Annotated in this window: 394 protein-coding genes, 1 tRNA gene, 3 rRNA genes, 2 pseudogenes and 1 riboswitch (2 of these 401 running past the window's edge); of the genes and pseudogenes, 233 read left to right on the top strand and 167 right to left on the bottom strand. The window is 71.9% G+C overall.

Annotated features, from left to right (window positions below):
• Positions 1 to 424, top strand: partial view of a DoxX family protein gene (locus K8F61_RS14735; protein WP_219086106.1) — the 3' portion only. The gene continues 8 nt to the left of window position 1, outside the view; 424 of the gene's 432 nt are visible here — the last part of the coding sequence; its start codon lies beyond the left edge, outside the window; its stop codon occupies positions 422 to 424.
• A 268-nt stretch (positions 425 to 692) separates the two neighbouring features.
• Here K8F61_RS14735 and K8F61_RS14740 read toward each other — a convergent pair whose 3' ends face one another.
• On the bottom strand, positions 693 to 2228 hold the full coding sequence (locus tag K8F61_RS14740) for a DUF4185 domain-containing protein (protein ID WP_231819651.1): 1536 nt from the start codon (positions 2226 to 2228) through the stop codon (positions 693 to 695).
• Positions 2229 to 2286: 58 nt separating this feature from the next.
• Positions 2287 to 3420 (bottom strand): glycoside hydrolase family 172 protein, encoded by a 1134-nt coding sequence (locus K8F61_RS14745; protein ID WP_231819652.1) that lies wholly within the window; start codon positions 3418 to 3420, stop codon positions 2287 to 2289.
• 122 nt (positions 3421 to 3542) lie between these two features.
• Between K8F61_RS14745 and K8F61_RS14750 the strand changes: the two genes are divergently transcribed.
• Positions 3543 to 4523, top strand: coding sequence for a LacI family DNA-binding transcriptional regulator (locus tag K8F61_RS14750; RefSeq protein WP_231819653.1), 981 nt, complete (start codon positions 3543 to 3545; stop codon positions 4521 to 4523).
• 36 nt (positions 4524 to 4559) lie between these two features.
• On the opposite strand, the gene K8F61_RS14755 is transcribed toward K8F61_RS14750, so the two are convergent.
• The gene (locus K8F61_RS14755) at positions 4560 to 4850 is read right to left on the bottom strand and encodes a hypothetical protein (RefSeq protein ID WP_231819654.1); all 291 of its coding nucleotides are present in this window, start codon (positions 4848 to 4850) and stop codon (positions 4560 to 4562) included.
• A 189-nt stretch (positions 4851 to 5039) separates the two neighbouring features.
• Here K8F61_RS14755 and K8F61_RS14760 point away from each other — a divergent pair, with 189 nt between their 5' ends.
• The 3 genes from K8F61_RS14760 to K8F61_RS14770 are packed head-to-tail and all read left to right on the top strand — an operon-like array spanning position 5040 to position 10821.
• Complete coding sequence (locus tag K8F61_RS14760) at positions 5040 to 6560, top strand: FGGY-family carbohydrate kinase (RefSeq protein WP_231819655.1); 1521 nt, start codon at positions 5040 to 5042, stop codon at positions 6558 to 6560.
• Positions 6557 to 9193: a GH116 family glycosyl hydrolase gene (locus tag K8F61_RS14765; protein WP_231819656.1), complete on the top strand. Its 2637-nt coding sequence runs from the start codon at positions 6557 to 6559 to the stop codon at positions 9191 to 9193. Before K8F61_RS14760 ends, K8F61_RS14765 begins: the two co-directional genes overlap by 4 nt.
• The gene (locus tag K8F61_RS14770) at positions 9190 to 10821 is read left to right on the top strand and encodes a fucose isomerase (RefSeq protein ID WP_231819657.1); all 1632 of its coding nucleotides are present in this window, start codon (positions 9190 to 9192) and stop codon (positions 10819 to 10821) included. The genes K8F61_RS14765 and K8F61_RS14770 overlap by 4 nt, the downstream gene beginning before the upstream one ends.
• An 82-nt stretch (positions 10822 to 10903) precedes the next feature.
• On the opposite strand, the gene K8F61_RS14775 is transcribed toward K8F61_RS14770, so the two are convergent.
• Positions 10904 to 11248, bottom strand: coding sequence for a hypothetical protein (locus K8F61_RS14775; protein WP_231819658.1), 345 nt, complete (start codon positions 11246 to 11248; stop codon positions 10904 to 10906).
• 183 nt (positions 11249 to 11431) lie between these two features.
• On the opposite strand from K8F61_RS14775, the gene K8F61_RS14780 reads away from it, so the two are divergent.
• The 3 genes from K8F61_RS14780 (at position 11432) to K8F61_RS14790 (ending at position 15104) form a co-directional block, all read left to right on the top strand.
• Positions 11432 to 12883 (top strand): flavin monoamine oxidase family protein, encoded by a 1452-nt coding sequence (locus K8F61_RS14780; RefSeq protein WP_231819659.1) that lies wholly within the window; start codon positions 11432 to 11434, stop codon positions 12881 to 12883.
• A gap of 95 nt (positions 12884 to 12978) precedes the next feature.
• Positions 12979 to 14061 carry a LacI family DNA-binding transcriptional regulator gene (locus K8F61_RS14785; RefSeq protein WP_231819660.1) on the top strand — a complete coding sequence of 361 codons (1083 nt, stop codon included), beginning with the start codon at positions 12979 to 12981 and terminating at the stop codon, positions 14059 to 14061.
• Positions 14058 to 15104, top strand: coding sequence for a ribokinase (locus K8F61_RS14790; RefSeq protein ID WP_231819661.1), 1047 nt, complete (start codon positions 14058 to 14060; stop codon positions 15102 to 15104). Before K8F61_RS14785 ends, K8F61_RS14790 begins: the two co-directional genes overlap by 4 nt.
• A 19-nt stretch (positions 15105 to 15123) precedes the next feature.
• Here the strand turns inward: K8F61_RS14790 and K8F61_RS14795 are convergent, their stop codons facing one another.
• The 3 genes from K8F61_RS14795 to K8F61_RS14805 all read right to left on the bottom strand — a co-directional run bounded on the left by K8F61_RS14795 (position 15124) and on the right by K8F61_RS14805 (position 16882).
• The gene (locus K8F61_RS14795; RefSeq protein WP_231819662.1) at positions 15124 to 15411 is read right to left on the bottom strand and encodes a hypothetical protein; all 288 of its coding nucleotides are present in this window, start codon (positions 15409 to 15411) and stop codon (positions 15124 to 15126) included.
• A gap of 124 nt (positions 15412 to 15535) precedes the next feature.
• Positions 15536 to 16186 carry a Pr6Pr family membrane protein gene (locus K8F61_RS14800; RefSeq protein ID WP_231819663.1) on the bottom strand — a complete coding sequence of 217 codons (651 nt, stop codon included), beginning with the start codon at positions 16184 to 16186 and terminating at the stop codon, positions 15536 to 15538.
• Positions 16187 to 16309: 123 nt separating this feature from the next.
• A complete protein-coding gene (locus tag K8F61_RS14805; protein ID WP_231819664.1) occupies positions 16310 to 16882 on the bottom strand; it encodes a TetR/AcrR family transcriptional regulator in 573 nt (190 codons plus the stop codon).
• Between the two features lie 71 nt (positions 16883 to 16953).
• Between K8F61_RS14805 and K8F61_RS14810 the strand changes: the two genes are divergently transcribed.
• Positions 16954 to 17532, top strand: coding sequence for a dihydrofolate reductase family protein (locus K8F61_RS14810; RefSeq protein ID WP_231819665.1), 579 nt, complete (start codon positions 16954 to 16956; stop codon positions 17530 to 17532).
• A 6-nt stretch (positions 17533 to 17538) separates the two neighbouring features.
• Here the strand turns inward: K8F61_RS14810 and K8F61_RS14815 are convergent, their stop codons facing one another.
• A complete protein-coding gene (locus K8F61_RS14815) occupies positions 17539 to 18129 on the bottom strand; it encodes a hypothetical protein (RefSeq protein ID WP_067248407.1) in 591 nt (196 codons plus the stop codon).
• Positions 18130 to 18265: 136 nt separating this feature from the next.
• Between K8F61_RS14815 and K8F61_RS14820 the strand changes: the two genes are divergently transcribed.
• The 3 genes from K8F61_RS14820 to K8F61_RS14830 all read left to right on the top strand — a co-directional run bounded on the left by K8F61_RS14820 (position 18266) and on the right by K8F61_RS14830 (position 21669).
• Positions 18266 to 19012 (top strand): alpha/beta fold hydrolase, encoded by a 747-nt coding sequence (locus K8F61_RS14820; protein ID WP_231819666.1) that lies wholly within the window; start codon positions 18266 to 18268, stop codon positions 19010 to 19012.
• A gap of 151 nt (positions 19013 to 19163) precedes the next feature.
• A complete protein-coding gene (locus K8F61_RS14825; protein ID WP_067248410.1) occupies positions 19164 to 20402 on the top strand; it encodes a glycosyltransferase in 1239 nt (412 codons plus the stop codon).
• A gap of 13 nt (positions 20403 to 20415) precedes the next feature.
• Positions 20416 to 21669: a glycosyltransferase family 4 protein gene (locus tag K8F61_RS14830; protein ID WP_231819667.1), complete on the top strand. Its 1254-nt coding sequence runs from the start codon at positions 20416 to 20418 to the stop codon at positions 21667 to 21669.
• A gap of 113 nt (positions 21670 to 21782) precedes the next feature.
• Here K8F61_RS14830 and K8F61_RS14835 read toward each other — a convergent pair whose 3' ends face one another.
• The gene (locus K8F61_RS14835) at positions 21783 to 22286 is read right to left on the bottom strand and encodes a hypothetical protein (RefSeq protein ID WP_231819668.1); all 504 of its coding nucleotides are present in this window, start codon (positions 22284 to 22286) and stop codon (positions 21783 to 21785) included.
• A gap of 241 nt (positions 22287 to 22527) precedes the next feature.
• On the bottom strand, positions 22528 to 22689 hold the full coding sequence (locus K8F61_RS14840) for a hypothetical protein (protein WP_219086119.1): 162 nt from the start codon (positions 22687 to 22689) through the stop codon (positions 22528 to 22530).
• 120 nt (positions 22690 to 22809) lie between these two features.
• Between K8F61_RS14840 and K8F61_RS14845 the strand changes: the two genes are divergently transcribed.
• On the top strand, positions 22810 to 23814 hold the full coding sequence (locus K8F61_RS14845) for a GlxA family transcriptional regulator (protein ID WP_067248420.1): 1005 nt from the start codon (positions 22810 to 22812) through the stop codon (positions 23812 to 23814).
• A gap of 157 nt (positions 23815 to 23971) precedes the next feature.
• Here the strand turns inward: K8F61_RS14845 and K8F61_RS14850 are convergent, their stop codons facing one another.
• Positions 23972 to 24685 carry an NRDE family protein gene (locus K8F61_RS14850; RefSeq protein ID WP_231819669.1) on the bottom strand — a complete coding sequence of 238 codons (714 nt, stop codon included), beginning with the start codon at positions 24683 to 24685 and terminating at the stop codon, positions 23972 to 23974.
• 370 nt (positions 24686 to 25055) lie between these two features.
• On the opposite strand from K8F61_RS14850, the gene coaBC reads away from it, so the two are divergent.
• Together coaBC and K8F61_RS14860 are read left to right on the top strand one after the other, a co-directional pair.
• Positions 25056 to 26273, top strand: coding sequence for a bifunctional phosphopantothenoylcysteine decarboxylase/phosphopantothenate--cysteine ligase CoaBC (gene coaBC / locus K8F61_RS14855; RefSeq protein WP_219086122.1), 1218 nt, complete (start codon positions 25056 to 25058; stop codon positions 26271 to 26273).
• A gap of 211 nt (positions 26274 to 26484) precedes the next feature.
• Entirely contained in the window at positions 26485 to 27522 is a 1038-nt protein-coding gene (locus K8F61_RS14860) for a hypothetical protein (protein WP_231819670.1), read from the top strand.
• Between the two features lie 96 nt (positions 27523 to 27618).
• Here K8F61_RS14860 and K8F61_RS14865 read toward each other — a convergent pair whose 3' ends face one another.
• Entirely contained in the window at positions 27619 to 28182 is a 564-nt protein-coding gene (locus tag K8F61_RS14865; RefSeq protein ID WP_231819671.1) for a TetR family transcriptional regulator C-terminal domain-containing protein, read from the bottom strand.
• A gap of 9 nt (positions 28183 to 28191) precedes the next feature.
• On the bottom strand, positions 28192 to 28938 hold the full coding sequence (locus K8F61_RS14870; RefSeq protein WP_231819672.1) for a hypothetical protein: 747 nt from the start codon (positions 28936 to 28938) through the stop codon (positions 28192 to 28194).
• Between the two features lie 176 nt (positions 28939 to 29114).
• On the opposite strand from K8F61_RS14870, the gene K8F61_RS14875 reads away from it, so the two are divergent.
• On the top strand, positions 29115 to 31307 hold the full coding sequence (locus K8F61_RS14875) for an ATP-dependent Clp protease ATP-binding subunit (RefSeq protein ID WP_231819673.1): 2193 nt from the start codon (positions 29115 to 29117) through the stop codon (positions 31305 to 31307).
• A 40-nt stretch (positions 31308 to 31347) separates the two neighbouring features.
• Here the strand turns inward: K8F61_RS14875 and K8F61_RS14880 are convergent, their stop codons facing one another.
• Together K8F61_RS14880 and K8F61_RS14885 are read right to left on the bottom strand one after the other, a co-directional pair.
• The gene (locus K8F61_RS14880) at positions 31348 to 32460 is read right to left on the bottom strand and encodes an alpha/beta hydrolase (RefSeq protein ID WP_231819674.1); all 1113 of its coding nucleotides are present in this window, start codon (positions 32458 to 32460) and stop codon (positions 31348 to 31350) included.
• Positions 32454 to 33914, bottom strand: a complete 1461-nt coding sequence (locus tag K8F61_RS14885; protein ID WP_231819675.1) for a M28 family peptidase — start codon at positions 33912 to 33914, stop codon at positions 32454 to 32456. The genes K8F61_RS14880 and K8F61_RS14885 overlap by 7 nt, the downstream gene beginning before the upstream one ends.
• Positions 33915 to 34001: 87 nt before the next feature.
• On the opposite strand from K8F61_RS14885, the gene K8F61_RS14890 reads away from it, so the two are divergent.
• Positions 34002 to 35000 carry an AsnC family transcriptional regulator gene (locus tag K8F61_RS14890; protein WP_231819676.1) on the top strand — a complete coding sequence of 333 codons (999 nt, stop codon included), beginning with the start codon at positions 34002 to 34004 and terminating at the stop codon, positions 34998 to 35000.
• A gap of 58 nt (positions 35001 to 35058) precedes the next feature.
• Here K8F61_RS14890 and K8F61_RS14895 read toward each other — a convergent pair whose 3' ends face one another.
• Positions 35059 to 36384 (bottom strand): MFS transporter, encoded by a 1326-nt coding sequence (locus tag K8F61_RS14895; protein ID WP_231819677.1) that lies wholly within the window; start codon positions 36382 to 36384, stop codon positions 35059 to 35061.
• Positions 36385 to 36840: 456 nt separating this feature from the next.
• Between K8F61_RS14895 and K8F61_RS14900 the strand changes: the two genes are divergently transcribed.
• Positions 36841 to 38181, top strand: a complete 1341-nt coding sequence (locus K8F61_RS14900; protein ID WP_418888090.1) for an 8-oxoguanine deaminase — start codon at positions 36841 to 36843, stop codon at positions 38179 to 38181.
• Between the two features lie 149 nt (positions 38182 to 38330).
• Here the strand turns inward: K8F61_RS14900 and K8F61_RS14905 are convergent, their stop codons facing one another.
• The 7 genes from K8F61_RS14905 to K8F61_RS14935 all read right to left on the bottom strand — a co-directional run bounded on the left by K8F61_RS14905 (position 38331) and on the right by K8F61_RS14935 (position 46349).
• Positions 38331 to 39242 carry a hypothetical protein gene (locus tag K8F61_RS14905; RefSeq protein ID WP_067250121.1) on the bottom strand — a complete coding sequence of 304 codons (912 nt, stop codon included), beginning with the start codon at positions 39240 to 39242 and terminating at the stop codon, positions 38331 to 38333.
• A 280-nt stretch (positions 39243 to 39522) separates the two neighbouring features.
• Positions 39523 to 40110, bottom strand: a complete 588-nt coding sequence (locus K8F61_RS14910) for a nitroreductase family protein (RefSeq protein ID WP_231819679.1) — start codon at positions 40108 to 40110, stop codon at positions 39523 to 39525.
• Between the two features lie 155 nt (positions 40111 to 40265).
• Positions 40266 to 41396: an ABC transporter permease gene (locus K8F61_RS14915; protein WP_231819680.1), complete on the bottom strand. Its 1131-nt coding sequence runs from the start codon at positions 41394 to 41396 to the stop codon at positions 40266 to 40268.
• Positions 41393 to 42307 (bottom strand): ABC transporter ATP-binding protein, encoded by a 915-nt coding sequence (locus K8F61_RS14920; RefSeq protein ID WP_067250128.1) that lies wholly within the window; start codon positions 42305 to 42307, stop codon positions 41393 to 41395. Before K8F61_RS14920 ends, K8F61_RS14915 begins: the two co-directional genes overlap by 4 nt.
• An 85-nt stretch (positions 42308 to 42392) precedes the next feature.
• Positions 42393 to 44285, bottom strand: a complete 1893-nt coding sequence (locus tag K8F61_RS14925) for an endonuclease/exonuclease/phosphatase family protein (protein ID WP_231819681.1) — start codon at positions 44283 to 44285, stop codon at positions 42393 to 42395.
• 85 nt (positions 44286 to 44370) lie between these two features.
• Positions 44371 to 45030 (bottom strand): response regulator, encoded by a 660-nt coding sequence (locus tag K8F61_RS14930; RefSeq protein ID WP_067250579.1) that lies wholly within the window; start codon positions 45028 to 45030, stop codon positions 44371 to 44373.
• A gap of 44 nt (positions 45031 to 45074) precedes the next feature.
• Positions 45075 to 46349, bottom strand: coding sequence for a sensor histidine kinase (locus K8F61_RS14935; protein WP_231819682.1), 1275 nt, complete (start codon positions 46347 to 46349; stop codon positions 45075 to 45077).
• A 327-nt stretch (positions 46350 to 46676) separates the two neighbouring features.
• On the opposite strand from K8F61_RS14935, the gene K8F61_RS14940 reads away from it, so the two are divergent.
• From K8F61_RS14940 to K8F61_RS14950, 3 genes are read left to right on the top strand one after another with little or no spacing between them, the layout of a single operon-like run.
• Positions 46677 to 47126 carry a VOC family protein gene (locus K8F61_RS14940; protein ID WP_231819683.1) on the top strand — a complete coding sequence of 150 codons (450 nt, stop codon included), beginning with the start codon at positions 46677 to 46679 and terminating at the stop codon, positions 47124 to 47126.
• 1 nt (position 47127) lies between these two features.
• A complete protein-coding gene (locus K8F61_RS14945) occupies positions 47128 to 47859 on the top strand; it encodes a winged helix-turn-helix transcriptional regulator (RefSeq protein WP_231819684.1) in 732 nt (243 codons plus the stop codon).
• Positions 47856 to 48482: a dihydrofolate reductase family protein gene (locus K8F61_RS14950; RefSeq protein WP_067250524.1), complete on the top strand. Its 627-nt coding sequence runs from the start codon at positions 47856 to 47858 to the stop codon at positions 48480 to 48482. The genes K8F61_RS14945 and K8F61_RS14950 overlap by 4 nt, the downstream gene beginning before the upstream one ends.
• A 144-nt stretch (positions 48483 to 48626) precedes the next feature.
• Here K8F61_RS14950 and K8F61_RS14955 read toward each other — a convergent pair whose 3' ends face one another.
• The 5 genes from K8F61_RS14955 to K8F61_RS14975 all read right to left on the bottom strand — a co-directional run bounded on the left by K8F61_RS14955 (position 48627) and on the right by K8F61_RS14975 (position 53658).
• Positions 48627 to 49469 carry an HAD family hydrolase gene (locus K8F61_RS14955; protein WP_231821568.1) on the bottom strand — a complete coding sequence of 281 codons (843 nt, stop codon included), beginning with the start codon at positions 49467 to 49469 and terminating at the stop codon, positions 48627 to 48629.
• A 5-nt stretch (positions 49470 to 49474) separates the two neighbouring features.
• Positions 49475 to 50323: an exodeoxyribonuclease III gene (locus K8F61_RS14960; protein WP_231819685.1), complete on the bottom strand. Its 849-nt coding sequence runs from the start codon at positions 50321 to 50323 to the stop codon at positions 49475 to 49477.
• Positions 50324 to 50375: 52 nt separating this feature from the next.
• Positions 50376 to 52550 (bottom strand): malate synthase G, encoded by a 2175-nt coding sequence (locus K8F61_RS14965; RefSeq protein WP_231819686.1) that lies wholly within the window; start codon positions 52548 to 52550, stop codon positions 50376 to 50378.
• The gene (locus tag K8F61_RS14970; protein ID WP_067243890.1) at positions 52547 to 52978 is read right to left on the bottom strand and encodes a GlcG/HbpS family heme-binding protein; all 432 of its coding nucleotides are present in this window, start codon (positions 52976 to 52978) and stop codon (positions 52547 to 52549) included. Before K8F61_RS14970 ends, K8F61_RS14965 begins: the two co-directional genes overlap by 4 nt.
• Positions 52979 to 53115: 137 nt before the next feature.
• Entirely contained in the window at positions 53116 to 53658 is a 543-nt protein-coding gene (locus K8F61_RS14975; protein WP_067243892.1) for a YbhB/YbcL family Raf kinase inhibitor-like protein, read from the bottom strand.
• A 201-nt stretch (positions 53659 to 53859) separates the two neighbouring features.
• On the opposite strand from K8F61_RS14975, the gene pyrE reads away from it, so the two are divergent.
• The 3 genes from pyrE to K8F61_RS14990 are packed head-to-tail and all read left to right on the top strand — an operon-like array spanning position 53860 to position 56538.
• A complete protein-coding gene (pyrE, locus tag K8F61_RS14980; RefSeq protein ID WP_067243894.1) occupies positions 53860 to 54438 on the top strand; it encodes an orotate phosphoribosyltransferase in 579 nt (192 codons plus the stop codon).
• The gene (locus K8F61_RS14985; protein ID WP_231819688.1) at positions 54435 to 55358 is read left to right on the top strand and encodes an ROK family protein; all 924 of its coding nucleotides are present in this window, start codon (positions 54435 to 54437) and stop codon (positions 55356 to 55358) included. The genes pyrE and K8F61_RS14985 overlap by 4 nt, the downstream gene beginning before the upstream one ends.
• 19 nt (positions 55359 to 55377) lie before the next feature.
• Positions 55378 to 56538, top strand: coding sequence for an anhydro-N-acetylmuramic acid kinase (locus K8F61_RS14990; protein WP_231819689.1), 1161 nt, complete (start codon positions 55378 to 55380; stop codon positions 56536 to 56538).
• Positions 56539 to 56577: 39 nt separating this feature from the next.
• Here K8F61_RS14990 and K8F61_RS14995 read toward each other — a convergent pair whose 3' ends face one another.
• The 5 genes from K8F61_RS14995 to K8F61_RS15015 form a co-directional block, all read right to left on the bottom strand.
• Positions 56578 to 56961 carry an apolipoprotein A1/A4/E family protein gene (locus tag K8F61_RS14995; protein WP_231819690.1) on the bottom strand — a complete coding sequence of 128 codons (384 nt, stop codon included), beginning with the start codon at positions 56959 to 56961 and terminating at the stop codon, positions 56578 to 56580.
• A gap of 147 nt (positions 56962 to 57108) precedes the next feature.
• Positions 57109 to 57261 carry a hypothetical protein gene (locus tag K8F61_RS15000; protein WP_169797653.1) on the bottom strand — a complete coding sequence of 51 codons (153 nt, stop codon included), beginning with the start codon at positions 57259 to 57261 and terminating at the stop codon, positions 57109 to 57111.
• Between the two features lie 3 nt (positions 57262 to 57264).
• Entirely contained in the window at positions 57265 to 58086 is an 822-nt protein-coding gene (locus K8F61_RS15005; RefSeq protein WP_219086289.1) for an HAD-IIA family hydrolase, read from the bottom strand.
• 48 nt (positions 58087 to 58134) lie between these two features.
• Positions 58135 to 58761 carry a metal-dependent transcriptional regulator gene (locus K8F61_RS15010; RefSeq protein ID WP_231819691.1) on the bottom strand — a complete coding sequence of 209 codons (627 nt, stop codon included), beginning with the start codon at positions 58759 to 58761 and terminating at the stop codon, positions 58135 to 58137.
• Between the two features lie 38 nt (positions 58762 to 58799).
• On the bottom strand, positions 58800 to 59120 hold the full coding sequence (locus K8F61_RS15015) for a hypothetical protein (protein ID WP_231819692.1): 321 nt from the start codon (positions 59118 to 59120) through the stop codon (positions 58800 to 58802).
• Positions 59121 to 59200: 80 nt separating this feature from the next.
• On the opposite strand from K8F61_RS15015, the gene K8F61_RS15020 reads away from it, so the two are divergent.
• From K8F61_RS15020 to K8F61_RS15035, 4 genes are read left to right on the top strand one after another with little or no spacing between them, the layout of a single operon-like run.
• Positions 59201 to 59830 carry a TrmH family RNA methyltransferase gene (locus K8F61_RS15020; protein ID WP_067243903.1) on the top strand — a complete coding sequence of 210 codons (630 nt, stop codon included), beginning with the start codon at positions 59201 to 59203 and terminating at the stop codon, positions 59828 to 59830.
• Positions 59831 to 59878: 48 nt separating this feature from the next.
• On the top strand, positions 59879 to 61099 hold the full coding sequence (locus K8F61_RS15025; RefSeq protein WP_231819693.1) for a sensor histidine kinase: 1221 nt from the start codon (positions 59879 to 59881) through the stop codon (positions 61097 to 61099).
• On the top strand, positions 61096 to 61779 hold the full coding sequence (locus K8F61_RS15030; protein WP_231819694.1) for a response regulator transcription factor: 684 nt from the start codon (positions 61096 to 61098) through the stop codon (positions 61777 to 61779). Before K8F61_RS15025 ends, K8F61_RS15030 begins: the two co-directional genes overlap by 4 nt.
• Before the next feature lie 57 nt (positions 61780 to 61836).
• Positions 61837 to 63048 carry a hypothetical protein gene (locus tag K8F61_RS15035; RefSeq protein WP_231819695.1) on the top strand — a complete coding sequence of 404 codons (1212 nt, stop codon included), beginning with the start codon at positions 61837 to 61839 and terminating at the stop codon, positions 63046 to 63048.
• A gap of 18 nt (positions 63049 to 63066) precedes the next feature.
• Here K8F61_RS15035 and K8F61_RS15040 read toward each other — a convergent pair whose 3' ends face one another.
• Positions 63067 to 63270, bottom strand: a complete 204-nt coding sequence (locus K8F61_RS15040) for a hypothetical protein (protein WP_231819696.1) — start codon at positions 63268 to 63270, stop codon at positions 63067 to 63069.
• A 142-nt stretch (positions 63271 to 63412) separates the two neighbouring features.
• A complete protein-coding gene (locus K8F61_RS15045; RefSeq protein ID WP_231819697.1) occupies positions 63413 to 64732 on the bottom strand; it encodes an MATE family efflux transporter in 1320 nt (439 codons plus the stop codon).
• 109 nt (positions 64733 to 64841) lie between these two features.
• On the opposite strand from K8F61_RS15045, the gene K8F61_RS15050 reads away from it, so the two are divergent.
• Positions 64842 to 65399, top strand: a complete 558-nt coding sequence (locus K8F61_RS15050; protein WP_231819698.1) for a DnaJ family domain-containing protein — start codon at positions 64842 to 64844, stop codon at positions 65397 to 65399.
• A gap of 6 nt (positions 65400 to 65405) precedes the next feature.
• Here the strand turns inward: K8F61_RS15050 and K8F61_RS15055 are convergent, their stop codons facing one another.
• On the bottom strand, positions 65406 to 66671 hold the full coding sequence (locus K8F61_RS15055) for a heparan-alpha-glucosaminide N-acetyltransferase domain-containing protein (RefSeq protein ID WP_231819699.1): 1266 nt from the start codon (positions 66669 to 66671) through the stop codon (positions 65406 to 65408).
• A gap of 49 nt (positions 66672 to 66720) precedes the next feature.
• On the opposite strand from K8F61_RS15055, the gene K8F61_RS15060 reads away from it, so the two are divergent.
• Both K8F61_RS15060 and K8F61_RS15065 read left to right on the top strand, forming a co-directional pair.
• Positions 66721 to 68685, top strand: a complete 1965-nt coding sequence (locus K8F61_RS15060; RefSeq protein ID WP_231819700.1) for a M13 family metallopeptidase — start codon at positions 66721 to 66723, stop codon at positions 68683 to 68685.
• Between the two features lie 149 nt (positions 68686 to 68834).
• Positions 68835 to 69752, top strand: coding sequence for a serine hydrolase (locus tag K8F61_RS15065; protein WP_231819701.1), 918 nt, complete (start codon positions 68835 to 68837; stop codon positions 69750 to 69752).
• Positions 69753 to 69758: 6 nt separating this feature from the next.
• Here the strand turns inward: K8F61_RS15065 and K8F61_RS15070 are convergent, their stop codons facing one another.
• Complete coding sequence (locus K8F61_RS15070; RefSeq protein ID WP_231819702.1) at positions 69759 to 71228, bottom strand: peptide MFS transporter; 1470 nt, start codon at positions 71226 to 71228, stop codon at positions 69759 to 69761.
• A gap of 90 nt (positions 71229 to 71318) precedes the next feature.
• Here K8F61_RS15070 and K8F61_RS15075 point away from each other — a divergent pair, with 90 nt between their 5' ends.
• The 3 genes from K8F61_RS15075 to K8F61_RS15085 all read left to right on the top strand — a co-directional run bounded on the left by K8F61_RS15075 (position 71319) and on the right by K8F61_RS15085 (position 72812).
• Positions 71319 to 71582, top strand: coding sequence for a ribbon-helix-helix domain-containing protein (locus K8F61_RS15075; protein WP_219085381.1), 264 nt, complete (start codon positions 71319 to 71321; stop codon positions 71580 to 71582).
• The gene (locus tag K8F61_RS15080) at positions 71579 to 71998 is read left to right on the top strand and encodes a type II toxin-antitoxin system VapC family toxin (RefSeq protein ID WP_231819703.1); all 420 of its coding nucleotides are present in this window, start codon (positions 71579 to 71581) and stop codon (positions 71996 to 71998) included. The genes K8F61_RS15075 and K8F61_RS15080 overlap by 4 nt, the downstream gene beginning before the upstream one ends.
• A 124-nt stretch (positions 71999 to 72122) precedes the next feature.
• Complete coding sequence (locus tag K8F61_RS15085; protein ID WP_067243952.1) at positions 72123 to 72812, top strand: GNAT family N-acetyltransferase; 690 nt, start codon at positions 72123 to 72125, stop codon at positions 72810 to 72812.
• 30 nt (positions 72813 to 72842) lie between these two features.
• Here the strand turns inward: K8F61_RS15085 and K8F61_RS15090 are convergent, their stop codons facing one another.
• Complete coding sequence (locus K8F61_RS15090) at positions 72843 to 73256, bottom strand: VOC family protein (protein WP_231819704.1); 414 nt, start codon at positions 73254 to 73256, stop codon at positions 72843 to 72845.
• A 62-nt stretch (positions 73257 to 73318) separates the two neighbouring features.
• Here K8F61_RS15090 and K8F61_RS15095 point away from each other — a divergent pair, with 62 nt between their 5' ends.
• From K8F61_RS15095 to K8F61_RS15110, 4 genes are all read left to right on the top strand, one after another.
• Positions 73319 to 74044: a YdeI/OmpD-associated family protein gene (locus K8F61_RS15095; RefSeq protein ID WP_231819705.1), complete on the top strand. Its 726-nt coding sequence runs from the start codon at positions 73319 to 73321 to the stop codon at positions 74042 to 74044.
• 56 nt (positions 74045 to 74100) lie between these two features.
• A complete protein-coding gene (locus tag K8F61_RS15100) occupies positions 74101 to 75486 on the top strand; it encodes a glycine--tRNA ligase (RefSeq protein WP_231819706.1) in 1386 nt (461 codons plus the stop codon).
• 82 nt (positions 75487 to 75568) lie between these two features.
• Positions 75569 to 76384, top strand: coding sequence for a serine hydrolase domain-containing protein (locus tag K8F61_RS15105; RefSeq protein WP_231819707.1), 816 nt, complete (start codon positions 75569 to 75571; stop codon positions 76382 to 76384).
• Between the two features lie 31 nt (positions 76385 to 76415).
• Entirely contained in the window at positions 76416 to 77036 is a 621-nt protein-coding gene (locus K8F61_RS15110) for a hypothetical protein (RefSeq protein ID WP_231819708.1), read from the top strand.
• A gap of 139 nt (positions 77037 to 77175) precedes the next feature.
• On the opposite strand, the gene K8F61_RS15115 is transcribed toward K8F61_RS15110, so the two are convergent.
• On the bottom strand, positions 77176 to 80190 hold the full coding sequence (locus tag K8F61_RS15115; RefSeq protein ID WP_231819709.1) for an alpha-mannosidase: 3015 nt from the start codon (positions 80188 to 80190) through the stop codon (positions 77176 to 77178).
• A 106-nt stretch (positions 80191 to 80296) separates the two neighbouring features.
• Between K8F61_RS15115 and K8F61_RS15120 the strand changes: the two genes are divergently transcribed.
• Positions 80297 to 81319, top strand: a complete 1023-nt coding sequence (locus K8F61_RS15120; protein ID WP_067243968.1) for a LacI family DNA-binding transcriptional regulator — start codon at positions 80297 to 80299, stop codon at positions 81317 to 81319.
• Between the two features lie 320 nt (positions 81320 to 81639).
• Here K8F61_RS15120 and K8F61_RS15125 read toward each other — a convergent pair whose 3' ends face one another.
• On the bottom strand, positions 81640 to 82938 hold the full coding sequence (locus K8F61_RS15125; RefSeq protein ID WP_231819710.1) for a glycoside hydrolase 5 family protein: 1299 nt from the start codon (positions 82936 to 82938) through the stop codon (positions 81640 to 81642).
• 197 nt (positions 82939 to 83135) lie between these two features.
• Here K8F61_RS15125 and K8F61_RS15130 point away from each other — a divergent pair, with 197 nt between their 5' ends.
• The 4 genes from K8F61_RS15130 to K8F61_RS15145 are packed head-to-tail and all read left to right on the top strand — an operon-like array spanning position 83136 to position 87900.
• Positions 83136 to 84425, top strand: a complete 1290-nt coding sequence (locus K8F61_RS15130) for an extracellular solute-binding protein (RefSeq protein WP_067243973.1) — start codon at positions 83136 to 83138, stop codon at positions 84423 to 84425.
• A 30-nt stretch (positions 84426 to 84455) separates the two neighbouring features.
• Complete coding sequence (locus K8F61_RS15135) at positions 84456 to 85439, top strand: carbohydrate ABC transporter permease (protein WP_067243975.1); 984 nt, start codon at positions 84456 to 84458, stop codon at positions 85437 to 85439.
• Positions 85436 to 86353 (top strand): carbohydrate ABC transporter permease, encoded by a 918-nt coding sequence (locus K8F61_RS15140; RefSeq protein WP_219085389.1) that lies wholly within the window; start codon positions 85436 to 85438, stop codon positions 86351 to 86353. Before K8F61_RS15135 ends, K8F61_RS15140 begins: the two co-directional genes overlap by 4 nt.
• The gene (locus tag K8F61_RS15145; protein ID WP_231819711.1) at positions 86350 to 87900 is read left to right on the top strand and encodes a family 20 glycosylhydrolase; all 1551 of its coding nucleotides are present in this window, start codon (positions 86350 to 86352) and stop codon (positions 87898 to 87900) included. Before K8F61_RS15140 ends, K8F61_RS15145 begins: the two co-directional genes overlap by 4 nt.
• Here K8F61_RS15145 and K8F61_RS15150 read toward each other — a convergent pair.
• Positions 87864 to 88805: an Lrp/AsnC family transcriptional regulator gene (locus K8F61_RS15150; RefSeq protein ID WP_219085391.1), complete on the bottom strand. Its 942-nt coding sequence runs from the start codon at positions 88803 to 88805 to the stop codon at positions 87864 to 87866. The two genes, K8F61_RS15145 and K8F61_RS15150, sit on opposite strands and share 37 nt — an antisense overlap.
• A 244-nt stretch (positions 88806 to 89049) precedes the next feature.
• On the opposite strand from K8F61_RS15150, the gene K8F61_RS15155 reads away from it, so the two are divergent.
• From K8F61_RS15155 to K8F61_RS15180, 6 genes are all read left to right on the top strand, one after another.
• Entirely contained in the window at positions 89050 to 90405 is a 1356-nt protein-coding gene (locus K8F61_RS15155; RefSeq protein ID WP_231819712.1) for an MFS transporter, read from the top strand.
• 1 nt (position 90406) lies between these two features.
• Positions 90407 to 92080 carry an amidohydrolase gene (locus K8F61_RS15160; RefSeq protein WP_231819713.1) on the top strand — a complete coding sequence of 558 codons (1674 nt, stop codon included), beginning with the start codon at positions 90407 to 90409 and terminating at the stop codon, positions 92078 to 92080.
• Between the two features lie 5 nt (positions 92081 to 92085).
• Positions 92086 to 93696, top strand: coding sequence for a thiamine pyrophosphate-binding protein (locus K8F61_RS15165; RefSeq protein WP_418888051.1), 1611 nt, complete (start codon positions 92086 to 92088; stop codon positions 93694 to 93696).
• 14 nt (positions 93697 to 93710) lie between these two features.
• The gene (gene speB / locus K8F61_RS15170) at positions 93711 to 94673 is read left to right on the top strand and encodes an agmatinase (protein WP_231819715.1); all 963 of its coding nucleotides are present in this window, start codon (positions 93711 to 93713) and stop codon (positions 94671 to 94673) included.
• Positions 94674 to 94689: 16 nt separating this feature from the next.
• Positions 94690 to 95673, top strand: coding sequence for a C-terminal binding protein (locus tag K8F61_RS15175; protein ID WP_067243992.1), 984 nt, complete (start codon positions 94690 to 94692; stop codon positions 95671 to 95673).
• Positions 95674 to 95784: 111 nt separating this feature from the next.
• Entirely contained in the window at positions 95785 to 97350 is a 1566-nt protein-coding gene (locus K8F61_RS15180) for a zinc-binding metallopeptidase family protein (RefSeq protein ID WP_231819716.1), read from the top strand.
• A gap of 6 nt (positions 97351 to 97356) precedes the next feature.
• On the opposite strand, the gene K8F61_RS15185 is transcribed toward K8F61_RS15180, so the two are convergent.
• The 3 genes from K8F61_RS15185 to K8F61_RS15195 all read right to left on the bottom strand — a co-directional run bounded on the left by K8F61_RS15185 (position 97357) and on the right by K8F61_RS15195 (position 100120).
• A complete protein-coding gene (locus K8F61_RS15185) occupies positions 97357 to 97779 on the bottom strand; it encodes a DUF1801 domain-containing protein (RefSeq protein WP_231819717.1) in 423 nt (140 codons plus the stop codon).
• Between the two features lie 61 nt (positions 97780 to 97840).
• Complete coding sequence (locus K8F61_RS15190; RefSeq protein WP_067244000.1) at positions 97841 to 98422, bottom strand: HhH-GPD-type base excision DNA repair protein; 582 nt, start codon at positions 98420 to 98422, stop codon at positions 97841 to 97843.
• 378 nt (positions 98423 to 98800) lie between these two features.
• A complete protein-coding gene (locus K8F61_RS15195) occupies positions 98801 to 100120 on the bottom strand; it encodes a glutamyl-tRNA reductase (RefSeq protein ID WP_067244002.1) in 1320 nt (439 codons plus the stop codon).
• Positions 100121 to 100462: 342 nt separating this feature from the next.
• On the opposite strand from K8F61_RS15195, the gene hemE reads away from it, so the two are divergent.
• From hemE to K8F61_RS15250, 11 genes are all read left to right on the top strand, one after another.
• Positions 100463 to 101533, top strand: a complete 1071-nt coding sequence (gene hemE, locus K8F61_RS15200) for a uroporphyrinogen decarboxylase (RefSeq protein ID WP_231819718.1) — start codon at positions 100463 to 100465, stop codon at positions 101531 to 101533.
• Positions 101530 to 103080, top strand: a complete 1551-nt coding sequence (locus tag K8F61_RS15205; protein ID WP_231819719.1) for a protoporphyrinogen/coproporphyrinogen oxidase — start codon at positions 101530 to 101532, stop codon at positions 103078 to 103080. Before hemE ends, K8F61_RS15205 begins: the two co-directional genes overlap by 4 nt.
• A 179-nt stretch (positions 103081 to 103259) precedes the next feature.
• Positions 103260 to 103715, top strand: a complete 456-nt coding sequence (locus K8F61_RS15210; protein ID WP_231819720.1) for a hypothetical protein — start codon at positions 103260 to 103262, stop codon at positions 103713 to 103715.
• 1 nt (position 103716) lies between these two features.
• Positions 103717 to 104124, top strand: a complete 408-nt coding sequence (locus K8F61_RS15215; protein WP_231819721.1) for a phage holin family protein — start codon at positions 103717 to 103719, stop codon at positions 104122 to 104124.
• Positions 104111 to 104395, top strand: coding sequence for a hypothetical protein (locus tag K8F61_RS15220; RefSeq protein WP_231819722.1), 285 nt, complete (start codon positions 104111 to 104113; stop codon positions 104393 to 104395). The genes K8F61_RS15215 and K8F61_RS15220 overlap by 14 nt, the downstream gene beginning before the upstream one ends.
• Before the next feature lie 88 nt (positions 104396 to 104483).
• On the top strand, positions 104484 to 105194 hold the full coding sequence (gene hemQ, locus K8F61_RS15225; protein ID WP_067250404.1) for a hydrogen peroxide-dependent heme synthase: 711 nt from the start codon (positions 104484 to 104486) through the stop codon (positions 105192 to 105194).
• 7 nt (positions 105195 to 105201) lie between these two features.
• Positions 105202 to 106221, top strand: a complete 1020-nt coding sequence (gene hemC, locus K8F61_RS15230; RefSeq protein ID WP_231819723.1) for a hydroxymethylbilane synthase — start codon at positions 105202 to 105204, stop codon at positions 106219 to 106221.
• Positions 106222 to 106223: 2 nt separating this feature from the next.
• Positions 106224 to 107015, top strand: a complete 792-nt coding sequence (locus K8F61_RS15235) for a uroporphyrinogen-III synthase (RefSeq protein WP_372449942.1) — start codon at positions 106224 to 106226, stop codon at positions 107013 to 107015.
• Positions 107012 to 108004, top strand: a complete 993-nt coding sequence (gene hemB, locus K8F61_RS15240) for a porphobilinogen synthase (RefSeq protein WP_067250413.1) — start codon at positions 107012 to 107014, stop codon at positions 108002 to 108004. Before K8F61_RS15235 ends, hemB begins: the two co-directional genes overlap by 4 nt.
• A 69-nt stretch (positions 108005 to 108073) precedes the next feature.
• On the top strand, positions 108074 to 109396 hold the full coding sequence (gene hemL / locus K8F61_RS15245) for a glutamate-1-semialdehyde 2,1-aminomutase (protein ID WP_231819724.1): 1323 nt from the start codon (positions 108074 to 108076) through the stop codon (positions 109394 to 109396).
• A gap of 268 nt (positions 109397 to 109664) precedes the next feature.
• A complete protein-coding gene (locus tag K8F61_RS15250; RefSeq protein WP_067250842.1) occupies positions 109665 to 110117 on the top strand; it encodes a hypothetical protein in 453 nt (150 codons plus the stop codon).
• Positions 110118 to 110219: 102 nt separating this feature from the next.
• Here K8F61_RS15250 and K8F61_RS15255 read toward each other — a convergent pair whose 3' ends face one another.
• Positions 110220 to 112772 carry an ATP-binding cassette domain-containing protein gene (locus K8F61_RS15255; RefSeq protein ID WP_231819725.1) on the bottom strand — a complete coding sequence of 851 codons (2553 nt, stop codon included), beginning with the start codon at positions 112770 to 112772 and terminating at the stop codon, positions 110220 to 110222.
• A 143-nt stretch (positions 112773 to 112915) separates the two neighbouring features.
• On the opposite strand from K8F61_RS15255, the gene K8F61_RS15260 reads away from it, so the two are divergent.
• From K8F61_RS15260 to K8F61_RS15275, 4 genes are all read left to right on the top strand, one after another.
• Positions 112916 to 114004 (top strand): enoyl-CoA hydratase/isomerase family protein, encoded by a 1089-nt coding sequence (locus K8F61_RS15260; protein ID WP_231821569.1) that lies wholly within the window; start codon positions 112916 to 112918, stop codon positions 114002 to 114004.
• A 323-nt stretch (positions 114005 to 114327) separates the two neighbouring features.
• Positions 114328 to 114891: a kinetochore Spc7 family protein gene (locus K8F61_RS15265; protein WP_231819726.1), complete on the top strand. Its 564-nt coding sequence runs from the start codon at positions 114328 to 114330 to the stop codon at positions 114889 to 114891.
• A gap of 205 nt (positions 114892 to 115096) precedes the next feature.
• Positions 115097 to 116824: an ABC transporter ATP-binding protein gene (locus tag K8F61_RS15270; RefSeq protein WP_231819727.1), complete on the top strand. Its 1728-nt coding sequence runs from the start codon at positions 115097 to 115099 to the stop codon at positions 116822 to 116824.
• On the top strand, positions 116821 to 119118 hold the full coding sequence (locus K8F61_RS15275) for an ABC transporter ATP-binding protein (RefSeq protein WP_219085402.1): 2298 nt from the start codon (positions 116821 to 116823) through the stop codon (positions 119116 to 119118). The genes K8F61_RS15270 and K8F61_RS15275 overlap by 4 nt, the downstream gene beginning before the upstream one ends.
• Positions 119119 to 119356: 238 nt before the next feature.
• Here K8F61_RS15275 and K8F61_RS15280 read toward each other — a convergent pair whose 3' ends face one another.
• Together K8F61_RS15280 and K8F61_RS15285 are read right to left on the bottom strand one after the other, a co-directional pair.
• Entirely contained in the window at positions 119357 to 119836 is a 480-nt protein-coding gene (locus K8F61_RS15280) for a hypothetical protein (protein ID WP_231819728.1), read from the bottom strand.
• A 68-nt stretch (positions 119837 to 119904) separates the two neighbouring features.
• Positions 119905 to 121449, bottom strand: coding sequence for a D-alanyl-D-alanine carboxypeptidase family protein (locus K8F61_RS15285; protein ID WP_231819729.1), 1545 nt, complete (start codon positions 121447 to 121449; stop codon positions 119905 to 119907).
• Positions 121450 to 121586: 137 nt separating this feature from the next.
• Positions 121587 to 121696, top strand: a riboswitch (TPP riboswitch).
• Here K8F61_RS15285 and K8F61_RS15290 point away from each other — a divergent pair.
• The 3 genes from K8F61_RS15290 to K8F61_RS15300 all read left to right on the top strand — a co-directional run bounded on the left by K8F61_RS15290 (position 121689) and on the right by K8F61_RS15300 (position 124616).
• Entirely contained in the window at positions 121689 to 122321 is a 633-nt protein-coding gene (locus K8F61_RS15290) for an ECF transporter S component (protein WP_067245240.1), read from the top strand. It overlaps the preceding riboswitch by 8 nt.
• Position 122322: 1 nt before the next feature.
• The gene (locus K8F61_RS15295) at positions 122323 to 123795 is read left to right on the top strand and encodes an ABC transporter ATP-binding protein (RefSeq protein ID WP_231819730.1); all 1473 of its coding nucleotides are present in this window, start codon (positions 122323 to 122325) and stop codon (positions 123793 to 123795) included.
• Positions 123792 to 124616, top strand: coding sequence for an energy-coupling factor transporter transmembrane component T family protein (locus K8F61_RS15300; RefSeq protein ID WP_219085405.1), 825 nt, complete (start codon positions 123792 to 123794; stop codon positions 124614 to 124616). Before K8F61_RS15295 ends, K8F61_RS15300 begins: the two co-directional genes overlap by 4 nt.
• Positions 124617 to 124634: 18 nt before the next feature.
• Here K8F61_RS15300 and K8F61_RS15305 read toward each other — a convergent pair whose 3' ends face one another.
• A complete protein-coding gene (locus tag K8F61_RS15305) occupies positions 124635 to 125249 on the bottom strand; it encodes a TetR/AcrR family transcriptional regulator (RefSeq protein ID WP_067245238.1) in 615 nt (204 codons plus the stop codon).
• Positions 125250 to 125470: 221 nt separating this feature from the next.
• On the opposite strand from K8F61_RS15305, the gene K8F61_RS15310 reads away from it, so the two are divergent.
• Positions 125471 to 126781 (top strand): MFS transporter, encoded by a 1311-nt coding sequence (locus K8F61_RS15310; RefSeq protein WP_067245236.1) that lies wholly within the window; start codon positions 125471 to 125473, stop codon positions 126779 to 126781.
• 28 nt (positions 126782 to 126809) lie between these two features.
• The gene (locus K8F61_RS15315) at positions 126810 to 128570 is read left to right on the top strand and encodes a glycoside hydrolase family 3 protein (RefSeq protein WP_231819731.1); all 1761 of its coding nucleotides are present in this window, start codon (positions 126810 to 126812) and stop codon (positions 128568 to 128570) included.
• Positions 128571 to 128669: 99 nt separating this feature from the next.
• Here K8F61_RS15315 and K8F61_RS15320 read toward each other — a convergent pair.
• A pseudogene (locus K8F61_RS15320) lies at positions 128670 to 129317 on the bottom strand (phosphotransferase); the annotation flags it as partial.
• Between the two features lie 184 nt (positions 129318 to 129501).
• On the opposite strand from K8F61_RS15320, the gene K8F61_RS15325 reads away from it, so the two are divergent.
• Entirely contained in the window at positions 129502 to 130263 is a 762-nt protein-coding gene (locus K8F61_RS15325; protein ID WP_231819732.1) for an SDR family NAD(P)-dependent oxidoreductase, read from the top strand.
• Positions 130264 to 130350: 87 nt separating this feature from the next.
• The gene (locus tag K8F61_RS15330) at positions 130351 to 131193 is read left to right on the top strand and encodes an SDR family oxidoreductase (protein WP_231819733.1); all 843 of its coding nucleotides are present in this window, start codon (positions 130351 to 130353) and stop codon (positions 131191 to 131193) included.
• A gap of 81 nt (positions 131194 to 131274) precedes the next feature.
• On the opposite strand, the gene K8F61_RS15335 is transcribed toward K8F61_RS15330, so the two are convergent.
• From K8F61_RS15335 to K8F61_RS15350, 4 genes are all read right to left on the bottom strand, one after another.
• Positions 131275 to 132063, bottom strand: a complete 789-nt coding sequence (locus K8F61_RS15335; protein WP_231819734.1) for an ankyrin repeat domain-containing protein — start codon at positions 132061 to 132063, stop codon at positions 131275 to 131277.
• 106 nt (positions 132064 to 132169) lie between these two features.
• Positions 132170 to 132808: a bifunctional 4-hydroxy-2-oxoglutarate aldolase/2-dehydro-3-deoxy-phosphogluconate aldolase gene (locus K8F61_RS15340; protein ID WP_231819735.1), complete on the bottom strand. Its 639-nt coding sequence runs from the start codon at positions 132806 to 132808 to the stop codon at positions 132170 to 132172.
• Between the two features lie 47 nt (positions 132809 to 132855).
• Positions 132856 to 133341 carry a ribosomal L7/L12 family protein gene (locus K8F61_RS15345; protein ID WP_067245223.1) on the bottom strand — a complete coding sequence of 162 codons (486 nt, stop codon included), beginning with the start codon at positions 133339 to 133341 and terminating at the stop codon, positions 132856 to 132858.
• Positions 133342 to 133530: 189 nt separating this feature from the next.
• The gene (locus tag K8F61_RS15350) at positions 133531 to 134292 is read right to left on the bottom strand and encodes a GntR family transcriptional regulator (RefSeq protein WP_067245220.1); all 762 of its coding nucleotides are present in this window, start codon (positions 134290 to 134292) and stop codon (positions 133531 to 133533) included.
• A gap of 270 nt (positions 134293 to 134562) precedes the next feature.
• On the opposite strand from K8F61_RS15350, the gene K8F61_RS15355 reads away from it, so the two are divergent.
• The 13 genes from K8F61_RS15355 (at position 134563) to iolD (ending at position 151345) form a co-directional block, all read left to right on the top strand.
• Entirely contained in the window at positions 134563 to 135471 is a 909-nt protein-coding gene (locus K8F61_RS15355) for a sugar phosphate isomerase/epimerase family protein (RefSeq protein ID WP_231819736.1), read from the top strand.
• Positions 135468 to 136637, top strand: coding sequence for a Gfo/Idh/MocA family protein (locus K8F61_RS15360; RefSeq protein WP_231819737.1), 1170 nt, complete (start codon positions 135468 to 135470; stop codon positions 136635 to 136637). The genes K8F61_RS15355 and K8F61_RS15360 overlap by 4 nt, the downstream gene beginning before the upstream one ends.
• Before the next feature lie 65 nt (positions 136638 to 136702).
• A complete protein-coding gene (locus K8F61_RS15365) occupies positions 136703 to 138127 on the top strand; it encodes an extracellular solute-binding protein (protein ID WP_067245214.1) in 1425 nt (474 codons plus the stop codon).
• Positions 138124 to 139101 (top strand): carbohydrate ABC transporter permease, encoded by a 978-nt coding sequence (locus tag K8F61_RS15370; RefSeq protein ID WP_231819738.1) that lies wholly within the window; start codon positions 138124 to 138126, stop codon positions 139099 to 139101. The genes K8F61_RS15365 and K8F61_RS15370 overlap by 4 nt, the downstream gene beginning before the upstream one ends.
• Complete coding sequence (locus K8F61_RS15375) at positions 139098 to 139952, top strand: carbohydrate ABC transporter permease (protein ID WP_217996208.1); 855 nt, start codon at positions 139098 to 139100, stop codon at positions 139950 to 139952. Before K8F61_RS15370 ends, K8F61_RS15375 begins: the two co-directional genes overlap by 4 nt.
• Entirely contained in the window at positions 139952 to 141025 is a 1074-nt protein-coding gene (locus K8F61_RS15380) for an ABC transporter ATP-binding protein (RefSeq protein ID WP_231819739.1), read from the top strand. Before K8F61_RS15375 ends, K8F61_RS15380 begins: the two co-directional genes overlap by 1 nt.
• Entirely contained in the window at positions 141025 to 142281 is a 1257-nt protein-coding gene (locus K8F61_RS15385) for a CehA/McbA family metallohydrolase (RefSeq protein WP_231819740.1), read from the top strand. The genes K8F61_RS15380 and K8F61_RS15385 overlap by 1 nt, the downstream gene beginning before the upstream one ends.
• A 52-nt stretch (positions 142282 to 142333) precedes the next feature.
• Complete coding sequence (locus K8F61_RS15390; protein WP_231819741.1) at positions 142334 to 145033, top strand: glycoside hydrolase family 38 N-terminal domain-containing protein; 2700 nt, start codon at positions 142334 to 142336, stop codon at positions 145031 to 145033.
• Positions 145034 to 145073: 40 nt separating this feature from the next.
• A complete protein-coding gene (iolC, locus tag K8F61_RS15395; RefSeq protein ID WP_231819742.1) occupies positions 145074 to 146030 on the top strand; it encodes a 5-dehydro-2-deoxygluconokinase in 957 nt (318 codons plus the stop codon).
• A complete protein-coding gene (locus tag K8F61_RS15400; protein WP_067245205.1) occupies positions 146030 to 146935 on the top strand; it encodes a Cgl0159 family (beta/alpha)8-fold protein in 906 nt (301 codons plus the stop codon). The genes iolC and K8F61_RS15400 overlap by 1 nt, the downstream gene beginning before the upstream one ends.
• A gap of 46 nt (positions 146936 to 146981) precedes the next feature.
• Positions 146982 to 148505, top strand: a complete 1524-nt coding sequence (locus tag K8F61_RS15405; RefSeq protein ID WP_067245203.1) for a CoA-acylating methylmalonate-semialdehyde dehydrogenase — start codon at positions 146982 to 146984, stop codon at positions 148503 to 148505.
• Between the two features lie 18 nt (positions 148506 to 148523).
• A complete protein-coding gene (gene iolB, locus K8F61_RS15410; protein WP_231819743.1) occupies positions 148524 to 149435 on the top strand; it encodes a 5-deoxy-glucuronate isomerase in 912 nt (303 codons plus the stop codon).
• Complete coding sequence (gene iolD / locus K8F61_RS15415; RefSeq protein WP_231819744.1) at positions 149435 to 151345, top strand: 3D-(3,5/4)-trihydroxycyclohexane-1,2-dione acylhydrolase (decyclizing); 1911 nt, start codon at positions 149435 to 149437, stop codon at positions 151343 to 151345. The genes iolB and iolD overlap by 1 nt, the downstream gene beginning before the upstream one ends.
• 278 nt (positions 151346 to 151623) lie before the next feature.
• On the opposite strand, the gene K8F61_RS15420 is transcribed toward iolD, so the two are convergent.
• Both K8F61_RS15420 and K8F61_RS15425 read right to left on the bottom strand, forming a co-directional pair.
• On the bottom strand, positions 151624 to 152955 hold the full coding sequence (locus K8F61_RS15420; RefSeq protein WP_067245194.1) for a 6-phospho-beta-glucosidase: 1332 nt from the start codon (positions 152953 to 152955) through the stop codon (positions 151624 to 151626).
• A complete protein-coding gene (locus K8F61_RS15425) occupies positions 152952 to 153701 on the bottom strand; it encodes a DeoR/GlpR family DNA-binding transcription regulator (RefSeq protein WP_067245192.1) in 750 nt (249 codons plus the stop codon). Before K8F61_RS15425 ends, K8F61_RS15420 begins: the two co-directional genes overlap by 4 nt.
• Positions 153702 to 153804: 103 nt before the next feature.
• Here K8F61_RS15425 and K8F61_RS15430 point away from each other — a divergent pair, with 103 nt between their 5' ends.
• The 18 genes from K8F61_RS15430 to K8F61_RS15515 all read left to right on the top strand — a co-directional run bounded on the left by K8F61_RS15430 (position 153805) and on the right by K8F61_RS15515 (position 176300).
• Positions 153805 to 154842, top strand: coding sequence for a carbohydrate kinase family protein (locus K8F61_RS15430; protein ID WP_231819745.1), 1038 nt, complete (start codon positions 153805 to 153807; stop codon positions 154840 to 154842).
• 41 nt (positions 154843 to 154883) lie between these two features.
• On the top strand, positions 154884 to 156242 hold the full coding sequence (locus tag K8F61_RS15435) for an ABC transporter substrate-binding protein (protein ID WP_231819746.1): 1359 nt from the start codon (positions 154884 to 154886) through the stop codon (positions 156240 to 156242).
• Positions 156235 to 157152: a carbohydrate ABC transporter permease gene (locus K8F61_RS15440; protein ID WP_231819747.1), complete on the top strand. Its 918-nt coding sequence runs from the start codon at positions 156235 to 156237 to the stop codon at positions 157150 to 157152. Before K8F61_RS15435 ends, K8F61_RS15440 begins: the two co-directional genes overlap by 8 nt.
• Complete coding sequence (locus K8F61_RS15445) at positions 157149 to 157967, top strand: carbohydrate ABC transporter permease (RefSeq protein ID WP_067245186.1); 819 nt, start codon at positions 157149 to 157151, stop codon at positions 157965 to 157967. Before K8F61_RS15440 ends, K8F61_RS15445 begins: the two co-directional genes overlap by 4 nt.
• Positions 157968 to 158141: 174 nt before the next feature.
• Positions 158142 to 161426: a sugar-binding protein gene (locus K8F61_RS15450; protein WP_231819748.1), complete on the top strand. Its 3285-nt coding sequence runs from the start codon at positions 158142 to 158144 to the stop codon at positions 161424 to 161426.
• 237 nt (positions 161427 to 161663) lie between these two features.
• A complete protein-coding gene (gene rlmN / locus K8F61_RS15455; protein ID WP_231819749.1) occupies positions 161664 to 162914 on the top strand; it encodes a dual-specificity RNA methyltransferase RlmN in 1251 nt (416 codons plus the stop codon).
• Positions 162915 to 163249: 335 nt separating this feature from the next.
• Positions 163250 to 164944 (top strand): DUF4407 domain-containing protein, encoded by a 1695-nt coding sequence (locus K8F61_RS15460; RefSeq protein ID WP_231819750.1) that lies wholly within the window; start codon positions 163250 to 163252, stop codon positions 164942 to 164944.
• A gap of 31 nt (positions 164945 to 164975) precedes the next feature.
• The gene (locus tag K8F61_RS15465) at positions 164976 to 165467 is read left to right on the top strand and encodes a hypothetical protein (protein ID WP_231819751.1); all 492 of its coding nucleotides are present in this window, start codon (positions 164976 to 164978) and stop codon (positions 165465 to 165467) included.
• Positions 165468 to 165517: 50 nt separating this feature from the next.
• The gene (locus tag K8F61_RS15470) at positions 165518 to 166531 is read left to right on the top strand and encodes an aldo/keto reductase family protein (protein WP_231819752.1); all 1014 of its coding nucleotides are present in this window, start codon (positions 165518 to 165520) and stop codon (positions 166529 to 166531) included.
• 587 nt (positions 166532 to 167118) lie between these two features.
• The gene (locus tag K8F61_RS15475; RefSeq protein WP_067242622.1) at positions 167119 to 167931 is read left to right on the top strand and encodes a GntR family transcriptional regulator; all 813 of its coding nucleotides are present in this window, start codon (positions 167119 to 167121) and stop codon (positions 167929 to 167931) included.
• Positions 167932 to 167965: 34 nt separating this feature from the next.
• On the top strand, positions 167966 to 168988 hold the full coding sequence (locus tag K8F61_RS15480) for an NAD(P)-dependent oxidoreductase (protein WP_231819753.1): 1023 nt from the start codon (positions 167966 to 167968) through the stop codon (positions 168986 to 168988).
• Entirely contained in the window at positions 168985 to 170559 is a 1575-nt protein-coding gene (locus K8F61_RS15485; RefSeq protein ID WP_231819754.1) for an FGGY family carbohydrate kinase, read from the top strand. The genes K8F61_RS15480 and K8F61_RS15485 overlap by 4 nt, the downstream gene beginning before the upstream one ends.
• Before the next feature lie 25 nt (positions 170560 to 170584).
• Positions 170585 to 171475, top strand: a complete 891-nt coding sequence (gene lsrF / locus K8F61_RS15490; protein WP_231819755.1) for a 3-hydroxy-5-phosphonooxypentane-2,4-dione thiolase — start codon at positions 170585 to 170587, stop codon at positions 171473 to 171475.
• Positions 171472 to 171843, top strand: coding sequence for a cupin domain-containing protein (locus K8F61_RS15495; protein ID WP_067242614.1), 372 nt, complete (start codon positions 171472 to 171474; stop codon positions 171841 to 171843). Before lsrF ends, K8F61_RS15495 begins: the two co-directional genes overlap by 4 nt.
• Positions 171840 to 172850 carry an ABC transporter permease gene (locus tag K8F61_RS15500; protein ID WP_219086718.1) on the top strand — a complete coding sequence of 337 codons (1011 nt, stop codon included), beginning with the start codon at positions 171840 to 171842 and terminating at the stop codon, positions 172848 to 172850. The genes K8F61_RS15495 and K8F61_RS15500 overlap by 4 nt, the downstream gene beginning before the upstream one ends.
• A 57-nt stretch (positions 172851 to 172907) precedes the next feature.
• On the top strand, positions 172908 to 174209 hold the full coding sequence (locus tag K8F61_RS15505) for a sugar ABC transporter substrate-binding protein (RefSeq protein WP_067242610.1): 1302 nt from the start codon (positions 172908 to 172910) through the stop codon (positions 174207 to 174209).
• Positions 174210 to 174219: 10 nt separating this feature from the next.
• The gene (locus K8F61_RS15510; protein ID WP_067242608.1) at positions 174220 to 175755 is read left to right on the top strand and encodes a sugar ABC transporter ATP-binding protein; all 1536 of its coding nucleotides are present in this window, start codon (positions 174220 to 174222) and stop codon (positions 175753 to 175755) included.
• A gap of 50 nt (positions 175756 to 175805) precedes the next feature.
• Positions 175806 to 176300, top strand: coding sequence for a VOC family protein (locus K8F61_RS15515; RefSeq protein ID WP_231819756.1), 495 nt, complete (start codon positions 175806 to 175808; stop codon positions 176298 to 176300).
• Positions 176301 to 176617: 317 nt separating this feature from the next.
• On the opposite strand, the gene K8F61_RS15520 is transcribed toward K8F61_RS15515, so the two are convergent.
• The 5 genes from K8F61_RS15520 to K8F61_RS15540 all read right to left on the bottom strand — a co-directional run bounded on the left by K8F61_RS15520 (position 176618) and on the right by K8F61_RS15540 (position 180456).
• Positions 176618 to 177127: a glycine cleavage system transcriptional repressor gene (locus K8F61_RS15520; RefSeq protein WP_231819757.1), complete on the bottom strand. Its 510-nt coding sequence runs from the start codon at positions 177125 to 177127 to the stop codon at positions 176618 to 176620.
• A gap of 71 nt (positions 177128 to 177198) precedes the next feature.
• Positions 177199 to 178263, bottom strand: a complete 1065-nt coding sequence (cds1, locus tag K8F61_RS15525; protein WP_231819758.1) for an L-cysteine desulfhydrase Cds1 — start codon at positions 178261 to 178263, stop codon at positions 177199 to 177201.
• 185 nt (positions 178264 to 178448) lie between these two features.
• On the bottom strand, positions 178449 to 178991 hold the full coding sequence (locus K8F61_RS15530) for a hypothetical protein (RefSeq protein WP_231819759.1): 543 nt from the start codon (positions 178989 to 178991) through the stop codon (positions 178449 to 178451).
• Positions 178988 to 179449, bottom strand: coding sequence for a hypothetical protein (locus K8F61_RS15535; protein ID WP_231819760.1), 462 nt, complete (start codon positions 179447 to 179449; stop codon positions 178988 to 178990). The genes K8F61_RS15530 and K8F61_RS15535 overlap by 4 nt, the downstream gene beginning before the upstream one ends.
• A 107-nt stretch (positions 179450 to 179556) precedes the next feature.
• On the bottom strand, positions 179557 to 180456 hold the full coding sequence (locus K8F61_RS15540; protein WP_231819761.1) for an amidohydrolase family protein: 900 nt from the start codon (positions 180454 to 180456) through the stop codon (positions 179557 to 179559).
• 69 nt (positions 180457 to 180525) lie between these two features.
• Between K8F61_RS15540 and K8F61_RS15545 the strand changes: the two genes are divergently transcribed.
• Complete coding sequence (locus K8F61_RS15545) at positions 180526 to 181203, top strand: FadR/GntR family transcriptional regulator (protein WP_231819762.1); 678 nt, start codon at positions 180526 to 180528, stop codon at positions 181201 to 181203.
• 154 nt (positions 181204 to 181357) lie between these two features.
• Here the strand turns inward: K8F61_RS15545 and K8F61_RS15550 are convergent, their stop codons facing one another.
• Positions 181358 to 182125 carry an SDR family NAD(P)-dependent oxidoreductase gene (locus K8F61_RS15550; RefSeq protein WP_231819763.1) on the bottom strand — a complete coding sequence of 256 codons (768 nt, stop codon included), beginning with the start codon at positions 182123 to 182125 and terminating at the stop codon, positions 181358 to 181360.
• On the bottom strand, positions 182107 to 182967 hold the full coding sequence (locus K8F61_RS15555) for a fumarylacetoacetate hydrolase family protein (protein WP_231819764.1): 861 nt from the start codon (positions 182965 to 182967) through the stop codon (positions 182107 to 182109). The genes K8F61_RS15550 and K8F61_RS15555 overlap by 19 nt, the downstream gene beginning before the upstream one ends.
• Before the next feature lie 141 nt (positions 182968 to 183108).
• Here K8F61_RS15555 and K8F61_RS15560 point away from each other — a divergent pair, with 141 nt between their 5' ends.
• The 4 genes from K8F61_RS15560 to K8F61_RS15575 all read left to right on the top strand — a co-directional run bounded on the left by K8F61_RS15560 (position 183109) and on the right by K8F61_RS15575 (position 186291).
• Positions 183109 to 184437: an L-fuconate dehydratase gene (locus tag K8F61_RS15560; RefSeq protein WP_231819765.1), complete on the top strand. Its 1329-nt coding sequence runs from the start codon at positions 183109 to 183111 to the stop codon at positions 184435 to 184437.
• Positions 184424 to 185404 (top strand): aldo/keto reductase, encoded by a 981-nt coding sequence (locus K8F61_RS15565; protein WP_231819766.1) that lies wholly within the window; start codon positions 184424 to 184426, stop codon positions 185402 to 185404. The genes K8F61_RS15560 and K8F61_RS15565 overlap by 14 nt, the downstream gene beginning before the upstream one ends.
• Before the next feature lie 25 nt (positions 185405 to 185429).
• Positions 185430 to 185849 carry an RbsD/FucU family protein gene (locus K8F61_RS15570; RefSeq protein ID WP_231819767.1) on the top strand — a complete coding sequence of 140 codons (420 nt, stop codon included), beginning with the start codon at positions 185430 to 185432 and terminating at the stop codon, positions 185847 to 185849.
• Between the two features lie 79 nt (positions 185850 to 185928).
• A complete protein-coding gene (locus K8F61_RS15575) occupies positions 185929 to 186291 on the top strand; it encodes a VOC family protein (RefSeq protein WP_219086734.1) in 363 nt (120 codons plus the stop codon).
• Between the two features lie 18 nt (positions 186292 to 186309).
• Here K8F61_RS15575 and K8F61_RS15580 read toward each other — a convergent pair whose 3' ends face one another.
• Positions 186310 to 186846: a CGNR zinc finger domain-containing protein gene (locus K8F61_RS15580; RefSeq protein WP_219086736.1), complete on the bottom strand. Its 537-nt coding sequence runs from the start codon at positions 186844 to 186846 to the stop codon at positions 186310 to 186312.
• 60 nt (positions 186847 to 186906) lie between these two features.
• Between K8F61_RS15580 and K8F61_RS15585 the strand changes: the two genes are divergently transcribed.
• Entirely contained in the window at positions 186907 to 187878 is a 972-nt protein-coding gene (locus tag K8F61_RS15585; RefSeq protein ID WP_231819768.1) for an EamA family transporter, read from the top strand.
• Between the two features lie 192 nt (positions 187879 to 188070).
• Here K8F61_RS15585 and K8F61_RS15590 read toward each other — a convergent pair whose 3' ends face one another.
• The 3 genes from K8F61_RS15590 to K8F61_RS15600 form a co-directional block, all read right to left on the bottom strand.
• The gene (locus K8F61_RS15590) at positions 188071 to 188538 is read right to left on the bottom strand and encodes a hypothetical protein (protein ID WP_231819769.1); all 468 of its coding nucleotides are present in this window, start codon (positions 188536 to 188538) and stop codon (positions 188071 to 188073) included.
• Between the two features lie 64 nt (positions 188539 to 188602).
• Positions 188603 to 189190 (bottom strand): hypothetical protein, encoded by a 588-nt coding sequence (locus K8F61_RS15595; protein ID WP_231819770.1) that lies wholly within the window; start codon positions 189188 to 189190, stop codon positions 188603 to 188605.
• 444 nt (positions 189191 to 189634) lie between these two features.
• Complete coding sequence (locus tag K8F61_RS15600; protein ID WP_231819771.1) at positions 189635 to 190609, bottom strand: acetylxylan esterase; 975 nt, start codon at positions 190607 to 190609, stop codon at positions 189635 to 189637.
• Positions 190610 to 190716: 107 nt separating this feature from the next.
• On the opposite strand from K8F61_RS15600, the gene K8F61_RS15605 reads away from it, so the two are divergent.
• A complete protein-coding gene (locus K8F61_RS15605) occupies positions 190717 to 191526 on the top strand; it encodes a DeoR/GlpR family DNA-binding transcription regulator (protein ID WP_231819772.1) in 810 nt (269 codons plus the stop codon).
• 11 nt (positions 191527 to 191537) lie between these two features.
• On the opposite strand, the gene K8F61_RS15610 is transcribed toward K8F61_RS15605, so the two are convergent.
• The 6 genes from K8F61_RS15610 to K8F61_RS15635 form a co-directional block, all read right to left on the bottom strand.
• A complete protein-coding gene (locus K8F61_RS15610; protein ID WP_231819773.1) occupies positions 191538 to 192425 on the bottom strand; it encodes a LacI family DNA-binding transcriptional regulator in 888 nt (295 codons plus the stop codon).
• Positions 192426 to 192493: 68 nt separating this feature from the next.
• Positions 192494 to 194755: an FAD-dependent oxidoreductase gene (locus K8F61_RS15615; RefSeq protein ID WP_231819774.1), complete on the bottom strand. Its 2262-nt coding sequence runs from the start codon at positions 194753 to 194755 to the stop codon at positions 192494 to 192496.
• Between the two features lie 36 nt (positions 194756 to 194791).
• Positions 194792 to 196288 (bottom strand): BNR-4 repeat-containing protein, encoded by a 1497-nt coding sequence (locus K8F61_RS15620; protein ID WP_231819775.1) that lies wholly within the window; start codon positions 196286 to 196288, stop codon positions 194792 to 194794.
• Positions 196289 to 196299: 11 nt separating this feature from the next.
• Positions 196300 to 197625 (bottom strand): extracellular solute-binding protein, encoded by a 1326-nt coding sequence (locus K8F61_RS15625; protein ID WP_231819776.1) that lies wholly within the window; start codon positions 197623 to 197625, stop codon positions 196300 to 196302.
• A gap of 48 nt (positions 197626 to 197673) precedes the next feature.
• Positions 197674 to 198579 (bottom strand): carbohydrate ABC transporter permease, encoded by a 906-nt coding sequence (locus tag K8F61_RS15630; RefSeq protein WP_231819777.1) that lies wholly within the window; start codon positions 198577 to 198579, stop codon positions 197674 to 197676.
• Positions 198576 to 199430 carry a carbohydrate ABC transporter permease gene (locus K8F61_RS15635; protein WP_231819778.1) on the bottom strand — a complete coding sequence of 285 codons (855 nt, stop codon included), beginning with the start codon at positions 199428 to 199430 and terminating at the stop codon, positions 198576 to 198578. Before K8F61_RS15635 ends, K8F61_RS15630 begins: the two co-directional genes overlap by 4 nt.
• Before the next feature lie 330 nt (positions 199431 to 199760).
• Here K8F61_RS15635 and K8F61_RS15640 point away from each other — a divergent pair, with 330 nt between their 5' ends.
• The 3 genes from K8F61_RS15640 to K8F61_RS15650 are packed head-to-tail and all read left to right on the top strand — an operon-like array spanning position 199761 to position 205112.
• Positions 199761 to 203837, top strand: coding sequence for an Ig-like domain-containing protein (locus K8F61_RS15640; protein ID WP_231819779.1), 4077 nt, complete (start codon positions 199761 to 199763; stop codon positions 203835 to 203837).
• A complete protein-coding gene (locus K8F61_RS15645; protein ID WP_231819780.1) occupies positions 203828 to 204433 on the top strand; it encodes an SGNH/GDSL hydrolase family protein in 606 nt (201 codons plus the stop codon). Before K8F61_RS15640 ends, K8F61_RS15645 begins: the two co-directional genes overlap by 10 nt.
• A gap of 19 nt (positions 204434 to 204452) precedes the next feature.
• Positions 204453 to 205112 (top strand): GntR family transcriptional regulator, encoded by a 660-nt coding sequence (locus tag K8F61_RS15650; RefSeq protein ID WP_219086500.1) that lies wholly within the window; start codon positions 204453 to 204455, stop codon positions 205110 to 205112.
• 19 nt (positions 205113 to 205131) lie between these two features.
• Here K8F61_RS15650 and K8F61_RS15655 read toward each other — a convergent pair whose 3' ends face one another.
• From K8F61_RS15655 to K8F61_RS15685, 7 genes are all read right to left on the bottom strand, one after another.
• On the bottom strand, positions 205132 to 205941 hold the full coding sequence (locus tag K8F61_RS15655) for an amidohydrolase family protein (RefSeq protein ID WP_231819781.1): 810 nt from the start codon (positions 205939 to 205941) through the stop codon (positions 205132 to 205134).
• A gap of 21 nt (positions 205942 to 205962) precedes the next feature.
• On the bottom strand, positions 205963 to 206907 hold the full coding sequence (locus K8F61_RS15660; protein WP_231819782.1) for an aldo/keto reductase: 945 nt from the start codon (positions 206905 to 206907) through the stop codon (positions 205963 to 205965).
• Positions 206877 to 207659, bottom strand: a complete 783-nt coding sequence (locus K8F61_RS15665) for an RraA family protein (RefSeq protein ID WP_067242557.1) — start codon at positions 207657 to 207659, stop codon at positions 206877 to 206879. The genes K8F61_RS15660 and K8F61_RS15665 overlap by 31 nt, the downstream gene beginning before the upstream one ends.
• A complete protein-coding gene (locus tag K8F61_RS15670; protein WP_231819783.1) occupies positions 207656 to 209572 on the bottom strand; it encodes a DUF8034 domain-containing protein in 1917 nt (638 codons plus the stop codon). The genes K8F61_RS15665 and K8F61_RS15670 overlap by 4 nt, the downstream gene beginning before the upstream one ends.
• Entirely contained in the window at positions 209569 to 210423 is an 855-nt protein-coding gene (locus K8F61_RS15675; protein ID WP_231819784.1) for a carbohydrate ABC transporter permease, read from the bottom strand. The genes K8F61_RS15670 and K8F61_RS15675 overlap by 4 nt, the downstream gene beginning before the upstream one ends.
• The gene (locus tag K8F61_RS15680; RefSeq protein WP_231819785.1) at positions 210423 to 211406 is read right to left on the bottom strand and encodes a carbohydrate ABC transporter permease; all 984 of its coding nucleotides are present in this window, start codon (positions 211404 to 211406) and stop codon (positions 210423 to 210425) included. The genes K8F61_RS15675 and K8F61_RS15680 overlap by 1 nt, the downstream gene beginning before the upstream one ends.
• A 97-nt stretch (positions 211407 to 211503) precedes the next feature.
• Positions 211504 to 212763, bottom strand: a complete 1260-nt coding sequence (locus K8F61_RS15685; protein WP_231819786.1) for an ABC transporter substrate-binding protein — start codon at positions 212761 to 212763, stop codon at positions 211504 to 211506.
• 238 nt (positions 212764 to 213001) lie between these two features.
• On the opposite strand from K8F61_RS15685, the gene K8F61_RS15690 reads away from it, so the two are divergent.
• From K8F61_RS15690 to K8F61_RS15705, 4 genes are all read left to right on the top strand, one after another.
• Positions 213002 to 213727, top strand: coding sequence for a GntR family transcriptional regulator (locus K8F61_RS15690; protein ID WP_231819787.1), 726 nt, complete (start codon positions 213002 to 213004; stop codon positions 213725 to 213727).
• 2 nt (positions 213728 to 213729) lie between these two features.
• Positions 213730 to 215256 (top strand): MmgE/PrpD family protein, encoded by a 1527-nt coding sequence (locus K8F61_RS15695; RefSeq protein ID WP_231819788.1) that lies wholly within the window; start codon positions 213730 to 213732, stop codon positions 215254 to 215256.
• Positions 215256 to 216161: a methylisocitrate lyase gene (prpB, locus tag K8F61_RS15700; protein ID WP_231819789.1), complete on the top strand. Its 906-nt coding sequence runs from the start codon at positions 215256 to 215258 to the stop codon at positions 216159 to 216161. The genes K8F61_RS15695 and prpB overlap by 1 nt, the downstream gene beginning before the upstream one ends.
• Positions 216162 to 216294: 133 nt before the next feature.
• The gene (locus tag K8F61_RS15705) at positions 216295 to 217434 is read left to right on the top strand and encodes a bifunctional 2-methylcitrate synthase/citrate synthase (RefSeq protein WP_231819790.1); all 1140 of its coding nucleotides are present in this window, start codon (positions 216295 to 216297) and stop codon (positions 217432 to 217434) included.
• 373 nt (positions 217435 to 217807) lie between these two features.
• On the opposite strand, the gene K8F61_RS15710 is transcribed toward K8F61_RS15705, so the two are convergent.
• Positions 217808 to 218398: an antibiotic biosynthesis monooxygenase gene (locus K8F61_RS15710; RefSeq protein WP_231819791.1), complete on the bottom strand. Its 591-nt coding sequence runs from the start codon at positions 218396 to 218398 to the stop codon at positions 217808 to 217810.
• A 108-nt stretch (positions 218399 to 218506) separates the two neighbouring features.
• Between K8F61_RS15710 and K8F61_RS15715 the strand changes: the two genes are divergently transcribed.
• From K8F61_RS15715 to K8F61_RS15740, 6 genes are all read left to right on the top strand, one after another.
• The gene (locus tag K8F61_RS15715) at positions 218507 to 219685 is read left to right on the top strand and encodes a thiolase family protein (protein ID WP_231819792.1); all 1179 of its coding nucleotides are present in this window, start codon (positions 218507 to 218509) and stop codon (positions 219683 to 219685) included.
• A 562-nt stretch (positions 219686 to 220247) separates the two neighbouring features.
• On the top strand, positions 220248 to 221750 hold the full coding sequence (locus K8F61_RS15720; protein WP_231819793.1) for a CoA-acylating methylmalonate-semialdehyde dehydrogenase: 1503 nt from the start codon (positions 220248 to 220250) through the stop codon (positions 221748 to 221750).
• Between the two features lie 45 nt (positions 221751 to 221795).
• On the top strand, positions 221796 to 222947 hold the full coding sequence (locus K8F61_RS15725; RefSeq protein ID WP_231819794.1) for an acyl-CoA dehydrogenase family protein: 1152 nt from the start codon (positions 221796 to 221798) through the stop codon (positions 222945 to 222947).
• Between the two features lie 32 nt (positions 222948 to 222979).
• The gene (mmsB, locus tag K8F61_RS15730) at positions 222980 to 223882 is read left to right on the top strand and encodes a 3-hydroxyisobutyrate dehydrogenase (protein WP_231819795.1); all 903 of its coding nucleotides are present in this window, start codon (positions 222980 to 222982) and stop codon (positions 223880 to 223882) included.
• Positions 223883 to 224242: 360 nt separating this feature from the next.
• Positions 224243 to 225019, top strand: coding sequence for an enoyl-CoA hydratase-related protein (locus K8F61_RS15735; protein WP_231819796.1), 777 nt, complete (start codon positions 224243 to 224245; stop codon positions 225017 to 225019).
• Positions 225016 to 225525, top strand: coding sequence for a putative immunity protein (locus tag K8F61_RS15740; RefSeq protein WP_067242513.1), 510 nt, complete (start codon positions 225016 to 225018; stop codon positions 225523 to 225525). The genes K8F61_RS15735 and K8F61_RS15740 overlap by 4 nt, the downstream gene beginning before the upstream one ends.
• 45 nt (positions 225526 to 225570) lie before the next feature.
• Here the strand turns inward: K8F61_RS15740 and K8F61_RS15745 are convergent, their stop codons facing one another.
• Genes K8F61_RS15745 through K8F61_RS15760 form a run of 4 tightly spaced genes read right to left on the bottom strand, consistent with a single transcriptional unit; the run spans position 225571 to position 228445 of the window.
• A complete protein-coding gene (locus K8F61_RS15745; RefSeq protein WP_231819797.1) occupies positions 225571 to 226014 on the bottom strand; it encodes a YdeI/OmpD-associated family protein in 444 nt (147 codons plus the stop codon).
• A 10-nt stretch (positions 226015 to 226024) separates the two neighbouring features.
• Positions 226025 to 226498: an SRPBCC family protein gene (locus tag K8F61_RS15750; RefSeq protein ID WP_067242506.1), complete on the bottom strand. Its 474-nt coding sequence runs from the start codon at positions 226496 to 226498 to the stop codon at positions 226025 to 226027.
• Entirely contained in the window at positions 226498 to 227031 is a 534-nt protein-coding gene (locus K8F61_RS15755) for a MarR family winged helix-turn-helix transcriptional regulator (RefSeq protein ID WP_067242503.1), read from the bottom strand. The genes K8F61_RS15750 and K8F61_RS15755 overlap by 1 nt, the downstream gene beginning before the upstream one ends.
• Positions 227032 to 227041: 10 nt before the next feature.
• Entirely contained in the window at positions 227042 to 228445 is a 1404-nt protein-coding gene (locus K8F61_RS15760; protein ID WP_067242500.1) for an MFS transporter, read from the bottom strand.
• 73 nt (positions 228446 to 228518) lie between these two features.
• On the opposite strand from K8F61_RS15760, the gene K8F61_RS15765 reads away from it, so the two are divergent.
• The gene (locus K8F61_RS15765) at positions 228519 to 229583 is read left to right on the top strand and encodes an MBL fold metallo-hydrolase (RefSeq protein WP_231819798.1); all 1065 of its coding nucleotides are present in this window, start codon (positions 228519 to 228521) and stop codon (positions 229581 to 229583) included.
• Here K8F61_RS15765 and K8F61_RS15770 read toward each other — a convergent pair.
• From K8F61_RS15770 to K8F61_RS15790, 5 genes are all read right to left on the bottom strand, one after another.
• A complete protein-coding gene (locus K8F61_RS15770; RefSeq protein WP_157517845.1) occupies positions 229567 to 230010 on the bottom strand; it encodes a nuclear transport factor 2 family protein in 444 nt (147 codons plus the stop codon). The two genes, K8F61_RS15765 and K8F61_RS15770, sit on opposite strands and share 17 nt — an antisense overlap.
• On the bottom strand, positions 230007 to 230471 hold the full coding sequence (locus K8F61_RS15775; protein ID WP_231819799.1) for an acyl-CoA thioesterase: 465 nt from the start codon (positions 230469 to 230471) through the stop codon (positions 230007 to 230009). The genes K8F61_RS15770 and K8F61_RS15775 overlap by 4 nt, the downstream gene beginning before the upstream one ends.
• Positions 230468 to 231217, bottom strand: a complete 750-nt coding sequence (locus K8F61_RS15780; protein WP_231819800.1) for an SDR family NAD(P)-dependent oxidoreductase — start codon at positions 231215 to 231217, stop codon at positions 230468 to 230470. Before K8F61_RS15780 ends, K8F61_RS15775 begins: the two co-directional genes overlap by 4 nt.
• Before the next feature lie 81 nt (positions 231218 to 231298).
• The gene (locus K8F61_RS15785; protein ID WP_231819801.1) at positions 231299 to 232897 is read right to left on the bottom strand and encodes a flavin-containing monooxygenase; all 1599 of its coding nucleotides are present in this window, start codon (positions 232895 to 232897) and stop codon (positions 231299 to 231301) included.
• Positions 232894 to 233847 carry an alpha/beta hydrolase gene (locus tag K8F61_RS15790; protein ID WP_231819802.1) on the bottom strand — a complete coding sequence of 318 codons (954 nt, stop codon included), beginning with the start codon at positions 233845 to 233847 and terminating at the stop codon, positions 232894 to 232896. The genes K8F61_RS15785 and K8F61_RS15790 overlap by 4 nt, the downstream gene beginning before the upstream one ends.
• Positions 233848 to 233945: 98 nt before the next feature.
• Between K8F61_RS15790 and K8F61_RS15795 the strand changes: the two genes are divergently transcribed.
• Complete coding sequence (locus tag K8F61_RS15795) at positions 233946 to 234509, top strand: PadR family transcriptional regulator (protein WP_219086952.1); 564 nt, start codon at positions 233946 to 233948, stop codon at positions 234507 to 234509.
• A gap of 139 nt (positions 234510 to 234648) precedes the next feature.
• Here the strand turns inward: K8F61_RS15795 and K8F61_RS15800 are convergent, their stop codons facing one another.
• Positions 234649 to 235425: an SDR family NAD(P)-dependent oxidoreductase gene (locus K8F61_RS15800; protein WP_219086953.1), complete on the bottom strand. Its 777-nt coding sequence runs from the start codon at positions 235423 to 235425 to the stop codon at positions 234649 to 234651.
• A gap of 137 nt (positions 235426 to 235562) precedes the next feature.
• On the opposite strand from K8F61_RS15800, the gene K8F61_RS15805 reads away from it, so the two are divergent.
• The 4 genes from K8F61_RS15805 (at position 235563) to K8F61_RS15820 (ending at position 240265) form a co-directional block, all read left to right on the top strand.
• Positions 235563 to 236777, top strand: a complete 1215-nt coding sequence (locus K8F61_RS15805) for an ABC transporter substrate-binding protein (protein ID WP_231819803.1) — start codon at positions 235563 to 235565, stop codon at positions 236775 to 236777.
• A gap of 90 nt (positions 236778 to 236867) precedes the next feature.
• Entirely contained in the window at positions 236868 to 237725 is an 858-nt protein-coding gene (locus K8F61_RS15810; RefSeq protein ID WP_219086954.1) for a branched-chain amino acid ABC transporter permease, read from the top strand.
• A 1-nt stretch (position 237726) separates the two neighbouring features.
• Positions 237727 to 239550, top strand: coding sequence for a branched-chain amino acid ABC transporter ATP-binding protein/permease (locus K8F61_RS15815; RefSeq protein ID WP_231819804.1), 1824 nt, complete (start codon positions 237727 to 237729; stop codon positions 239548 to 239550).
• Positions 239543 to 240265 (top strand): ABC transporter ATP-binding protein, encoded by a 723-nt coding sequence (locus tag K8F61_RS15820; RefSeq protein WP_231819805.1) that lies wholly within the window; start codon positions 239543 to 239545, stop codon positions 240263 to 240265. Before K8F61_RS15815 ends, K8F61_RS15820 begins: the two co-directional genes overlap by 8 nt.
• 182 nt (positions 240266 to 240447) lie before the next feature.
• Here the strand turns inward: K8F61_RS15820 and K8F61_RS15825 are convergent, their stop codons facing one another.
• From K8F61_RS15825 to K8F61_RS15865, 9 genes are all read right to left on the bottom strand, one after another.
• On the bottom strand, positions 240448 to 241311 hold the full coding sequence (locus K8F61_RS15825) for an SMP-30/gluconolactonase/LRE family protein (protein WP_219086406.1): 864 nt from the start codon (positions 241309 to 241311) through the stop codon (positions 240448 to 240450).
• Positions 241308 to 242969 carry a class I adenylate-forming enzyme family protein gene (locus tag K8F61_RS15830; RefSeq protein WP_231819806.1) on the bottom strand — a complete coding sequence of 554 codons (1662 nt, stop codon included), beginning with the start codon at positions 242967 to 242969 and terminating at the stop codon, positions 241308 to 241310. The genes K8F61_RS15825 and K8F61_RS15830 overlap by 4 nt, the downstream gene beginning before the upstream one ends.
• Complete coding sequence (locus K8F61_RS15835) at positions 242966 to 243685, bottom strand: ATP-binding cassette domain-containing protein (protein WP_231819807.1); 720 nt, start codon at positions 243683 to 243685, stop codon at positions 242966 to 242968. The genes K8F61_RS15830 and K8F61_RS15835 overlap by 4 nt, the downstream gene beginning before the upstream one ends.
• Positions 243682 to 244461 (bottom strand): ABC transporter ATP-binding protein, encoded by a 780-nt coding sequence (locus K8F61_RS15840; RefSeq protein ID WP_231819808.1) that lies wholly within the window; start codon positions 244459 to 244461, stop codon positions 243682 to 243684. Before K8F61_RS15840 ends, K8F61_RS15835 begins: the two co-directional genes overlap by 4 nt.
• Complete coding sequence (locus K8F61_RS15845) at positions 244451 to 245482, bottom strand: branched-chain amino acid ABC transporter permease (protein WP_084344255.1); 1032 nt, start codon at positions 245480 to 245482, stop codon at positions 244451 to 244453. Before K8F61_RS15845 ends, K8F61_RS15840 begins: the two co-directional genes overlap by 11 nt.
• Complete coding sequence (locus K8F61_RS15850; protein WP_231819809.1) at positions 245479 to 246354, bottom strand: branched-chain amino acid ABC transporter permease; 876 nt, start codon at positions 246352 to 246354, stop codon at positions 245479 to 245481. The genes K8F61_RS15845 and K8F61_RS15850 overlap by 4 nt, the downstream gene beginning before the upstream one ends.
• Positions 246355 to 246364: 10 nt before the next feature.
• Complete coding sequence (locus K8F61_RS15855; protein WP_231819810.1) at positions 246365 to 247579, bottom strand: ABC transporter substrate-binding protein; 1215 nt, start codon at positions 247577 to 247579, stop codon at positions 246365 to 246367.
• 115 nt (positions 247580 to 247694) lie between these two features.
• Entirely contained in the window at positions 247695 to 248237 is a 543-nt protein-coding gene (locus K8F61_RS15860) for a nuclear transport factor 2 family protein (RefSeq protein ID WP_231819811.1), read from the bottom strand.
• The gene (locus K8F61_RS15865) at positions 248237 to 249058 is read right to left on the bottom strand and encodes an SDR family NAD(P)-dependent oxidoreductase (RefSeq protein ID WP_231819812.1); all 822 of its coding nucleotides are present in this window, start codon (positions 249056 to 249058) and stop codon (positions 248237 to 248239) included. The genes K8F61_RS15860 and K8F61_RS15865 overlap by 1 nt, the downstream gene beginning before the upstream one ends.
• An 83-nt stretch (positions 249059 to 249141) precedes the next feature.
• Between K8F61_RS15865 and K8F61_RS15870 the strand changes: the two genes are divergently transcribed.
• From K8F61_RS15870 to K8F61_RS15880, 3 genes are all read left to right on the top strand, one after another.
• On the top strand, positions 249142 to 249927 hold the full coding sequence (locus K8F61_RS15870) for an SDR family oxidoreductase (RefSeq protein WP_067242438.1): 786 nt from the start codon (positions 249142 to 249144) through the stop codon (positions 249925 to 249927).
• A gap of 75 nt (positions 249928 to 250002) precedes the next feature.
• Entirely contained in the window at positions 250003 to 251223 is a 1221-nt protein-coding gene (locus K8F61_RS15875; RefSeq protein WP_231819813.1) for an acetyl-CoA C-acetyltransferase, read from the top strand.
• Complete coding sequence (locus K8F61_RS15880; RefSeq protein ID WP_231819814.1) at positions 251223 to 252077, top strand: SDR family NAD(P)-dependent oxidoreductase; 855 nt, start codon at positions 251223 to 251225, stop codon at positions 252075 to 252077. Before K8F61_RS15875 ends, K8F61_RS15880 begins: the two co-directional genes overlap by 1 nt.
• A gap of 18 nt (positions 252078 to 252095) precedes the next feature.
• Here the strand turns inward: K8F61_RS15880 and K8F61_RS15885 are convergent, their stop codons facing one another.
• Positions 252096 to 253709 (bottom strand): AMP-binding protein, encoded by a 1614-nt coding sequence (locus K8F61_RS15885; protein WP_231819815.1) that lies wholly within the window; start codon positions 253707 to 253709, stop codon positions 252096 to 252098.
• Between the two features lie 121 nt (positions 253710 to 253830).
• Between K8F61_RS15885 and K8F61_RS15890 the strand changes: the two genes are divergently transcribed.
• Positions 253831 to 254442 carry a TetR/AcrR family transcriptional regulator gene (locus K8F61_RS15890; RefSeq protein ID WP_157517844.1) on the top strand — a complete coding sequence of 204 codons (612 nt, stop codon included), beginning with the start codon at positions 253831 to 253833 and terminating at the stop codon, positions 254440 to 254442.
• 38 nt (positions 254443 to 254480) lie between these two features.
• On the opposite strand, the gene K8F61_RS15895 is transcribed toward K8F61_RS15890, so the two are convergent.
• Positions 254481 to 255233, bottom strand: a complete 753-nt coding sequence (locus K8F61_RS15895) for a CoA-transferase subunit beta (RefSeq protein ID WP_067242426.1) — start codon at positions 255231 to 255233, stop codon at positions 254481 to 254483.
• Positions 255230 to 256096 (bottom strand): CoA transferase subunit A, encoded by an 867-nt coding sequence (locus K8F61_RS15900; protein WP_231819816.1) that lies wholly within the window; start codon positions 256094 to 256096, stop codon positions 255230 to 255232. Before K8F61_RS15900 ends, K8F61_RS15895 begins: the two co-directional genes overlap by 4 nt.
• Before the next feature lie 98 nt (positions 256097 to 256194).
• Here K8F61_RS15900 and K8F61_RS15905 point away from each other — a divergent pair, with 98 nt between their 5' ends.
• On the top strand, positions 256195 to 256917 hold the full coding sequence (locus K8F61_RS15905) for an SDR family NAD(P)-dependent oxidoreductase (protein WP_231819817.1): 723 nt from the start codon (positions 256195 to 256197) through the stop codon (positions 256915 to 256917).
• Entirely contained in the window at positions 256914 to 257792 is an 879-nt protein-coding gene (locus K8F61_RS15910) for an aldo/keto reductase (protein WP_231819818.1), read from the top strand. The genes K8F61_RS15905 and K8F61_RS15910 overlap by 4 nt, the downstream gene beginning before the upstream one ends.
• On the opposite strand, the gene K8F61_RS15915 is transcribed toward K8F61_RS15910, so the two are convergent.
• Positions 257786 to 258226, bottom strand: a complete 441-nt coding sequence (locus tag K8F61_RS15915; protein ID WP_067242420.1) for a VOC family protein — start codon at positions 258224 to 258226, stop codon at positions 257786 to 257788. The genes K8F61_RS15910 and K8F61_RS15915 overlap by 7 nt on opposite strands.
• Before the next feature lie 62 nt (positions 258227 to 258288).
• On the opposite strand from K8F61_RS15915, the gene K8F61_RS15920 reads away from it, so the two are divergent.
• A complete protein-coding gene (locus K8F61_RS15920; RefSeq protein WP_067242417.1) occupies positions 258289 to 259032 on the top strand; it encodes an SDR family NAD(P)-dependent oxidoreductase in 744 nt (247 codons plus the stop codon).
• A 17-nt stretch (positions 259033 to 259049) separates the two neighbouring features.
• Here the strand turns inward: K8F61_RS15920 and K8F61_RS15925 are convergent, their stop codons facing one another.
• The 4 genes from K8F61_RS15925 to K8F61_RS15940 are packed head-to-tail and all read right to left on the bottom strand — an operon-like array spanning position 259050 to position 263168.
• Positions 259050 to 260159 carry an acyl-CoA dehydrogenase family protein gene (locus K8F61_RS15925; protein ID WP_231819819.1) on the bottom strand — a complete coding sequence of 370 codons (1110 nt, stop codon included), beginning with the start codon at positions 260157 to 260159 and terminating at the stop codon, positions 259050 to 259052.
• Positions 260156 to 261139, bottom strand: coding sequence for an acyl-CoA dehydrogenase (locus tag K8F61_RS15930; protein WP_231819820.1), 984 nt, complete (start codon positions 261137 to 261139; stop codon positions 260156 to 260158). Before K8F61_RS15930 ends, K8F61_RS15925 begins: the two co-directional genes overlap by 4 nt.
• Complete coding sequence (locus K8F61_RS15935) at positions 261139 to 262317, bottom strand: acyl-CoA dehydrogenase family protein (protein WP_231819821.1); 1179 nt, start codon at positions 262315 to 262317, stop codon at positions 261139 to 261141. The genes K8F61_RS15930 and K8F61_RS15935 overlap by 1 nt, the downstream gene beginning before the upstream one ends.
• Positions 262314 to 263168: an enoyl-CoA hydratase gene (locus tag K8F61_RS15940; protein ID WP_231819822.1), complete on the bottom strand. Its 855-nt coding sequence runs from the start codon at positions 263166 to 263168 to the stop codon at positions 262314 to 262316. Before K8F61_RS15940 ends, K8F61_RS15935 begins: the two co-directional genes overlap by 4 nt.
• A 133-nt stretch (positions 263169 to 263301) precedes the next feature.
• On the opposite strand from K8F61_RS15940, the gene K8F61_RS15945 reads away from it, so the two are divergent.
• Genes K8F61_RS15945 through K8F61_RS15955 form a run of 3 tightly spaced genes read left to right on the top strand, consistent with a single transcriptional unit; the run spans position 263302 to position 266466 of the window.
• Positions 263302 to 264471 (top strand): acyl-CoA dehydrogenase family protein, encoded by a 1170-nt coding sequence (locus K8F61_RS15945; protein WP_067242400.1) that lies wholly within the window; start codon positions 263302 to 263304, stop codon positions 264469 to 264471.
• The gene (locus K8F61_RS15950; protein ID WP_067242397.1) at positions 264468 to 265277 is read left to right on the top strand and encodes an SDR family oxidoreductase; all 810 of its coding nucleotides are present in this window, start codon (positions 264468 to 264470) and stop codon (positions 265275 to 265277) included. Before K8F61_RS15945 ends, K8F61_RS15950 begins: the two co-directional genes overlap by 4 nt.
• A gap of 37 nt (positions 265278 to 265314) precedes the next feature.
• The gene (locus K8F61_RS15955) at positions 265315 to 266466 is read left to right on the top strand and encodes an acetyl-CoA C-acetyltransferase (protein ID WP_231819823.1); all 1152 of its coding nucleotides are present in this window, start codon (positions 265315 to 265317) and stop codon (positions 266464 to 266466) included.
• A gap of 65 nt (positions 266467 to 266531) precedes the next feature.
• On the opposite strand, the gene K8F61_RS15960 is transcribed toward K8F61_RS15955, so the two are convergent.
• Genes K8F61_RS15960 through K8F61_RS15975 form a run of 4 tightly spaced genes read right to left on the bottom strand, consistent with a single transcriptional unit; the run spans position 266532 to position 269963 of the window.
• Positions 266532 to 267602: an NAD(P)H-dependent flavin oxidoreductase gene (locus K8F61_RS15960; protein WP_231819824.1), complete on the bottom strand. Its 1071-nt coding sequence runs from the start codon at positions 267600 to 267602 to the stop codon at positions 266532 to 266534.
• Complete coding sequence (locus tag K8F61_RS15965; protein ID WP_231819825.1) at positions 267599 to 268348, bottom strand: CoA-transferase; 750 nt, start codon at positions 268346 to 268348, stop codon at positions 267599 to 267601. The genes K8F61_RS15960 and K8F61_RS15965 overlap by 4 nt, the downstream gene beginning before the upstream one ends.
• Complete coding sequence (locus K8F61_RS15970; RefSeq protein WP_231819826.1) at positions 268345 to 269208, bottom strand: CoA transferase subunit A; 864 nt, start codon at positions 269206 to 269208, stop codon at positions 268345 to 268347. The genes K8F61_RS15965 and K8F61_RS15970 overlap by 4 nt, the downstream gene beginning before the upstream one ends.
• Positions 269205 to 269963 (bottom strand): enoyl-CoA hydratase family protein, encoded by a 759-nt coding sequence (locus K8F61_RS15975; RefSeq protein ID WP_067242386.1) that lies wholly within the window; start codon positions 269961 to 269963, stop codon positions 269205 to 269207. Before K8F61_RS15975 ends, K8F61_RS15970 begins: the two co-directional genes overlap by 4 nt.
• Before the next feature lie 119 nt (positions 269964 to 270082).
• On the opposite strand from K8F61_RS15975, the gene K8F61_RS15980 reads away from it, so the two are divergent.
• From K8F61_RS15980 to pntB, 8 genes are all read left to right on the top strand, one after another.
• The gene (locus tag K8F61_RS15980) at positions 270083 to 270985 is read left to right on the top strand and encodes an SDR family oxidoreductase (RefSeq protein ID WP_231819827.1); all 903 of its coding nucleotides are present in this window, start codon (positions 270083 to 270085) and stop codon (positions 270983 to 270985) included.
• Complete coding sequence (locus K8F61_RS15985) at positions 270982 to 271803, top strand: MaoC/PaaZ C-terminal domain-containing protein (RefSeq protein WP_231819828.1); 822 nt, start codon at positions 270982 to 270984, stop codon at positions 271801 to 271803. Before K8F61_RS15980 ends, K8F61_RS15985 begins: the two co-directional genes overlap by 4 nt.
• Positions 271800 to 272765 carry an NAD-dependent epimerase/dehydratase family protein gene (locus K8F61_RS15990; RefSeq protein ID WP_231819829.1) on the top strand — a complete coding sequence of 322 codons (966 nt, stop codon included), beginning with the start codon at positions 271800 to 271802 and terminating at the stop codon, positions 272763 to 272765. Before K8F61_RS15985 ends, K8F61_RS15990 begins: the two co-directional genes overlap by 4 nt.
• Positions 272766 to 272775: 10 nt before the next feature.
• Positions 272776 to 273552: an electron transfer flavoprotein subunit beta/FixA family protein gene (locus K8F61_RS15995; protein ID WP_231819830.1), complete on the top strand. Its 777-nt coding sequence runs from the start codon at positions 272776 to 272778 to the stop codon at positions 273550 to 273552.
• Position 273553: 1 nt separating this feature from the next.
• On the top strand, positions 273554 to 274528 hold the full coding sequence (locus K8F61_RS16000; protein ID WP_219087104.1) for an electron transfer flavoprotein subunit alpha/FixB family protein: 975 nt from the start codon (positions 273554 to 273556) through the stop codon (positions 274526 to 274528).
• 6 nt (positions 274529 to 274534) lie between these two features.
• Positions 274535 to 276178, top strand: coding sequence for a cytochrome b/b6 domain-containing protein (locus K8F61_RS16005; protein ID WP_231819831.1), 1644 nt, complete (start codon positions 274535 to 274537; stop codon positions 276176 to 276178).
• A gap of 271 nt (positions 276179 to 276449) precedes the next feature.
• Complete coding sequence (locus tag K8F61_RS16010; RefSeq protein ID WP_231819832.1) at positions 276450 to 277991, top strand: Re/Si-specific NAD(P)(+) transhydrogenase subunit alpha; 1542 nt, start codon at positions 276450 to 276452, stop codon at positions 277989 to 277991.
• Positions 277988 to 279388: a Re/Si-specific NAD(P)(+) transhydrogenase subunit beta gene (gene pntB, locus K8F61_RS16015; protein ID WP_231819833.1), complete on the top strand. Its 1401-nt coding sequence runs from the start codon at positions 277988 to 277990 to the stop codon at positions 279386 to 279388. Before K8F61_RS16010 ends, pntB begins: the two co-directional genes overlap by 4 nt.
• Positions 279389 to 279497: 109 nt before the next feature.
• On the opposite strand, the gene K8F61_RS16020 is transcribed toward pntB, so the two are convergent.
• Together K8F61_RS16020 and K8F61_RS16025 are read right to left on the bottom strand one after the other, a co-directional pair.
• Positions 279498 to 280004 carry a GNAT family N-acetyltransferase gene (locus K8F61_RS16020; protein ID WP_219085770.1) on the bottom strand — a complete coding sequence of 169 codons (507 nt, stop codon included), beginning with the start codon at positions 280002 to 280004 and terminating at the stop codon, positions 279498 to 279500.
• A gap of 91 nt (positions 280005 to 280095) precedes the next feature.
• Positions 280096 to 281001 (bottom strand): LysR family transcriptional regulator, encoded by a 906-nt coding sequence (locus K8F61_RS16025; protein WP_067248837.1) that lies wholly within the window; start codon positions 280999 to 281001, stop codon positions 280096 to 280098.
• 112 nt (positions 281002 to 281113) lie between these two features.
• On the opposite strand from K8F61_RS16025, the gene K8F61_RS16030 reads away from it, so the two are divergent.
• The 9 genes from K8F61_RS16030 to K8F61_RS16070 all read left to right on the top strand — a co-directional run bounded on the left by K8F61_RS16030 (position 281114) and on the right by K8F61_RS16070 (position 289675).
• Positions 281114 to 282457, top strand: a complete 1344-nt coding sequence (locus K8F61_RS16030; protein WP_217996237.1) for an MFS transporter — start codon at positions 281114 to 281116, stop codon at positions 282455 to 282457.
• 88 nt (positions 282458 to 282545) lie between these two features.
• Complete coding sequence (locus K8F61_RS16035; RefSeq protein WP_067248841.1) at positions 282546 to 283466, top strand: carbon-nitrogen hydrolase family protein; 921 nt, start codon at positions 282546 to 282548, stop codon at positions 283464 to 283466.
• A gap of 28 nt (positions 283467 to 283494) precedes the next feature.
• A complete protein-coding gene (locus K8F61_RS16040; RefSeq protein WP_231819834.1) occupies positions 283495 to 284394 on the top strand; it encodes an NAD(P)-dependent oxidoreductase in 900 nt (299 codons plus the stop codon).
• A complete protein-coding gene (locus K8F61_RS16045) occupies positions 284391 to 284843 on the top strand; it encodes a carboxymuconolactone decarboxylase family protein (protein WP_231819835.1) in 453 nt (150 codons plus the stop codon). Before K8F61_RS16040 ends, K8F61_RS16045 begins: the two co-directional genes overlap by 4 nt.
• Before the next feature lie 29 nt (positions 284844 to 284872).
• Positions 284873 to 285673, top strand: a complete 801-nt coding sequence (locus K8F61_RS16050) for an N-acyl homoserine lactonase family protein (protein WP_231819836.1) — start codon at positions 284873 to 284875, stop codon at positions 285671 to 285673.
• Positions 285670 to 286914, top strand: coding sequence for an alpha/beta fold hydrolase (locus K8F61_RS16055; protein ID WP_231819837.1), 1245 nt, complete (start codon positions 285670 to 285672; stop codon positions 286912 to 286914). The genes K8F61_RS16050 and K8F61_RS16055 overlap by 4 nt, the downstream gene beginning before the upstream one ends.
• Positions 286915 to 287006: 92 nt before the next feature.
• A complete protein-coding gene (locus tag K8F61_RS16060) occupies positions 287007 to 287570 on the top strand; it encodes an acyl-CoA thioesterase (RefSeq protein WP_067248862.1) in 564 nt (187 codons plus the stop codon).
• Positions 287571 to 287683: 113 nt separating this feature from the next.
• On the top strand, positions 287684 to 288229 hold the full coding sequence (locus K8F61_RS16065) for a DUF4190 domain-containing protein (RefSeq protein ID WP_231821599.1): 546 nt from the start codon (positions 287684 to 287686) through the stop codon (positions 288227 to 288229).
• Positions 288230 to 288289: 60 nt separating this feature from the next.
• Positions 288290 to 289675 (top strand): hypothetical protein, encoded by a 1386-nt coding sequence (locus K8F61_RS16070; RefSeq protein WP_231819838.1) that lies wholly within the window; start codon positions 288290 to 288292, stop codon positions 289673 to 289675.
• Here K8F61_RS16070 and K8F61_RS16075 read toward each other — a convergent pair.
• Genes K8F61_RS16075 through K8F61_RS16085 form a run of 3 tightly spaced genes read right to left on the bottom strand, consistent with a single transcriptional unit; the run spans position 289639 to position 291448 of the window.
• Complete coding sequence (locus K8F61_RS16075) at positions 289639 to 290205, bottom strand: hypothetical protein (protein ID WP_219085763.1); 567 nt, start codon at positions 290203 to 290205, stop codon at positions 289639 to 289641. The genes K8F61_RS16070 and K8F61_RS16075 overlap by 37 nt on opposite strands.
• The gene (locus tag K8F61_RS16080; RefSeq protein WP_231819839.1) at positions 290202 to 290801 is read right to left on the bottom strand and encodes a hypothetical protein; all 600 of its coding nucleotides are present in this window, start codon (positions 290799 to 290801) and stop codon (positions 290202 to 290204) included. Before K8F61_RS16080 ends, K8F61_RS16075 begins: the two co-directional genes overlap by 4 nt.
• A complete protein-coding gene (locus K8F61_RS16085; protein ID WP_231819840.1) occupies positions 290798 to 291448 on the bottom strand; it encodes a hypothetical protein in 651 nt (216 codons plus the stop codon). Before K8F61_RS16085 ends, K8F61_RS16080 begins: the two co-directional genes overlap by 4 nt.
• Positions 291449 to 291629: 181 nt before the next feature.
• On the opposite strand from K8F61_RS16085, the gene K8F61_RS16090 reads away from it, so the two are divergent.
• From K8F61_RS16090 to rocD, 7 genes are all read left to right on the top strand, one after another.
• Complete coding sequence (locus K8F61_RS16090) at positions 291630 to 295481, top strand: proline dehydrogenase family protein (protein ID WP_231819841.1); 3852 nt, start codon at positions 291630 to 291632, stop codon at positions 295479 to 295481.
• Between the two features lie 81 nt (positions 295482 to 295562).
• Complete coding sequence (locus tag K8F61_RS16095; protein ID WP_231819842.1) at positions 295563 to 295994, top strand: hypothetical protein; 432 nt, start codon at positions 295563 to 295565, stop codon at positions 295992 to 295994.
• A complete protein-coding gene (locus K8F61_RS16100) occupies positions 295994 to 296221 on the top strand; it encodes a helix-turn-helix transcriptional regulator (RefSeq protein ID WP_231819843.1) in 228 nt (75 codons plus the stop codon). Before K8F61_RS16095 ends, K8F61_RS16100 begins: the two co-directional genes overlap by 1 nt.
• Before the next feature lie 19 nt (positions 296222 to 296240).
• Positions 296241 to 297350: an NAD(P)-dependent alcohol dehydrogenase gene (locus tag K8F61_RS16105; protein ID WP_231819844.1), complete on the top strand. Its 1110-nt coding sequence runs from the start codon at positions 296241 to 296243 to the stop codon at positions 297348 to 297350.
• A 147-nt stretch (positions 297351 to 297497) separates the two neighbouring features.
• On the top strand, positions 297498 to 298778 hold the full coding sequence (locus tag K8F61_RS16110; RefSeq protein ID WP_231819845.1) for an EndoS/ChiA family endoglycosidase: 1281 nt from the start codon (positions 297498 to 297500) through the stop codon (positions 298776 to 298778).
• 452 nt (positions 298779 to 299230) lie between these two features.
• Positions 299231 to 300124: a dimethylargininase gene (ddaH, locus tag K8F61_RS16115; RefSeq protein ID WP_231819846.1), complete on the top strand. Its 894-nt coding sequence runs from the start codon at positions 299231 to 299233 to the stop codon at positions 300122 to 300124.
• Positions 300124 to 301344, top strand: coding sequence for an ornithine--oxo-acid transaminase (rocD, locus tag K8F61_RS16120; protein ID WP_231819847.1), 1221 nt, complete (start codon positions 300124 to 300126; stop codon positions 301342 to 301344). The genes ddaH and rocD overlap by 1 nt, the downstream gene beginning before the upstream one ends.
• A 132-nt stretch (positions 301345 to 301476) precedes the next feature.
• Here rocD and K8F61_RS16125 read toward each other — a convergent pair whose 3' ends face one another.
• From K8F61_RS16125 to K8F61_RS16155, 7 genes are all read right to left on the bottom strand, one after another.
• Complete coding sequence (locus K8F61_RS16125) at positions 301477 to 301866, bottom strand: hypothetical protein (protein WP_231819848.1); 390 nt, start codon at positions 301864 to 301866, stop codon at positions 301477 to 301479.
• A gap of 203 nt (positions 301867 to 302069) precedes the next feature.
• Positions 302070 to 302579 (bottom strand): GbsR/MarR family transcriptional regulator, encoded by a 510-nt coding sequence (locus K8F61_RS16130; protein WP_231819849.1) that lies wholly within the window; start codon positions 302577 to 302579, stop codon positions 302070 to 302072.
• Between the two features lie 69 nt (positions 302580 to 302648).
• Positions 302649 to 304262 (bottom strand): ABC transporter permease, encoded by a 1614-nt coding sequence (locus tag K8F61_RS16135; protein WP_231819850.1) that lies wholly within the window; start codon positions 304260 to 304262, stop codon positions 302649 to 302651.
• On the bottom strand, positions 304259 to 305239 hold the full coding sequence (locus tag K8F61_RS16140) for an ABC transporter ATP-binding protein (protein ID WP_231819851.1): 981 nt from the start codon (positions 305237 to 305239) through the stop codon (positions 304259 to 304261). Before K8F61_RS16140 ends, K8F61_RS16135 begins: the two co-directional genes overlap by 4 nt.
• Positions 305240 to 305321: 82 nt before the next feature.
• Entirely contained in the window at positions 305322 to 306989 is a 1668-nt protein-coding gene (locus tag K8F61_RS16145) for a molybdopterin-dependent oxidoreductase (protein ID WP_231819852.1), read from the bottom strand.
• Between the two features lie 159 nt (positions 306990 to 307148).
• On the bottom strand, positions 307149 to 308513 hold the full coding sequence (locus K8F61_RS16150; RefSeq protein ID WP_067250750.1) for an MFS transporter: 1365 nt from the start codon (positions 308511 to 308513) through the stop codon (positions 307149 to 307151).
• Positions 308514 to 308518: 5 nt separating this feature from the next.
• Positions 308519 to 308959 carry a MarR family winged helix-turn-helix transcriptional regulator gene (locus tag K8F61_RS16155; protein WP_067250753.1) on the bottom strand — a complete coding sequence of 147 codons (441 nt, stop codon included), beginning with the start codon at positions 308957 to 308959 and terminating at the stop codon, positions 308519 to 308521.
• A gap of 183 nt (positions 308960 to 309142) precedes the next feature.
• Here K8F61_RS16155 and K8F61_RS16160 point away from each other — a divergent pair, with 183 nt between their 5' ends.
• From K8F61_RS16160 to K8F61_RS16175, 4 genes are all read left to right on the top strand, one after another.
• Entirely contained in the window at positions 309143 to 309874 is a 732-nt protein-coding gene (locus K8F61_RS16160; RefSeq protein WP_231819853.1) for a copper homeostasis protein CutC, read from the top strand.
• A 160-nt stretch (positions 309875 to 310034) separates the two neighbouring features.
• Entirely contained in the window at positions 310035 to 310910 is an 876-nt protein-coding gene (locus K8F61_RS16165; protein ID WP_231819854.1) for an alpha/beta fold hydrolase, read from the top strand.
• 61 nt (positions 310911 to 310971) lie between these two features.
• Positions 310972 to 312021 (top strand): lipoate--protein ligase family protein, encoded by a 1050-nt coding sequence (locus K8F61_RS16170; RefSeq protein WP_067249652.1) that lies wholly within the window; start codon positions 310972 to 310974, stop codon positions 312019 to 312021.
• The gene (locus tag K8F61_RS16175) at positions 312018 to 313043 is read left to right on the top strand and encodes a DNA-methyltransferase (RefSeq protein ID WP_231819855.1); all 1026 of its coding nucleotides are present in this window, start codon (positions 312018 to 312020) and stop codon (positions 313041 to 313043) included. The genes K8F61_RS16170 and K8F61_RS16175 overlap by 4 nt, the downstream gene beginning before the upstream one ends.
• 25 nt (positions 313044 to 313068) lie before the next feature.
• Here K8F61_RS16175 and K8F61_RS16180 read toward each other — a convergent pair whose 3' ends face one another.
• Positions 313069 to 313737, bottom strand: a complete 669-nt coding sequence (locus tag K8F61_RS16180) for a TetR/AcrR family transcriptional regulator (RefSeq protein ID WP_067249655.1) — start codon at positions 313735 to 313737, stop codon at positions 313069 to 313071.
• Positions 313738 to 313940: 203 nt separating this feature from the next.
• Here K8F61_RS16180 and K8F61_RS16185 point away from each other — a divergent pair, with 203 nt between their 5' ends.
• Genes K8F61_RS16185 through K8F61_RS16210 form a run of 6 tightly spaced genes read left to right on the top strand, consistent with a single transcriptional unit; the run spans position 313941 to position 321762 of the window.
• Positions 313941 to 315473 carry an ABC transporter substrate-binding protein gene (locus K8F61_RS16185; RefSeq protein ID WP_231819856.1) on the top strand — a complete coding sequence of 511 codons (1533 nt, stop codon included), beginning with the start codon at positions 313941 to 313943 and terminating at the stop codon, positions 315471 to 315473.
• A 56-nt stretch (positions 315474 to 315529) separates the two neighbouring features.
• Entirely contained in the window at positions 315530 to 316471 is a 942-nt protein-coding gene (locus K8F61_RS16190) for an ABC transporter permease (RefSeq protein ID WP_231819857.1), read from the top strand.
• On the top strand, positions 316468 to 318300 hold the full coding sequence (locus K8F61_RS16195; protein ID WP_231819858.1) for a dipeptide/oligopeptide/nickel ABC transporter permease/ATP-binding protein: 1833 nt from the start codon (positions 316468 to 316470) through the stop codon (positions 318298 to 318300). The genes K8F61_RS16190 and K8F61_RS16195 overlap by 4 nt, the downstream gene beginning before the upstream one ends.
• Positions 318297 to 319151 (top strand): ATP-binding cassette domain-containing protein, encoded by an 855-nt coding sequence (locus K8F61_RS16200; RefSeq protein ID WP_219085748.1) that lies wholly within the window; start codon positions 318297 to 318299, stop codon positions 319149 to 319151. The genes K8F61_RS16195 and K8F61_RS16200 overlap by 4 nt, the downstream gene beginning before the upstream one ends.
• Before the next feature lie 22 nt (positions 319152 to 319173).
• Positions 319174 to 319920: an MgtC/SapB family protein gene (locus K8F61_RS16205; RefSeq protein ID WP_217996243.1), complete on the top strand. Its 747-nt coding sequence runs from the start codon at positions 319174 to 319176 to the stop codon at positions 319918 to 319920.
• A 60-nt stretch (positions 319921 to 319980) separates the two neighbouring features.
• Positions 319981 to 321762 (top strand): sulfatase, encoded by a 1782-nt coding sequence (locus K8F61_RS16210; RefSeq protein WP_231819859.1) that lies wholly within the window; start codon positions 319981 to 319983, stop codon positions 321760 to 321762.
• Positions 321763 to 321870: 108 nt separating this feature from the next.
• On the opposite strand, the gene K8F61_RS16215 is transcribed toward K8F61_RS16210, so the two are convergent.
• The gene (locus K8F61_RS16215; RefSeq protein WP_231819860.1) at positions 321871 to 322758 is read right to left on the bottom strand and encodes a LysR family transcriptional regulator; all 888 of its coding nucleotides are present in this window, start codon (positions 322756 to 322758) and stop codon (positions 321871 to 321873) included.
• Positions 322759 to 323043: 285 nt separating this feature from the next.
• Between K8F61_RS16215 and K8F61_RS16220 the strand changes: the two genes are divergently transcribed.
• A complete protein-coding gene (locus tag K8F61_RS16220; protein ID WP_231819861.1) occupies positions 323044 to 326526 on the top strand; it encodes a bifunctional proline dehydrogenase/L-glutamate gamma-semialdehyde dehydrogenase in 3483 nt (1160 codons plus the stop codon).
• A 306-nt stretch (positions 326527 to 326832) separates the two neighbouring features.
• Here the strand turns inward: K8F61_RS16220 and K8F61_RS16225 are convergent, their stop codons facing one another.
• Together K8F61_RS16225 and K8F61_RS16230 are read right to left on the bottom strand one after the other, a co-directional pair.
• Positions 326833 to 328407, bottom strand: coding sequence for a carboxylesterase/lipase family protein (locus K8F61_RS16225; RefSeq protein ID WP_231819862.1), 1575 nt, complete (start codon positions 328405 to 328407; stop codon positions 326833 to 326835).
• Positions 328404 to 329021, bottom strand: a complete 618-nt coding sequence (locus tag K8F61_RS16230) for a TetR/AcrR family transcriptional regulator (RefSeq protein ID WP_231819863.1) — start codon at positions 329019 to 329021, stop codon at positions 328404 to 328406. The genes K8F61_RS16225 and K8F61_RS16230 overlap by 4 nt, the downstream gene beginning before the upstream one ends.
• Positions 329022 to 329173: 152 nt before the next feature.
• On the opposite strand from K8F61_RS16230, the gene K8F61_RS19080 reads away from it, so the two are divergent.
• On the top strand, positions 329174 to 329296 hold the full coding sequence (locus tag K8F61_RS19080; RefSeq protein ID WP_269456628.1) for a hypothetical protein: 123 nt from the start codon (positions 329174 to 329176) through the stop codon (positions 329294 to 329296).
• Between the two features lie 38 nt (positions 329297 to 329334).
• Positions 329335 to 330885 carry a carboxylesterase/lipase family protein gene (locus K8F61_RS16235; RefSeq protein WP_231819864.1) on the top strand — a complete coding sequence of 517 codons (1551 nt, stop codon included), beginning with the start codon at positions 329335 to 329337 and terminating at the stop codon, positions 330883 to 330885.
• Here the strand turns inward: K8F61_RS16235 and K8F61_RS16240 are convergent.
• A complete protein-coding gene (locus K8F61_RS16240) occupies positions 330855 to 331604 on the bottom strand; it encodes a TetR/AcrR family transcriptional regulator (RefSeq protein ID WP_336246425.1) in 750 nt (249 codons plus the stop codon). The two genes, K8F61_RS16235 and K8F61_RS16240, sit on opposite strands and share 31 nt — an antisense overlap.
• Positions 331605 to 331713: 109 nt before the next feature.
• Here K8F61_RS16240 and K8F61_RS16245 point away from each other — a divergent pair, with 109 nt between their 5' ends.
• Positions 331714 to 333996 (top strand): glycoside hydrolase family 3 C-terminal domain-containing protein, encoded by a 2283-nt coding sequence (locus K8F61_RS16245; RefSeq protein WP_231819865.1) that lies wholly within the window; start codon positions 331714 to 331716, stop codon positions 333994 to 333996.
• 256 nt (positions 333997 to 334252) lie between these two features.
• On the opposite strand, the gene K8F61_RS16250 is transcribed toward K8F61_RS16245, so the two are convergent.
• On the bottom strand, positions 334253 to 335638 hold the full coding sequence (locus K8F61_RS16250; protein ID WP_231819866.1) for an aspartate aminotransferase family protein: 1386 nt from the start codon (positions 335636 to 335638) through the stop codon (positions 334253 to 334255).
• An 11-nt stretch (positions 335639 to 335649) separates the two neighbouring features.
• Positions 335650 to 337182, bottom strand: coding sequence for a CoA-acylating methylmalonate-semialdehyde dehydrogenase (locus K8F61_RS16255; RefSeq protein WP_418888052.1), 1533 nt, complete (start codon positions 337180 to 337182; stop codon positions 335650 to 335652).
• A 241-nt stretch (positions 337183 to 337423) separates the two neighbouring features.
• Between K8F61_RS16255 and K8F61_RS16260 the strand changes: the two genes are divergently transcribed.
• Positions 337424 to 338983 carry a PucR family transcriptional regulator gene (locus K8F61_RS16260; RefSeq protein WP_231819867.1) on the top strand — a complete coding sequence of 520 codons (1560 nt, stop codon included), beginning with the start codon at positions 337424 to 337426 and terminating at the stop codon, positions 338981 to 338983.
• Between the two features lie 218 nt (positions 338984 to 339201).
• Here the strand turns inward: K8F61_RS16260 and K8F61_RS16265 are convergent, their stop codons facing one another.
• From K8F61_RS16265 to K8F61_RS16275, 3 genes are read right to left on the bottom strand one after another with little or no spacing between them, the layout of a single operon-like run.
• Positions 339202 to 339549: a cupin domain-containing protein gene (locus K8F61_RS16265; protein ID WP_231819868.1), complete on the bottom strand. Its 348-nt coding sequence runs from the start codon at positions 339547 to 339549 to the stop codon at positions 339202 to 339204.
• On the bottom strand, positions 339546 to 340949 hold the full coding sequence (locus K8F61_RS16270) for an NAD(P)/FAD-dependent oxidoreductase (RefSeq protein ID WP_231819869.1): 1404 nt from the start codon (positions 340947 to 340949) through the stop codon (positions 339546 to 339548). Before K8F61_RS16270 ends, K8F61_RS16265 begins: the two co-directional genes overlap by 4 nt.
• Positions 340950 to 340969: 20 nt before the next feature.
• A complete protein-coding gene (locus K8F61_RS16275) occupies positions 340970 to 341437 on the bottom strand; it encodes an Lrp/AsnC family transcriptional regulator (protein WP_067247957.1) in 468 nt (155 codons plus the stop codon).
• A gap of 123 nt (positions 341438 to 341560) precedes the next feature.
• Between K8F61_RS16275 and K8F61_RS16280 the strand changes: the two genes are divergently transcribed.
• Positions 341561 to 342994, top strand: a complete 1434-nt coding sequence (locus K8F61_RS16280; protein WP_231819870.1) for a gamma-aminobutyraldehyde dehydrogenase — start codon at positions 341561 to 341563, stop codon at positions 342992 to 342994.
• Between the two features lie 30 nt (positions 342995 to 343024).
• Here the strand turns inward: K8F61_RS16280 and K8F61_RS16285 are convergent, their stop codons facing one another.
• The 4 genes from K8F61_RS16285 to K8F61_RS16300 form a co-directional block, all read right to left on the bottom strand.
• Positions 343025 to 343522 (bottom strand): GNAT family N-acetyltransferase, encoded by a 498-nt coding sequence (locus K8F61_RS16285; RefSeq protein ID WP_231819871.1) that lies wholly within the window; start codon positions 343520 to 343522, stop codon positions 343025 to 343027.
• A 299-nt stretch (positions 343523 to 343821) separates the two neighbouring features.
• The gene (galE, locus tag K8F61_RS16290) at positions 343822 to 344799 is read right to left on the bottom strand and encodes a UDP-glucose 4-epimerase GalE (RefSeq protein WP_219086923.1); all 978 of its coding nucleotides are present in this window, start codon (positions 344797 to 344799) and stop codon (positions 343822 to 343824) included.
• 76 nt (positions 344800 to 344875) lie between these two features.
• Positions 344876 to 346093: a galactokinase gene (galK, locus tag K8F61_RS16295; protein WP_231819872.1), complete on the bottom strand. Its 1218-nt coding sequence runs from the start codon at positions 346091 to 346093 to the stop codon at positions 344876 to 344878.
• Entirely contained in the window at positions 346090 to 347346 is a 1257-nt protein-coding gene (locus tag K8F61_RS16300; RefSeq protein WP_231821571.1) for a galactose-1-phosphate uridylyltransferase, read from the bottom strand. The genes galK and K8F61_RS16300 overlap by 4 nt, the downstream gene beginning before the upstream one ends.
• A gap of 82 nt (positions 347347 to 347428) precedes the next feature.
• On the opposite strand from K8F61_RS16300, the gene K8F61_RS16305 reads away from it, so the two are divergent.
• Positions 347429 to 348556: a LacI family DNA-binding transcriptional regulator gene (locus tag K8F61_RS16305; RefSeq protein WP_231819873.1), complete on the top strand. Its 1128-nt coding sequence runs from the start codon at positions 347429 to 347431 to the stop codon at positions 348554 to 348556.
• 211 nt (positions 348557 to 348767) lie between these two features.
• Here the strand turns inward: K8F61_RS16305 and K8F61_RS16310 are convergent, their stop codons facing one another.
• The 5 genes from K8F61_RS16310 to K8F61_RS16330 form a co-directional block, all read right to left on the bottom strand.
• Complete coding sequence (locus K8F61_RS16310) at positions 348768 to 349769, bottom strand: hydroxyacid dehydrogenase (protein WP_231819874.1); 1002 nt, start codon at positions 349767 to 349769, stop codon at positions 348768 to 348770.
• Positions 349766 to 350680, bottom strand: coding sequence for a carbohydrate ABC transporter permease (locus tag K8F61_RS16315; RefSeq protein ID WP_231819875.1), 915 nt, complete (start codon positions 350678 to 350680; stop codon positions 349766 to 349768). The genes K8F61_RS16310 and K8F61_RS16315 overlap by 4 nt, the downstream gene beginning before the upstream one ends.
• Positions 350677 to 351603: a carbohydrate ABC transporter permease gene (locus tag K8F61_RS16320; protein ID WP_231819876.1), complete on the bottom strand. Its 927-nt coding sequence runs from the start codon at positions 351601 to 351603 to the stop codon at positions 350677 to 350679. The genes K8F61_RS16315 and K8F61_RS16320 overlap by 4 nt, the downstream gene beginning before the upstream one ends.
• A 93-nt stretch (positions 351604 to 351696) precedes the next feature.
• Positions 351697 to 353022, bottom strand: coding sequence for an ABC transporter substrate-binding protein (locus K8F61_RS16325; RefSeq protein ID WP_219087118.1), 1326 nt, complete (start codon positions 353020 to 353022; stop codon positions 351697 to 351699).
• Positions 353023 to 353133: 111 nt separating this feature from the next.
• Complete coding sequence (locus K8F61_RS16330; RefSeq protein ID WP_067250063.1) at positions 353134 to 354231, bottom strand: substrate-binding domain-containing protein; 1098 nt, start codon at positions 354229 to 354231, stop codon at positions 353134 to 353136.
• Between the two features lie 129 nt (positions 354232 to 354360).
• On the opposite strand from K8F61_RS16330, the gene K8F61_RS16335 reads away from it, so the two are divergent.
• The 10 genes from K8F61_RS16335 (at position 354361) to K8F61_RS16380 (ending at position 366126) form a co-directional block, all read left to right on the top strand.
• Positions 354361 to 356217 carry a DUF2264 domain-containing protein gene (locus tag K8F61_RS16335; protein ID WP_231819877.1) on the top strand — a complete coding sequence of 619 codons (1857 nt, stop codon included), beginning with the start codon at positions 354361 to 354363 and terminating at the stop codon, positions 356215 to 356217.
• A gap of 340 nt (positions 356218 to 356557) precedes the next feature.
• A complete protein-coding gene (locus K8F61_RS16340; RefSeq protein ID WP_231819878.1) occupies positions 356558 to 357721 on the top strand; it encodes a Gfo/Idh/MocA family protein in 1164 nt (387 codons plus the stop codon).
• Between the two features lie 28 nt (positions 357722 to 357749).
• A complete protein-coding gene (locus K8F61_RS16345) occupies positions 357750 to 359027 on the top strand; it encodes a dihydrodipicolinate synthase family protein (RefSeq protein ID WP_231819879.1) in 1278 nt (425 codons plus the stop codon).
• Positions 359024 to 359890 carry a sugar phosphate isomerase/epimerase family protein gene (locus K8F61_RS16350; RefSeq protein WP_231819881.1) on the top strand — a complete coding sequence of 289 codons (867 nt, stop codon included), beginning with the start codon at positions 359024 to 359026 and terminating at the stop codon, positions 359888 to 359890. The genes K8F61_RS16345 and K8F61_RS16350 overlap by 4 nt, the downstream gene beginning before the upstream one ends.
• A 58-nt stretch (positions 359891 to 359948) precedes the next feature.
• On the top strand, positions 359949 to 360734 hold the full coding sequence (locus K8F61_RS16355; RefSeq protein ID WP_231819883.1) for a sugar phosphate isomerase/epimerase family protein: 786 nt from the start codon (positions 359949 to 359951) through the stop codon (positions 360732 to 360734).
• Positions 360735 to 360744: 10 nt separating this feature from the next.
• Entirely contained in the window at positions 360745 to 361842 is a 1098-nt protein-coding gene (locus K8F61_RS16360; RefSeq protein ID WP_084344953.1) for a LacI family DNA-binding transcriptional regulator, read from the top strand.
• Between the two features lie 145 nt (positions 361843 to 361987).
• Positions 361988 to 363088: a glycerate kinase gene (locus K8F61_RS16365; RefSeq protein WP_231819885.1), complete on the top strand. Its 1101-nt coding sequence runs from the start codon at positions 361988 to 361990 to the stop codon at positions 363086 to 363088.
• Between the two features lie 239 nt (positions 363089 to 363327).
• Positions 363328 to 364179, top strand: coding sequence for an ABC transporter permease (locus K8F61_RS16370; RefSeq protein ID WP_084344837.1), 852 nt, complete (start codon positions 363328 to 363330; stop codon positions 364177 to 364179).
• Between the two features lie 26 nt (positions 364180 to 364205).
• Positions 364206 to 365252, top strand: coding sequence for an ABC transporter substrate-binding protein (locus tag K8F61_RS16375; RefSeq protein WP_067249558.1), 1047 nt, complete (start codon positions 364206 to 364208; stop codon positions 365250 to 365252).
• A 10-nt stretch (positions 365253 to 365262) separates the two neighbouring features.
• Positions 365263 to 366126 (top strand): ABC transporter ATP-binding protein, encoded by an 864-nt coding sequence (locus tag K8F61_RS16380; protein ID WP_231819886.1) that lies wholly within the window; start codon positions 365263 to 365265, stop codon positions 366124 to 366126.
• A gap of 111 nt (positions 366127 to 366237) precedes the next feature.
• Here the strand turns inward: K8F61_RS16380 and pgm are convergent, their stop codons facing one another.
• The gene (gene pgm, locus K8F61_RS16385; RefSeq protein ID WP_231819887.1) at positions 366238 to 367881 is read right to left on the bottom strand and encodes a phosphoglucomutase (alpha-D-glucose-1,6-bisphosphate-dependent); all 1644 of its coding nucleotides are present in this window, start codon (positions 367879 to 367881) and stop codon (positions 366238 to 366240) included.
• A gap of 150 nt (positions 367882 to 368031) precedes the next feature.
• Between pgm and pheA the strand changes: the two genes are divergently transcribed.
• From pheA to K8F61_RS16400, 3 genes are all read left to right on the top strand, one after another.
• Positions 368032 to 368985, top strand: coding sequence for a prephenate dehydratase (gene pheA / locus K8F61_RS16390; protein WP_231819889.1), 954 nt, complete (start codon positions 368032 to 368034; stop codon positions 368983 to 368985).
• A 196-nt stretch (positions 368986 to 369181) separates the two neighbouring features.
• Complete coding sequence (locus K8F61_RS16395; RefSeq protein WP_231819890.1) at positions 369182 to 369484, top strand: hypothetical protein; 303 nt, start codon at positions 369182 to 369184, stop codon at positions 369482 to 369484.
• Entirely contained in the window at positions 369454 to 369981 is a 528-nt protein-coding gene (locus K8F61_RS16400) for a hypothetical protein (protein WP_231819892.1), read from the top strand. The genes K8F61_RS16395 and K8F61_RS16400 overlap by 31 nt, the downstream gene beginning before the upstream one ends.
• A gap of 83 nt (positions 369982 to 370064) precedes the next feature.
• Here the strand turns inward: K8F61_RS16400 and K8F61_RS16405 are convergent, their stop codons facing one another.
• A complete protein-coding gene (locus K8F61_RS16405) occupies positions 370065 to 371114 on the bottom strand; it encodes an LLM class flavin-dependent oxidoreductase (RefSeq protein WP_231819893.1) in 1050 nt (349 codons plus the stop codon).
• Between the two features lie 96 nt (positions 371115 to 371210).
• Between K8F61_RS16405 and K8F61_RS16410 the strand changes: the two genes are divergently transcribed.
• Positions 371211 to 372941 (top strand): cation:proton antiporter, encoded by a 1731-nt coding sequence (locus K8F61_RS16410; protein ID WP_067249574.1) that lies wholly within the window; start codon positions 371211 to 371213, stop codon positions 372939 to 372941.
• A gap of 136 nt (positions 372942 to 373077) precedes the next feature.
• On the opposite strand, the gene K8F61_RS16415 is transcribed toward K8F61_RS16410, so the two are convergent.
• Positions 373078 to 374532 (bottom strand): dicarboxylate/amino acid:cation symporter, encoded by a 1455-nt coding sequence (locus K8F61_RS16415; RefSeq protein WP_067249578.1) that lies wholly within the window; start codon positions 374530 to 374532, stop codon positions 373078 to 373080.
• Between the two features lie 165 nt (positions 374533 to 374697).
• Between K8F61_RS16415 and K8F61_RS16420 the strand changes: the two genes are divergently transcribed.
• Positions 374698 to 375141: a YbjQ family protein gene (locus K8F61_RS16420; RefSeq protein ID WP_231819894.1), complete on the top strand. Its 444-nt coding sequence runs from the start codon at positions 374698 to 374700 to the stop codon at positions 375139 to 375141.
• Here K8F61_RS16420 and K8F61_RS16425 read toward each other — a convergent pair.
• On the bottom strand, positions 375138 to 375374 hold the full coding sequence (locus K8F61_RS16425) for a helix-turn-helix domain-containing protein (RefSeq protein WP_231819895.1): 237 nt from the start codon (positions 375372 to 375374) through the stop codon (positions 375138 to 375140). The genes K8F61_RS16420 and K8F61_RS16425 overlap by 4 nt on opposite strands.
• The gene (locus K8F61_RS16430; protein WP_231819897.1) at positions 375371 to 375997 is read right to left on the bottom strand and encodes a hypothetical protein; all 627 of its coding nucleotides are present in this window, start codon (positions 375995 to 375997) and stop codon (positions 375371 to 375373) included. The genes K8F61_RS16425 and K8F61_RS16430 overlap by 4 nt, the downstream gene beginning before the upstream one ends.
• 430 nt (positions 375998 to 376427) lie before the next feature.
• Here K8F61_RS16430 and K8F61_RS16435 point away from each other — a divergent pair, with 430 nt between their 5' ends.
• The 4 genes from K8F61_RS16435 (at position 376428) to K8F61_RS16450 (ending at position 381041) form a co-directional block, all read left to right on the top strand.
• Positions 376428 to 378956, top strand: a complete 2529-nt coding sequence (locus K8F61_RS16435; protein ID WP_067249982.1) for an ATP-dependent Clp protease ATP-binding subunit — start codon at positions 376428 to 376430, stop codon at positions 378954 to 378956.
• A 239-nt stretch (positions 378957 to 379195) separates the two neighbouring features.
• The gene (locus K8F61_RS16440) at positions 379196 to 379693 is read left to right on the top strand and encodes an amino-acid N-acetyltransferase (RefSeq protein ID WP_231819899.1); all 498 of its coding nucleotides are present in this window, start codon (positions 379196 to 379198) and stop codon (positions 379691 to 379693) included.
• 49 nt (positions 379694 to 379742) lie between these two features.
• Positions 379743 to 380426 carry a hypothetical protein gene (locus tag K8F61_RS16445; RefSeq protein WP_231819901.1) on the top strand — a complete coding sequence of 228 codons (684 nt, stop codon included), beginning with the start codon at positions 379743 to 379745 and terminating at the stop codon, positions 380424 to 380426.
• 204 nt (positions 380427 to 380630) lie between these two features.
• Positions 380631 to 381041, top strand: a complete 411-nt coding sequence (locus tag K8F61_RS16450) for a dehydrogenase (protein WP_231819902.1) — start codon at positions 380631 to 380633, stop codon at positions 381039 to 381041.
• A gap of 57 nt (positions 381042 to 381098) precedes the next feature.
• On the opposite strand, the gene radA is transcribed toward K8F61_RS16450, so the two are convergent.
• Entirely contained in the window at positions 381099 to 382463 is a 1365-nt protein-coding gene (gene radA / locus K8F61_RS16455) for a DNA repair protein RadA (RefSeq protein WP_219086176.1), read from the bottom strand.
• Between the two features lie 327 nt (positions 382464 to 382790).
• On the opposite strand from radA, the gene K8F61_RS16460 reads away from it, so the two are divergent.
• Positions 382791 to 384026 (top strand): molybdopterin molybdotransferase MoeA, encoded by a 1236-nt coding sequence (locus tag K8F61_RS16460; protein WP_231819903.1) that lies wholly within the window; start codon positions 382791 to 382793, stop codon positions 384024 to 384026.
• Between the two features lie 418 nt (positions 384027 to 384444).
• On the opposite strand, the pseudogene K8F61_RS16465 reads toward K8F61_RS16460, so the two are convergent.
• Positions 384445 to 384939 (bottom strand): annotated as a pseudogene (locus K8F61_RS16465) (MogA/MoaB family molybdenum cofactor biosynthesis protein); the annotation flags it as partial.
• Between the two features lie 445 nt (positions 384940 to 385384).
• On the opposite strand from K8F61_RS16465, the gene K8F61_RS16470 reads away from it, so the two are divergent.
• From K8F61_RS16470 to cydD, 4 genes are all read left to right on the top strand, one after another.
• A complete protein-coding gene (locus K8F61_RS16470) occupies positions 385385 to 386020 on the top strand; it encodes a helix-turn-helix transcriptional regulator (protein WP_067250628.1) in 636 nt (211 codons plus the stop codon).
• Between the two features lie 21 nt (positions 386021 to 386041).
• Positions 386042 to 387472, top strand: coding sequence for a cytochrome ubiquinol oxidase subunit I (locus tag K8F61_RS16475; RefSeq protein ID WP_231819905.1), 1431 nt, complete (start codon positions 386042 to 386044; stop codon positions 387470 to 387472).
• Positions 387473 to 387483: 11 nt separating this feature from the next.
• Positions 387484 to 388509 (top strand): cytochrome d ubiquinol oxidase subunit II, encoded by a 1026-nt coding sequence (gene cydB / locus K8F61_RS16480; RefSeq protein ID WP_067250622.1) that lies wholly within the window; start codon positions 387484 to 387486, stop codon positions 388507 to 388509.
• A gap of 172 nt (positions 388510 to 388681) precedes the next feature.
• Complete coding sequence (gene cydD, locus K8F61_RS16485; RefSeq protein ID WP_231819906.1) at positions 388682 to 392266, top strand: thiol reductant ABC exporter subunit CydD; 3585 nt, start codon at positions 388682 to 388684, stop codon at positions 392264 to 392266.
• A gap of 53 nt (positions 392267 to 392319) precedes the next feature.
• Here cydD and K8F61_RS16490 read toward each other — a convergent pair whose 3' ends face one another.
• Entirely contained in the window at positions 392320 to 393096 is a 777-nt protein-coding gene (locus K8F61_RS16490) for a hypothetical protein (RefSeq protein WP_067248362.1), read from the bottom strand.
• Between the two features lie 127 nt (positions 393097 to 393223).
• Here K8F61_RS16490 and K8F61_RS16495 point away from each other — a divergent pair, with 127 nt between their 5' ends.
• Positions 393224 to 394276, top strand: a complete 1053-nt coding sequence (locus K8F61_RS16495) for a hypothetical protein (protein ID WP_231819908.1) — start codon at positions 393224 to 393226, stop codon at positions 394274 to 394276.
• A 43-nt stretch (positions 394277 to 394319) separates the two neighbouring features.
• Positions 394320 to 394410: transfer RNA gene (locus K8F61_RS16500), tRNA-Ser, on the top strand.
• 115 nt (positions 394411 to 394525) lie between these two features.
• Here the strand turns inward: K8F61_RS16500 and K8F61_RS16505 are convergent.
• A complete protein-coding gene (locus tag K8F61_RS16505) occupies positions 394526 to 395323 on the bottom strand; it encodes an aminoglycoside adenylyltransferase domain-containing protein (RefSeq protein WP_231819910.1) in 798 nt (265 codons plus the stop codon).
• A gap of 116 nt (positions 395324 to 395439) precedes the next feature.
• Between K8F61_RS16505 and K8F61_RS16510 the strand changes: the two genes are divergently transcribed.
• The 11 genes from K8F61_RS16510 to K8F61_RS16560 all read left to right on the top strand — a co-directional run bounded on the left by K8F61_RS16510 (position 395440) and on the right by K8F61_RS16560 (position 416594).
• Positions 395440 to 395958 carry a hypothetical protein gene (locus K8F61_RS16510; protein ID WP_231819912.1) on the top strand — a complete coding sequence of 173 codons (519 nt, stop codon included), beginning with the start codon at positions 395440 to 395442 and terminating at the stop codon, positions 395956 to 395958.
• 234 nt (positions 395959 to 396192) lie between these two features.
• Positions 396193 to 403413, top strand: a complete 7221-nt coding sequence (locus K8F61_RS16515; RefSeq protein ID WP_231819913.1) for a DUF11 domain-containing protein — start codon at positions 396193 to 396195, stop codon at positions 403411 to 403413.
• Between the two features lie 158 nt (positions 403414 to 403571).
• Positions 403572 to 405236, top strand: coding sequence for a CocE/NonD family hydrolase (locus K8F61_RS16520; protein ID WP_231819914.1), 1665 nt, complete (start codon positions 403572 to 403574; stop codon positions 405234 to 405236).
• 10 nt (positions 405237 to 405246) lie between these two features.
• Positions 405247 to 406278, top strand: a complete 1032-nt coding sequence (locus tag K8F61_RS16525; RefSeq protein WP_231819915.1) for a hypothetical protein — start codon at positions 405247 to 405249, stop codon at positions 406276 to 406278.
• Positions 406279 to 406346: 68 nt separating this feature from the next.
• The gene (locus K8F61_RS16530; RefSeq protein WP_219086188.1) at positions 406347 to 406994 is read left to right on the top strand and encodes a SatD family protein; all 648 of its coding nucleotides are present in this window, start codon (positions 406347 to 406349) and stop codon (positions 406992 to 406994) included.
• Entirely contained in the window at positions 406991 to 407794 is an 804-nt protein-coding gene (locus K8F61_RS16535) for a hypothetical protein (RefSeq protein ID WP_231819917.1), read from the top strand. Before K8F61_RS16530 ends, K8F61_RS16535 begins: the two co-directional genes overlap by 4 nt.
• Before the next feature lie 155 nt (positions 407795 to 407949).
• Positions 407950 to 409254: a tyrosine--tRNA ligase gene (gene tyrS / locus K8F61_RS16540; RefSeq protein WP_231819919.1), complete on the top strand. Its 1305-nt coding sequence runs from the start codon at positions 407950 to 407952 to the stop codon at positions 409252 to 409254.
• A 276-nt stretch (positions 409255 to 409530) separates the two neighbouring features.
• The gene (locus tag K8F61_RS16545; RefSeq protein ID WP_231819920.1) at positions 409531 to 412023 is read left to right on the top strand and encodes an alkaline phosphatase family protein; all 2493 of its coding nucleotides are present in this window, start codon (positions 409531 to 409533) and stop codon (positions 412021 to 412023) included.
• 372 nt (positions 412024 to 412395) lie between these two features.
• Entirely contained in the window at positions 412396 to 413841 is a 1446-nt protein-coding gene (locus K8F61_RS16550; RefSeq protein WP_067250767.1) for an MFS transporter, read from the top strand.
• A 36-nt stretch (positions 413842 to 413877) separates the two neighbouring features.
• Complete coding sequence (locus tag K8F61_RS16555) at positions 413878 to 415770, top strand: glycerophosphodiester phosphodiesterase (protein ID WP_231819922.1); 1893 nt, start codon at positions 413878 to 413880, stop codon at positions 415768 to 415770.
• Positions 415771 to 415799: 29 nt separating this feature from the next.
• Positions 415800 to 416594 (top strand): DUF4184 family protein, encoded by a 795-nt coding sequence (locus K8F61_RS16560; protein WP_231819923.1) that lies wholly within the window; start codon positions 415800 to 415802, stop codon positions 416592 to 416594.
• Here the strand turns inward: K8F61_RS16560 and K8F61_RS16565 are convergent, their stop codons facing one another.
• On the bottom strand, positions 416595 to 417926 hold the full coding sequence (locus K8F61_RS16565; RefSeq protein WP_231819925.1) for a CoA transferase: 1332 nt from the start codon (positions 417924 to 417926) through the stop codon (positions 416595 to 416597).
• Between the two features lie 638 nt (positions 417927 to 418564).
• On the opposite strand from K8F61_RS16565, the gene K8F61_RS16570 reads away from it, so the two are divergent.
• The 4 genes from K8F61_RS16570 (at position 418565) to K8F61_RS16585 (ending at position 424440) form a co-directional block, all read left to right on the top strand.
• Positions 418565 to 420089, top strand: a 16S ribosomal RNA gene (locus K8F61_RS16570).
• Positions 420090 to 420466: 377 nt separating this feature from the next.
• Positions 420467 to 423569: ribosomal RNA gene (locus K8F61_RS16575) — 23S ribosomal RNA — on the top strand.
• 108 nt (positions 423570 to 423677) lie between these two features.
• Positions 423678 to 423794, top strand: a 5S ribosomal RNA gene (gene rrf / locus K8F61_RS16580).
• The 16S, 23S and 5S rRNA genes sit together here, the layout of an rRNA operon.
• 256 nt (positions 423795 to 424050) lie before the next feature.
• Positions 424051 to 424440 carry a four-helix bundle copper-binding protein gene (locus tag K8F61_RS16585; protein ID WP_231819926.1) on the top strand — a complete coding sequence of 130 codons (390 nt, stop codon included), beginning with the start codon at positions 424051 to 424053 and terminating at the stop codon, positions 424438 to 424440.
• A gap of 38 nt (positions 424441 to 424478) precedes the next feature.
• Here the strand turns inward: K8F61_RS16585 and K8F61_RS16590 are convergent, their stop codons facing one another.
• The 5 genes from K8F61_RS16590 to K8F61_RS16610 all read right to left on the bottom strand — a co-directional run bounded on the left by K8F61_RS16590 (position 424479) and on the right by K8F61_RS16610 (position 428217).
• Positions 424479 to 424805, bottom strand: coding sequence for a hypothetical protein (locus K8F61_RS16590; RefSeq protein WP_231819927.1), 327 nt, complete (start codon positions 424803 to 424805; stop codon positions 424479 to 424481).
• Positions 424806 to 424988: 183 nt separating this feature from the next.
• Positions 424989 to 425432: a hypothetical protein gene (locus tag K8F61_RS16595; RefSeq protein ID WP_231819928.1), complete on the bottom strand. Its 444-nt coding sequence runs from the start codon at positions 425430 to 425432 to the stop codon at positions 424989 to 424991.
• Positions 425416 to 426234: a prolipoprotein diacylglyceryl transferase gene (locus K8F61_RS16600; RefSeq protein ID WP_231819929.1), complete on the bottom strand. Its 819-nt coding sequence runs from the start codon at positions 426232 to 426234 to the stop codon at positions 425416 to 425418. The genes K8F61_RS16595 and K8F61_RS16600 overlap by 17 nt, the downstream gene beginning before the upstream one ends.
• A gap of 4 nt (positions 426235 to 426238) precedes the next feature.
• Positions 426239 to 426562: a hypothetical protein gene (locus K8F61_RS16605; RefSeq protein ID WP_231819931.1), complete on the bottom strand. Its 324-nt coding sequence runs from the start codon at positions 426560 to 426562 to the stop codon at positions 426239 to 426241.
• A complete protein-coding gene (locus tag K8F61_RS16610; RefSeq protein ID WP_231819933.1) occupies positions 426559 to 428217 on the bottom strand; it encodes a radical SAM protein in 1659 nt (552 codons plus the stop codon). The genes K8F61_RS16605 and K8F61_RS16610 overlap by 4 nt, the downstream gene beginning before the upstream one ends.
• Positions 428218 to 428620: 403 nt before the next feature.
• On the opposite strand from K8F61_RS16610, the gene K8F61_RS16615 reads away from it, so the two are divergent.
• A complete protein-coding gene (locus K8F61_RS16615; RefSeq protein ID WP_231819934.1) occupies positions 428621 to 429106 on the top strand; it encodes an FBP domain-containing protein in 486 nt (161 codons plus the stop codon).
• A gap of 162 nt (positions 429107 to 429268) precedes the next feature.
• On the opposite strand, the gene K8F61_RS16620 is transcribed toward K8F61_RS16615, so the two are convergent.
• Positions 429269 to 429625: a hypothetical protein gene (locus K8F61_RS16620; RefSeq protein WP_067247276.1), complete on the bottom strand. Its 357-nt coding sequence runs from the start codon at positions 429623 to 429625 to the stop codon at positions 429269 to 429271.
• A 292-nt stretch (positions 429626 to 429917) separates the two neighbouring features.
• Here K8F61_RS16620 and K8F61_RS16625 point away from each other — a divergent pair, with 292 nt between their 5' ends.
• The 4 genes from K8F61_RS16625 to K8F61_RS16640 all read left to right on the top strand — a co-directional run bounded on the left by K8F61_RS16625 (position 429918) and on the right by K8F61_RS16640 (position 434443).
• Positions 429918 to 430349, top strand: a complete 432-nt coding sequence (locus K8F61_RS16625; protein WP_231819936.1) for a peptidase inhibitor family I36 protein — start codon at positions 429918 to 429920, stop codon at positions 430347 to 430349.
• Between the two features lie 107 nt (positions 430350 to 430456).
• Positions 430457 to 431257 (top strand): hypothetical protein, encoded by an 801-nt coding sequence (locus K8F61_RS16630; RefSeq protein ID WP_231819937.1) that lies wholly within the window; start codon positions 430457 to 430459, stop codon positions 431255 to 431257.
• Between the two features lie 212 nt (positions 431258 to 431469).
• Positions 431470 to 432531 carry a peptidoglycan-binding domain-containing protein gene (locus tag K8F61_RS16635; protein ID WP_231819938.1) on the top strand — a complete coding sequence of 354 codons (1062 nt, stop codon included), beginning with the start codon at positions 431470 to 431472 and terminating at the stop codon, positions 432529 to 432531.
• Positions 432521 to 434443, top strand: coding sequence for an ABC transporter ATP-binding protein/permease (locus tag K8F61_RS16640; protein WP_231819940.1), 1923 nt, complete (start codon positions 432521 to 432523; stop codon positions 434441 to 434443). The genes K8F61_RS16635 and K8F61_RS16640 overlap by 11 nt, the downstream gene beginning before the upstream one ends.
• 8 nt (positions 434444 to 434451) lie before the next feature.
• Here K8F61_RS16640 and K8F61_RS16645 read toward each other — a convergent pair whose 3' ends face one another.
• From K8F61_RS16645 to K8F61_RS16660, 4 genes are all read right to left on the bottom strand, one after another.
• Positions 434452 to 435474 carry an alpha/beta hydrolase gene (locus tag K8F61_RS16645; protein WP_231819942.1) on the bottom strand — a complete coding sequence of 341 codons (1023 nt, stop codon included), beginning with the start codon at positions 435472 to 435474 and terminating at the stop codon, positions 434452 to 434454.
• Entirely contained in the window at positions 435471 to 436091 is a 621-nt protein-coding gene (locus tag K8F61_RS16650) for a cysteine hydrolase family protein (protein WP_067247295.1), read from the bottom strand. Before K8F61_RS16650 ends, K8F61_RS16645 begins: the two co-directional genes overlap by 4 nt.
• Positions 436088 to 437551: a purine-cytosine permease family protein gene (locus tag K8F61_RS16655; RefSeq protein WP_231819943.1), complete on the bottom strand. Its 1464-nt coding sequence runs from the start codon at positions 437549 to 437551 to the stop codon at positions 436088 to 436090. Before K8F61_RS16655 ends, K8F61_RS16650 begins: the two co-directional genes overlap by 4 nt.
• A 169-nt stretch (positions 437552 to 437720) precedes the next feature.
• Positions 437721 to 439013 carry a M18 family aminopeptidase gene (locus K8F61_RS16660; protein ID WP_231819945.1) on the bottom strand — a complete coding sequence of 431 codons (1293 nt, stop codon included), beginning with the start codon at positions 439011 to 439013 and terminating at the stop codon, positions 437721 to 437723.
• Between the two features lie 440 nt (positions 439014 to 439453).
• Between K8F61_RS16660 and helR the strand changes: the two genes are divergently transcribed.
• Together helR and K8F61_RS16670 are read left to right on the top strand one after the other, a co-directional pair.
• Positions 439454 to 441634, top strand: coding sequence for an RNA polymerase recycling motor ATPase HelR (gene helR, locus K8F61_RS16665; protein WP_231821572.1), 2181 nt, complete (start codon positions 439454 to 439456; stop codon positions 441632 to 441634).
• 790 nt (positions 441635 to 442424) lie between these two features.
• Positions 442425 to 449426, top strand: coding sequence for a DUF7507 domain-containing protein (locus K8F61_RS16670; RefSeq protein ID WP_231819946.1), 7002 nt, complete (start codon positions 442425 to 442427; stop codon positions 449424 to 449426).
• 98 nt (positions 449427 to 449524) lie between these two features.
• On the opposite strand, the gene K8F61_RS16675 is transcribed toward K8F61_RS16670, so the two are convergent.
• The 4 genes from K8F61_RS16675 to K8F61_RS16690 are packed head-to-tail and all read right to left on the bottom strand — an operon-like array spanning position 449525 to position 453613.
• The gene (locus tag K8F61_RS16675; protein WP_231819948.1) at positions 449525 to 450445 is read right to left on the bottom strand and encodes a PaaX family transcriptional regulator; all 921 of its coding nucleotides are present in this window, start codon (positions 450443 to 450445) and stop codon (positions 449525 to 449527) included.
• Positions 450442 to 451683: a kynureninase gene (locus K8F61_RS16680; protein ID WP_219087017.1), complete on the bottom strand. Its 1242-nt coding sequence runs from the start codon at positions 451681 to 451683 to the stop codon at positions 450442 to 450444. The genes K8F61_RS16675 and K8F61_RS16680 overlap by 4 nt, the downstream gene beginning before the upstream one ends.
• Complete coding sequence (locus tag K8F61_RS16685) at positions 451680 to 452762, bottom strand: amidohydrolase family protein (RefSeq protein ID WP_231819950.1); 1083 nt, start codon at positions 452760 to 452762, stop codon at positions 451680 to 451682. Before K8F61_RS16685 ends, K8F61_RS16680 begins: the two co-directional genes overlap by 4 nt.
• Positions 452759 to 453613 carry a tryptophan 2,3-dioxygenase gene (locus tag K8F61_RS16690; RefSeq protein WP_231819951.1) on the bottom strand — a complete coding sequence of 285 codons (855 nt, stop codon included), beginning with the start codon at positions 453611 to 453613 and terminating at the stop codon, positions 452759 to 452761. Before K8F61_RS16690 ends, K8F61_RS16685 begins: the two co-directional genes overlap by 4 nt.
• A 475-nt stretch (positions 453614 to 454088) precedes the next feature.
• Here K8F61_RS16690 and K8F61_RS16695 point away from each other — a divergent pair, with 475 nt between their 5' ends.
• The gene (locus tag K8F61_RS16695) at positions 454089 to 455090 is read left to right on the top strand and encodes a magnesium and cobalt transport protein CorA (protein ID WP_067247313.1); all 1002 of its coding nucleotides are present in this window, start codon (positions 454089 to 454091) and stop codon (positions 455088 to 455090) included.
• A gap of 229 nt (positions 455091 to 455319) precedes the next feature.
• Positions 455320 to 456192 carry an EamA family transporter gene (locus tag K8F61_RS16700; protein ID WP_231819952.1) on the top strand — a complete coding sequence of 291 codons (873 nt, stop codon included), beginning with the start codon at positions 455320 to 455322 and terminating at the stop codon, positions 456190 to 456192.
• A 6-nt stretch (positions 456193 to 456198) separates the two neighbouring features.
• Here K8F61_RS16700 and K8F61_RS16705 read toward each other — a convergent pair whose 3' ends face one another.
• Positions 456199 to 456945: a GntR family transcriptional regulator gene (locus K8F61_RS16705; protein WP_067247320.1), complete on the bottom strand. Its 747-nt coding sequence runs from the start codon at positions 456943 to 456945 to the stop codon at positions 456199 to 456201.
• Between the two features lie 172 nt (positions 456946 to 457117).
• On the opposite strand from K8F61_RS16705, the gene K8F61_RS16710 reads away from it, so the two are divergent.
• From K8F61_RS16710 to K8F61_RS16725, 4 genes are all read left to right on the top strand, one after another.
• Complete coding sequence (locus K8F61_RS16710) at positions 457118 to 458050, top strand: phosphate/phosphite/phosphonate ABC transporter substrate-binding protein (protein WP_219085568.1); 933 nt, start codon at positions 457118 to 457120, stop codon at positions 458048 to 458050.
• 85 nt (positions 458051 to 458135) lie between these two features.
• Complete coding sequence (gene phnC / locus K8F61_RS16715) at positions 458136 to 459005, top strand: phosphonate ABC transporter ATP-binding protein (RefSeq protein WP_067247327.1); 870 nt, start codon at positions 458136 to 458138, stop codon at positions 459003 to 459005.
• Positions 459002 to 460741, top strand: a complete 1740-nt coding sequence (phnE, locus tag K8F61_RS16720; protein ID WP_231819954.1) for a phosphonate ABC transporter, permease protein PhnE — start codon at positions 459002 to 459004, stop codon at positions 460739 to 460741. The genes phnC and phnE overlap by 4 nt, the downstream gene beginning before the upstream one ends.
• Positions 460738 to 461373, top strand: partial view of a TIGR03364 family FAD-dependent oxidoreductase gene (locus K8F61_RS16725; RefSeq protein WP_231819956.1) — the 5' portion only. 570 nt of this gene lie beyond the right edge of the window; only the first 636 of its 1206 coding nucleotides appear in the window; the start codon lies at positions 460738 to 460740; its stop codon lies beyond the right edge, outside the window. Before phnE ends, K8F61_RS16725 begins: the two co-directional genes overlap by 4 nt.

Consider the following 461373-nt stretch of genomic DNA (forward strand, 5'->3'; position numbering starts at 1 on the left):
CACCAGCAAGCCCGCAGCCTCGATCGGTCTGCTCATCCTCCGCGTCGTGGTCGGCGCGATCTTCGCCGTCCACGGCGCGCAGAAGGTCTTCGAGTTCACGCTCCCGGGCACCGCCCAGGCGTTCGCCGGGATGGGCGCACCACTGCCGGAGTTCACCGGCCCCGCCATTGCACTGATCGAGCTCGTCGGCGGGATCCTGCTCATCCTCGGGGTGCTCACCCGCCCGGCCGCCGTCCTCCTCGCGGCGGACATGGTCGGCGCGATCTTCCTCGTCCACCTTCCCGCCGGTTTCTGGGTGAGCGAGGGCGGCTACGAGTTCGTCGCCGTGCTGGGGGCGGCCGCGCTCGCCCTGGCGTTCACCGGCGCCGGTCGCATCTCCCTGGATCGCGTCGTCATGCGCGGTCCCGCCCGCGCCCTGGCCTGACTCTCCCCCTCCTGTCCTCGCGCGTTCGTCCGACCGCGCCGGGTCAGGCAGACGCGCGGGATCAGGCGGTGATTGCGGTTGTTCGCCTGTTCTCACGCGTTGGCCTGATCTCGCGTTGGCGCCCTTGTATCGCGCGACGACGTGCCGCCGCGCCGGATCAGGTAGACGCGCGGGATCAGGCAGTGAGAGCGGGAGTTGGCCTGTTCTCGCGCGTCTGCCTGTTCTCGGGTGACGGCGGCGCGCGGCGGAGCGGGACCGGGCTCCGGGCTCAGCCGGGAACGCGGGTCAGAGCGACGTCGTCGAGCTGGAGCCAGATGTCGCCGCTGTTCGTCCACACACCGCCGAACAGCTGCACGCGGTCGAGGTCGCCGCTGTCGAACTCCACGGTGAGACGCGTCCACGCTCCGACCGAGACGAAACGCGCCTCGGCGATCACCGTCCGCTCGTCCGGCGTCCGAGCGCCGAAGTAGCCGTTGTCGCTGTTCACCGAGGTGCGGACGAACCCGGTGAGCCGGTACCTCGTCCCCGGCGCGACGGCCACGTCCTGCCAGATGTCACGCCATCCGTCGTTGAACCGGACGAAAGCGTTGCGGTCGCCCGTGAACCCGCCGGCCGGCGCCGTGTCGATGCCGCAGTTGGGGGCGCAGGCCCACGGGCCGTCCGCGGTGATCGTGCCGGAGCGCTCGAAGCTGGGGTCCGCGACGAGGTTCGGATCGACGATGTTCCCATCGCGATCGATCCGCAGGTGCATGAGATACACGTTGTACGGGTTCCACTGCGACATCGTGAAGTAGATCTCGCCGTCCGCGTTCCACGGATGGAAGTAGCCGCCGTAGAGGGCCGGATAGTCCGCCGAGCTCGCGACGGTCTGAGCGGGGGACCACGGCCCCTCCGGCGCCGTCGCCGTGCGCAGCACGATGTCCTCGCCGGACAGGGTCATCATGAGGTATCGCCCGCTGTGCTCGTCGTACTGGACCGACATCTCGCTCATCGGGGCGTCCATCACCGCGACCGCCGCCGTCTCGTCCTTGCTCCACTGCCTCCCGTCCCAGTACCGGTACGCGGCCGGATCGAGGAGCTTCGCCGCCGGGACCCGGGCGACCGACGCGGGGCCGTTGCGTCCGTTCTGCGTGCCGAAGACGTAGATCGTCCCGCCCTTCTGCACCCACGCCTGCATCTGGAACGGGTCATCGCCGTCCGGGTTGTCCCAGCGGACGTTGGAGACGGTCCAGTTCTCCCCGCCGTCATCGGAGTAGGCGATCCCGGCGTGATTCGTGTCCCACATCCCGGGCGGGCCCCAGTGGCGCACCGACATGAACCCCAGATACTGGCGACCGCCCACCGAGATCCCCGTGGTGGGGATGACGGTGATCTCGTCGCCGTCGATCTTCTTCGAGGGGATGACCTCCCGCGCGATCCCCTGCGGGCCCTGCACGGCGTGGTCGAGGAGCATGCCGTCCGACAGATCGGTGTCGCTGGAGCGCGTGAGGACGTTGCTGCGCCAGTTGCCGTTCGGCGGCGCTCCGCCCCCGGGGCCGGTCCAGGCGTTGCCGAACGTGTCTCCGAACGCGGTGAGCACGTGCCCCTCGCCGTCGTCCCACATGATGCCGAGGTCGGTGCCGGTGATGTCCCAGCGCCCGCCCGTGTTGTTGGGCGAACCGGGGCCGGTGAGCTTCTCGACCACCGTGGCGGGTGTGCTCGCGGTGGTGGCCCGCGCCGGGGCGGTCGCCGTGCCCACGCCGATGCCGGCGATGAGGAGCGAGGCCGCAGCGGCGCCGGCGGCGAGTCGGGTCGAGGGCTTCATCGCCGTCTCCTTGTCATGACGTCCCCGCGTCGTGCGGGGGATCCGGCGCCCTGCCGGATCAGCTCCGCGGGTCGCGCGGCGGGGTCGCCCCGATGTCCGGCACCGGGGCGGTTCCTAGGTGCACCTCCAGGTCGTCCGCCGACGGGCTCTTCGGGCGGCGCGCCGTGGGGCGGTCGAGGTAGAACATCGCGGTGGACGCGATGTCGTCGCGCAACGGCAGGTATCGCCAGCCGCTGCGCCAGCCGAGCGCCTGGATGTCCACCTTCGGCAGACCCGTGGAGAAGTGGATCGGGTCGAGCAGATGCCACCGGTACATCCCGAAGCGCTGCTGGGAGAGGTAGAGGCCGTCGGGACGGATGACCTGAGGCATCCCCAGATACGGCGTGGAGAAGGCGGTGTAGCCCTGACCGGGCACGTCGAAGTTCCATGCCCCGCCGAAGTAGTCCTCGGTCCCGGTTCCGCAGATGGTCGGGTAGTCGGTGTCGTCGTCGAGGTAGAACTTGATCTCGCCCTCGCCCCACCAGCCGTTGGAGTTCACGCCCCAGGCGATGTAGGTGCCGACGTACTGCCCCTGCCCCTCGATCCCCTTGAGGATCGTGTGCGGGACGAGCTCGTCCAGCGGATTCGAGCGGCGCCACTGCGCGTGGAAGTAGCCGTCGCCGGAGTAGTCGCCGCCGGTCTCGTAGGTGATCTGGTAGTAGACGCGCACGTCGAGCACCGAGGTGTTCTCGATGGTCAGCCGAGCGCCGTCGCGGAACGGCATCGGCCAGTAGGAGTTGAAGCCGCCGTGGGGGTTCGCGGCGATGGCCTGCGAGTTGACCTGCGCGAACACGCCCCAGCCGTTGCAGAAGAAGTCGCCGTACGGCACCTCGACCGCGGGCTCCTCGGCGCCGTCCCAGTAGGCGCGCAGCAGGAGCGTGCGCCAGTTGTCGGTGTGGGTCGTGATCCAGATGTGCGTGATCTTGCCGGCGCCGTGGATCGAGGCCAGCTCGAAGGTCTCGCCGGCCTTGATGTCGACGCTCGGAGAGATCTTCCACCCCGGGCCGAGGTCCCGCGCGCAGTCGGCGCCGGTCCCCTCGGTCGCTCGCCCGCCGCCGCCGGCCGCGCCGTCGAAGTTCTCCGGCGAGATCGATCGGGTCTGCACGGGGCGCAGGGCGGAGAGGGACGAGAGGTCGGAAGGGCGGGGGCTCATGCGGGCACATCCTCGTGTCGGGGGATCCTGCCGACACGGTACCTCGGCGGCCCCTCTTTTGCAATCGATTTCAACGCGATAGGGTGGCGACACGGCGCCGACCGCGGTGCCAGGGGAGCGAAATGGCCACGATCTACGACGTCGCCCAGCTGGCCGGGGTCTCGCCGGCGACCGTGTCGCGCGTCTTCAACGGCGTCGGCGTCTCGGACGAGAAGGTCGCCGCGGTGCGTCAGGCCGCCGAGCAGCTGCGTTTCACCCCGAACCGCACGGCCCGGACGCTGCGCCGTCAGAGCTCCGAGGTGATCGCGCTGGTCATCCCGGACATCGAGAACCCCTACTTCACGGAGATGGCGCGCGGGGTCGAGGACGTGGCCTCCGAGGCCGGCTACTCCGTCGTGCTCTGCAACTCCGACGCGCAGGTGGAGAAGGAGTCCACGTACCTCGGGATCGCGATCGCCGAGCACATGTCCGGCGTCATCATCGCCGCGGCGTCGGAGCGGACCGATCTGACCGCCATCCGCGCGGCGGGGCGCCCGGTCGTCGCGGTGGACCGCGGCGTCGGCAGTGACGTCGACGAGGTCGTCATGGCCAACCGCGATGCCGGCCGAGCCGCGGCGGAGAGCCTGATCGAGGCCGGGTATCGGCGCATCGCGCACATCGCGGGTCCCGAGAACATCGAGACGGCCACCGAGCGTGCGGAGGGCTGGCGCCGGGCGCTCCAGGCGCACGGGGCGGAGGCCGATCCGGAGCTGCTGCGCTTCTCGTCGTTCCGGGTGGACGGCGGGCGGGAGGCGATGGAGGCGCTGCTGGCGCTGCCCGAGCCGCCGGACGCGGTCGTCGCGGGCAACAACCTCATCGGCGTCGGGGCGATCCAGGTGCTGACCGAACGCGGTCTGACGCCGCCGCGGCTCGGGGTCGCGGTGGTGGGCTCGCTGCCGTTCACCACGCTGTCGCCGACCGCCGTGACCCTCGTTCGCCTGCCCGCACGGCATATGGGCGTCACGGCCGCGCGCATGCTCCTGGAACGGATCGCCGGCGACGCGCAGCCCACGCGCACCGTCGTGCTCCGCGGAGAGCTGCAGCCGGCCAGCGTCCTGCGCTGACGCCGCCCGCCCGCGCGCCTGCCGCGTGCGGGCGTGTCAGTCCGGGGCGCCCCAGACGCGCTTCGCGAGGCGCGTCACCTCGTCGTCCAGGTCCTCCAGCGCGGTCTCCACCCGATCCAGGCGGCGCTCGACCGTGTCGAAGCGGGTGTTGACGGCCTCGAACCGTCCGTTCATCTCACCGCGCAGGCCGTTGATCTCACCGCGCAGGCCGCTGATCTCGGCGTGGATGACCCGGCTGACGTGTGTGCTGACGAGGGTCATGCCGCCCAAGATCGCAGCGGTGAAAACACCGATGAGAACCCAAATCTGAGGATCGTTCATGCCCATCCCTCCATGATGCCCCGGTTGGGTGATCGTGTCACCGAACAGCGGGGCGAAATAACGGGGGTTCCGGATCGGTGGACAACTCGTCTTCGACCGCGTCGGGGGAGGAGGACGAGAGGATCCGTTGCCCTTGAAATCGATTTCGTGTAGCGTGATCGCCGTCCGCGGAGCAGCGGACAGCGATCGAGGAGGATGCGCGTGCAGTGCACCATCGGCGTCGACGTCGGCACGTCGAGCAGCAAGGGCGTGCTCGTCGCGGAGGATGGACGGATCCTCGCCCAGGCAACGCGCGCGCACGAGGTGAGCCGCCCGCACACCGGCTGGGTCGAGATGGACGGCGAGGTGTGGTGGGACGAGTTCGTCTCCCTCTCCCGAGAGCTCGTCGGAGCGGCGTCCGCACTCGACGACGAGGGTCCGGCCGAGATCGTCGGCGTCGGGGTCAGCGGCATGGGCCCCTGCGTCCTGCTCGCCGACGAGGACGACCGCCCCGTCCGCCCGGCGATCCTCTACGGCGTCGACACGCGCACGGGCGCACAGATCGCTCGCATGGACGCGGAGCTCGGGGAGGACGAGATCACCCGCGTCGGCGGCTCCGTCCTCACGTCCCAGGCCGGAGGCCCCAAGCTCGTCTGGGTCCGGGATGAGGAGCCCGATCTCTGGGCGCGCGCACGACGGCTGTACATGCCGGCCTCCTGGCTGGCGCGGCGCCTCACCGGCGCCTACGTGCTGGATCACCAGTCCGCGAGCCAGATGTCCCCGCTGTACGACATCGAGGCCGAGGCCTGGCACCGCCCGTGGTGGGACCGCTACGCCGCGCCGATCGAGCCGCCCGCTCTGGCCTGGGCCGGCGAGGCCGCCGGAACGGTCACTGCGCCGGCGGCGGAGACGACCGGACTTCCCGAGGGGATTCCCGTGATCGTCGGCACGATCGACGCGTGGACGGAGGCGGTGAGCGTGGGCGCCCACGGTGTGGGCGATCTCATGCTCATGTACGGCACCACGATGTTCCTCGTCGCGACCGGGTCCGAGACCGTCCGCACGCCGTCGATGTGGACGACCGTCGGGGCGTTTCCCGGCACGCGGAACCTCGCGGGCGGGCTCGCGACGTCCGGGGCGCTGACCGCGTGGCTCGCGGAGCTGACCGACGCCGGCTACCCGGAGCTGCTCGCCGAAGCGGAGGCGTCCGGTCCGGGTGCGCGCGGGCTCGTGATGCTCCCGTACTTCGCGGGCGAGCGCACCCCTATCCAGGACCCCGACGCCCGAGGGGTGATCGCGGGGCTCACCCTGGAGCACGGTCGTGGCGACCTCTACCGCGCGGCCCTGGAGGCCACCGCCCTCGGGGTGCGGCACAACGTCGAGACCATGCGGGCCGCGGGCGCCGCGATCGACCGGATCGTCGCGGTCGGCGGCGGCACCCAGGGCAGGCTCTGGATGCAGATCGTCTCCGACGCGACCGGGCTCGTGCAGGAGGTGCCGCGCCACACGATCGGTGCGAGCTACGGCGCGGCGTTCCTCGCGACCGCCGCCGCGGCCGCGGGATCCGGGGCGCCGGCGCCGCTCATTGCGGACTGGAACCCGATCGTCGACCGGATCCTTCCGGACCCGGACCGTGCCGCAGTCTACGACGCGCTCTTCGACCGCTACGTGCGGCTCTACGAGGTCACGAAGGGCGTCGTGCATGAGCTGGCCGTCGAGCAGCGGGGGCGCGCGTGACCGGCGGCGCGCCGCGCCGCGCCCGGCCCATCCCGCACACTGCCGAGGCGGTGGCGTTCCCGCTCGGCGGGATCGGCACCGGGAACGTCTCGATCGGGGCCCGGGGCGAGCTGCGCGACTGGGAGCTGGAGAACGGACCGGACAAGGGGCGGGCCAACCCGCACTCGTTCTTCGCGATCCATGCCGCGCCGGAGGGCGCTCAGGCGGTGACCCGCGTGCTGGAGGCCCGCCCGCAGGGGCGGCGCGACCGCGACGCCGGCTTCCCCTTCGACGAGCTCGCCGGACTCCCGCGCCTGGACGCGGCGCGGCTGCACGGTGAGTACCCCGTCGTCGACGTGGATTTCGAGGACGAGACGCTGCCCGTCGTCGTCTCCTTGCGCGCGTTCACCCCGCTCGTCCCCCTCGACGCGGACGCCTCCGGCATGCCCGCCGCGGTGCTCCGCTACCGGGTCACCAATCCGACCGGGCGGGCCGTGCGGGTCACCGTCGTGGGGAGCGTCTCGCACACGGCGGGACGGGGCGTGCCCGGGCCGGACGCCCCGTGGGGGATGCGTGCGACGCAGCGCGTGCGCTGGCGCGAGGAGGGGGACGTCCGCGGACTCGACTTCGACGTGGACCTGCCCCAGGACGACCCGGGCTACGGGACGCTCAGCCTGACCACGACCGATCCGTCCACGACCGCCAAGCCGCAGTGGGTGACGGGGTACTGGCCGGACGGGGCGCGGCTGTTCTGGAACGACCTCGTCGGCGACGGCCTCCTCGAGCCCGAGCCCCGCCTCACCCTGGAGGACCGTCCTCGCGGACTGTTCGCCGAGCTCGACGAGAGCGGGGCGGCCGCGCACGCCCCGGCGCTCACCGAGGACGAGATGCTCGCGAAGCTCCCGCGCATCCGCACCGGGTCGCTCGGGATCGTGCACACGCTGGGCCCGGGGGCATCGGAGGACTTCACGTTCGTGCTGTCCTGGAGCTTCCCGAACCGGCGTCGCGGCTGGCACGGGCACATCGTGTTCGACGACGCGCCGGACCCGGCGGACCCGGCCTCCGCCGACCTCGGTCCGATCGTCCGGAACCACTATGCGACCCTGTGGCCGGACGCCTGGGCCGCGGCCGTCGATCTGCACCGGACCCTCCCCGAGCGGGAACGGGCCACCGTGGCTTTCGTCGACGCGCTGTACGGAGGCGCGCTGGATCCGGTCGTCGCGGACGCCGTCGGTGCGAACATCGCGGCCCTGCGCTCCACCACCTGCTTCGTCCTCGACACGCCGAACCCGGCGCTCGGCGACGGCCCCGTCTTCGCCGCATGGGAGGGATCCTTCGACCACGGAGGGTCCTGCGAGGGCACCTGCACGCACGTCTGGTCGTACGCGCAGACGGCGGCCTGGCTGTTCCCCTCCCTGGAGCGGAGCGCCCGGCGCGTCGAGTTCCTGTTGGAGACGGATGCGTCCGGCGCGCAGAAGTTCCGCGGCAACCGGGTGTTCGGATCCCGGCCGTGGTTCATGGGCCCCGCCGTCGACGGTCAGCTCGGAACCTTCCTCCGCCTTCACCGCGAATGGCGCTTCAGCGGCGACGACGCGTTCCTGCGGGAGCTCTGGCCCGCAGCGGTGCGCAGTCTCGACCACGCGACGCGGGAATGGGACCGCGACGGGGACGGGCTGCTGGACGGCGAGCTGCACAACACCTACGACATCGAGTTCCACGGGATCGACCCGCTCGCGAACGGCATGTACCTCGCGGCCCTCCGCGCCGGCGCGCGCATGGCCGCGCACCTCGGCGAGCCCGAGCGGGCCGAGGCCTGGACCCGGCGGGCGGACGAGGTCGCGGCGGCGATGGACGCCGTGCTCTGGAACGGCGAGTACTACCGGCAGGTGATCGACGACGTCGACGCGCACCGGTACCAGTACGGCGACGGGGTGCTGTCGGATCAGCTCCTCGGGCAGTTCCACGCGTACCTGGGGGGCCTCGGGCCCCTGCTCCCCGAGGACCGCATCGACGCCGCGCTCGGGGCGATCGTGTCCCACAACCACCGCCCGGATCTCACGGCCCACGAGAGCACGCAGCGCGTGTACGCGATGGGGGAGGAGGGCGGGCTGCTGCTCGCGTCCTGGCCCCGCGGCGGACGGCCCGCGATCCCGTTCGTCTACTCCGACGAGGTGTGGACCGGGATCGAGCACCAGGTCGCGACGACGCTGATGTTCGCGGGGCGGGTCGAGGACGCGCTCCGGGTGGAGCGGGCGCTGCGGAGCCGGTACGACGGCACGCACCGCAATCCGTGGAACGAGATCGAGTGCGGCAACCACTATGCGCGCTCGCTCGCCTCCTGGGGGCTGCTCATCGCGGCGACCGGTGCGCAGTGGGACGGGCCCGCACGCACCCTGACCTTCGCCCCGGCGTCCGGCGCCGAGCCGCTGCGCGCCCTGTTCACCACCGCGGCGGGCTGGGGGCGGGTCGAGATCGACGCCGACCGGCTCGCCCTCCACCTCGACGGCGGGTCCCTGGACCTCGCCGAACTGCGACTGCGCCGATCCGGGACCGACCGGCTGCTCGCGCGGGACGTCCGGCTGGTCGCGGGCTCCTCGTTCACCGCCGTCATCCCCGACCGCCCGACCGACCCCGACACCACGGAGAGACCATGACCTACGCACTCCCGACCCCCACTGCGCGGCCGGCGGCCGAGCCGAACACCGTGTACCTCATCACCTCGGGCGACCTGCGCGAGTCGGCCAACGTCGCCGGGTGGCCCGTCCAGGCCGCCGCGGAGGCCGCGGTCACCGCGGTGTTCGAGGAGCTCGGATGGACCGTGATCCGCCCGTTCGGTGTGGACCCGGAGACCGGGCACGGCTACATCTCCAGCCAGCGGATGGGGATGGAGGTGTTCACACGGATCCCGGAGGACGCCCCGCTCGCCGTGGTCACCGCGAACTGGCAGTACTCCCACCACGTCCTGCCGGGCCTGCGCACGCACCGCGGACCGATCCTCACCGTGGCCAACTTCGCCCCGGACTGGCCCGGCCTCGTCGGGCTCCTGGGCCTGAACGCCGGCCTCACCAAGATGCAGAAGCCGTACTCCACGCTGTGGTCCGTCGACTTCACGGACCAGGAGTTCCGCGAGGGGCTGCGGTCCTGGACCGAGACCGGCCGCGTGGCGCACGACGCCTCGCATGTGCGTGCGCTCGCCGCGCTGCCGGACGGGCCGGAGAAGGAGCTCGGTCAGGCTCTCGCCGCTCAGCTGCGCCGAGACAAGGCGATCATCGGCGTCTTCGACGAGGGCTGCATGGGCATGTACAACGCGATCTTCGACGACGAGCTGCTCAATCCCACCGGCATCTACAAGGAGCGCCTGTCGCAGTCGGCTCTGTACGCCGAGATGCGCACGGTCGCCGACGCCGAGGCCGACGCCGCCTACGACTGGCTGATCGAACACGGCATGACGTTCCACTACGGCGAGGACCCGGCCACCGAGCTCACCCGGGATCAGGTGCAGTGGCAGCTGAAGATGTACATCGCCGCCCTCCGGATCGCCGACGACTTCGGGCTGGACGCGGTCGGCATCCAGTACCAGCAGGGACTCAAGGACCTCGTGCCGGCCTCCGATCTCGCCGAGGGGATCCTGAACTCGACCGAGCGTCCGCCGGTGACCTCGCGCGACGGCTCCCGGGTGCTGCACGAGGGGCGCGCCTTCCCGCATTTCAACGAGGCCGATGAGGGCGTCGCGGTGGACGCGCTCGTGACCGACCGCGTGTGGCGGGCCATGGGGCTCGTGCCGGACAACACCCTGCACGACGTGCGCTGGGGCGAGGAGTACGACGGGGACTTCGTCTGGGTCTACGAGATCTCCGGGTCCGTGCCCGCCTCGCACCTCGGCGGCTGGCACAACGCCGAGGGGTGGCGGCAGGGGCACGTCTTCTTCCCCGCCGGCGGCGCCACGATCAACGGCGTCTCGATCCCCGGCGAGGTCGTCCTCTCCCGGATCTACATCGCCGAGGGGGTGCTGCAGGCCGACCTCTTCCGCGGGTCGGTGGTCGAGCTGCCCGCCGACGAGACCCGCCGCCGCAAGGAGGCGACGAACCCGGAGTGGCCGATCGCGCACGTCGTGCTGCACGGGCAGAGCAGGGATCAGTTCATGGCCAGGCACAAGGCCAACCACGTCCAGGTCGTCTACGCGCCGGACGCGGAGACCGCCGACAAGGCGCTGATCGCCAAGGCCGCGATGCTCGACGGCATGGGGATCCGCGTGCACCTCGTCGGGGACGTCACCGTCTGACCGCGGACGGGCGCGCGCCGGTGGGGACCGGGGCGCGCCCGTCCGCGGCCGTCCGATCGGACGTCGCGCCGTCGCCGGCGGGTCAGGACGAGCCCCAGAAACGCCTGGCCAGGTGGGCGACCTCCCCGTCCAGATCGTCGAGACGCCGCTCGATCGAGTCGAGCCGGACGTCCATGGTCGTGAACCGGGCGTCGATCGCCTCCAACCGGGCGTCGATCGCCTCGAACCGGGCGTCGACCGCCTCGAACCGGGCGTCCATCGCCTCGAACCGGGCGTCCATCCGCCCTTCGAGCCCGTCGAAGCGCGCGGTGAGCTCGGACCGCAGCGACGCGATGATCCGCTCGTTCTGCCTCAGCAGCAGCGTGAGCCCGCCCGCCATCACCGCGGCGAACACGCCGATGAGCGTCCAGATCTGTGGATCGTTCATCACCATCCCTTCATTCTGTCCTCTGTGCGGGATCCTGTCACGCCCCGCAGGCGGGATCGCACGCCAGATCGGGACGTGTGGAAAGGCGGCGGCATCCGTCTGCTGTGGAGGGGCAGGCGCGGGCCGGTCGTCGATCGCAGGCGGCGAACGGCGAAGGGGGAATAGGCTGGCGGCACGATGAGGATGACGCGTCGAACTCTGCTCGTCGGCACCGGATTGGGGGCCGTCACCCTGCTCCTCGCGTCCTGCGTGCCGGAGCCCGAGCCCACGCGGACGCCCACGCGGAGCCCGATGCCCCGGCCCACTCCGACGACCGGCCTGCCCGCCCCGACCGACGTCCGGCGGAGCGCCTGGTCCGCCGACCCGTTCTCCCGCGGTGCGGCGAGCATCACCCCCGTCGGCGCGCAGCCGGGACAGCGCGAGCTCCTGACCGAATCTGTGCAGGACCGGCTCTTCCTCGCCGGGGAGGCGACGGACGCGGAGGCTCCGGGCACCATGCGCGGCGCCGTCGCATCGGGGGAGCGCGCGGCGCGGGCGGTGGCGGACGTGATGGACGACGGCGAGCGGATCGCCGTGATCGGCGCCGGGCTCGCCGGGTCCGCCGCCGCGCGGATCCTCGCGGACGCGGGCGCCCACGTGACCGTCCTCGAGGCCCGCGACCGCGTCGGCGGCCGGATGCATGCCGAGACCGACGACGCCTGGCCGACCGGCGTCCAGCTCGGCGGATGGATCCTCGGCGCCGACGACGAGGACCTCCGCAGCCGCATCGACGACATCGCGGTGGTCACTGCGGACGTCGCCGGGCCGCAGTGGCTCGGGACCGCGGGTGCGGTGGACGCCCCCTCGGAGGAGCCGCTGACCGCCGCCGTCGAGCGCGCTGGGCAGCAGCCGGCCGACCTCTCTCTCGTCCAGGCGCTCGCGGAGAACGGCGCCGATCCGGCCGATCCCGGGCTCGTCGCCGTCCTCGCGGCGCTCGCCGCGGCGACGGGCGCCGATCCCGCCACGGCCTCGTCGTGGTTCCCGCCGACCCCCCGGGGCGGGGGGCTCGTCGTCCCGCTCGGTGACACCACGGCGCTGTTCGACCGGTTGCTCGACGGGGTCCAGGTCTCGCTCTCCTCGCCGGTCAGCCGCATCGCCTACGACGACGCCGGGCTGAGCGTCCGGCTGGGGACCGGCGAGGCGCTGTCGTTCGACCGCGTCGTGCTGACGGTCCCGCTGGGAGTGCTGCAGGAGCAGGGGATCGAGTTCGCGCCGCCCCTTCCGTTCGGGATCCGTGGTGCCGTGTCCGCCCTCGCCATGGGGGCGATCGAGACGATCTGGCTGCTCTTCGACGAGCCGTTCCCGCGCCCGGGCGAGGAGGCGGGAGGCGGGGCCGGGCCGGAGCCGACGGCGACGGTCACCCCCGACGCCGACGCGCCGGAGGCCTCGGCCGTCGCGGTCTCGCTCTGGCAGCTCGTGGACGGCTCGGCCGTCTTCCGGACGTGGCTGGAGCTGCGCACCGACGACGACCGCACGGTGCTCGTCGGCGTGGTCGGGGGAGACCCGGCCGTCGAGTTCGCCGACCTCGACGATGAGGCGGCGCTCGCCGTCGCGCTGGAGTCGCTGTCCCGCTTCGCCCCCGACCCGATCGAGTAGCCGCGTCCCGCGGCGGGCGTGTTGACACCGTACGCGCTCCCTCCTAAGCTCCCATGGAATCGAATCCATGGAATCGAATCCATGGATTCGATTCCATGAGCGATCGGGCGAAGGGGTCGATGAACGTCGTCACCATCAAGGACGTGGCCGCGCGCGCCGGAGTGTCCCCGGCGACCGCCTCCCGCGTGCTGTCGGGCCACCCGGCGACCTCGCCCGGATCCCGGGAGCGCGTCGAGCAGGCGGCGCGCGAGCTCGACTTCCACCCCAACGCGCAGGCCAGGGCATTGCGCTCCACGCGCTCGGACACGATCGGCCTGCTCGTCTCCGACGTCCGCAACCCCTTCTTCGCGGATCTCGCGCACACCATCGAGCAGGAGCTGCTCGCCTGCGGCTACACCACGCTGCTGGGCAACGCCAACGAGGACCCCGCACAGCAGGACCGCTATCTGGACACGCTCATCTCTCGGCGGGCGGACGGCGTCATCGTCGCTCCTCAGGGGGGTGGTGATCCGGGTGCGATCCAGGCCCTGCTCGCCCGGGGCGTCCCCCTCGTCTTCGTGGACCGGGTGCTCCCGGGCATCCCCGTTCCGAGCGTCACCACCGATCCCGTGCCCGGGATCCGCCAGGCGGCCGTGCACCTGCGTGACCGGGGGCACCGGCGGGTCGGCTACATCGCCGGACCGCAGACGGCGTCGACCGGCCGGGACCGGCTCGCCGCCTGGGCGGACGCCGCCGCCGACGCGGGCCTGGACGCGGACCCGGCGCTGATCCACCACGGCGACTTCCAGGCGGAGAGCGGATCCGCGGCCGTCCATCGCCTCTTCCGGCTCCCCGACCCGCCCACGGCGCTGCTCGCCGCGGACAGCCTCATGACCGTCGGGGCCCTGGCCATGCTGCAGCGCCTCGGGCACCGGATCGGCGAGGACGTCGCGCTGATCGCCTTCGACGACATCGAGTGGTTCTCGCTGCTGAACCCTCCGCTCAGCGTGATCGCGCACAGCGTCGAGGAGATGGGGCGGCACGCGGTCCGCCTTCTCCGCGAGGTCATCGCCGGAGGCGCCCCGGACTCGATCCTCCTGTCGAGCGAGCTGATCGTGCGGGCCTCCTCCTCGTGGCCCGCTCCCGCGCCCGCGGCGCCCGTCCGTCCGTCCCCGCCCTTGTCGAAGGAGCCCTCATGAGTGCACAGGCACAGCCGACCGTCGTCCCCCGCGCGATCGCCGACGGAACCGTCGTCGTCGCCGGGTCCATCAACATCGACCAGCGGGTGACCGCCGCACGGCTTCCCCGTCCGGGCGAGACCCTCATCGGAACATCGGCGAGCCTCGCTCCCGGGGGCAAGGGGGCGAACCAGGCCGTCGCGGCGGCGCGCCGCGGCGCACCGACCGTCATGGTCGGCGCCGTGGGCGACGACGGGCGGGAGGCCGAGGCGGTCGGCGTCATGGCAGCGGCGGGCGTCGACCTCGGCCGGGTCGCCACCGTCCCCGGTCCCACGGGGCTCGCCCTCGTGAGCGTGGGCGAGGACGACGCGGAGAACACGATCATCGTCGTGCCCGGTGCCAACGGCCTCGTGGACGCCGCGGCGATCGAGGCGCACGCCGACGTCGTCGAAGCGGCCGCCGTGCTCGTCCTGCAGGGGGAGATCCCCGTGGAGGGGATCGACCGCGCTGCCGCACTCGCGGGCGGCCGGGTGCTGCTGAACCTCGCTCCCGTCTGCGCGGTCGCGGACGAGACGCTCCGTCGCGCGGACCCGCTGGTCGTCAACGAGCACGAGGCGCTCGTGCTGCTGGACCAGCTCGCCGCGGGCGCCGGGGCCGGTGGCGAGAGCGCCGCCCGCGAGGCGCCCGCCCGCCGGTCCGACGCCGCCCTCGCCCAGGCGCTGCGTTCCGCCGGAGCCCGGTCGATCGTGCTCACCCTCGGCGCCGGCGGGGCCGTGGTCGCCGAGGGGGCGCGGCTCGTGCACGTGGCCTCCCCGCGCGTGGACGCGGTGGACACGTCCGGCGCCGGGGACGCCTTCGTCGGATCGCTGGCCGCCTCGCTCGCGGCGGGGTCCTCGCTCATCGACGCGGTGCGTCTCGCCGTCCGGGTCGGGGCGTTCGCGGTGACCCGGGAGGGGACGCAGTCCTCCTCGCCGACGTCGGACGACGTGCTCCCGGGCGGGGACGAGGCCGTCACGGAGCTCGACGCCGGGGCGACGGAAGACGCGGAGGGATCGCGCCGCTGACGCGCATCGCCGCCGTCGTTCAGGACGAGCGCCAGAACCTCGTGGCGAGGTTGGCGACCTCCTTGTCGAGGTCGTCGACCTTGTCCTCGACGCGGATGAGCCGGTCGTCGATGGCGTCGAGCCGGGTGCCCATCGCCGCGAACTGACCGTTCACCTCTCCGCGGAGTCCGTCGATCTTCGCGTCCAGCCGAGCGCCCTCCGATCGCAGGACGCGGCTGAACTGGGCCGTCATGACGGACATGCCGCCGAGCACCGCGGCGGCGAACACGCCGATGAGCGTCCACACCTGCGGATCGGTCATCTGCATCCCCCCATTCTCCTCGGGAGGCTCCAGGTTGTCACCCGCGGAGGCGCCGCCGGGGTCACGGACGGGAGCCGTGGAGAACCCCGCCGGATCCGCCGCGGGGGAGGACGACCATCGGACGCGCGGTCTACGATCCGGGTCCGGGACGCGACCACCGCACCCCGGGGAGCCGGCTGGTGAGCACCAGCACGGAGGAGACGGCCGCGAAGATCGCCAACGCGACGGCGGAGGTGCCGAGGAACTCCGCGGGTCCGCTCACCTGGCGGGGATCCAGGAAGTAGTACGGGTACCACCCGATGATCGGCCCCCGCCACATCGTGAACCCTCCCCAGACGAGCGGGAAGGCGAGGGAGGCGGGGACGATCGTCCAGGGAACCGGCCGTCGGGCGGGCGTGACGAGCCAGGCCGTCGCGGAGAACGCCGGCAGCCAGTAGTGGATCAGCTGATCGGACCACGGCACCGTCATCGGGATGCCCCGGAGATGGGCCTGCCAGACGATGAGACCGAACGCGAGTCCGGCGGTGAGCGTCCACGTGAGAACGAGGGCATAGGCGGCGGAGAGCCAGAGCGGATCCTCGGCGCGGCGCAGGGCCAGTGCCGCCGCCACGACCAGCAGCAGCATCAGGGCGATGTTCGACTGCACCGTGAGATAGGCGAAGAAGTTCTCCCCCGCGGCGGTCCGCGAGCTCAGGCCCCAGAACAGGCGGTGGACGAGCGCGACGAGGCACACCGCCGCCGTGGCCACGCGCACGAGGGCGACCACGGTCCGAGCCCTCACCGTCCCGTCATCTCCTGTCCGGGGGCGATCGGGTGCGCCCCCGGCCCGAGTCTACGGACCCGGCCTCCGCGCCGGCCGGGGGAGACCCGCAGAGAACGACCCCGCATCGGCAGGGCGGCGGAGTCAGGACTCGGGGAGGAGCCCGTCCACGAGCGCGTCGACGACGTCGTCGACCGGCAGGTCCGGGTCGATCGGCGTGGTCAGGCGGTCCAGCAGCAGGCCGTCGATCGCGTAGTGGAAGAGCACGATCTCCCGGCGGCCGCCGGGAAGACCCGCCGTCTCGTTGAACGCGACATCCCCCTCGAACCCGGCGCGCAGCCACGGGGCGAGCACCGCGGACAGCTCGGGGCGACGCGCCGACTCCAGACGCAGTTCGAACAGAGCGAGGGTGACCTCCCGGTCGGCGCAGAGGCGGCGGACGATGTCGCGAAGGTAGTCGGCGAAGAGCGCGCGGCTCGGCCGCTGCCCGGCGCGGAGCGCCAGATCCTCCGGCGTGGGTGCGAGACGGGCGCCGATCCGTTCGAACAGGCCCGCCATGAGCGCGTCCCGGCTGCGGAAGTAGTTCGAGGTCGTGCCCGTGGGCACCCCCGCCGCCTCGTCCACGGCGCGGTGGGTGAGTCCGCGGGATCCCTCGCGGGCGAGCACCGCGAGCCCGGCATCGGCCAGCGCGGCGCGGCGCGCATCGTTCTTCGCCATGCAACGAGACTAGCGCAACCACTGCACCTGTTGTAGTCTCCAATCACTGCACCTGTAGTTATTGGAGAACGATGCGACAACTCACCTACTACGTCGCCGTCAGCCTCGACGGATACATCGCGGGGCCGGGCGGCGAGTTCGACGCCTTCCTCGCGGAGGGCGATCACATGGCGCCCATCTGGGCCCGGTACCGCGGCACGGCGCCGACGGTCCTCGCCGCTCATGCCGGCCTCTCCGTCGAGGACGGTCCGTTCGACACCGTCCTCATGGGATGGAACACGTACGCGGTCGGCCTCCCCGACCACCACCTGGCGGATCCGTACACGCACCTGAGGCAGATCGTCTTCACGCGCACCCATCAGGGCCCGGAGGGAAGCGGCGGCGTCGAGTTCACCGCCGCCGATCCGGTCGACACGGTCCGGGCGCTGAAGGAGGAGGACGGCGCGGGGATCTGGCTCTGCGGGGGTGGAGCGCTCGCCGCTCACCTGGCCGACGAGATCGACCGGCTGGCCCTCAAGATCAACCCCGTGCTCCTCGGGGGCGGGATCCCGCTGTTCGGCCCTCGCGGCTACGCACCGACGACGTTCGAACGCGTGGACACGACGGCGTTCGACTCCGGCGTCGTGCTCGCCGAGTACGTGCGCCGCTGAGGCGGGTCAGGCCGGGTCGAGACGCAGCACGGGGCCCGACTCGCCCACGGCGAGGTCGTCGGCGCTGCGGAGCGTGCGCGCGAGGTCGTCGACCGCGCCCAGCACGGTCCCGAACCGCTCGCGGTCCCCGCACACCGCCTGGAGGGTGATCAGGTGCGTCCCGGTGTCCCACGTGTAGGTGGCGAACGGCGGAGTGGACGGGTTCGGCGGAAGGGGGACGACGAGCTTCTCGCCGATCCCGAGATACGGATTGCGGAACTCCTCCGTGTCGTCGTACTCCATCGGCATCATGGCGCGGGCGGTCCGCAGCTGCGGCGTGAGCTCCTGCGCACTGGCCATCGCGACGATCAGCTCGGGCTCCTGCTTCCAGGTCCACACCAGGACCCGGCCGTCCGCCTTGCGCATCAGCAGCGGGGCGGCCTGGCTCATGGCCCAGGCGGCGAAGCCGGAGCCCGGGCGGGGCGTGGCTCCGGCGGCGGCGTTCGCCTGACCCAGCAGCATGCGGATCGCGGCCTTGCGATGACGGCGTCCCTTGAAGCCGAGGGATCCGGTCACGGGGATCCAGCGGGCGGGGTCGGCGTCGGCGAGCAGGCGCATGTCGTCACGCTATCGCGCGCACCTATCGGGCGGGTGTGGATCCGGATCGGCCCGCGGGGACCCGGGCCGCGTCGCGCGGGAGCCGCCCCGGAGGCCGCTCCCCGTCGCTAGGCTCCGAGGAGGGCCGCGCGAGCCCGTGACCGGAGGGAGCCACGTGCACGTCGAGATGCGGGGACCCGAGACGGCGACGCCCCTGCTCCTGCTGCACGGCGGCGGCGTGGGCGGGTGGATGTGGGGTCCCGTGCGCGCGCGTCTGCGTGCCCCGTGGCGCATGATCGTGCCGGATCTGCCCGGACATGACCGCAGCGCCGGCAGCCCGTACACCTCCCACGAGGCGGTGATCGCCGAGCTCGTGGCGCTCCTGGAGCGGACGGGGAGACCGGCCGTCGCGGCCGGCTTCTCCCTCGGCGCCCAGCTCGCGGTGCTCCTGGCCTCGGAGCGGCCCGATCTCGTGGAACGCGTCGTGGCGGTCAGCGCACAGGCCGTTCCCGCCCCGGCGACCGGCCCGACACTGGCGCTGCTGTCCGCCACGGCGGGTCTCGCGAGGAACCCGGCGTTCGCCCGGGCGCAGGCCAGGGAGCTGTTCGTCCCGGATGCGCTGCTGCCCGACTACCTCCGCACCTCCGCCGCGATGTCGCGCGCGACGCTCGTCGCCGCGGTCGGGGCGAACCTGCGGTTCCGGATCCCGGCGGGCTGGTCCCGGTTCCCCGGGAGCGCCCGGATCCTCGTCGGCGAGCGGGAGCGCCGGCTGATGCACCGCTCCGCGGCGGCGCTGCACGACGCCCTCCCGAGCGCCGTGCGCGAGGAGGTACCGGGGTGCGGGCACGGGATCCCCCTGCAGCGGCCGGACCTGCTCGCGCGCATCCTCGACGAGTCCGACTGACGCCCCGCCGGACCGTGGGGCGGCGGTCCCCGCACGTCTGCGCGGCGGCGCGCACAGCGGATCCCCGGCGGTCCCAGAGCCCTCGGGTAGAGTGTCGAGCGCCCGATCCCGGGCGGAATCCCTTGTCCGCGGCCCAGAATAGGCAGCCCCCGTGACCTCTCCCGACGACCGCCCGACCTCGGCTGATCCCGAGACCCCGGCCGTCCCGAATCGCTCCGGCGACGGCCCGTTGACCATCCTGATCGGATGCGACACGTTCTCCCCCGACATCAACGGGGCCGCGCGCTTCGCCGAGCGCCTCGCCGCCGGCCTCGTCCAGCGCGGCCACGACGTGCATGTCGTGGCTCCCAACCAGGCGTACCGGCGAACCAAGCCCCGCACCGAGGTGATCGAGGGCGAGCCGATGACCCTGCACCGTCTGCCCTCGGTGCGCTGGGCCCCGCACGACTGGCTGCGCTTCGTCTGGCCGTGGCGATCCAAGCACTACGCCCGCGTCGTGCTCGACGAGGTCAAGCCGGACGTCGTCCACATCCAGTCGCACATCGTGATCGGCCGCGGGCTGTCCCGCATCGCCCACCGTCGAGGCATCCCGGTCGTGGCGACCAACCACGTGATGGCCGAGAACATCCTCGACCACACCACGATGCCGAAGTTCATCGACGACATCGTGTTGAAGCTCGCCTGGGCCGACGCCGCCCGCACCTTCGCGCTGACCCGGGCGGTCACCACGCCCACGCGGCGCGCCGCGGACTTCCTGGAGCGGACGATCGACGTCGGCGACGTGATCCCCGTGAGCTGCGGCATCGACCGCTCGAACTACGATCCGGTGATCGGCCCGCGTGAGCGCAACCGCATCATCTTCGTCGGCCGGCTGACCGCCGAGAAGCAGATCGACGTCATCCTGCGGGCGCTCACGAAGCTCGACCCCGCGCTGGACGTCGCGTTCGACATCGTCGGCGGCGGCGACCAGCGGAAGGCCTTGGAGAACCTCACGCAGGAGCTGGGGCTGGGCGACCGCGTCACGTTCCACGGCCGCATCTCCGACGAGAAGCTGCGCTCCCTCTACTCGCGGGCGTCGGTGTTCGCGATCGCCTCGATCGCCGAGCTGCAGTCCATCGCGACGATGGAGGCGATGGCCTCGGCGCTCCCGGTGGTCGCCGCCGACGCCGTCGCCCTTCCGCACCTCGTCCACGACGGCGAGAACGGCTATCTGTTCGAGCCGGGCAACGTGGACGAGCTCGCCGCGCGCCTGACCGACGTGCTGACCGCGTCGCCGGCCGAGTACGAGCGGATGCAGCAGGCCTCCCTCGACGGCGTCGCGATCCATGACATCAACCGCACTCTCGACACGTTCGAGGCGCTCTACCGCGGCGCTCCGCTGCCCGAGTGACGGCCGCGCCCCCGTGCACGTCGTCTTCTTCAGCGACCAGCACCTGGAGTCCCTCGGCGGCGCCCAGGTCTCGATGCGGCTGCAGCGACGATACCTGGAGCGTGCCGGGCACACGGTGACCGTGGTCGCCCCGAGGATGCACGGCCCGCGCGCGCAGGGCATCGATCCCGACGCCGCGACCGGCTACGTCGACCTCCCCTCGATGCCGATCACTCCGGACCGGGAGTACTCCCTGACATGGCCGGGGCGGCGCACCGACCGCGCGCTGGACCGGGCGATGGCGTCGCGGCCGCCGGCAGACCTCGTGCACGTGCAGGCGGACTTCTGGGGCGCGTTCATCGGCCACCGGTACGCGCATCGGCACGGGATCCCCGTCGTCCACACGATGCACAACCGGGTCGACGTCGGACTCGCCGCCGTGACGCCGCTGCACCGGCCGGTCCTCGTCGCACTGAACGCCTGGCGGCGCCGGGCGCTGCGCGGCGTCGGCGTGCAGCCCCGCGGGCGAGACGGGTGGGCGTACCTGCGCGGCATCGCCGCCGAGTCGCGGGCCGTGACCGCTCCGTCCGGGCACTTCGCGCGCCGCCTGGAGCGGCACGGCGTCTTCGATCCCGTGGATGTCGTGTGGAACGGCATCGACGAGGACGTGCTCGAGGCCGTGCGGTCCGCGGCGCCGTCGATCCGGCGTCCGGGACCCGCCCGCTTCGTGTGGCTGGGGCGGATGAGCCCGGAGAAGCGGCTGCTGCCCTTCGTCGAGGCCGTGGTGGCCTCGGACGTGGACGCGGAGATCGAGATCATCGGCGGCGGCGGGCAGCGTCGGGCGGCCGAGCGGATCGCGGCGCGGGCCGGGCGACCGCGGATCCGGTTCGCCGGCCGGTTGTCCTACCCGGAGGTGCTCGCCCGCATCGCCGATGCCGACGCGGTCGTGCAGACCTCGATCGGCTTCGAGACGCAGGGGATGACGCCGTTCGAGGCGGCGACCCTGGGAACGCCGACGGTGGTGAGCGACCCCGATATCGCCGCGGAGCTGCGCGGCGGGCTGTGGGCCGTGCCGGAGACTGCGGTCCCCGGGGCGGGTGGTCGCCGAGGGGCGCGTGCGCGGGAGGAGCGCCGGATCGCCGCCCTCGCGCGGACGCTGCGCGGTGCCGCGGCGGACATCGACGCCGGCCGAGCGCCGCGTCCGGATCCGGAGGTGGCCGAGGCGTTCCGCCAGTCGTCGCGGACGGCCGCGATGATCCGGATCTACGAGCGCGTCCTCGAGGGCTGACCGGCCCCGGTCGCCCCGGTGTCGGTCGTTGAGCGAGCGGAGCGAGACGAAACGCGGTGTGCTCGGTCGTCCGGTGTCGGTCGTTGAGCGAGCGCAGCGAGTCGAAACGCAGGTCAGGCCCCGGCGAGGAGGGGTGCGATCAACGACATCAGCCAGGACGACGCGACCCCGACGAGCCCGGCCCCGCCGACCCCGATCGCGATCCCGGCGAGCACCTTGCCTCGGGCGGCGCGGGCGCCGATGATCCCGAAGATGAGAGAGAGGGCGTAGCCGACGAGCAGCACGAACGACTGCACCGCGGCGAGCAGTCCGTAGAGGGCGAACCGATCGGCGCCGGCTGCCGCGCCGGAATAGATGAGCGTCTGCAGCCCGATCGTCCCGACGAGGGCGAGCAGGACGGTGATCAGGGCGATGATGAAGGCGGTCTTGCCCGCTCCGCCGGACCCTCCCTGTGTCACGGGGGCCGGTTGACCGGGGTAGCCGCCGGCGGGTGCACCGGTGGCCGCGGCGGCGCTCGGTCCGGGGTTGAGCACCGCACCGGGAGGCGGTGCGGCAGGGGACGAGCCCGCGTGCGACGGGTCTGAGGCGTACGGCGGCGTGGGCTGCGGGTCGCTCATGCGGTCGAGCATAGATGAGAGCGTCCGTGCTGTGGGGTGCCCCGTCGGTGTGGCCGGTCGCGCCCGGCTCCACCCCGCCTTCCCGTCCCGATCTGCACACGTGGTTCCGATCTGCGCAGGATCTGCCGCAGGAACTGTGCGGATCGGGCCCGGATGTGCAGATCGGGGACCGGTGCCGGATGCGGGGAGCGGCGCCCCGATCAACCGAGGTGCGGGCCGCCGGATCCGAGCCCGGGCGCGGTCAGGGCGTCCTCCGGACGATCCCTCTGCGGGAGGAGCGGAGATCGACCGGGACCCGGGACCAGTCCGTCGGCATCCGTCGGACTCGGGTGCGGCGGAGCTCCACGGTCGTTGCGACGATGCCCCAGACACCGAGGGCGAGGAGAATCAGCACGATGATCATGGCAGAGAATCTACGATTGACGTGATCCTGCCACGAGTGGCAGGATGGCCATAGTCCGCAGGAAAACCGCCATCGTGCGAGGGAGACGCCGCCGAGGCGTATGACGAGGAGGAGCGCGGGATGAAGACCGTCGCGTGCATCGTGCAGCCGGGGTTCTCGCCGTTCGAGTTCGGGATCGCCTGCGAGGTGTTCGGACTCGACCGTTCGGACGACGGCGTGCCTAACTTCGACTTCCGCGTCGTGGCCGCCGATCCGGGGGAGGTGCCCTCCAAGCTGGCCTTCTCGCTCAGCGGCGTCGCCGATCTGTCCTTCGCGTACGAGGCGGACGTGGTGGTGGTCTGCCCGTTCCCGCGAGAGCGCTGGAGGGATGTGGATCCGCGTGTGCTCGACGTGATCCGCTCCGCGGTGGACCGCGGCGCCTGGCTGATCAGCGAGTGCAGCGGGGTGTTCGCGCTCGCGGCGGCGGGGGTGCTCGACGGGCGCCGGGCGACGACGCACTGGATGTACGCCGACGAGCTGGCACGCATGTTCCCGCAGATCTCCGTGGATCCGGATGTGCTGTTCGTCCACGACGGCCGGATCATCACCAGCGCGGGCACCGCGGCCGGGATCGACGCCTGCCTCTCGCTCCTGCGGCTCGAGCTCGGCGCGGAGATGACCAATCGGATCGCCCGGCGGATGGTCGTGCCTCCGCAGCGTGACGGCGGCCAGGCGCAGTTCATCGATCGTCCGATTCCCGTGGATCCGGGCTCCTCCCTTGCCGAGCTCGCCGACTGGGCGCTGGCGAATCTCCGCGGGGACCTGTCGGTGGAGCGCCTGGCCGCGCACGCCCACATGTCGGAGCGCACCTTCGCGCGGAGGTTCAAGGCCGAGCACGGGATCACGCCCGCCGCGTGGCTCACCCGGCAGCGCGTCCTCCAGGCGCAGCGGCTGCTGGAGCGCACGGACCTCGGAATCGATCGGATCGCCCAGGAGTGCGGGTTCGGCTCCGCGGCGGTGCTGCGGCAGAACTTCGCACGGGTGCTCGGCACGAACCCCACCGCGTACCGGGCGACGTTCGGCGCCTCCTCCCTGCCGAGCGAGATTCCCGCGGGGCTCCCCGCCGAGGAGCCCGCGCTCGTCTGAGTTCCCTCCCCCGTCCGCGGCGCGGCGGGATGCTCTTGCCGGACGGGCCACGCGGGTCAGGCGTTCGCGCGGGCTCAGGCGTTCGGGCGCGCGTTTCGCCTGTTCTCGCGTGTCTGCCTGATCTCGCGCGGCGGATAGGGGGAGTGGAGTCGGGGGATCAGGCGAGCCAGTGTCCGGGCGTCGGCAAGGCGCGGTCGTGGATCTCCACGCCGTCCGCGGTGACCTCGGCGGTGCAGAACAGCAGCGACAGGGTCGGGTAGCCGTGCACGCGATTGTCGCGGATGATCGCCCGGTCGTCCTCCGGATCGAGCCGCGTCGTGTGGGCGAGCTGGTCGATCCACAGGGCCGCCCACTCGCGCGGATCCCCGCCGTCCGCGATCGCCGCGCGCTCCCGGAACGAGGGCAGCCAGTGCGCGATGCGGGGCGTGGTGGGGTCGTCGAGATCGTCGTGCGCGATCATGTGGACGCCCGGCGGCACCGGCGTGTCCCGAAGCGTCACGCCGTCCCAGGAGAGGACGCGGGCGCCTTCCGGGGCGACCTCGAGCAGGTTGAAGCCGTGGTGGCGCAGCCGTGTGCCCGGGAGGGGGGACTGTCCGGCGACGGACCGGAGGGTCAGGCTTCCGCGGGAGAGCGCCTGATCCTCGGGGAGATCCAGGACGTCCGCGCGGTTCAGCAGGACCGCCAGCCGACGCGACTCGGGATCCACTGCGAGCCAGGCGCCGCCGGCGCGCCGATCGCGGATCCCGATCACGCCCGGGTGCTCCTCGGGCCACCACGCGCCGAGGGCGTCCCACTCGCGCTGCGGATCCTCGTCGCGCACCGCGAGCAGTCGCGATCCCCGCTCATCGACCTCGATCACGACCGTGCACACGCGCCTCAGTCTAGGAGTCCCCCGGGCGCTCGGATCCGTGACTCCACGGTAGAGGCGCCCCAGGGAGGGGGCGCGTTGCACGGAGCGGTGGATCGGGGAACGGCGCTTGGCGCGGAGGATCTTGTGGATGCCGTCCGCCGGAACGGGGGTTGTCCGTCGGGGCGGGTTTTGAGATCGGTGGGAGCCGCAAGCTGCGGGGGCGGCGAACTGCTCATGTCGCGGAGGACCTTGCGGATCCCGTCCGCGCGAGCGAGGGTTCTCCATGGGAGGGGCAGCGCTGGTGCGGCGGATCTCGCGGATTCTGTCCGCGGGAGCGGGGGATCTCCGCGCGAACGGAGCGCCCGGGGAGAGGGTCGGGCAGAATCGAGGCGTGGACATCGTGGTGGGGGTCTCGGGCGGCATCGCCGCGTACAAGTCGGTCGCGCTGGTGCGACTCCTGATCAAGGCCGGCCATGAGGTGACCGTCGTGCCGACGGAGGACGCGCTGCGCTTCGTGGGCGCGCCGACCTGGGAGGCGATCAGCCGCAACCCGGTCACCACGAGCGTGCACGACGACGTCGCCCGGGTCCGGCATGTCGCCCTGGGGCAGGGTGCGGATCTCGTCGTGGTGGCGCCGGCCACGGCGAACACCATCGCGCGGATGGCGGCCGGGATCGCCGACAACCTCCTCGGCACGACGCTGCTGGCCACCACGGCGCCGGTGGTCGTCGCCCCGGCCATGCACGCCGAGATGTGGCAGCACCCGGCGACGCAGGCGAACATCCGCACGCTCCGCGAGCGCGGCGTGAGGATCGTCGGTCCCGCGGACGGGGAGCTCGCCGGCGGGGACAGCGGCCCCGGACGCATGAGCGAACCGGAGGAGATCGCCGAGGCGGCGCTCGCCGCGCTCGCTCCTCAGGATCTCGCCGGCCTGACGGCGGCGGTGTCCGCGGGCGGGACGCGCGAGCCCATCGACCCCGTCCGCTTTCTCGGCAACCGTTCCAGCGGACGCCAGGGGGTCGCGATCGCCCGAGAGGCCGCGGATCGCGGGGCGGAGGTCACGCTCGTCGCGGCGAACATCGGAGCCGACGTCCTCGCTGACGCCGCGCATCCCCGGATCCGGGTCGTCCCTGCGGCGACCGCGGCGGACGTGGCGGAGGCCATGGGGACGGCGGCGCGGACGGCGGATGTGATCGTGATGGCCGCCGCGGTGGCCGACTACCGCCCGGCGACGGCCGCGGCTCAGAAGCTCACGAAGGAGGGCGGGGCGCTGGAGCGGATCGAGCTCGTCGAGAACGAGGACGTGGTGGCGGGACTCGCCGCCGTGCGCTCGTCCGGCGGCGCGCCCGCCGGGCAGACGATCGTCGCTTTCGCCGCCGAGACGCTGCCGGATCCCGCCGAACGACTCGCCCGGGCCCGGCGCAAGCGCGAGCGCAAGGGCGTCGACCTGCTCGCCGTCAACCACGCCGATGCCGACCACGGCTTCGAGCGGGCGGACAACGCCGTGGAGATCGTCGGCGCGGACGGCGCGGTCGTCGCCTCCGCCGCGGGATCCAAGCGGGACGTGGCGGCCGCCCTGTGGGACGCGATCCTCGCCGCACGTCCCTGATCCGCTCGCGTCCGGGGCGCATTCCCGGGGATCGGGGCGCATTCCGGCGCCGATTCGCCCCACACCGCGCCCCGGAGCCCCACGCTGCGCCCCAAAGCGGGAACGCATTCGTGCCTCCGTGGTTTCCACATTCCGCCGGTCGCGCGTGCGTCGCCGTGTTCCCGGTGCGGCAGGGTGGTGCGTGCCGGAGAAGTGAAGAGAAGAGGGCGGAATGACGGACGAGACGGACGCCGAGACGTCGGAGGACACCCAGGGGGCGGTGATCTGGATGGGGCTTCTGCTGATCGGGACCTTCATGCTCCTGCCGTTCATCCCGGTGATGCTCCTGGCAGGGCCCGGCCTGGAGCACTTCGGGGACGCCGTGGCCATCGTGGCGGAGTGGTGCGCCCCGTTGCTGGAGGACTTCCTTTCTCTCGCCGCCGTGGTCGCCACCCTCCTGGTCGCTCTGGCCGCCGCGACGAACTTCGGGCAGGGGAATCGCGTGTTCGACGCTCGCGCGAGGGCAGGCATCGGCGCGCTGGTCATGATCGGGGTGTTCACCGTGGCGGTCGTCGCCGCGGGGACCGTGATCGTGGCGGTGGCCGATCCCCGCCAGTTCGCCCGAGTGATGCCGGCGATCGCGGTGGCGTGGGCGTGCATCCTGCTCGGGCAGCTCGTGGGCGACGGAGCGACGCGCAAGGCGCGGGAGTCCCAGGCGAAGGAGCTGTGGGCGGCGAGGCTCGCGCGGGCGGAGGACGCGGGCGTCGATCCGGACGAGGTCCTCCCGTCCCCGGGCAAGCGGCTCCGAACAGAGGCCGTCGTCTGGGTCGTGCCGTTCGTGGCCTGGGCCGGGCTGGTGGCACTGGTGGTCCTGGCGGGGCCGGCGTGGATGCGGACGGCTCCGGTGATCCTCATCGCCCTCTTCCTGCACACGGCGAGCTACTTCCTCACGGCGGCGTGGCGCTCGACAGCGGATCTCTCCACGACGGCTCGTGGTCGACGGATCCAGGCGATCGCGTTCCGGGCGACCGGTATCGCGATGGCCGTCGCGCTGAGCATCCCGTTGTTCGCCGTCTCCCGGCTCGGAGTCATCGCCGTGCTGTTCCTCCTCTTCACGGGTGTTCAGGCAGTGGTTCTCGGCGTCCCGCGGATCCGATCCCGCTTCCGTGCGATCACGAGCATCGAACGCTGGGCGACGATCTCGTCGCTGCGGCGCTCGCGGCGCTGGGCGCAGAGGCTCTCCCGGGAACGGGTCTCGGCCGACGGCTGAGCTCATCTGCATTCGGGGCGCGTTCCGGGGGATCGGGGCGCGCCCCGGTGGCGTCCGGCCCCAGGGTGCGCTCCACACCGAGGCCAGGCGAGGGCGTCAGGCGAGGGCGGCGAGGAGTTCGTCCGTGCGGCGCCGGGCCAGGGCGGCGGCCCGGTCCGGCGGCATCCGGGACGGCTCGGCGATCACGGCCACGGCGAGGCCGTCGGTGAGGGCGACGAGCTCCGCGGCGGCCTCGTCGATCGCCGCGGCGGATGCGGACGGGCGGGCCGCGGCGAGGAGCCCGGCCAGCCCGCGGTGGACCCCGGCCCAGAGCTGCGCGTAGCGCACCTGCACGTCCGGATCCGCCACGGTGTGGGCCGCGAACGCCAGCCACACCCGGCTGACCGGGCTCTGCGGCGTGGACGGGACGAGCAGGCGGATCGTGCCGTGCAGCTCGGCGACCGGGTCTCCGGGCGTGCGGACGGCCGCTCCCGCCGCCTCGGCGATCCCGCCGATCCGGTCCATCGCCGCCAGGAGCATCGCACTCTTGGTCGGGAACCAGTGCTGCACCGTGCCGATCGCGACGCCCGCGCGCGCGGCCACGGCGCGGACGCTGAGCCCGCTCATGCCCTCCTCGGCGATCACGTCGACGACGTGGTCGAGGAGGCTGTCCCGGGTCATGAGTCGATGCTAGCGGCGGTCGCGACGCCCGCCGGAGTCCGCACCTTCGGTCCGGTCCGTCGGATCCGCCGCGGCGTCCCCGGTCGCGTCAGACCCCGGCGCCTCCTCCGTGAGGGCGCTCCAGACGGCCCGCAGCGTCGATCCGGTGCCGGCCGATCCGGTGCCCGGCGATCCGGTCCGCCCGGGCGCCTCGCCGCCTCCGTTCCGCACGGCCCGGATGATCCGGCCGCCCGCACGCAGCGCGTGGGCCAGCGGCTCCGGTCCTTCGTCGCGGCCGCTGACCACGGCGAGCGCGAGGAGGAGGATCCCGGCGCCGAGGAGGCCGAACTGCAGGGTCTCGAGCCCCATCGTCACCACGAAGCGGAGGAACCCGTGCAGGTCCTCGACGCCGACGGGCGCGAACGGCACGAGGACGCCGAGCCCCGCGGCGACGAGGCCGCCGACGGCCAGCGGGATCCTCGGGACGGCACGGCCGCGGCCGACGAGCGCGGCGGTCAGGAGGATCGCCACTCCGGCACCGACGAGCCCGAGACGGAGCATCCCCCACCCTTCCAGCTGCTCGAGCATCTCCTCGGAGTCACCGCCGAACCAGACGGTGCGGGATCCGATGACGTCGGCGACCGAGCCGACGGCGGCGATCGCGGCCCCGATCATCCCGATGCCCGCGGGCCCCGGGGCACGACGTCGGTGGAGGAACAGCAGGGCCATCGCGGCGAACGGCGCGAGCAGCCCGATGAGCTCGATGAGCTTCGTCATGATCATCTCCCATACGATCGTATGAGTGAGAGCATACGACCGTATGGCCACGGAGGGAAGAGGTCTGGTGGGCTCCTGGGCGGGGTGCTAAACTTGAGTCACATCAACTCAAGTTTGCGCGACGCCTCTCGCATCGCGATCCGCAGAAGCAGCAGAAGGAGAACCCAGGAGGACGGATGACCACCCCCGCACAGCCCCAAGAAGAGCAGCAGAGCGCGCTCGAGCAGTTCGGCATCAACCTGACCGACCGTGCGCGGCAGGGAAAGCTCGACCCGGTGATCGGGCGAGACAGCGAGATCCGGCGGGTGAGCCAGGTGCTCACGCGGCGCACGAAGAACAACCCGGTGCTGATCGGCGAGCCCGGCGTCGGCAAGACGGCCGTCGTGGAAGGGCTCGCGCAGCGCATCGTCGCCGGTGACGTGGCGGAGTCGCTGAAGGGCAAGGAGCTCGTCGCGCTCGACATCTCCGCGCTCGTCGCCGGAGCCATGTACCGCGGGCAGTTCGAGGAGCGCCTGAAGAGCGTGCTCAAGGAGATCACCGAGTCCGAGGGGCGTGTCATCACCTTCATCGACGAGCTGCACGTGCTCATGGGCGCGGGCGGCGGCGAGGGGTCGGTGGCGGCGTCCAACATGCTCAAGCCCATGCTCGCGCGCGGGGAGCTGCGGATGATCGGGGCCACGACGCTCAACGAGTACCGCGAGTTCATCGAGAAGGACGCCGCGCTGGAGCGCCGGTTCCAGCAGGTGTACGTCGGCGAGCCGAGCGTCGAGGACACGATCGCGATCCTCCGCGGGCTCAAGGAGCGCTACGAGGCGCACCACAAGGTGGCGATCTCGGATGGCTCGCTCGTCGCCGCGGCGGCACTGTCGCACCGGTACCTCCCGAGCCGGCAGCTCCCGGACAAGGCGATCGACCTGATCGACGAGGCCGCGTCCCGGTTGAGGATGGAGATCGACTCCGCGCCGCTGGAGATCGACGAGCTGCGTCGGCACGTGGATCGGCTGGGGCTGGAGGAGCTCGCTCTGAAGAAGGAGAAGGATCCGGCATCGAAGGAGCGCCTCGCGAAGCTCCGCGACGACCTCGCCGCGGAGAAGGCGCGGCTGGAGGAGCTGCAGGGGATCTGGGAGCAGGAGCGCGCCACGCTCAACCGCGTCGGCGATCTGAAGACGCGCCTGGACGCGGCCCGGATCGAGGCCGAGCGGGCCCAGCGCGAGGGGAACCTGGAGAAGGCCTCGCGCCTGCTCTACGCCGAGATCCCCGGGCTGGAGCGGGAGCTCATGGCCGCGGACCAGGCGGCGGACTCCGAGTCGCGGATGGTCGGCGACCAGGTCACCGAGGAGGACATCGCCAACGTCATCTCCGCATGGACCGGGATCCCCGTGGGCCGGCTCATGCAGGGCGAGAGCGAGAAGCTGCTGCACCTGGAGCGCGAGCTCGGCAAGCGCCTGATCGGGCAGAAGGAGGCCGTGAAGGCGGTCTCCGACGCCGTCCGCCGCTCGCGCGCGGGCATCAGCGACCCCGGACGCCCGACGGGTTCGTTCCTGTTCCTCGGCCCGACCGGCGTCGGCAAGACCGAGCTCGCCAAGGCGCTCGCGGAGTTCCTCTTCGACGACGAGCACGCCATGGTGCGCATCGACATGTCCGAGTACGGCGAGAAGCACTCCGTCTCCCGCCTCGTCGGCGCCCCTCCCGGCTACGTCGGCTACGAGCAGGGCGGCCAGCTCACCGAGGCGGTGCGGCGGCGTCCGTACAGCGTCGTGCTGCTGGACGAGGTCGAGAAGGCGCACCCCGAGGTGTTCGACGTGCTGCTGCAGGTGCTCGACGACGGGCGTCTCACGGACGGCCAGGGGCGGACGGTCGACTTCTCGAACGTCATCCTCGTCCTCACCAGCAACATCGGCTCTCCGATCCTCATCGATCCGACGATGTCGATGGAGGACAAGCGGGATGCGGTGATGGCGCTCGTGCGGCAGTCGTTCCGCCCGGAGTTCCTCAACCGGCTCGACGACATCGTGATGTTCCTGGCGCTGAGCGAGGACGACCTCGCGCAGATCGTCGAGCTCGCGGTCGACCAGCTCCAGAAGCGGCTGTCGGACCGTCGGCTCACGCTCGCCGTCACGCCGGACGCCCGGTCCTGGCTCGCCGAGCGCGGCTACGACCCGGTGTTCGGCGCCCGGCCGCTGCGCCGCCTCATCCAGACCGAGATCCAGAACCGGCTCGCGACGGCGCTGCTGTCCGGCGGCGTGCGCGACGGCGACGTCGTCCGGGTGGACGTGGCCGCCGACGGATCCGGGCTGGTGCTCACGAGCGAGGGCCCGGCGCCGGTCCCCGGCGACGACGACGTGATCGAGGCCGAGCTCCTCGACTGACGCCGCATCGAGTGGTCAGTTTCTGCGGGTTCGAGCCGCCTCAACCCACAGAAACTGACCACTCGGCGTCCGGGGCGGGGCCGAAGCCGGCGGCGGCGAAGCGGGCGGCGATCCACTCCGCCACGGCGGGCGGGGCGTGCGACGCCCGCATCGTCCCCGAGTGGTGGGACGGCCACCACCGGTGCGTGAGCTCCACGCCGGCGGCGCGGTAGGTGCGCAGCAGCGCCGCGGACAGCGGGGCCGGGGCGACCTCGTCGAAGCGGGCGGCGTCGATGCGGACGGGCGCCCGGAAGCCGCGCAGGTCTGCGACCTCGTTGGCGCGGAACGAGGCGAAGAGCCGACGGAAGAGCTCCCGCCGGTCGGGCCCGCCGATGCGTCCCGGCGCGACGCTTCCCCAGGATGCGGCGCTCGCGAGCTCGGTCAGCGTGAGCTCGTCCAGATCGCGCCACCGGGCTCGTGCGCCCGCGCTCAACCCGCCCCCCTCCAGGAGCGCGCGCATCCGGTCGTCCTCCGTGGCCGCGCCCCGCAGCATCAGCGCGACGAGGGCCGAGACGACGCCGGATCCCGGCACGATCCCGGGCAGCGCCGCCGATGCCCGGATGCTGAGGTCCATCCGGGTCACCGGCGTGATCGCGGCCGTGCCGCACAGGCGCGTGCGGGCGTCCGGCTCTGCCGCCGTCGACGCGAACAGGGCGGCGACGGCGCCTTCCGAGTGCCCCGCAGCGACCCAGGCGTCGCCGAGCCGCGGATCCAGGTCCCGGCGGGCACGGAGGATCGCACGGAGCGAGTCGGCGAGCGGGCGCCCGAGGAGGTAGGGATGCACGCCCTCCCCGCCGATGCCCGGATAGTCCGGGCGGAGGACGGCGATGCCGCGTCGCAGCAGGTGGTCGCACAGGGCGTCGCCCTGGGACATCCGGCGCCATTCGGGATGCCCGGGGTGCCCGCCGCTCGGTGCCGACCGTGGGGAACCGCCGGTGGTCATGTGGCCGAACACCACGACGGGGAACCCCGACGCCGGCGGCTCGGCGTGGGGGAGGTGCATCAGCCCCGTCTCCGTGAGCCCGCCGGTGCCCGGGAACGAGACGAGCGCGGTGGATCCGTGCGGCAGCGCCGTGCCGACGGGGCCGGCGTGCACCGCGGCGCCGGTCACCATCGTCCCCGCGGCAGCAGGCGTCGAAGCGCCGCGGGCATCGTGCCGAGGAGCGATCCCCGGTGACGGTCGGCGTCGTCCACGAGGTCGATGAAGAAGCGCGCGACGGGCTCGAGCTGTGACGCGTCGATCCGGTCGACGGTGTCCGCGTCGTCGTAGAGGTACAGAGGGCCGGAGATGAGACTGGCCGTCGGCACGCCGCACACCAGCGTGAAGGAGGCGTCCGTGGGGATCCCCCCGGCGAAGAACTCCAGCGCCCCCGCGCCGAGGATGCTGGTGGCGTGCAGCCGGTGCCGGCGGATCGCCCGGGCCACGCGCACGGTGAAGGCCGGATTGACGTTGAGGAAGATCCCGCGGGGCTCGGTCTCCCCGGTCGGCGCGAACCCGCCGTCGGGGCCCTCGACCGCGCGCAGGCCGATGTGCTCGATCGTCGCGTTGAACACGATCCGCCACGGCGAGTCCGGGGACAGGACGTAGCGGCGGGCGAACTCCCGGTGGGCCTGGTAGCCGGTGAAGTGCGTGTCGAAGGTCGTGAACAGCAGGGTCTTGCGGGGGCGTCGTCCGGCCAGGGCTTCCCGCCCGTAGTGCTCGGCCAGTGCGATGACCTCGGCCGTCCCGGAGGCGTCCTCGACGGCGCCGGGGCCGACCGAGTCGTGGTGCGACTGGATCATGATGGCCTCGGCGGGGCCGGGGCCTGTGCCCTCCGAGCGCCCGGGGAGGACGCCGATCACGGACCGGGAGGTCACCTCGTCGCGCGTCACCGAGAGGGAGAGCACGGCGCGCGGGGTGCGTGCGAGCCGCCGGCGCAGCTCGACGCCGCTCTGCCGCGTCACCCAGAGCCCCGGCAGGGTGAAGAGCGTCCGGCGATAGTACTCGTTGTGGTAGCGCAGCGAATCCGGATAGTCCCGCAGCACGCCGATCACCCCGACGGCGCCGCCCGCGGCTGCCTCCGTCATGGTCCGCCCCAGCGACGTGACGTACGGATTGCGGCTGGAGAGCACCTCCCGCCGCAGCACCCGGCGCCCGGGGTCGTGCAGGAAGAGCGTCAGCGGCAGCGTGTGCGCGAGCGTCATGTCGAAGGTCAGGTCGAACAGGACGATCGCCCCGCGCACGTCGTGGTCGCGGACGCGCCCGGCTCCGACGTCCACGACCCGGGCCTCGATCCGGTGCGGCGCCTCGCCGGTCCACTCGTGGGAGGGGAGCGCGGAGTGGAGGACGGGTGCGCAGGGGATGGGGGCGCCCTCCGCGCCGTCGTCGTCGGGCACGGTCAGCGCGCTGTCGGCCGCCCGCCAGGAGTACGACGGCACCTCGAGCAGCTGCACGTCCAGACCGGCCCGACGGAAGCGCTCCGAGACGTAGGCGGCGGCCGCCGCGCCGCCGGGAGTCCCGGTCGCGCGCGGCGCGAGGCCCACGAGATCCTCGATCGTGGCGAGGATCCCCTCCGTCGTCATGCTCATGCGACGAGAGTAGATTTCCCTCCGCTATGCCGATGATCCTGCGCCGAAACCGTCATCATTGGCGGAAGCATGCGTAATCTTCGTCACATGGTTGACGACGATGACGATGCTCCCCCGGCCCTCGGCGAGATCGACCTCGCCCTGATCCACGCCCTCCAGGTCGACGCACGGGCGCCCTGGACGCGCATCGCGGCCGCCATCGGCGTCGACGCGGCCACGGCGGTGCGGCACTGGAACGCCCTGCGTGCGGAGGGGCTCGCGTGGCTCACGGCGTGGCCGACGCCCCAGCGCTGGGCGTCGACGACCGACCTGGCCTTCGTGTTGCTCCGCCCCGGGACCGAGCCGGGTGCGCTCGCGGCGGTCGTCGGCCGGCCGTGGGTGCTGAGCGTCGACGAGACCTCCGCGGGGCCCCTCGTGCTGGTGGCGTCCTCCGCGGGGCTTCCGCAGCTCGGCGAACGGGTGCGACTGCTGGAGGAGGACGGCGGGGTCGTGCTGCGGATGGACGTCGTCGCGGCGATCACCGCAGAGGACTCGACCTGGCGGCTGCCGGTCCTCTCCGCCGCCCAGCAGCGGGCGATCCGGCCTCCGGCGCGGTCGGTCGCCGACACCGCCCGCGTGCCGAGAGCGCAGACGATCGCGGAGCTCGCGGAGGCGTTGGACGAGGATCCGCGCATGTCGGCGGCGGCGCTGGGGGATCGGCTCGGGGTGTCGGAGGCGACCGCGCGCCGTGCCGTCGAGCGGGCGAGCGCGGCCGGGCTGCTGAGGTTCGGGTGCGACCTCGCGATGCCCGCGGCAGGGTTCCGGCGAGGCGCCGTGCTGTGGGCGCGCGGCACGGATCCGGCCGCCGCCGCGGGCCGGGCCGCACGGCTGCCGGAAGCGCATCGCGCCGGGGTCGTGGTGGGCCCGGCGCCCCTGTTCGCGTGCGTGCGCGCCCGGACTCTCACGGCTCTCCCCGGCATCGAGCGGGCGTGGGGGGACGAGGCGGAGATCGTCGATCGGTGGACGGTGCTCCGCAGCATCAAGCGCAACGGGCACGAGCTCGATCCGCAGGGACGCTCGCGCCGCCGCATCCCCCTCCGCTGGTGACGTGGGGCGCCGGTGAGGCCGGGCGCCGGTGTCGCGGGGTGCTGGTGACGCGGGGGCCTCAGTCGGTCGCGAGGGCGGCGGCACGCAGGCGGTCGTCGAGGCGGTAGCACGAGAGCGGGACGAGGCTCAGCACGCAGAGGGCCGCGGGAATCACCGAGACGCCCAGCACGATGGCCCACTGTGCGGAGTCCGGCTGGGGGGTCGCCTCGCCGGTGGAGGCGCGGTACCCGCCGACGGCCAGCACCAGGCCCAGCAAGGCGGGGCCCAGGGCGTAGCCGAGCAGCTCGAACCCGGACCAGACGCCGGAGATCATGCCGATCCGGTTCACGCCGCTGCGCCGGGCGTCCTCGGCGGCGAGGTCGGGCAGCATCGCGAGCGGGAAGAGCTGGGCGCCCGCGTACCCGATGCCGACGACGGCCGCGGCCGAGAGCATCGGCGCCGGCTCGCCCGTACGTGCCAGCAGGAGCGCCAGCAGCCCCAGCGACATGGTGACGGTGGCGACGGCGAAGCCGCGGCGCTTGCCGATCCGGCGAGCGAGGCGGGACCACGCGGGCGTCAGCACGATGGCCGGTCCGACGAAGCACACGAACGCGAGGGTGGCGACGCCCGGATCGTGCAGGACATGCCGGGCGACGTAGACCACGCCGCCGAGCACCATCCCGATCGCCACGGCCTGGAGCACGAAGGCGGTCACGAGCACCCGCGCGTCCCGGTCGCGCAGCACGATCGCGAGCTGGGCGAACAGGCGGCCGCCGGCGTCCTCGCCCCGCGTGAGCGGCACCGCCCGCGTTCCCCACCACACGCCGATCGTCCCGACGAGGATGAGGACCGCCATGGCGATCGCCATGATCCGGTATCCGGTGACGCCCCCGAACGCGTCGACCAGCGCCGGGGCGGCGGCGCCGGAGACGAGGATCGCGAGGGTGAACACGATCACCCGCCACGTGACGAGCCGGGTGCGCTCGGTGTAGTCGTCGGTGATCTCCGCGGACATCGCGAGGTAGGGGACCTGGAAGAAGGCGTAGACCGTGGCCGATGCCAGGAACGCGACGAGCACCCAGAGCGCCGCGGCGACGGGAGGTGCCGTGGGACCCAAGAACATCGCCGTGAACGCGAGGGCGAGCAGGATCCCGGCCCGCAGGATGAAGGGGCGTCGACGGTCGCGGGGGTTGCCGGACCGGTCGCTCAGACGCCCCGCGACGGGGTTGAGGAAGAAGTCCCACGCCTTGGGGGCGAACACGATCATCCCGGCGATCGCCGCCGGGACGCCCAGCAGGTCCGTGAGGTACGGCATGAGGATGAGGCCGGGAACGGTGCCGTACGTCCCCGACGCGATGCCGCCGAGGGCGTAGCCCAGGCGGGTGCGGCGGGGGAGTGCGGTCATGCGCCGATCGTAGGGTTCGCCGCGCATCCGGCGGGGTGCGGTGGATCCGATCCGTCATTCCTCGCCTCGCGATCCCCCCGATCCGTCGTCCCGGTCCCCGCCCGCGTCGTCCCGTTCCCGTTCCCGTGCCCGTCGCCGCCCGCGTCGTCCCCGTCGTCGAGTGGTCAGTTTCTGTGGGTTCACGGCGATCCAAGCCACAGAAACTGACCACTCGATGAGCGGGACGGGCGAGGCGGGCCGTTGACGGAGCGCGGCGGGGCGTGTTAGGTCTGGAGGGTCCCTCCGAGGACTCCTGGATCAGCAGACAGGGAAAAACTGAGCTGACCCCGCGTGGGGTCGCTCCCGGCTCCACGACCGCCGCCCGATCGGGCGCTCATGGATGGAGTCCCCTTGTCGCACCACGAATCGTCGCACCACGAACCCCGCCCCGTCTCGCCGTCGGACCGCCGCGTCTGGCTGAAGGACCCCCTCGGCATCCACACCGGCGCCGACGACGACGCCAGGGGAGGTGTGGTGGTCGCGGGCTCTCGGATCGTCGAGACCGTGCCGGCGGGCGCCGACCCGACGGACCCCGTGGACGAGGTCTTCGACGCGTCACGGCACGTCGTCATCCCCGGCCTCGTCAACACGCACCACCACTTCTACCAGACGCTCACGCGGGCCTGGCGGCCCGTGGTCAGCGCGGAGCTGTTCCCCTGGCTCAAAGGGCTCTACGGCGTCTGGGCGGGGATCACGCCCCGCGACCTGGAGCTCGCGACGACCGCCGCGCTCGCCGAGCTCCTCCTCTCCGGCTGCACGACCGCGGCCGATCACCACTATCTGTTCCCGGACGGGCTGGAGAACGGGATCGACGTCCAGGTCGAGGCGGTTCGCCGTCTCGGCATGCGCGCGACCCTGACGCGCGGGTCGATGTCGCTGGGCGAGGACGACGGCGGCCTCCCGCCCCAGCGCACCGTGCAGAACGCGGACACGATCCTCGCCGACAGCGAACGGCTCGTGCGGACGTATCACGAGCGCGGGGAGGGCGCCCGGGTGCAGATCGGGCTCGCGCCGTGCTCGCCGTTCTCCGTCACGACCGGGGTGATGCGGGACACCGCGACCCTCGCGGAGTCCCTGGACGTGCGGATGCACACGCACCTCGCCGAGACGATCGACGAGGAGGACTTCTGCCGAGAGACGTTCGGGCTGCGGACGGTCGACTACCTGGAGAGCGTGGGGTGGCTCGGCGACCGGACGTGGCTGGCCCACGGCATCCACTTCGACGACGCCGAGATCGCCCGCCTCGGCGCCGCGGGAACGGCGGTCGCCCACTGCGCCACCTCGAACATGCGCCTCGCCTCGGGGATCGCCCGCGCGGTCGAGCTCGAGGAGGCCGGGTCCCCGGTCGGGCTGGGCGTCGACGGGTCGGCGTCCAACGACGGATCCAACATGATCCAGGAGGTCCGCCAGGCGCTGTACCTGCAGCGGCTCCGCTACGGCGCGGCCGCGGTGACCCCGGAGCGCGCACTGGACTGGGCGACCGCCGGGTCGGCGCGCGCGCTCGGACGGACGGACATCGGCGTCCTCGCCCCGGGGAAGCAGGCGGACCTGGCGATGTTCACGCTCGACGAACTGCGCTTCTCCGGAAGCCACGACCCGGTCGCGGCGTTGCTGCTGTGCGGGGCGGAGCGGGCGGACCGGGTGATGGTCGGCGGCGAGTGGCGCGTCGTGGACGGGCGGATCGTCGACCTGGACGTGCCGGAGCTCATCGCGCACCACAGCGAGGCCGCGCGGCGTCTCCTCGCCCGCCACGCCTGACCCTCCCCGTTCCGCCCCACGCGTGCGCGCCGTCCCGCGCCACGGGTCGAGTGGTCAGTTTCTGTGGGCAAAACGGCCGTGAACCCACAGAAACTGACCACTCGAACGGAGCGGCGGCGAACCGAGCGGCGGTGGGAGAGGGGGAGGGGTCAGGGGGCGTCGCCGAAGCCCCAGGACAGGGCGAGGAGCCCGGGGCCGAAGCGCCGGCGGACCTGATGGATCGCCGTGCCCGTCGTGAGCGCGATCGGGCGGCGCGTCGTCGACTCCGGCGTCTCCTCGTGCTCCTCGAGCCAGTCCGGCACCGCGTCGGGATGGAAGCGGGTCCACAGCAGCACGTCGCGGCTCTGGCGGGCGACGCCGTGCCCGGTCTCGCGGATGCCGGACGGCCGGTCCGGGGGATAGGAGAGCTCCCACTCGATGAGCGCCGTCTCCGCCGGGCCGATCGGACGGTCCAGCTCGAACACGACGCCGTGCACCTCCCCGTCGGGGTGCGAGACGCGGTGGCCGACCCGGGCCCCGGCGACGGCGCGGAACACGGGCGGCTCGATCGGCATCCCCGGCGAGAGCTCGACGTACGGGAAGGCGGTGAGGATCCCGGTCGTGGACTGGATGAGGCTGCGCATCGAGCGTCGGAGGACGTCGCCGTGATCCCCCACCTCGGTCACCACGTGCGTGGACACGTCACGGACGATCGGTGCGTTTCCCATGCCGAGCGCCGTCATCACCTCCGCGGTGGCGTCCTCCAGGTTGCGCTCGGCGAGGGGATGGGCCAGGCCTCCGATCGGTCCGGTCCGGTGCGTCGGGCCGATGAGCTCGCGCAGCGATCCGTGTACGAGGCCGAGGATCCGCTCCAGCTCGTCCACGGCGGCGAGGGACTGGGGCCCCTCCGGGCGCCGGCTCCCGGAGCGCCAGTAGCTGAGCGTGGTGACGGACACCGGGTTCCCCCGCGCGCGGAGCTGATCGCGCAGCCTCGCGAGGCTGATGCCGTGCGCGGCGATGGCCCGGCGCAGCTCGCGGGAGAAGGCGGTGTCGGCCGGTGGTGCGGTGGTGCCGTGGTCCATCACAGATGCTCCGACGTATGTGAAGGGCGGGTCCCTAGAGTGAAGCCTACGACCCGAATGCCGGCATGCTGGGGATGCGCGGCGCGGGCGGCGATCGAGCGCGACGCGACGCGCGAAACGATCGCGGGGCGACGGCGCCTGCCCCGAGGCGCCGAGCCGTCCGGGCGAGTCCGACGTGCGGCTGGGGCGCACGTCGGACCGCCACCGGATGACGACGGCGACGGATACGACGAAGCCCCCGGGGCGGATCGGGTTCCGCACCGGGGGCGTACAGCCGGGCTCAGGCCTCGGCGACGACGGTCTCGACGAGCGGACGGCGCACGCGCGGAGCCACCTCGCGCTCCTGGAGCGGGTCCGGAAGGGCGTCGATGTCGCCGAGCTCGCCCAGCGCGATGACGGTGGTCGGGGCGAAGCGCTCCTCCAGGTCGACGAGCTCGCGGATCGCCTCGGGCACGAAGCCGCTCATCTGGTGGACGACCAGGCCGTCGTGGTGCGCCTGCACCGACAGGTGCGCGACCGCCTGGCCCAGGTCGTAGATCGCGTGGGTGTAGGGCGCGCCCTCGGCGTTCGCCGTCTCGGCGATCGCGACGATGAGGACGGCGGCGTTGCCCGCCCACACCTGGTTGAAGCCCATGAGCGCCGACTGGATGCCCTCGTGCAGCTCGGTCCCCCGGCGGGCCACGATGAAGCGCCAGGGCTGCGAGTTGTTCGCCGACGGCGACCAGCGCGCCGCCTCCAGCGCGGAGGCGAGCTTGGCCTCGTCGATCGGGGTCGAGGCGTCGTAGGCCCGGGGGCTCCAGCGGTCCGCGAGCACGTCGAGGACGGGGTGCTCGGTGGGGGCGGTGCGGTCGAGGGTGGGCGTGCTCATTCCAGTGCGGCCTTTCGGATCGGTTCACGTTCTCCGGACTCCGTCGTCCGCATCGTCGGGTCCAACTTATGCATGCGCATGAATATTCCCGATCCGATGATCCGCCCCTTCCGCGTGAGAACGCGGAAGGGGCGGATCGGAGAAGCCGGCCGTGCTCAGCCCCGGAGCGCCTCGCTCAGCTTCACGCGCGCCCCCATGCGCAGCAGCGAGTTCTCGTAGATCTTCGCGCCCAGGGCCACGACCAGCAGGCAGGTCGCGAGCAGCACCGCCAGGGCGGCGATCGGCTCCCACCACTGGGCCTCGCCGAAGAACAGGCGCACCGGCATCGCGACCGGCGCCGAGAACGGGACGTAGGACATGATCGTCATGACCAGGGGGTTGGTCCCGAGGAAGACGACGAGGAAGTACGGGATCATCGTCAGGTACATGACCGGGGTCAGCGTCGCTCCGGCGTCCTCCTGGCGGGACACGAGCGATCCGGCGGCGGCGAACATCGCCGCGAGCAGGATGAAGCCGAACAGGAAGAACACCGCGAACCAGAGCATCGGCGCGCCAAACCCCTGCAGCAGCGTCGTCTGGCCCGTCACGATCAGGCCGACCACCCCCACGGCGATCAGCAGCAGGATCTGGGCCATCGCGAGGATCGTGTTCCCGAGCACCTTGCCGGCGAGCAGGGATCGGGCGGGGATCGCGGACAGGAGGATCTCCACGATCCGCGTCTGCTTCTCCTCGACGATGCTCGTCGTCACGGGGGTGCCGAAGGACAGGGCCGCCATCATGAACACGATGCCGAACACCATGCCGAGGGCCATGCGCAGCCCGGGATGCGGCGCGTCGGGATGCAGCAGCTCCACCGCGGGGGAGACCGACATCAGCGCGACGAGCTCGTCCGGCGCGGACTCGCCGGCGAGGATCGACAGCCCGGTCGGGGAGGAGCCGTCGACGAGGACGGCGGCGTCCACGTCACCGTCCTCGACGAGGGCCTGGGCCGCCGCGCGGTCGGTGACCTCGGTGACCTCGAGGGTGTCGCTCTCGGGCAGCAGAGCGGCGGACTGGCTGGTCGCGGCGACGGCGACCGTGCTCGGCGTGCCCCCGGCGATCCCCATCCAGATGATGCCGCCGAGGGCGACGAGCAGGAGGATCCCGGTGGAGATCAGGAACGCCTTGCTGCGCAGGCGCGTGCCGATCTCGCGCTCGGCGACGAGCCAGGCGCCCTGGGCGGCGGTGATGCCGGTCAGCGGGCCGGACGACGGTGCGGTCGGACGGGACGTGGCGAGGGCGTTCACTGGATGACCTCCTTGAAGATCTGCGCGAGAGTCGGCTGCTGCGGGGCGAATCGGAGGACCTCGCCGCCGTCCATCGCACGGCGCAGCACGCGCTGGGCGGTGTCGGAGGCGTCCACGTCGAAGACCGCGTTCCCGCCCTCGAAGTCGTGGACCGTCACGCCGGGCTCGGTGCGGAGCCAGCCGACGTCCCCGGTGGAGGACAGCTCCCAGCGCGGCGCGGAGTGCTGCTCGCGCAGCGCGTCGCGCGTCCCCGCCGCACGGATCGTGCCTCCGGCGATGATGACGAGGTCGTCGCACAGGCGCTCGACGACGTCGAGCTGATGCGAGGAGAACAGGATCGAAGCCCCCTGGGCGGCCCGGGCCTGCAGCACGCCGGCGACGACGTCGACCGCGAGGGGATCGAGGCCGGAGAACGGCTCGTCGAGGATGAGGACCTCCGGCTCGTGGACGAGCGCTGCGGCGACCTGGGCACGCTGCTGGTTGCCCAGGGACAACGCCTCGATCTTGTCGTCGAGCCGCTCGCCGAGGCCGAGCTCGGTCAGCAGGTCCGTGGCCCGGCGGGTCGCCTCGGCCTTGTCGTAGCCATGGAGGCGCGCGAAGTAGACGATCTGCTCGCGGACCTTCATCTTCGGGTACAGCCCGCGCTCCTCGGGCATGTAGCCGAACCGGCGCCGGTCCGCGGCGGACACCGGGCGCCCGCCGAGCGAGACGGAGCCGTCGTCGGAGGACAGGACGCCGAGGATGATCCGCATCGTGGTCGTCTTGCCGGCGCCGTTGCCGCCGACGAACCCGGTCAGCCGGCCGGGCGCGACCTGAAAGGAGACGTCGTCGAGCACGCGCCGCGAGCCGTAGCTCTTCGTGATGCCGCGCAGGTCGACGAGTCCCTCGGTGAGGACGGGTGCTGTGGTCATGCCTCCACGCTAGGAAGGCGTCGGTCCGGCGGCATCCCCCGCAGGACGGACGCGTGCCCTCCTCCGCGGGACGGAGACCGCGGGATCAGCGGAAGGCGGCGACGATCATCCGGTGATCCGACAGGGTCGAGGCGACCACCTCGGCGCGCACCGCGACCATCCCGCGGGCGAGGAGATGGTCGATCTCCTCGGCGGGGTCGTCGGCGGGCGAGGTGGCTGCGGGGCGGACGTCCTCCAGCGCGTCCTCGGCGCCCGAAGCGAGCAGGGTCCGCCACGCGTCCGATCCCGGCGTCGTGTTGAGGTCGCCGCCGCCGATCACCGCGCCGGGCGCGTCCCGGATCGCGTCCGCGAGGATCGCCGCCTGCCGTCCGGTGGCGTCGAGCTCGTTCGCATCGGGCTGGAGGTGTGTCGAGAGGATCCGCACGGGCTCTCCCCGCCACGTCACGGTCGCCGCGGTGAGACCCGCGCCGGTGAGCGCATCGAACAGCGGGTACTTCGTGGACGACGGATCGGACAGGGGCAGTGACGTGAGGATCGCGTCACCCCAGACCTGGTCGGCGGCCGGTCCGAAGACGGCCTGCATGCCGAGCATCCGCGCGAGGATCATCAGCTCGTCCTGCCCGCCGTTGAGGAGCCATCCCCGGTCCACCTCGCTGAGGAGGACGACCTGTGCGCCGCTGCGGCGGATCTGGGCGGCCACGTCGCCGGGGCGGAAGACGCCGTCGATCCCGTACCCCATGCGGAGGTTGTAGGCGGCGACGACGAGCTCGTCCGAGGCGGTGGCCTCGCGCGCGACCGGCAGCGTGGGGAGCGTGAGGGGCGGGCCGGCGAGCGCGATCACGGCGGCCACGACGGTCGCCGCCCCGACCCCGGCGACGGCCCGGGCGCCCGAGTCGTCGATCCGGCGTTCCGAGGCACGGACGTCCTCGTCGTCGGCGGCTCCGCCGGACCGGTACGCGACGCACCAGAGCGCGAAGACGGCTGCGGCGGCCACGAGCACGAGATCGGCGCGATAACCGAGGTCGTACCCGGCGTAGTAGGCGAAGAACAGGGCGGTCCAGACGATCGCGCCCGTTCCGGCCGCGAGGGCGGTGCGACGGGGAGACCGGCCGTGGCCCGCGAAGAGCAGCAGGCGCGCGGCGGCCGCCGGTCCCACGACGACGGCGGCGAGGGACCATATCGGCAGCGCCCCGTCCGCGCCGTCGCGGACGACCTCGGGCAGCAGCGACAGCGCGACGGCTCCGGGAAGGAGCACCGCTGCCGCCCACGGGCGCCGACGCGGGGCGGGCAGGAGCGCCGCGACCGCCGCGGCGCCGCTCCCGATCACCGCGGCGACCGGGCCCCACAGCGGATCGGCGACCGAGGCGCGTCCGACGTTCGCGAGGGCGAGGAGGACCAGCAGGAGCATCGGGAGCAGGAGGAGGGCGCTGCGCGCGGCGACCGCCGGATCCCCGGGCTCCTCCGTGACCCGGCCGGACGCGCGTACGGCGAACGCGACCACGGCCGCCTGGAGGACGAGGACCGCGTACGCGGCGGCGTCGTCCCGCCATACCGCGCCGAAGCTTCCCAGAGCGGCATGCACCGTCGTGGCGACCGCGATGCCGAGGAGGACGCTCGGGATCAGCCGGCGCCCGAGGGCCCCGGCCGCCAGGCACAGCGCGGCGACGGCGAGGGCGACGCCCAGGGAGCTGCCGTAGAGCTGCACGTCCCCGCCGCCCGGGACGATCTGCACCCCGATGCGGACGACGAGCGCGGCGACGAGGAGCCCCGCCGCGAGCCGGAGCGCGGGACCGCGGACGACGGCGACCAGCACGAGCGGCGCCGCCATCACCGCCAGGGCGTAGGCGCCCATGATCTCCGGCGGCGTCTCCGCCGCCCGGCCGAACAGGGTGATGAGCGAGGGCGTCCACACCCGCCAGAGGTCGGTGAGGAGCCAGGCCGCGGCGAGGCCGATCGTGCTGAGCGACGTCCTTGTCATGCCGCCGATTCTGGCCCGCCCCGCCGACCGGGTCCAGAGGGCAGACCGCCGGTGCCCGGTGACGCGTGCGCCTTCCGGCGCCCGGTCAGGCGAGGCCGAGACGGTGCGCGATGACCACGGCCTGCACGCGGTCGCGGGCGCCGAGCTTCTGCAGGATCCGGGACACGTGGGTCTTCACGGTGGCCTCGCCGATGAAGAGCTCGGCGGCGATCTCCGCGTTGCTCCAGGCCTCGGCGACCAGCCGCAGCACGTCGGCCTCGCGGTCGGTCAGCGGGTCGGCGATCGTCGCCGCGGGCAGCGCCGGCGTCGGATTCGTGCCCGGGGCCGCGTACGGGGGGAGCGCAGGCTCTGCCGAGCTCCCGGCGAAGCGGCGGAGCACCCGCCGGGTCACCTCCGGGGCGAGCATGCCGTCCCCCGCCGCCAGGGCGCGGACGGCGGCCAGCAGCTCCTCGGGCCCGGCGTTCTTCAGGAGGAATCCGCTCGCACCGGCCTCCAGCGCCGTGAAGAGGTAGTCGTCGCGGTCGAAGGTCGTCACGATGGCGATGGCGGCGCGGATCTCGGGATCCGCGACGATGCGTCGGGTCGCCTCCAGCCCGTCCATGTCGGGCATCTGCACGTCCATGCAGATCACGTCGGGTCGCAGCGCCGAGGCCTGCGCGACCGCCTCGGCCCCCGTCGACGCCTCGCCGACCACGGTGATGTCCGGCTGCAGATCCAGAATGGTGCGGAAGCCCGCGCGGAGCATCGCGTGGTCGTCCACGAGCAGGACGCGGGAGGGGGCGGGATCGGTCACGAGGCGTCTCCGGTCATCGCGGCGGTCGGGGCGGACGTGGACAGGGGCACGGTCGCGCGGACCCGGAAGCCCCCGTTCGTCCGGGGCGTGAGCTCGATCGAGCCGCCCGAGGCCAGCGCGCGCTCGCGCATGCCGAGCTGGCCGAGGCCGGGACGCAGGCCCGTCACCACGCGGCCCGTGTTGACGACCTCGAGCTCCACGGCGGTCCCGGTGTAGCGGATCCGCACGTCGGCGCGCGCGTCGGGCCCCGCATGGCGGCGGGCGTTCGTGAGGGACTCCTGGGCGATGCGGTAGAGGTTGACCGCGGTGACGGACGGCACGGGCGCCGGCTCGCCGATCACCGAGTAGTCGGTGGGAAGCCCCGATCCGGTCGAGCGGGCGGCGAGGTCGGCGATGTCGTCGAGCGTCACCGTGGACGGCGGCTCCTCCGTGTCCCCGGGCGCACGCAGCGTCTCCAGGAGCTGGCGGAAGTCGCGGATCGCGTCCCGCGCCGAGGACTCGATCCCGCCCAGGATCTGCCGTGCCCGTGCGGGGTCCTGATCGATCACCATCCGGGCCGCCCCCGCCTGCACGCCCATGACCGACACGTGGTGTGCGACGACGTCGTGCAGCTCGCGGGCGATCCGGACCCGGTCCAGGGCCACCGCCTGGGCAGCCGTGACCTCTCGCTCGCGCTCCAGCTCCCTGGTGCGCTGCTCCAGCGCGGCGCGCTGGGCGGCCGCCGACCAGGAGCGCTCGCCGAAGTAGTAGGCGCCGCCGAAGTACAGCGCGTTGAGCAGGATCTGCAGCATCATGAACGCCAGGTACGGGGAGAGGAACCCGGCGACGACCTCCGCTTCCTCCGCCTGCGTGATGGCGTCCCGATACATGACGATGAGCAGCCACACGGCCATCCCGAAGATGATCGTCGCGCGCACGAGGAAGGCCGCCCGGCGGGCGTTCATCCAAGCTCCGACCGTGTAGATGGCGATGAACATCGCGATGTTGCCGACGTAGACCTCGGGGACGCGGAAGGTCACCGCCACGAAGTACGCGACGGACACGATCACGGCCACGGCGGCGGGCCAGCGGCGGCGGACGGCGAGCGGCGCGGTGATCGTGAGGACGTACGGCAGTGCGGTCCACGGCTCGCCCTGTTCGTCGCCGTACACCTGCGCGATGGTCGACAGGCCGGCGCTGATGATCCCGCCCACGAACATGATCCCGGCGAGCAGGATGTCGCCGCGGAGCTCGCGCTCCGTGGGGGTGCGGGTGAAGCCGGCCTCGACCATCCCTCCACCGTAGGACGCCGCGCCCGCACCGGCATCCCCCGCGCGACGGACCCGAGGACGCGCCGCCGCACCGCCGCGCGCGTCGGCAGTGCGAGGTCAGGCGTACGCGCGGAATCAGGCAGGAGCGGGCGCTCGCCGCCTGATCCTGCGCGTTCGCCTGATCCCGCGTTCGCCTGACCCCGCGTTCGCCGGCTCCCGCGCGTGCCCGCTCGACGATGTCCCGCCCCTGCGCTGGCGGAGGGCTCTTGACAGCCGCACTTGTTTTTTTGCAAGTATGGCCGGCGCGGGGCGGATCGCCTCGCACCTCACCGCACAAAGGAGTCGGTCGTGACCAAGATCTTCGTCAACCTGCCCACGTCGGATCTCGAGCGCAGCAAGGCGTTCTACACCGCGCTCGGATGCGAGATCAATCCACTGTTCACGGATGAGAACGCGGCCTGCGTCGTCTGGAGCGACGACGTGTTCTTCATGGTGCTCACCCGCGAGTACTTCGCGACCTTCACCGACAAGCCCGTGCTCGATCCCCGCGAGGGGGCGCAGGTGCTCATCGCGTTGAGCCGTGACTCCCGCGAAGAGGTGGACGAGACCATCGCCCGTGGCGTGGCCGCGGGCGGCAGCGAGCCGAACGAGGCGAAGGACTACGGCTTCATGTACTCGCGCGACCTCGAGGATCCCGACGGCAACGGCATGGAGTTCGTCTACATGGCCCCCGAGGCCGCCGAGCAGGGGCCGGACGCGTTCCTCGCCGAACAGGACGGCGCTGCCGCGTCGGCCTGACATGGCGGCGCGGAGCTACGGCCAGTACTGCGGGGTGACGACGGCCGTCGAACTGATCGGGGAACGGTGGGCGCTGCTCATCGTCCGCGATCTGCTGGTCGGCCCCCGGCGCTACACGGACCTCAAGCAGGGGCTGCCGCGCATCCCCACCAACATCCTGTCCACGCGGCTCAAGGATCTGCAGGAGGGCGGCGTCGTGCGTCGGGTACCGCTGCGCAATTGCGGGCTGGTGTACGAGCTGACCCCCTACGGCCGCGAGCTGGAACCGGTGATCCTCGCCCTCGGAAGGTGGGGGTTCCAGGCGATGGGGGATCCGCAGGAGGGCGACGTCGTGACCCCCGACTCCCTGACGATGGCCCTGCGCACCGCGTTCCGCCGCGACGAGGCCGTCGACGGGGACTACGAGTTGCACGTCGGCGACGTCGCTCTCCGTGTGCGGGTGCACGCGGGCACGCTGTCGGTCGTGCAGCTGGCCCCGCCGGCGCCGCCCGTGGGCGGGGCGCTTCCCGACGGCGAGGCCGACGCGCTGATCGTCGCCGGTCCCGGCATCCGCCGGCTGATCGCGCGGGAGGTCACTCCCGCCGAGGCGATCGACCAGGATCTCCTGGCCGTCGTCCGCGGCGACGTCTCCGCGCTCGCTGACTTCGCCCGGACCTTCCACATCCCGCCGATCCCCGCCCGGAGTGCGGGGGCCGGCTCGTCCGAACCAGAGCTGCAAGGGAGCACATCATGACCGGACGCATCATCATCGACCTGTTCACCACCCTCGACGGCGTCGCCCAGGCCCCGGGCGGGCCCGAGGAGGATCCGACCGACGGGTTCCGGTTCGGGGGCTGGCAGGCGGGAGTCCCCAGCGAAGCGGTCGGCCGGAGCGTGATGAAGGGCATGGAGACCCTCGACGCCCTGCTGCTGGGGCGACGCACGTACGACATCTTCGCCGGCTACTGGCCGCACCACACCACCGGCCCGGAGGGGGCGATCGGGCAGCTCTTCGATCGGGTGCCGAAGTACGTCGCCTCCCGCGACGCGGACATCGCCCTGGACTGGCAGGGAAGCTCCCGCGTGGGCGCGGACCTGGCCGCCGAGCTGGCGGCGCTGCGCGAACGGCACCAGGACGTGCACGTGATCGGCAGCATCGACTTCGCGCAGACGCTCCTCGCCGAGCGCCTCTACGACGAACTGCAGCTGTGGGTCTATCCCATCGTCCTGGGTCAGGGGAAGAAGGTGTTCCCCGAAGGCGCCGCCCCGGCGAACCTGCGCCTGCTGCACGCGGAGAGCGGCGACAACGGCACGCTCTCGCTCCGGTACGCGCCCGGCGCCCCCGGCGAGCCGGAGACGGGCGTCATGGGGGAGTGACCCGCGTCGTCCGGGCGTGCCCGCGCACGCCGGCCCATCGCGCGAGCTCAGGCCATCGCGCGGCATCAGGCGGAAAACGCGGCCCCGCGCCTGAACCCGCGCGATCGCCTGACGCGGGGGGGGGGTGCCGCGTGGAGCCGCGGGTCAGGCGACGAGGCGCTCGATCACGCGGGCGACACCGTCGTCGTCGTTGCCGGGGGCGACCTCGTCGGCCGCGTCGCGCAGGACGTCGATCGCATTGGCGACGGCCACCCCGTGCCCGGCCCACTCCAGCATCTCCAGGTCGTTGAGGCCGTCGCCGAAGGCCACGACCTCCTCCCGCGCGATGCCGAGACGCGTGCACAGCTGGGCGAGGCCCGTGGCCTTGGTGACGCCCTCCGCCATGACCTCCACGAAGGGCGCACCGGACAACGTCGCCTCGAAGCCCGACAGGCCGAGGCCGCGCAGGGTGGCGAAGATCTCCGCGATCGGCACCTCGGGATGCCGGATCACGAGTTTCAGGCTCGGTGCCGACAGCACGTCCGCGAGGGGGACCCCGACCATGTCCCGCGGATCGCGCTTGTGGTCGCTCAGGCGCGCGAGCGCGGCGTAGCCCTCCTGCGTGACGAAGCCCTCGCCGGCCTCACGGACGCTGGCGAACAGGAGCCCGGGGATCGCCTGCGACAGCGCGTCGGCGAGCTCCTGCTGCACCGCGGCCGGGATCTCCTGGGCGAACAGGACCTCGCCGGTCACGAGGTGGATGCCGTACGCGCCGTTGCCGCACAGCGCCCACGCGTCGAAGGCGGCGTCCGCGGCGAGCTGGCGCAGGCCGATCGGCTGACGGGCCGTGACGGGGACGACGTGCACGCCGGCGGCGCGGGCCCGGTCGAGCGCCGCACGCGTGCGCCGGGTGACGGTGCCCGCCGCGTCCAGAAGCGTGCCGTCCAGGTCCGTCGCGATCAGGCGGACGGGCGCGGTGCGCGGCGCCGCGGAGGGCGAGGCAGGCATCGTCGTCACGCGAAGATCATCGGCAGGTCGTCGTCCGCGTCCGCCGTCGTGCCGAGGTCGAGGTCGACGACCACGGGCACGTGGTCGCTCGGCTGCTCGCCCTTGCGCTCGTCGCGGTGGATCGACGCGCCGGTGACCGCGTCGGCGAACGGCTGCGAGCCGAGGACGAAGTCGATCCGGATGCCCTCGTTGCGGGGGAACTTCAGTCGCTGGTAGTCCCAGTACGTGTACCCGGTCGGGAGGAGGGGGCGGACGACATCCTGCACCCCGGCGGTCTCCAGGGCGAAGAAGGCGGCGCGCTCCTCCGGCGAGACGTGCGTCGAGCGCCCGACCACGATGTCGGGATCGCCGTTGTCGTCGTCGAAGGGGATGATGTTGAAGTCGCCCACCAGCGCCAGGGGCTGTGCCGGGTTCGCGGCGATCTCGGCGGCGGTCGCCTGGCGCAGCGCCTCCAGCCAGTGCAGCTTGTAGGTGAGGTGCGGGTCGCCGAGAGAGCGGCCGTTGGGCACGTACAGGCTCCACACGCGCACGCCGCCGACGGTCGCCCCGAGCGCCCGCGCCTCCAGCGGAGCGTCCGGGCCGTCATGCCCCTTCGCGAACCCGGGCATGCCGGCGAACGCGGTCGAGACGTCCGTGATCGGCTCGCGGCTGACGATCGCGACGCCGTTCCACTGGTTCAGCCCGTGCGCCTCGACGTGGTAGCCCGCGTCCTCGAACGGGCCGTAGGGGAACTGCTCCGGCGTGCACTTGATCTCCTGCAGCGCGAGCACGTCGATGTCCTCACGGACGACGAAGTCGACGGCGCGGGCCACGCGCGTGCGGATCGAGTTGATGTTCCAGGTCGCCAGACGCATGCGTCCAGCCTAGTTTCGGTTGCGGACATCCCCGGACCGGCGGCGGATGCGGTCAGCGCTGCTGCTGCGCCTTCTTCTCCCGCCGCAGACCGTGCAGCAGCGGCTCGGTGTAGCCGCTCGGCTGGTCCGCCCCCTCCAGGATCAGGCGGCGAGCCGCGGTGTACGCGATGCCCGGCTCCGCGCCGTCCGGGAAAGCGAGCGGCTCGTAGGCGGGGTCGCCGGCGTTCTGCTCGTCGACCACCTCCGCCAGCCGGCGCAGGCTCTCATCCACCTGTTCCGGCGTGATGACGCCGTGCAGGAGCCAGTTGGCCAGCAGCTGGCTGGAGATGCGCAGGGTCGCGCGGTCCTCCATCAGGCCGGTGCCGTGGATGTCGGGGACCTTGGAGACGCCGATCCCCTGGTCGATCCAGCGCACGACGTATCCGAGGATCGACTGCACGTTGTTGTCGAGCTCCTCCGCCACCACGTCCGCGGTGAGCACGCCCTCTCCCGCGAGCGGCGGGACGAGGAGCCGGTCCAGGGCGTCCTCGCCGACCGGCGGAAGCGTCGCGCGCACGGCGAACGGATCCACCTGGTGATAGTGCAGGGCGTGCAAGGTGGCCGCGGTGGGAGACGGCACCCACGCGGTGGACGCCCCCGACAGCGGATGGGCGATCTTCTTCTCCAGCATCGCGCGCATGAGGTCCGGCTCCGCCCACATGCCCTTGCCGATCTGCGCGTGCCCGTCCAGTCCCGAGGCGACGCCGATCGCGACGTTGCGATCCTCGTACGCCTGCATGAACGGCTGCGCCTTGATCGCGGCCTTGGGGAGGAACGGGCCGGCGTGCAGGGAGGTGTGGATCTCGTCCCCGGTGCGGTCGAGGAAGCCGGTGTTGATGAAGACCACCCGGTCGGACGCGGCGGCGATCGCGGCGGCGAGGTTCGCCGACGTGCGCCGTTCCTCGTCCATGATCCCGATCTTCAGGGTGCGTGCCCGCAGCCCCAGCAGCTCCTCGACGCGGCCGAACAGCTCGACGGCGAACGCGACCTCCTCGGGGCCGTGCATCTTCGGCTTCACGATGTACATCGATCCGGTCCGGGAGTTGCGCCCGGCGTCCGGTCCCTCCAGATCCGGCAGGGCGCCCAGCGCGGTCATCACCGCGTCGAGGATCCCCTCGAACACCGGCTCGCCGTCCCGGTCGAGCACGGCGTCGGTGCGCATCAGGTGGCCGACGTTGCGGATGAACAGCACCGCCCGGCCGGGGAGGGTGACCTCGTCGCCCGCCGCCGTGCGGTACGTGCGGTCCGCGGCCAGGGCGCGGGTGAAGGTGCGGCCGTCCTTGGTCACCGTCTCGGTGAGCGTGCCGTCCATGAAGCCGCGCCAGTTGCGGTACCCGAGCGCCTTGTCCTCGGCGTCCACCGCGGCGACGGAGTCCTCCAGGTCGAGGATGGTGGTGATCGCCGACTCCAGCAGGATGTCCTGGACGCCCGCGGGATCGGTGCGCCCGATCGACCCGTTCCTGTCGACGTCGATCTCGGCGTGTAGGCCGTGGTGGCGCAGCAGCACCGCGCGGGGCTCCTCGGGATCGCCGGCGAAGCCGACGAAGGCCGTGGCGTCGGCGAGACGGCGCACGCCGTCGGCGGTCCGCACGGCCAGCCCCTCGTCGTCGACGGCGTAGCCGGTGGCGTCGCGGTGCGAGCCGCCGGCGAGGGGCGCGATCGCGTCCAGCAGCTCCCGACCCCGCGCGACCACCGCGGCCGCGCGGGCGGGGGTGAAGGCGCGGCCGGGGGCGAGGTCGCCGGTCCGGTCGATCGCGTCCGTCCCGTAGAGGGCGTCGTAGAGGGAGCCCCAGCGGGCGTTGGCGGCGTTCAGGGCGAAGCGCGCGTTGAGGAGGGGCACCACGAGCTGCGGGCCGGCGAGGGTCGCGATCTCCGGATCCACGTCCTCGGTCGTCACGGCGACCGCGCCGGGGTCCGCCGCCAGGTAGCCGATGTCGGTGAGCAGGGCGCGGTAGGCGTCGCGGTCCGGGACGCCCGGGCGCGTGCGGTGGAAGTCGTCGATACGGCGCTGCAGCTCGTCCCGGGTCCGCAGCAGGGCGGCGTTGCGGGGGCCGAGGTCGTGGACGATCGCGCTGACGCCGGCCCAGAAGGCCTCGGGGTCCCGTCCCGACGCGGTCAGCGACTCCTCGGCGAAGGCGGCGATCGGTGCGGCCACCGACAGGTCGGCGCGGGAGAGATACGAGGTCATGGTTCCGTTCCTTCCACCTGTGCGCCGAGACGGTGCAGGGTCTCGAGCGCGATCGCGGCGTCCTGCGCCGGGGTCCCCCCGGCGACGCCGAGTCCGCCGACGTGGTCGTCGCCGAAGACGATCGGCACTCCTCCGTCGATCGTAGTCAGGGCCCCGCCCGTGCCCAGCGGCAGGGCGACGGACAGGGCCTCAGGGATCTGCGCGGTGCGACGCCGGATCGAGGCCGCGGTCACGGCCTTGCGGCGACTGGTCTCGGCGCTGTGCGGGGTGGCGCCGTCGGCCATGCCGTAGGCGACGACGGTCATCGAGGGGTCGGCGACCGCGACGACCGCGCGCACCCCGTGGTCCGCGCCGATCTCCATGGCGAGCGAGACGGCGCGGGCAGCGGTCTCGTAGGTGATCGCGGCGATCTGACGGTGGGTGGACATGGCGTCTCCTCGGGTCGGTCCGGGCGGATCGGGTCAGCTTCCTGCAGATATCCACATAGTGAAGAAAAACTTTCGCAATATGAAATGATGCAGCAAACCGCGCCATCCGTCCAGAGCAGGGGAGGCGAGGTGACGCGTCAGCGGTCCGCGGGGTCGCCCGTCCCGGTGAGGATGCCGCGTGCCAGCGTGTGGAAGTGGCGGTTGAACCCGAGGTACGCGGGCGTCTCGTCTCCCGTGAGCTCGATCGCCTCGACGTCCAGGGCGTCGACCACGAAGACGTAGCGGTGGACGCCGGTCCCCGCCGGCGGAGCCGCGCCGATGTAGCGGGGCAGGCGCGCCTCGTTGGGGAGCGTCACCGCGCCGGCGGGAAGCGAGCCCGGCTCGCCGTCGCCCGCTCCCGCGGCGAGGGAGCGCAGATCGGCGGGGAGGTTCGCGACCGCCCAGTGCCAGTACCCGGTGCCGGTCGGGGCGTCCGGATCGAGGCAGGAGACCGCGAAGCTCTTCGTGCCGGCGGGCGGCTCGCCCCAGCTCAGCGCGGGCGACCGGTCCTCTCCTCCGCGGGAGGCCGACCAGGCACTGACCGGGAGCGGCGCGCCGTCGGCGAAGTCGGGGCTGGTCAGCTCCAGCGGTGCGAACTCGCGCAGGCGAGCGAGGGCGGCATAGGGATCGACGTCGAGCACGGCTGCTCCTCCTTCTGTGGCGTACGCGGGCCACGATAGGCGCTGGGCGGACGGCACGCCAGGCGGGCGGCGGCGGCGCGCGGCGCGGATGCACGATCCCGACACGGGAGCACGGCGGATCCGCGGGAGCGATCCTGCATGCGTACCCGGATCGTGCAGCACTCCCGGCACCCAGGGCGTCCGGGAGGCCGCCGTAGACTGATGCCCGTGACGCTCAGCACCCCGGAACTCGAGGCCGACCGCCAGGCCCTGATCGCCCTGATCACGGCTGAGGCCGTCTTCCACGGCGACTTCACGCTCTCCAGCGGCAAGAAGGCGACCTACTACGTCGACATGCGTCGTCTCACGCTGGATCACCGCGCGGCGCCCGCGATCGGTCGGATCATGCGCGATCTCATCGCCGACCTCGACGTGGTCGCGGTGGGCGGGCTCACGCTCGGCGCGGATCCGATCGCCAACGCCGTCCTGCACGCCGCCGCCGACAGCGACCGTCCGCTGGACGCCTTCGTCGTGCGCAAGGAGCCCAAGGACCACGGGCGCGGACGCCAGATCGAGGGCGCCGAGGTGGCGGGACGCCGCGTGGTCGTGCTGGAGGACACCTCCACCACCGGCCAGTCCGCGCTCAAAGCGGTCGAGGTGCTGCGTCGCGAGGGCGCCGAGGTGGTGGCGGTCGCGGTGATCGTCGACCGCAAGACCGGCGCCCAGGCAGCGATCGAGGCCGCCGGGCTGGAGTGGCGCGCGGCCATCGACCTCGACGACCTCGGGCTCGACCCGCAGTGACCGCCTACGCCCTGGCCGTCGACGTCGGCGGCACCAAGCTCGAGGCGGCGCTCGTCGCCGCGGACGGCACCGTCGTCGACGCGACGCGCACCCGCCGCCCGACCGGTCCGGACGCCACGCCCGACTCGCTCCGCGAGGCGCTCGACGCCGTCATCTCCGCGGCGCTCGCCGGACTCTCGTCGGGGGACGAGCTGCTCGGGGCCGGCGTGGGGAGCGCCGGGCCGATCGATCGCGAGCGCGGTCTGATCCACCCGGTGAACATGCCGCGAGCCCGGGGCTTCGATCTCGCCGGCGCCGTGCGCGACTCCGCCTCCGCCGTCCGCGGGGCACCGGTCCGCACGGCGTTCGGGCACGACGGCGGGTGCCTCGCGCTCGCCGAGTCCTGGCTCGGCGCGACCCAGGGGGCGGCCTCGTCGCTGTCGATCGTCGTGTCCACCGGCGTGGGCGGCGGCTTCGTGATGGGCGGGCGGTACCTGCCGGGCGCCACGGGCAACGCCGGTCACCTCGGGCAGGTGCACGCCGAGGGGCCGCTGACCCTGGAGGAGGTGGCCTCGGGGCCTGCGAGCGTGGCCTGGGCGCGTGCGCAGGGGTGGACGGGCGAACGCGGCGAGGACCTGGCGCGCGACGCCGCAGCCGGTGACCGGATCGCCCGGGCGGCGATCGAGCGTTCCGCCGCAGCGGTGGGAGCGGCGCTCGCCGACGCCTCGACGCTCGTCGACCTGGAGGTCGTCGCGATCGGCGGCGGGTTCTCCCGCGTGTCGGCGGACTACATCGACCTCGTCCAGCGGGCTGTCGTCGACACGGCGGCGCACGACTACTCGCGGCGCACCCGGGTCGTCCGATCGGGTCTCGAGGACGAGGGCCCGCTCATCGGTGCGGCCGCGCTGATCCTCCGCACCGCCTCGGACGACGACCGATGAGGGCCGCAGGGATGAGCCGGTGAGGGTCCTCGGGCTGCAGTCGGGCACGTCCCACGACGGGATCGACGCGGCCGTGGTCGCGTTCGAGCGGGACGGGACGCTCCTGCGCGGACGCGTGCTGCACACGACCGAGATCCCCTACGACCCGGTGCTGCGGCGGCGACTGATCGCCGCCCTGCCGCCGAACTCCACCACGCTCGCCGAGATCGCCGAGCTCGACACCCTCATCGGGCAGGCCTTCGCCGAGGTCGCCGCGGCGGCCGCGCAGGCCGTCGGGGGCGTGGACGCCGTCTGCTCGCACGGGCAGACCGTCTACCACTGGGTGGAGGGCAACGCCGCGCGGGGAACGCTGCAGGTCGGCCAGCCGGCGTGGATCGCCGAGCGTCTGGGCGTGCCCGTCGTGTCCGACGTGCGCATCCGCGACATCACCGCCGGCGGCAACGGCGCCCCGCTCGTGCCGTTCCTCGACGACCTGCTGCTGCGCGGACGGATCCGGCCCGCCGCCGCGCTCAACCTCGGCGGGATCGCGAACGTCACGATCGTCGGCGGAGAGGGCGACGTGCGCGGATACGACATCGGCCCGGCCAACGCCCTCATCGACGCGGTGATCGTCGCCGAGGGGCTGAACGATCGCGGCTACGACGAGGACGGCCGGATCGCCGCCGCCGGACACGTCGACGAGCGGCTGCTGGAGGCGCTGCTGGCGGATCCGTACTACGGCCTGCCGGCGCCGAAGAGCACGGGCAAGGAGCACTTCCACCTCGACTACGTGCGTCAGCACCTCGCGGCGCAGGAGCGTCCGATCCCCGTCGCCGACGTCGTCCGGACGCTCACCGAGCTCACGGTGCGCACCGTGGCCGCCGACATCCGCGAGGCCGGGGTGCGCTTCCTCGCGGTCTCCGGCGGCGGCTGCCGCAATCCGCAGGTCATGGACGGGCTGCGGGCCGCGCTGCCGGGGGCGGACGTGGTGCTCGCGGACGAGCTGGGCGCACCCGCCGACGCCAAGGAGGCGATCCTGTTCGCCCTCATCGGGTGGTGCACCATGAACGGCGTTCCCGCTGTGCTGCCCGAGGCGACGGGCGCCGCGGCCGCGCGGATCCTCGGCACGATCACGCCCGGCGACGGACCGCTCCGGATGCCGGAGCCTGCGGAGCCGGTGTCGGGCCTGACGCTGACCTGACGCCGGCCCGCCGAGGCCCATCGGGTTCGGTCCGACGACTCAGTGCGTCGTCAGCAGTCGCCGCGGCGTGCCCTCGATCCGTGCGATCGCCACCCTGAGGTCCGTGGTCTCCGTCGTGAGCCGGTTCTCCAGGGCGTCGATGCGGGCGGTGAGCTTCTCTTCGACGGCGTCGATGCGGGCAGTGAGTCTCTCGTCGACGGCGTCGATGCGGGCGGTGAGCTTCTCTTCGACGGCGTCGATCCGGGCGGTGAGTCTCTCGTCGAGCGCGTCGATGCGCGCGTCCACCCGGTGCTCGAGGCGGGCGACGGCGGCGTCGATGCGTCGCACGCACCAGCCGAAGCCCGCGACCATGGCGACCCCGAACGTCACGACGACGCCGACGGCGCTCAGGACGACCGCGAAGATCTCCGGTGACACGTACACCCCTCCATTGTCGCTCGGTGGAAACTCGGTTCACCAGAGACCGTAGAGGCTCGTCGGACGGGGGCGGCGTGCCCTTCGCGCGGACCGTGGACAAGTCCGCAGCGGGCCGCCCTGGGGAGGACGAGCGCGACGCGGATCAGCTCGTCGTCAGCGCTTCTCGTCCTCGTCCCAGGGACCCTCCCACCACCCGCGCTGCGGCCCGGAGCCGCGGCGCGACCGCACGAACTGGACGATCAGGACGACGAGCGTCGTCAGGCCGATCACCAGCCCGACGAGGAGCAGGAGCGTGTGCTGCGACACGGGTCAGCCCTCCGAGGCCTCGTCCGCGGGACTCGCCGGGGCGTCGCCCGGAGCGGGGAGGAGATCGATGACGCCGCCCACGACCTCGTCCGGTCGGAACGGGTAGCGCTCGATCTCGCGGCGGTCGCTGATGCCCGTGAGGACCAGGACCGTGTGCAGGCCGGCCTCGATCCCGGCGACGATGTCGGTGTCCATCCGGTCGCCGATCATGCCGGTGACCTTGGAGTGCGCGCCGATCTTGTTCAGCGCCGAGCGGAACATCATCGGGTTGGGCTTTCCGACGACGTACGGCTCGCGCCCGGTCGCCTTCGTGATGAGCGCCGCGATCGCCCCGGTCGCCGGCAGCGGCCCGTCGGCGCTCGGGCCCGTCGCGTCGGGATTGGTGACGATGAAGCGCGCGCCGCGCTCGATGAGCCGGATGGCCTTGGTGATCGCCTCGAACGAGTAGTTGCGGGTCTCGCCGACCACGACGAAGTCCGGGTTCGTCTCGGTCATGATGAACCCGGCCTCGTGCAGCGCCGTCAGGATGCCGGCCTCTCCGATCACGAACGCCGAGCCGCCGGGCTGCTGCTGCTTGAGGAAGTCCGCCGTGGCGAGCGCGGAGGTCCAGATCCGCTCCTCCGGCACGTGCAGTCCGCTGGCGCGCAGGCGCGCGGACAGGTCGCGCGCGGTGAAGATCGAGTTGTTCGTCAGGACGAGGTACGGGATCCCGTCGCGCTCCCATCCGGCGAGGAGGTCGGCGGCCCCGGGCAGCGCGTCGTTCTCATGGACGAGCACGCCGTCCATGTCGGTGAGCCAGCATTCGATCTCGGCGCGTTCGGACATGGGATCAGCCTAGAGCCGGCGGCTGGGCGCGTGCGATCCGCGTCGCCCTCAGGCGGTGAGCCAGACGATCGCCGCGCTGCCGTCCGGAAGCGCAGCCCCCTCCACGCGGGGGCCGTCGGGCGTGACCGCGACGGTGACGCCGACCGACACCCCGGCGTTCTCCAGCGCGCGCAGCAGCTCGGGATCGCGGTCGTCCACGCGCAGCACCCGGCCGACGTGACCGATGGCGGCGTCGGCGAGCAGGACGAACGGCGCGCGGTCGACGGTCCCCGCCGCGTCCGGGATCGCATCCCCGTGCGGATCGAACCGGGGTCGGCCGAGCCGCTCGTCGATGCCTTCGAGCAGGCGGTCGCTGATGGTGTGCTCCAGCACCTCGGCCTCGTCGTGGACCTCGTCCCAGGCGTAGCCGAACTCGCGGACGAGCCAGGTCTCGATGAGGCGGTGGCGCCGCAGCATCGCCAGCGCACGCTGCTCGCCCTCAGGGGTGAGGCGCACGGCGCCGTAGGGGACGTGGGAGACGAGTCCGGCCGCGGCCAGCTTCTTGACCATCTCCGTGACGCTCGACGGCGCGATCCCCAGCTTGAGCGCGAGCTGCGAGGGGGTGATCGGGGCGGCCTGCCACTCCGTGTGCGCGTACACGGTCTTCAGGTAGTCGTCGAACGCGGGGGAGGCCACGGATCCAGCCTACCGGCGGGCCGGTCCCGGCTTCCCGGTCAGCCGCCGAGGCTCGAGAGCGTCGCGAAGGCGACCTGTCCGGCGAAGAAGATGATCGCGAAACCGGCGATCGCCGCCAGCAGCCCCAGTCGGCCGTCGAAGTCGTTCACACCGCGCATCCCGATCGCCCGCGCGCGGAACGCGAGGAAGAGCGTGATCGCCCCGAGCGCCAGCTGCACCCACGGACCGCCGACGGGCAGCAACGACGGCACGGCGACGAGCAGCACCCCGAGAGCCGCCGTCCCGATCCCCGCCCACGTGCAGATCGCCACGGCGCGGCGAGCCGCGGAGTCGTCGGGGCGACGGGAGTCGGAGGGCATGGGACGAGCCTACCCGCGTCGGTGCGGCCGGCCGGCGCGGGCCGGAGCCGCGGCCGGCGACCGGTGAATAGGCTGAGCGAGTGAGCACCGAGACGCCCGAACGCAGCACGCACGGCGTGGGGCCGTGGCCCGGCGGCCCGGAGAGCTGGCCGGGGGACGCGCACTTCGACCCGGAGCTGCTCGCCCACGGCGACACCCGCAACGTGATCGACCGCTACCGCTACTGGCGCATGGAGGCGATCGTCGCCGACCTGGACGCCCGCCGCCACCCGTTCCACGTCGCGATCGAGAACTGGCAGCATGACATGAACATCGGCTCGATCGTGCGCAGCGCCAATGCCTTCCTCGCCGACACCGTGCACATCATCGGTCGGCGCCGGTGGAACCGCCGCGGGGCGATGGTGACCGATCGCTACCAGCATGTCGTGCATCACGAGGACGTCGCGGCCTTCGCCGCGTGGGCGCGGGACGAACGCATCCCGATCATCGCGGTGGACAACGTCGAGGGCGCCCTCCCGGTGCAGGAGGCGGACCTGCCCGCGCGCTGCGTCCTGCTCTTCGGGCAGGAGGGGCCCGGGCTGAGCGCGGAGGCGATCGCGGCGGCGAGCGGGCACGTGGAGATCACGCAGTACGGATCGACGCGGTCGATCAACGCCAGTGCGGCAGCGGCCGTCATCATGTACGAGTGGTGCCGGCGGCACGCCGGATGACGACCGGCGGACCGCCGCGGACCGGACCCGGGATGGGAGCATGAGGGGGTGAGAGCACAGGGCAGGGCCGCGTCGCGCGCATCCGCGCGAACGGCCTCGCCGCGGTTCTGGCTCCGGATCGACGTCATCGCGACCGCCGCGGCCACGGTCGTCCTCCTGCCGGCCACGATCGTGTCCCTCGTCCAGGCGGACGGCCCCCCGCTCGTCGTCGTCGCGGCCATCGCCCTGTTCGTCGGGCTCCACGCCGCCTCGTTCGTCGCCGTCCGGCATCCGCGACCCGCCTTCGTCGCCGCGGCCCTGGTGATGCTCGCGCTCGCCCTGCTCCCGGCGTACGGCGTCGTGGCGGCCGCACTGTATCCGTCCGCGGCGGCGTTCCTGCTCTGCCTCGGCCAGGTCGCGGTCCAGTGCACGACGCGACTGAGCCTCGCGGCGCTGGGCGTCGGCGTCATGGGCGCCGGCATCGTGTCGGCGCTCGCCACGGACCTTCCCGATCCGCTCCTGCGTCTCGGCTCGTTCGTCGGTCTCGCGGCCGTCAACGCCGCAGCGTGGGCGTTCGGCGCACTGGAGCGCTCGCGCCGGATCCGGGTCGAGGACGCCGCGCGCATGCGCGCCGAGCAGGCCGTGATCGCCGAGCGGGGCCGGATCAGCCGGGATCTCCACGACGTCGTGGCCCATGCGCTGACGGTGATGATCGCCCAGGCGGAGGTCGCGCGGACGCTCCTGCGCGAAGACCCGCCGACGAGCGAGCGCGCCCTCGACGTCGTCACCCGGACCGGCCGGGAGGCGCTGCGGGGCATACGCGGCGTCGTCGCCGACGAGGCGTCTCGCTCGCCGGCGCCGGATCTGGCGGCGGTGCGCGCGCTCGTCGAGGACGCCCGCAGCCCCCGCGTCGACATCGAGCTGGACGAGAGCGGCGTGCCCGTCGCACTGGGGCCGGGCGCCATGCTCGCGCTCCACCACGTCGTGCGCGAGGCGCTGACGAATGCGATCCGGCACACGAGGCCGCCCGTGCGGGTGACGGTCGCACTGCGATGGGAACGGAGCGCCCTGGAGGCCGTCGTCGAGGACGACGGCGGTGCCGGACGCCGGGACTTCGGGCTCGGCAGCGGCACCGGCCTGGTCGGCCTCGCCGAGCGGGTGCGGCTCGCGGGCGGCGTCCTGACCGCCGGGCCGAGCACGGCAGGCCGTGACCGGGCGTGGACGGTGCGGGCGGTGTTCCCGTACGGGGATGGCGGTGCGGCCCGAGGCGCGACGGAGGGACGAGGATGACGGTCCGAGTGCTGCTGGCCGACGACCAGGACCTGCTCCGGGAGGCGCTCGCGCTGATGCTGGCGCGGGACGAGCGGATCGAGATCGTGGGCTCGGTGCGGTCCGGGGACGAGGCGATCGCTCTCGCGGACGAGCGGGAGGTCGACGTGGTGCTGATGGACGTGCGGATGCCCGGCACCGACGGCATCGCCGCGACGGCGGAGGTGCGCCGTCGTCATCCCGGCGTGCGCGTGCTGGTCCTCACGACGTTCGATCTGGACGAGTACGCGGTGGGGGCGATCCGCGCGGGCGCGAGCGGATTCCTGACCAAGGACGCGGCGCCGCAGGCGGTCGCGGACGCGGTCGTGGCGGTCGCGGCGGGCGAGCGCGTGGTCGGGGGGCGGGCCCTGGAGGCGCTCGTGGGATTCGTGCGGAGCGCCGTGGCGCCGCGGGATCCGGACGCGTCCGCGGCGCTGACCATGCTCACCCCGCGGGAGCAGGAGGTCGTGCGGCTGCTGGCCGCCGGGCTCTCCAATGACGAGATCGCCCAGCGCCTCTTCCTGTCGCCCAATACCGTCAAGACCCATGTGAAGGCCGTGCTCGCCAAGCTCGCCCTGCCCGACCGGATCCACGTGGTCATCTGGGCGTATGAGAACGGAGTGCTGCGGCCGGCGACGGAGCAGGATCACCCGCGCGGGTGATCCGATCCACCCCGGAGGGCGATGCGGGGATGCCGCGCCGCTTCCTAGCGTCGAGGCATGCACGCACGAACCAGGCTCCTGTTCCCCCTGCTGTCGGTCGCCGCGTCCTCGATCGTCACGGCGCTCGCGCTTCTGCGGCTCACCGTCCCGAGCGTCGCCGGATGGTTCGCCGAGGTGCCGCCGGGCCTGCTCGACCGGTGGATCGCGCCCGTCCCGTCCGCGGTGCTGAGCCTGCTGCTGGGCCTCGCCGGGATCGTGACGGGACTGCGGGCCCTCGTCGTCGAGCGTTCCGCGTCACGCCGACCCGCAGGAATCCGGATCGCGGCTGCCGCTCTGGCCGCGGGCGTCGTCCTCCTCTCCCCCGGCGGTGTCATACCGGTGGCCGGCTACACGTTCGCGCTCGTCGCGGTGGGTCTGGTCGTCGCGGCGATCGTGCTGCTGACGCTCCGGCACCCGGTGGCGGGCCTGGTCGCGATCGCCGGCCTGGGTGCGGCGGGATTCGTCGCCGTCCGGCTCCTCGACGCCGGTGACCTCCTCATGCGTCTCCTCCCCGCCTTCGCACGGCAGCTGCCGTTCGCAGGGACGACCGCCGTCTACCTCGTCGTGTCGACGGCGCTCGGGCTCTGGGCCATCGGCGATGCGCGCCCGCCCTACGGCCGCGTCGCCGCAGGCGTCCTTCGCCATCGCCGCACGATCACGATCGTCGCCGCCGCGTGCGCCCTGCCCTACGCCCTCGCGCGCGCGTCGTGGCTGACGCCGTGGCCGCAGTTCGGCGGGGACGCTGAGCTCTTCGCGCGCGAGCCCGCGATGCTGCTCACCGGACTCCTCCTCGGCGCCGGGATGCTCACCGGCGGAGTGCTCACGCTCGGGCTCATCCGCCCGTGGGGAGAGCGGTTCTCGTCGCGGTTCGCCCTGCTCGGGGATCGCCCGGTGCCGGTCGGTCTCGCCGTGATCCCCGCGGTCGCGGTCGCGGTGCTGTTCCTCACCGGAGGACTCGACTTCCTCCTCCTGGCGGCGGAGGGCGGACTGCCGGCGGGCGGCGCCCTGTTCGAGGCCGCCGTGCTGTTCCCGTTCTGGCTGTGGGGTCCGCTGCTCGCGCTCGCCGCGTGGGGGTACGCGATGCACCGCGCCTCCGAGCCGCTCGGACCGGTCCGCCCGCGCGGGCGGGAGGCCCGGCGAGCCGCCAAGGACGAGGAGCGACGGAACCGCGAGCGCGCCCTGGCGCATCTGGAGGCGCTCGAGGACCGGGATCCGGAGCCGTCGCGCTGAGAACGCCGCCTCTCGATCTCAGTCGCGGTCGATGCCGAGGACGTGTCGGTACAGCGCCGACACATCGCGATCGAGCGCGCGGATCTCGCCGATGAGCTCCGCGCGTAGCCCCCCGATCTCCGACTTGATGACGTGGATGAACATCGTCGACACGACCGTGATCATGCCGAACATGGCTGCGGCGAGGACGCCGATCAGCACCCAGACCTGAGGTTCGGACATCGACAGCACCCTTCGAGTATGGCGGATTGCATGCCAGAGTGCCAGGGTTCTGAGCGGTCGATGAGTCGCGGCGCGGACACGGGGGGGAAGGCGAGATTCTCGTCCGCGGTGGAGGACGAGGGATCCCGTCACGTGCCGTGCGTCATACCGCGACGCGCAGCCAGCGGCCGGTGCGTACGCGCAGGCCGAGGGTCGCGAGGCGCACCAGCAGGTACACGCCGAAGAACGCCACGGCGATCCAGATGAGCCCCGCGACCCCGTCCACGCCGGTCGCGGCGACGACGGCGAGGGCGGGAAGGAAGACGAGGAGGTTGATGCCGCCCGCCAGCGCGAGGTAGCGGGCGTCCCCGGCGCCCATGAGCACTCCGTCGAGGACGAACACGACGCCCGCGACGGGCTGCGCGACGGCCAGCACGATCAGGGCGGGCTGGATGAGGGCGGCGAGGTCCGGGTCGCCGGTGAAGACCAGGCCGATCACACCGGAGAGCGCTCCGATCGCGAGGCCCACGACCACGCCGAACCACGTCCCCCAGGCCACCGTCCTCGCCAGCACCTGCCGGGCGGCCTGCTCGTCCTTCGCCCCCAGGTTCTTGCCGATCAGCGCCTGCGCCGCGATCGCGAGGGCGTCGAGGGCGAAGGCCGCCGCGGAGAACACCGTGTAGACGACCTGCCACCCGGCGAGCTCGGTCGTCCCGATGCCCGTGGCGACGCCCACGGTCGCCAGCAGCGCGACGCGCAGCGACACGGTGCGCAGGAACAGCCAGCCCCCCGACCGCGCCGAGCCTCGGATGCCGGACAGCTCCGCCCGGATCGACGCATCGTGCCGCCGCGCGAGGCGTCCCACGACGACGACGTACGCGCCCACCATGCCCCATTGGGCGACCACCGTGCCGAGCGCGGAGCCCGCGATGCCCCAGCCGAGCCCGTAGATGAACAGCGCGTTCAGCGCGGCGTTGGCGGCGAAGCCGCTGCCCGCGATCCACAGCGGGGTCATCGTGTCCTGCATCCCGCGCAGGAGTCCCGTCGCCGCGAACACCACGAGCATGGCCGGAAGGCCCCACATCGAGATGACGAGGTAGGTGTCGGCCTGCTGGGCGACCGCCTCCGAGGCCCCGAACAGACCGACCAGCCACGGCGACGACCACGCGCCGGCGACCGCCAGCACCGCACCGAGCCCGAGAGCGAGCCACATCCCGTCGATCCCGACGGAGACGGCGTCGCCGGGATCCCCGGCCCCGAACCTGCGCGCCACGGCGGGCGTGGTGGAGTACGCGAGGAACACCATCAGGCCGACGAAGGTCTGCAGCACCGCCGAGGCGATGCCGAGGCCCGCCAGCGGTGTCGTGCCCAGGTGCCCCACCAGCGCCGCGTCCACGATCAGGAACGCCGGCTCGGCGATCAACGCGCCCAGTGCGGGGATCGCCAGGCGCAGGATCTCGCGGTTGAGGGAGGAGCGGGCCACCCACCGAGCCTAGGCCGTGGCGCCGACGTCCCCGGCGCGTGGTCCCGGACCGGCCCGCGGCGGACCGTCGTAGGCTGGAGGAGGACGCCGACACCGCAGGGGGTGCACGATGACCGGGACGAGAGACGCTGAGGATCGCTACCGCGCCGCCGTCGAACGGAACCGAGGCCGCACGGAGCCCGCGCCGTCACCCGCCGTCCTGAACGCCGAGACCATGCCGGCGATCGTCGAGACCGCGATCCAGGTCGCGATCCGTCGCGGCGAGTTCGACGACCTTCCCGGCGCAGGCAAGCCCCTGGAGGGACTGGCCGCGTCGTCGGATCCCGACTGGTGGATCCGGCGGAAGATCGAGCGCGAGGGACTGACCGGCCTCGGCCCGCCCGCCCTTCTCCTGCGCGTGGAGGACCGCGGGATGGAGGAGACGCTCGACGCCCTCGGGCGTGAAGAGGATGTCCGCGCCCTGATCGAGGACTTCAACCGTCGGGTGGTCGAGGCCCGGCGGCAGCTGCAGGGCGGCCCGCCGGTCGTCACGCGGACGCGCGACGCCGACGCCGAGGTCGCGGCGTGGCGGCAGCGGCGAGAGGCGCGACACGAAGCCCCGACCGCCGAACCGGACGAGCAGCGTCCGCGCCGGCGGTGGTTCTCCGCGCGGCGCGCCCGCGACTGAGCGGGATCAGGCCCGCGGGGTCCGGGAGAACAGCCGCCCCGACCACGAGACGAACGTCTCCAACGGCCCGCGGCGGTCGAGCAGCAGCAGGACGAGGCCGACCAGCACCGCGCCGGCGACGTGCAGCGCCCACATCCCCGGGCTGGACACGTACCACGCGACGCCCCACGGGGCCCCGTCGTCGGACTCCCGCACGAGCCCGGTCACCGCGGTCGCGAGGACGTGGAGCGTGTAGATCGTGAGCGGAGCGGCGCCCGCCCGCCGCACCGGTTCCACCAGCCGCGCGCCGATCCCGTGCAGCGCAGCCCCGGCCGCCAGGCACAGGGCGATCACCACCAGCGCGACGCCCGTGGTGATCGCGAGGTCGAACGGCGTCCCCGTGTGCGGCGCGGGAGAGGCGAGCCACCAGAGGCTCCCGGGCGGCGGCGTGCCGTACCCGGACGCGTAGAACGCGCCCTCGACATCCCTGCCGAGCCAGGCGGGCTCCGCCTCCAGCGCCGCCAGGGTGCCGAACGGTCCCGCGAGCAGGGCGCTGAGCCCCCAGCCGCCGAGCGCGGCGACGGCGCCCACGACCGCCAGTCGCCGGGCCGCACGTGCCCGGGATCCTGCATCGGACGCCCGGAGGAGGACGCGGCCGACCAGCATCCCGACCATGGCGTAGACGATCCAGGTCAGCACCGGGTAGGCGCCGGTCAGCAGGACGTCCTGCAGGAGAGCGAGCGGATCCCGCAGGCTCGGCCAGGACGGCGTGCTCGCGCCCGCCGGGGGTCCGAAGAGCTGCGCGAGCGCCGCGCGCAGCAGGGCGGTGGCGACCGGCCCGATCAGGCCGAGGGCCGCGGCGCCGATCACGAGCGCACGGTCCGACCAGCGCACCAGGAGCATCGCCACCCAGAACAGGACGCCGTAGAAGACCAGGATCACGAGCACGCCGGACGGCGCCAGGCCCAGCGTGAGGCCGATGATCACGAGGGCGAGGCCGCGCCCGAAGAGATTGCGTCGGGCGGCGCCGACGCGTCCGGCGGCGAGATCGCGCCGCGAGGTCAGGGCGATCCCGGCGCCGGCGAGCACCGCGAACAGCCCCGCCGCCTTTCCCGACACCGCGGCGGCCGCGAGGGACTCCTCCCCGGACGGGGTCACGGTCCACACGTGCGCCGCCATCATCCCGGCCACGGCGACGAAGCGGGCCAGGTCCAGGCCGGCGATCCGCGCGGGCGACGCCGCCGGGGACGCGGGACCGGCGGCGGCGGCCGACGCGGCGGGTGTGCGTGCCATGGGAACACGATAGGACGCGGTGTCGCCGCCCGCGCATAGGGTGGGATCCATGACCGACGTGCTGCCCTCCGGCCTCGCCACCGGCGAGTTCGATCCCGCGATCCGCCCCCAGGACGACCTCTACCGTCACGTGAACCACACGTTCCTCGAGAACACCGAGATCCCCGCCGACAAGGCGCGCTGGGGCTCGTTCCACCTGCTCGCGGAGCAGGCCGAGAAGGACGTGCGGGCGATCATCGAGGAGGCGCAGGACGCGGAACCGGGAACCGAGGCGCGCAAGATCGGCGACCTGTTCGCGAGCTTCATGGACACGGAGCGGATCGCGGCCGCCGGCATCGAGCCGCTGCGCGAGCCGCTCGCGACCGTCGACGCGATCTCCTCGATCCCCGAGCTCCTCGCGGCCGCCGGCGAGTTCGACCGCCGCGGCGTCGCCGCGCTGATCGGCCTCTACGTCGAGCCCGATCCCGGGAACCCGGAGCGCTACGTGCCGTTCGTCGTTCAGGCGGGGCTGTCCCTCCCCGACGAGAGCTACTACCGTCTCGACACCTTCGCGGACACGCGTGCCGCGTACCGGGCGCACGTCGAGCGCCTGCTCGGGCTCGCCGGGATCGCCGATCCGGCCGGGGACGCGGAGCGCTCCTTCGCGCTGGAGCACGAGATCGCGGCCCACCACTGGGACAACGTGGCGAGCCGCGACGCCGTGAAGACGTACAACCTCCGCACCTGGGCCGAGTTCCAGGAGCTCGTCGGCGTCGACCTCGCCCCGTGGCGGGAGACGGTCGCGCCCGCCAACCCCGGGGCGTTCGACGAGGTCGTCGTCTACCAGCCGAGCTTCTTCGAGGGCCTGGGCTCGCTGCTGGTCCCGGGGCGTCTGGACGACTGGAAGGCGTGGCTGCGCGCGAAGGTCGTGCACGGCCTGGCCGGGTTCCTCACGGATGAGATCGTCGCCGAGAACTTCTCCTTCTACGGCACCGAGCTCACCGGCGTCCCCACCATCCGCGAGCGCTGGAAGCGGGGCGTCTCCCTCGTGGAGGGCTCGCTCGGCGACGCGGTCGGCAAGGTGTACGTGGAGCGCCACTTCCCCCCGGCCGCCAAGGAGGCGATGGACGAGCTCATCGCGAACCTCATCGAGGCCTATCGGCAGAGCATCTCCGAGCTGGAGTGGATGAGCCCGGAGACCCGCGAGCGGGCGCTCGCCAAGCTCGCGACCTTCACCCCGAAGATCGGCCACCCCCAGACCTGGCGCGACTACTCCGCCGTCGAGATCTCGGCGGACGACCTCGTCGGCAACGCCGGACGCGCCGCCGCGTTCGAGCACGACCGCACCGTGGGCAAGGTCGGCAAGCCCATCGACCGCGACGAGTGGTTCATGCCGCCGCAGATGGTCAACGCGTACTACAACCCGCTGATGAACGAGATCGTGTTCCCCGCGGCGATCCTGCAGTACCCGTTCTTCGACGCCGCCCGCGACAGCGCCGCCAACTACGGCGGCATCGGCGCGGTCATCGGGCACGAGATCGGGCACGGATTCGACGACCAGGGCAGCCGTTACGACGGCGACGGCCGGCTCCAGGACTGGTGGACGGACGCCGACCGCGCCGCGTTCGAGGAGCGCACCGGGTCGCTCATCGCCCAGTACGACGCCCTCGTGCCGGAGGGGTTGAGCGGCGACCACCACGTCAACGGCGCCCTGACGATCGGCGAGAACATCGGGGACCTCGGCGGTCTCGGCATCGCGCTGAAGGCCTACGAGCTCTCCCTCCGGGGCGAGGCCGCGCCGGAGATCGACGGTCTCACGGGCGTCCAGCGCCTGTTCCTGTCGTGGGCGCAGACCTGGCAGCAGAAGAGCCGCGAGGCGGAGACCATTCGCCTGCTCACCGTCGATCCCCACTCGCCGAACGAGTTCCGCTGCAACCAGATCGTTCGCAACATCGACGCCTTCTACGAGGCGTTCGGCGTCGCGGAAGGCGACCGGCTGTGGCTCGATCCGGCACAGCGCGTCACCATCTGGTGACGCCGATGCGGTCGCCGACGAACCCTGTCGGCGGCCGCATGCGCGGGTTACGATAGCCCTGGCGCGGGGGGACGTGGGACGTGCGGGCAGCCGTGCGACCGACGTCCTCGTGCGCCGACCTCCCCCTCTCCTTCTCGGAAGGAATCCGCGTGGGCACCTCCCCCGAGCCTTCGCCGTCCACGGCCCTGCGCCGATCGCAGCGGTCGTCCCGACGACTTCCGCGTCGCGCCGCGATCGGCCGCCGCTCCTTCGACGCGACCCTTCGTGCCCTGGAAGGGCTGGTCGAGTCCGGGGCGCAGGTCGCCGTGCACGTCGTCGACCTGGACCACGGCGAACGCGTGCTCGCCGGCGACGACCACGTGACGCTGCCGATCGGGGGCCTCGGGGTCGTGCCGCTGCTCGTGGAGGCCGCGGCCGCCTTCGAGACCGGCCGCATCGACCCGCTGGAGGTCGTGGAGCGGGCGGAGCTCGAGCAGGTCGCGATCGGCGGGGTGTGGCAGCATCTGCGGGCACCGGCGCTCCCGCTCACGGATCTCGCGACTCTCGCGGCGGCGGTGGGGGATCCGATCGCCGTCAACGCCCTGCTCGACCACGTGGGCCTGGACCGGGTCCGGGCGCGGATCGAGGAGCTCGGACTGGAGCGCCTGGCGCTGCTCGACCGCACACGAGACCGGCGGGGGCCCGATGACGCTCCGCACCTCGCCGTCGGCACCGCGGGGGAGCTGGCGCGCCTGTTCGCCGACCTGGTGAACTCGCGGGTCGTCGATGCGGCGGTCAGCGCGCAGGTGTCCGAGTGGCTGAGCCTGAACCACGATCTGAGCCTCGTGGCCGCCGCGACCGGTCTGGACCCGTTCGCGCACGAGAACGACTCCCACGGGATCCTGTTCGTCAACAAGACCGGTCGGGAGGACGGGGTCCGCGTCGAGGCCGGGGTGCTCGCAGGGCCGCGCGCGGGAGTCGCCTACGCGCTGATCGTGTGCTTCGACGACCTGTCGATCATGCACCGTCTCCGTGCCCACGACGCCTTCCGGATCCTGGGCGTGGAGCTCATGGAGTACGCGTTCTGACCGGACTCAGCGCACGCCCTTCATCAGGGCGAGCACCGGCTTGGCGCTGATCCACAGCCCGAGGCCCACGACGATCGCGATGCCGCCGAGGATCGAGAAGTACGGCACCTCGTTCGTCGGGTCGTAGAACTGCACGAGCCAGCCCGAGATCGCGGTGCCGAGCGCCACGGACAGGAAGAACAGCGCGACCATCTGCGTGTGGAAGGCGGCCGGGGCGAGCTTCGTGGCGGCGGACAGGCCGATGGGCGACAGGAGCAGTTCGGCGATCGTGAAGACGAGCAGGATGCCCACGATCGCGAGCAGCGGCGTGGAGTTGTCCGCGCCGCCCGCGAACGGCAGGAACAGCAGGAACGCCGCGCCCATGATGATCGCTCCGAGGGCGAACTTGACCGGGGTCGTCGGCTGGCGGGCGCCGAGCTTCGTCCACAGGGCCGCGAAGACGCCGGAGAGCACGATGATGAAGACCGGGTTGATCGACTGCACCCACGACACCGGCATCTCCCAGCCGAACAGGTCACGGTTCAGGCGGGCGTCGGAGTAGACGGTGAGGACCGTGAACTGCTGCTGGTACAGCGACCAGAACGCCACGCTGGTGATGAACAGCGGCAGGAACGCCCAGACCCGCGAGCGTTCGGTCGCGTCGATGCGACGGCTCCCGAGGATCACGGCGAAGTAGGCCACCGTCGCCGCGAGCGTGCCGATGATCACGATGGTGGACAGGTTGTCGGCGCGGATGACCCCCGCGAGCACGAGGGCGACCACGAGGAGGACCGCGGCCGCCGCGATGATCCCGACGAGCGGGTAGCGACGGGCGGGAAGCGGGTTGGCGACCCGGCGCGCGGCCTCGGGGAGCGAGCGCCGGCCGAACGAGTACTGGAGGAGACCTGCGGCCATGCCCACGGCCGCGATGCCGAAGCCGAAGTGGAAGCCGAGCGTGGACTGCATGAGGCCGGTGAGGATGGGGCCGAGGAATCCGCCCAGGTTGATCCCGAGGTAGAAGAGGGAGAAGCCGGCGTCGCGGCGGGTGTCCTTCTCCGAGTACAGTGTGCCCACGACGGCGGTCGCGTTCGCCTTGAGCCCGCCGGAGCCGATGGCGACCAGCACGAGGCCGACGCCGACGCCGACCACGCCGGGGAGGAAGGCCAGGGCGAGGTGTCCGGCCATGATGACGATCGCGCTGAGGAACAGCGTCCGCTCGGATCCGAGAAGGCGGTCCGCGACCCACGCGCCGAGGATCGTGGACAGGTACACGGATCCGCCGTAGGCACCGACGATCCCGCCGGCGATGCCCTGCGGGATGCCGAGACCGCCGTCGGTGACCGAGTAGTACAGGTAGATCAGCAGGATGCCCTGCATGCCGTAGAAGCTGAAGCGCTCCCACATCTCCACGCCGAACACGTGCGCGAGCGCCCACGGCTGTCCGAAGAACCGGGTGTCGCGATCGCCGGATTCACGGGTCTTCTGCGGGGTGCTCATCATTCCAGAATATGTTGCGCGCGGATCCGGGATCGGGCGAGCCGGGCCGCGAAGTGGTACCACTCGACGCCCTGAGTGGTACCATCACGTATGGCTATGAACCTGAGGTTGGGTGCCGAAGCCGCAGCGGCACTCAAGACCGAATCAGCTCGGACCGGCATCAGTCAGCAGGAGATCGTCCGCCGGGCGGTCGCGGAGCACCTCGGGTTCGGTGGGGGCACGCGTCAGCCCTTCTATCCGGACTGGGCGCATCCGCCGGTGGAGCCCTTTCGCGATGTGCGGGCGTCCCTGTCATTGCCGGACGGGGTCACGATCCAGAGCGTCCTCGACGATCTGCGCGAGGAGCGTGCGTGAGGATCCTCTACATCGACACGAGCGCGCTGATGAAGCGCGTCGTCGCCGAGGACGAATCCGACTCCCTGGCGGATGCGCTGCGCCTCGCCGTCGATGACGCCGCGACGCTCATGACCTCCCGACTGGCGGAGGTCGAGGTCTCGCGCGCGTTGCGATCTCGATTCGCCGGGGACGCCGCAGACCACGCGGTGCCGGACGCGCTGAGCGGAGTCGGCGTTGCGCCGATCACGGATGTGGTGCTCGCCTTCGCGCGAACCCTCGAGCCGCCGGTGGTGCGAACACTTGATGCGATTCACCTCGCCACCGCCATCGCGCTCGGCGCCCATGAGGTCTGGACCTATGACGACAGGTTCGCGGAGGGAGCCCGGCGGGCGGGCATCGCGGTGCAGATGCACGGTCGGCGTCGGCACGAATGACGAGGCGCGGTCGCCGATGATGCGGGGCGCTGGCCCTGTCTGGAAGGGAGGGGCGGGCCGACCGTGAAACAGGCGCGCAGGGCGCGCGTTTCGTCCTGGGGGCGGGGAGGGGCAGACTGGGGGCGTGCGAACCGTGCGTGATCTTGACACCGTCGAACTGATCCTGGATGCGCAGGGCCTGCTGGACTCGATCCGCGGACCCGAGCGCGTCATCGACGCCGGCACCCTGCGGGCGCTGCAGCAGTCGGGCAACTACGTCGTGGGGCTGTTCGACAGCGACGGCGGCGAGGAGCGCATGGTCGGCGCGTCGATCGCGTTCTTCGGGGAGCCCGGGCGGCGCACGATGCACTCGCACATCACCGCCCTGCTGCCGGAGTATCGGGGACGCGGCTGGGGTCGCGAGCTCAAGGAGCACCAGCGCCAGTGGGCCTTCTCCCGCGAGGTCGGGCGGATCACGTGGACCTTCGATCCGCTCGTCGCCCGCAACGCGCACTTCTTCCTCACCGTGCTGGGGGCGCGCGTGACCGGCTACTCGGTCAACCGTTACGGGATCTTCGGCGGCGGGGACGCGGGGGACGAGAGCGACCGCCTGGACGTGGAATGGGCGCTCGCCGACATCGCCAAGCCCCCGGCCGAGGACACCGTCGTCGAGACCGTGGAGATCCCGGCGGACATCGAGGCGATGCGCACGTCGGATCCGGAGGCCGCGCACGAGTGGCGGATGCGTTTGCGCACCCGGATGGAGGAGACCCTTGGCCGTGGTCTGCGGATCGTGGGCTTCGACGTCGAGCGGGGCTACCTGTTCGCGCAGTGACAGCGGGCGACCTCGCCCTGCCCCGCCGCGTCACGGACGGGGAAGCACGAACGCGCCGGTCTCCCCGGGGTTGACCGCGACCTCCCAACGGAAGCCGTCGGGGTCGGCGAAGTATCCGGAGTACCCGCCCCACTCACGACGCACGGCGGGACGGACGTCGGCACCGAGCGCCGCCGCCTCGGCGAGCACGGCGTCCGCCTCGGCCTCGCTCGCGACGTTGTGCGCCAGCGTGACCGGAGCCAGCCCCGGAGCCGGGGCCTCCCCGATCTCCTCCGTGAACCCCGCGACCGACCACAGCGAGAGGATCACACGGTCCGCGACCGGGAGCATGAGGACGTCGTCCGCCTCGAAGATCGGCCGCCACCCCAGACCCTCGACGTAGAAGGCGCGACTGCGGGCGACATCGGCGACAGCCAGGGTCAGGAAGCTCACTCGTTGTTCCATGCCGCGATCCTGCCACCGGCATCGGACACCGCGATGTCGGGGGCTCGTGGCATCCTGGCGGGATGAACGACAGCGACGCCCGCCCGGTGCCTGCGGGGCGGCCGGGCGGCAGCGCCGACCGGCCGGCGGTCTTCTTCGCCGATGCCGCCGAGTTCCGGGCGTGGCTGGAGCAGAACCACGAGACGGCCGGCGAGCTGTGGATGGAGCTGCGCAAGGCCCACGTCCCCGAGGCGGAACGCGGCCTCTCCTGGGCCGACGCCGTCCTCGAGGCGCTGTGCTTCGGGTGGATCGACTCGGTCTCCCAGCGTGTGGACGACGACCGCCGCCGGCAGCGGTGGTCGCCGCGGCGCCCGGGGAGCACGTGGTCCGAGGTCAACGTCGCCCACGTCGAGCGGCTGCGCGCCGAGGGCCGGATGACGCCGGCGGGCCTCGCCGCGTTCGAGGCGCGACGGGCGGATCGCACCGGCACGTACTCGCACGAGAACGCCGAGGCCGAGCTGGAGCCGGAGGTGCAGCGGATCATCGACGCGTCCCCGGCGACGGTCGCCTTCCTCGCCGCGTCCACCCCCGGGTACCGCAAGGTCGTGCGCCACTGGATCGCGACCGCGAAGCAGCCCGCGACCCGCGTGCGCCGGGCGGAGCAGCTCGTCGCCGACAGCTCCGCGGGGCTGCTCATCCCGCTGGCTCGCCCGGGAACGACGCCCGCCTGGCTGCAGCGCGCCGCAGCCGCCGCCCGCGCGGCGCAGGCGGGCAGGGGAGCGCCGGAGGGGGAGGCGCCCCGCGGATAGGATTGGCATCACCGGCATCGCCGGACGATCCTCCGCTCACGACCATTGGAGCCGCCATGGCCGAACAGTCCCGCCTCGACAAGGTCATCAGCCTCGCCCGCCACCGTGGGTTCGTCTTCCAAGCGGGGGAGATCTACGGAGGATCCCGGAGCGCGTGGGACTACGGCCCCCTCGGCACGGAGCTGAAGGAGAACATCCGGCGCCAGTGGTGGCAGACGTTCGTCCGCGGCCGCGGCGACATGGTGGGCCTGGACTCCAGCATCATCCTCCCGAAGCGCGTGTGGGAGGCCTCCGGACACGTCGAGACGTTCACCGACCCGCTCGTGGAGTGTCTCCACTGCCACAAGCGCTTCCGCGCGGACAACCTCGTCGAGGACTTCGAGGCCCGTAAGGGCCGCCCCGCCGAGGGCGGACTGGCCGAGGTGCCGTGCCCGAACTGCGGGACCAAGGGGCAGTACACCGAGCCCAAGGCGTTCTCCGGCCTCGTCAAGACCTACCTCGGCGTCGTGGACGACGAGTCCGGCATGTACTACCTGCGCCCGGAGACCGCGCAGGGCATCTTCGTGAACTTCGCCAACGTGCTGACCGCCAGCCGCAAGAAGCCGCCGTTCGGCATCGGGCAGGTCGGCAAGGCGTTCCGCAACGAGATCACCCCCGGCAACTTCATCTTCCGCACGCGCGAGTTCGAGCAGATGGAGATCGAGTACTTCACCCCTCCGGCCGAGGCGCAGGAGTGGTTCGAGCACTGGGTGGAGAAGTGCTGGGACTGGTTCGTCGACCTCGGCGTGGATCCCGACAACATGCGCCGCTATGACGTCCCGGAGGAGGACAGGGCGCACTACTCGGCCGGCACGATCGACGTCGAGTACCGCTTCGGGTTCCCGGGCAAGGAGTGGGGCGAGCTCATGGGCGTCGCCAACCGGACCGACTATGACCTCAACCGTCACTCCGAGGTGTCCGGCCAGAGCCTGACGTACTTCGACCAGGCCTCCGGCGAGCGGTACACCCCGTACGTGATCGAGCCGTCCTTCGGCCTCACCCGCGCGATGATGGCGTTCCTCGTGGACGCCTACCGCGAGGAGGAGGTTCCGAACGCGAAGGGCGGGACGGACGTGCGGACGGTGCTGAAGCTCGACCCGCGGCTGGCGCCCATCAAGGTCGCCGTTCTTCCGCTGTCGCGCAACGAGAAGCTCTCGCCGCTGGCGCGCGAGGTCGCCGACGACCTGCGGGGGCACTGGGTGATCGACTTCGACGACGCCGGGGCGATCGGCCGTCGCTACCGTCGCCAGGACGAGATCGGGACGCCGTACTGCGTCACCATCGACTTCGACTCGCTGGAGGACCGCGCGGTCACCGTGCGCGACCGCGACACGATGGCGCAGGAGCGCGTGGCGCTGGACCAGCTCGATGCCTACCTCGCGGAGCGCCTGCGCGGCGCCTGATCCCCTTCGCAGAGCCCCGGTCCAGACGTCTGGACCGGGGCTCCGCGGTCTCCGCCGCGCCGCCGCATGGGACGATGGCTGCGTGGAGACGACGACCTTCGCCGCGACCGACGGCTTCCCGCACCCGGCCCTGATCGGTGTCACGGACGCCGATCGAACCCTCGCGATCCAGGGCGACCCGCACCAGGTGCTCCCGCTGGCCTCGGTGACCAAGCCGCTCACGGCCTGGGGAGCACTCGTGGCGATCGACCACGGCCTCCTGGACTTCGACGACCCGGCCGGGCCCGAGGGATCGACGGTGCTCCATCTGCTCGATCACACCAGCGGCCTGCCGTTCGAGGGGGAGGATCCGCAGCGCGCACCGGGGGAGCGCCGCATCTACTCCAACGCGGGATTCGACCTCCTGGCGGGCGTCGTCGCCGAGGCTGCGGGCATGCCCTTCGCCGAGTGGATGGCCCGCGAGGTGGTCGCGCCGCTCGGGATGACGGAGACGGACGTGACCGGTCGCCCCTCCGCCGGGGCGCGTTCCTCCGTCACGGATCTGCTCGTCTTCGGCCGCGAGGTGCTGCGCCCCACGCTCATCCCGGCCGAGCTCCGCGACTTGGCGCTGCGGGTCTCGCGCCAGGGGCTGCCCGGGCTCGTCCCCGGGTACGGCACCTATCCGGACAACCAGTGGGGTCTCGGGTTCGAGCGCAAGGGCGCGAAGTCCCCGCACTGGCTTGCCGACTCCTTCCCGCCGGAGACCGCCGGCCACTTCGGGGCCCAGGGGAGCTTCCTCTTCATCGACCGGTCCCGGGACCTGGCTGCAGCGTTCCTGTCCGGCGTGCCGTTCGGCGAGGACCACAAGCGGATCTGGCCCGCCCTCACCGAGGAGATCGCCGCCCGCTACGGCGGGTGATGTCGTGGGCGACGACGACGGACGAGGGACGATGACGAACGAGGATCCGGACGCCCGTTCCCGGCGCCGCACCTGGGTGGCCGGCGGCCTGCTTCTCGTCCTGTCCGCGGTCGTGGCCCTGGTCGCGCGCGGTCCTCTCGCCGGGATCCACCTCGCGAAGGACGCGCTGTGGGCGCTCGGAGTCCTGGTCCTGGTCATCGGCCTGGGTCGGGCGGGAAGCCTCACGGCGCGCCGGCCGGTCGCGACCGTCCTGGTGATCCTTCAGGTCGTGCTCGCGAGCCCCTGGGCGGCTCGCTTCGTCTCCGGGTTCGTTCTCGACGATCCCGCCAACCCCCACGCCGAGGAATCCTCGTGGAAGAGCATCGTCTTCCCGTATCAGGTGGTGCTGGCCGTGCTGACGGTCGTCGCGGTCGTGTTGATCGGCATCATCCGGGCGTGGCCGCGCTTCTGGAGTTGGGCACCGGCCGGTGGTCTGGTCGTCTGGGCCGTCGTTCTCGCCGCCGGATTCCTGTCTCCGGTGACGGACTCCGGGCTGCTCGGGTTCGCCCTCGTCTTCCTCCCGCCGGTTTTGACGGCGCTGCTCGGGGGGATCGCGATCGTGCTCGGGCTGCGTGCCGCTCCCGCGTCGCGCCCGCGTGTTCTCGACGCCTGACACGTCGGACGCATTCCCACCCGCGCCGAGACCCCCTCTGCGCGCCGAAACCCCTCCTGAAACGCGCGATTCCGAGGGGGTCTCGGCGGCCAGGAGGGGTTTCGACGGAAGTGCGACGGGAACCGCGGACGGTGAGCCGTCAGGCGCGGGAGATGCGGAGCGTCCTGACCTCGAACGGGCGAAGGCTCAGCGCGCCGCCGGTGCGGGGCTCGTCGAGCTCGTCCTCGATCAGGGTCACCTCACGGATCCCGTCGTGGGGGAAGCCGACCTCGACCTCGCCGGTCGTGCGTCGTCCGAGCGACTCGTACACGCGGACGATCACGTCCCCGGAGCGGTCGTCCGCGAGCTTGACGCTCGAGACGACGATCCCCGGGCCGGTCACCCGGACGAGGGGCTCGACCTCGTCCGCTCCGCGCACCTCGGTGGGCAGCGCGTTCATCCGGATGCCCTCGGCGGTGGCGATCGCCGCGTCGGCGCCGACGACCAGGCCGACCTCGATCTCGTGGGACCCGTGGTCGGTCTCGGGATCGGGGAAACGCGGGGCGCGCAGCAGCGACAGGCGGACCGTCGTGGTGACGTCGTCGCCCTCGACCTCGCGGCTCGTGTCGTAGCCGTAGATCGAGTCGTTCACGAGCGCGACGCCGAAGTCCTCCTCCTGCGCCAGCACGAAGCGGTGCATGGACGTCTCGAACTTCGCCGCCTCCCAGCTCGTGTTCACATGCGTGGCCCGGCGCTGAAACCCGAACTGCGTCTCCGCCAGCGTCTCGCGCGCGAACACGTCCAGCGGGAACGCGAGCTTCAGGAGCTTCTCGGTCTCGTGCCAGTCGATGTCGTTGCGCAGCAGGACGGTCCGCGATCCCGGCTGCAGCACGATCGTCTGGGTCAGCCGCGACTCCGAGAACGCCCGCTCCACGACCACCACGGCGGCGCCGCCCTCCACCGAGGCGGAGATCGAGGACACCCCGGTGAGGTCCTCGACGCGGTTGCGGTAGTACCGGTCGATGTCCCACGCGTCCCACATGTTCGGGAAGTCCTGGTGGAGCTGGAACAGGTTCGCCGGTCGGCCCGCGGGGATCGCGTCGCGCCCGCTCGCGCGGTCCACCGCGGAGGTGATGAGCCCCTCGGCGGACACGAGGATCGACACCAGCTCGTTCTCCAGGCGGAAACCGCCGTCCTCCTCGGTCAGCGTGGCCGCCGCATCCGACGCATCGACGGCGGCGGCGCCGAGCGCCACGGCTCCGGCGCCGAGACCGACCGAGGTCGGCGTGAAGCGAATGCGCCGATCGCCCTCGCCGGCGAGAGCACGCCGGGCGGCGTCGGAGATCCCGCGGGCATCGTCCAGCACGCCGCCGAGCACCTCGACGGCCTCGCGGTGCACCCAGGCGATGGAGGTGCCGGGGAGGATGTCGTGGAACTCGTGCAGCAGGACCAGCTGCCACAGCCGGTCAAGTTCGTCGTGGGGGTAGGGCGTCCCGCGGCGCACGGCGGCGGTCGCCGCCCACAGCTCCGCCTCGATCAGGCCCTGCTCCGCCCAGCGGTGCAGGGCCTTCGTCGCGTGCTGGCTGGTGAGGGTGCCGCGATGCAGCTCCAGGTACAGCTCCCCGACCCAGACGGCGGGATCCGGCAGCTCGGCCTTGGCGTCATCGAAGAAGTCGTCCGGGTGCTTCCACTCCACCCGCGCGGCGCCCTCCAGGGACCCCATGCGCGCGGCCTTGCCGGTCATCTCGCGGGTCGTGCCCCCGCCGCCGTCGCCCCAGCCGACCGGGGCGATCGACATGGTCGCGACGCGGTTCTCCTTGAACTGGCGCGACGCCTTGGCGACCTCCATCCCGCTCAGCTGCGAGTTGTAGGTGTCCATCGGCGGGAAGTGCGTGAAGATGCGGGACCCGTCGATGCCCTCCCAGTCGAACGTGTGGTGCGGGAAGACGTTGCGCTGGTTCCAGGAGATCTTCTGCGTGAAGAACCACTCGAAGCCGGCCCGGCGCATGAGCTGCGGGAGGGCGGGGGAGTAGCCGAAGCTGTCCGGGAGCCAGACTCCGCGCGAGCGGATCCCGAACTCGCGCTCGAAGAAGCGCTGCCCGTGGGAGAACTGGCGCACGAGCGACTCGCCCGTGGGCATCACGGTGTCCGACTCCACCCACATGCCGCCCAGCGGCAGGAAGCGTCCCTCGGCCACGGCGTCCTTGATCCGGGCGAAGACCTCGGGCCGGTGCTCCTTGACCCAGGCGTACTGCTGCGCGCTGGACATCCCGTAGCGGAACTCCGGCTCCTCCTCCAGGAGCGTTGTCATGGAGGAGGTGGTGCGGGCGACCTTGCGGATGGTCTCGCGAACGGGCCACAGCCACGCCGAGTCGATGTGCGCGTGCCCGACGGCGGCGATCCGGTGCGCGCTGGCGTCGGCCGGCGACTCCAGCGCCGGGGCCAACCGCTCCCGGGCGTCCGCGGCGGTGTCGGTGATCCGCTGCAGGTCCAGGACGTCCAGGGCGTCGTCGAGGGCCTGGAGGATCCGCATGCGCCGCGGCGAGGTCTCCGGAAGCTCCGCCTGCAGCTCCAGCAGGACCTCCACGTCGAGCGCGAGCTCGAACACCTCGGACTCGAAGACGGCGAGATCCATGTGGCGGATCCGGTACAGCGGCTCCGGCGAGGAGGTGCGGATGTCGCCCTCCTGGGTGGGGAGGAAGGGGTGGTAGTCGAGGAGCACGGGGTTCGACGCCCCCTCCAGGAACAGCTCGACCGACTCGCCGCCCTCTGCGACGGGGACCACCGGCACCCACTGGTTGCGGGGGTTGAGGCTCTTGACCGGTACCGGCTCGCCGTCCGCGCCTCGCCGGTAGACGAGCGCCTCGCACTGGAAGCCGGTCATGTTCACGTCGAAGCCGAGGTCGATCACGGCCTCGACCCGCCGACCGGCCCATGCGGCGGGGACCTCGCCGCGGACGCGGAACCAGGTGGTGCCCCACGCGGGTCCCCACTGCTGTCCCGCCGCGAACGGCTCGTAGTCCAGCCCGAGACCGTCGGCCGGCGCGATCGGCTCGCCGGGGAGGGCATGGGCGGAGATCTCGAGCGGCACCCGCGCGGAGTGGATCGCCGGGCGGATGCGCTCCGTCAGGACGCGGTTCGCGCGGCCGACGGTCAGCGAGGTCTCTTCGTGCATGGAGGCGCTCCTTCGCGGTGCCAGAATGTGGGGAACGTCCGGACATCGTATTCCGTCCGGCCGGGGAGTTCCGAGAGGAACTAAAACGATCTAGTACGGTGAGTCTATGTCACGGGCGAAGCGCGTCACCATCGCGGACATCGCGCGCCTGGCGGGAGTGTCCCCCGGCGCGGTGTCCTTCGCGCTCAACGGGCGCCCGGGCGTGAGCGAGCAGACGCGCCAGCGGATCCTCGACATCGCCGAGGCGCACCAGTGGCAGCCCAGCTCCGCGGCGCGGGCCCTCGTCGGCTCGCGCGCCGGGGTCGTCGGGTTCGCGGTCAACCGCCCGGCCCGCACGCTCGGCACGGAGGCGTTCTTCACCGACCTCATCGCCGGCGTCCAGTCGGCGCTGGGCGCGCGGCGGATGTCGATGCAGATGGTCCTCGTGTCCTCGATTGAGGAGGAGATGGCGACCTACCGGCGCTGGCGCAGCGCGAACCAGGTCGACGGGGTCATCGTGATCGACCCGCACGACGACGATCCGCGACTGACGCTGCTGACGGAGCTCCCGCTCCCCGCGGTCGTGATCGGATCCCGTCCGTCGGCGGCGGACGAGCCCGCGGCCATCTGGCTCGACGACCGCCGCGCCGCGCACAGCCTGTTCGACTACCTCGCCGCGCTCGGGCACTCCCGCATCGCGTACGTGTCGGGCCCGGGGGAGTTCCAGCACACGCGGATGCGCGCCGAGGTGCTCGGCGAGCTGTCCGCGCGCGGGGTGGCGGGCGAGACGCTGGTGACGGACTTCTCGCCGGCGGCGGCCACCTCGGCGACCCGGGCGCTGCTGAGCCGCGCCGAGCGGCCGACCGCGATCGTGTACGACAACGACGTGATGGCGATCGCCGGCCTTCGCGTCGCGCAGGAGATGGACGTCGCGGTGCCGAGCGTCCTGTCCCTGGCGTCCTTCGACGACTCGGTGGTGACGGGGCTCGTGCACCCGTCGATCACCTGCCTGACCCGCGACACCTTCGCGCTCGGGGAAGGCGCGGCGGAGTTCCTGCTGGAGCAGATCGAGACGCCTGAGGTCCTTCCCGCGCGCTCGGGCCCCCTTCCGGAGCTCACGATCCGCGAGAGCACCGCCGCCCCCCGCTGATCCCGGTCCGCCCCTTCGTGCGGAGGATCGCTCTTCGTGCGGAGGCTCGCGCTTCGTGCGGAGGAGCGCGCCTCGTGCGGACGGATCCTGCGCCGTTCTCCGCGGGAAGCGTGCATCTCCGCATCAGGCGTCCGGTGTACCGCCCGTCGCGCGGAGAACCACCGTTGGTTCGGCGTACCGCCCGTCGCGCGGAGGACCGCGCTTCGCGCGGACGGATCCTGCGCCGTTCTCCGCGGGAGGCGCGGATCTCCGCCCGAAGCGCGGATCTCCGCCACGGCGCGCGACGCGTGCCGGCGCGCGACGCGGCCGGGGGCGCAGGATCAGACGACGGTGTTCTGGGATGCGTAGTCGACGGCGCCGCGGAGGTCTGGACGGATCAGCTCCGTGATGCCGCGCGCGGCGAGGGCGGCCGGATCGGCGGCGGTGCGCGAGGTGACGAAGGCGGGGTCCGCGCCGTCCGTGCACGCGTCCACCCAGGCCTGGAAGACGGGGCCGCCGGGGCCGAGGGCGCCGCGGCTGAGGGGAGTGTCGTCGTCATCGACCTCGACGACGATCCCGAGCGTGCGGGCCGGAGCGGGGCGGCGCTCGCGCAGCTCGGGGATGATCTCCGCGAAGCGGCGCCCGATGGGCTTGGCCGCGCCGTCCTGTCCGACGAGCCCGAGTGTGTACTCGAGCTCCGGGAAGTCCGCGAGCTCCCGGCTCACGTCGTGCGAGCACCACCAGGTGATCCCCCACAGGTCGTCCGTGCGGACGGCCGCGCGGACCGTCGCCTCCAGGAATCCCGGCATCTCGTCGGGGGTGAGGCAGTTGGAGGGCGCGCCGACCTCCTGCAGCCAGATCGGGCGGCGGGGGTCCGTCGCGAAGGCGCGCGAGAGCTCGATCATGTACTCGGCGTGCCGGTCGGAGGCGACGGACCGGCCGCCGTAGCGCTGGGCGGTGCCGTTGAAGATCCAGGAGTGCACGGTGGTCATGGCGCCCAGTCGCGAGGCCAGCGCGGGCGTGAACCCGTGCCCGTCCATGTACCAGGCGGCGTCGTACTCGCTGTGCACGTGCTGCTGCGCCGGGGCCGAGCGGTCGGCGGCGTCCAGGAGCGCGGTGATCCATGCCGCGGCCTCGGACTCCGTGACCGGCCACGGAGAGGGGTGGGTCTTCGCCGAGAACTGGTTGGTCTCGTTGCCCGTGGTGAATCCGAGGAAGTTCCCGGCGTCGCCGAGCGCAGCGCCCAGCCGCTCGACCAGGGCCACCTGCCCGGACACCGCGTCGGGATGGGTGAACATGTTCTTGTCGTGCCAGGTGAACAGCCAGGACGGGATGAAGTCGAAGCTGGAGAGGTGTCCCTGGATCACGTCCACGCTCACGTCGAGCCCGAGCTCGCCGGCCGCGTCGACGACCGCACGGACGTCGTCGACGGCGCGCTCGCGGATGAGCGTCCGGTTCGGCTGCAGCACCGTCCACAGCGGGAAGATGCGGACGTGGTCGAGCCCGAGCTCGGCGAGTCCGGCGAAGTCGCGGCGCACGGCGTCGAGGTCCAGCGACATCCAGGCGTGCATCCACTCGGTCGAGGGGGTGTAGTTCGCGCCGAAGCGCAGGGGGGCGTCGGCCGGGAGGTGCGCGGTCATCGCGGTCCTTTCACGGGATCGAGGCTCGGAGAGCGGGTCGTGGTGGCTGAAGGGCTTAAGGGGTCGTGCCTCTCGCGCCGGAATCCACAGTGGACGGGTCATCGTCCTTGTGGCATGCTATGGTCACTATATCGTTTTAGTGACGGGACGCCACCCCATCCGATGGCGCCCCTGGGCCACTTCGAAGGAGAACGTCCATGAAGATCCGAGCGACTCTCGCCGTGGGTATCGCCGCAACGGCCGCGCTGGCGCTCAGCGCGTGCACCGGCGGAGGCACGGCGACCGGGGGAGGGGGAGCCGACGGTGAGGTCACCGGCGAGGTCACCTTCCAGACCTGGTCCCTGAAGAACGACAAGTTCACCCCGTACTTCGACGGCGTCGTCAAGGCGTTCGAGAAGGAGAACCCCGGCGTGAAGGTGAAATGGATCGACCAGCCCGCGGACGGCTACGAGGACAAGGTCCTGCAGCAGGCCGAGTCCGGCGAGCTGCCCGACGTCGTGAACCTCCCGCCGGAGTACGCGTACTCGCTCGCCTCGGCCGGTCAGCTCATGGACCTGAAGACGGAGTCGTCCGTGCTCGGCGACTACGTCGAGGGCGGCGTCGACGCCTACACCTACGACGGGATCGAGGGCTCGTTCGGATTCCCCTGGTACCTCGGCACCGAGCTGAACTACTGGAACACCGAGCTGCTCGGCAAGGGCGGCGTCACCGCCCCGCCGGAGACGCTGCAGGCGACCCTCGACGCGGCGGAGAAGCTCGCCGCGGCGGGCGTCCAGACCATCTCCGACGTCCCGAGCCCGAAGTCGCTGCAGATCATGGTGTCCGACGGCGGCGGCACGCTCGACATCGTCAAGGACGGGAAGTTTGTCTTCAACACTCCCGAGGCCGAGGCGATCGTCCAGCGCTACGCGGACCTCTACAAGGCAGGCGCGATCACGCCTGAGGCGCTGCAGAACGCCGGCACCGCCAACGCCAACATCAACAACTTCAACAAGGGCACGGTGGCCTGGGCCACGGCCGGCCCGAACTACATCGACAAGGACATCGCGGTCAACGCCCCGACGCTCCTGCCGAACGTGGCCGTCACCAGCGGGTTCGGCAACCCGCCGCTGTTCGTCCAGGGCATCAGCGTCTCCGCGAACGCCAAGAACCCGGCGGCCGCCCTCGCCTTCGCCGAGTACCTGACGAACACCGCGAACCAGATCGAGTTCGTCAAGCTCGCCGTCGGGTTCTTCCCCGGCACCGTCGAGGCCAACGCCGATCCGTCCGTGTTCGCGGAGACCGCGCAGAACGAGCAGCAGGGCGTCGCGACCGATCTCGCCGCCGCCCAGATGGACAAGGCGAAGATGCTCGGAGCCCCGCAGTTCACCGAGGCGATGGAGACCTACGCGAAGCAGCAGATCGCGCTCGCGGTCAAGGGCGACATCACCCCGAAGGAAGCGCTGGACAAGGCGGTCGAGTACGCCCAGCAGAACCTCGTGGACTGATCGGACGATGCGGAGGGGGCGGGGACGCTCATGAGAAGACAGCGCTGGTACACGCCGTACCTGCTGGTGCTGCCCGGTGTGATCTGGGTGTTCGTGTTCGCCCTGTGGCCGTTCCTGAACACCATCGGTCTCGCCTTCACGGACGCCCGCCCCCTCCGCCCGGCCGAGTTCGTCGGCCTCGAGAACTTCGCGAAGCTCTTCACCGACGACCGCTTCGGTTACGCGCTGACGACGTCGCTCGTCTACGTCGTCGTCTGCGTGCCGCTGCTCACGTTCCTGCCGCTGCTGCTGGCGCTGCTCGTGCACAGCAAGATCCCCGCGATCGGGTTCTTCCGCACGACCTTCTACTTCCCGGTGATCGCGTCGGCCGTCGTCGTCGCGATCGTGTGGGAGTTCCTCTTCTCCGGCAACGGCACGATCAACGAGGCGCTGAAGTTCTTCGGCCTCATCGACCGGCCGATCGAGTTCCTCTCCGATCGGTGGCTGCTGATCGGCTGCGCGATCGGCCTGACCGTGTGGAAGGGACTCGGCTACTACATGGTCGTCTACCTGGCCGCACTCGGGAACGTCGGCCGCGAGCTGCACGAGGCGGCCGCGATGGACGGCGCCGGCGTCTGGCGGCGCTTCTGGTCCGTCACCGTCCCCGGCGTCCGCGGGCCGATGATGCTCGTGTCCGTGCTCATCTGCGTCGGTGCGATGCGGGTGTTCACCGAGCTCTACATCCTCTCCAACGGCTCCGGCGGGCCCGGCGGCCGCGCCATGAGCCTCGTCATGCTCATCCAGTCGATGGGCAAGGGGCTGAACGGGCAGATCGGCTACGCCTCCGCGATCTCCCTCGTCCTGTTCCTGCTCACGCTCGTGCCCCTGGCGGTGGTGGGCATCGCGAACAACGGCGACATGATCCGTGAGGCCCTGCAGAACCGGCGCACCCGACGGGACCAGCGGGCCATGCAGCGCGCCGACCGCGCCGACCGCCGTGCCGCCGCGCGCACCCCCGAGGAGGTGTCGGCATGACCGCCGTCGAGACCCGCCCGCGCTCCGCCGCCGCGGAGAAGCCGCGCCGCGACCGCCCGTACCGCGTGCGGGGATCCGCGGACATCATGAAGCCCTCGCTCGCGGGGCTCATCGGCAAGTATGCGCTGCTCGTCGTGATCCTCGGGATCATGGTCTTCCCGTTCCTCTGGCAGCTGTCGACCTCGTTCAAGGGGCCGGCCGAGAACATCTACGACTTCCCGCCCCAGCTGATCCCGAGCGAGCCCACACTCGACAACTTCGCCGAGGTGTTCCGCACGATCCCGGTGCTCGACTATGCATGGCACTCGCTGCTCGTGGGCGTCGGGACCGTGCTGACCAACATCGTGTTCGCGACGCTCGGCGGCTACGCCCTCGGATGCCTGAAGTTCCGCGGCAAGGGGATCGTCATGGCGATCTTCTTCTCCACGCTGCTGCTCCCGGGCGAGGTGACCTTGACGAGCCAGTACCTGACCGTGAAGTCGCTGGGTCTCGCGAACACGCTGTGGGGCGTCTTCCTCCCCGGTGCCATCGCTGCGATCAACGTCCTGCTGATGACGGCGGCCTGCCGGATGATCCCGGCCGACACGCTCGACGCCGCGACGATCGACGGCGCCAACACCATGCAGCGCCTGCGCCACATCGTGTGGCCGAACATCCGCGGCATGGTCTCCGTCGTCGCGCTGTTCGCGTTCATCGGCGCGTGGGACGACTTCCTCTGGCCCCTCGTCGTGCTCTCGGACCCGGCGAACTACACGCTGACGGTCGGCATGCAGTACCTCAGCTCGAACTTCTCCGCCAACCCGCGCGTGATCGCGGCGGGCACCATGATCGCGCTGGTGCCGATCATCCTGCTCTTCGCCGTCCTGCAGAAGCAGTTCTTCAAGGGCGTCGAGGAGGGGAGCGTCAAGGGATGACCGCGCCGCTCTGGCACGCGCTGCCCCAGCCGGCCGCGTTCACGCCGAGCGGCGGGACATGGCGGCCGAGCGGCGTCAGGGTCGTCGCCGACGATCCGCGTCTGGGACGCGAGGCCGAGCGCCTCCGCGCCGACCTGCGCGCGCAGGGGATGCTCGAAGGATCCGCATCGCTCGTGCGGCTGCGGATCGATCCGGCGCTCGCCGCGGGCGCGGAGCGGGGAGCGGAGGCGTACCTCGTCGAGGTCGGCGACGACGTCGTGGTCCGGGGCGCCTCACCGAGCGGCGTGTTCCGCGGCACCCGTCAGCTCCTGCACAACCTGCGAGCCCGGGGCGGGGTGCCGCGGGGGCGCGCGCACGGCACCCCGGCGGTGGCGGAACGCGGTCTCCACCTCGACGCGGGGCGCAAGCACTTCGGGGTGGAGGGCGTCCTCGCGCTGCTCCACGACGCGGCGGACGTCGGCATCAACGTCCTGCAGTGGCATTTCTCCGAGAACGAGGGGTTCCGGCTGGAGTCCGCGGCGTTCCCCGAGATCGTGTCGGCGGAGCACGTCACCCGGGCCGAAGCAGCACGGATCCTCGCGGTCGCGGCGGACCTGCACGTGGAGATCGTCCCCTCGCTGGACATGCCCGGCCATCTCCGCCAGGTCCTCTCCGCCCATCCGGAGCTGCGCCTGCCGCCGGGGATCGACGGGTACGGCCCGGACGTGCCCCCTCCCGCGATCACGGGCACGGACCACGCGCTCGACATCGCCCGTCCCGAGACCTGGGACTTCGCGCGACGCCTGATCGACGACATGCTGCCGGTGTTCCCCGACGCCCGGCGGTGGAACCTCGGCGGGGACGAGTTCGTCGACTTCGCCCGCATCGACGACCATCCCGGCCTCGCCGCGGCCGCGCGGGAGCGGTTCGGGCCGGACGCCACCGGATTCGACCTGCTGACCGCCTTCGTGAACCACATCGCCGCGCACCTGCGGTCGCGGGGGCTCGAGCCCCGTGCCTGGAACGACGGCATGCTGCGCGGCGCCGTGGTGTCGCTGGATCCGTCCGTCGTGCTGACCTGGTGGACGAACTGGAACGCCGGGATGCGCCCGCTCGCCGATGCGGTCGCCGCCGGCCACGGGATCGTGAACGTCAACGACGCGCTGTTCTATTACGTGCTGGGCGAGAACGCGGGGTACCGATACCCCACCGCGGCGCGGATCTGGGAGGCCGACTGGCACCCGGGCCTGTTCCCCGATCTGCCCGCGGCCGTCGGCGAGGAGCGGCGCCAGGAGCTCGCCGCGCCCTATCCGCCCCTCCTGCGCGGCGTCTCGTTCGCGATCTGGTCGGATCGTCCGGACGCGCAGACCGTCGACGAGGTGACCGCGGGGATCCGTTCGCCGCTGCGGGCGATGGCCGAACGGGCCTGGAACGGCGGGAGCCGACTGTCCCTGACCGAGTTCATCGCCCTCGACGCGGCGATCGGCGAAGCGAGGGCGTCGTCCGAGGAGGCGGCGGCCGGACGCGGGGATCAGGCCGACACGACGCGGCCCAGCGACCGCGCGTAGTCCTCCTTGACGACGTCGAGGTGCGTCCACGTCTCCAGGCCCCCGACCTGCGGGAGCGTGCGGATCTCCTCCAGCACCCCGAGCACCCCCGCCGTCGACGAGCCGCCGATCGTGGCGATGAAGTCGTAGCTGCCGTGCGATCGCGCGGCGAAGTCGATCGTCCGCGATCCGAGGATGTACTGCCGTACCGGGTCGGCGTCGCCGTTCACCGTGATGCCCACCCCCACCGCCACACGATTGCGAGAGAGCCCTCCCGAGGGGATCGCGGCGATGCGGATCACACCGGCGTCGATGAGGCGCTTCACCCGGGAGCGGACCGACGACGGCGAGAGGTGGACCGCGTCGGCGAGCGCCCGGTAGCTCACCCGACCGTCGTGCTGCAGCTCGGCGACCAGGCGGTGGTCGAGCTCGTCGAGGACGATCTCGGTGCGCGAGTCCGCCACGAAGAACCCCTTGAGCACTTCGGCGTAGGTGGTGACCCTGACCCGGTGCACCGACCGGATGCGCCGCACCCGGTCGAGCATCTCGTGCAGTCGCCCGTCGTCGCCGTGGCGGGATTCGAACACGAGCGGATACGCCCCGCTCACCATCGACACGAACACCGCGTCGTCGAGACGGGCGATCTCCTCGGCGACGGGTCGGGCCGGACCGGTGATGCTCACCATCGCGTGGACGAGCACGTGGTGGCCCGCGAAGCCGGGATCGAGGGCGGCGACCACGCGCAGCCCGCCGCGCTCGGTCAGCAGGCGCAGGCGCTGCGAGACGACGTCGCGCGGGCGGTCGAGCAGGTGCGCGAGCTCCTGGATGCTGGCGCGGCCGTTCTCCTGCAGAGCGTGGATGAGCCTCCCGTCGAGATCGTCCGTGTCGCGATCCGGTCTGCGCGACGGGACGCCTGCTGCGCTCATGGGAACCCCCGGATGTGCCGCTCGCACGAGATGGCTGAAGAAGCCGGATCTGCCACGGGCTCGTCGCAGATCGGCGGTGATCAACAGGATTCTATCCGCGAACAGCGTTCGTCCGCCCCGAGTGATGGGCAGAACAGCGGTCAGCCGCCTCGTTCCAGCGAGCATCTGTCTCCGCACGCGCCTATAGTCGGCTCAGCTCGAAGGACATTCGACCGCCTCACCCGACAGAGCAAGGGAGCCCTGTATGTCCACCTCTACCGCCCACCCGCCGGTGCATTCGCACCGCCGGGCCCTCCGCGCCGGCTTCGCCGCGATGGCGGGCACCTCCATCGAGTGGTACGACTTCTACGTGTATGCGACCGCCGCGGCGATCGTCTTCCCCCAGGTGTTCTTCCCCGAGGTCGACCGGGCTCTGGGCACGCTCGCCTCGTTCGGCACCTACGCCGTCGCGTTCTTCATGCGCCCGCTCGGCGGCATCATCTTCGGCCACATCGGCGACAAGCTCGGGCGCAAGCCCGCCCTCACCATCACCCTGTTGGTGATGGGCGTCGCGACCGTGCTCGTCGGCTGCCTGCCGGGCTACGCGAGCATCGGCATCACCGCCCCGATCCTGCTGATCGTCCTGCGCATGGCACAGGGCCTCGCCGTCGGCGGCGAGTGGGGCGGCGCGAGCCTGATGTCGGTGGAGAGCGCGCCGCCGAAGTTCAAGGTGTTCTACGGCGGATTCACGCAGCTCGGCAACCCGCTCGGCGCCCTGATGGCCTCCGGCGCGTTCTGGATCCTCGCCGCGATGGGCGACGACGCCCTCGTGGAGTGGGGATGGCGGGTGCCGTTCCTGTTCAGCATCGTGCTGATCGGCGTCGGGCTCTGGGTGCGCTACCGCGTCGAGGAGACGCCGGTCTTCGAGGAGAAGATCGAAGGGCACAAGCAGTCCACGCCGCTGCTGTTCGCCGTCAAGAACAACTGGTGGCCGATGCTGCTGGGCTTCTGCATCATCGCCATGTCGTCGGGCGGATACGTGATCGCCACGACCTTCGTGCAGAACTTTGCGACGAGCCCCGAGGTGGGCATCAGCGCCTCCGTCATCCTGGGGGCGATGACCATCGCCTCGCTGGTCGAGACGATCGTCACCCTGCCGCTCGCCTGGCTGGGCGACAAATGGGGCGGCAAGTCGATCATCTACCTCGGCGTCATCCTGTCGTTCGTCGTGTTCATCCCGCTGGTCCTGGTGATCCAGAACCACCAGATCGCCCTGATCTTCATCCTGGTGTCGGTGCTTCGCCTGACCCTCAGCGGGGCGTGGGCGTCGCTCTCGACGGTGATGGCGCAGATGTTCCGCCCGCAGGCGCGGTACACGTCGATGTCGCTGTCCTACGGCATCGGCGCCGCGGTGTGGGGAGGGCTGTCGCCGGCGATCGCGACCGCCCTGCTGGCGGCGACAGGCAACTTCTGGTCGGTGGTCGGATTCTTCGGTGTGCTCTGCCTGGTCGCCCTCTTCGGCACCTTCTTCGCGCCGCAGCACTCCGACACGGCGCCGGTGACCCAGTCGCTGCGCGCCCGCACCGACACCACCGCCATCCGGAACATCGAGAAGGGCTGACATGCGCAGACTGGCCACCTACGACGCCCGTGACGCGGCGGCGACGATCATCACCGCGAAGACCATCCGCACCGTCGACGAGCAGCGCCCGCAGGCCGAGGCGATGCTCACGGCCGGCGGCCGGATCCTCGCCGTGGGGACGATCGCCGAGGTCGAGTCGGCTGCCGAGGCGGCCGGTCTGCAGCCCGTGCGCGTCGACCGGCCGGGGGCGACGATCGTTCCCGGGTTCGTCGACGCGCACGCGCACCCCCTGATGTACGGGCAGATGCTCACCTGGGTCGACATCGGCCCGGACAAGGCCGGCTCCATCCCCGAGATCGTCGCGCTCATGACCGCGCGGGCCGCGACGCTGCCGGAGGGGGCGCCGCTGCGCGGCTACGGCTACGAGCAGCGCAACCTCGCCGAGCGCCGGCACCCCACCCGGCACGAGCTCGACCAGGTCGCCACCGACCGCGAGGTGTACATCATGAACGCCTCCGGCCACGGCGGCGTGGTGAACAGCTTCACGCTGGAGAAGTACGGCATCACCCGGGACACCCCCAACCCCGAGGGCGGCGAGTTCTTCCGCGACGCGGACGGCGAGCTGACCGGCGAGCTGTCGGACGCCGCGTGCAACGTGCTCACCGGGCTGCACGGCGTGAAGGTCGGGCACCACGGCCCGAACTTCCATCTCGGTGATGAGCCCGCCGAACACCAGCGCCAGCTCGACGCCGTGCAGCGGGAGTTCCTCGCCGGCGGCGTCACGACGATCGGCGACGCCCAGGTCTCGCAGCGCGAGTTCGCCGCCTACCTGGCGCTCGCCGATCGCGGCGCCCTGCACCTGCGGGTCTCGATGTACTTCCTCTCGCATCTGCTCGATCAGGTGATCGATCTGGGCCTCACCGGTCCGTTCGGCAACGCCTTCCTCTCCGCGGCGGGCATCAAGCTCTACGCCGACGGCACGCTGGGCGGCTGGACCGCCTACTTCCCCGAGGGATACGTCGGCGATCCGTGCCGCACCGGGCAGCTGTACCACCAGCCGGAGGAGTACTCCGGCTTGGTGAAGAAGGCGCACCTCGCCGGTCTGCAGACCGCCACGCACGCGCAGTCGCCCACCGCGATCAGGATGGTCGTGGACGCGCTGGAGCAGGCGCTCGCGGCTCGCCCCGACACCGACGCGCGGCACCGCATCGAGCACTGCGGCCTGCCGGACCCCGCCGACATCCCGCGCATGGCGCGACTCGGCATCCGCCCGGTGAACCAGACCCAGCACTACTACAACTGGGGCGAGGGCGTGGAGCAGGCCATCGGCACCCCCGGTGAGCGGTTCAACCCGCTGGGCGAGTTCCTCGCGGCGGGCGTGCCCGTCACGATCTCCTCGGATGCCCCGGTCGCCGAGCCCCGTCCGCTCGAGGCCATCCAGGCAGCGGTGACCCGCGTCACCCGTCGCGGCCACAAGCTGGGGCCGGATTCCCTGCGGATCAGCGCCGAGCAAGCCCTGCGCGGGCACACGCTCGAGGGCGCCGCCTCGCTCGGCCGCGACGACGAGCTGGGGTCGCTGACGCCGGGCAAGCGCGCCGACTTTGTCGTGCTCGGCGGCGATCCGCTCGAGACCGACGGGGAGGAGATCGCCGCCATCCCGGTGCTCGAGACCTGGGTCGACGGCATCGTGAAGCATCAGGCCCAGGAAGGATGAGCGGCATGGAGACCGTCGTGAAGCGCACCACCGGCTGGGTGGTCATGGAGGTCCTGCGGGGCTACGGCATCGATACCGTGTTCGGCATCCCCGGCACCCACAACCTGGAGTTCTACCGGCCGCTGCCGGCCCTCGGCATCCGCCCGGTGACGACCCGGCACGAGCAGGGCGCCGGCTACGGCGCGGACGGCTGGTCGCTGCAGACCGGGATGCCGGGGGTCGTCGTCACCACGAGCGGCCCCGGCCTGCTGAACGCCCTCTCGGCGGCGGGCACCGCGTACTGCGAGTCGCGGCCGATGATCATCCTGTCGCCCGGCCCCGCCCGCGGCAGCGAGTTCGCCGACGTCGGCACGCTGCACGAGACCAAGGACCAGCTGGCCGCGGCCTCCGCCGTCGTGGAGTGGGGGCGCCGCGTGTCCAGCGCCGCCGAGGCCGTGGCGACGGTGCACGACGCCTTCGCGCTGTTCGCCACCGGGCGGCCGCGCCCGGTGTACATCGAGGTCCCGCTCGACCTGCTCGAGGAGGAGGCCGAGGGGATCACTCCCGACGACATCGCCGCCCGGGCGTTCCCGCCCCCGCCCGCGCCATCCGACGACGCCGTCACCGAGGCGGCCCGGCTGCTGAACGCCGCCACCGACCCCGTCATCCTCGCCGGCGGCGGATCGCGCCGCGCCGGCGCGGCCCTGCGGGCGGTGGCCGAGCGCCTGGGCGCCCCGGTCGTGACCACCGCGAACGCGAAGGGTGTGCTCGACGAGCACCACCCGCTCTCGCTCGGTGCCAACCTGCGCCTGGCCGCAGCCCGCGACCGCGCCCGCGACGCCGACGTGCTGCTCGTGGTCGGGTCCAAGCTCGGCGAGGCGGAGCTGTGGGTCGACAAGCTCGACGCCCGCGGCACGGTCATCCGCATCGACCTGCTCGCCTCGCAGATCGACAAGAACCAGAAGGCCGATGTGGGCATCGTGGGCGATGCCGCGGCATCCCTCTCCGCGCTGCTGACCGAACTCGGCGACGGAGCTCCGCGCACAGGCGGTCGCGTCCCCGAGACCCTCGAGGCCGTGCGCGCCGAGGTGCACGAGCTGTCTCCCGTGAACGCGGCGCTCGGCGAGGCGATCGCCGCCGCCCTGCCCGCGGACGCGATCGTCACCACCGATTCGTCGCAGATCGCGTACTGGGGCCTGATGAACGTGCTGCGCGTGCCCAGGCCGAACTCGATGCCGTACATGGCGACGTACGCCACCCTCGGTTACGCCCTGCCTGCGGCGCTCGGGTCCCGGCTCGCGGACCCCGGCCGCCCCACGTTCGCGGTGACCGGCGACGGCGCCCTGATGTTCTCGCTGCAGGAGATGATCACCGTCGTCGAGCAGCGCCTGGACGTCACCGTGATCGTCGTCGACAACGGCGGCTACGCCGAGATCCGGCAGAACGAGGCGGATGCCGGGATCTCCCCGATCGGTGTCGACCTCGTGCAGCCCGACTGGGTCGCGCTCGGCACCGCATTCGGCGGCACCGGGCGTCACGTCGCCTCCGCCGCAGAGCTCGCCGATGCCGTGCGGCAGGCGCAGGCCGACGGCGGCTTGCAGGTCATCCACCTCGACCAGTCGACGTTCGCCCTCTGAGACAGGAGCCCTTCATGAGCAGCACACCGATCGGCCCCGCGGACGCCTCGAAGACCCCGCGCTACGCGGGCCTGTCCACCTTCGCCCGCCTGCCCCGCATCGAGGACGTGGGCGAGACCGACATCGCCGTCGTCGGCATCCCCTTCGACAGCGGCGTCAGCTTCCGCCCCGGTGCCCGGTTCGGCCCGGAGCACGTGCGCGCGTCCAGCCGCCTGCTGCGGCCGTACAACCCCGCGCAGGACTTCTCCGGCTGGGAGGCCGTGCAGATGGCGGATGCCGGCGACATCGCGGCCAACCCGTTCCACATCCACACCGCGGTCGAGCAGATCGCCGAGGCCGCGACGGAGCTCGGCGAGCACGTCGACCGGATCCTCACGATCGGCGGCGACCACACGATCGCCTACCCGCTGCTCAAGGCGATCAGCGCCAAGCACGGTCCGGTCGCCGTGGTGCACTTCGACGCGCACCTGGACACCTGGGACACCTACTTCGACGAGCCGATCACGCACGGCACGCCGTTCCGCCGGGCGTCGGAGGACGGCTTCATCGACCGCACGGCGTCGATGCACGTCGGCACCCGCGGCCCGCTGTACGGCAAGGGCGACCTCGAGGACGACGAGCGCCTGGGCTTCTCGATCATCACGAGCGAGTACGTGGAGGAGCACGGCGTGCCCGCGGCGATGGAGCGGCTGCGGCAGCGCATCGGAGACCGGCCCCTCTATGTGTCGGTGGACATCGACGTGCTCGACCCCGCGCACGCGCCGGGCACCGGCACCCCCGAGGCGGGCGGGCTCACCAGCAGGGAGCTGCTGCGCATCATCCGGGGCCTGGCCGATCTGAACATCGTCGGAGCCGACGTGGTCGAGGTGGCCCCGGCCTACGACCACGCTCAGATCACGGGCATCGCCGCCAGCCACGTGGCGTACGAGATCCTCACCGCGATGGCGCGCGCGATCGTGCGCGGACGCGGCGAGTGAGGGGACGGAGAACGAGATGACCGACGAACGGCCGCTCGCCGTCTACACCGACGTCGAGGACACCGATCCGGCACCCGGCATCGCCCTGCTGGAGGCGCACGGGTTCGAGGTGCGGGTGCTCGGCACCCGAGACCCGCAGCGGATCATCGACGGCGCGCGCGACGCGGTCGCCCTGCTGCCGGGCTACGCCTCGGTCACCCGCGAGATGATCGAGGCGATGCCTAACCTCGAGATCATCGCGCTGATGTCGATGGGCTTCGATTACGTCGACCTCGATGCCGCCACCGAGCACGGGGTCTGGGTCACGAACGTGCCGGGCGCGGCGACCGAGGAGGTCGCCACGCACGCGCTCGCGATCATGCTGCACAGCCTGCGGCAGCTGCGGTTCTACCTGGCCAGTGCGAACCCCGCGGACTGGAACGAACGGGCGTCCTGGGCGCCGCCGCGCCTCAGCGAGCGGACCCTCGGCGTCATCGGGCTCGGCAGGATCGGCCGTGAGCTCGTCCGCCAGGCGGGTCCCCTGTTCGGACGCGTGCTCGGCTACGACCCGCTGATGCCCGACACTCCGGAGGTGCGCGCCGATCTCGACGCCCTCGGTGTCACGCGCACCGGACTCGACGAAGTGCGCGGGGCCTCCGACGTCCTGTCCCTGCACCTGCCGCTCACGCCCGAGACCGCGCACATGGTCGACGCGGAGTTCCTCGCCGGGATGCCGCAGGGGGCGCTGCTGGTGAACGTCTCGCGCGGTGCGCTCATCGACGAGGAGGCGCTCGCCGCATCGCTCGACGCCGGGCACCTCGGCGGCGCCGCCCTGGACGTGCTCGCCTCCGAGCCTCCGCAGCCGGGGCATCCGCTGGTCGGCCGCGACGACGTCGTGCTCACGCCGCACATCGCCTACTTCTCGGAGCGCACGGAGATCGAGTACGTGCGCATCCAGGCGCAGAACGCGGTGACGCTGCACGAGACCGGCGCCCCGGATTCGCCGGTCAACCGCCCCTGAAGCCGTCCCATCCCCAGCCCGGCCGCCCGGGTCGCGCTTCCCGTCGCCGGAGCTCCCTCCGACGCGACCGAAGCGTCACCGGAACGGCTCTCCGACCGAGAGGAAACCGTCATGCCGCACCTGATCGACGAGGCGAAGCAGTGCGCCCGCGCCTGGATCGACGAGCATCTGCCCCGCCTCACCGAATGGCACACCCACATCTGGGAGCTCGCCGAGCCGGCCTGGCGCGAGTACCGCTCGCAGGCGTGGTACGTCGAGCTCCTGCGCGCCGAGGGCTTCGAGGTCGAGGACGGCTCCGCCGGGATGCCCACAGCCTTCAGCGCGACGTGGCGCAACGGCGACGGCCCGACGCTGCTCACGTACGCCGAATACGACGCCGTTCCCGGCAACAGTCAGGCGGCGACCACGACGGAGACCCCGCGGGACGGCCTCAGCCGCTTCGCGCCGGGGCACACCGACCCGCACTCCGTGCTGGGGATCTCGACGCTGGCCGGTCTGCTCGCGACCAAGCACGCCATGACGCAGCACGGCATCGGAGGCACGTTGAGGTACACCGGGGAACCGGCGGAGAAGATGCACGGATCGAAGGTCGTGCACGGTCTGCGCGGCTACTACGACGACGTGGACGCGATCGTGTCCTTCCACCCGTTCTACATGCTGCCGCTGTGCAACACCGCACGCTGGGACACCCAGTGCGGCGCGTACTACAGCAAGGTCTACACCTTCGTCTGCGACCGCCCCGAGACGTGGCAGCTCTCCAGCGCCGACCCGAACTCGCCGATCCCGGCATCCCACTCCGCGGCCAGGGCGCCGGGCGCGAACGTCGCGCTGACCCAGATGTACACCGCATCCCGGACGATGCTCGACTCCATGCTGCCCGCGACCGGGGGCTGGAGCTTCTCCGACGCGATCCTCAGCGACGGGCAGGCGACGGCCGACAATCTGCCGCACCGGGTGGCGCGGCTGCAGTTCTCCTGGCGCACACCGGATGTCGAGATGGCCGAACACATCCTCGCCGTGCTCGACCGCAACGCGGCCGCTGCCGCGACGATGGCGCACTGCGAGCTGGAGGAGCGCTGGATCGCGCGTAGCCGCCCGGGCCGCACGAACCACGTGATGGCCCAGACGCTCTACGCCAACCTCGAAGCCGTCGGGGCGCCGGTGTACGGGCCGGAGGCGGTCGCCGTCGCTCAGGACATCCAGCGGGCGCTCGGGCAGGAGCCGAGCGATCATCCCTTCCTTGCGGAGACCGAACAGCTGATCGCTCCGCAGGAGGCCGAGCGGATCCTGCGTGAGCACATGCCGGCCTGGCAGCGGAACTGGACCAGCGACGACTACGTGGAGATGTCGCACTACGCACCCCTAGTGCGGTTCTACGTGTCGAGGCCGGCCCTGCGGCCGGTGGCCGGAGCGGGACCCTACCCGGCGTGGGTGATGAACGCGCTGGGCGGCATCCCCGAGACGATCGCGCCCACGATCGTGACCGCGGGGAAGACGATCGCCGGCACGTTCCTCGACCTGTTCCTGTCGGCGGAGACGCTGGAGGCGGCGAAGGCGGAGTTCCGTCGCCGCACGGAGGCGGACCCGATGCCGGCTCTGCTGCCCGCCGACTTCGAGGCGCCGATCGACCTGCCCTGGCCGGACTACTCCGGAGCGGGCGAGCACCGGCACTGGTGAACGTGCTCAGCCGGTGACGGTGAGCGCCGTGTGCTCGTCGCCGCCGTTCTCGGCCCACCGCAGCGATGCGGACAGGATGCCCCGCAGAACGTCCAGGTCCACCTGCTCGAGATCCTTGATGTAGAGGCACCCGACGCCGGTGGTGTGCGGGCCGAGACGAGCGAGGTCGTCCGCACGCGCGGCGGTCGACGCCAGGTACACGGCCGAGGCGGCCTTGCGGGGCGCGAACGCGAGCAGCGGCATGTCGCCCTCGGTGCCGGTGGGGTAGCGGTAGTGGCAGCTGCCGAACCCCACGATGGTGCCCCACAGACGCGGCCCGCGGCCGGAGACCTCCTGCAGCAGGGCGGTCAGGGTCTCGGCGTCGCGCCTGCGCCGGGCAGGTGTGACGCCGGCCAGGAAGTCCTCGACGCTGCCGCCGGTCGGCTTCACGTCCCGGCCTTCGTCCTGGGCTTCGGCTCGCTGCGCTCGCTCACCCCTGAGCTCGCCCGCATCAACGCTCCTTCGTCGCATTGCTCCGGGCGGCCTTCATCGCCTTCTTGTGCTCGCGGACCTTGGCGAGGGACTCGGGGGAGACGATGTCGGCGACGGATCGGAAGGACCCGTCCTCGCCGTACGGCGCCGAGGCCTCGCGCCAGCCGGCCCCCGTGAAGCCGTACTGCTTGCCGAGGAGCGCGAGGAAGATCTTCGCCTTCTGCTCGCCGAAGCCGGGGAGCGCCTTCAGCCGCCGCAGCACCTCTGCGCCGTCGGGGTCGCCCTCGGTCCACAGCGCCGCGGCGTCCCCGCCCCAGTCGTCGACGATCGTCTGGCAGAGGGTCTGCACGCGCGTCGCCATGGATCCGGGGAAACGGTGCACGGACGGGGTCTGCCGGAAAGCCTCCAGGAAGGCGTCCGGATCCATGCCCGCGATCGCGGCGGCGTCGGCCGCGCCGGTGCGCTGCTCGATCTTCAACGGCCCTGCGAACGCGGTCTCCATGGGCACCTGCTGATCCAGGAGCATGCCCACGAGCAGCGCGAGCGGGTTGTTCGTGAGCAGGTCGTCGGCGGCGGTGTCTCCGGTGATGTGAAGGGCCATGCGTCCAGTGTGGCATCCCCCCTCGCCGAGAGCCGTGCCTTCTTCCCCCTGCTCCCGCAGTTGGTCATCGGGCACCACCCGCGGTTGCGACCATGACTGCCGTCGCCGAAGAGACCGCCGCAGTCCGGCCCCAGACGGCCTTCTCCTCTTCGCGCGGACGTATCCGCACCATCTATCCGCGTGACCGGTGGTTCTCCGCATGAACGATGGTTTCCGCGCGAGCGGCGGTTCTCCGCGCGAAGGGGATTTCGGGAGGGAACACCATCGCGCGGGATCAGGCACACGCGCGGGATCAGGCGCTCCGGGCGCACAGGTGCCTGATCCGGCGCGTTCGCCTGACGTCGCGTGGAAAGGTCGGGGCGTGACGCGGGGCTCGGATCAGGCGGTCTCGGCGGAGCGGGCGTCCTCGTCGGGGGTGAGGCCGAAGAGGGTCTCCAGCGCCGCGGAGAACTCCGCGCCTCGACCGGCGGCGGCGAGCTCGTGTGCCCGCGAGGTGGGGGTGTGCAGGAGCACCCCGGCGAGGTGGCGCATGGCCTGCTCCACCCGGCCGTCCTCATCCCCGCGGCGGCGCGCGCGCTCGATCTCCGCCTCGAGCAGGCCGAAGATGTGCGAGCGGAGGGACACGACCGCGGGCGTGACGCTCTGCCGCTCGCCGACGACGTGGAACGTCTCGGCCGCCTCGCGGACGATGGAACGGGCGGCGTCCGTCGCCTGCAGCTCCTCCAGCGGGGCGTGCAGGCGGATGGTCTCCAGATCCAGCAGCGAGACGCCCTCGATGCCCGCCACGTCGGGGGAGACGTTGCGCGGCATCCCGAGGTCGATGACCAACTGGGTCGGCGTCGACGAGGATACGGCGTGCACCGGGCAGCCGGGCGCCGCGGAGGACGCCGGCAGGTCGCGACCCGCGCGCAGCACCTCGGCATCCAGCACCGCGTGCTCTGCCGTGGTGCAGGTGATGATCAGGGAGGCCGAGGCCGCCGCGCGGGCGTACTCGGTCGCGGGCAGGGCGCGGATCCCGTGCTTCGCGGCGAAGGCCTCGGCGCGGCCGGACGGCGAGTGGACGGCGATGTCGACGGCGCCGCGCTCGCGGAGGGTGGCGAGGGTGACGGCGGCGTACGCGCCCGTGCCGATGAGGAGCACGCGCTCCGCGGACCAGTCGGCGATGCGGCTGTCGGCCAGCTCCAGGGCGAGGCGGACCAGCGAGCGCCCCGCGCGGCCGAGCGCCGTGACGTTCTTGACCTTGCGCTGCGCCTGGCTCGCCCGCTGGAACAGACGCTCGAGCTCGGGGGAGGTGGTGCCCTCGGCGCGCGCGGTGGTGAGCGCGCGGCGCACCTGACCGGCGATCTCGCCCTCGCCGGAGACCACGGACTCGAGGCCGGACGCGACGGCGAAGAGGTGCTCGGCGACGCGCCGGCCGCTGTGCACGACGTAGGCGCCCTCGAGGTCCGCGGGGGTGACGCCCGTGCTGGCCTGGACGGCCTCGAGCACCGCCTCGACGCCGATGGCACCGGCCGCGGTCACGGGCTCGTCCATCTCGACGTACGCCTCGAAGCGGTTGCACGTCGCCAGCACCACGGCCCCCTGGACGCACTCGGCCGTCTCGGTCAGGCCGGTCGCGATGCCTTCGGGGGTGCGGCTGAGGCGTTCGAGCAGATCGAAGGAGGCGGTCTTGTGACTCGCCGTCACGCACAGGAGCACCCTCCGAGTCTACGGCGCGGATCCTTTCCGCGGCCTGGACGCCGTCATCCCGCCGGCGCGGGGCCCGCTATCCGCCCCCGGTCTCCGCCGTTCTCGTCTCCGCCCGCCACGGTCCCGATCTGCACATCCGGTCCCGATCTGCACAGCGATCGGGGCAGAGCGCGTGCGGATCGGAGCGATGTGTGCAGATCGGACCGGGCGGATCGAGACGGGACGGACGGATCGGACGGGACGGATCCGACGGGACGGATCGGACGGGACGGGAAGCCCCACGGATCGGGACCGAGCAGTCGCAGCAGAACACCGAGGAGTCGCATAAGAACGGGGTGCGAGGATGGACGCATGGCCCTCCCGGATGCCCCGCTGCTGCGCGCCCTCGCGGGCGATCGACCCGACCGCACCCCCGTCTGGTTCATGCGCCAGGCCGGGCGTTCCCTGCCGGAGTACCGGGAGCTGCGGGTCGGGACGCGGATGCTCGACGCGTGCCTGACGCCCGAGCTGGCCGCGGAGATCACGCTCCAGCCCGTGCGCCGTCACGGCGTGGACGCGGGCATCTTCTTCAGCGACATCGTCGTGCCGCTCCGTCTCGCCGGCGTGGAGGTCGAGATCGAGCCGGGCCGGGGGCCCGTCTTCGCGGACCCGGTCCGCACCGCCGACGACGTCGCGCGCCTCACCGCGATCGATCCCGAGGCGCTCGACACGCCCGCCATCGCGGAGGCGGTCCGGATCGTGACGGCGGAGCTCGGTGAGACGCCGCTGATCGGATTCGCCGGTGCCCCCTTCACGCTGGCCGCCTACCTGGTCGAGGGCGGCCCGTCGAAGGAGCACCTGCGCGCGCGGGCGATGATGCACGCGGACCCGGAGTCCTGGAACCGGCTGGCCGGATGGCTCGCGCGGCTCTCGCGCACGTTCCTCTCGGCGCAGCGCGACGCCGGCGCTGCGGCCGTGCAGCTGTTCGATTCCTGGGCGGGATCCCTCGCGCCCGAGGACTACCGCACCTTCGTCGCCCCGCACTCCGCCGCCGCGGTACGCGGGATCGGTGCGCCGGTGATCCACTTCGGTGTCGGCACGGGGCCCTTCCTCGGCGACATGCGCCTCATCGGCGCCGACGGCGCACCCGCGGCCGACGCGGTCGGCGTCGACTGGCGGATGCCCCTGGACACCGCCGCGGGGATCCTCGGCCCCGATGTCACCGTGCAGGGCAACATCGATCCCGCCCTCCTCACCGCGCCGTGGCCTGTACTCGAGGAGCAGGTGCGCGAGGTCCTGCGCCGAGGCCGCAGCGCCCGCGCACACATCCTCAACCTCGGACACGGGGTGCCGCCGGAGACCGACCCGGCGGTGCTGACCAGGATCGTCGAGCTGGCGCGGACCGTGGACGCCGAGAACGCCGCGGAGGCGGAGCGCTCATGACCGCGCTCCCCGGTGACGTCCCGGAGCTCGCCGAGCGGGCGGCGGCCGTGCGCGTCGCCGTCGTCGGCGGCGGGGTCGCCGGGCTCGTCGCGGCCACCGAGATCGCGGCCGTCGGCATGCACGCCACCGTGTTCGAGGCGGCGCCGGTCGCCGGAGGCGTGGTCCGCCGCGGAGAGGCGGACGGGATCGCGTTCGACGCGGGGGCGGAGAGCTTCGCCACGCGCGGCGGGCACGTGCAGGCGCTGCTGGAGGATCTCGGTCTCGCGGAGCGCATCGTGGACCCGGCCCCCGGCGGCGCCTGGCTCGCGGGGATCCCGGGGGTCGGTGCGGCGCCGCTGCCGCGCGGCGGGATCCTCGGGATCCCGGAGAACCCGTTCGCCGAGGACGTGCGGCGGATCATCGGATGGCGCGGCGCGTGGCGCGCGTACGTCGACCGGCTGCGTCCTCCGCTGACCATCGGCCACGACCGGAGCCTCGGGCATCTCGTCCGCTCGCGCATGGGCGCGCGGGTCCTCGACTGCCTGGTCGCCCCCGTCACGACGGGCGTGCATTCCGCCCATCCGGACACGATCGACACCGAGGTGGCCGCCCCGGGACTCAACGCGGCGCTGACCCGGGCCGGGTCGTTGTCCGGGGCTGTGGCGAGCCTGCGCGCGGACGCGGCCCGGAAGACCGCCGCGCCCCGGAGCGGAGCCGAGCCGGCGCGCGCTCCTGGCGCGGCCGTGCGCGGGATCGACGGCGGCATGGCCGTGCTCGTGGACGCCCTCGTCGCCCGGCTCGGCGGGCTCGGATCCGAGGTCCGCACCGGCTCCTCCGTCGTCGGGCTCGCGCGGGACGCCGACGCCTGGGTCGTGCGGTTCGAGGCGCCCGATCCCCGACCCCGCCCCGCGGACGCGGACATTGACGCATCGACGGAGGGGGGAGACGCCCTTGTGGCGAAGGAGCGGTTCGACGCCGTGATCCTCGCCGCGGACGAGGCGACGACGCGTCGCCTGCTGTCGCCGCACGTCTCGGCCCTCGATGCGATCCCCGCCGGCGACGCCCCGCACATCGAGATCATCACCCTGGTCCTGGACGCTCCGGCTCTCGACGCGTCGCCGCGCGGATCCGGCGTCCTCACGGTCCCCGGCAGCCACACCGCCAAGGCCCTCACACACGCCACGGCCAAGTGGCCGTGGCTGCGCACCGCCGCAGGGGACCGACACGTGGTGCGGGTGTCGTTCGGCTCCCAGGGGGAGGAGCCGACGACGTCGGGGCTGGACGACGACGCCGCCGCCCGGCTGGCGATGGCCGAGGCCGCGGCGATGCTCGGCGTCGCCCTGCCGGCGAGCGCGCTACGCGGATCGTTCCGCGCGCGGTTCACCCAGTCCCAGCCGACGGCGGCGATCGGCGCGGCCGACCGGCGGGCCGCCGCTGCCCGGGTGATCGCCGCGGGCCACCGGCTCGCCGCCACAGGCGCCTGGCTCTCCGGGACGGGGCTCGCCCAGGTCGTGCCCCACGCGCGGGCCGAGGCCGAGCGCCTTCGCCACGCGCTCCTCTGGGGCTGACGCCGAGACCGTCCCGCCGGATCAGGCGGACGCGCGAGATCAGGCGCCGAGGCACGATGACCGCCTGATCCTGCGCGATCGCCTGTTCCCGCGCGCTCGTCACGGACGATAGATGCCGAAATCGGAATACGGGGTTACGCTGGTAGTCCGCAAGGCCGACCACATCGTGAGGAGACCCTATGAAGGGGAAGATCGGACTCGTCGTCGGACTCGGAGTGGGGTACGTGCTGGGCACGCGCGCCGGTCGCGAACGCTACGAGCAGATCAAGACGCAGTGGCTGAAGGTCTGGCACCTCGACCCCGTGCAGGCACAGGTGGGCAAGGTCCGCGAGTTCGCGAAGAGCCAGGCCGCCGCCGTCCCGCAGGCGCTGTGGAACGGCGCCGTCAAGGTCGTCAAGGCGGTCAACGCCGACGGGACGCCGGGCCAGAAGGTCGACTCGGCCCTGTCCAGCGGCAAGGGCGCGGTCGAGGACCTCAAGCGCGCGGTGGAGGACACCGTCGACGCGGCGGAGGACAGCGAACTCGATCGGCCGGCCAAGACCTCGTCCGCGAAGAAGACGACCGCATCCGCGACGAAGAAGAGCACGGGATCGACCCGGTCGGCCAAGGGCTCCGGATCGTCGCGAGGCGCGTGACATGGTCCGCGGATACCGGGATCGTGCCGACGACAGCCTGCTGACGCTGCTCGGCGACCTGCCGGACCTCGTCAGCAACCTCGTCAAGGCGGAGATCGACGCCGCCAAGACCTGGATCGCCCGCACGTCCAAGGACGCGGGGATCGGGAGCGTCTGGTTCCTCGTCGCCCTGTTCTTCCTGTTCTGGGCGGTGCCGGTGCTGCTCGTGTTCGCGATCGCGGGGATCGCGTCGTGGCTGCCGGTGTGGCTGTCGGCCATCATCGTGTTCGTCGTGCTGCTGCTGACCGTCGCGCTGTTCGCCCTGCTGGGCATCCTGAAGTTCCGGAAGGTGCTGGCCAGGGAGAACCCCGCGCAGGCCGTCGCCGAGGACATCCGCATCGTGAAGGAGGCCGGCGATGACGTCCGCTGAGCAGACCACCCCCGCCGTGCCGCGGACGGCGGTGCCGCACGGGATCGTCGACCCGGTCGCGTCCGCGCGCGCCGAGCTGAAGGCCGCGCTGGCCGCCATCGAGGTCAAGGGGAACCTGCCCCGCCGGATGGAGAAGGCGATCACCCGCGAGAGCGCGCGTCTGCGGCAGGAGGCCCGGACGAACCCGGTCAAGGTCACGCTGATCGTGGTCGGTGCGGCCATCGCCGTCGGCGGCGTCGTCTGGGGCGTGGCCCGGCTCCTCTCCCGCTGAGACGGGCCCGCTCCGCAGGCTCCCGCGCGCACCGGCCGAAAGCGCCCCGCAGTTCGCGACCCGCCGCGGGAAGGGGCAGACTGGGACCATGTCCGAACCCGTCGTCCCCACCCCGTCCGAGTCCGTCGACAGCGCCGAGGCATCGCCCTCAGGCTTCACCCTGTGGGCGGTGTGGCGCCGGAACCCCGACGCCCCGGTGACGGAGACCGACGCCACGGAGCTGGAGGACATCGTCTCCCACATCGAGGCCGGGGGCGTCAGCGTCCGCGGCTTCTACGACGTCTCCGGGCTCAAGGCCGACGCGGACCTCATGGTCTGGCTGCACGGCGCCACCGCCGAGGAGCTCCAGCGGGATCTGCGGCGGCTCCGTCGGACCGAGCTCCTGCGCTCCCTGCTGCCGGTGTGGAACGTGATGGGGGTGCACCGCGACGCAGAGTTCAACCGCGCGCACGTCCCCGGGTTCCTTCGCGGCGTCGAGCCGAAGGGATGGCTCTGCCTGTACCCGTTCGTGCGCACGCCGGAGTGGTACCTCATCGAAGAGGACGAGCGCCGGCAGATGCTGGCCGACCACGGACGCCGCGGCGCCGCCTTCCGTGGCGTCATCGCGAACACCGTGGCCGCCTTCGCGCTCGGCGACTACGAGTGGCTGCTGCCGCTGGAGGCCGACGACCCCACGGAGCTCGTGGACCTGATGCGCGACCTCCGCTACACCGACGCGCGTCGTTACGTGAAGGAGGAGGTGCCGTTCTACACCGGACGACGCCTGCGTCTGGACGAGATCGCGGACGTGCTGCAGTAGGCGCGACATGTCCGTCACGTCGAACGCCCAGACCCCGATCCGACTCGGCACCCGCCGCAGCGCACTGGCGCGCGCCCAGTCCGGTCACGTCGCCGCCGCGCTGAGCGAGGTCGCCGGCCGCCCGGTCGAGCTCGTCCCGATCGTCTCCGAAGGGGACACGAACCGCGCCTCGCTCTCCGAGATCGGCGGGATGGGCGTGTTCGCGACCGCCCTGCGGGAGGCGCTCCTGCGCGGTGAGTGCGATCTCCTCGTGCACTCGCTGAAGGACCTTCCCACCGCCGTGCCCGATGCGCTGCGGATCGCCGCGATCCCGCCGCGCGCCGACGCCCGGGACGTCGCGGTGACCCGGGACGGACGCCCGCTGCACGAGCTCCCCGCCGGCGCGACGGTCGGGACGGGCTCGCCGCGGCGGATCTCCCAAGTCCGGATCCGCGCCCCGCACGCCCGGGCGATCGACATCCGCGGCAACGTCGACTCCCGCCTCGCCCGGGTCTCGTCGGGGGAGCTCGACGCCGTGATCCTCGCCGCCGCCGGGCTCTCGCGGCTGGACGGCGATCCGCTCGGTCCTCTGCATGCGGAGCCGCTGGGCCTGGCCGAGTGGCCGACGGCACCGGGACAGGGGGCGCTCGCGGTCGAGACGGTGGCCGACGCTCCCGAGGACCTGCTCGCGGCGCTCGCCGCGCTCGACGACGAGGCGACGCGGATCGCGGTCACGGCGGAGCGCGCGACCCTCGCCGGACTGGAGGCGGGGTGCCAGGCGCCGATGGCCGTGCACGCGCAGGTGGAGGGCGAAGCGCTGCGGGTGCGCGCCGTCGTGTACGCGCCCGCCGACGGCTGGCGGATCGGGGTGGACGTCACCGAACCCCTGAACGGGGGGTATATTCATCAGAACGGCAGTGGCAATGGTGCGGACGCTGCCGGCGGCGCAGACCCGATCGCCGCGGCTCGCACGATCGGGTTGTCTGTTGCCCGTCGGTTGCTCGAACGTGGGGCGGCCGACCTCATTCCGCGAGACCATTCCCGATGATCATGACTGAATCGAACCAAGCCAAGCCGCTGACCGGCTGGCGCGTGCTGGTGCCGCGCGGCGGTCCCTGGGGTGACGGCGTCGCCGCATCCCTGCGCGCCCAGGGCGCCGTCCCCGTCGTCGCCCCGCTCATCAACTTCGGTCCGACCACGGACCAGGAGACGCTGGACCGGGCCCTCGTCGACCTCGCGGAGGGTGCCTTCGACTGGCTGACCGTGACGAGCGCGACCACGGTCGACGTCCTCTTCGCGCACCGTGCGGTCATCCCCCCGGAGACGAAGGTCGCCGCGGTCGGCGAGACCACCGCGGCGGCGCTGCAGGCGGTCGGGTACAAGGTGGACCTCGTCCCCGAGAACGACAACTCCGCGGAGGGCATGGCGCAGCAGCTCATCGCCCTGGAGACCGAGCCGCGGCGGATCCTGACCCTGCGCAGCGAGATCGCGAAGCCGGTCCTCACGCGGTTGCTGATCAAGGCCGGGCACGACGTCTCCAGCGTCGTCGCCTACCGCACGGTCGGGGTCCCGGTCACCGAGCGGATCCTCCGGGACGTCGAGAACGGCCGGATCAACGCCATCCTGATCACCAGCGGCTCCGTCGCCGAGCAGGTGCGGGAGCAGTTCCCGAACATCCCGGAGACCACGCTGCTGGCGGCGATCGGACCCCGCACCGCCAAGGACGCCAAGCGCGCCGGGCTGCCGGTCTCCGTCGTCGCGGACCGGCAGACCGTGGACGCCCTCATCGAGGCGGTCTCGCACTTCACCCTCCCGCACGCGGCCGACGAGTTCGCGCCGTGACCGGTGCATCGTTCCCGCAGACGCGCCCGCGGCGGCTGCGGCAGACGCCCGCGCTGCGCGGGCTCGCCCGGGAGACCGATCTGCTCCCGCGGCACCTCGTGCTCCCTGCCTTCGTCCGTGAGGGGATCGCCGAGCCGGCGCCCATCTCCTCGATGCCCGGTGTCGTGCAGCACACGATCGAGTCGCTCCGCCGGACCGCGGCGACGGCGGCGGAGGCCGGCGTCTCCGGACTCATGCTCTTCGGCGTCCCCGCCGTGCGCGACGCCGTCGGCTCGGGCGCGGACGACCCGGACGGGATCCTGAACGTCGCGACGGCCGCCGTGGCCGCCGAGGTCGGCGACGCCCTCGTGGTGCAGACGGATCTGTGCCTGGACGAGTTCACCGACCACGGGCACTGCGGGGTCCTCGACGCCCGCGGCGCCATCGACAACGACGCGACGCTCGAGCGGTACACAGCGATGGCGCTCGCGCAGGCGCGTGCCGGCTCCGCCCTGCTCGGGCTGTCCGGGATGATGGACGGCCAGGTCGACGCGATCCGCCGAGCGCTCGACGCCGAGGGCTTCACCGACGTGCTGCTTCTGGGGTACGCGGCCAAGTACGCCAGCGCCTTCTACGGTCCCTTCCGGGAAGCCGTGGACTCGCAGCTCCAGGGCGACCGCCGCACGTACCAGCTGGACCCCGGGAACCGCCGCGAGGGCGTCCGCGAGGCCGTGATCGACGAGGCCGAAGGCGCCGACGTCGTGATGGTGAAGCCCGCCATGGCGTTCCTGGACGTGCTGCGCGAGGTCCGCGACGCCGTCTCGGTGCCCGTGTGGGCCTACCAGGTGTCCGGCGAGTACGCGATGATCGAGGCCGCGGCCGGCCACGGCTGGATCGACCGCCGCGCGGCGATCCTCGAGTCGCTGCTGTCGATCCGGCGGGCGGGGGCGGACGCCGTGCTCACGTACGCGGCGATCGAGGCGGCCGGCTGGATCCGCGCCGGCCGGTGACCCGGGGCGCTGCACCGAGGCCGCACCTCCCTGGACGCCTCGCATAGCCGCCCGCGGGAGGATGGACGCATGACCGATCGCAACGACGACCTCTTCGACGCCGCCCGTGCCGTCATCCCCGGCGGGGTCAACTCGCCCGTTCGCGCCTACGGCTCGGTCGGCGGGACACCCCGGTTCCTCGCGAGCGCCGAGGGAGCGACCGTGACGGACGCCGCGGGGCGCCGTTACGTGGATCTGGTCGCGTCGTGGGGGCCCGCCCTCCTCGGGCACGCGCATCCGGAGGTCGTCGCGGCGGTGCAGGAGGCCGCCGCGCGCGGGCTGTCGTTCGGCGCCCCCACCGAGGGGGAGGTGGAGCTCGCCACGCTGATCGCGGAGCGGGTCCGCGTCGGGGAGTCCCGGCCGGTGGAACGGGTCCGGCTCGTGTCGACCGGCACCGAGGCGACCATGACCGCGATCCGGCTCGCGCGCGGCGCCACCGGCCGTGATCTGCTGGTGAAGTTCGCGGGCCACTACCACGGTCACTCGGACGGGCTGCTCGCCGCGGCGGGATCCGGCGTCGCCACGCTCGCTCTCCCCGGATCGGCGGGCGTTCCGGCCCCCGTCGCCGCGCAGACCCTCGTGATCGACTACAACGACCCCGACGCCCTGGCCGCCGTCTTCGCCGAGCACGGGGAGCGGATCGCCGCCGTGATCGTCGAGGCCTCCGCCGCCAACATGGGCGTGGTCCCGCCCCTTCCGGGCTTCAACCGCCTGCTCGCCGAGACGGCTCACGCGCACGGCGCCCTGCTCATCCTCGACGAGGTGCTCACGGGGTTCCGCGTGCACCCGGCCGGCTTCTGGGGCCTGCAGCAGGAGGCAGGCGAACAGTATCTGCCGGACATCCTCACCTTCGGCAAGGTCGTCGGCGGCGGGATGCCGCTGGCCGCGCTCGGCGGGCGCGCAGAGGTCATGGATCTGCTGGCGCCGACCGGTCCGGTCTACCAGGCCGGGACGCTCTCCGGGAACCCCCTCTCGGTCGCGGCCGGGCTCGCGACGCTGCGCCTGGCGACCCCCGAGGCCTACGCGCGGGTGGACGCCGCCGCGGATCGGGTCGCGACGGCACTCGACCGCGCGCTCACGGCGGCGGGCGTCGTGCACGCGGTGCCTCGCGCCGGCAACCTGTTCGGCGTGGCGTTCGCCGCCGAGGGCCCCCGGGACTACGCGCAGGCGCAGGCCCAGGAGAGCCACCGCTACGCCCCGTTCTTCCATGCCATGCGCGAGCACGGGGTCGCGCTGCCGCCGAGCGTGTTCGAGGCCTGGTTCCTGACCGCGGCCCACGGCGAGCAGGAGCTCGCGGCGATCGAGGCGGCCCTTCCCGCCGCCGCCGAGGCCGCCGCGCGCGCCGCGGCCTGATCCGCACCGGCACGGGACCGGCACGGGATCCCGGCGGCGCCCGCCGTGCAGGCCGTTCCCGTTCTCGGCCGCCGCATCCGTCCCGATCCGCACATCTTGTCCCGATCCGCACAGGGTGCAGGCCTGCTCGTGTGCGGATCGGGACGGCGTGTGCAGATCGGGACGGAGTGCGCATGGCGGAGGAGAGGGCAGGACGCCGGACGGGATCGTTGTGGTCCTGTGAGCTTGTCTCCGAGACGCGTGGGGCTCGTTTTGGCAGACTTGAGCCATGGTGACGCTGCTGCTGGACCGGACCCGGCTCGAGGTGGAGCTCTCGCCCATCGAGCGCGCGGTCACGTTCCAGCGCGGGAACCTGCACATCGAGCGCTCCGCGATCACGAAGGTGCAGCTCACGGATGACGCGTGGACGTGGTTGCGCGGCATCCGCGCTCCCGGCACGCACATCCCCGGCGTCCTGGCCGCGGGAACGTGGCAGTCCGCGTCGGGCAAGGACTTCGTGCTGATCCGTCGTCGCCGCCCGAGCGTGGTCATCGACCTGGTCGGCGCGGAGTACGAGCGCCTGATCCTCACGACCCGTCATGGGCTGGCCCTCGCTCAGGCGCTGCGCCTGGACGTGTCGGAGGAGCTCGCCGAGGTCACCGAGATCGCCGCGACCGGTCCGGTCCGCGTGCCCGGGAAGGGCCGCGCGGGCAAGCCTGCCATCCGCCCCGCCGGCGCGTGAGAGGCTCGCGCGCTCCCGGGATCTCTCCCGCCGCCGCGTGAGAGGACGAAGAACGCGGCGACCCGACCGGAGTCGGATCGCCGCGTTCGCGCGTCGCGGAGGTCAGTCTCGGGGACGCTCGCCGTCCTCGGAGCCATCGTGGCTTCCCTCGCCCTCGCCACCGTCCTGTGCGTCGGCCGCGTCGTCCGGCGTCGCGTCCGAGTGCTGTTCCTCGGACGACTCTGCCTCGCCGGCGCCGGCGCCGGCGCCGGAGGCCTCGCCGGTGGCCGGGGCGTCATCGGCGTCGGAGGGGTGCTCGCCCTCCTCCGCGGTCGGAACCGTGTCGATCACGCCCGTGCTGGCGATCCGCCACGTGCGGCGTTCCTCGTCCGGCTCGGCGTCGCCGGGCGTGTAGGACGGGGCGTCCTCGGAGTAGTAGGCGCGGGCGGCGGCCGCGAGCGAGGCGCTGACCGCGGCGGCGCGCGGATCCTCGTCCTTGGTCACGTCGTCGGCGTCCTCGGGCTCGGATCCGTGCGATGCGTCCAGGACGACGGGGATCGCCTGGGTCTGGCCCTCGGTGAGCGAGCTGAAGATCTCGATGCCCGTGATCCCCGACGTCTCCGTCGGCGGCTCTTCGGCCGAGGTCTCGTCCTCGGCCGAGGCCTCGTCGCGGGACGTCTCCTCCTCGTCCTCGGAAGGGGCCTCGGGCGCGTCCTCGGCGGCGTCCGCCTCCGCGGCTGCGCGTCCATCCGCGCCGTCCTCCTCGGTCGCCCTCTCTTCCGCGTCGTCCGGGGCGTCGGCCCCGGCATCCGCCGGCGCGTCGACCTCGGCCTCGGGCGCGTCCTCCGCCGCCGGACCGTCGGCCTCCGACGATTCGGCGGGCACGGGAAGCGCGGTCGTGGGCGCCTCATCGGCCGACGCCGCGTCGTCCTGCGCCGAAGCGGGGACTCCGGAGATGAGCTCGTCGAACGTCGGCTCCGGTGCGGCGTCGGGAACCGAGATCGCCGCCGTCGCGAAGGGCAGCGGCCCGACGGTGCGGTCGTCGTCCTGCTCGGACGGCGTCGTGATGTCGGCTCCGTCATCGGCGGACGTGGCGGTCACGCCGAAGTCCGTGTCGGTGTCGATCGGTGCCGTCAGGGCGACGCCCGCGGCCACGGCGGAGTCCTCCGCGGTGTCACTCGCCGACGCGTCGCCCTCTGCCGTCGAGGCGTCGGCTGCCGTCTCCTCGGCGACGTCGTTCTCGGCGCCCCCGGGAGCGCTGGGCTCCGCGTCCTCCGGGGACGCGGCGGTCTCGTCGTCTGTCGACTCGTCCGCGACGACGTCGCCCGGCTCGTCCGCGGCGTCCTTCGACTCGTCCGAGGCGGAGTCGCCCGTCGTCTCGCCGTCGGAGGCCGGCGCCTCCCCCTCGGCGAGGGGAGCCGCGAACGTCTCGTCCGGTGTCTCGCCCTCGGCGGCCGAGGCGTCGGCGTCGGCATCGGCGGGCTCGTCGCCCGCGTCCGCGTCCTCCGCCTGGGTGCGCGCGGCGCGACGGGTGCTCGGCTCGGAACCACCCTCCGTCCCCCGCAGGCCGCCCGCGACGACCGCCCCGGCGACGGCCGCCCCGGCTCCGATCGCTGCGCCCGCCGAGACCGGGGACTCCGCGTCGCCGACGACGGGCAGCGCGGTCGTGGCGTCCGCCTCCCCGGCCGGGGCCGCCTCAGGAGCATCGTCGGGTGCGCCGGTGGCGCTCGACCCTGCAGCGGCGGCGGCGGCGCTTGCCCGCGTCCCCCCGGCGACGGGGTCGCGGCGTCCGTGGACGAGGTCGAGGAAGACCTCCTCCAGCGTCGGGCCGCGCTGCTGCAGCGTGGTGAGGGCCAGGCCGGCCGACGCGGCTACGGCTCCCACCGTGGCGGCGTCGGTGTCATGCACCGTCAGGCCCGAGCGAAGCACGTCGTGCGACAGCCCGGACGCGCTCAGAGCGGCCGCCAGCGCGTCCCGGTCCTCGGCATCCACGACCACGGATCCCGTGGTCGGGTCCGAGAGCTTGCTCATGCTGTCCGCGTAGACGAGTCGACCCTTCGAGAGCACGAGGACGTCGTCCGCGATCTGCTCGATCTCGCTCAGGACATGAGAGGAGACGAGCACGGTGCGACCCTCGTCGGCGAGGCGGCGGATCAGCAGGCGCATCCAGCGGATGCCCTCGGGGTCGAGCCCGTTGGCGGGCTCGTCGAGAACGAGGGCGCCCGGGTCGCCGAGCAGCGCGTGCGCCACGCTGAGGCGCTGGCGCATGCCGAGGGAGTAGGCGCCGATGCGGGTCTCGGTCTCGTTCTGCAGCCCGACGAGCGCCAGGACCTCCGCCACTCTCGAGAGCGGGATGCCGTTGGCCTTCGCCGCGATGGTGAGCTGGCGGGTCGCCGTGCGCCGGGGCCGGTACGCCGTGTCCTCCATGACCGCGCCGACGGTGCGCAGCGGATGACGAAGCTCCGAGTACGCCTTGCCGCCGATGGTCGCGGTGCCGCTGGTGGCGCGGACCTGACCGAGGAGGATGCGCAGGGAGGTGGTCTTGCCCGCGCCGTTGGGCCCGAGGAACCCGGTGACGGTGCCGGGCGCGATCTGCGCGGACAGGTCGTCCACGGCTGTCAGCGCGCCGAAACGCTTCGTCACCCGGGAGAACTCGAGCAGCTGTCCGTCGGTCATCTGCGACCTCTCGTCGTCAGGGGCATTACCTCATCTATCTTGTCGGAAAGCACCTGGAAATGCTCATCGACCACGGGATATACCGCGCGCGCCGACGGTTCGCCGCTCTCCGGCGCCCGGGGTAACGTGGCAGCGTGACCGCCATCGCCGACGCCTCCCCGTCCGCCGCCGCGCCCCCGCGGGTGATCGCGCGCACCGAAGGGGCCCTCGGGCGCCTCACCCTGAACCGTCCCGAGGCGCTCAACGCCCTCGACATCGGGATGATCCGGGAGATGCGCCGGACGCTGGACGCCTGGCGCGAGGACAGCGACGTGCAGATCGTGCTCATCGACGGGGCCGGGGAGCGCGGCCTCTGCGCGGGCGGCGACGTCCGCGCCCTCTACGACTTCCTCACGACCGATCGCTTCGAGGACACGGTGGCGTTCTTCCGCGAGGAGTACGCGCTCGACGCCGAGATCGCCGAGTACCCGAAGCCGGTGGTCGCCATCGCCGACGGCATCACGATGGGCGGCGGCATCGGTATCGCCGGGCACGCGGCGATCCGCGTCGTCACGGAGCGCTCGAAGCTGGCGATGCCGGAGACCCGGATCGGGTTCACGCCCGATGTCGGCGGCACGCTGCTGCTCGGACGCGCCCCGGGCCGGCTGGGAGAGTACCTCGGGCTGACCGGCAGCACGATGAGCGGCGCAGACGCGCTGTACGCGGGCTTCGCGGATCACTACGTGCCCTCGGACCGGCTCGACGCGCTGCGCGAGGCGCTGGCGTTCCGTGCGGACCCGACCGGTCCGAGCGAGATCGTCCTGCTGTTCGACGAGACGCCGGACCCGTCGCCGCTGTCCGCGGCCAGGGGGTGGATCGACGAGGTGTTCGCCGGGGACTCCGTCGTGGAGATCCTCGCGCGGCTGCGCGCGACGCGCCAGGCCGAAGAAGGGCCGGATCCCGCGGGGGTCGCCGATCTGCTCGGAGAGCTGTCGCCGACGGCGCTCGCCGTCACGCTGGAGGCCGTCAGGGAGTCCCGCGCGATGGACGACCTCCGCCCGGCGCTCGAGGGGGAGTACCGGCGTGTGCTGTGGTTCGCCGCACATCATCCCGATCTCGTCGAGGGGATCCGGGCGCAGCTGGTCGACAAGGACCGGAACCCGTCGTGGAATCCGGCGACGATCGGCGACCTCGGCGCCGACGCCGCCGTGCCCGCCCGCTCCCACGTGCCGCCGACGCCGCTCTGGGACTGACGCCCGTCGTCCTCCACCGCCGAGTCGTCGGGACCGGCTGCCCACAGATCCTGACGACGACGGCCGCCGATCCGGTGCAGCGGGCGAGACTCCTTCTGGCGGGCCATCGGGCGGTCCGGCAGAGTGAGGAGGTGTTCGTGTCGGCAGAGCTCTTCGGCGTGGTCCTCACCGGGCTAGCCGTCGTCGTGTCGATCGGCGCCGCGATGTTCGCGGGTTTCGCGTGGATGATCCGGCGGATGGACGACTCGGCGTCGGGCATCCGCTCCGAGATGGGGGCCGGCTTCGCCGCCGTGCGTTCCGAGATGAGCACCGGTTTCGCCGAGGTGCGTTCCGAGATCGCTGTCGTCCGCGACGATGTGGCGGTCCTGAAGACGGATGTCGCGGGTCTGAAGACGGATGTTGCGGTCCTGAAGGACGATGTCGCGGTCCTGAAGGCCGACGTGGAGGGTCTCAAGGAGGACGTGGCGGTCCTGAAGACGGACGTGGCGGGTCTGAAGACGGACGTGGCGGTCCTAAAGGACGACGTTGCGGTCCTGAAGACGGATGTTGCGGTCTTGAAGGAGGACGTGGCGGTCCTGAAGGACGACGTGGCGGTCCTGAAGGACGACGTGGCGGGTCTGAAGGAGGACGTGGCGGGTCTGAAGACGGATGTTGCGGTCCTGAAGACGGATGTTGCGGTCCTGAAGGACGATGTTGCGGTCCTGAAGGACGATGTCGCGGTCCTGAAGGACGACGTGGCGGGTCTGAAGACAGATGGCGCGATTCTGAAGACGGACGTCGAGGTCCTGAGGATCGACGTGCGAGGCGTGAAGGACGAGCTCACCGAGGTGAAGATCTCGATCGCGCGCATCGAGGGACCGCGACCTCATCTCGTCGTCGCTCGCTGAGGCCGCCCCGCGTTCTTCGATCGGGGCCAGAAATAGCGCCTGACCGCGGGATCGTTTCGCTGACAGCGAAGGGATCCGGCGAAGGGGTGTGTTTGTCCGACCCCCGTGGCACTCTATTGCCTGGCCTCTTCTCGCCCACTGGGGTGGCGAGGGCGGCCCTATCCCCCTTCCGTCAGGAAATCCGCTCCCACAAGGAAGTCCGCCTGTGCTCGGAAAACTCCTCGTCCGATATCTGTCCCGATACCGATGGCTGCTGCTCGGCGTGCTGGTGTTCCAGTTCGCGAGCGCGCTCGCCATGCTCTACCTTCCCTCGCTGAACGCCGACATCATCAACGAGGGCGTCGCCAAGGCCGACACCGGATTCATCTGGTCGCACGGTGTCTTCATGCTGGCCGTGTCGCTCGGCCAGATCGTCTCCTCGATCATCGCCACCTACTTCGCCGCCCGCGCGGCCATGGGACTGGGCCGGGACATCCGCGCCGACGTCTTCGCCCGCGTGAGCGGCTTCTCCGAGCGCGAGGTCTCGCGCTTCGGCGCAGGCTCCCTCATCACCCGCAACACGAACGACGTGCAGCAGGTGCAGATGCTCGCGATGATGGGCGCGACGATGTTCGTCACCGCGCCGCTGCTGGCCATCGGCGGCATCATCATGGCCGTGCGCCAGGACGTCGGCCTGAGCTGGCTGATCGCGGTCGCCGTGCCGGTGCTGCTGGTGCTCGCCGTGCTCGTGATCGGCCGGATGGTCCCGCTGTTCCGCAGCTACCAGAGCAAGCTCGACACCGTGAACCGCGTGATGCGGGAGCAGCTCACCGGCGTCCGCGTCGTGCGCGCCTTCGTGCGCGAGCGGATCGAGGAGGAGCGGTTCCGCGGAGCGAACACCGACATCATGGTCGTCGGCCGCAAGGTCGGCTCGCTGTTCGTGCTGCTCTTCCCGCTGTTCATGCTGATCCTGAACGTGACCGTGGTCGGCGTCATCTGGTTCGGCGGCATCGAGGTCAACGCGGGCAACGTCGAGGTCGGCACCCTCTTCGCCTTCATGCAGTACGTCGGCCAGATCATGGGCGGCGTCATCATGTCGAGCTTCATGGCGATGATGATCCCGCGCGCCGCGGTCTCGGCCGAGCGCGTGGGCGAGGTCCTGGACGCCGAGACGAGCATGACCCGCCCGGTCGGCGGCGTGACGGAGTTCGCCGCCCCCGGTTCCGTGGCCTTCGACGGCGTCGAGTTCACCTACCCGGGTGCGGAGGCGCCGGTGCTCACCGGCATCAGCTTCGCGGCCGAGCCCGGCGACACGGTCGCGATCGTGGGGTCGACCGGTGCGGGAAAGACGACGCTCGTCTCGCTCATCCCGCGACTGTTCGACGTCACCGGAGGCAGCGTCTCCGTCGGCGGGACCGACGTCCGCGAGGCGGACGTCGACGCCCTCTGGGAGAGCATCGGACTCGTGCCGCAGCGCCCGTTCCTGTTCACCGGGACGATCGCGTCGAACCTGCGCTTCGGCCGGGAGGACGCCACCGATGAGGAGCTGTGGAAGGCGCTGGAGATCGCGCAGGCGAAGGACTTCGTCTCCGAGATGCCGGACGGCCTGAACTCCCGCATCGCGCAGGGCGGCACGAACGTCTCCGGCGGGCAGCGCCAGCGGCTCGCGATCGCCCGCGCGATCGTGCACCGCCCGCGCGTGCTCGTCTTCGACGACTCCTTCTCGGCGCTGGATCTCACGACGGACGCCCGGCTGCGTCAGGCGCTGTGGCGCGAGCTGCCGGACGTCACGAAGATCGTGGTCGCCCAGCGCGTGTCCACCATCACCGACGCGGACCGGATCGTCGTCCTGGAGGGCGGCACCATGGTCGGCGTCGGCACGCACGAGGAACTGCTCGAAACCAATGACACCTATCGCGAGATCGTCGAGTCGCAGCTGGGGGTGGACGCATGAGCGCTGAGAACCAGGACAAGCCCATGAGCCGCCGCGAGCGCATCGCGGCCGCCCGGGCCGCGCGCACGGCCGGAGCCACGGCCACGGCGGAACGCGAGCTCACCGACGAGGAGAAGTACGAGGAGGAGCTCGCCGAGAAGGCGCGCCTGGACGGCGGGGGCATGTTCGACGGCCCGGCTCCAGGCAAGGCCGAGCGGTTCGGCCCGAACTTCGCTCGGATGCTCGGCCTGCTCAAGCCCTCCGCGGTCTGGCTGGTGATCGTCTCGATCCTCGGCGCCGTCGGCGTGGTCCTCATGGTGGCCGCCCCGAAGGTGCTCGGCGAGGCGACCAACCTCGTCTTCGAGGGCTTCGTCTCGAAGACCATGGGAGACAACGGTGTGCCCGCCGACCTGTCTCAGGACCAGGTCGTCGAGCTGCTGCGATCGCAGGGCCAGAACGAGTTCGCCAACATGGTCGCGGCCATGAAGGACTTCCAGGTCGGGGCGGGGATCGACTTCGATCGCCTGCGCTGGATCATCACCGCGGTGCTGGCGATCTACGTCGGCTCTGCGCTGCTGAGCTGGCTGCAGGGCTACGTCATCAACGTCATCATGGTGCGCACCATGTGGCGCCTGCGCGAGGACGTCGAGGCGAAGATCAACCGCCTGCCGCTGTCGTACTTCGACAAGGTGCAGCGCGGCGAGCTGATCTCGCGCGTCACGAACGACATCGACAACATCACCCAGACGATGCAGCAGTCCTTGTCGGGAGCGCTGACCTCGATCCTGACGGTCGTGGGCGTACTCGTGATGATGTTCTCCATCTCGTGGCAGCTCGCTCTCGTCACCCTCATCGCCCTGCCGCTGATGGGCATCATCTTCGGCGTGATCGGCCCCCGGTCGCAGAAGGCGTTCAGCGCGCAGTGGAAGAAGGTCGGCCGTCTCAACGCCCGCGTCGAGGAGGCCTTCTCCGGTCACGCGCTCGTCAAGGTCTACGGACGCGAGAAGGACGCGCTGGCGAAGTTCCAGGAGGAGAACGAGGAGCTGTACGAGTCGGCGTTCAAGGCGCAGTTCCTCTCCGGCATCATCATGCCGGCGATGCAGTTCGTCGGGAGCCTGACCTACGTCGGCATCGCGGTGCTCGGCGGGCTCATGGTCGCCAGCGGGCAGATCCGTCTCGGCGACGTGCAGGCGTTCATCCAGTACGAGCAGCAGTTCACCCAGCCGCTGTCGGAGCTGGGCGGCATGGCCGCGGTCGTGCAGTCCGGAACCGCCTCCGCGGAGCGTGTGTTCCAGCTGCTGGACGCGGACGAGCAGGACCCGGACGAGGAGGACGCGCCGACCGTCACCGGCGGCAAGGGCGTCATCGAGTTCGAGCACGTCGCGTTCTCGTACTCGCCGGACCGTCCGCTGATCACGGACCTGTCTTTCCGGGTGGAGCCGGGGCAGACCGTCGCGATCGTCGGGCCGACCGGCGCCGGGAAGACGACGCTGGTGAACCTCATCATGCGGTTCTACGAGCTCGACTCGGGCCGGATCCTGCTCGACGGGCAGGACATCGCCGAGCTGACGAGGGACGACCTGCGCTCGCGCACCGGCATGGTGCTGCAGGACCCGTGGCTGTTCGCGGGGACCATCCAGGAGAACATCCGCTACGGCAAGGCCACGGCGAGCGATGACGAGATCCTCGCGGCGGCGAAGGCGACGTACGTCGACCGGTTCGTGCACGCTCTCCCGGAGGGCTACGACACCGTCCTCGATGAGGACGCGTCGAACGTGTCCGCCGGCGAGCGCCAGCTGATCACGATCGCGCGCGCCTTCGTGGCCCAGCCGTCGATCCTGATCCTGGACGAGGCGACGAGCGCGGTCGACACCCGCACCGAGCTGCTGCTGCAGCACGCCATGGCGGCGTTGCGGCAGGGGCGCACCTCGTTCGTGATCGCGCACCGACTCTCGACGATCCGCGATGCCGACCTCATCCTCGTGATGGAGCACGGCGACATCGTCGAGCAGGGAACCCACGACGAGCTGATCGCGGCCGAGGGCGCGTACTGGCGGCTCTACCAGTCGCAGTTCGAGCAGGCGGCGACCGATGTCGACGCCGAGGCCGCGCTCACCGCGTCGGTGCCGGTCGTGGTGACCGGCGAGGCGGCGGCGGAGGAGGCCACGGCGGCCGCGGACGCGGTGGCGGGCATCCCGGCGGCGGGCATGGCCTCCGCACGGGCCGGCCTCTCCGCGCAGGAGGGCGTCCGCCCGGATGGGGCGACGCCCGACGGCCCGGAGCGCTCCGGGGATCAGGACGGCACGTCCGCCTGACCCGTCTCATCGCACGAAGGCCCGCACCGAGAGGTGCGGGCCTTCGTCGTCGATCCGCCTTGCCCAAGCGATGCGAACGGTTGACATCTCAGCGCAGACTGGTGTGCAATGCAGGCCTCGCGCGAGTCAAAGGGGATTCCACCCTCGGGCCTGGATGGGCCAAGGTCGAGGCTGTCAGCAGCGTGACATTGGAGAACGGCGATCAGTGCTTCTCGATGGCGCCTGAAACCACATTCGACTAGTCCGAAGTGGGTCCGTCTGCTCCTCCGACACTCGCGGAGGAGCAGACGAGTGTGAGCATCAAGGATCCGAGGAAGTCTGGGTCCTGGATGGCATCCAGATGCTCCAGGGCCCTCCTCAATCGTTCCTGTTCTGCGTCGAGGTCTTGTCTCGTTCGAAGCCCTTCACTGAGGAGGGGCAGCGAGAATTTCAGCGCCGTCGCTGACGTGTCGAGACATGCGCTTTCCAGCGAACTGGGCAGTGGCGTCCCGGAGCCGTATCCGCGCTGACGTAGCCCTTCGAGGGTGCCCGAATAGGTTCCAGAGACAAAGAAGAATCCCACATATCTGTCCACGGCCGCCGACCATAACTGTCGAGGGATAAGCTCGTCCATCTCAAAGATGCTCGCGTCTTGGGCGAGAGTCGCTTGCAAAGCGAGCTTGTATGCGTCGACGAACGGCTCGCCGGAGTACCCCTCATTCAGCTCCTGGTGTGCCATACCTCACCACACTGACGCATCGCAGCGCGGACCGCAAGGCGGCGAGTCGATGCCGCCGCGGCGGCGGATCAGTCGGCCGGGGCGAGACCGAACAGCTCGACGGGGTGCGTGAGGCGCCAGAGGAAGCCCGGGCCGGCGAGGTCCTCGCCGAGCTCCACGGGAACCTCCACCGTGTTCAACGGGCCCTTCAGGGCGAGCGATCCAGCCTCGCCTCCGGCGTCCCAGTCGTCGCCGAGCGCGAGACGGCTGGTCGCCGACGCGAGGGCGCCGTTCCACAGGACCACGCGGCCGTCCTCGGCGGCGACGAGCGGGGCCGTGGCCCCCCACCGGGTCTCGACCGTGCCGAGGACCGTGCCCCGGGTGACGGTCGGGGCCTGCGCGGACAGGGCCGCCTCGAGCTCGGAGTACAGCGTGCGGCTCACGTCGTAGCGGGAGTCGTCGTCGGGCTGGCCGAGCACCGAGGCGTACGCGCGGACCGTGGTGTCTCCGACGGGGATGTCCTTGGCGGTCAGGACGTTGTACAGGGTGTCGTCGCCGTCGCCGATGGTGCCCGTCTTCACCCCGACGACACCGGCGTCGGTGAGCAGCTTGTTCGAGTTCTGCACCAGGCCCGCTCCGGGGATCTCCGCGGCCGGCGTCGCGACGATCTCCGCCACGACGGGGTGGCTCAGCGCCTGGCGTCCGAGGTCGATGAGGGCCCGCGGCGTGGACTCGTTGCCGAACCCGAACCCCGAGGGATTCTGCAGGGAGATGCCGGAGATGTCGTGCACACGAAGCCACTGTTCGCCCGCGGCGACGAAGTCGGCGTCGGATCCCCAGATCTCGCGCGCCAGCCGGTCCGCATAGTTGTTCGCCGAGCCCAGCAGAATGCCCTGGAGCAGCTGGTACTCGGTGAGCGAGCCGTCCACGGGGACGTCGAGCGAGGACTGATCGGACTCGCGGTATCGCCAGTACTCCGCGCTGTCCTCCGCGGTGAAGGCGAACGACGGACCCTGCTCGCCCGGCGCGAGGGGCAGCGCGTCCAGGGCGGCGAGCACCGTGACGAGCTTGGTGATGCTCGCCATGGGCACCTGCTCCTCGTCCGACGCCGCGGTGCCGATCCCGTCCACGGCGAGGGCGGCGCTTCCGAAGACGGGCCAGGTGAGGGCAGCCGGATCGGCGGGGGCCGGCTCGAACGCGGCGGAGGAGACGGTCGGCGCGATCGCGGTCAGCGGCCACAGGGCGGTGGTCCCGGCATACGCCGCGCCGAGGGCGACGAGGATTCCGAGCGGTGCCAGGACGGCGGCGCGGCGAGCCGGACGCTGCGGTGCGCCGCTGAGCAGGTCGCCTCGCGCTCCGGCCGTGGCCGAGGATCCTGTCGCCGTCGAGGAGGCGAGACGCTCGATGTCGACCCACGACAGGGCGTCCGTCTCGGGCTCCGGGCCGTCGGCGAACGCGTCCGCCGGCGGGGCGGCGCTTTCAGAAGCGGGCGCGGCGAGGGCCACGGGCGCGGGGGCGTGGTCCGGCGTCGGGTCCGTCGCGCCGGCGCCCTCCGGGGTCACGGCGACCGCGGACGCCTCCTCGGGCGCCTCGGCGGGCGCGTTCGGGGTCGATCCGTGGTCGTCGTTCGTCACGGCATCTACCGTACCGGCCGGGCCCTGCGCGACCGCCGCGACGAGGGTGGGGCGTTTCGTCTCGCGGAGAGCTGCACTGAGCGAGCGAAGCGAGTCGAAGTGTCGCTCAACGACCGGGGGCGTCGCGGTAGGATGGGCGGACACACCACGGGAGTCCGGCGAGCCGGGCTGAGAGGAAGCGATCCGCGCTTCGACCGTCGAACCTGATCCGGATCATGCCGGCGCAGGGAGGAGTCTCTATGAACACGTCCGCATCCGCCGTCGTCACTGCCACGGGGACGAGGAACCTGCGCTGGCGGGTCGTCGACATCGTCGTCGCCGCCGTGCTCGGCGTCGCCCTCGGCCTCGTCTTCTGGGTCTGGAACACCGTCGGCTACGCCTGGTTCACCGCCGCTGACGGCCTCACGCCCGGTCTCGGCGGCATCGCCGTGGGGATCTGGCTGATCGGCGGCGTCGTCGGCGGCCTCGTGATCCGCAAGCCCGGCGCGGCGCTCGTCGTGGAGCTGGTGGCGGCCATCGTCTCGATGATGATCGGCAACGTCTGGGGTGTCTCCACGGTCCTGTCCGGACTCGTGCAGGGCCTCGGCGCCGAGCTCGTCTTCGCGCTCTTCCTCTACCGCCGCTTCACGCTGCCGGTCGCCGCACTCGCGGGCATCGGCGCGGGCGCCGCGGCGTGGGTCTTCGAGCTCTTCTACGGCAGCTCGCCCAACATCCTGAAGTCGGTCGAGTTCAACGCGATCTACCTGGGCTGCGTGGTCGTGTCCGGAGCGCTGCTGGCGGGGCTCGTCGGCTGGCTGCTGGTGCGCGCGCTGGCCGCGACGGGAGCGCTCAGCCGCTTCGCCGCGGGGCGCGAGCGGCGCCGCGAGGTCTGACGTGACGACGCCCGTACGGGTCGTCGCCGACGGCTGGGGGTGGCGCTACGCCGGACGACGCCTGCCCGCGGTCCGCGACGTCTCGTTCACGATCGAGCCGGGCGAGCGCGTCCTGCTCCTCGGTGCCTCCGGGGCGGGCAAGTCGACGCTGCTCGCCGGGATGGCGGGGCTGCTCGGTGACGCCGACGAGGGCGAGCGCGCCGGTCTGCTGCACGTCGACGGCGCCGACCCGGAGCAGCGCCGCGGCCGCATCGGCCTGGTGCTCCAGGACCCGGACGCGGGCGTGGTCCTGTCGAAGGTCGGCGACGATGTCGCGTTCGGCTGCGAGAACCTGGGCGTTCCCGCCGCGAGCATCCCCGCCCGGGTGGCGCAGGCGCTCGACGCGGTCGGGCTCGACGTCCCGCTCGAGCGACCGACGGCGGCCCTCTCCGGCGGGCAGAAGCAGCGGCTGGCCCTGGCCGGCGCGCTCGCGATGCGCCCGGGACTGCTCCTGCTGGACGAGCCGACGGCCAACCTCGACCCGGACGGCGTCACCGGGATCCGTGCCAGCGTGGAAAGGGTCCTCGCCGAGACGGGGGCGACGGCCGTCATCGTGGAGCACCGCACGCCGGTGTGGGCGGACCTGATGACCCGCGTGATCGTGCTCGCCGCCGACGGGGGGCTGCTCGCCGACGGCCCACCCGCGGAGGTGTTCGCCCGCCACGGCGACGCGCTCGCGGCTGCGGGCGTCTGGATCCCGGGCCGTCCGACCGGCCTTGCGGCCCTGCCCGCCGCGGGTGAGGCGGACCCGGCGATCCTCAGGACCGTCGATCTCGCGGTGAGCAGGGACGGGCGTCGCCCGGTGCGGACCGGACTCGACCTCGTCCTCCCGGCCGGGGCGGCCACGGTGGTGACCGGCCCCAACGGGGCAGGCAAATCGACCCTCGCGCTCACCCTCGCCGGGCTCCTGCGCCCGCTCGCCGGCGAGGTCCTCGCGGACGAGGCACTGCGCGGACGCAAGGGACTGCAGCCGATCTCCTGGTCGTCGCGCGAACTGCTGACCCGGATCGGGACGGTCTTCCAGGAGCCCGAGCACCAGTTCCTCACACAGACCGTGCGCGACGAGCTCGCCGTCGGGCCGAAGGCGCTCGGCTGGGACGCCGCTCGGATCGACGCGGTGGTCGGCGAGCTCCTCGAGCGGCTGCACCTCGCCCCGCTCGCCGCCGCCAACCCGTTCACCCTGTCCGGCGGTCAGAAGCGCCGGCTCTCGGTGGCGACCGCGCTCGCGGCGTCGCCCTCGGTCATCGTCCTCGACGAACCCACGTTCGGGCAGGACCGGCGGGGATGGATCGAGCTCGTCCGGCTCCTGCAGGAGCAGATCGCGCGGGGCACGTCGATCGTCGCGGTCACCCACGACGAGGCCGTGATCGATCTGCTCGGCGGTCGCCGCGTCGACCTCGCCCGTGCCGATACGGGGCTCGGGAGGGCGGCATGACGGCACCGGTCCGCTCGCCGCGTGACGTCGCGCTCCCGGTGCCGACGCCGGGGGAGGAGGCCCCGCGCGGCTGGATCTCCGGGGTCAACCCCGTCACCCGGATCCTCCTGGCCCTGGTGCTGTCGATCCCGCTGTTCGCGTCGATCGACGTCGTGAGCGGTCTCGTCGCGATCGGACTGCAGCTGCTGTGCGTCCCCCTGACCGGGCTCTCCTATCGGACGGTGCTGACGCGGCTGTCGCTGCTCCTGCTCGTCGCCCCCGTCGCCGGCGTGAGCATGCTCCTCTACGCCGAGCCCGAGGGCCGGGTGTTCTGGACGTTCGGCGTCGCGGCGATCAGCGAGGGGTCGATCCAGCTCGCGGTCGCGGTGAGCATCCGGGTGATCGCGCTCGGGCTGCCCACGATCCTGCTGTTCGGCCGGGCCGATCCCACGGAACTGGCGGACGCGCTCGCGCAGGTCGCGCGCCTGCCCAGCCGGTTCGTGCTGGGCGTCCTCGCCGGGACCCGCATGCTCGGCCTGTTCGTGGACGACTGGCGGACCATGTCCCTGGCCCGGCGCGCCCGCGGCGTGGGGGACCGGGGGGTGATCCGCCGGGTCGCGTCGATGGCGTTCGTGCTGCTCGTGTTCGCGGTGCGCCGGGGCACCAAGCTGGCGATGGCGATGGAGGCGCGCGGGTTCGGATCCGGGATCCCGCGGACCTGGTCGCGTCCGTCCCGCCTGTCCCCTCGCGATGCCGTCGCCCTCCTCGGCGGTCTCGCCATCATGGCGGCCGCTCTGGCCGCCGCGGTCGCGGCGGGGACGTTCCGCTTCATCTGGTCCTGACCGCGCCGGGTCCCGTCGTCAGGCGGGCGGGTCGAGGGGGACCGTCAGCAGCTCCTCGATCCGGCGGCGGACGGCGGCGGCCATGTCGACGGAGTCGGGATCCAGCAGCCACTGCAGCTGCAGCCCGTCCATGATCGCGGTGAGCTCCGCGGCGGCCTGATCCTCGTCCACGTGGGCGGCGAGGAACCCGGCGTCCCGAGCGCGGCGGAGAGCCGTCGCAGTGCCCTCGCGGATCCGCGCGTAGCGGCGGACGAAGTAGTCGTGAGCAGGGTGGTCGGGAGCGGCCGCTTCCGCGGACAATACCGCGTAGAGCCCGATGATGCCGGGGACCTGGGTGTTGTGGCGCGCGAGATCCACCATGCCCCGCAGCACGCCCAGGCCGTCGGAGCCGCGCGAGCCGTTACGGCGGAACCGCTCGCGGTCCTCGACGTCCCGGGTCTCCAGCACCGCCTCCATCAGCGACTCCTTGGTGGGGAAGTGGTGCGACAGGCCCGCGCGGGTGATGTCGCAGGCCTCGGCGATCTCCCGCATCGTGGCGCTGTTGAAGCCGACGCGACCGAACAGCTCGGTGGCGACGGCGATGATCTGCGCGCGGCGGGCGCGCCCCGTCGTGTATCCGCGTGTGGTGGTCATCCGCTCCCTCGTCATCGGCTCTCCGGTCCCCGGAACACTGCAGCGGGCGCATCGATCCGTCGCGCGCGGATCGGGGAGATCCGTCGCCGAGCGTACCCGTCCTCAAAAACCTACACATGTGCAGGTATTCGTGCTAGCGTGCCTATCGCCGCGAGGACGCGGCGGACCCTCGGCGCTCCCGGACACCCGGCCGGCAGCGCCCCCGACCCGAAGGACGGACGATGTCGTCGATCCCCTCCGACGCACCCGATGAGGTGCGTGCGCCCCTGACCGAGACGACCTTCGTCGCGACCGCGTCCGGCGAGGACGACCCGCCCCCGCCCGTGCGCGGCCTGCCGCGTCTGCTCGGATGGATCCTGCCGGCGAACTTCGCGATCTTCGTGATCTGGGGTGCGGTGCCCGGCATCCTGCTGCCGCACCAGATCGAACTGCTCTACCCGGACGAGAAGCAGAAGGTCGCCTACTTCGCGATCGTCGCCACGATCGGCGCGCTCTGCGCCATGATCGCGCAGCCGGCCGCAGGCCAGATCTCCGACCGCACACGGTCCAAGTACGGCCGGCGCGCACCCTGGATCCTCCTCGGGGCGCTGGCGGGCGGGCTGTCGCTCGTCGGTCTCGCGTTCGCGAACTCGCTCGTCGGGATCGTGATCGGATGGTGCCTGGTCCAGGTGTTCTACAACGTCGCGCAGGGACCGCTGTCGGCCGTCCTCCCGGACCGGGTGCCCGTCTCGCGTCGGGGGACGTTCGCCACGCTGTTCGGCATCGGGCTGATGGCGGGCGCTCTCGGGGGCCAGATCGTCGGCGCCATGCTGTTCGACAACCTCGTCATGGGGTACGTCTTCTTCGCCGCGTTCGCGCTCCTCGTGCTCACCCTCTTCGTCGTCTTCAACCCCGACCACCCCAGCACGAACTTCGCCCGGGAGCCGTTCCGCCTCGGCGACTTCCTGCGCACGTTCTGGGTGAACCCGGTCAAGCACCCGGACTTCTTCTGGGCCTTCACCGGCCGGCTGCTGCTCTACACCGGCTACTTCGGCGTCACCGGCTACCAGCTCTACATCCTCGGCGACTACCTGGGCGTCGAGAACCCGAACACCGTGATCCCGGTCCTCGGCATGGTCGGCCTCGTCGGCACGATCGTCGCCACCATCATCTCCGGCCCGCTGTCGGACCGGATCGGGCGTCGCAAGCCCTTCGTGTTCGGCTCGTCCGTCGTCATGGGCGTCGCGCTCGCGCTGCCGTGGATCTGGCCGACCTACACGTCGTGGCTCGTGATGACGGCGATCATCGGGTTCGGGTTCGGGATGTTCCAGGCCGTGGACACGGCGCTCATCAGCCAGGTGCTGCCGTCGGCGAAGTCCTTCGCGAAGGACCTCGGGGTCGTCAACATCGCCGCCACGCTGCCGCAGACCTTCGCTCCCGGCGTCGCCGGTGCGATCGTGCTCGTGTTCGGGTACGCCGGGCTGTTCCCGGTCGGGATCGTGCTGAGCATCCTGGGCGCGTTCTGCGTCTGGTTCATCAAGTCCGCGCGCTGACCGCAGCGATCGAGTGAGGAGAGTTGGAATGACACAGGACGAGGTGCGCTTCCCGTACCAGGATGCGGCGCTGCCGGTCGAGCAGCGGGTGGAGGACGTGTTGTCGCGCATGGACGCCGCCGACAAGGCGGGCATGCTCTTCCACACCATGGTCGCGTTCGGCGACCCGTCCGTCGGCAACCCGACGTTCGGGATCCCGTCGGCGGAGTCGATGGTGCGAAAGCGCCGGATGAACCACTTCAACATCCTCGGCGCCGCCCCGGACGGACGGGAGTTCGCCGCCTGGCACAACGCGCTGCAGCGCGTGGCGCGGGAGGACGGCCTCGGCATCCCCCTCACGTTCTCGACGGATCCGCGCCACGCGTTCAGCGACAACCCCCTCACCTCGATCCTTGCGGGGCCCTTCTCCCAGTGGCCGGAGACGCTGGGCTTCGCCGCGCTGCGCTCGCCGGAGCGGCTGCAGCGCTTCGGCGACATCGCGCGGCAGGAGTACCTCGCCGTCGGGCTGCGGGTGGCGCTGCACCCGCAGATCGACCTCGCCACGGAGCCGCGCTGGTCGCGCATCAACGGCACGTTCGGCGAGGACGCGGACCTCACCTCCGCGCTCGTCGTCGGCTACATCCGCGGCTTCCAGGGCGAAGAGCTCGGACCGGACTCCGTGGCGACCATGGTCAAGCACTTCCCCGGAGGCGGGCCGCAGCTCGACGGCGAGGATCCGCACTTCGAGTGGGGCAAGGAGCAGGTGTATCCGGGAGGAGCGCAGGAGTACCACCTCCGGCCGTTCATCGCCGCGATCGGCGCCGGCGCCACGCAGATGATGCCCTACTACGGCAAGCCCGTCGGCACCGATTGGGAGGAGGTCGGGTTCGGCTTCAACAAGGATGTCCTGACCGATCTGCTGCGCGACCGGCTCGGCTTCGAAGGCATCGTCTGCACGGACTGGGGCCTGCTCACCGACGCCGAGATCCTCGGCACGCCGATGCCGGCGCGGGCGTGGGGGCTGGAGCACCTGACCCGCCCGGAACGGATGGTGAAGGCGCTCGACGCCGGCGTCGACCAGTTCGGCGGCGAGCTGTGCACCGACGTCCTCCTGGACCTCCTCGGGAGCGGTGCGGTCTCCGAGGAGCGTCTCGACGTCTCGGTCCGGCGGCTGCTGCGCGAGAAGTTCCGCCTCGGGCTCTTCGACGACCCGTTCGTGGACGAGGACCGCGCCGAGGCCGTGGTCGGCCGCGCGGACTTCGTCGAGGAGGGGCTCGCCGCGCAGAGCGACTCCCTCACGCTCCTGACGAACACCGACGCGATCCTGCCGTTGTCGCGGGGCGTCTCGGTCTACGCCGAGGGCGTGGACGCCGAGGTGCTCGGCGGGTTCGCCACGGTCGTGGCCACGCCCGAGGAGGCGGACGTCGCGATCCTGCGCATCAAGGCGCCGTTCGAGGACCGGGACCGCGGCGGGTTCTCCGCGATGTTCCACTCCGGGTCGTTGGAATTCCCGGTCGAGGAGCACGCGCGCCTCACCCGGATCGCCGAGACCGTGCCGACCGTGATCGACGTCTACCTCGACCGCCCCGCCGTGCTCGGCGGCCTGGAGGAGTCCGCCCGCGCCGTGCTCGCCGACTACGGCGCGTCCGACCAGGCCGTGCTCGCGGTGCTGTTCGGCGACCGCGGTCCTCAGGGGGCGCTGCCGTTCGACCTGCCGAGGTCCGACGCCGCCGTCATCGCGAGTCGCTCCGACGTGGCGTTCGACACCGAGGACCCGACCTTCCGGTTCGGGCACGGCCTGCGTTACTGAGCCGGCGCGATCGGTGGCGTTCCACAGATCGCGGTAGTACGCGAGCCGTTCCCGATCGGGCTCTGCGCCGTACGCCTCGATGAGCACGTCGTCCCACCCGGGGCCGTAGTTCCACTCCGTGCTCATCGAGGCGACCGCGATGTCGGCCCAGCGATCGGCCGCCCCGAGCGCGGCGAGGTCAACGTGCGCGGCCGGGCGTCCGTCCGGACCGATCAGCGTGTTCGGCATGCAGGCGTCCCCGTGGCAGACCACGAGCCGGTCGACGGCGGGCGGGGTCCGCAGCGCCTCGGGGACCACGAGCCCGCGCGCCGCCGCGTTCGCGATGCGGGCGGGGACCGTCCACTCCCAGGGGCATTCCGCGACGGGCAGCGCGTCGTGCATCGTGCGCAGCGCCTCCCCGACGGCGCGCACCGCGGTCTCGGGTTCGTCGGCCCAGCGCGGATCCACCGCGCTCAGCCCCTCGACCGCCGTCGTCACGAGCCACTCGTGCGTGTCGTCCTCGCCGTGCGCGAGGACGCGGGGGACCCGGATCCACGATCCCGCCCAGCGCATCCGCTCGGCCTCGTCGCGCATGGAGGACTCGGCGTTGCGTGGTCCCCACTTGACGTAGAAGGCCTCGCCGCCCGTCGGAGTCGCACGGAACGTGAGCCCGCCATAGTCGTTGCTCCACACGCAGACGAGCTCGGCGTCGCCGCCGAGGTCCCGGACGCGGTCGGGGATCGTGACGGGCTCGGACGGGATGGTCATGCCTCCATCCTGCCCGGTGGCCGCCGACGCGGCGCCGCCGTGGCCGGGCTCCCCGCCAGACGCGCGCTGACGTAGGCTCGCACGCGAGACCCGCCCGCGCCGGGCCCGCTCCGGCGATGACCGCGGTGGGACTCAGGACCGCCTAGGCTGGGACTCGGGCTCACCCGTTCGAAGGAGAACACGAATGCAGATCCACGGATCAGGCGCTCTCGTCACCGGAGGCGCCAGCGGACTCGGACTCGCCACGGCCCGTCGTCTGGCGGAGGCCGGCGCGGTCGTCACGATCGTCGACCTGCCCGGGTCCGACGGCGCTGCGGTCGCCGAGGAGCACGGCTTCGCCTTCGCTCCGGCCGACGTCACGGTCGTCGACCAGGTGCGCGCGGCGGTCGAGCGCGCCTCCGAGAAGGCGCCGCTGCGGATCGTCGTGAACTGCGCCGGCATCGCGCCCCCGGCGAAGGTGCTGGACCGCGACGGCAATCCGACGGACGTGTCCGGCTTCGAGCGGATCATCCGCATCAACCTCGTGGGCACCTACACCGTGATCTCGCATGCCTCCGCGGCGATCGCCCGCACCGAGCCGACCGAGGGCGGGGATCGCGGCGTCGTCGTCAACACAGCGAGCGTCGCCGCCTTCGACGGGCAGATTGGACAGCCCGCCTACGCCGCGTCGAAGGGCGGCGTGCATGCCATGACCCTGCCGATCGCGCGGGAGCTGGCCCGTTACGGGATCCGCGTGTGCACGATCGCCCCCGGGATCATGGAGACGCCCATGCTCGCGGGACTCCCCGAGGCGGCGCAGGCCTCGCTCGGCCAGCAGGTGCCGTATCCGCAGCGGCTCGGGCGTCCCGACGAGTACGCCGCGCTCGTCCAGCACATCGTCGAGAACGGCTACCTCAACGGCGAGACGATCCGCCTCGACGGCGCGATCCGCATGGCGCCGAAGTAGGCCGCCCGCTCTCGCGCCGCGATCCGTCGCTCCGGTCCACCGGAGCGGATGGCGGCGCATCACCCCGACACGACCCCGAGGAGCACCATGACCGACACCAAGCCGCTGGCCGGCAAGACCATCCTCATGTCCGGCGGAAGCCGCGGCATCGGCCTCGCGATCGCCCTGCGCGCGGCGGCGGACGGCGCGAACGTCGCGCTGCTGGCGAAGACGGACACGCCGCATCCGAAGCTCGAGGGCACGATCCACACCGCGGCGGAGCAGATCCGCGCGGCCGGCGGCCGAGCGCTCCCGATCGTCGGAGACGTGCGGGAGGACGACGACATCACCGAGGCGGTGCTGAAGACCCAGGGCGAGTTCGGCGGGATCGACGCCGTGATCAACAACGCGAGCGTGATCGACCTGTCCGGATCGCTGGACCTCCCGGCCAAGAAGTACGACCTGATGCAGGACGTGAACGTGCGCGGGACGTTCCTCCTGTCTCGCGCGGCGATCCCGATCCTCAAGGACTCGCCGAACCCGCACATCCTGTCGCTGTCGCCGCCGCTGAACCCGACGCCGCGGTGGCTCGGCGCGCACACCGGGTACTCGCTGGCGAAGTTCGGCATGACGATGGTGACACTGGGGCTCGCCGCGGAGTTCGCCGAGGCCGGGATCGCTGCGAACACCCTGTGGCCGAGAACGACGATCGCGACGGCCGCCGTGCAGAACCTCCTCGGCGGCGATCGGGTGATGGCCGCGAGCCGCACGCCCGAGATCTATGCGGACGCGGCGTACGCCGTGCTGACCAAGCCCGCGCTCGAGTACACCGGGCAGTCCCTCATCGTGGAGGACGTGCTCGAGGCGGACGGCGTCACGGACTTCTCCGCGTACGCGGCCGTTCCCGGGACGCCGGACGACCGGCTGTACCCCGACATCTTCCTCGACTGACGCCGACGACGGCCCCCGTCTCTCGAGTGGTCAGTTTCTGCGGGTTCGCGGCGTCTCAACCCACAGAAACTGACCACTCGGCTACCGGGGACGGGCGTTGTCGAGCTCGGCGACGATGGCGTCGTAGCCCTGCTGCCGCGCGAGGTCGCGAGGCGCGGTGCCGTTGCCGTCGGGGATCGTCGGATCCGCACCGCCGTCGAGGAGAGCGCGCACGGCGAGCACATAGCGCTCGGAGCCGTCGCCCAGCACGATCGCCTCGTGCAGGGCCGTCCAGCCGAGGTCGTTCACGTGGTCCGGGTCGACCCTGGCCTCCAGCAGGATCCCGATCGTGGAGAGCAGGCCACGCTCGGAGGCGGGGATCAGCGCGGTGCCGCCGAAGCGGTTCGTGCTCGCGAGATCCGCGCCATGCGCCAGGGTGAGGCGCAGGATCTCGTCGTGCCCGCGCGCGCCGGCATAGAGGTACGCGGAGTCCTGGATGTCGTCCTTGGCGTTCACGTCCGCCCCGGCCTCGATCAGCGCGCGGGCGGCCTCGACGTGGTTCTCCTTGGTCGCGGCGACGAGCGGCGTCATGCCGGCCTCTCCTCGTGTCTCGAGGTTCGCGCCGCCCTCGATCGCGGTGCGGACCGCCGCCGCGTCACCGGTGGCGGCGGCGGAATACAGGGCGGAGTCCATCGCGGCCATCTCGGTCTCCGTTCGGGGGGTCGTCGGGGAAGGGGCGGTCATGCTCGGCGCGGGGGTGCGGGAGGCCGGCGGGGCCGGTGACCCGTCCTCGGCTGCTGGAGCGCAGCCGGTCACCAGCAGGGTCGCCGTCGCGGCCAGGACCGCGGCGGCGACGGCGCCGGGGAGGCGGGGTGCGCGGAAGAGCGTCATGCAATTGGTATACCAAATGCGGCTGTGCGGGAGCCGAGTGGTTCGGGACCCGTGCCTCGACGGGCGGGAAGCGCTCCGGTGTGCGGGACGCCGGTGCGTGCGCGTGTCAGCGGCGAACGGCGGCGAGGGCGGCGGCGAAGCGCACGGCGCGCTGCTCGATGTCCGCCCAGTCTCCCGCGGCGATCGATGCGCCCCGCGCCAGGTCGCCCCCGGCGCCCACGGCGACGGCCCCCGCGGCGAACCACTCCGCGAGGTTGTCGGGGGTGACGCCGCCGGTCGGCATGAGTGGGGCGTCCGGGAACGGGCCGCGCAGCGCGCTGAGGTAGGAGGGGCCGCCGAGGGAGGCGGGGAAGATCTTCACCACGTCAACGCCGAGCTCCCGCGCCTCCATGATCTCCGACGGGGTGAGCGCCCCGGTCATGACCACGGTGCCCGTCTCGATCATCGCCCGGGTCAGATCGGGGCGGGTGCCCGGCGAGACCAGGAACTCCGCCCCGGCTTCCGCGGCGGCGGCGGCCTCGGCGGGGGTCGTCACGGTCCCGGCCCCGACGTATGCGTCCGCGCCGTGACGGGAGATGAGCTCTCGGATGACGGCCGGGGCGTCCGGGGTGGAGTAGGTCACCTCGATGCCGCTGATGCCGCCGCGGATCAGGGCTTCGGCCGTGTCGAGCGCGGACTCGGGCGACGGGGCGCGGAGCACGGCGAGCACTCCGGCGGAACGGGCGCGGGCGAGTCGATCGGTCATGCGGGTCTCCTTCGGGTCGGGTCCATCCTCTCAGCGGGGAGAGGTCGTCAGCGCCACGAGTCGATGACGCCCTTCGACTCCTTCAGTCCGAGGCCGGTCGCCTCCCGGAGGATCTTGATCGCCGCGATCGGCTGTCCGGCGGCGACGAGCCGGTCGATCTCCGCGCGGGTCGTCGGCGGCAGGGAGTCGGCGGAGAAGCCGCGCGGCGCGGCCGACGCGGGCTGAGGCGCCGAGCCGGGGATCCAGACGTCGATCCGGTCCTTCGCCTCCTGCAGGGAGAGGGGCTGGTGATCGCGGAGCACCTTGATCGCGGCGATCTTCTGGTCCGTCGCGACGAGCCGGTCGATCTCGGCCACCACGGCGGGATCCATCGTGCCGTCCGCGCGCGCGATCGGAATGGCGGTCGTCGCCGGCGCCGCGGAGGCGGTCGCCGGGCTCAGCGGCTCCGGGCGCTTCGGGCTCAGCGACCGCACCAGGACCCCCGCGATCACGAGCAGCACGACGACGGCGACGATCCACATCCACGGTTCCATGCCCTCCAGTCTGCCGGAGGGCGTCGGCGTTTCGTCTCGCTGCGCTCGCTCAACGACCGGTGGGGGCGTGTCGGTCGTTGAGCGAGGAGCGCAGCGACGAGACGAAACGTGGTGACGCGCGGCTGGGGCGTTTCGTCTCGCTGCGCTCGCTCAACGACCCTCGCTGGGGCCGGTGAGCGACCGGGCGGGCTACTTCGCCACGAGGGTCGTCTCGAAGCTGTACATGTCCGGGCGGTAGCAGTGGATGCCGAACTCGACGGCCGCGCCGGACTGGTCGAACGACACGCGCTCCATCGTGAGCACGGGGCCGCCCTCGTCGATCCCCAGCAGCTCGTCCTCGTCGTCCTCGGCCCGTCGCGCGCCGATCGTCTGCTTGGCGACCCGGATGGCCACTCCCCGGGCGCGCAGGATCTGGTAGAGGCCGCGGGCCTCGAGCTGCTCCGCGGTCACGACGGCGAACTCGGCGGGCAGGTAGTTCTCCAGGACCGCGACGGGGACGCCGTCCGTGCTGCGCCGGCGGCGCAGGTGCAGCACCTCGGTCCCCGGCTCGCAGCCCAGGGCGGCCGCGACCTGGTCGTCCGCGGGGACGACCTCGTGCACCAGCACCTCGGTGCCGGGCTCGTGGTGCGCGCTCTGCAGATCCTCGTAGAGGCTGGTGAGCTCCACCTGCCGGGTGACCGAGCCCTGCACCACCTGGGTGCCGATGCCCCGGCGACGCACGAGCAGGCCTTTGTCCACGAGCTCCTGGATCGCCCGCCGGATGGTCGGGCGCGAGACGCCCAGCTGCTCCGCGATGGAGATCTCGTTCTCCAGGCGGGCCCCGGCCGGGATCGTCCCCGAGCGGATCGCCTGCTGGAGCCGCGTGGACACCTGGAAGTAGAGGGGGACGGGGCCGGTCCGGTCGATGTCGGCGAACAGCTCGTTCGGCCAGTGGACGGTGTCGTCGGCCATCGATCCCCGCTTTCTGCGACGCCGCGCCGAAGCGACGCGGTCATATTGTAGCGACAATCGGACGATTGGCCTCGGGAACGCCCCGGAAGCCGTGGTCTCGCGCTGCGAGCGTCGTTTCCCCGGGCGTCTCCTCCCCGTCCGCGAGAGGTCTCCGAGCGTTCATCAGGACACCCATTGATGCATATGTCGTTACTTGCTAACATTTCGGCGGACCCGGGCTCCACACCCTTCCGAGCGGGGTCTGCTCCTTCGATGAGGAAAGGAACACGCGTGATCCGCATCGCGAACGCGCCGGTGAGCTACGGGGTCTTCGAGCTCGCCCGGCCCGATCTCGTCGCCCTGCCCGACGGGGAGGAGCTCGCCGCCTGGATCGGCGAGGCCGGATACCAGGGCATCGACCTCGGGCCGGTGGGACTCCTCGGGCGCGGGGAGGAGCTCGTGGACCGCCTCCGCCGCCACGGGCTGGAGCTGGCCGGGGGTTGGGTCGATCTGCCGTTCACCGCCGATCAGGAGACGTTCGACGCCGCGTTGGCGGGACTCGACGACACGCTCGACGTGTTCGTGGCCGCCGCGGAGGCGGGGCCCGCGCTCGCTCCGCTGCCGACCCTGGCCGACGCGGGCAGCGCCGAGCGTCGGGCGCGTCCGGGCGGTGCACCCGAGCTGATGCTCCAGGGCGCGGACTGGGACCGCTTCGCCGCGCGGGTGGGGATCGCGGCACAGCGCGTGCGCGCCCGCGGGCTCGAGCCCACCTTCCACCACCACGCGTGCACCCACGTGGAGACGCCCGCCGAGGTCGACGCGTTCCTCGCCTCCACCGACGTGGGCCTCACCTTCGACTCCGGCCACCTGCTCATCGGCGGCGGGGACCCGCTCGCGGACTACCGCCGCTGGAAGGACCGCATCAACCACCTCCACCTCAAGGACGCCCGCACCCGGGTGCTGGCGGAGGCGATGGAGGCCGACGACCCGATGCGCTCGGTCTGGGAGAAGCGCGTGTTCGTCGCGCTCGGCGAAGGGGATCTGGACATGGATGCGCTGGTGCAGGAGATCGTGGACGACGGGTACTCCGGCTGGCTCGTCGTGGAGCAGGACGTCGTCCCGCGCTCGATCGAGGAGATCGACCGCGCACGGACCGATCAGGTCGCGAACCGCGAGGCGCTGCGGCGGTGGTTCGCATGACCAGGACGCGGGTGGCCGTCATCGGCCTGGGGGCGATCAGCCAGAGCGTGCACCTGCCGCTGCTGCGCCGCAACGCCGAGGACTTCGAGATCGCGGCGCTGGTGGACCTCTCCGCGGAGCGGGTCGCGGACATGGCGGCGCGGTACGGCGTCGCGGACGAGGGCCGGTTCGCCTCGGTGGAGGCCCTGGCGGACGCGGTCGAAAGCGGTGAGTCCCGTGTCGACGCGGCGATCCTCGCCACCACGGGATCGCACGCGGGCGACGTGCTCCGGCTCGTCCGCGCCGGGATCCGGGTCCTCGCCGAGAAGCCGCTGTCCTACTCGCTCGCCGAGCTCGACGCCCTGCGCACGTACGCGGACGGGGCGGGCGTCGACCTGCGCGACTGGGTGCGGGTCGGCTACATGAAGGAGTACGACCACGCCTCCCGGCGCGCCGCCGAGCTCCTCGCCGACGTCACGCTGCGTGCGGTCAGCGTGCAGGTCCTGCACCCGCTCGACGGGTCGCAGCTCGCCTATGCGCGCCTGGCCGCGCCGACCGGGGACGTGACCCCGGAGATGCTCGCGCCGATCCTGTCCGCGACCTCCGACGTCGTGGACACGGCCGTGGGCGCCTCGCTGCCCGTCGATCTGCGGACCCTCTACACGAACGTGGTGCTCGGGTCGATCATCCACGACGTCGGCCTGCTGCGGATGCTCGTGGGCGGACTCGGCGAGGTCCACCACGCCGAGCACTGGGGCCCGAAGATGCCCGGATCCGTCCATGCGCGTGGCACGCTCGCCCGGGACGAGACGCCGTGGACCATCGACTGGCACTACATCGACGGCTACCCGGACTACCGCGAGACCGTCGCCTTCCACCACGAGGGCGGCACGATCGAGCTCGTCTTCGGGGTGCCGTACGTGACCAACCTCCCGACCGTCCTGCGCGTGACGCAGGGGGATCCGGAGCTGGGCATCAGCGTGACCGAGTCGCGCTGGATGCAGCAGGAGGCCTTCGAGAACGAGCTGTCCGCGCTGGCGGCGCTGGTCCGCGGCGAGCGTCCCGACGGGGCGGGCGTCGAGGAGTCGGTCGACGACGTGCGCGTCGGGCAGCGGATCATCCGTGCGCTCGCGGTCTCGAAGGGCCTCGCGCTCGATCCGGGCGTCGAGGCCGCATCGGAGCAGTAGTCCCGTCCCGCAACACCTCAGCACGGCCGGGCGCGCACACCGGTCGTCACACAGAAAGGTCGACAATGATCACGAACGGAAAGCGCCGGCTTCTGACGGCGTTCGCGCTCACGGCCGCCGGTGCGGTCGTGCTGGCCGGCTGCTCGGGCGGCGCCTCGAACGGCGACGCGGGCGGGGAATCCGGTGGCGGAGAATCCGGCCCGGTCACGCTCACCCTGACCGCCAACTCGATCACCGGGGGCAAGAACGCAGCGGAGGCGGACTGGATCGCCGACTACGTCGTCCCGGAGTTCGAGAAGGCGATGAAGGCCGACGGCAAGGACGTCACCGTCGAGTTCCAGCCGCAGGGCGTGGACGACGAGGACTACAAGACGAAGATCGCCCTGGACCTGCAGTCCGGCAAGGGCGCCGACATCATCGGCATGGACGGCATCTGGGTGGGGGAGTTCGCCGAGGCCGGGTACATCAAGCCGCTCGCCGACGTGGCCGCGTCCTCCGACGACTGGGACGGCTGGGCGCAGATCCCCGAGGCCGTGCAGAACGCGCTGTCGTTCGACGGCGACCGGTACGGCGTCCCGCAGGGCGCCGACGGCCGCGTCCTGTACTACAACAAGACGCTCTTCGCCGAGGCGGGACTGCCTGAGGACTGGCAGCCCACGAGCTGGGACGAGATCATCGAGGCGTCGAAGGCGCTCAAGAAGGTCGAGGGCGTGACGCCGATCCAGCTCAACGCGGGCACCGCGATGGGCGAGGCGACGACCATGCAGGGTCTGCTCCCGCTCATCGTCGGCACCGGCGAGGAGGTCTACGAGGACGGGAAGTGGATTGGGGCGAGCGACGGCCTGAAGGAGGCGCTCGACCTCTACAAGACGATCTACGTCGACGAGGGACTGGGCGACCCGGTGCTGCAGCAGGAGGCCTCCGGACGCGACACGTCGTTCCAGCTCTTCGCCGAGGGCAAGATCGGCATCCTCCTCGAGGGCGACTACTTCTGGCGATCGGTGATCAACCCCGCCGAGGGCGTCGGAACCGCTCCGATGGCCGATCGCGACGAGGTCGTGGGCTACGCGAAGATCCCGGCCGTGAAGCCGGGCAAGGGCATCAACGGCCAGGACTTCGTCTCGATGTCGGGCGGGACCGGTCGCGTGCTCAACCCGAACTCGAAGAACCCTGAGCTCGCGTGGGAGCTGCTGGCGTTCATGAACTCGCCGGAGGCGTTCGAGGCGCGCGTCGCGGGCACCATCTCGATCACGCCGCGCACCGACGTGAACGAGAAGATCCTCGCGAGCGACAAGATGCTCACGTTCGTCAACGACGAGGTGCTCCCGATCACCGCCTACCGTCCCGGCCTCGCGGCCTACCCGCAGGTGTCGGTGCTGCTCCAGCAGGCCACGCTCGACGTCGCCACGGGCACCTCGGTCGACGACGCGTTGAAGACGTACGTCGGCGGTCTCGAAGGGGTCGTGGGCGAGGACGCGATCTCGAAGTGACCGCGAACGCGACCATGCCGGCGGGGGGCGTCCGCGCCCCCCGCCGGCGCCGGGCGGAGGACGTGGCGGGGCTGGGCCGCGTCCGGGCGACGCTGTTCGCCGCTCCCGGCCTGATCCTCATCGGTCTGTTCCTGCTCTTCCCCGCGCTGTGGACGGTCTACCTGGGGATGACCGACTACCGGCTCACGGGCCTCGCCGCGGCGAACCCGCAGTTCGTGGGGCTGGACAACTTCTCCCAGGCGCTCGCCGACCCGAAGTTCTGGAACTCGCTCTGGCTGACGCTCGTCTTCGTCCTCGTGTCGGGCATCATCGGCCAGACCGTGCTGGGCTTCGCGCTGGCGTGGATGCTGCGCAACGTCCGCGGCTGGGTGAAGACGACCGTGGAGACGCTCGTGCTCGCCGCCTGGGTGATCCCGGCCTCGGTCGCATCGTTCCTGTGGCTCGCGCTCCTGGACCGCCGCAGCGGCACCCTCAACGCGCTTCTCGGCACGGAAGGGGCGGCCTGGCTGATCCAGCACCCCATGGAGTGCATCATCATCTTCAACGTCTGGGTCGGGACGGCGTTCTCGATGCAGCTGTTCTCCTCCGCCATCAGCGCCGTGCCACCGTCGCAGCTGGAGAGCGCGCGGATGGTCGGCGCGAACACCTGGCAGCAGCTCCGCGACGTGATCCTGCCGAACATCAAGGGCCACCTGCTGACGAACACGCTCCTGATCACGCTGTGGACGTTCAACACGTTCACGCCCTACCTGCTCACGGCAGGAGGGCCCAACGGAGCCACCGACATCCTCTCCGTGTACATCTACCGCACGGCGATCCCGGGCGGTCAGCTGGGGCTCGGGGCGGCGATCTCGCTCATCATGCTCCTCATCAACCTCGTCATCGCCCTGATGTACATGCGCGTCTCCCGGGGCCGGAGCGGGAAGAGCGGACGGAAGACCGGATCGAAGAGCGCGAAGGAGGCCCGCGCATGATGTCCGCCGTGAAGACCGTCGCCCGCGACCGGTCCGTCATCCACTTCGTCTCGCGCGTGCTCTTCGTGCTCGTGCTCGTCGTCGTGTCGCTGTTCTTCGCGCTGCCGATGGTCTGGCTCGTGCTCGCTCCCTTCGACGCGACGCCGTCGCTGACGGTGTCGTGGCCGGACTGGACCCTGGACAGCTTCGCGCGCCTGGCGGAGAACCCCTACGCGCTGCGATCGATCGGGAACTCGCTCCTGCTCGGGATCGGCACGATGGTCGTCGTCATCGTGCTCGGGGCGCTCGCGTCCTACGCGATGAGCCGGATCAACATCCCCGGGCGCGACGCGATCCTGTACGCGCTGCTGCTGCTGTCCTCGATCGTCACGGGCACCGCCGCCATGGTCCCGACGTTCCAGCTCATCACCCAGCTGCAGCTCATCAACACCCACGTCGGCGTGATCCTGGTGCTCGCGGGAGGGATCCTCCCGACGGTCATCTTCATCCTCAAGGACTTCATGGACTCGATCCCGAAGTCCTACGAGGAGTCCGCGCGGCTGTACGGCGCGGGCCCGTTCCGGATCCTGAAGGACGTCGTCGTGCCGATCGCCCGGCCCGGCCTCGCGTTCATCGCGATCTGGACCATCGTGCAGGTGTGGGGCAACTTCCTCGTCCCGTTCCTCCTGCTGCGCACGCCCGACATGCAGCCGGCCGCCGTGCTGATGTACACCTTCTACACCGAGAGCGGACAGGCGGATCTGCGCCTGATCTCCGCGTTCTCGCTGGTGTTCTCGGTGCCGGTCCTCCTCATCTACTTCTTCGTCAACCGACGTTACGGTTTCCGCTTCCACGGAGGAATCAAGTCCTGATGGCCAGAATCTCAGCCCACGAGCTCGTCAAGGAGTACCCCGGCGGGGTGCGCGGCGTCGACAGCATCGACGTGGAGATCGCCGACGGCGAGTTCTTCGCGCTCCTCGGCCCCTCCGGATGCGGGAAGACCACGCTGCTGCGCTCGATCGCGGGCCTGGAGAGCATCACCTCCGGCCGCCTGACGATCGGCGACAAGGACGTGACCAACGCCGAGCCGGGGGAGCGCGGCGTCGCCATGGTCTTCCAGGACTACGCCCTGTTCCCGCACATGGACGTCGGCGACAACATCGCCTACCCCCTGCGCATCCGGCGGGTCGCGAAGGGGGAGCGCCGCGCGACGGCGGAGTCGGTCGCGAACGGGCTGTCCCTGGACGGCCTGATCGAGCGTCGCCCCGGGCAGCTCTCCGGCGGACAGCAGCAGCGTGTCGCGCTCGCCCGTGCCGTGGCCACCCGGCCCGACGTCCTGCTGCTCGACGAGCCCCTGTCGAACCTGGATGCGCGGCTGCGTCTGGAGGCGCGCACCTTCCTCAAGGAGCTGCAGCGCGACCTGGGCGTCACGACGGTGTTCGTGACGCACGACCAGGCCGAGGCGCTCGCGCTCGCCGACCGGATCGCCGTCATGAAGGCCGGGAAGCTCCAGCAGATCGGCTCGCCGCGGGAGATCTTCCACCGTCCGAACAACACGTTCGTGGCCGGGTTCATCGGATCCATGCCGATGAACCTGATCCCCACCGCCGTGTCCGCGGGGACCGTGCGGATCGGCGAGACCGCGGTGCCGCTGCCCGCCGAGACCGCGGCGCTGGTCGCGGAGGGGCAGCGGGTCGTGTTCGGGATCCGGCCGGAGTACGTCACCTGGTCGACCGAGCCCGCGGCCGGAGGGATCCCCGCTGAGGTGATCGTGACCGAGACGCTGGGGGCGAGCACCCTCGTCCTCGTCGGCGCCGGTGAGCACAAGCTGCAGGTGGTCGTCCCCGAGGAGCATGAGCCGGAGCCGGGCGCGCGAGGCTGGGTGGTCCCCCACCTCTCGCGAGCGCTGCTGTTCGACGAGGAGAGCACGGAGCGCATCGGCTGATGGCCATCGACCGCACCGCGCTGCACCTCACGCACGAGATCCAGAACGAGGACCGCTACGTGCGGGTGCCGTTCGAGGTCCCCACGGGGACCGACTCGATCGAGGTCCGCATCGCCTACGACGCGGCCGCGGCGGTGATCGACCTCGGGTGCGAGGGGGCGGCGGGCTGGCGCGGATGGTCCGGCGGAGCGCGGACGTCGTACGTCATCCGGGCGGACGACGCCACGCCCGGCTACCTCCCCGGGCCCCTCGAAGAGGGCGAATGGACCGTGATCCTGGGCGTGCACCGGCTGGCGCCGGGCGGCGCGGACGTGGTCGTGGAGGTCCGGACGCCGGCGGAGTCGGGCATCGACCACGGTCCGGAGGCCGCCCCGGTGCGCAGCGTGCCGCGCGGGAGCGCGCGAGGGCTGCCCGCTCCCGCCGGGATGCGCTGGTACGCCGGCGACTTCCACGGGCACACTCTCCACTCGGACGGCCAGGAGAGCATCTCCGGCCTGGCGGCGCTCGGCGCCGCAGCCGGCCTGGACTTCCTCTCCGTCACCGATCACAACACCACCAGCCATCACGCGCACCTCCCCTCGGTCGGCGCACGGCAGGGGATCACGCTGCTGCCGGGGCAGGAGGTCACCACCCACCGGGGCCACGCCAACGCCTTCGGCGACATCGGCTGGATCGACTTCCGCCGACCGGCTCAGGAATGGGTCGACGAGGTCGATCGCCGCGGCGGGGTGCTGAGCGTGAACCATCCGCTCGGCGGGGACTGCTCGTGGCTGCACCCGCTGGAACGGCTGCCGCGCGCGCTGGAGCTGTGGCACTCGGAGTGGTACCGGGAGCTCATCGCGACGTCACCGCTCGCGTTCTTCGCGAGGTGGGGCACCGGGGTCACCCTCCTGGGCGGGTCCGACTTCCACATGCGCGGTCAGCGCGTAGGGCCCGGGACCCCCACGACCTGGGTCGCGGCCGAGGAGCCCAGCGCCGAGGCGATCCTCGCCGGCGTCGCCGCCGGGCGCACGGCGATCATGGGCGGCGTCACGGAACGGGACGGCCTGACCGTCCCGGACGTCCTCACCGCGCCCGTCCTGCTGCGCCTGGACGGCGCGCTCGTCGCGATCGACGCGGACGGGCTCATCCTCGTCGACGGTCTCGGCGGCCGACGCACCGTCCACGGAGCCCGTGCGGAGTTCGACGCGGATCCCGCCGCCGGCCCGTACTCCTTGCTGCACCCCGACCGGCGGATCCTGGCGCTCAGCGCCTGAACCGTCGCCCTGCCCCCACCGAACCGCCCCCGAGAGAACCGGAGCCCCGTCCGTGAGCAGTGAGATCGTCGTCGTCCCGCACACCCACTGGGATCGGGAGTGGTACGAGCCGCACGACGTGTTCCGGCTGCGGCTGGTGCACATGCTGGACCGGCTGCTCGTGCTGCTGGAGGAGGAGCCCGCCTATCGGTTCACGCTCGACGGGCAGGCGGCCGCGATCGAGGACTATCTGGAGATGCGGCCGGAGAACCGCGACCGGGTCGTCGCCCTGGTCGAGGAGGGGCGCCTGAGCCTCGGACCCTTCCTCATCCTGCTCGACGAGTTCGCGTGCGACGGGGAGACCATCGTGCGCAACCTCGAGCTCGGCCGTGCCGCCAGCGCGCGGCTCGGCGGGGTCATGCCCGTCGGGTATCTCCCCGACATGTTCGGGCACGCGGCGCAGATGCCCCAGATCCTGCGCGGCTTCGGGATCCGCCACGGCGCCCTCTGGCGCGGCGCGCCGGCCGCCGTGCGGGAGCACGCGTTCGCCTGGACCGCGCCGAACGGCGACGCCGTGCGCTGCGAGTACCTGTTCGACGGGTACGGGAACGGTCTGGACATGTTCGCGCTCGCGGGGCAGCTCGCCGACCTCGCCCCGGACTACGCGGCGCGCACCGCCTCCTGGTACGGGGACGACCCGGTCCTCGCCATGCTGGGGACCGACCACTCCGCTCCGCCCGAGGACCTCGCCGAGGTCGTCGCCGCCTACGACGCGCTCGGCGGCGCACCGCGCATGTCGATCGCGACGCTCGACGAGCACCTGGCCCGATACGGCACCGACGACGCCGCACTCGAGCGGCTTCCCTCGGTCCGCGGCGAGCTGCGCTCGCATGCGCGCGGCAACCTCCTCCCGGGAGTGTTCTCGATCCGCACCAACCTGAAGGCCGAGATGGGGCGGACCGAGCGCGCGCTCGCCGCCGCGGAACGACTGGACCTCGTCTTCGGCTCGCGCGACCACCGCCGGTTCTTCGACACCGCGTGGTATCGCCTCGTGGAGAGCACCGCGCACGACTCGGTGACCGGCTGCGGCGTCGACGCGACGGCCGAGCAGGTGGGCACGCGCATCCACACGGCCGGGCACATCGCACGCGGCGTGATCGACAGCGTGATGCGCGACCTCGCGCGGGGCGTCACCCCGGCGCAGCACCTCGTGTTCAACCCGGCGGGAGCCGCGCGGCGCACCCAGGTCGAGGTGACGCTGCACGACGCGGAGGCGCGGGAGCTCTCCGCCGGCGTGCAGCTGCTCGACCCCCTCCCCACCGTCCTCGGCGACGAGCGCCTGCGGACGGCCGACCTGCCGAAGATCCTCCGCCGCATCCACGGCCGGGAGCTGTTCGGACAGCAGATCAACGGCTACGCGTGGGGTGCGTCGTCCCTGCGGTTCCGGGTGGCGGAGAGCCCGGAGGGCGTGTGGGACCTCGCGGCCTTCACCGCGGAGCTCGAGGAGCGCGTGGCGGCGGACCCCGAGGGGGAGGCGGTCTGGCATGTCGAGACCATCGCGGATCCTCGTCGGCGCGCCCTGCTCGCGGCCGATGTGCCCGGGCTCGGACTGGCGGCCGTGTCCGAGACCGCAGCGCCCGCCCCGACCGACCCCGTGCGGGTGACCGCGCGCAGCCTCGCCAACGCCGCGCTGACCGCGACCGTGGCGGACGACGGGACGGTGCGGATCGAGGCCGCGGACGGGACCGTCCTCGACGGCGCTCTGACGATCGTCGACGACGGCGACCGCGGCGACTCCTACAATTACGGACCGGTCGCGGACGAGGGCGGCGTCTCCTCGTCCGTGACGACGCCCCGGTCGGTGGAGATCGTCGTCCAGGAGGAGGGGCCGCTGCGGGGGCGCCTCCTCATCCGCCGTGCCTACGACGTTCCCGAGGGCCTCGACGAAAGCCGTCGCCGTTCCTCCGCGACCGTGCCGCTGGTCGTGGAGACGACGGTCGAGCTCCGCGAGGGCGAGCCGTTCCTGCGGGTCGGCGTCGACCACGTCAACACCGCCTCCGACCACCGCCTGAGGGTTCTCGTGCCGGTCGGCGGTGTGGACCTGGACGCCTCACGCAGCGCCGGGCAGTACGGCATCACCGTGCGCGGACGCGAGGCCGAGGGCGGATGGGGCGAGTACCCGCTGCCGACCTACCCGGCCTACCGCTTCGCCGCGGCGGGCCGTGCGGCCGTGCTCGTCCGCAAGCTCACGGAGTACGAACTGGTGTCCGCCCCGGGCGGCGACGACGCGCTGGCGCTCACCCTCTCCCGTTCCGTGGGGATGATGAGCGTCAACCTCCATCCGCTCCGCGACGAGCCGGCCGGGTCCGAGATCCCGGTCCCGGGCGCGCAGTACCTCGGTGTGGCCGTCCACACGGACCTCGCGATCCTGCCCTCGTCCGATGACGCCGCGATCGTCCGCGCCTCGGATCTGTTCCGGCACGACCCGATCGTCGTGCGGGGGACGGGCGAACGGGATCTGCCGCTTCCCGCGCCCGCCGTGGCGGGGGTGCTCGACGGCGACGTCGTGCTGGAGTCGGCGCGCCGCGTCGACGATCAGGCGGAGCTCCGGTTCGTGAACTACCTCGACGAGGAACGTGTCCTGGGCTTCGCCGCGCCGGGGGCATGGACGCGGACGGATCTGGACGGCCGGCCGGAGGGCGCGGCGGATCCGGGATCGCTGTCCGTGCCGGGCGGTCAGGTCGTCACGATCCGTCGCCGTCTCGACACCTAAGTGATAATGTAAGGACATATAGGCCGAGGAGAGGGGCGAGATGGCGCAGGACCGATCGATACCGGAGATCCTCACGATCGGACGCCTCGGCGTCGACCTGTACCCGCTGCAGGACGGCGTGGGACTGGCCGAGGTGACGAGCTTCGGGAAGTACCTCGGGGGAAGCGCCGCCAACGTCTCGGTCGCCGCCGCCCGGTACGGCCACGACGTCGCCCTGCTCTCCCGGGTGGGCGACGACCCCTTCGGCCGTTACCTCCAGGACGAGCTGGCGCGGCTCGGCGTGCGCAATGCGTTCGTGCCGACGGACCCGACGTACAAGACCCCGATCACCTTCTGTGAGATCTTCCCCCCGGACGACTTCCCGTTGTACTTCTACCGGGAGCCCACGGCGCCCGACCTGCAGATCGTTCCGGCCGACGTCGACCCGGAGGCCGTGCGCGGGGCGGCGCTGATGTGGTTCACGGCGACGGGACTCAGCGAGGAGCCGAGCAGGCAGACGCACATCGACCTGCTCGCACTGCGGGAGCGTCGCCGCCACACCGTCTTCGACCTCGACTACCGGCCCATGTTCTGGGCCGACGTGCAGGCGGCGCGGACCGAGATCCAGCGTGCGCTCGCCTTCGCCACCGTCGCGGTCGGCAACCGCGAGGAGTGCGAGGTCGCCGTCGGCGAGACGGAGCCCGAGCGGGCCGCGGACGCGCTGTTGGATCGCGGCGTGGAGCTCGCGATCGTCAAGCAGGGGCCGAAGGGCGTCCTCGCCAAGACCCGGACCGAGCGGATCGAGGTCCCGGCGACCGTCGTGGACGTCGTGAACGGACTCGGGGCGGGGGATGCCTTCGGCGGCGCGCTCTGCCATGGTCTGCTCGCCGGGTGGGACCTGGAGCGCACGCTCACGTACGCCAACGTCGCGGGCGGGATCGTGGCCGGGCGGCGGGAGTGCTCGACGGCCATGCCCACCGAGGACGAGGTCGCCCGCATCGTGGAGGGGGAGCGCTGATGTCCGTGCTGACCGAGGAGGACTTCGCGCGGCTGCGGACCGTGCGCGCCGAGAGCCCGGGGGAGATCCCCGCGATCCTCGCTCGGCGCCGGCGGCGCGACGTCATCCGCGACGACGGACGGCTGTTCATCATCGCGGCCGACCATCCGGCGCGCGGCGCCCTCGCGGTCGGCTCCTCCCCGTACGCCATGGCGGACCGGTACGAGCTCCTCGAGCGTCTCGCGATCGCGCTCCGCCACCCCGGCGTGGACGGCGTGCTCGGGACCCCCGACGTCCTGGAGGACCTCGCCGTCCTCGGGCTGCTGGACGACAAGATCCTCGTCGGCTCGATGAACCGCGGCGGGCTCCGCGGCGCCTCCTTCGAGATGGACGACCGCTACACGGGATACGACGTCCCCGCGATGGTCGAGTCCGGCGTGGACTTCGCGAAGGCCCTGGTGCGCGTGGACCTGGACGATGCGGGCACCGCCGCCACCCTCGAGGCGACCGCCGCCGCGGTCTCCGCCGCCGCCCGCGCGGAGCTGCCGATCATGCTCGAGCCGTTCCTCAGCCGCCGCGTCGACGGGAGGGTGGCCAACGACCTCAGCCCCGAGGGGGTGATCCTCTCGATCGCCATCGCCTCGGGGCTCGGCGCGAGCAGCGCGCGGACGTGGATGAAGCTCCCCGTCGTCGAGGACATGGAACGGGTCGTCGCCGCGACCACGATGCCGGTGCTGCTGCTCGGCGGGGATGCGGGCGCGGATCCCGACGACACGTTCTCCTCGTGGGAGGACGCCCTCTCGCTCCCGGGTGTGCGCGGCCTGACCGTCGGACGCACCCTGCTGTACTCCGCCGACATCGACGTCGCGGCCGCGATCGACATCGCCGCCTCCCTCGTCCACCCCGGCCTCACCTCCGCGTCCTGACGACGGGACTCCCGCCGGACGCCCGACCCCCAGACAAGGACCATCGATGACCACCGACACCGCCGCGCCCCTGATCCCGCACTGGATCGACGGCGCGCCCCACGCCCCTGAGAACGGCCGCACCGCTCCCGTGCACAACCCCGCGACCGGAGCGGTGTCGGGCCGCGTCGCGCTGGCCGGGGAAGACGAGATCGCCGCCGCGATCGCCTCCGCCGAGCGCGGGTTCGCCGAGTGGAGCGGGTATTCGATCGCCAAACGGCAGACGGTGATGTTCGCGTTCCGCGAGCTGCTGAACGCGCGCCGCGACGAGCTGGCCGCGCTCATCACCGCCGAGCACGGCAAGGTGCGCTCGGATGCGATGGGCGAGATCCTGCGCGGTCAGGAGGTGGTGGAGCTCGCCTGCGGGTTCCCGCACCTCACGAAGGGCGCCTACTCCGAGAACGCCTCCACCGGGGTCGACGTCTACACGCTACGGCAGCCGCTCGGCGTCGTGGGCATCATCTCCCCGTTCAACTTCCCGGCCATGGTCCCGATGTGGTTCTTCCCCATCGCGATCGCCGCGGGTAACGCCGTCGTCCTGAAGCCCAGCGAGAAGGACCCCTCCGCCGCGCTGTGGCTGGCGGAGCTCTGGGCCGAGGCGGGGCTCCCGGCCGGGGTCTTCACCGTCCTCCAGGGCGACAAGGCCGCCGTGGACGGGCTGCTCACGAGCCCGGCCGTCGCGTCGATCTCGTTCGTCGGGTCCACCCCGATCGCCCAGTACATCTACGAGACCGCGTCCCGGCACGGCAAGCGCGTCCAGGCGCTCGGCGGCGCGAAGAACCACATGCTCGTACTCCCCGACGCCGACCTCGACCTCGTCGCCGACCAGGCGGTGAACGCCGGATACGGCGCCGCGGGGGAGCGGTGCATGGCGATCTCCGTCGTGCTCGCCGTCGAGCCGGTCGCGGACGCGCTCATCGACCGGATCGCGGAGCGGATCGCCACCCTGCGCGTCGGGGACGGCGCCGGAGGCCCCGACGGCGAGCCCGACATGGGGCCGCTGATCACGCGCGAGCACCGGGACCGCGTGGCGTCCTTCGTCGACATCGCCGAGCAGGACGGCGCGCGGATCGTCGTGGACGGGCGGGACCTCCGCATCGACGGACGTGAGGACGGGTTCTGGTTCGGCCCCACCCTCATCGACGACCTCCCGACCACCTCCCGCGCCTACCAGGAGGAGATCTTCGGCCCGGTCCTCCAGGTCGTCCGCGTCGCCTCGTACCAGGAGGGCGTCGACCTCATCAACTCCGGGCGCTTCGGCAACGGCACCGCGATCTTCACCAACGACGGCGGCGCGGCCCGGCGGTTCCAGCACGAGGTCCAGGTGGGGATGATCGGGATCAACGTCCCGATCCCGGTCCCCGTGGCCTACCATTCCTTCGGCGGGTGGAAGGCGTCGCTGTTCGGCGACGCCAAGGCGTACGGCGTGCACGGGTTCGACTTCTTCACGCGGGAGAAGGCGATCACCAGCCGCTGGCTCGACCCCGCGACGCACGGCGGCATCGACCTCGGCTTCCCGCAGAACGGCTGAGCGAGTCAGGAGCACCGGATGAGCACGACCGACCCGCAGTGGGTCCACCCGCGCGGCACGCTGTCCCGGGACGGCTGGGAGAGCGTCGTCGACGAGACGCTCCCCGGATGGGAGCACACCGGTCTGCGCATCGGCGTGCTCGGCGGCGGCGGGCGGCTGACGCTCGGGGAGACGGGGGTCGAACGCCTGGTCGTGCCGCTCGCCGGTTCCTTCACCGTGGTGCATACGGAGGAGGGGCGCACCTCCGAGACGGCCCTCGACGGGCGGGCCTCCGTGTTCGACGGCCCCACCGACGTGCTCTACCTCTCGGCCGCGGCCACCGCGGAGATCACGGGAGCGGGCCGCGTGGCCGTGGCGTCGTCCCGGACGGAGGCGATCCATCCGACCCGCCGGATCGCGGCCGCGGACACCCCCGTCGAGCTGCGCGGTGCCGGCGCGTCCAGCCGTCAGGTGCACAACTTCGGGACGCCCCAGGCGCTGGAGGCCGAACGGCTCATCGTGTGCGAGGTGATCACCCCGGCCGGCAACTGGTCCTCGTATCCGCCGCACAAGCACGACGAGCACGTCCCCGGCCACGAGACGCGGCTGGAGGAGATCTACTACTTCGAGTCCGCGCCCGAGCGGGGCACCGTGCCGCGCCCCGCGGCCGACGCGTTCGGGACCTTCGCCACGTCCTCGTCCCCGGCGGGCGAGATCGAGGTGGACGCGCGCGTGCGCACGGGCGATGTGGTCCTCGTCCCCTACGGCTACCACGGCCCGGCCGCCGCCGCGCCGGGCTACGACCTCTACTACCTCAACGTGATGGCGGGGCCGGACCCGGACAGGGCGTGGCTCATCGCGGACGACCCGGCGCACGCCTGGGTGCGGGAGCAGTGGCAGGAGCAGGACGTGGATCCGCGCCTGCCCTACACGGACGAAGGAGCACGCTGATGCAGACGAGGCGGATGACGGTCGCGCAGGCCCTGGTCGAGTTCCTGGCCCGCCAGTGGACCGTGGACGGGACGATCCGGGAGCGCACGATCCCCGGCGTCTTCGGCATCTTCGGCCATGGCAACGTCGCCGGGCTGGGACAGGCGCTGCACCAGGCGAACCTCGCCGAGCCCGACCTCATGCCGTACTACCAGGCCCGCAACGAGCAGGCCATGGTGCATCAGTCCGTCGGCTTCGCGCGCATGCACCGGCGGCGGGCCACGTTCGCGTCCGCCGCCTCGGTCGGCCCCGGCGCCACCAACATGCTCACCGGCGCGGCGTTGGCCACGACGAACCGGCTCCCCGCCCTGCTCCTGCCCAGCGACACCTTCGCCACCCGCGTCGCCGACCCGGTGCTGCAGCAGCTGGAGGTGCCGCGGGACACCGGGCTGACGGTCAACGACGCGTTCCGCCCGCTGTCGGTGTTCTTCGACCGGGTGCAGCGTCCGGAGCAGCTGTTCTCCATCGCGCTCGCCGCGATGCGCACGCTCACCGACCCCGCCGAGACCGGGGCGGTGACCATCGCGCTCCCGGAGGACGTGCAGGCAGAGGCGCTGGACGTGCCCGAGGAGTTCCTCGCCGAGCGCGAGTGGCACCTGCGTCGCCCGCTTCCCGAAAAGGGTCCGCTGGAGCGTGCGGTCGCCGCGATCCGCTCCGCCCGGCGTCCGTTCGTGGTCGCGGGCGGCGGCGTGCTCTACTCCGGCGCCGAGGAGGCGCTGCGCGCCTTCGCCGAGGCCACGGGGATCCCGGTCGGCACGACGCAGGCGGGCGGCGGATCCCTGCCCTGGGACCACCCGCAGTACCTCGGCGGCGTCGGCGCGACGGGCAGCACCGCGGCGAACCGGATCGCCGCGGACGCAGACGTCGTCATCGGTATCGGCACGCGCTACAGCGACTTCACCACGGCGTCGCGCACGGCGTTCCAGAACCCCGACGCCGTGTTCGTGAACGTCAACGTCGCATCGTTCGACGCGTACAAGCACGGCTCGCGTCTGCCGATCGTCGCCGACGCCCGGGAGACCCTCGTGGCGCTGACCGAGGCGCTGGCGGACCACCGGGTGGATCCGGGGTACGCGGATCGGGTCGTCGGAGAGAAGGCGCGCTGGGACGCGGCGGTCGACGCCGCGTTCGCCCCCTCCGGGCTCGCGCGCCCGGGGCAGCCCGAGGTCATCGGGGTGGTGCGCGGAGCGCTCGCGGACGAGGACGTGATCGTCCAGGCCGCCGGATCCCTGCCCGGGGATCTGCACAAGCTGTGGCGGGTGAGCGATCCCCTCGGCTACCACGTGGAGTACGCGTACTCGACCATGGGATACGAGATCGCCGGGGGCCTCGGCGCCAAGCGCGGCCTGCTCGCCGACGGCGACTCCCGCGACGTCGTCGTGATGGTGGGCGACGGCTCCTACCTCATGTTGAGCTCGGAGCTCGCGACTGCGGTGGCCGAGGGGATCAAGCTCATCGTCGTGCTCGTGCAGAACCACGGCTACGCCTCGATCGGGCACCTGTCGGACACGATCGGCGCCGAGCGCTTCGGGACGAAGTACCGGGCCTACGATCCGCGGGCGCGGAACTTCCAGGGGGACGAGATCCTGCCGGTGGATCTCGCCATGAACGCCCGCAGCTACGGGATCGACGTGGTCGAGATCGCACCGTCGCCGTCAGCGGCGGACGATCTTCGCGCGGCGCTCGCCGCGGCGAAGGCGTCGGAGCGCTCGACGCTCATCCACATCGAGACGGATCCGACGATCTACGCCCCCGACGGGGAGGGCTGGTGGGACGTGCCCGTGGCGGAGGTCTCGGAGACCGCATCGGCGCAGCGCGCCCGCGCCGAGTACGAGCAGCAGCGCACCGCCCAGCGCCCCCTCCTCGGCTGAGGCGTTTCGTCCCGCGCGGATCGGTCGTCCTCGGTCGTTGAGCGAGGAGCGCAGCGACGAGTCGAGACGTGGTGACCCGGTTTCGCGGGGTGGGGGCGTTTCGTCTCGCTTCGCTCGTTCAACGGCCGGGGGTGTTCGGTCGTTGAGCGAGGAGCGCAGCGACGAGACGAAACGCGGTGACCCGGGGGCGTTTCGTCTCGCTTCGCTCGCTCAACGACCGGGGGTGGTGACCGGGGGCGTTCGTCTCGCTCCGATCGCTCGACGACCGGGCGTGCGGGTCAGTGCAGGAGGTCGCCCAGGGACGGGAAGCCGGCGCGGTAGCCGTCCACGAGCCTCCGTGCCACGGAGACCGAGTCCACGAGCGGGTGGGCGGCGAACGCGCGCCATGCGAGCTCGCGGGACCCGCGCGTGGCCGCCTCGATCACGAGCTGCTCGGCGGACTTCACCTGCGTCATCAGGCCCAGCATGTCGCCGCGCACCGGGGCGATCGGCCACGGGTGCACGCCCTCGGCGTCCACGATGCAGCCCACCTCGACCACGGAGTCCTCGGGCAGCTGCGGCACGAGCGAGCCGTTGCGGACGTTGAGGATCATCGTCGCGGGGCGCCCCGTGGCGATCGCGGCCATGAGGTCCAGCGCCACCTGCTGGTAGCCCCCGGAGTCGACGTCCTCCTCATGGCGGCTCTCGCCTTCGGAGCGCGACTCGGCCATGTAGGTCGACTCACGGGCGTGCCGCACGCGCTGCCACTCCTCGAGCGGCTGCGCCGGCGGTGCGGCGAAGAACGCGGACTGCTGCTCGTCGAGGTACTCGCCGCGCGTCGCCGCGGCGCCACGGATCGAGGCGACCGCCTCGCGCGTGAAGTAGTAGTAGTACAGGTACTCGTTCGGCAGCGCCCCGATCGTGCGGACCCAGTCGAAGCCCATGAGACGGGCCTCCTCGATCGACTCCAGGGACGCGTCGGAGCCGAGCACGTCCGGGAGCACATCCCGCCCGTCGACGGAGACGGACCGGAGCCAGCCGAGGTGGTTGAGGCCGACGTAGTCGAACGTGATGTCCGACCCGGCCGATGCCCCGGAGGCGGCCACCGCCCGGCGCATGAGGCCGATCGGGGTGTCGCAGATCCCCACCACACGGTCTCCGAGCACCTGACGCATCGCCTCCGTGACGATGCCCGCGGGGTTCGTGAAGTTGATGACCCAGGCGTCCGGGGCCACGTCGCGGATGGTTCGGGCGAGCTCCGTCATGAACGGCACGGTCCGCAGGGCGTAGGCGAGGCCGCCGGGTCCGACGGTCTCCTGTCCGAGCACGCCGAGGTCCAGGGCCGTGCGCTCGTCCACGATCCGCCCGCGGGTGCCGCCGATGCGCACGGCGGAGAAGACGAAGTCCGCGCCGCGCATCGCCTCGACGACGTCCGTGGTCGTCGTGACCCGCGGCGCGGAGGGATAGGACGGAGCGAGCTCGTCGATGACGGCCCGGATGATGTCGAGGCGCTCCGGTGCCACGTCGTACAGGCACAGCTCGTCGATCCGCGTCGGTGCGCCGTCCGCGGCGACCGCCTCGAAGACCTGGGGCACGCGGAAGCCGCCGCCGCCGACGATCGTCAGCTTCATGCGAACACCACCTCGACGTCGCCCTCCTGGAGGGTCCGGACGGTCGGCGCCCCCGGATCCGCGTCGGTCACCACCGCGTCCAGCGCCTCCGGGCCGCACACGCTGAGCAGTCCGACGCCCGGCAGCTTCGTCGCGTCGGCGAGGACGACGACGCGCTGGGAGGACTCGATCATGGCGCGCTTGATCGGCACCTCCATGCCCGTCGTGTCCATGATCGTGCCGTCGGCGCGGATGCCGCTCGTGCCGAGGAAGCAGACGGTCGCGCGGATTTGGGCGAGAGCCTGCTCGGTGAGCGCGCCGACCATGGAGTTGTAGTTCTTCCGCACCGCGCCGCCGAGGATGATGAGCTCGACGGCGTCGTCGTCACGCAGCTGGTCGACGGCGGCGAGGCTGGACGTCACCACGGTGATCCGCCGGCCGCGGAGCGCCCGGGCCAGCAGGGCGGTGGTCGTGCCGATGTCGAGGAGGACGATGTCGCCGTCGCGCACCATCTCCGCGGCCCGTGCCGCGATCCGCGCCTTCTCCTCGGGCTGCTGGTGCTGCACGTCGGCGAACGGCACGCGGTCGGACTCGATGCTGCCTCCGCCGCGCACCCGACGCAGCAGGCCGTCGGCGCTCAACGCGTTCAGATCGCGTCGGATCGTCGAGGCGGAGACGCCGAACTGGTCGGCGAGTTCTTCGACGGTCACCTGGCCGTCGGCGCGCAGGGAATCCAGGATGCGGGCCTGACGTGTGGTCGTGAGCATGCGGTGAGCATATCAGTCATGATTGAGCATCAATGTGCAGTAATGCGCAGTTGCGCGTATGATCTGACAAACCCTGATTTCGATGGCGAGGGAGGAGCACTCGGTGGACACCCGATTCCGGTGGGACGTGGGGCTTGCGGGCCCGGTCTTCCTCGATTACGGCTTCGCCTCGCTGGACGCGGCGCCGCAGGAGGGCACCGAGGTGTTCGCCGGCACGGCCGGGATCAGCCCGGGCGGCATCGCCACCCTCGCGGTGGCGGGCGCGCGCCTGGGGCTCCGCACCGCGCTCGCGGCGCCCTTCGGGACCGACGCCTTCTCCGCGTGGTGCTGGTCGGTCCTGCAGGACCAGGAGGGCGTGGATCTCTCCGCGTCCCGGCGCCTCGCCGAGCTCCCGATGCCCGTGACGGTGGCGATCGCCGACGGCGGCGACCGCAGCATGATCACCTACGCGCCCGGGCTGGACGACGCCGTGCGGGCGATCGGCGCCGCACCGGAGGCGAGGACCGTGATCGCGGACCTGAAGACCCTCGATCCGGCCGAGGCCGATCCCTGGTGGCGCCGCGCGGCCGCCGCGGGCACGCAGCTGTTCGTGGACATCGGCTGGGACTCCACGGAGCGCTGGCGGCAGGAGGACCTCGCACCGCTGGAGTCCTGCCACGCCTTCACCCCGAACGAGCGCGAGGCCATGGCCTACACCCGCACGGACGACCCGGTGTCGGCCGCGCGGGCGCTCGCCGAGCGGGTCCCCCTCGTGGTCGTCACGCGCGGCGGCGACGGAGTGGTCGCGATCGATGCGGCCTCCGGCGCCGAGGTCGTCGTCCCCGCCCTGCCCGTGCGCGTCCTCGATCCGACCGGCGCCGGCGACGTCTTCGCCGCCGCCCTCGTCCGTGCGGGCCTGCTCGGCCTGCCCCTGGCCGACCAGGCCGCGTTCGCGGTGCTCGCGAGCGGCATCGCCGTGACGCGCCGGGGCAGCGCGCTGTCCGCTCCGGGCTGGGCCGACATCGCCCGGTGGTGGCAGAACGTGCGCGGCTCGGACGACGAGGAGCTGCGCACCCGGTACGGCTTCCTCGACGACGCCATCCCGACCGGCCCCCATCCCGACCATCCGTCCGCACCCGAGTCCCTGCCGTCGCCTCGCTGAGGCCGGCGCCGCACGCAGCACCATCCACGAAAGGAATCCCGATGAAGCGACACATGCGCACCGTCGCCGCCGTCTCCGGCACCGCTCTCGTCCTCGCCCTGTCCGCCGCCTGCGCGCCGGGGGCCGGGGCGCCCGCGGGCGGATCGACGCCGAGCGGAGAGATCAGCACCGACGTCGCCGCCGCGGGCGACGTCACGCTCACCGTCTGGGACCAGGAGGTCCGCGGCGGGCAGAACGAGCAGATGGAGAAGCTCAACAAGGCGTTCGAGGAGAAGTACCCGAACGTCACGATCGACCGCAACTCCCAGGCGTTCGACGACCTCAACAAGACCCTGCGCCTCGCCCTCACCGGCGATGACGCCCCCGACGTGGTGCAGGCCAACAACGGTCGCAACACGATGGGCGCCTTCGTCAAGGGCGGCCAGCTCCGTGCACTCGACGACTACGCCGAGCTCTACGGCTGGAATGACCGGTTCGCCCCGTCCGTCCTGCAGTACTCCACATACGGCGACGGCGCCGTCGAGTTCGGCACCGGCAGCGTCTACGGCCTGCCGCAGGTCGGTGAGATCGTGGGGGTCTTCTACTCCAAGTCGAGGCTCGCGCAGCTCGGCGTGGAGGTGCCGAAGGACTGGTCCGCGTTCGAGGACGCGCTGGTGAAGGCCCACGACGCGGGTCAGAAGCCGCTCGTGCTCGGCAACATCGACAAGTGGCCGGCGATCCACGTCTTCGGTCCCATCCAGGGCGAGCACGTCGACGCCGACACGATCCGGGACCTGGGCCTGGGCAACGAGGGCGCGGACTGGACCACGGAGGACAACGTCGCCGCAGCCCAGCAGCTCGCGGACTGGTCGTCGAAGGGCTACTTCAACGACGGTCCCAACGGCACCGACTACGACGCCGCGTGGCAGGACTTCGGCAAGGGCCAGGGACTCTTCCTGATCGGCGGGTCGTGGCTGGCCGCGGACCTCGAGGACGCCATGGGCGACGACGTGGGCTTCTTCGTCCCCGACACCTCGGCGGGAACGCCCGCGACGACGGGCGGCACCGGCCTTCCGTTCGGGATCACCTCGGCGGCGGAGAACACCGACGTCGCGGCGGCCTACATCGACTTCATCACGAGCGACGAGGCGATGAAGATCCTCGCCGAGACCGGGAACATGCCGGTCAACGGCACCGCCGATCTCGCACCGGCCTCGGGCGTGCAGGCGGACGTGTTCACCGAGTTCGGCCGTGTGACCGAGACCGGCGCCCTGCTGCCGTACCTCGACTACGCGACGCCGACCTTCAGCGACACCCTCGGCGACGCCCTGCAGGGGCTGATCGACGGGAAGCTCGACGCGAAGGCCTTCGTGGACGCCCTGCAGGCCGACTACGCGGAGTTCGTCTCGTCGAATGGCTGATGCGGTCATGACCGGCCGGGGCGCCCGACGGCGCCCCGGCCCCTCCGGCGGTTCCGGACCGCGGTGGCTGCCGTACGCGTTCCTCGCGCCGGCGCTGCTGCTGTACGGCGGATTCCTGCTCTTCCCGCTGGGGCGGGCGGTGCAGTTCTCCTTCTTCGAGTGGGACGGGCTGGGGGCCTCGACGTTCGTCGGATTCGACAACTACATCGAGATCGCCCGCAACGGACAGCTGCGCGACGCGTTCGCGCACGCCCTCGTGCTCATCGTGTTCTTCGCGATCATCCCGCTCGCGATCGGCCTCGTCCTCGCGGCGATCCTCACCCGCTCGAACGTGCGCGGGCTCGGGTTCTTCCGGACCGTCATCTTCCTCCCGCAGGTCATCGCGATGGTGGTCGTCGCCGTCACCTGGCGCCAGATCTACGCGCCGGACGGCCCGCTCAACCAGTTCCTGCGGGCGATCGGGCTGGGCGGGCTCACGCGCGCCTGGCTCGGCGACTACACGTGGACGCTGCCCGCCGTGGGCCTCATCGGCACGTGGGTGTCGACGGGCCTGGTCACGGTGCTCCTGATGGCGGGGATGAGCCGCGTTCCGCGCGAGCTCTACGAGGCCGCGCGCCTCGACGGCGCGGGGGCGGCGCGGGAGTTCTTCGCGATCACCCTCCCGTCGGTGCGCGGAGAGATCACGGTCGCGCTGACGCTGACGATCGTCGCGGCGCTGAAGACCTTCGACCTCGTCTACGTCACCACCCGCGGCGGACCCGGAACCTCGACGACCGTGCCGAGCTACGAGGTCTATCGCCGCGCGTTCGAGCTGGGAGAGGTCGGAGCGGCGGCGGCCGTCGGCGTCGTGCTCACCGTGATCGTGTTCGCGATCAACGCGGTGGTCAACATGATCGGGGAGAAGCGATGAGGGTCTCGGCGTTCGAACGCGTCGCCAACTACGTGGTGCTCGTCGTGTTCGCGCTCATCGTGCTGGGGCCGCTGGGCGTGATCCTGACGACCGCATTCGGCCCCCAGAGCGTCAGCGCGGCGCGGGAGGGAGGCCTGTTCCACCCGGAGAACTTCGCCGAGGCGTGGGAGGTCGGCCGGTTCGGGCAGTACATGCTCACGAGCGTGGCCGTCGCCGCGATCGTGGTGGTCGTCGCCGTGACGGCGTCGATCCTCGCCGGATATGCCCTGGGCACGATGCGCTTCCGCGGCGCGACGTTCTTCTTCTACCTGTTCCTGCTCGGGATCATGGTGCCGACGGAGGCGTTCATCGTGCCGCTGTTCTTCGACATGCGGGCGCTGGGGCTGGCGAACACCGTGCTGGGCGTCGCCCTCCCGCAGATCGCGATGTCGATCGCCTTCGGGACGTACTGGATGCGGACGTACTTCCGCACGTCGAGCCGGGCGATGATCGAGGCGGCGAGGCTGGACGGGGCCGGGAGCATGCGCATCCTCTGGCAGATCCTCGTGCCGATCGGGCGTCCGGCGATCCTGACGCTGGTGCTGCTGACCTTCATGTGGACGTGGAACGAGTTCCTCATCCCGCTGGTCATGTCGCCGAACGGCGCGGTCCGGACGGCGCCGCTGGGGCTCGCCTTCTTCCAGGGGCAGTACACCCAGGGGACGGCCCTGCTCGCGGCGGGAGCGGTGCTCGTGGCGCTGCCGGTCGTGGTGCTCTACATCTTCCTGCAGCGCCACTTCATCAAGGGGATGATCGAGGGCGCCGTCCGGGAGTGAGCGACGTCGTGCGACCGGGCGGCATCGGTGTCCGATGCCGCCCGGCGGCGTGCCTGCGTATTGATGAACGCTCTTGCGCGTAATTGCGCATTAGTGCTTGCTCTCTGCGCGAAACTCTCGCTAGGGTGACGGGCGATGACGGTGTCACCCGCGCCGTCGCCCCCTGGAGGAGAGATGAGACGCAAGCACATCGGCGTGCTGACGGCGCTGCTGACGATGGTCGGCCTCGCCCTGCCGACGGCCGCACAGGCGGCCGAGCCCCCGGCGCTGGAGGTGGGCGATCCCTCGATCGCCACCGAGACGGCGCGCGAGAAGATCGACGTGCTCGGGATCTGGGCACACCCCGACGACGACGCGGGGTTCACCACCCCGTGCGGCGTCTGGCAGGACCTGTACGACGTGCGCTGCGGCATCATCATGGCGACGCGCGGTGAGGGCGGATCCAACTCCGTCGGCCCCGAGGCGGGCCCCGACCTGGGCCTGCGCCGCGAGAACGAGGACCGGACCTCGCACGTCCGCTCCGGCACGGTCGACATCTTCAACCTCGACCGGGTCGACTTCTACTACAACACCTCGGCGCCGCTGACCGCGCAGGTGTGGGACGCGGAGGAGACGCTGCGCCGCACGGTGCGCATCATCCGCGAGACCCAGCCGGAGATCCTCGTCGGCTGGACGCCCTCTCTCGACGCCGGTCACGGCAACCATCAGTACGCGCAGGGCCGCATGGTCTGGGAGGCCGCCGCTGCGGCGGCGGATCCGTCGATGTTCCCCGAGCAGCTGGAGGGAGAGGGTGCCGTCGAGCCGTGGCAGGTGAAGCGGATCCTCTCGCAGGGCTGGTTCGCGGCCACCGGCGGCACCGGCGGCGTGGACGGCCCGGGCTGCAACGCCGGCTTCATCCCGGAGGAGGGCAGCACGCAGACCGTCGTCGGCACCTGGTCCGGCTACGACTCGCCCTACACCTGGGCCGAGGGCAACCTCGCCGGGCAGCCGGCCGGCTCGGCCAAGACCTGGGCGCAGGTCGGCGGCGAGGGCGCCCGCGCTCACCCGACGCAGGCGCGCGAGATGGTGAAGACCGTCGTGGACCCCACGTGCCAGCGTTTCGCGGTGGACTGGTCCGCCGTCCCGATGCAGCCGAACGGCAGCGCGGGCGCCGGCTCCGACGATGCGCCGCTGCACGGCGCCGTGGTCGCGGACCCGGGCGGCCTGCCGCTCGGATCCACCTTTACGATCGACGCCGAGGCCCACGTCGCCGCGGGCGAGCCGTTCTCGGTCACCGTGGGGATCCGCTCGGGCGCCGACGCGCTCGACGGCGGCGACGTGTCGCTGACCGTTCCGGACGGCTGGAGCGTGGACGGCCCCGTGTCGCTCGACGCGGTGCCCTCGGACGCCCCCGCGGAGGCGACCTTCACCGTGACCCCCGCAGCCGACGCCGTTCCGGGCCGGTTCCGCATCTCGGCGGACTTCGCCGGGGCTGGGGTCACCGCCTACAACGACACCCGCGTCGACCTCGTTCCGCCGGTGGACGGGCGCTTCGAGCGCACCGGCAACGGCGCGGAGTACGAGGAGTGGATGGATCGCACCGGTGCCTACATCGGCGGGCCCGCCGACGCCATCGCCGCCATCGGCGCGGGGGAGTCGAAGACGATCCCGGTCGTCGTCACGAACCGCAGTGCGGTGCCGCAGACCGCGACGGTCGCGCTGACGGCCCCGGCCGGATTCTCGCTCGACGCGGCCTCGAAGGACGTCCCGGCCCTCGCGCCCGGGGAGACCGCCACGGTGCCGTTCGTCCTCACCCACCTCGACCCCGCCGATCCGGGCGGGCGCGTCGAGGCGGTGACGGCGACGACGACCTCGGCGCTGGGCGCCTCCTCCGAGGACCTGTCGCTGCACGTCGTCCCCACGACGGTGATCCCGCAGCTCGCGGCGGCACCGGCGCTGGACGGCGCGCCCGACGACGTCTACACCGGGACCCCGCTGGATCTGGGAGCGGTGTGGGAGGGCGACGCGTGCGAGCCCGACGGCACGGACTGCGGAGCCGGCAGCACCGCCGTGCTCGGCTGGCACGACGACACCCTCTACGCGCAGGTGCGCGTGGTGGACGACATCGCGAGCGCCGCGGCCACGCCGGACCGTTGCTTCGGGCACTGGCTCGTCGACTCGGTGGAGCTGCTGCTGGATCCGCGCGGGTCCTCCGTGGACACCTCGTCGACGTTCAAGCTCGGGATGTTCCCGTTCACGGACGACCCGGAGGGGACCAACGGCAACGGGCCGGACGGCGCATGCTGGTCGCGCGACGCGGACAACCACCAGGGCTTCTCGACCGGTCCCCTTGCGGACGAGGTCGAGGGCGGCCCGAACGCGCCCGGCGTGGAGGTCGCGGTGCGCGCGGCCCGCACCGCCGACGGGGCGTACGAGGGCGGCGCCTACGACGTCGAGGTGAAGATCCCGCTCGCGGATCTTCCCGCGGCGGTCGGTCCGACCAGCGCGGTCCCCACGGGGGACGCAGCGACCAACACGGTGGACCCGACCTACCTCGGGCTCAACGTCACGCCGTACGACTCCGACACGCAGGACTTCATCGGGCAGACGCGCACAGCCTGGTCGGCGTTCGGCTCGCAGCAGTCCGAGCCGTACCGATGGGGACACGCGTACCTCGACGGCTACACGCCGCCGTCGTCGCGTCCGATCGAGGCTCCGGCCGCGATCATCCCGCAGACCGCGCTGCAGGGCGTGGAGTCGCCGCAGACGGTGTTCCAGTCCGCGACCCGCGGCGGGACGATCTCGGGGCTGCAGCCGACCACGGCGCTGACGATGGGCGGTGTGGCTTTCGACGCGGAGGGGGCGACGCTCTCCTACAGCGCGGAGGCCGCGGGCACCGCCCGGGTGTTCGTGTGGAAGGGGGACGCGCGCTTCGTGCCGGTGTGGACGTCGAGCTGCCCCGGTGACGAGTACGGCTTCGAGGCGTGCTCCGAAGAGGACGGCGCGGCGCCGCCGTGGTCCCCGGACATGGGCGGGCACCTCCTGGCGACCGCGACCGCCGAGGTGAACATCGGCGGGGGCAGCATCCGGATCCCGCTCGACGCCGAGACGCAGGCGGCGATGACCGAGGACGCCATGGTGCTCGTGTCGTTCGCGACCGCGGCGTCCGACGGTGCCCGGTCGGCGGTGAACGCGTGGATGTACCCGGTCGAGGCGGCCGACACCCCGACCCCCACTCCCACGCCGAGCCCGACCGAGCCCACCCCGACGCCGACGGACCCGCCGGAGCCGACGGATCCGCCGACGCCCGCGCCGACCGGCCCTCCGTCGGGTGACGCGGGTGCCGACGGCGGCGGAGCGCTGCCGGTGACCGGTCTCGACCCGTGGGGTCCTGCGCTCGGAGCGCTGCTGGGCCTCGTGGCCCTCGGCATCGGCACCGCCGCGGTGCTGCACCGGCGGAAGGTCCCGCGCGGGGAGTGATCCGCACGCGAGGGGCGGGACGGCGTGTGTCGTCCCGCCCCTCGCCGTGTCCCCCGTGCGTGGTTCCGGGCCTCGCGTCATCAGGCGTTCGCGTGGGATCAGGCGGTTTCGGGGTGAGCGTGCCTGTTCTCGCGTGTTCGCCTGTTCTCGCGTGCGTGGGCGGGGTCTCGCGTGGGCAGGGACGCGGGTGCATCCTGCCCCAGCGCTCTCCCACCCGCCACCGCGTACCCTGGAGGGATGACCGAGAACCCTGCGCCCGCGCGGCCCGAGCGCACGCCCGCCGCGCCGCAGGTGCGGCCGGCCACCGAGGGCTGGACCCAGAAGAAGGATGCCGGAGGGCGTCCGCTCCTGCAGTTCGCGAGCCCCAAGCGCGGCAAGCCTCCGGTGCACCTCGCCGACCTCACGCCCTCCGAGCGCGTGGAGAAGGCGAAGGAGCTGGGCCTTCCGGGCTTCCGGGCGAAGCAGCTGGCGACCCACTACTTCACGCACTACACGTCCGATCCTGCCGAGATGACGGATCTGCCCGCTGCCCAGCGGGCGGAGCTCGTCGGCGGGCTGCTGCCGAACCTGCTCACCGAGGTCCGCCGCCTGGAGACCGACCGCGGCGACACGATCAAGTTCCTCTGGCGCCTGCACGACGGTGCCCTCGTGGAGTCGGTCCTGATGCGGTACCCCGGCCGGATCACGCTGTGCGTGTCCAGCCAGGCCGGATGCGGCATGAACTGCCCGTTCTGCGCCACCGGTCAGGCCGGCCTCACCCGCAACATGTCCACGGCGGAGATCGTGGAGCAGATCGTCCGGGCGAACCGGGCGATCGCGCAGGGCGAGCTCGGCGGCAAGCGCGCGGACGACCACTCCATGGAGCGGGTCAGCAACATCGTCTTCATGGGGATGGGCGAGCCGCTGGCGAACTACAAGCGCGTGATGGACGCCGTCCGCGTCATGGTGGCGCCTCAGCCGGAGGGGCTCGGCATGAGCGCCCGCGGGATCACGGTGTCCACTGTCGGGCTCGTCCCGGCGATCCACAAGCTCGCCGACGAAGACATCCCGGTCACCTTCGCCCTGTCGTTGCACGCCCCGGACGACGAGCTGCGCGACGAGCTCATCCCGGTCAACTCCCGGTGGAAGGTCGACGAGGCGCTGGACGCCGCCCGAGGCTACTTCGACAAGACGGGCCGTCGTGTGTCGATCGAGTACGCGCTCATCAAGGACATGAACGACCACGCGTGGCGGGCGGACCTCCTCGCGGAGAAGCTGAACGCGCGTGGTCGCGGCTGGGTGCACGTGAACCCCATCCCGCTGAACCCGACCCCCGGATCCATCTGGACCGCGTCCGAGAAGGACGTGCAGGACGAGTTCGTGCGCCGGCTCAACGACGCCGGGATCCCGACGACCCTCCGCGACACCCGCGGCAAGGAGATCGACGGCGCGTGCGGCCAGCTCGTCGCGACCACCGAGGACGAGGCCGCCGCCGAAGCCCTGGTCTGAGGCTCCCCCCTCCCGGCGCGCTCGCGTCGTCCCTCGGCCTCCGCTCGCCGGGTCCGGTCGGATCTGCACACGCGGTCCCGATCTGCACACCGCAGCCGCCGATCCCTCCGAGGATCGGACGATCGTGTGCGGATCGGGCGCCCGCGGGGACAGTGAGCCGCATCCATGTCGAGTGGTCAGAAACTGTGGGTTCGCGGCGGTGGAACCCACAGAAACTGACCACTCGACGAGGGGGGAGCGGGGCGGACACGAGGGATGGGCGGAGGGGGCGGTCCACGGCTGGCGCACAGCGAGCGCCCACGGGTCTTCCAGGCGTCCTTTTCTATGGTGGAACGATGTCCTATTCCGCGCATCGCCCGGGGCGCCTCGATTCCCAGGGCCGTATCGCCCTCGACGCCTCCGCAGCCGACGGTGCTCCGCCCCTCCCCGAGGAGCAGCTCGAGTTCGCGCGCGAGTACGTCCCCGCCGGATCCGAGAACGTGCCGCCCCGCCCGGCGGACCCCGTGAGTCACGACGGGGAGACGGCCGTGCTCGCCGAGCCGCAACCTGCCGTCGCCGCGGAGCCTGCCGCGTCGGTGTCGCGAGCGGCAGACGAGCCGACCCCCGCCCCCGCGGCGGAGCCCGCACCGGCTCCCGCGGCCCGCACCCGGCGCGAGCGCCGCCCGCGCACGCCCGGATCGATCTGGCGGCGCCTCGCGATCCTCGGCGGCGCGGACGGCCCGATCCTCGACCGCGTGCCCAGCGAGACCTCGCGCTTCGTGCAGATGTTCTTCGTCCTCGTCGGGACCGCCCTCGTCTCGGCGCTGTCGATGTTCTTCGCGCTCGTGACGGGCGTGCAGGTGATCGCCTGGATCGCGATCCCCCTGGCGATCGTCTGGGCGCTCATCATCTTCAACCTGGACCGCTTCCTGACCTCCACGATGACGTCCACGCGGAGCGTCTGGCGTCTCATCGGCCTCGCCTTCCCGCGTGTCATCATGGCCGCGCTCATCGGCTTCGTCGTCGCCGAGCCGGTCGTCCTCCAGGTGTTCCACAACGACATCGCCCGTGAGGTGGCGTCCACGAACATCACCCAGTCGCTGTCCGATCAGGAGGCGCTGGAGAAGGGGCCCGAGAAGAAGGCTCTCGACGATGCGTCCGCGCGCCTCAAGGATCTGGAGAATCAGGCGGCGACGGGGATCGTGGCGGGCACCTCGTCCGACTCCGCCTCGCAGACCGCCGCCCAGGCCACGGTCGATCAGCTCAACGCGCAGATGGCCGAGCAGCAGAAGGTCATCGACCAAGCGCGTCTGCTCTACCAGTGCGAGCTGACCGGCGAGGGCGCGGGGACGGTGCCCGGATGCACGGGCGTCAACGGCGAGGGCGCGAGCTCCGACGCCGCGCGCGCTCAGCTCGATCAGGCGCAGCAGACCTACGACGGGCTCGCCGCGCAGCTGCGGACGGCGAACGACGAGCTGGCTGCCGCCTCGACGGCGTCCAAGGAGAACACCACGGCCTCCGAGGCGCAGAACCGGACCGAGGCCAAGGATCAGCTCCCGGCGGCCCGCCAGACGTACGAGACCGCGCTGGCGGCCTACAACGCGCGGGCCGCATCCGTGGCGGATGGCAACGCCGGCGCGATCGGTCTGCTCAGCCAGATCAGCGGGCTCAACCGACTCGGGGAGAAGGAGCCGACGATCTTCTGGGCGCACTGGCTCATCGCGGCGCTGTTCTTCATGATCGAGCTGCTGCCCGTGCTGGTGAAGGTGCTGACGAGCTACGGCGACCCGTCGTTGTACGAGAAGGCGGCGGCGGTCGCGAAGCAGGTCGAGCTCGATCGCGTGAACTCGCACGGGTTCCGCGAGCGTGCGGCGATCATCTCCGAGGATGCGGCGAGGCGCGAGGATCCCGGTCCGTCGCCGACGGCGACAGACGTCTCCGATCCGGTCCCTGTGGTGTCCGCCGCGGCGGGCGATCCGTCGGCGTCGCCGTCCCCCGCGGATGACGACACCGCCCCGGAGACGCGCGAGCACGCCCTCGTCGGCGCGTGAGCAGCGACTGACCAGGGCGTAGGATCACGCCATGGATCCCCGGACGCTGTGGGTCGCCGTCGTCGGCGTCCTCGCGGTGACGGCGTACGCCGTGCTGGCGGCCCTGCAGATCCTCGTCCTCAACCCCCTCGCGGCCGTGCCCGGAATGACCCTGGACGCGATCCGGGCCGAGGCGGCGCTGCGGGGCGAGGAGATGGGCGGCATCGGGGTGGTCGTCTTCCTCTCGGTCGGTGTCCTGCTGGCCGTCGTCGTGGCGGCCATCGCCGTCCGGAAGGCGCTGGCTCCCGAGGCGACGGCGCTGATCCTGCTGTCGATCCTGTTCTGGGGCATGCCTGCGTACTTCGCGGCCTCCTTCGGCACGGGCATGGCCCTGGCGGACGCCTTCGGCATCTCGGGTGCCGACTACTCGCGGTGGTCTCTCGTGCTCTACGGGACGAGCGTCGCCGCGGGGCTGGCGGCCATCGTCCTGGCGGTGGTCCTCGCGCGTCGTCGCGATTCGCAGCCCGCCGCGGCTCCCGCCTGATCGACGGTCATCCCGGCCCACCGCCGGCGCGGCGGTCGTAGCCTGAGTCCATGGTGAACCATCGCTTCCTCGGCAACAGCGGGCTCAAGATCTCGGAGATCACGTACGGCAACTGGGTGACGCACGCGTCCCAGGTCGCGGACGACGCCGCCGTCTCCACCGTCCACGCCGCCCTCGACGCCGGCATCACGACCTTCGACACCGCCGACGCCTACGCCAACACCGCGGCGGAGGCCGTGCTAGGCAAGGCGCTGTCCGGCCAGCGCCGCGAGAGCCTGGAGATCTTCACGAAGGTCTATTTCCCGACCGGGCCGAAGGGGCCGAACGACACCGGCCTCAGCCGCAAGCACATCCTCGAGTCGATCAACGGATCGCTGACCCGTCTCGGGACGGACTACGTCGACCTGTACCAGGCGCACCGCTTCGACCACGAGACGCCGCTGGAGGAGACGTTCCAGGCGTTCGCGGACATCGTGAGGCAGGGGAAGGCGCTGTACATCGGGGTCTCCGAGTGGACCGCCGAGCAGCTGCGCGAGGGGCACGCGCTCGCGAAGGAGCTGGGGATCCAGCTCATCTCGAACCAGCCGCAGTACTCGATGCTGTGGCGCGTGATCGAGGGGAGGGTGATCCCGGCGTCGCAGGAGCTCGGCATCTCGCAGATCGTCTGGTCGCCGATGGCGCAGGGCGTGCTCAGCGGCAAGTATCTGCCCGGCCGCCCGGTGCCGGCGGGATCCCGGGCGACGGACGAGAAGAGCGGCGCGCACTTCATCGAGCGGTTCCTCATCGACCGGACGCTCGAGGCCGTGCAGCGCCTGAAGCCGGTCGCCGCGGAGGCGGGGCTGACCATGCCACAGCTCGCGATCGCGTGGGTCCTGCAGAACCCGAACGTGGCCTCGGCGCTGGTCGGCGCCTCGCGGCCCGAACAGCTCGCCGACACGGTGAAGGCCTCCGGGGTGACGCTGGACGCCGCGACGCTCACGGCCATCGACGCCGCCCTCGGGGACGCCGTGTACGCCGACCCCGAAGACACGGACGGCGTCTCTCCGAAGACCCGACTCGTCTGACGGCGGAGGCGTTTCGTCTCGGTGCTGCGCTCCTCGCTCAACGACCGGGGGCGGTGTTCGGTCGTTGAGCGACACTTCGACTCGCTGCGCTCGCTCAGTGCGGGTCTCCGCGAGTCGAAACGCGGTGACCGGTGCCTGGGCGCCGTTTCGTCTCGTCGCTGCGCTCCTCGCTCAACGACCGGTGGGTGTTCGGTCGTTGAGCGACACTTCGACTCGCTGCGCTCGCTCAGTGCGGGTCTCCGCGAGTCGAAACGCGGTGACCCGGGGCGACACCGTTTCGTCTCGGTGCTGCGCTCCTCGCTCAACGACCGGGTCGAGGGGACAACAGGAGGTGACTTGTCTCCTCCGAAGAGGACGAGCGTGCGCCGGCGGAGCCAAGGCGGCATATGAGATCGGCCGGTGGCCGAAAAATACCCCAGATAAACACTCAAAAACCGCGGTCCTGAAGAAATCTCGGGCAGAAGCGCACTTGTCTCTATGGTGCGGACCTGTCGGCCTGTGAGGATGGGACAAGTCAGGCAACGGCCCCCGACCCGAGGGAGCACGGCCGGCGCCCCATCACCGTCCTCAACGACGAGGTTTCCGTCATGCCCACGATCCCCCTGCCCGCGATCGATCGCGCCAGCGACGCCCCCATCTGGTTCCAGATCATGCGCGGGCTCGAGCAGGCCATCGCGGACGGCGCGCTCCGCCCCGGCGACCGCCTCCCCAGCGAGCACCGGCTGTGCGAGGACCTCCGTGTCTCGCGGACGTCCGTGCGCGAGGCGCTGGCGAAGCTGGAGAAGGGCGGAGTCATCTCCCGCCAGCAGGGCAAGGGCGCGTTCGTGGAGCTCGCGGCCGGCCCCTCGGCGTGGACGCTGCCTTCGGCGCCGAGCCTCCTCGGCGAGTACGGCGAGCACGGACGCAGCGCGCTGAGCTCCACGATCATCCGCGCCGGCATCGAGCCGCTGCCGTCCTGGGCCGCCGCGACGGTCGGCCGGGACACGGACGGACAGGGGTTCGTCCTCGAGCGGGTGCGCGCGGTGGGGGCTCGCACGGCCGTGCACGTCGTCAACTACATGCCGGCGCGGTTCTCGGGCATCCTCCCGGATCTGCGGGATCCGCGGGCGAGCCTGTACGCGGCGATCACCCGGGTCACCGGTGTCCGCATCGCCCGGATGCACCGCACGATCGAGGCCGCGACCGCCGACCGGGTGCTCGGCGCGCTCCTGGAGGTGGAGATCGGGCATCCCGTCGTCGTCGTCGAGGCGGTCGCGTACGACGCCGACGGCGTCCCGATCGACGTGTCCCGCGCCTCGGTGCGCACCGATCGGATGCGCGTCAGCGTCGACACCGGCTTCGACGCCCACGGCCTCCCCGGCGCGGCGACGTCGGGAACCTATCCCGGCGGAAACCGCTGAGACGACCGGAAGAACGGAAAGAGGAGCACCATCCATGAGCGATTCCCCGAAGATCCTCGCGATCGGCGACAGCTACATGACGGCCGAGAGGATCGCCGCCGCCCTCGTCGATCGCGGACTGTCCGTCGATCTGCGGACGATGACCGACGTGCCGGCGACGTGGGACACGAGCCGCATCCGGGAGTTCGAGGGCGACCCCGCGGAGGTCGCCGCGCTGATCGAGGGCTACGACGTCGTCCTGGTGCACGGCGCGCCGGTCACCGCCGACGTGCTGGAGGCCAACCCCGGGCTGGTCCTGATCGGGTGTCTGCGCGGCGGACCGGTCAACATCGACGTCGAGGCGGCCCGGGAACGCGGGGTGGCGGTGTCGATCACCCCGGGCAAGAACGCCGAGGCCGTCGCGGAGCTCACGATCGGCTTCCTCATCTCGATGATCCGCAACGTCCCCGCCTCCCTGCGCGACGTCGACGCCCGCCGCGCCGCCGGATCGCCGCTGGCGGAGTCGGCCTTCGAGGGCGCGCGATGGTTCGGCCGCGAGGTCTCGACGCTCACCCTCGGTCTCGTCGGGTACGGCAACGTCGCCCGGCTCGTGTCTGCGAAGGCGCGGGCGCTCGGCGCCGAGGTCGTCGCGTACGACCCGTTCGTGGACCCCGACTCCGTTCCGGAGGTGCGACTGGTCCCGAGCCTCGAGGAGCTGCTGCCGGCCGTCGACGTGCTGAGCCTGCACGCCAGGGCGACGTCCGAGAACCGTCATCTCCTCGACGCCGGCGCGTTGGCGCAGCTGCGCCCCGGCGCCCTGCTCATCAACACGGCGCGCGAGAGCCTCGTGGACGAGGACGCGCTGCTCGCGGCGGTCCGTTCCGGCCAGGTCGGCGGTGTGGCCATGGACGTCAACGAGCCCGAGGGGGCCTGGCGCGAGCTCGTCGACCTGCCGCAGGTGGTGCTCACCCCGCACCTCGGGGGCGCGACGCTGGAGACCCTGCACCGCGGCAGCGAGATGATCGCCGACGACGTCGTCGCCTTCCTGGAGGGGCGGCCCCGGAGGTGGTCCTTGTGACCCGCAGGGACCCGGTCGTCATCGCGATCGATGCCGGCACCGGGTCGGCGCGCGCTCTCGCCTTCGATGCCGCGGGCGCACGGGTCGCACAGGCCGCGGTCGAATGGAACCACCCGGCGGTGCCCGGGCACCCGGGCGGGACCGGCTTCGACGTCGTCCACGGCTGGCAGGCGGTGTGCGAGGCGCTGCGCCGGGTGACCGCCGAGGTCGCGGATCGCGAGATCGCCACTGTCGCCGCCTCGAGCATGCGGGAGGGCTTCGTGCTCTACGACGGTGCGGGCGAGGAGGTCTTCGCCTGCCCCAACACCGACGGACGGGCGCGCCGCGAGGCGGACGAGCTCGTCGCGGAGGGCCTCGCCGACGAGATCTACGCCACCGGAGGCGACTGGGTCTCGATCACGGCGCCGGCGCGGATCCGCTGGCTCGCACGGCACGAGCCGGAGACGCTCGACCGCGCCCGCCATCTCGGCATGCTGAGCGACTGGGTCAACCGCCGCCTCACCGGCGAGTACGCCACCGACCCCACCTGCGGCTCCAGCACCGCCCTGTTCGACCTCGGCGCGCGCACGTGGGCCGAGGGGCTCGTCGAACGGGTCGGGCTGGATCCCCGGATCCTTCCCCCCGTGCTCGAGCCCGGGTCCCGCGTGGGCGGCGTCACCCGCGAGGCGGCGGAGCAGACCGGACTCCCCGAGGGCACCCCCGTCGTGATGGGCGGCGCCGACACCCAGCTCGCGCTGCACGCGATCGCCGCGGCCCCCGGACGCCCCACCATCGTGGCGGGCACGTTCTGGCAGACCACCGCCGTCGTTCCCGGCCCGCTGATCGATCCGCTCCGGCGCACCCGGACGCTGTGCCACGTGGCGCCGTCGAGCTGGATGGTGGAGGGCATCGGATTCCTCTCCGGCCTCGCGATGCGCTGGTTCCGTGACGGCTTCTGCCCGGATGCGGTGGAGCTCGCCCGGGGCGGCGGCGTCGGGGCGTTCGACGTGATGGAGTCATGGGCGGCGGACGTGCCGGTCGGCAGCGACGGCCTCGTCGCGGTGCTCAGCGATGTCATGCAGGCCGACGCCTGGCACCATGCCGCCCCGGCGCTCGTCGGCTTCGACATCGCCGACTCCTCCCGATTCCACCGGGGCACGGTCGTGCGCGCGATCGAGGAGGCGGCCGCGTTCGTGGCCGCTTCCCACCTGCGGATCCTCGACGAGGTGACCGCCGGCGCCGCGTCCGCGTCCGGGGAGATCACGTTCACCGGGGGTTCCAGCGCCGGGGTCCTCTGGCCCCGGGTCATCGCCGGCGCGACGGGCCGGACCACCCGGACCACCGAGGCGCCCGAGGCGACCTCGTACGGGGCGGCGCGCCTCGCCGGGACGGCTGTCGGGATCGACCTTCCCGCCCTTCCGCTCGACCCCACGGCCATCGCCCCGCAGGAGGCCGAGCGAGCCGCATACCGGGATGCGGCTCGGCGGTGGCGCGAGGTGTACGACGCCCAGCGCACCGCCACCGTCCGCTCCGGCGCCACCGCCCTGTTCACCCCGCCCGGAGCCGCGCGCGCCGCGGCCCCCGAACTCTGACACACCGACACAAGGAGAAACACCCATGGCTGATCTCGAAGGAAACCGCTCCGCCAAGCAGTTCCACGCCGACGTCCCGGCGGTCCGCTTCACGAACGCGATCAAGGGGGCGCACGCCCTCGACTGGGGCATGCAGAACCGCCTCTCGCGGATCCTCGACCCGGAGACCGGGCGGACCGTGATGCTCGCCTTCGACCACGGCTACTTCCAGGGGCCGACGTCCGGTCTGGAGCGGATCGACCTCGGCATCGCTCCGCTGGCGACGCAGGCCGACGCGCTCATGGGCACCCGCGGCGCCTTCCGGACCTCGATCCCCGCCGGCACCTCGGCCGGACTGGTGGTCCGCGCCTCCGGCGGGCCTTCCATCCTCAAGGACCTCTCGGACGAGCACGTCGCCCTCGCGATGGACGACGCCGTGCGCCTGAACGCCTCCGCGGTCGCGGTGCAGGTGTTCGTCGGCGGCGAGCACGAGTCGCGCAGCATCCGGAACCTGACCACGCTCGTGGACGACGGCTACCGGGCCGGGATCCCCGTCCTCGGCGTCACCGCCGTCGGCAAGGAGCTGACCCGCGACGCCCGGTACCTCGGGCTCGCGGTGCGCATCATCGCCGAGCTGGGCGCGCAGATGGTGAAGACCTACTACTGCGAGGACGGATTCGAGGACGTCGTGGCGGCCTGCCCGGTCCCGGTGATCATGGCCGGCGGCAAGAAGCTCAGCGAGCTGGACGCGCTGCGGATGGCCTCGGCGGCCGTGCGTGCCGGGGCGGCCGGCGTCGACATGGGCCGCAACATCTTCCAGAGCGAGGCCCCCGAGGCGATGATCGCGGCGGTGCATGCCGTCGTCCACGGCGACCTCGATCCCGTCGACGCGCACGAGCTGTACCGGGAGCGGGCCCAGGGCGGTGCGTCCGCATGACCGACGCGCGCATCCTGTCCGTCGAGGACGCGGATCTCCGTTTCGGGGACTGGGGACCGGGCTACCTGTCCACGGACGACGACGCCGCGTTCGGTGTGGTCGTGCTGCGGCCGGGAGACGTCTTCGCCAACCACCTCCACGAGCACCACACCGAGAGCTTCCTGGCGCTGGAGGGCGCAGCGGAGATCTGGCTGGACCGCACCGAGCGCATCGTGCTGTCGGCGGGCCAGCTCCTGCACGCCCGGCCGGGCGTCGAGCATCTCGTCCGGAACCCGTTCGACGCGCCGTTCCGCGCGGTGTTCGTGAAGACCCCCTGGGCGGACGGCGACAAGATCGACCGTCCCTGGGAGCCGGGAGCGACGGGATGAGCGCCGCGTCGGGCTCCACCCTCACCGAGACGGTGACGGCCCAGCGCCGCGGGGCGGCCTTCCGCAACGGTTCGCTGCGGTCCCGGCTCATCCTCTTCGCCCCTCTCATCGCGCTGCTGGTGCTCGTCGTGTTCTTCGCGATCGTGAGCCCCGTCTTCCTCACCGGCAGCAACCTCGTCAACCTCGTGCGGCAGATGGCGGTGCTGCTGGTCGTGGCCCTCGGATCCACCTTCGTGGTGCTGATCGGCAGCATCGACCTGTCCATCGGATCCATCGTCACGCTGACCGGGGTGTCGTCCGCGATGCTCGTCGGCGTCATCGGTCCCGGCGGCGCGCTCGTCGGCTTCGCGGTCGGGGTCGCGTGCGGCCTCGTCAACGGCCTCGTGCACGTCTACCTCAAGGTGCCGAGCTTCATCGTCACCCTGGGCACGATGTTCGTCTTCGCCGGGATCGCGCTCATCATCACGGGAGGCAGGCCCCAGGGGCTGCGCTCGCCGGAGCTGTCCGCGCTGTTCGGCGGAACGGTGCTGTTCGGCATCCCGACGATCTCCCTGTGGGCGCTGCTGGCGCTCGTCGTGGCGGTGCTCGTCGAGCGCAAGCTCGTCTTCGGGTACCGCGCGAAGGCGGTCGGCGACGCGGAGACCGTCGCCAAGCTGTCCGGGATCGACGTGGACCGGGTCAAGGTGCTCGCGTTCGTCCTCTCGGGGGTCTTCGCCGCGTTCGCGGGCCTGCTCCTCATGACGAGGACCAACTCCGCGTCCGGCGCGATGGGGGAGCCCTTCCTCATGGAGGCGCTCGCCGCGATCCTGCTCGGCGGGACGTCGCTCATGGGCGGCGTCGGCGGCCCGACGCGGACGATCCTCGGCGTGCTGGTCATCTCGGTGCTCAGCAACGGGATGAACCTCGCCAGCGTCGACCCGTTCACCCAGCAGACCGTCAAGGGCGTCGTGCTGATCGCCGCGGTCGCCCTCACGCTCAACCGCAAGGAGCTCTCCAGCGTCAAATGACCGGCGGCCGCGCCGCCACCACCCCGCAATCGAACCGAACACGAAGGAGTGTGCACGATGAACACCTCGAAGAGAAGGTGGCCGGCCCGCGCCGCCGCCCTCGCCAGCGCCGTGGGCCTGGCGGCCGTCGTCTCCGGATGCGCGAGCCCGCAGGGCGATGCCGCCGAAGCCGCCGATCCCGATGCGCCGATCGTCATGGTCCAGGTCCCGACCATGGACAACTCGTACTGGGCCGACGTCATCAAGGGCGCCGAGCAGGCCGGCGCGGCTCTCGGGCTGACCGTGGACGTGCAGGTCTACGGCGACTCGACCGACACCCAGCTCAGCCAGGTGCAGCAGGCCGGATCCAAGGGCGTCGACATGGCGCTGCTGTTCGCGCAGGACCAGGCCTCCTCGCCGACGCTCATCTCGGCGGCGACGGAGCAGGGCATCTACGTCACGAACATCTTCTCCAACCAGGCCTGGTCCACGCCGGCCGATGCCGAGTTCGACGACCACTACGTCGGCTACTTCCTGCCGGACAACGTGCAGGACTCGTACAACATGGCCACGTCCGTGCTCACCCAGATCGGGGGCAAGGGCAAGGTGCTCCACATCACCGGGCTTCCGGGCAACACCACGGCGGAGGAGCGGCGCCTCGGGGTCGAGAACGCGCTGAAGGACTTCCCCGACGTCGAGCTCGTCGGGCAGGAGAGCGGGGGCGAGAACCGCGTGGCCACCCAGCCGGTCATCGAGGACCTGCTGACCGCGCACCCGGACGTCGCCGCCGTGATCTGCCACAACGACGACGAGGCGATCGCCGTCATCAACGCCCTGCGCGACCGAGGGATGACCGACGTCAAGGTGGGCGGCATCGACGCCATCGACGAGTTCCTGGACGACATGAAGAGCGGGGGCAACGCCGCCGCCACCGTCGCGATCCACGGCTCGTGGTTCGGCGGATACAACGTCGTGCGGCTGTACGACGCGTTCAAGGGCGAGGAGTACACGCCGGCGGAGTCGATGATGTTCCAGGACTCCCTGACGGTCGACACGGCCGAGGCCGCCGAGGAGTACCAGAAGGTCGTCTACCAGGCCGACCCGCTGCCGTTCGACTGGAAGGCCATGTCGCGGGCCGAGGCCGGCGAGGACTGGGACACCCAGGTGCCGCTGCGCCCGATCGACCCGGACGACTACTGGGGCCGCATCGGCGAGCCCGCACCGAGCGGGTACTCGCTGCCGGAGGCCTTCCGGAAGGACCTCGACGGCGGTGCCGTGCAGAGCGTCGCCGAGCTGTACCTGTCCCACGCGGTCTCGAACCCGTTGGGCGGAGTGATCGAGCTGACCCGTTCCGGCTCGTCCTCGTTCGGGCAGAAGTAGGAGGGCGACGATGACGATCGAACCGGGGAGCACATCCGTCGCCGCGGCACGCATCGAGGCGTCGGGGGTCGGGATGGTCTTCGACACCAACCGCGTGCTCGACGACGTCTCCCTGCGCGTGCTCCCCGGTGAGATCGTGGGTCTCATCGGGGAGAACGGGGCGGGCAAGTCGACGGTCATGGACATCCTGTGCGGCGCGCTGCGACCCACTGAGGGCGAGGTGCGGATCGGCGGGGAGCCCGTCGTCCTGTCCTCCCTGATGGAGGGGGCCGGGCACGGCGTGTTCCGTGTGTTCCAGGAGCAGAGCCTCGTGGCGAGGCTGCCCGTGTACGTCAACCTCTGCCTCGGCGCCGAGCAGCGTTTCAGCCGGGCCGGCGTCTTCCAGCAGCGCCGCGCGCGGGAGCACGCCCGCCGTGTCCTGTCCGACCTGGGACTCGACATCGACGTGGACCGGACGGTCGCCTCGTACACGTTCGGCGAACGGCAGCTGCTCGAGATCGCGCGCGCGGTCTCGCTGTCGCGGATCTTCGGCGCGTCGTCGCCGGTGATCCTGCTGGACGAGCCGACCGCCGCGCTCGCAGGGCATGAGCTGGAGCTGTTCTTCCGTCTCCTGACCACCCTCCGCGACGCCGGGACGTCCTTCGTCTTCGTCTCGCACCGGCTTCCCGAGCTGCTGCGCTTCTCGGACCGCCTCTACGTCCTGAAGGACGGCGCCGTGGTGGCGGAGGTGGGCCCGGAGACGTCGGAGGCGGAGCTGCACCGGCTGATGGTGGGCCGGGAGCGCGCCGACGACATGTATCGGAAGGACCGCCAGTGCGGCCCGGGTGGCGACGTGCGCCTGTCAGCGCGTCGCCTGTCCGCGGCGGGGCTGGAGCCGATCGACCTCGACATCCGGGCCGGGGAGATCGTCGGCGTCGGCGGGCTGCTCGGATCCGGGAAGAGCCAGCTGGCGGCCGCCCTCTTCGGAGCGACCGCCGCCTCCGGCGAGGTGGAGGTCGACGGCCGCCCGCTCCGCCGCGGCGTGCGCGCGCGGGTCCGGGCGGGATTGGCGTACATTCCGCTGCACCGGCACGCCGAGGGCGCGAGCCTCGGGATGTCGATCGTCGAGAACATCAACGAGGTCGACCTCGGGCGCGGTCCCGTGCTGCGGGTGCGACGTGCGGGGGAGGAGCGAGCGGCCGCGCAGACGTGGTCCGAGCGGCTCCGCATCCGGCGGCGGGGACTCGACCAGCCCGTCCGCACCCTGTCGGGCGGAAACCAGCAGAAGGTCGTCTTCGCGAAGTGGCTGCGGGAGGGGGCGGACGTCATCATCGCGGACAACCCGACCCGCGGCGTGGACGCGGGCGCCAAGGAGGAGATCTACGAGCTCCTCCGGGACCTGACCGATCAGGGCGCCGCGGTGCTTCTGGTCAGCGACGATCTGCTGGAGCTGATCGGGCTTTCGGATCGCATCCTGGTCCTCCACGACGGCGAGGTCGTCGGCGAGGTGGACTCCACGCCGGAGTCTCCGGCGCGCGAGGAGGAGGTCGTGGCATTGATGGTGTGACGGACGGACCAGTGGCAGGAACCAGCGAGAACGTGAGAGAGAAGGAAGAGATGACCGAGAAGACGGGCACCGCCCCGAAGCATGAGATCACCCAGATCTGCATCGTGGTCCGCGACATCGAGCGGTCCATGAAGGAATACACCGAGCGCCTCGGATGGGGGCCGTGGAAGGTGTTCGAGTACGGCCCGCCGCTGCTGCACGACACGCACCTGCGCGGCGAGCCGGCCGAGTTCACCATGATCGGCGCCGAGACGATGGTGGGCGGGATCGGCTTCGAGCTGATCCAGCCGACGGGCGGGGACAGCATCTACCAGGAGTTCCTCGACCGGCACGGCGAGGGCGTTCAGCACATCGCGATCATGAAGCACTCCAAGGAGGACTCGGACGAGCTGATCGCCGACGTCGGCGCCGCGTCGATCATGGGCGGGAGCACCGGCGCGGACATCGAGTTCTATTACCTCGACACGCAGGACACGCTCGGGGTGACGATCGAGAGCGGCACCGGCCACGCGATCGACATCCAGCCCACGAGGGTCGTGGGCTGACCGCGGCGCGAGCCGGCGGCGTTTCGTCTCGGTGCTTCGCTCCTCGCTCAACGACCGGGGGTGGTCCCTTTCGGTCGTTGAGCGAGCGGAGCGAGTCGAAACGCGGTGACCCGGGGCTGGGCGCGTTTCGTCTCGGTGCTTCGCTCCTCGCTCAACGACCGGGGCGGGGGCGGTGTTCGGTCGTTGAGCGAGCGGAGCGAGTCGAAACGCGGTGACCCGCAGCTGGCGCCGTTTCGTCTCGGTGCTGCGCTCCTCGCTCAACGACCGGGTGTGTTCGCTCGCTCAGCGGGGGTCTCCGCGAGTCGAAACGCGGCGGGTCAGTCGAGCGCGATGTCGACCTGGATCTCGCTCGCGAGCCGTTCCAGGTCCGCGCGCAGGGCGTCCGCATCGGCGTCGGCCGGCACCGTCGCCTCGACCGTGGCCTCGAACAGCCGGCCGCCGGTCATGGCGGCGTCCCGCGTCTGGCTCGTCATGCTCTCGATGCTCAGGGCGTGTGCGGACAGCACGCCGGAGACCTCGCGCACGATGCCCGGGCGGTCGTTCCCGAGCACCTGGATCGAGATGCGCCGCTCGCCGCCGGCCGCGGTCGGGGCGGCGCCGTCGTGCACCGTGACCGTCAGCATCCCGTCCAGCTCTCCGAGGGCGTGGCGCAGCTCTCCCGCTCGCTCGGCGGCGACGGACACCTCGATGACGCCGGCGAAGGTGCCGGCGAGGTCGGCCAGGCGACTGTTCTCCCAGTTGCCGCCGTGCGCGTCGACGACGTCGGCGACGGCGGCGACGAGGCCCGGGCGATCGGATCCGACGACGGTGAGGATGAGCGTGGTCATGCCGCCAGCGTAGGCGAGGCCCGCCCCCGCGTCACCCGCGGATCCGCGCCCGTGTCCGACGCCGTGCCGGCCTACGCGGCGGACCACCGCCCGGTGGCGAGGAACTCCTCCAGCCGCGCGCGGTGCCGTGCGAGGTCCCAGCCCTTGGCCGCGACCCATTCGTCGGAATAGTAGGTGTCGACGTAGCGGGCGCCGCCGTCGCAGATGAGCGTCACCACGCTTCCCTGCACCCCCTCGTTGCGCATCCGGGCGATCAGCTCGAACGCGCCGACGAGGTTCGTCCCGGTCGATCCGCCGGCCCAGTGCAGCGTGCGCTCCTTGAGCAGCCGGATCGCTGCGATCGAGGCGGCGTCCGGCACCTGGATCATCTCGTCGATCACGCTCGGCACGAACGACGGCTCCACGCGCGGTCGGCCGATCCCCTCGATGCGGCTCGGCGTGCCGGTGGTGTAGTCCGCGGCGCCGGTGCTCCAGCCGCCGTAGAAGGCCGAGCCCTCCGGGTCCACCACGGCGATCCTGGTCTCGTGGCGGCGGTAGCGGACGTACCGGCCGAACGTGGCGCTGGTGCCCCCGGTCCCCGCGCCGACGACGATCCACGCGGGGATCGGGTGACGCTCGTGCGAGAGCTGGCCGAAGACGCTCTCGGCGATGTTGTTGTTCCCGCGCCAGTCCGTGGCGCGCTCGGCGTACGTGAACTGGTCGAGGTAGTAGCCGCCGCACTCGGATGCGAGGCGCTCGGCCTCCGGGTACATGTCGGGGGCGCGGTCGACGAAGTGGCACCGCCCGCCGTAGAACTCGATGAGGTCGATCTTCTCCTGGCTCGTCGAGCGTGGGACGACCGTGACGAACGGCAGGCCGAGCATCCGGGCGAAGTACGCCTCGGACACGGCGGTGGAGCCGCTGGACGCCTCCACGAGCGTGGTGCCCTCGTGGATCCGTCCGTTGACCAGGCCGTAGAGGAGGAGCGAGCGCGCCAGCCGGTGCTTCAGGGATCCGGTGGGGTGCACCGACTCGTCCTTCAGGTACAGGTCGATCCCCCACTCCGCAGGGAGGGGGAACAGATGCAGGTGCGTGTCGGCGCTCCGGTTGGAGTCCGCCTCGAGCTTCCGGATCGCCTCGCCCGCCCAATCGGTCATGCGATCGAGGCTACCGGGTGCCCGGCCGACGCCCGCGGGGTCGGTGCGTGCGTGGTCCTGGTCATCACGTCAGATCGCGCTATACTGGCGGGGCGAAGAGCAGTAGCTCTGAGAAGTAAGCCTGGCAGTCTTCCGGACGGTGCGACGAGCCAGGCTTGCGCCGTTTCTGGCGGCAGTATCACGGACTACAACTGCGTCACACCACTGACCAGAGAATCCGCTCGACGGCGCCATTCTCCTCCCGCCTGGTGACACCAGGCGACCGCGTCACTCACCCACAACAGGGGTTGATCGCTGGGAGAGACGTGTTCGTAGGTGAGTTGCTCGCGATAGCCGACCCGCTGGAGCGTCTCGCGAATCGTGATGCGGTCTCGCGCCTCGACGGACTCGTCTCGTTCTAGATAGAGCCCCACAACCCCGGAGTCAGCGGCGTCCTCGATGAGCTGCACAAGGCACCGTGGTCTGGCCACGGCGTCCTGCAAGCCCTTCACGACGTACACATGAGTCGTCAGCTGCAGTTCGCCAAAACGCGAAAGGAGCGCCCTACGGGAAGCCGGGCTCTCGCTCTTGAAATGGATACGTCGTTGCCCGCGACGCACGAGCGAGCGAATGGACTGAGAAGTGCGGCGGACTCCACCGGTCGTGCTTGTTGTCGCAACCAGGAAGTAGCCGTTGCTCTTGCTCTCATCCACGAATAGTGTTGACTTTTCGGGAAACGTCGTGGTCACCGGGCTACGAGAACTCCGCTTTTGCGCTCACGGATCAGCCCTCGCTGAAGCGCTCTGCCGATGGCTGTCGTCAGGGCGTTTCTCGGATTTCCCCACGACTGCTGTCCCCACCGTGCGAAGAAGTGCTCGTGAATCTGATCGCGCGTGAGTCCGGATGCGGACTCCTCGATCAAGATGCGGACCATTTCCACGGAGCGGACCTTGCCGCCGTTGAACTGGACGTCGAATCCTTCGTCGCCCGGATCCCGTTCCGCTCCCCGGAGAACGGGAAGAGCGTGATCGTTCGAAGGGGTGCCGTCGGGGTAGAGCGCCCTCACTTCAGCGATGATCGAGTCGACACGGTCTATCGTCTGCTGATTGGCCGCAGTCCGAGATTCAAGTGCACGCATCTCCGCGTTCAGCTCTTTGTTCTCTCGTGCAGCCTCGTCGCGGAGCCGGCGGAGGTCGGAGAGTGTCAAGCTCTCGATTGTGTGGTGCACAATCACACAGTATCAGACACGGTGTGTGTGGACAGGCGGGTGAACTGCTTGCAATGGCGATCACGCACTGTCTGCATACTGGTGTGCTATCTGAGGTCGTAGAAGCGTTCGGCGTTGCGCCAGAGGACGGCGTCGACGTCGAGGCCGCGGTCGCCGGCCCACGTCGCCACGGTCCGCGCCCACGCCTCCCGGGCGCCCGCAGCCACGATCTCATCCGTGTCATCCCGCCCTGCGGCGCCGGCGGGCGCGGGCTGGACGGCCGACACGGGCCAGTCGCTTCCCCACATCAGCCGGTCCGGTCCGAAGGCCTCCAGCGCGGCGTCGAGGAACGGGACGACCTGGGCGGCATCCCATCGGCCTCCCGCCTCCGCCGGCAGCCCGGACAGCTTGCAGCTCACCCGCGGGTGCGCGGCGAGCGCGTCCAGGTCGCGGAGCCAGGCGGCCCCCGGCGATCGCGGGGCGTCGGCGGTGCCCACCTCGGGCTTGCCGAGGTGGTCCAGCACGATCAGCAGCTCCGGGACGGCCGCCGCGAGTCCGGCCACGTCCGTGAGCTGGGAGGCCCGCACGCAGGCGTCGAACGTCCAGCCCCGCTCGGCGACGAGCGCGGCGCCGTCGAGGAAAGCGGGGGAGGTCGCCAGACCGTCGGGCTCGCCCTGGAGCAGATGCCGGACGCCCACGACCAGGGGGAAGGCGGCCAGCGCGGCGAGGTGCGCCGTGGTCGCGGCCCCCCGATCCAGTCGCGCCCCGGCGACGATGCCTCGCACCCCCGTCGCGGCGGCGATCCCGGAGACCCATCCGACCTCGTCGAGCGTCTGCGACTCGACCGGATCGGCCTGGACGAACACCGCCGCCTGCTCCTCGAAGCCCTGGATCGCGGAGGCGCGCAGTTCCCCGACGGCGAAGCGCGCGCGCAGCGGCCCCTCCAGCCACGCGTAGTCGAGCCGATCCGGATCCCAGAGGTGCAGGTGCGAGTCGAGGAGGCGCATCCGCCCATCCTGCCCCATCGGCCCGGCGAACCGAGGGCAGACATCCGATCACTGGCTATGCTGGGCCGCATGGCTGTCACCGACGAGGCGATCGAGAAGATCAAGGCGATGATCGTGTCCGGCGAGCTCGGGCCCGGCGATCGCCTTCCTCCGGAGAAGGAGCTGGCGGAGCGGCTGGGGCTGTCCCGCAACTCGATGCGGGAGGCGGTCAAGGCGCTGGAGGTCATCCGCGTCCTCGATGTCCGTCGCGGCGACGGCACGTACGTGACGAGCCTGGAGCCGGACCTGCTCCTGGAGGCCATCGGCTTCGTCGTGGACATGCACGACGACGACTCGCTGCTCGAGCTGTTCGCGGTCCGCCGGATGCTGGAGTCGCAGGCGACGGGCCTCGCCGCGTCACACGGCGAGGACGCGGCGATCGACGCGCTGCAGGAGGAGGTCGACGCCGTCGACGCCGGCGTCTCGATCGACGACCTCGTCGAGCACGACCTGCGCTTCCACCGCGAGATCGTGCGGATGGCGGGGAACGGCTACCTCTCCAGCCTCGTGGAGGGGCTGTCCAGCCAGACGATCCGGGCCCGGGTGTGGCGCGGTCTCACCGAGCAGGGGGCGGTGGAGCGGACCCTCGCCGAGCACCGGGCGATCGCGGATGCGATCGCCCAGCGCGATCCCGGGCTGGCTACGGCCCTCGCGACCGCGCACATCGCGGGCGTCGAGCGCTGGCTCCGCCAGGCCGCCCACGGCTGACCCCTCCGGCGGCCGCTCCCGGTCCCGATCTGCACATCGCTTTCGGTCCCGATCTGCACACCCCGTCCCGATCTGCACACGATTCCGGCCCGAACGTGTGCGGATCGGGCGTCCGTGTGCAGATCGGGACAGGGCCCGGCGAGGCGAGGAAGGGCTACTCGGGGCGGAGGCGGAGCTGCGCCATGCCGCCGTCGACCTCGAGGAAGGTCCCGGTCGTCGAGCCGGATGCCGGACTGACCAGGTACAGGACGGCGCCGGCGACCTCGTCGGGCGAGACGAGGCGGCCGTGCGGCTGGCGGGCGTTGAGCGCGGCCCGCTCGGCCTCGGGGTCCGGCGCCGCGTCGAGAAGCCGGCCGACCCAGGGGGTGTCCGCCGTGCCCGGGTTGACGGCGTTCACGCGGATGCCCTCGCGGAGATGGTCGGCGGCCATCGCGCGGGTGAGCGCGGACACGGCGCCCTTGGACGCGCTGTACAGCGCGCGCTGCGGCAGGCCCGTCGTCGAGGCGATGGACGCGGTGTTGCAGATCGCCGCGGCGGGGGAGCGGCGCAGCCACGGGAGGGCGGCGGCGGTCACGCGGGCGATCCCGGTGACGTTGATCGAGAGCACCCGGGCCCATTCGTCGTCGTCGTTGGCGGCGACGTCGCCCTGCGCGCCGACGCCGGCGTTGTTCACCACGATGTCGATGCGGCCGAAACGCTCACCGACCGCGGCGATGGCCGCGTCGACGCTGTGACGATCCGACACGTCCGCCGTGAAGGCGGCGTGCCGGGGATCCGCGTTCGCCGTGTCGCGATCGAGCACGGCGACCTGGGCGCCCTGGTCGTGCAGCAGCGCCGCGACGGCCGCGCCGATCCCGGACGCTCCGCCGGTCACGACGGCGACGAGCCCGTCGACCTGCCCGCTCACTTCTGCGCCTCCCATGCCACGAACTCCTGTCGCTGTCCGCCGAGTCCCTCGATGTCCACCTCGACCACGTCGCCGGGCCTCAGATAGGGGAACCGTCCGCCGAAGGCGACCCCCTGCGGCGTCCCGGTCAGGATCAGGTCGCCGGGCTCGAGCGCGACGTACTGGGACAGGTGATGCACGATCGTCGCGACGTCGAAGATCATGTCGTTCGTGTTCGAGTCCTGCCGCGGCTCGCCGTTGACGAAGCTGCGCAGGCGGAGGTTCTGCACGTCGACCTCGTCCGGCGTGACGAGCCAGGGCCCGGTCGGGTTGAAGCCGGGAGCGATCTTGCCTTTGGACCACTGCCCGCCGGACACCTCCATCTGGAAGGCGCGCTCGGAGACGTCGTTGGCGACGACGTAGCCGGCGATGTGCGCCGCGGCCTCGTCGGGGGAGTCGAGGTACGCCGCCCGGGTGCCGATGACGACGCCGAGCTCGACCTCCCAGTCCGTCTTGTCGCTCCCGCGGGGGATGGTCACGGCGTCGTTCGGGCCGACGACCGTGTTCGGCGTCTTCAGGAAGAGGATGGGCACGGACGGCGGCTCGGCGCCGGACTCGCGGGCGTGCGCGGCGTAGTTCTGCCCGATGCAGATGACCGCGCTGGGGCGTGCGATCGGGGCGCCGATGCGCAGGCCGTCCGCGTCCGTGAGCTCGGGCAGCAGCCCGGCCTCGAGGGCGGCGCGGGTCCGGGCCACGGGATCGTCGGCGAGGAACGCGCCGTTCACATCCGATGTCAGCGGCCGGAGGTCCCGATAGCGGCCCTCTTCGAGGACGACCGGGATCTCGGATCCCGGCGCGCCCAGGCGTGCGAACTTCATGGTTCTCCCTTCGGCACGGACGGCGGGCTTGCGCGACCCCCTGGATCGGCTCCCGCGTTGACAGTATAGACATCGGATGTTTACACTCCAACTGTCTGTTGGGACCCGCTCCTCCGCGTGGTCCGCCGAGTGAGGAGCCCCGTGAGCCGTATCGTCGCGCTGGAGACCAGCGACATCCGCTTCCCCACGTCGCTGAGCCTCGACGGCTCGGACGCGATGAACCCCGACCCCGACTACTCCGCGGCGTACGTCGTCATCCGCACGGACGCCGAGGACGGGATCGAGGGCCACGCGTTCGTCTTCACGATCGGGCGCGGCAACGACGTCCAGGTCGCGGCGATCGACGCCCTGGCCGGGCACCTCGTCGGACGTGAGGTCGAACCGCTCCTGGATGACATGGGCGCGACGTTCCGCGAGATCGTCGGCGACTCGCAGCTGCGCTGGCTGGGCCCGGAGAAGGGCGTCATGCACATGGCGATCGGCGCCGTGATCAACGCGCTGTGGGACGTCAAGGCCAAGCGGGCGGGTCTGCCGCTGTGGCAGCTGCTGAGCCGGATGACGCCGGAGGAGCTCGTCGGGCTCGTCGACTTCCGCTACCTCACGAACGCGCTGACGCCGGCGGAGGCCCTGGAGATCCTCCGCACCGCCGAGCCGGGGCGGGCCGCGCGCGAGGCGGAGCTGCTCGCCACCGGCTACCCCGGGTACACCACGAGCCCCGGCTGGCTCGGCTACTCGGACGAGAAGCTGGAGCGGCTGGCGCGCGAGGCTCTCGCCGACGGGTTCACGCAGATCAAGCTCAAGGTCGGCGCCGACCTGGAGGACGACATCCGGCGGTTCCGGAAGGCGCGCGAGGTGTGCGGACCCGACTTCCCGATCGCGATCGATGCGAACCAGCGCTGGGAGGTCTCGGAGGCGATCGACTGGGTGACGGCGCTCGCCGAGTTCCGCCCGGCCTGGGTCGAGGAGCCGACCAGTCCGGACGACATCCTCGGACACGCCGAGATCGCCCGGGGGATCGCCCCGATCCGTGTCGCCACCGGAGAGCACGCCCAGAACCGGATGATCTTCAAACAGCTCCTCCAGGCCGAGGCGATCCAAGTCATGCAGATCGACGCCGTGCGTGTGGCCGGGGTGAACGAGAACATCGCCAACCTCCTGCTCGCGGCGAAGTTCGGCGTGCCCGTGTGCCCCCATGCCGGCGGCGTGGGCCTGTGCGAAGCCGTCCAGCACCTGTCGATGTTCGACTTCGTCGCGGTCTCGGGAACCCGCGAGGGCCGCATGATCGAGTACGTGGACCACCTGCACGAGCACTTCGTGGTGCCGACCGACATCCGCGGCGGCTCCTACACGGCGCCCACCGCCCCCGGCGCGGGCATGGAGATGAAGGCCGCCAGCCGTGCCGCCCACCTCTGGGGCGGCGGATCCGGGGTCGAGCTCGCGGCGACGGGGGAGCGACGTGTCGACGCCTGATCCTCGGACCGATCCGCTCGTCCCCCTGCCGACCCTGGGATACGGGGCGGCGAACGTCGGCAACCTGTTCCGCCCGCTGACGGACGCCGAGGCGTGGGCGGTGCTCGACGCGGCGTGGGAGAGCGGGATCCGCCACTACGACACCGCCCCGCACTACGGGCTGGGCCTGTCGGAGCGCCGGCTCGGGGCGTTCCTGGCGACCAAGCCCCGAGACGAGTTCGTGCTGTCCACGAAGGTCGGGCGGCTGCTGCGCCCGAACCCCGACCATTCGGGCGGGCTGGACACGGGCAACGACTTCCACGTGCCCGACGACCTGAGGCGTGTGTGGGACTTCTCCGAGGCGGGGATCCGGGCGAGCCTGGACGAGTCCCGGGAGCGACTGGGGATCGACCGGATCGACATCGCGTACCTCCACGACCCGGAGCGCCACGACCTCGACCTCGCGCTCGCCGAGGCGCTGCCCGCGTTGGAGGCCGTGCGCGCCGCCGGCGGGGTGGGGCGGATCGGCGTCGGCTCGATGGTGTCCGAGGCGCTCGCCGCCGCGGTCCGCTCGGCGGATCTCGACCTCGTCATGGTCGCGGGCCGGTACACGCTGCTGGAGCAGCCCGCGGCGGCCGACGTGCTGCCGGCGTGCGCGGAGCGGGGCACCGGTATCGTCGCCGCGTCCGTGTTCAACTCCGGCCTGCTCGCGCAGAGCGAGCCGACGCGGGACGGGCGATACGAGTACGGGGCGCTGCCCGACGCGCTCTGGGAGCGCCTCCTCCGGATCGCGGCGGTGTGCCGGGCCCACCAGGTTCCCCTCCCGGCCGCGGCCATCCAGTTCCCCCTGCGGTCGGACGTCGTCCGCAGCGTCGTCGTGGGCGGCAGTCGCCCCGCCCAGCTCCGGCAGAACGCCGAGCTTGCCGGACTCGACATCCCTGACGCGCTCTGGGCGGAGCTGGCGTCGGAGGGATTGATCCCCGCCTGAGGGCGGACCGACCGAAGGAGGAGCCGTGCTCGAAGGAATCCATCCCCTGCTCACCGGGGAGCTGCTGCTGCACCTGGACCGGATGGGCCATTCGGACGCGGTCGTCGTCGCGGACTCACATTTCCCCGCCTGGGCGCTGGGGACGCGGGTCGTGGATCTCCCCGGGACGAGCACGCCGGCCGTCGTCGCGGCCGTCCGCTCCGTCCTCCCTCTGGACGACGTGCCCGGGATGGACCTGATGGCGTCCGCGGACGGGGCGGTGCTGCCCGTCCAGCGCGAGCTGATGGCCGCCGCCGGGACGGACGAGGCGACGACGGCGTTCGTGGAGCGCTTCGCCTACTACGACGTCGCACGGGCGGCGTATCTCATCGTGCGCACCGGCGAGACGCGGACGTACGGCAACGCCCTGCTGCGCAAGGGCGTGGTCGGTCACCCGTCGTCCTGAGCCGGGGTCTTGTGCCGCGTGTCGGCGGGGACGAGACTGTCCGCGTCGAGCCATCGGGGCCCGAGGAGAGGATGCGGACATGGCACACGGCGACATCACGCACATCGACATCCCGGTGTCGGACCTGGTGAGGGCGACGGCCTTCTACTCGGGCCTGTTCGGCTGGGACATCTCGGAGATGCCCGGGTTCGAGGGCTACCCGATGTGGCAGGCGCCGAACGGCATCTCCGGCGGCGGGCTCGCTCCGCGCGGGGACGGGTTCACGCAGCCGCGCTCGTACGTCGAGGTGGACTCGATCGAGGAGACGATCGCGGCGGCGAAGGAGGCCGGCGGCTCGGTCGCGATGGAACGGCAGCCGATCACCGACACGAGCGCGTGGGCCGTGATCGTGGATCCGGACGGGAACCACATCGGGCTGTTCGAGGGGGTCGTGAACGGCTGACCCGTACCGCACGACCGGTCACGAGGTGCGCCGGCGCGCGCGGTACGCGGCGACCGCGTTGCGGTTGGCGCAGGTCGTCGAGCAGTAGCGCTTGGAGCGGTTGCGGGACAGGTCCAGCGCGAGCGCGGCGCAGTCGGCGTCTGCGCAGACCGTGATCCGGTCGCCCTCGTGCGCCCGGATCACGTCGACGAGGGCCATGGCGGTCTCGATGAGGATGCGTTCGTCGAGGGGGCGGTCGTCGCCGACCGCGTGCAGGTGCCAGTCCGTGTCGCCGTGCCGCGTCAGGCGGGGGGCGAGCGCGACGTCCGCGAGTGCGGCGTTGACCGCGTCGGCCATCGCGTCGCGCGGCGCCAGCAGCATCGTGCGCAGCCGCGGGCGGAGGCTGCGGAGAGCGCGGAGCTCGGCCTCGTCGCGGTCGATCCGCCCCGTGTAGGGGTGTGCGGCCAGGAAGGCCTCGACCCGTGCGGGCGTGTCCAGCGTGTCCGGGGGCTCGGCGGTGTTCACCAGGTGGACAGCAGCGCGGAGGGATTCCGTCGTGTCATCGGTGAAGAGCATGTTGACAGCTTACGCGGCGCGGGCCTAGCGTCACATCCCATGGAGGCATACGCCGATGACATGACCGGCCGGCGCACGACCGGCACCGGTCTGCTCGTCGCGGTCGCGGCCGCGGTGTCGTTCGGGATGTCGGGGGCGTGGGCGCGCGGCCTGATCGACGCCGGGTGGACGCCCGGGGCCGCCGTGACGGCGCGCGTGTGGGTGGCCGCGCTCGTTCTCCTGATCCCCACCGTCCTGGCGCTGCGGGGGAAGGCGCCCGTCGTGCGGCGCAACCTCGGGATGATCGCCGCCTACGGCCTGCTCGCCGTCGCCGCGACCCAGCTCTGCTACTTCCAGGCCGTGGCCGTGATGGACGTCGGGGTGGCTCTGCTCGTCGAGTACACCGCGCCGGTGGCGGTGGTCCTCTGGCTGTGGATCCGGCGCGGGGAGCGCCCGACCGCGCGCAGCGCCTTCGGCGCCGCCGTCGCGTTCGCGGGGCTCGTCCTGATGCTGGACGTGCTCACCGGCGCCCGGATCGACCCCGTCGGGATCCTGTGGGCGCTCGGCGCGATGACCGGCGCGGCGGCGTACTTCCTGCTGTCCGGACGGGTGGACACCGGGCTGCCGCCGATCGCGCTCGCGGGATCCGGTCTGCTCGTCGGCGCCCTCGGCCTGACCGCGGCGGGGGCGGTCGGGATCCTTCCGATGGCATGGACCACGGCCGACGTCGCGTACCGGTTCGGCACGGTGCCCTGGTTCGTCCCCGTGCTCGCCGTGGGGATCCTGGCCACGGCGCTCGCCTACGTCCTCGGCATCGCGTCCACGCGCATGCTCGGCTCGCGCGTGGCCTCCTTCGTCGCCCTGGCGGAGGTCGTCGCCGCGCTGCTGTTCGGATGGCTCCTGCTCGGCCAGCTCCCCGGGCCGTGGCAGCTCGCCGGCGGAGCGCTGGTGCTGGCGGGCGTCGTCGTGGTCAAGCTCGGCGAGCCGAAGCCGCCGCCGCTCGTCGAGCCGGTTGCCGGACGGAGCTCTTCCCCGTCTGGGCGGGAGACGTGACCGCCGGCGCAGCGGGCGGCGACGCCCGGAACGCGCAACGTGTTCACCTGCTCGTCGGGAGTCTGATGAGTGATGCGTCGCGAGATCTCTGACGAGCAGTGGCGCGGCATTGCGATGCGAACCGACAGGCTCGCCCGCGACGACCCCGCCGCTGCCCTGATCCGGCTGCGCACCGTCTCGGTGTGGCGCCGCTCAGAGCAGGTCGTTCTCCGCCTCTTCGATGAGTCCGCTCCACCAGGAGTCCGGCCCGGTCGCGGTGCTGTCGATGGCGTGGAGCCGCTTTCGGAGCTTCCTCAGCCGTGTGCGGTGAGAGAGCCCATTGCCTGCGGGGAGGACGCGAGGGCGAACCTGCCCCTCCCGGAAAGCCCGAAGACGCTCCGCAGCCTGATCAGCCGTCATCGTCACCGACGCCGGGGCAGGCGGCCCGGAGCTCAGATACTCCGCGAAAGCCTCAAGGAAGCCCTCGGTGGCTCTCCGGTCGCGATTGAGCGGGGCACATTCGCCTGTCGCAACGTCACACACCGATGTCGTCCCGTCACTGTCCTCCATGACCAGGAACTCTCCATCGTGGACGCTGCCGATCTCGCGCGTTCCGGAAAAGACGTCTGCGCACGCTGTCGCCGGGTACAGGCGGATACCGAACAGATGCTCCTCGCGCACGTCCAAGATGCTATCGGGAACCGCAACGACTTCCGCCCCGCGTCACCACCTTGATCAACGCACTCTAGCCCTCCGGCTCGGTGTACCCGCCCTCGCCGGTCTCGCCGTCGTAGCGGAAGACGCGTCCGTCCTCGAACGTGATCTCCACCGAGGTCCCGAGCGGCTCCTGCGCGAGCAGGCGTTCCTCGAGCAGCTGTGCGTCCCGTGCGTACTGGGCCTGCGTCTCCTTGTCGACCCCCCAGATCGTCGCGATCTTCATGTCGGTGATGAGATAGAGGAAGGCGGAGACGGCCGCGCGGTTGCGTTCCGTGTCGGGGATGCGCTCCCAGAGGGTTCCGTCGTCCCTGGCCTGGCGGTACTGTTCCGCGAGCGCCTCCAGCCGGTCGCCCACGGCGTCGGTTCCGGGGATCTCCGGATCGTCCGTGGGTATCGGGTCCGGCTCCGCGGAGGGGGCCCCGGCGTCGGTGGGCAGCGGCGAGGGCGGCGCCACCGGGGTGAGGGTCGGGATCGGCGGGAGGGTCGGGAACGGCGCGAGCGGCTCGCTGCTCACATCGCGCGTGACGGTGAGGATCGTGCTGCACGCGCCGACCCCGACGATGAGCAGGAGGAAGATCGGCACCGCGATCAGCAGACCCTTGAGCGTCCCGTTCATCCTCCGGGGCGGCACGGGGAGCGAGGGCGACGCGGGGACGGCGCCCTGATCGAAGGGGAATGTCTGCGCGTAGGGCGGCAGCGGTGCCGGTGCGGCCGCATCCGGGGCCGGTCCGAAGGGGGCCCCGGACGCGTTCGCGGCGTAGGACGGCAGAGGCGGAGCGGCTGATCCGGGCGGAGCGGAGCGACCGGGCGGGGCGGGGGGACCGAGCGAAGCGGTCCGCCCGAGGGGGTCCGGCGACGGCGGCGGTGCCGTGGGACCCAGTGGCGGCGCCAGGGGCGGGACGGGCGGGAAGTCGCCCTCGTCGTCCCGCGGATCCGCGGACTCGTTCCCGCTCACCGTCACCTCCCCCGTGCGTCCGGAGGGGGCGCTGCATCCCTCCGCCTCGGTCACCCTATCGCGCAGGTCCGGACGTTCCACGGGGACCGTCGGCGCGGGCGGCGCTCAGCCCGCGAGCGCGCGCTCCAGGTGCGCACGGCCTCCGCGGATGGCGTCCGCCGTCACGTCCTGCCATCCCGGGTACTCGGCATGACCCGCGGGAAGCACCGCGAGATCGAGCAGGCGCGCCCCGGCGGCGACGGCGAACTGGCCCTGCGGCGGCACGTACTGGTCCCACAGCGCCGCCTCCACACGGACCGGGAGGCCGGCGTACCCGATGCTCGTCGAGGCGTCGAACCACCGCAGCACCTCGCGGGCCTCCGGGTGCCGCCGCACGTGCTGACGGACGGCCTCGCCGCTTCCCAGGCACGGCACGGCGAGGCGTTCGTCGTACTGGCCGAAGCTCGGCACGACGAGGGTGGCGCCGACGAAGCGGTCGTCCCATGGCAGGGCGAGCGCGCCGATGCCGCCGCCGAAGCTCTCGCCGACGTAGTAGAGGGGCAGTTCGCCGACGAGAGCGACCAGGGCGTCGGCGGCCAGCCACAGATCCCGTGCGCACAGCCCGAGGGCGTAGCGCTCGGGGTCGTCGATGCCGGCGAGCACGTGCTCCGATGTGGGCTCGGGCGCCCCGATCCCGGCGTTCAGAGTGCCGAGGCCGCGGGCCACAGGGTAGACCGCCGCTACGTCTTCCGGCACCCGCGCGAGATCGACGGCATCGCGGCCGCCATAGCCGTGACCGTGCACGACGCCCGCGCGCGGGGCCCCATAGCGGGGATGCACGACCCACGCGCGCAGCCGCACGCCGTCCACGCCCGAGTGCTCGACGACGGTCACCCGTCGGCCCTGCGCCTCGGTGGCGGAGAGGACGACGGGGGCGGCGTCCACGGCCGCCGCCTCTCGTCGCCAGCGTCGCCAGCGATCGGCGAAGCCGGGCGGCGCGGGGACGGGGTGCACGGCGCGGAGGTCGGCCTCGCTCCGGCCGTAGCTGCCGTCGAACGCGGCGTCGGGGAACCAGGTGTCGTACGGGGCGGGGAAGGTCATGCGGGGTGAGGGGTCCTGTTCCGGGTGCGGGGCGGGCGGGGGCGGGTCGGCCGCAGCACGTCGCCGGGCCGGGTGGCAGACTGGAGGCTCCATCGGAAGGAGACCGCGTGCTGGTCACGGAACGACGCGAGCGCATCCTCGCCCTGACCCGCGACCGCGGCACCGTCTCGATCGGCGAGCTGGTCGCGATGCTGCGGGTGAGCGAGATGACGGTGCGCCGGGACATCGACCAGCTGGCCGAGGAAGGCGCCGTCGAGCGCATACGCGGCGGTGTGCGGGCGCGCGGGAACCCGCGTCTCGTGCCGGCGCCGGCGGCGTCGGCGGAGCAGCGCGCGATCGTGGCGACGGCCGCGGGCCTCGTCGAGCCGGGGATGGCCGTCGGCATCTCCGGCGGCCCCACGGCGCTCGCCCTCGCACGGGAGCTCGTGCGCGTGCCGGAGCTCACCGTCGTCACCAACGCCCTCCCGGTCTCCGACCTGTTCTCGCCGCCGGACCGCGCAGACGCTCCCTACACGCAGACGGTGGTGCTGACCGGGGGCGTGCGCACGCCGTCCCAGGCCCTCGTCGGGCCGGTCGCCGTCCGCGCCCTCGAGCACCTGCACTGCGATCTCGTCTTCCTCGACGCCCACGGCCTCGACGAGCAGGCCGGCATCACGACCATGAACCTCCTGGAGGCCGAGACCAACCGCGCGCTCATGGCCGCGGGACGCGAGGTCGTCGTCCTCGCCGAGCACGGGCGCTGGGGGGTGGTCGGGCTCACCACCGTCGCCGACCTCAGCGACATCGACCGTCTCATCACCGACGACGGGCTCGACGAGACCGCACGCGAGCGGCTCGCCGCTCACGTCGGCACCCTGCACGTCGCGCCGAGGGGCGGCGTCGGCGAGCACGGGCTCGCGACGGCCCTCGCGGACTGAGTCCGCCGCCGTCATCGTGCGGTGCTCGCCCGCGGGATGAGGCGGGCGCCGACCGTCACGTGCCGCACCGGGAGGTCGGCCCCGGGAGGCGCGGAGATCTGCCGCTCCAGCTCCGTGAAGGCGGCGTCCACGAGCCGGGCGTGGTCGGGGGCGATGGTACTGAGGGCAGGGACGGCGAAACGTGCGGCCCGGATGTCGTCGATGCCGACGACGGCGATGTCCCGCGGGACGTCGCGTCCCTGGGCCTGCAGAGCGGCGAGGGCGCCGAGGGCGACCGAGTCGTTCGAGCAGACGATGCCGTCGAGGTCGGCGACGGCGGTGGCCATGGCTCCGGCGACGCGCGCGCCCTCCTCGGCCGTGAACGCGTCGACCTGGGCGGTGAGGGCGGGATCGGCCGTGATCCCCGCGGCGGCCAGGGCCTCCAGATAGCCGACGTGCCGACGATCGGCGGCGTCCGAAGGGCGGGCGTCCCGGCGCCCGACGAAGCCGATCCGGCGGCAGCCCACCGCGAGCAGATGCTCGGTCGCGGTGGCGGCGGCCGCGCGGTTGTCGATCGTCACGTGGGTGAAGGGGCTCACCTGGATGTGCTCGCCCAGCAGCACGAGCGGGCCAGGGGACGTCCGGCGCGTGAGGTCGGCGACCGTGAGCGAGCGCGGGATGTGGATCAGTCCGTCGATGGGCGGCAGGCCGACGCCGTTGGCGACGTCGATCTCGCGGCTGTGGTCGCCCTCGGTCTGCACGATCAGCACGGCCAGCCCGCGCTCGTCGGCGCCGCGCACGATCCGCGAGCCGAGCTCGGCGAAGTACGGCTCCTCGAGATGCGGCACGGCGAGGGCGATGAGCCCCGTCCGGGTGGCGCGCGCGACCGGGAGCACGCGGTCGCCGGGCGCCGTGGTCACGGGCGACCTCCTGGAGGGACGACGGTCTCCGCCGGGGCGACGGATGCCCTTCACGTTAGCGCTCTCCGTCACGATTGCACCCGGAACGCGATCACGCGCGCCTCCGTGACGCCGTTCGTCCGCTCCACCACGAGGCGGGCGGCTGTGATGGGACCGAGGTCCGCCGGCAGCGGGTGCACCCGCAGCCGGTGCCGGTTGTCGTGCTCCTGCGCCACGGTCCGCCACTCGTCGGATCCGTCCGCCCGCACCTCGACGCGGTAGTCGCGGACGAGCTGCGGCAGGACTTCGTCGGGGCTGCGGTGGTGGTGCAGGGTGTTGAGCTCGAGGTCCACGTCGTCGTCGAACACGAGGCGGATCTCGGAGGCGGTGACCGGCCGCCCCCAGTCCAGTCGCAGCCAGTGCGGGCCCTCCGCCTCCGGATCCGACGCCCAGAGGTGCGGCCCGCCGTAGGGACGGTTGTAGCCCGAGGTGGAGCGCTCCGGCGCCATGGCCTCGGAGGCCGGACTCGTACGGAACGCCGGCACCCGGCCGCGCAGCGGCTTGGTCGGCCACTGCACGAGGAGGCCGTCGCGGTCGACCTGCACGTTGCGGTCGTCGTTGTCGACCCGGTGCACGAGGGTGAGCACTCCGGGCGGCAGTGCCGAGCAGAGGTGTACCTGCACCTGCGGGTTCGCGCGCAGTACGACGATCGCGTTCTGCGGCTCATCCGGGGAGAAGGGGGTCTCCGCCCGCACCCAGGAGGGTCCGCCCGCCGGGACCTCGACCACGGTGCGGTGCTCGAGCACCGCCGGCACGACGTTCTGCGGTCGGCCCGTGGACCAGACCTCCACCGTGACCTGCGTGTCCATCTCGGCGCTGAGCAGCAGCTCGGTCGTGTCCAGGCGCGGGTGCACGGGCACGACGATGCCGAGGTCGTCGACGAGCGTGTGCGGGGCCGCGTCGGCCACCGCGCTCGCCGGGGTGCCGATCGTGCGCAGCGTGCTGGACGCCGTGACGACGGCCGATCGGGCGTGGTCTGCGGTGTCCTCGTTCGCGACGCCGATGAGGGAGGCGTCGGCGCGCAGGAGCGTCTGCCGGAGCTCGGCGCGGTGGTGCGTGTAGAGCTCGCGGGGCGTGGCGTCGTGCGTGTAGCAGAGGGCGGCGGCGGTGCCCGCGGCCTCGCCCATCGCCGCGCACGTCGCCATGACCCTGGCGGCACCGAACGCGATGTGCGTGGCCGAGACGTCGCGGCCCGCCATCAGCAGGTTGTCGACGTTGACGGAGTACAGCGAGCGGAACGGGATCTCGAAGACGCCGTCGGAGAAGCGCTGCACCGCGCCCGCCCCCGTCGCGTACATGCCCTCGGCGGGATGCAGGTCGATGGACCAGCCGCCGAACGCGACGCCGTCGTCGAACGAGGTCTGCCCCAGGATGTCCTGCTGGCGCAGGGTGTAGTCGCCGATGAAGCGGCGGTACTCGCGCTTGCCGGGGAGGTTGCCGATCCACTCCAGGGTCAGGTTGTCGGCGTCGAACTCGCCCGAGTTCTTGATGTGATCCCAGATCCCGAGGATCACGGAGCGCAGCTCGTCGCGGATGGCCTCATTGTCGTCGACGATGTCGAGCGTGCCGCCCCACTCGATCCACCAGTAGTGCGCGCCGCTGTCGCCGCTGCGGATGATGCGCGACGAGGGGATCGGTGTGGTCGAGATGTCCTTCGCGCTCTCCGGCGCGACGTACTTCACCGGGTGCCCGAGATCCTTCGTGTAGAAGAGGAGCGTCGAGCCGAGGAACTCGCGCACCGGCTGCTCGGGGGCCCAGTCCTCGCCGAACTCGCTCCGGCTCTCCTTGCCCAGCCGGTGTCGGGCACCGACGAGCCGGCCGACCAGGCCGTCGCCCGTACAGTCCAGGAACAGCGGCCCGCGGAAGACCGTGCGGATCTCGGAGCCCATGGTCCAGCCGGTGACCGACCGGACCCGACGGGCGTCGTCGGGCCCGGTCGCCTCGGCCTCCAGGACCTCCGTGTTGAGGAACAGCGTGAGGTTGGGCTCACGGCGCACGATGTCGAGCACCACGTCGTCCCAGTACACGGGATTGCCCTCGGGGTTGCGGAACTGGTTCTCCCGGTACATCTCACCGATGATCCCGGTCTCCCGGGCCCATCGCTGGTTTCCGTGTGCGGTCGCCCCGCACACCCAGACCCTCACCTCCGAGGAGGAGTTGCCGCCGAGCACCGGCCGGTTGTTGATCAGCACGGTACGTCGGCCGAGGCGAGCCGCCGCGACGGCGGCGCTCACTCCGGCGAGGCCGCCGCCGACGACGATGATGTCGGCTTCGACGGTCTGGGTGCGCATGGGGTGGGTTCCTTTCGGGAGGGGTGGTGGTGCCGCTCAGGGGGCGGCGATCGCGTCGATCTCGGAGCCGCGGTCGACGTCGGCGGCGGAGTCGGACGGGTCGCCGCGGAGCGGGGATGCGGTCGCGGTGCCGCCGAGGGCCGTGGTCGCACCGCCGGCATCGCAACCGAGGGCGGCCACGATGTCGGCGACCGTGCTGGCGCCGGCGTGGCCGTCACGCGGGATCTCCGCGTGCCGCAGCGTGCCGCCGCCGGGGACCGTCGGGGCGCTGAGGTACACGATGTCGGTGCCGTCGGTGCGGGTCGCTGCGCGCAGGCGCTGCTGGCCGACGACCGGCTCGCCCACGGTGTCGGCAGTCCATCCGGACGTTCCGGCGGTCAGCAGCACCGTCTGGCTGCGGGTGACGCCGCAGCCCGGCACCGACACCACGGCGTACACGCGGGTCTCGCCGCTCGCGGTCGTCGTGTCGAGCGCGGCGACGGTCTGCACGCCGCCCCCGAGGGCGTCCGCGTCGATGAGGGTCTCGCTCGTCCAGGCCGTGCCGTTCCATGTGGCCCAGCGGACGTCGAAGGCGTTCTCGGTCTGGTCCGCGTACCGATAGGTCACGCCCACGAGCTCGCCGTCGGCGAGGGCCATCTTCGCGGTCTGCACAGCCGGCACCGCGGCGCCGATGCTCTCGCCGGGCTCGTAGCCGCGCCACACGACCGCGCCCGGGGTGTCCGGACGGATCGGGGTCGGAAGGGTCTGCCCCGCGACGTCGCGGAAGCCGCCCGCGGCCGGGTCGTACACCGCGTACGAGCCGAGGTGGCGGTACGGACCGGCGGGCCAGGGACCCCACTCCCACAGCACGTGGACCTTGCCGCTCGCGTCGACCGCGAGGTCGTCGGGGTAGAAGGAGTGGTTCACGGCGGCGGCGATCGTCGTCTCGCGGCTCCACGTCCCGGCGGCGGGGTCGTAGTGGTAGAGCACGCCGTCGCGGCGGGCCTGCGGGTCGGCGCCGATCCGCACCATGAGCCAGACGTCGCCGTCCGCCCCCTGGGCCGTGACCGGGTAGGAGACCGCGGCGCCAGCGTCGGGCATCTCTCCGCTCACGTCGACGAGCGAGGTCGCGTCGTACGGCGCGGTGGAGCGGAAGTACTTCCACGGCTCGTGGTGCATCGAGACGAACGCGTGGATGTAGCCGTCGCCGTCGATCGCGATCGAGGGCTGGTTGTGGCCGTTGTCGTCCGTGTACTCCGCGCAGGCCCCGGTGGCCAGGCGCAGGCAGCCTGAGGTCCACGTGCCGTCGGCGGCGCGGACGGCCAGGTTCACCTGATGCTTCGCGGCCACCGAGCCGGGCACGTTGTAGGCGAAGTACGTCTCGTCGCCGTCGACGACGAGCGGGTTCCACCAGCCGGACTGGTTGGAGCTGTCGACCGTGACGGGCACGGTCTCGACGTCGGGTGCCGCGGCGGCGGCCGGAGCCGGCACGGCGAGGACGAGTGCGGCGAGGGCGGCGGCAGCGGTGGCGCCGGCCTTCGGGCGGAGCGTCATGGCGATGCTCCTCAGCCCAGCAGCTTCTGTGCTTCGTCGCCGGCCTGCGCCATTGCGTCCTCGGCGCTCTGCTGACCCACGAGGACGGCCTGCACGCGGTCGGCGATCACGGTCTCGATCTGGGCGTACTGCGGGTACTGCCAGAACGGGTTGGTGGTCGCGGTGGCCGTGATCTTCTCGGCGAAGCGCGAGCCGAACGCGTCGGACGCCACCTCCTTCGAGGCCTGCGCCTCCTCGGTCACGGGCGGCAGGCCGCGCAGCGCGTAGTCGCCGAGCACCGCCTTCAGGTCGCTCGTGGCCCACTGGCCGAAGTCCGCGGCCGTGCGGGTGCTGTCTCCGGCACCGCCGCCGACGACGGCGATGGCACCGCCCCAGACGAGCGCGCGCGGGGTGTCGCCGTTCTTCAGCACCGGGCGGGATTCGGGCACGAGCTTGGAGGCCAGGTCGGGGTCCGGGGAGTCCTTCGTGACGGACGCGCGGCCCACGGGGGCGTCGTCGTAAATGGCGGCGCGGCCCTGGGCGAACAGCGAGCGGGCGTCGAAGCGGTCGACGTCGGCGGCGATGAGACCCTGGTCGTACAGCGACTTGTACCAGGTCACCGCCTCGATGCTCGCATCGTCGCCGATCGTGACCGTGCCGTCCTTGACGAGGTCGCTGCCGAACGTCTGCATCCAGATCAGGACGTCCTTGAGCTGGGCGGCCTTGGTCGAGGCAGCGTAGGGGATGAGTCCGCCGCCGAGGGACTTGAGCTTCTTCAGCGCCGCCTCGAAGTCGTCCACGGTGGTCGGGAACGCGGAGATCCCCGCCTTCGTCAGGAGCTCGGAGTTCGTGATGAGCCCGATCGCGCCGATCGTCCACGGGAACGCGTACTGCTTCCCGTCGAGCTGCGTGGCCTCCAGGCTCGACGCGGTGTAGCCGCGGCCCTTCGTGAGCGCCGAGACGTCCTCGAGCTTGCCGAGCGCCGCCAGCGAGGCGAGCCAGGCGACGTCGACGTGCGCGGCGCCGGTGAACTGCCCGCCGCGCACCTGGAGCATGAGCTGCTTGAAGTACTCGTTGTAGGGGAAGGAGACCTCGGTGATGCCGACGTCGTTGGTCTTCTTGTAGCCGTCGAGCAGGGCCCGGGTCGCGGGCGCCGCCGCCTCCTCGGTCAGCGACCAGCTGGAGAAGGAGAAGTCGGAGGCGGTGAAGTCGCCCGCGCCGAGCCCGGCGCCGGGGGAGGAGGACGGACTGCCGCTGCCGCCGCCGCTCGGCATGCAGCCGGCGAGGAGGAGGCCGGCGGCGCCGAGCCCGGCGAACTGCAGCAGCTGGCGACGGGAGACGGTGGTGTTCTCGGACATGGGGGTGCTCTCTTCTTCGAGGGACTGCGGATGAGGGGGTGGTGCGGGTCAGCCCTTGACCGCGCCGGCGGTGAGCCCGCCGACGAGGAAGCGCTGCAGGGCGATGAACGCGATGGCCACGGGGAGCGAGACCACGAGCGAGGCCGCCATGAGCTCCGGCCAGGCCGTGGACGCCTCGCCGATGAAGGTGTTGACGAGTCCCGGAGGCAGCGTCTGCTTGTCGGGTCCGGCGAGCGTGAGGGCGAAGATGAAGTCGTTCCAGCCGCGGACGAAGGCGAACAGGCCCGCGGCGATGAGGCCCGGCGCGGCCAGGGGCAGCACGATCGAGTGGATGATGCGCATCCGCGAAGCGCCGTCGACACGGGCGGCCTCGATGAGCTCGTCCGGGATGGTGTCGAAGAAGCCCTTCAGCATCCATACGCACAGCGGCAGGGTGAACGTCGTGAACGACAGCACGAGCGCCGTGTACGTGTTGAGCAGGCCGTAGGCCGAGAACACGGCGTAGAGGGTGATGAGCAGCAGCGCCTGCGGGAACATCTGCGAGGCCAGCACGAAGTACATGAGGCTGCGCCGGCCGCGGTAGCGGAACTTCGAGAACGCGTAGCCCATGTACGCCGACACGAGCACCGACAGGATCGCGGTGATGACGGAGACGACGATGCTGTTGCGGAGGTAGCCGAACAGGGCCGGGTTGTTCGCGAGGGCCGCGTACGCCTCGAACGTGATCTCGGTGGGGAACAGCTTCGGCGGGTAGCTGAACACCTCGGTGCGCGGGGTGAGCGAGGTCGCGAGCAGCCAGTACACGGGCAGCAGGGCGAACCCGCCGAACACGACCACGGCGATCCACGCGCTCACGGTGGAGGCCCGGCGGTCGGCGCGGTGGCGCCGGCGGCGCGGCGCGGCGGGCGGGGCGGAGACGGCGGTCACCGTCTCCTCGGTCAGCACGGCGGTCATCGCTTCTCCCCCTTCTCGGACAGGCGGACGTAGACGACGACGAGCGCCATCAGCAGGATCATCCAGAGCAGGCCGATCGCCCCGGCGTGCCCGAGGTCGAAGCCGTCGAACGCGGTCTCGTACACCGCGGTGGCGAACGTCTGCGTGGAGCCGGCGGGACCGCCGCCGGTGAGGACGTAGATGATGTCGAAGTGCTGGAAGTTCCAGATGAACTCCAGCAGGATCACGAGGCCGATGATGCCGCTCATCTGCGGCACCGTGATGGAGAAGAAGCGGTGGATGGTGCCGGCGCCGTCGATCTCGGCGGCCTCGTGCAGCTCGATCGGCACGGTCTGCAGGCCGGCGAGGAGCATGACCATCATCCAGGGGAACGACTGCCACGTCTTCGCGACGATCACGGCGATCATGGCGGTGGTGGGGTTCGCGAGCCACGCCTGCGGCGAGTCGATGAGCCCGACGGTCTCCAGCGCGGCGTTGAGCACGCCGTAGTTGGCGTTGAAGATCCACATCCACAGGAACGACACGACGACGCCCGGTATCAGCCACGGGATGAGCATGAGCCCGCGGAGCACCTTGGCACCGCGCAGGCGCGTGTTCAGGGCGAGGGCGAGGCCGAAGCCGATCACTAACGGCGCGACGGTCGTTCCCAGCGTGAAGACGAGCGTCTGGGTGAGGAGCGGGAAGAACTCGCCGGTCAGCACGTCGACGATGTTCTGGAGGCCGACGAACTCGCGGCCGGGCTCGACGAGGCTCTGCTTGTAGAACGCGGTGATGAGGGCCGTGATCAGCGGGTACACCACGACGGCGGCGAGAAGGGCGAGGCCGGGAGCCGTGAGGAAGAGGGCGAACATCCCGTCCGAGAGGCGACGGGGCCGACGACCTGTTCCTATCTGTGAGGAAATGGTCTGTTCTGTCATCTAGGTCATCCTTGGCCTGGGGTGATGTGTCCGCACTCTCGACGTGCGGTCTCGGGCGTCCCTAGTATTTCCGGCGGATTACGGCTGCGTCAACCGGAGAACTCAATAGTCCGAAACTGATGGAAAGTGGTGGATTTGTGGGGAATGAGGCAGCCATGAATATCGATGCTTGCTAGTCGATTATCGATTGACTAGCGTCGGAGGAGCCGCCCCGCGGCGCCGCATGAGATCCGTCGTGCGGGAAGCGACAAGTTCGGAGACGCAATGAAGCGTGCGCTGGCAAGTCTGGCCCTGGCGGCCGTGTTCGGATCCGCCCTCGCTGCGGTGGTCCCCTCGGCGGCGGCTGTCGCCGCGGACGACGACGCCCTCTACCTTGCGCCGGGGGGTGACGACGCGGCCGCCGGCACGATCGACGACCCCCTCGCGACCCTGGAGGGCGCCCGCGATCGGATCCGCGCGGTGAAGGCGGGCCCCGGCCTCCCCGCCGGCGGTCTCACGGTCTACCTGCGCGAGGGCGAGTACCCGCGCAGCGCCTCGTTCGAGATCGGCGCGCAGGACTCCGGCACCGCCGACGCCCCCATCACCTACCGCTCGTACCCGGGGGAGACGGCCACCCTCACCGGAGGTCGGGAGCTGCCCCGGGACGCGTTCGCCCCGGTGAACGACGCCGCCGTGACCGACCGCATCGTCGATCCCGCCGCTCGTGACCGCGTGATCGGGATCGACCTCGCGGCTCTCGGCATCACGGAATACGGCCAGCTCAGTCGCCACGGCTATTGGAAGGCCAACGACGTCAGCACCACGCCGCCCATGGAGCTGTTCATCGACGGCCAGGGCATGACCCTCGCGCGCTGGCCCAACGCCGACGCGGCCACCCCGACCGTGCAGATGGGCGACATCATCGACGCCGGTCCCGACCGCAACGACGCCGACCTGCAGGAGCGCGGCGGCACGTTCACCTACGGCTACGACCGTCCGAAGCACTGGACCCAGGCCGAGGACGTCTGGCTGGACGGCATCTTCGGCTACAGCTGGGAGTGGTCGTACAACAAGATCGAGAGCATCGACACCGAGGCGAAGACCATCACCCTCCGCTACGGCGAGATGTCCGGGATCATGAAGAGCTGGTTCCCCGACTTCCACTTCGCGCAGAACCTGCTGGAGGAGCTCGACGCCCCCGGCGAGTACTACATCGACCGCGACGCCGGGAAGCTGTACCTCATCCCGAACGCGGCCTTCACGTCCGGCCGCGGCGACGTGACCGTGACGACGCTCGACGAGCCGATGCTGCGCGCCGACGGCGCCTCCTATGTGAACTTCGACGACCTCGTGATGGAGTACGGACGCGCGACGGCCGCGGTGATCCTCGGCGGCTCGCACGTGACGATCGCCCACAGCGACATCCGCAACTTCACCGACGGCGGCGTGCTCATCAACTCGCCAGGGCGCTACACGTACGACGGCATCCCGGTGAACCGCGGCGGCCGCGACCACGCCGTGACCGACAGCCGGCTCACGCACGTCGGCGGCGTCGGCGTGGTGCTCCAGGGCGGCGACAAGACGACGCTCGAACCCGGCCGCAACCGGGTCGAGAACTCCGAGATCGCCGACTTCGCGTACTACCACAAGGCCTACAACCCGGGCGTGATGTTCGATGGCGTCGGCAACATCGCCAGGGACAACGAGATCCACGACGCCCCGCATCCCGGGATCATCGTGCACGGCAACGACCACCTGTTCGAGCGCAACGAGGTGTACGACGTCTGCAAGCAGTTCCACGACCTCGGTGCGATCTACATGAACTCCGGCAAGACCCCGCAGCAGCGCGGCCATGTGTTCCGGGAGAACTACTTCCACGACATCGGCGTCGGCATGGCGGGCGTCGAGGGCATCTACGCCGACAACTTCACGTGGGACCTCACGATCGAGAAGAACGTGTTCGTGAACATGGGCAACGGTGCGATCAAGAGCGGCTCAGCCGACTACATAGAGGCGCGCAACAACGTCTTCGTCGACGCCTACGCCCCGTACGACAACTACGAGCAGTGGATGGGCGACCACGAGGGCAACGTCGTCGACCGCGACTACATGCCGGCCTGGGAAAAGGTGTTCGCCGACAACAACGACTTCGTCGGCACGCCGTATCTGACGAAGTACCCCGAACTCGCGCACTTCTTCGAGGACGACCACTATTTCCCGAACCACAGCACGTTCGCGGAGAACGTCGTGTGGAACCCGAACCGGGCCCGGATGGCCGGCGTCAACGAGCACGGCGCGAAGGACGGGAAGAACCTCCTGAACTACGAGGACAACTGGGTGGCCGACGCCGACCCCGGCTTCGTGGACGCCGCGAACGGCGACTACACGCTGAAGGCCGATGCGGCCGTGTTCGACCGGATCCCCGGCTTCGAGGCCATTTCGTTCGGCGAGATCGGCGTCGACGGGGACATCGGGCAGACGCAGCAGCCGCAGACCGTCCCGCTGGAGGACATCGCGTTCGACAGCGACACGCTCACGATCGACGCGGGGGACGAGGTGCGCGTGCGCGCCGTGCCGCTGCCCTGGAACGCCGACGACGCCGCGGTGACCTACGCCTCGGCCGATGCCGCCGTCGCCTCCGTCAACGACAAGGGCGTGGTGCTCGGCATGGGACCCGGCGCGACCACAATCACGGCGACCGCGAAGGCCGACGCCGCCAAGACCGCGACCATCGAGGTGATCGTCGCGGAGGGCGACGGCGTGCTGCACTACACCGACTTCGAGTCGGGGGCGAACGGGTGGCCGACCGACCCGAACCGCAGCATCCAGATCGATGCGTCCGGTGACAGGGTCTACCGGATCCTCAAGGGCGCGAACAGCATCCTGCCGCGGGACTTCACGGAGTTCGTGCTCGACGTCGACGTCACGGCACCGGCGACCACGCCCGAGAACGCGGGACTGATCGTCTACAACCGCAACGGCAAGGGCGGCGGGTACATCCGCTTCCGCCAGACCGCGGCCGGTCCGACCTGGACGATCTTCGACGACGCCTGGAAGGTCGTCGCCGAGAAGGTCGTGCCCGCGGCGCAGGGGCTGACCCCCGGGGCGACCTCGCACGTGCGGATCGCGGTGCAGGACGGGCGGATCCGCATCTCCGTGAACGGGGCGATCGCGCTGGAAGGCGCCGACCCCGGTCCCGGTGCGGCGGGCCGGGTCGGGTTCTACGTGGAGAACTACGCCTCGCTCGACCTCGACGACATCGGGTTCTCACTCTCGGGCGTGCCGGTCACGGGCGTGAGCCTGGACGCCGACGCGGTGGGCCTGACGGTCGGCGAGCGGCGGTCGGTCGTGGCCGCGGTCGCCCCGGAGGACGCCAGCGACGCCCGGGTCACCTGGACGACCGACGCCCCGGAGGTCGCCACGGTCTCCGGCGGACGCATCGCGGGGGTGACAGCCGGCACGGCGACGATCACCGCGACCTCGGTCGCCGATCCGAGCCTCAGCGACACGGTCACCGTGACCGTGGACGATGCCGAGTACCCGACCACCCGCCTGGACGGCCAGCTGAAGGACGGGGCGAACTGGAGTGAGTCCGACCTCATCGTGGTGGACGACACGGGTGTCGTGATCAGCGGTCAGGGCGTGCACGGCTACGAGGCCGAGCGCTTCGGCGACACCCTGCTGCAGTTCGAGGCGGAGTTCGGCGCCTTCGACGGGGGCTGGTATGGCTTCCAGGCGCGCTCCGACCAGACCGGCCTTCCCGCCTGGCAGAACTCCAACACCGGATACCTCGCGGTGATCAAGGAGGACGTGATCGAGTTCCAGAGCTGGACCCCGGGGCAGACCATGCTCGACAGCATCCCCAACACGGTCGTCGAGCCGGGGTCCACGCACCGCATCGAGTTCGGGGCCGTCGCCGAGGACGGCGGCACCCGCATCGTGCTCCGAGTCGACGACGTGACCGTGTGGAACATGGTCGACGCCAGGGAGAACCTCCGCATCGGTGCGGACGGCTTCTTCAACGTCTACCACTACGGCAAGACGAACACCCTGGCCGTGCGCCCGACGCCGCCGCCCGCGACGGTGACGGGCGTCTGCTGGGCGCCCGAGGCCGACCCGAAGACCCGCTACGTGCGCGGCGAGGAGCTCGACGTGACCGGCATGCTGCTGGGCGTGGACTGGAGCGACGGATCGCGCACCACCCAGCAGGTGACCGCCGACATGGTCACCGGCTTCGACAGCAGCAGGGTGCGCCCGCACCTCACGCTCACCGTGACGTACGCTGGCGCGAGCGTCGAGCTCCCGATCTCGGTGCGCCCCAAGCTCAAGGATGACGAACAGGACGTGCCACGATGCGGGTGACCTTCATCGGAGACTCGATCACCGACGCCGGGCGTGACCGATCCGATCCGGACTCCTTCGGGGACGGGTACGTGTCGCTCCTCGCCCCCGAGCTGCAGGCCGCGGGAGCCACGGTCCGCAACCTCGGGATCGCGGGGGACCGCGCCCGCGACCTCGCCGCCCGGTGGGACGCGGAGCTGCTGCCGACGGCACCGGAGCTGCTGACCGTGTACGTCGGCGTGAACGACATGTGGCGGCGCTTCGACAGCGACGACCCGACCTCGGCCGAGGACTTCGCCGCGACGCTCGGCGGGCTCCTCGATCGGGTGGCGGCGGCGCACGCTCCGCGGCTGATCCTCATGGAGCCGTACTTCCTCCCGGCGTCGGAGGAGCAGCGGGCGTGGCTCGACGACCTCGACGGGAAGCGGGCGGCGGTGCGGGCCCTCGCCGCCGAGCGCGGGGCGGCGCTCGTGCCGCTGCACGACGTGTTCACGGCGGCGGCCAAGGAGCATCCGGTCGCGGAGCTCGCTCCGGACGGCGTACACCCGACGCCCCGCGGATCCGTCCTGATCGCCGACGCCTGGCGCGCGGCCCGGTCCATTAGCGATAGTCGATAACGGACGTAGACTGATGGTCATGACGGATGCTCTGGGCACGGCGGGACTGCAGCGCGGGCTGCTGTCGGATCAGATCTACGCGCTCATCAAGGCGATGATCAAGGACTCGACGCTGGCCCCCGGCGAGCAGCTCGTGGAGTCGCAGCTCGCCCGGCAGATGCAGGTGAGCCAGGCACCGGTGCGCGACGCCCTCAAGCGGCTCGCCCACGAGGGGCTCGTGTCGCACGTGCGGCATCAGGGCAACTTCGTCGCGAGCTACTCCGCCGAGGAGGCGGCGCAGGCCAAGGTCGCCCGCGTCGAGCTGGAGGGGCTGGCCGGCCGGCTGGCCTGTGGCGCGCTGGACCCTGCCCGCCGGGTCGAGCTCGTCGGCCTCATCGCGCAGATGCACGAGGCCGCCGAGGCGGAGGACCTCGCGCGGTTCCGCGAGCTCGACTTCACCTTCCACCGTGCGGTGATCGAGGCCAGCGGGAACGTCTACCTCCCCCGGATGTGGGACCTCCTGGAGCCGAGCCTGCGCGTCATGCACGTGCTCGGCGACCCCACCTTCACGGGGGACTGGCATGAGGTCGCGGACTGGCACGAAGGGCTCCTCGACGTGCTGGACGCCGGCGACGAGGAGGCGGCCTCCGCCCTGTTCCGCGCCCACGCCGCAGGCACTCTGCTCGACGACCCCGCCTGAGCCGGCCCGCGACGCGGGGCTACGCGGGGAGCGGATAGAGACGGTCGGCGGTCTCGGACCAGAAGGCGCGGGCCGAGACATCGGACAGCGGAGGAAGCGCGGCGTGGGTCGCGCCGAGCACCGCGGCATAGGTCGTCGCTCGCGTGGACATCGGCCAATCGCTGCCGAAGGACAGCCGCTCGGCGCCGAAGAGGTCGACGGCGAGCCGCAGCAGTGCCCGCGACTCGTCCTCGCCGCGCGTCGGGAGGTCGAGACCGGAGACTTTCGCCGACACCCCCGGGGCCGAGGCGGCCGCGGCGAGGGCGGAGCGCCACGCGGCATCGGCCGTTCGAGCGCCGAGGCCGAGGTGGCAGACGACGATCGCGGTACCGGGGTGCCGGCGCGAGAGGGCGGCTGCGGCGGGAAGCTGGTCCGGACGGATGAGCAGCTCGAGGGTGCGGGCGGTCGCGCCCAGGTGGTCGGCGAGGGCGTCGAGGCTGTCCACATCGGAGAGGTCCGCGGCGAACTGCGGCACCGCGGCGCGCACGCCGACCACCGCTGGCGAGAACGCGACCGCCGGGGCACCGGCTGCTCGCTCCGGCGGCGGGGTGTACTGCAGCACCACGCGCCGGAGGAAGGGGTCGCTTGCGGCGGTCGCGGTCAGCCACTCCGCCTCCGCCACCGAGTCCGCCGCCTGCACGGCGATGGCGGAGGAGACGCGGGCGGCCGTCAGCTCCCGTCCGAGGCGGGCGGCCGCGGCCTGCCGGGGAAGCCCGAGGTCGTCGCGGAACCAGGGGATCGGCACGGAGTCAGCGTCCCAGACGTGCACATGGGCGTCGACGATCCGCACGTCAGCTCCCGTGCCGCGCGGTCATGCCGCTTCCGCATCGAGGGCGTCCCACAAGGCGGCCGGCAGTGCGGCATCGAGGCCGTCCACGAACGCGTCCACCTCCGCGGGGGTCCGCGCCCCGACGACCACGGCGTCCGCACCATGCCGCAGCGGGAACTGCACCGCGGCATCCGCGAGGCGCACGCCGTACGAGGCGCACACGGCCTGTAGGCGCTCCGCCCGCTCCCGCAGCGCCGGTGGCGCGGGCTTGTACTCGAAGAAGGGGGAGCCGACCGGATCGACGAGGATGCCGGAGTTGAACACCGCGGCCGCGAGCACCCCGATGCTGCGGGCCGCCGCGGTCGGCAGCAGCCGGTCCAGGGCGGTGCGGTCGAGCAGCGTGAGCCGGCCGGCCTCCATCACCACGTCCAGCGGCGCCTCGGCGACGTACCGCTCCAGGGGGTCGAGCCGCCCGAGCCCCACACTGATCGCGCGCACCACCCCTTCGTCGCGCAGTTCGACCAGGGCCGGGAGCGCCGTCGCGAACGCCGCCTCTATGTCCAGGGGGTCGTGGAGGTGCAGCACGTCCACGCGGTCGACACCGAGGCGGGCGAGGCTGCCGTCGAGGCTCCTCCGCACGCCATCCCTGCTGAGGTCGACGACCGAGTCGTGCCCGCTGGCGGCTCCCGCAACGGGGCGGCCGGCCGCATCGACGAGCACCCGGCCGACCTTCGTCGCGATCACATAGTCGTCCCGCGGCACACCGCGGAGGGCGAGGCCGAGCTTTCGCTCGCTCTCGCCCGAGCCGTACAGGGGAGCGGTGTCGAAGAACCGGACGTCCCGCGCGAGCGCCGCGTGCACGGTGTCCACCGCATCCGCGTCGGCGACCGGGGCGAAGAGGTTGCCGATCGGGGCACACCCGAGGCCGGCATCGTCGCGCGCGGCGACGCCGGGGTTCAGCGGACGGAGCTCTGGACGGAACGCCATGCCTCGTACTCCTCGCGGCTGTCGGGGGTCAACGGGTAGTAGTCGCTCAGGCGGGCGCCCTCGTCGAGGCGGCGGCGGCTGAAGACTTCCCACTCCTCATGATCGCGCGCGTCGTCGACGACCTGCGGCGCCATGGCCTGCGGCACCACGACGGGGCCGTCGTCATCCGCGACCACGAGGTCGCCCGGCATGCACAGGGCTCCGCCCACCGCGACGGGCACATCGTACGCCCACGGCACGAGGTCCGACTGCGAAGCGTAGTGCGGGGTCGTCCCCGTCGACCACACCGGGATGCCGAGCTCGCGGATGCGGCCCGCGTCCCGGATGCGGCCGTCCACGACGATCCCCGCGCCGCCCTTGCGCGCGAAGTAGCGGGCCAGGATGTCGCCGATGCAGCCGGAGAACCGGCTGCCGTAGGCCTGGATCACCAGCACGTCGCCGGGCTGCACGGCCTCGAGCACGTGCCAGAGGGCCGTGTGCCGCTCGGCGTACTCCTGGCCATCGCCGGACGCCATGTCCTCGCGCTGCGGCATGAACTGCAGCGTGAGCGCCGATCCGACGACGCGCTGGCCGAGGCTCAGCGGTGCCGGTCCCTCGATGTAGCTGCGCCGGATCCCGAGTCCGTGCAGCTTGGCGCATGCGGTGGCGGAGGAGATCGCGGCGAAGGAGTCGACCATCTCGCGCGAGGGCCTCTGGTAGGCCCCACCCCGCACGGGCAGGGCGAAGTCGGGTCGGATCAGATCGGCGCTCATGCGTCTCCTTCGGGGAACAGGTGGCGCGGCGATCCGGTCGCACGCGCGATGGTCAGGTCGAGGTTGGCGCCGTGCGCCGGCGGCAGGGTCACCACGAGGTCGTCGTCGACGTCGAGCGTCGTCGTGACGATCGGGGCGTCCGGGGCCGCGTAGGTGCCGGACGCCCCCGGCCAGAAGCCGGGTTCCTCACCGGTGGCGGTCACCCGGACGATCCGGTCGAGGCCGAAGCGCCCGCCGCGCAGCCGCACCGTGCGCGTGTGCACGGCGGAGGTGTTCACGAGCTGCACGCCGATGCCGCGGTCGTCGAGGCGGTGCACGAGCGCGGCGACGTCCTCCGGGAGGCCGGGCCGCGCGCGGTCGGCGTCCTCGTAGCGGAGGGCCGTGAATCCGAGCCCACCGTTGTAGAGGACCTGCGGGGCGCCGCCGACGAGCTGGGTCAGGACCTCGGTCACCACCGGATTCACGCGCTGCCAGAAGTGCAGATGCGCGGCGTCGGGGTCGCGGTCGTCGGCGAGCATCATGGCGGCCCGGCGCGCCACCTGGCCGAGCGCCATCTCCAGCGCCCGCACCGGATAGTCGGGGAGGTCGCCGGAGAGGAAGGCGAACCAGCCGGCCTCGTGCCCCGCCTCCTCCTTGTCGCGGAACGGCGCGACGAGGTCGGCCGAGGCGGGGAGCCCGGCGATCGCCGTCTCCAGCCGCTCCCGGTCGGACGCCCGTCGCGACCACCACCACAGCCACAGCGGGAGGTCGAGTTGCAGCGGACCGAAGTCGAACCAGCCGTCCGCGCCGTGACGGTAGGGGACGAGCAGGCCGGGCTCGGCGGCGGCGGCACCCAGCCGGGCCATCCACCCGCCGCGCAGGCTGTACGCGGACTCCGCGACACTGCCGGTGCGCCCCTCGGCGAGCACGGTGTCGAGCATCGTGCGCACGAGGTCGAGAGCGGCGTCGTCGCCGGTGACGAGGGCGTGGTTCAGCGCGCCGATCAGGGCGCTCATGCCGACGGAGTGCAGACCGTGCGGCCAGGCCCAGCCGTAGTGGCCGCCCCACCACCGGCCGTCGTGGAGAGAGCCGACCGCGCCGTCCGGACCGACGTTGTCGGGAAGCAGGCCGCCGTCCGCTCGCGCGCGCCAGCCGTCGACGTACCGGCGGATCCACGCGGCCGCCTCCTCATCGCCGTCGTAGAGCCATCGGTTCGCAGCGAGAGAAGTGGCGGCGAGGTTGACGGCGACGTCCCCGGCCGCCCGGCGCTGCATCTCCTCGGCCATCCGCCGGGCGTTGGCCGGGTCGGCGAGGTCGTCCCAGGAGGCGATGCCGTCGAGGCCCTGCAGCGGCAGACCGTAGGGGCGCATCTCGTCCCGATCCGCCGTGTACGGCACGACCTTGTCGTCCAGGCCGTCGCGCGCGCCCAGGGCGCCGTTGTGCGGAGAACGGATCATGTTGCGCTGGGCGTCGTAGTTGCCCTTCGCCGGGTCGGCGAAGAGCGCGGCGAAGCGTGCGGCACGGGCCGCGAACGCGGTGTCGGCGGGGTCGGCGGCGCAGATGCCGGCGAGGAAGAGCAATGACTCGCCCTGATGGAACCAGTCGTAGCCGTTGTCGTACTCCTCCGTGAGCATCCCCGCTGCGGTGAGCTGGGCCGACACCCCCTCCCAGTGCCGCTTGGAGTCGGCGAGGACCTCGTCCGGCCCGCCGAGGAGGTAGAACGCGGGCCAGTTGAAGAAGGGCTCGTACAGGTCGTCCACGCCGTCGCGGTCGACGAACTCGGCGACGCCGCGCAGGCGCCCGTCCGGCAGCGTGTAGCGGTCGCGAAAGAGCCGCCGGGCCCCTTCGGCCTCGGTGAAGAGCCGGCGCTGCAGCACGGCCCAGGCCGGGATGGTGCGCAGCGGGCGGGTGAGTGCGGTCTCGGGCACGGTCATCCCTTCGTCGCCCCGGCGACGAGGCCGCCGATGATGTGGCGCTGCATCACGATGAAGAACACCATCGCGGGCAGCACGGCCAGGAGGAGAGTGGGGAACACCTGCGTGTAGTCGGTGGAGAACTGTCCGACCGCTGCGTAGACGCCCGTCGTGACCGTGTAGATCCCGGAGCTCGGCCCGAGGATGATCTGCGGGCTCACGAAGTCGTTCCACACCCCGATGGAGTTGAGCACCACGACGGTCGCGACGACGGGCTTCATGATCGGGAAGATGCACGCCCAGAACGCGCGGATCGGCCCGGCGCCGTCGAGCGACGCGGCCTCGTCGATGTCCCGCGGCACGCTGCGCAGGTAGGCGGTGAAGAGGAAGATCGTCACCGGCAGGGTCGCCGCGGTCTCGAACAGGATGAACCCGGGGATCGTGTTGATGAGCCCGAGCACGCGGAGCACGAAGACCACGGGGATCAGCGTGACCTGGCCGGGGATGAAGAGCCCGGAGACGAAGAGCAGCAGGAGACCCAGGTGCCATTTCGACCGCCCGCGGGCGATGACGTGGGCGACGGGCGCGGCGAGGGCGATGCAGCACAGGTTCACGAGCACGACGAACAGCAGCGTGATGCCGTACGCGGCGATCACGTTGAACTTGCTGCTCGTGATCGCGGCCCACAGGTGGTCGAACGTGAACATCTGCGGGGTGATGAGCAGCGGGTTCTCGATGATCTGGGCCTGCGGCTTGAAGGCGTTGATCAGCATCGTGTACATCGGGATCAGCATCGTGATCGCGACGACGCCGAGGACGATCCACCGGATCGCCCTGACGGCGAGGGCCGGGCGGTTGCGGGTCTGCGTCATCAGTCGGTCGCCTTCTGCTCGGCACGGCGTCGCACGAGGGTGACGGCGAGGCCGACCACCGCGGTGACGATGAGGAGGATCATGGACTGTGCGGCCCCGAAGCCGAGGGCCGAGTTCGCGAACGAGTCCTTGAGGATCTGGTAGACGATGGTCTGCGTGGAGCCGGCAGGCCCGCCGTCGGTGAGCGACAGGACCACGTCGTACGCCTTGAGGAGCCCGACGAGGGTGAGCACGAGGTTCACGGTGAAGACGGGCGCGATGAGCGGAAGCGTGATGGAGCGGAACTGCTGCCACCGCGAGGCGCCGTCCACCGTCGCCGCCTCGTAGTACTCGGCCGGGACGGACTTGATCCCGGCGAGGAACAGGATCATGTTGAAGCCGAAGTGCGACCACACGATCGTGAAGATGACGCTCGCCTTCGCGAAGGTCGGGTCGGTGAGGAACGGCAGGGCCGGGAGCCCCAGCGTGCCGAGCAGTCCGTTGACGGCGCCCGTGGGCGAGAGCATGGCCGACCACAGGAAGCCGATGATGAGGGCGCTGATCACGTAGGGGTAGAAGAAGATCGTGCGCAGGATCGTGTTCGAGCGTCCGGGACCCGAGATGAGCGCGGCGATCGCGAGGCCGACGGCGTTGCAGAGGATCGTCCCGACCACGGCGATGACGCCCGTGAAGACCGCGGCCTGCGTCGACCGTGGGCTGCGGAACGCCTTGAGGTAGTTCTCCCAGCCGACGAAGGAGAAGTTGAGGCTGTACCCGTTCCAGTCGGTGAAGCTGAGCACCGCGGCGAGGATCATCGGGATGACGAACATCGCGAGGAAGACCGCGACGGCCGGACCGCCCATCAGGATGCCGGGGAGCAGCGTCCGCCACCGCTGCAGCGCGGTGCGGCGGCGACGGCCGGGACGGGAGCTCGTCGGCGTCGACGGTCCGGTCAGGGAGGGGGCCGCGGCCGGGGAGGGCGCGGTCGTGGTGGGCGGAGTCATGGCGTGCGGCACTCTCGTTCTCGGTGGCGCGTTCGTGGGGAGGGCGCGGGAAGGCGCCGGGAAGGCGCCGGGGACGGTGCGTCCCCGGCGCCACCGGTCATCCGGCGTTGGCGGCGAACCAGTCGTCCATGGCCTTCAGCACCTGGTCGGCCGGTGCGCCGCCGATCAGGGCCTGGGTCTGGGTGTTGATCTCGCCCGCGTAGCCGTCGGGCAGCGTGCGCTCGCCGTAGCCGCCGCCGGTCGGCGTGTACGCCTCGGCGGGCGTGTCGGCGACGATCTGGAGCAGCTCCTCGCCGAGCGGCGTCATGTCGTACTCGTACCCGTCGCGGAAGTTGCCGTCGACCGCGAGTTGGTCGCTCACCGCGGTCTGGTCGGTGGTGAGGAACTCGATGAGCTTCGCCGCGGCGTCCTGGTTCTTGCTGGCCTTGAGGATGGAGTAGGGGCTGGCGATGTTGGCGCCCATGGCCGGCTGGTCACCGGGGTTCGCGGCCGGAGCCCGGAAGACCCCGATGTCGGCGGAGTCCGCCGCCTTGGCCTGGGTCCCGGCGAACCAGCTTCCCATCGAGTAGACGGCGGTCTTGCCGGACAGGAAGGCCTGCTCGGCATCCGGGTACTTGATGCCGAGGGCGTCGGTGGGGATGTAGCCCTGGGCCACCCAGTCGGCGTACGTCTCGACCGCGTCGCCGTACGTCTCGCTGAAGGTGACGTCGCCCGCCGACATGTTCTGGAACCACTCCGGATCCTCGGTGATGATCGTCGGCAGGCCCAGCGCCTGCAGCGTGTGGCTGCTCATCCAGTCACCGCCGGTCTGGATCGGCGTCCACCCGGCGTCCTTGAGCTTGCCGAGCGCCGTGGTGAGCTCGTCCACGGAGGTGGGCGGCTCGGTGATCCCGGCCTCCGCGAACGCGGTCTTGTTGTAGAAGAAGAGGCTCTGCAGCTGCACGCCGATCCCGGCCATGTAGTTCTTGCCGTCGATCGAGTACTGGTCGGCGAGCGGGCCGGACGACGCCCACTCGTACTCGGAGAGGTCGACGAGCTCGGGGGCGAGCTTGGTCGTCGGGGCGATGGACTGCACGACGTCGGGGGCGTCGCCGGCCGCAAGCAGCCGCGGCACGGCGGCCTCGACGCCTTCGGCGCCGGGGTTCTGGATGACGACGTCGATGTTCGGGTTGGCCTCCTCGAACGGGGCGACGAGGTCGTTCCAGAACTCCTCGGTCAGGTTCGGGGTGACGTTCACGAGCATGCGGACAGTGACGTCGCCGTCGCCGTCGCCTGCGGCGGCGGCCGAGCAGCCGGCGAGGGCGAGGGCGGATGCCGCCGCCACGCCGGCGAGGGGGAGGAGTCGGGCCTTGATCATCGTTGATCCTTTCCTGATGCACGAGGGAGGGCCGCTCGCGACATTACACTAATCGATAATCGTTTGTGAAGACTTGACCTTCGGGTTGGCGATGCAGATCCGCGGTGGCCGAGGCTCCGTCGCTGACTGCTTGGCTGCAGTCATGTGGCGCCCCGGACGGTGGCGACTTGTGTATACGAATGGGCGATCGAATCCCAGATGCGCCCCGCGTGGATCCGTTTATGTATACACTGAGGCCATGGTGATCGCGCAGGAGGGCCAGCAGCGCGCGGGAGAGCGCGCGTACGCCGCCCTGCTCGACGGCATCCAGTCCGGGGACCTGCCCGCCGGCACGGTGCTCGGCGAGGTGGAGCAGGCGGCGCGTCTCGGCGTCAGCCGCACCCCCCTGCGCGAAGCCCTGCGCCGGCTCGCCGCCGAAGGACTGGTGGTGCAGCAGTCCCCGCGCGTGACGGTGGTCGCCCCGATCGACGCCTCCGACATCCGGGCGCTCTTCGAGCTGCGCCGCGCGCTGGAGGAGTCCGCGGCCCGGATCGTGGCAGACCGCGGCGATCCCGCCGTCTTCGCGGGTTTCGCGGCCGAGTTCGCCGCCGCGGCCGACGCGCTGACCCTCCCCGAGGGACGCCGGTCGTACGAGGAGCTCATCGCGCGCTTCGACGCGGCGCTCGACGCCGCGGCCGGGAACGACTACCTCACCGCGGCCCTGCGCACCGTCCGCACGCATCTCGTCCGCGTGCGCAGGATGGCCAGGGACCGCCCGGCCCGACTGGCCGCCTCGGTGGCCGAGCACCGTCTCATCGCCGAGGCGATCGCCGCCGGCGACGGCGACCTCGCCGCGCACGCGACCCATGTGCACCTGCACAACGCGCTGGCGAGTGTCCTCGACTCCCTGGGGGCGGGCGTTTCGTCCCGCTCCGCTCGCTCAACGACCGACACGGCATCCGCGCCCGAAGGAAAGAAGAACTGATCATGACCGTGAACCACCACCTCCGCGTGCACCGCAGCGACGAGAACCTCCCGCGGGAGGGGCAGCTCGCCTGGCGGATCGCCGAGGTCGCCGCCGACCCGGTCGAGGTCGACCAGGACGTCGTCGACATGATCATCAACCGGATCATCGACAACGCCTCCGTCGCGGCCGCCTCGCTGACCCGCGCTCCGGTCAGCGCCGCGCGTCAGCAGGCGCTGGATCACCCCGTGTCCGTCGGCGGCGCCGGCGCGACGGTGTTCGGCACCCCGCTCGAGCGCCGGACCAGCCCGGAGTGGGCGGCCTGGGCGAACGGCGTGGCCGTGCGCGAGCTCGACTACCACGACACGTTCCTCGCGGCGGACTACTCCCACCCCGGCGACAACATCCCGCCGATCCTCGCCGTCGCCCAGCACGTCCGCGCGGACGGGCGCGCCCTCGTCCGCGGCATCGCGACGGGGTACGAGATCCAGATCGACCTCGTCAAGGCGATCTGCCTGCACAAGCACAAGATCGACCACGTCGCCCACCTCGGCCCGTCGGCCGCCGCCGGGATCGGAACCCTTCTCGGCCTCTCTCCCGAGACGATCTACCAGGCCGTCGGCCAGGCGCTGCACACCACCACGGCGACGCGGCAGAGCCGCAAGGGCGAGATCTCCACGTGGAAGGCGCACGCCCCCGCGTTCGCCGGCAAGATGGCGGTCGAGGCCGTGGACCGCGCGATGCGGGGCGAGACCTCTCCGAGCCCGATCTACGAGGGCGAGGACGGGGTGATCGCGTGGATGCTCGACGGACCGGACGCCGCGTACGAGGTGCCGCTGCCGGCCGCCGGCGAGCCCAAGCGGGCGATCCTCGACTCCTACACGAAGGAGCACTCCGCCGAGTACCAGGCGCAGGCCTGGATCGACCTGGCCCGAAAGCTCCACAACGAGCGTCCCGCCCTGGCCGACCCGGCGGGCGTGGAGTCGATCGTCATCCACACGAGCCACCACACGCACTACGTGATCGGCTCCGGGGCCAACGACCCGCAGAAGTACGACCCGACGGCCTCGCGCGAGACGCTGGACCACTCGATCCCCTACATCTTCGCCGTCGCGCTGCAGGACGGGGCCTGGCATCACGTCGACTCGTACACGCCGGAGCGCGCCGGCCGCGAGGACACGGTGGCGCTGTGGCAGAAGATCACGACCGCCGAGGACGAGGAGTGGACGCGCCGCTACCACTCGACCGATCCGGCGGAGAAGGCGTTCGGTGGCCGGGTCGTCATCCGGCTGACGGACGGCACGGTGATCGAGGACGAGATCGCCGTCGCCGATGCGCATCCGCTCGGCGCCCGCCCCTTCGCCCGGGAGGACTACATCCGCAAGTTCCGCCTGCTCGCCGAGCCGGTGCTGGAGCCGCAGGAGATCGAGCGCTTCCTGTCGCTGGTGCAGCGCCTTCCCGAGCTCACCGCGGAGGAGGTCGCCGACCTCTCGATCGTGGCCGCGCCCGGCGTCCTCGCCGCGGCGCCCGCTCCGAAGGGCCTGTTCTAATGCTGTACTCCGCCGTGCCGGCGCACGAGAAGCGCCGGGCGTTCCGCGAGCGACTGGCGAGCGGCGAGCTGCTGCGCTTCCCGGGAGCCTTCAACCCGCTGTCCGCGCGGCTCATCGCGGACAAGGGCTTCGACGGCGTCTACATCTCCGGCGCCGTGCTCTCGGCGGATCTCGGTCTCCCCGACATCGGGCTGACCACGCTGACCGAGGTAGCAGGTCGGGCCCGGCAGATCGCCCGGATGACCGACCTTCCGGCCATCGTCGACGCGGACACCGGGTTCGGCGAGCCGATGAACGTCGCCCGGACCGTCCAGGAGATGGAGGACGCGGGCCTGGCCGGCCTCCACATCGAGGACCAGGTCAATCCCAAGCGCTGCGGTCACCTCGACGGCAAGAGCGTGGTCGACGAGAGCACCGCGATCAAGCGCATCCGCGCCGCCGCGGACGCTCGTCGGGATCCGGACTTCCTGCTCATGGCACGCACCGACATCCGTGCGGTGGAGGGCATGGATGCGGCGATCGACCGCGCGAAGGCGCTGGTCGACGCCGGGGCGGACGCGATCTTCCCGGAGGCGATGCGCACGCTCGCAGAGTTCGAGACGATGGCCGAGGCCCTGGACGTGCCGATCCTGGCGAACATGACCGAGTTCGGCAAGAGCGACCTCTTCACGGTCGACCAGCTCCGCGACGCCGGCGTGCGGATCGCGATCTGGCCGGTCTCGCTGCTGCGGATCGCGATGGGCGCCGCGGGGCGTGCGCTCGATACGCTGGCGGAGGACGGTGCGCTCACCGCGAAGCTCGGCGAGATGCAGCATCGGGCCGAGCTCTACGAGCTCATCGACTACGAGGGCTACAACCGCTTCGACACCAGCGTCTTCAACTTCACCATCGACACCGGTCGCTGAGCGAGGAGCGCAGCGACGAGACGAAACCCACCCGGCCGCGCGAGGAGCGCAGCGACGAGACGAAACCCACCCGGTCGTTGAGCGAGGAGCGCAGCGACGAGACGAAACGCGTCGACCGACACGAAGGAGTGACATGAGCGATCCGGACATCAAGAAGGGCCTCGCAGGCGTCGTCGTCGACACGACGGCGATCTCGAAGGTCAACCCCGAGACCAACAGCCTGCTGTATCGCGGGTATCCCGTGCAGGAGCTCGCGGCCACGCAGCCGTTCGAGGCGGTCGCCTACCTGCTGTGGCACGGCGAGCTGCCGGACCAGGGCCAGCTCGACGCGCTCCGGGCGGCCGAGCGCTCGCACCGGGCGCTGGCCGACAACGTCAAGGCGGCGATCGACCTGGTGCCGGTCTCGGCGCACCCGATGGACGAGGTGCGCACGGCGGTCAGCCTGATCGGGGCGTCCGACGCGAACGGAGCGGGATCCGTGCTCGACGCGAGCGGAAGCCGGGAGGAGAACCTCGAGCGCAGCGTCCGCCTGTTCGCCGCGCTTCCGGCCATCGTCGCCTACGGACAGCGCCGCCGTCGCGGACAGGAGATCGTCGCCCCGCGCGACGATCTGGACTACTCGGCGAACTTCCTGTGGATGACCTTCGGCGAGGAGCCGGATCCCGTGGTCGTCGACGCGTTCAACCGCTCGATGATCCTGTACGCGGAGCACTCCTTCAACGCGTCGACCTTCACCGCGCGGGTGATCACGTCGACCCTCAGCGATCTGTACTCCGCGGTCGTGGGGGCCATCGGCGCGCTCAAGGGCCCGCTGCACGGCGGGGCGAACGAGGCCGTGCTGCACATCTTCGACGAGATCGGGAGCGCGGACCGTGTCACCGGCTGGCTGGACGAGGCCCTCGCGGAGAAGCGGAAGATCATGGGCTTCGGGCACCGCGTGTACAAGAACGGCGATTCTCGGGTGCCGACCATGAAGGCGGCGCTCGACACGCTCGTCGCCCACTACGACCGTCCGGAGGTCGCCGAGCTGTACGACGCCCTGGAGCGGGAGTTCGTCTCCCGCAAGGGGATCCACCCGAACCTCGACTACCCGTCGGGTCCGGCGTACAACCTCATCGGGTTCGACACGCTGACCTTCACGCCGCTGTTCGTCGCGTCGCGGGTCACCGGATGGACCGCGCACGTGATGGAGCAGGCGGCGGCGAACGCGCTCATCCGCCCGCTGTCGGCCTACGTCGGCGTCGACGAGCGGCACGTCCCCTCTGCGGGGTAAGGCCCGTCCCCCCGAGTCGCGTCTCGACGCGGCGCCTCTCCCGGTCGTCGAGCGAGGAGTGCCGCGACGAGTCGAAACGTGGTGGCGGTTCTCGGTCGTTGAGCGAGGAGCGCAGCGACGAGACGAAACGCGGTGGCGGTCCCGCGGTGTGAGGGCGGTCCGCTGCGCGATGGCCTCGTCCGTCGCGCGGTCCCCCGCCGTCCTTCGGTCGGCTCCCGCCAGGCCCGATGCCGGCGCGTCGGACGAGGCCATCGCTCCGCTCGGCTCCGGGGTCACCGCGTTTCGTCTCGCTGCGCTCGCTCAACGACCGACACTTCTTTCGGTCGTTGAGCGAGGAGCGCAGCGACGAGTCGAAACGCGGTGACCGGGCGTATCACCGGTTCAGCCAGGACCTCAGCATCCGGGTGACCCACGGCAGGACCGCGTAGGTCATGATCGGCGTGAGCACGAGCGTCGTGACGAGCACACGCAGCCAGATCGGTACCGCGTCCCATCCGGGCACCGGCGTCATCAGGTACGTGAACAACAGGTTCACCGGGAAGAAGCCGAGCCAGATCGACACGGCCTGCTTCCACCGCGGCGGGGTGTGCACGAACGCGACCGTCGTCGTGCCGGTGCGCGTGGCGTCGGGCACCGTGACCGGTCCGGTCGCGGGCTCGTCGAACCAGCCCTCGATCCCGGTGCGGCGCTGCGTGCGCTCGCTGCGGACGAAGCCCTCGCCCATCGAGAGCCACCACGCGCGCTCGCCGGACGACTCCCAGGCCTCCAGCTCCGCCTCGCTGCCGAAGCGGTACAGCATGTGCCAGTGATGGGATCCCTCCCCGTCGCGGACCCAGCCGGATCCGAGGAACCCGGGGTAGGAGCTGGCGAGGTTCACACCGGTCTGCACCCAGGCGGTGGCTTCGGCGATGCGGGAGGGGTCGACCTCGCGGCGGATGGAGACGGTGACGGGGATGCTGGACATTCTGGGTCCTCGGGTCGTGCGTGCTTGTGGCGTGGTCGAGTGTACGCACCCCGTGTTTCGCGGATGTTGCACGAGGCCCGCCCCTCGGACGAGGGGGAGAATCGGAGCATGAGCAACGAAGCCGTGATCGTCGACGTCGTCCGCACCCCGGTCGGCCGGGGCAAGCCCGGGGGCGCGCTCAGCGGCGTGCACCCGGTCGACCTGGCCGCCGGGGTCCTCACCGCGCTCGTGGAGCGCACCGGCGTCGATCCGGCGCAGGTCGACGACGTGATGCTGGGCTGCGTGAGCCAGGTGGGGGAGCAGGCGATGAACGTCGCCCGGCAGGCGGTGCTCGCCGCCGGGTTCGACGAGGCCGTCCCTGCGACCACGATCGACCGGCAGTGCGGGTCCAGCCAGCAGGCCGTGCACTTCGCCGCGCAGGCGATCGCCGCGGGCGCCGCGGACATCGTGATCGCCGGCGGGGTGGAGTCGATGAGCCGCGTGCCGCTCGGATCCTCGCTCGGCGGCGTCTCGCCCCTGTCGCCCCGGATGCGGGAGCGCTATCCGGAGGGGCTCGTGAACCAGGGGGTGTCGGCCGAGCTCATCGCCTCCCGGTGGGAGCTGTCGCGAGAGACCCTCGACGCCTATGCCGCCGAGTCCCACCGCCGCGCGGCGCAGGCGTGGGCGGACGACGCGTTCGCTCCGAGCCTCGTTCCGGTTCCGGAGGCGCCCGAGGCGCGGGAGGACGAGACGGTGCGTGCCGGCGCGACCGCGGACGCGCTCGCCGCCCTCGCCCCCGCCTTCCGCACCGACGCTCTCGCCGGGCGGTTCCCGGAGCTGGACTGGCGGATCACCGCCGGCACCTCGTCGCCGCTGACCGACGGCGCCTCCGCCGTGCTGCTGATGAGCGCGGACCGGGCGGAGCGGCTCGGTCTGCGCCCGCGCGCCCGGATCCTCGCCACCGCGGTGGTGGGAGACGATCCCCTGTTCATGCTGACCGGCCCGATCCCGGCGACGAGGCGCGTCCTCGATCGGGCCGGGCTCTCCCTCGACGATCTCGACGCCTACGAGGTCAACGAGGCGTTCGCGTCCGTGCCGCTGGCGTGGGCGGCGGAGCTCGGAGCCGATCCGGCCCGGCTGAACCCCTGGGGCGGCGCGATCGCCCTGGGGCATGCGCTGGGGTCCTCCGGCACCCGACTCCTCGGCACGCTGCTCGATCACCTGGAGGCCACGGGCGGCCGCCGGGGCCTGCAGACGATGTGCGAGGGCGGCGGCATGGCCAACGCCCTGATCCTCGAACGCCTCTGACCCCACCTCCCCACCCCCTCTCCCCGCCCCCTCTCCCCGCCCCCTCTCCCCCCCGGGGCTCCGCGTCATCCGGTTTCGGGGTCGTTTCCGGGGTTCCGGGGCCCGCCTCAGCGCCGATTTCCCCCAGATCGAACCCCGAACCCGATCCCCCTCCCGCTCCCCAGGTCCCGGGTTCGGGGCTCACGGCGGGGGAATGGGGCCCGAATCGGGGCCGATCGACCCCGGGACAGACCCCGAACCGGATTCGGATCCCCGGATCCCCGAGCAGGGGCGACCCCGAGAAAGAAAGAGGGGACCCCCGCCGACCCGATTCGGCGGGGGTCTCGCGGTGCGGAACCGCGACGGGCGCCCGTGAGAAAGGCGATCCCGGTGGCGCGGAGACGACGGTCACCCGATCCGGTCTGAGTACGTGTCCGCGCACACACTGTTGTACGCGGCCGAGGTGACGAGGAGGTGAACGCGGAGGGAAGGCTCGGGCGAATACTTGGGCACCCTAGTAATTCCCATGGGATCCACGTACCATCGTCATGATGCCAATGGCGGCACGAGAGGATCGAGCACAATGACCCGTGACATCCCGCACTTCCTAGGCGGATCGCGTGTAGAGGGCGTCTCCGGACGATTCGGAGACGTCTTCGAGCCGAGCACCGGCGCCGTCCAGGCCCGCGTCCCGCTCGCGGATGCGTCCGAGGTGCGCGCCGCGATCGCGAACGCCGAGGCGGCGCAGCCCGACTGGGCCGCGACCAACCCGCAGAAGCGCGCCCGTGTCTTCATGCGCTTCCTGGAACTGCTCCGCGACGAGACCCCCGCGCTGGCGGAGCTGCTGTCGCGCGAGCACGGCAAGACGCTCGACGACGCGAAGGGCGACATCCAGCGCGGCGTCGAGGTCATCGAGTTCTGCATCGGCGCTCCGCACCTGCTCAAGGGGGAGTACTCCACCGCGGTCGGCACCGGGATCGACGTCTACTCGCTGCGCCAGCCGCTGGGCGTCGTCGCCGGGATCACCCCGTTCAACTTCCCGGCGATGATCCCGCTGTGGCAGATGGGCCCCGCGATCGCCGCGGGCAACGCCTTCGTCCTCAAGCCCAGCGAGCGCGATCCCTCGGTGCCGGTGCGGATCGCGGAGCTGTTCCTCGAGGCCGGGCTCCCGGCCGGGGTCCTCAACGTCGTGCACGGCGACAAGGAGGCCGTCGACACCCTGCTGACCGACCCGCGGATCCGGGCGGTCGGCTTCGTCGGCTCCACCCCGATCGCCGAGTACATCTACACCACCGCCTCCGCCCACGGGAAGCGTGCGCAGTGCTTCGGCGGTGCCAAGAACCACCTCGTCGTCATGCCCGACGCGGATCTCGACCAGGCCGCGGACGCGCTGATCGGAGCGGGGTACGGATCGGCCGGCGAACGCTGCATGGCGATCTCGGTCGCGGTGCCGGTGGGCGAGGAGACGGCCGAGGCGCTGTCCGCCAAGCTCGCCGAGCGGGTGGCGGCGCTGAAGGTCGGCCCGTCGCTCGCCGACGGGGTCGACTACGGTCCGCTGGTCAACCGCGCCGCCGTCGAGCGCGTCGAGGGCTACATCCAGCAGGGGATCGACGCCGGCGCCACGCTCGTCTCCGACGGCCGCGGGCTCACGGTCCCGGGGCACGAGGACGGCTTCTATCTCGGCCCCACCCTCTTCGACCACGTGACCACCGACATGTCGATCTACCGCGAGGAGATCTTCGGACCGGTGCTCGTGATCGTCCGGGCGAAGGACTACGAGGAGGCGCTGCGGATGTGCTCGGATCACGAGTTCGGCAACGGCGTGGGGATCTTCACCCGCGACGGGGACGCCGCCCGCGACTTCGTCGCCCGGGTCGAGGTCGGGATGGTCGGCGTGAACGTCCCCATCCCCGTCCCGATCGCCTACTTCACTTTCGGCGGATGGAAGCGCAGCGGCTTCGGCGACCTCAACCAGCACGGCGCCGACGCGTTCCGCTTCTACACCAAGACCAAGACGGTGACGAGCCGCTGGCCCGCGCACGGCGTGCGCGAGGGCGCCAGCTTCGTCATCCCCACGATGCACTAGCGCCCACCCTCCGCGCCACGAGCACGACCCCACGAGGAGACACCGATGACCATGGTCACCACCACGACCGCCGAGGAGCGCGAGGCGATCCTCGATGCCGTCCGCGACTTCGCCGCCACGGAGCTGGAGCCGTTCGCCGCGGAGCGGGACGAGAAGCACCTCTTCCCGCGCGAGAGCCTGCACCGCGCGGGGGAGCTCGGCCTCGGCGGCATCTACGTCCGTGAGGAGTCCGGCGGCACGGGGCTCTCCCGCGTCGACACCGTGGCGATCTTCGAGGCGCTCGCCGAGGGGGATCCGGCCGTGGCGGCGTACATCTCGATCCACAACATGGTCGTCGGGATGATCGACGGCTACGGCACGGAGGCGCAGCGGGCCCGGTGGCTGCCGTCGCTGACCAGCATGCAGGCGTTCGGCGGGTACTGCCTGACCGAGCCGGGCGCGGGATCGGACGCCGCGGCGATCGCGACGAGCGCCATCCGCGACGGCGACGACTACGTGCTGACCGGGGTGAAGCAGTTCATCTCCGGTGCGGGCGAGGCGGCCGTCTACGTCGTGATGGCGCGCACGGGGGAGCCGGGCGCGAAGGGGATCACCGCCTTCCTCGTGCCGGCCGACGCTCCGCGGCTGAGCTTCGGCGCGCCGGAGAAGAAGATGGGCTGGCACGCGCAGCCGACCCGGCAGGTGATCCTGGACGAGGTGCGGATCCCGGCGCAGAACGTGCTCGGCGAGGAGGGCCGCGGCTTCGCGATCGCGATGTCGGCCCTCAACGGCGGACGGCTGAACATCGCCGCCTGCTCGATCGGCGGCGCGCAGTGGGCCCTGGACCGGGCGACGCGCTACGTGCACGAGCGCTTCACGTTCGGCGAGGCGCTCGCCGAGAAGCAGTCGATCGTCTTCGCCCTCGCCGACATGCGCACGGAGCTGCACGCCGCGCGTCTGATGGTCAGGGACGCGGCCGAGGCGGTGGACGCCGGCGCCCCCGACGCGGCCGCCCGCTGCGCCATGGCGAAGCGCTTCGCGACCGACGCCGGCTTCGACGTGGCCAACCGCGCCCTCCAGCTGCACGGCGGCTACGGCTACCTTCAGGACTACGGGATCGAGAAGGTGGTGCGGGACCTCCGCGTGCACCAGATCCTGGAGGGCACGAACGAGATCATGCGCCTGATCGTCGGGCGCGACGTCCTCAAGGGCGTGTGAGCGCCCGTCGGGGCGCGCGGAAGGAGCGGACGATGAAGATCGCATTCCTGGGCCTCGGGCACATGGGCCTGCCGATGGCGAGGAACCTCGTCGGAGCGGGCCACGACGTGATCGGGTTCGACGTCGTGGCCGCGGCGGTCGAGGCGGCGCGGGCGGCGGGCATCCCGGTCGCGACGTCCGGCACGGAGGCGGCCTCCGGCGCGGACGTGGTGCTGACGATGTTCCCCAGCGGTCGGCACGTGATCGAGGCGTACGACGGCGGGCTCCTCGCCGCCGCGCCTCCGGGGACGCTGTTCATCGACTCCTCCACGATCGCGGTGGACGAGGCGCAGACCGCTCACGAGAGGGCCGTGGCGGCGGGGCACCGCAACATCGACGCCCCGGTGTCCGGAGGAGTGGTCGGCGCGGAGAACGGCACGCTCGCGTTCATGGTCGGCGGATCCGACGAGGACTTCGCGGCGGCGCTGCCGCTGTTGGAGGCCATGGGGAAGCGGATCGTGCACTGCGGCGGGCCGGGGCTCGGACAGGCCGCGAAGGTGTGCAACAACATGATCCTCGCGGTGTCGCAGATCGTCGTCGGAGAGGCCTTCGTCCTCGCCGAGCGGCTCGGGCTGGAGCACCAGGTGCTCTACGACGTCGTGTCGCAGGCGTCGGGGCAGTGCTGGGCGCTGAGCACGAACTGCCCCGTCCCCGGCCCCGTGCCGACGAGCCCGGCGAACCGCGACTATCAGCCGGGCTTCGCCGGTGCGCTGATGGCCAAGGACCTGGGGCTCGCGCTGCAAGCGATCGAGGCGACGGGCACCGATGCGCGGCTGGGGCGCCTGGCGCAGGAGATCTACGCCGCCTTCGCCGCGGGGGAGGGCGGGGGCCGCGACTTCTCCGGCATCATCACCGACATCCGCGACGCCTCCGCCCCTCCCGTCCCAACCCCTTGACCCCATCCCCGGCCCCAATCCCGACCCCAATCCCGACCCCCATCCCCAATCCCGACCCCAATCCCCATCCCGAACCCCCACCCCCACCCGGACCCCAATCCCCGTCCCGGACCCCAATCCCCGCCCGCGACCCCACCCTGTCCCGATCTGCACACCCGAACCCGGTCTGCACAGCAGTTTCGGCGTTCCCTGTGCAGATCGGGACAAAGTGTGCAGATCGGGACCGGGACGGGGCGGGACCCGGACGGGGCGGGACCGGGAGGGGGTGGGAGGGGGAGGGGAATCCCGTGGGGCGGGAGAGGGTGTCCGGAGCATCGGTGATACTGGAAGGGTTGCAGCGCCGCGACGGAGGGGAGAGACATGACCGAGTACGAGACGATCATCGTCGAACAGCGAGGACGCGTCGGATGGATCACCCTCCATCGCCCCGAGGCGCTCAACGCGCTGAACTCCCGGATCGCCGCGGAGGTCACCGCCGCGGCCGTCGCCTTCGATGAGGACGAGGGGATCGGAGCCATCGTCGTCACGGGCTCCGAGAAGGCGTTCGCCGCCGGCGCCGACATCAAGGAGATGGAGTCGATGTCGGCGGCCGAGATGACGGCCACGGACCACTTCGGCGTCTGGCGCGACTTCGCGGCCGTGCGCACCCCCGTCATCGCCGCGGTCTCCGGCTATGCGCTGGGCGGCGGCTGCGAGCTGGCGATGATGTGCGACATCATCCTCGCGGCCGACACCGCGCGGTTCGGCCAGCCGGAGATCAACCTCGGCGTGATCCCGGGGATGGGCGGCACCCAGCGGCTGATCCGCGCGGTCGGGTACTACAAGGCGGCCGAGCTCGTCCTGTCCGGCCGTCTCATGGACGCCGCGGAGGCCGAGCGGTCCGGCCTCGTCTCCCGGGTGGTTCCGGCCGCCGACCTCCTCGCCGAGGCCGAGAAGCTCGGGACGACGATCGCCTCCAAGTCGCTGCCCTCCGTGTACGCGGCCAAGGCGGCGCTGGATCAGGCGATGGAGACGACCCTCGCGGACGGGCTCGCGTTCGAGAAGCAGGCGTTCGCCGCGCTGTTCGACACCGCGGACCAGAAGGAGGGCATGGCCGCCTTCCGGGAGAAGCGCCCCCCGGAGTTCCAGCACCGATGAACGCGTCGACGCCCTCCGCCTCCCCGTCCGCAGACGAGGAGATCCGCATCGAGACCGGCGGGCTCGGCGCCCTGGCGATCCCGGACGACACCGACCTGACTCTGTCCGAGGACGATCGCCGGGAGCTCGTCGCGTGGACGGTGGCGTGCGCCGAGCGTCTGCTGCCCCTGTTCGTCGCGGAGCGTCCGGACGATCGTCGTCCGCAGGAGGCGCTGGACGCCGCGTGGGCGTTCCTTCGCGGCGAGCTCGACATCGAGGCCGTGCGCGAGCGTGCCTTCGCGTGTCACGCCGCGGCTCGTGAGGCCGAGGATCCGGCGGCCGGGGCCGCCGCCCGGGTGTGCGGGCAGGCCGTGGCGGTGGCGCACATGGCCGGTCACAGCCGCCAGGTCCCGCGGCACACGGCGAAGGCGTTCCCCCACGATCGTGCGCGTCGCGACGAGGAGCTGGCCTGGCAGCGGATGAACATCCCGGCCCGGTTCGACCGTTACGTCTACGAGGGCGACTGACCGGATCCGACGTGGCGCAGGCCGCGGGACCCGGGGGACCGCCGGTCAGGCGTCGCGGAGCTCGGTGAGGATCTTCGCGATGCGCCGCTCCCGGGTCGCATCCTGCTTGGCCTCGTCCACCGCCCGCGCCATCTCCTTGCGGCGGGTGTAGGAGAGCCCGTCGAAGGACGCCGCCAGACCGGCCTCGGCGAGGGCGTCCGCGAGAGGACCCGGGACGTCGACCGTGCGCTCCGCGGTGTCCTGGACGATCACGGCGTCGAGCTCGTCGCCGAGGTCGACGCCCAGCTCAGCGCGCACCGCCTTGCTGAAGCCGATGAGGTTCTTCCCGCCCATCCGGGCCAGGCGCAGCCGCGCGGTGCGGTCGCCGATCGTCACGGTGACGGGGAACGCCTTGGCGTCGCCCAGCGCCGCGACCTGCTCGTCGGTGAGCACGATCGCGCCGGCAGGGCCCATGGGCTCGAGGACCGTGCGGAGTCGGAGTTCGCTCATGCGCGTCAGCCTACGGCGCGTCGAGCCCGGGCGACAGGGCGAGCGCGCGCCGCTCGAGCACGTCGTTGCGCTCCCGGATCAGCCGCTCGAGGTGGCGGCCCATGAGCGTCGCGTCGACGAGCCGGCCGAGCACTCCGAACGGCGAGCGGAAGCGGATCTCGTCCCGCATGCGGGTTCCCCCGGGGATCGCCGTGAACGCATGCCGGTGGCGGAACTCGGCGAAGGGGCCGCGCACCTGGTGGTCGATGAAGCCGTGGGGCTCGTCGACGTCGTGGACGAGGGAGGTCATCCGGAAGCGGATCCCGAAGTGCCGCGCGCTCCAGGTGATCTCGTCGCCCTCGCCGAGCTGCTCGGCCGGTGCGGTGCCGACGATCCGCTCCCGGTGGCGGGACATGGACTCGACGTGCACGTCGGCGTCGAGAGACAGCCCGAACACGAGGGCGACGGGCGCCGCGATGTCGCGTTCGAGCACGAAGGAGGGCATCAGAGCGGATCCGGCTGCGGTCGGGGGTCGGCGAAGTCGCCGGCGCCCTTGCGCAGGCGCGCGACGATCGCGACGAGGTCGGCGGCGTCCGCGGCGGACAGCCCCGGCGCGCGGAAGACCTCCGCGTTGAGCGCGGAGGTCGCCTGCTCCACGACGGCCCGCCCCTCCTCGGTGAGGGCGAGCATCGCCGCGCGTCCGTCGTGCGGGTGGGGCTCGCGGCGGATGAGCCCGTCGCGTACCAGGCGATCCGCGGTGCTCGACATGCTCGTCGCGTGCACCTGGAGCCGGGCGACGACGCTCGACAGCGGCAGGTGCCCCTCCCGGCTGAACGCGAGCAGGCGCAGCACCTCGTAGCGCGCGAAGCTCAGCCCGAAAGGGCGCAGGGTCTGGTCGACCCGCGCCTGCAGGAGCTGCTGGGCCCGCATGACCGAGATCACCACCGACATGCCGTCGGCGGCGTCGTGCCACCCGTGCGCCAGCCACTGCCGCTTCGCCTCGGCGAGCGGATCGATGGGCAGCGGGCGACGGCTCACGGGTCCTACGCTACCGTCGCGTCCCGGCCGCTCCGCGCCGCGGCACGACCAGGGCGAGGGCGCCGGCGGCGGCCGAGAAGCCCGCGACCGTGATCAGGGAGGCGGTGAGGCCGGTGTCGGACAGGAAGTCGGGGTCGGCGGTCGCGGGCCAGGACACCAGCGCGAACGCGAACGCCGCGCTGGCCACGGCGCCGGACAGGGCGCGCACGAGCGAGTTCACGCCGTTCGCGGCGGCCACGTCCGCGGCGGGGGACGCCTCGGTGATGAGCGCGGGCATCGCGGCGAACGCGAACGCGATCCCCGCGCCGACGAGACCGGAACCGAGGACGACGAGCACCACGTCGCCGTGCGCGACGGCGCGGAAGAGGAACGCGGCCGCCATCACGGCGCATCCTCCGCACAGCGTCGCTCGCCCCCCGAACCGGGACAGCGCGCGGGCGGCGGCGGGCGCGAGCAGGATCATCAGCACCGCCGACGGCGCGAGCACCGCCCCCGCGACGACCTCCGGCAGGCCGAGCCCCATCCTCGTCTCGACCGGTCCCAGCGCCTCCTGCATGGTGAGCAGATGGTTCGCGAACATGCCGAACGTGGCGAAGAAGGAGGCGATGTTGATCTGCAGCACCGGGGCGCGCAGGGCGGCGCGCACGTCGACCACGGGGCGGGGATGCCGCCACTCCCAGGGGAACCAGATCGCGAAGCCGAGGACGGCGACGACGGCGCAGACGATTCCGGCGGCGCTCGTCAGGCCCCACGACGTTCCCTTGGAGATGAGCAGGAGGAGAGCGGTGAGCGCGACGGCGAGCAGCGCGGTGCCGAGCACGTCGAAGCGCTGCGGGCCGCCCCGGGGGCTCTCCCGTGTCGTCATGGCGATGAGCCCGCCCACGACCACGCCGGCCACGGCGGAGAACCAGAAGATCGCGGGAAGCCCGCCGGCGGCGGTGAGGACTCCGGACAGCACCAGACCCAGAGCGGACCCGATGCCCAGCGTGCCGCTCATCAGGGCGATCCCCAGCACCGCCCTGGTCCGGTCGAGGAGCGCCGCCATGAGCCCGATCCCGAGGGGGATCACGGCGTTCGCCGTCCCCTGGAGCGCCCGGCCGATCAGCACGGCCGTGAAACTCGGCACGGAGGCGGCGACGACCGAGCCGACGACGAGCAGGCCGACCGACAGCAGCAGCATCCGGCGGCGGCCGTAGAGGTCCCCGAGCCGGGTGAGGACCGGGGTGCCCAGAGTCCCGGTGAGCAGCGTGATCGTCACCAGCCAGACGGCGTCCTCGGCGGGGACGCCGAGCTCGGCCGGGACGAGCGGCAGCGCCGGCATGAGCAGGGTGAACTGGAGCGAGGCGATCATCCCGGTCAGCGCCAGGACGCCGATGGTCAGCCGCGCGGATCGTCCGTGTGCGGAACCGGCCATGCCCTGCCTCTCGAACAAGCGCTTTGTAGGGTGAGCCTATCGCGCGGCACCAAGCGGTTGCTAGGGTGGGCGCATGTCCGCACCGTCCGCACCCCCGCAGGACCCGATCGTCGTGACGAGCCCCGCGCAGGCGGAGGCCTGGAGGCGGCGGGAGTCCGCCCCGGTCGAGGAGGTCGCGGACGGCGTGTGGGCGATCCCCGTGCCGATCCCCGGGGGCGGGATCCCCGCCACGCTCAGCTATGCGCTGATCGGCGAGGACGGCGTCCACCTGATCGATCCCGGCTGGGGCGGGGAGCGGACGCGGGACACTCTCGAACGGGCCCTCCTCGCGCGCGGTCGGCGCATCGCGGACGTGCGGACGGCCGTCGTGACGCACTTCCATCCGGACCACCTCGGGGCTGCGGACGGCATCCGGCGGGAGAGCGGCGCGGCGCTGGTCCTCTCCGGGAACGAGCGCCGCGTCCTGGCCCGTCAGACGCATCCGTCGGCCTCGGACGAGGTCGAGTACCGGAGTCGCCTGGAGGAATGGGGAGTCCCCGGCGGGCGGCGCGCGGAGCTCCTGGCGGGCTTCGACCGGCCCTCGCTCGTGGAGGACACCGAACCCGACCTGCTCGTGGCGGACGGCGACGAGCTGCGGCTGGCGGGCCGCGTCCTGGAGGTCGTGGCGACGCCCGGGCATACCGGCGGGCACGTCTGTCTGGCGGACCGGGCCGCTCGTCTGCTGTTCACGGGCGATCACGTCCTGCCGCAGATCAACTCCGGGGTCGGCATCGGCTCCCTCCCCGGTGACGAGCCGCTCGGCGATCTGCTGTCCTCGCTGGAGCGGCTCGCCGAGTTCGACGACTTCGAGGTGCTTCCCGGGCACGAGTACCGGTTCACCGGCCTCGGATCGCGTCGCCGCCAGATCGCCGCGCATCATCTCCGGCGCACCGCGGAGGTGGCGGCCGTCGCGGACGAGCTCGGCGACGCGCCGATCTGGCAGTACGCCCGGCGTCTGACCTGGACCGCGGGGTGGGACGCGCTGACCGACTTCTCCCTGCACTCGGCCCTGCAGCAGACCCAGATGCACCGCGACCTCGTGCGGAGCGGACGAGCCGACGAGCTGTTCGCCCGGTACGGGATCACTCCCGGCGGATGACCCGCCGACGGACCCGCCAGCCCGCGGGCGTCCGGACGAGCTCGTCGTCGTAGCCGCCCATCGCCGTCAGCACGGGCGTCGCGTCCGTCTCCCGGTAGTAGCGGAAGTAGGCGCGACTGCGGGCGGTGTCGCCGGAGACCTCGACGGTGATCGTCGAGACGTCGTGTCGCGTGGCGCTCCCCGGTCCCTGGATCCCCGCGGCACGGCGCTCCCGGACGCCCTCGCGCAGCGCCTCGCGTCCGGAGATGGGTCCCGCCTCCAGCGGCAGCCCCGTGGCGTGGACGAGGTCCCACACCGCGTCCGCCGTGAAGCAGTCGAGGTAGTCCTCCACATCGCCGTGATCGGCGAGCTGGGCGATCCGCCCGAGGAGCAGCATGATCTCCTGTCGGTCGGCGACCGTGCGCAGGAGCGCGGGGTCCGTGCTCATGCGGGCCCCGCGGCCCACGCCGTGAGGCGCTCGCGGAGCAGGTCCGGGATGCGGATGGTGCTCTGGTCGGGCGAGACGGTCACGAGGGTGTTCGACGCCCTCGCCACGACGACGCCGTCGTCCACACGGGTCATCTCGTGGGTGAAGCGGAAGGAGGACGTTCCGACGTCACCCACCCGCAGATCGATGCGGATCCGGTCGAGCAGCCGCGCTGCGGCCAGGTACTCGCACTGCGTGGCGCGGGAGACGGTCCACCACCCGTAGCGCTCCTTCAGCTCGTCCTGGCGGAGCCCCTGCAGGAAGAGGAACTCCGTCTGCACGGCCTCCATCTTCGGGAACCAGGCCGCGTAGTAGAGGATCCCGGCCGGGTCGGTGTCCGCGTAGGTGAGGCGCACCACGTGGCTGTGCAGCGCGGGGCGGGCGGGCGGTGCCGGGGCGTCTGTGCGCGCCGGAGTCGTCATTGGGTCACGGTCCAGCCGCCGTCGACGGGCAGGAGGACGCCGTTGACGTATCCCGCGAGCGGTGAGAGCAGGAACAGCGTCGCCCACGCGATGTCGGACGGGGAGGCCATCCGGTGCAGCGGGATCCGCTCCAGCACCTGCCGGCCCAGCGGGCTTGCGGCGAACCCGGCGAGACGCGGCGTGTCCGTCATCCCGGGCGCGACGCCGTTGGCGCGGAACGCCTCGGCGCGATGCGCCGCGAGATGACGCACGTAGCCCATGATCCCCGCCTTCGACGCGGAGTACCAGGCGTTGTCGGTGCCGACGAGATTTCCGGCGACCGAGGTGGTGGCCACCATCGCGGGGAGTGCGTCCCCGGCCGGGAGATCGTCGGCCCAGGCGTCGGTCATCCGGCGGACGCTGCCGATGCACACCGCGAGCGCCTGGTCGAAGGGCAGAGCGCTGCTGGAGGCGGGGCCGGCGTTGTTGTGCAGGTACCGGATCCCGCCGAGTGCGGCGCGCGTGTCGGCGAAGCCGGCCCGTACCGCCTCGTCGTCGCCTACGTCGGCGACCCAGGTGTGCACGGTGCCGCCGGCATCGCGCACCGCGGCCGCGGTCTCCTCCAGGCCCGCGGGGGCCAGGTCCCACAGGCTCACCGACAGCCCGAGCCGAGCCGCGTGCAGGGCCGTGGCGCGGCCGATGCCGCTTCCGGCGCCGGTGATCAGCAGGACGTCGCCGGGGGTGAACCCGAGATCGGGCGTGCTCATGATGATCCTCCTCGACCAAGCATTTGTTTGCTCTGCACCCTAGCCCCATCCGTCCGGAGGCGCCATACCGGAACGCCGCGGTCAGCGCCGGGACAGCACGAAGCCGCGGTAGCCCTCGGCGGCGACCTCCTCGGCGTGCTCGATGTAGCGGCGGAATCCGCCGATGTACGGGAGGAAGCCGCGCGCCTTGCCCTCGATGTTCGCGCCGGTGTACCACGAGTCCGCGCCGGCGAACAGCGTGCCGGCCGCGACCCGGGCGGTCTCCTCCGTCCACGCCTGCGCCGCGTCCTCGCGCGCCTCGGCCGACGTGTAACCGTGCGCGAGGCAATGGTCGATGAGTCGCAGCGCGTACTCGCCCTGCTGCTCCGAGGTCAGAGCCATGTTGGCCAGGACGCTGGGCGTGCCCGGCCCGTTCAGGGGGAACAGGTTCGGGTAGCCGGGCAGCCCGATGCCGAGATGGGTCACCGGGAACCGGGTCCAATCCTCCCGCAGGACGCGTCCCTCCCGCCCGCGGATGTCGATCGCCGTGAGGGCGCCCGTCATCGCGTCGAATCCCGTCGCGAAGACGATGACGTCCAGCTCGCGCAGGCCCGACGCGGTTCGGATGCCACTCGGCTCGATCCCCGTGATCGGATCCCTGCGGAGGTTCACGAGGTCGACGTGCGGCAGCGCGAAGGTCTCGTAGTAGCCGCTGTCCGTGCAGATGCGTTTGGTGCCGAGGGGGTGACCGGTCGGCGTGAGGTCGGCGAGGACGTCGGGATCGGACACCGTGGCGGCGAGCTTGCGCTCGAAGAAGTCCCGGGCCGCGTCGTTGACGACGGGGTCCGTCGTCACTCCGGCGAAGGCCTTGGCGAAGAGCACGCCGCCGCGCGTCCAGCTCTCCTCGAACACCTGCTCGCGCTCATCCTCGGAGGCGTCCGCGAACGGCACGGGGTGCGACGACCAGGGGGACCCTGCCGGGCTGTGCCACGAGACCGCGCGGCGATGGGCGAGCCCCTCCTGCTGACGTGCCCATTCGTCGTCGTCGATCGGTCGGTTGAACGCCGGCACGCTGTAGTTGGCCGTCCGCTGGTAGACGACGAGCTCGACGGCCTGTTCGGCGATGATCGGCACCGCCTGGATGCCCGAGGAGCCGGTTCCGATCACGCCGACGCGGAGGCCCCGGAGATCGACCGGTTCTGTCGGCCAGGACGATGTCTGGAGCACACGCCCCGCGAAGGTGTCCCGTCCCGGGATGTCCGGCAGCAGGGGCTGCGACAGGCAGCCGCTCGCCATCACCACCCACCGCGCCCGCACCTCGAGCCCGGAGCCGGTGCGCAGGGTCCAGCGCTGGTCCGGGTCGTCCCAGACGGCCTCGATGACACGCTCCCCGAAGCGGTAGTGCCGCCGGATGTCGAACCGGTCGGCGACGTGGTTCAGGTAGCGGAGGATCTCGGGCTGCGTCGCATAGCGCTCGCTCCAGCGCCAGTCGCGCTGGAGGTCGTCGTCGAACGAGTAGGAGTAGTCGATGCTCTCGACGTCGCAGCGCGCGCCCGGGTAGCGGTTCCAGAACCACGTGCCGCCGACGTCGTCCGCCGCTTCGAGGCCGATCACGTCGAGTCCGCGGCGGCGAGCGTGCACCGTCGTGTAGAGACCGGCGAACCCGGCCCCGACGACGACGAGGTCGTGCGTGGAGATCATGCGTGCTCCTGTCGGTGCGGGGCGAAGAGGGAGCGGATGTCGGCCCACAGCATGTCCGCGGCGGCGCGAGCCGGGCCGTACCCGGGGATCGTGAGGAAGCCGTGGAACTGGTCGGGATGGTGCCGGTGGAGCACCACGCCGCCGGCCTCGCGCAGCTGCTCGGCGTAGGCGGCGCCCTCGCCGTGCAGGGGGTCGAGCCCGGCCGTGACCACGATCGCGGGTGCGACCCCTCGGAGATCCGCGGCGCCGGGGGCGATGCGCGGGTCGGCGGCGGCGCGGTCCCGCGTCGCACGATCGGCCGGATCCGCCCCGAGGTAGTGCCGCCAGTACGCGGCCAGGATCGCCGCCGTGATGAAGTACCCGTCTGCGCGGGTCCGGTACGTCTCGGAGGACATCGTCGGGTCCAGGAACGGATACAGCAGCACCTGCCCGCGCACGCGCACCGCAGCATCTCCGCGGAGGGCGACCGCCGCGCCGGCGGCGAGGTTCCCGCCCGAGCTGTCGCCGGCCACCAGGATGCCGTGCGCGCCGTGCCCGCGCTGCACGGTCCAGCGCACGGCGGCGACCATGTCCTCCCACGCGGCGGGCGCCCGATGCTCGGGGGCCTTGCGGTATCCGACGGAGACGACGGGGCCGCCCGTGCGTCGCGCCCAGGTGCGGCACCAGCCGTCGTGTCCTTCGATGGATCCGTGCAGGAAGCCGCCGCCGTGGGCGTAGACGGTGGTCGGGACCCCCGCGATCGCATCCTCCGGGTGCGGTCGGTACAGGCGCACGGGGAGGCCGTGGCCCCCGACCTCGAGGCGGTGGTCCTCGGCGTCCGCCACGTCGTCCAGGTTGCCGGGCGGACGGATCCGCGCGTCGACCGCGGCGCGCGCCTCGAGCGGCGGAAGGGCGGCCACATCCGGGAACGTCTCGTTCAGCAGGGCGAGCAGCCGTCGCGTCTCGTCCATCCCGATCTCCTTCGATCAGCTGGGCTCATGACGGGGTGTCACGGCAATATGACTAACAGTCATAGTACATTTAGTCATATCTTTCCAGAGGGGCGGCGATGGCGATCGACGAGGACGACACGGACCTCCCGGCGACGACCTGGGCGGTGCTCGGGATCCTGTCGTTCGGGACGGAGCTGTCCGGATACGACGTGAAACGCTGGGCGGATCAGAGCCTGGCCTTCTTCTACTGGGCGCCGTCGCAGAGCCAGATCTACACCGAGCTGCGCCGCCTGGAACGGCTGGGGCTCGCCGTCTCCCGGGTCGAGCAGACGCACGCGGCCAAATCCCGGCGGCTGTACGAGATCACCGAGGCGGGGCGCGAACGCATCGCGCACTGGGCCGACGCCGTTCCCGCCGACCCCGTGGTGCTCAAGCACTCCCACATCCTCCGCCTGTGGGCCGCCCACAACGGCGACCTCGACGGCCTTCGCCGGGCCCTCGTCGCGTACCGCGACGAGGCGCTGGTGCGGGCGGGCCGCGCGGCGGCGCATGCGGAGGGCGCGCTGCGCGAGCCGTCGTGGCGGTTCTCCTCGCTCGCGCTGGAGTGGTCCGACCGGTTCTACCGTGACGAGGCCGAGCGGATCGACTGGCTGCTGGAGCGCCTGCAGGGCATGGCGTGAGACCCGGGGGCGTTTCGTCGCGCGGAGACCTGCGCTGAGCGAGCGCAGCGAGTCGACGTGTCGCTCAACGACCGGTGGGTCTCGGTCGTTGAGCGAGGAGCGCAGCGACGAGACGAAACGCGTCCCCGGCGGTGCGGGCTCAGACTCCGAAGCCGCCGTCGACGTCGAGCTTCTGGCCGGTGATGAACCCCGCGGCCGGCGAGGCGAGGAACGCCACCGCCTCGGCGATGTCGGCGGCCGTGCCGAAGCGGCGCAGCGGGATGTTCCCGCGGGCGACCTCGAGGGCGCGTTCGTCGAGATCCCCGGAGGCCATCAGCCGTGCGGACATCCCGTCCCAGAGCATGCCGGGCCCCACGCAGTTCACGCGCACGCCGTACCGCCCCTCCTCCGCGGCGAGTCCGCGTGCGAGCGCCTCGACGCCGCCCTTGGGGGCGGCGGACAGCCCGTCTCGCACGGGGTACCGGCGGGTCGCGGCGCTCGTGACCGCCGTCAGCGATCCGGCCGATGCGCGCAGCGCGGGCAGGAAGGCGCGGGCGATCGAGAAGAACCCGACGAGGTCCTCGTCGACCTGTGTCGCGAACTGCTCCACCGTGACCGTGGAGAGATGCTTCATCGGCACGTGCGGCCCCGCGGCGTGCACGACCGTGTGCACGCCGCCGTGCTCGGCGACGAGGGTCTCGGCGAGCACGGCGGCACCGTCCGCGTCGCGGACGTCCAGGCGGTGCGCGACGGCGCGCGGGCCGAGCTCGTCGAGGAGATCGGTCGGGGCGGCGCTGCGGTGCGTGACGCAGACGGTCAGGCCGTCCGCCGCGAGGCGTCGCGCCACGGCCCGGCCGATGCCGCCGCCGCCCCCGGTGACGACGGCGACGCCGTGTCGTTCAGGGCGGGCAGGGGGATCCGGTTCGGTGGGGGTCATCGCCCGACCGTATCACCGCGCACAAGCAAGTGACCGTTCGGTCTTGCCCGGAATACTGACATGTGTTTGAATCAAGCAAGCGTTTGGTTTGCGTCTGCCCGTTCGCTCCTCCGCTCAATGATGAGAAAGGCACTTCCATGCGTATCACCCGAATCGCAGCAGTGACCGCCGGCGTCCTCGCCGCGTCGCTCACCCTCGCCGGCTGCGGCGGAGGCGGGGCGGCGGAGGGCTCGTCCGAACAGCCCGGCTCCGACGAGCCGATCACCGTCGTCGTCCTCGGCGGCATCGGCGCGGAGGGCGTCCTGGCCGACAACGCCACCACGTCCGTGACCGCCGCGAAGGCCTCCGTCGATGCGATCAACGCCGACGGCGGCATCCTCGGGCGCGAGGTCCAGATCGAGGTCGTCGACGACACCGCGGACCCGACCGTCGCCGTCACCAAGCTCCGCGAGCTGCTGGCCAGCGAGAAGCCCGTCGCAGTGATGAACTCGGGCCCCTCCACGGTCGCCGAGGCCACGATCCCGATCCTCGGTCAGAACCAGATCCTCTCGTTCAACATCGGCCCGACCGCGACGTCCGGCGACCCGTCGGTGAACCCGCTCAACTTCGATCTGTCGGCCTCCGTCCCCGACTACATCGGCTCCTTCGTCCACGAGATCGAGCAGCGCGGCTACGCGAAGGTCGCGATCCTGCACGGGTCCAGCGCGTACGGCGAGCTCTTCGGCAAGCAGTCCAAGGACGCGTACACCGAGGCCGGCATCGAGGTCACCGGGATGCAGGGCTTCGACAACGCGGCCCTCGACATGACCGCTCAGCTCGAGGCGCTGAAGGAGACGAACCCCGAGGCCCTGGTGCTGGACGCGTACGGCGCGCCCCTCGGCTACGTGCTGCAGAGCCTGGAGAAGCTCGGCTGGGACATCCCGGTCCTGGGCAACACCTCGGTGGCCGCCACCCAGCTGATCGCGACCGAGCCGCCCTCCGGCGTCCTCGGCACGGACCAGGTCAAGAACCTGACCATGCAGGTCTACACCAGCACGAAGCACGACCCGAGCGACGACAAGGTCAACGCGGCGGTCGAGACCATGATGGCCGCCGGAGACATCCGGTCCTCGCTGATCCTCGCCTACAACTACGACTCGATGTTCCTGCTCAAGGCGGCGGCGGAGTCAGCGGGCTCGCTCGAGGCCGAGGCGCTCGCCGAGGCCCTCGTGGATCCGGAGGTGCAGAAGTCGGCGGGCACCGTGATCCTTTCTCGCTACGGCTTCACCGCCGAGTCGCACACCCCGCACGTCACGCCCGAGGACTTCCTCTTCATCCCGCCGGGCAAGCTCGTCAACGGCCAGTACCAGTAACGGAGCGCGTCCGCCGACCGGCGGCCCCGGATCCTCGACCGACGATCCGGGGCCGCCGCGCAGGAAGCAGTGACGGAAGGACCCCGACCCATGACGATCATCTGGTCCGGTCTCGCCCTCGGCGCGGTCTACGCGCTCGTCGCGATCGGCTACAACATCGTCTTCCTCTCCCAGAAGACGTTCAACTTCGCCCAGGCGGCGCTGATGATGCTCGGCGCGTTCCTCGCCTACCTCGGCATCGCCGTGATGGGTCTGCCGTGGTGGCTGGTCGCGATCGGCGCCGCCGTCATCGTCGGCGGCATCGCGGCGCTCGAGGAGCGCATCGCGATCCGCCCCGTCAAGGACATGCACAACCTGCTCGTCACCACGCTCGGCGCCTCCATCATCATGGAGGGCGTCGCGCAGGTGATCTGGGGCGGCGAGCCGCGCCGGGTCCCGTTCTTCCTCGGCGATCAGGTGCTCACCGTGGCCGGCGGGCGGATGTACCCGGTCGAGATCGCGCTGGTCGTGCTGGTCGTCCTCATCGTGGTCGGGCTGACCCAGTACGCCAAGCGGAGCATGAACGGCCTGGCCCTCCTCGGTATGAGCGAGGACCGCGAGGCCGCGCAGCTGCGCGGCGTGAACGTGCGCCGGTTCGCGCTCATCGCCTTCGTCTTCACCGGCGTGCTCGCCGGGTTCCTCGGCGTCTTCGTGGGGCCGAAGACCTACGCGGTCGCGACCCTCGGGGCCTCTCTCGCGCTCAAGGGCTTCGTGGTCCTCGCGATCGGCGGCTTCGGATCGCTGTGGGGGACCCTCGCCGGCGGGGTCATCGTGGGTCTCACCGAGGCCCTGGCCAGCCGGTACATCGGATCGGACTTCGCGAACCTCAGCGTCTTCCTGATCCTCATCCTCATCCTCATGGTCAAGCCGACGGGGCTGTTCACCCGTCGCAGGGAACGGGCGGTGTGACATGGCGACGTTCTGGCTGAGACTCCGGGCGGTCCCGGGGTGGATCTGGCCCCTCGCGATCGGCGCCGTGCTGCTCGTGCTGCCGTTCCTCGGCACCGGCTACGCCGTCACGCGGCAGATCGAGCTGACGCTGCTGCTCGCCCTCATCGTGTCCGGACTGAACCTCTCGCTGGGCTATGCCGGGGAGCTGGCCATGGGCCAGGTCGCGATGTACGCCGCCGGCGCCTACACGGCGGGGCTGATGAGCAAGGCGGGGATCACCGACCTGCTCCTGCAGCTCGTCGCCGGTGCGCTGGTGGCCCTCGTCGTCGGCCTGATCTCCGGCATCCCGGGGCTGCGGATGGGGAGCTGGTCGCTGGCGATGACCTCGTTCTTCCTCATCCTCCTCGTCCCCGACCTGCTGTCGATGTTCAAGGACGTCACCGGCGGACGCAACGGGCTGGCGGGGATCAAGCCGCCGACGCTGTTCGGCGAGATGGTCGATCCGCGGACCTACTACCTCGTGATCGCGGTCATCGCGATCCTCTGGTTCGCCGTGATGCGCAACCTCGTCGTCTCCCGGCACGGCACGGCGCTGCGCGTTCTCAAGCAGAGCCCGGTGCTCGCGTCCTCGATGGGCATCTCGGTGTTCCGGACCAAGCTCACCGCGTACGCGCTCGGCGCCGTGCCGGCCGGTCTCGCCGGCGTGCTCTTCGCCAACCTGGACCTGTTCATCTCCCCGGAGGCCTTCGCCTTCTCGTTCGCGATGACGGTGCTCGCCGCGTCGATCTTCGGCGGGTCCGCGAGCGTCTACGGGGCCCTGGCCGGGGCAGCCGTGCTCCAGTTCGGGATGAACCAGGCCACGAACTTCCAGCAGTTCGGCCTGATCATCTCGGGCGCCTTCCTCCTGATCGGAGGGGTCGCGTTCACCGGCGGACTGTCGGGGCTGCTGCGAGGGCTCGTCCGACGGGCGGATCGCGCGGCGAAGGCGGCGGCGGGCGTCACGGCGGCGCCCCTCGCCGCGGGGGAGATCCCCGCCATGGCCGGAGCCGTGCTCGAGACCGAGCGGGTCTCGAAGGCGTTCGGCGGGAACCGGGCCCTCGCGGAGGTGAGCGTCGTGGCTCGACCGGGTGCCGTGACGGCGGTCATCGGGCCCAACGGCTCCGGCAAGACCACCCTGCTGAACATGGTCTCGGGCTTCTACCGGACCGACGCTGGGACGATCCTGCTCGACGGCGAGCAGATCCAGGGGCTGCCCAGCTACCGCGTCGCCCGCAGCGGCGTGTCCCGCACGTTCCAGACCCCGAACATCCCGGAGAAGCTGACCGTCTTCGAAGCCGTCCTCGCCGGACGCTACGCCGGCGACCGGGTGAGCGTGCTCTCCTCGGTCCTGCGTCTGCCGCGCTACCGCAGGGTGGACCGTGCGGACCGCGATGGCGCCGAGCGCGCCCTGGCCCTCGTGGGACTGGACGGGCAGCGTGACGAACTGGCCGACTCGCTCCCGCTCGGCCAGCGCCGGCTGCTCGAGGTGGCACGGAGCCTGGCCGCCTCCCCGAAGGTGCTGCTGCTGGACGAGGTGGCGTCGGGCCTGGACGAGGACGAGCTGGAGGTCCTGGAGGGCCTGATCGTCCGGCTCCGCGCGGCGGGCATGACCGTCGTGCTCGTGGAGCACAACTTCCAACTGGTGCTGCGCCTGGCCGACGACATCTACGTGCTCGCGCAGGGCACGGTGATGGCGCACGGCTCCCCGGAGCAGATCGAGAGCAACCCGCGCGTGATGGAGGAGTACCTCGGGGTCTCCGTCGAGCACGATGCGGCCGTCACGGCAGGAGAGGGCGATGACTGACGACGTGCTGCTGGAGGTCTCGAACCTGCAGACGGGATACGGCGATCTGCGGGTTGTCCGCGACGTGTCGCTGACCGTCCGCGCGGGCCAGATCACCGTGCTGCTCGGCCGCAACGGAGCGGGCAAGACCACGACGCTGCGCGCGATCTCCGGCCTCAACCGCACCGCCGGCGGCACGGTCCGCTACCTCGGCGCGCCGCTGGAGGACGCTCCGCACAAGCGTGTCGCACGGGGGATCTCCTACGTCCAGGAGGGCAAGCGCGTCTTCCACGAGCTCACCGTGGAGCAGAACCTCCTCCTCGGCGGGTTCTCCCGGCGCGTCGGGAAGCGTGCGCTGATCGACACGCTGCCGGAGATCTACGACCTGTTCCCGATCCTCGCCGCCAAACGGGGGCTCGCGGCGGCCAGCATGTCCGGAGGGCAGCAGCAGATGCTCGCGATCGGGCAGGCGCTGATGGCCCGCCCGAAGCTGCTGATCCTGGACGAGCCGAGCCAGGGGCTCGCGCCCGTCATCGTCAAGGAGGTGATGGAGCGCGTGCACGCCCTGAAGCAGACCGGTCTCGGGATCCTCCTCGTCGAGCAGGCGGTCCAGGACTCCGTCGCCATCGCCGACGAGGTGAGCGTGATCGAGATGGGCCGGACGGTGCTGTCCGGGGCGGCCTCGACGGTCACGCTGGAGGAGCTGCAGAAGGCCTACTTCGGCGCCGCGGCCTGATCGCCGGTCGTCGACCGAGCGAGACGGGGCCTGCCCAGGTCCTGCCCCGGGGCTCGCGCCCTCCCGCAGCATTCGCACCCTGCCGCGGCATTCGCACCCTCCCGCGGTGATCGCGCGTTCCCGTGGTGATCGCGCGAATGCCGCGGGAGGCGCGGGGGAGGGGAGAGGGAGGGGCGGGCCGCCTAGCGAGGGGCGTCGGCGGCGACGCCCCGGAACACCAGGATCCGCCCCGAACGGACGACGGCGGCCTCCTCCGGAACCCACGTGTCCGCCGTCGCCACGAACAGGTCGGTGCCGTCGTCCCCGCCGATCGCGACGGCGTAGGGATCCGGCACCGCCACGCGCCCGACGATCCGGCCGTCCGCGGAGACCCGCAGCACCTCGGCGTCGAACGGGCAGGCCACCCACAGCGTCCCGTGCCGGTCCGCCGCGATGCCGTCCGGCCACTGTCCCGTGAACGCGATGAGCGTCCGTCGGCCGCGGAGCGAACCGTCCGCCGAGACGTCGAAGGCCGTCAGCCGCCCCGGCTCGCTCCGGGTCTCAGCGACGACGAGCGTGCGCCCCTCGTCGAGCAGGGCCATGCCGTTGGGGAAGAACAGCTCGTCGGCCACGGCGCGCACGGATCCGTCGACGTCCACGAGGGCGAGGGCGGCGGGAGCGATCGGCTCACCAGGCGGGGCGCCGTCGCCGTAGTTGCCGACGTAGGCGCGCCCGCGGGCGTCGGTGAGCAGGTCGTTCAGGTGCCAGGTCGCGACGCGGCCGAGATCGGCGTGGACCACCGGCGGCGCCCCCGGTGTGCGGAGGTCGACACGGTGGACGCGACGATCCTCCTGGGACGAGACGAGGAGCGTCTCCTCGTCGAGGAATCCCAGCCCGGACGGGCGGCCCGGCACGTGCGCGACGACCTCCAGCGTCCCCGCCCGCCAGCGCAGCACCTGGTGGGAGTGGACGTCCGAGAAGTACAGGGCGTCGCGATGCCAGCGGGGCCCCTCCGGGAAGGCGAGCCCCGAGACGACGACCTCTCCGGGAACGCGGGCCGCGGTCATGCCGCACCCCGGTCGCGCAGATCGGTCTCGGCGGACTCGCACCCCGCGACGATCTCCCGGACGCGTCCCTTCGCGACCTTGCCGCCCGCCGCGCGGGGGAGCTCGTCGAGGACCACGAGACGCTCCGGGAACAGGTGCTTCGACACGCCGCGCGCGGTCAGCGCGTCGACGAGCCCGGCGAGCGTGAGCGGTGCACGCAGCGTGACGGCCACACCGATGCGCTCGCCGAAGAGAGGATCCGGGACCGGCACCGCCGAGGCCATGACGACCGACGGGTGGGCCTCGACGACCTCCTCCACCTCGATCGCCGAGATGTTCTTCCCTCCGCGGATGATGAGATCCGTCGTGCGGCCGACCACGCGGAGGTACCCCTCCTCGTCCACCTCGACGAGGTCCGGCATCATCAGATGGCCGTCATGGAACAGCTCTGCGTCGGCCGCGGGGTCGCCGTAGTATCCGAGGCAGATCGTCGGTCCGGTCACCCCGGGCCGCCCCGGTCCTCCGGTGTCGGTGATGTCGCGCCCTGCGTCGTCGTACAGCCGCATGTCCACGTGCGGGAACACCCGGCCGGCCGTGCGCAGCCGCCGCTCCTGCGAGTCCCGCAGGGTGGTGGCGCTGATGGCGCCGGACTCGTTGGAGCCGTAGAACTGGAGGACGGCCGCCCCCACACGATCCTCGAACTGGGCGGCCCGTTCCGCGGACACCGCCTCGCCACCGGTGAACATGGCGCGCAGCGCCAGTGGTCCCACGCGGTCGAGCGAGGGCGCATCCAGCATCATCTTGAACTGGGTGGCCACGCAGGCGAGGATCGTGACCCGGTGCCGATCGAGCAGGCGGATCATCTCGTCCGCGTCGAAGCGCTCCATGAGCACCGTGGTCATCCCGAGCATGGCCGGGGCGTAGTGAGCCGTCCACAGCCCGAACCCGAACGGCCCGGGCACGGCGCCGAGCATCACGTCGTCCTCCGAGAAGTCGGCGGCGGCGAACGCGAGCTCGCTGAAGTGCAGCCAGCGGTTCGCGAACTGCGTGACGAGCTTGGGCCGGCCCGTCGTCCCGGACGTCGAGTTGAGCATGGACAGGTCGTTCGGGCCGAGAGCGCGGGCGCGCGTCTCGGCGAGGTCCGCTCGGATCGGCTCCTCCTCGCGGTAGCCGTCCGCCGCCGCGCGCACGACGCGCACGGGCCCGGCGGCGTCCACCTCCACGAGCAGGTCCACCGCCGCGCCGTCCGCACGGAGCTCCTCCAGGTGCTCCCGCGCGCTTCGTCCGCGGTGCGAGGGGCGCATCACCAGGACGCGGGCGCCGGACGCCGTCATCAGGTGATGGATCTCGGACCGGCCGGACCGGGCGCCCATGCCCACGGCGACGGTGCCGCTGCGCTCGGCGGCGCAGAGCGCGACGTGGAACTCCGTGCCGTCGGGCAGGAGCATCCCGAACCGGGCGCCCCGGGGGAGCAGGGCGGTCAGCACGCGGGCGAGGTCGTCGACCTGTGCGTCGTACTCCGCCCACGTCAGCGCGACGTCCCCGACGAGGTACGCGATCCGGTCCGGGACGCGCGCCGCCTGTGCGGCCACGTGGTCGGCGACGCTCCGGTCGCCCCACCACCCCCGGCGGGTGAACTCGGCGACGGTCTCGGCGTCGACGGTCGTCACGGCGGTCATTCCGACTCCATTTCCTCGTGGATGACGCCCATGGCCTGGCGGTAGCCGGCGTCCAGCGCGTCGACGTCTTCAAAGGGCGCGCCCAGCTGGGCGCGCAGCAGCACGTGCCCGCGGTCGATCGCGCGGCGCAGGGCGCCGATGGCGGGATCGAACAGCACCACGGCCGCGCCCTGCGCGGCGATGGCCCGGACGGTGTCCACGAGCTGTCCGACGATCTGCGGGGCCAGCCCCGTGGTCATCTCGTCCAGGATCAGGCAGCGCGGCTCCCCCATGAGGGCCCGGCTGACCACGAGCATCTGCTGCTCGCCGCCGGACAGGACCCCCGCGAGGCGCCCCTGGCGCTCACGGAGCACCGGAAAGCGGTCGAGGGCGGCGTCCACCGCGGCGCGGCCGAGGCCGAGGATCTCCGCGGACACGAGCAGGTTGTCCCGCACGGTGAGCTTGGGGAAGAGCTGGCGCCCCTGCGGGACGATCGCGAGACCGGCCCTGGCTCGCTGGATGGGGCTTCGCCCGGAGAGGTCCTCGTCGCCGAGCCGGATCCCGCCGGTCGCGGCCACCGAGCCGTACAGCCCCAGGGCGAGGCTCGACTTGCCCGCGCCGTTCGGTCCCACCACCGCCGTGACGGTGCCCGCCGGGGCGTGCAGTGACGCGTTCTCGACCGCGGTCGCCTTCCCGTAGGAGACGTGCAGTCCGTCGACCACGAGATCCGCGCTCATGCGGCCTCCTCCCCGCCCGTGCCGAAGTACACCCGCTGCATCTCCGCGCTCGCCAGGCATTCGGCCGGCGTGCCGGAGAAGACCCGTCGTCCCTGGGCCAGCAGCATCACCCGGTCGGCCAGGGACGTGAGCAGATCCACGTTGTGATCGACCAGGATCACCGCGTGGCCGCGCTGCTGCACCTGCCGGATGGCGTCGATGATGCCGGCCACGGAGCCGGCGTCGGCCCCCGCGAACGGCTCGTCCAGCAGCATCACCAGGGGGTCCTGCGCCAGGGCCCTGGCCACCTCCACGAGGCGCTGCTCGCCGAGGGAGAGGTTCGCGCACATCTGGTCCAGGTGGGGCACGCCCAGCTCCTCGGCGACCGCGAGCGTGCGATCCGTCTCCTCGCGCCGGTGGCGGACGCCGTCGGTCACCACGCCCCAGACCATGCGCCAGGTCGAGGCGAACCGGTGCGCGGCCGCGCCGACGAGGAGGTTCTCCTGGACGGTGAGGTCGAGGGCGAGGTGCGGATGCTGGAACGTGCGGGCCAGTCCGCGGCGGGCGCGGGAGGCGGGCGGACCGCCCAGACGCGCGCCGTCGAGCGTGAGCGTCCCGCGATCGGCGCCCTGGATCCCGGTGATGAGGTCCACGAGGGTCGTCTTGCCCGCGCCGTTGGGGCCGACCAGCCCCAGGATCTCGCCGCGTGCGACGGAGAAGGACACGTCCTCGAGAGCGACGAGCCCGCCGTAGGCCTTGGACAGGCCGTCTCCGGACAGGATCGGATCAGGCGACATCGGAGCCTCCTCGTGCGCGTCGGGAGCGGATCCCCGCGAGGAGCCGCCGGGCGTAGCCGAGCAGGCCCGCCGGGGCGACGAGCAGGATCAGCAGCACGCCGATCGCGAGCACGAGCTGCCCCGACCCCTCGAACCCCGGCATGTTCAGGGTCAGCTGGACCACGATGATCGCGCCGACCGCACAGCCCCAGGCGCTTCCCTGCCCGCCGATCAGGGGGATGAAGATCGCCATGAACACGATCGACAGGGTGAAGGTCTCCGGGGTGATGCTGAGCACGAAGCTCGCGAAGAGGGCGCCGGCGAGCGAGGCGACGGCGGCGCCGACGGCGAGCGCGACGGTCGTCAGCGTGGTGGTGCGGACCCCGGCGGCCTCGACGGCGGACGGGACGTCGCGCATCGTGCGGACGATCACGCCCCAGGACCCGGTGCGCACGCGCTCGACGAGGACGGTGACGACGATCACCAGGAGGAGCGCGCCGGCCACCAGCAGCGGGCGCGGCGGCTCCCAGCCGAACAGGACCGGTGCCGGGATCCCGCCGATCCCGCCGGATCCGCCGGTGAGCTCCTTCGCCTCGATGAGCCACGGCTCGAACGCGAGGCTGAACAGCAGGGTGACCGCCGCGAGGTAGAAGCCGCTGAGGCGCCGGGTGAGCAGGCTCAGGATCGTGGCCACGAGCGCGGACACCGCCGGGCCCAGCACCCATCCGAGGATGACCGGCAGGTCCGTCTTCGTGGCGATGATCGCCACGGCGTAGCCGCCGATCGCGGCGTACGCGGCGTACGCCATGGACAGCGACCCGGCCAGCACGAACGGGATGTACATCCCGAGCGCGATGAGCGCGTAGACCGCCACGAGCACGAGGAGGTCCTGTTTGAACCCGCTCCCACCGGCCCAGGCGAGCAGGAGACCGGCACCGAGCACGGCGAGCGCGGGAGGCAGCAGTCGCCGCCAGCGTGCACCGCCGTCGGGGACGGTGCGGGGAGAGGCGGTCTCGCGGACGGCGAGCGAACGGTCGGTCATAGCCTCACCTTCGTCGCGAACATGCCCTGCGGTCGCAGGGCGAAGAACAGCAGCGCGATGACGAGCACCATCGTCGTCGGGCCGAGGCTGCCGAAGTAGAACGGCGCGAAGACCTGGATCGCCCCGAGCAGGAGGCCGCCCACCAGCGGCGCCCAGGTGCGTCCCGTCCCGCCGAGGACCAGGGCGAGGAATCCCACCAGCGTCCAGGACAGGCCGCTGGTGAAGCCGACGCCGCTCTTGGGCGCGTACAGGATCCCGGCGATCCCGGCGATGAGGCCGGCCAGCAGGAACGCGATCAGGCGGATGCGTCCGACCGGGAGGCCCAGCAGTCGCGCGGCGTCCCGGTTGTCGCCGACGGCGCGCAGCAGGCGGCCGGTCCGGCTCTGGCGCATCCAGATCGAGACGAGGACGAAGACCGCCGCGGTGACGGCGATCAGCAGCACGCTGCTGCCGGGGACGTGCACGGGGCCGAGCTGCCACGGCCCGAACGGTGCGATGTTCTGCCCGGGGAGAGCGCGGCGCCCGAAGACCGTGCCGGCGCCCTGCTGGACGATGAAGAGCACCGCGGTGACGGCGACCAGGGCGGGGAGCTCGCCCCGCCCCGACCGCCGCTGCACGGGGCGCACGACGAGGAGCTCCGTCAGGGCGCTCACCGCCATCGCCGCCAGCAGCCCCACGAGCACGCCCAGCCACACCGGCAGGTCCACCTCGATGACGAACCAGGAGGCGCCCAGCGCCGCCGTCATCGCGTACGGGCCGATCGCGAAGTTGAAGAAGCCGGCGCCGATCAGGGTGAGCTGGTAGGCGAGGGCGATCAGCCCGAAGAAGCTGCCGATCTCCAGGACGGAGAGCCAGAGCTGCGGATCGGTCATCGACGGATCCTCAGCACGTCACCTGGTACTCGGGCCAGGCGCCGGAGGGCTGGTTGTCCTCGTCGAAGCCGGAGAGCACCAGGCCGCACAGGCTGTCGGCGCCGATGTGCTTGTCCGGCGAGAACGACAGGGTGAACCCGTCCTGTCCGAAGGCGGCGGGGTAGGCGCTGATCGCGTCGAACGCGTCACGGATCGCGGTCAGGTCCTCGGTGCCGCCGGCCTCCTCGATCGCCGCCTTCAGCAGGTGCACGGTGTCGTAGGCCTGCGCGTCGTAGGCGGTCAGCCGGTAGTCGTCGCCGTTCGCCTTCTTCAGCTTCTCCTCCAGGGCTGCGGTCGCCGCGTTCTTGGTGTCGATCGATCCCATGTAGACGACCTCCGCGAGGGCACCGGGGTTGGCGCGATCCCACGCGTCGGGCTGGTTCCCGATGGAGGCCAGCGAGAAGCGGAGCACGTCCGGAAGCTGCGGGTCGAGGGTGTTGTGCGCGAGCACCTCGAAGTTCCCGCCCACGCTCATCACGAGCACGACGTCGGGATCGGCCTGCTTGATGCGCGCGGTCTGGGCGCCGAGGTCGGCGGCGTCCACGGGCGCGGACTCCTCCGCGACGATGTCGATGCACTCCTCCAGCCCGGGCACGAGCAGGCCCGCGATGTTGTCGATGGCGGGGGTGGTGTCGGCGAGGATCGCCAGCTTCTCGTAGCCCATCTCCTCGAACGCCCCGCAGTAGACGGAGGCGTAGTCGTCCAGGCCGTTGGCGAGCATGTAGGTGAACTCGTTGTCCGGGGGAAGGCCGACCGAGGTCGTGATCGCGACTGGAGCGACGGCGGTGATCCCGGCCTGCTTCGCCACGGCCTTCGCCTGCAGCACGGAGCCGCCGCCGGTGGCGAGGATGATCGCGTGCGCGCCGTCGTCCACGAGCTTGCGGACGATCGAGGGCGTCTTCGTGGGGTCGGACTCGTCGTTGCCGACGACGATCCTGACCTCGCGACCGAGGATGCCGCCGTCCGCGTTGATCTCGTCCACGGCCATCCGGACGGTGTCCCCGGCGATCGTGGCGTAGGACGCGCCGGGGCCGGTGCTGTCCTCGTCGAGGCCGATGATGATCGGGTCGCCGCCGTCGGCGGTGCTCCCCGAGGAGGAGGCGCCGGCGTCGTCGCCGGCGCAGGCGGTCAGGGCGAGCGCGGCGACGGTCGCGGCCGCCACGCCGAGGATGCGGTGTCGGGACATGCTGCGTCGGAACATGAGGAACCTCCATTGGTTCGTCGTCGGGTCACGCGGCGTCGGGGGGGGAGACGCACAAGCAAGTGCTTGGTTGCCAAGGTAGCCCGGCCGGGTTCGGTGGTCAACCGGATTTCTCGGGGGTGTGCGCGCCGACGGCGCGGAGCACCCGGGCGCGGACCTCCGCGAGCGGGTCCGCCGGCCCTCGACGCCCGCGCGGGCCCGGCCCCTCGGGCGGGATCAGCCGCCCGGCGTCCGACCGCGTCCACTCGCGCACGGCCGTCCGCTCGACGATCCGCCACCCCTCGGCGTCCCGCCGCACGTGATCGAGATAGCGGAACCCGCTGGTGAAGTTCCGACGCGGATCGTCCGGCGGGGTGCCCCAGTGCACCGCCGTGCCGTAGGTCTCGGCGAAGGCGTGGTCACCGTGGAGCTCGACGAGGTGGTTGCCGACGAGATGCATCGTGCCGTCGAACACCGCGGTGCGCTCGGCCAGCCAGGCGACGAAGTCCGCCGCGGGGCCCTCGAAGCCGGTGTGCCGATCGACCCCGTCGGAGGCGTACACCGCGAGGACCGCCGGGTAGTCGGCGCGGTCCACCGCTCGGCAGTACCGCAGGATCAGATCATGGATCTCCTGGCGGTCGCGGGCGGCGTCCGGCGCGGGCATCAGGCGTGGTCCGGGAGGTTCGTCCAGCCGCGGCGACCGGCGCGGCCGTACCAGCCCGACGCGGCCAGGGTCCCGCCGTCGACCGGGATCGTGTGCCCGGTGACGAAGCGCGCCGCGTCGGAGGCGAGGAACGCGACCACCTCCGCGTAGTCGTCCGGGGCGCCGAAGCGGCCGAGCGGCAGCCATGAGCGCAGGAGCGCCGGATCCCGTCCCGCGAGCATCGCCTCCGCCGGGGTCTGCGGAGTGTCGGCCAGGTCGGGGGCGATCGCGTTGACGCGGATCCCCGAGGGGCCGAGTTCCACCGCCAGGCTCTTCGTGAACGCCGAGACCCCCGCGTTGTACGCGGAGTAGACGGCGTGTCCCGGGATCCCCCGGAACGCCTCGACCGTCGAGACGTTCACGATCGTGCCGGACCCGCGCTCGATCATCGCCGGGAGGAGGCGGTGCGTGACCGCGAACACGTGCCAGAGGTTGAGCTCGTGGAGGCGCTGCCACTGGGCGGGCTCGCTCTTGACGAAGACCGCCTTGGCCGGCCGGAAGTCGCCGACGTTGTTGACGATGACGTCGGCGCCGCCGGCGTCGTCCGCCGCCGCCCCGAGGGCCCGCACCGTCTCCTCCCGGGTGATGTCGCCCACGATCACCGTGCAGCGTCCGCCCGCCGCCGTGATGTCGGATGCCGCGCGGCGGGCGGCCTCCTCGTCGAGGTCGACGAGCAGGACGTGGTCGCCGTCCGCGGCGAGGCGACGGGACACGGCGCCGCCGATGCCGAGGGCGCCGCCGGTCACGACGCAGGTGCGGGGACGGGAGGTGGTGGGGGACATGCGGCACAACCTAGCATTTGTTTGGTAGCGTGGCCAGGGCGCGGACGACGGCGTCGCCGCGCACGCGGATCGGAGGAGGGCACATGGGCGTGTCGATCGACTTCACAGGACGGGTCGTCGCCGTCACCGGAGGGGCGCGCGGCGTGGGCCGAGGCATCGCGGAGAGCTTCCTCGAGGCCGGGGCGACCGTCGAGATCTGCGGGCGGACGACCCCGGACGCTCTGCCGTCCGGCGGGGGCGCCGAGGCGACGTTCGGCTCCGCCGACGTCCGCGACCCCGACCAGGTCGACGCCTGGATCCAGGACATCCTCTCCCGTCGCGGCCGCCTCGACGTCCTCGTGAACAACGCCGGGGGGTCTCCGTTCGGCCGCTTCGAGGCCGGCTCTCCGCGGTATCTGCGCGCCATCACCGAGCTCAACTTCCTCTCCGCGGCCTTCGCCGCGCGATCCGCTCTGCCCGCCCTGCGGGACGCCCAGGGCTCGGTGATCAACATCACCTCCATCAGCGCCCGTCGCCCGAGTCCCGGCACGGCGGTGTACGGCGCGGCGAAGGCGGCGCTGGAGAGCCTCACCGCGAGCCTCGCGGTCGAGTGGGCCCCCGACGTGCGGGTCAACGCGGTGAGCTGCGGACTCGTCGCCACGGAGGCGGCGGTGGACCACTACGGCGACGCGTCGCAGTACGCGGCCGTGGCCCGCACCATCCCCCGGGGCCGTCTCGCGGAGCCGGCCGAGATCGGCGCCGCCTGCCTGATGCTCGCCTCCCCCCTGTCCGCCCACGTCACCGGCGCCGTGCTCGACGTCGACGGCGGAGGCGAGTGGCCGGCGTTCCTGGCCCACACCCCGAACGCGGGCGACATCCTGCCCGCCTGACCCGCGTCGGCACGACGCGACCTCGTCCCTCCGGGCATCCGGAGCACACGATCCGGAACACACAAGGAGAGCCCCATGACCGAAGCCGTCATCGTTTCCGCCGTCCGCTCGCCCATCGGGCGCGCGTACAAGGGGAGCCTCAAGGACACGCGGCCCGACGACCTGGCCGTGCAGATCGTCCGGGCCGCCCTGGACGCCGTCCCGGAGCTGGACCCGGCGGAGATCGAGGATCTGATGCTGGGCTGTGCGCAGCCTGCCGGAGAGCAGGGGTACAACCTCGCCCGCATCGTGGCGCTGCAGCTTGGCCTGGACGCGCTGCCCGGCACGACGGTGCACCGGTACTGCTCGTCCTCCCTGCAGACCACCCGCATGGCGTTCCACGCGATCAAGGCGGGGGAGGGCGACGTCTTCCTCTCCGCCGGAGTGGAGGCGGTGTCGCGCTTCGGGCTCGGCAAGTCGGACGGGATGCCCGACACGAAGCACCCGCGCTTCGCGGCGGCCGCCGAGCGCGTCGCGGCCGAGGCCGCCGACCCCTCGTTCGTCTGGTCGGACCCGCGCACGCGCGGCGAGCTGCCGGACATCTACATCGCGATGGGGGAGACGGCGGAGAACGTCGCGAGCTTCCGGGGCGTGTCCCGACGGGCGCAGGACGAGTGGGCGGTGCTGAGCCAGAATCGCGCCGAGGCCGCCGCCGCCCGCGGATTCTGGGAGCGGGACATCACGCCGGTGACGCTCGCCGACGGGTCCGTGGTCTCCGCCGACGACGGGCCCCGCGCCGGTGTGACGCTGGAGGGGATCGGCGGGCTGCAGCCCGTCTTCCGCCCGCACGGGACGGTCACCGCGGCGAACTGCTGCCCGCTCAACGACGGCGCGGCCGCGCTGGTCGTGATGAGCGACACACGCGCGGCGGAGCTCGGTCTCACCCCGCTCGCGCGGATCGTCTCCACCGGGGTGTCCGCGCTCTCGCCGGAGATCATGGGGCTCGGGCCGGTCGAGGCGGTGCGGCGGGCCCTCGGGCACGCGGGCATGACGATCGGCGACATCGACATCCTCGAGATCAACGAGGCCTTCGCCGCCCAGGTCCTGCCCTCGATCGACGACATCGGGATCGACGCGGACCGGGTCAACGTCAACGGCGGGGCGATCGCCCTGGGGCACCCGTTCGGCATGACCGGCGCGCGCATCACGACGACGGCGATCCACGCCCTGCAGGAGCGCGACGAGCAGTTCGCCGTCGAGACCATGTGCGTCGCGGGCGGTCAGGGCATGGCGATGGTGCTGGAGCGGCTGAGCTGATGCCCGGCCTGCTCGAGGGCCGCGCCGTCGTCGTCACCGGCGCCGGGCGCGGCCTCGGGCGGGCGTACGCCGCCGCGGCCGCGGATGCCGGTGCGGCCGTCGTGGTCTGCGATCTCGACCGGGACGCGGCCCAGGACGCCGCCGCGGTCATCCGCGACGTCGGCGGGGCCGCGATCGCCGTCGCCGCCTCCGTGGCGGATCCGGCCACGGGTGGCGTGCTCGTGGAGCGCTGCGTCCGCGAGTTCGGGCGCATGGACGGCCTGGTGAACAACGCCGGCGTCCTCAGCGCGGGCGCGGCGGTGGGGCAGGACGCCGCCACGGTGACGGACACGCTGGACGTGAACGTCGCGGGCGTGATCCACTGCGGGGTCGCGGCGCTCCGCCACTTCGCCGCCCACGGGGGCGGGACGATCGTGAACGTGGTGTCCGGCGCCCTGCAGGGCTACCCCGGCCTCTCCCTGTACGGGGCGACCAAGGGCGCGGTGATGGGGCTCACCTACGGGTGGGCGCTGGAGGCGCCGGACGGCGTGCGCGTCAACGCCGTCTCGCCGCTGGCGCAGACGGCCATGTCCGCGCTCAACCCGGACGGCTCGGTTCCCCTGGGACCGGCCCCCGGCGCGGTGGCGCCCCTGGTCGTGTACCTGCTCAGCCCGCGCTCGCAGCGGTTGAACGGGCAGATCGTCCGCTTCGACGGGCGTCATCTCGGACTCATCGCCCCGCCGGCGCCGAACGCCCTGCAGACGGCCGAGGAGTGGGACGCCGCCGCCATCGCGGCCGCCTTCGACGGTCCGCTCGGCGACTGGCTCACCCCCGTCGGGATGCAGGCCGCGCCGCGTCCCGTCCGCCTCGGGTGAGCGCCGTCGCCGGCGGGCTCAGGCCGCGCCGCGCGCGCGGAGCTCGGGCTTGAGGATCTTGCCGGTGGCGTTGCGCGGGAACTCGTCGACGAAGACGAACTCCCTGGGCACCTTGAAGTTCGCCAGGCGGGACCGGCAGAACGCCTCCAGATCCGCGGCGCCGGGGAGCGGGACGTCCTCGCCGGCGTTCTGCAGCAGCAGCACGTAGGCGCGCCCGACGGTGCCCAGGCGCGCGTCGTCCACGCCGATGACGGCGGACTCGTTGACGGCGGGGTGCTGGCGGAGCACGTTCTCCACCTCCGCGGGGTAGACGTTGAATCCGCCGACGATGAACATGTCCTTCAGGCGGTCGGTGATCTTCAGGCAGCCGTGCTCGTCCAGGCGCCCGACGTCCCCGGTGTGGAACCAGCCGTCCTCGTCGACCACGGCGCGGGTCGCGGCCTCGTCCTCGAAGTAGCCGAGCATCACGGAGTCCCCGCGCAGCAGGATCTCGCCGTCCTCGCCCACGACGACGTCCCGACCCTCCGGGTCGACGACGCGGATCTCGACCCCCTCCACGGCGGGGCCCGTGGTCTGCGAGGCGTGCTCGAGGGACTCGCCGGGGCGCGAGAGCGTCGCGACGATGCACTCGGTCAGGCCGTAGGCCTGCGCCACGGTGCGGAACCCGAGCTTGTCCACCATGTCCCGGAACAGCGTCTCCGGCGCCGCCGTCGCACCGGCGATGGCGAAGCGGAGGGAGGACAGGTCGTACTCCCGCAGGTGCGGGTGGTCGATGAGGGAGGTGAAGTGCGTCGGCACCCCGGGAAGCACGGTGATGCGCTCGCGCTGGATGAGCTCCAGCAGCGCATCGGCGTCGAAGACCGCCACCGGGTAGATCGTGGTCCCCGCCATCAGGGACGTGATCATCCCCGCCTTGTAGCCGAAGCCGTGGAAGAACGGATTGACCACGGCGTACCGGTCCTCCGGAGTGAGGAACGCGCCCTTCGCCCAGGAGCGGGCGACGCCGAGGGTCTGCCGGTGCGCGCTCATCACGCCCTTCGGCACCCCCGTGGTCCCCGAGGTGAACAGCACGTCCATCACGGTGTCGGCGGTCACGGCGTCCGCGGCCTCCTCCACGCGGGCCAGGGGGACGCCCTCTCCGGCGGAGAGGAACCGCGACCACGAGAGCACGGGACCGGCCCCCTCGTCCATCGTCACGACCGCGCGGAGGTGCGGGAGCCCGGGGACGACCGCCCCGTCGGCGCCGAGCTCGGCAGCCGCGTCGCGCAGCATGGTCGACATCGACCGGCCGAGGAAGCCGTCCGCGAGCACGATGGCCGTCGCCCGGGCGCGGGCCAGGATGGTCGCGGCCTCGTGGCCGGTGTAGCGGCTGTTCAGGGGGACGACCGCGATGCCGACGGCCTGCGCGGCGAGCATCGCGAGGATGAACTCGGCCCGGTTGGGAGCCCAGAGTCCCACGCGGTCACCGGGCAGGACGCCCGCGGCGAGGTAGGCGCGGGACACCTCAGCGACGCGGGAGGGCAGCTCCCCGTAGGTGATGACGCGGCCGGCGTCGACGATCGCCGGATGCGCGCCCAGCTCCGCCTTCTCCCGGAGCAGCGCCGGGACGGTGTCGGTGTCAGAAACGGTCATGCGGGGTCCTTCCCATACCATAAGAAAACCTCTCTCGGAGCGCGTGTTCCGGCCTGCGATGGTGCACTATTGAACAAGCGCTTGTTGTGAAATACTCCCCGGCACCCCAGAAGGAGAAGCCATGGCGATGAACCCGCGGACCACGCGAGGCGAGCAGAGCTCCGAGCGGAGAGAGCAGATCCTGTCCATCGCCGCCCACCTGATCTCCCAGCGCGGCTACTCGGCGACGACCGTGCGCGACATCGCCGACGAGGCCGGGATCCTCTCCGGCAGTCTCTATCATCACTTCTCCTCGAAGGAGGCGATCCTCCAGGAGATCCTGCGCACCTTCATGACCGACCTGTACGGGCGCTTCGAGCAGATCGTCGCCGAGTCGTCGGGCCCCCGGGAGACGCTGGACCGCCTCATCGAGCACGCCTTCGAGACGGTGGTCAGCAAGCCCGACGCGGTGGGCCTCTACCAGAACGAGTCGAGCTTCCTCGCCACCCAGCCGGGCTTCGAGTTCGTCAAGGAGAACAGCCTCCAGATCGAGTCGCTGTGGCTCGGCCAGATCCGGGAGGGGCAGCGTCAGGGCGTCTTCCGGGACACCCTCGACGCCCCGATCGCCTACCGCTTCATCCGCGACTCGGTGTGGTCGACGGTGGCCTGGTACCGACCCAGCGGCACGCACACGGCGGCGAGCCTGACCGAGAACTACCTCGACCTGCTGCACGGCGGCCTCCTCGTGGACTGAGCCGTGGGCGGTCGCGCGACCGCCCACGACCGGTCGGATCAGTCGGGGACCTCGCGCGTGCGGGCGCCGCGCGGGTCGAGCTCCTCGCGGATGAGGCGCAGCTCCTCCGCATCGGGCAGACGCGTGGTCGCCGCGGCGGAGACGTCGAGGGGGAAGCCCGTGGCGTCGGCGACCGCCTGCGGATCGACGCCGGGATGGATCGAGCGGACCCGGACGCGTCCCTCCTCGTCGTAGTCGAGGACCGCGAGGTTGGTCACGATCACGCCGAGACGATGGAAGCGCAGCCCGGCGTCTCGGGCGCGGTCGTTCCCCACACCGGAGACCATGTCGACCGCGTCGACGAAGACCCGCGGGCTGTGCCTCGACACCCAGTAGTCGACCCGGTGGTTCGCGGTGTTGCCGGGGGCGCCGCGGACCCCGATGAGCTGGCGCTTCGGGCGATCCCAGTCGCCGATGAGGGAGATGTTCTGGTTCCCGTATCGATCGATCTGGCTGGCGCCCATCATGCTCTGCCGTCGCCCCGTCGCGAGGATCTCGAAGATCCGGCCGAACGGGGCCCATCCCTCGATGGTCCCGCCGCCGGCCGCGCTGCGCCCGAGCGGAGGCGGGTCGCTCATGAGGAAGGCCTCGCCGTCGGTCAGCACGATGTCCGGCGCGGAGGTGCGCCGGGCGAGCCGGGCGCCGATGGTCGGGATGGTGCCCACGGCGTGGGCGAGCACCTCGCCGGACGAACGGTAGGTGTCTGCGCAGGCGGCGACGCAGATCTCGGCGAGGGTGGCGGGCGCGGTCATGACTCTCCCTGGGCGGCGTGGAAGCGGGCGACGGCCGCGTGGTATCCGGCGTCGTCGGTGTCGAGGTAGGTCCGGGTGAAGGCGGCCCAGGCGTCGGGGTCCTTCGCCGCGGCGGCGTACTCCCGCTGGAAGGCCTCGTCGCGGGGGTAGTCGGGCTCGCAGGTCGTGAAGTGCGCGCCGCACGGCGCCTCGACGACGGCGTCGACGTACATCCGGCTGAACAGCAGGGTGTGGAAGGAGGCCTCGTCGAGCAGGCTCTCGGTGGGGACGATCTTCTCCGCGGACACGATGGTGCGCTGCGCCGCCATCGCGAAGAGGTCGTCGAAGTACGGGTCCGGGCCCAGATACTGGCTGTTGCCCGCGGCGTCCGCGCGGTTCATGTGCACGAGCGCGACGTCGAGGGGCAGCGCGGGCATGGCGACGTACTGCTCCTCGGAGTACGGGGAACGGATGGTCTTCAGTCGCGGGTTCGCCGGCAGCACGTCGGAGCCGAGCCCGGCGAGGATCGGCTGGAAGTCGACCCGCTGCCCGGCGGCCCGGAGGCCGGCGACGAACATGCCCTCGTCGTACTCCTCGACCTCGAACGCGCCCTCCTCGCGGGCCCGCGTGAACAGCGGGTCCAGGGGGATGCTGTCCAGCGAGACGAAGCCGTAGACGAGCTTGCGGATGCGTCCGGCGGCGGCGAGCAGGCCCACGTCGGGCCCGCCGAAGGCGACGACGGTCAGATCCGTCGCGTCCGTGCGCAGCAGGGCGCGGACGAGGGCCATCGGCTTGCGCCGGGAGCCCCATCCGCCGATGCCCACCGTCATCCCGCTCCGGATCGAGGCGACGGCCTCATCCAGGCTGGTCCGTTTGTCGGCCATAGTGCTCCTTCTCCGCGACTCTGCGAACAGCGCAAACCTAGCGCTTGTTTGGTCCCTACGCTAGCATGGCGTCTCGCGGACAGGTCGAGGAGGACGTCGTGAGGGAAGCCACCGGACCCGGGCACACGATCGTGACCGGAGGGGCGAGCGGCATCGGCGCCGCGGTCGTCGAGCGGCTCCTCGCGCGGGGCGGCTGGGTGACCGTCTTCGACCTGGCGCCGTCCGTCGCCGACGACGTGCCTTCCGTCCGGGTGGACGTCAGCGACGAGGGCGCCGTCGACGCCGCGGTCGCCGCGTGCGCGGCCGAAGAGCCGGTCACCGGCGTGGTCCTGTGCCACGGCATCCGCGGCGCGTACGTCCCCGCGCTGGACATCGCTCTGGACGCCATGCGGCGGCAGTACGAGGTCCACGTCATCGGGGCACTGGCCGTGTCCCGCGCCGTCGTCCGCCGACTCGGCGGTCTTCCCGCGTCGATCGTCATGGTGTCGTCCACGACGGCCTACCGGGGATGGGCGAACCAGGCGGACTACGGCACGGCCAAGGCCGCGGAGCGCCAGCTGATGGAGAACCTGGCGATCGAATGGGCGCCGAGCGGCGTCCGCGTCAACGCCATCGCCCCGGGCCACACCCGCACCCCCATGGTCGCGGACCTGGAGCGGACCGGCTACGACCTCACGGCGGCCGAGGCGCGCACGCCCCGGGGCCGGCTGGCACGGCCGGAGGAGATCGCGGAGGCGATCGTGTGGATGCTCTGCGACGCCACGCACGTCTACGGGCAGTGCCTTCCCGTGGACGGCGGATGGACGGCGGCGGGGAAGTGATCCCGACCCGCGCCCTGGGGGACCTGCGCGTCTCGGCGGTCGGCTTCGGCGCCATGACGATGACGCAGACCCTGGAGACGGACCGCGCACGCGGCGTCCGTGCGGTCCACGCGGCCCTGGACGCGGGCGTCACCCTGTTCGACACCGCCGACAGCTACGGTCCGACGGGCGACATGGGCGTGAACGAGACCGCCCTGGTGCGGGCCCTGCGCGCGGTGCCCGGAGCCGTCGACCGCGTCGTCATCGCCACGAAGGGCGGGCACACGCGGGGACCGAACGCCACCTGGTGGATCGACGGATCGCCGGAGCATCTCGCCGCGGCCGCGCGGGCGTCCCTGCGCCGGCTGGGTCTGCCGGCGCTGCCGCTGTACCAGCACCACCGACCGGACCCGAAGGTGCCCTACGCCGACTCGATGGGGGCGCTGCGCGGGCTCGTGGACGAAGGGCTCGTGATCCGGGTGGGCGTCTCGAACGTGGACGAGGCGCAGCTCGACATCGCCAAGGACGTGCTCGGAGACGCGCTGGTCAGCGTGCAGAACGAGTACTCTCCGCTGAGCCGGGACAGCCACGCGGTGCTCCGCGCCTGCGAACGGCGGGGGCTGGCGTTCCTCGCCTGGGGGCCGCTCGGCGGGATGAGGGCCGCGAAGGGACTCGCCGACGCGGCGCCCGCCTTCCGTCGCGTCGCCGAGCGCCGCGGGGTGAGCGTGCAGCGGGTCGCGCTCGCATGGCTCCTGACCCTCTCCGACCGGATGATCCCGGTGCCGGGCGCGAGCCGCCCGGAGAGCGTGCGCGACTCCGCGGCCGCGACGGCCCTGGTCCTGGAGGAGGCCGAGCGCGCCGAGCTCGCCGGCGGTGTCGGGGAGCGGACTCAGTGAGGCTCTTCGAGGAGCTCCACGCGGACGTCGTCCGGGCCCAGGACGTAGACGTACCGGAACCCCTCCATCGGCCCGTCGGTCGCCGTCATCGGCGCGGACAGGGCGCGGTATCCGAGGTCCGCGACGCGGCGCAGACGCTCGTCGATGTCATCCACGAGCAGGGCGGGGTGCGCCGCGCCGATGCTGCCGTTGTCGGGATCGACGCGCCGGGAGCCGCCGCCCCGGTACTCGGCCAGCTCGATCACCGTGCCGCCGTCGCCGAAGCCCAGGAACGTGAGCAGGATCCGGATGCCCGGGTATCCCGTGGCCGCCTCGACCGCCGGACCGCTCTTCTCCCGGGGGCGGACGACGTCGACGGCGCCCAGCGCCCGGTAGAACTCCACGCTCCGCTCGGTGTCGCTCACCGTGATCCCGATGTGATGCAGCCGTGTCACGGGCGCTCCTCCCTCCCGGGGCGCCGACCCGCCCACCCACCATCCCTCACGGAAGGACCGTCATGACGACAATCCCTCTCATCCGTCTCGACGACACGGTCGTCGTGCTCACCGGCGCCGCCGGCGGCCAGGGGCGCGCACACGCCCGGCTCCTGCACGGGCTCGGCGCCCGGCTCGTCCTCACCGACCTGGACGAGGCCGCGGTCGCCGGGGTCGCGGACGCTCTCGGCGACCGCGCGATCGGCCTCGCCCACGACGTCTCGTCGCGCGCCGCCTGGGACGCGGTGGCGGAGGCCGCCCGTCGGGCGTTCGGCCGGGTGGACGTGCTCGTCAACAACGCCGGCTACTGTCCGACGGGTCCGCTGGAGGACGCCGAGGAGCGGACGATCCGGCTCACCATGGACGTGAACGCGATCGGTCCGATGCTGGGGATCCAGGCGATGCTGCCCCTGATGAAGGCGAGGGGCGGATCGATCGTGAACGTCTCCTCGACGGCGGGTCTGACCGGCTACGCGGATCGCGTCGCGTACTCCGCGTCGAAGTTCGCGCTCCGCGGCATCACCCGCTCCGCGGCGCGGGAGCTCGGAGTCCACGGGATCCGGGTCAACTCCATCTGTCCCGGGGCGGTCGACACGCCCATGATCAGCGAGGACACGCGCGCGGGGGTCGGTTTCATCGCGGGCATCCCGATCCCGCGTGCCGGTCGCCCGGAGGAGGTGTCGAACCTCGTGGCGTTCCTCGCGAGCGACGCCAGCAGCTACTGCACCGGGCAGGACTTCGTCATCGACGGCGGCGTGACGGCCTGAGCCGGCGCGGCGGCGGATCATGCGGGCTGCAGCGCCCAGTCCGCCGCCCGCGCCCGCTGCTCGGCCGCGGTCCCGAAGAGCTGTCCGAGCGCGTGCGCGCGCTTGAACACGAGGTGGGCGTCGTGCTCCCAGGTGATCGCGATGCCGCCGTGCAGCTGGATCATCTCGGCGGCGACCTGGTCGAGGGTCTCGCTGCACCACGCCTTCGCGAGCCGGGCGAGCGACGTGCGCTCGGCGGATCCGTCCGCGACCGCACGCGCGGCCGCTCTGGTCGTCGTCGCGGCGGTCTCGACCCGGACGTGCAGATCGGCCAACCGGTGCTTGACCGCCTGGAAGGAGCCGATGGGCCGCCCGAACTGCACGCGCTGCCCGACGTACGCGAGGGTGCTCGCCAACGCCCGGGCGGCGGTGCCGCTCTGCAGGGCGCTGACGGCGGTCAGGGCGTGGTCGAGGACGAGCGGGAGCACGTCCGGCGCGCCGTCGCCGAGCGGGCGGGCGGCGACGTCCTCGAGGTGCAGGGTCGCGACACGCAGCCCGGGGTCCATGGCGGGGGTGACGTCCCGGCGGACCGCGTCCGGCTCCAGGAGCTCGAAGAGGCGGGCGCCGTCGGGGGTCTTCGCGATGACGACGAGGACGTCCGCCGTCGCGCCCTCGAGCACCAGCGGGACCCGGCCGGTCACTCGCCAGGGCTCGCCGGGCGTCGCCGTGACCGCGACACGCTCGGGGTCCCACCGGCCGTCTGGTGCCGCCCAGCCGAGCGCGCCGATGCTCGTGCCCTCCGCCAGGCCGGGCAGCAGGCGCGCCGCCGCCTCGTCATCGTGCGTCGCGAGGATGGCCTGCGCCGTGATCGCCACGGAGCCGAGGTAGGGGGACGGCGTGAGACCGCGACCGAGCTCCTCGAGCACGAGGTGGGTCTCGAACGTGGAGAACCCGGCCCCGCCGGCCTCCTCCGGGATCGCGAGCGAGGCGGCGCCGATCTCCGTGCACAGCAGCCGCCAGAGCTCGGTGTCGTATCCCGCGTCGCTCTCGAGCGCGGCCCGCATCGCGCGGTCGTCCGAGCGCTGTGCGAGGACCGCGCGGACGAGCTCGATCAGCTCCTCCTGCTCCTCGGTGACGGTGAAGTTCATGCTCGCTCCCTCGCGCTCGAGCCGTCGGACAGGATCGCACCGGCCACGCGGGCGCGGTGCTGGGCGGGCGTGCCCCAGACGCGGGACAGCGCGGGGACGAGCCCGAGCCAGATCCGCAGCGGGTGCTCGGCCGTGTAACCGATCGCGCCGTGCACCTGCAGGGCGACGCGGGCCGCGCGGGTCGCCGCCTCCGACGCGGCGATCTTCGCGGCCGAGCTGTCCCGGTCGCCGGTGCCGGTGTCGGCCGTGAGCGCCGCGTTCCACAGCAGCGGCCGGGCGAAGCTCAGCGCGACCCGCACGTCGGCGAGCTGATGCTTGAGCGCCTGGAACTCGCCGATCGGGCGCCCGAACTGCTCGCGCACGCCGGCGTACTGCACCGCCTCCCGAAGGAGGCGCTCGCCGGCGCCGAGCAGCACGGCGGAGGCGGCGAGCACGGCCTCGCGCTCGGCGGAGGCACGGGCATCCGGCGTGATCGCCCGTGCCTCTCCGTCGGCGGCGAGCACGCCCAGCCGACGGGTGGGGGCCAGGGACTGCCCCGTCCGCTCCAGCGTCGCCGGGGCGATGCGGTCGCCGTCGACCACGTACCGCAGCGTCGCCGCGTCCGGGTCGGGCGCGAACGGCGAGAGGCCGGACACGGCGGCGGTCGCCACGGCCCCGCCGACGAGCGCGGCGCGGTCCGCCTCGGAGATCAGGCGCGGCAGCAGTGCGACGGTCTCGACGTAGGGCCCGGGGACCCCGTGGAAGCCCAGGCGTTCGAAGACCACGACGAGGTCGTCCAGGCCGCCGCCGAAGCCCCCTTCCGTCTCGGGCACGCGCAGACCCGTGAGGCCCAGCTCCGCGAACTGCGCCCACAGTGCCAGCCCGGCGGAGAGGTCGCCGGCGGCCCAGCTCTGCGCGACGTCCGCCCCTCCGGCGGCCTCGACGACGTCGTCGATCGCCGCGGCGACCGCGTCCTGTTCCTCCGTGGTGAGCAGACGCATCAGGACCGCCTTCCGTCTCCGCCGCGCGGGAGCCCGAGGATCCGCTCCGCGATGATGTTGCGCTGCACCTCGTTGGTGCCCGCGTAGATCGGCCCGGCCAGCGCGAACAGATAGTCCTCGGCCCAGCGCCCGTCGTCGACGGCGCCCGCGCCGCGCAGCTCCGCCTCGGCGCCGAGCAGATCCAGACCCGTCTGCTGGATGTGCAGATCGAGCTCGGACCAGAACACCTTGTTCATACTGCCCTCCGCACCCACCTCGACGCCGTCGAGCATCGCGCTGACCGTGCGCCAGGTGAACAGCCGGTACGCCTCGGCGCCGATCCAGGCGTCGACCACGTCGTCGCGGCTCGTCGGCGACGCGGACGCCGCGCGGTCGTCGTACAGGTCGATCAGCCGGTCGGCGGCGGCGAGGAAGCGCCCCGGGGCGCGCAGCGACAGCCCTCGCTCGTTGCCCGCGGTGCTCATCGCCACCCGCCATCCGTCTCCCGGGGCCCCGAGCACGTCGTCATCGGGCACGAAGACGTCGTCGAAGAAGATCTCGGCGAAGCCCGTGCCGCCGTCCAGCTGCTCGATCGGCCGGACGGTGATCCCGTCCGCGTCCAGGGGGAACATGAAGTAGGTCAGCCCGCGGTGGCGCTGCGCCGCGGGGTCCGAGCGGAACAGGCCGAACCCGCGGTCCGCCCACGCCGCCCGCGAGCTCCAGATCTTCTGGCCGTTCAGCACCCAGCCGCCGCGTTCCTCGTCGCGCCGCGCGGTGCTGCGGATCGCGGCGAGGTCGCTGCCGGCGCCGGGCTCGGACCAGGCCTGCGCCCAGATGAGGGAGCCGTCGGTCATGGGGCGCAGATACCGCTCGCGTTGCGCGGGTGTGCCGTGCTCGAAGAGGATCGGGGCCAGCAGGGAGATCCCGTTCTGCGCGACGCGGGTCGGCGCCCCGGCCCGGTAGTACTCCTCCTCGAAGAGCACCCACTCGACCAGCCCGGTCCCGCGCCCGTTGTACTCCTCGGGCCATGCGACGACCGACCAGCCGCCCGAGGCGAGGGTCGCCTCCCACGCGCGGTGGGCCGCGAAGCCCTCGGCGGTGTCCATCGACGGCAGCGGTGCGGACGGGACGTGCGCGCGCAGCCAGGCGCGCGCCTCGGCGGCGAACGCCTCCTGCTCCGGTGTGAGATCGAGGTTCATGCCTTCTCCCCGTCGCGGATCGTGCGCGCGGTGACACCGGCGAGCGAGTCCCCGCCGACCTCGGCGTTGTGCGCGTGGGCGGCGTGGTGCAGCCCGAAGACCGAGTCCATCCCGGCGCGCATCCCCTGCAGGTCCTCCGCCTGGTTCACCGCCTTCTTGGTCAGCGCGAGGCCCAGGCGAGGCATGCGGGCGATCCGCTCCGCGATCGCCAGCGTCCGCTCCTCGAGCTCCTCGCGCGGCACGACGTGGTTGACCATGCCGAGCTCGTACGCGCGGTCGGCGCTCATCCGGTCGCCGGTGTACAGCATCTCCTTCGCGGCGCGCGGGTTCGTCACCCAGGGGTGCGCGAAGAACTCGACGCCGGGGATCCCCATGGTCACGACCGGATCCTGGAAGAACGCGTCCGCAGAGGCGACGATGAAGTCGCACGACCAGGCGAGCATCAGCCCGCCCGCGATGCAGGCCCCCTGCACCATGGCGATCACGGGCTTCGGGATCTCCCGCCACCGGCGGCACATGCCCAGGTACACCTCGGACTCGCGCGCGAACCGGGAGTCCACGCCCTCGGCGCCGACGTGGTCCCACCAGATGACGGCCCGGCGCTCGAAGCTCTGGTCGATGTCGCGCTCCGGGGTGCCGATGTCGTGCCCGGCGCAGAAGTGGTCCCCGTTGCCGCCGAGCACGATGGCCTTGACGTCGTCGTCGTCCACGGCGCGGACGAACGCGGCGTCGAGGGCGTAGGTCACCCGAGAGTTCTGCGCGTTGCGGTAGCGCGGCCGGTTGAGGCGGATGACCGCGACCGCGCCGCGGACCTCGTAGGTCACGACGGGGTCGTGTTCGTCGGTGCTCATGACCCGTTCCTCCTTGAACGACGGCGGCGGTCCGTGCGGCTGCCCGGACAGGGAACCAAACAAATGCTTGGTTTCTTGATACTATACGGGAACACCGTGCCGCTGGCCACGACGTCTCGATGAGGAGGACAGGGTGGATGGGACAGACACCGCGCAGGACGCGGAGTTCCGGGCCGAGATCCGAGGATGGCTCGAGGAGAACCTGACCGGACGCTTCGCCGACCTGCGCGGTCGCGGCGGATCCGGCCGCGAGCACGAGATGTTCGAGGAGCGGCTGGAGTGGAACCGGCACATGGCGGCGGCCGGGTGGACCTGCGTCGGCTGGCCGGTCGAGCACGGCGGACGCGGGCTGAGCCTCGCCCAGCAGGTCATCTTCCATGAGGAGTACGCGCGCTCGAACGCGCCGGCCCGGGTGAACCACCTCGGCGAGGAGCTGCTCGGCCCCACGCTCATCGCGCACGGCACACCGGAGCAGCAGGCCCGGTTCCTGCCGAGGATCGTCGCCGTCGAGGAGCTGTGGTGCCAGGGGTACTCCGAGCCGGGCGCCGGCTCCGACCTCGCGGCGGTCTCGACGCGCGCCGTGCGGGACGGGGACCGCTGGGTCGTCAACGGGCAGAAGGTGTGGACGTCGCTCGCGCAGCACGCGCAGTGGTGCTTCGTCATCGCCCGGACCGAGGCGGGGTCGTCCCGCCACCGGGGGCTGTCCTATCTGCTCGTCCCCATGGACCAGCCCGGTGTCGACGTGCGCCCGATCCTGCAGCTCACCGGCACCAGCGAGTTCAACGAGGTCTTCTTCGACGACGCCGTCACGGAGGCGGGCCTCGTCGTCGGTGCCGAGGGCGAGGGGTTCGCCGTCGCGATGTCCACGCTCGGATTCGAGCGCGGCGTGTCCACGCTCGCGCAGCAGATCGCCTTCCGCCGCGAGTTCGACGAGGTCGTCGCGCTCGCCGAGCGCAACGGCGCCGGGAACGACCCTCTGCTGCGCGACCGCCTGGTCCAGGCCCGGATGGGCCTGGAGGTCATCCGCCTCCATGCCCTCCGCACCCTCGGGGGAGAACAGGGGCACGACGCGTCCGTGACGAAGCTCCTGTGGTCGGGCTGGCATCGCGCGCTGGGGGAGCTCGCGATGGCCGTCGCCGGCCCCGACGCCCTCACCGTCTCCGAGCCGCCCTACGCCCTGGACGATCTGCAGACCCTCTTCCTGTTCAGCCGCGCCGACACCATCTACGGCGGGTCCGACGAGATCCAGCGCAATGTCATCGCCGAGCGCGTGCTCGGCCTTCCCCGAGAGGCACGACCATGAGCAGCATCCCGCACCGTCCCGTCACGAGCGCGCCGGAGTACGTCCCCGGCCACGGTCTCCTCGAAGGACGACGGGTCGTCGTCACCGCCGCGGCGGGTGCGGGCATCGGCTCCGCGACCGCGATCCGGTGCCTGGAGGAGGGGGCCGCGCTCGTCGTGCTGGGCGACACCCACGCCGGGCGGCTGGAGGAGGCCCGCGTCGAGCTCGGCGCCCGGTTCGGCGAGGAGCGCGTGCGCACGGTGCCCTGCGACGTCACCGACGAGGAGCAGATCGCGGACCTCTTGGACGCGGCGGAGGAGGGCGGGCCCCTCGACGTCCTCATCAACAACGCCGGGCTCGGCGGCTCCGTCTCGATCCTCGACATGACCGACGAGCAGTGGTCACGGGTCCTGGACATCAGTCTCACCGGCACGTTCCGCTGCATCCGGGCGGCCGGACGCCGCATGGTCGCGGCCGGAACGCAGGGCGTCATCGTGAACAACGCCTCGGTGATCGGCTGGCGGGCTCAGCAGGACCAGGCCCACTACGCCGCGGCCAAGGCCGGGGTCATGGCGCTCACCCGCTCGGCCGCGATGGATCTCGCCGCCCACGGCATCCGCGTCAACGCCGTCTCCCCGAGCCTGGCCATGCACCCCTTCCTGGAGAAGGTGACCACCCCCGAGCACCTGGAGGCGCTGAAGGCGCGGGAGGCCTTCGGGCGCGCCGCGGAGCCGTGGGAGGTGGCCAACGTGATGGTCTTCCTCGCCAGCGACTACTCCTCCTACATGACCGGCGAGGTCGTGTCCGTCTCCAGTCAGCACGCCTGACCGCCGTCCCCCGTCCGTCCATCACGAAGGATCCCCCATGAGCACTGCCTACATCGTCGACGCGGTCCGCACCCCCGTCGGCAAGCGCGGCGGCGCGCTCGCCGGCGTGCACTCCGCCGATCTCGGCGCCCACGCCATCGGTGCGCTCGTCGAACGCACCGGGATCGACCCGGGGGCGGTCGACGACGTCATCATGGGCTGCACCGACACCCTCGGCTCCCAGGCCGGCAACGTCGCCCGGACGGCATGGCTCGTCGCGGGGCTCCCCGACCACGTCCCGGGCGTGACGGTCGACCGGCAGTGCGGGTCGAGCCAGCAGGCCATCCACTTCGCCGCCCAGGCGGTGATGAGCGGCACGAACGACCTCGTCGTCGCCGGGGGCCTGCAGAACATGTCGGCGATCCCCATCTCCGCCGCGATGGCCGCCGGCGCCGCCTACGGCTTCACGACGCCGTTCGCCGAGTCCCCCGGCTGGCGGGCGCGGTACGGCGACCAGGAGGTCTCGCAGTTCCGCGCGGCCGAGATGATCGCCGCGCACTGGGGGATCACGCGCGAGCGGATGGAGGAGTTCGCGCTCGCGAGCCACCACCGCGCGATCGCCGCGATCGACGACGGACGCTTCGTCGGCGAGATCGCGCCCCTCGACGGGATCGCCACGGACGAGGGCCCCCGGCGGGAGACCTCGCTCGAGCGCATGGCCGCGCTCCCCACGCTCGTCGACGGCGGCCGGATCACGGCGGCCGTGGCGTCGCAGATCTCCGACGCGGCCGCGGCGGTCCTCATCGCCTCCGAGCAGGCGGTCGCGGACCACGGGCTCACGCCGCGCGCGCGGATCCATCACCTGTCCGTGCGCGGCGCGGATCCGGTGTGGATGCTGACGGCCCCGATCCCGGCGACACGGTATGCGCTGGAGCGCGCCGGGATGACCGTGGACGACATCGACCTGTTCGAGACGAACGAGGCCTTCGCGTCGGTCGTGCTCGCCTGGATGGACGAACTGAAGGTCGACCACGGCAGGGTCAACGTCAACGGCGGAGGCATCGCTCTCGGCCACCCGATCGGCGCGACCGGCGCGCGTCTGATGACCACGCTGCTGAACGAGCTCGAGCGCACCGGCGGGCGCTACGGCCTGCAGACGATGTGCGAGGGCGGCGGCGTCGCCAACGTGACGATCATCGAGCGCCTCTGAGCCGTCGAGTGGTCAGTTTTTGTGGGTTCACGGCCGCGGAACCCACAAAAACTGACCACTCGACGTCAGAGGAGGCGGGCGGCGGCGGCGCGGAGGTGGGCGGCGGCGTCGCGGACGACCCGGTCGACGAGCTCCTCGCAGCTCGGCAGGTCGTCGATCAGGCCGACGACCTGCCCCGAGGCGAGCATGCCCGCTCCGGTGTCGCCGTCGACGAGCCCGGCCTTGAGCAGCATCGGCGTGTTCGCCGCCTGCGTCATCTGCGCCCACGACCGCCCGGTCGCCTTCTTCATGGAGAGCGCGTCCTTCGCCAGGCCCAGCCAGCTCAGGCCGGACATCCGCTTGAACTCGAGCGACCGGCGCAGGGTCGGCAGCAGTCGGCCGATCGCACCCGTGCGCTCGAGCCCCTCGACGTACTCCGTGCGCAGGAGCCGGTGCGGCATCCCGTCGGCCCTGGTCGTCACGACCGTCCCGTCCAGTCCGAACTCCAGATAGCGCCGCTTGATCGCCTCGGGCACGGCGCTGTCGCTCGTCAGCAGGAAGCGCGTCCCCATGCCGACGCCGACGGCGCCGTAGGCGAGCGCCGCAGCGAGGCCCCGCCCGTCGTGGAATCCGCCTGCGGCGATCACCGGGATGTCGACCGCCGAGACCACGGAGGGCAGCAGCAGCGAGGTGGGCACGGCGCCGGTGTGCCCGCCGCCCTCCCCGCCTTGGACCATCACGGCGTCCGCGCCCCACGACGCCACCTTCTCGGCGTGACGCACGGCGCCGATCGACGGGATCACGACGATGCCGTGGTCCTTCAGCTTCGCGATGAGCTCCCGGCGCGGCGCGAGCGCGAAGCTCGCCACCGCGACCCCGTGCCGGATGAGGAGGTCGATGCGCTCCTCGGCGTACCCGGCGTCCGCGCGCAGATTCACCCCGAAGGGACGGTCGGTGCGCTCCTTCACCTCCCGGATCGCCCGCTCCAGCTCGTCGAAGGACATGGTCGCCGAGGCGAGGATGCCCAGCGCACCCGCTCGCGCTGTCGCGCTGACCAGGCGCGCCCCCGCCACCCAGCCCATGCCGGTCTGCACGATCGGGTGGTCGACGCCGGTGAGCCGGGTGAGCGCGGTGGAGATCATCGGGGGAGTGCTCATGGGGAGGGGACCTCTCTGTCTCTGAGGCGTCGGGGATCGAGGCGTTCGCGGATGAGCCGGAGCTCCTCGGCGTCGGGCACGCGGGTGGTTCCGGCGTCGTCCGGAACGTGGAGGGGGAAGCCGGTGGCCGCCTTCACCTCGGCGACGGTCACGCCGGGGTGCACGCTGACCAGCGCCAGGGAGTCTCCGGGGCCGGAGAAGTCCAGCACGGCGAGGTCGGTCACCACGCGCCGGACGTCGTGGAAGCGGTCGGAGCCCTCGGCCACGGCCCGGGCGCGCCCGACGCCGGTGACGACGTCGACGGCAGGGACGAAGACCCGCGGGGCATGCCGCGCGATCCAGTAGCTGGTGGCGTGGTTGGCGGTGTTCGTCGCCGCCGCGCGGGCGCCGAGGAGCTGCCGGACGGGCCGGTCGCGCTCCCCGATCGCGGAGAGGTTCTGATTCCCGAACCGGTCGAGCTGGGCGGCGCCCATGATGACGTGGCGTCGTCCTCGGGCGATGAGCTCGAACAGCTCCCGGTACGGCAGCGGGGCCTCGGGCTCGCGGAAGGGCTCGTCGATCGCGGGGGTGTCGGCGTAGAGGGTGGCCTCGCCGTCGCTGAGCAGCAGCCGGGGTGCATGGGTGAGGCGGGCCAGGCGCGTGCCGATGGTCGGGATGACGCCGGTGGGGCTGGCCAGGATCGCCCCGGCGCCGCGGAGCAGGTCGCTGCACGCTGCGACGGCGACCTCGGCCCGCGAGGCGTTCACGTCCGGGCCTCCGCGTGGAACCGCGCGACCTCGGCGCGATAGGTCGCCTCGTCGACGTCGACGAAGGACCGGCGGAAGTCGTCCCACGCCTCGGGCGAGGCGGCCGCGGCGACGTACGCGCCCTGCAGGGCCTCGTCGCGCGGGGCGAACGGCGGGTGCGCGGTGAACCCGGCGCCCCCGGGGCACGGAACGACCCGATCGATCTCGGTGCGGTTCAGGACGGTGGCGGTGTGCCCGGCGCCGGTCAGCAGCGCGGACGTCGACACGACCTCCTCCACCGAGGCGACCGTGCGGGCGGCCGCGCGGGCGAAGAGGTCGTCGAAGTGCGCGTCCGGGCCGAGAACCACGGCGGTGCCGTGCTCGTCCGCCCGATCCAGGTGCACCAGAGCCAGATCGAGCGGCACCGCGGGCATGGCGACGAGGACCTCCCCGTCGGCGTAGGGCGAGGTGATCGTGCGGATGTCGGGGTTCCGGAGCACGGCGTCGGATCCGGCGCCGGCCCGCGTCGCCTCGAACGGGAGACGGCGCGAGGCCGCGCGGAGCCCGGCGACGAGCATCCCCTCGTCCAGCTCGACGCTGCGGACCTCTCCGCGCTGCCGACGCGCGGCGAAGTACGGGTCGATGGCGACGGTGTCCAGGGAGACGAAGCCGTGGACGACGGTCGAGGCCTGCCCGGTGGCGCAGAGGATCCCGACGTCCGGTCCGCCGAAGCTCACGATCGTCAGATCCCGGACGCCGGATCGGACCACGGCACGGACCAGCGCCATCGGCTTGCGGCGCGATCCCCAGCCGCCGATCCCGATCGTCATCCCGTCGCGCAGGAGCGCGGCGACGTCGTCGAGGGCGAAGAGGGCGTTCACGTCTCCAGCGGCCCGCCTGTCGCGACGAACTCGTCGCGGTGCTCGTCGGCGACGCCCGCCAGGTTGAGCTCGAAGGTGAATCCCTGCTCGAAGCGGTAGCTGCGGTTCGGGTCGATCGGGTCGATGCCGTTGAGCGCCTCCTTCGCGGCGCGGATGACGCGAGGGTCCTTGGCGGCGATCTCGTCGGCGAAGGCGACCGCCTGGGCGTCGAGCTCCTCGCGGGGCACGACGGCGGTCACGGTGCCGAACGCGGCGAGCTCCTTCGCCGTCACGGTGCGGCTGGTGTAGTACATCGCCCGGAGCATGTGGTGCGGGACCAGGCGCGCGAGGTGCGTCGCCGCGCCCAGGGCGCCGCGGTCGACCTCGGGAACGCCGAAGTAGGCGTCGTCCGCGGCGATGATCACGTCGCTGTTGCCCACGAGGCCCACGCCGCCGCCCAGGCAGAAGCCGTTGACCGCCGAGACGACGGGGACGCGGCACTCGTAGATGGCCTTGAACGCCTCGTAGCAGCCGCGGTTCGCGCCGAGGATCCCGCGGAAGCCCTCGATCCGCTGCATCTCCTTGATGTCGACGCCGGCGTTGAAGCCGCGGCCCTCGGCCCGGAGGACCACGACCCGCGTGCGGTCGTCCTCGGACGCCTCCCGCAGGGCGGCGGCGACGTCGAACCACCCGGCGACGGGGAGGGCGTTGACCGGGGGATAGGCCATCGTGATGATGCGTACACCGTTGTCGCGCACCGTTGCGGAGAGTGTCATCCGGGTTCCTAACCTAACGTTTGCTCAACACCCTAACACTTGCTTGGTTGAGTGGGTAGTGTGGGTGCCGACCGACACCCACGGCGTCATCGACGCGGACTCGAAGGAGAGCAGCACCCATGACCGGAATCCTTGACGGACGCGTCGCGATCGTGACCGGGGCAGGACGCGGGATCGGGCGCGAGCACGCCCTGGAGCTCGCCCGGCAGGGGGCGAGAGTCGTCGTGAACGACCTCGGCACGGCCCTCGACGGCGACGGCGCCTCCTCAGGACCCGCGCAGGAGGTCGTCGACCTCATCCGGGCCGACGGCGGGGAGGCCGTCGTCAACGGCGCGGACGTCGCGGACTTCGCTCAGGCGAAGGGCCTCGTCGATCAGGCGATCGCCGACTTCGGGCGCCTCGACATCCTGGTCAACAACGCCGGCTTCGTCCGGGACCGCATGCTCGTCAACGCCGAGGAGAGCGAGTGGGACGCCGTGATCCGCGTCCACCTGAAGGGGCACTTCGCGCCGCTTCGCCACGCCGCCGCCCACTGGCGGACCGAGGCCAAGGAGGGGCGCATGCCGACGGCCCGCGTGATCAACACCTCCTCCGGCGCGGGGCTCCAGGGAAGCGTCGGGCAGGCGGCGTACTCGGCGGCCAAGGGCGGGATCGCGTCGCTGACCCTCGTGGCCGCGCACGAGCTCGCCCGTTACGGCGTGGGGGTCAACGCCCTCGCCCCCTCGGCCCGCACCCGCATGACGGAGGGCGCCTTCGCCGAGGCTATGGCGGCTCCGGCGGACGGCTTCGACCGGATGGACCCGGCCAACGTCTCGCCGGTCGTCGCCTGGCTCGCCAGCGCCGACTGCGACGTCACGGGACGGGTGATCGAGATCGAGGGCGGACGGATCTGCCTGGAGGACGGCTGGCGCCATGGCGCGTTCCGGGACGCGGGACGACGCTGGCGGGCCGAGGAGCTCGGCGAGGTCGTCCGTGCGCTCGTCGCCGAGGGCGCCGAGCCCGAGCCGGTGTACGGCGCATGAGTGCGGCGGAGGCGCCCGAGCGGGGGACCGTGCCCGCGGGGGACTGGGCGGGCCGGTCGCTCGGAGAGCGGACCGTCGGCTACGACGAGCGGGACGCGATCCTCTACGCCCTCGCCGTGGGCGCGCGGGCTGATCAGCTGGATCTGGTGTTCGAGGATCGGCTGCGGGTGCTCCCCACCTTCGGGCTCACTCTGGCGCAGTGGGCGCCGGACGTCCTGGCCGGCGAAGGGGCGTTCGACGCGCGGTCCGTGCACGGGGCGCAGAGCCTGGAGGTGCGGGGGGAGCTGCCGAGGGCGGGGGAGATCCGGCTTGCCGCGCGGGTCGGGGCGGTCTGGGACAAGGGCTCCGCCGCCGTGTTCGAGGTCATCGTGGAGAGCGATCTGTTCGCCGCGACGTGGTCGATCTTCGCCCCCGGCCGCGGCGGCTTCGGCGGCGACCGCGGACCCGGGCGCGAGGCTCCGCAGGAGCGCACATGGGCGCAGGAGCGGGTCGTCCGCACCTTCGCCGAGCAGGCCGCGCTCTACCGGCTGACCGGCGACCGGCACCACATCCACATCGATCCCGACGCCTCCGCGCGGATCGGGCAGCCCCGCCCGATCCTGCAGGGCCTGTGCACCCTCGCGACCGCGGCAGGGGCCCTCGCCGAGGCGCGTGGCGCCCATCCGGCGGACCTGCGCACGCTCTCCGGTCGCTTCAGCGGCCCGGTCGTCCCGGGCGACGCCCTCCTGCTGCGGGACGCGGGCGCCGCGGACGGCGCGTTCGAGGTCCTCCGCGACGCCGCGCCGGCGATCTCCGACGGCCGGGCGGTGTTCGCATGAGCCGGGTGCTCGTCGTCGGCGGGACGGGGATGATCGGCGGACGGATCGTCGCGGACCTCGCCGCCGACGGGGACGAGGTCGCCGTGCTGTCGCGGACGGCCTCGGACCCGGTGCCGGGCGAGGCGGGGCCGCGCCTCGTCGGCGACTACACCGCACGGGCGGGGGAGCCGGGGGCCGTGGGCGCCCGGGAGCTGGAGGGCTTCGATGCCGTGGTCTTCGCCGCGGGCAACGACATCCGGCACGTGCGGGCCGAGCACGAGGACGAGGCGTTCTGGGAGCGGACGCAGAGCACGGGGGTGCCCGCGTTCGCGGCGACCGCCAAGGCTGCGGGCGTCCGACGTCTCGTGCAGATCGGGAGCTACTATCACCAGCTGCACCCGGAGTGGGCCGATCGGATCCCGTACGTCCGTGCGCGCAGGCTCGCGGACGAGCGCACGCGGGCGCTGTCCGGGGACGGGTTCGCGGCGATCACCGTCAACCCGCCGTCGATCGTCGGGATGCGGACCGGACGCGACGTGCGCGGGTACGCGCGCATGGTCGCCTGGGTGCGCGGCGAGCGGCCCGAGCCGCCGCTGTTCGCGCCTCCCGGCGGCACGAACTACATGTCGCTGCGCTCGTTGTCCCAGGCCGTGCGCGGCGCGCTGGCGCACGGCGAGCCCGGCACGGCCTACCTCGTCGGCGACGAGAACCACACCTACCGCGACTACTTCCAGCTCCTCGCCGATGCCGCCGGAAGCGATCGGGTGATCGAGGAGCGGGACGAGGAGCACCCCTTCCAGCCGGATCGGTTCATCGTCCAGGGACGCGGCGCGGTCATCGCGTACGAACCCGATCCGGCGAAGGTGCGGCTGCTCGGATACGGCCGCGACGACGTGGCCCCGGCCCTGCGCGAGATCGTGCGGGCGGTGGACGAGGCGGCGTCGGGGGCGGACCCCCGCCCGGATAGAATCGAGAAGGCGTGAGGAGCAATCGATGAAGATCTTCGTCCTGGTGAAAGAGGTCCCCGACACGTACGGGGACCGCAAGCTGGATCTGACCACCGGCCTGGCCGATCGGGCCGCCGGTGACGTGGTGCTGGATGAGATCACCGAGCGCGCGCTCGAGGTCGCCCTGTCCTACGCCGACGCGAACGCGGGCACCGAGGTCGTCGCCGTGTCGATGGCGCCGGAGTCCGCGACGGCCTCCGTGCGCCGGGCCTTGGCCATGGGCGCGGGATCCGCCGTGCACGTCGTCGACGAGCAGCTGCGGGGCGCCGACCTGGGCGTGACCGCCGCGGTCCTGGCGGAGGTCGTGCGCCGCGGCGAGCCGGACCTCGTCCTCACCGGCAACCTCTCCACGGACGGCTCGGGCGGGGTGCTCCCGGCGATGCTGGCCGAGCACCTCGGCTTCGCGCAGCTGACCGCCCTGAGCGCGGTGACGATCTCCGCGGACGCCGTCAGCGGCACCCGCGTGACGGACTACGGCGCACAGGAGGTCTCCGCGCAGCTGCCCGCGGTCGTCTCGATCACCGAAGCGCTGCCGGACGCGCGCTTCCCGAACTTCAAGGGCATCATGGCGGCCAAGAAGAAGCCGCTGGAGGTGCTGAGCCTCGCCGACCTGGGCGTGAGCGTCGATCCGGCCGAGGCCCCGCAGACGATCATGACCGCGGTCGCCGAGAAGCCGCCGCGGGCGGCCGGTGTGAAGATCACGGACGAGGGCGACGCCGCCGCGCAGCTGGTGGAGTTCCTCGCGCAGAACAGGCTGGTGTGACATGGGATACCCCGAGAACGCGATCCTCGTCCTCGTCGACGTGACCCCCGCGGGCGAAGCGGCGCCGAGCACCGCGGCCCTGCTGGGCGCGGCGTCGACGCTCGGCGCGCCCGTCGCCCTCGTCGCGGCACCGGCCGGCACCGCACAGGCGGCCGTCGAGGCCGCGGCGGCCGCCGGTGCCGAGGTGGTGCTGACGGCGGACGCCGACGCCGCCGCGCTGACCGTCCCGGTCGTCGACGCCCTGCAGGCCGCCTATGCGGCCGTGCGCCCCGACGCGGTCCTCGTGTCGAACTCGATCGCGGGGCGCGACGTCGCCGGCCGTCTCGCCGTCCGCGAGCGCCTGGCCCTCTCCGTCGACGCGATCGGCGTCTCGCGCGACGACCAGGGCGTCGTCGCGCACCACTCGGTGTACGGCGGGGCGTTCCTCGTCGACTCCGCGCCGACTTTCGGCACCCCGGTCATCACGATCCGCCAGGGGGCCGTGGACGCCAGGGCCGAGGCGAAGCAGGCGCGCGTCGAGGCCCTCGACGTCACCCCGTCCGCCTCTCCCGCCGCGTCGGCGGGGGAGATCCAGGCGGTCGAGGCGACGTCCTCGCGCCCGGAGCTGCGCGGGGCGAAGGTCGTGGTCTCGGGCGGGCGCGGACTCGGGTCCAAGGAGGCGTTCTCGCTCGTGGAGGAGCTCGCCGACGAGCTCGGCGGAGCGGTCGGCGCCTCCCGTGCGGCCGTCGACGCCGGGTACATCCCCTACGCCCACCAGGTCGGGCAGACCGGCGTCTCGGTCTCCCCGCAGCTCTACATCGCCCTGGGGATCTCCGGCGCGATCCAGCACCGAGCGGGCATGCAGACGGCCAAGACGATCGTCGCGATCAACAAGGACCCCGAGTCCCCGATCTTCGACGTCGCCGACTTCGGCATCGTCGGCGACCTCTTCACGGTCGTCCCGCAGGTGATCGAGGCGCTGCGGGCGCGGAAGTAGGCCGCCATGGCGACGATGCGCAGAGGCCTGCCCCGCACCGCAGGCGGCGATCCGTGGCCCCCCGAGGGCGCCGCGCCCGACGCCGCCGTCGACGAGCCCATCGCGGAGGAGTCACCCGCCGAGCCGCCGACGCCCGACGTGCCGACGGCGGACACGGCGCCGGGGACCGATGCGGCCCTCGCCGCCGAGACCGCTCCGCCGCCCGCCGCCGAGGCGCGGGACCTGCCCGCGCCGACGCCGGCGACGCACGGCGCCGGACGCCTGCGCCGAGGACTGCCCCGGGTGGCGGGCGGAGATCCCTGGCCGCCGTCCGGCACCGTCCCCGCCCCCGCGTCCGCTGCGGCCGGGAGCACGGCGACGACCGGTGCGGTCGTGCCGTCCGCCGCTGCGGTCGACGCCGAGGCGCCCGCGGTCCCGCGACCCGAGCCCGCGTCCGCCCCCGCGGTCGCGGCACCCGCTGCGTCGGCCGCGCCCGTCCCGTCGCGGGAGGGCGCCGCGCTGCGCCGGGGGCTGCCCCGTGTCGACGGCGGCGAGCCCTGGCCGCCCGCAGGGACCGCCGCCGCGCGGGCGCAGGCCGCGTCGACGGCTGAGCCGGCGGACGCCGCCGAGACGCCCGCCGCGGCCGCCCCGGTCGCGGCATCCATGGCGCCGGCTTCCTCCGTCCCCGACGTCTCGACCCCGCTGCCGTTCCGCCGCACGGCGTGGCACGGCACGGCGCCGCGCGGTCCGGTCCCCGCCGAGGAGCAGTCGGGTCGGCGTCGGCCCACCTGGCCCCAGGTCCTCGCGGGCCTGCTGGGCGCGGCAGGGCTGGCACTGCTGGCCGGCGCCGCCGTCGTGTTCGTCCGCGCGCTGCTGAGCATGCCGTTCATGCAGGACTTCCTCGCCGCCTTCCCCGGCGAGTACGAGCCGGGCATCCCGGTCGAGCCGGGCTTCGCCCCCTGGATCGGCTGGCAGCACTTCTTCAACATGTTCCTGATGGTCCTGATCATCCGATCCGGGCTCCGGGTGCGCACCGAGAAGCGCCCCACGGCGTTCTGGTCGCCGAGGAACGACCCGAAGGGCAAGATCAGCCTGACCCTGTGGCTGCACCAGGCTCTCGATGTGCTCTGGCTCGTCAACGGCGTGATCTTCGTCGTGCTGCTGATCGTCACGGGCCATTGGGTGCGGATCGTGCCCACGAGCTGGGAGGTCTTCCCGAACGCGCTGTCGTCGGCGCTGCAGTACGTGTCGCTCGACTGGCCGCACGAGAACGGCTGGAACAACTACAACGCACTGCAGCAGCTCGCCTACTTCGCCACCGTCTTCCTCGCCGCCCCGCTCGCCGCGATCACGGGCTTCCGGATGTCGGGGATGTGGCCCAAGCAGGCCGAGGGGCTGTCGAAGGCGTACCCGGTCGAGTGGGCCCGCGCCGTGCACTTCCCGGTGATGCTGTACTTCGTCGGCTTCATCGTCGTGCACGTGGCGCTCGTGCTGCTGACGGGGATGCTCCGCAACCTCAACCACATGTTCGCGTCGCAGGACGCGGTGACGTGGACCGGGTTCTGGGTGTTCCTCGCCTCGCTGGTCGTCATCGCGATCGGCTGGTTCGCCGCGAGGCCGCTGGTCGTCGCTCCCGTCGCGAAGGTGTTCGGCAGCGTCAGCGGCCGCTGACGCCCGGGCACCACGCCGGTTCGGGGACGGCACGGGCATCCGCCGTCCCCGGAGCCGGGCGCCGTTTCGGGCCCGGCCCGGCGCCGTCGCGTCCGCGTGCCGCACGCGTGACGTAACAATCGAAAGAACCCGGAAAATTACGCGAAGGTATACCGGTATGGACTGCGGATCCTTCCGGCGCCTTCAGTAGCCTTGACCGGTCATCAGGCGTCCGCACCCCGATACGGGCGCCGCGAGCCCGACGAAGTCGTCGGACGGAAGGATCTCGAGCGTGCAGATCGGAATCGTGAAGGAAGGGCCGGAGGAGGCGCGCGTCGCCGCGACCCCGGCGACGGTGGCGACACTCCGCCGGCTGGGATACGACGTGGTCGTCGAGGCCGGGGCGGGCGAGCGCTCGTCCGCTCCGGACGCGGAATACCGCGAGGCGGGGGCCGCGATCGTGCCGGCCGCCGAGGCGTGGGCGTCCGACGTGGTGCTGAAGATCGCGGCGCCGACCGCCGCCGAGATCGATGCGCTGGCGGACGGGGCGACGCTCGTCGCGCTGCTGTCTCCGGCTCTGCGTCCCGACCTCCTCGAGGCGCTGGCGCAGCGCGGCATCACCGCGCTCGCTCTCGACGCGGTGCCGCGCATCTCCCGCGCGCAGTCGATGGACGTGCTCAGCTCCATGGCGAACATCGCCGGGTACCGCGCCGTCGTCGAGGCCGCCCACGAGTTCGGCCGGTTCTTCACCGGCCAGGTCACCGCGGCGGGCAAGGTCCCGCCGGCCAAGGTGCTCGTCGCCGGTGCGGGCGTCGCGGGCCTCGCCGCGATCGGCGCCGCCTCCAGCCTCGGCGCGATCGTCCGCGCGACCGATCCCCGCCCCGAGGTCGCGGACCAGGTGAGCTCGATCGGCGGCACCTACCTCGCCGTCGACGTCGAGGTGGAGAAGTCGACCGACGGCTACGCCAAGGCCACGAGCGAGGACTACGACCGTCGCGCCGCCGAGATCTACACCGAGCAGGCCGCGGACGTCGACATCATCATCACCACCGCGCTCATCCCCGGCCGCCCTGCCCCGCGACTCATCACCGCGGCGGACGTGGCCAGGATGCGTCCCGGCAGCGTGATCGTCGACATGGCGGCGGCGCAGGGCGGCAACGTCGAGGGCTCCGTCGCGGGAGAACGCGTCGTCACGGACAACGGCGTGGTCATCCTCGGCTACACCGACCTCGCCTCCCGCCTGTCCGCCCAGGCGTCGCAGCTCTACGGGACGAACGTCGCCAATCTCGTGGCCCTGCTCACGCCGGGCAAGGACGGCGTCCTGACGATCGACGTCGACGACATCGTGCAGCGCTCCGTCACCGTCGTGCACGATGGCGCGGTCACGTGGCCGCCGCCGCCCGTGCAGGTCGCCGCCGCCCCCGCCGCCGCGGCACCCGCGGTCGTCGAGGCGCAGCCGCAGCCGGAGCGGAAGCGGATGTCCGCGGGTCGGAGGATCGGGCTCATCGTCCTCGGGATCGCCGCGCTGTTCGCCGTCAACGCGGTCGCCCCGGCTCCGCTCCCGCAGCACTTCACCGTGCTCGTGCTCTCCGTGGTCATCGGGTTCTACGTGATCGGGAAGGTGCACCACGCGCTGCACACCCCGCTCATGTCCGTCACGAACGCCATCAGCGGCGTCATCGTGGTCGGCGCGATGCTGCAGATCATGAACCCGGACCCGGTCGTCCAGGTCCTCGCCGCGATCGCCGTGCTGGTGGCCAGCATCAACATCTTCGGAGGCTTCGCGGTCACCCGCCGAATGCTCGCCATGTTCACGAAGGGCGGCGAGAAGTGACCGTCGACGCGCTCGCCGGCGCGGCCTACATCGTCGCCGCGCTGCTGTTCATCCTGAGCCTTGCCGGGCTCAGCCGCCACGAGTCCGCCCGCGCCGGCGTCGCCTACGGCATCTCGGGCATGACGATCGCCCTGGTCGCGACCCTCGCGCTCTCCGTCGCGGGAGGATGGGGCGGGCCGGGAGCCACGCTCGGACTCGTGCTCATGATCGGCGCGGTGGCCGTGGGCGCCGCGATCGGCCTGTGGCGCGCCCGCGTCGTCGAGATGACCGGGATGCCGGAGCTCATCGCGCTGCTGCACAGCTTCGTCGGTCTCGCGGCCGTGATCGTCGGCTGGAACGGCTACCTCTCGCACGGCGAGATCGCGCCCGAGCTGGCCGGCATCCACAACGCCGAGGTCTTCATCGGCGTGTTCATCGGCGGCGTGACGTTCACCGGATCCATCGTCGCGAACCTGAAGCTCTCCGCCCGGATCTCCTCGAAGCCGCTGATGCTCCCGGGGAAGAACGTCCTCAACGTCCTCGCTCTCGTCGCCTTCCTGGCGCTGACCGTGTGGTTCGTGATCGACCAGCAGCTGTGGCTGCTCATCGCGGTCACGCTGCTGTCCTTCGCACTGGGCTGGCACCTCGTCGCCTCCATCGGCGGCGGCGACATGCCCGTGGTCGTGTCGATGCTCAACAGCTACTCCGGCTGGGCGGCCGCGGCTGCGGGCTTCCTCCTGAACAACGACCTCCTCATCGTGACGGGCGCGCTGGTCGGATCCTCCGGTGCCTATCTGTCCTACATCATGTGCAAGGCGATGAACCGGTCGTTCCTGTCGGTGATCGCCGGCGGGTTCGGGATCGCCGCGCCGACCGCGGGCGAGGAGGAGCAGGGCGAGCACCGCGAGATCACGGCGGAGTCCGCGGCGGAGCTGCTCGGCTCGGCGCAGACGGTCGTCATCACGCCCGGGTACGGCATGGCTGTCGCGAAGGCGCAGTACCCGGTGGCGGACCTCGTGGCCAAGCTCCGCGAGAGGGGGGTGGACGTCCGGTTCGGGATCCACCCGGTCGCCGGGCGCCTGCCGGGGCACATGAACGTGCTGCTGGCCGAGGCCAAGGTCCCCTACGACATCGTGCTCAGCATGGAGGAGATCAACGACGACCTGGCCGCGACGTCGGTCGTGCTGGTGATCGGCGCCAACGACACGGTCAACCCGGCGGCCGCGGAGGATCCGGGCAGCCCGATCGCCGGCATGCCGGTGCTGCGCGTGTGGGAGGCGGAGAACGTCATCGTGTTCAAGCGCTCGATGGCCGCGGGCTACGCGGGCGTGCAGAACCCGCTGTTCTTCCGCGAGAACGCGCAGATGCTCTTCGGCGACGCGAAGGAGCGGGTCGAGGACATCATCCGCGCGCTCTGACGGGCGGAGGCGACCCCGCCGAAACCCCCTCCCGACGTCGACACCCCCTCTGAGATACGGATCTCAGAGGGGGTGCGGGCGTGCAGAGGGGGTTTCGTGCTGCGAGGGATCAGCGCACGAAGCGGACCTCGGTCAGCGTCTCGCCGAGGAACGGCTCGGTGTGCGTCGCGCCGTCCAGGGCGAAGCCGTTGCGCGTGTAGAAGCGGTGCGCACGCGGGTTGTCCTCCGCCACCCAGAGGTACAGCGGCTCGTCCTTCTCCACCGCCGCGTCGAACAGGCGCTGGCCGATGCCGGTGCCGTGCCAGTTGTCGAGCAGGTAGATGAAGTACAGCTCGCGGCCGCGAGGGGCGTCCTTGTCCCGGGCGGGACCGGAGCCGACGAAGCCGACGATCTCGCCGTTGACGAGGGCGGCGCGCATGAGGAACTCGGGGCCCTGGACGGCCCAGTGGGTCCACAGCTCGGCGAGGCGCTTGGGGGAGACGTTCTCCAGAGCGGCCTTGCTGATCAGGTGGTCGTAGGTCTCGTGCCAGCACTGCGCGTGCACGCGACCGAGGGCTTCGGCGTCCACATCTCGGACGGGCCGGACGATGACATCAGGCTGGGCTTCGGCGCTCATGCCGCGACTCTACGCGGGCGATCCGCAGAGTGGAAATCGAGCGGCCGCTCAGTGACGACGCGCGACGCCGGGGCCGTCGGGACGCGCGTCGTCACAGCGATCGCGCCTGCACGAACGAGGCGCAGAGGCGGCGGATCCAATGGTTCTCGATCAGGCCGTCGACCTCGGTGCGCCAGAGCGCGGAGATCTGGAACCGGGGCATCTGGATCGGGACGGGCGAGGCGCGCAGGTCGAGCATCTCGGCGATGCGCAGCGCCACGTGCTCGGGGATCGTCGCGATCACCGGGAGGTCCAGGAGGATCGCACCCAGGCCGCTGAAGTGGCTGATGGTGCAGAGCGTGTTGCGCTTGTGGCCCATGGCGGCGAGCACGTCGTCCACCCACCCGCGCTGCAGGTCGTACGAGACCCGCACGTGCCGCGTCTCGATGTACTCGCGCTCGGTCAGCGGATCGGACAGAGACAGCAGCCGCGGGTTGTAGAGGCACCGGTAGTCGCCCGAGAACAGCGGCTCGGACTGGAAGTCGGAGGCCGCGTGCGCGGGGGTGGTGGTGAGCACGAGGTCGATGAGCGGGTTGTCCAGCGTCTCCCGCCAGAGGTGACTATTCGTCTGGTGAATGGCGAAGTTCACGCCCCAGTTGTGATCCACCTTCTGCCGAGCCACCCACGGCCCGAAGAGCATCTCGATGTCGTCGGACATCGCCAGATGGAAGGTCCGCGAGCTCTGCCACGGCTCGAACTCGACGTCCTCGAGGATCACGGAGGCGATCGTGCTGAGGCTCGGCCCGATGCTCAACGACAGGGAAAGAGCCTTCGCGGTGGGCGTCATCCCGGCGCGCGTCCGCTCGAACAGCGGATCGTCGAAGAGCTTGCGCAGTCGCCCCAGCGCGGCGCTCACCGCGCTCTGCGAGAGGTTCAGCTTGTAGCCGGCGCGCGTGACGCTCCCCTCCTGCATGAGGGCCTGGAAGACCACGAGGAGGTTCAGATCGACCTGGTGCAAAGCAATTCTGTTGATACCGCACATGATAAACATCTGTTTGACTGCTGATCAAGATCCTCGGAGAGTGGCGGAAGACCCGAACTCCCCCACCCGTGACCGAAGGAGATCACGCATGGATGACACCCGCACGGCGCCGGGACCCGACGCGCCCGCCTCGTCCGACACCGCACTGCTCCTCACCCTCAGCCGCCAGGACCGCACCAAGCGCATGGTGGCGGTCGGCATCGGCAACTTCATGGAGTGGTTCGACTTCGCGATCTACGGCTACTTCGCCGCCATCATCGGCGCGCAGTTCTTCCCGTCCGGCAATCCCACGGCGGAGATGCTGTCCTCCCTCGCGGTGTTCGCGGTCGGGTTCATCTCGCGTCCGTTCGGCGCGCTGATCCTCGGCCCGCTGGGCGACCGGCTCGGGCGGCGGACGGTGCTCATCATCACGGTGCTCGGGATGGGGATCATCACGGCGCTGATCGGTCTGACGCCGTCGTTCGCGACCATCGGGATCGCGGCGCCGATCATCATCGTGATCCTCCGCCTCCTGCAGGGCGGCTTCGCCGGCAGCGAGTGGACGAGCGCGGCCGCCTACATCGGCGAGAGCGCGCCGAAGCACCGCCGCGCCGTCTACGCGAGCGTCGTGACGGGCACCGCGGGCCTGGCGTTCCTCGTCGGGACGCTCACCGCCGCCGTGCTCACGGCGGCCATGCCCGAGGACGCGCTGAACTCCTGGGGGTGGCGCCTGCCCTTCCTCGCCTCGTTCCTGATGGCCGTGGTCGCCATGTACATCCGCCGCAAGCTCGTGGACACCCCCGTGTTCGAGGAGCTGGAGCGCAAGCGCGCCGAGGGCTCGGTCGAGCACACCCCGGCGCGGGAGAAGGTGAAGGCGTTCGTGATGACGCTCGCGTTCGCCGGGATCTTCGGGGTCGCGCTGTACTACCTGATCACGTACATGAACAACTTCCTCTCGGGCGCGGTGGGGATGCCCCGTCTGGACGCGCTCGTCGTCTGCGGCATCGTCATGGCGATCTACGTCGCCTTCAACCCGCTCGTCGGGATCGCCGTCGACCGGCTCGGTCGTCGCCCGGTGCTGTTCACGGGCCTCATCGGCCTGATCGTCTGGAGCATCCCGGCGTTCCTGCTGATGAGCACGGGGAACCCGTGGCTCGCCGGCGTCGCGCTCGTGCCGTTCGCCCTGTTCGTGGCCTGCACGGCCGTCGTCAACAACGTGCTGCTGGTGGAGGTCTTCCCCGCCTCCATCCGTGCGACCGGATCCGCCATCGGGTACAACGTCGCCTACGCCCTGCTCGCCGGCCCGGGCCCTCTCATCGCCGCGGCCCTCGTGGCGGGGACGGGACTGCTCATCTCCCCGGCGTTCTACGTCGTGGCCGTCGCGGTCCTGGCGCTCGCGGTGCTGCTCCCCACCCTGCGGGAGACCAAGGGCATCGACATCTCCCGCGGCTGACCCGGCCGAGTCCCCCGGGAGCGGCCCGACCCGGCCGACCCCGATCCCCGATCGATCCCGATCCGTTCGACCCCGAGGAGGGCATGACATGCAGAAGGTGGCGGTGGTCCAGGCCGCGGCGATCCCGTTCGACGCCGAGGCGTCCGCGGCCAAGGCCGTGGGGCTGATGGCCGAGGCGGCGGCCGCGGGGGCGACCCTGGCGGTGTTCCCCGAGGCGTTCCTCGGCGGCTACCCCAAAGGGTCCGCCTTCGGGGCGCCGGTGGGGATCCGCACGCCGGAGGGGCGCGAGCAGTACCGGCGCTATGCGGACGCCGCCGTCGCGCTGGACGGGCCGGAGATCGTGCGACTGTGCGAGGCGTCCCGCGAGCACGGACTCGCGATCGTGATCGGCGTGATCGAGCGCGCCGGCGGGACGCTGTACTGCACCGCCGTCATGATCCACCCCGACGAGGGCGTCGCGGGCATCCACCGCAAGCTCATGCCGACGGGCGGCGAGCGAGTGGTCTGGGGGTTCGGCGATGGATCGACGCTGGACACCATGCAGACGAGCGCCGGGCGCGTGGGCACCGTCATCTGCTGGGAGAACTACATGCCGCTGCTGAGGCAGGCGATGTACGCGAAGGGCGTCGAGCTGTACTGCACCCCCACCGCGGACGACCGGCCCACCTGGGCGGCGACGGTCACGCACATCGCGCTGGAGGGACGCACGCACGTGCTGTCCGCCTGCCAGTTCCTCACGCGGGACGCGTTCCCGGACGACCACCCGTTCGACGAGGAGCCCCCCGGCGGCGACATCGTGATGCGCGGCGGCAGCATGATCGTCGCCCCCTCCGGCGCCGTGCTCGCGGGACCGGTGTTCGACGAGGAGGCGATCCTCTACGCCGAGATCGATCCCGCGGACAGGACGCGCGGGCACCTCGACTTCGACGCCGTAGGTCATTACGCGCGCCCGGACGTCTTCGAGCTGCGCGTGAACACCCGGGCGCAGCACGCCGTGAGCTTCGAGTGAGCCCGGCGCTCGGAGAGAGAGGAACCGCATGACGACCACGCTGTTCATCGGGCTGGGGAACATGGGCGCGCCCATGGCGATCCGGCACGCGAAGGCCTTTCCCACGACGGTGTTCGACCTGTCCGCCGAGGCGGTCGCGCACGTCGTCGCGGAGGGCGGGGCGACCGCGGTCGCCGACCCGGCGGACGCCGCGGCCGACGCCGGGACCGTGATCCTGATGCTCCCCGCGAGCCGGCACGTCGAGGCGGTGCTCACCGGGGAGGACGGCCTCCTGGGAAGGCTCGCGCCCGGAGCCCTCGTGATCGACATGGGCTCCAGCGAGCCGTCGAGCACGCGCGCGCTGGCGGAGGTCGCCGCCGAGCGGGGCATCGACTACGTCGACGCACCCGTCTCCGGCGGGGTGGCGAAGGCCGTGACGGGCGAGCTCGCGATCATGGCGGGAGGGGCCGCCGCGGCCGTCGAGCGCGCACGCCCGCATCTCGACGTGCTCGGGGCGAGCATCCGTCACGTCGGGCCCGCGGGATCCGGGGACGCGGCGAAGGCCCTGAACAACCTCGTCAGCGCGAGCAACATCGCCGTCGCCAGCGAGGCGCTCGCGATCGCCCGGCGTTTCGGCATCGAACCCGCGGTCATGACGGAGGTGCTCAACGCCGCGACCGGCCGGAGCCAGGCGAGCGAGGTGAAGTTCCCCGGGCACATCCTCCCCGGCACGTTCGCGAGCGGATTCGCCTACGACCTCATGCTCAAGGACATCGGGATCGCCATGAGCATCGCCGACGGGCTCGACACCCCCGTCGTGGACCGTGTGTCCGAGCGCCTGCGCGACGGCCGAGCGCAACTCGGCGACGCGCCCGACCACACCGAGATCGCCCGTCTGTACGGGCTGGGCGACGCCGACCCGACCGCACCGAAGGAGAACCGAGAATGACCGAGGCCCAGGACCTGTCGGCGAACGCCGCTCCGCAGACGGACGCCGACCCGCAGGCGTACATCGACGACATGGCCGCGAAGCGCGGCTACGTCCTCGACTACCACAAGGTGATGGCGAAGCAGGACTTCCCGGTCCTCCAGGCCGCGAACCACATGGTCTCCGCCGCGTACCTCGACCAGCGCACGCTGGACCGCCGCACCAAGGAGCTCATCTTCATCGTCTCGCTGACGGTGATGCGGGCCTCGAAGGGGCACATCCAGTCGCACATCCGCGTCGCCCTCGACCTCGGGCTCACCCCGACCGAGATCCTGGAGGCGATCGAGATCGCCCTTCCGGAGGCCGGGATCGTCGCCTTCCAGACGGGCTTCGACGCCTGGCGCGAGGTCGTCGGGGCGGAGGGCATCGAGCCGAGCGTCGCGGTGCACGAGGGCGGATCCGGATCCTGAGCGCGCGCGACGGTCAGGCGGAGGGATCGGTGTCCACGTCGTCGGCGCCATGGCAGGTGGTCGTCCTGAAGCACGGCACCCGGCTGACGACCCGCTCCGAGGCGTTCATGAACTACGCCTTCTACGGCGAGCCGGACGGTCCGCATCGGCTGGACTACTACCTGTGGGTGCTCCGCCGGGGTGAGGAGGCGGTGATCGTCGACACCGGGTACACCCGGGAGGAGGGGCTGCGCCGGGGGCGCGAGGTGCTCATCGACCCGGTCGACGCCCTGCGCGCGCTGGGTGTCGATCCCCTCGCCGGGCACCCCGTGGTCATCACGCACGCGCACTACGACCACATCGGCAACCTCGCCGCCTTCCCGAACTCGCCCGTGCACATCGCCCGCGCCGAGCACGAGTTCTGGACGGGGGCGATGGCGGAGAAGACGCTCTTCGCGCACTTCGGCGACCCCGGTGCGGCGGACGCCCTCGCCGGAGCCCGCCGCGAGGGACGACTACACGAGTTCGACGGGGACCACGAGATCGTTCCCGGCGTCGTCGTCTCCGTGGTGGGCGGGCACACGCCGGGACAGAGCATCGTCACCGTGCCGACGACCGACGGCGTCGTCGTCCTCGCCAGCGACGCCGTCCACTTCCACGAGGAGGTCGAGCGCGACATGCTGTTCCAGTCCATGACCGACCTCCCGCGGTCCTTCGACGCGCTGGAACGGCTGCGCGGGAGCGGAGCGACGCACATCGTGAGCGGGCACGACGCGGGGGAGCTGGAACGGCACGCGCCGCTCGGCGGGGCGCTGGCCGGCCTCGGGGCGACCATCGGGGAGCGGACGTGAAGGAGCGGATCCTGCGCGCGGTCGCCGTGCCGGAGGTCTCGCTCCTGCTGCCCGGCCGCGACGTGCTGTTCGGACTCGAGGGGGACGGCTGGGGGCTCCGCCTCCGCGCCGCCGCGGGCGCCCTCGCGCCCGAGGACGTCCCCTCGGGATCCGGCCCCGCCTTCTCGCTCCATGCGCCGGACGAGGTGTGGGCGGCGCTCCTGTCGGCATCGCCCGCGCCGGGAGAGCAGAGCGTCGTGCACCTCGTGCGGACGGGGCGGATCGTCCTCAGCGGGGACGCCGACGCGTACGCCCGCCACCTCACGCTCGTCCGGACGCTCCTCGACGCGGCGCGCGCCGGCGGCCTCGGCGACGCGTCGCCCGAGGCGCGGCCGTTCCGTCCGGCCCGGCCGCTGCGGGCACGGGGGGAGTACCGGCGCGTGTCCTCCGCACTGGGCACCGCCGACGTCCACGTGGAGAGGTGTGGCCGGGGGACCCCCGTCCTCGCGCTGGCCACGGCGGGAAGCGACACCACGCAGTGGCACGGGCTCATGACGGAGACGGACATCACCGACCGGTACGAGCTCGTCACCGTCGACCTCCCCTGGCACGGGCGCTCGAGTCCCGCCTTCGGCGTCCCGATCGGCGGATGGAGGCTCACGCCCGCGTCGTACACGGACTTCCTCGCCGCCGCCGCCGACGCGATCGGCCTGGACCGTCCGCTCCTGCTCGGCGCGTCCATGGCCGGCGCCGCCGTCGTGCACGCCGTGGCGACCCGCCCCGACCGGTTCGGCGGCGCGGTGTCCTGTCAGGCGGGCGTGCGCGTCCAGGGGCGCTCGGTGCCGCAGCTGCGGGCCCCGGACGTCGATCAGAGCACCTTCGTCCCCGAGTGGACGTACGGCCTGATGAACCCGGCCTCGCCGCCGGAGTTCCGCAAGCGCGTCTGGTGGGGGTACTCCTCGGGCGGATCCGGGCTCTATGCCGCCGACATCGACTCGTACCAGCAGTGGGACCTCGACGAGGTCGCGGACCTGCTGACGGCGGCGAGCCCGCACATCGCCGTCCTCAGCGGCCGCTACGACACCACGGTGCCGCCGGAGGCGTCCCGTGCGCTCGCCGCGACGATCCCGAACGCGTCGTTCCGGGAGATGCCCGAGCTCGGCCACTTCCCCCACGCCGAGGACCCCGCGGCCTTCGCCCGTCATCTGGAACCCGCGCTGGAACGGGTGCGCGACGCCGATCCGGTGCGCCGACGCCGCTGACCGCGGGCGCCTCCGAAGGGGGACCCGGGGAACTGTGCGGATCCCACAACGGATCGCGGCGATCGTGCCGCATCTGGCTAGGATCCCGGATCGTGAACGTGATCTGGCGCACCCTCCTCGTGATCCTCTCCGCACGCCGCCGGGCGCGCCGGGAAGGGCCGCTGGACCCCACCGCGGTCGGCCGGATCCGGCTCACGACCCTGCCCACGGACCTCGACATCCTCCGCCACATGAACAACGGGCGGTATCTCTCGCTGTTCGACCTCGGACGGTGGGACCTGCTGATCCGCACGGGCCTGTTCGACGCGATGAAGGAGCGCGGCTGGTACGCGGTGGTCTCCAGCGAGACCGTGACCTTCCGCAAATCGCTCGAGCTGTGGCAGCGCTTCGACGTCGAGTCGCGGCTGATCGGCCACGACGACAAGGCCGTGCTCATGGAGCATCGGGCGGTCGTCGGCGGCGAGGTCTACGCCCGCGTCATCGTGCGGGCGCGCATGCTGCGCCGGACCGGCGGGACGGTGCCGCACGACGAGCTCTTCGCCGCGGTCGGCCGGCCCGACGGGCTGCCGGAGGTGGACCCGTGGATCCACGACTGGGCGCAGGCGTCCGCACTGCCGCCCACCAAGGCGCCCGCCCCCAGCACCTGGACCGCCTGACGGCCGGCTGGTGCGGCCGCGACCCCGTCCGGCGGCGGGACACGAGCGGAGGCCGGCGATAGCATCGTGACGCGGGCATCCGTCCGCGTCACGGGCGACCGAGGGGGAACCAGATGTCCGACGACCGCAACGACCAGCCGCAGTATCCGGCGGTCCCGCCGTATCCGGGCGACGCGGCGCCGCAGACGCCTCCGCCGTCCGCGCCTGCGCAGCCGGGATACGCGCCGCCTCAGCCCGGTTACGCCGCCCCGCCGCAGCCGGGCTACACGCCGCCCGCGCAGCCGGCCTACGGTGCTCCGCAGGTCTCTCCCGCAGCGCCCTACGGCTACCCGATCGCGCAGCCGGCCTACGGGGCGCCGGCTCCGGCTCCCGTCGGCGGGATGGCGATCACCGCGATCATCCTCGGCGGGCTCGCCTTCCTGCTCTGCTGGATCCCGCTCATCGGGCTGATCCTCTCCGTCGTCGCCGTGGTGCTCGGCATCATCGCGGCCCGTCGCCCGGGCGGACGCGGGCTGTCGATCACCGGCATCGTGCTCGGTGCGCTGGGCTTCGTCGTGGCGGCCGTCGTCACCGGCCTCGTCATCGTCGGCTGGGTCGTCGTCGCCTCGGAACAGAGCGGATACGCGCTGGGGGCGGCGGCCGCGACCCTCGGGCTCTGACGCGGCGGGCGGAACGGGTATGACCGTCAGCGGCGACGGTCGTCGCGAAGGGGCACGGCCGTGCTGACCATCCTCGCCTCGACCGGGCGCGTGCTGTGGACGCGGTGGCCGATGCTGCTCGCGTGGTTCCTCGCCGGGATGCTCGGGCGGTACGTGGCGATCGAGGCGTCCGGCTTCGTCGGCGGGTACTGGGAGACGGGCGGACTGCTGCTGCTGCCCTTGGCGGTGCTCGCCCGCCTCACCGCGTACGTCGGGATGTTCCTCGTCGTCCGTGACGGCCTGAGGGAGCTCAGTGCGGTCGCGCCGCGTCCCGCCGATCCGCGGGAACGCCGCGCGGCGTTCGTGCAGGCGCTGCTGGCCGGGATGCTGCCCTTCTTCGCCGTCTACGCCGCCTGGGGGCTCCTGGATCAGGACACCGCGGAGTATCGGGAGAAGGTCGGAGAGGTCCGTCAGGGGATCGTGGCCTGGCAGCTGGTGAGAGCGCTGCAGGAGCCGGAAGGCGCGCCCGTGGAACCGGCCGCGGCGTCCGGATCCGGCATCGGATTCTGGACGATCGCGATCATCGTCATCGCCTTCGCGCTGCGGATGGCGTGGAAGAGGTGGGAGTCGAGGCTGCCGAAGGGACTCGCGGTCGGGGCCGTCTACCTCGAGACGGTGTGGGTCTTCTTCTTCGTCTGGACGCTGAAGGATCTCACGTCCGTCGTGCAGCACTGGGTCTCCGAGCGCGCGGTCGTGGTCTGGGTGGAGGACGTGCGCGCCTGGCTGGCGGAGCGGGTGAGCTTCGTCAGCGGGATCTGGGACGGGGCCGAGTGGCTTCTCGGCCAGCTCGGGGCGATCCTGCTGGAGCCGCTCGCCTGGCTGGCGGTCGCCGGGGTCATCTACGGCCAGGCCATCGCGGTCGGCCGTGTCTCGTTGTCCTCGCCCTACCTGGAGAACCGGTACATCGCCGCTCTGCGGCGCCGGTACGGGACCGCCCCCGGCTGGTTCCGTAGGCGGATGAAGGATGTCGGCGACCAGCTCGGCTCCCAGGTGAAGCCCATCGGATCCGCGTTGCTGTTCATGTGGCGGGCCGGACCGGTGTCGGTCGCCTCGTACGTCCTCCTGTACGTGATGCTGCTCGCGGCGCTGCCGTTGCTGCGGATCCTCCTCATCCGCGCCTTCGGCCCCCAGGACTACTCGGGGTTCTGGCAGGTCGCGGACACGGCGGTGTTCCTGCTCATCTTCCTCGTCACGGAGCCGGTCCGGGTCGCCCTCGTCGCGGCGGGGTACGACCATGCGCTGGGGGCGCTGCGTCATTCGGCGGTTCCCGCCGCGACCGGTGGGGGAGGGGCGACCACCGGCTCGGCGGCGGTGGACGGGATCGTGCCCCCGACCGTCGCGCCGGAGCTCTCCCCGGAGGTCATCGCGGATCAGGGATCGACAGGGAACCGCGGGAACGACGGATAGCTCTCCGACGAGGTGATGTCGATCCAGAACGGGCCCTGGACATCCTCCGGCACGATGTAGGGAAGGACGAGCTCGAACGGCTCAGGTCCCTGCAGAGCGCAGGTCTCCGGCTCGTCGTCCGAGAAGCGGAGCCCCAGTTCGAAGCGCATCGGCTCCCAGCGCCGTCCCGTGCTCTGCTGGACGAGCATCGGTTCCATGCAGGCGGTGTCCCCCGGCTCGCCGTCGGGGTCGTCCGGCACGACCGGGACGCCGACGCCGATCACCTTCGTCCCCGGAGGGACGGTCAGGCCGGTGGTGTCCTCGAGGACAACGGCTCTCGCCGGCCCCCACGACGCCCCGGCGAGCGCGACCGTGCCGTCCTTCCCCGGTGTCACGGGGAAGGACGGACGTGCGAAGTAGTAGTCCCACCATTCGTATCCGGCGATGACGCCACCGGTCACGGGGACCAGAAGGAGCAGCGCGAGCAGGGAGAGGCGGTTGGCCCGCCACCAGCCGCGCCCCTGGCGAGCGGCATCCGGAGGCGAGGTCACGGCGTCGCCCACTCGTTGGGACGCAGCACCCCGGAATCCTGGACCGCGACGTCGGAGAGGTCGATGGAGACCCGGATCTGGGAGTCGACCCGGGGGTCCCAGGTCGCGGAGAAGGCGAGGACGGCGCCGCCCGGAGACAACCCGTCGGGAAGCTCGAAGGCGACGCTGCCCGAGCGCGGGACCCCGGGGACGAGGGGGAGCCGGTAGAGCGACTCCGGGCGTTCCGTGGCCTGATAGGTGCGTCCGTCGATCTCCAGGAACGCGCCGCCGAGCTGGGCGCCCGCCTGCTGGATGACCGCGGCGGCGTCCAGATCCACGACCACCCAGTTCCCCGTCGCCGTCCACGGCGTCCCGGGGAGGAACGAGGCGTCGTCGGGCGGCTCGGACAGCTCGCGCACCCGACGGACGTCGTGCACCGTGACGTCGATGTTGCGGCCGACGCCGCGCTCGCCGATCTCGACGACCACGGCGAACGGCTCCTCGCCGGCGTTCTCGGCAGGGGTGAGCGCCACGACCACGCCGCCGACCGCGAGTAGCGCCGCGGTGATCGCCCAGGACACCGGTCCGCGCAGGGCGCGGGATGTGTTCGTGTTCATCCGGGTCCGTCCTCCGTCGCCGGCTCCTCAGCGGGCTCGGCATCGCCGGCACCGCCGTCGGTCAACGGCAGCGTGACGTAGGCGCCGACGCCGTCGTAGGACCACGCCGTCTGTCGGGTGGAGTCCGCCTTCTGGCTCGCCAGGGGCAGGGCCAGCTCGAGCTCACCGGTCGGCGTATCGCGCGGGACCACCCACACGAGGACGAGCCGGGCCGGGACCCCCGGCTGGAGCCACGGGCTGAAGGTGCGGTCGTCCGCCCGGAGGATCGCACCGGGCGGGCCGGGGAAGCCGCGGACCTCCACCTCGCGGACGGAGCCGCGCGCGTCGGTGTTCCGCGGGAAGACCCCGGTGTTCTCGACGTCCATCTCCAGACGGAGGACCCGGTGCGTGGCGAGCTGGGCCTCAGCCGGAAGGTTCGCGTATGCGTCGACGATGTCCGCACGCACGACGCTCATCTCGAACCCCGCCCCGGCGTACTCGCCGCCGGCCGTGAGGTGCGGAGGGTCGTCCGCGATCGTGGCGAGGCCCCCGAACGCCGCGGTGGACGCCAGAAGGAGTCCGGCGCCGGCCGTGATGAGCCAGGGCGTGGGGATGCGCCCGACGGCGGAGCGCATCCACGCCCTCGGTCCCTCGGATCCTTCCCCCACCCGCACAGCATAGAGCGCCGCGCACGCGGGCGCCCTCGCGCGCGTGCGCCCGCGCGCGAGGCAGCGCAGAACCGGGGACACGCGGCGCCCGGTCAGCGAGCCTCGGGCCGAGCCGCGTCGCGGCGCGTCATGCTGGGAGGAGCACGCCCGGCACGGGCGACCAGGAGGACGAGACACGCATATGCCGCAGAAGCTGAGCGACGAGGACCGGGATCGCGCACGGCGGGCCGTGGAGCTCGCCCAGCGGTGGATCGAGGAGGCCGGCGCCGCCGCGGAGGAGGGCGGGCGCGCGTCGGCGGAACCGCGGGCCGAGGGGAGCGTCCGCCGCGCCGCCCGCGGGCGTGCGGCCGAGTCCGGGGCCGAGCGCCTGGCGGGGGTGCTGCAGGACCCGAACGGACTGCCGTTCACCCTGGGCTTCGTCGACGGCGTGATGCGCCCCGAGAGCCTGGGCGCCGCCGCGAGCGGTCTGCGTCGGATCGCACCGCTCGTCCCGGACTTCCTCCCGTGGTACCTCAAGGCCGCCGTGCGCGTGGGCGGCGGCATCGCGCCGGCGCTGCCCGCCCCCACCGTCCCGATCGCCCGCAGGGTCCTCCGGGACATGGTCGGTCACCTCATCGTCGACGCCCGTCCCGACAAGCTCGGCCCTGCGATCGCCCGGATCCGGGAGAGCGGCGCGCGACTGAACCTGAACCTCCTCGGCGAGGCGGTGCTGGGGGAGAACGAGGCGCGGCGGCGGCTCGACGGCATCCACGACCTCATCCGCCGGCCGGACGTCGACTACGTCTCCGTCAAGGTCTCCGCGATCAAGAGCCGGATCTCGCTGTGGGCGTTCGAGGAGACCGTCCAGGAGATCGTCGACCGCCTGCTCCCGCTCTACCTCACGGCCGCGGACCCGGCCACCGGGCACCGGCCGGGCGCTCCGGTCCCGGACGCGAATGCCGCGCACACCGGGCCCCTCAGCCGCGCGGGGGCGCTCTCCGGCACGACGTTCCTGAACCTCGACATGGAGGAGTACCGCGACCTCGACCTCACGATCGCCGTCTTCACGCGGATCCTCGAGGATCCGCGCCTCAAGCACCTCGAAGCCGGGATCGTGCTCCAGGCGTACCTGCCCGACGCGCTGCCGGCGCTCCGGGAGCTGACCGCATGGGCGCAGGACCGGGTGGACCACGGCGGCGCGCGCATCAAGGTGCGTCTGGTCAAGGGCGCGAACCTCGCCATGGAGAAGGTCGAGGCCGCCGTGCACGGCTGGCCGGCCGCGCCCTACGACGCGAAGGTCGACACCGACGCCAACTACCTGCGCTGCCTCGACGAGGCGCTGCGGCCGGAGGCGACGCGCGCGGTGCGGGTCGGGATCGCCGGCCACAACCTCTTCGACGTCGCCTACGCGTGGCTGCTCGCCCAGGAGCGGGGCCTGACCGCGCCCGCCGCCGGCGACGAGCACGCCGCGTCCGACATCGAGTTCGAGATGCTGCTGGGGATGGCTCAGGCGCAGGTGGAGGCCGTGCGCCGGGACGTGGGACCGGTGCGTCTCTACGTGCCCGTCGTGGACCCGCGCGAGTTCGACGTCGCCATCAGCTACCTCGTCCGCCGGCTGGAGGAGAACGCCTCGCCCGAGAACTTCCTCTCCGCCGCCTTCCGCCTGCACGAGGACCACGACCTGCTGGACCGGGAGATCACCCGGTTCGGCGCCTCCCTGGAGCGCTCGGTCGACCCGGACCTGCGCATCGGTCCGCGCCGCTCGCAGGACCGCGCCGCCCCCGTCCACGAATCCATGGTGCGCACCGCGGACGCCCTCGATCTGGACGGCCCCCTCACACAGGCGGTCCTGGGGATCGCCCGTTCGGCGGACCCCGCGGACACGTTCGTGGAGACCGCCGTCTACGCCGAGCGGGAGGACACCCGGGAGGCCGCGCTCGGCGCCCCCGGGTTCTCGAACACGCCGGACACCGACCCCGCGCTCGCGGCCAACCGCGAATGGGCCCGCGGCATCCTGCAGCGGATCCCGGGGTCCACGGCAGGCACCGGCCTGCTGCCGTCGGCGCGGATCGAGCATCCGGACCAGCTGGAGCGGGTCGTCGGGCGCGTGCGCGACGCGGCTCCGGGGTGGGGAACCCGTCCGGCGTCGGAGCGTGCGGAGATCCTGCTGCGTGCGGCGGCGGTCCTGGAGTCGCGCCGCGACGAGCTGATCGAGGTCGCGGCGTCCGAGACCGGGAAGGTCCTCGCCGAGGCGGACACCGAGGTCAGCGAGGCCGTCGACTTCGCGAAGTACTACGCGGCGAAGGCGCGCGAGCTCGACACCATCCCCGGAGCGGCGTTCGTGCCCTCCCGGGTGACCGTCGTCGCGCCGCCCTGGAACTTCCCGCTCGCGATCCCGTCCGGCGGGGTGCTGGCCGCGCTCGCGGCCGGATCCGGCGTCGTCTTCAAGCCCGCTCCGCAGGCGCGCCGCTGCGCGGCCGTGATCGCCGCGGCGCTGTGGGACGCGGGGATCCCGCGCGACGTCCTCGCCCTCGTCGACATCGACGAGGGCGAGCTGGGCCGGCGCCTCATCGCGCACCCCGACGTCGACCGGGTGATCCTCACCGGGTCCTGGGAGACCGCGGCGCTCTTCCGCAGCTGGCGTCCGGACCTGCCGCTGCAGGCGGAGACGAGCGGCAAGAACGCGATCGTCGTCGCCCCCTCGGCCGACCTCGACCTCGCCGTCGCCGACCTCGTCCGCAGCGCCTTCGGGCACGCCGGGCAGAAGTGCTCGGCCGCCTCGCTCGCGATCCTCGTGGGCCCGGTCGGGCGGTCGAAGCGCTTCGCCCGGCAGCTGGCCGACGCCACCCGGTCGCTCCACGTCGCTCTGCCGTCGGATCCGCTGGCCGAGGTCGGCCCGGTCATCGAGCGCCCCTCGGGCAAGCTGTTGTGGGCGCTCACGGAGCTGGAGGGCGACGAGAAGTGGATGATCCGTCCGGAGCCCGTCGAGCCGTCCGACCTCGACGCCGCCCTGGCCGCCGAGGGGAGGCTGTGGCGTCCGGGGATCCGCCTCGGCGTGCAGCCGGGCTCCCGGTTCCACCGCGAGGAGTTCTTCGGGCCGGTGCTCGGGATCATGCTCGCCCCGACGCTGGAGCGCGCGATCGAGCTGCAGAACGCCGTGGACTACGGGCTGGCGGCCGGGCTGCACACCCAGAGCGCGGACGACCTCGCCCTCTGGCTGGACCGCGTCGAGGCGGGGAACCTCTACGTCAACCGCGGGATCACCGGCGCCGTCGTGCAGCGCCAGCCCTTCGGCGGCTGGAAGCGGTCCTCGGTGGGGACCGGAGCGAAGGCGGGCGGGCCGAACCACCTCGTGGGCCTCGGATCCTGGCGGGGGACCGGCGGAGGGGCGGCGTCGAGCACCCTGCACCTGCGCGGTCTGGACACGCGCATCACGGCGCTGATCGAGGCGGCCCAGCCGTCGCTCGACTACCCGGCGTTCGAGTGGCTGCGCCGGGCCGCGCTCTCGGACGCCCTGGCCTGGGACCGCGAGTTCGGCCGCGTCCGGGACGTCTCGCGTCTCGGCGTCGAACGCAACCTCTTCCGCTACCGCCCGGTGCCGGTGGCGGTGCGGGCGACCGGCGACGCCGAGTGGCGTGAGCTGCTGCGCGTCGCGCTCGCCGGCATCCGCACGGGTGCCGAGGTCACGCTCTCGACGCCGGTCGGCCTTCCCGCCGGCGTCCGCCGCGTGCTCGGCGACCAGGGGTTCGTGGTGTTCGTGGAGTCGGACGACGAGTGGATCCAGCGCGTCGCGCGCCGCGGGGCGGCGGAGCGCGATCCCGAGTCGCCGCCCGTCGCGGACCGCGTGCGGCTGGTCGGACCCACGGAGGCGGTCGCGGGCCTGCATCGACGGCTCGCCGAGGCCGTGGACGGGGACCCGGACCTCGCGATCCACTCCGGCGAGGTGACGACTGCCGGGCGCATCGAGCTGCTGCCGTTCCTCCGCGAGCAGTCGATCTCGATCACGGCGCACCGCTACGGCAACCCGGATCCGTGGAGCGAGTCCGTCATCTGATCCCGAAGTAAAAGATTCTTGACACCCCGACTTCCGCGGTCGTATTTTCTCTGTAAAGAACATTTTACATCGGAGGTCGCCATGGTCTATCACGAGCGCGCGGCGTGGACGGAGCTCGTCGTCGGCATCGCCGGAGTCGTCGTCTACGCGATCCTGCTGTCCGTCTCCGCGGCCGGCGGCCCGCTGACCGGCGTCGACTGGCCCCCGCTGATGATCGGGACGATCGGCGGCGGCGTCCTCCTCGCCATCCTCCTGACGATCGGGTGGGGAATCCTCGCCAGGGCGCGTGATCGAGAGGCGATGGCGACGGACATCCGCGACCGCGACATCGGGTGGATGGGCGGGCGCGTCGAGCACGCGTTCCTCGTGATCGCGGGCCTCGGGGTGCTCGTGCTGTGCGCCCTGCGGGCCGACGTGTTCTGGATCGCGCACGTCATGTTCGCCGGGTTCGCGGTGTCCTCGATCCTCGGCGGGGTCGCCCGCGTGATCGCGTATCGCCGGGGGCTCGTGTGATGGTCAAGCCCACCCGCGTCACCAATACGATCCGGGCGCACCGCGAGGACGCCGGACTCACGCAGGCGGAGCTGGCGCGACGCATCGGCGTCACCCGGCAGACGCTGATCGCGATCGAGCAGGGGCGGTACTCGCCGACCCTGGAGCTCGCCTTCCAGATCGCCCGCACGTTCGGGGCGGCGATCGACGACCTGTTCCAGTACCCGGACGTGCCCGGGAAGGGCTGACGTGAGTGGGGAGCGCGAGATGGACGTGAGGGGAGACGACGGCCGGGGAGGGCGGGCGCAGGGCGGCGGCTCGGCGCCGGGGCGGCCGGAGATCCCGGACTCCATGCGGGCGTGGGTCCGCGAGACGTACGGCCCGGCGGAGGGGGTGCGCCTCCAGGAGCTCCCGACGCCGCGTCCGGGGCGTGGGGAGGTGCTGCTGCGCGTGCGGGCCACGGCGCTGAACGCGGGCGACGTGCGGCTGCTGCGCGGCGATCCGCTCCTGGTGCGTCTCGTCTACGGGCTGACCCGGCCGCGGTTCCCGGTGCGGGGGATGGACGTCGCCGGCACCGTCGTCGCCCTCGGTGCCGGGGTGGGCGGCATCGGCCTCGGTGACGAGGTCGTCGCCGAGCTGCGCGGGGGAGGCGGTCTTGCCGAGTACGCGACGGTGCCCGCGGACCGGCTCGCGATCCGGCCGGCAGGCGTGGATGCCGCGCTCGCCGCGTGCGTGCCCATCGCCGCCGGCACCGCCTGGCAGGCCTGGGATGCCGCGGGGCTCGCGACGGGCCCGGCGGATGGCGTGGGCGGCTCGGGCGGCCGGGTGCTCGTGCTCGGCGCGTCCGGGGGCGTCGGGACCTTCGCCGTGCAGATCGCCGTCCTGCGGGGTGCCGAGGTCTGGGCGACGTGCGGGGAGCGCAGTCGCGGGCTGGTCGAGGGGCTCGGTGCGACGCGGGTGTTCGATCACCGTGCGGAGGGGGAAGCGGGAGAGGGGCTCGACGCCCTGGCCGCGGCGAGCTTCGACGCGGTTATCGACATCGCCGGTCGCGTGCCCGTGCGCCGGCTGCAGCGGCTCGTGCGCGATGGAGGTCGCGTCGTCCTCGTCACCGGCGACGGCGGACGCCTCCTCGGTCCTGTGCCGCGGATGATGCGGGCGGCGTTGTGCTCGATCGGGTCCCGCCGCAGGGTCGTGTCCCTCGCTGCGCAGCCGCACGCGGAGCTCACCCGGGATGTGCTGTCGCTCATGGCGAGGGGGCGGATCGCGCCGGTCGTCGAGCGGGAGGCGGCGTTCGCCCAGGCGGGGGACGCGTTGGTTCAGGTGAGCGGCGGGCGCGTCCGCGGGAAGGTCGTCGTCCGGGTCGCGGGCGGGGTGTGAGGCTCCACGGGGTCCCATGGCGCGGGAACTGAATCGGTATAGCGGCAAAAGTTAAGGATACTTCCCGACATATTCGGTGTCTGCTAGCGTCTCACTAAATCGCTTTATGAGCGATGGATGGATCCGACGACGACGTTTGGAGAGACGATGAAGAAGTCCCTGTCCGTTCTCACCGCGCTGGGGGTCGCCGCCTCCGGGCTGCTGTTCGCGGCTCCGGCAGCGGCCGCGCAGGTCCCGGCCGCGCAGGTCCCGGCGGCGGCGTCCGTTCCCGGCTCTGATGCCCAGTGCTCCGCGGAACCGCAGTACTTCGCGTACTACCGGACCTGGCGCGACAAGTACGCGTCGTGGCCCGGCAGCGAGAACGAGCCGGAGAACCCGGCCTTCAACGAACAGCGCATGGACGACCTGCCCCGCGGGGTCGACGTCGCGTTCGTGTTCAGCAACTACGTCAGCGACGATTCGCGGTTCTGGGACGTGCTGCGGGACGAGTACGTCCCGAACCTGCACGCCCAGGGCACGAAGCTCGTCCGCACCGTCGACATCGGCGTGATCCTGGACGCGCCCACCGCCGACACCCCCGAGGCCTACGACGCCGCGGCGGAGCAGATCCTCGCGGAGTACGTCACCGACGACGGACTGGACGGCCTGGACGTGGACATGGAGCGCGAGCTCTCCGCGGCGCAGGTGAACCGCGCCGCCGGGGTCTTCGAGGCGCTGAGCGCGCACATCGGGCCGCAGTCGGGCACCGACCGGCTGTTCGTCTACGACACGAACAAAGAGGGCACGCATCCGCTCACGGCGCGCATCGCCCCCTACGTCTCCTACGTGCTCGTGCAGTCGTACGGTCGTCAGGTCTCCGGGCTCCAGCGGACCTGGGACTCCTACGCCCCCTACTTCCACCCCTGCCAGTACCTCATCGGCTTCTCCTTCTACGAGGAACGCGGTGCGGACTGGGGCGACACGCGCGATCCGTTCGAGACCTCGCGCGCGGCACAGTACGCGCAGTGGCAGCCGCAGGGGGCGACCAAGGGCGGCATCTTCTCGTACGCCGTGGATCGCGACGGGAAGCTCGTCGGAGACGACACGATCACCAGGTCGGACTTCTCCTGGTCGAAGCGCCTGATCGCGATGCAGGACGAGGCCGCCGGGGTCACGCCCGCGGCACCGCCCGCGCCCACCGCGACGCTCGGAGCCGACAAGGCGACGGTGACCGGCACCGGCGTGGCGGGCGCGGAGGTGCGGCTGACGACCTCGGGCAAGGGGCGACTGCCGTCCCCGGCCACGGCGGTCGTCGGCTCCGACGGCACCTGGACCGCCACGCTCGACCGTCCGGTGCGCCCGCCGATGACCGTGTCGGTCACGCAGCGCTGGTGGGACACGGCCGACTCCGACGCGGCCACCCTCACCGGTCACCCCGTCTGGGGCTGACCCCGGGCGCTCGACCGGCCGCGTGTGCCGGGGGCCGGGGTCCCGCTGCGGATCCCGGCCCCGCGGCGTTCTCTCTGTCCCGCGGTGTTCTCTCGCTCCGGCGGAGGGATCCGCGGGATTCTTCCGCGGACGGGGTCGGGGAGGTGTCTCGCGCTTCTGCGGAGGTCTCTTGCTCCTGCGGAGGTCTGTCGATCCGGCGGAGGGATTCGATGGGTCTCTCCGCCGGAGGTGGTTTTCTCCGACCGGACCGGCGCGAGTCGGGGTGGGACGCCGAGTGGGGCAGAGGCGGGATCGCCGACGGGCGCCGGATGGCGGCGGGGGGCATGTGGTGCGAGAATGGACGCTGGCGTGCCCGTGTCGCATCTTCCCCGGCAGCTCCGCGAGAGCCCGGGTCGAAGGCCCGCCGGGCCCCTGGACAGCGTCCGCCGCATCCCTTTCCGAGGAGAGCATCCATGTCGACGCCCGAGACCGCCACGACCGCCCGTCCGACCGCCGAGCCTGCCGGTGCCCGCACGGCGCACCACCGCCGATACCTGATGTGCCGACCCGAGCACTTCACCGTCAGCTACACGATCAACCCGTGGATGGAGCCGGCGAACCCGACCGACACCGCCAAGGCGGTCGCGCAGTGGCAGAAGCTGTACGACCTGTACGTGGAGCTCGGCCACGAGGTGGAGCTCATCGAGCCGCTCGCGGGCTACCCCGACATGGTCTACACCGCCAACGGAGGGTTCGTCATCGGTGGCCGCGCTTACGTGCCGGAGTTCCGCTTCGCCGAGCGTCAGGGCGAGGCCCCGGCCTTCGCGGAGTGGTTCCGCGCGAACGGCTTCGACACCGTCCTGCCGGAGGAGGTCAACGAGGGCGAGGGGGACTTCCTGCTCGCCGGCGACGTGATCCTGGCGGGGACCGGCTTCCGCTCCACCGGCGACAGCCACCGCGAGGTGGGCGAGGTCTTCGGCCGCGAGGTCGTCTCGCTGAACCTCGTCGACCCGCGCTTCTACCACCTCGACACCGCCCTCACGGTCCTCGACCCGGTCGTCGGCGTCGAGAACGGCGGACCAGAGCGGGCCAACATCGCCTACCTGCCCGGCGCCTTCGACGACGCCAGCCGCGCCATCCTCGAGGAGCGGTTCCCGGACGCGATCCTCGTCTCGGACGAGGACGGCGCGGTGTTCGGCCTGAACTCGGCCAGCGACGGCTACAACGTCATCATCTCGCCGCGCGCGACCGGCTTCGAGAAGCAGCTGCGCGAGCGCGGCTACAACCCGATCACCGTCGACCTCTCCGAGCTGCTGCTCGGCGGCGGCGGGATCAAGTGCTGCACCCTCGAGCTGCGGGGCGCCTGATGTCGGACGCCCTCCACGCCACCGACCAGCAGTCGGCGCCCGACGCCGCGGAGCCGCACGTCGCGACGAACTACCGGCCCCTGCCGGTGACGATCGCCCGCGGCGACGGCGCGTGGGTCACGGACGTCGAGGGCAAGCGCTACCTGGACCTGCTCGCGGCGTACTCGGCGGTGAACTTCGGGCATCGCCACCCCGCTCTCGTCGCGGCTCTCGAGGAGCAGCTCGGACGGATCGCGCTCATCAGCCGCGCCTTCCGCAGCGACCGCCTGGAGCCGTTCGCCGAGGGGCTCGCACGCCTGTGCGGCAAGGAGCTGGTGCTCCCGATGAACACCGGCGCCGAGGCCGTGGAGACGGGGATCAAGGTCGCCCGCGCGTGGGGGTACCGCGTCAAGGGAGTCGCCGACGGGGCGGCGCGCATCGTCGTCGCCGCCGGGAACTTCCACGGACGCACCACGACGATCGTCAGCTTCAGCGACGACGAGGCCGCGCACGACGACTTCGGTCCCTACACCCCCGGCTTCGACGTCGTGCCCTACGGGGACGCGGACGCCATCGCGGCGGCGATCACGGACGAGACCGTCGCGGTGCTCGTCGAGCCGATCCAGGGCGAGGCGGGCGTGATCATCCCTCCGGACGGGTATCTCCGTCGGATCCGGGAGATCTGCGACGAGCGGAACGTGCTGTTCATCGCGGATGAGATCCAGTCCGGACTCGGCCGGGTCGGCGAGACCTTCGCCTGCGACCGCGAGGAGGTCGTCCCCGATCTGTATCTGCTGGGGAAGGCGCTCGGCGGCGGGCTGCTGCCCGTGTCCGCCGTCGTCGGGAACCGTGACGTGCTCGGGGTCATCCGTCCCGGCGAGCACGGCTCGACCTTCGGCGGGAACCCGCTGGCCGCCGCGGTCGGCCTGCAGGTGGTGGAGATGCTGGAGTCCGGCGAGTTCCAGGAGCGCGCGAAGGCCCTCGGCGACCACCTGCGCACCGGGCTGGAGAGCCTCGTCGGACAGGGCGTCACGGGGATCCGCGTGGCCGGTCTGTGGGCCGGCGTCGACATCGATCCGGCACGCGGCACCGGACGCGAGATCGCCGAGCAGCTCTCCGAGCGCGGGGTCCTGGTGAAGGACACCCACGGCCAGACGATCCGGATCGCGCCGCCGATCGTGATCCGCCCGACCGAGATCGACTGGGCGCTGGAGCAGCTCCGCGTCGTCCTCGCGAGCTGACGGCGGGGTCCGGGGCCGGAGTCGGGGGTTCGGGGCGCCGGACGGACCGAAACGGGCCCGTCCGGCACCCCGAACCCCCGTTCTCCGCCCCGAAACCGGGGATCTGACGAGGATCCGAAGAGTCCGCGGGCGTCAGGCGGGGGAGTCGTCGGGATCCAGGCCGCGGATCGCGTCCTCCTCCACCTCGGTGTCGGCCTGCAGGCGCTCCTGCGTGCTCTCGTCGCCGCCGAGCGGCGCGTCCTGGCGCGGTGCGGTCTGCTCCTGCGGCGCCTCCGGATCGGTCCGGGGCTCGTCCGACGCCGAGTCCTCGTCGCGGACGTGTCCGGCGCCGGTCGCCCCCTCCTGCTCGGCGAGCGATCGATCCGCGACGACGAGGTCGGGGTCGGTGGCGTCCGGCTCGACGGCGTCGTCCTCGGGCTGGCGGGGTTCGCCGCTGCCGCGCGGATCCTGACCCGGCGTGTGCGGGTGCTGCCCCGATCCGCCGTCGTGCGGGGAGGTGTTCCGGTCCTGCTGCTCGTCCATGCCCGGGACGCTAGACCCCGGATACGACCTCGTCCGAGGGCATTGACAAACGGCCGGCGCGTGCTCACGGGATCGCGCCACGCCGCACGCCGCGCGTCGGACGCCGCCGCGCCACGCCGCACGCCGCACGCCGGCCGCCGCCTGTCCGACCACGTCGCCGAGAACGGCCGTCCATGCGGGCGCCGGTCGCGGACCGGGGCGGCTCAGTCGTCGCGGGAGCGCCGCTGCGCCTCCCACTCGTCGACCAGCGCCGGCATCCGCGCGGCCATGAACCGGAAGAAGTCCGCCATCTCCGCGGCCCGGTCCCGCGCGGCGTGGTCGTCCGCGTGCGCGTCGCCGATGGCCTCGATGTGAGCGGCGAGGCGCTCGTAGATGGGACCGTTGTTGGTCATCAGGCCGTACCAGGTGTCCGACACGATGACGTAGCGGTCGCGCCGCGTCTCCGGGCGGGACACCCGGCGGATCACCTGGATCGTCTGGAGGTAGCGGACCGCGCCGGACACGGCGGCCGCGCTCACGCCCAGGCGCTCGGCGAGGTCTCCGGCCGTGTAGCCCTCCGCGGGCGCCGCGATGAGGGCCATGAGGACGCGGGCGGGCATCCGGGGGAAGCCGACGGACGCGATCATCGCCGCGGCGTCCTCGGCCGCGTCGACGCCCTGGTGCGCGGGAGGCTCCTTCCCCGGTCCTGTGCCGGCGGCCGCGTCGGTCGTCATCCGTCCATCTTCCCATCCGTGCTCGTCGCGCCCGGGCCCGTGGTGCTTTCCGGGCCCGGACGGGACGGATCATCCTGCCGGGTGCAGCTCGCGACGCCGCATGAGCCCGAGCGCGGCGGCGATGCCCGCCGCGGCGGCCGCGATCAGCCACCACACGCCCTTGGGGTCGATCTCGTCGCCCGAGACCGTCGGCGTCTGCGCGAACGGCGAGGCGTTCGCGAGCCAGTCCGGCAGGGAGAACAGCGGGCCGAACAGGCCGACCATCACGGCCAGCAGCACGAGGGTCCAGCCGACGGGGACCGTGCCCCGGGGCAGGAGCACGAACACCAGCGCCGTGAGGGCGAGGAACACGCACGCCGCCGCGGCCTGCCCGGCGCCGGCCAGGGCGGCCCCGCGCAGGAGCGGACCGGCCTCGTCCCCGCGCCCGGCCACGCCCAGGGCGGATCCGGCGACCGCCGCCGCCGCGACGAGGACGACGGCGAGCACGGCCACCCCCACGTAGCCGGCGAGCCAGCGGACCCGGTCGACCGCGGTCGCCAGGACAGCTTCGGCCGTGCCGTGCGCCTCCTCCTGCCGTGCGCGGCACACGGTCTGCACCGCGGCGCACGCCGCGAGCACGCCCACGATGATGTAGAAGATCACGATCAGCCCCTCCTCGAGGCCTCCGCGGTCCGACAGCGCCTCGAAGATCCGCTGGACGGCCTCGACCTTCGTCCCGATCTCGTTCACCACCGCGGCGAGGCTCGTCGCCAGCAGTCCCGTCACCAGGGCGCCCGCGGCCCATCCGAGCACGGACCCCCTGGTCAGCCGCCACACGAGTCCGGCCCTGGAGGCCAGGGCGGCCGGAGCGTCCGTCCGTCCGCGCCGCTCGGGCACGATCCCCGCCCCGATGTCACGCACCGACTGCACCCCGATCGCGGCCAGCGTCAGCACCGCGCCCGCGCCGATCCCCAGCAGGGCCGGCCAGACCGCGTCGTCTGCGTACGGGCGCGTGTTCATGGCCCACCCGAACGGCGAGAACCAGGCGAGGGGGCTCGACTCCATGCGGGTCAGGTCGTCGTTCGGCGTGCCCAGGGCGTTGCCCAGCCCTGCGATCACGTAGGTCCCGACGAGGAGCCACACGGCCAGGGCGTTGGCTCCGCGCGAGGTCCGCATGATCTGCCCGGCGGCGAGGCCGACGCCCAGGAAGCACAGGCCGACCGAGGCCACGGCGAGCCCCGCGACAGCCGATCCCGCGACGGGGAAGCCCGCCGACAGGAACGACGCGGCCACGAGCAGGCCCAGGACGACGTCGGCCAGCACGCCGTGCACGATCGTGGCGAGCAGCGGCGTCAGCCGGGCTGCCGCGGTGGCGGCGACGAGCTCCGCGCGTCCGAGCTCCTCCTCGGCGCGGGTGTGCCGGACGGCAAGGAATGTGCTCAGGAACCCGGCGAGCATCGCCAGGAACGGCAGGATCAGGAACAGCGTGAACGCCGCCCGCTCGGCGCCGGAGGGGAGGCCCCGGAACAGCAGGATCACGGGGTTCGCCATGACGGTGGCCAGGACCTCCGTGCGCTCCTTCTCCGTGCCGTAGGACGAGGACGCCCCGCCCACGGCGGCGAGGGCGAGCGCGACGGTGCCGAGGATCCAGAGCAGGAGCTGGAGCCGATCGCGGCGCAGCCGCTGGCGCAGCAGGGCGATCATCGGCCGGCCCTCGCGGTCCGCCGGGTGCGCGGCGCGTCGCCGCCGGCCTCGTGCTCGTCGTCGTCGCGCTCCTGCTCGGCCAGGTCGTCGCCGTAGTGGCGGAGGAACAGCTCCTCCAGGGACGGCGGCTCGATCCGGAGGCCGGTGACGTCCCGACGGGCCAGCTCGGGAAGGACGGCGACGACCCGGTCGCTGTCGACCGTGAACCGGACGCGTCCCTCCTGGACCGTCCCGTCGTGCGCCTCGGGGATGCCGGCGAGCACTGCGGCGTCCTCGCCGTCGAACGAGATCTCCGGCCGCGTCAGGTGCCGCAGCTCAGCGAGGGTGCCGGACTCCACGATCCGGCCCTCCCGGATGATCGACACCCGGTCGCACAGCTGCTCGACCTCCGACATGATGTGGCTGGACAGCAGCACGGTCGCCCCGGCCTCCCGGACGCGGGCGACCTCGCGGCGGAACATCACCTCCATGAGCGGATCCAGGCCGCTGGTCGGCTCGTCCAGGATGTAGAGCTCCGCCGGAACGGCGAACGCGGCGATCAGCGCGACCTTCTGCCGGTTGCCCTTGGAGTAGGAGCGCCCCTTCTTCGTGGGGTCGAACTGGAAAGCGTCCATCAGGCGGTGCTTCTGCGCGCGATAGGACGGATGCGTGGTCCGCGCTCCCCGCAGCCGCGCCAGGAGGTCGATGGCCTCGCCGCCGGAGAGGTTCGGCCAGACGCTGACGTCGCCGGGGACGTAGGCGATGCGCCGGTGCAGGCGGGCGGCGGCGCTCCACGGCTCCTCGCCGAAGACCTCGGCCTCGCCGCCGGTGCGCCGGGCGAGCCCGAGGACGATGCGGATGGTCGTGGACTTGCCCGCGCCGTTCGGGCCGAGGAAGCCGTGCACCTGGCCGGCGTCGACGTGGAGGTCGAGTCCGTCGAGGGCGTGCACGCGACCGTAGTGCTTGGTGAGCCCGCGCGTGCGGATGATCGTGTTCATGACGGCGAGCGTACGCGGATTTCACGAATTCGTGAAGAGAGTGAAGCGTTAGGGTTCCGTGAGGATCGCGGCGCATCCGGGCTCACGCGGGCGCGACGGTCGCCCGGACGGTGTGCCAGCCCGTGGCGCCGTCCGGTGCGGGCAGCGACTCCGTCGCCGTCTGCACCTCGCCGTCGGCGCCGATCGCGCGGCAGCGGATCCGGTGGTCCCCGGGCTCGGCCCGCCACGGCAGCCGCCACTGCACCCAGGTGTCGGCGGAGATCGCGGGGGCGAGCTGCGCCCGCTGCCAGGGTCCGTCGTCCACCTGGACCTCCACGGCGCCGATCCCCGTGCCCGGCCGCCACGCGACGCCGGCGATCACGGCGTCGCCCGCGCGGGTCTCGCGTCCCCTCCGCGGGACGTCGATGCGGGACTGGAGCTTGATCGGGCCTCGTGCGGACCATCCCCGATCCGTCCAGTACGCCCTCGCCCGGTCGAAGCGGGTGACCTCCAGCTCCGTGACCCACTTCGTCGCCGACACGTAGCCGTAGAGACCCGGGACCACCATCCGCACCGGGAAGCCGTGCTCGGGAGGCAGCGGCTCGCCGTTCATGCCGACGGCGAGCAGGGCGTCGCGGTCGTCGGTGAGCGCGTCGAGCGGCGTGCCCGCGGTGAACCCGTCCTGGGAGCGGGACAGCACCATGTCCGCGTCCGGGTGGGGTCGGGCCCGCGCCAGGAGCTGGCGGATCGGATGCCCGAGCCACACCGCGGTACCGACGAGGTCGCCGCCGACGACGTTCGAGACGCAGGAGAGGGTCGTCGCCGACTCGGTGAGCGGCAGTGCCAGGAGCTCGTCCCACGTCAGCTCCACCTCCTCGTCGACCATCCCGTGAACCCGCAGCCGCCACCCGCCCGGATCGATCGAGGGCACGACGAGGGCCGTATCGATGCGGTAGAAGTCGCGATTGGGTGTGATCAGCGGGGTGAGGCCGGGGACGTCGAGGGCGGCACCCGGCGGGATCGGCGGCGCCGGCGTGGCGGGGCGGGGAAGGCGGATCGCTGCGCGCACGGCGGTCACGGCCGCGGAGCCCGCGCGCAGCGCCGAACCGGCGACCGTCATCACCACGCCCGCGACGGCGGCGGCTCCCGCGCCGAGGAGGAAGCCGCGGCGGCCGATCCGCCCGGCTCCCGCCGCATCCCGGTCCCGAGGCACCGGCACGGTGCCACCCCCGGCGGATCCGCCGTCGCTGAGGGAACCGTGGCCGCCCTCCGTGCGGGCATCGCTCGTCGTCGCCGAGAACGGCTCGGCGCGCGCGGGGAGCCGGGTCGGCGCGAGCGCCCGGACGAGCGCCCCGAGCACGGCCGCCGCGACGAGGCCCGCGAGGACGGCGGGCACCCAGGCGAACGCTCCGGCGTCGGCGCGGGTCAGCGCGAGGGCTCCCACGCCGACACCGATCAGAAGGACGGCGACGGATCCGGCGCGCCGCCAGCGGGCCTCGCCGATGCCGGCCAGCGCCGCGGCGGCGAGGAGGACGAGCGCGATCCCGGTCAGCAGCGCCGCCTTGTCCGCCGTGCCGAACCAGGCGATCGCGGCGTCCTTCGCCCAGGCGGGGGCGGCGTCGATGAGGGCGCCGCCCACGACGGCGAGCGGGCCCGAGGCGGGGGCGAGCAGCGTCGCGGCGAGTTCGCCGACGCCGACGCCGAGGAGGGAGCCCGCGATGCCCGCGGCCGCGGCGAGGGCGCGAGGAGGGTCGGGCGCGTCCGTGCTCATGCGCTCAGCGTAGGAGCGTGCGCCGACGTGTGGGGCCGACGATGACGAGTTCGTCAGAACCCGTCCGCGGAGCGGGGGCGCCCGGGCCGACGCCGCGCGCGGCCGGACCGGCGACACGCGGGCGATCCTGGTCCGCGCAGGCGTCCGGGTCCGGCCGCGTCAGGCGCGACGGCCGTCGGGGCGATCCCCCTCGGGCTCGATCCGGATCGGGGTGGTCGCGGTCGTCACCGGATCCTCCTGCTGCGGCGGGACCGCCCGCGGATCCATGGCCTTGATGACGGAGAGTGGGCGGGTCTCGTCCAGGGTCAGGAGGAACCGCGCGTCCTCGCGACGGTGCAGGCGGCCCGACACGCTCATCCAGGTGATCCCGATGGCGAACGCGATGAGTCCCGCGGCCCCGCCCACGATGATCGCCGCCCGCGGGCCGAACGCATCCACGATCCAGCCCGCGATCGGTGCGCCGATGGGCGTCGAGCCCATGATGACGGCCATGTAGAGCGCCAGGACGCGGCCGCGAAGGGCCGGGTCGGTCGTGGTCTGCACGTAGCCGTTCGCGGTCGTCAGCATCGTCACGGTGGAGAACCCGACGAAAACGAGCGTGGCCGCGTAGGACCAGTAGCCGGGCATGAAGGTCGACACGATGGAGGCCACGCCGAAGCCCGCGGACGCGATCACGAGCACCCGCACGCGCGCGCGGTCGCGGCGGGCCGCCAGGAGCGCGCCCGCGAGGGACCCGATGGCGAGCACGGAGCTGAGGATCCCGTATCCGTCCGCCTGGCGTCCGAACTCCAGCGCCATGGTCGAGGCGAAGATCGGGAAGTTCATGCCGAAGGCGCCGATGAGGAACACCATGGTGAACACCACGAGCAGGTCGCTGCGGCGGCGGACATAGTGGAACCCCTCCGCGAGCCCGCCCGAACGGTGCCCCTTCACGCGGGGGATCAGCTCGCTGCGGCGCACCAGCAGCAGGGCCACGATCATGGCGAGGAACGTCGCCGCGTTGGCGACGAACACCCAGCCGGATCCGATCGCGACGATGAGCAGGCCGCCGACCGCTGGGCCGATCAGGCGAGCCATGTTGAACGAGGCCGAGTTCAGCGCCACCGCGTTCGAGGCGTCCTCGAGGCGCACCATGTCCGAGACGAAGGCCTGGCGGGCCGGGGCGTCGAAGGCGTTGCAGATCCCGAAGCCGAGGGCGAACAGGAGCATGAGGGGGAGCGTCATGACGCCGGTGAGCAGGAGGATCGCGACGCCGACGGCGAGCACCATGAGGGCCGATTGCGTGGTGAGCAGGACCTTCCGCCGGTCGAAGCGGTCCGCGACCCATCCGGTGAGGCTCACGAGCACGAGCGGCGGGCCGAACTGCAGGGCCATCGTCACGCCCATGGCCGTGGCGTCGTTGTCGGTGAGCTCGGTGAGCACGACCCAGTCCTGCGCGGTGGCCTGCATCCACCCGCCGATGTTGGACACGATCGCGCCGAGGAACCACACCCGGTAGTTGTATGAGGAGAAGGAGCGGAACATGGCGCTCATCGGTCGGCCACCCTCCGCATGAGGGCGCTCGCCTCGCGCAGCACCCGGAGGTCGGATTCGGTGAAGTCGTGACCGGCGAGCATGTCGGCCAGGAGCTGGTCGCGGCGTCGCAGGGTCTCGGCGACGATCTCGCGCCCGCTCTCGGTGATGTCGACGTGGACCCGGCGGCGGTCGTCGTCGTCCGGGATCCGGGTCACGAATCCCTGTTCCTCCAGGCCGTTCACCATGGCGCTCATCGAGGGCGCGGTGACCCGTTCGCGCTCGGCGAGGGCGGTGATCGAGTGGCGTCCGTGCATCCGCAGCGTGGCGAGCACCGCCAGCTGGGCGTCGCTCATCGCATCGACGGCACGGACCGAGCGCAGGCGGCGGGCGAGGCGGAACGTGGCGAGGCGGAGGTCGGTGGCGGTGGTCTGGATCGGATCCTCGGGGTCGGTCATTACTTAGACAGTCTAACTAAATTTCCCGCCGAGCGGGCACGCGTTTTCCCGAACGCCCGCCTCCCCGCCATCGAGTGGTCAGTTTCTGTGGGTTCCGAGGCTCGCAACCCACAGAAACTGACCACTCGGCCGCGGGGGAGGGGCGTGGTCGGGCGGGCGGGTCGGAGCCGGGAGAATGGAGGGATGACCCTCGCCCTCGAACTCGCCGTCCAGGATGCCGCCGGCGTCCGCATCGCCCGAGAGATCGGCGCCGCCCGCGTCGAGCTCGCCCAGGCCCTGCCGCTCGGCGGGCTCACCCCGTCGCCCGCCACCCTGGCGTCGGCGGTCGCCGCGGCGGGCGACTCGGGGGTCGAGGTGCATGTGCTGGTGCGTCCGCGCGCCGGCGGCTTCCACTACACCCCGGACGAGCTGGAGGTGTCGGTGCAGGACGTCCGCCACGCCGTCGCGGGCGGAGCGGCGGGCGTCGTGGTCGGGGCGCTGGACGCGGCCGGAGGACTCGACGTCGACGCGCTCGTCCGGCTCCGCGACGCCGCCGGGGACGCCTCGGTCACGCTTCACCGGGCGATCGACGTGATCGCGGACCCGGTCGAGGCCCTGCGGATCGTCCGCGGACTCGGCTTCCGTCGGGTGCTCACCTCGGGCGGCGCCTCGGCGGCGATCGACGGGATCGACACTCTGCGCGCCCTCGTCGCCGCTGCCGAGGGGGAGATCCAGGTCATGGCCGGAAGCGGGGTGACCGCGGCGAACGCGGCGGCGCTCGCCGAGACCGGGGTGGACGCGCTGCACTTCTCGGCCAAGCGGACGGTGTCCGAGGACGGCGGGGTCCGGATGGGCTCCGCGTCCGACGGCGTCGGCGGGTACGAGGTCACCGATCTCGACCAGGCCAGGGCGGTGGCGGCGGCGCTCGGGCGCTGATCCGCGACAGGTGACCGGCGCCAGGCGGCCGGCGACGGGGGCCGGGCGACGCTCGCCGGCGGCGAAGGACCCAGGGGCGCGGGACCGGCGGCCTCGAGGAGCGCGCCGTCGCGTGACGCCGCGAGTCGGACGACCGGCGCCCGCTCCGTAGACTCGGGGCATGGCAGAGCCCCGCACCGCCGAGTTCACCGACGCGCACGGCATCGCGATCGTTTATGACGTCCATCCGGCACGCACGGACCGGACGCGCGCGGTGGTCCAGCTCCTGCACGGCGTCGGCGAGCACGCCGGGCGGTACAGCGCGCTCATCGAGGCACTCACGGCCGCCGGGTTCACGGTCTACGCCGACGATCACCGCGGGCACGGCCGCACCGGGATGCGGCAGCACGGCAGCGCGGCTCGTCTCGGCCGGCTCGGCCCGGGCGGCATGCGCGCGGCCGTCGCGGCGGAGTGGCAGTTCACGGAGCTGATCCGCGCGGAGAACCCCGACCTGCCCCTGGTCCTGCTCGGCCACTCCTGGGGTTCCTTCCTCTCCCAGATGCTGCTGAACGATCATCCGGACGCGTACGACGCCGTGATCCTCAGCGGATCGGCCCTGCGCACGCCGCGGTTCCTCAACTCCCTGCCCCTCAACGCGCGCTGGAAGGCGCCGGGGGCGACGGGATTGGAGTGGCTGTCGCGCGACCCCGAGGTGTGGTCCGACTTCGCCGCCGACCCCCTGACCACCCAGGAGCCGCTGCTGAAGCTCTTCGGCCCGATCGAGGCCGCGCGGCTCTACGGCCGTCCGGGCAAGGATCTCGTCGGGCGGGCGGGCGCCGACATCCCGCTGCTGCTCCTGGTCGGCAGGGACGACCCGGTCGGCGGGCCCCGCAGCGTGCACCGGCTCGCGGAGGAGTACCGCACCCGCTCCGGCTTCACGGACGTCACGACCCTCGTCTATCCGGACGCACGGCACGAGATCCTGAACGAGCTGCAGCAGGACGAGGTGCGTGCGGACATCCTGGCCTGGCTGAACGTGCGGATCCCCGCCCGCTGACCCGCCCTCCCGGACGGCGACCGACGGGGCGCGGCCGCGGCCGCACCCGTAGGCTGGATCCGTGCACGGAGAATACAAGGTCCCTGGCGGGAAGCTCGTCGTCGTCGACTTCGAGGTCGAGGACGACACCATCGTCGACTTCCGGCTCGCCGGGGACTTCTTCCTGGAGCCGGACACCGCGCTGGACGCGATCAACGCCGCGGTGACCGGCCTGCCGACGCAGACCGACGCCTCCGGGATCGCCGCGGCCGTGCGCGCGGCGCTCCCCGCGGGCGCGCAGCTGCTGGGCTTCACGCCCGACGCGGTGGGCACCGCCGTGCGTCGTGCCCTGGTGACCGCGCCGGGCTGGCGAGACTTCGACTGGGAGATCGTGCACGACGACGCCGTCTCGCCGCGGATGAACCTCGCGCTCGACGAGGTGCTCACCACGCGCGTGGGGGCGGGGCTGCGGCGTCCGACGCTGCGGATCTGGGAATGGGACCAGTCCGCGGTGGTGATCGGATCCTTCCAGTCCCTGCGCAACGAGGTGGATCCCGAGGGGGCGGCGCGGCATGGCTTCGACGTCGTGCGGCGCATCTCCGGCGGCGGGGCGATGCTGATGGCGGCGGGCCAGATCATCACGTACTCGCTCTACGTGCCCGCCTCGCTCGTGCAGGGGATGACGTTCGCCGACTCCTACGCGTTCCTCGACGACTGGGTGCTCCAGGCGCTGCGGTCGCTCGGGATCGACGCGACCTACCAGCCCCTCAACGACATCGCCGGACCCAGCGGAAAGATCGGGGGTGCGGCGCAGAAGCGCCTCGCCAACGGCGGCGTGCTGCACCACGCCACGCTCTCGTACGACATCGACGGACAGGTCATGACCGAGGTGCTGCGGATCGGGCGCGAGAAGCTCAGCGACAAGGGGACCGCCTCGGCCGCCAAGCGGGTCGACCCGCTGCGCACGCAGACCGGCCGGACGCGTGCGGAGATCATCCAGCGCTTCATCGACACGTTCCGCTCGCTCACCTCGGCGGAGGACGGCACGATCTCCGCGGACGAGTACGCGGAGGCGGAGGCGCTCGTCGCGTCGAAGTTCGCCACCGACGCCTGGCTGAACCGGGTTCCGTGACGAGCGTCCGGACGGATCCCGAGGCGAAGCCGGCGCCGCCGCGCCTCGGCGCCGTGGAGATCGTCGAGGGTGACAGCCTGGAGGTCGCGGCCGGCCTGCCCTCGGGGGCGTTCACGCTGGCGTATCTGGATCCGCCGTTCAACACGGGTCGCGCGCAGGAACGGCACCTGGTGACGGCGCGCCGCGCCGACGTCCCGCCCGGGGGCGCCGGTGCCGGGGAGCCGGGTGCGGGCGGCGGGGGAGCGGCCGCCCCGGCGGTCACCGGCGCGGGATCCGCCGCGCCGGACAGGTTCCGCGACCCCGGACCGGAGGCGGAGGCCCGGGCGGCCGGGACGGCGCGCGAGGTCAACCACGGCTTCCACGGGCACCGGTACGAGCGGGTGCGCGAGCTGCTGCACACCTACGACGACCGCTTCGACGACTACGGCGACTTCCTCGTGCCCCGGCTGGAGGAGGCGTGGCGGCTCCTGGCCGACGACGGCACGCTGTACCTCCACCTCGACTACCGTGAGGCGCACTACGCCAAGGTGATGCTGGACGCGGTGTTCGGGCGGGACCGGTTCCTCAACGAGATCATCTGGGCCTACGACTACGGCGCCAAGCCCCGCACGCGCTGGCCCACCAAGCACGACACGATCCTCGTCTATGCGAAGAACCCGGGCGCGCACGTGTTCAACGCGGACGACGTGGAGCGCGAGCCGTACATGGCCCCCGGCCTCGTGAGCGCGGAGAAGGCCGAACGCGGGAAGCTCCCCACGGACGTCTGGTGGCACACGATCGTGCCGACGACGGGCCGGGAGAAGACGGGGTATCCGACGCAGAAGCCGGAGGGGATCCTGCGTCGGATCGTGCAGGCGTCGAGCCGCCCCGGCGACCGCGTCCTGGACCTCTTCGCCGGCAGCGGGACGACCGGCGCGGTCGCCTCGGCTCTCGGGCGCGACGCGGTGCTCGTCGACACCAACCCGGAGGCGATCCGCGTGATGACCCGCCGCATCCCGCACGCGACGGTCCGCCGGGGCTGACCCGGGGCCGCCGCTGTTCGACGGTTCAGCGGGGGCCGACCGGCTCGTCCCCGGGCGTGGTGATCGGCTCCGGATCGCGCAGGTACGGGCGCAAGGACTCGAAGAAGAGGGCGAGGGTCCCGGACCGATCGACCTTCCCCGCGTCCTCGTACAGCATCTGCAGGCGCATGCCCTCGGCCAGGGCGATGGCCCATCGCGCGACGGTCTCCGCGGTCACGCCGGGCGGCATCGCGTCGAAGTCGAACGTCTCCTCGATGCTCCGGGTGAAGTCGGCCAGGCGCACCCGGTGCTGCTCGACGAAGTAGTCGTGCGCGGGATGGGACTCGGCGAGGGCCTCGGCGGAGATCATCGCGTTCAGTTGGACGAGCACCGGATCGGCCGCGTGGTCCCAGAGCGTGCGCAGATACTCGTTGAGATAGGCGACGCCGGTGAGGTTCCGATCGCGCAACTGGCGCACGGCCTCCGCGTCGCGGGAATTGAGCACCGCCAGCAGCAGCTCCGGTTTGGACGGGAAGTGGTGCAGGAGTCCGGCCTGAGAGATCCCCGCGCGGGCGGCGATGTCGGCGATCGACGCGGAGTGGTAGCCGCCTTCGGAGAAGATCGTGCGCGCGACGTCGAGGATCCGTTGCCGACGGGCCTCACCCTTGGGGCTGCGGCGCTTGCGCGGCGCGGCGGACTCCGCTGCGGCCTCCATGTCATGTCCTTTCGCCGGGTGGTCCCGGTGTGGGTGCCTTCACACACTAGCGATCGGTGCGCGAGGGGACGGGATCGGCGGGCCCGCGGCGGAGCGTCGAGATCTGATCCTTGCTAAACCGACCATGTGCACGGTAATTTTAGCGCGAAGGCCGAGCACCCTCTCGCCTTCGCCACAGCGGCAGTGTCGACAAGGAGGTCTTCATGCGATGGTCAGGTAGGAAGCGGGCGGGCGGAGTCGCCCTCGCCCTGAGCGCCGTGCTGGCGCTCGCCGGATGCGGCGGGGGAGCGGCCGCGAGCGGCGATGACGCCGGCGGCGCGCAGACGCTCACGGTCGCTGCCCGTCAGGACGTGTCGTCGTTCGACGCCGGCCAGCTCGACACCGGGTTCCAGGTGCAGTACTGGCAGCCGGTCTACGACACCCTGCTCCGCTACACCCCGACCGGTGAGATCGAGCCGAACATGGCCGAAGAGTTCTCCTACAACGACGACAACACGGTGCTCACGCTGTCCCTGCGCGAAGGCATCACCTTCAGCGACGGGACGCCGTTCGACGCGGCGGCCGTGAAGGCGAACATCGAGCACCTCCAGGCCGGCACCGGCGTCGCCGTGTACATGGTGGGGCTCGTCGAGGAGGTCGTGGTCGTCGACGACCTGACCGTGGAGATCCGCCTCAGCGCGCCGGATCCGGCCTTCACCTACTACCTGTGCCTGGTGGCCGGCGCCATGGCGTCGCCGGCCGCGTTCGGAACCGACTCGTTCGCCACCGTCCCGGTCGGATCCGGGCCCTACCTCCTGGACGCGGACACCACGATCCGCGGCAGTCAGTACAGCTACGTGCGAAACCCGGACTATTGGAACCCGGACGCCTACCCGTACGACAAGGTCGTCGTGAAGCCGATGGAAGACGTGACCGCCCGCCTGAACGCGCTGAAGTCCGGCCAGGTGAACACCGCGGACGTCGATGCGAGCGTGCGCACCGAGGCCGAGGCGGCAGGGCTGACGATCAACGAAGCGCAGGTCACCTGGCTGGGACTGATCGTGTTCGATCGTGCGGGACAGCAGGTTCCGGCGCTGGGGGATGTGCGCGTGCGCCAGGCCCTCAACCACGCCGTCGACGGCGACGCGATCGTGAAGAACATCTTCGGCGGCAGCGGCGCGGCGTCGCAGCAGATCTTCAACCCCGACAGCCCGGCATACGTCGGAGCGCTCGACGACGCCTACGCGTACGACCCGGAGAAGGCGAAGAAGCTGCTGGCCGAGGCCGGCTATCCCGACGGCTTCGAGATCACGATGCCCGAGGTCAAGGGCGATCTCACCCAGCCGTACGTCACCCAGCAGCTCGCGGACGTCGGGATCACCGTCACCTGGGACAAGGTGTCCTCCGAGAACCTCGTCGGGGACCTGCTCGGCGGGAAGTACGCCATCGCCTCCTTCGGCTCCAGCTCCGGCCACCCGTGGCGCGACATCTTCAAGATGATCTCGCCGGACGGCGCGTGGAACCCGATGCACACCACCACCCCGGAGCTGGAGGCGCTGCTCACCGAGATCCAGGCGACCACGGGAGACGCGCAGACCGCGGCCTACCAGGCGGTGAACGAGTACGTCACCGAGAACGCGTGGTTCGGGGTGTGGGTGTTCACCTCCGTCATCCAGCTCACGGACGCCCGGACGTCGACGCAGATGCAGCTCGGCAGCAACGTCCCCTACCTCGCGAGCTACGCGCCCGCTAGTTGAACCGCCGCGGGGTCCGGCCGGCGCACGGCCGGGCCCCGCCCGGAAGGGATCCGAACATGCTGACATTCCTCCTGAGACGCCTGATCGCCGGCGCGGTCCTCGTCGTGGCGATCTCCTTCGTCGCGTTCGCGCTCATGTACGCCGGCGGCGCCGACATCGCCCGGAGCATCCTCGGCCCGGAGGCGACCCAGGCGCAGGTGCAGGCCAAGGCCGCCGAGCTGGGCATCGACCGCCCGCTGCTCGTGCAGTACGGGTCCTGGTTCGGCCAGATGGTCACGGGCGACCTCGGACGTTCGTGGTTCACGGCGGAGTCCGTCTCCGACGCGGTCGTCTCGCGGCTCGGGGTCACCCTGTCGATCGTCGTCGTCTCGCTTCTCGCGGTCGCCGTGATCAGCGTGGTCCTCGGCGTGATCGCCGCGATCCGGCGGGGATGGGTCGACCGCGTCGTCCAGGTCGTCTCCGTGGTCGGCGTGGCGCTGCCGAACTTCTGGGTCGCGCTCGTCCTCGTCGTCGCCCTCGCGATCAGCGTGCCGCTGTTTCCCGCGACCGGGTTCGTCCAGCCGCGCGAATCGGTCTCCGGCTGGCTGCTGTCGATCACCCTCCCGGTGATCGCGATCACGATCGGCGGCGTGGCCGGCGCGGCGCAGCAGATCCGCGGATCCGTCCTCGACGTCTCCCGCCAGGACTTCGTGCGCACCCTGCGCTCGCGCGGCCTTCCCGAGCGGCGGGTGATCACGGGTCACATCCTGCGCAACAGCCTGGGTCCGGCGATGACCGTGCTCAGCCTCCAGTTCATCGCGATGATCGGCGGCTCCGTCGTCATCGAGAAGGTCTTCGCGATCCCCGGCCTCGGCATGCTGGCGCTGAACGCCACGCTGCGGGGCGACATCCCGATCGTCATGGCCGTGGTGATGACGATGGCCGTCGTCGTCGTGGTCGTGAACCTGCTCATCGACCTGGTCAACGGCTGGGCGAGCCCGAAGGTGCGTGTGCAATGACGACCCCGACCACCCAGTCCGTCACTACCGCGCGGCGCCGCCGCGAGCGTCCGAGCGCCTTCCGGGCCGTCCTGCGCAACCCGCTCGGCGCCGCCTCGCTCGTCACGATCGCCCTCATCGTGCTGCTGAGCGCGATCGCCCGGCTCATCGCCCCCTACGACCCGGCCTTCGTCGACATCACTGCGGCGAACGTTCCCCCGGGCACGGCGGGTCATCTGCTCGGCGCCGACGCCTCCGGGCGCGATGTGCTCAGCCGGCTGCTCGTCGCCGGTCAGCTCACCCTCGCGGGCGCCGCCGTGACCGTGGTGATCTCGGTCCTCCTGGGCGTGACCGTGGGGCTCCTCGCCGGGTACGTCGGCCGCACGTTCGACACCGTCGCGAGCTGGATCGCCGACCTCGTCCTGGTCCTGCCGAGCAAGATCGTGCTCGTCGCGCTGTTCGCCGTCATCGGCCCGAACACGCTGGTCACGATGGCGGTGCTCGGCGTGATGGTGGCGCCGCAGTTCTACCGTCTGGTGCGCAACCTCGTGATGGGCGTGAAGAACGAGCTCTATGTGGATGCGGCGCGCGTGTCCGGGCTCTCGGACGCGGCGATCATCGCTCGTCACGTGCTCTCGGCGGTGCGCGCGCCGATCATCATCCAGGCGGCCTTCGTGGCGGGCATCGCCGTGGTGATCCAGGCGGGCCTGGAGTTCATCGGCCTGGGCGATCCGAACACCCCCACCTGGGGCGGCATGCTCCAGGACGCGTTCGCGGCCATGTACAAGGCGCCGGCCATGCTGATCTGGCCGGGGCTGGCGATCGGCCTGTTCGTCGCCGCCTGCGTCCTGCTCGGGAACGCCGTCCGGGACGCGCTGGAGGGGACCGACGCCGCCGCGCCGTCGGCGCCTGCGCCGACGGTGTCGACCACCGCGGTGCGCACGGTCGAGGCGCCGGTCGTGGCGGAGGACGCCTCGGAGGGAGCCCTGCTGCGCGTCGAGGACCTGTCCGTGGGCTACCCCGGTCGGGACGGCACGGTGAAGACGGTGGTGGAGTCGGTGTCGTTCTCGATCCGTCCCGGGGAAGTCCTCGGCGTGGTCGGCGAGTCCGGGTCGGGCAAGTCGCAGACTGCTTTCTCGATCCTGGGACTCCTGCCGCCGGGCGGAAGAGTCACCGGGGGCCGGATCCTGTTCGAGGACAGGGAGCTGGATCCGCGCACCGGCGCCGTGGGGCTGCGCGGCACCCGCATCGCCTACATCCCGCAGGAGCCCATGAGCAATCTGGACCCGGCGTACCGGATCGGCGCGCAGCTCGTCGAGCCGCTCGTGGTGGTCTCCCGTCTCGGCCGCGCGGCGGCCAAAGTCCGGGCGCTCGCGCTGCTGGAACGGGTCGGGATCGCCGACCCGCAGCGGGTGTTCGACTCCTATCCGCACGAGATCTCCGGCGGCATGGCCCAGCGCGTGCTCATCGCGGGCGCGATCGCGGGGGAGCCGGACCTCGTCATCGCCGACGAGCCGACGACCGCGCTCGACGTCACGGTCCAGGCGGAGATCCTCGACATCCTCCGCGACCTCCAGCGGGAGCGCGGGATGGCGATGATGCTCGTGACCCACAACTTCGGCGTGGTGGCGGACCTCTGCGACCGCGTCGTGGTGATGCAGACGGGCAGGGTCGTCGAGGCCGGGTCCGTGGCGGACCTCTTCGACGCCCCGCGGCATCCCTACACGCGGATGCTCCTCGGTTCGATCCTCGACGGCGGCCCGGCCCGCCCGGACTACTCGGACGGGGACGTCCCCGCCGGAGCGGGCGTCGCCTCGTCCGCCGCCGCACAGAAGGAGGCCGTGCTGTGACCGCTCCACTGCTGGAGGTCCGCGACCTCCGCGTCGCCTATCCCCGCAAGGGATTCCGTCGTCCGCCCGTCGAGATCCTGCACGGCGTCTCGCTGGACATCCGTCCGGGAGAGACGGTCGGCCTGGTCGGCGAGTCCGGGTCGGGCAAGACGACCCTCGGGCGCGCGATCCTCGGTCTCGCCCCGGTGACCGGCGGCGCGATCCGCTTCGACGGCGCGGACATCACCCGTGCGCCCCGCGCTCAGCGTCGCCGCCTCGCACGCGACATCCAGGTCGTCTTCCAGGATCCGTACGGGTCGCTGAACCCGGCACTTCGGATCGAGGACATCCTCGCCGAGCCGCTGCAGGTCCAGGGCGTGCGCCGTGACGCCGCGCGCGAGCGCGTGGCCGAGCTGCTGCGCCAGGTCGGACTGCCGGAGGACGCGGGCGCCCGGCTCCCGCGGGAGTTCTCCGGCGGGCAGCGTCAGCGCATCGCCATCGCCCGGGCCCTGGCCCTGGCGCCGCGGCTCATCGTGTGCGACGAGCCGGTCTCCGCCCTGGACCTGTCCACGCAGGCCCGCGTCCTCGACCTGTTCATCGAGATCCAGGAGCGCACCGGCGTGGCCCTGCTCTTCGTGTCGCACGACCTCGCCGTCGTCCGCCACGTCAGCCACCGGGTGGCCGTCATGTACCGCGGCGACATCGTCGAGTTCGGCCGCGGCGAGGTCGTCACCTCGGATCCGGACCACGCGTACACGCGTCGTCTGCTCATGGCCGCGCCCGTGCCGCACCCCGCCGCCCAGCAGGAACGCCGCGCGGAGCGACGCCGTCTGCTCGAGGCGGAGGCGCAGGCGCGCATCGAGGCCGCCTGAGCGCGGACGAGGACCGGACACCATGGATCTGAGCATGCAGACGCTCGAGCTCGCCCTGCGGGTGGCCGCCGCCATCCTGCTGGGGGCGGCGATCGGGCTCGAACGCCAGTGGCGGTCGCGGATGGCGGGCATCCGCACGAACGCGCTTGTCTCAGGCGGCTCGGCGCTGTTCGTCGTGCTCGGTGCCTACGGCTTCGAAGGGGTGACCGCGGACCCGACCCGGGTCGCCGCCCAGGTCGTGTCCGGGATCGGGTTCCTCGGCGCTGGCGTGATCCTCCGCGAGGGCCTCAACATCCGCGGCCTCAACACCGCCGCGACCCTGTGGTGCGCCGCAGCGATCGGATCCCTGGCGGGTGCAGGCCTGCTCGTCCTCGCCCTGGTCGGCGCCGCATCCGTCGTCGGGGCGAACACCCTGATGCGCCCGGTGAGTCGGCTCGTGAACCGTCGCCGCCGACCGGCCGAGGACGGGCCCGCGGAGGACGACGACGGCCCGGTCCGCCCCGTCGAGTACGTCCTCGAGGCCAAGACCACCGACAAGAGCGAGCACCGCGTGCGTGCCCTCGTCCTTCAGGCCGTGAGTCGTCCCGAGCTGACGCTGCGCTCTCTGCGCTCCTCCAACGCCAAGAACTCGCGGGTCGTCGTCCACGCCGACCTGCTCGCCCGCGCGGACGCCGACGCCGCGCTGCTCGAACGCGCCGTCCAGCGCCTCAGCCTCGACCCGAAGGTGATGTCGGTGCGCTGGTGGGCCGAGGACGACGCGGACGACTGACCCCCCACCCCTACGACAGCCCGGCGATCCCGGGCGGGAGACGGATCAAGGAGAAGAACGATGAAAGCCATCATGGTCATGTACGACACCCTCAACCGCAAGCTGTTGCCGCCGTACGGCGCGGACGAGGTCGTCGCCCCGAACTTCTCCCGCCTCATGGAGCGCACCGCGACGTTCGACAACTGCTACGCCGGATCGATGCCCTGCGTCCCCGCTCGGCGCGAGCTGCACACCGGGCGATACAACTTCCTGCACCGCTCGTGGGGACCGCTGGAGCCGTTCGACGACTCCGTCCCCGAGATGCTCCGCGACGCCGGCGTCCATACGCATCTCGTGACCGACAACCGTCATTACTGGGGAGACGGCGGGGCGACCTACCACGGGCGGTTCTCGACCTTCGAGTTCTTCCGCGGACAGGAGGGCGACGCCTGGAAGGGACAGGTCGCCGATCCCGACATCCCCGACACCGTGGTGCGCCGCAGCGACCGGGTCTGGCGGCAGGACTGGATCAACCGCGCCCATCTGCAGGACGAGGCCGATCACCCCCAGACCCTCACCTTCGACGCCGGGATCGAGTTCCTGCGCACCAACGCCCAGGAGGACGACTGGTTCCTGCAGATCGAGGCGTTCGATCCCCATGAGCCGTTCTTCAGCTACGAGCAGTACCGGCGGCTCTACGACACCGGCTACGAGGGGCCGAGCTTCGACTGGCCGGCCTACCGCCGCGTGATCGAGGACGACGCCGAGGTGGAGCAGCTGCGCAACGAGTACATGGCGCTCGTGACGATGTGCGACGCGTCCCTCGGCCGGGTGCTCGACGTGATGGACGAGCAGGGCCTGTGGGACGACACCATGCTCATCGTCTGCACGGACCACGGGCTGCTGCTCGGCGAGCACAACTGGTGGGGCAAGAACGTCCAGCCCTGGTACGACGAGAACATCCACATCCCCCTGTTCGTGTGGGACCCGCGCACCGGCGTCGCCGGGGAGCGGCGCGCCGCCCTCGTGCAGACGATCGATCTCGCCCCGACGCTGCTGGACTTCTTCGGGCTCGCCGCGACGCCGGACATGCAGGGCCGCGCGCTCGCCGGCACCGTCGCCCATGACGAGCCGGTGAGGCACGCCGGCCTGTTCGGCAACGCGGGCGGGCATGTCAATGTGACCGACGGGCGGTACGTGTACATGCGCGCGTGCGCGGACCCCTCGAACGCACCGCTCTACGACTACACGCTCATGACGACCCACATGGGCGGACGCTTCGCCCCGTCCGAGCTGCACGGGGCCGAGCTGCACCCCGGGTTCTCCTTCACCAAGGGCGCGCCCGTGCTGAAGGTCCCCGGTTTCGCGTTCGGCAGCCCGTGGGCGTACGGCACCCTGCTGTTCGACCTGGAGACCGACCCGACCCAGGACCGACCCCTGCGGGACGACGAGCTGGAGCTGCGGATGGCGACGCTGCTCGTGGAGCAGATGCGGGCGAGCGATGCGCCCTCGGAGCAGTACGAACGGCTGGGCCTTCCCGCCGAGGGCCCTGTGACGACCGCTCACCTGCTCATCGGGGCGCAATGGGAGCAGGTGCAGCGCGGGCTCACCGCCGCGCCCACGGCCGAGGATCTCGGCGAGGGGTCGCTGGTGGCCACCGCGACGATCCGTGAGCTGTTCGAGGACGACGCGGTCCGTGCCGTCGTGCTGGACGCCCTGCCGTTCCTCGACAGTCCGCACATGTCGCGCATGGCGGGAGCGATGACCCTGCTGGAGGTCGCCGCGATGAAGGTGGAGATCGATGCCCCCGCGCTGCGGGAGCTCGATGCGCGGCTCCGCGCGAGCCGGGTGCCGATCGGCTGATCCCGGCGGCGCGGGGGCGCGCCGGGCCGGGACCGGTGCTCGTCGTGCGGGGTGAGCGGCGGAGCGGCGGCGGTCCGGGTCAACGCCGAGGCAGCGAGGCCCACGGAGTCAGCGGCGGAGTGCGGCGAAGGCGTCGGCGAGGGCGGCACGCACGGCGGCGAGGGACGCGGATCGGCGCGCGGAGATGCGGACGGCCGTGAAGAGCTCGCGCACGGGCGTGCCGGGGAGGTCGGCGAGGGTCACGTCCGCACGCTCCTCGCTCCAGACGAGATCGGGCAGGATCCCGACCGCGTGCCCCGCGGCGACGAGGCGGATGTGGGCGGTGAGGTCGGCGGCCTCGAAGCGCACGTCCGGCTCGAATCCGGCCGCCCGGCACTGCTGGACGGTCCACTGGCGCGCCGCCGATCCGGCCGGCTCCATCACCCACGCGCGGTCCGCGAGGTCGGCGAGGGAGCGGGGCGGCTCGTCCGGCGGCAGGACGAGCCGCAGCGGATCGTGGCCGAGCAGGACGTGGGCGGTGCCTGCCCGACGCTCGCGCGTGTGGCCGGGGTACTGCTCGGCGATGACGAGGTCGAAGCGTCGCGCGGCGAGCTCGAAGAGTCCCTCCTCGGGCGGCGCCTCGGTCATCTCGACGCGCAGGGAGGGCTCCCGCTCCGCGAGGAGGCTGAGCGCGGCGGGGACGATCGACTCGGCGGCGGTGGGCATGGCGCTGATCCGCACGGTCTCGGCGAGACGGTCGGCGGAGGCGAGCGCCTCGCGGGCCGCCTCATCGAGCTCCAGGGCGCGTGCGGCGTGCTCGGCGAGGAGCCGGCCTTGCGCGGTGAGGCGGATCCGCCGCCCGTCGGGTTCGAGGAGCGGGACGCCGGCCTCCTTCTCCAGCAGGGCCAGTTGCTGGGACACGGTGGAGGGGCTGTACGAGAGCGATGCGGCGACTCCGGCGACGGTCCCTCGCAACGCGAACTCGTGCAGCAGTCGCAGCCGTCGCAGTTCGAACATCCTGGCCCCTTCCTCGCCTCCGCGTCCCGACACTCCCGCCCCGACACTCCGCGTCCCGCCCCGCCCGCCTCATCGAGTGGTCAGTTTCTGTGGGTTCGGACGGCCGGAACCCACAAAAACTGACCACTCGGAAGAGGCGGACCCGGGAGTGCGGACCATTCGAGAATACCGAAGGGTGTGCATCGAGAAAGATCGCTTTTCTCGGCGGATGAACAGGCCCATGCTGGGATCATCCCCGCGCGGGCGTGTGCCCGCGCGCGCACGACCCGAGACCGAGGAACCGCCGTGACCCCCACCCCGTCCTCCGCGACCGCCACGAGCGTCGCCGACCTCTCCGCCCTCGCCGACGACGCCGTCGCGCTGGTGCGCCGCTGGCTCGTCGAGAGCCGCGAGGTCCCCGTCGACGCCGCCGCGCAGCGCCTCGCCGGCGTCCTGCGCGACGAGCACGGCCTCGACTTCACCGTCGGCTTCGTCGACGGCGTCGTCCGCCCCGAGGACACCGCCGTCGCCGCGCGGAAGCTCCGCGAGCTCGTCCCGCTCACCCCGGCCTTCCTCCCGGCTCCGCTCCGCGCCGCGATCGCCCTCGGCGGCGCCGTCGCCCCGATCCTGCCGGGGATCGTCGTGCCGATCAGCCGCCGGGTCCTCCGCGGCATGGTGCGCCACCTCATCGTCGACGCGCGGGACGCGAAGCTCGGCGCCGCCATCCGCGCGATCCGTGAGAAGCAGGACGTGCGCCTGAACGTCAACCTCCTCGGCGAGGCCATCCTCGGCCAGGACGAGGCGGCCCGCCGCCTGGAGGGGACGCGGCGGCTCCTGCAGCGCGATGACGTCGACTACGTCTCGATCAAGGTCTCCTCGACCGTCGCCCCGCACAGCCCGTGGGCCTTCGACGAGGCCGTCGCCCACGCTGCCGACGCGCTCCTGCCGCTGTACCGGATCGCCGCACGGGGCACGGCCGGCGGGAAGAAGTTCATCAACCTGGACATGGAGGAGTACAAGGATCTCGATCTCACGATCGCGGTCTTCACCTCGATCCTGGACCGCCCCGAGTTCCACGACCTCGAGGCCGGCATCGTGCTGCAGGCCTACCTCCCCGACGCGCTCGGCGCCATGATCCGCCTGCAGGAGTGGGCCGCCGCCCGCGTCGCCGCCGGCGGGGCGCCGATCAAGGTCCGCGTCGTCAAGGGCGCGAACCTCCCCATGGAGACCGTCGACGCCGAGACGCACGGCTGGCCGCTGGCCACGTGGTCGACGAAGCAGGAGTCGGACTCCTCGTACAAGGCGGTGCTCGAGTACGCCCTGCGTCCGGAGCACATCGGCAACGTGCGGATCGGCGTCGCCGGGCACAACCTCTTCGACATCGCCCTCGCGTGGCTCCTGGCCGAGAAGCGCGGTGTGACGGCCGGGATCGAGTTCGAGATGCTGCTCGGAATGGCCTCGGCGCAGGCGACGGTCGTCAAGCGCACCGTCGGCTCGCTCCTGCTCTACACCCCGGTCGTGCACCCGGACGAGTTCGACGTCGCGATCGCCTACCTCATCCGGCGCCTGGAGGAGGGGGCGAGCCCCGAGAACTTCATGTCCGCGGTGTTCGACCTCGACGCCGACCCGGCGCTGTTCGAGCGCGAGAGGGAGCGCTTCCTCGCGTCCGTGCGCACGGTGCCGACCGAGGTCCCCGGGCCCAACCGCGTCCAGGACCGCTCGGCCCCGGTCGAGATCGGCGCGCCCGAGCGGGCACGCGGCTTCGAGAACACCCCCGACACCGACCCCTCGCTGGCGGCCAACCGGGCGTGGGGGGATGCGATCCGCTCCCGCATGGCGGACTCGACGCTCGGCGACGACACGGTCGCCGCGAACACGCTGTCCTCCGCGGACGAGGTCGACGCCGCGATCGCACGCGCCGTGGCCGCGGGCGAGGCCTGGCGCGCCCTGGGCGCCGAGGGTCGGGCGGAGATCCTGCACCGCGCCGGCGACGTCCTCGAGGCGCACCGCGCGGACCTCCTGGAGGTCATGGGATCCGAGGCGGGCAAGGTCCTCGAGCAGGGCGACCCCGAGGTCTCCGAGGCGATCGACTTCGCCCACTACTACGCAGAGAGTGCGCGGGCGCTCGCCGACGTCGACGGCGCGACCATGCAGCCCGTCGGGCTCACGGTCGTGACCCCGCCGTGGAACTTCCCCGTCGCGATCCCGGCCGGGTCCGTGCTGTCGGCGCTCGCGACCGGATCCCCGGTCATCATCAAGCCGGCCCGTCAGGCCCGCCGCTCCGGCGCGGTCATGGTCGAGGCGCTCTGGGAGGCGGGCGTGCCCCGCGACGTGCTGCAGTACGTGCAGCTCGACGGGCGCGAGCTCGGCACGCAGCTCGTGAGCGATCCCGCCGTCGGCCGCGTCATCCTCACGGGCGGGTACGAGACGGCGGAGCTGTTCCGCAGCTTCCGGCCGGATCTGCCCCTGCTCGCGGAGACCAGCGGCAAGAACGCCCTGATCGTGACCCCGAGTGCCGATCTGGACCTCGCGGCCAAGGACGTGGCGTACTCCGCCTTCGGCCACGCCGGCCAGAAGTGCTCCGCGGCATCCCTCGTCGTGCTCGTCGGCTCGGCGGCGCGCTCCGAGCGCTTCCGTCGCCAGCTCGTGGACGCGGTCCGCTCGTATGCGGTCGGCCAGCCCAGTGACGGCAGCTCCCGGATCGGCCCGCTCATCGGCCCGGCCGAGGGCAAGCTCCTCAGCGCTCTCACCACCCTGAAGCCCGGCGAGTCCTGGCTCCTCGAGCCGCAGCGGCTCGACGACGAGGGCCAGCTCTGGCGCCCCGGCATCCGTGACGGCGTCGTGCGCGGATCGGAGTTCCACAAGGTGGAGTACTTCGGACCGGTGCTCGGCATCATGACGGCGGAGACGCTGGACGAGGCGATCGAGATCGTCAACGACATCGACTACGGCCTCACCAGCGGCCTGCACTCGCTGGACGAGGACGAGATCCAGCAGTGGCTCTCCTCGATCCAGGCGGGGAACGTCTACGTGAACCGCGGCACGACCGGTGCGATCGTGCAGCGTCAGCCGTTCGGCGGGTGGAAGAAGGCCGCCGTCGGCGCCGGGTCCAAGGCGGGCGGGCCGAACTACCTCGTCGGGCTCGCGGACTGGGCGGACGCCCCCGTGCGGACCACCCGGGAGCTCGACGCGCTCGGGACGACCGCGGTCGGCGCCCTCGCGGCTGTCGAGGGCGGCGAGGCGGACGTCGCCTGGCTCCGCGCGGCGCTCGCGACCGACATCGACGCCTGGGAGGACGAGTTCGGGATCGTCCGTGACGCCTCGGGTCTGGTCACGGAGCAGAACGCGTTCCGGTATCAGGCGGTGCCGGCGACGATCCGGTTCGAGGGCGGGCGTGTGGCCGAGCTTGTGCGCGTGGCGGCCGCGGGGCGCCGGGCCGGGGGCCGGGTCACGGTCAGCGCGGCCGAGACGCTGCCCGCCTCCGTGCTCGCCTGGCTGGGGTCGCAGGACGTGACCGTGGCCGTCGAGGACGCCGCCGCATGGGCCGCGCACGCCGTGCGCCTCGCAGCCCGCGACGGGCGGGTCCGGCTCATCGGCGCCGGTGCGCCCGCGACCGCCGAGGCCGTCGCGGGATCCCCGAGCCTGGCGATCTATGCGAACCCGGTCGTCTCCGCCGGCCGCGTCGAGCTGCTGACGTTCCTGCGCGAGCAGGCGGTCTCGGTCACGGCGCACCGCTTCGGCACGCCGCATCGCTACGAGATCCCGACGCTCGCTCCCGTGCGCGACTGACGCCGACTCGCGGGCGGCCGCCGAGGCCGCCCGCGAACTCAGGCGTTCGCGTGGGTTCAGGCGGATCTGGAGCAATTGCGCCTGATCCGGCGTGTGTGCCTGATCCGGCGTGTGTGTTGTGCGTGCGTGTGGCGTGCGCGTGTGCGGTGCTCGTGCGCGGTGCTCGTGCGCGAGTTCAGGCGTTCGCGCGGGTTCAGGCGGATCTGAGGGATGCGTGCCTGATCTGGCGTGTGTGCCTGATCCGGCGCGTGTGCCTGATGCGGCGGGCCAGAGGACGCGGGCGTGACAGGGGACGAGGACGCGGGGTCAGGCGAGGGGGAGGGCGTCGTCGTACGCCGTCGTCGAGACGAGGGGCTCGCCGGGAGGAGCGCCGAACACCCGTGCGGTTCCCGGCGCGCTGCGCCATGGTGCCCAGCCGGGATCCCCGGTGCGGACGAAGGCCACGGCGGCGCCGTGCATGTCCGTCGCCAGCTGCTGCGGAGGGTCGTCCCCGGCGAGGCGGGCCACGTGCGGATCGTCGAGGCAGTCGAACCAGAAGGGCACGTCGAGGCAGTGGCACGACCACCCCTTGGTGGGGGAGACCCAGGCGAAGCGGTAGGCCCAGGTCGGCGCCGCGCCCCGCGCCTCCGCCGCACGGACGACGAGGGATCGGAACACGGAGTCGGTGACGAAGCGCCCGAGCACGGCGGCGGTCCCCTTCCGTCGCTGCGGACGGTTCGCGGCGAGCCAGGCGCGGCGCACCGGGCGGTCCCGGAGGAACCGTGCGAGAAGCCAGGCGGCGGGGATGAGGCGGAGCCTGCCGCGCACGTCGTCGAGCACCATGGTGAACTCGTCGTCGGTCGCGCCCAATAGGAGCGGCTTGTCTGCGCCGACGCCCGCACGGAGGGCGTCCACGGTGGAGGTCGTGACGAGCTCTCCGTCGATCACCGGTCCCCATGGCAGGCCGTCGGTGAGGGTCGCCGTGACCGCGGCGATGCCGGTGCGCCCGAGGAGCGCGGCCTGCGGCTGGAGCTTCATGATCCGCCGCTCCGGCACGCTCCGGAAGCCGTCGAGATCGGGGTCGCATCCGGCGAGCTCGGCCAGCCGGTGCGAGCGCGCCTCCACGCGGTCGCGGGGGAGGTCCGCGAGGGCGGGGGAGATCGCGAGGGCGCCGTGGAAGAGATGCTGGGCCTGCTCGAGGGCGAGGAGCCGGAGCACCGCCCCGCCTCCGGCCGACTGGCCGGCGATCGTGACGCGCGACGGGTCGCCGCCGAACGCGGCGATGTTCTCCCGCACCCACTCCAGCGCGGCGATCCAGTCGAGCACGCCGCGGTTCGCGGGCGCTCCGTCGATGATCCCGAAACCGTCGAAGCCCAGGCGGTAGGAGATGGACACGGTCACGACGCCGTCGCGGGTGAAGGCGCGTCCGTCGTACCAGGGGCTGGCCGGGGAGCCGTCGGTGTACCCGCCCCCGTGGATCCACACCATGACCGGCAGCCCCGCCGCGTCCCCCGCCCCCTGCCGAGTGGTCAGTTTCTGCGGGTTGCGACCGTCTGAACCCGCAGAAACTGACCACTCGGGGAGGTGGGGCGTGAAGACGTTGACGTTGAGCGTCGACGCGCCGGGGATGCTGGGCTCCGGGATGAGCGTCTCGCCCTTGTCTCCACGTTGCGCGGTCGGACCGTACGCGGTCGCGTCGCGCACCTCGGTCCAGGGCTCCGGGGGGACGGGCGCGAGGAAGCGTCGTCGTCCGGTGGGCGGCGCGGCGAACGGGATCCCGAGGAACGCGGCGGAGCCGGCCGGAGTGCCGGGCGTACCGCGCCACATCCCTCGGACCGGGCCCGCGGAGGTCGTCACGACGGGGGCCGCCCCGGTGCCGGCGGGGGTGTCCGAGTCGGTCATGGCGTCAGGGTACCGGGGACGGAGCGGGACGCCGGGCCGCCCGCCGCGGACGGACGCAGCAGCGACAGGAAGAGACGGATGTCCGCGGCCATGTCGATCGACGGATCGAGCATCCAGGCGTTCTGCAGTCCGTCGGCGAGGGCGTGCGCCGTGCGGACCACCCAGGCGGGATCGAGATCGGCGCGGATGTGCCCCGCGGCCTGCGCCTCGACCACGGCGGCCCGCGCGGATCGCTCCAGCCGTTCCGTGCGCTCCGTGAAGAACGCGCGGGCGGGATGCTCGGGGTCGGCCGCGTCGGCCGCGAGCTGGGTGTAGAGCTGCACGAGCCCCGGCACCTCGGCGTTGTGCCGGACGACGTCGAGGAAGGCGTCCAGGAACGGTCGGCCGGCGTGCGGGATCGCGTCCTGCTCGTCGCGGGCGCGCAGGATCGCGAGGAACAGATCCTCCTTGGAGCCGAAGTAGTGCAGGAGCCCGGCGGGGCTCAGCCGCACGGCCTCGGCGATGTCACGGACGGAGGCGGCGCGGTAGCCGCGGGCGGCGACGAGGCCCAGCGCGGTCTGCAGGATCTCCTCGCGCTTGGCGACGCCCTTCGCGTATGCGCCTCGCGGAGTCATGGCTCCAGGGTACTGACGCGGGCGACAAAACCGAATCATGTTCGACTTTCTTGCCCGGATCCCTTGTGCGGGAAGCGGTGGGATGGCACGCTGAGCACAAGAAACCAAACTGCGTTCGGTATTGCCTTCGATCCGCTCGACGTGGAGCAGCCATGACCCTCACTCCGCCCGATCCCGCCGCCGAGGGTGCTCCGACCGGCGCCATCCGCCGGACCGTCCCGCAGTTCGTGGCGCTCGCCGCCTTCGCGATCGTGCCGATCCGGGGAGTGCGATGACCGTGCCCGCCTTCCGAGACCCGACCGAGAGGAAACCCATGGAGCGCACCGAGACCGCCCACCCCGAGGTTCGCACCGCCGCAGGGGCGGTGCGCGGGCGCTGGCGCCCGACGACGGGCGGGGCGGGGTATCCGCGGTCGGCCGCCTTCCTCGGCATCCCGTTCGCCGAGGCGCCGGTCGGGGAGCGTCGCTTCGCCGCGCCGGTCCCGAAGGCGCCGTGGGAGGGCGTGCTCGACGCCGCGGAGTTCGGAGCCACCGCGCAGCGCGGGGATCCGGGGGTGACCCTCATCCCGGAGCCGAGCGTGCCCGGCGACGCCACGCTCAACGTCAACGTCTTCACCCCCCACCTCCCCGAGTGGTCAGTTTCTGTGGGTTCGGAGGGCCGCAACCCACAGAAACTGACCACTCGACGGGAGGAGGGGGACGGGCGCGGGCTGCCGGTGCTCGTATGGATCCACGGCGGCGGCTACTTCGCCGGCTCCCCGGCGAGCCCCTGGTACGACGGGCGGGCGTTCAACCGCGACGGCGTCGTCACGGTGACGATCTCCTACCGGCTCGGCTTCGACGGCTTCGGGTGGATCGAGGACGCCCCGTCCAACCGCGGCGTGCGGGACTGGCTCCTCGCCCTCGAATGGGTGCAGGAGAACATCGCGGCGTTCGGCGGCGATCCGGCTCGGGTCACCATCGCCGGGCAGTCCGCAGGCGGGGGCGCCGTGCTCACCCTGCTCGGGATGGAGCGCGCGCAGCATCTGTTCGCCCGGGCCTACGCGATCTCCGGGGCGCTCGCGGACGTGAGCGCCGAGCGGTCCGAGACGTTCGGGCGGGCGCTCGCTGCGCAGGCCGGCGTCGCGCCGACGCGGGCGGGATGGTCGGCGTTGAGCGAGGAGCGGGTCCTCGTCCTGCAGAAGGCCGCGACCGAGCTCGGCCCCGACGCCCTGGGCACGATCGTGGAGGAGGGGCTTCCGCTGGGCCCGACCGTCGACGGGGACCTGCTCCTCCGGCCCACCCCGGAGTCGTTGCGCGCCGGCATCGGCGCCGACAAGCCCCTCGTCCTCGGCGCCACGGACGACGAGTTCACGATGGCGATGGCCGACGCCCCGGCCGCCCTGCGGTGGGTCCCGAAGAGCGTGCTGCTCGGACGTCTCGGCGTCCCGAAGGCCGCGCAGAAGGCCTACCTCGCGGCCAATGCCGACGTGGCGGCGAAGGGGGCCGCGCGGCTGGCCGGGCGGGTGCTGACCGACCGGATGTTCCGGGCGGCGGTTGTGCGGACCGCCGCTGACCGCGGCTCCGCGCCCACCTGGGTCTACCGGTTCTCCTGGCCGTCGGGGCACTTCGGATTCGCGGAGCACTGCCTCGACGTGCCGTTCTTCTTCGACGCCCTGGACGGCCCGGCGATGGAGCCGCTCGCCGGCCCGAACCCGCCGCAGGAGCTCGCGGACGAGGTCCACGCCGCCGCCGTGGCGTTCCTCGTCGCCGGGGATCCCGGGTGGCCGCGCCACGACCCCGGGCAGCGGATCGCGCGCGTGTTCGACACGCCCTCGCGGGACGAGCCGGACGCCTACGCCTCGGTGCGGCCGCTGCTGGGCTGACCCTGCACGTCCTGCACGTCCCGCGCGCCCAGCGGACCCTGCACGTCCTGCACGTCCCGCGGGTCCTGCGCCAGCACGTCCTGCGCGTGGGTGCCGCGGGCGCCGCCCGCGGACGCGCCGTCGACGGATCCGCCCGACGGGTCCACGAGCGTGAAGAACGCGTCCACGAGTGCCGCCATGTCCATGTCCGGTTCGACGAGCCACTGCATCTGGGCGCCGTCGGACACGGCCTGGAGGAGGCGCGCGAGGACCTCCGGGTCGAGATGGGTCGGCGCCCGCCCGGCGGCCTGGGCCTTGGCGATCGTCTCCGTCCAGGAGGCGCGCACGGCTCGGCCGCGCTCGGCGAAGAACGCGCGGGAGGGGTGGGCGGGATCGGCGGCGTCGGCGGAGAGCCGCGTGAACAGCTCCACGAGCCCGGGCACCTGCGCGTTGTGGCGCACGAGGTCGAGGTAGGCGGCGCGCAGTTCGTCGAGCTCGCCCTGCAGCGCGCCGACGCGCTCGGCGGCGTCGAGCTCGTCCCGGGCCCGGAGGATCTCGACGAACAGGTCGTCCTTGCTGTCGAAGTAGTGCAGGAGTCCTGCCTGGCTCAGCCCGACCTCGTCGGCGAGCTCCTTCACGGAGGCGCCGTGGTACCCCTCGCGCGCGACCACGGCGAGGGCGGCGCGCAGGATCTCCTCCCGCTTCGCGATCCCCTTCGCGTACGCACCTCGCCGAGCCATCCCCCGAGACTACCGGCCGGGGCGGGTCGCCGGAATGAAAACCGAGCGATACTTGCTTTTTGGAGTGCGGACTGGTTGGGTGGAGCCACCCGTTCACGAAGGAGTCGACATGTCCGAAGCCACCCGCGATCGTCTCGGCGAGCTCACCACCGAGGAGAAGGCCTCACTGACCAGCGGCGCCGACTTCTGGACGCTGAAGCCCATCGAGCGGATCGGTGTCCCGTCGATCATGGTCACCGACGGACCGCACGGGCTGCGCAAGCAGGCCGCGGACAACGACCACCTGGGGCTCAACGACAGCGTGCCCGCCACCTGCTTCCCGCCCGCGGTCGGCCTCGGCTCCAGCTTCGACCCCGAGCTGGCCGAGCGCGTCGGCGTGGCCCTCGGCGTCGAGTCCGCGATCGAGGACGTCGCCGTCATCCTCGGCCCCGGGATCAACATCAAGCGCTCGCCGCTGTGCGGGCGCAACTTCGAGTACGTGTCCGAGGATCCGCTGGTCGCCGGGGTCATCGGCGCAGGGCTGGTCACCGGCATCCAGTCGCAGGGGGTCGGCTCCTCGCTCAAGCACTTCGCGGCGAACAACCAGGAGAACGACCGGATGCGCTCGTCGAGCGACGTGGATCCGCGTCCCCTCCGCGAGATCTACCTGCGCGGCTTCGAGCGCGTCGTCAAGGACGCCCAGCCGTGGACGGTGATGTGCTCGTACAACCGGATCAACGGCGTCTACGCCTCCGAGGACCCGTGGCTGCTGACCGAGGTGCTGCGGGGCGAGTGGGGGTTCGAGGGCCTGGTCGTCTCCGACTGGGGCGCGGTGAACGACCGCGTGGCCGCGCTCGCGGCGGGCCTGGACCTGGAGATGCCGTTCAGCGACGGCACCACGGACCGCCAGGTGGCCGCGGCCGTCGAGGCCGGCGACATCGACGCCGCCGTGCTCGACACCGCGGCGGGCCGGATCCTCGACCTCGTGGACAAGGCGCTGGCGCGCCCCGCCGTGGCCGGGCCCCTCGACGTCGACGCCCACCACGCGCTGGCGCGTGAGGTGGCGGGACGCTCCATCGTGCTCCTGAAGAACGACGCCGTCGACGGCGCGCCGCTCCTCCCGCTCGCCCCCGAGGCGTCGATCGCCCTCATCGGCGAATTCGCGCGCACCCCGCGGTACCAGGGCGGCGGGTCCTCGCACATCAACCCGACCCGCATCGACACGGCGCTCGACGCGCTCACCGAGGCGGCCGGCGACCGGGTCGCCTTCGCTCCCGGGTTCGCCTTCGACCCGCGCACCGACGCCGCCGAGCAGAACCGGCTCCGCGAGGAAGCCGTCGCCCTCGCCGGATCCCGCGACGTCGCTGTCGTGTTCCTCGGCCTCACGGATCCCGAGGAGTCCGAGGGGTTCGACCGCGAGCACATCGACCTCGCCCCGCACCAGCTCGACCTCCTGGATGCGGTGGTCGCCGCGAACCCGCGCACCGTCGTCGTGCTGTCCAACGGCTCGGTGGTCGCCCTGCCCTTCGCCGACCGCGTCCCCGCGATCGTCGAGGCCTGGCTCCTCGGCCAGGCCGGCGGCTCCGCGACCGCGGACGTGCTGCTCGGCGACGTCAACCCGTCGGGCCGCCTCGCCGAGACGATCCCGCACCGCCTGGAGGACACCCCGGCCTTCGGGAGCTTCCCGGGATCCTTCGGGCACGTCCGCTACGGCGAGGGGATCTTCGTGGGCTACCGCTGGTACGACGCGCGCCGGATGGACGTGGCGTTCCCCTTCGGCCACGGGCTGTCGTACACGACCTTCTCGTACGGCGACGCGACGGCCCGCGTCGACGCGTCCGGAGACGTGGTCGTGACCGTCCCCGTGACGAACACGGGCGCCCGCGACGGCCGCGAGGTCGTGCAGGTGTACGCGGCTCCGGAGTCGTCGGTCGTCGAGCGGGCGCCCCGCGAGCTCAAGGCGTTCGCGTCGGTCGCCGTGGCGGCGGGAGAGACGCGCGAGGTCGAGCTCCGCATCCGGCGTGAGGACCTGGCGTACTGGGACGTGCGCGTGGACCGCTTCGTCGTGGAAGGCGGGACGTACCGGATCGACGTGGCCGCGTCCAGCCGTGACATCCGCTCCACGGTCGCCGTCGAGATCGACGGCGACGAGGTGCGCCTGCCGCTCACCGGGGAGTCGTCGCTGGCGGAGGTGCTCGCGCATCCGGTCGTCGGGCCGATCGTGCAGGAGCGGCTCGCCGCGCTGCGGGAGAGCGCCGGCGGGGCCATGGACGCCGATGTCATGGGCGACGACACGATCGAGAAGATGATGCAGTCCTTCCCGATCGGGCGTCTGGCCGGATTCCCGGGGATGGGTGTGGACCGCGAGCAGGTCGCGCAGCTCCTCGCCCTCGGGAACGCCCCGCAGCAGTAGCCGCGTTTCGTCTCGCTGCGCTCGCTCAACGACCGGTGGCTGTTCTCGGACGTTGAGCGAGGAGCGCAGCGACGAGTCGAAACGCGGTGGTGCCTCTCTCGGTCGTTGAGCGAGCAGCGCAGCGACGAGTCGAAACGTGGCTTTTCCCGGGGTGAGTGCGTTTCGTCTCGCTGCGCTCGCTCAACGACCGGTGGTGCCTCTTTCGGTCGTTGAGCGAGGAGCGCAGCGACGAGTCGAAACGCGGTGACCGGCGTCGTCAGGGGGTGTAGCCGTCGGCGACGGAAAGGGCGTCGTCGATCGCTGCGAGCCCGCGGACCAGCTCCTCCTCGGAGATCACCAGCGGCGGCGCGATGTGCGTGCGGTGGAAGTGCACGAACGGCCAGACCCCGCCCTTCTTCGCCGCGGCGGCGAACGCGCCCATCGGCGCAGCATCCGCGCCGGAGGCGTTGAACGGCACGAGCGGCTCCCGGGTCTCGCGATCCCGGACCAGTTCCACGGCCCAGAACAGTCCCCGCCCCCGGACCTCGCCCACGCTCGGGTGACGCTCCGCCCACGAGCGCAGGGTCGGCTCCACGACCCGGCTGCCCAGGTCGCGCACGCGCTCGAGGATCCCGTCGCGCTCGAACACCTCGAACGTCGCGACACCGGGGGCGCAGGCGAGAGGGTGCCCGGAGTAGGTCAGCCCGCCGGGGAACGGCGTGCGCGCGAAGTGCTCCGCGATGCGCTCGGAGATGACGACGCCGCCGAGCGGCACGTACCCCGAGTTCACGCCCTTGGCGAAGGTGATGAGGTCGGGCTTCGCGCCGAAGGCGTCGATGCCGAACCACTCGCCGAGGCGTCCGAATCCGACCATCACCTCGTCGGCGATGTAGACGATGCCGTGCCGGTCGCACAGTTCGCGCACGCCGTCGAGGTACCCCGGCGGCGGGATCAGCACGCCGTTCGTGCCCACCACGGTCTCGATGATGATCGCGGCGATCGTGCCCGGTCCCTCGAGCAGGATCGTCTGCTCGAGGTGCTCCAGCGCGCGCTGCGACTCCTCCTCCGCCGTCGTCGAGTGGAAGGCGGAGCGGTACAGGTAGGGCCCGAAGAAGCGCACGGTGCCGTTGTCGCCGCCGTCGTTGGCCCAGCGTCGCGGGTCGCCGGTGAGCGAGATCGCGGTGGCCGTCGAGCCGTGGTAACTGCGGTACATCGACAGCACCTTGCGGCGGCCGGTGACCTGGCGCGCCATGCGCACCGCGTACTCGTTGGCCTCGGCGCCGCCGTTGGTGAAGAACACCTTCTCCATGCCCTCCGGTGCGACGCCGGCGATGAGGCGGGCGAGCTCGCCCCGCACGTCGTTCGCCATCGAGGGCTGGACGGTCGCCAGGCGCCCGGCCTGCCGCTGCACCGCGGCGACGAGGTCCGGGTGCTGATGGCCGAGGTTGAGGTTCACCAGCTGGCTGGAGAAGTCGAGGTAGGCGTTGCCCTCGTAGTCCCAGAACGTCGCCCCGTCACCCGCCGCGACGGGGAGCGGATCGATCAGCGCCTGCGCGCTCCACGAGTGGAAGACGTGCGCACGGTCGTCGGCGCGCACCTGTGCGTCGGCGGCGGCGTCCGGCAGGGGGTGCGAGGTGCCGTGGCGGTCGGAGTAGTCGGTCATCGTCCGGATCCTCAGTGGTTGCTCGGGAAGCCGAGGTCGACCTGCGCGGGGGTGTGGTCGGGCCAGCGCGTCGTGACGACCTTCGAGCGGGTGTAGAAGTGGATCGACTCGGGGCCGTAGATGTGCGAGTCGCCGAAGAGGGAGCTCTTCCAGCCGCCGAACGAGAACGCGCCGATCGGGACCGGGATCGGCACGTTGATGCCGACCATGCCGACCTCGATGTCGAACTCGAACTGGCGGGCGGTGCCGCCGTCACGCGTGAAGATCGCGGTGCCGTTGCCGAACGGGTGGTCGTTGATGAGCTCCACCGCCTCGGCATAGCTCTCCACGCGGACGATCGAGAGCACCGGGCCGAAGATCTCGTCCTCGTACAGCTTCATCCCGGGCGTGACGTTGTCGATCAGGCTGATGCCGGTGAAGAAGCCGTTCTCCGGGAGGGGCCTCCCCGCGGCGATGCGCCGGCCGTCCGCCTGCGCCGTGCCGTCGATGAGCACCGTCGCGCCTTCGGCCTCGGCGCCGGTCACGTAGGACTCCACGCGGTCGCGGTGCTCGCGGGTGATGAGCGGACCCATCTCGCTCGCCGGATCCGTGCCGTCGCCGATGCGCAGATCGCGCACCTTGTCGGTGATCGCGGCGATGAGCGGCTCGGCCACGTCGCCGACCGCGACCAGGACCGAGACGGCCATGCAGCGCTCGCCGGCGGAGCCGTAGGCGGCCGAGACGGCGGCGGCAGCGGCGGCGTCGATGTCCGCGTCCGGCATGACGACCATGTGGTTCTTCGCCCCGCCGAGCGCCTGGACACGCTTGCCGTTGGCGGAGGCGCGCTCGTAGATCGATCGGGCGATCGGGGTCGAGCCCACGAAGCTGACCGCCTTGACGACGGGGGAGTCGAGGAGGGCGTCGACGGCGACCTTGTCGCCGTTCACGACGTTCAGGACGCCGTCGGGAAGCCCGGCCTCCTGGAAGGCCTGGGCCAGCCAGATCGCGGCGGAGGGGTCCTTCTCGCTCGGCTTGAGCACCACGGTGTTCCCGCAGGCGATGGCCGAGGCGACCATCCACAGCGGCACCATCACCGGGAAGTTGAACGGCGTGATCGCCGCGACGACGCCGACCGGCTGCTTGACGGAGTGCACGTCCACCCCGCGCGCGACCTGCTCGGCGCGCTCGCCCTTGAGCAGGTGCACGAGCCCGGCCGCGAACTCGACGTTCTCGATCCCGCGGGAGACCTCGCCGGCGGCGTCCGAGAGCACCTTGCCGTGCTCGCTCGTGACGATCGCCGCGAGCTCCGGCGTGCGGTCCGCCAGGATCTGCCGGAGCCGGAAGAAGACATCGGCGCGCTTGATGAGGCTGGTGGCGCGCCAGCCCGGGAGCGCGGCGGCGGCCGCGGCGATCGCCTGATCGACCTCTGCGGCGGACGCGAACGCGACCTCCCGATGCGCTTCGCCGGTCGCCGGGTTGTAGACCGGGCCGGTGCGTGCCGTCTCGCCGGCCGGCGTCTCGGGGCCGGTCAGAGCGCCGTCGATGAAGTGGCGGATCAGGGTCACGGGTTCTCCTCGAAGAAGGGTCTCTGGGGCACCGCCGGACGATCTGCCCGGCTGCGTCCGTACGCTTGCGTGCCCATGCTGACAGGGACCAGGATGGGGGAGTGCCCGCAGATCGTCTTGACTTCGACGACATTCGGACAGAACGTCCGGAGGTCGGTCCCGTCCTGCCGCGTGCCGTGGACGCTCCCGCCGCACCGTGTCGCGTCCGTCATCGTTCCGTCCGTCATCCGGTGTCCGGTCCGTGCTGACCGTCGCGGAGGCGCTGACGGTCCCCTCCCTCCGGGACGCGCACCCGGAGGTGCTCGCGGGTGACCTCGACGTCCCGGTCCGCTGGGTGCACGTCTCCGACAGCGACCGCGTCGCGGCCCTGCTGGACGGCGGGGAGCTGCTGCTGACCACGGGCGCCGGCTGGGCCGGGACGGACGCGGCTCTCGCCGGGCTCGTCCACGCGCTGGCCGACGCGGATCTCGCGGGGATCGTGCTCGAGCTCGGCACGCGATTCGCCGTCGCCCCGCCCGCGCTCGTCGCAGCCTGTCGCGAGCGGGACCTCGCGCTGGTGGCCCTGGAGCGCGAGGTCAAGTTCGTCGCCGTGACCGAGGACGTGCACCGCCGGATCATCGCCGGGCAGGTCGAGGCGCTGGAGGAGCGGCAGCGCCTGCACGACCTCTTCACCGGGCTGAGCCTTCGCGGGGCCGCTGTGGAGGTCGTGGTCCGCGAGACCGCGAGGGCGCTGCGGGCGCCGGTGGTGCTGGAGGATCTCGCGCACGAGGTCGTCGTCGCCGACGCGTTCGACCTTCCCGATGCCGAGGCGCTCGCCGGGTGGACCGAGCGGTCGCGGCGTCGGGACGCGGCGTGGACGCGCGTGCCCGTCGCCGCGCGGGGGACGCACTGGGGCGAGCTCGTCGCCCTTCCCGGCCCTCCGCATCCGGCCGGCCGGGCGACGGTGCTGGAACAGGCGGCGACGACCCTCGCCCTGTCCCGGCTCTCCGATCCGTCCGACGCCTGGGCGCGGCTGCGCGGCGACCTGCTGCTGGGCGCCCTGCTGGCGGAGCGGTTCGTCGTCACCGCCGACATCGAGACCCGGCTCGCGGCGTCCGGCTTCCCTGTGGCGGGGCGGTCTCTGTTCGCGGTGGTCCAAGGGGCGGGGGCGGGCTCAGTGACGGGCGCCGCGTCCGATGCGGGAGCGGCGGCGAGCGCCGGATCCGTCGCAGGCGCGGGCGCGCGCGGCAGTGGACCCAGCGGGGAGGCGTGGACGCCCGGCGCCCTCGCGACCCGGTTCGGTCCGTCGGCGCCGACCCTGAGCGGCCAGGTCGGATCCGAACGTGTCCTCCTCGTCTCCGCCCCGCAGGGTCAGGGCCTGTCGGATCGGATGCTGGCGGGACTCGGGTCCGTCGCGGTGAGCGAGCCTGCGTCGTCCGTCGACGAGCTGCGCACGGCGCTGTCGCTCGTGCGGAGGCTGGCGCGGCGTGCGGCCCCGGGAGAGGTGCTGCGCGCCGGGGACCGTCCGCTCGCACGCCTCGCCGCCGAGCTCGGCGGCGACGACCGGCTGCGCGCGCACAGCGCACGGATGCTCGGCCCGCTGATCCGACATGACGAGGCGAGCGGCGGGGATCTGCTCCGTGTCCTCGCCGCCGTGGTCGCCCATCCCGCGAACCGGACGGCGGCGGCCGCGGCGTCGCATCTGTCCCGGTCGGTGTTCTACCAGCGCCTCGCACTGATCGGCGACCTCCTCGGCGCGGATCTCGACGACGGCGAGACCCTCGCCGCCCTCCACCTCGCCCTCCTCGCCCACGGCGGCTGACGCCCTTCCTCGTCTCCATCCTCTCCGCGCCGCGCCCCGCCTCCCGCGGCGGTGTTCGCGCGCTCACGCGGATGTCACCCGCTCACGCGGATCTCTCCCGCTCGGGCGGTCTTCGCGTGCTCGGGCGGTGGGTGGGGCGCGGTGCGTCCGCGGGGGCGTGGGATCTCCGCCGGGGCGGGATTCGAGCGCGCGCGCGGAGCGGCGCGGCGAGGCGCGGATCAGGTGATGTAGATCTTGCGGAGGGTCTGGGTCACGGTCCACACCGTCCGCTGGCCCTCGCCCAGGCGGACCACGGAGCCCGGGCCCACCTCGAGGTCGGGCAGCTCCGGGTCCTCGAACGCGATCCGCGCGCGGCCCGAGAGCACGACGAAGACCTCGTCGGCCTCGACGTCTGTCGCGGTGCCGGGCGTCATCTCCCACACGCCGATCCGCACGCCGCCGAGCGTCGAGAGCACGGAGGCGGCGGCGGTGGGCGCACCGTCGATCACCTCGTCGGCGGGAAGCGCGGCGTGCTCGAGCGGCAGCGTCGTCGCGTCCGCGGCCGTGCCCGGTGTCAGTTCCGTCATGAGTCGAACCCCATTCCCAGTGCGTCCAGCGTCTTCAACAGCGGCCCCCGTCGTCCCTCACGATGATCCGCGCGGTCCATCGCGGCGCGGACGAGGTTGATCCCGATCGCGGCGGCGGGCTCCGGCGGGAACGGGATCGGCTTCTCCCGCACCATCCGCAGCTCCGTCCGCTCGGTCACCTCGCCCGAGAGCAGGTCCAGCATCACATCGGCCGCGAACCGCGCCGCTCCGACGCCCAGCCCGGTGAATCCGGTCGCGTACGCCACCCGATCACGGCGGGCGGTGCCGAAGAACGCGCAGAACCGGCTGCACGAGTCGATGGCCCCGGCCCAGCGATGCGTGAACCGCAGGCCCTCGAGCTGCGGGAACGTCGTGAAGAAGTGCGCGGCGAGGCGGCGGTGGCTCTCCATCCGGTCCTCGTACTCCGGGCGCACCTTGCCGCCGAAGTGGTAGATCGCGTCGTAGCCGCCGAACAGGATCCGGTTGTCCGCCGTGAGCCGGTAGTAGTGGAACTGGTTGGCGCTGTCGGCGAGGCCCTGGCGGTTCTCCCAGCCGATCGAGGCGAGCTGCGCGTTCGACAGGGGTTCGGTCATCAGGACGTAGTCGTAGACCGGCACGGTCATCAGCCGGTTGCGTCGGAGCAGCGAGGGGAACACGTTGGTCCCGAGCGCCACGGCATCCGCCTGCACGCTCCCGTGCTCGGTGACGAGCGTCAGCGGACCGGATCCGTCCCCCTCGACCCCGCGGACCAGCGTGCGCTCGTGGATCTCGACCCCGAGCTGCGTCGCGACGCGGGCGAGCTCCAGGCCCAGTTTCGCCGGGTGCACGAGGGCGCAGCCGTCCCGATCCCACGCCCCGGCGAGGTACGTGTCCGAGTGCACCTCGGCGCGGACGGCGTCCTCGTCGAGGAAGCCGTCCTCCTCCCGCAACCAATCGACCTGGTGCGGCTCGACGGCGACGACGAGCTGGCCGGTCCGCTCGAAGTCAGCGCGGATGCCGTAGCGCTCCACGGTCGCGGCGATCCCGTCGAGGTTCTCCCGGCCCAGCTCCTCCAGGCGGTCGATCTCCTCGGGCCAGCGGCTGAAGCCGTTCTCGTGGCCGTGGGTCAGGCTGGACTCGCAGAAGCCGCCGTTGCGTCCCGAGGCGGCCCAGGCGACGCGCGAGGCCTCCAGGAGGACGACGCGGCGCTCCGGGTTCCGTTCCTTCGCGCGGATCGCGGTCCACAGCCCCGTGTACCCTCCGCCGACGATCGCGAGGTCCGCCCGCACGGCGCCGCGCAGCGGAGGATGCTCGGTGCGGTCGACGTCGTCGAGCCAGAAGACCCCGAAGGCGGTGTCCTGGAGAGACGCGTCGACCACGGCGTCCGCCGGACGACGGCGCTCGAAGACGGTGGTTCCCATGGTGCTCCCCGCGGCCCGCCTCAGCGGGTGCCCCAGTTGTAGAGGTCCTTGTGCAGCCCGGCGTAGAGGAAGGACTCCGTGGAGGAGACCCCCTCGATCGCGCGCACCCGCGTGGCGATGAGGTCCAGCAGGTCCTCGTCGCTCTCGCAGATCGCCTCGGCCAGGATGTCGAAGGATCCCAGCGTCACCACGACGTAGGCGATCTCGGGGATCGCCGCGATCGCCTCGGCGACCACGCGCGGGTCGCCGCTCACCCGCACGCCCAGCATGGCCATGCTGGAGAACCCGAGTTGGCGGGGATCCGTGACCGCTACGATCTGCATGACACCGGCCTCGACGAGCCGTTGCACGCGCTGGCGGGCGGCGGCCTCGCTGAGACCGACCGCCCGGCCGATCTCCGCGTAGGGACGACGGCCGTCCTCCTGGAGCAGTTCGATGATCCGCTTCGAGATGTCGTCCAGCACCGGAGTCCGTGGCTTGTCGTCCATGCCCCGATCCTGACACTGGCTGCGTCGGATTGCAACTGAATCCGTTGTTTCCTTGGCGAAAACAGCTGGATTCCGTTGAATCAATGGGCTGCGGGGTGCGTGTGGATCTCCTAGGCTGGGCCCATGTCGACCCGCCTGCTGCAGAACGTCATCGCCGGCCGCTCCGTCCCCGCCCACGGGACGGGCCGGATGGAGCTCATCGACCCGGCCACCGAGGAGGCCTACGGGCAGGCGCCGGTCTCCGACCAGGCCGATGTCGACGCCGCGTACGCCGCGGCCGCGGACGCCTTCTCGATCTGGCGCGACACGACGCCCGCCGACCGGCAGCTCGCCCTGTTCCGGATCGCGGACGCCATGGCGGCGCGTGTCGAGGAGTTCGCCGACCTCGAGTCGCAGGACACCGGCAAGCCCCGCGCGACGCTGGTGGCGGACGAGATCGACCAGTCCGTCGATCAGCTCCGGTTCTTCGCCGGGGCCGCGCGGAGCCTGGAGGGGCGCGCCGCGGGGGAGTACCTCGCCGGGCACACGTCCTACGTGCGCCGTGAGCCCGTCGGCGTGATCGGGCAGGTCACGCCCTGGAACTACCCCCTCAACATGGCCGTGTGGAAGATCGCGCCGGCGCTCGCGGCGGGCAACACGGTCGTGCTGAAGCCCGCCGAGACCACGCCGCTGTCGACGCTGCTGCTGGCGGAGATCGTCGCGGAGCACACGCCGGCCGGGACGCTGAACGTCGTGCTCGGCGACCGGGCGACCGGCGCCGCGCTCATCGCCCACCCCACGCCGCAGATGGTGGCGATCACCGGATCCGTGCGGGCGGGGATGGCGGTGGCGGAGTCCGCCGCCGCGGACCTCAAGCGCGTGCACCTGGAGCTCGGCGGCAAGGCGCCGGCGATCGTGTTCCCGGACGCGGCGCTGGACAAGGCGGCGGCGGGGATCGTGTCCGCGGCGTTCTTCAACGCCGGGCAGGACTGCACCGCGGCGACCCGTGTGCTCGTGCACGCATCGATCCATGACGAGTTCGTGCGGGCGCTCGTCGCTCGCACGGCATCCCACGCCCGGACCGGCGGGCCGCGCGAGGAGGGCGTGTTCTTCGGGCCGCTCAACAGCGCCGCGCAGCTCGCGCAGGTGCAGGGAGTGGTGGACCGGCTCCCCGCCCACGCGCGCATCGAGACCGGCGGGCACCGCCAGGGGGAGCGGGGGTACTTCTTCGCGCCGACGATCGTCTCCGGGCTGCGCCAGGACGACGAGGCCGTGCAGAGCGAGATCTTCGGGCCGGTGCTCACCGTCCAGCCGTTCGAGACCGAGGAGGAGGCCCTGGCCCTCGCGAACGGGGTGCCGTTCGCGCTGGCCGCCTCGGTGTGGACGCGCGATCACGCGCGGTCGCTGCGCTTCTCACGCGATCTGGACTTCGGCTGCGTGTGGATCAACACCCACATCCCGTTCGTCTCCGACATGCCGCACGGGGGCTTCAAGCACTCGGGGTACGGGAAGGACCTCTCGCAGTACGGCTTCGACGACTACACCCGCATCAAGCACGTGATGAGCGCCCTCGACTGAGCCGCGCCCTCGGGCCTCGGGGGTCCGGGATCAGGCGAGCGCGATCACCCGGCGGCGCTCGTGCAGGACCAGTCCCGGGCGCTCGTCGACCTTCGTGCCGCCGTCCTCGATCCAGCCGTGCCGTTCGTAGAAGCTCGCCGCGCGGTCGTTGCCGGCGAGCACCCAGAGGTACGCGCGCCGGCGGCCGTCGGCGCGGAACGCCTCCTCGACCGCGCTGATCAGCGCGTGGCCGACGCCGCGGGACCAGTGATCGGGATCGGCGTAGATGCCCCAGAGCTCGCCCGTCCCCGAAGGCGCCTCCTCGCGCGGATCCCCATAGGAGGCCCATCCCGCGATCCGTCCGTCGTCGTCCGCGACGATCGTGCGCGCGCGCGGCTCGGGAGACTCCGACGCGGGCGCCGGAGTCTCGTCCGTCGCGGCGGACAGGATCCGCCGCCAGCCCTCCTCGCGTTGCGGGATGGAGAGCCCGTCCAGCACCTCCTGCGGCATCAGGCCCCGGTACGCGGTCTGCCAGGAGCGCACGTGCACGGCGGCGATGCCGGGGGGCGTCGGAGGCCAGGGCGGGACGGATCAGCATCCCGCCATGCTACGAGACCGTGCGACCCGCGGCCTCACCACGTCCCGATCCGCGCCCCTCACCGCGTCCCGATCCGCACACTCCGTCCCGATCTGCACACTCCGTCCCGATCCGCGCCCCTCACCGCGTCCCGATCTGCACACTCCGTCCCGATCTGCACACGGATGTCGCCGATCCGTGTGCAGATCGGGACCGGGTGTGCAGATCGGGACCGGTGACCGTGGACCGGGGGGGCAGGGAGCAGGAGGGGTCAGCCGGCGCTGCGCCGCGCCTCCCAGCCGGAACGGACCATCTCGTCGACCGAGTGCCGCATCCGCCAGTCCAGGTCCCGCGCGGCGAGCTCGCCCGTCGCGACGATCCGATCCGGGTCGCCCGGGCGGCGCGGGGCGATCTCGGGGACGAAGTCGATCCCGGTCACCCGGGCCATCGCCTCCATGATCTGGCGCACGGACAGCCCGTCGCCGGAGCCGAGGTTGTAGGCGGCCTCGATCGGTTCCCCGGCCTCGAGACGCTGCGCGGCGGCGACGTGCGCGAGCGCGATGTCGCCGACGTGCACGTAGTCGCGCACGTTGGTGCCGTCGGGGGTGTCGTAGTCGTCCCCGTTGATCCGCGGCGTGTTGCCGGCGAGCAGCGCCTCGAACACGATCGGGAAGAGGTTGTGCGGGCTGACGTCGTAGACGGTCGGATCCGCGGACCCCACGACGTTGAAGTACCGCAGCGACGTGTGCCGCAGGGGACGGTCCGTGCCCGCGGTGGCCACGGCCTGGTCGCGCAGCAGCCACTCGCCGATGAGCTTGGACTCGCCGTACGGGCTCGCCGGACGCTTCTCGGTCTCCTCGACCACGAGCGGGACGTCGGGCGTCCCGAACACGGCGGCGCTGGAAGAGAACACCATGTTGGTCACGCCCGCGGCCTCCATGGCCTCCAGGATCACGCGCGTGCCCTCGACGTTCTGGCTGTACGTGTGGAGCGGACGCTGGACGGAGACGCCCGCGTACTTGAACCCGGCGACGTGGATGACCCCGGTGACTCCGTGCTCCCGGAGCGTGCGCTCGACGAGGTCGCGGTCGAGGATGCTGCCCTCGACGAACGCCACGTCCCCGGGGACGAACGACGCCTGGCCGCTGGAGAGGTCGTCGAGGACCACGGGCGTCATGCCCGCCCCCGCCAGGGCGCGCACGACGTGCGCTCCGATGTAGCCGGCACCGCCGGTGACAAGCCAGGACATGGATCTCCTTCCGTCGCGCGGATCGCGCGTGGCCATTCTCCCCCACCCGCCTGACCGCCCGTGACGCGCGGCCGGTTCAGGCGTCGCGGCGAGGACCCGCCGCCGGCGCCACCGGGAACAGGTGCGGCGCGGAGAAGCCGGCGTCGCGGAAGGCCCGACGGATCGCGGACGAGACGTCGTCGACCCGCTCCGCGTCCACGACGGCGATCGCCGCGCCGCCGAAGCCGCCGCCGGTCATCCGCGCTCCGACGGCGCCGGCCTCCCGGGCGGTCTCCACGGCGGTGTCCAGCTCCGGCACGGAGATGTCGAAGTCGTCGCGCATAGAGGCGTGCGACGCCAGGAGCAGCTCCCCGATCGCGCGCGGGCCGCCTCCGGGCGTCGTGCGGTCGAGGAGGGCGACGGTGTCGAGCACGCGCTGGTTCTCCGTGACGATGTGGCGGACCCGCCGGAAGGTCACGTCGTCCATCGCGGCGGCGGCGCGGTCCAGGTCCGTGACGGAGACGTCGCGCAGGGCGCGGACGCCGAGGATCCCGGCGCCGCGCTCGCAGGAGGCCCGGCGCTCGCGGTATCCGCCCGTGGAGTGTGCGTGCTTCACCCGGGTGTCGATCACGAGCACCGCCAGGCCCTCTGCGGTGAATCCGAGCGGGACCGAACGCGTCTCCAGCGTGCGGCAGTCGAGGAACGTGGCCGCGTCGGCGACGCCGAGCATGGAGGCCATCTGGTCCATGATCCCCGTCGGGGCGCCGACCGCCTCGTTCTCGGCCTGGCGGCCTGCGCGAGCGAGGGCGACGGGATCCAGTCCGCTCTCCCACAGCGCGTCGACGGCCGATCCGGCCGCACCCTCGATCGCGGCGGAGGAGGACAGTCCCGCCCCGAGCGGCACGTCGGACGCGAACACGAGGTCGAGGCCCGGCGTCGTGGCGCCGCCGACGGCCTCCCGGATCGCCCACGCGACGCCGAGCGGGTACGCCGCCCACTCCGGGACGGAGGGGGAGCGGCCGGCCGGGGTGGGGAAGAGGCGATCCAGGTCGGCCACGGCCACCTCGACGGGCTCGTCGGCGAGCGTCGAGGCGACGCGGATCCTGCCGTCGTCGCGCCGGCGGGCCGCGGCGTACGTGCGCTGCGGGATCGCGAAGGGCAGGACGAACCCCTCGTTGTAGTCGGTGTGCTCGCCGATGAGGTTCACCCGCCCGGGCGCGGACCAGACGCCGGAGGGGTCGCCGCCGGTGACAGCACGGAACAGCGCACGGGCGTCGTCGAACGCCGAGGAGGGGGCGGGATCCGACGCGGTCATGCGGTGTCCTCCACGGGGTCGTCCCCGTCCCGGGCGATGGCGTCGCGCAGGGTCGCGGCGGCCGTCTCGGGCGGGATGTCGGCGATCCAGGCGCCCATCGCCGCCTCGGAGCCGGCGAGGTACTTGAGGCGGTCGACGGCGCGGCGCGGCGAGGTCAGCTCCAGGCGGAGCCGGATCGCGTCGCGGCCGTGCGCGCCCGGGGCACCGGCGACCGGCGCCTGGTGCCACGCGGCGATGTACGGGGTCGGACGGGGCGCGGGAGCCTCGGCGCTCCCCGCGGGGCCGGACGCCGGGCCGCCCGGATACCCGTACAGGGCGTCGACACCGCGGAGGAGGCGCAGGTAGAGCGGGGCGAGCTCGTCCTTCTCGGCCTCCGACAGACCGGCGAGGTCGTGCACGTGACGGTGCGGGAGGAGGTGGACCTCGACGGGCCATCGGGCGGCGAACGGCACGAACGCGGTCCAGTGCGTGCCCGCGATCACGATCCGTCCTCCCTCGCGCTCGGACGCCAGGAGGTCGGCGAACAGGTCGGGGCCGTGCGCGGAGATCCGATCCAGAAGCCGCCGGGTGCGCGGCGTGACCGTGGGATAGGCGTAGATCTGGCCGTGCGGATGCGGGAGGGTGACGCCGATCTCCTTCCCGCGGTTCTCGAACGGGAAGACCTGGGCCACGCCGGAGAGCGCGGACAGCGCCCTCGTGCGATCCGCCCAGGCCTCGATCACGGTGCGGGCGCGGCTGGGCGTGAGGGTGCCGAACGACCCCTCGTGCTCGGGCGAGAAGCACACGACCTCGCACCGGCCGTAGGAGGGGCGCGCGTGGCCGAATCCGGAGGGATCGGGATCGAACGGCGGCGCTTCGGGGCCCGGGAGCGCCGGGCCGAAGGACGGCGACCGGTTCTCGAAGACCGCGACGTCGTACCGCGCGGGGACCTCGGACGGGTTTCCTGGGGTCTGCGGGGCGAGCGGGTCCTGCTCCTTCGGCGGGAGGAACGCGCGGTTCTGCCGCGCGGCGGCGACGGAGATCCAGTCCCCGGTCAGCACGTCGTACCGCATGGTGGCCGTCTCCGGCCGCGGATCCAGGGTGCGCGCGTCCACGGCGCGCTCCGGGCCGAGCGCCGTGTCGGCGTCGTCGTAATAGAACAGCTCCCGGCCGTCGGCCAGCCGGGCCGCGCGCCGCACCACGCCAGCGCCGAGCTCGACGACCGCGGTCGTCGCGGGTCCGTCCGGGGAGCCGTCGCCGGACGAGGGATCCATGTTCACGTCAACACGGTAGCCGGGAGGGCGTGATAACGTCAACACTCCAGAGCCTCGGACGGCGAGGGCGACAGGAGCGGACATGGCGCAGCGGCGGGTCTCCATGGCGGCGGTGGCCGCGCGCGCCGGAGTCTCCGGTCAGACGGTGTCCCGGGTCGTGAACGGCAGCCCGCGGGTCGATCCGGGGACGCGGGAGCGGGTCGAGCAGGCCATGGCCGAGCTCGGCTACCGCCCGCACCGCGCCGCCCGAGCCCTGCGGACCGGACGATCCCAGACCCTGGGCGTCGTCGCGCAGACGCTCGCCACGGTCGGCAACTCCCGCATGCTCCAGGCCGTGGCGGAGGCGGCGGCCGGTCGCGGCTACGCCCTCACGGTCGTCACGCTCGGCGCGGACGGAGACATCGCCGCCGCCTTCGACCGGCTCGACGAGCAGGGGGCGGACGGAGCGGTCGTGCTGAACGAGGCCGCGCTCCTCGCCCGCGATGCGGATCCCGGACGCCTCGCCCTCGTCGTGGTGGACTCGCCGCCGGACGACCGATTCGGCGTGATCGGCACCGACCACGAGGCGGGGGCGAGGGAGGCGACCCGGCACCTCCTCGACCGCGGGCACCGCACCGTGCACCACATCGCCGGTCCGGAGGCGTCGTTCGCGGCCCAGGCGCGGGAGCGCGGATGGCGCGCGGCCCTGGCCGAGGCGGGGGTCGCCGCGCCCCGGGTCGTGCGCGGCGACTGGAGCGCACGATCCGGGCGGGAGGCGGCGGAGCGTCTTGCCGGTGCCGCGGGGCTCACGGCCGTCTTCGCGGCCAACGACCAGATGGCGCTCGGTGCGTTGCGCGGGTTCGCGGAGTCCGGACGCCGGGTGCCGGACGACGTCGCGGTCGTCGGGTTCGACGACATCGCCGATGCCGCGGAGTTCCGCCCGCCGCTGACCACGGTGCGCCAGGACTTCGACGCCCTCGGCGAGGAGGCGGTCCGGATGCTCGTCGCGCGGATCGAGGGGTCCGCGCCGGTTACTCCCGCGTCTGCCGATCCCACTGCTTCCCATCTCTCTGCTGCCGATCCCTCCGCTCTCTCTACTGCCGCCCCCTCCGCTCTCCTTGCTGCCGACCCCTCCGCTCTCGCTGCTGCCGATCCCTCCGCGCCGGTTCCGTCTGAGCCCGTCCCCGCGCTCCTCATCCCCCCGACGCTCGTCGTCCGCGCGAGCTCCTGACCCCGGCCTCCCTCTGCCCCGACTTCCTCCACGCCTCGGCCTCCCTCTGCCCCGACTTCCTCCACGCCTCGGCCTCCCTCTGCCCCGACTTCCTGCACGCGAAACCCCCTCTGCCCGCCCAAACCCCCCTTCAGATCCGCTTCTGGGAGGGGGTTTCGATGGGTAGAGGGGGTTTCGGCGAGGGTAACGAGGGATGTCAGAGCGGGGGATGTCAGGCCGTGATGGACAGCTCCTCGACGCGGACCGGATGGGCGAGGGGCTCGCCCGCCGCGAGGCGACGAAGCTCCGCCAGCGCACTGTCGGCGAGGCCCCGCAGCTCGGTGCCGAGCGAGCCCGCGATGTGCGGCGTGAGCAGGACGTTCTCGTGAGCGTAGAGCGGATGCTCCGGCTCCAGCACCCACGGCGTCGTGACGTCCAGGATCGCGTACAGGTCGCCGCGCAGGACCCGGCGGGTGAGCGCGTCCTGATCGATGAGCTCGCCCCGGGCCGTGTTGATCAGCGTGGCGCCCGGCCGGAGCATCGCGATCCGGCGCTCGTCGAGCATGTGCCGTGTCTCGGGAAGGGACGGGGCGTGGATCGAGACGACGTCGCTCGTGGCGACGAGCTCGTCCAGACCGACAGCGCGCACCCCGAGCGCCTCCGCATCCGCCTCGGCGAGGAAGGGATCGTGCACCACGACGTCGTACCCGTGCGGGCGCAGCAGCGCGATGACGTGGCGCCCGATCCGCGAGGCGCCGACGATGCCGACCCGCTTGTCCACGTTCCCCAGACCCGGGAACTCCGCCTGCGCGTCGAGCTCCGAGCGCGTCCGCGCGTACCGTCGGGCGATCGGCAGGACGCGCTTGCCGGCCAGCAGCACCATCGCCAGCGTGAACTGGGCAACGGGGAAGGCGTTCGTCGCCGCGGCGGAGCTGACGAGGATCCCCCGGTGCCACACCTCGTCGGTCAGGTGGTGCTTGACGGAGCCCGCCGCGTGCAGCACGGCGGACAGCCTCGGCGCCGCATCCAACGCCTCGGCGTCGAGCAGCGGGCTGCCCCACCCGGTCACGAGGACCTCGGCGCGGGCGAGGAGGCCGCGGGCGGCGGGGGACTCGAACTCCTCCACCCGCCCCAGCACGTCCCCGACGGCGGCGAAGGCCGAGCGGCGGGCGTCGTCGAACACGCGGTCGTGGAAGTCCTCCGGCACGGCGAAGAGGATCGTCGGACGGCTCACTTCACGCTCCCCGCGGCCAGGCCCGCGCGCCAGAAGCGCTGCAGGAGGATGAACGCCACGATCAGCGGGATCACGGACAGGAAGGATCCGGTGATGACCATCGGCGTGAACTCCGGCTGCGGCAGCGTGTAGCCCTGCCAGATCGACATGCCGACGCTGACGGGGAACAGCTCCCGGTTCTGGAGCATCACCAGCGGGAGCATGAAGTTGTTCCAGATCCCCACGAACTGGAACAGCGCGATGGTGACGAACCCGGGGGTGAGCATGGGCAGGCCGATGCTGACGAAGGAGCGGACCGGGCTCGCGCCGTCCACCCGGGCGGCCTCCAAGACCTCGTCGGGAACGTACGCCGCGCTGAACACACGCGCAAGATACACCCCGAACGGGTTGCAGAGCACGGGGACGAGCACCGCCCACACGGTGTTGGTGAGCCCGACGCTGCTGGCGAGGAGGTAGAGCGGCAGCACGGTGGCGGTGTTCGGGATGAGGACGCCGACGAGCACGGCGCCGAGGAGCGCGCCGCGCCCGCGGAAGCGGAACTTGTCGAACGCGTATCCGGCCATGACGGAGATGAGCCCGCCCAGGAGGGCGCCGACCCCGGCATAGAGGAGGCTGTTGAGCATCCACCGGACGAACACGCCGTCCGCCTCGGTGAGGACGTCGGCGACGTTCTGGACGAGCGCGGATCCGAAGTGGAACCCGGGCGTCCCGTACAGCTCGGACGCGCTCTTGGTCGCGGCGAACACGAGCCAGAGGATCGGCAGCACCATGTAGAGCGAGCCGATCAGGAGGAGCCCGTTGACGACGACCCGGGACCCGAGGGGGTGCGCGGGCCCGCGGCGCCGGGGCGCGGGGGCGGCGGTGCGGCGCCGGAGGTCGGCGGCGGGCGGTGGGGCGGCGGTGAGGGTCATCGCGCCTCCTTCGAGCTGACGCGCGTGACGAGCCAGGACAGGAGCCCGGCGAGCAGCGCGAGGACGATCGAGGCGGCGGCCGCCTGCGGGAGGTTGTGCCGGTTGAACGCCGCGTCGTAAGCCCACATGTTCGGCACCCAGGTGCTGGTCACCGAGGTCGTGGACTGCGCGATGATGTGCGGCTCGGTGAACATCTGGAGCGTGCCGATCACGGTGAACAGCAGCGTGACGCTGAAGGCGGGGAGCACCAGCGGGGCCTTGATCGAGAGGGCCGCGCGCAGCTCGCTCGCACCGTCCACGCGGGCGGCCTCGAGGATGTCGCGCGGCACCGCCTGCAACGCGGTGAAGAGGATGATCACGTTGTACCCGGTCCACTCCCACACCCCGATGTTGACGATCGAGGGGAGCACGACGTGCACGGAGAGGAAGTCGATCTGGATGCCGCCCGAGGCGAGCGCGCCGACGATCGGGCTCACGCCGGGCGTGTACAGGTACGCCCAGATCAGGGCGGCGATGACGCCGGGCACCGCGTGGGGGAGGAAGAGCAGCACCTGGAAGAGGCGCTTGGCGACGGTGACGACGGCGTCGAGGAGCAGCGCCAGCAGCAGAGCGGCGCCGAGCATGACCGGGATGTACATCAGGCAGTACAGGCCGAGGCGGCCGATCCCGGACAGGAAGCCCTCGTCCGTCATCACGTCGGCGTAGTTCCCGAGGCCCACGAACACCGTCTCGGCGCCGCCGAACCCGAGCCCGGAGCGCTTCTCGGCGAAGAAGCTGATCCCGATCGCGTAGGCGATGGGCGCGATCATGACGACGACGAAAAGGGTCAGGAACGGGGCGAGGAAGATCGCGGCGGTGCGTCCTCCGGTGCCGCGCAGCGGAGTGCGTCGGCGGCCCGCGCGGGGTGGGGCGGCGGTGGTCATGGGGTCTCCTCAGAGCAGCGGAAGCGGGGGACGTGGGGGGAGCAGCAGCGGCCGGGCGGGCGGACGGCTGCTTCCGCCCGCCCGGCCGGCGGGTCACTCCGTGACGTCGAGGCCGAGCCCGGTGAGACCGTCGACCGTCTTCTTCTGTGCGGTCGCGTACGCGTCTGCGAGGCTGCCCCCGGCGCCGACGGCGCTCATCGCGTCCTTGAGTGCGGTGTTCGTGATGTCGAAGTTGGGTCCCCACGCCCAGTCGTCCGACACTCGGGCGATGGCCTCGTCGTACACGCCGTACAGGTCGCCCGCGAAGTAGTCGGTCGGGAAGACGCCCTGCGCGACCTCGTTCAGGCCCGGGAAGGCGAGGTAGGCGCTGCCGACGTCGCCGCGGGCCTCGATGGCGGCGGGGTCCGTGGCGAGGAATTCGATGAAGGCCGCAGCGGCCGCCGGGTTGTCGGAGTTCTTCGTGATCGCGAAGCTCGTTCCTCCGTAGAAGGCGTTGGCGTCGTCGCCCCACGACGGCGGCGTCGCCGCGATCCACTTCCCGGCCTGGCCGTTCGCCTCGGTGCGGGACTTGATCCCGGCGGCGCTCCAGCTGGCGCCGAGGACCCCGGCGGTCACGCCGCCCGCCATGTCGGCGGTCCACTCGTCGCTGAACGAGGCTTCGACCTTCACCAGGTCGTCGTCGATGAGACCCTGCCAGTACTCCGCGACCTTCCGGCTCGCCTCGTCGTCGACGCCGACCTTCCAGGCGCCGTCCTCGACGTCGAACCAGTCGGCGCCGGCCTGCCAGGACAGGGCGGCCTGGACGGCGGGCTCGTTCGGGTTGAAGCTCGCCAGGTACTGTCCGGGGTTGGCCGCGCGCACCTTCTCCGCCGCGGCGCGGAACTCGTCCCAGGTCTTCGGGATGCTCACCCCGGCGGCGTCGAGCACGTCCTGCCGGTAGAACATCACCATCGGGGTGGCGTCGTACGGCAGCCCGTAGACGCGATCCTCGAAGGTGACGAGGTTGCGGACGCTCTCGGGGTACTCGCCCAGGGTGTCCTTCGACACGTGCTCGTCGAGGGGGACGACGGCGCCGGTGCTGACGAACTGCGGAAGCTGCGGGTACTCGAAGCCGGCCACATCCGGGCCGTTCCCGGCGGAGATCGCCGTGGCGAGCTTGGCGTATCCGCCGCCTCCTCCGTTCGGGATCTCCTCGAAGGTGACCGTGATGTCGTCCTGGCGGGCGTTGAAGGCCTCGGTGACCTTGTCCATGCCGGGGATGGCGGACCAGAACGTGATCTCGCCGGTCGGCGTCCCCGCGCCCTCGGCGGGAGCGTCCGCGCTCGGGGCGGCGCTGCCGGATCCGGCTGCGCAGCCGGCGGCCAGGGCGCCCGTTGCGATCAGGGCGACGATCGGTGCGAGGGTGCGGCGCACGTGCATGGCTGATTCTCCTTTGAACAGGGCGGCCACGGGATCGGGCGAACGCGGGCCGGCGGAGTCAGGCAACCGCGACGGGGTGCACAATGCAAGCAGATCAGCGCAAAACGAACATTAACGAACATCCCGGGGTGGAACGGTGGAGTCCCGCTCGGTCAGCCGGGGGAGCATGGCGGTCCGGGTGACCGCACGCGGCGCGTCGGAGGAGTGCCGCAGGCGATCCATGCACATGCGCAGCGCCGTGTGCCCGAGGTCGTACTTCGGGGGAGCGACGGCGGTGAGCGGGACGCGGCCGAGCCCGGCGATCTCGTCGTCGTACGCGATGATCGACAGGTCCTCGGGCACGCGGATCCCGCGGTCGGCGGCGAGGTCCACGAGTGACACGGCGTCCACGTCGGTCAGGACGATCGCCGCCGTGGCCCCGTTCGCGAGGAGGGATTCGAGGAAGACGCCGAGCGCCTCGACGGAGGAGTCGTCCCCGGTCAGCGGGGTGGGCAGCACCGCGCGCAGGGCGTCGTCGGGGCCGTCGGCGCGCGAGGTCGCACGCGTGTAGCCGTCGATCAGCCAGGGGCTCGTCGGCGTCTCCCTCGCGGCCAGGGCGATGCGCTCGTGGCCGAGCTCCGCGAGACGGCGGACGGCGAGCTCGGCGCCGTAGGCATGATCCGTGCGCACGCTCTCGACGCGGCCGCCCGTTCGCTCCTCGACCGCCCGCTCCACGACGACGACCGGCAGCGGCGCCTCGGTGAGCACCTCGTGCAGTCGCGTGCCCTCGATGCGGACCCGGCTCGGCGTGATCATCAGCGCGTCCACTCCGCCGGCGATCAGGCGCTCGGCCTGGCGCAGCTCTTCGCGCTCCGAGTAGTTGGTGGTGCCCAGGACCAGGCGGCAGTGGAGCTCTCGGGCGGCGTCCCGGGCACCGCGGATCACCTCGGGGTAGTAGTAGCTCGCGGACGGCGTGATCATCCCGATGGTGGCGACGGGGCGTCTCGGCGCTCGCGAGGAGGCCTGCGCCGGGTCGCGTTGCGCGGCGACGGCCAGCGATACCGCACCGCCGTGAACGCGCACGAGGAGCCCCTGACGCTCGAGCTCGTCCAGGTCCCGCCGCAGCGTCATGCTCGAGACGCCGATGCGCTCGGCGAACCGCGCGGCCTGCAGGGTGCCGCGCAGCTCGAGCTCACGGAGGATGGCGTCGTGGCGACCGTGGGCGAGCATCGGGCCTCCCGGATGTTCGGAACTGTTCGGTTCGTGCGACCGAACGCGGACTCACCCTACACTGGCCGTGTCGTCGGCCCGACGGCACCCGTCAGCGGGGCGGGGTCCGGCCGGCCGCGAAGGAGCCCGATGATCGACGAGGATCTCACCCGTGACGGCTGGCTCGACGCCGCCGACCGACTGCTCGGGGCACTGGCGCCGTTCCGGCTCGACTCGGGAGCCGGGATCCGCCTCCCCGGACGCCCGAGCTGGTCGGGAGCGCGCTCGGACCTCCTCGAGGGATACGCGCGCAGCTTCCTTCTCCTGGCGTTCCGGGTCGCCGGTGCCGGCGGGGCCGATCCCGACGATCTGCTGCCTCGCTACCGCGAGGGGCTGATCGCGGGGACGGACCCGGACCACGAGGACCGCTGGATCCCGATCGTCGATCGCGGCCAGGCCCTCGTCGAGGCCGCGTCGATCGCCCTCGGGCTCCACCTCACGCGGCCGTGGCTGTGGGACACCCTCTCGGCGACGGAGCGCCGACGGGTCGCCGAGTGGATGGCGCCTTCCGCCCACGTCGCGACCGCGGACAACAACTGGGTCCTCTTCCCGGTCGTGATCCAGGAGTTCCTGGCCGGGGCGGGCTTCCCCGCCGATCCGGACGTGATCCGCGGAGGCTTCGCCCGCATCGACGGCTGGTATGAGGGCGACGGGTGGTACCGCGACGGCGACGGGCAGAACTTCGATTACTACAACGCGTGGGCGATGCATCTGTACCCGCTGCTGTGGACGCGCATGGCCGCCGAGCGGGTGCCCTCCCTCGCGACCGAGGTCCGCGAGCGGTCCGAGGAGCGCCTCGCGGCGTTCCTGCCCGCGCATGTCCGCTTCTTCGGCGCGGACGGGACGCCGGTGTTCCAGGGGCGCTCGCTGTCCTACCGCTTCGCCGCGCTCGCGCCGCTCTGGCTGGGTGAGCTCCACGGCGTCTCGCCGCTGTCCCCCGGGCAGACGCGACGGCTGACCTCCCGCGTGCTGCGGCGTTTCGTCGACGGCGGGGCGCTGGACGACGCCGGCGTGCTCACCTCCGGGTGGCTCGGCGCGTTCCCGCCGATGATCCAGGAGTACTCCGGGCCCGCGTCCCCGTACTGGGCGAGCAAGGGCTTCGTGGGACTGCTCCTGCCCGCGGACTGCCCGGTGTGGTCCGCCCCGGGGGAGGCGTCGCCGGTGGAGCGCTCCGATGCGGAGCGGATCCTCGCCGGGCCGGGCTGGCTGCTGTCGACCACGGCATCCGACGGGATCGTGCGCCTGGTGAACCACGGCAGCGACCACCATCCGCTGAGCGGCACCGACGCGCCGCTCTACGATCGGCTCGGCTACTCGTCCGCCACGGCGCCGAGCTTCGAGGCGGACCCGGTCGACCAGCACCTCGCGATCGTGGACGCCCAGGGGCGCGGCTCCCGGCGCGGTCTCATCGAGAGGATCCCGGACGCCGTGCCGGGGACCCTCGCGAGCCGTCACGTCGCGACCGTCCCTCCGGACGATCCGTCGGGGGAGCCGGTGGTCGTCGGGCGGATCGCGACGGCGTCCCTCGTCCACGGCCCGTTCGCGGCGCACCTGCACGTCGTCGAGGCCGAGCCCGGCCGGAGGATCCGCGCCGGGGGCTTCGCGGTGGTCGGCGCCGGTGACGACGTCGCGGCGGGGAGCGGTCGGTCCGAGGTCGTCGGCGGCGGACTCCGCTCCGGGATCGCGGATCTCGGCGGCGGCGCGACGGCCGGGGTCCACCGCGCCCGCGGGGCGAGTCCGTACGGCGGCGAGGCGGTCGTCCCGGTGCTGGAGACGACCGCGGCGTCGGCGCGCACGGTGATGGTCGTCGCGACCTGGCTCACCGGCCCGGGCGCCGACGCGCCGGAACCGCCGGAGCTCCTGGAGCTCGGGGACGACGGGCGGGGTGTCCGGGCGGTGCTCCGCTTCGTCGACGGCGTGGAGCGCGAGCTGCGCCTCCCCGCCTAGCGCCCGCCCCCCGCTCCCGCCCTCTCGCGCCCGCCCTCCCGCCCTCCCGCTCCCGCCCGCTCGCGCTGCCGCCGCGGGGGACACGAACAGAACCGAACATCCGTCGCGCTCGTGCTCGGCTCCTTGTCGAGTGGTCAGCTTTTGTGGGTTGAAAGGCCGTGAACCCGCAGAAACTGACCACTCGACGTGGGGGGAGGCGGGAGGGGGAGGGGGCGGCGTGCGAGGCAGCGGGGCGCGGGAACGGTTGCGCCGGGTGCGCGCGCGTGTCAGGATGACGGGAAAGCGCTTACCCGTCACGGAGCGAGCGCACGACTTCGACGGCACGAGAGAACGGATCACCATGTCACAGGCGACGACCCGCGAGATCGGCATCATCATGAACGGCGTCTCGGGACGCATGGGCTATCGGCAGCACCTGGTGCGCTCGATCCTCGCGATCCGCGACCAGGGCGGCATCGAGCTGCCCGACGGGTCGAGGGTCACCGTGAAGCCGATCCTCGTCGGACGCCACGAGGCCAAGCTCGCCGAGCTCGCCGCCGCGCACGGCATCGAGGACTACACCACGGATCTGGACGCGGCACTGGCCGACCCCCGCTGGGAGATCTACGCGGACTTCCTCGTGACGAAGGCCCGCGCGTCGGCCATCCGCAAGGCGATCGCTGCCGGCAAGGCCGTCTACACCGAGAAGCCCACGGCCGAGAGCCTGGACGAGGCGATGGAGCTCGCCCGCCTCGCCGACGCGGCGGGGATCAAGACCGGCGTCGTCCACGACAAGCTCTACCTGCCGGGACTGCAGAAGCTGAAGCGCCTCGTCGACTCGGGCTTCTTCGGACGGATCCTGTCCGTCCGCGGCGAGTTCGGGTACTGGGTCTTCGAGGGCGACTGGCAGCCCGCGCAGCGTCCGAGCTGGAACTATCGCGCCGAGGACGGCGGAGGGATCATCAGCGACATGTTCCCGCACTGGAACTACGTGCTGGAGAACCTGTTCGGCGAGGTGAGGAGCGTGTACGCGCAGGCCGCCACCCACATCCCCGAGCGGTGGGACGAGAACGGCGAGAAGTACACCGCCACCGCCGAGGACGCCGCATACGGCATCTTCGAGCTGGAGGGCGGGATCATCGCCGAGATCAACTCCAGCTGGACCGTACGGGTGAACCGCGACGAGCTCGTCGAGTTCCAGGTCGACGGCACGCACGGCTCGGCCGTCGTCGGCCTGTTCGGCGCCAAGATCCAGCACCGCAACGCCACGCCCAAGCCCGTGTGGAACCCCGATCTCGCCGACGACCACGACTACGGCGCCGACTGGGCCGAGGTCCCGGTCAACGACGTGTTCCTCAACGGCTTCCGCCAGCAGTGGGAGGAGTTCCTCGTCTCCTACGTCGAGGGCACCGACTACCCGTTCGACCTGCTCGCCGGCGCGCGGGGCGTCCAGCTCGCCGAGGCGGGCCTGGCCTCCAGCGCCGAGGGGCGCAAGGTCGCTCTGCCCGCCCTCGCCCTGGGCTGACCGGGTCGAACCCGAGGAGGAGGAGCCGATGACGACGATCCGACTGCTGTCCGCGACCGGCGAGGTCACGGACACGCCGCTCGCCGAGGCCGGGGCGTACACCCGCCCGACGCAGCCGCTCGCGAGCCGTGTGGCGTACGCCGCCGCGCACGTGGTGCCGAAGGTCCACGCCGACAACACCCCCGGCCGGCCCGCCGACATCGACTGGGACGCCACGCTGGCGTTCCGTCGCAACGTCTACTCCTGGGGCCTCGGCGTCGCCGACGCGATGGACACCGCCCAGCGCAACATGGGCCTGGACGCCGCCGCGACCCGGGAGCTCATCGCCCGAAGCGCCGAGGTCGCGCGGGAGGAGGGGGGATCCGTCGTCGTCGGCGTGAACACCGACCACGTCGAGGATCCGCACATCCCGCTCGACCGGGTGATCGACGCCTACGTCGCGCAGCTCCACTTCGCCGAGGAACAGGGCGCAGGACCCGTGCTCATGGCGTCGCGGCACCTCGCGCGCGCCGCCGAGAGCGCCGAGGACTACGTCCGCGTGTACGACGCGGTGCTGTCCCGCGCGACGACGCCGGTCGTGCTGCACTGGCTGGGCACCGCGTTCGACCCCGAGCTCGCCGGGTACTTCGGCGCGGCGGACTGGCAGACCGCGTCGCGGACGCTGCTCGAGATCATCGGCGGCCACCCGGGCACCGTCTCGGGCGTCAAGATGAGCCTGCTCGACGCCGAATCGGAGGTCTCGGTGCGTGAGCGCCTGCCCGAGGGCGTCCGCATGTTCACCGGCGACGACTTCAACTACGTCGGTCTCATCGGCGGCGATGCGGTGGAGGAGGGGCGCGCGGCGCGGGAGGCGGATCGTGCCGCGGGGGCGGACGGCGTTTCGTCTCGCTCCGCTCGCTCGACGACCGGAGCTCGCTCGACGACCGGAGGCGGACACTCCGATGCGCTGCTCGGGGCGTTCGCCGCGATCACCCCCGTCGCCTCGGCCGCCATCCAGGCGCTCGACGCGGGCGACCCCGCGCGCTACCGGGAGATCCTCGGGCCGACCGAGGCGCTCAGCCGGCAGATCTTCGCCGCGCCGACCTTCTACTACAAGTCGGGCGTCGCCTTCCTCTCCTGGCTGAACGGGCACCAGCCCGCGTTCCAGATGGTCGGAGGCCTGCACTCCGCCCGCAGCCTCCCGCACCTCAGCCGGATCGTCGAGCTCGCCAACGACGCGCTGGCGCTGGAGGATCCGGGGCTCGCCCGCGAGCGCTGGCACGGGATGCTGCGGCTCAACGGCATCGAGGCGGGGGCGGACGCATGACCGGGGTCGACCCGCGCCTGTCGATCAACCAGGCGACGATCAAGGCCGCCGACCTCGCCACCGCGCTGCGGGTCACGGCGGAGGCAGGGGTGACGGGGATCGGCCTGTGGCGCGAGCCGGTGAACGAGGTCGGTCTCGACACCGCCGCCCGGATGCTCGCGGACTCCGGTCTGCGCTTCACGACGCACTGCCGAGGCGGGTTCTTCACGCTGCCGGACGGTCCCGAACGGATCGCGGCCCTCAACGACAACCGGCGGGCGATCGAGGAGACCGCCGTTCTCGCGGCCGCCGGCGCCGAGGGATCCACGGCGGTGCTCGTCCTCGTGGCGGGCGGCCTGCCGGAGGGCTCGAGGGATCTGGCCGGGGCGAGGGAACGGGTGCGCGACGCGATCGGCGTGCTCGCGCCGGAGGCGCGCGCCGCCGGGGTGACGCTCGCGATCGAGCCGCTGCACCCGATGTTCGGATCCGACCGCTGCGTGGTGTCCACACTCGGTCAGGCGCTCGACCTCGCCGCCGACTTCGACGCCGACGTGGTCGGCGCCGCCGTCGACACATTCCACATCTGGTGGGATCCGCAGGTGCTCGATCAGATCGCGCGGGCCGGGCGCGAGGGGCGCATCGCGACCTATCAGGTGTGCGACTGGAGGACGCCGCTCCCGGCCGACGTGCTGCTCTCCCGGCACTACCCGGGGGACGGGATCATCGACTTCGCGACGCTCACCCGCGCCGTGGTCGACACCGGATACGACCGCGACATCGAAGTCGAGATCTTCAACGCCGACATCTGGGCGACCGAGCCCGCCGAGGTCGTCCGGCGCACCGCGGAGGCCTTCGCGCGCGTCGTGTCCCCCCACCTCCCGTGAGCGCGGTCGCGGATCCGGGGCACTCCCGTGCCGGGCACGGCTCTGGGAAGGTGGAGAGATGAGGATCCGTCCGGGGCTGTGCTCGGTGACCTTCCGCGACCGGGAACCGGCCCGGATCGCCGCGCTCGCGGCGGAGGCGGGGCTCGCGGCCGTCGAGTGGGGCGGGGACGTGCACGTCCCGCCCGGCGACACCGCGCGGGCCGGCGAGGTGGCGCGGGTCACCCGGGACGCCGGGCTCGCGGTGAGCTCGTACGGCTCGTATTTCCGGGCGACCGCGGGGGAGCGGATCGACGCCGTGCTGGACGCGGCGGAGGCCCTCGGCGCCGACCGGGTCCGCGTCTGGGCGGGACGCCGCGGGTCCGCCGACGCCACGGCGGACGACCGCGCCGAGGTGACGGCCGGGCTCGTCCGCGCGGCGGAGGCCGCCGGGGAGCGCGGCATCCGGCTCGCGCTGGAGTACCACGGCGGGACGCTGGCGGACACCCCGCCGGCGACGAGGCGGCTCCTCGCCGACGTCGGGCACCCGGCGCTCGGCGCCTACTGGCAGCCGACGGTGGGCGCCGACGACGACACGGCGCTCGCCGAGTACGCCGCGCTCGCCGGGCAGGTCGACGCCGTGCACGTGTTCTCGTGGTGGCCGCGGACCGAACGGCATCCGCTGGCGACGCGCGAGGGCCTGTGGCGTGCGTTCTTCGCCGAGGCCGTGTCCGCGGCGCACCCGCCCCGCGACGCCCTGCTCGAGTTCGTCCCGGAGGACGACCCCGCCGCCCTCGCCGGGGAGGCGGCGATCCTGCGCTCCTGGATCGCAGACGCCTCCCGGGGAACGCAGGACACGCCCGGGTAGGCTCTGGCGCATGGATGCGGAAAGCCCTTCCTCGGCCCGCGGCGGCGCGGCGGACGACCCCTCGCGGCAGCACCGCTCCGACCCGTCGCGCGCGGCGGGACGGACAGGCGCGGCGACCCTGCACGACGTCGCCCGGGCGGCGGGGGTCTCGCTGGCGACCGCCTCGCGCGTGCTGAACGGGTCCGCGCGGAAGGTCGCCGAGTCGTTCCGCGAACGGGTCGAGCGTGCTGCCGAGGAGCTCGGCTACACCCCCAACGTGTCGGCGCAGGCGACGGCGCGCGGACACGCGCCGGTGATCGCGCTCCTGGTCGCCGACATCGCCGACCCCTACTTCGGGCTCATCGCCTCCGGGGTCGCGCGGGGGGCGGACGAGCGGGGCCTGGTCGTGACGGTCTCGATCACCGAGCGCGACCCGGAACGCGAACGGCGGATCATCCGGGCTCTGCGCGGACAGCGCCCGCAGGGGCTCATCCTCGCCTCCTCCCGCTCCGACGACGACGACGCGGCCGGGGAGGAGCTGGCGGACTTCGCGGCCCTGGGCGGGCGCATCGTCGCCTTCGGCGCGGCCCGCGAGGGGATCCGCACCGTCGAGATCGACAACGAGGGCGGCGCGGCCCAGCTCGGCGCGCGGATGGCGGAGCTCGGGTACCGGCGCGCGCTCGCCATCGGCGCGGCCGAGGGCGTGCGCACCTCGGACGACCGCCTCGGCGGATTCCGGCGGGCGTTCGAGGAGGCCGGCGGCCGGGTGGAGCGCGTGTACCGCGGCGACTTCCGGCGGGAGTCGGGCGCGGAGTCCATGGCGCGGGCGCTCGCGGACGGCGTGGACCCGGGAACGCTCGTGTTCGGGATGAGCGACGTCATCGCCATCGGCGCGATGTCCGCGATCCGGGACGCCGGCCGCGCCGTCGGCGAGGACATCGCGGTGTGCGGGTTCGACGACGTGCCGTCCAGTCGTGACGTGACCCCGGCGCTGTCGACCGTGCGGGTGCCGTTGAGCGAGGCCGGATACCAGGCGTTCCGCGCGATCGCCGACGACGACTGGGTCCAGGACCCGCTGCCGGTCGAGGTCGTCGTGCGCGCGAGCACACCGGGTCGGCCGCTCGGATGATCCGCCCGGACGCCCGCGTGCGCCGGCCGGTCCTGTCCGCGCTCAGCCACCGTGCGGCGGGGGACCGTGCGGCGGAGGACCGTGCGGCGGGGGAGGGGCGCGGGGCGGGGGAGGGTGCCGGTGGGCGCCGGATCGGAGGAGCGCGGTGACGCGAGTGGTGCTGGCCCCCGACAGCTTCAAGGGATCGCTCGATGCGGCCTCCGTCGCCGAGGCGCTGGCCGCGGGGTGGGCCTCGGTCGATCCGACCGCGGAGTTCGTCCACCGGCCCATGGCCGACGGCGGGGAGGGGACCGTCGCCGCCTTCGCGACCGCCATCGACGGCGCGACCGCGATGCCGGTGACGGTGGACGGTCCCGCCGGGGTTCCGGTGCGCACGCGCTGGCTGCTGCTGCCGCCGAGCCCGGATGCCCCCGGCGGCACCGGGGTCGTGGATCTCGCGTCCACCTCCGGCATCGAGCTGCTGGACGATCTGCGCCCCCTCGATGCGGACACCACCGGGTTCGGCCAGGCGATCGCCGCTGCGCTTGATCACGGCGTCTCCCGCCTCATCCTCGGGATCGGCTCCAGCGCATCGACGGACGGGGGCACGGGCCTCCTGCGGGCGCTGGGCGCCCGCTTCCTCACCGCCGAGGGGGCGGAGGCGCCGGCGGGGGCGCGAGGGCTCGGGCTCATCGCGCGGATCGATCTGTCCGGACTCCGCCCGGCCCCGGAGGTCCGCGTGCTCACCGACGTCACCCATCCGCTCACGGGCCCTCGCGGGGCCGCGGCGGTGTTCGGGCCGCAGAAGGGGCTGACGGACCCCGAGGAGATCCGGCGGGCGGACCGCGGTCTGTCGTCCCTCGCCTCCCTCCTGGCGCTGGAGCCGCGGACCGCGGGCGCCGGGGCGGCGGGCGGCGCCGGGGGCGCGCTTCTCGCGTGGGGCGGGACTCTCATGCCCGGCGCGGAGGAGGTCGCCCGCCTCGTCGGCCTGGCCGACGCCGTGGCCGGGGCGGACGTGGTCGTGACCGGCGAGGGCTCCTACGACGGGCAGTCCGGTGACGGCAAGGTGCCCTCCTTCGTGGCGGCGCTCGCCGCGGAGGCCGGCACGCGGGCTCTCGTCGTGGCGGGGCGGATCACGGACGACGCGGACCTGTCGCCGTTCGCGGCCGCGGAGTCCCTGACCGGGATCGCCGGCTCGACGGAGGCGGCGCTCGCCGATCCGATCACGCACCTGCGCGCCGCCGCCGCGCGCCTCGCCTCCCCCTAGCTCTCTTCCCTCCCTCCCTCCCCCCCCCGCCGGTTTGGGGCGGGTCCCGGGGTCGTGGGGTCCGACCCGGGGCCGTTCGGCCCGGAAATGCGCCCCGAATCGTGGCGAGCGGCGACGGACACGTCGACGGAGACGCCGAGCATTGACAGCCCCGGACGGGCGACATATGCTCGATTCCATCCGATGGGAATGCGCTTTCCCATCCCTATCCACCACAGACGAAGTTGTCGAGGAGACCCATGTCGTCCACCACGAACGCGACGATGGCACTGGCTCTACCCGCGGCCGGCCGTGAGCCGAACGCCTTCCTCCGCTGGTGGTCCCGGAACTGGCACCCCGTGGTGTTCGTCGCGGTCGTCCTCGTCCTCTGGTGGGTCGCGACCGCGCTGAAGTGGGTGCCGCCGTTCATCATCCCGTCGCCCGCCGACACGTGGGCCGCGTTCTCGAACAACGCCGCCTACCTCGCGCAGCACACCTGGGTGACCACCTACGAGACGCTCGTCGGATTCGTGATCGCCGTGGTCGTGGGCCTGTTCGTCGCCGTCGTCATGGTGTACTCCAAGGGCCTGGAGCAGACGCTCTACCCGGTGATCCTCTTCGCCCAGGTGATCCCCAAGATCGCGATCGCGCCGCTGTTCATCGTGTGGCTCGGTTTCGGGACATCCCCGAAGATCCTGGTCGCGGTGCTGATGGCCTTCTTCCCGGTCGTCATCTCCGGGCTCGCGGGGCTGCGTGCGGTCGACCCCGAGATCCTGCAGCTCACCTCCACGATGGGCGCAGGACGCGCCAAGACCTTCCTTAAGGTGCGCCTGCCCGCCGCGCTTCCCGAGCTCCTGTCCGGGCTGAAGGTCGCCGCCACCCTCGCGGTGACCGGCGCGGTGGTCGGCGAGTTCGTCGGCGCCAACGAGGGACTCGGCTACGTGATCCTCCAGGCCAACGGCAACGTCGACACGGCGATGCTCTTCGCCGCCCTCATCATCATGTCGATCCTCGGCGTCCTGCTCTTCGCGATCATCCAGATCGCCGAGCGGTTCCTCATCCCCTGGCACGCGTCCAAGCGCGACGTCTCCGCGAACACCGTCCGTCTCTGATCCGCACCCGAACAACAGGAGTCCTGATGAAGAAGTCAGCATCCGTCCTCGGCGCCGTCGCGCTGCTGTCCGCCTCCGTCCTCGCCCTCGCCGGCTGCGGCGGAGCCTCGGCCCCGGCGGACGCGCCCACGGAGGGCGGATCGGGCGGCGCCGCCGAGACCACCGACGTGACGCTCATGCTCAACTGGTATCCCTACGGCGAGCACGCGCCGTTCTACTACGGGGTCGAGAAGGGGATCTTCGCCGAGCACGGCATCGACCTCACGATCAAGGCAGGCCAGGGCTCCACCAAGACGGCACAGGCCGTCGGACAGAAGCAGGTCGACTTCGGGTGGGCTGACACCCCCGCGGTCCTCGCCAACATCGACAAGGGCGTGGGGATCACCAGCGTCGGCGTCTTCCTGCAGACGACGCCTTCCGCTGTGCAGGTCTTCACCGAGTCCGGTATCGAGAAGCCGGAGGATCTCAAGGGCAAGACCATCGCGGTCTCGGCTGGAGACGCCCCGACGACGACGTTCCCGATGTATCTGGAAGCCGTGGGGCTCTCCGAGTCCGACGTGACGCAGCAGAACCTCGACCCGGCGGGCAAGATCGCCGCGGTGCTCACCGGCCAGGTGGACGGACTCATCGGCTTCGCGCACGACCAGGGGCCCACCATCGCCGGGAAGTCCGGCAAGGAGATGACGTACCTGCGCTACTCGGACGCGGGGCTGAACTTCTACAGCAACGGCCTGATCGCGCCGAACGAGACCATCGAGAAGAACCCCGACCTGGTCAAGGAGCTCGTCGCCGCCACCTCCGAGGCGTTCGCGGCCGCGGCCGAGGACCCCGAGGGCGCCGTCGCCGCCATGGCGGGCAAGGATCCGCAGATGCCCGCCGAGGATGTCCTGCTCGACCAGTGGCAGGAGACGATCAAGCTCCTCACCACGTCCGCCACCGAGGGCGAGGCTCCCGGCGTGAACGCCGAGGAGGACTGGCAGGCCACGCTCGACGTGCTCGCCAAGGCGGGACTCATCTCCGGCGACGGCACGATCGAGACCTACTACGACGGCTCGTTCGCGCCCGGGAAGTGACGAGGACCCGATGCCGACCATGCAGGACTCGGGGCTCGCGGCGATTGGACGCCGCGGCCTGCCGGAGCAGGATCAGGAGAGCACGCCCATGACGAACGCGCCCACGGGGACCGCGCTGGAGATCAGCGACCTGGCCATCACGTTCGCCTCCAAGCGGGGCCGGGTGACGGCGCTGGAGGACGTGGACCTGACGGTGCAGGCGGGGGAGTTCCTCACGATCGCCGGTCCGTCCGGCTGCGGGAAGTCGACGCTGCTGAAGGCGGTCGCGGGTCTCACCCGGCCGAGCGGCGGCAGCATCCGGCTCCGGGGCGAGGCAGTGACCGGTCCGCGTCAGGACATCGGCTTCGTCTTCCAGCGGGCGGCGCTGCTGGAATGGCGCAGCGTCCGGGGCAACATCCTGCTCCAGGCCGAGATGCGCGGGATGGACATGCGCAAGGCCCAGGAGCGGGCGGACGAGCTCATCGAGATGACCGGGCTGACCGGCTTCGAGAAGGCGCTCCCGCACGAGCTGTCCGGCGGGATGCAGCAGCGCGTGTCGCTGTGCCGGGCGCTGCTGCACGAGCCCGGTGTGCTCCTCATGGACGAGCCGTTCGGGGCCCTGGACGCGCTCACCCGGGAGCGGATGAACGTCGAGCTCAACCGGATCTGGGCGGCGACCGGCACCACGGTGCTGCTCGTCACCCACTCCGTGCCCGAGGCGGTCTATCTGGCCAGCCGGGTGATCGTGATGAGCCCGCGTCCCGGGCGGATCCTCGAGGAGCACCGCGTCGCCCTTCCGCCGCAGCGGGGGTACGCCGAGGTGCTGGAGACGCCCGAGTTCCACCGTGTTTCCAGCCGGGTGCGCGAGCTCCTGGGTTCTCCGGGCGGCGACTGAGCCCGGCTCTCTCGCGTCTCCCGCGGGTTTGGGGCGAACCCCGGGGCTTCGGGGCCCGATCCGGGTCCGTTCAGCCCGAAAACGCGCCCCGAACCGCGGCGTGCGTCGGGATCAGGCGCCGAGGACTCCGGCGACGACGGCGCGGGCCTCGGCCTGGACCTGCGCCAGGTGCTCCGGACCCCGCAGCGACTCGGCGTACAGCTTGTACACGTCCTCCGTGCCGGACGGCCGTGCCGCGAACCACGCGTGCTCGGTCTGCACCTTGAGGCCTCCGATCGCCGCACCGTTCCCGGGGGCGTGGGTGAGGCGCGCGACGATCGGCTCGCCCGCGAGCTCCGTCGCGGTGACGGCCTCCGGCGAGAGCCCCCCGAGCGCGGCCTTCTGCTCCGGCGTCGCGGGGGCGTCCACGCGCTGATAGGCGGAGGCGCCGAACTCGGCCTCCAGCTCCGCGTACCGCTGCGAGGGGGTCTTCCCCGTGACGGCGATGATCTCCGCCGCGAGAAGGCACAGCAGGATCCCGTCCTTGTCGGTCGACCAGGGCGTCCCGTCCATGCGCAGGAACGAGGCCCCCGCGGACTCCTCCCCGCCGAAGGCGACCGAGCCGTCGAGCAGACCGGGGACGAACCACTTGAACCCGACCGGCACCTCCAGCAGCGGCCGATCGAGCGCGGCGGCGACCTTGTCGATGATCATCGACGACACCAGGGTCTTGCCGATCGCGGCGTCGGCCCGCCAGCCCGGCCGGTGCGCGAACAGGTAGTCGATCGCCACGGCGAGGTAGTGGTTCGGGTTCATCAGGCCCGCATCCGGGGTGACGATCCCGTGCCGGTCGGCGTCCGCGTCGTTGCCGGTGAGCACGTCGTAGTCGCCCTTCTTGGCGACGAGGGAGGCCATGGCGGACGGCGAGGACGGATCCATCCGGATCTTCTCGTCCCAGTCGAGCGTCATGAAGCGCCAGGTTGGGTCCACCTCTGGGTTCACGACCGTCAGCTCCAGGCCGAACAGCTCGCCGATCAGCGCCCAATAGTCGACGGACGCGCCGCCGAGGGGATCCGCGCCGATCCGGACTCCGGCGCGCTTGATCGCATCCACGTCGATGATCGAGGGCAGGTCGCGCACGTAGGCGTCGCGGAAGTCGTACGTGCCGATCGTCGACGGGTCGATGTCGGCGAAGCGCACGCGCTGCAGGCCGTCGAGGCCGGCGGCGATGAGGGCGTTGGCGCGCTCGGCGATCCAACCGGTCGCGTCCGTGTCGGCCGGGCCGCCGTGGGGCGGGTTGTACTTGAAGCCGCCGTCGCGCGGCGGGTTGTGGGACGGGGTCACGACGATGCCGTCCGCGCGGCCCGCCTCGTCCGCCGCGAGCCCGCGGTTGTGGGTGAGGATCGCGTGGCTGAGCGCGGGGGTGGGGACCCAGGAGTCGCGGGAGTCCACCCGCACGTCCACGCCGTTCGCGAGGAGCACCTCGATCGCACTGCGCTCCGCGGGCCGGGACAGGGCGTGGGTGTCCCGGCCGAGGAACAGCGGGCCCTGGATGCCCTGCGCGCGGCGGTAGTCGACGATTGCCTGCGTCGTGGCGAGGATGTGGCGCTCGTTGAAGCTGTTCGACAGGGACGACCCGCGGTGTCCGCTCGTGCCGAAGACGACGCGCTCGCCGGGGACCTCAGGATCGGGGACGCGGTCGTAGTAAGCGGCGATCAGCTCGTCGACGTCGATGAGGTCACTTTCCTCCGCGGGGAGGCCGGCTCGGCTCGTCATGGGACCAGTCTGCCGCGTGCTTCCTTTGACTGCACCCCGAAGCGCACTCGCACGTCATCTCCCGAGTGGTCACTTTCTGTGGGTTCGCGGCCCCGGAACCCACAGAAACTGACCACTCGGCGTGTGCGGGGCGGGGCTAGGCTGAACGCCGTGACCGAAGCCGAGACCGCACGCCGTACGTACAGCTACCTGGGGCCGGCCGGCACGTTCACCGAGGCGGCGCTCGAGCAGGTCCCCGAGGCCCGCGGCCACGAATGGCGCCCGGTGCACAACGTGGGCGAGGCCCTCGCCGACGTGCTGGAAGGACGCAGCGACGCGGCCATGATCGCGATCGAGAACTCCGTCGAGGGCGGGGTGACCACCACGCTGGACGCGCTCGCGACCCTCCCGGGGCTGCGGATCGTGGGCGAATACCTGGTCAAGGTCGACTTCGTCCTGGTCGCCCCGCCCGGGACCCGGATGGAGGACGTGCGGGTGATCGCCGCTCACCCGGTGGCGTACGCGCAGTGCCACGGCTGGCTGGGCGCGCACCTCCCCGCCCACTCGCACGTCCCCGCGGCGAGCAACGTCGCCTCCGCCCTCGGGATCCTGGACGGCACGCTCCCCGCCGATGCCGCCATTGCCGCGCCGGGGATCGTGCGGCACCATGACCTGGAGCTGCTGGCGGACGGGATCGGCGACAACGAGAACGCCGTGACGCGGTTCGTGCTCGTCACGCGCACCACGGCTCCGGCCCCTCCCACCGGTGCGGACAAGACCTCCCTCATCGTCGAGCTCCCCGAGGACCACCCGGGCGCTCTGCTGGAGCTGCTGGAGCAGTTCTCCACACGCGGCATCAACCTGTCGCTGCTGCAGTCCCGACCCATCGGCGACGAGCTCGGCCGCTACCGCTTCGTCCTGGACGCCGACGGGCACATCCATGACGAGCGGATGGCGGACGCCGTCCTCGGCATCCGCCGGTTCAGCCCGCGCGTGGTCTACCTCGGCTCGTACCCGCGCGCCGACCGCCGGATCGTGCAGTACCCGGAGAGGTATGCGGACGAGGTCTTCGTCGAGGCCCGCGACTGGCTGCGCAGCCTCGTCTCCGGCGAGCCCGAGCAGTAGAGTCCGGTCGGAATCGGGAGGGGATCCATGGTCTCGAGCGCGTTGCCCACCCGCCCAGGCAGGACTCCTGCCGCCCTTTCCGACGCCCCGGTTCCGGTCATCACTGGTATGCACTTTTCGGATTCGCGTCACAAGTTTCCTTGACACTCCTTGTGAAGACAGGTAAGTCTTGGCGTACTGCAACAAGGGAGGGCGCATGTCGATGATCTCTCAGCGCGTAGGGAACCGCATCATCGCAGGTTTGGCTTGTGCCTTGCTGCTGATCGGCGCACCTGCGCCGGTCCATGCGGCGGGGGTTGCGCCTCGCGAGGTCGGCACCTACAGCGCGTGGCAATACAACTTTTACTACGACCACTTCGTTTCCGCCGATTCGTGCGAAAAGCGGGGCTACGCCATGAAGTACTACGATCCAGACTTCGTCGGTAAGGTCCTCAACTGGCAGTGTGTCCGACACGAGGAGAACACTCGATGGTCGATGCACGTTCTCTGGGCGACGTGATCGCGCAGGTGGGCGCCGGGGTCTCGATGCACGGGTACCTCGACCGGCGATCGCAGGCGAACGGGGCGCTCGTCTGGGCAGTCAACGCCTGGGAGCCGACCCGGCGCCAACAGGTCGTGGGGGGAGGGGTGCCGGTCTCCTGGCGGCCCGACGCCGACGTGCCGGCGGGCGGAAGCCTCGTCGCGGTGACCGGCCGCTGGACGGGCGTGGGCATCGACGATGCCCGTGGGAAAGAACTCTTCGCGGCCTCCATCCCGGCACTGATCAGCGGACGTCCGGATGCGATGACTCCGCAAGAGGCGGGAGTGGAACGGTTTCTCGCCGTCGGACGATCGGTCGCCGGATCCGGCGCCACGGTACTGGGAACCGGGGCGACCGATGCGGCCCAATGGGTCCATGTCCTCGCGATGACGCCCGACCTCGCCCGGGTGCAGCGGGAGAGTCCGGTCCGCCTGGACGTCTTCGTCTCGGTCGTGCCGTCTTCTCGCCCGGGCTGACCGGTCCCGCCTGTACCGACTCGCGGTGTCGATCGCGCGGGCCGTGCTGAACCGTGGCTGACCGGCGGTGCCGGGCGGGCGGGTCAGCCGGCGAGCAGCTCCAGGCTCTGAACGCGGCCGCGGGTCTCGTCGAGGGGCTCCTCCGCGAACGATCCGGCGACCGGGGAGAGCATGATCTCGTCGACGCCGTGCTGCTCGGCGAACGCCGCCAGCTCGTCGCGCACGGACGCGGCGTCCCCGACGAACCAGTTCGCCTTGGCGGCGGCGTGGATCTGCTCCTCCTGCGGGTCCGGTGCCGCAGCGAGGGCGGCACGGGCCTCCTCGACGGTCTCCAGCGGGACGAGCGGGCGGTTCAGCCGGAGCCGGGCCATCATCCGCAGCTGCGGCAGGGCGCGCGCCTCCGCCTCTTCTGCCGTGGGGGCCGCGACGACGTTGGCGGTGAGGAAGGTGCGCGGCTCCGGGTGCGCCTCGCTCGGACGGTACGCCGACCGGTAGAGGGACAGGGCGCGGTCGAGGCCGGTGCCGGAGAAGTGGTTGGCGAAGACGTAGGGCAGGCCGAGGGACGCGGCCAGCTGCGCCGAGTAGTCGCTGGATCCCAGGAGCCAGATCTCCGGGGCTCCCTCGGCGGCGGGCGTGGAATGGACCTGGTACTCGCCGCCGCTGGTGAACTGGACCGTGGCGCCGGCCGCCTGCAGCATGAGCGCGATGTCCTGCACGTGGGAGGGGAAGCGCTCCACGTCGCCGGCCGTGCCGGAGGCGCGAAGGAGCTGCGTGATGACGGGGTCGCTGCCCGGCGCCCGGCCGATCCCGAGATCGATGCGTCCCGGCGCCAGGGCCTCGAGGGCGGCGAACTGCTCGGCCACGATGAGCGGGGCGTGGTTGGGGAGCATCACCCCGCCGGAGCCGACGCGGATGCGCCGGGTGCGCGTCGCCGCCGCCGCGATCAGCACCGGCGGCGTCGTGGAGGCGACGGCCGGCATGTTGTGGTGCTCGGCGAACCAGTAGCGCCGGAAGCCGAGCTCGTCGGCGCGCTGGGCGAGGGCGAGCGACGACGTCATCGCCTGCGCACTGGTCTGGCCGGTGCGCACGGGGACGAGATCGAGGACGGACAGGGCGGGGGACGCGGTACTCATCCTCAGGGGCAACCGGTGCACGCGCGAACGCATTCCCGTCGGTCGGAGCCGTGGGCCGTCGGGAGCCGCGGGCGGTCGCACCGTTACCCTTGCCGCATGGATGCCGAGATCTTCTACGTCCTCGTCGGTTCCGTGCTCGTCGCGGCCATCGCACGGTGGCGCGGCTGGCCGGCGCCCCTGCTGGTCACGACGGTCGCGCTCGCCGTCGCGTTCATCCCCGCGGTGCCGAATCTCTCCATCGACGGGCACATCCTGCTGAACCTCGTGCTGCCGCCGCTGCTGTACTCCGCGGCGCTGGACGTGTCGTTCGTGAGCTTCCGCCGCAGCATGCCCCAGATCCGGCGGCTCGGAGTGGGGCTCGTCGTCGTCACCGCGGCGGCCGTCGGGCTGGTGGCCTGGCTGCTGATGCCGTCCCTGACGCTCCCCGGCGCGCTCCTGCTCGGGGCGATCGTGGCTCCGCCGGATGCCGTCTCGGCGGCCGCGATCGGCCGCAAGCTGGGGCTGCCGCGACGCATCATGACCGTGCTGTCGGGGGAGAGCCTCATCAACGACGCCACCTCGCTCACCCTGTACCGCGTGTTCGCCGCGATCGTCGCGGGCGCGACGCTGACCGTGTGGGACGGCGTGTGGCAGTTCGTCGTCGCGGTGGTCGTCGGCGTCGGGATCGGCGTCCTCGCCGGATCCGGCCTGCACGTGCTGCGGATGCGGATCTCGGATCCGGTCGTCAACGGCACCTTCGGCCTGCTCGCGCCGTTCGGGATCTACGCCATCACGGAGCACCTGGGCGGATCCGGCGTCCTCGGCGTGGTGGCGATGGGCCTGGTCGTGGGGTTCAACGCGCCTCGGACGAGCTACGCGACGCGGCAGCAGGAGACGCCGATCTGGCTCTCGGCCGACTTCCTCCTGGAGTCGTTCGTCTTCGCGTACATCGGTCTCCAGCTGCCGCGGGTGATCAGCGAGCTCGACGAGGGCGACGTCGGGTCGGTCCTCGCGCTGTCGGGGGTCGTGCTCCTCGTCGTGCTCCTGGTCCGACCGGCCTTCGTCTTCCCCGCCTCGGCGTGGGGCCAGATGTGGCAGGGGTTCCGGATGCGGAGGTGGGAGCGCCAGGTCGCCCAGGGGCGGATGCAGCAGTGGGAGCAGCGCGCGGAGGAGGCGCATCGCCGTTCGGGGCGTCGCGGCCGGCCGATGACGGCCGAGCAGCTGCGCCGGCGGATGGTCGAGCCGCAGCTGTCGGCCCGCGACAACGTCGTGGTGTCGTGGGCGGGGATGCGCGGGGTCGTGACGCTGGCGACGGCGCTGGCCGCCGCCGATCTCGCCGGTCTGGACGAGGCCGCCGCGCACGCGATCGTCGTGGTCGCCTTCGTCGTGACCGTGGGAACGCTCCTGCTGCAGGGGCTGACGCTGCCGCCGCTCATCCGATGGATGCGGATCGCGGACGACGACGAGGCCGCCGAGGACGCACGGCAGATCGACCAGGTGCTCAGCCGCACGCGCGAGGCGGGCGCGGACTACCTCGCGCGACAGCGGACGCTCTGGGAGGAGAAGTACGGGCCCGAGTCGACGGAGCGCTTCGATCAGTTCGCGCGCCGGATGATCCGGATCGGCAAGGACACCGAGAGGGCGCAGGCCGAGGAGCGCGTCCCGATGCCGTCGAAGGCGGACCTCATGTCCCTGTCCAAGGGGTGGATCGAGGTGCGCCGCGATGTGCTGCTCCAGGAGCGGGACGCCGGGGAGCTGAACGAGGAGGTCATGCGGGAGCTGATCGTCGCGATGGACGCCGAGGAGCTCGCCCTGGACACCCGTGCGGACGCCCGTCGCGACCGCTGAGGACCCGCGCCGCTGCCTGTCACTCGGGCGCGCTCGTCACCGGGACGCGTTCCGGCGACCGGCGCGCTGGCGTCCCCACGCAGAGGATCCTGCCGCCCCGGGGAACCGGTGACGGCAGGATCCTCTGCGATGCGCGTCAGCGCGCGGCGACGGCGTCCGTATCGGCGGCGTCGTCCCGGGAGCCCGCGGCCGCCGCGTCCGCCTCGGTGTCAGCGGGCGTCTCGTCGGCGTCGTCCTCCTCGGCGAAGGGCAGGCCGCGACGCGGGGCGTTGTACAGCTCCTCGTCGAGGATCCCCTCGCGCTTGGCGACGATCGCCGGCACGAGCGCCTGGCCGGCGACGTTCACCGCGGTGCGTCCCATGTCGAGGATCGGGTCGATCGCCAGCAGCAGGCCCACGCCCTCCAGCGGCAGACCCAGGGTGGAGAGGGTCAGCGTGAGCATGACCACGGCGCCGGTGGTGCCGGCGGTCGCGGCGGAGCCGACCACGGAGACGATGACGATCAGCAGGTACTGCACGAGGTTCAGCTCGATGCCGAAGAACTGCGCGACGAAGATCGCGGCGATGGCCGGGTAGATCGCGGCGCAGCCGTCCATCTTGGTGGTCGCGCCGAGCGGCACCGCGAAGGAGGCGTACGCGCGGGGAACGCCGAGGTTGCGCTCGGTGACGCGCTCGGTGAGGGGCAGCGTGCCGATCGACGAGCGGCTGACGAAGGCGAGCTGCACCGCCGGCCAGACGCCGGAGAAGTACTGCTTGATCGACAGGCCGTGGGTCTTCACCAGGATCGGGTAGACGACGAAGAGCACGAGCGCGAGCCCGATGTAGATCGCGCCGGCGAACCACGCGAGGGACGTGAGCTTGCCCCAGCCGTACTGGATCACGGCGGATCCGATGAGCCCGAAGGTGCCGATCGGCGCGAGGCGGATGATCCACCACAGCACCCGCTGGATGACCTTCAGCAGCGACTCGGTGAACGCGAGGAACGGCTCGGCCTTCTTGCCGGCCTTCAGTGCGGCGATGCCGACGACCACGGCGACGACGATGATCTGGAGGATGTTGAAGTTGACCGAGGAGGCGAGCACGCCGTCGTTCTCGGAGGTGCTCACGGACAGGCCGAGGAAGTTCTGCGGGATGAGCCCGAGCAGGAAGTTCCACCACGTGCCGACGGTGTAGGGCTCGCCGGTCTCGAGGCCCTCGCCCGCGCGGTTGCCCGGCTGCAGCACGAGGCCGAGCCCGATGCCGATCACCACGGCGATGAACGCGGTGATCGCGAACCACAGCAGCGTCTGCCCGGCGAGGCGGGCGGCGTTCTGGACGCGGCGGAGGTTGGAGATGCTGGCGACGATCGCGGTGAAGATGAGCGGGACCACGGCGGCGCGCAGGATCGTGACGTAGGAGCTGCCGATCTTGCTCAGCGTGTCGGAGAGCGCCGTGGGGTTCTCCGGCGAGGCGCCGAGCTGGACGCCGAGCAGGCCGACGCCGATGCCGAGGACGAGTGCGGCGACGATCTGGAAGCCGAAGGAGGTCAGCAGCTTGCGGACGGGTCCGCGGGTGTCGGGCGCCTTCGGACGGCGCACGGCGGTGGTGGACATGAGGACTCCGGGGTCGTGTGTGCGGGCGCGGATGCACCGTGTGGGTCAACGGTATGCAGCCGTCGGTATTCCCGCGGCGTTCGTGACGAACCGTGACGCCCCCTCCCCGGTCGTTGAGCGACAACAGCGAGTCGAAACGCCCGAGGCGCGTGCCAGGATGTGCGCATGTTCATGGTCACGACGAACGACGTCCCCGGCTATCGGATCACCCGAGTGCTCGGCGAGGTCATGGGTCTCACGGTGCGGTCGACGAACTTCGGGCAGGGTTTCACGGCCGGGTTCCGATCGCTGGCCGGAGGGGAGATCCCCGAGTTCACGAAGGTGATGTACGAGAGCCGGTACGAAGTGATGAACCGGATGTGGGCGGAGGCGGTGCAACGCGGAGCGAACGCGATCGTCGCCATGCGCTTCGACACCGACTCCATCGGCGGGTTCAGCGAGGTCTGTGCGTACGGGACGGCGGTCGTCGTCGAGCCCGTGGAGACGACGGACCCGACAGCAGCGGTCCCGCGGGCTTTGTCGGACCAGGCTGTCCCGGCCGAGCCGCCGGCGCCTCCGGTCGCTCCGGCGGCGCCCGGAGCGGCGAGCCCGGAGTCCCCGACCGCCTAGCGCGGGGCGAGGACGAGCAGGTCGCCGACCTCGCAGTCCAGCACGTCGCAGATGGCGCGGAGCGTGGAGTAGCGGATCGCGCGTGCCCGGTCGTTCTTGAGCACCGACAGGTTCACGATGCTGACGCCGACCCGATCGCTGAGCTGGGTCAGGGTCATCCCGCGCTCGGTGAGCAGTTCGTCGAGGCGACAGTGGATGCCGGTGTCCTCGTCGTCCTGCGCGGCCGGGGTCATACGAGTCCCTCCGTGTCCTTCTGCAGTCGGGTGCCGAGCGAGAACGCGGACGCGACGAGCGCGAGCGCGAACCCCCATCCGACGGGGGCGAGGTCGATCTCCGCGAGAAGGGGCCAGAGGACGTCGTGCACACCCGGATCCACGGAGGCGAGGGCGTCGACCGCCACCGCGCGCCCGAAGGCGCCGGCGGCCTGGCCGAGGATCCCGCCGGCGAGGACCAGGACCGCCGCGATCCCGAGCGTCCAGGACATCGACGTGCGGAACGGCCGCGACCGGATGAGCGAGACGCCGAGCCACCAGGCGACCGCGCAGACCCCCACCGTCGCCAGCGCGGGAAGCGCGCCTTCGAGCAGGAGGAGCCAACGGGCCCCGGCGGCGAGGTCTGTGAACGTGACGACGGCGGAGGCGTACTGCGACGAGGCGATGCCGGGAGCATCCGCGAGCGCTGCGACGGATTCGGCGTCGTGCACGGGCATCGGCACCGAGACCTGTGCACTGAACAGGTCCGCGGCGCGCACCGCGATCGCCACGATCGATGCGATCGCGACGCTGACCGCGGCCGTGGCGATCACACCGAGTGCCACGGCGTCGCCGCGGGAGTGGCGGGCGGGTGCGGTGGTCATGACTCCTCCTTCGGTGCGGGGCACCGGATCCGGTACTTATCGATTTTCGTTAACAATAACGATTGTCGATAAGGGTGTCAACGGAAGGACCGCGTTTCGTCTCGCTTCGCTCGCTCAACGACCGATACCTCTCCCGGTCGTTGAGCGAGGAGCGCAGCGACGAGTCGAAACGTGCTGACCGCGTTTCGTCTCGCGGAGACCTGCACTGAGCGAGCGCAGCGAGTCGAAGTGTCGCTCAACGACCGGCGGGGGAGGTTGTCTCGCGCCACTCCGCGCGACGGTCGGAAGCACCCATGCGACGCCGCGCGGCGCCAGGGGGTATGCCGACGGCGAACACGGGCATACGCCGCCCGCGCGCTGGTTACTCTCGATGTACCGGCACGGAAAGTGCCCACGGCCCGTGCAGACGGGCACGCGAACAAGGAGTGACATGTTCGAGAGATTCACCGACCGAGCCCGTCGTGTGGTCGTCCTCGCCCAGGAAGAGGCGAAGATGCTCAACCACAACTACATCGGCACCGAGCACATCCTGCTCGGGCTCATCCACGAGGGCGAGGGCGCCGCCGCCAAGGCGCTGGAGTCGCTGGGGATCTCCCTCGACGCCGTCCGCGAGCAGGTGCAGGACATCATCGGCCAGGGTCAGCAGCAGCCGACCGGGCACATCCCCTTCACCCCGCGGGCCAAGAAGGTCCTGGAGCTGAGCCTGCGCGAGGCGCTGCAGCTCGGCCACAACTACATCGGCACCGAGCACATCCTCCTCGGCCTCATCCGTGAGGGCGAGGGCGTGGCGGCCCAGGTGCTGGTCAAGCTCGGCGCCGACCTGAACAAGGTGCGCCAGCAGGTCATCCAGATGCTGTCCGGGTCGCCCGGGCGCGAGCCCGCGGCCGTCTCCGGCGCCGCGCACGACTCGCAGCAGTCGGCGCAGGGCGGCTCGCAGGTCCTCGACCAGTTCGGTCGCAACCTGACCCAGGCCGCGCGGGACAACAAGCTCGACCCCGTGATCGGGCGCGAGAAGGAGATCGAGCGGGTCATGCAGATCCTGTCCCGCCGCTCCAAGAACAACCCCGTCCTGATCGGCGAGCCCGGCGTCGGCAAGACCGCCGTCGTGGAGGGGCTGGCCCAGGCGATCGTGAAGGGCGATGTCCCCGAGACGCTGAAGGACAAGCAGCTCTACTCGCTGGACCTCGGCTCGCTCATCGCCGGATCCCGCTACCGCGGCGACTTCGAGGAGCGCCTGAAGAAGGTCACCAAGGAGATCCGCACGCGCGGCGACATCATCGTCTTCATCGACGAGATCCACACCCTCGTGGGTGCGGGCGCCGCCGAGGGCGCGATCGACGCGGCCAGCATCCTGAAGCCGCTGCTCGCTCGCGGGGAGCTCCAGACCATCGGCGCCACCACGCTCGACGAGTACCGCAAGCACTTCGAGAAGGACGCCGCGCTGGAGCGCCGGTTCCAGCCGATCCAGGTGCAGGAGCCGAGCCTTCCGCACGCGATCAACATCCTCAAGGGCCTGCGCGACCGCTACGAGGCGCACCACAAGGTGCAGATCACCGACGGCGCGCTCGTCGCCGCGGCGAACCTCGCCGACCGCTACGTGAGCGACCGCTTCCTGCCCGACAAGGCCATCGACCTGATCGACGAGGCGGGCGCACGCCTGCGGCTGTCGATCCTGTCCTCCCCTCCGGAGCTGCGCGAGTTCGACGAGAAGATCGCCAAGGTCCGCGAGGAGAAGGAGGCGGCCAGCGAGGAGCAGGACTTCGAAAAGGCGGCGTCGCTGCGCGACCAGGAGAAGGAGCTGCTCGCCGAGCGGCTGCGCCTGGAGAAGCAGTGGCGTTCCGGTGACGTCGCCACGCAGGCGGTCGTCGACGAGGGCCTGATCGCAGAGGTGCTGGCCCAGGCCACGGGCATCCCGGTGTTCAAGCTCACCGAGGAGGAGTCCAGCCGCCTCGTCTTCATGGAGAAGGCGCTGCACCAGCGCGTCATCGGCCAGGAGGAGGCCATCGCGGCCCTGTCGAAGACGATCCGTCGTCAGCGTGCGGGCCTGAAGGACCCCAAGCGTCCGTCGGGGTCGTTCATCTTCGCCGGTCCCACCGGCGTCGGCAAGACCGAGCTGGCCAAGGCGCTGGCCGAGTTCCTGTTCGACGACGAGGCGGCGCTGATCTCGCTCGACATGAGCGAGTTCGGCGAGAAGCACACGGTCTCCCGCCTGTTCGGCGCGCCTCCCGGATTCGTCGGCTTCGAGGAGGGCGGGCAGCTCACCGAGAAGGTTCGGCGCAAGCCGTTCTCGGTCGTGCTCTTCGACGAGATCGAGAAGGCGCACCCGGACATCTTCAACTCTCTCCTGCAGATCCTCGAGGAGGGTCGTCTCACCGACGGCCAGGGCCGGATCGTGGACTTCAAGAACACCGTGATCATCATGACCACCAACCTCGGTGCGCGTGACATCGCGGGCGGTCCCGTCGGGTTCCAGATCGAGGGAGACAACTCCACCAGCTACGAGCGGATGAAGGGCAAGGTGAACGAGGAGCTGAAGCGCAACTTCAAGCCCGAGTTCCTGAACCGTGTCGACGACATCATCGTGTTCCCGCAGCTGTCGAAGACGGAGCTCATCCAGATCGTGGACCTCTTCACGAAGCGTCTGGGCGAGCGTCTGCTGGACCGCGACATGACGATCGAGCTGTCCCAGGCCGCCAAGGAGCGCCTCATCGAGGTCGGCTTCGACCCGGCGCTCGGGGCCCGGCCGCTGCGCCGCGCGATGCAGCACGAGGTCGAGGACCGGCTCAGCGAGAAGATCCTGCACGGCGAGCTGGACTCCGGCGACCACGTGAAGGTCGACTTCGCGGACGGCGAGTTCCAGTTCGAGCACGGCCCGCGGGGCGAGCGCGTCTCGGTCGGCGTGAACACCGGCGGCGACATCTCGGCCACCCCGGACCTGGCGGTCGCCAGCGGCGAGTGATCCCGGATCGACGACGAAGGGGCGGATGCTTCGGCATCCGCCCCTTCGTCGTCTCCGGTCGAGTATCGAGTGGTCACTTTCTGTGGGTTGCGCGGCTCTGAACCCACAGAAACTGACCACTCGATCGGGGGCAGCGGCGATGCGGAGCGTCTGCTGTGCGGACGAGAGGCGGACGAGAGGCGGCCGGGGCGGGGTCGTCCTGCACGGGCGACGCGGCTGCCGGTTCTAGGCTGGATGACGTGAGCTACACCGTCCGCGCCGCGCGCAGCACCGACATCCTCGGCATCCACGGACTGCTGGAGCCGTTGGTGGAGCGACGCATCCTGCTCGGCAAGGACCTCGCGGTGCTCTACGGGGCGGTCCAGGAGTTCGTGGTCGCGGAGCAGGACGGCGAGCTGATCGGCTGCGGAGCCCTGCACGTCATGTGGGAGGATCTCGGCGAGGTGCGCACGCTGCTCGTGCGCGAGGACTGGCTGCGGCACGGCGTCGGCCGGCGGATCGTGGAGCGGTTGGAGGAGAACGCGCGCGGTCTCGGGCTCACGCGCCTCTTCTGTCTCACCTTCGAGGTGGACTTCTTCACCCGTCGCGGATTCGAGCCCATCGGCGAACAGGTCGTGGATCCCGATGTGTACGCGCAGCTGCTGCGCAGCGGCGACGAGGGGGTCGCGGAGTTCCTCGACCTGGCCCACGTCAAGCCCAACACGCTCGGCAACACGCGGATGCTCAAGCGGCTGTGACCGGGGCGTCGCATGTCGTCGGAGCCTCGGCTCGACGTAGCCTGGAGCCATGAACCCCCGTCAGTCCGCTGCGGTCTACCGTCGCCGCAGGATCGTGTTCTTCGGCGGGGTCATCGTGGTCCTCGCGATCCTGGTCGTCCTCGTCTGGTCCCTGATCGCCCGATCCTGGTCCGAGGGCTCCGGTCCGACTCCGGCGCCGAGCGCGTCCTCGTCCGCGTCTCCGGACCCGGCGACGAGCACCGCGCCCCCGGCCGCCGGCGGAGCGGGCGCGGAGACGAGCCCGCCGGCCTCGGAGGGCGCGACACCACCGCCGGAGGACGGGACCGGCGCATGTCAGGCGGCCGGGATCGCCGTCGCGGCGGTCACGGACGCCTCGTCCTACGGCCCCGACGTGCAGCCGCAGCTCTCGATCTCGCTCACGAACACGGGCGCCCAGGACTGCACGATCAACGTCGGGACGACGCAGCAGCGCTTCGAGATCAAGAGCGGCGACGACGTGTGGTGGCGATCGACCGACTGCCAGCAGAACCCCAGCGACATGGTGGTGACCCTCAAGGCGGGATCCACCGTCACCAGCTCTCAGCCCGTGGCCTGGGACCGCACGCGATCCACGCCCGAGACGTGCGGATCGGCGGAGCGTCAGCGGGCCCCCGGGGGCGGGGCGACCTATCACCTGAGCGTGTCGATCGGCGGGTTCGACAGCGCGCAGAGCACGGCGTTCACACTGGAGTGACGCCGCGCACGCGATGACAGCGGCGTTTGTTTGGGATACCATGGATCTAGCCTCCGCGCATCGGGCGGCAGCCATCCCCAGTGGCGTCGAATCCCCGCGTCCCCAGCGCATCGACATTCGCCGCTTCCGGAGGTTTCAGGAACCCCTCGACGCCCAGTCCCCAAAATGAGCGTTCGGGGGGTTCCGTTCTCCTAGGCTGGGAGGATGGCCGCGAAGAAGGCGAAGAAGAAGGCGCCCGCTCCCGAGGCGTTCCGATCCGAGGCGCTGGCTCATGCCCTCGAGAAGCAGGACATGGCGGCGGTCGCCCTGGCGCTGCGCAACGGCAACACGGTCGTCCCGCTCATCCGTCCGGGCGCGCGCGACAACCCGCTCGACGGCGGCGAGGTCTGGACCTACCGGGACCCCTCCACCGGGGACGTGGCGCTCCTGCTGTTCAGCGACGCAGCCCACAAGCCGGCGAACCTGCCGCCGGGCGTGGGCATCTACTCGCCGGCCTGGCTGCGCTCGTTCCTGACGACGCACCGGGACACGATCACGACCGTGTTCCTCGACATCGCGGGCCCGCATCCCATGCAGGCGCCGCCGGACGAGCTCCTGCGCGCCCTCGAGGTCTGAGTCCTCCACGCCGGACCGTCGGTCCCAGACCGTGAGCGGAACCAGGCGGTGAACAGGTCAGAACGCGGGGACCTCGGCCTCGCGGCGGGGAGCGGTCCTCGCGCGGACGTCGTCGATCGCGGCGCGCAGCGTCCCGGATCGGTCGTCGATCACGTGCGCGTATCCGAGCCGCGCGGCCTCGGCCCGGCGCTGCGCCGCCTGGGTGACCGGCCGGACCTCGCCCGCGAGACTCAGCTCGCCCACGGCGGCGAGCGTCCTCGGCACCGCGCTGTTGGCCAGCGTTCCCGCGACGGCGATCGCGATGGCGAGATCCGCGGCGGGCTCCGTGAAGCGCACCCCGCCCACCGTCGACACGTACACGTCCTTGTCGCTGGTCTTCACGCCGGCGCGGCGTTCGAGCACGGCGAGCACCATCGCCACCCGTGACGCGTCCAGGCCGTTGACCACGCGGCGGGGGTTCGGGGCGGTGCTCGGGATCGTCAGCGCCTGCACCTCGACGGGCAGGGCGCGACGCCCCTCCAGGGCGATGGCCACGCACGTTCCGGGCTCCGGGCGCCCGTGCGAGAGGAAGAGGCTGCTCGGATCCGGAACCTCGGCGATGCCGTCGCCGGTCATCTCGAAGCACCCCACCTCGTCGGTCGGCCCGAAGCGGTTCTTCAGAGCCCGCACGAAGCGCAGGGCGGTCTGCCGGTCGCCCTCGAAGTGGCACACGACGTCGACGAGGTGCTCCAGGACGCGTGGTCCGGCGACCTGGCCGTCCTTGGTGACGTGACCGACGATCACGATCGGCAGGTCCCGTTCCTTGGCGATGCGGATCAGCGCGGAGGCGACCTCCCGCACCTGACTGGGCTGGCCGGCCGCGCCGTCGACGAGCGCCGAGGCCACGGTCTGCACGGAATCGACGATCACCAGGTCGGGCGCGACCTCGTCGATGTGTCCGAGGACCGTCGCGAGATCGGTCTCGCTGGCGAGGTAGAGCTCGTCGTGCAGCGCGCCCGTGCGCTCCGCGCGGAGGCGGACCTGCGCGGTAGACTCCTCGGCGCTGGCGTAGAGGACGCGACGGCCGGCGCGGGCGCTCGCCGCGGCGACCTCGAGCAGAAGGGTGGACTTGCCGACGCCGGGCTCCCCGCTGAGCAGGATCGCGGCTCCGGGGACGATCCCGCCGCCGAGGACCCGATCGAACTCGGCGACGCCGGTCGAGCGCCGCGGAGACTCCTGCGTGGTCACCGCCGTGATCGGCCGCGCCTGGCGTCCGGCGACCGGGGCGACCGCGGACACCTGGCGGACGATCCCGCTGCGAGCGGCCTGCTCGACGACCGTGCCCCACTGCTGGCACTCGCCGCAGCGGCCGACCCACTTCACGGTCGTCCAACCGCATTCCGAGCAGACGTACGCGGCGGGGGCGGGACGACGGGTGGCCATGGATTCAGGCTATCCGCCCCCTCCGACGTCGCGCCGCGCGCGGTCGGGTAGGGAGGGGGCTTGTTCGTGTCGCGGGTTCAGGCAGTCGCGTCAGGTCAGGCGGATCGTGGTGGCGCAGGCCTGATCTGGCGCGTTCGCCTGTTTCGGCGTGGCCGTGGGGTGGCTCGGACGGGGTGCGCCGGTCGTGGGCCGGTCGCGGGGTGGCCGCTTGTTCGTGTCACGGGTTCAGGCACTCGCGCCAGGTCAGGCGGGTTATGGTGGCGCAGGCCTGATCTGGTGCGTTCGCCTGAACCCGCGCGGGAGGGTCGGGGTGGGTAGCCTCGGAGGATGAGCGACTTCCGCAGCGTCGAGGAGCAGCAGCTTCGCATCCTCGACCGCATCACCCGGGCCGCCGTCCGCGCTGTCCCGCTCGCCGAGGCCGCGGGGCGCACCCTGGCCGAGGACGCGCAGGCGCGCAGCGCGGTCCCTCCCTTCGACAACTCCGCGATGGACGGGTTTGCCGTGCGATTCGAGGACGTCGCGAACGCCTCGGCGGACGAGCCGGTGAGGCTGCGGGTGGTCGCGGACGTCCCGGCGGGCAGCGATCTCGATCCCGAGATGCCGGCCGGGTCGGCGGTGCGCATCATGACCGGCGCCCCCGTGCCGTCCGCCGCCGATGCGATCGTGCCTTTCGAGGACACCGAGGGCGGGCTGGCGGACTCCCTGGACACGGCCGTGGTGCGCCGTGCGCCGCGGGCCGCCGGAACGTTCGTGCGCCGTGCCGGAGACGACGTCGCCCCCGGCGATCGCGTGCTTCCCGCAGGGACGCTCCTCGGCGCGCGTCAGCTCGGCGCGCTCGCCTCGGCAGGGATCGCCGAGGTCCGCGTCTCCGAGCGTCCTCGCGTCGCGATCGTCTCGACCGGATCCGAGCTCGTGACGCCCGGAAGCCCGCTGTCTCGCGGACGGATCCCGGACTCCAACGGCATCCTGCTCGCGGCCCTCGCCGAGGACGCCGAGGCAGAGGTCGTCCTCCGGGTCGTGGTGGACGACGAGGGTGCGGGGCCCGCCGAGGCCGTGCGCGAGGCGCGGACACACGGCGCCGAGGTCGTCGTCTTCTCCGGCGGGGTGAGCGCGGGCGCGTACGAGGTCGTGCGCCAGACCCTCGCCGCCGACATGGAGTTCGTCCGGATCGCGATGCAGCCGGGCAAGCCGCAGGGCTTCGGGGTCACGGAGGACGGCCTCCTGCTCTTCGGGCTGCCGGGCAACCCGGTCAGCGCCGCGGTATCCTTCGAGGTGTTCGTGCGCCCGGCGCTGCTGGCGATGCAGGGACGCACGGCGGTGCACCGTCCTCTGTTGCGTCTGCCGGCCGCGGTCGAGTGGGGCACGCCGCCCGGCCGGCGTCAGTACCTGCCGGCGGTGATCGACCGGAGCGACCCCGCGGCGCCGCGGGTACGTCCGGCCACGGGCGGCGGATCCGGCTCGCACCTGGCCGTGGGGCTGGGCGCGGCGGAGGCGTACGCGATCGTCCCCGCCGAGGTGGAGCGCGTGTCGGGCGGCGACCTCGTGGACGTCATGGAGCTCTGAGCTCCCGTCCGGCCTGGCGGGGTCGCGGGCCCATCCGGATCGGACCTGACGTCGTTCGGGTGGCACCTCGGATCCATCTCGCCGAAACCCCCTCTCCGCGTCGATACCCCCTCGTATTCACGTATCTGCGAGGGGGTATCGGCGCTGGGAGGGGGTTTCGCGCGAGTAGTTGTCGGTCCCAAGCGGATCCTGCGGTCGGTACCGGGAGTCGTTCGGGGTGCCTCTTCGAACCCACTTCCGTCGGTACCCCCTCTCCGCGTCGATACCCCCTCGTATTCACGTATTTACGAGGGGGTTTCGGCTCTTCGAGGGGGTTTCGCGGTCAGGGGCAGGGACGGAACGGCGGCACGGGACGGGAGAAGACCTGGGCGGGACGGGAGGAGACCTGGGCGGGACGGGAGGAGACCTGGACGGGGCAGTGGTCCCCGCCCGTGAGCTGGTCGAGAGCGTGGCGGGCGAGGGAGAGCACGAGCGGCATGCCCTCGGCGACGGCCTTGGGGGAACCGGGGAGGTTCACGATCAGCGCCGTGCCGGACACCCCGGCGACGCCGCGCGAGAGGAGAGCGCCGGGCGCGACCGCGGCGGACTGGCGGCGCAGCTCCTCGGCGATCCCCGGGAGCGTCCGGTCGATGACCCGCATCGTCCCCTCGGGGGTCTGATCCCGCGGCGCGATCCCGGTGCCGCCGGAGGTGACGACGAGCCGCGCGCCGCCGGCGAGCAGCCGGCGAAGACCCGCAGCGACGCTGTCGGCACCGTCCGCCACGACGAGGGCGTCGTCGCAGGCGAAGCCCGAGGCGCGCAGGGCGGCGACCGCGACGGGACCCGCGTCGTCCGGGCGCTCACCTGCGGCGGAGCGGTCGGACACCGTCAGCACGGCGGCGCGCACGGCGTCGTGCGGAGTCGTGTCGGTCATCCCGTCAGCCTAGCCAGCCGCACGCCGCCCGCCTCCGTGCGGTCGCTCGCCGCTCGTCCCGGCCTCGGCACACGCGTCCTCTCGCCCGCGACCGGAGGCGCTTGTCGAGTGGTCAGTTTCTGTGGGTTGACGGCCGCGCAACCCACAGAAACTGACCACTCGACAACGGGGACCCGAGAGCGCACGGCTCGGCGCGGCGGCGCGGGCGCGTCGGCGCAGCGACGCAGCGGGGCGGACGCGTCGGCTCGACACGGCACGGCAGCGCGCGCGGCGGGGCGCGGCGGGGCGCGCGGCGGGGCGCGGCGGGGAGGGCGGGGCACGGCGGGGCGCGCGGAGGGCGCGCATCCGGAAGGGGAATCGTCACGATCAGCAATACCTATCGGAAGCGCGATTATTCACGGCCCGAAGCCTCAGAAGGCGTCCGTGGCCTGGCAATAATGGAGCCATGGCCAACGGTGCGCCCGTTTGCGGGCCGATCTCCAGCTACTCCCGGGTGCGGATCTTGCACCTGGTGCAGTCGCGGTCCCCGCGCACGATCGGCGAGCTGACCGAGGCCACCGGGCTCCACGCCAACACGATCCGCGAGCACCTGCAGCGGCTCATCGAGGGCGGGTACGTGATCCAGAGCACCGAGCGCCGGACGACTCGAGGCCGCCCCCGGACGCTCTACAGCGCCGCCACCGGCGCCCCGGACGCGTCCAGCCCGGTCGCCCGCAGGAAGGTGTCCGCCGCGGCCGAGCGGGGCGATCTCATGCGGCGCCTCCTCCGAACCGAGGGGTCGGAGCTGGGACGCGAGGCCACCTACCAGCTCGACGCGCTCGTCGAGCACCTCGAGGAGAGCGGATTCGAGCCGGTCGTCGCCGACGACGGCCTGCGGGTCGAGCTCACCCCGTGCCCGCACGCGGCCGCCCGGCCCGAGCACCGGCCGGTGCTGTGCCAGGTCCACCTGGGGCTCATGCAGGGCGTGCTCGCCGAGGCGGGCGGCCCGCTGTCGGCCGAGTGCGTGCGCGCGGCCGACCGGCCCGAGGAATGCACCGTGCAGCTGACCACCGAGCTGCTGACCGCCGCAGCGCGCGGCTGACGGACGAGGAAGGAGCAGCACATGGAATGGCTCGACCCGCTGGTGCTCTCACGCTGGCAGTTCGGACTGACGACGGTGTACCACTACCTGTTCGTCCCGCTGACGATCGGGATGGCCACGGTCACCGCGATCTTCCAGACGATGTGGGTGCGCACCGCCAAGATCGAGTACCTGCACCTCACCCGCCTGTTCGCGAAGATCTTCCTCATCAACTTCGCCATGGGCGTGGTCACCGGCATCGTGCAGGAGTTCCAGTTCGGGATGAACTGGTCCGACTACTCCCGCTTCGTCGGCGACGTGTTCGGCGCCCCGCTCGCGTTCGAGGGACTGCTGGCCTTCTTCTTCGAGGCGACGTTCATCGGGCTGTGGATCTTCGGGTGGGACAAGCTCCCGCCGAAGCTGCACCTCGCCACGATCTGGTGCGTGGTCGTCGGGTCGATCCTCTCCGCGTACTTCATCATCGCGGCCAACGCGTTCATGCAGAACCCGGTCGGATACGAGTACAACGCCGCCACCAACCGCGCCGAGCTCGTCGACTTCGGGGCGCTGCTGACCAACCCGGTGGCCGTGACCGCGTTCCCGCACACCATCTTCGGCGCGTTCATGTTCGCCGCCGGTGTCGTGATCTCCACCTCCGCCTGGCACCTGTACCGCGGGCAGCACACGTCGACGATGCGGATCTCGCTGCGCTTCGGCCTGTGGGCGATGCTCGTCTCCACCGCGGGGGTGGTCCTCACGGGCGACCAGCTGGGCCTGGCGATGTACGCGACGCAGCCGATGAAGATGGCGGCCGCCGAGGCGACGTTCAACACCGTGTGCGGCAAGGATGCGGCCTTCAGCCTCTTCACGCTCGGCACCCCGGACGGGAAGACGGACCTCTTCTCCATCCGGGTTCCCTACCTGCTGTCGCTGCTGTCCACGCACACCGTCGACGGCTGCGTGCACGGCATCAACGATCTGAACGCCGAGTACGCGGAGCGGTTCGCGGACACCGGCCTGACCGAGTTCACCCCGATCCTCTGGGTCACCTACTGGGCGTTCCGCTGGATGATCGGGCTCGGCATGCTCCACGCCTTCATCGCCCTCGTGGGCCTCTGGGTCACGCGCAAGAGCGCGAAGAGCGAGCCGGCCGCGTGGATGTGGAAGATCGCGATCTGGTCCTACCCGCTCGCCCTCGGCGCGAACATCGTCGGCTGGGTCTTCACCGAGATGGGCAGGCAGCCCTGGATCGTGTTCAGCCTCATGACGACGCGCGACGGCGTCTCGCCCGGCGTCAGCGGGGTCGAGGTCCTGATCTCTCTCATCTGCTTTACCGCCATCTACGCCGCGCTCGCCGTGGTGGAGGTCGCGCTCATCATCCGCGCCGCCCAGAAGGGGCCGGACACCACCGAGAAGCCCGCGGACGCGGACGAGGCCGGAACCCCCGGCGGCGTCTCGTCGGTCGTCTACTGAGGAGGATGGTCATGGATCTCGCATACCTCTGGTTCTGGATCGTCGCGTTCCTCTTCGTCGGCTACTTCGTGCTCGATGGGTTCGACTTCGGCGTCGGGATGTCGCTGCCGTTCCTCGGCAAGGACGATGTCTCCCGTCGGCAGATCATCAACACCATCGGGCCGGTCTGGGATCTCAATGAGACCTGGGTGATCGTGGCCGGCGCGTGCCTGTTCGCGTCGTTCCCGGAGTGGTACGCATCGCTGTTCAGCGGGTTCTACCTGCCGCTGCTGATCATCCTGCTGGCCCTGATCCTGCGGGGCGTGTCGTTCGAGTACCGGCACCAGCGCGACGACCCGCGCTGGAAGCGCCGCTTCGACACGATGATCGTCGTGGGCTCCGCCGTCCCGGCCCTGCTGTGGGGCGTGGCGTTCGGCAACATCGTGCAGGGCGTCCCGCTAAACGAGGACCACGTCTTCACGGGGAGCCTGTTCACGCTCCTGAACCCGTACGGCCTGCTCGTCGGCGTCACGACGCTCCTGCTGTTCTTCCTGCACGGTGTGACGTTCGTCGCGCTGAAGACGGACGGGCCGGTGCGCGAGAACGCCCGACGCCTGGCGCTGCGTGCGTCGCTCCCGACCGTGCTCGCCGCGGCGGCGACGGTGGTCTGGACGATCGTGATCGCGGCCGGACGCCCGTCGCTGCTCGCGATGGTCGTCGTCTTCGGCGCGCTCGCCGCGGTCGCGCTGCTCGCCTCGGTGCTGTTCACCGCCCGCGGGCGCGAGGGCTGGGCGTTCGTCGCGGGGATGGTCACGACCCTCGCCGCGGTCGTCATGCTCTTCGGGGCGCTCTTCCCGAACGTCCTGCCGTCGACGACGGATCCGGCCTTCGGCCTGACGATCGAGAACGCGTCCAGCACGCCCTACACGCTCCAGATCATGACGTGGACCGCGCTCATCGCGATGCCGCTCGTTCTCGCCTACCAGGCGTGGACGTACTGGGTCTTCCGCAAGCGCGTGACCCGGACGTCGATCGAGGCGGCGCCGGCGCACGCGTGAGACCCGGGGACGCGGGATGGCCCGGACGGCCGGCGTCGTCGTCCGGGCGCGGGGACGCATCCCGCGCAAGAGGGGGCGCCGCCCGCGTCGTGGGACCCGTTCTCCCTGACGGGCTCCCGCGACGCGGGTGCGGTGTCGCGGGTTCCGGTGACGGAACGGGGAGGATCGAGGGATGAAGCCCGTCGACCCGCGTCTGCTCCGGTACGCGCCCGCCGCGCGGACCTGGCTGGTCGTCTCCGCGGGGATCGCGCTCGCGCAGACGGCGGTCACGCTGGCGTTCGCGTGGATCGTGGCGGCGGCGATCACGGCGGTCGCCGAGCAGCGCCCGCTGGCGGACGGCTCGCTCCTCGCGCTCGCGGGCGTCGTCCTCGTCCGCGGCGGGCTGGTCTGGGCGTCGGAGGCGTGGGGTGCGCGGGCCGCGGCGCGCACGGGCATGCAGCTGCGGGAGGCGCTGCTGGACGCGATCCGGCGCCGGGGCCCGGAGTGGCTCGCCCGCCGGAACCAGGCGGCTCTGGCCGTCACGGCGGGGCACGGTCTGGACGCCCTGGACCCGTACTTCGCCCGCTACATCCCGCAACTGGTCCTCACCGCGATCGCGACCCCGGTGATCGTCCTCGTGATGTGGCTGGAGGACTGGCCGAGCGGGCTCACGGCGATCGTGACGCTCCCGCTCATCCCGATCTTCCTCATCCTCATCGGCATCGCCACCCGCACCGTGCAGCGGCGTCAGCTCCGTGTGCTCCAGCAGCTCGCGGCCCGCTTCGCCGACACGGTGCAGGGACTGGCCACGCTGCGCGTGTTCGGGCGCGAGCGGCGGGCGGCGGCGCGCATGCGCGAGACCGCAGAGCAGTATCGGCGCGAGACGATGAGGGTCCTGCGCTACTCGTTCCTGTCCGGGTTCTCCCTGGAGCTGCTGTCCTCGCTCGCCGTCGCGCTCATCGCGGTGTCCGTCGGATTCCGCCTCCTCGCCGGGGAGATCGAGCTCGGCCCTGGCCTGTTCGTGCTGCTCCTGGCCCCGGAAGCGTTCCTGCCGCTGCGGCAGGTGGGCGTGCAGTTCCACGCCGCCGCTGAAGGGGTGGCCGCCACCGAGGACGTCTTCGCCGTGCTGGACGAGGATCGCCCGGCGGCCGCGTCGGCGTCCGCGTCGGCGGCGTCGGGACACTCCCGCGACGCGGCCCGCTCCCCGGGCGCGTCCGGCGCGACGCACCCCGCCCCGGCCGGACCGCCCGCGGACCCGCTGCTCGTCGTCGCGGATGCACGCGTCCGCCGCGGGGACCGGATCCTCCCCGCCGTGTCGCTGACGGTGGCGGCGGGCGAGATCGTCCTCGTCGAGGGGCCCAGTGGAGCCGGGAAGTCGAGCCTGCTGGCGGCGCTGCGCGGGGTCGCGCCCTTCGAGGGGCGGATCAGCTGGGCGGGCCGCGACGTCCGGACGCTCGACGCGTCGTCCTGGCTGGCGTGGGCCGGGCAACGACCGGGACTGGTGCGCGGCACGGTCGCCGAGAACGTGGCACTGGGCGAGGCGAGGCCCGACGCCGGCAGGGTGCGCGCGGCCCTGGACGCCGCCGGCGCCCCCGAGCTGGACCCGGACACGTCGCTGGGGGTGCAGGGTGCGGGGCTGTCCGGCGGGCAGGCCCAGCGCGTCGCCGTGGCGCGCGCGGTGCACCGGCTCGGCTCGGGGGCGGAGGTGCTGGCCCTCGACGAACCGTCCAGCGCGCTCGACGCCGAGACCGAGGAGGCCCTGTGGCAGAGCCTGCGCGCCCTCGCGGACGCAGGCACGGCGATCCTCCTCGTCTCCCATCGACCCTCTGCGCGGGCGATCGCCGATCGCATCGTCGTCCTTGCGCCGGATGCTCCCGCGCTGCGGGAGAGCGGTCCCGTCGTTCCGGCCCCGACCGTGGGACCCGCGGCGGCGGCCGCGCCGGCCACGTCCGCCGCCGAGCCCGCGCCCGCCGCGGAGACCGCGCCGGCCGCGGTCGGCGCGCGGCCCCCCGTCCCGGCCAGCCCGGCACCGTGGGTGGAGGAGGGGCGCGCGTCGCGCTCCGGACCGGATCCCGCCGCCGAGGCACCGCTGGACACCTCGGTCCGCGGGATCCTGCGGGCGGCCATGCCGCCGATGCGCCGGTTCCTCCCCGCCCTCGTCTCCGCCGTGCTGTCGGCCGCCGCCGCCGTCTGCCTGCTGCTGGTGAGCGGCTGGCTCATCGTCAGCGCCTCGCTCGTGGACTCCCTCGTGCCGCTGTCGGTCGCCGTCGTCGGCGTGCGGTTCTTCGCCGTCTCGCGCGCGGTCTTCCGCTACCTGGAGCGGATCGCGGGCCACGATGCGGCGCTGCGCCGGCTCGCGGACCTGCGCGCCTCGATCGTGCGTCGGCTGATCCCGCTGTCACCGGCCGGGCTCGGACGCACCGACCGCGGATCCGTCCTGTCCGCGCTCGTCGACGATGTGGAGAACCTGCAGAACCTCCCGCTGCGCGTCGTGCTGCCGCTGGTGTCCGGCGGCGTGGTCGCGGTGGCCTCGGTCGCGGTGATGGCCGTCGTCTCGCCCGCCGCCGCGGGCGCGCTCGCCGTCTGCCTGGTGCTCGCCGCGGTCGTCGCGGTGCTCGTCGGACGCGTGCTCGGGGATCGGGCGGAGCGCGCGGTCTCCGCGCGCCGCGCCGCGCTCGCCGGTGCGCTCGTGGACGACATGGCCTCGGCCGACGTGCTCCGCGCGTTCGGGGTCCAGGAGGCGTCGCGCGCGCGCATCCGGGCCGCCGACGAGGCTCTTCGTGACACGGTCTCGCGGGCCGCCCGCGCGCAGGCCGCCTCGGCCGGGGCGGTGTCCGTGGCCGCAGGCCTCGCCTCCCTGTGGGCGATCGCGGTGGCGGTGCCGGGTCTTCCCGGCGGCGCGGTCGATGCGCCGTGGTTCGCGGTGGCGGTGCTCCTGCCGATGGCGGTGTTCGACGTGTTCGGCGCGGTTCCGCAGGCCGCGTCGTCCTGGCGCGGGGTGCGGGCAGGCGCGCAGCGCATCCACGCGCTGCTGCCGGCAGAGCTGCCCGCGCAGATCCGTGCGGACGAGCCGGGCTCCACGGGCGTCGTGACGCCGGCTCCTCCCGCCGCCTCGCCCGTGACCCGTCCGCCCGCGCTGCGGGTGCGGGGTCTGCGTGCGGGGTGGCCTGGGGCGCAGCGCCCGGCGCTGACCGGGGTCGATCTCGATCTGGGACCGGGCGAGCGGGTCCTCGTGACCGGGGCGAGCGGAGCGGGGAAGTCCACTCTCGCCGCCGCGCTCGTCGGGTTCCTCGCCGCCGAGGGGGAGTACCGCGTGGGCGACGAGGACGCCGCACGGATGCCCGGCCCCGCCCTGCGCGCGGTCGTCGGGCTGTGCGAGCAGGATCCCCAGCTCTTCGACGAGGACATCCGTCAGAACCTGCTGTTCGCCCGGGACACGGCGAGCGACGAGGAGCTCCTCGCGGTGCTGGAGAGGGTCGGGCTCGGAGACTGGGTGCGCGAGCGCGGCGGCCTCGACGCGCGTGTCGGAGAGCGCGGCGGGCTCGTCTCCGGCGGGCAGGCGCAGCGCATCGCCCTGGCTCGGGCGCTGCTGCGCGGATTCCCGATCCTGGTCCTCGACGAGCCGACGGCGGGTGTCGACCCGGCGACGTCGGAGGCGCTGCTGGACGACCTCCTGGGAGCCGCCGGCGACCAGTCCGTCCTCCTCATCTCCCACGTCGCGCCGCCCGAGGGGCGCATCGACCGCGTGGTCCGCCTTCAGGATGGGCGTACCGCCTGAGCGGTCCGGTCCAGGGGAGCCCCGCCCGGATCACGCGGCCGACCGGGAGCGGCTCAGGGCCAGAGGGGCTCGAGCGGCTCCATCGTGATGCCCTGTGCCTCGAACGAGCGGCGCCGCTCCTCGATGCGGCGGTGCATCTCGGCCTGCGCCGCCGTGACCGTCTCGGGGTCCACGGGGATTGAGGCGGGATGCGGGTCGCCGTGGTTCGCGGCGATGTACGCGTCGAGCTCGGGACCCGAGGTCCACGAGGTGATCAGGGCGTAGCGGGGGGCGACGCCGCGGTGCCACACCGCGTGCCAGAACCGCTGGGTGTCCACGACGATCCGCGACCCCTCCGGGAGGGGCAGGCGCACCTCGGTGGCGGGGTCGAAGCGGTCCGATCGCAGGATCAGGAGCGAGTCCGGGTCGTCCGTGAGGTTGAAGAAGCCCCGGACCACCCATCCGGTGCCTTCGTCGTTGAGCCGGTTGTTGTCGTCCTGGTGCAGGTTGTAGATCGCGTCGGCATAGGTGTTGGGCTGGAGTTCGATCACGCGGCAGCGCCCGACGTTGGCACCGGCCTCCGCGGCACGGCGTACGAGCGTCGGGGCGAGCGCCGACTGCGAGGGCACCCAGACGCCGTCCTTGTCCGTGCGGGGCGGGGTGTGGTTCCAGAAGCCGTTGCACTCCACTTCGCCGGCGTAGCTCGCCAGCGGCGCGAAGCGCGTGATGCCGGACGAGCGCCACGGGACGTACTCGAGATCGAACCACTCCGCCGGATCCGCCGTCTGGTCGTACCGGTCGAGGACGACGTATCCCGTCTCCTCCAGCGCCTCCGAGCGGATGAACGACATCTCGGCTCCCCTCATCTCGTCCGCGCCCTTCCCGGGGTCGCGACCTACTTAGGACATCCTAACTCGGCGGGCGTGCTCCCGTCGGGCGCGGAGCCGTGCAAAACGGGCCCGTCGCTACGCTGGGGGAATGACACAGCCTCAGGGAGCCCATCTCGTCGGGAGCGTCAACTTCGACGACGCCGAGAAGACCATGCGCACGGCGTCCGAGATCCTCGGTGCTCGGCTCAGGCGGATCCCGGACGGGGAGGTGGGCAAGCGATTCCACTGGATCATGTTCCAGCCGGACGTCCTCGGCGCGGCGGAGGGCATCGAACGCGTCGGCGATGCCCCGATCCCCTTCGGGGCGGGGCTGGACGCGCGTCCGCTCCGGATCCGCGAGGGTGTGGACCCCCAGTCGATCGTCCTGCCTCCGCTGGGCTACGAGGACGCCGCCGTGGCGTCGTACGGGATCTTCCGCCGCCTCCGCGACGAGGGCGTGATCCCGGCGGGGACGCGCTTCCAGGTGTCGCTTCCCACGCCCCTCGCGGTCATCTCCTCCTTTTTCTCCGGCGAGGACCGCGGCGCGATCGAGCCGCTCTACACCGCGGCGATCCTGCGCGAGCTGGACGGGATTCTCCGGGCTGTCCCGCACGAGGACCTGTCGATCCAATGGGACGTGGCCAGCGAGATGGGGATCATCGAGCGGGCAGCGGGGTACGGCCGGGTCATGGAGGCGTGGTGGTCGGGGGACCCGTTCGACGGGCTCGTCGGCCGTCTGGCCGCGCTCGTGGACGCCGTGCCCGCCGACGTGGAGGCCGGAGTGCACCTCTGCTACGGCGACGCCGGCGAGAAGCACTTCATCGAGCCGACCGATGCGGGGAACCTCGTCCGCTTCGCCAACGCCGTCGCCGCGGCGTCGGCGCGGACGCTCACGTGGCTGCACCTCCCCGTCCCGATCGCCCGTGACGACGACGCGTACTTCGCGCCCCTCGACGACCTGGCGCTCGCCGACGGGACCGAGCTGTACCTCGGCCTCGTGCACCGCGAGGACGGCGTGGAGGGAGCGCGGCGCCGGATCGCCGCCGCCGCGCCGCACGCGCCCGCCTTCGGCGTCGCGACGGAGTGCGGGATCGGCCGTGCGCCGGCGGGCACGACCGAGGACATCCTCCGCACCCACGCGGACGTCGCCGTGTCCTGGTGAGCTCGATTCGCGTACGCGCTCGGCGTGACGTAAACTCTTCTGCGGTGACGTGTCCGAGCGGCCGAAGGTGCAACTCTCGAAAAGTTGTGTAGGGTAACCCCCTACCGTGGGTTCAAATCCCACCGTCACCGCCAGGAAAACCCCCGAGAGATCGGGGGTTTTCGCATGTCCGGGTCGCGGTGTGGCGCATCGAGCGGTTCCGATCGGCACGTCCTCATCGAGAGGACGGCCGCGGGCCGTGCCCGCCGGCTACGAGGAGCGTGGGCCTGCGGCGCGGTTCGCGAGCAGGCGGGCGAGGGCCGTGGTCGCACCCGCCGGTGCGTCCCACGCGGTGTCCCCGATGCCGAGGTAGTGGCTTCGGGCGCATTCCATGAGCGCGCGATCGGTGCCCGTGAGCGAGTCCGCGACGGTCTTGGCCGCGGCGTCCTTCGAGACGATCTGCCCGGTGTCGAGGGTGACCAGGATCCGCGCGAGTGTGAGCAGCGTGTTCCGCTCGTCGCCCTCGATGCCGGCGAGCACCGCCGGGACCGATGCGAGGACCGCATCGGTCAGTGCCTCAGGCGGTACCGCGGGGAGCAGCGTGCCAAGGGGCTGCCCGAGGAGAACCCGGTGGGCGTGATGTGCGGTCGCGATCAGCACCGTCACGTCGGGGTCGTGCTCCGGCATCGGGACGTGCCCGTCCAGGATCTCTTCGCGCAGCCATTCTCCGTACTGGAAGTCGCGGAGCGGCGCGCCCGCCCACGGACCCGGCCGCGATGCCGCCAGGCTGGTGAGTTCGATCGGGCGACGATCCCGAGCGTCGGGGAACCGAGCGGCTTGCCCCTGCCATCCGGACACGGCGAGCAGCAGATCCGTCAGATCCCGCCGTTCTCGGGTCGACAGGGATCGTCGGGTGAGCACGAGCAGGTCGATGTCGCTCTCCGGGCGGATCCCGGAAGACGCGGCCGATCCGAACAGATAGACCCCGAGAACATCGCCCGGGCTCACCTCGTCGAGGTGACGAATGACCGGGGCGACCTGCGCTGCGACGCTCTGCCCGTACCCCATGCGTTCATTCTGCCGATGTCGGATGCCCGCGATCACACCACCGCGATCCGCCGCGCCGCGGGTCCGGGGTGGGCAGTCGCGCGCGGACCTCGCGAGCCTCGTGGTCTGATGGTGACATGGCACGTTTCCGAAGGGTCCTCCTCGTTGCGCTCGCCGGGCTGGCCGCAGGGCTGAGCGGATGTTCGGTGCTGGGGATTCCCGAGGGCCTGGACGAGGACCGGCTCGCGGCGATCTCGTCGCAGGTGTCGGCTGCGCAGGGCGGACTCGACGCGACCCTTCACGGTGAGACCAAGACCTGCGAGGGACTCTGCCAGCGCATCTCCGTCGATCTGGTCCCGCGCGTCCCGGACTACACCGCTGTGGACATCGCTCTGGCGATCTACGAGACGGATACCGCGCTGGAGGAGCAGCGGATCTCGGCGTTCGACTACTGCTTCCGCTCGAATGCCTGGAGCCTGGCCGACGCCCAGTACCTCGATGCGCGGCTCCTCGAGATCCCGGCACTGGGGTACGGCGACTTCTCCCGCGACGAGGCGGATTCCCGACCCAGCTATGACTGCTACTCGTTCGCGGCCATCGATGCGAGGGAGAGGCTGGCCGCCTTCCTCGCCGATCGCGGAGTCGACGGCTTCTAGCCCGTTTCGCTGAGGTCGCCGCGCTTTCGCTGAAGTCGCCGGGCTCCGGAAGGCATCGATCGGACGGCAGGCCGCGCCGACGGCTCGAGGAGTGCATACCGAGATACTGGTATGCAATCTTCAGGTAATTCTCACATTCCGGTGCCACCCACCTATCGTGGGGACGGAGCCATTCCGACCGTGGGGGTACGCATGCTTGGCACTGGGGATAACCGTCGCGTCCGAAAGACGCTGATGCACCGCTCGCGGGCGGTCGCCGCCGCCGTCGCCGCGACGTTGGTGGCCGCGTTGACGGTCGTGAACGTCGCGGTGGTGGACCAGACGCCGGCGACGGCCGCTGGTGCGCTGTTCTGCGGTGACGTCTACACGCAGCAGGGTCAGAGCCCCCGCAACATCTGGCGGATCGACCGTGAGACCGGCGCTCAGACCGTGGCGGGGACCTTCAACATCTCCGGCGCCACCGGCAACCTGAACGGCACCGGCATCCACGACGCGGACGGCGACGGATTCGGCGAGGTCATCATCGGCGTCCTCCCCGCCAACTCCGGCACGGCGCGCTCGATCTACCAGTACTCGAGCGTCACCGGGCAGACGACGCTGCTCGGGGCGGGCGTCGCCGGCGCCGCGGTCACCCACGGCGCGATCAACGCGGCCAACGGGCACTACTACTACGGCGGCGTCACGAACGGCACGCTGAACGTCTACGGCTTCAACACGCAGACGAACCAGTCCATGGGTCTCGTCGCGAGCGGCCCGGTCCCCAACGGCGGTGGGAACGGCGACTGGGCGTTCGACAGCCAGGGCAACCTCTTCGTCGTGGCCGGGGGCAACGGCGCAGGGACGACCAACATCGTCAGCGTCGTCGAGCAGGAGATCCCTTCGATGGGCGGGACGACGGTGCCGATCACCGCCAAGGAGCTGGTCCGGATCGACACGGGCGGGACGCCCCTCAACGGCATCGGGTTCGCGGGCGACGGCTACCTCTACGTCGCCGGCGGCAGCCGCATGTACAAGGTCAACCCGACCACGGGGCAGAACATCAGCAACGTCGCCTTCCCGACGGCGGGCTCGGTCGACATGGCCTCCTGCGCCTCGCCGAACTCGGTCACCGTCGTCAAGGACTTCCCGCAGGGGCGCAACACCAGCTCCGACCAGGTGACGATGACGATCACCGGTGACGGGATCACCAGCGGGAACACCGCCACGACGAGCGGCACGGCCCCGGGCGTCCAGCCCCAGCAGGCGGGGCCGGTCCTCGTGCTCTCCGGCCAGCGGATCACGGTCGCGGAGACGGGGTCCGGCGTCGGGCGTCCGAAGTACGACACCCGCTGGTCCTGTGTCGACCAGAACACCGGGAACAGCCTCGGTTCGGGCGACGGCGGATCCGGGACCTTCACCGTCCCGGACGGGGGAGCCAAGGGCGTCGCCGCGCTCTGCACGTTCACGAACGACGCCCGCCTGCCCGCAGTGTCGCTCGAGAAGACCGCCGACAAGACCACCCTCGTCGCCGGCGAGACCGTGACCTACTCGTTCCGCGTGACCAACACCGGCAACGTCCCCCTCAAGGACGTCTCCGTGGCGGAGACCTCGTTCACCGGAGCCGGATCGATGTCGGCCGTCTCCTGCCCGGCCCTGCCGGAGCCGCTGGCGCCGGACGCCTCCGTCACCTGCACGGCGACGTACACCGTGCAGCAGGCCGACGTGAACGCCGGGTCGGTCGAGAACACCGCCACCGCGCGGGCCGTGTCGCCGGACGAGATCGCCGTCACGTCGGACCCCTCGTCGGTCACCATCACGGCGGATCAGAACGCCTCGCTGAGCATCGTGAAGTCCTCGGACACCGCCGAGCTCGTCGTGGGTGAGACGGTGACCTTCTCGTTCGTCGTGACGAACACGGGCAACGTGACGCTGACCGACGTCGGCGTCGACGAGGGCGCGTTCACCGGCGCCGGGACGCTGTCGGCCGTGGACTGCCCGGCGGATCGGACGCTCGCGCCCGGCGCGCAGCTCGTCTGCACCGCCACGTACACGGTGCAGCAGGCGGACGTCGACGCCGGATCGATGCGCAACGACGCCACCGCGACGGGCACGCCGCCCACGGGCCCGCCCGTGACCTCGGAGCCGTCGGAGACCACCACCCCCTCGGTCCCCGACCCGAGCGTGTCCATCGCGAAGACGGCCGACAAGACCGAGCTCGTCGCCGGGGAGACGGTGACGTACTCCTTCCGCGTGACCAACACCGGCAACGTGACGCTGACCGACGTCTCTGTGAACGAGGACGACTTCACGGGTGCGGGTGACCTGTCCGCGATCGCGTGCCCGGCCGACAGGACGCTCTCCCCGGGCGAGTTCCTGGACTGCACGGCGACGTATGTGGTGCAGCAGGCGGATGTGGATGCGGGGTCGGTGACGAACTCGGCGACGTCGTCGGGCACGCCGCCGACGGGCGATCCGGTGACGTCGGATCCGTCCGAGGTGAGGATCACGGGGACCTCGTCGCCGTCGATCACGGTCGTGAAGTCGGCGGACAAAACCGATCTGGTCGTGGGTGAGACGGTGACGTACTCGTTCGTGGCGAAGAACACCGGGAACGTGACGCTGACCGACGTCGCCGTGAACGAGGGCGCCTTCTCCGGTGCGGGGGCGCTGTCGGCGATCGAGTGCCCGGCGAACCGGACCCTGGCGCCGGGGGCGGAACTGACGTGCACGGCGACGTATGTGGTGCAGCAGGCGGATGTGGACGCGGGGTCGGTGACGAACTCGGCGACGTCGTCGGGCACGCCGCCGACGGGCGATCCGGTGACGTCGGATCCGTCCGAGGTGAGGATCACGGGGACCTCGTCGCCGTCGATCACGGTCGTGAAGTCGGCGGACAAGACCGATCTGGTCGTGGGTGAGACGGTGACGTACTCGTTCGTGGCGAAGAACACCGGGAACGTGACGCTGACCGACGTCGCCGTGAACGAGGGCGCCTTCTCCGGTGCGGGGGCGCTGTCGGCGATCGAGTGCCCGGCGAACCGGACCCTGGCGCCGGGGGCGGAACTGACGTGCACGGCGACGTATGTGGTGCAGCAGGCGGATGTGGACGCGGGGTCGGTGACGAACTCGGCGACGTCGTCCGGCACGCCGCCGACGGGCGATCCGGTGACGTCGGATCCGTCCGAGGTGACGATCACCGGCGCCCAGAAGCCGGCCATCGAGATCGTGAAGTCCTCCGACACGACCGAACTGGTCGCGGGCGAGACGGTGACCTTCTCCTTCGTGGTGACGAACACCGGCAACGTGACGCTGACCGACGTCGCCGTGAACGAAGGCGACTTCACGGGTGCGGGTGACCTGTCGGCGATCGAGTGCCCGGCGGAGCGGACGCTGGAGCCCGGCGCTCAGCTCGTCTGCACCGCCACGTACACGGTGCAGCAGGCGGACGTCGACGCGGGCACCGTCCGCAACAGCGCGACGGCGACCGGGACCCCGCCCACGGGCGACCCGATCGAGTCCGAGCCGTCCGAGGTGACGACCCCCTCCGTCCCCGACCCGAGCGTGTCCATCGTGAAGACGGCCGACAAGACCGAGCTCGTCGCCGGAGAGACGGTGACGTACTCCTTCCGCGTGACCAACACCGGCAACGTGACGCTGACCGATGCCGCGGTCGTCGAGGGCGCGTTCACGGGAGCGGGCGCACTGTCCGCGATCGAGTGCCCCGCCGACCGGACCCTGGCGCCGGCGGAGTTCATGGACTGCACCGCGACCTACGTGGTGCAGCAGGCGGATGTGGATGCGGGGTCGGTGAAGAACTCGGCGACCGCGACCGGGAACCCGCCGACCGGGGATCCCGTGGCCTCCGACCCGTCGACCGTGACGATCACGGCGGACCAGGATCCGGCCATCGGGATCGTGAAGACGGCGGACAAGACGACCCTCGTGGCGGGCGAGACGGTGACGTACACGTTCACCGTGACGAACACGGGCACCGTGACGCTGTCCGACGTGGCCGTGGCCGAGGGCGCCTTCTCCGGCGCGGGTCGGCTCTCGGCTCTCGACTGCCCGGCGGACCGGACCCTGGCCCCCGGCGCGCAGCTCGTCTGCACGGCGACGTACACAGTGCAGCAGGCGGATGTGGATGCCGGGTCGGTGACGAATGACGCGACCGCGACCGGCAACCCGCCCACCGGAGACCCCGTGACCTCCGAGCCCTCGGAGGTGACGATCACGGCGGACCAGACCCCGGGGATCGCGCTGGTGAAGACGGCGGACAAGACGAACCTCGTCGTGGGCGAGACGGTGACGTACACGTTCACCGTGACCAACACCGGCAACGTGACGCTCTCGGGCGTGGCGGTGGCCGAGGGCGCCTTCTCCGGCGCGGGTCAGCTCTCCGCCGTCGACTGCCCGGCGGACCGGACGCTCGCGCCGGGCGCGCAGCTCGTCTGCACGGCGACGTACACGGTGCAGCAGGCGGATGTGGATGCCGGGTCGGTGACGAATGACGCGACCGCGGCCGGGAACCCGCCGCAGGGCGACCCGATCACGTCGCCGCCGTCCGAGGTGACGATCACGGCGGACCAGACCCCGGGGATCGCGCTGGTGAAGACGGCGGACAAGACGAACCTCGTGGCGGGGGAGACGGTGACGTACACGTTCACCGTGACCAACACCGGCAACGTGACGCTCTCGGGCGTGGCGGTGGCCGAGGGCGCCTTCTCGGGCGCCGGTCAGCTCTCCGCCCTCGACTGCCCGGTCGACCGTACGATCGCTCCCGGTGCGGACCTGGTCTGCACGGCGACGTACACGGTGCAGCAGGCGGATGTGGACGCCGGGTCGGTGACGAACGACGCGACCGCGACGGGGAACCCGCCTCAGGGCGACCCGATCACGTCGCCGCCGTCCGAGGTCACCATCACGGGGACGCAGTCCCCGGGGATCTCCATCGTGAAGTCCGCGGACAAGGACGAGCTCGTCCTCGGTGAGACCGTCACCTACTCCTTCGTGGTGACGAACACCGGGAACGTGACCCTCACGGACGTGGCCGTCGACGAAGGCGCGTTCACCGGTGCAGGTGCCCTGTCCGCGATCGAGTGCCCGGCGGATCGGAGCCTCGCTCCCGGTGCGCAGCTGATCTGCACGGCGACGTACACGGTGCAGCAGGCGGATGTGGACGCCGGGACGGTCGCGAACGACGCGACCGCCACGGGCACCCCGCCGAACGGCGAGCCGATCACCTCAGAGCCGTCCGGGACGACCACCCCGTCGGTCCCGAACCCGGCCATCGCGTTCGTCAAGTCCGCGGACAAGACGGACCTGGTGGTGGGCGAGACCGTGACCTACACGTTCACGGCGACCAACACCGGCAACGTCACGCTGACGGACGTCGCGATCGCCGAGGGCGACTTCTCCGGGGCGGGCGATCTGTCGGCGCTGGAGTGCCCGGCGGACCGGACGCTGATCCCGGGGCAGCAGCTGGTCTGCACGGCGACGTACGTGGTGCAGCAGGCGGATGTGGACGCCGGGTCGGTGACGAACACGGCGACCGCGTCGGGGAACCCCCCGGCCGACCGTCCCGTGACCTCCGGGCCGTCGACGGTCGTCATCGAGGGGACCCCATCCCCGGCCCTCACCCTCGTCAAGTCCTCGGACACGTCGGAGCTGGTCGTGGGCGCGACCGTGACCTTCTCCTTCGTCGCGACCAACACGGGCAACACGACGCTGACCGACGTGACGGTCGTGGAGGGCGAGTTCACCGGCGCAGGCGAGCTGTCCGCGCTGTCGTGCCCCGCCGACCGTACACTCGCCCCCGGCGAGCAGCTCGTCTGTACGGCCACCTACGTGGTGCAGCAGGCGGACGTGGACGCAGGCACCCTGCGGAACACGGCCACCGCGACAGGCACCCCGCCCTCGGGCGAGCCGATCGAATCGGACCCGTCGGAGGTGACGACCCCGTCGACGCCGAAGCCGGCGCTGTCGCTCGTGAAGACGGCGGACAAGAGCACCGTCGCCGCGGGGGACACCGTGACGTACACGTTCCGCGTCACCAACGTGGGCACCGTCACGCTCCGTGGAGTGGCCGTCGTCGAGGGCGCCTTCTCGGGCGCGGGCGAGCTGTCCGCGCTCGACTGCCCGGCCGACCGGACCCTCGCACCGAGCGAGTTCCTGGACTGCACCGCGACGTACGTCGTGCAGCAGGCCGACGTGGACGCCGGATCCATCACCAACGACGCCACGGCGACCGGCAACCCGCCGCAGGGCGATCCGATCGTGTCGGACCCCTCTGCGGTGACGGTCACTGCGGAGCAGACGCCGGGGATCTCGATCGTGAAGTCCACGGACAAGACGCAGCTGGTCGCCGGCGAGACGATCACGTATTCGTTCGTGGTGACCAACACCGGCACCGTGACCCTGACCGACGTCGGCGTGACGGAGGGCGACTTCACGGGCGCGGGCGAGCTGTCGGCCGTCGAGTGCCCGGCCGATCGCACGCTGGCCCCGGGGGCACAGCTGATCTGCACGGCGACGTACACGGTGCAGCAGGCCGATGTGGACGCCGGGTCCGTAACCAACACGGCGACCGCGACGGGCACGCCGCCGGGCGGCGAGCCGATCGAGTCCGAGCCGTCCACCACCACGACCGGCGCGGATCCCGCTCCGTCGCTGTCGATCGTGAAGACGGCGGACACCGCCGTTCTCGTGGCGGGCGAGACGGTCACGTACACGTTCACCGTCACGAACACCGGGAACGTCACGCTCGCGGACGTCACCGTCCTCGAGGGCGAGTTCTCTGGGGCGGGTGACCTGTCGGCGCTGGAGTGCCCGGCGGATCGGACGCTGATCCCGGGGCAGCAGCTCGTCTGCACGGCGACGTACACGGTGCAGCAGGCGGACGTGGACGCCGGGTCGGTGACCAACACCGCCACCGCGACGGGCACGCCGCCCGGAGGGGGCGAGGTGGGGACGGATCCGTCCTCGGTCGTGATCGAGACCACGCCCGCTCCCGCCCTTGCCGTCGTGAAGACGGCGGACAAGTCCGCTGCGCGCGTGGGCGAGACCATCACCTACACGTTCACGGTCACCAACACCGGCAACGTGACGATCACGGACGTGACCGTCGTCGAGGGCGAGTTCAACGGATCCGGTCCGCTCTCGACCCCGGTCTGCGAGGACGGCGCGCGTCGTCTCGCCCCGGGGGAGAGCGTGGTGTGCACAGCCACCTACGTGGTCCAGCAGGCCGACGAGAAGAAGGGCGACCTCGTCAACACCGCGACGGCGACCGGGAAGACGCCGGTGGGCGGGATCGAGTCGCCGCCCTCCTCGACCACGACCCGACTGCTCGTGGTCGACCTCCCGCCGACCGGCGGGGAGATCGCGATGGGCGCGATCGGCGCCTCGGTCGTGCTGGTGCTCGTCGGCGTCGCCCTCGTGGTGATCGCGCGTCGCCGACGCGGTGAGCGCACGACGCTCTGACGGGGAGGCGCCGGAGCGGGCTTCCCGCTCCGGCGCCGTCCGCGGCGTGGCCGGGTGGTCCTCGGACGGGGCGTCGAGCGCGGCGCCGCGACCGCGTCGCGCCGCCATCGGCTGACATCATGGGCGGGGGCGCGTCGTCGCCGGGAGGGAAGGGACCGATGAGCCGTTCACCGCGTCTGAACCGCGTCGCCCGGGGCGATCACCGTCTGCTGTCCCGAGCGGCGGGGATGCCCGCGCCGACGCACCCGGACGTCACCGTGGTGCCGGACATCGCGGTGCCCGCGGCCGACGGCGTGACGTTGCGGACCGACCACTGGTCGGCGCCCGGGGCCGGAGACGCGACCCTGCTCGTGCGGACCCCCTACGGACGCGCCGACATCGCCGGCATGGCACTGTTCTTCGCCGAGCGAGGCCACCACGTCATCGTGCAGAGCTGCCGGGGCACGTTCGGCTCGGGCGGACGCTTCGATCCGCTGCACGACGAGGCCGCGGACGGGGCCGCGACGATGTCCTGGCTGCGCGCCCAGCCATGGGCGACGGGGCCCGTGCACTCCTGGGGCGGGAGCTACTTCGGGGTGACCCAGTGGGCGATGGTCGACGGCGGGGCGGGTCCGGACGCGCTCGGGATCGCGGTCTCCGCTCGGCGCTTCGACGAGGCCATCCTGTACCGCGGGGGCGGGTTCTCCATCGAGACGCTCCTTGCCTGGTGCATCGCCCTCGATCTGCAGGAGCGACCGCTGCTGTCGAAGATCGGGAGGATGCTGCGCGCCCGCGACCGGGTGCACCGGGCGTCGTTCACCGTCCCGCCGACGGAGGCCGCCGTCCGCGCCCATGCCGGCGATCCCGCGTTCTTCCGGGACTGGCTGGCGCACAGTGCTCCCGGCGATCCGTGGTGGGAGCCGCTGCACTTCGCCGAGGAGCTGTCCTCGATCCCGCCGACCGTGCTGCTGGCCGGGTGGCAGGATCTCTTCCTGGAAGGGCAGCTCGACGACTACGCCGCGCTTCGCGACGCCGGGACCGCCGTGCGGCTCGTCGTGGGCGACTGGACCCACGGCGCACCGGGCACGCTCGTCCTGGGCGCCCGAGAGGCGTTGCGGGGCTTCTCCGATCCGCGGGGCGGAGCCGCGGTGCAGGTGGAGGTCACGGGGGGCGGGGGCTGGCGCGAGCCCGCATCCTGGCCGCCGCCGAGCACCCCGGAGACGTGGCAGGCCACGGCGGACGGGTCACTGGTCCGGGACGACGACGGCGCGGTGGCGCCGGGAACGCTCTCCTACCGCTACGACCCGGACGACCCGACCCCGAGTGCGGGCGGCCGGACCCTGAACCCCTTCACGGCCGGGCGACGCGACCAGCGCCGACGCGAGGCCCGCGACGACGTGCTCGTCTTCACCGGCGAGGAGCTCGCCGACGAGGTGCTGGTGGCGGGGTCCCCGGAAGTCGAGCTCACGCTCTCCTCGACCAATCCGCGCGTGGACGTGTTCGTGCGCCTGTGCGAGGTGGACGAGCGCGGCCGCTCCACGATGATCACCGATTCCTACCGGCGCCTCACGCCGGACGCGGTGGCGGGGGAGGAGCGGCGGATCCGGCTCGTGCTCGCCCCGATCGCGCATCGTTTCGCCCCCGGCCGGCGGCTGCGACTGCAGGTGTCCTCCGGGGCCCATCCCCTGCACCTGCGCAACCCCGGCACCGAGGACCCTGTCCGGGACTTCTCGCGTCTGGTCCCGAGCGCGCAGACCGTACGGCTGGGAGGGGCCGACCCGCTGCGGCTGGTCCTCCCGCGGACCACGGACGACGCCCTCGGCGCGTTCTCCCCGGCGCCCTAGACTGGCCCGGATGAGCACGCCCGACCCCGCGGCGACGCCCCGCGGCCCGCTGTGGCGACGCCTCCTGTCCCGCCCCCTGGTCTGGGCGGCGCTGTGCCTGGTCGTGGCGGTGGCGCTGCACGGGGGAGGCGGGGACGCGGAGTTCCCGGTCTTCCTGCTCGCCATCGTCGCCGGATGGCTGTGGGGGTTCGCGTTCGTGAACGCGACGGACCGGATCGCCCCGGAGCCGCGCGGCCTCCTGGTGCACGTGGCGGGGGCTGTCGTCGTGGGGGCGGCCGGGCTCCTCCTGGTCTCGGGCGGCTCGGAGCGCCTCGCGGACCTGTCCGACCGCGTCTACGGCGCGGTCCTGATCCTCGTTCTCGGGGTGCCGCCCGCGGGGGCCTGGATCCTCATCACGCTCTTCGCGCGGGTGATGGCGCTGGTCGGCGCACGGGTGAAGGCGGCAGTGGGGACGCGTCCGGTGCCCCCGGCGCCGTCCTGGGAGGGGGACGGGGAGGGCGCGGTGGTGCGGTTCACCGCCGTCCGGCTGCGCATCCGCACCCTGGCGCTGGCGATCGTCGGCGTGGTGCTCGTCCTCGGTGCGGGGTGCGTTGCGCTGCTGATCGCGCTCGACGACGTCGTCGTGAGGATGGGGCCGCGCCTGTCGATCGTGCTCGCAGGGCTCGTGCTGGGGCTCCCGGCCTATCTCCTGCTGGCCGCGTCGATCCGGCGACGGAGCATCCCGTGCTCGGTGCGGTTCGTCCGCGATCGGCTTCAGGTCCGGGCCGGCGCCGAGACGGCGGAGCTCCGGCTGTCCGAGATCGAGCTGCTGCGTTGGCGCACGGAGACCGAGTACGCCCGGGTCGAGGTGCGCGGCGCGGGCGTGGACCTGTCGCTCGTCGTGGGGATGGCCCGGCCGCCCGAAGGCGGGGCGCCGCGGCTCCCTGCGCTTTCGCCGCGGGTGATGGACCTGCTGGCGTCGGCGGGACTGAGGCAGGAGGGCGGCGGACGGGGCGTGGTGACGTTCCGCCGGGCCCCGACGGCACCGGCTCCCTTGGGATAGACCCCTTATATCTCAAAAAATATAAGCGAATCGCTTATATTGCTCCCGTCATCGGGTAGCATCGGGGCATGCCGATCGCCGTCATCGCCGACATCGTCGGGTCGCGACGCCTTCCGGACCGCTCGGAGGCGCAGCGAACCCTCGATCGCGTCATCGCCCGGGCCGAGCAGGATCTGCCCCTGGCCGCATCGCCGCTGCGCGCCACGGTGGGGGACGAGCTGCAGGCCCGCTACGAGGAGCTGCCGGCGGCTCTCGCCTCGCTCCTTCTCGTCCAGACAGCGCTGCCCGACGGCCTGGAGCTGCGCTTCGGCATCGGCGTCGGCGAGATCCGCACGGTCGAGGCCGAGGGGACGGACCTGCAGGACGGACCCGCCTGGTGGGCGGCGCGCACCGCGATCGAGACCGTGCACGCGCGCCAACAGCGCGCCGTGCCGACGACGCGGACCTGGATCGTCGGTGCCCCGGAGGAGGATGACGCCATGCACACGCTCATCGACGTCGCGAACGCGTACCTGCTGGCCAGGGACGAGCTCGTGATGGGTATGGGCGAGCGCGAGCGTCGGCTCGTCCACGGGCGATGCCTGGGGCGGACGCAGAAGCAGCTCGCCGAGGCCGAGGGGATCAGTCAGTCGGCGGTCTCCCAGGCGCTGGCGGGCGCGGGATCCGCCGCGCTCGTCGCGGGCTTCCAGACCCTCCGCGGAAGGATCGGCGCATGATCCTCGCCGGCTTCGCCCTCCTCGCCATCGGCCTCGCCGACGTGCTGCGCCGCTTCGTCCCCGCCCGAGCGCGGTGGTTCGCCATCGCGGTCGCCGGGCTGGCCGTGCTCATCCTTGCCGCCATCGCGAACGCCGCCTGGTTCGGCTTGCTCGCCCTGGCGCTGGGGGCTCTGTGGCTCTGGGCGATGCCCTCGGCGAGCCGGGCCCCGCTCGCATTCTGGCCCGCGGTCCTGCTCGCGGTGCTGTGCGCGGCGGGGGTGGCGTTCGGCCCCGCCCGCGAGGACGCCGGCGTGTTCGGCGACGGCTGGGTCGTTCCCGCGCTCGGCGGAGCGGTGCCGTTCGACCTCGTGGTGCTCGCCGTCGGCGTGTTCGCGGTCATGCTCGAGACCGGGAACGTCGTCGTCCGCGCGGCGCTGGAGAGCGAGCACGCGATCCTCCCCGCGGATGCGGATGCGGATGCGGATGCGGATGCGGATGCGGATGCGGGGGTGGACGCGGACGTGGCCCCGGATGCGGGTGCGGGTGCGGGGGCGGGAGCCCCGGCGCCGGCGCGCGAGGAGGGGTTCCGCGGCGGGCGCCTGATCGGGCCGCTGGAGCGGGTGATCGTGCTGCTGCTCACTCTCGCCGCGGCGTATCCGCTCCTCGCGGCGATGCTGGCCGCCAAGGGCATCGTGCGCTTCCCGGAGATCTCCCGCGACGGGCACAGCGGCGCACGGGCGGAGTACTTCCTCGTCGGGAGCCTTGTGAGCTGGGTCGTCGCCCTCGGCGGTGCCTTCCTGCTCTGGTGGGCCTCCGCCTGAGCCGGGCGCTGCATCACGGCAGTGCGGAAACCCCCACTGCCCGCCGAGACCCCCTCCCACACACGTATCTACGAGGGGGTACGGGCGGGGAAGGGGGGTTTCGGGGGCCGCACCGCCGCGCGGGAGCCGGCCGGCCCGCTGATAGCCTGAACGGCGTGTCGAATTCTGAACTGACGACCGCGACACCGGCCAACGACCCCTCGTTCGAGAACGTGTGGGACGAGCTGGTCTGGCGCGGCCTCGTCCACGTGTCCACGGATCCGGAGGCGCTGCGCGCCCTTCTCGCCGGGCCTGCGATCACGTATTACTGCGGGTTCGACCCCACCGCGCCGAGCCTGCACCTGGGGAACCTGGTGCAGCTGCTCACCATGCGCCGCCTCCAGCTCGCCGGGCACCGGCCGCTGGGTCTCGTGGGCGGGTCCACCGGGCTCATCGGAGACCCGCGGCCGACCGCCGAGCGCACGCTGAACACCCGCGAGACCGTGGGTGAGTGGGTGGCGCGTCTGCGCGCGCAGATCGAACGCTTCCTCAGCTTCGAGGGCGACAGCGCGGCCCGCATGGTGAACAACCTGGACTGGACCGCGCCGATGAGCGCGATCGACTTCCTCCGGGAGATCGGCAAGCACTACCGGGTCGGCACGATGCTGAAGAAGGACGCGGTCGCGGCGCGGCTGAACTCCGACGCCGGCATCAGTTACACCGAGTTCAGCTACCAGATCCTGCAGGGCATGGACTACCTGGAGCTGTACCGCCAGTACGGCTGCGTGCTGCAGACGGGCGGATCCGATCAGTGGGGCAACCTCACCAGCGGGACGGATCTGATCCACCGCGTCGAGGGCACGTCGGTGCACGCGATCGGGACCCCCCTGATCACGAACAGCGACGGCACGAAGTTCGGCAAGAGCGAGGGCAACGCGATCTGGCTGGATGCCGAGATGTGCAGCCCATACCGCATGTACCAGTTCTGGCTGGGCACGGCGGACGCGGACGTGATCGACCGGCTGAAGGTGTTCACGTTCCTGACGCGTGCGGAGATCGAGGAGTACGCGGCGCTGGTCGAGGCGGAGCCGTTCCGCCGCGCCGCGCAGAAGCGCCTCGCCCTGGAGGTCTGCGCCACCGTGCACGGGACCGAGGCGACGGCCGCCGTGATCGCGGCGTCCGAGGCGCTGTTCGGCCAGGGCGACCTGTCGACGCTGGACGCCGCGACCCTGCGGTCGGCGCTCGACGAGCTTCCGAACGCGGAGGTCGCGGCGGGATCGACGGTCGTGGAGGCGCTCGTCGCGACCGGCCTCGTCGCCAGCGTCTCCGAGGCTCGCCGGGCGATCGGCCAGGGCGGCGTCTCCCTCGACGGCGTCCGGGTGGAGGACGAGGCGGCCACGGTGCAGGGCAGCCTGCCCGGCGGCGTGTCCGTGCTCCGCCGCGGCAAGAAGACGCTCGCCGGGCTCTTCGTCGGAGCCTGATCCCGCGCGAGACCCCCTCTCCCCGCCGAGACCCCCTCGGAAACACGCACGGGAGAGGGGGTCTCGGCGTTCCGAGGGGGTCTCGGTGCGTGCGCAGAGACGACGGGGGCGGCGCCGTTCACCGAGGGCGATCCCGTGCGGCGACCCGACCGGTGAACGCGTCGCGAACATATATCGACAACTGGCAGCTCGCCCGGAAGTTGTATTCCTTTGTTCGCCAGACTGGGGCGCGACGGGCGCTCGCCCGTTCGCCGCTCTCGACCCACGGAGATCCCCATGTCGCCCTTCCGACGCCCCGTCTGCGCCGGTGCCGCCCTCGTCCTCGCCTCGGCCTTCGCCGTGGCCGTCCCGACCGTCGCCCAGGCGGCCGCCGACCCCGTCCTCCCCGACGGCACCCACAGCCGGAAGACGCTGGTGGTCGGGATCGACGGAGCGAGCTTCGACTTCCTCGCACCGGCCGGAATGCCGAACCTGACCGCGCTGCGGGAACAGGGCATGACCGCCACGAGCAACCTGTTCGCGAACCCGATGGCACCGACCGTCTCCGGGGCCGGATGGTCGTCCATCGCCACCGGCGTGTGGCCGGACAAGCACAACGTGATCGACAACAGCTTCACGGATCCGCGATACGACCAGTACCCGGACTACCTCACCCGGATCGAGGCGGCCGACCCCGCCGCCTCGACCGCGGTGGTCGGCACCTGGAGCCCGATCCCGGAGACGGTGTTCGGCCCCGCGGTCGATCTGCGCGTCGCCGGCGGCAATGACGCGGGGACCACGGCCAAGGCCGTCGACCTGCTCCGCGCCGAGAACCCCGACAACATGTTCGTGCACCTGGACGAGGTCGACGGTGCCGGGCACTCGGTCGGCACGAACGGGCCCGCCTATGCGGAGGCCTTGCGGCGGGCCGACGGCCAGCTGGGCGAGATGCTCGAGGCGATCCGTCAGCGGGCGACCTACGCGGACGAGGAATGGCTGATCGTCGTGACCGCCGACCACGGTCACAAGCCCACCGGAGGCCATGGCGGCAACACCGCGGCGGAGCGGAAGACCTTCGTCATCGCGGCGGGTCCCGGGATCCCCGCGGGCTCCGTCCGGCACGACGTCAAGATCGTCGACATCGCTCCCGAGGTCCTGCGGGCGAACGGGATCGAGACCGAGCCGGCGGCGGATCTGGACGGACGGGCCTTCGCCGATCAGGTCGTCGACCCCTTCGACGCCCTGCGACCGGCTCTTCGCCCGCAGGTCGACGAGACCCGTCCCGGTCCGGACACGCTCGGCTGGACCGACCAGGCCCCGGACGGGTGGAGCATCGACAACTCCCGGATGCCCGCGGGCGGGGTGACGGAGTGGCGCGGGTGGAGCTTCGCGACGGACGAGTTCTGGACCGCGGTCGAGGGCGGCCAGATGCGGGAGGCGAGCGTGCGCAACCGCGACGTGTTCGCCGTCGCGGACTCGGACGAGTGGGACGACAGGCCGCACGACGCCGGCCCCTTCGACTCGACGCTCGTCAGCCCGGCCTACCCGCTGACCGGAGTCCCGACCGCGACGCTGTCCTACGCGACCAACTACTTCATCGACGGCCCGCAGACCGCCGAGGTGCGGGTGAGCTTCGATGGCGGGCCGGAGCAGGCGCTCAAGGCCTACAAGATCGACACGAACCGCGTAGAGGCCCTCACCTTCGACGTTCCGACCGGCGCTCAAGAGGCGCGGTTCTCGTTCCACTACACTGGCCAGAACAGCGCGTTCTGGACGATCGACCAGGTCCAGCTCCTCCAGGACGAGGCCCCCGAGCCCCAGCTGCCCGCGACGCCGCAGGACGTTCGCGCCCTTCCCGGCGACGGCTCGATCTCGGTGAGCTGGTCCGTGCCCGCGGAAGAGACGGGGATCACCGGCTACACCGCGCGCGCCCTGCCGGCGGGCGCCGACGGGGCGGTCGCGACTGCCGCGGCGCCGATGTCGTGCACGACGAACGGGGCTGCGTGCGTCATCACCGGGCTGCAGAACGGCACGCCCTACACGGTTTCCGTCGTGGCGCACTCGGCCGCCGGCGATTCCGAGCCCGCGACCGTGGGCCCCGTCACCCCCGTGGCCGATCCCGGCGGGGAGACCGGTGCCGCTGCCGATGCGGCGGGGGCCGCGGACGCCGGCGGGACCGCGGACGCGAGTGGGACGGCTTCCGCGAGTGGGACGGCTTCCGCCTCGGCCAGCGCGTCCTCGGACGCCGCCGCGGCGGGTACCGCGGACGCGGCCGGGACCGCGGACGCCGGCGGAACGGCCTCCGCCTCGGCCGGCGGGTCCTCCGACGCCGCCGCGAGCGGTTCGTCCGACGCCGGTGCGTCCGGGTCGGCCTCGGCCTCCTCCGACGCAGGCGGAACCGCGACCGCCGCCGCGACCGCCTCTGCGTCGGGTTCCGCCTCTGCGTCCGGTTCGGCTGCGGCGTCGGGTTCTGCTGCGGCGTCCGGTTCCGCTGCGGCCTCGGGTTCGGCCTCGGCCTCGGGGACGTCCGACACCGCCGCGTCGGCGTCAGCGTCCTCCGACGGCGGCGGAAGCTCGACCTCCGCGTCCGGCTCCGCCTCGGGCACGGCGTCCGGCGGCGCCGCAGCGGACGGGCCCGGATCGGGTGACGGGCGCCCCGCCGCCCGCCCGGGCGACCTGGCGGTCACCGGCGCCGACTCGACGCCGTTCGTCGTCGGCGGAGTGCTCGCGCTCGTGCTCGGCGCCGGAGCGATCCTGGTCGCACGGATCCGGCGACGCGCCTCCTCCTGACCTCGTCCCCCGACCCGCGAGACCCCCTTTCCCCGCCGAGACCCCCTCGGAAACACGCGCGGGAGAGGGGGTCTCGGCGCGCGGAGGGGGTTTCGGCGGACGAGGAGGGACTCGGCACGGGGCGTGGGGGACGGACGCACGCGCGACACGCCCGGCGGTTCCCGGGCGTGTCGCGCGCTGCGTCCTCCCTCGAGAACGCCGCGATTCCGCACCTGATCAGCCTCTTAGCACACGGCGTCCGCCGGGCAAGGGATCCAGGCGGCGTGGGTAGCGTCGTGGGCTCGTCCGGCCGAAGCAGGCCGACACCGATGAGGCCCAAGGAGCTGATCCCCGTTGCGCAACGACACCGCGCCCGCCCCGGAGAACCGACGCATGCGCGTCGACGACGTCCTGATCGTGAAGAGATCCCGGCTGCGGACGGCGATCTCCGGAACGGTCGTCGGCAACTTCATGGAGTGGTTCGACTTCGGCGTGTACGGCTACCTCGCCGTGACGCTGAGCGCCGTGTTCACGGCCGATCTCCCCGAGGGGCTCGGGCTGCTCGTGACCCTGCTCGGGTTCGCGGTGTCGTTCCTCGTCCGCCCGCTCGGCGGGCTCGTCCTCGGCCCCCTCGGCGACCGGATCGGACGCCAGCGGGTGCTGTTCCTGACGATGGCGATGATGGCTGCCGCCACCGCGCTGATCGGGATGCTGCCCACGTCGGCGGCCATCGGCCTGTGGGCGATCGTGCCGCTGTACCTGCTCAAGATGGTGCAGGGATTCTCGACCGGAGGCGAGTACGCCGGGGCCACCACGTACGTGTCCGAGTTCTCGCCGGATCGCTCTCGCGGGTACTGGTCGTCCTTCCTCGATGTCGGCTCGTACGTGGGCTTCGCCGCCGGCGCCACCGTGGTGGGTCTCACGACGTGGATCACGGAGGCGATCGCGGGCCCGGGGGCCATGCTCGAGTTCGGCTGGCGGATCCCGTTCCTCGCGGCCATCCCCCTGGGGGCCGTGGCGATCTGGTTCCGGCTCCGGATCCCGGAGACCCCGGCGTACGAGGCCGAGGAGGCCGCAGGCCTGACCGAGGCGGATCCCGAGGACCCGCTGGCGCGGCACGGCGTCGTGGGCATCTTCCGGCATCACTGGCGCGAGATCCTCATCGCCATCGCGCTCGTGTCGGCGACGAACACGGCCGGATACGCCCTGACGAGCTACATGCCGACGTACCTGGAGACCGAGGTGGGCGTGTCCAACCTCATGGCCGCGCTGGCGACCGTGCCCGTGCTCATCCTGATGAGCGCGTTCCTCCCGCTCATCGGGCGTTTGTCGGATCGCATCGGGCGCAAGCCCGTGTACGCGATCGCTGTGGGATCGACGCTCGTGCTGATGCTCCCCGCGTTCGCCGTCATGCAGATCGGCGAGGAATGGGCGGTCATGCTCGCGCTCGCGATGGTCGCGGTGCCCGTGGCGTTCTACGTCGCGATCGCCGCGTCGGCGCTTCCGGCGCTCTTCCCGACGGCGTCGCGCTTCGGCGCGATGGCGATCGCGTACAACCTCGCGGTGTCGCTCTTCGGCGGCACGACCCCGCTGTTCAGCCAGGCGCTGATCGAGCTGACGGGGAACGCCTACATGCCGGCGTTCTACATCATGTTCTTCGCCGCCGTCGGCGGGGTGGCGCTCCTCACGATGCGGGAGACCGCGAAGCGGCCGCTGATCGGATCCTGCCCCACGGTCGAGACCGTCTCCGAGGCGAAGGCGCTCGTCGAGGGACAGGATGACAACCCGTATCTCGACACGAGCACCATGCCGCTGGAGGTCGTCGGCACGCGGGGCTGACCGGGCCCGGCGGGCCGGGGATGGTTGACTCGTGTCATGCCCCGGTCCGCCCCCGCCCGTCCGCCGATGCCGCTGCGCCGGAGCGTCGCCGCCGGGTACCGTCTCTCGTTCCGGGACCTCGGGCGCACGATCCTTCTCGTCGCGGTCACGCAGGGGGTCGTCGCGCTGGTGGCCGCACCGCTCCTGGTGGGTCTGTTCGGCCTGGCCACGCGGGCCTCGGGGCTGACGGCGCTCACGACCACGACGATCGGCACGTTCCTGCGCAATCCGGCCGGGATCGCGCTCGCCGTCCTCTCGCTCGTCCTGGTCGTCGTCGCGCTGCTGCTGCAGGCGGCGCTGTACGCGGCCGTCGCCGTCCACCGCCTGGCCGCCGACGGGCGCGCGCCGGTCGCCGGCGAGGCCGCGGAGACCACAGAAGGCGACCGCGCAGAGCGACACGATCGGTCCGCCGAGCGCGCGGGACTCCGCCTGGTGCGGCGGCGGGTGGCGGAGCTGCTGCGGCGGCCGTCGTCGCTGCTGCTCGTCCCGTACCTGCTGCTCCTGGTGCCGCTCGGCCAGGCCGGCATCGGATCGGTGCTGACGCGCTGGGTCGCCGTGCCTGCCTTCGTCTCGGACGAGCTGCTCAAGGAGCCGCAGAACGCCGCGGCCTACCTGCTGATCCTGCTCGTGCTGTGGTGGCTGAACCTCCGGCTGATCCTCACCGTGCCGATGCTCGTCCTCGAGCCGATCGGCGTCGGCGCCGCCCTCGCGCGCAGCTGGCGGCTCACCCGGTGGCGGAGCCTGCGGACGGCGGGCCTGCTGATCGCGGTCCTCGTCCCCATGGCGGTGGCGCTCGGGCTGATCGGACTGCTGACGGTCCTGCCCGTGGTCGTGACGGACGCCGTCGCTCCCGGGTCATCGCCGGTCGTCGCCGCCGTCGCCCTCGGGATCGCACAGGTCCTCGTGCTCCTCACGGTGGGCGTGTTCCTGATGGTCCAGGCGCAGACGCTCGTCACGGCGGCGCAGGCGGCGAGCCGAGCACCCCTGCCGACGAGCGCCGCCCCGGCATGGCCTCGCGTGCGCCGCAGGATCGCGGCGACGGTGGTGGCCGCGGGGCTCGTGCTCGGCGCGGGCGGCGCCGGCGTCGCGGCGGGGGGAACGCTGGCGGAGCGCGCGGACGGCGCGACGCTCGTGCTCGCGCACCGGGGCTTCGTCGACGGCGGGGTGGAGAACACGATCCCGGCGCTCGACGCGGCCCATCGTGCGGGAGCGGATCTCGTGGAGATGGACGTGCAGCAGACCGAGGACGGCGGGTGGGTGCTCATGCACGACGCGGATCTGCGGCGGCTGGCGGGGATCGACGGTTCCGTCGGCCGGATGACCACGGAGGAGGCGACCGCCGTCACGGTGCGCGACGAGGCCGGGCATCGTGCGCGGATCCCCTCGCTGGAGGAGTACCTGAGGCGCGCCGACGAGCTCGACCAGGCGCTGCTCATCGAGGTGAAGCTGCACGGCGGCGAGTCCGCGGACTACGTGCGCGAGCTCCTGGAGCTGATCGACCGCGTCGACGACGCGCGCGATCACATCTACCACTCCCTGAGCGCGGACGCGGTCGCCCGGATCAAGGAGCTCCGCCCGGATCTCACGGTGGGGTTCATCGTGCCGCTGGCCTACGGCGGCGTTCCGGAGACCCCCGCGGACTTCCTCGTGCTCGAGCAGAGCGCCTACGACGCATCCCGGCGGGACGCGGTGTGGGACCAGGGCAAGGGTGTCCTCGTCTGGACGGTGCAGGATCCGGCCGCCATGCGCGCGCTCTACCGGGACAACGTCGACGGGATCATCACCGACCATCCCGACACCGGTCTGACCGAGCGGACGGCTGTCGCGGGGGAGACGGGGATGGCGGATCGCCTCGGCGACGCGGTGGACCGCCTGCTGGCCACGCCCTGACCGCGTCTGCGAACGACGAGAGGACCGCGATGCCCTTCACGCCGAGCCACGCCGTGGTCGCCCTTCCCTTCGTGCGCACGCCGCTGGCGCCCGCGGCGGTCGCGGTCGGCGCGATGGCGCCGGATCTGCCGCTCTTCCTGCGTGGTCCCGCCGCCGGCATCGCGCCGGACTACGACGCCACGCACGACCCGAGGATGCTCCCGCTCACTCTCGTCGTCGCCGTCGTGCTGCTCCTGGTGTGGCGGCTGCTGCTGCGGCCCGCCGCACGCGCGCTCGCTCCGCGGGTCCTGGCCGAACGGCTGCCCGAGACCTGGGACGCCGGGCTCCGGGCCTCCCTGCGCGAGACGTTCCCGTCGCCGCCCGGCACGCTGTGGCTGCTCGGCGGGCTCGCCCTCGGGATCGCGAGCCACATCCTGTGGGACGCCTTCACCCACGAGGGGCGCGCGGGCTCGGACTGGATCCCCGGGCTCGACGCGCGATGGGGACCGTTGGCCGGGTACAAGTGGCTGCAGTACGGATCCGGCGCCTTCGGGCTCATCGTCCTGGGGATCGCCGGGATCCTGTGGCTGCGGCGCAGGCAGGCACGGCCGGCTCCGATGCTCCTGCCGCTTCCGGTCCGCGCGCTCTGGTGGGCGTCGCTGCCGGTGGCACTCGTGGTCGCGGGCGTCGTCGGCGTCGTGCACTACGGCGTGCCCGGCGCCGCGGGGACGGACCCCGCGCACACCGTGCCCTTCATCGCCTACCGCGTCCTGCCTCCCGGGTGCGCGATCTGGGCGGCGGCGACGCTCGTGCTGTGCCTCGTCATCCTCCTCCGGCGCCGCTGATCACGACGTGGCAGGGGCCTCCCAGACCGCGGGATCGGCGCCCCAGGGGCGCGGCGGCGCGAAGGAGAGACCGCGGAGGACCGGCGCCGCGGTCACGAGGCGGTGGCCCCCGACGGTGAACTCCTGGGTGTGCCCGGATCCATCCGGTGCGGGGTCCCCGTGCTCCTCGCGCCGGGGCAGCCCCAGCAGCTCGGCGGCCACGCGCCGGAGGGACGTGCGCACGACGGCCCCGCGTCCGTCGGCGTCGCGGTGCCGCACCGCCGCGGTGACCGCCGCAGCGAGGAGGTACCCGGCGCTGTGGTCCAGCGCCTGGGCGGGCAGGGCGCCGGGGGTGCCGGCCCCGTCGGCCTCCACCATCGCGATCCCGGACTCGGCCTGCACGAGGCTGTCGAACCCCGCACGTTCCGGAGCCGCCTCGCCCCACGCGCTGAGCTGGGCGACGATGAGGCGGGGATGCGCCGCGGTGAGCGCCTCGGGGCTCAGCCCGAGCCTCGCCAGCGATCCCGGCCGGTAGCCCAGGACCACGACGTCGGCGCCGGAGATCAGCTCCCGCATCCGTGCGGAGGACGCGTCCAGGACCGCCGAGCGCTTGCCGTGCCCGGTGTCGAGGTGCTGCCACGGCAGCTCGGGACGGTGCGGCGGGTCGATCCGCAGCACGTCCGCGCCCAGGAGGGCGAGGGTGCGGGTGCAGACGGGGCCCGCGATCACGCGGGTGAGATCGAGCACGCGGACGCCGGTCAGGGGAGCGCCGGGACTCCGCGGGGAGGCGGAGGGCGCCGGCCACAGGTGCGCGCGCGACGACGCCACGAGCGGGGTCCGCCGCCAGACGCGATCGGCGGGGGGATCCTCCGCCCGCACGGGGACGAGGAGTCCGCCGCTCGCCGTGACGGACGCCACGAGATCGTGCACCGACCGGCCGCCGATCACGGCGCGCAGGCGCTCGGGCTCCGCCTCCTCGTCCGCGGGATCGAGCCCGAGCGCGTCCCGCAGCGCCTTCGCGTGGTGCGGGTAGTTGCCGTGCGTCCGCACCCAGCCGTCCGCCGCACGCCAGAACCCGGAGGAGGGGGACCAGGTTCGCGGCGCCTTCCCGTCGAGGCGCAGGACCTGGTCGCTGCGGTAGGCCACCGCGATCCGGCGAGGGCCGGGGGCGTACGCGACCGAGAGACCCGCGGCGAGCCGGACCGCCGTGACGCAGGCCCAGGCGAGGTCGCCGACGGAAAGCCGGGAGGGGAGGGGCACCGGCCTTCCGGGGTCCGGTGCCTCGGCGACGGCGAGGGGATCCACCCCGATCTCGCGCACGATGCGATCCAGGAGACCCCGCGCGGCGTTCATGAGCGATCGCCGAGGAACGTGGACGCAGGATGCGGGGCGGTGATCTCGCGCATGGCGCGATGGTACCGAGGCAGGCGGGGAGCGGCGACACGCCCGGCGGGCCGTCGCGATTTGCCGGGTGCGGGGGATCCGCGTAAGTTATTACCTGTTCGCCCCAAGCGGTAGAGCGGAAGGCCGGAAGGTCTGACTCCCCAAGCGGCGAACATCCACCACATCCCTCCTCGAGGGTGAACCGGACGTCCGCGTCCGGGCGGTGGTCGTCCGCCGGGACCGTCGATTTGACACACCGGCCGGGACGGATAAGCTAGTGAAGTTGCCCCGCGAGGGGCGCCGATCCAGCGAGATCCTCTCGGCGTGTCGATTTGACAGCCTCGATCAAGCGGATAAGATAGAGAAGTTGCCCTGAAGGGAAGGCCGCGAGGCCCGAACGCAGGAGCATCCGATCCTTGAGAACTCAACAGCGTGCACTTGTCAAATGCCAAATAACCTCGCCTCGGCTTCGGCTGGGGGAGATTCCTTTGGATCAAAATTGGTCAGCCCTTTGGGGTTGGCTGTGGATGAAGTCAGTTGATTTTGTCTTTTTGGTCAGTTTCAAACTCGCTGCGTCACCGTTTTCCCGGTGGGGTATGCATTTTTTCTTTACGGAGAGTTTGATCCTGGCTCAGGATGAACGCTGGCGGCGTGCTTAACACATGCAAGTCGAACGATGAAGCCGGGGCTTGCTCTGGTGGATTAGTGGCGAACGGGTGAGTAACACGTGAGCAACCTGCCCTGGACTCTGGGATAAGCGCTGGAAACGGCGTCTAATACTGGATACGAGACGTGGCCGCATGGTCAACGTTTGGAAAGATTTTTCGGTCTGGGATGGGCTCGCGGCCTATCAGCTTGTTGGTGAGGTAATGGCTCACCAAGGCGTCGACGGGTAGCCGGCCTGAGAGGGTGACCGGCCACACTGGGACTGAGACACGGCCCAGACTCCTACGGGAGGCAGCAGTGGGGAATATTGCACAATGGGCGGAAGCCTGATGCAGCAACGCCGCGTGAGGGATGACGGCCTTCGGGTTGTAAACCTCTTTTAGCAGGGAAGAAGCGAAAGTGACGGTACCTGCAGAAAAAGCGCCGGCTAACTACGTGCCAGCAGCCGCGGTAATACGTAGGGCGCAAGCGTTATCCGGAATTATTGGGCGTAAAGAGCTCGTAGGCGGTTTGTCGCGTCTGCTGTGAAATCCCGAGGCTCAACCTCGGGCCTGCAGTGGGTACGGGCAGACTAGAGTGCGGTAGGGGAGATTGGAATTCCTGGTGTAGCGGTGGAATGCGCAGATATCAGGAGGAACACCGATGGCGAAGGCAGATCTCTGGGCCGTAACTGACGCTGAGGAGCGAAAGGGTGGGGAGCAAACAGGCTTAGATACCCTGGTAGTCCACCCCGTAAACGTTGGGAACTAGTTGTGGGGTCCTTTCCACGGATTCCGTGACGCAGCTAACGCATTAAGTTCCCCGCCTGGGGAGTACGGCCGCAAGGCTAAAACTCAAAGGAATTGACGGGGACCCGCACAAGCGGCGGAGCATGCGGATTAATTCGATGCAACGCGAAGAACCTTACCAAGGCTTGACATACACGAGAACGGGCCAGAAATGGTCAACTCTTTGGACACTCGTGAACAGGTGGTGCATGGTTGTCGTCAGCTCGTGTCGTGAGATGTTGGGTTAAGTCCCGCAACGAGCGCAACCCTCGTTCTATGTTGCCAGCACGTTATGGTGGGAACTCATGGGATACTGCCGGGGTCAACTCGGAGGAAGGTGGGGATGACGTCAAATCATCATGCCCCTTATGTCTTGGGCTTCACGCATGCTACAATGGCCGGTACAAAGGGCTGCAATACCGTGAGGTGGAGCGAATCCCAAAAAGCCGGTCCCAGTTCGGATTGAGGTCTGCAACTCGACCTCATGAAGTCGGAGTCGCTAGTAATCGCAGATCAGCAACGCTGCGGTGAATACGTTCCCGGGTCTTGTACACACCGCCCGTCAAGTCATGAAAGTCGGTAACACCTGAAGCCGGTGGCCTAACCCTTGTGGAGGGAGCCGTCGAAGGTGGGATCGGTAATTAGGACTAAGTCGTAACAAGGTAGCCGTACCGGAAGGTGCGGCTGGATCACCTCCTTTCTAAGGAGCATCTGACACCTTCGGGTGTCCAGAACCCAGATCGGGCCCGAATGTGGCTCGCTGGGAGCTCATGGGTGGAACATTTGACATGACGTCGGCGCGGCCGATTCTCGTTAGTACGCCAGGTCTTTGGGTCTGGTTGGAAGGTGGGGGTTGGTGAGCGGGGCGTCTGCACGCTGTTGGGTCCTGAGGGACCGGATGTGAGTCCGTTCCTCTGGGCCTCTCGTTGTCTGCCGGTTGGTGGATGGGGAGGGGTACCGCCCGTACTTTGAGAACTACACAGTGGACGCGAGCATCTTAAAGGGCTCAGGCCTTCGGGTTTGAGTTCGAAACGATAGATACGGCCCCGATTTTCCTGTCGGGGTCGGCTCATGTGATTTCAAGTCTTTAAGAGCAAACGGTGGATGCCTTGGCATCTGGAGCCGAAGAAGGACGTAGCAATCTGCGATAAGCCTCGGGGAACTGATAAGCGAGTTTTGATCCGAGGATGTCCGAATGGGGAAACCCCGCTGGGCGGCGTGCCGACCTAGTGACTCCCGCCTGAATATATAGGGCGGGTAGAGGGAACGTGGGGAAGTGAAACATCTCAGTACCCACAGGAAGAGAAAACAACAGTGATTCCGTGAGTAGTGGCGAGCGAAACCGGATGAGGCTAAACCGGGTGTGTGTGATAGCCGGCAGGCGTTGCATGCCCGGGGTTGTGGGACTTTCCTGGATCTTCTGCCGAAGGTCCGACGTGACGTGGAGGTATAGGCGAACGGTCTTGAAAGGCCGGTCATAGAGGGTGCCAACCCCGTAGCCGAAATGCCTTGCATGGCGTGGAGAGTATCCCAAGTAGCACGGGGCCCGTGAAATCCCGTGTGAATCTGTCAGGACCACCTGATAAGCCTAAATACTCCCAGATGACCGATAGCGGACAAGTACCGTGAGGGAAAGGTGAAAAGTACCCCGGGAGGGGAGTGAAATAGTACCTGAAACCGTTTGCTTACAAACCGTTGGAGCCTCCTTAGTAGGGGTGACAGCGTGCCTTTTGAAGAATGAGCCTGCGAGTTAGTGATACGTGGCGAGGTTAACCCGTGTGGGGTAGCCGTAGCGAAAGCGAGTCTGAATAGGGCGATTCAGTCGCGTGTCCTAGACCCGAAGCGAAGTGATCTATCCATGGCCAGGCTGAAGCGACGGTAAGACGTCGTGGAGGGCCGAACCCACTTAGGTTGAAAACTGAGGGGATGAGCTGTGGATAGGGGTGAAAGGCCAATCAAACTTCGTGATAGCTGGTTCTCTCCGAAATGCATTTAGGTGCAGCGTTGCGTGTTTCTTGCCGGAGGTAGAGCTACTGGATGGCCGATGGGCCCTACAAGGTTACTGACGTCAGCCAAACTCCGAATGCCGGTAAGTGAGAGCGCAGCAGTGAGACTGTGGGGGATAAGCTTCATAGTCGAGAGGGAAACAACCCAGACCACCATCTAAGGTCCCTAAGCGCGTGCTAAGTGGGAAAGGATGTGGAGTTGCTTAGACAACCAGGAGGTTGGCTTAGAAGCAGCCACCCTTGAAAGAGTGCGTAATAGCTCACTGGTCAAGTGATTCCGCGCCGACAATGTAACGGGGCTCAAGCACGCCACCGAAGTTGTGGCATTGACATTTATAGGTAGGCCTTCGTGGTCCAGCCGTGTTGATGGGTAGGAGAGCGTCGTGTGGCCGGTGAAGCGGCGGGGTGACCCAGCCGTGGAGGCTACACGAGTGAGAATGCAGGCATGAGTAGCGAAAGACGTGTGAGAAACACGTCCTCCGGAAGACCAAGGGTTCCAGGGTCAAGCTAATCTTCCCTGGGTAAGTCGGGACCTAAGGCGAGGCCGACAGGCGTAGTCGATGGACAACGGGTTGATATTCCCGTACCGGCGAAGAACCGCCCAAGCTAATCCAGTAATGCTAAGTGTCCGAAGCCAGTCATCGTCACCTTCGGGTGGCACCGGCTGGTGGAGCACACGACCCTATGCTGGGGCGGCTAGCGTATTAACAGGTGTGACGCAGGAAGGTAGCCCAAGCCAGGCGATGGTTGTCCTGGTGCAAGTGCGTAGGCCGAGTCATAGGCAAATCCGTGACTCATTGAGGCTGAGACACGATGCGGATGAAAAGTGGGTGATCCTATGCTGCCGAGAAAAGCATCGACGCGAGGTTCTAGCTGCCCGTACCCCAAACCGACTCAGGTGGTCAGGTAGAGAATACCAAGGAGATCGAGAGAATCGTGGTTAAGGAACTCGGCAAAATGCCCCCGTAACTTCGGGAGAAGGGGGGCCATCCACTTATACCGCCTTGCGCGGGAAAGGGTGTGGTGGCCGCAGAGACTAGTGGGTAGCGACTGTTTACTAAAAACACAGGTCCGTGCGAAGTCGCAAGACGATGTATACGGACTGACGCCTGCCCGGTGCTGGAAGGTTAAGAGGACGGGTTAGCTTCGGCGAAGCTCAGAATTTAAGCCCCAGTAAACGGCGGTGGTAACTATAACCATCCTAAGGTAGCGAAATTCCTTGTCGGGTAAGTTCCGACCTGCACGAATGGCGTAACGACTTCCCAACTGTCTCAACCGCGAACTCGGCGAAATTGCATTACGAGTAAAGATGCTCGTTACGCGCAGCAGGACGGAAAGACCCCGTGACCTTTACTACAGCTTGGTATTGGTGTTCGGTGTGGCTTGTGTAGGATAGGTGGGAGACTGTGAAGCGGACACGCCAGTGTTCGTGGAGTCATTGTTGAAATACCACTCTGGTCACTCTGGATATCTAACTTCGAACCGTGATCCGGTTCAGGGACAGTGCCTGGTGGGTAGTTTAACTGGGGCGGTTGCCTCCCAAAGAGTAACGGAGGCGCCCAAAGGTTCCCTCAACCTGGTTGGCAATCAGGTGGCGAGTGTAAGTGCACAAGGGAGCTTGACTGTGAGACTGACAGGTCGAGCAGGGACGAAAGTCGGGACTAGTGATCCGGCAGTGGCTTGTGGAAGCGCTGTCGCTCAACGGATAAAAGGTACCTCGGGGATAACAGGCTGATCTTGCCCAAGAGTCCATATCGACGGCATGGTTTGGCACCTCGATGTCGGCTCGTCGCATCCTGGGGCTGGAGTAGGTCCCAAGGGTTGGGCTGTTCGCCCATTAAAGCGGTACGCGAGCTGGGTTTAGAACGTCGTGAGACAGTTCGGTCCCTATCCGCTGCGCGCGTAGGAAGTTTGAGAGGATCTGACCCTAGTACGAGAGGACCGGGTTGGACGAACCTCTGGTGTGCCAGTTGTTCCGCCAGGAGCACCGCTGGTTAGCTACGTTCGGGATGGATAACCGCTGAAAGCATCTAAGCGGGAAGCCGGCCTCAAGATGAGACTTCCATACCTTCGGGTGAGAGGCTCCCAGCTAGACTACTGGGTTGATAGGCCAGATGTGGAAGCACGGCAACGTGTGTAGCTGACTGGTACTAATAAGCCGATGACTTGATAACACACCGTTCTAGGTGTTCGCGTCCACTGAGTGGTTCTCGATGTACGGTCGAGAACCCCAACAACATGACTCGTCATGTTCTTGGTTTTGATTGAAACATCAATAGTGTTTCGGCGGCCATAGCGTGAGGGAAACGCCCGGTTACATTCCGAACCCGGAAGCTAAGCCTCACAGCGCCGATGGTACTGCAGGGGGGACCCTGTGGGAGAGTAGGACACCGCCGGACTCCTTTTAGACGAAAGAGGCCACCCAACGCAGGGTGGCCTCTTTCGCGTTAACAGGACCACCGTGAGCTCAGGCCACCCCGACGAGGGGTGGCCTTTTTTGTGGGCGGCGCCGCTGCGCGTCGACCTCCGCCGCTGCGCGGCGGGATTCTCCGCGCCGCGGCGCCCGCCCGTCGACGCGTGCGGCGTCGGGGTCTACCCTGGCCACAGGCGGGTCCTTCTCTGCCCGCTTTCCGCCGCGAGGACGAGGAGGGCGTGATGGACGCCACGATGATGGGCTCGATGAAGGACGCCATGCCGGGCATGGCCACGATGGACATGTCGCTGATGCAAGCGTGCATGGACGCGTGTTCGGCATGCGAGCAGGCCTGTACGGTCTGCTCGACCCAGATGATGTCGTGCGCACCGGCATGCATGAACTGCGCGGACATGTGCAACACGATGATGCGCGCGATGATGCGGATGCAGGGGATGACGCCCGCGGCGATGATGGCGATGCTCGACGCCTGCATCGCGATGTGTCAGGTCTGCATGGACGCCTGCATGGAGCACGCGGAGCACAGCGAGGTGTGCCGGATGTGTGCGGCAGCGTGCAAGGCCTGCATGGACGCCTGCATGACCGTGCGATCGGCCATGGCCACGGCCTGAGACGAGGGCGTCGAGGGCACGTTCCCGCGCGCAGGTCGTCAGAAGTTCTGCCCGCTGAACAACAGCAGGCACGGACCGATCAGCACGATCCACGAGGCCGCGGCGACGATGAGGGCGCCCACGGCGTACGGTCGGGTGGACGGCCGGATGAGCAGGAGCGCCGATACGAGCAGGATCAGCACGTAGGGCCAGACCATCGCGAAGAGCCCCATCCACGCGGCAGCGGACAGCGTCGCCATCATGAGGGCGAAACCGAGGAAGTGCGCGAGGCACCCGGCCGTGGCGCCGATGCCGCGGGCGGCTCCGACGCTGCGACCGGCGGGCGCGGGGGGAGGGGGCGGGGGGAGCGGGCCGGCCGCGCCCATGGGTCCTTGCGGCGCTCCCTCGGGACCGTCCGGCGGCGGTGGAGGGGGAGCGAAACCCGGGGAGGTCGGCGGATCGGTTTCCGAGGGCGGGGTCGCGTCCGCGGGCGACGGCTCGTCGGGCTCGGCGTCGGACGGCGGGTTCGTCATGAGTCCTCCTCAGCGGGTGGCGGTCCGGTGGATCGCTCAGGCGACGTTGATCCCGAAACAGGGTCCGAGCAGAGTGAGGATGCCGGCGAAGACGACGATCCCGAGCCCGACGAGCACGGCACCGCATCCGACCGCGAAGCCGATCCCGACCTTCGCGCCCGTGGACATGCCCGCTCTCGGGGCGCCCGGCTGAGGCGGGAGCGGACCGCCTGATGCGTATCCGGGGTAGGTCGCGCCCGTCCACGAACCGGCCTCGTACGGGGTCGGGGGCGCGTCCGAGGGGAGCGCGCCAGGAACCCACGGCGCCGATGTGCTCTCGGCCGGGGCCGCCGGGGTCGGAGGGGTGAACGGCGGCGGCGGAGCGGCGAACGACGGCGGCGGGAGGGCGCCGTCGGGGGCCCCAGCGGAAGGACCGGGTGCATCCGGTGCCGCCGACGGGTCCGGGGGAGGGACGGCGGCGTCGTCAGGCGTGCTGCTCATGGGGCGCGATCCTCTCCGGGAGTGCGTGGGTGCCGGCGCGGAACCGGCCGGTCCGTGCCATCCAGATCAGGCGCGCGGCCAGCAGTGGGATGGTGACGAGGAGGAAGAGCTGCGGTCGGGTCAGGCCCATCCATGCGACGTCGTTGCCGCGGACGAACTCGACGAGGAACCGGAAGACCGCGTACGCGGCGATGTAGAGCGTGAGGGTCTCGCCCGCGGCGATCGGGCGATGACGGAGCCAGAACCACAGGACCGCGAACGCCGCGGCATGGAACAGGATCTCGTACACGAGGCTGGGGTGCAGCGCGACGCCCGCCGGCGCGCCGAGCCGTTCGGCGGCGGCCTCGTCGAGCACGATGCCCCACGTGCTTCCGGTCGGCGTCCCCGGGCGCTCGGTGAGCAGGCACCCGATCCGGCCGATCGCCAGGGCGAGGGCGACCGCCGGGGCGAAGAGGTCGCCGGAGCGTCCCGGATAGTGAACGATGCGCTTGGCCACGTGCACGCCGAGCCAGGCCCCGACCAGGGCGCTGAGCACCGACGCGTTCCCCCGCAGCAGCTGATCCACGAGACCGAGGTTCCGGGACGGATCGAGGTGCTGGGCCCAGGTGCCGAGCCGGGAGAGGACAGCGGCTCCGGCGAGGGCGCCGAGCACGAGGTAGGCGAGCCGGGGATCCGTGACGCCGCGACGCCGACGTTCGACGAGGAACACGACCCCGGCGGCGAGCATCGCCACCGCGACGAACGCCGAATGCGTGTCCCAGGCGGGAAGCCAGGGCACGAGGTCGCTCAGCGTCGGGTACATCGGCTCACCCCAGCACCCGGATCCACATCCCGATCCAGAACGGGATGGCGACGGCGGCTGCCACGGCGACGACGGACAGGTACGCCAGCACGACGCGCGTGTCTCCGAGCTTGCAGCGCGAACGCAGGAGCCCGCCGCGGCGTGCGCGGGCATAGCCGAGGATCGCCACGACGGCGAAGACGAGGACGGCGATCGGACCGAGCACGCAGGCGATGACGGCGATCGTGGTGAACACGCAGAGCCGGAGCGGGTCGAAGGCGGGAGCGGGATCCCCGACGACCGGGTCGTACTGGTTCAGGGGCATCGGCGCCCCGGGGTCCTCCGTCACCGCGCCACCCGGAGGGGGAGACGGCGTCGGCCGTCCGCGTGGGCAGCCGGACCGGGAGGCTCACGGACGGGCTGTCGTTCCGCGACCGCGGGGGACCCCGTGGCGGTGGACAGGCGCGTCCGGGACAGCGGAGCCCACGCCTGCAGCGCGCAGAACGGCGCGCACTGGTGCTCGTCGGTGGTCTCATTCACCGTCGCGACGTGCACGCAGCACTGCGTCAGGCGCTCTTCGATCATGGTGTTGATGTCCATGAACGGCTTGATCGTGACACGAAGCACCCGCTGGCCCATCATCTCCCGCATGCGCTGGTGCTGACCGGGCAGGCGCGAGGCGGCGAGGGCCGCCAGCGTGCCGATGCCGAGGTCGCAGTTCACACAGATGTCCCGCCAGATGTCCCCCATCGACGGGTGCGACAGCGAGGACTGTTCGCTGAAGAGGTCGAGGAGCGAGTTCTTCACGACGTCGCGGATCGCCTTGTTCACGTTCGAGTCGGCGATGCGGTTGGCCAGGAGATCCGGGTTGAGATCCAGGAAGCTCTTCAGCCGCTCGTGGCCGATGAGCCCGACCAGCGACTTCCACTCCCCGGAGTCGTCCTTGAGGAAGTAGCCGACCGAGCAGCAATGCGGATGGCTGCAGGGCAGCGCCGTCAGGTCGCGCCAGGTGATCTCGTCGTCCGTCTGCGGCCCGAGGCGCGCGAGGACTCCCGTGTGCGTGAGCCGGGACTCGGGATCGATGCCGGCCGAGCGCCCGGATCCGAACACCGGCTGGATCGTCACACCGCCGACGTACGGGGTCGCCTGCGCGCGGCGGATGACCGCGCCGATCTCCCCGTCGTTGACCCCGAGCGCCGCGGTCATCGTCAGGGTCGTGAACACGCCGGCCGCGGAGAGGCGTTCCAGGGCGCGCTCCTTGAAGCGGCGGATGTCGGCCCCGCGATGGTAGGCGGAGGCCTCGGCGCTCTCGCCGTCGTACTGGAGGTAGACCTCCACCCGTTCCCGGTGCCGACGCAGGAAGGCGACGAAGGCGTCGTCGTTCGCGATGCGCAATCCGTTCGAGTTCAGCAGGATCCGCACGATCGGCCGCGTCACGAGGTGCTCGATGAGCTGCTCCAGCCACGGGTAGAGCGTCGGCTCCCCGCCGGACAGCATCAGCACGTCGATCCGCTGGTTCTCCTTCGCGAGCCGCGCGTCGACCGAGGCGAGGACCTCCGCGAGCGGGGCGATCGCGCTGGCTGCGGGGCTCGACTCGGCGAAGCACGTCGGGCAGCGGAGATTGCAGTGGTCGGTCAAGTCCTCCAGGAGGATGCACGTGTGCTGCGTCTGCATCTGCGGCAGGCCGTCGGCATAGGCGGAGGGGACGGGCTTGAAGTTCCCCGTCGTATCGGGGGCGTGCACCTTGGTCGGCGCCGTCCACTGCTCCAGGTAGCGAAGGATCTCGGTCGATTCGTCGTACAGCGTCGAGACGAGACCGTGATCCGGGCAGCCGCGCTCGAGCCAGACCGTGCCGTCGCGGTCGGCGAGCCAGCCGGACAGACGCAGGACCTCCTCCAGCGGACGCTCCGGATCCTCCTCGTGGCATCGTGGGCAGAACGCGTTCACGTAGCGATGGATGCGGTAGTCGCGCAGGGGCATCCCGGCGCCGACGCTGTGAGCCATGGGTTCACCCTAGCGAGCGGGCCCCCTCACGACACCCCTTCCCCACCGCGGGTCCGCGTCCGGAAAGGGTGGCGTCGCTCCGCACGGCGGGAGGGCGGCGCCCGGCCTCCCGCGCGAACCGGCCGACGGGCGGCGGTAGACTGTCGGGGTGTTGTACTCCGGTGTCCGAAGGATGCGGAAGGTGATCGTCGGCGCGTCGCGCGCCGGCGGCAGAGGCTGACCGACGGCCGGTGGCGGAACCCCCGTCATCGGTGTCTCGTCGTACGCGGCGCCTGCTGCGCCTGCGTCCCTGTGGCGTCCGTACCTCGGGCGTCGTCCCCTCCTTCGGAGGATCCCCGGGATCCTCCGCCGTGTCGGCGGTGCGCCCTTCGGCGACGCCGCCCCGCAGAGAACTGAGAACGACATGCTTCCCGTCACCGAGCGCGAGATCCGCGCCTCTTTCGTCAACGCCTCCCGCAAGGAGGCCACCACTGCGACTCTGCCGCCGGACTTCGGCGAACTCGACTTCGAGAGACTCGATGTGCTGGCCTGGACCGATCCGAAGATGCCCCGCCGCGCCTACGCCGTCGCGCACCTCGATGGCCGCCCGGTGTCCGTCCTCCTTCAGCAGGCCGAGCAGCGCGTGCTCGCCCGGACCCAGTGCTCGTGGTGCGAGGACGTCACGCTCCGCAACGACGTGCAGTTCTTCGCCGCACGCAAGGCCGGTGCGTCCGGCCGTAACGGCAACACGATCGGCACGCTGATCTGCGCGAACTTCGGCTGCTCCGCGAACGTCCGCCGCCTTCCCGCGCTGGCGTACGAAGGGTACGACCGTGAGACCGCGCGCGAGCTGAGGATCCTCCGGCTCCAGGAGCACGTGCAGGGCTTCCTGCGCGAGCTCGGCGCCTAGCCCGTCCGCTTCCCGCCCCTCGGCCGGCGAACGCGGCGCCGAGGCTGCTCGGTCGTTGAGCGAGGAGCGCAGCGACGAGACGAAACGTGCTGGGGCGTTTCGTCTCGCTGCGCTCGCACAACGACCGGACAACGGCTGGGCGTTTCGTCTCGCTGCGCTCGCTCAACGACCGGCGGTGGGGGAGACGTTGTAACGGACCGCTCCGACGGCGAGCACGTGCCACGTCGTGTGCAGGGCGACCGGCGTTCCGGGAGCGGCCTCGAGCGCAGCGCCCCCGGCGTTCCAGACGGTGTGCGCCGTGCCGTCGAGCGTGGTCAGCCGAACGATCCCGCGTGCGGGGTCGGCGTCGACGACGAGCGCATCCACCCACCCGGCCGGGGTCGCGGCGGCGAGGCGCGCCTGGATCAGATGCAGCGCGTGACCCGGTGCGAACGAGGAGCACACGTCGCCGTGGTCGCACATGCACGCCGCACGCTCACGCACCTCGAGGGGCGAAAGGCGGGTCTGCGGCGTGCTCACGGGATGCTCCTGACTCTGGACCGATCATCCGAGAGTAGGCGGCTGCGCTCGACCGCCCAACCGCCGGCGACACGGAGCGCAACAAACGACCCGTGAGGAGCACGTCTTCGAGGCGGAAGTGCCCGCTCCGAACTGGTTCCGAAGGGCGTCGACCGCTCGAAGGAGGTTCCGGTAGAGAGCAGACAGGAGGAATCAAAATACCAGTACAAATCTTGCGCGGTCCGCTGTCTGCGAATACCGTGCAGAACAGAACATGCATCTGTCCAGGGGGGTTGAAATGCATGGTGAAAAGGTGCGGTCTTTTCGGGGTCGTAAAAGAGGTGCGCTGATTGCCACGGCGCTCCTGGCGCTGAGCGGGATTATCGGATTCAGCCAGCCGGCGGCCGCTGCGGCCCCGGCGGACTGCGATCGGGGGCTCGCCTGCTTCTGGTCCGGATATGACTACGACGTGGACTGGTGGCAGCTTCCCGGTAGGTTGTACTTCTCCTACTGTGTCGACGACTTCCGCGACTATTGGGTCGACGACGTGGCGTCATCCGTTTACAACAACGGCGTTCGGGACGGTCTGTTCATGGCTGCGGATCTCTGGGGAACCGGGAAGATCAAGTACGTCTCACGAGGATCCGGGTACGCGAACCTGAGCTCCATCGGCTGGAATGACACCGTCACCTCGGCGCACTTTGAGAGCTACCGGGCGAGCGCGAGAACGGGCCGGTGCGAGTGAGCGGTGCGTCACGATACGGTTCCGTCGCCTGGCTGATCGGGTGTTTGACTCTCATTTCACTCACGGGATGTAGCGCTGAAGCGAATAGCGCGCCCGGGCAAGCCGTCGTGAAAAACCAGGAGCAATGGGCGATGCCTCTGGATGAGTTCATCGTCTATTCCCCTGAACTGGGAAACTATGCGGAGCAGCTCTTGATCGGGCGGTGTCTGCAGGAAGCGGGTCGGTCGTGGCCTGTTCCTTGGCAGAACACCGATTTTCCTACGCGTAAGGACCAGAATCGGGTCGGGAACCGGATTTTCAACGAATTCACGGCCGCAACCTGGGGTTATCATTATGCACCGAACGCCGACGAAGTCTCCGTGCAGCTTTGGTGGGAGTTTGGGGACGCGACCGATCCCGCCGTCGCCGATCCGGCTTTCATGCGAGATTTCGACGCCTGCAGTGACAAGGTGAGATCGACCGACATCTCCCTCAACTGGCTCCGCGATGTCGATAGTTGGAACTATGTCAACGGCCTCGCAAGCCAGGCCGCGGACATCGTCGAGCAGGACGACGAGGTTCGCAGAGCCGTCGCTCGATGGCGCGAGTGCCTCTCCGCGCAGATCGACTTCGCCGTCCCTGAGGACGATCGACAGATGCCCACACAGGAGGTCAGTCAGCGGTTCGGGCTCACCGGTCCGGAAGCGTCGATGACGGCCTCCGCGGAGGAGATCGCCGTGGCCGTCGCAGACGCTGAATGCCGGACATCCAGTGGGCTGGCCGAGCTTCGCTATGACCGCGAGTGGGAGGAGCAGCAGAAGCTCCTGGACGCCAATCGGGATCAGCTGGAACGGATCCGTGCCGAGGCGAAGGCTCACCATCGAGTCTTGCTGGAGTCGATCGCGGCCAACGCGCCGGGAGCCCCGTGAACGGACGGGACGGTACGGGGCGCCCGGCGTCTGGGCGAGTCACCCGACTCTCTCGGCGGTCGGTTCTCATCGGCGTCTGCGGCGCCGGGGCGCTGGGCGTTCTGACCGTGTTCTGGATCCTGGCGACACTGTTCCAATCGCCGGCGCAGCAGGAAGCGAACGCCAGGCCGCCATCGCCGGGCCCCATCCTCGCGACCGTCGAACGGGGCACCGTGAGCGAGGACACGACGTTCACGGGAATGATCGGGCCGTCCTCCCGGCGGGAAGTCGCTCTTCAGCCTGTGTCCGGCGACGCTCTCTCCGTCGTGACGGCGAAGCCCGTCGGATCCGGCTCCGCGGTCTCGTCGGGGGAGATCCTCACTGAGGTCAACGGGCATCCGGTGCTTCTTGCGCAGTCGTCCTTCGCGTTCTATCGAGACATGGGGTTCGGCGACCGAGGCCCGGACGTTCTCGCGCTGCAGACAGTGCTGTCCGAGCAAGGCTATGACGTCGTGCCCGACGGGGTGTTCGGAGCCGGGACAGCGGACGGCGTCGCTCGATGGCACGCCGATCGCGGCTACGTCGCACCGGTCCGGCCGCGGCCCGAGGAGCGTCCGTTGACGGACTCCGCTGAGGGGCTTCCCGGGACGACGCCGTCCGCTCCGCCGCCGGTCGAGGAGGAGGCGTACATGCCGGTCTCCGGCCTCGTTGCCATGCCCTGGCCGACGGCACAGGTGCTTCGCGGTGTCGCTGTCGGCACCTTTGTCGCGGCGGGCCGCGCGGACCTCGAACTCGGAGCGCCGGACGTCGTGGTCACGGTGACGACGACGCCGGCGGAACAGGGCGGGATCGTCCCCGGCGACGTCGCGACGATCTCGATCGCCGGGAAGGAAGTCGAAGCGACGGTCGGAGAGATCCGCGGGGCGGCCGGGGGCAGCGAGGGCGACGCGGAGCCGGAGCCGAGACCGGATGGCCGCGGCGAGGAAACGGCCGAAGACCCGGGTCCGCAGGTGACCCTCACCATCACACCGAACACCGCCTTGCCGCCGACCGTGCCGGTCGGATCTGCGCGGGTCGTCGTCACGCGCATGCTCTTGGCGGAGGAGGCGCTCCTCGTGCCCGTCTCTGCCGTCGCGGATCGTGGGGGAGGGCGAGCCGCCGTCTTCAGGCACGAGGAGGACGGATCCTTCAGGGAAGTGCCGGTGGACGTCATCGTGACGCATCGAGGTCAGGTCGCGCTTGCGCCCCGGGACGCGGACGCCCTCCGTGAAGGGGAAGACGTCCGTGTCGGATGAACGCGCGATGATCCGCCTAAGGGGTGTCTCTCGGACGTATACCGTCGCTCGCGGTGCGGATGTCGACGCCTTGAAGGACGTCGATCTGGTCGTCGAACGGGGGGAGTTCGTCGCGATCATCGGTCCGTCGGGCGGAGGCAAGACGACGTTGATGAACATCCTCGGGCTGCTTGACGCCCCGACAGCGGGAGAGTACGAGCTCGCCGGCGAACGGGTGAACTCGAGGGCTGACCGCGCTGCTGCGCAGGTGCGCGCACGAACGATCGGATTCATCTTCCAGGCGTTCCATCTGCTGGAGGGTCGTCCCGCGATCGACAGCGCCGAACTCAACCTGCTCTACCGAGGCAGGCCCCGCCCGGAGCGTCGAGAGCGCGCACGTCGTGCCCTTGAGGCGGTCGGGCTCGGGGACCGCGCCGAGCAGAGCACCTCCACGCTCTCCGGCGGCCAGCGCCAGCGGGTGGCGATCGCGAGGGCCACGGCGTCGGCAGCGCCGTTGATCCTCGCCGATGAGCCGACGGGGAATCTCGACTCCCGAACGGCGAGCCAGGTGCTCGATGAACTGCAGCGACTCAACGACAACGGTGCGACCGTGGTCATCGTCACCCACGCGGCCGAGGTCGCGGCCCGGGCACGAAGGACCGTGCGGATCATGGACGGACGTGTGGTGTCGGACAGCGGGAAGGGCGAGGCAGGCGGAGAGGACGCGCGCCCCGCCGTCTCCTCCGGGGATTCCGCTCTGGCTGACGAACCCGAACAACACCATGCTCGTTCGGCTCTCGGCGACGTGGTGCGGGACGCCTGGGCCTCCGTATGGTCACGGACCACGCAGTCTGTCGGTCAGCTCGTCGCGGTCGCGATCGCGGTCGGCCTGACGATCACCACTCTGGGACTGTCCGCTTCCGCCTCCGCGCAGGTCGCCGCGACGTTCGACGCCCATCTGAACCGGGAAGTCACGGCGTATTGGTCCACCGGAGCACCGCATGCTCCGTCTCTCGAGGATTCTCCGGCCATCGCCGAGAAGCTGAACGGCGTCGAATCCGCCGCGCTCATGGTGAGCCTCGGGCCCGGGACCGTCTCCACGTTCGCCGAAGCCCGTCAGGTCCGTTCCCACATCGCGTTCGGCGACATCGCTGCTGCTGCCCGTCTCGCCGTCGCCGAGGCGCCGTGGCACACGGGAGCGTTGAAGAGCGATGAAGCACTGGTCGGCGACCTGCTCGCGAAAGACCTCCGTCTCGGCAGTATCGCGGAGACGACGGTGGTATCCATCGACGGCACAGAGTACGTCGTCGCCGGGATCATCACCGAGTCCTCACGCCTTCCCTTGCTTCGAGGTGAGGCCATCGTCGGTTCGCCGGACCAGGCGCAGCTGCCCGGCGCCGTCGACGCGACCCTCCTGACCGTCACAGCGGCAGGCGCCGCACCGCAGGTCGCGCGACAGCTTCCTCCCGCCCTGAATCCCTTCGCGCGGGAGAGCATCACCGTCCACGCGCCGACGGATTCTGCCCAGCTCCGGGGAGAGATCGAACAGGGCGTGAGGATCACTCTGGCGGCCTTCACCCTTCTCGCTCTTATCGTCGCCGTCGTCGCACTCACCAACTCCTCTCTTCTCGCCGTCAACGCACGGCGGGGAGAGATCGGGATGCGCAAGGCCCTCGGCGCACGAGATCACCAGATCGCTGCCCTCCTCACCTGGGAAGCAGGACTCATCGGTCTCTCGGGCGGGGTCGTCGGTCTGCTTCTCGGGATGTGCGCGATCCTCGCCGTGACCATCGGCCAGCGCTGGACGCCGGTGTTCGATCTCCTGCTCCTGCCCGTCGCGCTGGGGAGCGGATTGATCGTCGGTGCGGGCGGAGGGGGTCTCGCCGCCGTCCGCGCCGCCCGACTTCGCCCTGCGGAGAACCTGCGCGCCTGACCCGCGGATCAGGCTTTCGCGTGGGCGTCGAGGAAGGCGAGGGTCTTCTGCAGCGCGGTCTGCGCCTCGTCGTTGTCCAGGTGGAACTGGTACTCGTGGGCCAGCGCCGGCTCGTGATCCGCGGGCCAGAACAGCGTCGTCACGTCCACGCCCAGCTCCTCCAGGCGCTGTGACATGGGGATCGACTGGAGCCAGGTCAGCCCGTCTCCGTTTCCGCCGCTGATGTACGTGGGCGGGAAGTCGGCCGTCACGTGGTCGATCGTGGACATGAGCGAGCCCGGCGCCTCCTCGGCCCAGGTCTTCGTGCCGCTGTACGCCCACATCGCCGTCTTCAGGCCCCAGCCGGCGATGCCCTGCAGCGCGGCGAGCGCGGCGAGATCGTACACACCGCAGTTGAGCACCACGCCGCGGAGCTGGTCCGCCGTCAGCGCGGGAGCTACCCCGGCCAGCATCGCGTACTCGCTGCTCGTGGCGAGGACGGCGAGCTGGCTGGCCAGCTGAGCCCCTGCGGAGTCGCCGGCGAGCACGATCCGGTCCGGATCGACCCCGAGCTCCTCGGCGTGCGCGTCGATGTACGCGAGCGCGTCATTGAGCTGCGTCACGGCGGTCGGGTAGGTGCCTTCGGGGCCGAGTGTGTAGTTCGGCGCGATGGCGGCGTACCCCTCCGCGGCGAGGATGCGCATGTACGGCAGCACATCGCTGCTGGATCCGGAGATCCAGGCGCCGCCGTGGATCCACACGACCGTGGGCAGCGGCCCGTCGGCCGATGCCGGCGTGACGACGTCCATCGTCGTGTCGGCTCCCTCGGCATACGGCACGGCCAGCCGCTCGTCGAGGGCGGCATCAGGAGCGTGCCGTTCCATCTCGGCCGCCGTCTCCACGCCGCCCTTCGTGAACACGGTCCGGATCAGCATCGCCGACGGCCAGGGCGTGATCGATCCGACGATCCCGATCACGACGACGACGGACAGGACGATCCCCAGCGCGATGCGCGTGCGGTGCCACGGACGACGGGACGGGTGGGCGCTCACGGGGCGGACTCCTCTCGGGCGGCTGTTCCGGTCAGCATCATCGCAGCCGTGTCGGCGGACGCGAGCGCGACCTGGGGCGGGTACAGCCCCAGCACGCGGATCGCGGCGTCGTGGTTCTCCGCGGTCGAGCCCGCGCAGGCCTCGGGGACGACCGTGATGCGGCCTCCCGCGTCCGCCCCCGCCAGGACGGTCGAGATCACACAGCAGTCGGTCGAGACGCCGGTGACGACGACGGGGGCGCCGCCGGTGATCCGCTCCAGCTCCGGTCCCCACTTGCCGAACGTCGGCAGATCCAGAGTCGGGTGCGGGGAGAGCGCGCGTGCGGCGGGGACGAGGTCGTACAGCGGATCGTCCGCGGGCCGATCGGCGAAGGGCCACGCGGCGAAGTAGTCCCCCCAGCTGGTCGCGCGGTCGGCGGTGGGGAGCCAGCGGGTGACGAGCACCCGGGAGCCGGCCGCCTCCGCGAGCCGGACGATGTGTGCGAGCGCATCCGGGAAGAACGGAGAGCCCCATGCGGAATCGGGCGAGGCGAAGATGTTCTGCGGGTCGATGACGAGGAGCCAGGGCCGTGCGGTGTCGGGGGCGTCCTCGTCTCGCGGGGCGTCCCGCCCCGTCACCGCGCGGTCTCTTCCTGGCGGCGGATCCGTCCGGCCCGGGCGACGTAGGTCACCAGGAACGACAGCACCAGGGCGAAGAAGACGCCGAGGTTCGCGAACGCCCACTCGCCGTCCCTGCCGCCGACCAGGAACAACAGGTACCCCTGCCAGTTGTTCCACGGAGCCGCCTCGGCGAAGCCGTTGACCACGAAGCCCCAGCCGATCAGGCTCGCCACGATCATGGTGCCGATCGAGATCGCGTCCCAGGAGCCGTACCGCCCGCGCGGGTCGAACAGCGCCGCCTCGTCGTAGTCGCGGCGCCGTCGCAGGATGTCGGCGATGAGGATGCCCGCCCAGGACGCCAGCGGCACGCCGAGGGTGATGAGGAACGACTGGAACGGACCGAGGAAGTCCTCGGCGAAGAACACGACCCAGATGGTGCCGAGCGTGAGGATCACCCCGTCGATCGCCGCGGCGGTGGGACGGGGGATCCGGATGCCCAGGCTCAGCAGCGTCAGGCCGGAGGAGTAGATGCCGAGCACGGCGCCGGACACGAGCGCCAGCACCGCGGTCAGGAGGAACGGGATGAGGACCCAGACCGGCAGGAGCGTCGCGAGGGCGCCGATCGGGTCGTAGGCGATCATCGCGCTGAGGTCCTCGTCGGATCCCGCGAGCAGCAGGCCGAAGACGACCAGGACGACGGGGGCGACGGATCCGCCGATCGTGTTCCAGGCGACGATCGCGCCGTCGGACGCTGTCCGCTTCTGGTAGCGCGACCAGTCCGCGGCGATGTTGATCCAGCCCAGGCCGAATCCGGTCATCACCATGACGAGCGCGCCGATGACCTGACCGGCACTGCCCGAGGGGAGCGCCATGACCGCCCCCAGATCGATGTGCCCGATGGTGAGGGCGATGTAGAGGACCGTCACGACGCCCGTGACCCACGTCAGCACCGACTGCAGCTTCATGATCGTGTGGTAGCCGAGCACCGAGGCGGTCACGATGAGGGCCGCGACGATCACGGTCGCCGCGATCCGCAGTCCGATGTTCTTCCCGTCGCCGCCGAGCTGCGTGATGACGGTGGCGGTGGCGAGCACCGCCATGATGGCGAGGAACGTCTCCCAGCCGATCGAGGTCAGCCACGACACGATGCCGGGGACCTTCTGCCCGTGCACGCCGAACGCGGCACGGGACAGGACCATCGTCGGCGCGGAGCCGCGCTTGCCCGCGATCGCGATCAGGCCGCAGAGCAGGAACGACACGACGATCCCGATGACGGAGACGAGCGTCGCCTGCCAGAACGAGATCCCGAAGCCCAGCACGAACGACCCGTACGACATGCCGAAGACCGACACGTTCGCGGCGAACCACGGCCAGAACAGGTCGCGGGGTCGCGCGGTGCGATCGGACTCGGGGATGATCTCGATCCCGGTGCGCTCGATCAGGGTCGATGCGGCGGGAGCGGCGCTCTTAGCGGACATGCCCTCATCCTGGCACTGTCCGCGCGGTGGGGGACAGCGTTTCGTCTCTCGGCGCTTCCGGTCGTTGAGCGAGGAGCGCAGCGACGAGACGAAACGTCGTTACCTGGGGCTGGGGCGTTTCGTCTCGCGGAGACCTGCACTGAGCGAGCGCAGCGAGTCGAAGTGTCGCTCAACGAGCGGTGAAGAACGCGGCGGCGACGCGGGAGAGGTCGTGCAGATCGCTGACGCCGGCGAGCTCGCGGGCCGAGTGCATGGACAGGATCGGGATGCCGACGTCGACGGTGCGGATGCCGAGCCGGGTCGCGGTGATCGGCCCGATCGTCGATCCGCACGGCACGGCGTTGTTCGACACGAACTCCTGGCTCGCGACGCCCGCGGCCTCGCACCAGGCGTTCCAGGCGGCAGCGCCCACGGCGTCGGTCGCGTAGCGCTGGTTGGCGTTGATCTTCAGGGTCGGGCCCGAGCCGAGCAGCGGCTGGACGACGGGATCGTGCTTGCCGACGTAGTTGGGGTGGACGGAGTGGCCCACATCGCTGGAGAGGCACCAGGATCCGGCGTACGCGCGCAGGGTGTCCACGGCGTCGGCGCCGAGTCCGGCGTAGATCCGCTCCAGGACGTCCTCCAGGAACGGACCCGCCGCGCCGGAGCGCGAGGCCGATCCCAGCTCCTCGTGGTCGAAGGCGGCCAGGACCGCGATCCGGTCGCCGGCCGGGCCGTCGGCGGAGGCCTCCGCGAGCGCGACGACGCCCGCGTGCACCGAGGCCAGGTCGTCCAGCCGGCCGCTGGCGAAGAAGGCGTCGTCCTTGCCGAACACCGCTCCGCGCGCCGAATCGGCGACGACCGCGTCGAAACCGCGGATGTCCGCCGGATCGACGCCGGCGGACGCGGCGAGCTCAGCGAGCAGATCCTCCTCGACGGGGTCACCCAGGCCCCACACCGGCTGGGTCTCCACCTGCTTGTCGAGGGCGAGGCCGTTGTTGGCGCCGCGGTCCAGGTGGATCGCGAGCTGAGGCAGCCGCAGCAGGGGACCCGTGGCCGCGAGGACGATGCGGCCGTCGGCGAGGGCGAGGCGCCCGGCCAGGCGCAGCTCCCGGTCGAGCCAGGAGTTCAGCAGCGGACCGCCGTAGACCTCGACGCCGGCCTGCAGCCATCCCTTGGCGCCGGTGGTCGGGCGCGGCTTGAGCTTGAATCCGGGGGAGTCGGTGTGCGCGCCGAGGATGTGCGCCGCCGTGGTGGCGGAGGCGCCCGCCGGAACGGTCCACGCGATCGCCGCGCCGTCCCGGACGACGACGAAGCGGCCGCCGGCCTGGGTCGGCCAGGCCTCGGTCTCGTCGAGGCGCTGGAAGCCCACGTCCTCCAGGCGCCGGGCGACCTCTTCGGCGGCGTGGTAGCTGGACGGGGATGCGGCGACGAAGTCTGCGAGGTCTTCGGCGTGGGCGCGGGCGGCCGACGTCTCGGGCATGGGGCACCTTCCTGAGCGGACGCGCCGCGGCCTCGGCGGTCGGCCCGGGACGGGGCCGAGCGGCGGCGGCGCTCTTCGAGCGTAGGCGACCCCTCGCGCCGCTGCTCATCGAGTGGTCAGTTTTTGTGGGTTGCCGGGCGCTGAACCCACAAAAACTGACCACTCGACAGAGGACAACGGATCCCCCTGCGCACTTCCAGTTTACCGGCGGGACCGGGGCTTGCGGCAAGGGCCCCATAGGGGCGCAGAATGGGTGGCTTCGCCATCCCGACGGGAGAATCGTGACCCCTGCCGCACCCCTCTCCGCTCAGCCCGACCAGACCCCCGACCAGACCCCCGACCGCACCCCCGACCAGGCCCCCGACCACACCCCCGAACCGCCCCTCGACGCCCTTGGGCGCCCCGCGTACCGTGCCGACGACGGCGCGCGGCGGACGGCGATCTTCGCCCTGCCCGCCGAACGCACCCGCAAGGCGGATCCCCGCCTCATCTCCGCGGACGACGACCATCTCCGCGCCCTGGACGCGCGTCTCGCCGAGGAGGTCGCCGAGAGCGAGGAGCGGCTGACCCGGCTGCGCGCTCTTCCCGTGCGCCACGGGCAGGAGGTGCTCGAGCGGGACCTCGAGATCCACCGGCTGTCGTCGCGGATCCAGCTCCTGCGTCGCTTCGGCGTCGACCTGTGCCTCGGGCGGATGATCCGCCGCGACGAGTCCGAGCCCGTCTACATCGGGCGGATCGGCCTCACCGCGAGCGACGGCCGGCGTCTGCTCGTGGACTGGCGGGCACCGGCCGCCGAGCCGTTCTTCGGAGCGACCCACGCCGATCCCCGCGGCCTCGTCAGCCGGCGCCGATACCGCTGGACGGGGCGGCGCATCACGGACTACTGGGACGAGGTCTTCGACGTCGACGCCCTCGGGGACGACGCCCGCGACGCGGACGAGATCAACCGGGCCGCGCTCGACGACCAGTCGGCGTTCATCGCGAGCCTCGGCGCCAGCCGTTCGCCGCGCATGCGGGACGTGCTGGGCACGATCCAGGCCGACCAGGACGCGATCCTCCGCTCGCCCTCGCGCGGCGTGCTCGTCGTCGACGGCGGGCCGGGCACGGGCAAGACCGTCGTCGCGCTGCACCGCGCCGCCTATCTCATGCACGCCGAGCCCCGGCTGGGCCGAGGCGGCGGCGGTGTCCTGTTCGTCGGCCCGCACCGCCCGTACCTCGCCTACGTGGAGGATGTGCTGCCGAGCCTCGGTGAGGACGGCGTCCGGGTCTGCACGCTGACCGACCTCGTGCCCGAGGGCAGGGACGGGGACGCGATCGCGGTCGAGACGGATCCCGAGGCGCTGCGGATCAAATCCGGGAGCCGTCTGCTCGATGCGGTCGCCGCCGCCGTGCGCTACCACGAGCAGCCCCCGTCCACGCCGCTGGAGGTCGAGACGCCGTGGCGTGACGTGCGCGTGGAACCGGCCGACTGGGCGGCCGCGTTCGACGCCCCGGAGCCCGGCACCGCCCACAACGAGGCGCGCGACATCGCCTGGGACGCGCTCGTCGGCGCGCTCGTCGAGGACCACGCCGACGAGGACGTGCCGCCTCGTCAGCTCGACGCCGCGCTTCGGCGCAGCACCCCGCTGCAGCGGGCGTTCGCCGCCGCCTGGCCGATCCTGGATCCGGCCGGGGTCGTGGCCGATCTGTGGAGCGTCCCTGCCTACCTCCGGATCTGCGCCCCGTGGCTGACGGAGGCGGAGCGGGACGCACTCCGTCGCGAGGCGTCCGAGGCGCGGCGCTGGACGCGATCGGACCTGCCGTTCCTCGACGCCGCGCGGGACCTCATCGGCGATCCGCGCGGTTCCGCGCAGCGGCGACGCGAGGAGCGGGTCTCGCAGGAGGAGCGGGAGCAGCGGGACAGGGTGATCGACGAGCTCATCGCCGCGGATGACGACTTCGAGAGCGCCGTGACGGGCTACTTCTTCGGGCCCGACGGCGAGGGCATGCGCGACGCGATCCTCGACGAGGCCGCGCGTCTGCGCCCGGACCCGGACGCGCTCGCCGGTCCGTTCGCCCACGTGATCGTGGACGAGGCGCAGGAACTCACCGACGCCGAATGGACGATGCTGCTGCGCCGAGCCCCATCCCGCAGCCTCACGGTGGTCGGCGATCGTGCGCAGGCCAGGCACGGGTTCCGGGAGAGCTGGCGGGCGCGGCTGGAGCGGGCGGGGCTGCGCGAGATCCGCGAGGCGTCGCTGAGCATCAACTACCGGACGCCGGAGGAGGTGATGGCCGCCGCCGAGCCGGTGATCCGCGCCGCGCTGCCGGACGCGAACGTCCCGACGTCGGTGCGCCGCAGCGGCGTTCCCGTGCGGCGGGGGCGCGTCCCGGAGCTCGACGCCATCCTCTCCGCCTGGCTCGACGCCCACGAGGAGGGCCTCGCGTGCGTGATCGGCGCGGACCGGGCGCTCCGGCATCCGCGGATCCGGTCGCTCACCCCGCAGACCGCCAAGGGGCTGGAGTTCGACCTCGTGGTCCTCGTCGACCCGGAAGGGTTCGGGGACGGGATCGAGGGCGCCGTGGACCGCTACGTCGCGATGACGAGGGCGACGCAGGAGCTCGTTCTGCTGACTCCCTGACCCGTACCGGCATGCCGAAGGCCCCAGGATCGAAGTAGGCAAAATACCGGTAGGTCACATAACCTGGGAGTTCAGGGGGAAGACGTGCGCCTTCGGCGTGTCGTCGGGATGAAGGGGATCTTCGTGGGGTCTTGGACTGAATGGTCCGTCGTTCGTGGTGTCGCGGGAGCCACCGCCGCCGTCCTGCTGGCGGCCGGGCTCACCGTCGTCGGACAGGCCGTCGCTCCGGTCGCCGCTCAGGCGGCGCAGGACCCGACGGTCTGCGCGGGTTCGGTGTCGCTGGTCAACGGCGGCTTCGAGCAGCCGACGGTCAGCGGCAACTACCAGATCGTGAACGAGTCGGTCGTGCCCGGCTGGTCCACGACCGCCACCGACAAGATGATCGAGCTGTGGCGCAGCGGGTTCCAGGGCGTCCCCGCCGCCGCCGGGAACCAGTTCGCCGAGCTCAACGCGAACCAGCGGAGCATGCTCTACCAGGACGTGGCGACCACGCCCGGGCAGACGCTCACCTGGTCCCTCAAGCACCGTGGACGCAGCGGCACGGACGTCATGCGCGTGCGGATCGGTGCCCCCGGCGCGCCCACGAGCCTCCCGATCGTCCGCGACAACATGGCGGACGGCAACACCGCCTGGGGCGCGTATACCGGCACCTACACCGTCCCCCCCGGGCCAGACGACGACGCGGTTCGGCTTCGAGGCGGTCTCGTCCGCGGGCGGCAACGCGAGCGTCGGCAACTTCCTCGACGACATCACATTCGGCACCGGGCCCTGTCTCGTCAGCAGCAAGTCGGTGACCAACGTCACTCGTGGCGGGACGACCGCCGAGGTGGGCGACGTCCTCCGCTACACGGTGACGACGCGCAACGACGGCGGCAACCCGGCGACGCAGGTCTCGTCCGGCGACGTCATCCAGGCCGGCCAGGAGTTCGTCCCGGGATCCCTGCGGATCGCGGCGGGCGCGGGGGCGGGCGCGCTCACGGACGCCGCCGGGGATGACCGGGCCGAGTACGTCTCGGGCGATCGGAGCGTCCGGTTCCGGATCGGTGACGGCGGTACCGCCGCCGCCGGAGGATCCCTCGCCGCCGGAGCCTCCGCCACCTACACCTTCGACACGCGGGTGACGCTCGCCGGCGCGGACACGACGATCCGCAACGAGGCCCTCGTCTCCTTCCGCGACCTGGACGGCCAGGAGCGTACGTCGCGGACCAACGAGACCGCCGTCCCCGTCGGCCCGGCGGCCGATCTCGGGGTCACGAAGACCCTCGACACGTCCCCCCTCGTCGCCGGTCGGCCGGTCACCTTCACGATCCGCGCCACGAACGCCGGCCCCCAGACCGGCACCGGCGTGACCGTGACGGACACGCTCCCGGCGGGTCTCACCCAGGTCTCCGCGACCACGGCGGGCGGCGACTGCACCGTGAGCGGATCGACGGTCAGCTGCGCGATGGCGGACCTCGCGGTCGGCGCGGATGTCCCGATCACGATCAGCGGCATCCTGAGCCCGGACTTCCCCTCCGGGTCCGCCCTGCACAACACGGTCACGATCGCGGGAGACCGGTTCGACCCCGACCGGTCCAACAACACCGCGGGCGTCAACGGCATCCTGTCGGCGTCGGCGGACCTGTCGATCCAGAAGGTCTTCGCCCCGGAGGCCCCGGTGGCGGGTGAGAACCTGACCTACACGCTCACCGTGCGCAACGACGGACCGTCCGATGCGCAGGACGTCACGATCACGGATCCGCTCGACCCCGACACGACGTTCGTGAGCGCGACGCCGGCCGAGTCCGCGTGCACCGTCACCGACGGCACCGTCCGCTGCGCCCTCGGCACGGTCCCGGCCGGCGAGGAGCGCTCGGCGGTTATCACCGTCACGCTCGCCCCCGGTGCGACCGCCGTGGTGCAGAACACCGCCACGGTCACGTCGTCGACGAACGACCCCGACCCGTCGAACAACGCCTCCTCCACCAGTTTCGAGCCGATCGTCATCGCGGATCTCACGGTCGTCAAGACCGCCTCGGTCGAGGAGGTCGCGGCGGGCGGGACGTTCGACTACACGATCGTCGTGCGCAACCTCGGCTCCTCCGCGGCGCAGAACGCGGTCCTCGACGACGTCGTGCCCGCCGGGCTCACGATCACCGGTGTCAACGGCACGGCCGACTGCGCCGTCCAGGACGGGACGGCGCTCCGCTGCGCCTGGGACACGCTTTCGGCGTCGGAGACCAGCACAATCGTGCTGACCGTCCAGGTCGACCCCGATGCTCCCGAGGGCACGCTGACCAACACCGCCTCCGTGGCCGCCCCCGCGGACGACCAGGACACCTCCAACAACTCCGACTCGGCCGACGTCCGCGTCGTCCAGAGCGCGGACCTCTCGGTCCAGAAGCTGCACGCGGGCGACCCCGTCCCCGGGTCCCGCTCGGTCTACACGATCTCGTATCGGAACAACGGTCCCTCGACCGCCCGGGGCGCAGTGATCACCGACGTCCTGCCCGTCGGCTTCACGCCCGGCGTGCTCGACACGGGCTGCACGGTGACCGACGGCGTGGTCTCCTGCGCGCTGGGCGATCTCGCCCCCGGTGCCGGAGCCGAGATCCACATCGAGGGAGCATGGGACCAGAACCTCACCGGCACGGTGAGCAACACCGCCGCGATCGAGTCGGCGACTCCGGACCCCGACGAGAACAACAACACCAGCACCGTGGAGAACGACTTCGCCCCCTCCGCGGACCTGTCGATCGTGAAGACGGCGGTGGAGCAGCGCTTCCCGCACATCGGCGGTCCGGTGGAGTACGACGTGGTGGTCCGCAACGACGGCCCCTCCGTCGCCCAGGACGTCGTCGTCGACGAGCAGCCCTCCGCCGGCGTGACGATCTCCGGGGCGGAGCCCTCCCGGGGCGTCTGGGACGCCGCGACGGCACGCTGGCTCGTGGGGCCCCTCGCTCCCGGCGCGAGCGCGACGCTCCGCGTCACCGGGACCTTCGCCGCGACCGGCGACGTGGCGAACACCGCCGTGGTCACCTCCGGCACGCCGGACCCGGATCCGGAGGACAACACGTCCACCTCGGTCGTGCCGGTGATCGCCGCCGCCGACATCTCGGTCGAGAAGACCGCGGACGTGAACCGGATCAGCGCCGGCGGCACGATCACCTACACCCTCACCGTGCGCAACAACGGCCCGAGCACCGCGGAGATCGTGAACGTCTTCGATCTGCCGAGCAACGGGCTCGTTGACCTCGCGACGACGACCCCCGAATGCACGGCGCGGGACCGCAGCGTCGACTGCACGCTGGTCATGTTCGAGGCCGGCGCCGAGTTCACCGCCACGATCACCGCACGGGTCGACCCCGCGACGACCGACTTCTCGGTGCTGAACGACGCCCGCGTCGTGTCGCCGGTCACGTACGACCCGAACGGACGCAACGACTCCTCGATGATCACCACGATCATCGAGCGCCACCCCGCCCTCGAGCTCGTCAAGACGCCGAGCGCTCCGGTCGACGTGGACGGCGACGGCCGGATCGGCGCCGGGGATGCGATCGACTACACCTTCACCGTCCGCAACACCGGCGATGTGCCCCTGCACGACGTGACCGTGACGGACGCGCTGCTCGGCGGCGCGGTCGACTGCCCGGAGCTCTCCGGCGCGACGATCGGGGTCGGGGAGTCCGTCTCCTGCGCGCCGGTGCGCTACCTCCTCACGCAGGACGACGTGAACGGCGGGACGGTGCACAACGTGGCCACCGCCTCCGGGACCGATCCCGTCGGGGCCGTCGTGACCGACGAGGGCACCGCGGACACGACGATCCCCTCCGTCAACGCGATCAGCCTGGTCAAGCAGGCCGGATCCGTCGTGGACGCGAACGGGGACGGGCTCGTGAGCGCCGGCGACACGGTGGACTACTCGTTCACGGTGCGCAACACCGGCACCACGACCCTCACGAACCCGGTCGTCACCGACGAGATGCTGGCCGGCGACGTGCTCTGTCCGGACGTGCCCGCCGAGCTCGCCCCCGGTGCCGAGGCGGCGTGCGGGCCGATCACGTACACGCTGACCCAGGACGACGTCGACCAGGGCATCGCGCACAACGTGGCCACCGTCATCGCGGACGCGCCGCGCGGCACCGTCACCGACGAGGCCGAGGCGACCGTGCGCATCGACGGCACGGACGCGATCGAGCTCGTGAAGACGCCGTCCGCGGTCCGCGACGTGAACGGCGACGGGCTGATCGGCGCCGGCGACGCGATCGACTACGTCTTCGCCGTGCGCAACATCGGGTCGACCACGCTCGAGCAGGTGACCATCCGCGACCCGCTGCTCTCGGCGGGACCGCTGTGCGGCGTGTCCCTGCTCACACCGGGCTCGCCCTGGACCTGCGGCCGCTTCACGCACACGCTGACCCAGGCCGACATCGAGGCGGGTCTCGTGCACAACACCGCCCGCGTCGACGGCACCGGATCCATCGGACCCGTCTCCGACGAGTCCAGCGCCGACGTCGTCATCACGGGCTTCAACGGCATCGAGCTGACCAAGGATGCCGGCGCGCCGGTGGACGCGGACGGCGACGGCCGGATCGGCGCGGGCGACACGATCGATTACACGTTCACCCTGCGCAACTCCGGGACGACGATCCTGCGCGACCTCGTGCTCAGCGACCCGCTGCTCGGCGGCGTGGTCGACTGCCCGGCCCTCGACGGCGCCGAGCTGAGCCCCGGCGACAGCCTCTCCTGCGGCCCGGTCGCGTACACGCTGACCCAGGCGGACCTCGACGCCGGCGCCGTGCACAACGCGGCCACGGCCACGGGACGCTCGACCAGCGGTCCGGCGACGGATCGGGACACGGCCGACGTGCCGCTGCCCGCCGAGGACGGCGTGGAGCTGATCAAGGACGCCGGAGCGCCGGTGGACGCGACCGGCGACGGACGCATCGGCGCGGGCGACACGGTCGCGTACACCTTCACGGTGCGCAACACCGGGACGACCACGCTGACGGGCATCGTGCTCACCGACCCGCTGCTCGGCGGCGCGGTGACGTGTCCGGAGCTCGACGGCGCGGCCCTCGCCCCCGGCCAGGCGGTGACGTGCGCTCCGGTGACTTACACGCTGACGCAGGAGGACGTGGACCGCGGCACCGTGCACAACACGGCGGAGGGGACCGCGACCGCGCCGGGCGGACGCACCGTGACGGATGACGACACCGCCGACGCGACCATCCCGGCGGTCGACGGGCTCGGCCTCGAGAAGGCCGCGGGAACGCCGGTCGACGCGAACGGCGACGGACGCATCGGCGCGGGCGACACGATCGAGTACACGTTCACCGTGCGCAACACCGGCACCACGACGATCACCGACGTGCGGCTGTCGGATCCGCTCCTCGGCGGCGAGCTCGCCTGCGATGCGCTCGCCGGCGTCGCGCTGAGCCCGGGAGACCAGGTCGTGTGCGGGCCGGTCGCGTACGCGCTGACCCAGGACGACGTGGAGCGCGGCTCCGTGCACAACGAGGCGTCCGTGACGGGCACCGCGCCGGACGACCGCCCGGTCTCCGGCGGGGACGACGCGGACGTGTCCTTCGTCCCGGTCGCCGCCGTGGAGCTGGACAAGACCGCCCGTGAGCCGGCGGACGCGAACGGCGACGGCCGGATCGGCGCCGGCGACACCGTGGACTTCTCGTTCCGCGTCGTCAACACCGGGACGGTGCGGCTGAGCGGGCTGGAGCTGCGCGACGGGATGCTCGGCGGCGCGATCGACTGTCCCGCGCTGGACGGCGCAGTCCTCGATCCCGGTGCGGCGATCGACTGCGGCCCGGTCACGCACACGCTGACACAGGCCGACGTCGACGCCGGTGCGGTGCACAACGTCGCCGAGGTCTCGGGCGACTCGGTGCGCGGGCCCGTGTCCGACGAGGACGCGGTCGACGTCGTCCTGCTCAGCACGAGCGGCATCGCGCTGGACAAGGTCGCCGGAGCCCCGGTGGACGCCGACGGGGACGGCGTGCTCGGCGCGGGCGACACGGTCGCCTACACCTTCACCGTCCACAACACCGGCACCACGACGCTGACCGACGTGGTCGTGACCGACCCGATGCTCGGCGGAGAGCTGGCCTGCGCGGCGATCGACGGTCCGCTGGCCCCGGGGGCCTCGGTCACCTGCGCGCCGGTGGTGCACACCCTGACGCAGGGTGACATCGACGGCGGCGTCGTGCACAACGAGGCCTCTGTCTCGGCGACCTCTCCGCAGGGCCCGGTCGACGACGACGCGCAGGCGGACGTCGCGATCGACGGCGCCGATGCGATCGGCCTCACCAAGAGCGTCGTCGCTCTCGTGGACCTGGACGGCGACGGGCGCACCGGTGCGGGCGACGCCGTGGACTACGCGTTCACGGTCCGGAACCTCGGCACCACGACGCTCACGGATCCGGAGCTGTCCGATCCGCTCCTCGGCGGAGCGCTGGACTGCCCCGCCCTGGACGGCGCGACGCTGGCTCCGGGCGCGAGCGTCGACTGCGGTCCGATCCGCTACCTGCTGACCCAGGAGGACGTGGAGCGCGGCACCGTGCACAACGAGGCCGTCGTCACCGCGACCGGCCCGCGCGGCACCGTCTCCGACGACGCGGCGGCCGATGTGGCGATCACGGGGGAGACCGGGATCGCACTGGTCAAGACCGCGGGCGCCCCGACCGATGCGGACGGCGACGGGCGCATCGGCGCCGGCGACACGGTCGCGTACACGTTCACGGTGACGAACACCGGCACGACGACCCTCACCGGCGTCGCGATCACGGACACGCTCCTCGGCGGCCCCGTGGCCTGCGACGCGCTCGGTGACGGGTCGCTCGCTCCGGGGGCCTCCGTGACCTGCGCACCTGTGGTCTACCCGCTCACGCAGGCCGACGTCGACGCCGGGACCGTCCACAACGAGGCCACGGCCTCCGGCACGGGCGGCGGCGCCGCCGTCAGCGACCGGGACACCGCGGACGTCGCGGTCCACGGGACGGACGGGCTGGCGCTGGAGAAGACCGCCGGCGACATCGTCGACGCGAACGGTTCCGGCCGCGTGGACGCCGGCGACACCGTGGTGTTCTCGTTCACGGTGACGAACACCGGCACGACGACGCTCCACGGCATCGCGGTGACGGACGCGCGGCTCGACGGCGACGTCGTGTGCGACCCGACCACGCTGGCTCCGGGCGAGTCGGTGACCTGCACCGGCCCCGCGGCCGTGCTGACGCAGGCCGAGGTGGACGCGGGAGCGATCGTGAACACGGCGACCGCGACCGGCGACGGCAGCGGGACGGTGACCGTGGACGACACCGTGACCGTGCCGATCGACGCGCCGGCGGCGGTGACGCTGGAGAAGTCCGGCGGCGACTACGTCGACGCGAACCGCGACGGAGCCGTCAGCGCGGGCGACACGGTGGCCTTCCGCTTCCGCGTCGTGAACACCGGTGCCGTCACGGTCACCGGCCTCACGATCGAGGATGCGCTGCTCGGCGGCACCCTGGACTGCGCCATCCCGGCGCTGGCCCCGGGCGAGAGCGCCGAGTGCGGCCCGATCGTCTACCGCATCACTGCGGCCGAGGCCGCGCGCGGGATCGTGGACAACACGGCGACGGTCCACGGCAGCGCCGGCGACGACCCGGTGTCCGGCACGCACAGCGTGCGCCTGGACCTGCCGGTGCTCGCGATCACGGGTGCCGTGATCGCCGGGCTCCCGTGGGCGATCGGCCTGCTGCTCCTCGGCGGACTCGCGCTCCTCGTCTCGATCCTCCTCCGTCGCCGTCGCTCCGAGGCCTGACGCCCGGTCGAGTGGTCAGTTTCTGCGGGTTCGCGCCCGCGCAACCCACAGAAACTGACCACTCGGCGGGGGAGGCGGGGCGACGTCCGCGGGGGCGGTCAACGTGAGGTGACCGCGCGGACGTGGCGGCGCGCGCCCGCGCGGAAGCGGCTCGACAGTTCGGCGAACGCCGCAGTGCTGCGCACCCCGGGCCAGTCGCCGGGCAGGACCGCCGACGGAAGACCCGGGTCGACGTAGGGCAGGATCCGCCACGCGTCCACGAGACGGACGTAGGCAGCGAAGGCGGCGGCCTCGTCGGCGCCGTCGACCACGTGCAGCGGGGCGATCGCGGCGAGGAAGCCCTCGTGCTCGTGCCGCAGGGCGTCCAGGTCCCACCATGCGCGTACTGCCGCCGGGAGATCCCTCGCCGGGGCCGCGCCCCGGAACAGCGTGACGAACTCCGCCGCGCCGAGATCGGCGACGACCTGAGCCGCCTCGTCGGCCAGGTGCTCCGGACAGATCCACAGCGCGGGGGAGACGGTCCCGCAGCCGATCCAGGCGAGGCCCCGCCGCAGCCGGTGCCGGAGGTCGCGTCGGCTCTCCGGCACCGAGAACGACACCAGGCACCAGCCGTCGGCGGGATCCGCCTCGCGCACGGCGAAGATCCGCCGATCGCCGCGGGCGAGCATCCCCGCCGCCGCCGGGTTGAGGCGGTAGCCGACGCCGTCGGAGCGGTCGGCGAGGAGGAGCCCCCGCTGCTTGACCCGGGTGAGCGCGCCGCGCACCCGGGCGGGCGGCAGCTCCAGCTCGCCGAGCAGGCGGACGAGGTCGGCGGCGGAGATCCGGCCGCCGAGATCGCGCAGGTACAGCCCGATCACCGTGCGCAGATACGACACGGTGCTGCCGGGCCGGGCGTCGACGTCGTCGAGGACGGGCCCGTCCCCGTCGGGGAGAGCATCCGTGCCGACCCGGGCCGCGTCGTCGCGCACGGCAGCGGTCCGCTCGACCGGGCCGGCGATGACGGAGGGCTCCCGGCTCATCGGCCCAGGGCGTCGCGCACGGCGACGACGCCGCGCACGGTCTCGACGTGCGAGGTGCTCAGCGGCGACAGGCCCAGGCGGATCCCGTCGGGGAAGCGGAAGTCGGGGATGACGCCCTGCGTCCACAGGGCCGCGGTGACCGCGCGGAAGTCCGGGTGGCCGATCGTGACGTGGCCTCCGCGCACCGCGGGGTCGCGCGGGCTCAGGAGCCGGACCCCGAGCGGGGCGAGCAGCTCGTCGTACGCCCGCACGGCGAGCTCCGTGAGCGAGACCGACTTCGCCCGCACGGCCTCGATGCCCGGCGCGCCGTCCGGTCCCGCCTCGTCGATGAGGTCGAGCATGCCTTGCATCCCGAGCATCGACATCACCGGCGGGGTGCCGCTGAGCAGTTGCCGGATCCCGGGGGCCGGCGCGTACTCGGGGCCCATCGCGAAGACGTCCGCGGCGCCCCACCAGCCCTGGATCGGCTGGCGGAGGAGCCCCTGGTGCTCGGCGCGGAGGTAGGCGAACGCCGGGGAGCCGGGCCCGCCGTTCAGGTACTTGTAGGTGCACCCCACGGCGAGGTCGACGCCCCAGGCGTCCAGCTGCATCGGCACGACGCCGACCGAGTGGCAGAGGTCCCAGAGGACCAGCGCCCCGGCGTCGTGCGCGAGGCGGGTGATCCCGGCCATGTCCGCGAGCGCCCCGGAGCGGTAGTCGACATGGCTCAGCACGACGACGGAGGTCGATGCGCCCACCGCGGCGGCGACGTCGTCCGCCGCGACGCCCAGGACCGGATCGGGATCGATCCACCGCACCGTGGATCCGGTCTCGGCGGCGATCCCCTCGACGATGAACCGGTCGGTGGGGAAGTTGCCGCGCTCCACGACGATCTCGGTGCGCCCGGTCCCGGTGCGGGAGCCCACGGCGGCCCGGATGAGTTTGTAGAGCAGGACGCTCGTGGAGTCCGCGACGACGGTCTGACCGGCGGCGGCGCCCAGAGCGACCTCGGCGATGCGGTCGCCGAGGCGGAGCGGGAGCTCCATCCACGCCTCGTCCCAGGACCGGATCAGGCGCGTGCCCCAGTCCTCGCGGACGAAGCGGGCGACGCGTTCGGGCAGCGCCGCGAGCGGCCGCCCGAGGGAGTTGCCGTCCAGGTAGGCGTGGACGCCGGGGGCCTCCGCAAATAGGGCGAGGCGATCGTGCAGCGGATCGGCCTCGTCGAGGGCGGCGGCGCGGGCGAGCAGGTCATCCGTCATGCGGACTCCTTCGGATCGGGGCGTCGTGTCGGCGCGGGGGATTCGGATCCGGACGGGGCATCGTGGCCGTGCTCCGTCGGGGCGGGGTCGTGGGCGAGGTCCCCCGCGGCGAGGGGGTGCGCGCGGGCGGGGTCGCCGTCGGGGAGCAGCAGGAGAGCGCTCCCCCGCAGGAGCGGATCCGCCGGGGCGAGCGCGCGGAGGAGCGCGGCGTCCGTGACCCCCGCCGCGCGCAGGTCCCGCACCTCGTCGACACGGAGGTCGACCGGAGTGTCGCCGTTGCCCATGTCCGTGCCGTACCGAACGGTCCCGCCTGCGGCGTGGAAACGCTGGAGGTTGTCGATCGCGTGGTCCCGCTCGATTCCGGTGTGGATCGCAAGTGTCGAGATCCACGCGACCGAGGCCGCCTGCCGGGCGATCTCCGCGTCCTCCAGACGCTCCGTGAAAGGGGCGTGGGCGAGCACGTCCGCGCCCAGGCGGGCGACGCGCGCCGCCTCCCCGGCACCCTCCGCGTGCGCGTGGACGGCGAGCCCGCGGGCGTGGGCGAGACGGACGAGGGCGGCGAAGAGGTCGTCGTCGAGGACCGGGCCCGCCGTGCTGTTGCTCGTCAGCTTGACGCTCGTCGCCCCCGCGTCGTGCATCTCGGCGACCGCACGTGCCGCGGAGGCGAGGTCGGTGATCTCGCGCACGGATCCGGGCGGCGCCCACGGCCGGTCCGACGGGTAGCCGCCGGGCGCGGTGAGGAAGGCACCCGCGTACTCGATCCGCACGACACCGGCGTCGCCGGGCCGTGCAGGCTCCGGCGTCGGCGAGGCGTGCGCCTGGCACAGGGCGCGGATCCCGCCCGGGTCGGCGCCGAGGTCGACGACGCGCCCGAGCCGGCTCCGTGCGAGCAGCGACGGGTCCACGAGCTGCAGGTGCACGTGGTGGTCGGTGAAACGGCCCGTGACGGTCCCGGCCAGGCGGGGCGTGCCCGGAGGGGCGGTCTCGGGTCGCAGTCGGAGCCCGGGAGGGTCCGCCTCGATCCGGCCCTCGCGGATCGCGGTCCCGTCGAAGAACGAGACCGCGCGGACGACGGTCACCGTCCGATCTCCGTGCGGACGGCGTACAGCTCCGGGAAGAAGGTCAGCTCCAGCGCGCGCTGGAGGAAGTCCACCCCGCTGGAGCCGCCCGTGCCGATCTTCCTGCCGATCGTCCGGGTCACGGTGCGCAGGTGCCGGAAGCGCCAGAACTGGAAGTTGTCCTCGACGTCGACGAGCTCCTCGCACGCCTCGTACAGGTCCCAGTGGCGGTGCGGGTCCTCGTAGACGGCGCGGATGACGGGGACGAGTTCGTCGTGCATCCGGTACGGGAGCCGCACGTCCCGCTCCAGGATCGCCCCGGGAACGGGCAGCCCGCGGCGGGCGAGGAGTCGCAGGAACTCGTCGTACACCGTGGGCCGCTCCCATTCGGCGGTGAGCAGGGCGAGGTTCTCGGCGTGGTCGCGGAAGAGGCCGAGCATCCGCTCGTTCTTGTTGCCCAGAGCGAACTCCACCGCCCGGTACTGGACGGACTGGAATCCCGACGAGTTGCCCAGGTCGCCGCGGAACTGCGCGTACTCGGTGGGCGTGAGCGTCGCCAGCACGGACCACTGCTGGGTGAGGACCTCTTGGATGTGCTTGACCCGCGCGATGTGCTTGAGCGCGGCGCGCAGGTCGTCCTCGGCCAGCCGGGCGCGCGCCGTGCCCAGCTCGTGCAGGACGAGCTTGAGCCACAGCTCCGTCGTCTGGTGCTGGATGATGAACAGCAGCTCGTCGTGGTGCTCGGGGCGGCTCACCGGGTGCTGTGCGGAGAGCAGCTGATCCAGGGCGAGGTACGAGCTGTACGTCATCCGGTCCCGGAGGTCCGTGACGATCCCGTCCTCGATGTCCCTCTGGTTCTCCTCGGTCGCCATGCGAGAAAGATACCGCAGCTGTGTCGATCGTCACAGGTGTGAGATGTCCCCGCCCTCCGGCGTCGAGTGGTCAGTTTCTGCGGGTTCACGGGCTCCGAGGCCACAAAAACTGACCACTCGACGAAGAGGGCGTGAGCGACGGCACGGACGAGAGGGGGGATAGGGGATGGGGGAGAGGGGACGGCGAGGTCGGGCGGCGCTGCATTGGCGGTCGGCGGCAGGCGGGCGTAGACTGGCCTGTCGGGTCCGAAGACTCCAGAGAGACGAAGGCGGTGAGCGCGATGGCAGGTGATAGTACCGGCGCCGCCCTGTCGCGACGCCGTCTCGCCGTGCGCTGAGCCCCGCTCGCCCCGGCCCTCCCGAGCCTGTGCTCGGGACGACGATCCGTCGCGCTTCCTCGGCGGCGCCCTTCCGGCAGCTGATGGATGACGCGCCGCCCCGGGCGGGCGTGCGCGCGCGAGAACGGAATCGCAGCATGACCCTTGTCGACAACGGAGTGTACGTGGCGGGCCGCCGCGTGGAGACCCCCGCGAGCCTGGACGAGACGTACCGGATCATGGACGCCCACCGGGGACTGGCCTGGATCGGGCTCTACCACCCGAGCCCCGAGGAGATCACCTCGGTCGCCCGGGAGTTCGACCTGCACCCCCTCGCCGTCGAGGACGCCCGATCCGGGCACCAGCGATCCAAGCTGGAACGGTACGGCGACACTCTCTTCGCCGTGCTGCGCCCCGCGCGGTACCGCGACGAGCAGGAGGCCGTGGAGATCGGCGAGCTGCACGTGTTCGTCGGCCCCGACTTCGTCGTGACGATCCGCCGCGCGGAGTCTCCGGACCTCAGCGCCGTACGCCGCCGGATGGAGGCGAACCCGGAGCTGCTCGCGATGGGGCCGGAGGCGGTCCTCTACGCGATCCTCGACGAGGTCGTGGACGAGTACGAGCCCGTCGTGGCGGGCCTGGAGAACGACATCGACGAGATCGAGGACCAGCTCTTCGGCGACAGCGACGACGACGCCCTCTCCCGCCGGATCTACGACCTCTCGCGCGAGGTCATCAACGTCCAGCGCGCCGTGCACCCCCTGGCCGGCATGCTCCAGGGACTGCGCCGCGGGTCGGAGAAGTACCGGGTGGACGCGGAGCTGCAGACGTCGCTGCGCGATGTGCTCGACCACGTGATCCGGATCGACGAGCGGGTGGAGTCGTTCCGGGCGATCCTGGAGAACGCCCTGACCGTGCAGTCCGCGCTCGTCGCCCGTCGACAGGCCGATGCGAGCCTCGCGCAGAACGACGAGATCAAGAAGATCTCCTCGTGGGCCGCGATCATCTTCGCCCCCACCCTCGTGGGCACCGTGTACGGCATGAACTTCGACGTGATGCCGGAGCTGCACTGGGCCGCCGGCTACCCGCTGGCGCTGGGCGCCATGGCGGCCTTCGCGGTCACGCTGTTCGGGATCTTCAAGTACAAGCGCTGGCTCTGAGGTGCGACGGCGGCCGGCGCACGGCCGGCCGCCGTGTCGCCGCCCCGCACGGCGCGGCTCCGCGCGACGGATGTAGGGTGGATCCCGACAGCGCCTAGGGTTCCGGGGTCCGCCCGACTGGTCCGAGCGGCGCCACGTCCCGCCTCCGCAGGCGGGGCGTCATCTGAACGGACAAAAGCCTGGAGGAACCACGTCCGTCGTGCCCACACGGCGGGCCGAAGGTTCCGTCGTGTCCGCACTCGCATTCGTCCTCGTCTTCTCCGCCGCTGTCGCGCACGCCGCGTGGAACGTCATCGCGCACGGCATCAGCCGCGCGGGGTTCCCGTTCCTGTGGTGGGGCGCCGTCGCGAGCACCGTGATCTGGTCCGTCGCCATCCCTTTCACGGGCGGGCTCGGCACCGACGACATCCGGGGGTTCCTCCTCGGGGTGCTCGTGTCCGGCGTCCTGCACGTCGGGTACATGCTCGTGCTGCAGCGCGGCTACCAGGTCGGGAACCTCTCCACGGTGTACGCGACCGCGCGGGGGAGCGGGCCGTTCCTGTCCGTGCTGATCGCGATGCTGATCCTCGGCGAGCGGCCGTCCCCGACCGCGCTCGTGGGGGTCGGCGTCCTCATCGCGGGGATCATCGCCATCGGGCTCGTCGACCGGGTGGGCGCGGATCCGGTCTCCGGGCGGCGCGGGATGGATCCGGGCATCCTGTTCGGGCTCCTCACGGGCGTCACGATCGCGGTCTACACGATCTGGGACGCCTTCGCGGTGCGGCAGTGGTCGCTGTCGCCCGTGGCGTTCATGGTCGGGACCGCCGCGCTGCAGATCCCGTTCTACTCGGTCGCCGTGCGCCGCCGCTGGGCGGCCGTCCGCGCGCTCGGGCGCCGGCAGTGGCGCCGGATTGTCGCGTTCGGCGTGCTCTCGCCGTTGTCCTACATCCTCGTGCTCCAGGCGGTCACGATCGCGCCGGTCGCGCTGGTCGCGCCGCTGCGCGAGGTGAGCGTCGTGCTGGTGAGCCTGTTCGGCGCCTTCGTGCTGCGCGAGGGGCGACCCGGCTGGCGCGTGGCGGCGTCCGTCGTGGTCGTCGGAGGGATAGCGCTGCTCGCCGTGTGAGCGGGCTCAGCCGCCGACGGCGCGCAGGTACTGACCCTCGGGGGAGATTCCCGACGCGGCGACGGTGAACCGCACGATGCTGGAGAGGTAGCGGTCCTCGCTCGCCTCGAACACGCGGCCGTCGGCGTCCCGCGACGTCCGGGTGAGGCGGAGGATCGGCGTCCCCTGCGCGACCCGGAGGAGCTCCGCATCCTGGGCGTCGGCGGCGACCGCGTCGATCTCGTGCTGGAGCGTGACGATCGGATGCCCCTGGCCGGCCAGGAACTCGGTGATCGACACCTCGTCGGGGTCGATCGTGAACAGCAGCCGGCCGACCTCGTGCGTGTAGTGGAGCCGCTCGAGCATGGTGGGCCGCCCGTCGAGGAAGCGCAGCCGCACGACGCTGACGATGGTGTCGTCCGGATCGACCCCCAGCGCCGCCGCCTTCTCCTCGCCGGCCCGGCGCAGGCTCAGCTCCTGGGTCTGCGCCCCGGGGACGGCGCCGAGCTCGCGCGCCCAGCGGGTGAAGGGAACCGAGACGTCCACCGCCTGGGTGGCCTTGCGCTCGACCACCCGGGCCGGGCGTCCGCGTGCGGTCTCGATGAGCCCCTCGGCCCGGAGGAGAGCGAGGGCGTTGCGGATCGGCCCGCGCGAGGTGCGCCAGCGCTCGGCGAGATCCGCCTCGGTCGGCACGGCGTCGCCCGGACGCAGACGCCCGTCGACGATCCGGGCGCGCAGATCGTCGGCGATCTGGATGTAGACAACATCAGCCACATAGGCATACTACGTGGTCGGTCAGGGTGCGCGAGCCCCCGTTGCTCCGCTGTTCACCTGAGGAACGCGCGGGTGAACAGTCGCGGAACAGTCCCGAGATAGGTATACATCTCGATCGTGAACTTGGCAGAGTGCTCGTGGATTATCTCCGTCCCACACCCGAAAGGTCCTCATGAAGCTCCGCGCTCTCCCCGCCCTGGCCGGCGTCGCCGTGCTCGCCCTCGGCCTGGCCGCCTGTTCCGGCACGGCCGGTGCCGCCACCGGCACCGACGCGCCCGACACGGCCTCGGCGAACGGCGGCTTCGCCGTCGACGAGAACACGCTCGTCTTCGGCGTCGTGCCCGACTCCGTCGACACCGAGACCAACTACCAGCCGTTGATGGACTACATCGCGGAGAAGACCGGCAAGACGGTCGAGTACCACGAGTCCACCGACTACGCGGCGCTCATCGAGGCCGCCGTGGCCGGCAAGGTCGACGTCGCCTCGTTCTCCGGCTTCACCTACGTGACCGCGACGAACAACGGCGCCAAGCTGACCCCGATCTCCTCCATCGTCACCAAGGAGGGCCAGGAGCCCGGGTACTACTCCCAGGCCATCGCCCCCAAGGACAGCGCCGTGACGAAGATCGAGGACTTCAAGGGCAAGAAGGTCTGCTTCGTCGACCCGTCCTCGACGTCCGGATACCTGTTCCCGAGCTACAACCTCCTCGAGGCCGGCATCGACCCGAAGAGCGACATCACCCCGGTGTTCGCCGGAAAGCACGACGTGAGCGTGCAGAAGACCGGTGAGGGCGCCGAGTGCGAGGTCGGGTTCGCGGAGGACTCCGAGGTCGCCAAGTCCGACAAGGTGAAGGTCATCGCCGAGACCATGGTCCCCGGCGCCCCGCTCGTGTACAGCTCGGCGCTTCCCACCGAGGTGTCCGACCAGCTCGTCGACGCTCTCGGCGAGATCACGATCGACGACATCATCGCCGCGGGCATCAAGGGCGCCGACACCGACGCCTTCCGGAGCGTCTTCTACGCCACGAAGCCGGTCGACGACGCCTATTACGACCTGATCCGCGACATCTGCAAGAAGACCGAAGCGGAGCAGTGCAAGGCCTGACCGCCTGACGCCGCCCGGTCGTCGAGCGCAGCCCGCTCGGCGGCCGGACGGCGCGTCGCCCGACGCCGGAGACCCGAGGAGAACCATGAGCATCGACACCGCCGCCCCCGTCGTCCGCCTGCGGGGCGTGACGAAGCGCTTCGGCGCGACCACCGCCCTCCGCGACGTGGCCCTGGACGTCGCCCCCGGCGAGATCGTCGTCCTCCTGGGGCTCAGCGGGTCGGGCAAGTCCACGCTCCTGCGTCACCTCGACGGGCTGGAGACCCCGACCGCGGGCGAGGTCCGCGTGCTCGGCGCGGACGTGCCGGCCCTCCGCGGCCGGGAGCTGCGGCGCCTGCGCAGCCGCGTGGGGTTCATCTTCCAGCAGTTCGAGCTCGTGCCCTCCCTCACCGTGCTGGAGAACGTGCTCACCGGATCCCTCTCCTCGGTGCGCGGCCCGCGCCTCGGCCTGTGGGGGTACGGCAAGGACGCCAAGCTCCGCGCCCTCACGCACCTGGACCGCGTCGGCCTTCTCGACCGCGCCTATCAGCGCAGCGACACCCTCTCCGGCGGGCAGCAGCAGCGCGTGGCGATCGCCCGCGCGCTCATGCAGCAGCCCGAGATCCTCCTCGCCGACGAGCCGGTCGCCTCGCTCGACCCGGAGTCCAGCGACCAGGTGATGGCGCTGATCCGCGAGATCGCCGCGGACGAGGGCCTGACCGTCGTCTGCAGCCTCCACCAGGTCGATCTCGCGATCTCCTGGGCGGACCGCATCGTCGGCCTCCGGCACGGCGAGGTCGTGCTGGACACCCCCACCACGGATCTCAGCAAGGCCGAGGTGATGGAGATCTACGGCCGCGTCGCCACCTCCACCGCGGAGCTGGAGGTCGTCGAGGCGGAGCTTCTCGCCCCCGTCCCCGTCGGCGCCGCCGCAGGATCAGCCTCCGGACTGCGCGACCAGGAGCCCGTCGCGTGACCGCCGTCGCCCCCGCCCCTCGACTCGACCGCCCGCCCCGCGCGGGCGTCGCGGAGCGTGCGCCGCGCCGCGTCGTCTCCCCGGAGCGCATCGCCGCCTCCCTGACCCTGCTCGCGCTCGTCGTGCTCGGCGTCCTCGCCGTGAACGAGATCGGCATCTCCATTCCGGGCATGATCCAGAGCTGGGGCAACGCCGAGCACTTCCTCTCCCGGGTGGGGGCGCTGAGCTTCCCGGAACCGGCCGAACTCGCCGGGCTCATCGCGCTGACCGTCGGCCTCGTGCTCGTCGGGACGCTGCTGGCCGCGGTGCTGTCCGTGCCGATCGCCTACCTGGCCGCCTCGAACACCACGCCGGGGAACGCCTGGCGCATGGCCGCGCGCTTCGTCGGGGTGCTCACCCGGGCGCTGCCCGACGTCGTGCTCGCCATGGCGTTCGTCCTGATGTTCTCCCTGGGCACCCTGCCCGGCATCCTCGCGATCGGGATCCACTCGATCGGCATGATCTCGAAGATGTTCGCCGACGCCATCGAGCAGATCGACGAGGGACCTCGTCTGGCGATCCGCGCGGCCGGCGGATCCAAACTCCAGGAGTTCACCGCGGGGATCCTGCCGCAGGTGCTCCCGAGCTGGGTCGCGACCGTGCTGCACCGCAACGACATCAATCTGCGCGGCAGCGTCGTGCTCGGCTACGTCGGGGTGGCCGGCCTCGGGCTGGAGATGTCCTATGCGTTCAAGGCGCTCAACTACGGCAAGGGACTGGGGATCGCCCTGGTCATCTTCGTCCTCTGCGTCGTCATGGAGATCGTCTCCAGCGCGGTGCGCGGCGCGATGCTGGGCGGTCAGCAGCAGACCCGCTCTTGGATCGACCGGATCCTGCACCCGCGGATGACGGGCGCCGCCACGCCGGCCGCCGCCCCCGCGGATCGTCCGGCATGGGCCGCGAGCGTGCAGTCGGCGGTCCGCCGGCCGTGGACCGCGACGCGCGTGCGCAACACCGTCGCGGGGGTCGTGGCGGTCCTCGTCGTGATCGGCAGCATCGTCGTCAGCGACATCACCTGGAGCGACGCCGTCACCTTCTGGGCGAAGATCCCCGAGACCGCGGCGAAGTTCTGGCCGCCCTCCTTCGGCAACTACGAGGCGGCGGCGATGATCTCCGCGATGCGCGACACCGTCGCGATCGCCCTCGCCGCGACGGTCCTCACCCTCCTGCCCTCCGTGATCCTCGGCTCCCTCGCCGCCCGCAACGTCGCTCCCGGGCCCGGCGTGCGCGGCACCGCGCGATTCCTCCTCGTCGGGATCCGCGGCATCCCCGAGCTGATCCTCGCGATCGTGCTCGTCGTGATCACCGGGCTCGGCCCGCAGGCGGGCGTGATCGCGCTCGCCATCGGCGGGATCGGCCTGCTCGGCAAGCTCGTCGCGGACTCCTTCGAGGAGGTGGACCGGGGGCCCGAGCGCGCGCTGCGCGCCGTGGGCGCGACCCGTCTGCAGACCTACGCCTCGGCGACCGTGCCGCAGGGCCTGCGGGCCCTCATCGGCCACAGCTTCTACATGCTGGACACGAACATCCGCGCGGCGACCATCCTCGGGATCGTCGGCGGCGGCGGGGTCGGCTACTTCCTGCTCAACGCCAGCCAGGGATCCCGCTATCCGGTCGTCACCGCGATCGTGCTGATGATCCTCGCCACCGTCCTCGTGGTGGAGGGCCTGGCCATGTGGATGCGGCGGGTGTACCGATGACGGGCCGCTACGATCTGGCCGTCGTCGGCTCGGGGATCGTCGGGCTCGGCGCCGCCTACGCCGCATCCCGGCGCGGGCTCCGCGTCGTCGTGGTGGACCGCACCGACGCGCCCGTCGGCGCATCCATCCGCAACTTCGGCCACCTCTGCATCGGCGCCCAGGAGGGACGGGCCCGCCGCTACGGCGAGCTCTCCCGGGACCTGTGGGCGCGCCTGGCGCACGACGCGGGATTCTGGCTGCGCGAGGCCGGGACGCTCGTGGCCGCGCGCCACGAGGACGAGGCCGCGGTGCTCGCCGAGGCGGCGCAGGCGTCCGCCGCCGATGAGCCCGGTCTCCCCGGCATCCGTCTGATCGAGGCGGACGAGGTGCTCCGGCTCGCGCCGCTGCGCGCCGGCGGCGTGCGCTCGGGGGCGCTCATCGAGGGAGACCTCCAGGTGAACCCGCGGGAGGCCGCCGCAGCGATCGTGCGTCACCTCGCCGCACGGGGCGTCGAGTTCCGCATGCGCACCGCCGTCACCGGCGTCGGACCGGGACGCGTGGACACCACGCGCGGACCGGTCTCCGCCGCGGCCGTCGTCGTCGCGGTGAACCACGACCTCGATCAGCTGCTGCCGGAGATCGCCGAGCGCGCC

It is taken from the genome of Microbacterium resistens, assembly GCF_021172025.1.
In the GTDB taxonomy this organism is placed as follows: domain Bacteria; phylum Actinomycetota; class Actinomycetes; order Actinomycetales; family Microbacteriaceae; genus Microbacterium; species Microbacterium resistens.

Coding starts and splice junctions, on each gene's coding strand:
- K8F61_RS14740 (WP_231819651.1), bottom strand. CDS start 2,228: ATGAAGCCCTCGACCCGACTCGCCGCCGGCGCCGCTGCGGCCTCGCTC.
- K8F61_RS14745 (WP_231819652.1), bottom strand. CDS start 3,420: ATGAGCCCCCGCCCTTCCGACCTCTCGTCCCTCTCCGCCCTGCGCCCC.
- K8F61_RS14750 (WP_231819653.1), top strand. CDS start 3,543: ATGGCCACGATCTACGACGTCGCCCAGCTGGCCGGGGTCTCGCCGGCG.
- K8F61_RS14755 (WP_231819654.1), bottom strand. CDS start 4,850: ATGGGCATGAACGATCCTCAGATTTGGGTTCTCATCGGTGTTTTCACC.
- K8F61_RS14760 (WP_231819655.1), top strand. CDS start 5,040: ATGCGCGTGCAGTGCACCATCGGCGTCGACGTCGGCACGTCGAGCAGC.
- K8F61_RS14770 (WP_231819657.1), top strand. CDS start 9,190: ATGACCTACGCACTCCCGACCCCCACTGCGCGGCCGGCGGCCGAGCCG.
- K8F61_RS14775 (WP_231819658.1), bottom strand. CDS start 11,248: ATGAACGATCCACAGATCTGGACGCTCATCGGCGTGTTCGCCGCGGTG.
- K8F61_RS14780 (WP_231819659.1), top strand. CDS start 11,432: ATGACGCGTCGAACTCTGCTCGTCGGCACCGGATTGGGGGCCGTCACC.
- K8F61_RS14785 (WP_231819660.1), top strand. CDS start 12,979: ATGAGCGATCGGGCGAAGGGGTCGATGAACGTCGTCACCATCAAGGAC.
- K8F61_RS14790 (WP_231819661.1), top strand. CDS start 14,058: ATGAGTGCACAGGCACAGCCGACCGTCGTCCCCCGCGCGATCGCCGAC.
- K8F61_RS14795 (WP_231819662.1), bottom strand. CDS start 15,411: ATGCAGATGACCGATCCGCAGGTGTGGACGCTCATCGGCGTGTTCGCC.
- K8F61_RS14805 (WP_231819664.1), bottom strand. CDS start 16,882: ATGGCGAAGAACGATGCGCGCCGCGCCGCGCTGGCCGATGCCGGGCTC.
- K8F61_RS14810 (WP_231819665.1), top strand. CDS start 16,954: ATGCGACAACTCACCTACTACGTCGCCGTCAGCCTCGACGGATACATC.
- K8F61_RS14815 (WP_067248407.1), bottom strand. CDS start 18,129: ATGCGCCTGCTCGCCGACGCCGACCCCGCCCGCTGGATCCCCGTGACC.
- K8F61_RS14835 (WP_231819668.1), bottom strand. CDS start 22,286: ATGAGCGACCCGCAGCCCACGCCGCCGTACGCCTCAGACCCGTCGCAC.
- K8F61_RS14840 (WP_219086119.1), bottom strand. CDS start 22,689: ATGATCATCGTGCTGATTCTCCTCGCCCTCGGTGTCTGGGGCATCGTC.
- K8F61_RS14845 (WP_067248420.1), top strand. CDS start 22,810: ATGAAGACCGTCGCGTGCATCGTGCAGCCGGGGTTCTCGCCGTTCGAG.
- K8F61_RS14860 (WP_231819670.1), top strand. CDS start 26,485: ATGACGGACGAGACGGACGCCGAGACGTCGGAGGACACCCAGGGGGCG.
- K8F61_RS14865 (WP_231819671.1), bottom strand. CDS start 28,182: ATGACCCGGGACAGCCTCCTCGACCACGTCGTCGACGTGATCGCCGAG.
- K8F61_RS14870 (WP_231819672.1), bottom strand. CDS start 28,938: ATGACGAAGCTCATCGAGCTCATCGGGCTGCTCGCGCCGTTCGCCGCG.
- K8F61_RS14875 (WP_231819673.1), top strand. CDS start 29,115: ATGACCACCCCCGCACAGCCCCAAGAAGAGCAGCAGAGCGCGCTCGAG.
- K8F61_RS14880 (WP_231819674.1), bottom strand. CDS start 32,460: ATGGTGACCGGCGCCGCGGTGCACGCCGGCCCCGTCGGCACGGCGCTG.
- K8F61_RS14885 (WP_231819675.1), bottom strand. CDS start 33,914: ATGAGCATGACGACGGAGGGGATCCTCGCCACGATCGAGGATCTCGTG.
- K8F61_RS14890 (WP_231819676.1), top strand. CDS start 34,002: ATGGTTGACGACGATGACGATGCTCCCCCGGCCCTCGGCGAGATCGAC.
- K8F61_RS14895 (WP_231819677.1), bottom strand. CDS start 36,384: ATGACCGCACTCCCCCGCCGCACCCGCCTGGGCTACGCCCTCGGCGGC.
- K8F61_RS14905 (WP_067250121.1), bottom strand. CDS start 39,242: ATGGACCACGGCACCACCGCACCACCGGCCGACACCGCCTTCTCCCGC.
- K8F61_RS14910 (WP_231819679.1), bottom strand. CDS start 40,110: ATGAGCACGCCCACCCTCGACCGCACCGCCCCCACCGAGCACCCCGTC.
- K8F61_RS14920 (WP_067250128.1), bottom strand. CDS start 42,307: ATGACCACAGCACCCGTCCTCACCGAGGGACTCGTCGACCTGCGCGGC.
- K8F61_RS14925 (WP_231819681.1), bottom strand. CDS start 44,285: ATGACAAGGACGTCGCTCAGCACGATCGGCCTCGCCGCGGCCTGGCTC.
- K8F61_RS14930 (WP_067250579.1), bottom strand. CDS start 45,030: ATGCTCCGCGCGGGCTTCCGCACCATTCTGGATCTGCAGCCGGACATC.
- K8F61_RS14935 (WP_231819682.1), bottom strand. CDS start 46,349: ATGGTCGAGGCCGGCTTCACCCGCACCCCCACGGAGCGCGAGCTCCGC.
- K8F61_RS14945 (WP_231819684.1), top strand. CDS start 47,128: ATGGCGGCGCGGAGCTACGGCCAGTACTGCGGGGTGACGACGGCCGTC.
- K8F61_RS14950 (WP_067250524.1), top strand. CDS start 47,856: ATGACCGGACGCATCATCATCGACCTGTTCACCACCCTCGACGGCGTC.
- K8F61_RS14955 (WP_231821568.1), bottom strand. CDS start 49,469: ATGCCTGCCTCGCCCTCCGCGGCGCCGCGCACCGCGCCCGTCCGCCTG.
- K8F61_RS14960 (WP_231819685.1), bottom strand. CDS start 50,323: ATGCGTCTGGCGACCTGGAACATCAACTCGATCCGCACGCGCGTGGCC.
- K8F61_RS14965 (WP_231819686.1), bottom strand. CDS start 52,550: ATGACCTCGTATCTCTCCCGCGCCGACCTGTCGGTGGCCGCACCGATC.
- K8F61_RS14970 (WP_067243890.1), bottom strand. CDS start 52,978: ATGTCCACCCACCGTCAGATCGCCGCGATCACCTACGAGACCGCTGCC.
- pyrE (WP_067243894.1), top strand. CDS start 53,860: ATGCCCGTGACGCTCAGCACCCCGGAACTCGAGGCCGACCGCCAGGCC.
- K8F61_RS15005 (WP_219086289.1), bottom strand. CDS start 58,086: ATGTCCGAACGCGCCGAGATCGAATGCTGGCTCACCGACATGGACGGC.
- K8F61_RS15015 (WP_231819692.1), bottom strand. CDS start 59,120: ATGCCCTCCGACTCCCGTCGCCCCGACGACTCCGCGGCTCGCCGCGCC.
- K8F61_RS15030 (WP_231819694.1), top strand. CDS start 61,096: ATGACGGTCCGAGTGCTGCTGGCCGACGACCAGGACCTGCTCCGGGAG.
- K8F61_RS15035 (WP_231819695.1), top strand. CDS start 61,837: ATGCACGCACGAACCAGGCTCCTGTTCCCCCTGCTGTCGGTCGCCGCG.
- K8F61_RS15040 (WP_231819696.1), bottom strand. CDS start 63,270: ATGTCCGAACCTCAGGTCTGGGTGCTGATCGGCGTCCTCGCCGCAGCC.
- K8F61_RS15050 (WP_231819698.1), top strand. CDS start 64,842: ATGACCGGGACGAGAGACGCTGAGGATCGCTACCGCGCCGCCGTCGAA.
- K8F61_RS15055 (WP_231819699.1), bottom strand. CDS start 66,671: ATGGCACGCACACCCGCCGCGTCGGCCGCCGCCGCCGGTCCCGCGTCC.
- K8F61_RS15060 (WP_231819700.1), top strand. CDS start 66,721: ATGACCGACGTGCTGCCCTCCGGCCTCGCCACCGGCGAGTTCGATCCC.
- K8F61_RS15070 (WP_231819702.1), bottom strand. CDS start 71,228: ATGAGCACCCCGCAGAAGACCCGTGAATCCGGCGATCGCGACACCCGG.
- K8F61_RS15075 (WP_219085381.1), top strand. CDS start 71,319: ATGGCTATGAACCTGAGGTTGGGTGCCGAAGCCGCAGCGGCACTCAAG.
- K8F61_RS15090 (WP_231819704.1), bottom strand. CDS start 73,256: ATGGAACAACGAGTGAGCTTCCTGACCCTGGCTGTCGCCGATGTCGCC.
- K8F61_RS15095 (WP_231819705.1), top strand. CDS start 73,319: ATGAACGACAGCGACGCCCGCCCGGTGCCTGCGGGGCGGCCGGGCGGC.
- K8F61_RS15100 (WP_231819706.1), top strand. CDS start 74,101: ATGGCCGAACAGTCCCGCCTCGACAAGGTCATCAGCCTCGCCCGCCAC.
- K8F61_RS15110 (WP_231819708.1), top strand. CDS start 76,416: ATGACGAACGAGGATCCGGACGCCCGTTCCCGGCGCCGCACCTGGGTG.
- K8F61_RS15115 (WP_231819709.1), bottom strand. CDS start 80,190: ATGCACGAAGAGACCTCGCTGACCGTCGGCCGCGCGAACCGCGTCCTG.
- K8F61_RS15120 (WP_067243968.1), top strand. CDS start 80,297: ATGTCACGGGCGAAGCGCGTCACCATCGCGGACATCGCGCGCCTGGCG.
- K8F61_RS15125 (WP_231819710.1), bottom strand. CDS start 82,938: ATGACCGCGCACCTCCCGGCCGACGCCCCCCTGCGCTTCGGCGCGAAC.
- K8F61_RS15130 (WP_067243973.1), top strand. CDS start 83,136: ATGAAGATCCGAGCGACTCTCGCCGTGGGTATCGCCGCAACGGCCGCG.
- K8F61_RS15135 (WP_067243975.1), top strand. CDS start 84,456: ATGAGAAGACAGCGCTGGTACACGCCGTACCTGCTGGTGCTGCCCGGT.
- K8F61_RS15140 (WP_219085389.1), top strand. CDS start 85,436: ATGACCGCCGTCGAGACCCGCCCGCGCTCCGCCGCCGCGGAGAAGCCG.
- K8F61_RS15145 (WP_231819711.1), top strand. CDS start 86,350: ATGACCGCGCCGCTCTGGCACGCGCTGCCCCAGCCGGCCGCGTTCACG.
- K8F61_RS15150 (WP_219085391.1), bottom strand. CDS start 88,805: ATGAGCGCAGCAGGCGTCCCGTCGCGCAGACCGGATCGCGACACGGAC.
- K8F61_RS15155 (WP_231819712.1), top strand. CDS start 89,050: ATGTCCACCTCTACCGCCCACCCGCCGGTGCATTCGCACCGCCGGGCC.
- K8F61_RS15160 (WP_231819713.1), top strand. CDS start 90,407: ATGCGCAGACTGGCCACCTACGACGCCCGTGACGCGGCGGCGACGATC.
- K8F61_RS15165 (WP_418888051.1), top strand. CDS start 92,086: ATGGAGACCGTCGTGAAGCGCACCACCGGCTGGGTGGTCATGGAGGTC.
- speB (WP_231819715.1), top strand. CDS start 93,711: ATGAGCAGCACACCGATCGGCCCCGCGGACGCCTCGAAGACCCCGCGC.
- K8F61_RS15175 (WP_067243992.1), top strand. CDS start 94,690: ATGACCGACGAACGGCCGCTCGCCGTCTACACCGACGTCGAGGACACC.
- K8F61_RS15180 (WP_231819716.1), top strand. CDS start 95,785: ATGCCGCACCTGATCGACGAGGCGAAGCAGTGCGCCCGCGCCTGGATC.
- K8F61_RS15190 (WP_067244000.1), bottom strand. CDS start 98,422: ATGGCCCTTCACATCACCGGAGACACCGCCGCCGACGACCTGCTCACG.
- hemE (WP_231819718.1), top strand. CDS start 100,463: ATGGCCCTCCCGGATGCCCCGCTGCTGCGCGCCCTCGCGGGCGATCGA.
- K8F61_RS15205 (WP_231819719.1), top strand. CDS start 101,530: ATGACCGCGCTCCCCGGTGACGTCCCGGAGCTCGCCGAGCGGGCGGCG.
- K8F61_RS15210 (WP_231819720.1), top strand. CDS start 103,260: ATGAAGGGGAAGATCGGACTCGTCGTCGGACTCGGAGTGGGGTACGTG.
- K8F61_RS15215 (WP_231819721.1), top strand. CDS start 103,717: ATGGTCCGCGGATACCGGGATCGTGCCGACGACAGCCTGCTGACGCTG.
- K8F61_RS15220 (WP_231819722.1), top strand. CDS start 104,111: ATGACGTCCGCTGAGCAGACCACCCCCGCCGTGCCGCGGACGGCGGTG.
- hemQ (WP_067250404.1), top strand. CDS start 104,484: ATGTCCGAACCCGTCGTCCCCACCCCGTCCGAGTCCGTCGACAGCGCC.
- hemC (WP_231819723.1), top strand. CDS start 105,202: ATGTCCGTCACGTCGAACGCCCAGACCCCGATCCGACTCGGCACCCGC.
- K8F61_RS15235 (WP_372449942.1), top strand. CDS start 106,224: ATGACTGAATCGAACCAAGCCAAGCCGCTGACCGGCTGGCGCGTGCTG.
- hemL (WP_231819724.1), top strand. CDS start 108,074: ATGACCGATCGCAACGACGACCTCTTCGACGCCGCCCGTGCCGTCATC.
- K8F61_RS15250 (WP_067250842.1), top strand. CDS start 109,665: ATGGTGACGCTGCTGCTGGACCGGACCCGGCTCGAGGTGGAGCTCTCG.
- K8F61_RS15255 (WP_231819725.1), bottom strand. CDS start 112,772: ATGACCGACGGACAGCTGCTCGAGTTCTCCCGGGTGACGAAGCGTTTC.
- K8F61_RS15275 (WP_219085402.1), top strand. CDS start 116,821: ATGAGCGCTGAGAACCAGGACAAGCCCATGAGCCGCCGCGAGCGCATC.
- K8F61_RS15280 (WP_231819728.1), bottom strand. CDS start 119,836: ATGGCACACCAGGAGCTGAATGAGGGGTACTCCGGCGAGCCGTTCGTC.
- K8F61_RS15290 (WP_067245240.1), top strand. CDS start 121,689: ATGAACACGTCCGCATCCGCCGTCGTCACTGCCACGGGGACGAGGAAC.
- K8F61_RS15300 (WP_219085405.1), top strand. CDS start 123,792: ATGACGGCACCGGTCCGCTCGCCGCGTGACGTCGCGCTCCCGGTGCCG.
- K8F61_RS15305 (WP_067245238.1), bottom strand. CDS start 125,249: ATGACCACCACACGCGGATACACGACGGGGCGCGCCCGCCGCGCGCAG.
- K8F61_RS15310 (WP_067245236.1), top strand. CDS start 125,471: ATGTCGTCGATCCCCTCCGACGCACCCGATGAGGTGCGTGCGCCCCTG.
- K8F61_RS15315 (WP_231819731.1), top strand. CDS start 126,810: ATGACACAGGACGAGGTGCGCTTCCCGTACCAGGATGCGGCGCTGCCG.
- K8F61_RS15325 (WP_231819732.1), top strand. CDS start 129,502: ATGCAGATCCACGGATCAGGCGCTCTCGTCACCGGAGGCGCCAGCGGA.
- K8F61_RS15330 (WP_231819733.1), top strand. CDS start 130,351: ATGACCGACACCAAGCCGCTGGCCGGCAAGACCATCCTCATGTCCGGC.
- K8F61_RS15335 (WP_231819734.1), bottom strand. CDS start 132,063: ATGACGCTCTTCCGCGCACCCCGCCTCCCCGGCGCCGTCGCCGCCGCG.
- K8F61_RS15340 (WP_231819735.1), bottom strand. CDS start 132,808: ATGACCGATCGACTCGCCCGCGCCCGTTCCGCCGGAGTGCTCGCCGTG.
- K8F61_RS15345 (WP_067245223.1), bottom strand. CDS start 133,341: ATGGAACCGTGGATGTGGATCGTCGCCGTCGTCGTGCTGCTCGTGATC.
- K8F61_RS15350 (WP_067245220.1), bottom strand. CDS start 134,292: ATGGCCGACGACACCGTCCACTGGCCGAACGAGCTGTTCGCCGACATC.
- K8F61_RS15360 (WP_231819737.1), top strand. CDS start 135,468: ATGACCAGGACGCGGGTGGCCGTCATCGGCCTGGGGGCGATCAGCCAG.
- K8F61_RS15365 (WP_067245214.1), top strand. CDS start 136,703: ATGATCACGAACGGAAAGCGCCGGCTTCTGACGGCGTTCGCGCTCACG.
- K8F61_RS15375 (WP_217996208.1), top strand. CDS start 139,098: ATGATGTCCGCCGTGAAGACCGTCGCCCGCGACCGGTCCGTCATCCAC.
- K8F61_RS15380 (WP_231819739.1), top strand. CDS start 139,952: ATGGCCAGAATCTCAGCCCACGAGCTCGTCAAGGAGTACCCCGGCGGG.
- K8F61_RS15385 (WP_231819740.1), top strand. CDS start 141,025: ATGGCCATCGACCGCACCGCGCTGCACCTCACGCACGAGATCCAGAAC.
- iolC (WP_231819742.1), top strand. CDS start 145,074: ATGGCGCAGGACCGATCGATACCGGAGATCCTCACGATCGGACGCCTC.
- K8F61_RS15400 (WP_067245205.1), top strand. CDS start 146,030: ATGTCCGTGCTGACCGAGGAGGACTTCGCGCGGCTGCGGACCGTGCGC.
- K8F61_RS15405 (WP_067245203.1), top strand. CDS start 146,982: ATGACCACCGACACCGCCGCGCCCCTGATCCCGCACTGGATCGACGGC.
- iolB (WP_231819743.1), top strand. CDS start 148,524: ATGAGCACGACCGACCCGCAGTGGGTCCACCCGCGCGGCACGCTGTCC.
- iolD (WP_231819744.1), top strand. CDS start 149,435: ATGCAGACGAGGCGGATGACGGTCGCGCAGGCCCTGGTCGAGTTCCTG.
- K8F61_RS15420 (WP_067245194.1), bottom strand. CDS start 152,955: ATGAAGCTGACGATCGTCGGCGGCGGCGGCTTCCGCGTGCCCCAGGTC.
- K8F61_RS15425 (WP_067245192.1), bottom strand. CDS start 153,701: ATGCTCACGACCACACGTCAGGCCCGCATCCTGGATTCCCTGCGCGCC.
- K8F61_RS15435 (WP_231819746.1), top strand. CDS start 154,884: ATGAAGCGACACATGCGCACCGTCGCCGCCGTCTCCGGCACCGCTCTC.
- K8F61_RS15440 (WP_231819747.1), top strand. CDS start 156,235: ATGGCTGATGCGGTCATGACCGGCCGGGGCGCCCGACGGCGCCCCGGC.
- K8F61_RS15445 (WP_067245186.1), top strand. CDS start 157,149: ATGAGGGTCTCGGCGTTCGAACGCGTCGCCAACTACGTGGTGCTCGTC.
- K8F61_RS15450 (WP_231819748.1), top strand. CDS start 158,142: ATGAGACGCAAGCACATCGGCGTGCTGACGGCGCTGCTGACGATGGTC.
- rlmN (WP_231819749.1), top strand. CDS start 161,664: ATGACCGAGAACCCTGCGCCCGCGCGGCCCGAGCGCACGCCCGCCGCG.
- K8F61_RS15460 (WP_231819750.1), top strand. CDS start 163,250: ATGTCCTATTCCGCGCATCGCCCGGGGCGCCTCGATTCCCAGGGCCGT.
- K8F61_RS15465 (WP_231819751.1), top strand. CDS start 164,976: ATGGATCCCCGGACGCTGTGGGTCGCCGTCGTCGGCGTCCTCGCGGTG.
- K8F61_RS15470 (WP_231819752.1), top strand. CDS start 165,518: ATGGTGAACCATCGCTTCCTCGGCAACAGCGGGCTCAAGATCTCGGAG.
- K8F61_RS15475 (WP_067242622.1), top strand. CDS start 167,119: ATGCCCACGATCCCCCTGCCCGCGATCGATCGCGCCAGCGACGCCCCC.
- K8F61_RS15480 (WP_231819753.1), top strand. CDS start 167,966: ATGAGCGATTCCCCGAAGATCCTCGCGATCGGCGACAGCTACATGACG.
- lsrF (WP_231819755.1), top strand. CDS start 170,585: ATGGCTGATCTCGAAGGAAACCGCTCCGCCAAGCAGTTCCACGCCGAC.
- K8F61_RS15495 (WP_067242614.1), top strand. CDS start 171,472: ATGACCGACGCGCGCATCCTGTCCGTCGAGGACGCGGATCTCCGTTTC.
- K8F61_RS15500 (WP_219086718.1), top strand. CDS start 171,840: ATGAGCGCCGCGTCGGGCTCCACCCTCACCGAGACGGTGACGGCCCAG.
- K8F61_RS15505 (WP_067242610.1), top strand. CDS start 172,908: ATGAACACCTCGAAGAGAAGGTGGCCGGCCCGCGCCGCCGCCCTCGCC.
- K8F61_RS15510 (WP_067242608.1), top strand. CDS start 174,220: ATGACGATCGAACCGGGGAGCACATCCGTCGCCGCGGCACGCATCGAG.
- K8F61_RS15515 (WP_231819756.1), top strand. CDS start 175,806: ATGACCGAGAAGACGGGCACCGCCCCGAAGCATGAGATCACCCAGATC.
- K8F61_RS15520 (WP_231819757.1), bottom strand. CDS start 177,127: ATGACCACGCTCATCCTCACCGTCGTCGGATCCGATCGCCCGGGCCTC.
- cds1 (WP_231819758.1), bottom strand. CDS start 178,263: ATGACCGATTGGGCGGGCGAGGCGATCCGGAAGCTCGAGGCGGACTCC.
- K8F61_RS15540 (WP_231819761.1), bottom strand. CDS start 180,456: ATGCGCCTCCTCGACTCGCACCTGCACCTCTGGGATCCGGATCGGCTC.
- K8F61_RS15545 (WP_231819762.1), top strand. CDS start 180,526: ATGGCTGTCACCGACGAGGCGATCGAGAAGATCAAGGCGATGATCGTG.
- K8F61_RS15550 (WP_231819763.1), bottom strand. CDS start 182,125: ATGGGAGGCGCAGAAGTGAGCGGGCAGGTCGACGGGCTCGTCGCCGTC.
- K8F61_RS15555 (WP_231819764.1), bottom strand. CDS start 182,967: ATGAAGTTCGCACGCCTGGGCGCGCCGGGATCCGAGATCCCGGTCGTC.
- K8F61_RS15575 (WP_219086734.1), top strand. CDS start 185,929: ATGGCACACGGCGACATCACGCACATCGACATCCCGGTGTCGGACCTG.
- K8F61_RS15580 (WP_219086736.1), bottom strand. CDS start 186,846: ATGCTCTTCACCGATGACACGACGGAATCCCTCCGCGCTGCTGTCCAC.
- K8F61_RS15585 (WP_231819768.1), top strand. CDS start 186,907: ATGACCGGCCGGCGCACGACCGGCACCGGTCTGCTCGTCGCGGTCGCG.
- K8F61_RS15595 (WP_231819770.1), bottom strand. CDS start 189,190: ATGAACGGGACGCTCAAGGGTCTGCTGATCGCGGTGCCGATCTTCCTC.
- K8F61_RS15600 (WP_231819771.1), bottom strand. CDS start 190,609: ATGACCTTCCCCGCCCCGTACGACACCTGGTTCCCCGACGCCGCGTTC.
- K8F61_RS15615 (WP_231819774.1), bottom strand. CDS start 194,755: ATGCGCACCCAGACCGTCGAAGCCGACATCATCGTCGTCGGCGGCGGC.
- K8F61_RS15620 (WP_231819775.1), bottom strand. CDS start 196,288: ATGACGCTCCGCCCGAAGGCCGGCGCCACCGCTGCCGCCGCCCTCGCC.
- K8F61_RS15625 (WP_231819776.1), bottom strand. CDS start 197,625: ATGTCCGAGAACACCACCGTCTCCCGTCGCCAGCTGCTGCAGTTCGCC.
- K8F61_RS15630 (WP_231819777.1), bottom strand. CDS start 198,579: ATGACCGCCGTGCTGACCGAGGAGACGGTGACCGCCGTCTCCGCCCCG.
- K8F61_RS15635 (WP_231819778.1), bottom strand. CDS start 199,430: ATGTTCGCCCTCTTCCTCACGGCTCCCGGCCTCGCCCTTCTCGCCGCC.
- K8F61_RS15640 (WP_231819779.1), top strand. CDS start 199,761: ATGAAGCGTGCGCTGGCAAGTCTGGCCCTGGCGGCCGTGTTCGGATCC.
- K8F61_RS15645 (WP_231819780.1), top strand. CDS start 203,828: ATGCGGGTGACCTTCATCGGAGACTCGATCACCGACGCCGGGCGTGAC.
- K8F61_RS15650 (WP_219086500.1), top strand. CDS start 204,453: ATGACGGATGCTCTGGGCACGGCGGGACTGCAGCGCGGGCTGCTGTCG.
- K8F61_RS15660 (WP_231819782.1), bottom strand. CDS start 206,907: ATGGCGTTCCGTCCAGAGCTCCGTCCGCTGAACCCCGGCGTCGCCGCG.
- K8F61_RS15665 (WP_067242557.1), bottom strand. CDS start 207,659: ATGAGCGCCGATCTGATCCGACCCGACTTCGCCCTGCCCGTGCGGGGT.
- K8F61_RS15670 (WP_231819783.1), bottom strand. CDS start 209,572: ATGACCGTGCCCGAGACCGCACTCACCCGCCCGCTGCGCACCATCCCG.
- K8F61_RS15675 (WP_231819784.1), bottom strand. CDS start 210,423: ATGACGCAGACCCGCAACCGCCCGGCCCTCGCCGTCAGGGCGATCCGG.
- K8F61_RS15680 (WP_231819785.1), bottom strand. CDS start 211,406: ATGACTCCGCCCACCACGACCGCGCCCTCCCCGGCCGCGGCCCCCTCC.
- K8F61_RS15685 (WP_231819786.1), bottom strand. CDS start 212,763: ATGATCAAGGCCCGACTCCTCCCCCTCGCCGGCGTGGCGGCGGCATCC.
- K8F61_RS15690 (WP_231819787.1), top strand. CDS start 213,002: ATGGTGATCGCGCAGGAGGGCCAGCAGCGCGCGGGAGAGCGCGCGTAC.
- K8F61_RS15695 (WP_231819788.1), top strand. CDS start 213,730: ATGACCGTGAACCACCACCTCCGCGTGCACCGCAGCGACGAGAACCTC.
- prpB (WP_231819789.1), top strand. CDS start 215,256: ATGCTGTACTCCGCCGTGCCGGCGCACGAGAAGCGCCGGGCGTTCCGC.
- K8F61_RS15705 (WP_231819790.1), top strand. CDS start 216,295: ATGAGCGATCCGGACATCAAGAAGGGCCTCGCAGGCGTCGTCGTCGAC.
- K8F61_RS15710 (WP_231819791.1), bottom strand. CDS start 218,398: ATGTCCAGCATCCCCGTCACCGTCTCCATCCGCCGCGAGGTCGACCCC.
- K8F61_RS15715 (WP_231819792.1), top strand. CDS start 218,507: ATGAGCAACGAAGCCGTGATCGTCGACGTCGTCCGCACCCCGGTCGGC.
- K8F61_RS15720 (WP_231819793.1), top strand. CDS start 220,248: ATGACCCGTGACATCCCGCACTTCCTAGGCGGATCGCGTGTAGAGGGC.
- K8F61_RS15725 (WP_231819794.1), top strand. CDS start 221,796: ATGACCATGGTCACCACCACGACCGCCGAGGAGCGCGAGGCGATCCTC.
- mmsB (WP_231819795.1), top strand. CDS start 222,980: ATGAAGATCGCATTCCTGGGCCTCGGGCACATGGGCCTGCCGATGGCG.
- K8F61_RS15735 (WP_231819796.1), top strand. CDS start 224,243: ATGACCGAGTACGAGACGATCATCGTCGAACAGCGAGGACGCGTCGGA.
- K8F61_RS15740 (WP_067242513.1), top strand. CDS start 225,016: ATGAACGCGTCGACGCCCTCCGCCTCCCCGTCCGCAGACGAGGAGATC.
- K8F61_RS15745 (WP_231819797.1), bottom strand. CDS start 226,014: ATGAGCGAACTCCGACTCCGCACGGTCCTCGAGCCCATGGGCCCTGCC.
- K8F61_RS15750 (WP_067242506.1), bottom strand. CDS start 226,498: ATGCCCTCCTTCGTGCTCGAACGCGACATCGCGGCGCCCGTCGCCCTC.
- K8F61_RS15760 (WP_067242500.1), bottom strand. CDS start 228,445: ATGGCCGGTTCCGCACACGGACGATCCGCGCGGCTGACCATCGGCGTC.
- K8F61_RS15765 (WP_231819798.1), top strand. CDS start 228,519: ATGTCCGCACCGTCCGCACCCCCGCAGGACCCGATCGTCGTGACGAGC.
- K8F61_RS15770 (WP_157517845.1), bottom strand. CDS start 230,010: ATGAGCACGGACCCCGCGCTCCTGCGCACGGTCGCCGACCGACAGGAG.
- K8F61_RS15775 (WP_231819799.1), bottom strand. CDS start 230,471: ATGACGACTCCGGCGCGCACAGACGCCCCGGCACCGCCCGCCCGCCCC.
- K8F61_RS15780 (WP_231819800.1), bottom strand. CDS start 231,217: ATGAGCACGCCCGATCTCGGGTTCACCCCCGGCGACGTCCTGCTGATC.
- K8F61_RS15785 (WP_231819801.1), bottom strand. CDS start 232,897: ATGATCTCCACGCACGACCTCGTCGTCGTCGGGGCCGGGTTCGCCGGT.
- K8F61_RS15790 (WP_231819802.1), bottom strand. CDS start 233,847: ATGGACGAGACGCGACGGCTGCTCGCCCTGCTGAACGAGACGTTCCCG.
- K8F61_RS15795 (WP_219086952.1), top strand. CDS start 233,946: ATGGCGATCGACGAGGACGACACGGACCTCCCGGCGACGACCTGGGCG.
- K8F61_RS15800 (WP_219086953.1), bottom strand. CDS start 235,425: ATGACCCCCACCGAACCGGATCCCCCTGCCCGCCCTGAACGACACGGC.
- K8F61_RS15805 (WP_231819803.1), top strand. CDS start 235,563: ATGCGTATCACCCGAATCGCAGCAGTGACCGCCGGCGTCCTCGCCGCG.
- K8F61_RS15810 (WP_219086954.1), top strand. CDS start 236,868: ATGACGATCATCTGGTCCGGTCTCGCCCTCGGCGCGGTCTACGCGCTC.
- K8F61_RS15815 (WP_231819804.1), top strand. CDS start 237,727: ATGGCGACGTTCTGGCTGAGACTCCGGGCGGTCCCGGGGTGGATCTGG.
- K8F61_RS15820 (WP_231819805.1), top strand. CDS start 239,543: ATGACTGACGACGTGCTGCTGGAGGTCTCGAACCTGCAGACGGGATAC.
- K8F61_RS15825 (WP_219086406.1), bottom strand. CDS start 241,311: ATGACCGCGGCCCGCGTTCCCGGAGAGGTCGTCGTCTCGGGGCTCGCC.
- K8F61_RS15830 (WP_231819806.1), bottom strand. CDS start 242,969: ATGACCGCCGTGACGACCGTCGACGCCGAGACCGTCGCCGAGTTCACC.
- K8F61_RS15835 (WP_231819807.1), bottom strand. CDS start 243,685: ATGAGCGCGGATCTCGTGGTCGACGGACTGCACGTCTCCTACGGGAAG.
- K8F61_RS15840 (WP_231819808.1), bottom strand. CDS start 244,461: ATGTCGCCTGATCCGATCCTGTCCGGAGACGGCCTGTCCAAGGCCTAC.
- K8F61_RS15845 (WP_084344255.1), bottom strand. CDS start 245,482: ATGACCGACCGTTCGCTCGCCGTCCGCGAGACCGCCTCTCCCCGCACC.
- K8F61_RS15850 (WP_231819809.1), bottom strand. CDS start 246,354: ATGACCGATCCGCAGCTCTGGCTCTCCGTCCTGGAGATCGGCAGCTTC.
- K8F61_RS15855 (WP_231819810.1), bottom strand. CDS start 247,579: ATGTCCCGACACCGCATCCTCGGCGTGGCGGCCGCGACCGTCGCCGCG.
- K8F61_RS15860 (WP_231819811.1), bottom strand. CDS start 248,237: ATGCCCGCGCCGGACGCCGCCCGCGACCGCCAGGAGATCCATGATCTG.
- K8F61_RS15865 (WP_231819812.1), bottom strand. CDS start 249,058: ATGTCCCCCACCACCTCCCGTCCCCGCACCTGCGTCGTGACCGGCGGC.
- K8F61_RS15870 (WP_067242438.1), top strand. CDS start 249,142: ATGGGCGTGTCGATCGACTTCACAGGACGGGTCGTCGCCGTCACCGGA.
- K8F61_RS15875 (WP_231819813.1), top strand. CDS start 250,003: ATGACCGAAGCCGTCATCGTTTCCGCCGTCCGCTCGCCCATCGGGCGC.
- K8F61_RS15880 (WP_231819814.1), top strand. CDS start 251,223: ATGCCCGGCCTGCTCGAGGGCCGCGCCGTCGTCGTCACCGGCGCCGGG.
- K8F61_RS15885 (WP_231819815.1), bottom strand. CDS start 253,709: ATGACCGTTTCTGACACCGACACCGTCCCGGCGCTGCTCCGGGAGAAG.
- K8F61_RS15890 (WP_157517844.1), top strand. CDS start 253,831: ATGGCGATGAACCCGCGGACCACGCGAGGCGAGCAGAGCTCCGAGCGG.
- K8F61_RS15895 (WP_067242426.1), bottom strand. CDS start 255,233: ATGACCGCGCCCGCCACCCTCGCCGAGATCTGCGTCGCCGCCTGCGCA.
- K8F61_RS15900 (WP_231819816.1), bottom strand. CDS start 256,096: ATGGCCGACAAACGGACCAGCCTGGATGAGGCCGTCGCCTCGATCCGG.
- K8F61_RS15920 (WP_067242417.1), top strand. CDS start 258,289: ATGACGACAATCCCTCTCATCCGTCTCGACGACACGGTCGTCGTGCTC.
- K8F61_RS15925 (WP_231819819.1), bottom strand. CDS start 260,159: ATGAACTTCACCGTCACCGAGGAGCAGGAGGAGCTGATCGAGCTCGTC.
- K8F61_RS15930 (WP_231819820.1), bottom strand. CDS start 261,139: ATGCGTCTGCTCACCACGGAGGAACAGGACGCGGTCGCCGCGGCGATC.
- K8F61_RS15935 (WP_231819821.1), bottom strand. CDS start 262,317: ATGAACCTCGATCTCACACCGGAGCAGGAGGCGTTCGCCGCCGAGGCG.
- K8F61_RS15940 (WP_231819822.1), bottom strand. CDS start 263,168: ATGAGCACCGACGAACACGACCCCGTCGTGACCTACGAGGTCCGCGGC.
- K8F61_RS15950 (WP_067242397.1), top strand. CDS start 264,468: ATGAGCAGCATCCCGCACCGTCCCGTCACGAGCGCGCCGGAGTACGTC.
- K8F61_RS15955 (WP_231819823.1), top strand. CDS start 265,315: ATGAGCACTGCCTACATCGTCGACGCGGTCCGCACCCCCGTCGGCAAG.
- K8F61_RS15960 (WP_231819824.1), bottom strand. CDS start 267,602: ATGAGCACTCCCCCGATGATCTCCACCGCGCTCACCCGGCTCACCGGC.
- K8F61_RS15975 (WP_067242386.1), bottom strand. CDS start 269,963: ATGACACTCTCCGCAACGGTGCGCGACAACGGTGTACGCATCATCACG.
- K8F61_RS15980 (WP_231819827.1), top strand. CDS start 270,083: ATGACCGGAATCCTTGACGGACGCGTCGCGATCGTGACCGGGGCAGGA.
- K8F61_RS15985 (WP_231819828.1), top strand. CDS start 270,982: ATGAGTGCGGCGGAGGCGCCCGAGCGGGGGACCGTGCCCGCGGGGGAC.
- K8F61_RS15990 (WP_231819829.1), top strand. CDS start 271,800: ATGAGCCGGGTGCTCGTCGTCGGCGGGACGGGGATGATCGGCGGACGG.
- K8F61_RS15995 (WP_231819830.1), top strand. CDS start 272,776: ATGAAGATCTTCGTCCTGGTGAAAGAGGTCCCCGACACGTACGGGGAC.
- K8F61_RS16000 (WP_219087104.1), top strand. CDS start 273,554: ATGGGATACCCCGAGAACGCGATCCTCGTCCTCGTCGACGTGACCCCC.
- K8F61_RS16005 (WP_231819831.1), top strand. CDS start 274,535: ATGGCGACGATGCGCAGAGGCCTGCCCCGCACCGCAGGCGGCGATCCG.
- K8F61_RS16020 (WP_219085770.1), bottom strand. CDS start 280,004: ATGAGCGCCGAAGCCCAGCCTGATGTCATCGTCCGGCCCGTCCGAGAT.
- K8F61_RS16030 (WP_217996237.1), top strand. CDS start 281,114: ATGGATGACACCCGCACGGCGCCGGGACCCGACGCGCCCGCCTCGTCC.
- K8F61_RS16035 (WP_067248841.1), top strand. CDS start 282,546: ATGCAGAAGGTGGCGGTGGTCCAGGCCGCGGCGATCCCGTTCGACGCC.
- K8F61_RS16040 (WP_231819834.1), top strand. CDS start 283,495: ATGACGACCACGCTGTTCATCGGGCTGGGGAACATGGGCGCGCCCATG.
- K8F61_RS16045 (WP_231819835.1), top strand. CDS start 284,391: ATGACCGAGGCCCAGGACCTGTCGGCGAACGCCGCTCCGCAGACGGAC.
- K8F61_RS16065 (WP_231821599.1), top strand. CDS start 287,684: ATGTCCGACGACCGCAACGACCAGCCGCAGTATCCGGCGGTCCCGCCG.
- K8F61_RS16080 (WP_231819839.1), bottom strand. CDS start 290,801: ATGAACACGAACACATCCCGCGCCCTGCGCGGACCGGTGTCCTGGGCG.
- K8F61_RS16090 (WP_231819841.1), top strand. CDS start 291,630: ATGCCGCAGAAGCTGAGCGACGAGGACCGGGATCGCGCACGGCGGGCC.
- K8F61_RS16095 (WP_231819842.1), top strand. CDS start 295,563: ATGGTCTATCACGAGCGCGCGGCGTGGACGGAGCTCGTCGTCGGCATC.
- K8F61_RS16100 (WP_231819843.1), top strand. CDS start 295,994: ATGGTCAAGCCCACCCGCGTCACCAATACGATCCGGGCGCACCGCGAG.
- K8F61_RS16105 (WP_231819844.1), top strand. CDS start 296,241: ATGGACGTGAGGGGAGACGACGGCCGGGGAGGGCGGGCGCAGGGCGGC.
- K8F61_RS16110 (WP_231819845.1), top strand. CDS start 297,498: ATGAAGAAGTCCCTGTCCGTTCTCACCGCGCTGGGGGTCGCCGCCTCC.
- ddaH (WP_231819846.1), top strand. CDS start 299,231: ATGTCGACGCCCGAGACCGCCACGACCGCCCGTCCGACCGCCGAGCCT.
- rocD (WP_231819847.1), top strand. CDS start 300,124: ATGTCGGACGCCCTCCACGCCACCGACCAGCAGTCGGCGCCCGACGCC.
- K8F61_RS16125 (WP_231819848.1), bottom strand. CDS start 301,866: ATGGACGAGCAGCAGGACCGGAACACCTCCCCGCACGACGGCGGATCG.
- K8F61_RS16130 (WP_231819849.1), bottom strand. CDS start 302,579: ATGACGACCGACGCGGCCGCCGGCACAGGACCGGGGAAGGAGCCTCCC.
- K8F61_RS16135 (WP_231819850.1), bottom strand. CDS start 304,262: ATGATCGCCCTGCTGCGCCAGCGGCTGCGCCGCGATCGGCTCCAGCTC.
- K8F61_RS16140 (WP_231819851.1), bottom strand. CDS start 305,239: ATGAACACGATCATCCGCACGCGCGGGCTCACCAAGCACTACGGTCGC.
- K8F61_RS16145 (WP_231819852.1), bottom strand. CDS start 306,989: ATGAGCACGGACGCGCCCGACCCTCCTCGCGCCCTCGCCGCGGCCGCG.
- K8F61_RS16150 (WP_067250750.1), bottom strand. CDS start 308,513: ATGTTCCGCTCCTTCTCCTCATACAACTACCGGGTGTGGTTCCTCGGC.
- K8F61_RS16155 (WP_067250753.1), bottom strand. CDS start 308,959: ATGACCGACCCCGAGGATCCGATCCAGACCACCGCCACCGACCTCCGC.
- K8F61_RS16160 (WP_231819853.1), top strand. CDS start 309,143: ATGACCCTCGCCCTCGAACTCGCCGTCCAGGATGCCGCCGGCGTCCGC.
- K8F61_RS16165 (WP_231819854.1), top strand. CDS start 310,035: ATGGCAGAGCCCCGCACCGCCGAGTTCACCGACGCGCACGGCATCGCG.
- K8F61_RS16180 (WP_067249655.1), bottom strand. CDS start 313,737: ATGGAGGCCGCAGCGGAGTCCGCCGCGCCGCGCAAGCGCCGCAGCCCC.
- K8F61_RS16185 (WP_231819856.1), top strand. CDS start 313,941: ATGCGATGGTCAGGTAGGAAGCGGGCGGGCGGAGTCGCCCTCGCCCTG.
- K8F61_RS16190 (WP_231819857.1), top strand. CDS start 315,530: ATGCTGACATTCCTCCTGAGACGCCTGATCGCCGGCGCGGTCCTCGTC.
- K8F61_RS16195 (WP_231819858.1), top strand. CDS start 316,468: ATGACGACCCCGACCACCCAGTCCGTCACTACCGCGCGGCGCCGCCGC.
- K8F61_RS16205 (WP_217996243.1), top strand. CDS start 319,174: ATGGATCTGAGCATGCAGACGCTCGAGCTCGCCCTGCGGGTGGCCGCC.
- K8F61_RS16210 (WP_231819859.1), top strand. CDS start 319,981: ATGAAAGCCATCATGGTCATGTACGACACCCTCAACCGCAAGCTGTTG.
- K8F61_RS16215 (WP_231819860.1), bottom strand. CDS start 322,758: ATGTTCGAACTGCGACGGCTGCGACTGCTGCACGAGTTCGCGTTGCGA.
- K8F61_RS16225 (WP_231819862.1), bottom strand. CDS start 328,407: ATGACCGACTCGGACACCCCCGCCGGCACCGGGGCGGCCCCCGTCGTG.
- K8F61_RS16230 (WP_231819863.1), bottom strand. CDS start 329,021: ATGACTCCGCGAGGCGCATACGCGAAGGGCGTCGCCAAGCGCGAGGAG.
- K8F61_RS19080 (WP_269456628.1), top strand. CDS start 329,174: ATGACCCTCACTCCGCCCGATCCCGCCGCCGAGGGTGCTCCGACCGGC.
- K8F61_RS16235 (WP_231819864.1), top strand. CDS start 329,335: ATGGAGCGCACCGAGACCGCCCACCCCGAGGTTCGCACCGCCGCAGGG.
- K8F61_RS16240 (WP_336246425.1), bottom strand. CDS start 331,604: ATGGCTCGGCGAGGTGCGTACGCGAAGGGGATCGCGAAGCGGGAGGAG.
- K8F61_RS16245 (WP_231819865.1), top strand. CDS start 331,714: ATGTCCGAAGCCACCCGCGATCGTCTCGGCGAGCTCACCACCGAGGAG.
- K8F61_RS16250 (WP_231819866.1), bottom strand. CDS start 335,638: ATGACCGACTACTCCGACCGCCACGGCACCTCGCACCCCCTGCCGGAC.
- K8F61_RS16265 (WP_231819868.1), bottom strand. CDS start 339,549: ATGACGGAACTGACACCGGGCACGGCCGCGGACGCGACGACGCTGCCG.
- K8F61_RS16270 (WP_231819869.1), bottom strand. CDS start 340,949: ATGGGAACCACCGTCTTCGAGCGCCGTCGTCCGGCGGACGCCGTGGTC.
- K8F61_RS16275 (WP_067247957.1), bottom strand. CDS start 341,437: ATGGACGACAAGCCACGGACTCCGGTGCTGGACGACATCTCGAAGCGG.
- K8F61_RS16280 (WP_231819870.1), top strand. CDS start 341,561: ATGTCGACCCGCCTGCTGCAGAACGTCATCGCCGGCCGCTCCGTCCCC.
- galE (WP_219086923.1), bottom strand. CDS start 344,799: ATGTCCTGGCTTGTCACCGGCGGTGCCGGCTACATCGGAGCGCACGTC.
- galK (WP_231819872.1), bottom strand. CDS start 346,093: ATGACCGCGTCGGATCCCGCCCCCTCCTCGGCGTTCGACGACGCCCGT.
- K8F61_RS16300 (WP_231821571.1), bottom strand. CDS start 347,346: ATGGATCCCTCGTCCGGCGACGGCTCCCCGGACGGACCCGCGACGACC.
- K8F61_RS16305 (WP_231819873.1), top strand. CDS start 347,429: ATGGCGCAGCGGCGGGTCTCCATGGCGGCGGTGGCCGCGCGCGCCGGA.
- K8F61_RS16315 (WP_231819875.1), bottom strand. CDS start 350,680: ATGACCCTCACCGCCGCCCCACCGCCCGCCGCCGACCTCCGGCGCCGC.
- K8F61_RS16320 (WP_231819876.1), bottom strand. CDS start 351,603: ATGACCACCGCCGCCCCACCCCGCGCGGGCCGCCGACGCACTCCGCTG.
- K8F61_RS16325 (WP_219087118.1), bottom strand. CDS start 353,022: ATGCACGTGCGCCGCACCCTCGCACCGATCGTCGCCCTGATCGCAACG.
- K8F61_RS16330 (WP_067250063.1), bottom strand. CDS start 354,231: ATGCTCGCCCACGGTCGCCACGACGCCATCCTCCGTGAGCTCGAGCTG.
- K8F61_RS16335 (WP_231819877.1), top strand. CDS start 354,361: ATGATCGACGAGGATCTCACCCGTGACGGCTGGCTCGACGCCGCCGAC.
- K8F61_RS16340 (WP_231819878.1), top strand. CDS start 356,558: ATGTCACAGGCGACGACCCGCGAGATCGGCATCATCATGAACGGCGTC.
- K8F61_RS16345 (WP_231819879.1), top strand. CDS start 357,750: ATGACGACGATCCGACTGCTGTCCGCGACCGGCGAGGTCACGGACACG.
- K8F61_RS16350 (WP_231819881.1), top strand. CDS start 359,024: ATGACCGGGGTCGACCCGCGCCTGTCGATCAACCAGGCGACGATCAAG.
- K8F61_RS16355 (WP_231819883.1), top strand. CDS start 359,949: ATGAGGATCCGTCCGGGGCTGTGCTCGGTGACCTTCCGCGACCGGGAA.
- K8F61_RS16360 (WP_084344953.1), top strand. CDS start 360,745: ATGGATGCGGAAAGCCCTTCCTCGGCCCGCGGCGGCGCGGCGGACGAC.
- K8F61_RS16370 (WP_084344837.1), top strand. CDS start 363,328: ATGTCGTCCACCACGAACGCGACGATGGCACTGGCTCTACCCGCGGCC.
- K8F61_RS16375 (WP_067249558.1), top strand. CDS start 364,206: ATGAAGAAGTCAGCATCCGTCCTCGGCGCCGTCGCGCTGCTGTCCGCC.
- K8F61_RS16380 (WP_231819886.1), top strand. CDS start 365,263: ATGCCGACCATGCAGGACTCGGGGCTCGCGGCGATTGGACGCCGCGGC.
- pgm (WP_231819887.1), bottom strand. CDS start 367,881: ATGACGAGCCGAGCCGGCCTCCCCGCGGAGGAAAGTGACCTCATCGAC.
- K8F61_RS16395 (WP_231819890.1), top strand. CDS start 369,182: ATGTCGATGATCTCTCAGCGCGTAGGGAACCGCATCATCGCAGGTTTG.
- K8F61_RS16400 (WP_231819892.1), top strand. CDS start 369,454: ATGGTCGATGCACGTTCTCTGGGCGACGTGATCGCGCAGGTGGGCGCC.
- K8F61_RS16405 (WP_231819893.1), bottom strand. CDS start 371,114: ATGAGTACCGCGTCCCCCGCCCTGTCCGTCCTCGATCTCGTCCCCGTG.
- K8F61_RS16410 (WP_067249574.1), top strand. CDS start 371,211: ATGGATGCCGAGATCTTCTACGTCCTCGTCGGTTCCGTGCTCGTCGCG.
- K8F61_RS16415 (WP_067249578.1), bottom strand. CDS start 374,532: ATGTCCACCACCGCCGTGCGCCGTCCGAAGGCGCCCGACACCCGCGGA.
- K8F61_RS16420 (WP_231819894.1), top strand. CDS start 374,698: ATGTTCATGGTCACGACGAACGACGTCCCCGGCTATCGGATCACCCGA.
- K8F61_RS16425 (WP_231819895.1), bottom strand. CDS start 375,374: ATGACCCCGGCCGCGCAGGACGACGAGGACACCGGCATCCACTGTCGC.
- K8F61_RS16430 (WP_231819897.1), bottom strand. CDS start 375,997: ATGACCACCGCACCCGCCCGCCACTCCCGCGGCGACGCCGTGGCACTC.
- K8F61_RS16435 (WP_067249982.1), top strand. CDS start 376,428: ATGTTCGAGAGATTCACCGACCGAGCCCGTCGTGTGGTCGTCCTCGCC.
- K8F61_RS16445 (WP_231819901.1), top strand. CDS start 379,743: ATGAACCCCCGTCAGTCCGCTGCGGTCTACCGTCGCCGCAGGATCGTG.
- K8F61_RS16450 (WP_231819902.1), top strand. CDS start 380,631: ATGGCCGCGAAGAAGGCGAAGAAGAAGGCGCCCGCTCCCGAGGCGTTC.
- radA (WP_219086176.1), bottom strand. CDS start 382,463: ATGGCCACCCGTCGTCCCGCCCCCGCCGCGTACGTCTGCTCGGAATGC.
- K8F61_RS16460 (WP_231819903.1), top strand. CDS start 382,791: ATGAGCGACTTCCGCAGCGTCGAGGAGCAGCAGCTTCGCATCCTCGAC.
- K8F61_RS16470 (WP_067250628.1), top strand. CDS start 385,385: ATGGCCAACGGTGCGCCCGTTTGCGGGCCGATCTCCAGCTACTCCCGG.
- K8F61_RS16475 (WP_231819905.1), top strand. CDS start 386,042: ATGGAATGGCTCGACCCGCTGGTGCTCTCACGCTGGCAGTTCGGACTG.
- cydB (WP_067250622.1), top strand. CDS start 387,484: ATGGATCTCGCATACCTCTGGTTCTGGATCGTCGCGTTCCTCTTCGTC.
- cydD (WP_231819906.1), top strand. CDS start 388,682: ATGAAGCCCGTCGACCCGCGTCTGCTCCGGTACGCGCCCGCCGCGCGG.
- K8F61_RS16490 (WP_067248362.1), bottom strand. CDS start 393,096: ATGTCGTTCATCCGCTCGGAGGCGCTGGAGGAGACGGGATACGTCGTC.
- K8F61_RS16495 (WP_231819908.1), top strand. CDS start 393,224: ATGACACAGCCTCAGGGAGCCCATCTCGTCGGGAGCGTCAACTTCGAC.
- K8F61_RS16505 (WP_231819910.1), bottom strand. CDS start 395,323: ATGGGGTACGGGCAGAGCGTCGCAGCGCAGGTCGCCCCGGTCATTCGT.
- K8F61_RS16510 (WP_231819912.1), top strand. CDS start 395,440: ATGGCACGTTTCCGAAGGGTCCTCCTCGTTGCGCTCGCCGGGCTGGCC.
- K8F61_RS16515 (WP_231819913.1), top strand. CDS start 396,193: ATGCACCGCTCGCGGGCGGTCGCCGCCGCCGTCGCCGCGACGTTGGTG.
- K8F61_RS16520 (WP_231819914.1), top strand. CDS start 403,572: ATGAGCCGTTCACCGCGTCTGAACCGCGTCGCCCGGGGCGATCACCGT.
- K8F61_RS16525 (WP_231819915.1), top strand. CDS start 405,247: ATGAGCACGCCCGACCCCGCGGCGACGCCCCGCGGCCCGCTGTGGCGA.
- K8F61_RS16530 (WP_219086188.1), top strand. CDS start 406,347: ATGCCGATCGCCGTCATCGCCGACATCGTCGGGTCGCGACGCCTTCCG.
- K8F61_RS16535 (WP_231819917.1), top strand. CDS start 406,991: ATGATCCTCGCCGGCTTCGCCCTCCTCGCCATCGGCCTCGCCGACGTG.
- K8F61_RS16545 (WP_231819920.1), top strand. CDS start 409,531: ATGTCGCCCTTCCGACGCCCCGTCTGCGCCGGTGCCGCCCTCGTCCTC.
- K8F61_RS16550 (WP_067250767.1), top strand. CDS start 412,396: ATGCGCGTCGACGACGTCCTGATCGTGAAGAGATCCCGGCTGCGGACG.
- K8F61_RS16555 (WP_231819922.1), top strand. CDS start 413,878: ATGCCCCGGTCCGCCCCCGCCCGTCCGCCGATGCCGCTGCGCCGGAGC.
- K8F61_RS16560 (WP_231819923.1), top strand. CDS start 415,800: ATGCCCTTCACGCCGAGCCACGCCGTGGTCGCCCTTCCCTTCGTGCGC.
- K8F61_RS16565 (WP_231819925.1), bottom strand. CDS start 417,926: ATGAACGCCGCGCGGGGTCTCCTGGATCGCATCGTGCGCGAGATCGGG.
- K8F61_RS16585 (WP_231819926.1), top strand. CDS start 424,051: ATGGACGCCACGATGATGGGCTCGATGAAGGACGCCATGCCGGGCATG.
- K8F61_RS16590 (WP_231819927.1), bottom strand. CDS start 424,805: ATGGGCGCGGCCGGCCCGCTCCCCCCGCCCCCTCCCCCCGCGCCCGCC.
- K8F61_RS16595 (WP_231819928.1), bottom strand. CDS start 425,432: ATGAGCAGCACGCCTGACGACGCCGCCGTCCCTCCCCCGGACCCGTCG.
- K8F61_RS16600 (WP_231819929.1), bottom strand. CDS start 426,234: ATGTACCCGACGCTGAGCGACCTCGTGCCCTGGCTTCCCGCCTGGGAC.
- K8F61_RS16610 (WP_231819933.1), bottom strand. CDS start 428,217: ATGGCTCACAGCGTCGGCGCCGGGATGCCCCTGCGCGACTACCGCATC.
- K8F61_RS16615 (WP_231819934.1), top strand. CDS start 428,621: ATGCTTCCCGTCACCGAGCGCGAGATCCGCGCCTCTTTCGTCAACGCC.
- K8F61_RS16655 (WP_231819943.1), bottom strand. CDS start 437,551: ATGTCCGCTAAGAGCGCCGCTCCCGCCGCATCGACCCTGATCGAGCGC.
- K8F61_RS16660 (WP_231819945.1), bottom strand. CDS start 439,013: ATGCCCGAGACGTCGGCCGCCCGCGCCCACGCCGAAGACCTCGCAGAC.
- K8F61_RS16675 (WP_231819948.1), bottom strand. CDS start 450,445: ATGAGCCGGGAGCCCTCCGTCATCGCCGGCCCGGTCGAGCGGACCGCT.
- K8F61_RS16680 (WP_219087017.1), bottom strand. CDS start 451,683: ATGACGGATGACCTGCTCGCCCGCGCCGCCGCCCTCGACGAGGCCGAT.
- K8F61_RS16690 (WP_231819951.1), bottom strand. CDS start 453,613: ATGGCGACCGAGGAGAACCAGAGGGACATCGAGGACGGGATCGTCACG.
- K8F61_RS16695 (WP_067247313.1), top strand. CDS start 454,089: ATGACCCTTGTCGACAACGGAGTGTACGTGGCGGGCCGCCGCGTGGAG.
- K8F61_RS16710 (WP_219085568.1), top strand. CDS start 457,118: ATGAAGCTCCGCGCTCTCCCCGCCCTGGCCGGCGTCGCCGTGCTCGCC.
- phnC (WP_067247327.1), top strand. CDS start 458,136: ATGAGCATCGACACCGCCGCCCCCGTCGTCCGCCTGCGGGGCGTGACG.